This is a genomic window from Peribacillus sp. NPDC101480, assembly GCF_050277335.1.
Taxonomy (GTDB): domain Bacteria; phylum Bacillota; class Bacilli; order Bacillales; family DSM-1321; genus Peribacillus.
Window position 1 is genome coordinate 1 of the sequence record NZ_JBNNSB010000006.1, and the last position, 348,090, is coordinate 348,090.

Genomic DNA, 348,090 nt, shown 5'->3' on the forward strand with positions numbered 1-348,090 from the left:
AGCGAAGAGGTCACACCCGTTCCCATTCCGAACACGGCAGTTAAGCTCTTCAGCGCCGATGGTAGTTGGGGGTTTCCCCCTGTGAGAGTAGGACGCCGCCAAGCCATTCAAAAGATCAGCCATCCGGCTGGTCTTTTTTTGTATTGCAATATTTTCGGCTTTCAGGGAGGAGTGACGTAAATTACATCTAATCGACCTGAATCCTAACCTTGCGACCTAGAATGAAATAAATCGACCTGCGTTAAATCCTCTCAAATTACAAAAGCTGACTTATAAGTTAGGTCTTACTTGAATTGAAATAATTCGCGAGAGCAAGATACGAATATGGAGCAGAGGTTAATTTCATGAATAAGGCTATGGTAATTGAGAGGGGAAGAAGGGTAGGATATTGAAGGAGATGTATAATTTATGGGTGCAGGTGCTTTTACGGAAGACAGGGATATCCTAATCTTAGGTATTATGGAATTTCCATTATAAAGTAATCCTCTTTTTTGAAATGTAACTTGTCTTTACTTGTTCTTTTCATTATACTGGGAAGAATTTAATAATGTTAATAAAGCAAGTTGGATGCTAAAGAAGCAGACTGAAAAAATAGAATTATGGAAGGAATCGGTATTGTGGGTAAAAAGAGTAAGGAAAAGTTTGAAGTTATCGAGGGCGAGACAATTGATGCATGTTTAGATCGAATTAAAGCGGCGGGGTACTTTCCTGTAAGGAGAACGGAAGAGCCTATCTTTGCCGAGAGAATCGAGAATGGCAAGGTCCATTATGTGCCAGTTGATCGAAAAATTGTATTTGAAGCAAAATTAATTGAGTAAAACACGAACGATTAATTAATATCATGTAAAAATATTCGATTTTAACTTGACATTAAAATGGCCGGAAGGTAAGATGAAGTTACATTAATACATCTCATATAATCATGGGGATATGGCCCAAAAGTTTCTACCTGATGACCGTAAATCATCGGACTATGAGAAAAGCATCTGACTATTTCGGAAACTAGCCAAGTCTTTTTGTTTTTTCAAAAGGGCTTTCTTTCCCGGACAGGTTGCTTTCTCGATGAGGAAGCAACCTGTCCGGTTTTTTAATTTACATGTTATAGATAAAAATGATAAGCGTCCGTCTGCATACCCGGGACGCCATAATATGAGTGTTGGAGGGAAAGATGATATGAAACCGCAAGTTGGGGTTATTATGGGAAGTGTCTCGGATTGGGAAACGATGAAATACGCTTGTGAATCATTGGAACAGCTTGAGATTCCCTATGAAAAAAGAGTCGTTTCCGCCCACCGGACGCCGGATTTACTATTTGAATATGCAGAGAGTGCAAAAGATAGAGATATTAAAGTGATTATTGCCGGAGCAGGCGGGGCTGCACATCTTCCAGGTATGACCGCCGCTAAAACGATTGTCCCTGTGATAGGCGTTCCAATACAGTCGAAGGCATTAAATGGGATGGATTCGTTATTATCGATTGTTCAAATGCCTGGTGGCGTACCGGTTGCAACGGTTGCGATCGGAAAAGCGGGCGCAGTCAATGCCGGTTTGTTTGCGGCTCAAATATTAGCAGCTTTTGATTCTGACATTGCCGATAGGTTAGAGGCTTTACGAAACGAAACCAGAGAAAAGGTGTTACAGAGCAGTGAACAACTTAAATAATACAATCATTTTACCGGGACAGACCATTGGAATAATCGGCGGTGGACAATTGGGCAGGATGATGGCCTTATCGGCTAAGGCATCTGGCTTTAAGATAGCGGTCCTTGAGCCGACAGCAGAAGGTCCATGTGCTCAAGTGGCGGATATTGAAATCACTGGTGCTTATGATGATATCGAAGCATTGAAAAGGTTGGCTGAGGTCAGTGACGTCATAACATACGAGTTTGAAAATATCAGTTCAGAAGCACTGGATTGGTTAAAGCAACATGCATTTCTTCCACAGGGCTCAGAATTATTAAAGCTGACACAGGATAGACTGACTGAAAAAAAAGCCATATCTGATGCAGGAGCTTCCGTTGCTCCATATCAGGAAATACAGGATATTTCAGAAATTCACCTTCATATAGAGAAATTAGGGTACCCTAGTGTGTTAAAAACGACGCGGGGCGGTTATGATGGAAAAGGGCAGTTGGTCATTAAGGAAGAAGCCGACATCAAAAAGGCTGAATCCCTGCTCAAAACAGGTATATGTGTGCTGGAAGCCTGGATTCCTTTCGTAAAAGAAATATCCATTATCGTGACGCGTAAGGCAGATGGCGAGACAAGTCATTTTCCGATTGCGGAAAACATTCATGTTGAAAACATACTTCATAAAAGCATTGTTCCCGCCCGTATTAGTCAACAAGCTGAACGGAAAGCTATTAATGAAGCTTTGCAGCTTGCAGAGAAACTTGATTTGGTGGGGACATTGGCGGTCGAGATGTTTTTAACCGATCAGGATGATATCATCATTAATGAATTAGCGCCAAGACCTCATAACTCAGGCCATTATACAATGGAAGCATGTGAGACTTCACAGTTCGAACAGCATATAAGGGCTGTTTGCAATTGGCCGCTCGGCAATACGGAGTTATTGAAGCCTGTGGTAATGATAAACATCCTTGGTGAGCATATCGAGCCCTTAATGGATGAAATTCCGACGCTTTCAGATTGGAAGGTTCACCTTTACGGTAAGAAAGAAGCCAAGCTTAAGCGGAAAATGGGTCATGTGAATATTTTACGTCCAACGATCGAGGAAGCTCTTTTGGAAAGTGATCGAAGCAAAATATGGAATCAACAGGTTGAAACGGAGGAAGTAAAATGATTGAACGTTATACCCGCCCAGAGATGGGAAACATTTGGACAGAAAAGAACCGCTTTAATGCGTGGTTGGAAGTTGAAATCTTAGCTTGTGAAGCATGGTCTGAGCTAGGTGTCATTCCAAAAGAAGATGTGAAGCTTCTTCGTGAAAATGCTACATTCGATGTAGACCGTATCAATGAAATCGAAAAAGATACACGCCACGATGTTGTTGCTTTTACACGTGCGGTTTCTGAAACATTGGGAGAAGAACGGAAATGGGTCCATTACGGACTGACTTCCACTGATGTGGTGGATACAGCTCTTTCATATGTGATAAAGCAAGCGAATGAGATACTTGCCAAGGATTTAAATAACTTCGTGGAGATCCTGAAAAATAAAGCGAAAGAACATAAATACACGGTTCAAATGGGACGTACACATGGAGTTCATGCTGAACCGACCACTTTTGGGTTGAAACTGGCTCTTTGGTATCAAGAAATGAAGCGAAATGTAGAACGTTTTGAAGAAGCTAGAAAGAACATTGAGGTTGGGAAAATCTCTGGAGCTGTCGGAACTTACGCAAACATCGACCCGTTCGTTGAAAAATTCGTTTGTGAAAAGCTTGGCCTTGAAGCAGCACCAATTTCAACACAAACATTGCAACGCGATCGTCACGCACATTATATGAGCACATTGGCTTTAATTGCGACATCAATTGAAAAATTCGCAGTTGAAATTCGCGGCTTGCAAAAAAGTGAAACACGCGAAGTGGAAGAATTCTTTGCAAAAGGACAAAAAGGATCTTCGGCAATGCCTCATAAACGGAATCCAATCGGTTCTGAAAATATGACGGGTATGGCTCGTGTAATCCGCGGTTACATGATGACAGCATATGAGAATGTGCCATTATGGCATGAACGTGACATTTCGCATTCTTCTGCTGAGCGCATCATCTTGCCGGATGCAACGATCGCATTAAACTACATGCTGAACCGTTTCAGCAACATAGTGAAGAACTTGACCGTTTATCCAGAAAATATGAAACGTAATATGGACCGTACGCTTGGATTGATTTTCTCACAACGTGTACTGCTTTCCCTTATCGATAAAGGACTTGTCCGTGAAGAAGCTTATGATACGGTTCAGCCGAAAGCGATGGAAGCATGGGAGCTTCAGGTTCCATTCAGAAGCCTGATCGAAAAGGATGATAAAATCACAAGCTTGCTTACGAAAGAAGAACTTGATGATTGTTTCGATCCTACACATCACCTGAAAAATGTTGATGTAATCTTTGATCGTTTAGGTTTATAAAAGTGAAGGCGGCAAACATGGCACCTCTAAACGGTGATATGTTTGCCAAGCCTGATCAATGGCAGGAAGATTCATAATATTCACAATGTGGGGGTCTGGACAGATGGAAAAACGAGAATTGTTGTATGAAGGAAAAGCGAAACAGATTTTTGCAACGGACAACAGTGAAATAGTTTGGGTGGAATACAAGGATTCGGCAACAGCGTTTAATGGTGAGAAGAAGTCAGAGATTGCCGGAAAAGGTAAGTTGAATAATCAAATTACTAGCTTACTATTTTCAAAGCTTGCCCAAGAGAATATCCCATCCCATTTTATTGAAATGCTTTCCGACCGGGAGCAGCTAGTCAAGAGGGTATCCATCATTCCACTTGAAGTCGTTGTCAGAAATACGGCTGCCGGCAGTTTTTCTAAAAGAACTGGCATTGAAGAAGGCCAGCCGCTCAAGAAAACGCTGATTGAGTTTTACTATAAAGATGACGAACTCGGCGATCCTCTGTTAACGGAAGACCATATTGAAGAATTGGAACTTGCAAGCAAGGAAGATGTAGCGATTTTAAAAGAAAAGGCAGAAGAAATCAGTATCGTCTTAACTTCCTTCTTTAAAGAGTTAGACATTAAATTGATTGATTTTAAATTAGAGTTTGGTAAAACCTCGAATGGAGACATTCTGCTGGCAGATGAAATTTCACCTGATACCTGTCGATTATGGGATATTAAAACGAACGAAAAGTTAGACAAAGATGTATTCCGCCGTGATTTAGGAAGTTTAACAGATGCTTACGAAAAAATACTAGCAAAGTTGGAGGGCACTCAACATGTATAAGGTTAAAGTATATATCACACTACGCGAAAGTGTACTAGATCCACAGGGAGCAGCAGTGCAACAATCACTTCATAGTTTGACTTATAACGAAGTCAGTGATGTTCGAGTGGGGAAATACATTGAACTTACAATTAAGGATACGGATCGTGATTTAGATCAACTTGTAAAGGAAATGTGTGAAAAACTATTGGCCAATACGGTAATTGAAGCTTACCGCTATGATGTTGAGGAGGTTATCACCCAATGAAATTTGCTGTCATAGTTTTCCCTGGTTCCAATTGTGATGTCGATATGTACCATGCGATAAAGGATGCACTGGGGGAAGAAGTGGAGTATGTTTGGCACTCTACAGACAATCTAGATCAGTATGATGGGATTCTTCTTCCTGGAGGTTTCTCTTATGGAGACTATTTACGCTCTGGAGCAATTGCAAGATTTTCGAATGTAATGGCAGAGGTCGTAAAAGCAGCACAAGCAGGAAAGCCTGTATTGGGTGTCTGCAATGGTTTTCAGATTTTACTTGAAGCAGGACTTTTACCTGGTGCGATGCGCCGTAATGAAGGCTTGAAATTCATTTGCCGCAATGTAGGACTGAAGGTTGAAAATAACCAATCGATGTTCACGACAGGATATGAATTAAATGAAACGATTACGATCCCAGTTGCCCATGGTGAAGGGAATTACTACTGCGATGATGAGACATTGGCTGAATTAAAACAAAATAACCGCATCTTGTTCACGTATGATGGTGAAAATCCAAACGGAAGCTTGGAGCAAATAGCGGGAATTACAAATGAACAAGGAAATGTCCTCGGAATGATGCCTCATCCCGAACGTGCTGTTGATTCGCTGCTTGGCAGTAAAGACGGCTTAAAGATTTTTCAATCCATCGTAAAAAACTGGAGGGAATCACATGTTATTACAGCTTGAACCAAGTCCGGAAAAAATTAAATCGGATCGATTGTACGCAACAATGGGACTATCCGATGATGAATTTGCAATGGTGGAGAAAATCTTAGGCAGACTGCCGAATTATACTGAAACTGGATTGTTTTCGGTTATGTGGTCAGAGCATTGTTCCTACAAAAATTCAAAACCCATCTTAAGGAAATTCCCGATTACAGGGGAGAAAGTGCTACAAGGTCCTGGTGAAGGAGCAGGTATCGTTGATATCGGTGACGATCAGGCTGTCGTTTTTAAAATTGAAAGTCATAACCACCCTTCAGCAATAGAGCCTTATCAAGGTGCTGCTACCGGTGTCGGCGGAATTATCCGTGATGTTTTCTCCATGGGAGCCCGTCCGATTGCGATGTTGAACTCGCTTCGCTTCGGTGAGCTAGACAATGATCGTGTGAAATATCTATTTAAAGAAGTGGTTGCAGGGATTGCAGGATACGGGAATTGTATCGGAATTCCAACTGTCGGCGGAGAAATTCAATTTGATCCATCGTATGAAGGAAATCCTCTTGTTAATGCAATGTGTGTCGGTTTGATCGATCATAAGGACATTAAAAAAGGCCAAGCGCATGGAGTGGGCAACACAGTGATGTATGTGGGTGCCAAAACTGGACGTGATGGTATTCATGGAGCAACATTTGCATCTGAAGAGCTATCAGAGTCTTCGGAAGAGAAACGGCCTGCCGTACAAGTAGGCGATCCATTCATGGAGAAGCTGCTTTTGGAAGCATGCCTTGAATTGATTCAAAATGATGCCCTTGTTGGCATTCAGGATATGGGAGCAGCAGGTCTTACAAGCTCATCTGCCGAGATGGCGAGCAAAGCTGGCTCAGGAATAAAAATGAACCTGGATTTGGTACCGCAGCGTGAAACGGGAATGACAGCATATGAAATGATGCTATCTGAATCACAAGAGCGGATGCTGATCGTTGTCACTAAAGGACGCGAACAGGAAATCGTCGACTTGTTTACGAAATATGACCTAGAAGCGGTTGCTGTTGGTGTAGTGACGGATGATAAAAACCTAACCCTTTCCCATCAAGGTGAAATCGTTGCTGAGGTTCCGGTTGATGCATTGGCTGAAGAAGCTCCTATTTATCACAAGCCATCTGCAGAGCCGCAATATTTCCGTGACTTCCAAAGCATGACGGCAGAAGTGCCAGTCATTGAAGATTATAAAGAAACATTGGTATCACTATTGAAGCAACCGACAATTTCGAGTAAGGAATGGGTCTACGACCAGTATGATTACATGGTCCGCACGAATACAGTCGTCTCACCTGGATCGGATGCAGCGGTAGTGCGTGTACGTGGTACGAATAAAGCCCTTGCCATGACGACGGATTGTAACTCCCGCTTTATTTATTTAGATCCTGAAACAGGCGGCAAAATCGCTGTGGCTGAAGCAGCCCGTAACATCATTTGCTCGGGTGCGGAACCTTTAGCGATTACGGATTGCTTGAACTTTGGGAATCCAGAAAAACCAGAAATATTCTGGCAACTGGAAAAAGCGGCAGACGGTATGAGTGAAGCTTGCAGAAGCTTAAGTACTCCTGTAATCGGCGGAAATGTTTCCCTTTATAATGAAACGAATGGTGAAGCGATTTATCCGACGCCTGTAGTTGGAATGGTTGGTCTAGTCAATGACCTTAAGCACATCACAACACAAACATTTAAAAATGAATCCGATTTGATTTACGTGGTCGGTGAAGCGAAAGTTGAATTCGGAGGCAGTGAATTACAGAAAATGCTCGAGGGTAAAATCTTTGGACGCGCTCCAGAACTTGATTTGGACCTTGAACAAAAACGTCAGCAGCAAATTCTGACGGCAATTCAAAAAGGACTTGTTGCATCAGCCCATGACCTTTCGGAAGGCGGTTTGGCAGTGGCTTTAGCTGAATCTTTATTCGGGGCTAGCAAACTAGGGGCAGAAGTGAATATATCCGCGGAACCTGTATCTGAATTATTCAGTGAAACGCAATCACGATTCTTACTGTCCATCAATCCTGATAATCAAGCGTCATTTGAAGCTCTTGTTGAAGATGCGATTTGCATAGGCTCAGTAACGGCTGATAATAAATTAGTCGTAGCAACTAGTGATAGCAAAGTGTTGGAAGCGGACGTTGAAGATTTACAAACAGCTTGGAAGGGAGCCATACCATGCTTGCTGAAATAAGAAGCCTAAACGAAGAGTGTGGTGTTGTTGGAGTCTGGGGACATCCCGATGCAGCGCAGCTTGCTTACTACGGTTTGCATAGCTTGCAACATCGTGGTCAAGAGGGAGCGGGCATCGTCGTGACGGATGGTGAGCAGATGTCCATCTCTAAGGGCGAAGGACTTGTCACAGAGATATTCACTGCGGAAAAAATGCAGGCACTTTCCGGTAGCGGTAAAGCGGCAATAGGCCATGTCCGTTATACAACGGCAGGCGGCGGCGGGTATCAAAATGTTCAGCCTTTCCTGTTCAATTCTCATACAGGGGGGCTGGCCCTTGCTCATAATGGGAATATCGTCAATGCCCATCAATTAAAAGCACAGCTTGAAGGACAAGGAAGCATTTTTCAAACGACCTCTGATACGGAAGTTCTGGCACATCTGATTAAACGCTCCGGCTACTCGGATGTAAGAGATTCCGTGAAGAACAGTTTAAGCATGCTGAAGGGGGCCTATGCCTTTGTCATCATGACCGAAACCCAAATGATCATGGCAAGAGATCCGCATGGCTTCCGTCCACTTTCCTTGGGGAAAATAGGCGATGCATATTTCGCTGCATCTGAAACATGTGCACTTGATATTGTAGGTGCAGAATTCATCCGTGATATTGAGCCGGGAGAACTGGTTGTCATTAATGATGAGGGAATCACATCCGAATACTTTTCGCTTTCCAGCCAACAGGCAATGTGCACGATGGAGTACGTGTATTTTTCCCGTCCGGATAGCAACATTGATGGTATCAATGTTCATACGGCACGTAAAAACCTTGGTAAGCAAATGGCACTCGAAACCAAAATTGAAGCAGACGTAGTTACAGGTGTACCTGATTCCAGCATCTCGGCAGCGATTGGCTATGCTGAAGCTGCAGGCATTCCTTATGAAATGGGTTTAATAAAGAACCGTTATGTTGGACGGACTTTCATTCAGCCATCACAAAGTCTGCGTGAACAAGGCGTAAAGATGAAACTATCACCTGTAAGAGGGGTAGTGGAAGGCAAGCGGGTCATAATGGTTGATGATTCAATCGTCCGTGGGACAACGAGCAGAAGGATTGTCCGCATGTTAAAAGATGCTGGAGCGAAAGAAGTGCATGTAGTAATCAGCTCACCACCGATCAAGAATCCATGTTTTTATGGCATAGACACGTCTAAAAAGGAAGAACTGATTGCAAGCTCAAAATCGGTGGAGGAAATAAGGGAAATCATTGAAGCTGATTCCTTAACTTTTTTAAGTGTCGAAGGTATGGTCGAAGCGATTGGACGACCGTTTCCTGGAGAAACGCGCGGTTCATGCCTAGCTTGTTTCACCGGAAATTATCCGACTGAAATTTTTGAATACGAACGAGAAAAAACAAAATGTTAATCAAGTCGGCAATGATGATTGATTTTCGGAGGAGGATTTCAAATGGCTAATGCATATAAACAGGCTGGTGTGGATATTGAGGCTGGTTATGAAGCGGTAAATCGAATGAAGAAACATGTAAAGCGCACATTTCGTCCAGAAGTAATGAATGGTCTGGGCGGTTTCGGCGGCATGTTTGACTTATCTTCCTTGAACCTTAAAGAACCTGTGCTCATTTCTGGTACGGATGGAGTGGGTACAAAACTTTTGTTGGCGTTCATGATGGATAAACACGATACAATTGGAGTGGATTGTGTAGCTATGTGCGTCAATGATGTTGTCGTTCAAGGTGCTGCACCTTTATACTTTTTAGATTATATTGCCTGCGGTAAAGCAGATCCTGAACGAATTGAAATGATCGTCAAAGGAATTGCAGATGGCTGTGAGCAGGCGGGCTGTGCTTTAATCGGCGGAGAAACGGCTGAAATGCCGGGCATGTATGAGACGGAAGAATACGATGTGGCAGGTTTTACTGTAGGTGCCGTTGAAAAATCACGTCTGATTACTGGTGAAGCGATCTCGGCTGGTGATGTCGTTATTGGACTCGCTTCAAGCGGCATACACAGTAATGGGTATTCCCTTGTTCGTAAGATCCTTCTTGAAGACTCAGGTATGGGGCTTCATGACTTCGTACCGGAACTGGATTGCAAGTTGGGAGAGGAATTATTAAAACCGACGAAAATCTATGTGAAGTCCGTTTTATCGACGTTGGAAAAATTTGAGGTTAATGGTCTTGCCCATATCACCGGTGGAGGATTCATCGAGAATATTCCGCGTATCCTTCCTGAAGGATGCGGTGTTGAAATCGAGCTTGGAAGCTGGGAAATTCCAACTATATTTTCATTCCTTGAAGAAAAAGGAAACCTTGTAAAAGAGGAAATGTTCAATATCTTCAATATGGGTATTGGGATGACGGCTGTCGTCAAAAAAGAAGTGGCATCGGATGTGCTAGCCCACCTAAAGTCTTGCGGTGAAGAAGCCTCAATTATTGGAACGATCGTGGATGGAAATGGAGTGTCGTTCAAATAATGAAACGCCTTGCTGTCTTTGCATCAGGTAACGGTAGTAATTTTCAATCAATTGCTGAAGCAATAAAAAGTGGAAAGTTGGAGGCGGAAATCTGTCTTGTCGTTTGCGATCGTGAAGACGCATATGTGCTTGAGAGAGCAAAGCTTGAGAATATTGACTCTTTCTCCTTTTCAGCAAAGAATTACTCCAACAAGACTGAATATGAATCGGAAATCCTGGAAAAACTTCGCCAGTATGAGATAGAGTTCATCATTCTTGCTGGTTATATGCGTTTGATCGGTCCGACATTATTACAAAAGTATTCACAGAGGATTGTGAACATCCACCCTTCACTTCTGCCAAGTTTTCCAGGCAAGGATGCAATTGGCCAGGCTTTTGATGCCGGAGTGAAGGAAACGGGGGTAACCGTTCATTATGTTGATAATGGAATGGATACAGGACCGGTCATTGCCCAAAAAACAGTGCCAATTCTTGAAGGGGATACGAAAGACATCCTTCAGAAAAGGATTCAGGAAATGGAGCATGATTTGTATCCATCAGTTTTGCAGGAGCTATGCCACAAGAAACTTACTTAATGGAGGGACCAACATAACATGAAGAAACGCGCATTAATTAGTGTATCGGATAAAACAGGTATCGTAGAATTTGCTCAAGGTTTAATTGAAGCAGGTTTTGAAATCATTTCTACAGGCGGTACCAAAAAAACGCTTCAGGAAAATGGTATTGAGGTTATTGGAATCAGTGACGTCACCGGTTTCCCGGAAATTTTGGATGGACGTGTTAAAACGCTTCACCCGAATGTCCATGGAGCAGTGTTGGCAAAACATGATGACAAAGGTCACGCAGCACAGCTTGCTGAGCATAACATTGAACCCATTCAACTTGTCTGCGTAAACCTATATCCATTCCAAGCGACTATTTCCAAACCGGAAGTCACTGTGGAAGATGCTATTGAAAACATCGATATCGGTGGACCGACAATGCTTCGTTCTTCTGCTAAAAACCACGAATATGTGACTGTTATCGTTGATTCCAATGATTATCCTACCGTATTGGCTGAGCTGAAACAAAACGGCGGGGTAGCAAAAACCACGAATCGCCGCCTGGCTGCAAAAGTCTTCCGTCATACGGCAGCATATGATGCAGTTATTTCAGAGTATATGACAGAGCTTGCCGATGAAGAAAATCCTGAATCATTGACTGTTACCTATGAATTGAAACAGTCGCTTCGTTATGGGGAAAATCCACATCAAAAAGCCGCATTCTATAAAAAACCGCTTGGTTCCGTTTTCTCAATTGCAGAAGCGAAGCAATTACATGGAAAAGAACTATCATACAACAACATCAATGATGCTGATGCAGCACTTCAAATCGTTAAAGAATTCAATGAGCCTGCTGCAGTTGCAGTCAAACATATGAATCCTTGCGGCGTCGGTGTCGGTGCGACCATTTTGGAAGCATATGAAAAAGCTTATGAGGCAGATGCCACCTCCATTTTCGGTGGGATCATCGCTTTGAACCGTGAAGTCGATAAAGCGACTGCGGAAAAGCTTCATGAAATTTTCCTTGAAATCATCATTGCCCCTGGGTTTACACAAGAGGCAGTGGAAGTATTGACAAGCAAGAAAAACCTACGTTTATTAACGATCGATTTTGACGCGGTTAAAAAGCCTGAACGTAAATTGACATCCATTGAAGGCGGATTACTTATTCAAGATCGGGACGCACATAGCTTAAAGGATGCAGAGGTAAAAGTGGCAACGAAACGTGAGCCTACACCTGAAGAGTGGAAAGCCATGGAACTTGGCTGGAAAATCGTGAAACATGTCAAGTCGAATGCAATAGTGGTTTGTAACGATCAAATGACATTAGGTGTTGGCGCAGGTCAAATGAACCGTGTGGGAGCTGCAAAAATTGCTCTGGAACAAGCTGGGGAAAGAGCGGCAGGAAGTGCATTGGCATCAGATGCATTCTTCCCAATGGATGATACTGTAGAAGCGGCAGCAAAAGCGGGCGTCACGGCAATCATTCAGCCTGGTGGATCTGTTAAAGATGAGGATTCGATCAAGAAAGCTGATGAATATGGGATTACAATGGTGTTTACAGGAATTCGTCACTTTAAACATTAATCAAAAACGAGGTGCGATAATGAATGTACTAGTAATTGGCCGGGGCGGCAGGGAGCATGCCATAGCCCGCAAACTATTTGAAAGTAAACGGGTTGGGACTGTTTTTGCAGCACCGGGAAATCCAGGGATGACCGATGTAGCGACTCTTGTTCCAATTGATGAAAACAATCACGGGGAATTGGTTGCCTTTGCCAAAAATAATGCAGTTGCATTAACGGTGATCGGGCCCGAAACACCATTGTTGAATGGACTTGCCGATGATTTTGCGGAGGCAGGATTACAGGTATTTGGCCCTAATGGCCGTGCTGCTGTCATCGAGGGAAGTAAATCCTTTGCTAAAGATTTAATGAAGAACTATAGCATTCCGACAGCGGAATATGAAACATTCTCTGATTATGATTCAGCAAAGGCGTATATCGAAAAAATGGGTGCACCCATCGTCATAAAAGCGGATGGTTTGGCTGCTGGAAAAGGTGTCGTAGTTGCTATGACGATGGAAGAGGCGTTAGACGCCATCCATGATATGCTTGTCGGGGCAAAGTTCGGGGAAGCATCTGCCAAAGTCGTTATTGAGGAATTCCTTGATGGCGAAGAATTTTCATTGATGGCATTCGTAAATGGGGAAAAAGTGTATCCGATGGTCATTGCTCAGGATCATAAGCGGGTTTTCGATGGAGATCAGGGTCCGAACACAGGTGGAATGGGTGCATACTCACCGGTGCCGCAAATTTCCGATGAAATGATCCAGACTGCAGTCGAAACGATTCTTAAGCCCACGGTAAATGCGATGATTTCTGAGAATCGGAGTTTTACAGGAATATTATATGCCGGGTTGATCGCTACTCAAAAAGGCACAAAAGTCATTGAGTTCAATGCCCGTTTTGGCGATCCGGAAACGCAAGTCGTTTTACCGCGCCTAAAAACAGACTTCGTGGATACGCTTGAAGCGGTTCTTTCTGGAGAGGATTTACAACTTGAATGGCATGAAGAAGCCGTGCTTGGAGTGGTCGTCGCAGCTGATGGATATCCAGGGGAATATAAAAAGGGATCTATCATTAAAGGCTTGGAAAAGATTGATCCGAAAGCCCATGTTTATCATGCTGGAACGGCTCTCAATAATGAAGGGAACTTCATCTCGAATGGCGGACGTGTACTTCTGGTTGCTGCAAAAGGGAAAGATTTGGCCTCTGCGCAAGCTGAAGTATATAAAGAGTTAGGGCATATTGAGAAAGACGGTTTATTTTGGCGAACGGATATTGGCTACCGAGCAATAAAATACAATTTTTCATCATAATATAAAGAAGCTGACTCTAAGCGGAGTCAGCTTCTTCTTTAGAAAAAACTTAATATGAATCAGATTGATTGGATTCACTTTCATATTTTGGCTCACTTTTCATCAAGTTCTGTCCGTTTTCCATCGCATCTACGACAGGACAATAGCGGAGTATGCCTTCGCCTATTTTCATGGCAGAAAGCATCACCACGATTATGTAAGATTGGTTTTTCCATGGTTTTTTCACCATTTTAGCCATGGCCCATGTTAAAAATGTAAAACCACAGGTAATTCGAATTAATGCATTTATTATACTGATATTTTGTTTAAACTTCATTTAAAGTCCATCCCTTCACAAAAATTTAACAATATTCTGGATAACATTACTGTTCTAATGGGGCAAGTATGTTACTATGAAATAAAATTGGATTGAAAATGGTTTTTTTCATACATCTATTTCTAATAACTTATGGGGGAATGTTTTATGCTTGAACAGCGCTATAGATGGAAAAATAAACATCTAAGAGAACAAATAGATGTGCTGGATGGCAATAGGGCACCACACATTCTGCTTAAAAATACGACTTATTTAAATCAGGCTTTACGAAAATGGGTGAAGGCGAATATATGGATATATGATGATCGCATCATATATGTTGGCGATAAGCTTCCTGATAATATAGACCGCTGTGAAATGGTAGACTGTACAAACCAGTACTTGGTCCCGGGTTATATTGAGCCGCATTCACACCCTTCTCAATTATATAATCCCCTTTCTTTTTCACGTTATGCATCTCATTTTGGCACAACGACATTGATCAATGATAACTTGCCGTTTCTATTGCAGTTAGATAAAAAGAAAGCGTTTTCTCTTTTGAAAGAATTACGTAACATTCCTGTAACAATGTATTGGTGGAGCCGTTTTGACGGACAAACGGAATTGATCGATGAAGATATGGTCTTTTCCCATGGGGCCGTTAAATCATGGCTGGAGCATGATGCCGTATTACAGGGCGGGGAACTGACTGGATGGCCGAAGCTTCTCGATGGGGATGACATGATGCTGCACTGGATTCAGGAAGCCAAGCGAATGAGGAAGAAAATAGAAGGACACTTTCCAGGTGCTTCAGAGAAGACTTTAGCAAAAATGACCTTGTTCGGAGCCGATTGTGATCATGAGGCAATGACAGGTGATGAGGTAATGTCGCGCTTGCTGCAGGGCTATTATGTATCGTTAAGACATTCTTCGATCCGTCCGGATTTACCAAAGCTGATACGGGAAATCCATGAACTGGGCATCGATCATTATGACAAATTCTTTTATACGACAGATGGATCGCCGCCGTCCTTTTATGAAGGTGGTTTCATAGACTGCTTGATCAAAATAGCGATAGAGCATGGCGTTCCGGTCATCGATGCATACAATATGGCAACTATCAACATCGCACGTTATTATAATATCGAATACCTTCATGGCAATATTGCCACTGGAAGGGTAGCGAACATCAACTTCCTGACCGATGTAAAGGAACCCGCACCGGTTTCGGTAATGGCAAAAGGGAAATGGGTTAAAAGGGATGGTGAAATCATTCCGGATAAACAGGAAATCGAATGGAGTGATTTCGATTTTAAACCCCTCGATCTTGATTGGGATCTTAGTTTAAAGGAAGATTTTGAATTTTCCATGCCGTTTGGAATTGAATTGGTCAATAATGTAATTACAAAACCGTACTCGCTTGCCAATGATGTTGGCCATGAAGAACTGAACTTTGAGGATGATGAATGCTTTTTCATGCTTATCGATCGGGAAGGGAAATGGCGCATCAATACGATATTAAAAGGGTTTGCGGACAAATTATGCGGCTTCGCCGGCTCTTACACAAATACAGGTGACATCATACTGATCGGTAAAAGGAAAAAGGATATGCATTTGGCATTTAACCGGCTGAAGGAAATCGGCGGTGGAATCATTTTAACGGAACAAGGCAAGGTGATTCATGAACTTCCTCTGAAATTAAAGGGGGTCATGTCCACCAAGGAGGTTCCAGAACTGATAGAAGAAGAAAATGAATTGAAACATTTACTGCGTGAGAGAGGTTATCGCTTCGCCGATCCTGTTTACACCCTTTCGTTCTTTTCGACAACCCATCTCCCATATATAAGGCTAACCCAGCGAGGAGTATATGATGTAATGAATAAAACTATACTCTTTCCTACTATAATGCGTTAAAATATAAGAGAAGAAATGGCTAATAAATCAGAGGAGTGGAAAGATGAACCTAAAGAGAGTTCTTTTCATCGTTATTGCTATTTTACTGCTGGCAGGATGTTCTACGAAAGAAGATTCTGCATCGGATGACAATAAGCCGAAAGACCAAGCTGTCATCAAAAATACAGATGTGAAAAATGAACCTTCCAATGAGTTTCCACTAACAGGTATAGCCACCGATGAAGACAGTGAGCGCAGGGCTGCAGCAGTGATGATTAATAACCATCCGGAAGCACGCCCACAATCGGGCCTCTCAGAAGCGGATATCGTCTTTGAAATGCTCGCAGAAGGTGATATAACCAGATTTTTAGCCATCTTCCAAAGTGAAATGCCAAGCCAAATCGGTCCGATCCGGAGTGCAAGGGACTATTATATCGAATTGGCAAAAGGCCTTGATTGCATCTATGTCTGTCATGGAAACAGCCCCGAGGCAAAAACCATGCTGGACAAAGGGTATATTGATAACTTGAACGGATTATATTATGATGGTACTTTGTTTCAACGTTCGGCAGATCGAAAAGCACCGCATAATTCCTACACTTCCTTTGAGGATATCCAAAAAGGCGCGAAGGAAAAGGGATATGAGTTGAATGGTGCACCGGAGCATTATGCTTTCCTTACAAAGGAAGAGGCAGCTGGACTTCAAGGGGAACCGGCATTGAAAACCGAGGTTTCCTACGGATCAGACGAGTATGATGTACAGTATGAATACGAAGCCACGGAAGAGAAATATAAACGTTATTCGAACGGAGAGCAAACAGTCGAGCATAAATCGAATAAACCTATTTTACTGGATAATATATTGATCATTGAGGCTGCTCATCAAGTGATCGACGATAAAGGGCGTCGTAAAATCGACTTGAAAAGTGGCGGAAATGGTTATTTACTTCAAAAAGGAAAAGCGAATGAAGTAGAATGGGTTAATAAGGATGGTCGGATTATACCAGTGAAAAACGATAAAGAAGTAGGGTTGATTCCAGGGAAAACCTGGATCAATATTATTCCGGATGAACCTGGTTTAGTTGGAGACGTCTCATTTTGATACCCATGAAATTGAGGGGGAGTAACATGCAAATTGATAAGTTAAGAGGAAAAGAAACGGATCAGCTGTTTAAGTCGATCCTTTCCTTGCGTGATTTGGACGAATGCTATCGATTTTTTGATGATTTATGCACAGTTAATGAAATTTCATCACTGGCACAGCGTCTTGAAGTAGCCCGCATGCTTGAAGAAGGTAAAACCTATCATAAAATCGAAACGGAAACGGGTGCAAGCACGGCTACGATTTCCAGGGTCAAACGCTGCTTGAATTACGGAAATGATGCTTATTCCATGGCACTTAACCGTATTAAGGATAACGTTGAGGAAACAACTGAATCCTAATTCTTTCGATCAAAATAAAAAGCCGGGGAATTCATTTCCCGGCTTTTTATTTTGAGTTCAGGGCTCTCTTTGCCGGCTGTCTTTCAACCATATCCGTGTTATATTGGATTTTAGATTCAGAGGTTCCATTTGGTAATAACATTTTATCGATACTTCTCTTTTTTAATGAAAAATCTTAATGCTATAATGGTGTAATGGGAAGTGTGAATGGAGGATTATAATGTACGATTTTCGCGAGTGGAAACATGTTTTCAAACTCGATCCAAATAAAGAAATAAGTGATGAGGCCCTAGAGAAAGTCTGTGAATCCGGTACTGATGCAATCATGGTCGGGGGAACGGATGGAATCACGCTAGAGAATGTGCTTCATTTAATGGCACGTGTCAGACGATATACCGTCCCATGTGTGATGGAAATTTCTTCTGTTGAAACCGTGACCCCGGGGTTTGATTTATATTTCATTCCGAGTGTCCTGAATAGCACCAACCCGGATTGGATGATGAAACTGCATCAGCAAGCAGTCAAGGAATATGGATACCTTTTGAATTGGGATGAAATTTTCGTTGAAGGGTACTGTATCCTGAATCCTGAGTGCAAGGCGGCCCAGTTGACGAAAGCCAATACCGATTTGGATATGGATGATGTGGGTGCATACGCGATGATGGCAGAAAAGATGTTCAACCTGCCGATTTTTTATTTGGAATACAGCGGTGATTATGGCGATGTCCAGATGGTGGAAGCTGCCAAAGAGAGTTTGGAGGATACCGTACTATTCTATGGCGGTGGGATAAAATCAGTTGAACAGGCCAAAGAGATGTCCAAGATTGCGGATGTCATCGTTGTCGGCAATGTGATTTATGAAGATTTGAAAGTGGCACTTGCAACAGTTTCGGCAGTTAAATGAAAACATGTAATAAATATAGTATACTAAAACAGAAACGAATGTTCGTATAGGTGGTGTGATAATGCAATATTTAGCGGAAAAATTACTAATAGGTTTGAATGAACAGCAACAAAAAGCAGTGAAAGCAACTGATGGCCCACTTTTAATCATGGCTGGGGCAGGAAGTGGAAAGACGCGTGTGCTGACTCACCGAATAGCTTACTTGATGGTCGAGAAGGAAATAGCGCCTTGGAACATCCTTGCAATCACGTTCACCAACAAAGCGGCACGTGAGATGAAGGAGAGGATCCGAGCCATACTTGGCGGTGCGTCCGAAGATATCTGGATTTCGACTTTCCACTCGATGTGTGTCCGTATTTTACGAAGAGATATCGACCGTATCGGATTTAATAGGAACTTCTCGATATTGGATACAACGGATCAGCAATCGGTCATAAAACAAATCATGAAAGACCGTAATATGGATACAAAGAAATATGATTATCGTGCCATTTTGGGTAGCATCAGTTCAGCGAAAAATGAATTGGTCGGGCCGGAAGAGTACCTGAAGACGGCGTCTGATTACTTCACTAAAGTAACTGCCGATGTATATACGGAATACCAAAAACGGCTGCGTAAAAATTCAGCGCTCGATTTCGATGATTTGATCATGATGACGATTCAATTGTTCCAGCTCGTACCTGAGGTGCTTGAATATTATCAGCGTAAATTTCAATACATTCATGTTGATGAGTATCAAGATACGAACAGGGCTCAATACATGCTTGTTAAACTGCTGGCTTCACGCTTCCGTAATCTCTGTGTTGTCGGGGATTCCGATCAATCGATCTATCGCTGGCGCGGTGCGGATATCGCGAATATCCTTTCATTTGAAAAGGATTATCCGAATGCCAACATGATTTTCCTTGAACAGAATTACCGCTCAACGAAAAAGATTCTTGCAGCGGCGAATAAGGTCATCGATAACAATCAAAACCGGAAGCCGAAAAATCTTTGGACAGAGAATGCAGATGGCAATAAGATATTCTATTACCGTGCAGACAATGAACAAGGGGAAGCGCAATTCGTAGCCGGAAAGATAAATGAGTTAGTCCAGGATGGCAGCCGGAAATATTCAGATATAGCAATACTTTACAGAACAAATGCACAATCACGTGTCATGGAGGAAGTTCTGCTTAAATCCAATATAAATTATGCAATAGTCGGGGGCACCAAGTTCTATGACCGTAAAGAGATTAAGGATTTACTTGCCTATCTTCGCCTTATTGCGAATCCTGATGATGACATCAGTCTTCGCCGTGTAATCAATGTACCAAAACGCGGAATTGGTGCAACTTCAATGGATAAAGTGGCAGATTATGCAGATCAATATGATGTTTCCATTTATAAAGCACTGGAATCTGTGGAAATGGTAGGGATAAGCGGGAAGGCTACCAAAGCGGCAAGGGAATTCCATACGCTGATCACTAATTATACAAATCAGCAGGAATACTTATCCGTAACGGAACTTGTGGAGGAAGTCATTAAGAAAACCGGTTACCGTGAGATGCTGCAGGCAGAAAAAACGATTGAATCACAAAGCCGCCTTGAAAATATAGATGAGTTTTTATCTGTTACGAAAGCATTCGAAGATAACAGCGAAGACAAATCATTGGTGGGCTTTTTGACTGACCTTGCGTTGGTTGCAGATATAGACCAACTTGACGAGAATACTGAAGAAGCTACAAATACGGTAACGTTGATGACGCTGCATTCAGCGAAGGGACTTGAATATCCGGTGGTCTTTCTATTGGGCCTTGAAGAAGGGGTATTCCCTCACAGCCGATCGCTTATGGATGAAGAGGAGATGGAAGAAGAACGCCGTCTGGCTTATGTGGGAATTACAAGGGCTGAAAATGAACTATTCATAAGCAATGCCCAAATGCGGACATTGTATGGACGGACGAGCATGAATCCCGTTTCCCGTTTCATTAGTGAAATACCAGAGGAACTTCTTGAAGATCTAAAACCGAAACCGGCTCCTAGAGCTAGGCAAACACCTTTCAGTTCTTCGAGAACCGGATCTCCTTCAACTGCTTCAACAAGAAAAGTGCCTGCCTTCGGAAGAGCTGTTTCTGCGCCATCCGCAACGGGCGGCGAAGAGATCGGCTGGGCTGTCGGTGACCGTGCCTCCCATAAAAAATGGGGAATAGGAACCGTGGTGAGCGTAAAAGGAGAAGGCGAAGGGAAGGAATTGGATATAGCCTTTCCAAGTCCAATCGGAATCAAGCGGCTATTGGCGAAATTTGCACCAGTTGAAAAGGCTTAAGATTAATATGCTTCCACTGGTAAAGAATAGGGATATCTGACTTTAGACACCGCTCTTCTATAAGAAGTGCGGTGGAGTCTTCTTTAGAAAGGATTGAACGTATGGACTTACAAGCTGCAGAGAAGAAAATTCTAGAGCTGCAAACGCTGTTGAACCAATACAGCTATGAATATTATGTCATGGACCAGCCATCAGTACCTGATGCTGAATATGATCGTCTGCTCCGTGAACTTATTGAGTATGAGGAGAAATTTCCGGAACTGCAAACGGCGGACTCACCGACACAACGGGTCGGTGGCGCCATTTTGGATATGTTTGAAAAAGTGGAGCATACCACACCAATGCTTAGTTTAGGCAATGCCTTCAATGAAAGTGACTTACGGGATTTTGACAGAAAGGTCAGACAATCTGTAGGTGACGATTTTTCCTATGTATGTGAATTGAAAATTGATGGACTTGCCGTCACTCTTCAATATGAAAATGGATATTTCGTAAGAGGGGCAACCCGTGGAGATGGAACGATCGGTGAAGATATTACCGCTAATTTAAAAACGATCAAATCGATTCCATTGAAGCTGCGGGAGCCGGTTGCCATAGAAGTGCGCGGTGAGGCGTTCATGCCAAAAAAATCATTCGAATCATTAAACAAGGCTAAGGAAGAACGCAGTGAGGAACCATTTGCAAACCCAAGAAATGCAGCTGCGGGCTCGTTAAGGCAGCTTGACCCAAAACTTGCTGCGAAACGTAACTTGGATATTTTCCTTTATGCGATTGCCGATTTGGGCGAAACAGGGGTCCGTTCCCACAGTGAGGGTCTGGATTTATTGGATCGACTCGGATTTAAGACGAATCGGGAAAGAAAAAGATGCTCGAATATAGAAGAAGTGCTGGCCTATATAGTAGAATGGACGGAACAACGTCCAAACTTAGCCTATGATATTGATGGAATTGTCGTAAAGGTGGATTCCCTTGAACAGCAGGATGAATTAGGATTTACTGCAAAAAGTCCGCGATGGGCGATTGCTTATAAATTCCCAGCTGAAGAAGTCATTACAACCCTAAGGGATATCGAGCTGAATGTTGGCCGTACGGGTGTATTGACCCCTACCGCAGTTTTGGATCCCGTTCGGGTAGCAGGTACCACTGTACAGCGAGCTTCACTTCACAACGAAGACTTAATCCGTGAAAAGGACATCAGAATCGGAGATCAAGTGGTCGTGAAAAAAGCGGGCGATATCATTCCAGAGGTAGTCAATGTGCTGGCAGACCGCCGTACAGGGGAAGAAGTCGAGTTCCAGATGCCGACTGAGTGCCCGGAATGCAGCAGTGAACTTGTCCGGCTGGACGGGGAGGTTGCTTTACGCTGCATCAACCCGAAGTGTCCTGCACAAATACGGGAAGGTTTGATTCACTTTGTTTCCCGTACAGCAATGAATATAGACAGTCTTGGTGAAAAAGTGATTAGCTTGTTATTTAAAGAAGAACTCATACAAGATGTGGCTGATATTTATAAGCTTACATACGATCAACTGATTGCTTTGGAAAGGATGGGGGATAAATCCGTCAATAAACTTCTTCAAGCAATCGAAGCTTCGAAGACCAACTCGTTGGAAAAATTACTATTCGGGCTGGGCATTCGCCATGTTGGTTCCAAAGCTGCCAAGACGCTTGCGAGGGAATTCGGGACGATGGAGGCCTTAAGCAGGGCGAGCCGTGAAGAACTAACGGCCATTAATGAAATAGGCGATAAGATGGCTGATTCCATCGTAGCTTATTTTGAATTGGAAGAAGTCCATGCATTATTGAATGAGCTGGATGCAGCCGGTGTGAATCTTACTTTCAAAGGGCAAAGAGCTATTTCTATAGAAGATATCGACTCCATTTTTTCCGGTAAAACAGTCGTTTTAACGGGGAAACTGCATCAGTTAACACGTAACGAAGCAAAAGAGAAATTAGAGGCGCTAGGAGCTAATGTTGCTGGAAGTGTCAGCAAGAAAACCGATTTGGTCGTAGCTGGCGAAGATGCCGGTTCCAAACTGGAAAAAGCTGAAAGCCTAGGCGTCATGGTATGGGATGAAGAGAGACTGATTGAGGAACTAAATAAATAAGAGGTGTAGCTATGAGGAAACACTCTATTTTGGGGATGATTCTTATACTGCTTCTTGCTGGATGTGCGCCTAGTTTTGAGGATAAGCAAGAGGTAGTTCAAGACTCCAAAGACAAAAAAGAATCGGCAATTATTCCGAAGTATAAAATTTCGGAAGAATATTATCAAACAATCCTACCGTTTGAACCATCAAAAGCACGCGGTTTGGTCGTATCCAATCTAAATACCCGATATGACATTGAAGAATTCGAAAATGGTTTGATGCGGTTGGCACAAACCCAATTCGACCCGGAAGATTACCTGTTTCAAGAGGGGCAAATGCTAGATAGTTCCACGATATCTTCCTGGCTGAACAGAAAATATACCGATAGTCAGTTGAAAGAAAAGAAGAAGAAAGCCTCAGAGAACCTTGGCTTGAATCCGGTTGATCCGGGTAAAGGTGACATTGATAAGCGGAATGAAGAAAATCCGATCTATCTTGCCCATATTTTAGAACATAATTACTTGGTGAAAACAAAAGATAATTCAGTGAGCCTTGGCGGAGTTGTAATAGGTCTTGCGTTGAATTCAGTGCATTACTATCAAAAGGAAGAATTCGGTGCCACCTATGAAAATAAAATCGATAGTAACAAGCTAAAGCAAGAAGGGGAGAAAATTGCTGCAGAAGTCCTGAAAAGGCTGCGTAAAATGGACAAGCTGAAAAATGTTCCGATTACGATTGCCTTATTCGAGCAAAATGAAAAATCTTCAGTAGTCCCTGGGAATTTCATTTCCTATACGAATATCGATAAAAACTCTGACAATATTGGAAAATGGACGAACCTGGACGAAGAGTATTTCCTATTTCCTTCTGCAGGGGCTGAAAAAAAATACCGTGATGACGTCAATACATTCACGAACTTTAAAGAAGATGTCGAAGAATACTTCCCTAACTTTAACGGAGTCATCGGCAGGGCGTTCTATATGGATGATCAATTGCAAAGTCTGAACATCGATATCCCCATTCAATTTTATGGGAACTCCGAAGCGATCGGCTTTACCCAATATGTTGCTGGCCTTGTAATGGAACGTTTCCCGAACTATATTGCCGTACAGGTATCCATCACCTCTGTAAATGGACCTGAAGCACTCATAGTCCGTGAAGCGAATCAGGACGAACCAACCGTTCATATATATGAATGAAAAAAGATGAAGCTTAGCGGCTTCATCTTTTTTGTGTCCCGCTTTTAAATGGGAATGTATCCAAAATAACCTTTAAACAGGAAGTAAACCCTTCCATCTTAGGGAGCAACTGCTTTAAAAAGGGAACATTTGTCGAATTTTAAAGGACTTATTGTCATTTCCCCGGAAATTCCGGCAACTTTCCCATATTTCCCGGAAAATATCTCTTTTTCCTTATGAAATAATTGAATTTCGACATTGTATCTCTTGTTGCTTTACTGTGTAATAGTTTGATATGATTTAAACGATGATTATATGGAGAAAAGCGACGAAATTCAGTCGATTTGGATATTTTTTCGGAGGTGAAGAGAATGTCACGTATTTCTATGGAACAAGTTAAACACGTTGCCCATTTGGCTCGTTTGGCCATTACGGAAGAAGAAGCACAACAGTTTCAGCATCAGCTTGACCAAATGATTTCATTCGCGGAGCAGTTGAATGAGCTTGATACGGATCAAGTAAACCCGACTTCTCACGTTTTGGATATGAAGAATGTTATGCGCGAAGATGTCGCAAAACCGGGATTGCCAGTAGAAGAAGTAGTTAAAAATGCACCGGATAGCAAAGAAGGATATATCCGTGTACCATCAATAATTGAATAAGGAGGGACAATGATGTCGTTGTTCGAACAAAAGGTTTCTGAGCTTCATGAACGCTTACATAAGAAAGAGATAAGTGTCACTGATCTTGTTAACGAATCGTATAAGCGAATCGGACAAGTAGAGAACAAGGTGAAGGCATTTTTGACACTTGATGAAGAAAACGCCCGCAATCAAGCAAAACGATTGGATGATCAATTGGTAAAAGGCGAGAACGAAGGCGCTTTATTTGGTATGCCAATCGGAGTGAAGGATAATATTGTCACTAAAAATTTGCGTACGACTTGTGCGAGCAAAATTTTGGAGAACTTTGATCCAATCTATGATGCAACCGTTGTTCAAAAGCTACAGAAAGCAGAAACGGTTACGATCGGGAAATTGAATATGGATGAGTTTGCGATGGGTTCTTCCAATGAGAACTCCGCATTTCAGGCAACACGCAACCCTTGGAACACGGAATATGTGCCAGGCGGTTCTTCGGGCGGTTCAGCTGCATCTGTCGCTTCCGGTGAAGTCCTATTCTCTTTAGGTTCCGATACGGGTGGATCGATCCGCCAACCAGCTGCCTATTGTGGAGTTGTCGGCTTAAAACCTACATATGGACGGGTTTCCCGATTCGGACTAGTAGCATTTGCGTCTTCACTGGATCAAATTGGGCCAGTTACAAGAACGGTTGAAGATAACGCCTATTTGCTTGAAGCGATTTCAGGTGTAGATCCAATGGATTCGACCTCTGCCAATGTTGACGTGCCGAATTTTGTGAATTCATTAACAGGCGATGTTAGAGGATTGAAAATAGCTGTGCCTAAGGAATATCTTGGTGAAGGCGTTGGTGAAGAAGCACGTAATTCCGTACTTGAAGCATTAAAAGTATTAGAGGGGCTTGGAGCTGAATGGGAAGAGGTATCCTTGCCGCATTCCAAATATGCTTTAGCTGCCTATTATCTGCTATCTTCATCGGAAGCTTCGGCTAACCTTTCACGTTTTGACGGTGTGCGTTACGGACACCGTACAGATAATGCAGAAACACTTATAGAAATGTATAAGCAAACCCGTGCAGAAGGATTCGGTGACGAAGTGAAACGCCGTATCATGCTTGGAACTTTCTCCTTAAGTTCAGGTTATTATGATGCTTATTATAAAAAGGCTCAAAAAGTACGTACGTTAATCAAAAAAGACTTTGAAGATGTTTTTGAAAAATACGATGTCATCGTTGGGCCGACTACACCTACGCCTGCATTTAAAATTGGTGAAAAAGTCGACGATCCATTAACGATGTATGCAAATGATATCTTGACGATTCCAGTCAATCTTGCTGGTGTACCGGGTATATCCGTGCCATGTGGATTCGCAGCGAATGGTCTTCCGCTTGGACTGCAAATGATTGGTAAGCATTTTGATGAAAGCACGATTTACCGCGCGGCTCACGCATTTGAGCAAGCAACAGATTTTCATAAACAATTTCCTAAGCTGTAAGGGGTGAAAAAAATGGACTTTGAAACGGTGATTGGTCTAGAAGTACACGTAGAATTAAAAACGGATTCTAAAATTTTCTCAGCGAGCCCAAATCATTTTGGTGCCGCTCCAAATAGTAACACGACTGTAATCGACCTAGGCTACCCAGGTGTATTGCCTGTCGTCAATAAAAAGGCTGTTGATTTTGCAATGAAGGCTGCAATTGCCCTGAATTGCGAAGTGGCGGAGATTACGAAATTCGACCGGAAAAACTACTTTTACCCGGACAATCCTAAAGCATACCAAATTTCACAATTCGATCAGCCGATCGGTGAGCATGGTTGGATTGAGATTGAGGTGGGCGGCAAGAAAAAGAAAATTGGCATTACCCGCATTCATATGGAAGAGGATGCTGGAAAGCTGACACATAAAGGGAACTATTCACTTTGTGATTATAACCGCCAAGGTACGCCTCTAGTTGAAATCGTATCCGAACCGGATATCACTTCCCCAGAAGAAGCTTATGCATATCTGGAAAAATTGAAATCCATCATTCAATACACCGGCGTTTCCGATTGTAAAATGGAAGAAGGCTCACTTCGCTGTGATGCCAACATTTCCTTGAAACCTGTCGGCCAAAAAGAATTCGGTACGAAAACCGAATTGAAAAACTTGAACTCATTCAACTTCGTCCGCAAAGGGTTGGAGCATGAAGAAATCCGCCAAGCGGAAATCTTGAATGAAGGCGGCATAATCGAACAGGAAACACGCCGGTTCGACGAAGCTACAGGCAGAACGGTACTAATGCGAATTAAGGAAGGCTCCGATGATTACCGTTACTTCCCGGAACCGGACTTATTGACAATTCATATCGATGAAGAATGGAAAGCGCGTATCGCTGCCGAGATTCCGGAACTTCCGGATGCCCGGAAAAAACGCTATGTCGAAGAATTTGGCTTACCTGAATATGATGCAGCCGTTTTAACGGTAACGAAAGAAAGTGCTGATTTCTTTGAAGCGACAGTCGCTTCAGGAGCTGATGCAAAACTGGCATCTAACTGGATCATGGGTGAGGTTTCCGCCTTCTTGAATGCAGAAGGTAAAGAGCTGCATGAAGTCAAATTGACTGCTGAATCGTTGGCTGGAATGATCAAGCTGATTGAAGATGGCACGATTTCTTCTAAAATAGCTAAAAAAGTTTTCAAAGAATTGATTGAAAACGGCGGGGATGCTGAAACGATCGTCAAGGAGAAGGGACTAGTCCAAATTTCCGATGAAGGCGCATTGCGTACAGCCGTTGAAGAAGCATTGAATAATAACCCGCAATCAATTGAAGATTTTAAGGCCGGTAAACAAAAAGCAATCGGCTTCCTTGTCGGACAGATCATGAAAGCGACAAAAGGACAAGCCAATCCACAGCTTGTTAATAAAATTTTGGTGGAAGAAATCAATAAACGTTAATATTGACCGTATCACTTTTAAAGTGGTACGGTTTTCTCTTGATTAAGAAAAGATTTTACTGTGAAAAAGCGAAAAAATTTTTGAGTTATCTGTAGGGGTAACTCCTTTTTGTGCGTCTATTACATGAATGATTAAAAGGAAAGGAGGAAGAGAAGTGACGGATGAGTTAGTTGAGAAGGTAAGGGCTGGGAATGATCATGCATTCCGAATGTTGATTGAAACATATAAACAGACGATTTATAGGACCGTCTATTCCGTCTTGCGGAATCAAAAGGATGCAGAAGATGTTACCCAGGAAGTCTTTATCAAAATCTACACCTCTCTTCCTCAATATAAGAACCAAGGTTTCAAAACCTGGATTACCCGAATTGCGGTAAATCATGCAATCGATTTAAAGAGAAAGAGGGAACGCCAAAAGGAAGAATTGCAGGAAGAACATTCATCGGAAGCTAATTTGGGCTTAACGGATGATGTCGAGGCGGTATTCTTTCTGAATGAAAGGCGAAAGCAAGTATTACGGAAGCTGAATGACCTTCCAGAGGGATATCGGGATGTTGTATATAGCTATTACATAAAGGAAAAGACATTCAAGCAAATTGCAGAGGAACAGCATATTCAAGTGAAATCTGTCGAGGTAAAGCTATATCGGGCAAGAAATTGGATGAGAAAACATTGGAAAGAGGAGGATTTTTCGTGAATCATGTTCCTGAAGCAGAATGGGTTGCATATTTGGCAGATGAAATACCAGAGGCTCTAAAAATTGAATATGAAAATCATCTATACTCCTGTGACAAGTGTTTGTCCGCCTATATGGAAGCGATGGAAAAAGAAGAAACCAGTCTGGACATCGAAGGATTTGATATTGCAGGTCCGGTCATGGACTCGATTAGCCGATTGAAAGAAGGTTCTGGTGAAGAGGCTAAACAACACCGAAAAGAGAAATCACTTCGGACGATTACAAGACATTATCTGATCGCGGCCGGGTTTACCATTTTATTGATGGCAGGCGGAGTATTTCAATCATTGACGGAATACGTGGATTCTGTGGAATCAAGCAGCGGAAGGGAAACGCAGTCCTTAACCGATGGACTTATTGATAAAACATTTAATTGGATGGACACAATCGAAAAGAAGAATAAGGAGGGGTTTAGAAATGAATAAAAGTCCGGTATTAGCTTTTTTATTATCGTTTCTGCCAGGTTTCGGACATTTTTACCTAGGAAGGAAATATAAAGGGTTATTTTATTTTCTTGCCACGGCTGGATTGGGGCTTGGAGGTCTATTTCTTTCGTTGATCAGTCAATCGGATGCATTTCTGGCTTTTTCCGTTATTGGAATGGTGTTTTATTTCATCAGTATATTTGATTTGGTGGTCACCTCACTGAGGAATCCTAAAAATGAAGAGAATGTAGGGGCCGATCAGCCGGAGACGGAAAGATTTTATGTAATCATCCTGTCATTCGTTCCAGGATTAGGGCATTTTCAGCTGGGTCTCATGAATCGGGGACTCATTTTTCTCATCGGCTTTTTAGGCCTTGGCATCATGGTTGTATTCATCAGTGTGATGACACAATTGGAAGGTCTGTTGATATTCATGGCATTATTGCCTGTTATCTGGATTTACAGCTTTTTTGATTCTGTTCAACAGCTGAATAAAAAGCAAAGAGGTGAGGAGCTTATCGATCGGACCGTTTTGGAAGACTTCGAGGAGAGAAGGGAATCCGGGAAGAAGAGTAAATCGGTCGCGACTTTACTCGCCATTTTTCCTGGTGCAGGTCACTTATATTTGGGGCTGCAAAAACGTGGAATTCAATTGATGGCCGGCTTTTTATTCGCCATTTACATACTGGATTTACTCCGGTTAGGTTTCTTCTTTTTCCTTATTCCGATTATCTGGTTTTATAGTTTTTTTGATGGATTGCAAAAAGCCTCGAAAATGGAAGAGGGACCAGTAGAAGATACGCCCATCATTTCGGGTATGGTCAATCACCAAAAATGGCTAGGATTGGGGTTGGTGGGAATTGGAATCTATTTCTTGGCCAGTAATATAATCGTCCCGGCCATTGCCCCTCATTTGGATGAATGGATTGGAAGCAACTTGGAGTATTGGTTTAGAGATTATTTTCAAAAAGGACTTGTATGCATCCTTCTCATAGGCGGGGGAATCAAACTGCTGTCGGGAAGTAAAAAAGGTAGAGCCGAGGAGGAGACTAAATGAGAACATGGAGAGTCGGAACGATTTCAATGGGGATCTCCCTGGTTGGTTTGGGTTTTGTTTTACTCGTTTCTCAAATTTCGGATATGAATTTGACGACGATTCTGCTATCGTGGTGGCCGTTGCTGTTCATTATCTTGGGTGCAGAGATTCTCTTTTATATTTATTTTTCCAGAAAAGAAAGTTCTTTTGTAAAGTATGATATTCTTAGCATTCTTTTCGTTGGATTGCTTGGAACGACGGGAATAGTTTTAATTCTGCTTACATCCAGCGGATTGTTGGATCAAGTTAGGGCTGCCGTTAATAGTGAAGAGAAAACGGTCAATTTGCCTGGTTTCAATCAAAAGGCAGGAAAGGGCATACAGAGAGTTGTCCTGGACACTGGTTCATACCCATTGACAATTGAAAGTGGTAAGGACGAAGAAGTTTCCGTTTTTGGAACATATGGTGAGCGGGTAATGGAAGATGATGATTCATTGTTGAACAAAGCGGAAGATTATTTACTTGTTGAAAGAAATGGTGATACTCTTTATATTAGCTTCAAGGATTTACCGAGTCAAAATGGACTTTTGGACAGTGGTACAAGGAATCTTAAGGCAACCCTTATAATCCCTGCTGAATTGGCAGTGGAAATTGACGGACAAAGTACCGATCTTGTCTTGAAGCCTAGAAAGCTCTTGAATGACTGGAGTGTGAAGGACAGCGGAAATCTAAGTGTAGTCCTTCAGGATAATAGTGATATCAAGATAGATGCTAGAGGGGTCGAGGAACTTGAAGGCCCCGAGAGTGGCTGGAAGATGACTGATGTGAAAAAAGGAACAAGTGATGAAGGCATTGTAAAAAAGAATGGGATATTCAATACTGGTGATGGGAAACATACTTTAATGGTTACCGATACATTTAACGTGAACGTTCAATATCCATGATTGAAATCATTTACTAGAATAAAATTGTAAAAAGCATTATAATTTTCCCTGATGCGATTTCTAGTAAAATGTAAAAGATATGGACCGAAATACGGTCCTCTTTTTTTCGAATATTGCTTTTCATGTAACGAAGGATTAAGATGTAAATTATGGAATCAATATGTATAAGGATGATGGGAAATGAAAAGAGCAAGGTTGATTTACAACCCGACTTCGGGCCGGGAAGCCATTAAGAAGAGCCTGCCAGGTGTGCTAGCAAAACTTGAAGAAGCTGGTTATGAAGCTTCTGCACATGCGACGACCGGTGCCGGGGATGCGACGAAAGCGGCTAAGATAGCGATTGAACGCGGCTATGATGTAGTTATTGCAGCAGGGGGCGACGGTACGATTTATGAGGTTGTTAATGGACTGGCCACTGCAGAGAAACGTCCGAAACTAGGAATCATTCCGACGGGAACGACCAATGATTTCGCCCGGGCGCTGCATTTACCGAAGTCGATCGAAGGAGCGGCCGAAATTATAGCCGGTGGGCATACGATGCCGGTCGATATCGGGAAAATGAACGATAAGTATTTCATCAATATTGCTGGCGGGGGCAGATTGACCGAATTGACCTACGACGTGCCAATCAAGCTGAAAACCATGCTTGGTCAGCTAGCCTACTATATTAAAGGAATTGAAATGCTTCCTTCAATTAAGCCGACGGAAGTTTCTATTGAATATGATGGAAAGCTTTTTGAAGGAGAGATCATGCTTTTCTTGGTGGCTAACACGAATTCGGTCGGCGGCTTCGAGAAACTGGCTCCTGACGCCTCTTTGAATGATGGGATGTTCACGTTGCTTATTTTGAAAAAGGCAAACCTCGCTGATATTGTCCGTGTCGCAACATTGGCAATGCGCGGTGAACATATACATGATAAAAACGTCATTTATGAAAAAGCCAATCGAATTAAAGTACATGCCAAAAAGGACATGATGCTTAACTTGGATGGGGAATTTGGCGGGATGGCCCCAGCTGAATTCGTAAATCAGTACCGCCACTTTGATGTATTCATCCCGCAAGGAATACTGCCGGATGATCCGGCAAATAAATAGGTTGAAGAGGCCACTGAATCTGGTGGCCTTTTCAGTTTAATGAAGCAAGGAGAATTACAAACATGTATATCAGGAAAGCGACACCGGAGGATGCAGAAAAGGCAGCCGTATTGACCCGGTTAGCGATTAAGGAAATTGCAGAGGTTTTGACAGGTGAAACGGAAGAAGAAAAGATACTTTCCGTTCTTGCCGATTTGTTCAGGAAAAGTGGGAATCGGGTCAGCTATGAAAATACGCTTGTCAGTGAACATGATGGACAAGTATCTGGATTGATCATTGCTTACCATGGCAAGGATGCCGAAAGCTTGGATGAACCGATAGTGAAACAATTAAGGATGAAGATGAAAGACCCAAGCGTTACGCTCGATAAGGAAGCGGAAATGAGAGACTTTTATTTGGATACAGTATCCGTCGACCCGGATTTTCAAGGAAAAGGTATTGGCAGTGCACTGATTCAATATGTTGAGGGATACGCTAAACATAAGGGATATCCAAGGGTTTCTTTGGTTGTTGAAAAGGAAAATGAAGCGGCGAATCGTCTCTATGGCAGATTGGGGTATGTGGAAATTAAAACCATTCCGATTAGCGGTCATGAATTTCGCTATATGGTAAAGGAAATAGAAGAACCTCCTGTTTAACAGGGGGTTCTTTTTACTCATTTAATATATGGCACTGTATGCGATTACATTTGCTGTCCATTCATGGCGGCCCAATCAGCGTAAGCGCCGGTGCCATTACAGCCGGGACAGTCGTGTATATCGGAAAAATGATATTCCGTAGGTACGAAGGAGCTGTATCCACGTCCGTAACAATCTGGACAGAGGCCTTTTTCCTCCATACTTGCACGATGTTTTTCCAACCTTGTAGCATTCCAGGCCGATATAGAGTTAAATAAACCCATTTCCTCACCTCATCTGTTTTTCCTTATTTTTCTTTTTTTAGTGAACTTTTATTCATGGAACTATGAAAAATCCGTAATTCCTTCCACTATATTTTTATGAAAACCAAGGTAAATTGGTGAGTGGTTTTGTGACAAGGCCTCTATTGTGGTAAAATACAGGCTAGCATAAAAAAGAAAAGAGAAGATGATATGAAAAAAACAGCACCAGTTGCTAAAAATGATATTATAGAGGTTTTATTTGAAGATTTAACACATGAAGGGGCTGGCGTCGCTAAAGTCGATGGCTACCCGATCTTTGTTCAGAGCGCCCTTCCAGGTGAAAAAGCAAAAATTAAAGTGATGAAAGCTAATAAGGGTTATGGCTTCGGCCGCTTGATGGAGATTATCGAAAACAGTCCATACCGTGTTGACGTCACGACCGAAGATTACCCTAAATACGGTGGTTGTCAGCTGCAGCATATGAGCTATGAAGGACAGTTGGAATTCAAGGAAAAGCAAGTGCGTGAAGTGATGACACGAATCGGGAAACTTGAGGATGCGAAGGTTCACCCGATCATCGGGATGGAGAACCCGACCCACTATCGCAATAAAGCGCAAGTACCTGTTGGTGAAAAGGATGGCAAGCTAATAGCTGGATTCTTCAAACCGCGGACACATGAAATTGTTGAAACGAAAGAAAGCATTATCCAAAATGAAGTGATCAATGAAGCCGTTCAAGTTGTTAAGGAGATTTTCAGTAAACTTGGTATTCCTGCTTATAATGAAGAGGCACATAAAGGTGTTTTACGGCACATCATGGCCCGTTATGGCAAGCAAACAGGCGAATTAATGATTGTTCTTGTTACAAGAACGAAAAGTATTCCTTTCATCGAAACCATCGTGAAGGAAATCGTTGAACGTCTTCCGCAAGTGAAATCCATTGTTCAAAACGTGAATTCCAAGAAAACGAATGTTATCTTAGGCGATAAAATGACTGTACTATGGGGCGACGAAGTGATTCATGATATGATCGGTGATGTGAAGTTTGCGATTTCAGCAAAATCCTTCTACCAAATCAATCCAGACCAAACGAAAGTCCTTTATGATAAAGCTCTTGAATATGCAGGGCTGACGGGTGAAGAAACGGTGATAGATGCTTATTGCGGCATTGGAACCATCTCTTTATTTTTAGCTAAAAAGGCGAAAAAAGTAATCGGTGTCGAAGTGGTCGAAGATGCGATAGAAGACGCACGCCGCAACGCTGAATTGAATGAAATCTCAAATGCAGAATTCATGGTCGGCGACGCAGGTAACGTTATTGCTGAATGGTATCAAAAGGGCAACACTGCGGATGTCATCGTTGTGGATCCGCCTCGCAAAGGTTGTGAAGAATCCCTTCTGAATACGATCATCGAGATGAAACCTAACAAAGTCGTATACGTATCATGCAACCCAGGCACTTTAGCGCGTGATCTTCATATATTGGAAGAAGGCGGATATAAAGCGGTTGATATCCAGCCTGTCGATATGTTCCCAATGACGACACATGTTGAAAATGTAGTGTTATTAGAGTTGAAATGAATGAGTGTGGCCCGGTCTAATTGACTGGGCCTACAGTTTTTTTATGGCTTGTACAATTTGGACGTTGATTTTTGTTTAAGGCACTCGTTTTCCGCGGGTCTCCCTAGACGCGCTTTTCCCTACAAACTGTGGTCCCGGTCTAAATGATCGGGACCTTTTTACCGTAATTAGTTTGAGGGGAAGGGAGGGACATTTTTTTTTTTTTTTTTTTTTTTCATGTTTATTCTTGACGCTTTGACTTGGACATATATTAAGGAATATATGGATTGGGAGGCAAGGTGATTTTATTAATTTTCAAAAAGCGGTGGCTGTAATTGTTGGTAGCTTTTTGGTGGGCATTGGAATCAATGGTTTTTTAGTTCCCCATCATTTAATAGATGGCGGCGTTATTGGGATTGCACTTATCCTTCATTATTTCTTTGGTTTTCAAACGGGGCTTTCCATGTTGATCCTTAGTATTCCTATATTTTTATATGCCTGGTACTATGAACGGCCTTTTTTCTATAGCAGCGTTCACGGATTGCTTTTGACATCCCTTTTTATGGATTGGCTTAATCCATTGAAAAAGGTCTTTTCCATTTCGATACTAACAAGCTCTTTGATTGGCGGTGCCATCATAGGGATGGGCATAGGACTCATGCTTCGATATGAGACAAGCAGCGGGGGAACGGATATGTTAGCTAAAATCATCTCAAAATCTACTTCCATGGATATTGCTTTGGCGATTATCGTCATAGATACACTAATCATTTCAGCTGCAGCATTTACCTTAGGGATCGAAATTTTTCTTTTTTCATGTGTGACGATCGTCATCATTGGACTGATCACATCGCTTATGAAAGTAAGGAATAATTAGTTCCTTAAGATATAGGCTACTTCATCTATTGCCCTTTGCAGCTTTTCGCTATTTTTGCTGAACATCTCTTTAGCTTCCTTTGATTCAGTTCCAAGGGCAAACAACTCTAAGTCCGCTTGGCATTTTTTCAAGGTCGCGAGCAAAAGAGGTTTTTCTTGAGGGGAAGGAACTTTAAGCTTATCATCATAAAGGTCCACAGTTAATTCTCCGTTAGAATTAGCTTGACCAAGAAACACATTTTCTAGGAGTACACCCAGCTTATCCAATTCAGTATGAAGCCAATTTCGGTTCAGACCAATCGTGGAAAGTGGTTCATCAAGTATGCTGCCGTCCATAATGATGGTTTGTGGCTCCTTTACTGCAGCTACAGGCAAGTTAAGGTCCTTGGCTGTTATAGGTTGATTTTGCTTCTTTAACATTACGGAAAAATCCCCGTTGGCTTCCAATAAGGCAAACTCAACTTCAGAAATATCGAAGACATCCTTTTTCCGGAGCAATCCTAACAATTCATCGATGGTATATTTCTCTTTTTTTAAATTATCTTCCATGACTTTCCCATCTTTGATTAAAACCGATGCTTTTCCTTCCACAAGATCACGGAAAGTTTTACTTTTTAAGGATATTAAACCTGCAATGAAGGGTGCTATGGCAAAAACGAGAATGGACAGTACGCCATGTATAATATTGCCCTCCACTTTTGTAGCTAATTCTGCCCCAACATTACCAATGGTTATGCCCGTTACATATTCAAAAAAGGAGAGCTGGGATAATTGTTTTTTTCCTAACACTTTAGTGATCAAAAAAAGAACAATTAAAAAGAAAAATGAACGCAAAACAATTTCTATCCAACCCGGCATTACCAAACACCTCCTGCTTGATCATGGTCATTAAAAACCTTTATATTGCGGTTCTTCCCTTTCTAACTCGCCTACGCGCTTCTGTACATCCTTAATAACTTCATTCACCACCAGCATCGTTTCATGTAAGATGCGTTTAGATTCATCGTCTTGAGTCCGGAGTGCTAAGCTGGATAAACCTGCTTCAACTCCTTTTAGGCTAGATACACATTGCTTTACATTGGAAGCTATCGTCATGCAGCATCCTCCTAATCTTTAGGTCTATGGGTCAGAACACTCCAGGCTGTTATCCCATGCACCGGTTACTTCAAACATGCGAGCGGCAACAACCGAACAATCCAGTCTTTTCCGCATCCGCTAACGCTTCCGAAACCACCTCCGCAGAATGTTCATCCGGTATGAGCAGGCGTCTGTTTGTATACTTCAAATCTTATCTGTCCCGTTACACAAGTAAATCATGGTTGTGGTTACTCATATTCAATCGATACGGCATGGGCAATGCATGGAATCGTCTCACTTTGTTGAAAGGAAAGGGGAGATAATAGAGCACCTGTAGCCACGACGAGCAATCGTTTTATTTCTCCCTTTTTCATGCGATTCAATAAGTGACCATAAACGACGGTTGCGGAACATCCTGGGCCGCTTGCCCCGGACAGGACGGGTTGACCATCCCTGTATATCATTAAACCGCAATCTTTATATTGCTCCACTTTAATCGGCGTACCATGTTTCTTAAATAATTCCAGAGAAACTTCATGTCCAATTTTCCCTAAATCCCCGGTCACTATCAGATCATAATAGGATGGGTCGAGGTTTCTTTCTCTTAAATGGGCTTCAATCGTATCCACGGCGGCCGGGGCCATGGCACCTCCCATATTGAAAGGGTCAGTGAGGCCCATGTCGATGACCCGGCCTATCGTAGCTGAAGTGACCCTTGGTCCTTCCCCGGCGCTGCTTAATAAAGCCACGCCGGCTCCTGTAACGGTCCATTGGGCTGTTGGAGGTTTCTGCCCTCCGTATTCAGTTGGGTAGCGGAATTGTTTTTCTACTGCGGCGTTATGACTTGATGCTCCTGTCAATAAATACTCTGCTCCTTTGGTATTGACAAGATAAGCACCAAGCGCCAATCCCTCCATGGAGGTGGAGCAGGCGCCAAATAAGCCGAGATAAGGCGTTCCCAGTGTTCGGCAGGCAAAACTGGTAGGTGTTATTTGATTGATAAGGTCGCCTCCAAGGAAAAATTGAATCTGTTCCTTCTGAAGACCAGCCTTTTCGATTGCTTTTGTGCTCGCTTCTTCCAATAAGACTTTATGTGCCTTTTCATAGGTATCTTGATTTATCCATAAATCGGAATGGAGAAGATCAAAATCATCCGCAAGCATACCGTCTGCTTCAAATGGACCGCCGACAGTTCCTGTGGAGACGATGACAGGCTTTTGATCAAACACCCATGTGCGATGCCCCGTAAGCATTATAAACCACCCCAATGTATGAGTATTGTCAGTGCTAAGGTAAAACCCAGTATTAACATAAATGATTCGCCAATTTGAATATATTGGTGCCGTTCCATAACAGATATAGCTGCATTACCGCCAATTCAATACACCATAAGTCCGGTAAGGACGGAAAAACGCTTGATATAGAAAAGAAATGAATGGATACAAAAAAGGGCTGGTTGCCTTAACCACCCTTTTTTATATGAATGATTATTGCTTATATTGAGGTTCCTCATTTTGAATCTCTTCAATGCGAGGAGTGATGCTGTCCACAATCGTTTGTGTTTGTTGGGCAGCTTGCTGGTACAGTTGTTTGGCTTGCTCATTATCTGTTGAAAGGGCGAAGGTTTCAAAGCTCGCTTGAGCACTTTTCAGCCCGGCTAATGTTGTTTTGACATCGTTTATTACTGTCATATATAGGACCTCCCTAGTTTATATCTTCTTGTTTAGAATAAGAAAAAAATGATTATCTATACCTTCCAATATTTATCTGGATGAGTTAACTATCTCAGTCCATTAATCAAACGTTTGATTAATGAAGGACAACAGACAAAAAGTGAGGTTAATATCATTCATTACGCAAAGTGGTTTTTATTTCTTAATTATTGACTGAATTCAGAATTATTAATATAATTAGAAAACATAACGTGACTACGTGAGGTGATATGACATTTATATTCATGATGATTTATATAGTAGAGTTGTTTTTGAAATTTCATCTGAAGAAGTTGTAAAAGGACTGCTATTCCATAAAAGCAACCAAGAGTCGGAAATTGAATCGATTAAAGGTAAAATTCATAAATATGAGCAAAAACGAAGAGCTGAGGAAGCTTGGTATCAATCCCTATCACCATTTAAACGTTTTTTTACAGGGCGTGCTCCAAGTCATCACCAGGCCGTTGAGCATTTGGTGAATGTTAAAGATAGATATAAACAAATCGAGAAAATAAAACAGAAGGTCGCTTTTTTAAATGAGATGATCGGTTTACTTGAAGCTGAACCGGAAAAACGGGAAATTAATTTACCATCAGACATCATTAAAGAAATAATGGCCTGGCAGAAAGCGGAGGGAACCCCAAGATGACTCTAGAAACGTTAAACGCTGGCTTGGATACGATTTGGGTGGTTCTGACAGCAGCCATGATTCTATTGATGGAGGGCGGGTTTGCTTTATTGGAGGCAGGGTTCGTCCGTACGAAGAATAATGTGAACATCATCATGAAGGTTTTTGCCGATATTACGATTGGAACGCTTTGCTATTTCGTCGTTGGTTTTGGCTTAATGTATGGAGCGGATGTATTTGGAATTATTGGAGCAAGCGGCTTTCTGCTGAAAGGTGATTTGTCGCATATAGACCTTACGATTTCCATCGACGCATTTTGGTTATTTCAAGGGGCATTCGTCATCGCGGTAGTTTCCATCGTTTCGGGAGCCGTTGCAGAAAGGATCAATTTTCGGGCGTATCTTATTTTTGTCGTAATGATGACGGCATTCATCTATCCGATTGCCGGTCACTGGGTATGGGGTGGTGGCTGGTTAAGTTTGTTAGGCATGCAGGACTTCGCAGGGTCAGCAGTCATACATGCACTAGGCGGTTTTTCTGCACTTGCGGCCGCCATTGTAATCGGGCCGAGAGCAGGAAAATTCACTTCACGGGGGACTAGCTCCATTTCACTGCCGAGCAATCTCCCACTGGCATCTGTTGGGGCATTTCTTTTATGGTTTGGCTGGTTTGGGTTTAATGCTGGAAGCACCTTGCAAGCTACTGATGGACGCATTGGCCATATTGCAATTGTCACGATGCTTTCAGCTGCATCAGGGGGAGCGGCAACCTTGCTTTATACACTTTTTAGATATGGACGCTCGGATGCACCTTCCGTCATCAATGGATCACTTGCAGGTCTTGTCGGGATTACGGCTGGCTGTGCATTCGTTAGTGATCTTTCGGCATTGTTGATTGGAGCAGTTTCTGGAATGTTGATGTTAGCTGCGACCAATTGGCTGGAAACCCGAAAAATTGATGACCCGGTTGGCGCCTTTCCTGTTCATGCGGCATCAGGGATGTGGGGTACGATAGCGGTAGGGCTTTTCTCCACTGAAAACGGATTGTTCGCCGGTGGGGGATGGCATTTGCTCGGAGTTCAAACATTAGGATTAGTGGTGTTATGCATCTGGGGCTTTACATTGACATGGTTCGTTTTTAAAATTATAAATGTTTGGCTGCCTATCAGATCCACTGAAGAAGAAGAAGAACTCGGATTGGATATCAGTTATCATGGCATCATGGCCACACATACCTCGCCGGAGTTCATCAAGGTCGAGGACTACTATAAGCAGGATGAAGAATTGACAAGGTAATGACTATAATACAAGATAGTATCAAGATAAGTAAGAGGTGAATTTAAATGGGTGCATGCAATCTTAATCATTCGCAGCAAGATGTCAGGCTGAAATTTGAAAGTCAAAAGAGATTTTTACCAAGCGAAATAAGTCAAACATTAGATCGATATCTGGAAAAAGGGAATTCGCAGGAAACATTGAATGAACTTTTTCATCTATTGAAGAAGTATGACTTGTCTACCCAGGAGGAACAGGAATCAAGAAACGAAAAGTTGAAACGGTTAATGTTGTAAAGGGAAAAAAACGGAGGATGACTTCCGTTTTTTTTGTTTTTTCTTATTAAACGATTTAAGGGATTGGGCGCGGGAATCTGACTCCTATTTTCTTTTTATTCGGTGCAAAAGTAATTGTAACTGCTTTTTTAAAGAAGATAGCAGGAATAACATTTAAGGCAGCGAAAACATGACTGTAAACGAAAAGGTATTCTTTTAAGAGTTTAAGTAACGCGGACAAAGGTTTAGCGGATCTTTAAAGATTTAATCAATCGTTTGATTAAATTTCATGAACTGACTACCAGGCCTTCGATAAAAGCATGGAAAAATAAAAAAGCGGGAGCCCATAATGAGCTCCTGCTATCTTTAAAAACCATCATCTGTCGCGGTGAAGGGGATGTTAAGGTTTCTTTCCACTGCCCGAAGTCTTTGATTCAGTCTGTTTAACCTATTCGTATGTCGCTGATCCGCTTGACTTAGCCTTGTGATTTCCTGGTTAATGCGGTTCACTTCACGATTTATCCGCGTGATTTCTTGGTTCTGCCGATTGAGTTCCCTCGTTTGACGCTCGTTTTGACGCTCAAGTTCCCGGATTCTTCTTTCAAGTTGTTGAGGCTGCCTTTCAATATCGAATTGGTCTGGCACATGGCTATATGGATTTTCTTGTACCTGCTGAAGGTTCCAATCTTGCTGTGGCATATAATCAAATCGTTCAGGCTGTTGGAAGTATGGGTTAAAATTTGGTTCAAAGTACTGATGATTTCCATTTTGTTGTGGATAAGGATAAAATCCGTATGAATTCATGGTCAACTCTCCTTTTTAAAATCAGGATGGATACCCTATAACTTATGTCAGTTCCGGTGAAGTGACTAGGCGTTAGCCCATATTAGCGGGAAGAAGGGGTAATTTACAGAAAAAATTTCAATAAATTTGCAGAAACCATCCGGTTCCTATATCGTTTAGGGGAGGAGAAATTCTTTTATCCAACTTGAAACCAATTCCAAGGATAATCCGTATATAAAGAAAAGAGTGTAAGTCAGGAGTGTAATGATTATGAATCGATTTCTTGCTGATTTTGTTCCGATATTGATTGCATTTCCAATGGTTTTGCCGGTTTGGATAATTAGCTATTTTGTATTGAATCAACCGTTTGCCCTGTCCGTTGTCATATCTTTAGCAGGAGGGGTGCTTGCATACTGGCTAAGTTCCGTATATTTTTCATCCAGATACCTCAAAAAACATGAATTGACGAGAAAAGAATATCAATATATAAAGAAAAATTTAACTGAAGCAAAACCAAAGATTTGGCGGGTGCAAAAAGCACTAATCTCGGTCAGGCATATCTCCTCTTTCAAACAGAGGAAAGATATGATTAAAATGATCAGGAAAATATACAGTCTGACGAAAAAAGAACCGAAGCGATTTTACCAGGCGGAACAATTTTATTACTCGCATCTGGATTCCGCCATGGAGCTTGCGGAGAAGTATGTTTTTTTAGCACAGCAGCCAAAAAAGAATAGGGAACTCGAACTCTCCTTAACTGAGACTCGTAAAACATTAAAGGAACTCACTAATACGATAGAAAAGGATTTATATAAAGTGATTGCGGATGATATCGATAACCTTAACTTCGAATTGGATGTTGCTAAGCAATCCATTAAAACGAGAAAAGAGTCACAAGTAATTGATGAAAGCAGGAGGTTAAAATGAATAACAATGATCCAAACCTGTTGAATAAAACGAACGATGCCAGTTTGATCGATGATCTTTTAGCCAATCCATTTGATGGGGTGCAGGAGGTGGAGAAAGCATCTTCACAGGAAGCGAAACCGGTTAAGCTGATTGATGTCATCCCTGAAGAGAACAGGGCAAAGGCTTATCAGCTTGCCGAACAAATCGACCCAACGAATCATCAGGCAATGATTTCCTATGGTACACCCGCCCAATCAAAGCTCCTGACCTTTTCTAATTCGATGCTTGAGCATGTCCAGAAAAAAGATGTGGGTGAAGTGGGCAACATTATCAGTGATTTAATGAAAAAGTTAAACGAGCTGAGCCCGGATGAGCTAAAACCGGATAAGCCATCATTCTTTGCGCGTATGTTCGGGAAGCTCTCGGGATCTGTACAGGAGGTACTATCCAAGTATCAAAAAACAGGGGCCCAAATTGATCGTATCAGTGTGAAACTCGATCGGAGCAAGAATATCCTGTTATCGGATATCGTAATTCTTGAAAAGCTATATGAAACGAATAAGGATTACTTTCAGGCATTGAATGTCTATATTGCAGCTGGGGAAATCAAACTAGAAGAAATTCATGGGAAAACGATTCCGGAGCTAAGGAAGTCCGCTGAATCAAGCAATGATCAAATGAAGTTTCAAGAGGTCAATGATATGCTGCAATTTGCTGAACGGTTGGATAAAAGGCTTCATGATTTGAAATTGAGTCGTGAAATCACGATTCAAAGCGCACCGCAAATCAGGCTGATCCAAAACACGAATCAGGCACTAGTCGAGAAAATCCAATCTTCGATCATGACCGCGATTCCCCTTTGGAAGAATCAGGTTGCGATTGCATTGACCCTAATCAGGCAAAGGCATGCTGTAGAAGCACAAAAACAGGTTTCCAAGACTACGAATGACTTGTTATTGAAGAACTCCGAGATGCTGAAAACGAATACCATTGAAACGGCTAAAGAAAATGAGCGCGGACTTGTCGATATCGAAACATTAAAGAAAACTCAAGCTAACTTGATTTCCACGCTTGAGGAAACAATGCGGATTCAAGAAGAAGGCAGGCATAAACGCAGGCAAGCCGAACAGGAATTGGCATCAATGGAAAATGAGCTGAAACAGAAACTATTAGAGATAAAGGGATAAGGGGAGATAAAATGGAAACTATCGAAGCTATAAAAACGAGACGAAGCATTGGAATCGTAAAGCAAGATCCGGTACCTAAGGAAATGATCGAGCGAATCATCGAAGCCGGAACGTATGCACCCAATCATCATCGAACGGAACCTTGGCGTTTTTTTGTATTGACTGGAGAAGGAAGAAATAAACTTGGCCAGGTATTCGAAGAAATCACAAGAATTGAAAATGCTGATGATACCCCTGAAAATTTAATCAGCAAGCTCGAACGGCAAAAAAAGAATCCATTAAGGGCTCCAGTCATCATCGCAGTGGGCATAGAGCCTAGTGATAAGAATAATGTCCTTGTGACAGAAGAATATGCGGCAGTGAACAGTGCCATCCAAAATATGCTTCTTGCAGCACATTCTCTAGGTCTGGGAGCAGTATGGAGAACGGGGAAAATAACGTATCATGAAAAGGTCCGTGAATTTTTCAATTTATCCTCTAAGGGAGAGGTATTGGCTTTCATATACTTGGGCTATCCTGACATGGAGCCGAAACCTGCCAAGAGAACATCGATTGATGAATTGACCACATGGATCGGATGAAAGATTGAGGGAGCTGCATCAGTTTATAGATACTGATGCAGCTTTTTTATTGCCTTCAATAAGGCTTCCTTAAATCTGCATTTAATGAAGGGGATTTGGCTTTGCCAAGCTTCGTTTCAAGTGACGATTGATGAATTAGGTTGTACAATACATAGGAAGAATAAATTTTGATGAATTAGGATGTGTCTATAGATGAGAACGATTGATCCATTTGAGATACTCGATGGAAAAGCGATAAAATATTTGGATGTATTTGGCGTTGAGGATGGCATTGCCTTAAAGAGTAAGTACGAAGATAAATCGTATTGGATATATGATTATTATTGCATGCATCAAACTTGTGATTGCCAGGAAGTATACCTTGAATTCGTTGAGGAGCTTAAAGGCAATAAACAGGCGGGACAGCATTTTGGAGTGAGGGTTTCTTTCGGGGATAATCAATTTGTCCTGGAGGATTATAATATTTCCAAGCAAAAGGCGATGGATATCGCGGAAGATACGCTGAAGTACAGTAAAGATGTAATGGAATTATTTAAACAGCGGTATCAGCAAATGAAGGAAAAAGGCACGCAAATTATCACGGAAAGTGCTAAGGCAGCTAAAATGCCGCATGTTCATGCAGAACCAGTCATTGGCAGAAATGAGCCTTGTCCATGCGGAAGCGGGAAAAAATACAAAAAATGCTGCGGTGCAGCTTAACATTTTGGAAGCTGACTCGATTCGGAGTCGCTTCTTTTTTAATTGGAAAAGCGCATGCTTGCAAAAAAACTGAATAATGAATAAAAAAATGTGGTATTTATCGAACGTTTGTTCTATAATGAGAGTGCCAGATAATAACATAAAAAGAAATAAAAACTAGTTATTTAGACGGAATTTTCCGAAAACTTCTTTTTTATTTTCATAAATCTGGTATATATAAGAGAGAAGAGTTTTTTGATCTCATCTCTTTCAACGGTAGACGGCAACCAGACGGGATGAAAATCCCCACACTGATGACAGTTTAACTTATTGAACGAAGGAAGGGGTAATCAAATGACAAGAGAAAAAAGATTAATACCTTACAAAGTTCTAGAAGTAATGGAAACGGTGAAAGAGAAGATTCCTGAGGGTGTCGAGCTTGTGAAAGCACCGGCGATTTGGGAAAAAAGCAATTATGGTGAGGGCGTGGTAGTTGCCGTCATCGATACAGGCATTGACAAGGGACATCCAGACCTCAAGGAAAGAATCATTGGCGGGAAGGATTTTACCAGTACCGGGGATTATCAAGATGATAACGGGCATGGGACACATGTTAGCGGTACGGTTGTAGCTGCCATTAATAATGCCGGTGTAGTGGGAGTGGCTCCGAAAGCAAGCATATTAGCGTTAAAGGCCCTAAATGGTCAAGGACAAGGCGATATAGATTGGATTAATGGGGCTCTAGAGTATGCAATCAATTGGCGGGGACCTAATGAAGAAAAGGTTTCGGTTATTTCACTTTCACTTGGCGGACCTCCGGATGAGACTGAACACAAACTCATTCAAAAGGCCCTTCAGAACGATATCCTTGTAGTTTGTGCAGCCGGAAATAGCGGTGATGGGCGTCATGAAACGGATGAATTGGATTATCCAGGAGCATATCCCGAGGTAGTGGAAGTCGGAGCTGTGGATTTAAGCAGAAATTTAGCGGATTTTTCAAATACAAATGATGAAATTGACTTGGTGGCGCCAGGGGTTGATATTCTCTCTACGTATCCAGGCAATAAATATGCGAGGTTGAGCGGAACGTCAATGGCTACGCCCCATGTAAGCGGTGCAGCAGCTCTCTTGAAAGTGATTGCTGAAAAGGAATTTGAGCGCAATTTAACTGAAGCGGAATTATATGCACAGCTGGTGAAAAGTACGGAAGATCTGGGAATAAGCAAAAAAGCACAGGGAAATGGATTGCTTAACTTAACGATAACGGACCAAAGAGCTGAAAAATCGATTAAGATTACGATAGAATCAGAGAACCTTAAGTTACCGAGTAAATCGGTTGTCATGGAATATTAGAAAAGAAAAAGGTGCCTCAAGAAATTGGGGCACCCTTCCATAATGATTATTTTTTATTTTTCCTTAGAGCTGCTAAAAGCGCTACAATGGAAAGAATTAGTGATATGACAGCCAGGGTGATGATCAGCGTTTGGTTGCTATCATCTTCTGTTGTTGCTGACTCCTTTGAATTGTCAGTTGTCGTGGAATCATTAGTGTCAGCTTCATCTTTGTGACCATGGTTCGCTGGTTCTGCACTATCATTAGGCACAACCGTAATTTCCGTTACAGAATGCGGTAGGTCTGAGCCTTCTTCACCGCTCCATTCAACAATTTCACCATCTTCGTAATATTGAAATGCATCCCAGGCAACTTTCGTTTCTTCTTTAGGATTTTGTGCTACGAAAGAGAATTGCTGGAATTGTCCTGCTCCGATACCTTCATCAGTTGCTGCCCAAGTTACCGTTTTTACATGCCCATCTTTGTCACCTTCTGTAGTTACTTTCCATCCCGGTACAGGCTGATAGCTCTCAAAAGTAACCCCTTCAGGAACTTTTAAAGTCACCTTTGTAGTGGCAGCTTCTTTTTCGACGGGTACTTTGAGTGTATAAGTTTCCCACGCCTCAGGGGCAGATGAACTAGGCTTGACTGTAACGTGAGCATACGCTGAACCGGAAAAAATGAATAGTGCAGCAAATGTAAAAATAAGAAGCTTTGAAATGTTCTTCATTAGTATTAATTCCTCCTGTTATGAATTTCCTATGAAAATTATAAAATCAGCATTGATTGAATCCAGGCTTTCAGTTAATCCGTGAACATGGATACTCCACTTTCCTGGCATGGTTAATATAGACTTTGATGTAAATGTACCTGTGTTTTTCTCCTTCATCTGCAGCTTTATTTCACCATTTGGCGTATCCAATGACTGCATTGTGATTGTAAGCTGCTCTATTTCAGCAATTGGCTTGCCTTCATTGGAAAGGTTTACTTGAATCAGGTTATCCCCTACTTCATTGGGGGTCACCATTAATGTAACCTCATTATTTTCTTCAGTCAGTAACGTCTTTTCAATGGGCCCGGGAGAAGACATGGCAGTTTGGACATTTGTCAATAGAGCTGCAACGACAAGTATGACGATCCCTAAACCAAACTCCATTCCCACACTATAACCAAGTTTTTTCGTTTGCTTTTTCCCTCGGAGAAAATGAAAGCCTCCTAAAACGATCATGACTAACATGAGACCGATTTTCGCTAGTAACAATTGGCCATATGTTGTGTTAAACAATGAATGGATAGTCTGTACATGCTGTAAACTGCTATATATCCCACTGACAATCAGTATGATTACAAACAGAAATGACCATTTTGAAAACCTGGAAATGATCGACCAGTAAAACGTTCTCTTATCTTCTTGGACTGCCTGACGATTGGCTAGCCCAGGCAAAATTACCAATAAGGCCATAATGCCGCCGAGCCATAAAGCCATGGATAATAAATGAAGGAAATCCATCAAAACGGCCAGGACCTGATTAGGAACGGCTGCTGTATGTCCAGTTAAAGCCTTACAAATCATCAAGCAGGCAATTATGATGAAAGAAAGGTAAGGTAGTGATTTATTCAGGGTGTTCTCGAGCATGAAATAAATCACTAAAAATAGAAGCAGCAATATCAGAATTTCAATGATCCAGACCGATCCAAAGTTTGTAGCATTCAATACTTCTTTTATATAACTAACTTTAAATGCATCAGTCCAACCCACGCCAGCATCAAGCGTAACTTTTAAAGGCAGACTGCAGAAGATGGAAAATGCTAAACCTGCATATGAACTCCAAAGGTATAGACGAGTTCTTTTGCTAGCTTCAAAAAGTCGAGAATCCTTCATTAACGATAATCTGAAAAAAAGGATTCCGGTTAGGGCAGCGAAGCATATGTATTGAAGACTTTGCAGGATTACATTGATGGAATTCGGAAAACTTGCATTTACTTCGGAATTTTCTTGGCCTGAAAGACCAGCTGAATCTCCGAATTGAAAGGGTATTGTTCCTTCGATGGGATGGCCATCACTCGAAACCACTCTCCATTTAATGTAGTAAATCCCTTCATCGATAGTGTCCTTCCACTTAGCTTCCAGTACTTTTTCACTTTGTTCCGAGATTGCACTGTCTTGGATTTGAATTTTGTCCCCATCTTGGCTGAATACCTCAAGCGAATGGAAAGCTGGCTGGATATTCTCACTGAATTGAATGCTGATTTTTTCAGGAAGAGCATCCATTGCTTCATTCGGGCTAGGATTAGAGCTTATTATTGTAGCATGACCAAAAGCCATTGCTGGGTTTAAAAGCAAAACGAACAGGCTGACTATCAGCCAAAAATATTTTTTCATCTTGGTGTGCCATCATCCTTTCATCAGATTATGTAAGTTTATTATAAAAGGAAAATGTGAAAAAACAGTGAAAATAAATTAGTTATCTAAAGGCAGTTTAAGAGGTTCACTAGAAAGGTGATAACAATATGGTTAGATGACCTGCCTCCCTCCATCCATTATAACCATAGTATTGGTTGGGGATTCCGCTTTGCACCAAAGAATCAATAGGTATCCTCCGAAAAAATCCATTAAGAAATAATTAAGGTTCCTTTGGTAACCTGGCCCTATCATGTTTGCAGGAATTATAGGAGGGATAGGCTTTGCTAAAGAAGGGGTTAAAAGAAAAAAGCGTGAAGGTGATCTTGGTTGGTTCTCTTGTAGGGATGGGAACATCCACTTATATGCCCGAGGCATGGGCTGCGGAAGGCGCGTCTGTCATTCAGGAAGAGGCACAAACGGTAAATAGTCTTTCAAAGCTAGAAATAGAAGGGATAGAACTGGATCAAAAATTTTCGGAAGATGTACACGATTATAGTTCGGCAGTGGGGAATGATGTGGAAAAGATCACATTGCTTGCAGCAAGTCCTAACGAGAATGCAGCCATATACGTGAATGGTGTAAAAATGACAGATGGTAAAGTGAAGGATTTAACTCTTCAAACTGGCATGAACACGTTTAAAATCACCGTCAGCGATGGGGAAAATGAAACGGTTGCGTATACTCTCAAGGTCGAAAAACTTGAAAGTGATGATAACCTTTTAACATCGATTGGATTATCAAAAGGCTCATTAACATTCGATTCTAAAGTGACAGCTTATAATGCTTCAGTTGAAAATGAAGTCCAGTCCGTTATGGTAACTCCAACATTGAGTGACAGTACCGCAATTGTAAAGGTGAATGGAAAGGATGCTACCAGTGCCGGTGTAAAGGTCACACTTCCAGTCGGTAAGACAACGGTGAAGATTATCGTTACAGCAGAAAATGGAGATGAAAAAACCTATACGCTAACGATTACACGGGCTGCAGCCAAGGTAACCGAATCGAAAGATGCTCCTAAAGAGAGTGAAGTTCAAAAGGAGCCATCCACAGAAACAAGTAATGCTCAACCTTCCTCGGATAATGGGAATAAATCATCTTTAACATCAACAGAATCCTCGGATAATGGGAATAAATCACCTTTAACATCAGAGGAATCCTCCAATAATCTAAAACTAAGCAGTGGTGTCAGCCAAGTGCCGAAAGCACAGCAAATTGAAAGTAATTCAACACAAAAACTGAAAACGGATTCTATAGAGAAGGCAGCGTCAGCAGATTCTTTAGGCGAGGAAGGCAATAATGCACCAGTGTTAAACAATCTGACAGTATCAACTGGAGTATGGAACAAAACTTTTGTATCTAATGAGCATACCTATCATATCGAGGTCGATAATGATATTTCTTCAGTCGAAATGGATGCAGCGACAAATGCCAGCGGAGCAACGATTGAATATGACGGTGAGAGCAGTAAACAAGTGAAGATCAAGGATAAAGCGAAGACGGCCATATCCGTTACCGTTTCGAAGGATGGGGAGCGCCGTACTTACGTCCTTGTTTTCGAAAAGGATATGGATGTGGAGATGGATGAGGAAGAAACCGTGGATGATGTCAAAACAAAAGAGGCAGAGGAAGTTGAGGCTGCACAAATGAGTATGGCTGGCAAGAATGTGAGCGATACATCGAAAGATACAGAAGGCCAGGTTAATGTGATACAGCCTGTCGAGACTGTGTCATTCTTTGGGAATATAAAGGATTTCTTCACCTCCCTGTTTAAATAGAATCGTTCTGAATCCTGCAAAAAAGGACAAGGTTTAGGCTTGTCCTCGGATTCAAAATTTTATGGGCAAAATGATTTGGATCTCGGTTCCATAGTTTAGTTCGCTGTTAAAGCGGACCTTTCCCCGATGCGCTTCGATGATTCGGCAACTGACTGTCAGTCCTAATCCGGTTCCTTTTTCTTTAGAAGAATAGAAAGGTTCTCCGAGATGCTTTATCCGGTTTTTTTCAATTCCGCTTCCATTATCTTTGATGGTGATGGAAAGGTTATTATCCATGCGTTCGAAATCAATCCAAATGTGATCTGCGGATGCCTCCATTGAATTTTTGAGCATGTTTATGAAAACTTGTTTTAATTGGTTTCCCTCACATAAAAGAAGCGGTATTTCGTTTTTAACAGATATTGATATTTGGGTGGGGTACGAGTCCGCCTCTGGTTTCAACAAGGTTTTGACATCATTCATCAGGTCGATGATTTGATGTTTGCTGAATGGAAGTTCCTGTGGTTTTGCCAGAACGAGTAACTCACTTACTATAAGATTGATTCGGTCCAACTCACTTAACATGATTGTGTAGTATTGTTCATAGGGATGGTCGTTCTTTTTAAGCAGCTGGACGAAACCTTTTAAAGAAGTCAACGGGTTTCGAACCTCGTGGGCCACACTTGCGGCAAGTTCGCCGACTATCGATAATTTTTCGGTTCTTCTTAAGCGGGCTTCGGTTTCCCGGATTTGAGTGACCTCTTTAGCATAAGTAATGATTCCTACTAAATCCTCGCCAACCATCATCGGGACAAACGTACAAGAAAGTAAGATGGACTTCCCGTACTTCGTCAGGAATTCTATATCTTTACCTTTTTTGATCCCCTTATGGTTTTCCATGACATATTGGCAAGATGTACGGATCAATTCCGCATCTTCTGCTGAGAAGTTCAAATTAATGAATGAGGCTCCATGTATTTCTTCCTGTTGAAAGCCTGTTACCGTTTCAAATCTAGGATTCACCGTCGTGATCATTCCGTTTAAATCAAGCATCAGCATCGGATATGGGTTGTGTTCAAACAATGACTTATAGCGTTGTTCACTTTCGAATAATTGATTCTCCGCGACAACCCTTTCAGAAATATCCCTGCCAATGACGACTAAGCCTTTTCGTGAACCATCCTCATTGAACAGGGGAACTTTGATCGTATCAAAGGTCTTGTGATTGCCATCGGGAAGTGGGATGATTTCCTCACACCGTGTGATTTCCCCTTTTACCCACGTTTCTTCATCGGAAACTTCACAGTAGATCAACGACTCTTTATAAAATTCGGAGTATTCGGCGAGCTCACTGTCTCTTTTTCCTTTATAATTTACATGCTCCAATTGAAATAATTGCAGCCCGAAGGTATTGGATTCAAGCCATCGGCCATCACCATCCTTGAAGTTAACGAAATCAACCATCGAATTGATGAGTGTACGCCGACGTTGTTCCGCCTCTTTTAATCGTTTGAATTCTTCCCTTTTAGCTAAATAAAGATATAAGACCAAGCCTATTGATAAAAGGAAAACAAAGCCTTCCACTCTTTGCAGTTGAACGAAGACTTCCTTGTTTTGGATATTTGTAGTTAAAAAATAGTCGAATACGACTAATGTAAGAATCCCGGATAGGATATATATTGCTAAGATGGAGCGTTTGGACATGGAGATTCTCCCTGATTTTAGACATTTCAAAGGTAAAATTACATACACATTTTAACAAACTATCGAAAAAAAATATATGCAGAATCCTAAATAAAAAAACAGGGGCCAATGTGGTCACCTGTTTTTTCTGAAGAAGGTAAGTTTCTTTTTCTTTTTTGCACGCTTATAGATAATGAAAAATAGTAAGAAGAGGAGTGCGAGTGCAGCTAGCGTATATTGGTTCATTTCAACAGATAGCAGTCCATAGGGAATCAGCGATAGGAAGAAAAAGTATATAAGGTTGCCAAGCGCCGTCGCTAATAAAAAATCCTTGAACGTGACAGTGCTGACTCCAGCTGCCAAGTTAATTAAGCTTGTTGGGATAAGCGGGAAAATCCTTCCTGTAAAAACGTACATGAAGCCATGCTCCACAACGGTTTCCTGCCATTTTTCACCAATCTTCTTTAAGAGAAGCTCCTGAAACCAGTTTCTTGCTGCATAAAAAATGAATCCTGAGGCAACAACACTTGTAAACCAACTCCATAGATAGCCATATATGAATCCGAATATCGTGACATTGATAGTCAGGAGCAATATTAAGGGGATGATTGTAAAAGAATTTTGTACAAACATCAATACGAATGTCACAATAAATGTAAGCAGAAGGTTTTCCTTCAATATACCAATAACAGAATCCAGGTCACTTTTCCAAACCAAAGTGAACAGCTCAGCATTAGAGTATATAAATATTGCGATTACAAATAGACCTAATATGGTCAGGACTTTTTTCAAAGGGCCACCACCATTCTTACTAATAGTTTATCATTTTCGAGTTCATTGGTGAAAAAAAAGAGCTGCCGCATCAAGCAGACAGCTCTTTTCCATTATAGTGGCCTAACGGCGCGAAGATTCCTTTTAAAGCCACTTTTCAAACTGAATTCTTTTGTTCATTCCATAAATGATTGGCGCTCCGATCAGGAGGACGACGAACTCACCGACAGCTGTAGTCATCCAGCTTAGCCAGAATGGCAAGCCAAAGGCAAGGTTCAGTTCAATTGCAATTAAAAACATTGTGAATGTAAAAAAGATAATCGTGGCGATCATCCGTCCTTTAATGCCTTTTATGAAACGAGAAATATAAATGACAAGCAATAAGGCGAGCAGGGATTGCCCCACCCCAAAAATCAAATCATATGGCACCATCGGCGAAAAGAGCAGATTCGATATGAAGACCCCGCCAACGATACCGTAGATATACTTTTTATTGAATACAATCAGATGATTCAACATTTCCGGTACACGGAATTGGAACATCTCAAAAGCTATTGGTTTAAACACCAATGAGACCGCCACATACAAGGCAGCCAATAACCCGTTTATCACGAGTGTACGAACATTCATTTTACTCTCTCCCTAGTTTTTTATCGTGGGATGGTTACGAACCACGTGTAGGCGTTTACCCGATTATTAATAGTATCCCATGTACGCTTGTTTCGTCAATTTGTAAAGAATGGTTTTAATTTATTAGTTTCCCCAGTAGAAGTAGCACAATAGGATTTTGATTTATTGCAATGAAGGATGATATTATTTCAATATGTACGTCAAAGGAGTGAATATAAAATGTCGATCGAGAGTGTCAAAAGCCATTTTAAACAATGGAATCGGGAAGGCGACGTAAAGGAGTTCGAAACATCGAGTGCTACGGTGATTGAGGCAGCGGAAACCATCGGTGTTATCCCAGCGCGGATTGCTAAGACTCTTTCCTTTAAAGGGGAAGGTGAACACGCGATTTTGGTAGTTGCCGCAGGGGACGCTAAAGTGGATAATAAGAAATTTCGTCAGACATTCGGTTTCAAGGCACGAATGCTTTCGCCTGAAGAAGTGCTTGCACAGACCGGCCATGCAATCGGAGGCGTTTGCCCGTTTGGTCTGGCAAACGATTTAGCTGTTTTTCTTGATGTATCGTTGAAGCGCTTCGAGTCATTGTTCCCGGCTTGCGGCAGTGCGAACTCTGCAATAGAACTTACACTCGCTGAATTGTTTGAATATTCAGGTGCGAAGGAGTGGGTGGATGTTTGTAAGGGTTGGGAAGAAAAGGACAATGAGGAAACGGCGGTAGGCAATGCAGTTGATGTCATTTGATTAATGTGTCAAAAAATTAGATTCACATGATTGGGATTGAGTCCACTGCAGTGGACTTTATTTGTAGGGGCCGCATGCATTTCTATGATTAAAGCGGAAAACGGGCAGAAAGTGTTCCTGAGCGGAGGTCGAAAGATGTTAAATGGAAGCGAAAGAAAAAGCAATAGCAGCTATCTTAGTCTTAAAACTCTTTATGAAGAAAATATAACGGTTAAGAGCATTGCCCAGGAGCTTGAGTTTTGCCATAAAAATGATCTGGCGCTGGATATTCAGGAAGCATTGGAAAAAAAGAATTTTGATATATTGGCTGTCCAAGATCAAGGGGAAATCATCGGGTATATCGAAAGGGAAGAACTAGGTGAAGGAAGTATTTCTGAATATATGAGAAACTTTTCACCAAGGGAAATGGTTTCGGACTCAACCCCTTTGATCCAGCTTCTCCATATTTTCAAGAATAAAACAAGGGTGTTCGTCTTGGAGAATAATTCAATTAAAATGTTGATTACCCATGCCGACCTTCAAAAGCCTCCGATCAGGATGCTGATATTCGGATATATTACCTTATTGGAAATGAGGATGAGCGATATCATCCTGGATAGATTCGGCGATGGCAGCTGGTATCCAATGATCAGCGAAGACCGTTTAGAAAAGGCAACCGAATTATATAGAAGGAGAATTGATAAAAATGAGGATATCAATATAATAGAGTGCCTGCAAATCAGTGATAAATTCGATATCATACATAAAGATAAGGAATTGAGGTGCTTCTTCCAAATCCCTTCGAAAAGTAAAGGGAAGAAGGATGCGAATGCCATCCGGAAATTACGGGATAAGATTTCCCATGCTAATGAACTGGGTCTGGACATGTCATGGATGGAAATCATCGAGGTTGTCGAGTCCTGCGGCCGACTGCTCGAAATCTCTGAATCCTATCCTTACGAAAAATAAGATCCGGCTAATCATGCTGGTTCTTTTTTAGCTCATCCAGACAGAAAAAAACTGCCCATATCAGGCAGTCTCCCCGAAATTTCAAAACTCCGGCAGTTGATCCAGGTTATTTTCCTTTATCCCATCGGGCTCACTCCGCAATATGTCACGTCCATATTTATGAAAGACGTCAACATTGGCCAGGTTGCCCGCCTTTGCTTCCGCAAGGGCTGTGGGGTAGTCGAGTTCGCGGCCGGAGTTCGTCTTGATGGCGATAATATTGTCCTCTTCATTTTTCCTTACGGCGATGATTTCTTCTTTTCCTGCTGAATCAGGTTGGTTTGCTTGCGGTGTTCCCTGCTGTTTATATGATTCATAGGCTTTTTCAAATTGGTCCATGTTTTAGACACCTCCTATTTATAGGGTGAGCCATTTTTTCTGCAATATACAAACCGGATTTCGTCCAACTTGAGCCGTTAATTCGTCCAAATGGGCCGATTTTTCGGCACTTTTTTTTGTGATTGCTGTCTTATTGGCCTTTTTGCAGTGGCATGGCACTTGCATCTATTTTAAGTAGTGCAAATTTAAGTAGTAGCAAGAAATAATATCCACTGAATTAAGGGAGGAATATGAATCATGAATGTAAAACAAGGGGCAAGCACTGTAAATGCAAAACAACAGGTCAAGACAATGAAAGCGGCGGTCGTCAATGAATTTAACCAAAAACTTGAGGTTAAAGAAGTACCCATTCCGAAATTGGAGTATGGTGAGATATTAGTGAAAATTAAAGCCTGTGGCGTGTGTCATACCGATCTACATGCGGTACATGGTGATTGGCCGGTAAAACCCAAGCTTCCGCTTATCCCCGGACATGAGGGTGTGGGCATTATAGAAAAGGTGGCAGAAGGCGTAACTTCCTTGAAAGTGGGTGACCGTGTTGGGATCCCTTGGCTTTATTCAGCCTGTGGCGATTGTGAATATTGTCTGACCGGCAGGGAAACGCTTTGCTTGGATCAATTGAATGCAGGCTATTCCGTGGACGGCGGGTATGCGGAATATTGTAAAGCACCTGCCAAATATGTGGTGAAGGTTCCTGAAGGGCTTGACTTTGCGGAGGTATCACCGATTTTCTGTGCAGGTGTAACGACGTATAAAGCGCTTAAGGTATCAGAAGCAAAACCTGGTGATTGGGTAGCGGTTTATGGAATTGGCGGATTGGGACATGTTGCCCTGCAATACGCGAAAGCGATGGGCTTTAATGTCATTGCTGTCGATATTCAAGATGATAAGCTTGATCTGGCAACGGAACTGGGGGCGGATTACACGGTTAATGGGCTTAAGACAGATCCTGTACAGGCCATAAAGGATAAAGTTGGCGGTGTGCAGGCATCGATTTCTGTAGCGGTTACGAAAAAAGCATTCGAACAGGCTTACAGTTCTGTCAAGAGGGGAGGCACACTTGTCGTAGTCGGATTGCCGAATGATGAACTTCCAATCCCGATTTTTGATACAGTGTTAAATGGGGTAACTGTAAAAGGGTCCATCGTCGGGACGAGAAAAGATCTACAGGAAGCTGTTCAATTTGCGGCTGAGGGTAAAGTCAGAACGAATATTGAAACAAGAAAGCTTGATGAAATCAATGACGTGTTTTCAATGATGGAAAAGGGAGAAATCAACGGACGCATCGTATTGACGCTAGAATAGTAACAGAGGAGGAAGCCCTGGAACGGGGCAACCTCCTTTTTATTATGTCTGGCTCTTCTCATTTAATATATAGCGCAATTTCCTTATGGATATTTGCAAGCGTTTGGCAGCTTCATTCCGGTTGCCGTAGGTTTTTTGCAGTGCCTGCATGACGAGCTCCTTTCCAATTGTCGATTGAAGCTGTTTGATTTCCGTAAGGATTTCTTCAAGCATCAGTTCATCCTTCTCATTAAAATCGGCCACCAGTCTTTTTCGCCACTCTTCAAGAAGGTTTTCTGTTGACTGAATCTCATTAAGGGACACATTTTTGTCAGTGGTGATCTGGCTGTTGGATAGAGAGATATCATTGGCGGTTATTACCGACTTATTGTCTGCAAGAGTTAGCGTGCGCATGACCACATTAGAAAGTTCGCGTATGTTGCCTGGCCAGTTGTATTGCTGTAATTTTTCAATGGCTTCATTGGAAAAAGAAATATCTCCATGACCATTTCTCTCAATCAAGTGACGGACAAGCAAGGGAATATCCTCTTTTCGGTTCCTTAATGGCGGGATATCCAGAGTCACGACGTTCAGTCGGTAAAATAGGTCTTCCCGAAATTTATTCTTGTTCACGGCCTGCTGCAGGTTTTCATTGGAGGCTGCCACTAACCGGGCGTTCGTCCGTAATGTTCCACTGCTGCCAACCCGCATGAATTCCCGCGTTTCCAAAACCCGAAGCAATTTGACTTGAATGGCGGGACTCGCATCCGCAATTTCATCAAGGAAAAGCGTCCCGTTCCCTGCAATTTCGAAAAAACCCTTTCGCAGCTGGGTCGCTCCGGTGAAAGCGCCCTTTTCATGACCGAATAATTCGCTTTCAAGCAGGGATTCAGAGATCGCTCCGCAATTGATGCCGATAAAAGGTTCATGGTTCCGGGGGCTGGCAATGTGGATGAAGCGGGAAAGCACTTCTTTACCGCTTCCAGTTTCTCCTTCAATTAATACATTGACGGATTTTTGGGCCACCTTGAAAGCCGTTTCAATCAAATTCTTCATTAAAGGACTTTCACCGACAATGAGTCCTGAATCCACGGCTAGCTTATGAATGAAATGCTGATTCAAAGCTTCATTTTCATTTAATAGGTTGTCAATCTGCCTTTCCAGTACTTCAATATCCACGAAGGGTTTTTCCATGTAATCACTCGCGCCGAGCTTCATTGCATCAACAGCGGTCTTGACGGTGCTGTATCCGGTCATGATCAGTACCTTGCAACGCGGCTGCAGTTGTTTTAGATGCTGCAGGAGGGAAAGTCCATCACAATCCGGAAGCTTCAAATCTATCATTGCGACATCAAAACGTTGCTGATTCCAATCGATCTCATGAAACTCCTTGCCGCTATTCACAACTTGTACGAGGTAACCTTTCATCGTAAAAAGGCGGGATAGAAAAGTCCCAACCTCTTTCTCATCGTCTACCACAAGTAAATGAACCACCTTATCATCCCCTTTCCTCTCCTTGTAAGGGAAGCCTCAGGAAAAAAGTGCTTCCTTGTCCTGGCGTGCTCAATACGTCGATCTTTCCGCCATGGTCTTTGGCGATGCCGAGGCTTACAGACAGCCCCAAACCTGTACCTTTTTCACGGTCTTTAGTCGTATGAAAGGGATGGAATATGAAGGGCAGGCGTTCTTTTTCAATCCCCGTTCCGTTATCAGTCACCTGAACCACCATGAACTTGTTTTCTGTATAGGTAGTGATCGCAATTGATTTTTCCGTTTGGGCGGACTCATCCAATGCGTCCTTGGCATTCAATAGCAAGTTGATGATGATCTGTTCTATCTGCGGCTGGCTGCCCTTTATGAAAGGAAGGTCTTCCTGAAGGGTAAGATGGAGGGAGATTTGCTTCTTCCCAAGTTGGAACTTCAATAGGTTCAGAACCTGGTGAATGGCTTCGTTAATAGAGTAATAGTGAAATCTATACTCATCCTGCCTTGAAAAGGTAAGCAGGCTTTTCACTATTTGCCTGCATCGGTCTCCGCAAATCTTGATATCGTCCAATAGCATATAATCCAGATTGTCCTGTGGGGTTTTCCGTAATAAAATTTGCGAGTTTCCAAGAATGGCCGTTAATGGGCTATTCAATTCATGGGCAATCCCTGCTGCCATTTCACCAATCGCCCCAAGTTTCCCGGCATGCAATAGCTGGACTTCCATCTGTCTTCTTTCGGTGACATTTTTATAATAAGCAATGACCCCATATACTTGATGCTCCTTATTCTGAATCGGGTAAGCATGCATTTCCAAGATGGTATCATGATGAAGGAGAATTTCCTGAAACCCTGGCTTATTACACGTAAAGGTATCTTGAATCAAAGATTGGGATTTTACAATTAAAGCAAGCAGGTCGGAAAAGTCCCTGGCTGAATCATTGGATTGATAGACCGTTCCTTTGTGATCAAAGACGATGATCATATCCTCAACTGCCTTGAATGTATCCTCCCACTCCTGTTTGGAATGAAGAATTTCCTTATAAAGCTGGGCATTCTCCAAAGTTAACGCAAGCTGGTTGGATAGTTGCTCAAGAAATTCGAGTTCATCTTCATGCCATGTTTTCTTTTTCTTCCTGCCGAAAGTCCAAATTCCGATTTTTTTACTTTTTCCGTATAAAGGGACTAATAGAAGTGATTCGATTTCAAGGGATAATAGACGTTCCTTTTCTGGGAACTCCGGTAACCGTTTAACTTCCACCTGAATCGGCTGTTTGTCCTTCAAGGCGGATGAGAAATCCTGAAAAGGGTGTAACAAGTTTTTGGGATCCAGCTCAAGTTCGCAGTGACCATTAGGGCAGATGTGGAGCAGGGCAGGTTCTTCCTCATACAATATGACAAAATGACTGTCATCGAAGGTAATGAGCTGCTTAAGTTTTGCAATAACATTTCGGAGAATCTCTTGGATGTCGATGTCCATATTCATATTTTTAGTGATGTCATTCATGATTTCAAGCTGCATATTTTTCTTCTTCAGCTGATCCACGGTTTTCTTAAGTTCCGTGTAATACGTTTTCTTTGAAGATTTAACGCCTGTCATTAAATCTATCAATTCAAGTTTGTTCATGCTTTTCACCTCTTATAGGGCTGTAAGAAGCAGCTGATTTATCTGTTCTAATGACATATCACGAGGATTTGTGATCATGCAGGCATCCTCAAGAGCGGTCATCCCAATGGGATGTATCATATCTTTCGTAATGCCGACATCACTTAAACTCTTGGGAGCCCCTATATCCTGTGATAATTCCCTTACAAAGCTAATGGCTGCCATTCCTGCTTGCTGCTCGGTCAATGCCCGTGTATCGATGCCCATGATGTCGGCAATCTCGCTGAATCGCCTTGGTGAGGCAATCCGATTGAAATCCATGACATGGGGAAGGAGTATCGCATTGATTTCACCATGTGGAAGGAGGTACTTGCCGCCTAGGGCATGTGAAATGGCATGGGCAGCTCCCAAAATGGCATTGGAAAAAGCCAGTCCAGCCTGCAGGCTCGCCATCGCCATAGCTTTTTTTGCTTCCTCATTATGCCTGGATGCTACAGAGGGGCGTAAGTGGCGGGAAACGATGGAAAGCGCGTTTTTAGCTTGTACATCTGTCAAAGGTGTCGCAGCGATTGAAACATAGGATTCAATGGCGTGTGTTAAAACATCCATTCCCGTAGCTGCTGTCAAATCCGGACCCAAGGTGGTTAAGGTACCAGGATCGACTATTGCAATATCGGGAACGAGTGATTTTGAAATGATCGTCATTTTTTTCTCGCGGAATGAATCGACGATCACCGAAAACTGGGATACTTCCGAACCCGATCCTGCAGTGGTCATGATCATCACCATGGGCGGGAGGGGAGAGTGGACTTTATCAACACCTTCATAATCACTGATGATGCCGCCATTCGTTACTAAAAGGGCAACCCCTTTGGCAACATCCAAAGCACTGCCTCCACCCAACCCGATGATGGCATCACATTCTTGTTCTTTAAATGCCAAACAGCCGGCCTCGATCTCCCTGTCCTTCGGATTGGTCGTCATTTCAATGAAGGTAGCAAAAGCAAGGCCTGCATCTTGGCAGGATTCAATGACTTTATCTAACCAGCCAGCATTGGCCACCCCGGAGTCGCTTACTATCAGCGCCTTTTTGGCACCCAGCCGCAAACAGGCCTCTCCAGCTTGTTCAATCGAACCTTTTCCAAAAATCACTTCCGGCATCACGAATTTAGTTATCGACATCTTTGCGCCTTCTCCCTGTAGAAATTCTATCTCTTCTGTATTATTTTCCCGAAAAAGAGCGAAAATCCTGTTTGGATTACAGGTATTTTTATATAATATGACAAAATATCGAATGATAGAGAACTTTTGGCACAGGTCAAAAATCCTGTTAATTTCTTAGATTTGTAAATTTGGTACTTTAGACATGCATGAATAGGGATAAACCTACCTAGTTAGTATTTTCTATATATTGTAAAATTATGGAGGAATCTATTAAACTGGGAGGCAATCTATGAAAAAACAATTTCTGTCGGTAACCTTAATCGCAGCATTGACACTCGGGACAGCCGGGACAACCACCGCTTTAGCAGCGCCACATTCATCGCCGGTGCTATCAGCGCCATCCACGGACAAGCAAGTCATTAAAAGAATCGATGCCGATAAAATCTACAAGAATATTGAATACCTCTCACTAACACCTCGGGTGGCCGGTACGGATTCTGAGTATAAAGCCGTCCAATTCATCAAAAAGCAATTTCAATCTTATGGCTATAAAGCCGATATTGAAGAGTTCAATTTTTTATCTTATACAGACCCAAATCTGGTCGAGCTGTCCGTTGCCGGATTTGATGGCGAAATCCAAGCGAACCATTTAACCTATTCAGTTAATGGGGACCTATCAGGTGAAGTGGTATATGCCGGTTTAGGAACGAAAGAAGAGCTTGAGGAAACCGATGTTGCAGGGAAGATTGCCCTTATACAAAGAGGCAGCCTCACTTTTGCAGAGAAAGTATTGAATGCAGCGGAAAAAGGGGCAGCGGGTGTCATCCTGTTCAATAATGCCGATGGGGAATTAAATGGGACACTCGGAGGGGCTAATGACAAGTATATTCCATCCGTCACGATCACCAAAAAGGATGGAGAAGCCCTTCTGGAAAAATTGAATGCTGAAGTCAAATTGACAGCATCATTAAAAATTGAAGGAGCCTATTCCGGAGAAAAAACCTCTTATAATGTAGTGGCAACGAAAAAAGCAACAAAGAACATTAAAGCAAAAAAGAACGATATCATTTATATTACTGGCCATCATGATTCCGTCGCAGGTGCACCCGGAGCGAATGATGATGCATCAGGAACATCCGTCACCCTTGAACTTGCCCGTGTTCTGAAGAATCTTCCTACAGATACCGAAATTCGCTTCGTCACCTTTGGGGCAGAGGAAAATGGATTGCTGGGTTCACAGCATTATGTGAGCAATCTCCCTGATGATGATATCAAGCGGATCATTGCCAACTTCAATCTCGATATGGTGGGAAGCAAGGATGCCGGAGATTTGGTCATTTTGACTAATGATGGAGAAATGAACCTTGTAACCGAGCTGGCCCAGGCATCAAGTACAAGATTGAATGGTGAGCCGACTCCATATGGACAAGGCGGGAGAAGTGACCATGTATCCTTTGCTGAGGCTGGGATACCCGCTGCTTTATTCATCCACAGTCCATCAGAGCCTTGGTATCATACTCCTGATGATACCATTGATAAAATCTCAAAAGAAAAGCTTCAGGATGTTGCTGAAATTGTCGGTACCGCTGTATATGACCAAGCTAAAATCGAAGCTAGAAAACCTGATCTCAATCATAAAAAAGGGAAAAAGGTGAAAGTTCCGCATTTATTTGACGAAAAGGAATTCAAATAATGCTGTAAATATTCAGAGGGTGCAGTCTGCACTCTCTTTTTATGTTTGAAAATGGAAAATCGGGGGGGGGGGGAAGTCTAATCTGGAATTTGTGCGTGTGGGATGAATTCCCTAAACACCTAGCATAAATAGCTTATTTATCCCTATTTAACTCTAAGACTATAATCCTTATAATAAAAATTATGAAAAATATGACAGTCTACATAATGAGAATAGTATGTTTGAGGTGATTTTTTAAGTGTATGCAAATTCATTGAGTGAAATACACTCAGCCCTTTCCAGTAAAATGTCCGATGTGAATGAAAAAATCAACCGTTTGGAGCATGCAAAAAGTCAAATCAAAGTAGAACAGAATGCTTGTCTTGGGGAAATCGCTAAAATTAAAAATCCGGACTTGGCAAAAAGCTGGACGGGAAACCGTGCAGAAGACTTTCAAGATGCCCGTATTGATGCATACAAGGCAATGTCAACGATCATTCATGATGATTATGACGACTATCAAGAGAAAATCGACGGTAAAATCATGATACTTAATATAGAGAAAAAGGCTCTGAGTGCAGCAGGTACGATAGCACATGAAGCGGATGTTCTTTTAGGCAAAGGAGAAGCCGTCATAGATCAATTGGAAAGCAAAATATCATATTTAAAAGGGTGGTTGTTTTAATGACGACAATCAAACTGAATCATCCTGCCGTAACGAAGCAAGTCGATCAGGTGAAGACGGCACTTGGTACAGTCACGCTTGGAAATTTGCCGGCAGGCGAGCTTGGCAATAATAAATTGGAATTCACCTCGAAATGGATTGACCGCGAAACGAACCTGGAGAAGGTCTTCGAGCAATATATCAAAATCGTCCAGAAAAATGTGGAAGATACCCGTGCCAACATTGACTTATTAAAAGAACAGGATGAAGCCATCGCCCATACGTCTTCACATGGGTATCAGCGATGAAGATATATGAAGCCGAGACATTGACGGCCGCAACCAAGTCGCGCGCCAAGCAATATGAAGAACTAAAGAAGGAAGTCACAGCCCTGAAAAAGGAATTTCAGGGCATCGTCGGCCTGGATAACGAGTTTCAGGGAGCCGGTGCTGCCGCCATCAAAAGCTTCTATGAAGCGCAAATCGAGGTGGCGGACGCCTGGATGGAACTATTCACGACCCAAATCAGTTTTTTGGAAGGCATACCGGCCACCCTGGAAGAGGCGGACCTCTCCGGAAATACGGTGGTCGAGGTTCCCTTTTTAGACGGCGAAGTGTCAAACGGCATCAACCAAGCGAAATCGCTTGTCGATGAGCAAGCGAACGATCTCCAAAGAATCCTGAACAGCATTGACGATATCCTGCCTCTTGATATGTTCGATCAAAAGGACTTTAATGAAAAAATCACGCTGGCCGGACATAGACTGGATGACACCGTGACAAAGGTCGAGAATGTCGACCGGCAATTGGTCGAGGAATATGATGTGTCCGTTGGACAGGAAAACGTGGCCGTTGGCCTCTTCCGTGCCTTGCTTGATGCCACCAAACAGGACGGCAACGTTTCGCCGATGACGTTCGATCAATCGGCATTCAAGAGCAGTGACGTCTATCAAGTGAAGGATGAAGTCGCCATTCAGATGAAAGACTATCAAACCTTCAAAAAGCAGCAAGCCGAAGCCCGGAAAATCGAACAGGAAATGGAAGAACTCGAAAACCGCCCATGGTACGAAAAGGCCTTGGATACGACAAAAACCTTTACAGGGGAATTTACGGGGTATTATGATTCTATCAGGGCCTCGACCGGAGTCGATCCAGTAACGGGCCGCAAGCTGTCCGATGCCGAACGAATCGCCGCCGGCGCCATGGCAGCAGCTGGTTTCATCCCCGTCGTTGGCTGGGCCGGCCGGGCCATTAAAGGCGGCAGCGCCATCTACAAAACGGCCAAAGGACTCAACGCAGCGAACCACGCGCTCGATGCCTATAAAACGACAAAAGGCTTTAGCCTCCTCCAGAAAACCGAATACGGGATATACGGACTCCTCGCAGCCAACGGCCTCGGCGAAGCGGCCACAGGCAAAGACATGTTCGGCAACCAACTGACCGAGGAACAGCGCCAGAACGGGCTGTTGATGGCACTCGGAATCGGCGGTGTGGCAGGTGCTGCGAAGGTCGCAGATAAAGTATCAAGTGGTACAAAGTTCGTCCCTTACAGCAAGGAATTTGCGCAAAAGCAGGTACAGAAGGTTCAAGCTACAATAACAGATATAGCGAGATCCGGAAAAACCACGTTAAAAAATATAGGTGAAGAACTGGGTAAAAAAGAAATTCCTAAACGTATAAGTGTGGAACAAGTTTCCCTCGCAGGAGGACCAAGCCTTCCCCAAGTTGTAATGGAAAAGCAGACAATTAAGGAAGCCTATCAGAAATTTACTGTGAAGGATAGCAAAGTAGAGGGTGTTTCAAGGGAGAGTATTCCTAAGGGTACGGATGAAGTTACACCTAAAAAGAAAACTGTGCCGGATTGGCTTAAAGAGCGATGGGAAGCAGGTAATAATTTTAATAAGGAAAATCGTCCTCGTTACCCTTATAATGAGGTAGAGTTGGAAGCGAAAGAAGTAGGCGGCAAAAAGTACGTAGTTGATTCATATGCACCCAATAAGGAAATAGTATCGAGAAAATTCACTCAACTTAGTGAAGTGCAGGAAAAGACAGCTAAGAGTTACTTAAATGAAATTACAAAAAAATATCCTTCAGGCTCTAAAATATCAAATGGCTCTTTTAATCCAAACGCTCTCAAAGGAGGGCGACTTAAAGGTGAATTAATATTAGAAGTGCCAGTTCAAAATAAACTAATTCCGCAAACAATTCTTGATGAAGCAACAAAAAACAGAATTATTATTAAGGATATTAATGGGAAGGTGTATAATTGACTATGAAAGTTTATTATTGTGACGAGTGGTCAGATATCAAAAAAAAGCCTTGGAACATTCTTGATGAACGTACTGCATACACATGCCATCAAAAACATGAACCATATACGGCGGTATTAACTGAAGATGAAAAACCTCAATATATTGTAAATGTAACAAATGAATGGGTTTCGGTAAGTTTTTATGATGATTTCACTCGTAAGTATCTAAATTATGACTTTGAAGTTATGAATGATGGAAAGATTTTTTTAAGAACAGCAATGTATTGGGAATATGATGATGAAACTGATAAGGAAGTAAGTAGCTTGATTTTGGGCTTCCGAGAAGATGGCTATATAGCAATGGAAAAGAGAGACTTTACAACCGGTTCAGTCGAGGAACGCGAAATTAGCGATACCCTTGAAAGAAACTGGGACGTATTTCCTGATTTTGGTCAGTACATTCATTTGTGCAAAGAGGAAAGATAACGGGGCACTCTCCAGTGCCGAAGTTAGATATACAAAAGGTTGTCATTTATCAGTAACACATAAGGCAAGTGAACTAAAGATAAATAAAATATTGAGTTAGACAAAAAGAAAAATGATACTTATAAAATAGAGACTCCATGAAGGTAAAACCATCATGGAGTTTTTTTAAAATGCAATGATAACGAAAAAAGAACGGGAACTGGGCGAGATGACATTTTACATGGCTGGATGTGCAGTTTAATCGGCTAAGAGAGCTTACCGAATAAGGTGCAACTTGTTTTTCTTTTATATGACCTTAACCCAAAAGTTAAGGTCTTTTCATTGTTGATATGAATATGTATCATCTTACGCCATATTTGGCTCCACAGATAATAGGCCGTGAGGACTTAAAATCATATAGATTTACTTAAGGCAAGGTGGCTTAGAAAAAAGTAGCTAGTGGAACAAAGTTCGTCCCTTACAGCAAGGAATTTGCGCAAAAGCAGGTACAGAAGGTTCAAGCTACATTAACAGACATCGCGAGATCAGGAAAAACCACGTTAAAAAATATAGGTGACGAACTAGGTAAAAAAGAAATACCTAAACGAATAATTGTGGAACAAGTTTCACTCGCTGGAGGACCAAACCTTCCCCAAATTGTAATGGGAAAATAGACAATTAAGGAAGCCTATCAGAAATTCACTGTGAAGGATAGAAAAGTAGAGGGTGTTTCAGGGGAGAGTGTTCCTAAGAGTACGGGTAAAGTGTATCCAACTAGACAAATAGATTCAGTAGCAGAAACACATATAATTGATAGAGTGAAAGAGCTAAGAGGGAATTTAACAAGTAGGTATAAGAAATCTGGTAATTTTGCTGTTGCAGAAGTGGATGTCAGTGGGATAAGTAAATCTGAATTTTATGCTCAAAGTAGCATAAATGAACTCAAAGGAAGTCTTGAGGATAAGGTGCCTGATATTTCTTTACAACCTGAAAATCCAATGTTTAAAGCTACAGAAGCAGTTGGTAAAGAGGGAGAGAGTTACTTAAGGAATACAGATACGGAGTATAAAATACTAAATGACATTGCTTCTAGGCTTGGAGAGAATACACAAACTAATGGGAAAATTAAGTTATTTACAGAATTGGATACTTGTGACAGTTGTAATAAAGTCATAGCAGAGTTTGCTGCTAAATATAAAAATATTGAATTAGAAGTCATACACAACAATGGTAATAGAATTATTTCTTAAACTTAATTTTTATTGGAGGAGAAAACTAATGAAAGATTGGGAATATAATGAATTATTTGATGCAATTCAGGAGACATATGAAGAGTTGTTAGATGAAGATAGGGGATATAGGTATGCTATAGCAAAACTAGCTGATGAATTTGATAGATTAGGCAAGATAGAAGATTTTATTGTTGATACTGCTATTGGAGAAATAGCAATCGGCCATGAAAAAGTATTTGTTGGGCGCATTGAAGGTATAACAAAGAGGTTAAGCATGTTTACCCCACAAGAAGCAGAAGCTGACTTAACATTAGAAGAAATACAAGACTTATCGAAACGAATAAAAAAAGTATTAGAAGGACTAAGAAATGCAGAGGTTGATTATAATTCCTCAGCAGAATAGCGATATTTATAAAGGATTGATTACATTAGCGGGTTATATAAAAGTAAAAAGCTCATGGTGATTGAAACATCATGGAGTATTGTGTGCAATGATAGAAAAACCATAAAATTCTGAAATCTCCTTTGAAGAATATAGTAAAATAATGAATTCAATTAAATGAAAATGAGGTTTTTAATTTGAATGGATTAACAGGTGATATTTTAGTGAAAGGAAAAATACTTAATGGAAATACAAATAAACAGGATTTTTGTATAAATTTTCAAAATGAACTATTATCAAGCGATATATCGAATAATATGTTTGTTTTTAAGGACGCAATTATGTTAAATGGAATTTATTTTTGGGCTGTGGTTAACTTTCAAAATGATAAAGTTTCTCGTATTGAACTCGACAATGCTGATGAAAATTTGAAAAATACTTTCAATAATTGGGCTAATTATAAAGCTAAAAAAAAGAAAGAGATACATGATAAATGGGTAGAAGAGATATTAGGTAAACCAGATATTAAAAAAGGAGACTCATTAATTTATAATAGAACTTGGGGAGAAGTCACTTCATTTGAAGATAAGAAAAGTGGACAAGTAGAGATCTGGATCAGTTATAAAAAATGACACAGGAAACCAATCTTGCTAGAATAGAATAAAACCTTGAGTGGCCAAAGCCATTCAAGGTTTTTTAATGAATTGAAATAATACTCCAATTAAAGTGAAAGCCCTGGAGGATATCAGGGATATTACTTAATTAAAGGAGGTTGGTAAAATGACACGAAATGAATATGAAAATAAGATAAAAGAGTTAGGTATAGATTTGCAAGAATTTAATATTGTTATTGGAAGAAAAACTAATGTACCATTTTCAACAGGTTGTTACTTTGAAGATGGAAATTGGATTTTGTATGATGTGGATGAAAGACAAAATTTTTCAATTATCGAAAAGGGTAATGAGGATCCAATTTTTAAATTTTTATATATGATAACGATGGGGAAAATAGGTATGTAGAATTATTGGCGATAACGTATATTAATTTTATCCTAGCATATTCAGATTAACGAAAAAGAAATCCGTATTTCTCTAGAATAAAATAACCTTGAGTGGCTAAAGCCATTCGAGTTTTTTTATGAAATGGGCAGTTTTAAATAATTGTATGAGGACTATGATGGTAAGCAGGTAATTTGGAAATACGAACTGATTTTGCTCTTGTATTTAAATGGAAAGATATTATAGTGGTTGTAGTATAGGTGTTAGCATACATAAAAACAAAGTATGAATTTAATCAATCAATAGGGCATTTGTTAAGCAAGGGTACTGAGAAATGGTACTTAAACAAAAAGTAGGTGTAATGAATGACAGGCAGAAGAATGGTAGACAGATGGGAAGACGATAGTAAAAGTTTTTTGAGATTTAATCTAAAAAAAAGAATGTTACCAAGTCTGTATGGCGGTATTGTTGGAGACTTGCTTGGTGTTCCAGTTGAATTTAAAAAAAGAGGGACACTTTTGCTATTAATGATATAACGGGATATGGAACGTATAATCAGCCGCCAGGCACTTGGTCGGACGATACTTCATTAACTTTATGTTTAATTGAAAACTTAATTGAAGAAAGCGATTCAGCGGAGCTAATGCAAAAATTCGTTCAATATATGGAATATGGCTATTGGACACCACATCATGAAATGTTTGATATTGGAAGAACGACCAGTGAAGCCGTAATCAAGTTTAAAAATGGAACGCCAGCGCCAGAATGTGGCGTTGATGAGGATCGCTCCAGTAGCATTTATCCTTTTTAATAACTTTAATTTCATTGAAAAAATCCAAACCATTAAAAAATATACTGAAGTTACACATTCTCATCCGCGTTCTGTGGTAGGTTCTATTATTTATGTCGAGTTTTTACTTAGACTTTTTTATAATAATTCTCCTGAAGTTTCAAAAAGGGAGATAAAAGAACTTTTTGATGAGAATTTCGAAAAAGATCATATATACCAAAAAGAGCTGCAATCCTATTCAAGAATTTTTGAGGAAGATTTCTTTTCATTACCACAAGAAGAAATTCAGTCAGATGGTTATGTCGTTCATACGTTGGAAGCAGCCATTTGGTGCTTAGGAAATTCAGATTCGTTTAGCGATGCCGTTTTAAAAGCAGTGAATCTAGGGGATGATACGGATACAGTAGGTGCCATTACGGGAACATTGGCAGGTATGTACTATAAAATGGACGACATTCCTAAAGAATGGCTTGAGAAAATCACCAGAAAAGAAGATATTGATAAATTAATCGAGCAATTCCATAGTTTTTGTGCAGATAAAGCAATTAAAGAAGAGTATGGGGATTGATGTAAATCCCCAATATAAACAAAAAAACTCCTATAAAATAACTTTATAGGAGTTTTTTTATGTCCAGAGTCCAGTTTATGCGATGTTAAACGGAAAGCAAGCAGTTTGAATTGGGGGATGGGAAATTAAATAATGGAGTGAGTGGGAAAATGCTAAGAAAAGGTGAGTATACGATCTATAATGGTAAAGAGTATAGATTCATAGAATCTGATTTAGTGGAAGCTATTGAATTAATTAGTAATGATAAAAATGAAATGGACAATGGCTTACTTATTATAAAAAAATATTTACACGAAAATAGTAGGTGTAAATGAAGTTAAAGAATTATATTCTATAAATCCCTATGCTGTATATAAGGGAGAGGTGTTTCCAGCATCACAAGAAAGAAAAACCGGAAAAGTATTGTTGGATACAACAAACACTGAACTTGCTAAAAGGATGGGATTTGACCGGACAGATAAGTATATGTACTCTAAATCTGTGGAACGGGATGAAGTTGAGATAATCGAGGAGAGGAAACCTTATTCATTAGATTAATTTCTTCATTTCAAACGCGATTATATTTATTGTACTATCCCCCTAATGAGCTTTGGCACTGTTTTGTTAAAGGTCTCCTTTGTAGGCGAGTAGATAGGAAGATGAAATTAATGGATAAGAAAAAGCAGTTAATCGATCAAATAAAAGTTGTGATAAATAATCTTGAAAATGATTATTATAATGAAATTACAAGGGGCGTGTTACAACTTATATATAAAAGATATAAGGACGCATTGGATGTAATGGAAAATAATGAAGATATAAGAGAATTAAATATTATAGGCGGCGTAAGGGCTTATATGGATAGTTATAATGACTATCTAAATCCGTTATTAGGAGAATTACATAAAGCTGAAAAAATAAATAGAGAATTATTCAATGCTTGATAAAGTTTGAAAATGGAGGAACCTATGATAAGAAAAGGAAAGTATGCAATACATAAAGGTAGCGAGTATAGTTTTAATCTACTGGAAGATAAGTCTATAAGGTTAATAAGTCATAAACATGCTGATCTATCTCAAGGTTTCAAACATTTAGATGAAAATATCTATATAAAAAATGTTTCTGTAGAAGAGGTAGATTTATTTAAGATAAATTCAAAGGCAATATATAAGGGGGAGTTGTTTCCAGCATCTGAAGAAAGAAAAACCGGAAAAGTATTGTTGGATACAACAAACACTGAACTTGCCAAAAAGATGGGGTTTGAACGTACAGATAAATATATGTACTCCAAATCTGTGGAATGGGATGAAGTGGAGATAATCGAGGAGAGGAAACCCTATACATTAGATTAGTTACCCCGTTAAAAAGCCCTTAAGGATAAGGGCCTTTTTTTATGAGGGGTATCAATCTAAAGGCAACGAATCAGCCCCAGTTGATTTGAAAAGCGACAGATACTGCCGTTACCAAATCGCCCGAAGGTGCCTGAATTATAATAGCCTAAGCAGAGCCTGTACGCCTGTTAGGATAATCCCTATAATAAAACCACAGACCGCTCCGTTCACACGAATCCATTGTAAATCTTTTCCTACACCGTTTTCCATCATATCAATCAGCGTTTCGTTGTCTAGCTTATCTAAATTTTCTTGTACAAGATTGCCGATCTGCGTATGATTATTTTCAATTAGAACAGTAATTTGTTTCTGTATCCAATTATCGATGTGCGTGCTATTTTCTTTTATGTTGTCCAGTACGTGATGAATCATTGGAGTCAGATAAGCATCCATGAAATGTTCATCTTCGACAAAATCCAATGCTTCTTGTTGAATTTGTTGTAGAGTTCCCTTTATTGTCGCCTCAGGCTCCCATGTTGTCAGAAGTTGTTTTTTCCATTTTTCAACTCCTTCTAACAGTTCCCGGTTATGGTTAATGCCTTGTATCTCTTTCCTGATATATAAGATTAAAGCCTCTCTATTTGGTTCTTTCTCGTTTTGTAAATTATTTACGACACTTAATAACAGGTTTTGTATGATATTCCCAAGTTTCTCTTCGTTAAGTAGACTTTGAATGGATTTAACGGCGAACTGAAGCATACCTTCCAGTTCAATCTTACTGAGTACATCCATGGAAACAGTGCCAAGTCGGTGACTGGTTTCTTTTTTTCCTAACCAATCTTCTGCTTTTTTCAAAACATGATCCAAAGCCTTCTTATCAAACTCTTCGTTAAGTAACTGTGAACTTACTAAATGTATAATCTTGCTCATGTCTATGTTAGAAAGTGATGTTTTAATTTTTTTAGCAACGAAAGGTGTAATCTTTTCTATATCTATATAACCAATCATTTGCTTGATTAATTTAATCAGGACTTTTCTAAAAGTCTCACTTTGAATCTCTTTTACTAAAATAGGGATCAATTTTTCAGTAAAAGGAACATGTTTTACTTTGTCCTGAATGCTTTCCTTAGAAAGCCAGTCGTTTTTTAACATCGAAACAAGTGCATTTGTCATTCTTTTACGATTGTTGGGCAAAAGCGCTGTATGGGGGATCGGTAATCCAAGCGGATGGCGGAATAATGCAGTGACTGCAAACCAATCTGCCAATCCGCCGACTAAACCAGCCTCAAACCCTCCATGTAATAAATCTAACGGCAATGAACCTTGAAATGGAGTGGTTGCAATATAACCTGCCCCCATGATAATTAGTGAATATCTAGCTATTTTTCTTGAAGATTTTATTTTTGGTGACATTATATTCCCTCATCCTTAAAATGATAGTCAATTACTATAACCCGAATCATTAGCAAATTTTATAACTTACTTTCATCTAGTAGTATAGCAGGTAGTTCAAAAAAATAACCACAACAAGGCAGTAAGTTCATTAATTTTGGGCATAGAATATTTGTCATTTTCCCTTGAATGTTCAATATTCAGATGATAAATGCACAAAAAAAGCCGATTCACTCAATCGGCTTTTTTTATTCATCCAACAATATTATGATACTTCTGTTTTTATCGAATTATTTGTCCCTGTATTTTTTTTATCTTTCATGCGACTGAAAATAAAGGCTAGAACGGAACCTGATATATTATGCCAAACACTGAAAATGGCACTAGGTACAGCAGCCAAAGGCGAGAAGTGGGCTGTTGCTATGGCTACACCTAAACCAGAGTTCTGCATACCAACCTCCATTGCGACAGCTTTCTGTTTCGCTAAATCCATCCCGCATAAACGAGCAAAGAAAAAGCCGAGTAAAAAGCCAAGAACATTATGAAGAACGACTACTGCAAAAATCAGCAAACCTGTTTTAGCCAGCTGAGCTTGGCTGCCAGCCACTACGGCAGATACGATCAGAACGATGGAAATAACAGATACTAGAGGCAGAGCCTTTGCCCCAGCTTCTGCCTGTTTGCCAAAAAACTTTTTGACGATGAATCCAAGCAGCAGTGGGATAATCACCACTTGAATGATCGAAATGAATAACGACCCAATACTGATATTGACCCATTTACTTGCCAAGAGCAGAATAAGCAGGGGCGTTACGATAGGCGCTAGAATAGTGGAAACAGAAGCAATGGCAACTGCAAGAGCAACATTTCCTCTCGCAAGAAACACCATGACATTTGAAGCTGTTCCACTAGGGCAACATCCTACCAAAATAACACCAACAGCCACTTCTTTGGGCAAATCGAACCCTATTGCTAATACAAATGCCAATAAGGGCATAATGATAAAATGACCTGCTACCCCTAGTGCGACCTCTTTCGGCCGTCGGAATACTTCTTTAAAATCCGCTGCTGATAATGTAAGTCCCATGCCAAACATGACAATTCCTAGTAATGGAACAATATAGTCTCCAATCCATATAAACTGATTAGGTAAGATATACGCAATAACTGCAAATAAAATGACCCATAAGGTAAATGTTTTACCAGCAAATCCGCTGATTTTCTCTACTACTCCCATAGTGACCTCCTAGATGTTTTAAAATAAAACAATTATAATTTATATTCTGAATATTTAAAACCCTTTTAGGAGAAAAAAATTCAATACGGCTGAACAAGTGTGAATATGACGTTTTACTATAGGAAAAAAGCGGACAGGGTTTTTAGAGATTCTATTCGCTTTTTTACTTTATCTTTTAATAAAAAATAAGAGGGTGCTGTATATTAGTGGCAAACTAGTTTATAAGGAACTGGAGATTGAATTAGTATTTGTTGTTTTACAGGATTAATTATTGATATTGTAAGTTTAGCCAGGGCTATAAAAGAAGTGGAGATGTGGTTTCTTTGATACATATATTAATTGCGGATGATGATCGGCATATTCGGGAGTTGCTTAAATTTCACTTGGAAAAGGAAGGGTACATGGTATTCGAAGCGAAGGACGGTAATGAAGCTTCCTTGCTACTGAAGAAGGAACGGGTCCATCTGGCTGTTGTCGATATTATGATGCCGTTTAAAAACGGACTGGATCTTTGTAAGGAAATCCGGGATCAATATGATCTGCCCGTCATTTTATTGACAGCTAAAGATCAACTTATCGATAAGGAAAAGGGGTACTTTGCAGGTACGGATGATTACCTCGTAAAGCCGTTTGAGCCACGGGAACTTCTATTTCGGATAAAAGCGCTATTGCGAAGGTACCGTATGGTGAATTCTGAATCCATCTCATTGAATCAAACGGTGATTGACCGTAGAAGTTACGAAGTGCGAATAAAGGGGAATACACTGCTCCTGCCGCTTAAGGAATTTGAGCTGCTGGCTCAGCTTGGGAGTTTTCCAGATCAGGTCTTTACGCGTGAGCAGCTTATTGAACTGGTTTGGGGTGCTGATTTTGAAGGGGATGATCGAACGGTTGATGTTCATATTAAACGGTTGAGGGAACGTTTTGCCGGACGGACCGATGATTTTGTCATAACGACTGTCCGTGGCTTAGGTTATAAACTGGAGGTCAACAAGAAGTGAAAACACTTTATTTCAGGATAGTTATTCAAACCATTTTGATCATGGTGCTTGCGAGTGTCATCGCTTTTTTAATTTCCAATGTTTATTATCATCAGGTTCAAAAACCCAACAATGGTAAGAAGATAGGCAAAGTCGCAAGTGAGATCGTCTCCTTATATGAGGAGAATCCTGATCAGGATATTGATGCGTATTTAAACCATATTGCAGGTTTGCACTATCAAATGTATCTATTTAATGAGCAGGGTGAAGGAACTTTATATGGTGAGCCGTTTCGGGATACCAGTTTGGATAGCGACACGATTTCCGGAGTTTTGAATGGAAATACCTATCAAGGGATCGTCAATTATAATAATGGGTTATTTATTACCGGTTTTTTTGAAGATGTTTTAATTAATAGCATTGGGGTCCCGTTAAACGTGAATGGCGAAAAGCATGCATTGTTTGTAAGGCCGAATATAGAGCTGCAGTTTGGTGAATTTCGCTTTTTCCTTGCGGTTTTGCTCGTACTGACGCTTCTTCTTAGTTTTTTATTTGTGATCATTAATACGCGTTTCATCGTTAAGCCGATTACGAAATTAACGGAAGCTACAAAAAGAATCGCCGATGGGGATTATAGTAGTGAATTGAATGTCACCCGAAGAGATGAAATAGGGGACTTGGCACAGCATTTCTCGAAAATGACTCAAAGCATACAGAAGTTGGATGATATGAGGCAGGAGTTCGTATCGAATGTATCTCATGAAATTCAATCTCCGCTCGCATCCATCCAAGGTTTTTCTCAAACCCTCCAATCGGAGGAATTAACAAAAGAACAAAGAAATCAGTACTTGTCCATCATTGAAAAAGAAAGCAGGCGCATGTCGTCGTTAAGCAAACAGCTGCTCATGCTTGCTTCTTTGGATAAAGAAGAAGATCCGCTACAACGGTCAAATTTTGATTTAGCGCAGCAAATCCGGCAGGTGTTGTTCATGCTGGAATGGAATTGGCGGGAAAAAGATATGGTGATCGAAATGGATTTGCCGTCAACCGTCATTTCTGCAGATGAGAAACTTTTAAATCAAGTTTGGACGAATTTGATAACCAATAGCATTAAATATTCGGAAAGCGGCAGTTCGATCAATATTCAGATTAAAAGTATAGGCAGTGCTGTTGAAGTGATGATCGCGGATACGGGCATGGGAATTCCAGAAGAAGACCTTCCTTATATCCTTGATCGCTTTTATAAAGTCGACAAAGTGAGGAATAGGAGTGAAACAGGCAGCGGGTTAGGACTTTCGATCACGAAGAAGACGGTTGATCTTCATGGAGGAACGATCGAAGTTCAAAGCGAACTTGGTAAAGGGACCACTTTTTATATACGGCTGCCCCTTATGTAATCAGTTGTTCATCTTCCATTCATATTGATTGTTTACAATCGAGTCATACCGATTGAAGCAGGACTCGATTGGTAAACAAAAGAAAAGGGAGATGTAATGATGTTTTTGGCAATACGTGAACTAAAGCATTCAAAGTTACGTTATCTGCTGATTGGACTGATCATGGTATTGGTCGCTTTGCTTGTTTTTATCATTTCAGGGTTAGCTAATGGACTTTCATCAGATAATGCTTCATCCATACAAAACATGAAAGCCGACTATTTCGTTATGGAGCATGACTCTAAAAATAAATTGAATCGATCCATCATATCCATGGAAAAGCTTGATGACATCCAGGCTTTATCGGATGTTAAAGCAGCCGAAGGGCTGGGGCAAATGATGATCACATTGAATAAAACCGGATCATCGGAGAAAACGGATGTCACCATTTTTGCGACCGATGCCAGTGGGATACTAGCACCGAAGGTTATAGAAGGAACGAGCTATGACAATAAGAAACAAGGTGAAGTAGTTGCAGATCGTTCTTTAAAAGAAGTGGGTTATAAATTGGGTGATTCACTTAAAGATGACCTATCAGGTAAGGTTTTCACCATTGTTGGTTTTACTGAAAACCAGTCTTACAGCCATTCACCGGCAGTTTACATGAATGTTAAGGGGTGGCAGGAGATTAATCCTGGATTGAAAAATCAAGGAAAAGACTCAATCAGCGCAATAGCCGTGCAAATGGATTCGAAGGCAGAAGAGAATGTACGTGAATCATTGCCTGAAGGAGTAACGCTCATTTCGAAAGAAGAATCACTTCAGAGTATACCAGGGTTCAAAGAGGAACAGGGTACATTGACGATGATGATTGCCTTCTTGTTTGTCATTGCAGCATTCGTTTTGGCTGTATTCTTTTATGTGATTACCTTGCAGAAGACTAATCAATTTGGAGTCCTTAAAGCACTCGGGGCCAATACGGGTTACCTGGCAAAAAGTATTGTTGGTCAAGTAATGCTGCTTGCAGTGACATGCATAGCCATCAGTGTTGCACTGACATATGTCGTCACTTTAATCATGCCAGAGGGAATGCCATTCGTATTGAGTACCGATTTGGTCATTAAATATTCCGTGTTACTTTTGGTTGTATCCGTATTGGGTTCGCTGCTATCACTATACCGAGTAGCGAAGATAGATGCGATTGAAGCAATAGGGAGGGTATCATGATGAGGGATAAACTATTATTTGAAAACGTCAGTAAGATTTATGGGGAAGGCGTTAATAAGGTGACTGCCCTTGATAATATTTCCCTGAATGTGAAAGCGGGGGAATTCGTCGCGATCGTGGGTCCTTCAGGCTCAGGAAAAAGTACTTTTCTTTCAATAGCGGGTGCGTTACTATCTCCGAGCGAAGGTCGCTTACTGCTGAATGATGAAGATATAACAACACTATCACCAAAGGAATTGACTAGAGTTCGCCTCGAAAAGATCGGATTTGTATTCCAATCATCGAACCTTGTGCCGTATCTCACCGTACGAGATCAGCTTCTGCTACTTTCTGAACTGATTGGCAAGCGAGATAAAAAAACTGTGAAAAAAGCGGACGAATTGCTTAGCCACCTTGGACTTGGACATCGGGCAGATCACCTGCCAGAAGCACTGTCGGGCGGTGAGCGGCAGCGTGTAGCCATTGCCCGTTCGCTGATGAATGATCCAGAAATCATTTTAGCGGATGAACCAACCGCAAGTCTTGATTCCAAAAGAGGCAGGGATGTTGTTGAAATGCTTGCACATGAGGTGAAATCAAGAAATAAAGCGGCCATCATGGTAACGCACGATGAAAGAATGTTAGATTTATGTGATCGAGTGGTCAATATTACAGATGGCAAGGTATTTGGATGAAGTTATAGGTAAAAGGCCGCAGCCTCTTCAAAGGAATTAGGAGTGGCGGCGGCCTGAATTGCTGAATGGGAACCTGGTAAGCGGTTGGTATACTAGTCGTTACTTTATCTAAACGATTTGCATTTATGTATAATATATTGCTAGTATCCCAGATGGTTATCTTCGGATTAATCATGTTTTTTCATTTTAAAGAACAAACAATGATAGGTTGCTTTTACACCTGATTCATCTCGGTATTCTGTGTCGTATATGTTGATTAACTCTCGAAAAAGGGAAGGGCGCTGGCAGTAGTTTTCTTTGTTGCTGTTAGCTGCACCAATCTTTTTAATTGAAGTGAAAAATTCACGTACTGTCTGAAAGTACTCCAGTTCAAGCTTTTCCATTTTTGTTATCTCGATTGGAGATGCTGATGAAAAGGGGAGCGCTTCTTCACAAATTTGGGATAATTCTTCTAGTGTGTAAAACATTTGGCCTGGTGAACTATCAATGGAAAGTTGAAGCTTTTCTTTCGCCTGTTCATACGACATATGAAGCTCTTGAAATGTATCTATTCCGAACGTTGAAAATATCAGGCTTCCTTCAGCCGTTAATCGTGTACACAGTTTTTCAAGGGTTGCAGGAAGATCATTCAGCCATTGAAATGTTGCATTGGAAATAATCAAGTCGAAATTTTCATTTAGCGCCATTTCTTCGATGTCCGTACATAAAAATGTAACACGGTCCTCCTTTGTCATTCCTTTCGCCACTTCAACCATTCCGGGTGCAATATCAACAGCCGTAATGGCGGCATTAGGGAATGCTTTGACGAGTAACCTGGTTAAGTAACCAGTGCCGCAGCCGATTTCAAGAATATTGATTTTATGATTGGTGTTTTTTTGAGGAAGCAAATCCACTAATTTTCTTGCCATGTTTTTTTGAACATTGGCATACGCATCATATGTTTTCGCGTGTTCACTAAACCGCTTGCTTAACAATCGTTTATCAATCATGAACGTACTCCTTTTGAATAAATGTTTTTATATGCTCCATACATTTCTGTGGTTTTGTGAAAAATGGAATATGACCAGCACCTTCAATAATATGAAGCTCGGCTTGCCCACCCAGGTTTTCTTTAATGAAGGAGGAGGCTTCAAGTGGACAAATTTTGTCTTCCCTCCCATGAAGCAATATAAAGGGGGCTTCAATCCGGTCGAGTCTTGTTCTAGCATCTTTCTGAAGTAAATAATCCAAACCAATCAGAAGCGAAAACACATCATCTCCATGAAACTCGCGTTGAATTGTCTTGATGAATTGATCATAAAAACCTGCTTCTTTTTCAGTATCGGAAAACATTGCATCATAGAAGGAAGTCAAAGTCTTCTCTTTATTGCGCTGCAGTTGTTTCTTCATGCGCTCGACCATTCGTGGATCCCAGCCAAATGTGTAATTTTCTCCGGTGGTGAACCGACTTGTTGAGCCAAAAAGGATAAAACCGTTTATTTTTTCTCGAAACGAACTTGAAAGTTCAAGTGATACTATCGATCCTAATGACCAGCTCAGTAAATAAACAGGACCATCTATGGAAGTGATTGTTTCTATGACTCGTTCTTCAATGTCATTTAGTGCTTTCATATCTCTCCAGTCTATAAATGAAAGGTGAAATAGTTCTGACAGCGGTTGGATTAACGGTTGAAACGCATCTTTTTCCATTCCCCAGCCAGGAAGCAGGATTAAATTCGGCTGTTTCATTTAATAACACCCATTTCTTTTCCAATGATCGAAACTCTTTCAACTGCCCAATCAAGATCTTTTTTATCGTGGAGAGCCGTAACGGTAAAACGGATTCTCGCTTCATTTTCAGGAACGGTCGGCGGCCTTACAGCAATAGCGGCAATTCCTTCTTTCTGCAAACGTGCAGCAAATACCATCGCTTTTTCGTTTTCCCCGATGACGATAGGAACAATTTGTGATTGGCTTCCGCAAATATTAAACCCGTAATATGTGAGTTCTTGTCTAAAGTGTTCTGAGTGTGTTTGGAGCAGTGAGCGGCGTTCTGGTTCTTGCTGCACAAGTTCAATCGCTGTTTTTATAGCACCGAGTATGGCCGGGGGAAGTGCAGTTGAATATATGAATCCGCGCATGCGATTTTTTAAATAGTCGATGAGCCATTCTTTCCCGACGACATAGGCCCCGAATGAACCGAGCGCTTTACTGAATGTTCCCATTTGGATATCTATTTTATTTTGAAGATGGAGGTGACCGGCATAGCCTTCACCATGTTTACCATAGATACCGCTTCCGTGTGCTTCATCTGTCATTAACAGTGCGTTATAACGTTCCTTTAGCCGAACAAGTTCTTCGAGAAAAGCGAAGTCACCATCCATGCTGAAGACCGTATCCGTCACGATTAATTTCCGTGCTTCAATCGGTGATTTTTTCAAAAATGCTTCTAAATGATCTAAATCATTATGACGATAGCGTATATGCTTTGCTCTGCTTAAAAGAGCTCCATCGACAATGCTTGCATGATTTATTTTATCGCTATAAATAATATCGTTACGGGACAGCAGGGTGGAGATTATTCCAAGGTTTGCGTTATATCCACTATTGATGATGAGTCCTGCTTCGGCTTTCTTCCAATTGACAAGAGCTTGTTCCGCCTGCTCGTAAAGAGGATGATTGCCAACAATTAAACGTGAAGCCGTTGCTCCTGCACCATATGTATGTACTGCATCAACCATAGACTTTTTCAGCCGCTCATCTCCGGCATACCCTAAATAGTTATTAGAAGCTAGATTAAGCATCCTGCACCCGTTGATTGTAAGCCAAGGCTGCTCGGCACATACGGTTGATACGAGTTCACGCTTTTGCGAAATCTCTTCTAAATGAGCCAGTTCTTTTTTTATTTTTTCTTCCCAACAAGGCAATTGTTTTTCACTGTGCATGGCCATTCTCCTTTTTATATGTCAACTAAAATTAATATAGGTTAACATATAAAACATTCTAATCATGACTCAATGAAACTGTCAAGCTTTGAAAAGGAGCATGAGAATAAACTAATAATCATTAATCTGGAGAAATCAAGGGTCAAAAAAAGCTGGTTGGTTATTTTGATTAAAGGAGAATCGGGCAGCGGCTTTGTTAAGCTAATGTATAAAAAAGCTTAGTAAAAATAGTGACTTCTTATGTATTAAGCTCATTCATTGAAGATAATCTAACTTCCAAGGTAGTCTTTTTGTTAAACCTTCAAATCTTTGAAGGATTAAATGGAATTCCATGTTACTATAGAGCAGTGAAATTAACCGAATTCACATTAACCATTACATAAAGGAAGGGTATAAATATGAAAAAGATTTCTTTGGATGTTTTCTTTATATTAATAGGAGCTTTTATTTTCGCTTTGGCAATAAATCTTTTCGTCATTCCCAATGAGCTTGGTGAGGGAGGAGTCACTGGGATAACCATCATTTTGTTTTATCTTTTTGAATGGTCACCAGGGCTGTTAAGTTTGATCATTAACGCTTTCCTGCTCATTGTCGGCTATAAATTTTTGTCGAAATTAACAACGGTATATACAATCGTAGCCGTTGCCTTCAATTCACTTTTCCTTCATTTAACCGAAAGCTGGACGATATCTTCAGATGAATTGGTCATCAATGCGATATTTGGCGGGGTTTTTGCCGGTGCAGGAATTGGCATGATCATTCGTGTTGGGGGCACTACTGCCGGTACGACAATCCTTGCCCGAATTACTAATAAGTATTTGGGATGGAGCTTAAGCTATGGACTTCTGTTTTTCGATTTAATCGTTGCGTTCTCATCTTATTTCATCATTGGTGCAGAAGGTCTGATGCTCACTATCCTTATGCTTTATATTGGAACAAAAACGATGGAATTCATCATTGAGGGATTGAACCCGAAAAAAGCGATTACCATCATTTCAAAAGAAGCGGACCAGATTGCAAAGCAAGTAACCGAATTGATGGACCGGGGTGTCACTGTTTTTAGCGGCCATGGATACTATACAAAGGCATCCAAGGATATTTTATATATCGTTATAAGTAAGCAAGAGGTGCTAAAGTTAAAGAGAATAGTGCAGTCAACGGATAGCAATGCGTTTATAGCCATACATGACGTTCGGGACGTATTTGGTGAAGGATTCCTGGATATCTCGAAGTCCTGACGCGAATAAAGTATAAGCGAAATGAAAAGGCCTTGATAGGCTTTTTTATTTTGTACTGCAAAAAAACTGTAAATTTAGAATAATTTGTTATATTATGTAAGTAAGAAACCACACACCCTGAGGAGTGCAGCCATTAAATGTGGAGGTGTCCAAGATGATCCTTTTAAAAGTGGATGACAGAAAGTTTGGGAAAAGCAATATCAAGTACAGTGTCGTTGATAAAGAAACGAATGAATTGATCATTAGCGGTGTGTTTAAGGAATTTGGACAAGCAAGCGATAAATATTATGAATTGAAGGATGAATACGGTCCTTCCAATGTGAAGATGATATTGAAGTGATAAGAGGGAAACCGACGGGTTTCCCTTTTTTCGTATAATGCCAGGAATGAAAATGGCCCGTACAATAAATAATCGGATAAAGGAATAATCAAAGGTTTCTGAATCATATAATTAGATTAAGAGAGTTCTTAACATCCTTTTTTTACAATATACTACAATTTTATTGTAAAGTATGGAATTTGGTGGTAATATAAAGCGCATAAATGTAAACGTTTGCAACATTTTTTTGTGAGGAGGTGATGTAAAAGAAGTACGCTAGACTATGAATTTTATAGAATGAATGGCTTTTATTTTACTAATTTTATGCAAACGTTTTCTTAAAATTGCATGAATATTATGAGAAAAAGGGAGAGTGGGTAGGCATGAGGCGTAAAAAATGGTATGGGGGAATTCTTACTGTTTTATTAATTTTTAGTGTAATTTTGGCAGGATGCTCTTCTTCAACTGGCGGAAACAGCGACTCAAAGGATGTCGTGACGCTCGATATATTTCAATTCAAGGTAGAATTCAAGTCGCAATTCGAGACATTGGCAAAACAATATGAAAAAGAAAATCCAAATGTGAAGATCAAGGTATCGACAGTCGGCGGCGGTAATGATTATAAATCTGCCATAACGGCAAAGTTCGCTTCAGGTGAGGAGCCAGCGGTTTTTAACATTGGCGGACCGGTAGATGTCGCACAATATAAAGATAGATTAACAGATTTAAAGGACACGAAAGCTGCTGCTGCAGCGCTTGACGGTACTTTGGATGGCGTGGAAGAGGACGGGCAAGTCCTTGGACTTCCATTTAACCAGGAAGGATACGGCTTGATCTATAACAAACGAATATTTAAAGAAGCCGGAATTAATCCTGATGAAATTACAAGTTATGAAGCCTTAGAGGCGGCAGTTAAGAAAATCGATTCACAAAAAGACAAATTGAAGCTCGAAGCAGTTTTCGCATATCCGGTAAAAGAGAAGTGGGTGACTGGAAACCATTTATCCAATGTATTCTTATCACCGGAGTTTGATGGAAATGTGTTAGAAGCAAGTAAAGCACCTACGGTTAAATTCACGGATGGTGACAAGTTTAAACAATTGGTCGATATCCAAAATGAGTATTCCGTGCAGCCGACAGCAAGTCTTGATTATTCCCAACAAGTGGAGGAGCTGTTCTCGCTTGAAAAGGTTGCGATCATTCAGCAGGGTAACTGGGTGTATAACACAGTCTATGATATGGATCCTGAGTTAGCTGAAAAGGGAATTGGCATCATCCCGATTCCAAATGGAGACAATGCAGGCATGCCGGTAGGCGTACCGAACTATTGGGCAGTGAACAAGAAATCGGATGAAAAGGTACAGGAAGCGGCGAAGAAGTTCCTCGATTGGATGTATACATCCGAAGCAGGGAAGAAAGCCGTTTTGGAAGACTTTAAATTCATTCCTGCTTATGAAGGATATGATGTAGAAAAAATTGCCGATCCAATTTCAAAAGAAATTTATAAATACTCCCAAGAAGGAAATACGATTGGGTGGGTGTTTAATGGATATCCGGTCGGTTGGAATGATGATCTTGGTGCAAGTGTCCAAAAATACGTAACTGGTAAATTGACTTGGGAGGAACTTGTCCAACAGAACATTGAAAATTGGGAGAAGATTCATAGCAGATAAGCGTTGGGAAATGCAAGTGACCAATCGGCATGAAAAATGTGTCGATTGGTTGTTCCTTATTATAGAAAAGTCGCTGAGGGAATTTGCCTCAACAAGGGATTCATCAAATAACACAGTCATGATCTAAACCCATTAACTATTAAATCATTTGAAGGAGGTCGGTTTCGTTGAGAAATCGGGATGCTGCATATTGGCTGTTTTTGACACCTGTTCTTGCTGCACTCATTTTGGTTGTGATCGTGCCGCTCATCTACGGATTTTATTATTCCTTTACGAACTGGAACGGTTTAGGGACTCCGGATTTCATTGGTCTTAAGAATTATATAGACTTGTTTACGGATAAAGGGTTCCTTGATACATTTTGGTTCACCATTAAATTTTCCGTAGCGGCAATTGTGGTAATCAATATCATCGGATTAAGTTTGGCCCTCATCGTGACTTCGAAAATTAAATCAAGCAACATATTGCGGACAGTTTTCTTTATGCCCAATTTAATTGGCGGCTTGATACTCGGCTTTATTTGGCAGTTCATTTTTATTAAGGTCTTCGGTGCGATTGGTGATTTGACTGGGATCGAAGCATTTAATGGGTGGTTATCAACGACTGATACAGGTTTTTGGGGATTGATCATTTTAACGTCTTGGCAGATGGCCGGATATATCATGATCATTTATATTGCCTATCTGCAGGCTGTTCCTGAAGACTTGATAGAAGCGGCAAAAATTGACGGAGCGAACAGCTTCCAGCGTTTTCGCCATATAACTTTTCCGCTAGTGGCACCTGCTTTTACTGTCAGTTTGTTTTTGACGCTTTCCCACTCGTTCAAGATTTATGATCAAAACCTTTCCTTGACGAATGGAGCTCCCTATAATTCAACTGAAATGGTTGCGATGAACATTGTAAAATCCGCCTTCACCGAAAACGACATGGCATATGCTCAGGCAAAAGCCGTTATCTTTTTCGTAATCGTGGCGGTCGTTTCGCTGACACAAGTCTATTTCAATAAAAAACGGGAGGTTGAGCTGTAATGAGGGGAAAATGGAAATTGTGGCTGATTGGATTCATCGGATTCATATTGGCCATATTATGGCTCACTCCGTTTTATTTAATGCTTGTCAATGCTTTTAAAATGAAACGGGATATATTTGCCGATACATTGGGACTGCCTGAAACCTGGACATTCGAAAACTTCACTCAAGCTTTCGAGCAATTGGATTTCCTCCGGACTTTATTCAATTCTTTATTGATATCGGGCGTCAGTGTAGTCATCATCATCATCTTTTCTGCGATGGCAGCATACGCTCTTTCCCGAAATAAAAGTAAAATAAGTTCCCTGCTTTTCTTTGTGTTTGTAGCAGCCATGCTGATCCCGTTTCAGTCTGTGATGATACCGCTCGTTGCCCAATTCGGCCAGCTGGGGATGTTGAACAAGGCCGGACTGATTTTCATGTATTTAGGTTTTGGCTGCAGTCTTTCCATATTCCTTTATCATGGTACTTTAAAAGGGATTCCCCTCTCACTTGATGAGGCAGCAAAGATTGATGGTGCAAACCGCTTTCAAGTATTTTGGTATATTATATTTCCATTATTAAAACCGATGTCCATTACAGTTGGAATCTTAAATGTCATTTGGATATGGAATGACTATTTGCTGCCATCCCTTGTTATTGGCGGTGCAGGATCGGAGACCATCCCACTTAAATTATTCTTCTTTTTCGGTCAATATACGAAGCAATGGCATCTTGCCTTGGCTGGACTTACTTTATCCATCATTCCAGTCATCATTGCGTACTTTTTTGCTCAGAGGCAAATTATCAAAGGAATTGCAGATGGAGCAGTTAAATAACTATTTAAATATAGGGAATATTAAGCCATGTGCGGTGAACGGGGAGTGTTGATGAATTTGTCTGTTACTATAAAAGACGTTGCAAAAAAAGCAAATGTCGCTCCATCAACGGTATCGCGTGTAATCCATAACAGCCCGACAATCAGTGAAAAGACAAAGCGTAAAGTACGCAAGGTATTAAAGGAAATGGGCTATCATATGAATGAAAATGCCCGGAACTTAGTCACGAAGTCAACTAAGGCCATTGGGATCGTCATGAAAAGTTCGGCAAGGGAATCACTTTATAATCCCTTTTTTCCAGAAGTGATCCGAGGCATCGGGGATTTCTGTAATAAAGAAGGGTACAGTCTTTCCCTGACAACCGGCGAGACGGAGGATGCAATCTTTGAGGATGTCGTGAAAATGGTTCAGGGCAGAAGAGTGGATGGCATGATTGTTTTGTACTCTAAAAAGGACGATAAAGTGGTGCCGTATTTATTAAAGCAGGGCTTCCCGTTCGTTTTGATCGGGAAGCCAAGTACGAACATGAGCGGAATCACGTTCATTGATAACGATAATGTTCAAGCGGCCAGGGAAGTATCGGAGTTTGTAATAAGTCTTGGACATGAGCGAATCGCCTTTTTAGGGGGCAGTCCCGAGTTTGAGGTGATCCAGGACCGCTTGACAGGTTTTCAACAAGCGATGGAGCAGGCCGGGCTGGATGTGCGACAGGAATATATCAAATTGATTCCTTTAAATCGAACGGATGGAATAAAGGCCATTGATGAATTGCTGGAGCTGAAAGAGGCACCAACCGCATTTTTGGTTATGGATCTTTTATTGGGTGTTCTCTTGCTTGGGGTGTTAGCTGAAAAGAACTTGAAAGTGCCAGAGCAAATAAGCGTCGTCTGTTTTAACCACTCAGAATTCATAGAATTTTTAAGTACGCCGCTGACAACGGTTGATATCCATACGTATCAGTTAGGGTTTGAGGCGGCAAAATGCGTGTTTGATCTAATTGCAAATCCGGAAATGATGGAAAAGAGTATCAGTATTCCTACCAAAATCATAAAGCGGGAGTCGCATTTTGTTGCTGAAAAGGAAATTAAATGAAAAATGTAGAAATGTTTTACCAATTAAAGCTTGATTTTTGCTAACATAAATTTACAATATAGATTATCACTATTATTTTTGAAAATTCATACTTACTGAAGTCAATAAGTATGTTCTTATATTTTGATCACACCTAACGCAAACGTTTGCGTTATGGATAAAGAGGTAATAGTTAAACATGAAAAGCAAGTTGCCGTGAAATGAATCTAGAATGGAGGAGGTTGTTCATGAGAGTCCTGGTATGGAATGAGTATCGCCACGAGAAAACAAAGCCTGAAGTGGCAAAAGTATATCCAGATGGTATCCATGGTGCAATTGCTAGCTTTTTACAAAGTGAGCAGGTCGAGGTGAGGACCGCTACTCTCGATGAAGAAGAGCATGGATTAACTGAAGAAGAGCTGGAACGAACCGATGTACTTCTTTGGTGGGGGCATGTTGCACATGATGAAGTTCAGGATGAAATCATTGCAAGGGTCCACAAGCGAGTACTCGAGGGTATGGGTCTCATCGTCCTCCATTCCGGTCATTTTTCAAAAATCTTCAAACGGCTTATGGGCACGACTTGCGATTTGAAATGGCGGGTCGCGGATGAAAAGGAACGGCTTTGGGTTGTCGATCCCAGTCATCCTATCGTTAATGGAATTGGAGAATATATAGAGCTTGAGAAGGAAGAGATGTACGGGGAACATTTTGATATTCCTGCACCAGATCAATTGATATTCGTCAGTTGGTTTGAAGGCGGGGAGATATTCAGAAGCGGCTGCACGTATCAGCGGGGAAAAGGGAAGATTTTCTATTTCCGTCCAGGTCATGAAACATATCCTACTTTCCATAATCCGGAGATTCAACGGGTAATTAAGAATGCCGTTGATTGGGTCAAGCCGGAATCTGGTGTCGTAACGAACTATGGGAAAGCCGAACCGTTGGAATCCATCTCAAAGAGATGAAGTGAAGGAGAGAACAAAATGGGCAAAGTGAAGGTAGGAGTCATTGGATGCGGGAGTATCGCAAAAAACAGGCATTTTCCGGAGTATGATGCACATCATGAAACGGAGATCATTGCTGTTTGTGATATTGTGCAGGACCGGGCGAATGCAGCAGCACAAAGGTATGGCGCCCAAGCATATACTGATTATATAGAACTTTTGAAGAATGAGGAGATTGAAGCGATCAGTGTATGTACACCGAATTACCTGCATGCACGCATCACGGTTGCAGCCTTGGAAGCTGGTAAGCATGTCCTTTGTGAGAAACCAATGGCTACTTCTTTGGTGGACGCTGAAAAAATGAATGCAGCAGCAGCGAAAAGCGACAAAATACTAATGATTGGTCATAATCAGCGTTTTGTTCCTTCTCATCAAAAGGCAAAACAGCTTATTGAGAGCGGGGACCTAGGGAAGGTCTATAGCTTCCGGACGGCTTTTGGACATTCCGGGCCGGAAACCTGGAGCGTGGACGGACTGGAAAGCTGGTTTTTTAAGAAGGATCAGGCAGTCATTGGTGCAATGGGCGATTTAGGGGTTCATAAAGCTGATTTATTACGGTATATCCTTGGAGAAGAATTTGTTGAAGTGGGAGCCTTTGTGGAAACGACTGCCAAGAAAAATACAGACGTTGATGACAGTGCGGCCTGTATCCTCCGGACGGAGAGCGGTATCATCGGAACTCTTACCGCCAGCTGGTCTTATGCAAAAGAAGACAATGCTACGGTCATTTATGCGGAAAAAGCGGTATTGCGCCTTGAAGACGATCCGAAATACTCACTGATCATCCATCATGATAATGGAAAGACAGATACCATCCAATTAGGAAGCATCCAGACTAATGACTCAGAAGGACAGCATGATTCCGAAGTGATCAGCCACTTTGTAAAATGTGTGGTGGACAATGAGGAGCCTCTTGTCTCAGGAGTTGAAGGGTTAAAATCATTAAAAGTCATTCTTGGCGCGATGGAATCAAATGCATCCCGAAAAATCATCCGCTTATAAAGGGGTTAAAAGTCATCATGTACAAATTAAAAATGGGTATTATCGGTGCTGGCGGAATTGCCCAAAAAAGGCATATCCCAGCTTTTCAAAAATTTCAAGATAAAGTGGTTTTATACGCCATTCAGGATATAGATGAAATGAAGGCGCGAGAAGTGGCGCGTGAATTTCATATCGAGAAGGTTTTCACCAATTATGAAGAAATGTTTGCTGAAGTGGATGCTGTTACGATTGCAACGCCTAATAAGTTCCATGCGGAGATTTCCATTGCTGCTCTGCAAGCGGGTGTTCATGTGTTATGTGAAAAGCCGATGGCCATTACAACTGAGGAATGTTTAGCAATAACCGAGGCTGCAAACATATCAGGTAAAGTGTTATCGACTGCTTATCATTACCGCTTCATGAAGGAAGCTCAGGCTGCCAAAAAAATGATTCAGGCCGGTGAAATCGGTGAACCGTATGTAGCGCGTGTACAGGCAATCAGACGACGCAAAGTCCCTGGCTGGGGAGTTTTTACAAGCAAGGAATTGCAAGGCGGAGGAAGCGTGATCGATTACGGCTGCCATTTGCTTGATTTAGCATTATGGCTGATGGATGACCCAGAACCGATTGAAATCGTAGGTTCGACATATAATTATGTCAGTAAGGGTGTCGATCAGGTCAATTTATGGGGGAATTTCGATGCATCGGTATTTGAAGTGGATGACCATGCCACTGCATATATCAAATTTGCCAACGGAGCATCGCTATTATTCGAAACATCCTGGGCCGCGAATATCCGTGAAGAAGCAACTGTTTTGAGTTTATCCGGAACGCAGGGCGGACTTGATGTGTTCCCTCTAGTCTTGAATCAGGCTAAGCACGGAATGCTTTTAAATAGTGAAGCAGTATGGATGCCAGGGGAAGATACACCAGACCTGCAACAGGCAGAGAACTTTATTAATAGCTGCCTAGGATTGGCGGAACCATTGGTAAAACCATCGGAAGCCATGAAAGTTTCAAAAATAATCGAAGCCATTTATCAAAGCTCGGCAAGTGGGAAGGTCATGAGCATAAATTAATGAAAAAGGTGAGGTGGGGCATGTGAAATTAGGGATCTTTACAGTGCTATTTGCTCAAAAATCATTCGAGGATATGCTTGATTATGTCGCGGATTCCGGATTAAAAACAGTTGAAATCGGTACAGGCGGGTATCCAGGGAATATCCATTGTCCACTCGATGAACTGCTGGAAAGTGAAGAAAAGCGCCAAAAATACCTCGAATCCGTTCAAACAAGAGGGTTAACGATCAGTGCATTCAGCTGCCACGGCAATCCGATCTCTCCAGATGAAGCATTCGCTAAAGAAAGTGATGAAACACTGATTAAAACAATCAAGCTTGCATCCTTACTGAACGTCCCGGTCGTCAATACCTTTTCCGGTACAGCAGGTGATCACGAAGGAGCTAAATATCCAAACTGGCCCGTCGCCCCATGGCCGAATGAGTATACAGATGTGCTGAAATGGCAATGGGAAGAAAAATTGATCCCTTATTGGAAAAAGGCGGCCGCCATTGCCGATGAACACAATATAAAAATCGGCCTTGAACTGCATGGGGGCTTTCTTGTGCACACACCCTACACCTTGTTAAAACTTCGGGAAGCTACATCTGATGCAATAGGCGCCAACCTTGATCCAAGCCATCTTTGGTGGCAGGGCATCGAACCAGTCGGGGCCATCAAAATCCTCGGGAAAGCGGGAGCAATCTACCATTTCCACGCAAAAGACACATACTTGGATCAGGATAACATCAATATGTATGGGTTAACCGACATGCAGCCATATGGAAATATCCAGAGCCGTGCCTGGAACTTTCGCTCGGTAGGATGCGGCCACAGCCTGCAAGAGTGGTCCGACATCATGAGTGCCCTTCGCACATACGGTTACGATTACGTCGTCAGCATCGAACACGAAGATCCGCTAATGTCAGTTGAAGAAGGCTTCCAACGGGCCGTAACCAATCTGAAAACTGTACTCATAAACGAAAGCCCAACTGATTTATGGTGGGTATAATTTAGAGTTGATAACGAGCAGCCTAACGCAGGTTGCTTTTTATGTTGTTCGTTACTCATGAAAAAGTGGAATTAACGAGTAAAAGTGTAAAACTTCACGAGTAAAAGTGTAAAACTCACGAGTAAAAGTGTAAAACTCACGAGTAAAAGCGTGAAACTCACGAGTAAAAGTTCGAAACTCATGAGTAAAAGTGTGAAATTCACGAGTAAAGGCGTGAAATTCACGAGTATAACAGTATAATTCACGAGTAAAAGTGTAAAACTTCACGAGTAAAGAGGAATTAATAATATGTTATCTTTTTCACATCAATTGTGTTAGAGACAAACATATTATGTATGACCCTTTCCACTCTTACTTTTAAACGGGCTCTTGGAACTGTCAATATACCGAAATCTTTCGCCTTTCTTAATATACGTGTAAACAAGAAGCATAGGAGGAAGTAAAGGCTTCATAAAAGAAATCAGCTGTATCCAATGGAGATAGCTGGTTTTTTAAAAAAATTCAAGTTGACAGTCACCTACTACGTGTTACAGCATACTCTATAGTAAGTAACACTGGATACCGACAGCACTGAATAGTGAAGTTGCAAAAATGTTATTAAGAATAGGAGTTGACACCTCTGCTACTCGGTGTTACAGTTTAGTTGTAATAAGTAATACTAAATAGCGTGAATACATTACCAAAAAGCTATTCAGTAAAAATTCCCCTCAGAACTAAGTTACAAGTCACAAAATAGAGGAGGCTCTGAACATGGAAAATTTAACTGAAATGCTGAAAGGTTCGCTGGAAGGCTGCGTGCTGGAAATCATCAGCCGCCATGAAACCTATGGCTACGAGATTACCCGCCGCCTGAACGAGCTTGGGTTTACTGAAGTCGTGGAAGGGACGGTCTACACCATCCTCGTGCGATTAGAAAAGAAAAAACTGGTGAACATAGAGAAGAAACCGTCAGATATGGGGCCGCCCCGAAAGTTTTACTCACTTAATGAGGCTGGCCGCCAGGAACTCGAATTGTTTTGGAAAAAATGGGATTTTGTATCATCAAAAATCAATGTCTTAAAGTCAGTCTAGCTTCATAAGATATTCCGTACGCTATTTTTGGAGTGTCTTGATCAGCTTTATCAATAAGGAGGAAAAATAACATGATGGAATTGTTCAAGAAAATGATTGGTGATAAAAAAGAGTATAAAATGATGATGGCACGGGTTGAAGCCTTGCCAGAGGACTACCAGTTTGTATTTAAGAAAATACAAAACTACATGTGGAATTTCTCAGCGGGCAACGGGATGGATATGCTGCACATGCAGTATGAATTAATCGAGTTGTTCGAAGCCGGTGCGGCGGAAGGCAGACAAGTGCTGGAAATCACTGGGGATGACGTCGCGTCCTTTGCCGACGAACTAGTGGCAAATGCTAAAACCTATTTCGCCAAGTATCGTGAAGATTTGAATGATAGCATCTTGAAGCGACTGGGAAAAAATAAATTCAATAAATAATGCCGACTGAATAGCTGGTTACAAATGTGAATTGCCACCTTCGCTATTCAGTTATATTTTTAACACAGTAGTAAGTAATACAGAATATCAGTCAGACTAAATAGAGGAGAATAGGCAATCTAGTTCTGCTATGCGCTCGAACGGATAATTACGAAACTTACAAGCGGCCTTGCCGCGCTATTAAAAGGAGGAAAAAAGTATGAGCAATGCAGCGATTTCTGTTAAAGGGTTAAAAAAATCCTTTAAAGACAATGAAGTCTTAAAGGGGGTGGATTTTGAGGTGCGGCGTGGCGAAATTTTCGCACTGCTGGGCTCAAATGGAGCAGGCAAGACGACGACGGTCAATATCCTCTCGACTCTGATGAATGCCGATGGCGGCGCAGTAGGTATTTGCGGCTTTGACGTCCAGAGTCAACCGGATCATGTTCGCCAGAGCATCAGCCTGACAGGGCAGTTTGCAGCTTTAGACGGTATGCTCACCGGGCGGGAAAACCTGATGATGATCGCCAAGTTGCGGGGAGTTTCCAATCCTGCTCAAGTCGCCGACAATCTGCTTGCGAGATTCAGCCTGACCGATGCGGCCAACCGCCGGGCGGATAAATATTCCGGCGGGATGAAGCGCCGGCTTGACATCGCCATGAGCCTGATCGGGACGCCAGAAGTCATTTTTCTCGACGAACCGACGACAGGGCTTGACCCCGAAGCGCGGATTGAAGTCTGGGATACCGTCAAGGAGCTTGCCGGCGGAGGCACGACCATCTTGCTGACGACCCAGTACCTGGAGGAAGCCGAACAACTGGCGGATCGTATTGCCATCCTGCATGGCGGAAAAATCATCTCGACCGGGACACTTACCGAACTCAAGGAGATGTTCCCGCCAGCGAAAGTGGAGTACATCGAGAAGCAGCCGACATTGGAGGAAATTTTCCTCGCGATCATCGGCAAAAAGGAGGAGATTTAAATGAAAAGTAAAACAGGGGTATTACTAGGACGTTTAATGCGCAACATCATGCGCAGCCCGGATACAATTATCACGGTGGCGATTACGCCGATTATGATGCTGCTGCTGTTTGTCTACGTATTTGGCGGCGCCATAGATGCAGGCACAGACAACTACGTCAATTATTTATTGCCGGGAATCTTGCTGATGGCTATCGCATCCGGCGTCGCTTACACTTCCGTGCGGCTGTTTACGGATGTAAAGAGCGGACTGATGGCACGTTTCATTACCATGCCCATCAAGCGCTCGTCAGTATTGTGGGCTCACGTGTTGACCTCGCTTGTTTCCAATGCGCTTACTGTCGTGGTGGTTATCCTTGTCGCGCTCTTGATGGGCTTCCGTTCCAACGCTGATATCCTGGATTGGCTCGCGGTAGCTGGGATACTCGGGCTGTTTACGCTAGCGCTGACATGGCTGGCGGTCATTCCCGGATTGACAGCGGGGTCTATGGAAGGGGCGACAGCCTACTCATACCCGCTGATTTTCCTGCCGTTTATCAGTTCAGCCTTTGTTCCCACGGAAACCATGCCTAAAATTGTCCGTGCGTTCGCTGAGAACCAGCCCGTGACTTCAATCGTGAATGCGATTCGTGCCCTCTTGTATGAAGGGTCTGTTGGCAACGATATTTGGATCGCGCTTGCCTGGTGCGTCGGCATCATGGTCATCGCTTACTTCTTCGCCAGTAAAGCATTTAAACGCCAGTTAGGGTAAGTACACCATAAAGGGAGGCCAAATCAATGGTCAGCCGATGCGATGAAAGCATTGCTATCACATGGAAGGCTGCTTGAATGCCGGGGCAACCATCACATGGAAACCCTCAAAATTGCTGTGATTAGTGGCGGCTCGATCAGTTATCCCAACGCGAGGTTTGCATGCATGTTCCGAGTAAAAGTGGAAAACTCACGTGTAAAGTAGAATTCACGAGTAAATCGGCAAAATTCACAAGTAAAAGTGCAAAATTCACGAGTAAAAGTGCAAAATTCACGAGTAAAAGTGTAAAACTCACGAGTAAAGTAGAATTCACGAGTAAAAAAACAGCAAAACTCACGAGAATATCCGCAATACTAAAAAGCAAATGATTGCTGAAAATTCTTCTGAAATTAAAAAAGCGATGCCCCCGGAATTCTGGGGGCATCTTCATTATCATCTTTGCCTTGGGGTGTAATCCAATTCCTTAAATAGTTCCGTCAATTCATCCTCGGTCAGGTCGCGCCATTGTCCATTCGCCAGTCCGTCCAGATGGATGTTCATGATCCGGATTCGATGTAAATCACGGACTTCATAGCCCAGTGCGGAGCACATACGGCGGATTTGTCTGTTCAGTCCTTGCATCAAAGTGATGTTAAATGTATATTTGGTCAACTGCTCAACTTTGCAAGGAAGTGTTTTCGTATCCAAAATCTCCACTCCGGAGGACATATCTTTAATGAAGGACGCGGTAATTGGCTTATCCACGGTTACGATGTATTCTTTTTCATGCTTGTTTTCTGCACGAAGGATTTCATTTACGATGTCTCCGTCATTTGTAAGAAGGATCAGACCGCTTGAGTCCTTGTCCAGCCGTCCGATATGAAAAATGCGAAGCGGATGATTTACAAAATCAACGATATTCCCTTTTATGTGTTTTTCGGTCGTACTTGTAATCCCTATCGGTTTATTCAGTGCAATATAGACATTTTGCTGTTCGACTTTTATCGGCTTGCCGTCGACACGGACATCATCGCCGGGTTCAGCTTGACTGCCAAGCTCAGCTACCGTGCCATTAATCGTCACACGGCCATCGGCTATCCATTTGTCTGCGCCTCGTCTCGAGGTAATTCCGGATTCACTGATAAATTTATTGATCCTCAACTAAAGCACACCTTTACATTCAGATTTTCTTCTTTAAAGGATAACGTAAATCATGGTGCATAGACAAGGGGAAAAGACAGAAAGCGTTCGTTGGTTAACTGGATGTTCTTTACATGTTCCTCGTGACAGCTGCCGGATATGCCTTTTTCTTTTTGCTTGTCAGGTAGACACCAATAAAGACCAGGATGCCACCGAGGATTTGGATGAGCGAAATCGCATGACCTAAAACCAGGCTAAGGATGGCGGTAAATACAGCAATCAGATTCAGGTAAATTCCAGCCTGGCCGGCATTGATATGACGAAGGGAAACATTCCAGAAAATAAATGAGCCGACAGACGGGAAGATTCCAATATATAAGAGACCCGTGATGGCTTTACTGCTTAATTCAAGGTTCATTCCCGAACCAATGGCAAATGGAGCGACGAGAATCAATCCGAGAAATACGGAAACGGCAGTAGCAGAGATGATCGGAATGTTTTTCAGTTTTTTACCGATTATTGAATAGAAGGTCCAAACGAGAATCGCCAGGATCATCAATAGGTCGCCTTTATTATAGGTGAGCTGGAAAATATCCAGAAGGTGTCCTTTTGTCAAGACCAATAAAACGCCTAATAAAGAAATGATAAGTCCGAGTGCATGGAGGGATGAAATTTTCTCCTTTAATAGCAAAGCGGAAAAAAGAACAATTAAGGCAGGGTTCATGGAATTGACAAGAGCGGCATTCATGGAAGTTGTATAGGTTAAAGCCCAATAAAGGAAAAAATTATAACTGATGATCCCGAGCACACCCAAGACTAATAGTAATTTCCAGGCTTTCCATACAGTCTTCCAGTGTGGCTTTTCAATCCACTGCGCTAAAGGAAACAATAAGAAAACGGCAATTAGCCATCGCGTAAATGTTAGCTGGATCGGGGAAAGTTCTGTCACAACGTATTTTCCGAAAATGTAATTACCGGCCCAGAACAAATTTGCCAAGATAAGAAATAAAATAACAATAGATTTTTTCATAAGACTGCCTCTTCCTTAATTTATGGAATATTCACTAAATATAACAAAGTAGAGGTACCTAAGCAATATAGAGAGCCTACGGTTAATTTAAGTACAAGGATGAACCGCAGAGCAGGATAAAAAGGCCGTTCAGCTTAAACTGAACAGCCTTTTTCACATCTATAATTAAGCGAAAATGGCACTGATTTCGGCAATTTCGTCCATGGTTAAATCGACATCCAATGCTTGTAAGTTGCGTGTGACCTGTTCTGGCTTTTTCGCTCCGGGAATGAGTACATCAATCGAGTGCCGAGTTAAATACCAAGCTAGGACGACATCGGCAACTTCGGTATGCTTCCTGTTGGCTATCGCCCGTACTTCTTCCACTTTTTGCAGGTTGCTTACAAAGGCTTGTCCTTGGAAAAGCGGACTTTTTGCCCGGCCGTCATCGAATGTTGATTCCTGATTATATTTGCCGCCGAGCAGACCGGACGCAAGCGGGAAATAAGGAATGAAGGAAATATCATTTTCGGCTGTATATGGCAGCAGGTCTTGTTCTGCCTCACGTTTGAATAGATTGTACTCGGATTGCAGGACATCGACATAGCCGTCTTTATTCGCTTCCTTCAATTGTTCGAACGAAAAGTTCGAGACGCCGATTGACTTGATTTTACCTGCATCCTTCAATTCCTTTAAGGCACCTACTGCTTCATCTTTAGGGGTATCGCGATCAGGGAAATGGATATAAAATAAGTCGATGTAGTCTGTTTGGAGCCTTTTTAGACTCGAGTCCACGGCATCTTTCAGAAAAGCCGGAGAGTTATCAAATACGATGTTGCCATCGACAAATTTATGTGCCCCTTTAGTGGCAAGGACTATGTCATCGCGTCTGCGACTCTCTTTAAGGATTTCACCGATAAGTTCTTCTGAACGCTCAGGACCGTAAATGTAAGCTGTATCCCAAAAGTTGATTCCCTCTTCCAACGCCGTTCTCAAAACATCCCTTCCTGTATCCTCACTTAGATTAGGGAAAAGGTTATGTCCGCCAATTGCATTCGTGCCAAGGCCAATCGGATTTACATATAGATCTGTTTTACCAATACGGGTTTGCTTAGACATATTACTTATCATCTCCTTTGACCCCATCATAACAAAAAGTGGATGTCGATTTCCAAAATAAAGCAATGCAGGCGTGCACAAAATAAGCAGATGATCTGTAAAATCACCTGCTTACTTCATTATTATAGTGTTTCGATTTCCAAATCCTCAGCTGGCGCTGTTTGTCCGATTTGACTGAGCAGAACGCCAAGGGCTGTACCGACGAGAGCAGGGATGATCCACTCCATGCCGTAGGCGGAAAGGGGAAGGACATCACTCAAGGTTTGCACCGGTCCTAATTGTAGGCCGAAAGCATTCAGTCCATCCATCAAGGCGAAAACTCCTGTGAAAGTCATTGCACTGCGATAAACCTTCTTCGGGTTTTTGAAATGACGGCTGAAGAATGTCAGGACAATCAGGACGATCGTTAACGGATAAGCCATCACAAGGAATGGTACCGATACTTTCAGAATTTGATTCAGACCCATATTTGAAAGGATGAAACCGACGATTGTTACAATCAGAATGACGGTTTTATAGTTCAGTTTGGGGAAAAGTTTCGAGAAATACTGTCCGCAAGCAGTGGTCAATCCGACAACGGTGGTGAAGCATGCTAAAGTGAAAATGATGCCGAGAAGGACCTTTCCGCCAGTTCCAAGTAAAAGGGTCGATGCGACAGTGAGGATATCCGTTCCGTTTTCGAATGAACCATCTGCTGCCATGCGTGCTCCGATTACTCCTAAGGAGATATAAACTAAAGAAAGCAAAACACCAGCGATGAGACCCGCTTTTACTGTATATCTCGTCAATTGCTTTCGTTCTGAAATCCCCCTTTGCTGGATTGAAGTAAGGATGACGATCCCAAAAGCCAGGGAAGCTAGAGCATCCATCGTGTTGTAGCCTTCAATGAACCCTTTCGAAAATGCTCCTGCAGCATATTCTTCGGTTGGAGCTTGGAATGGAGCATCAAGCTTTACGAACCCAACGACACAGAGAATGACCATGGATAAAAGAAGAACGGGTGTAATCCAGCGTCCCATGAAGGTTTCCATTTTTTCTGGATTCAATGAAATGGCATATACGATGATGAAAAATACGGTTGTGAACATGAATAGAAATAGTGATTGATTCATTGAGTCTCCAAGATACGGCTTGAAGCCCATTTCATAGGCAACATTCGCATTCCGCGGAATGGCGAGGAACGGCCCGATGCTTAAATAGATGACAACCATGAACAACGTGCTGAATAGTGGATGTACACGGGCACCGATGGTTTGTGCCCCGCCCTTAACAAGTGAGACTGCAAGAAGCACCAAAATTGGCAGGCCGACTCCGGTGGCGACAAAACCGGCAATGGCCGGCCAGAATGAAGTTCCTGAAGATGCTCCTAAAAATGGAGGGAATATAAGATTCCCCGCTCCGAAGAACATTGAGAAAAGCATAAGGCCGATAAATAATGTGTCTGTTTTTTTCATGGTGATTTCTCCTTTTTTTAAAAATGATAACTCTCGCCGACTGGCCTGAAAAAGGCTAATTAAAGTGTTTTGTGCAAATAAAAAACTCGCCCCTGAAAATCAGGGACGAGTTTGTGCTCGCGATACCACCCATATTCCGCACTACAAAGAAGCTGCGGCACTCAGTCAACGTACGAATTCATACGTGATCCATTGTAACGGCGGAAACCCGTCAAAGCCTACTGCATTTTCAGCTTTGCATCTCAGAGATGATATTCGGATAGGCCTTGGACATCGACTTCCACCACATGTCGACTCTCTGTGGAACAGGGTTCCCATCTTACTCTTTCTCTTCATAGATTTTATAATATAAAGACAATTTAGCAAATTCCGATTATGAAGTCAACATAATTTATCATAAATCCTTTAAAAGGAGCAGGAAATTAGTCCCTCGTTAGCGAAACTTCCTTTATCCAGAGGATTTTTTGAACAAGAATAGGCTATAACTCCCTATTATCTTTCTAATCCCAACTATATTATAATAGAAGGCAGAACACTAAAGGAGACAACAGTATGTCTGAAAATAAAAAATTAAGCCTGGCGGATGCAGTCAAACAAAAACTGGCTCAAAAGCAAGCGGGATCAAGTAAAGATAAACTGGAAACAGGCGTTGTGAAAAAAACGAAACAGCTTAAAAGCCAGTTGACCAAAAAGCCGAATAACCAACGTAAGCGTACAGGGGTATAATCCTAATTTGTCAAAGGACAAGTACTGTTCGGAGCTTATCAGAGAGCAGTTACCTTTTATGAATGAGGGTACTGCTTTTTTATATGGAAGAGGCAGGGTGAGTTTGCTTTTTACCGTTTATAGGTAAGTTGAAGGGTGGGCTTCTGGTAATTTAGAGGGATAAAGAATGGTTCGCTCACCTCTAGAAAAAACATATTTTCTCGAATATGGAAATGACATCTCTGTATCGGTTTATTAAAAACATTACAGTTCCAGTTGTTTCTGTTTTAAAATTGTAAGAGTGGTGACATGTTGTTACCATATTGTTTTGCTAAAATAACATTTTAAGGTTTTGTAAATGATTTTTTAACTAAAGGAACCTATAGATTGAATGTTAGGTCTACTAGAAGGCTTATAGAATCAGTGATTATCCTTTAATTGAAAATATGAAATATATCGGGGGAATAAAGATGGACGAACGTCTGATCGGAAAAAAATATTATGAAACGATGATTGAGGATACAAGGAAGCACCCCATTCAAGCTTTGGGTGAAATGTTTCTCGTGGAACAAAAAAAGGAAAGAGCGGATTTAACCGCAATTCGATTTGCTCAAGGAGAAGTATATTTTCAGCATCATGACTATGAGGCAGCTATTTTTAAATGGGAAAACATAGAAGGGGAACTTGGTTCATGGGCGAAGAAAAACATCGCTGATGCTTATTTTGAACTGGAAATGTATTCAACCGCAGAGGATATCTATAAATCCGTCGATACGGATGAAGCGGTCTTGAAAACAGAGGTTCTTTTGCAACTGTTTTCCCTGTACATAGTGGAATCGAGAAATGACCTGGCTTCCAATGTCGTGAAAGAAGCAGTCGAGTTCCAACCGGACTACCCGAATGTCACGGAAATTGCACGTGCCTTTTTTGAAGAACAAAAGGATTGGAACAGTGCGGTGGTATTAGCGGCGAATGAAAGTATCCGTACAGAATCAATGGGCTGGTTCGATGTGCTGAAAACGTATATCCAGCAAGGTGTAGCCCAATCGATGGATCCGGATTATTTTTCAACTGTCCTTGGTTCGCTATACACACTCGACCAGGAACGTTTCGAAAAGGTGACGGTTGCCCTTTGGAAAAACTATAAATATACGGATTCTTATTTCGAATGGCTGAGAGTGATTAATAACTTGATAGATACCATCGAATTGAACCATGCGGATGTATGGGATGAGCTTTCCGTCTATTACAGGGATGCATATGCAGGTCTGTTAGAAGGAACGCACCTAATCAAGGAATTAAGTCCTGTCGTGCCAAGGTTGCTGGAAAACTGGCTCAAAATCGCAGACGGGGAGCTCTCGCTGTTTGCGGCGGCATCCGCGTTGTCCTGGAATGAAATCTTCCCGGATACGATCAATGCGTTGGTCATTCAGGACGCAGAGAGCCTGCTTTCGAAATCGCCTAAATTGGGAGGCGGACTGGAAGCGGGAGAGAAACTGTTCAATTCCATTATCCAGTGGGCTGAAGATAATGATTTAAAGGTTGGCAATAAGCTTAAATGGATGGTAGACGGGCTTAAGGATACCCGGAATTTCAATCTTCTTCTTGCTGGAAGTACAGGAAATGGCAAGACATCCTTTATTCAGTCAATCGTTGGTGAGAGCATTGCCGCTGAAGATCATTCGTCACTAGTCAGTGTCAAAGATGGGGATGATTTGGAAATCCTTGAAATTACCGATACAGATAGCAAAGTTGTCGAGGAGCTAACTGATTTGGATGAAACACGCCGCCAGCGCGGGACTATTGTCGATGTGACCATCATCAGTGACTACTTAAGGAATAATCATCTTCGATTATTGGATACTCCTGGGTTCAATGGGGAAAAAAGCGTGGAATCCGATTTCCAGGGCTATTTACATGGCAGTGATGGATTGATGTTCGTTCTTGACGCCCGGGCGCCTTTCACCGGCAGCGAACGGGATCTGTTATTGGAAATTCAAATGATGGCTCCGAAACTGCCGATTCATTTCTTATTAAATAAAATGGATACGATATACAGTGATCAGGTCGCAGTCCGGATGGAAGACGAAACATGGGATAAAGTGAATGCCTATTTCCCGAATGCGAAAGTATTCGCTTTCTCTAAACATTATGACAGCCGGCAGCAATTGAAGGACCTTTCAGCTTTCCTTCAATCGAATTATCAAGATGAAAATTGGAAGGAAAGAAGATCTGAAAAAATCCTGGCATTCATTCGTAAAACTTTATCTTATCTGTTAGAAAAACGGGCAGCCAATGAGCGGAAATGCGAGCATTCCATCTCTTGGAATGAACAGATGGAAGTCAAGCTGAATGGGGCTGTCAACCAATTGGCTGATTTGGAAAAAGAGAAAAGTGAAAATATCATAAGGTCGTATCGTTCGCTTAAGGACGAAGTGAAAAATCAGCTTTATTCAAAAATTCCTGAATTACTGAGGGATTGCTCTAAATCGTTAACGGAAAGCAGTGATTTCAGTCAGGTCCATGTACAGTTAAATCAGGAAATGAATGAGCGGATTCAAAACTTCATTTCTGACAAGATCATGCCTCAATATTACCGTTCTCTTCAAGACTGGATTGCCAGTTCCCAAATGGAGTTCTCACAAAGCCAGCAGTTTATGGATGAGATGAGTGCCGGTTTCAATGAATTATACAAAGAAGAACGGATTACGCTTGCAGGCGACTTCAGAGTATTGGATGACTGGCGCCGTGATGCCGACAGGATGACAAGCAGCATCCGCATCGAAAACGTCAATATCCTTTTGCGCAGGACTCCATCTCAATTACTGCTTAAAGGGGCAGGGAAGCTGTTTGGGGCGATACCGCAAAATAAAGCCAATATGTACAATCGTTATAAGAAATACCTGGAAAGTGAAGATTACCTGGATGTTGCGGAAATGATCACGGAGCGTTTCCTTACCCAATTTGGATTGTTTGAAAAATCTTTGGATCGTGACATCTCCCTTTTCTATCGCGGTTCATTTGCATTACTTCAAAAAACGATAGAGCAAACGCAGACTGAAATAAAAGACTACCAGGCTGCATTGGAGCATATGAAACAAAATCCGGAAGTTTACCGTGACCCTATCACTTTGTTCGAAGTGAAATTAAGGCAGTTGGAGCGGCTTGAAAAGATTGAGAAAAAGCGTCTAGCCCAGCTTCAAAGAAAATAAAAAATAACGGGGAACATTTCAAATATTCAAAAATCTATTGACTTTACGACTATATCCCTATAAAGTGATAATTACGAAAACGTAACACGATATATCTCTTATCAAGAGTGGCGGAGGGACTGGCCCTAAGATGCCCAGCAACCGTTCCATTAGGAATTGGTGCTAAATCCTGCAAAACAGAAATGTTTTGACAGATAAGAGAGGGACAAGTCTGCAAAACAGCCGATTAAACCTCTCTATATTAGAGAGGTTTTTATTTTGGGATTTACACCAACTTAACTGATAAGACTAATAAGAAAAAATGGAGGGAAACAAGATGAAAAGGTCTATTAAAGGTATATTCATTTCAGCCATCGCTTCCGCTTTGCTTTTAACGGGGTGCTCTACAGGTCAGAGTTCCACAGAGTCGAAGAAAGAAGAAAAAGTATCATTTGAAAATGTTCCGGAAAGATTCGCTGATGGAGATGGAGCCAGAATCAAAGTGATCCGTAAAATTGGCGGTGATGATCATACGGCCCAATACCTGGCGGGGGCGAAGGAAGAAGGAGAAGCACTGGGGTTTCAAGTGGATACTTACACAGCCAATGGTGATACGGCTAAATTCCATGATGCGATAGCGCAGGCTTTGGAGGAAGATTATGATGGCTATATCATTTCACATGGTGATGATGCAGCAACTGTGAATGACGTTCAAAAGTTGGTTGATGCAGGTAAAAGCGTTGTCACATTCGATTCAATAAGCGATCTATCTAAAATAGAAGGCGTGACATTAACTTCACAAGATGATGAAGCGTTGGCAACACTGGCTTTTGATAAGCTGATAAAAGAACAGAAAGGTAAAGCGGCAATTGCATACCTTTGGGTGGACGGTTTTCCTCCAATGGTAAGAAGAAATGCAGTCTATCAGGAAAAATTAAAAGAAAATCCTGGAATCAAAGAAGTCGAAAGATTCGGAGTGGCATCTGCTGATACATCGGTTCAGACACAAAATGCTGTAGCCGCAATGCTGAATAAATACCCTAAAGGTAAATTGGATGCCATTTTCGCAACATGGGATGCCTTTGCTATCGGTGCAGCCCGGGCGATTAAAGAGGCGGGCCGCGATGAAGTGAAGATATATGGAATAGATGTCTCGAATGCAGATCTCCAGGAAATCCAATCGGCTGATAGCTCATGGTCCTACACGGCAGCAGTAGATCCCAAGTTGATCGGTGCAGTGAATATGAGGATATTGGCTAAAAAATTAGCGGGCGAAGAAACGCCGCAAACCTATGACTTGAAGGCTTCACTTATTTCACAAAAGCAAATCCAAGCGTCTAAAGAAGCGGTGAACATGGCAAATCTGTCTGGTATTGTCGATGGCTGGGGTGTATCGACGGAATTTGAAGAAGATTGGATGAAGGTTTTGAAAGATCATTATAAAAATTAAAAAGAGACACTCTCTTTCAAGTAGAAGGGAGTGTCTGTTCAATAAGGGGGAATGGACATGGGCACGCAACTAGAAATGAAGAAGATTTCGATTGAATTTCCGGGGGTGAAGGCGCTGAGTGATGTTGATTTTTCCGTAAAATCGGGGACAGCCCACGCATTGGTCGGTGCAAACGGAGCAGGGAAATCGACGTTAATGAAAGTTTTATCGGGAGCCCATGTTCATTATTCAGGTGACATTTATATTGATGGGGTGAAGAGGGATATCCGCTCACCAAAAGCGGCTCAAGAACAAGGCATTCAAATTGTTTATCAGGAAGTGGATACCGCCCTCATCCCTTATTTAACGGTTGGGGAAAATGTAATGTTGAATGATATGGTCCAAAACATGGGAAAAAAACAGATGGTCCAATGGAAAGAGCTGCATAACCAAGCGGCTTCTATTCTTGAAGATATGAAAATTCGTGTCCCTTCGAAAAAGCTGGTAAGAGACCTTACCTTGGCTGAAAAACAGATGGTCCTGATAGCAAGAGCCGTTTCGACAGAATGCAAATTCCTGATTCTCGACGAGCCAACTGCTCCGTTAAGTCAAACGGAGACTACAGAACTTTTTCGAATTGTAAATGAATTAAAGCAAAAAGGCGTGGGAATCATTTTCATTTCACATCGTCTGCCCGAAATTTTTGAAATCTGTGAGGAAATTACAATCATGAGGAATGGGGAGCGTGTCACAAGTCGAAAGAAGGAAGATATAACCCGTACCGAAGTCGTAGAGAACATGCTTGGAAAAACCATGGATGAACAGTTTCCTGAAGTGAATGCTTCGATTGGCGACGTTATTCTGGAAGTGAACGGATTGTCAGATGCAGAGAAAGTTAAAAATGTCAGTTTGAATATTAAAGCAGGCGAGATAATCGGCTTGGCAGGGTTGGTCGGGGCTGGGAAAACGGAGCTGTGTAAAACCCTTTTCGGCCATACGTCCATCACAGCGGGGGAAGTCATCCTGAATGGTCGAAAGCTTTCCTTGAAATCACCACACGAAGCAGTAAAAAGCGGTCTGGCACTTGTACCTGAGGAACGCAGGAAAGAAGGGGTCCTTGTTCAGGAATCAGTCTCGGCGAACTTGACGGCAGCCAGTCTTGGCAAATTCTCCAAGACATTCAGCTTCGTGAATCGCAAGGCGGAAAAGGAAAGAGCGAAGGAAATGATCGCAAGCCTCGGCATTAAAACTCCTTCAGGGGAAGTGAATGTCGAAAACCTTTCAGGTGGCAATCAGCAAAAAGTTGCCATCGGGAAATGGCTTATGGCCGATGCGGATGTATACATATTCGATGAACCAACGAAAGGGGTCGATGTTGGAGCCAAGAAGGATATATTCGAATTGATTGCAGAGCTTGCAAGGAATGGGAAGGCGATCATTTATGCATCATCCGAGCTTTCCGAAATCATTGGCATTACCAACCGGACATATGTGTTATATGACGGGAGCACTGTCATCGAATTAGAAACAAGTAAAACGAATGAAGAAGAACTACTATTCTATTCAACAGGAGGAAAATAGAATGAGCATACCCAATCCTGTTACACAGACAGCGAAAGTGAAGAAAAAGGTGGAACTATTCGACTTTTTCTATAAATACGGCACAATATTGACGATTATCATTCTGATTGGAATTTTTGCCGTGTCCAATCCATCTTTCATTCAAACTACGAATCTGGTCAACATCCTGCGTTCCATTTCAATCGTGACCATCATTGCGATCGGCATTACGATATCCCTGACCGTGGATGGCTTCGACCTTTCCGTCGGCTCCGTCGCATCATTGGCCAATGCCATCGTCATCTCGATGTTTGTCTGGTTTTCACAGGATACATTAATTGCCATATTAGCTGCGATCGGTGCCTCACTTGTCGTAGGCGCCTTGAATTCATTCATGATCGTTAAATTGAGAATTCCCGACATGCTGATGACTTTGGCTACCATGTTCATTATCCAGGGAATTGCCCTTACCTATACAAAAGGGGCCACGGTTTCGCAAAATATGGTCATGCCAGACGGGACGTTCGCAACAGGACTGATCAGCCCGTTTTTCGCCAAAATTGGCCAGGTACCGTGGATAATCCTGATCATGGCCGTCATTGTGATAGCGACCCATATCTTTTTGACTTATACGAAGCACGGTCGTTATATGTACATTATTGGGGGAAATAAGGAAGCGGCGAGACTTTCCGGGATATCGGTCAATAAATACAAAATCCTTGCCTATCTGCTTTCGGCTCTATTTGCTGCAATCGGGGGGATTGTCCTTGCTTCAAGGGTCATGACATCGGAAATCAATTCAGGGTCACCCTATTTAATGGATGCCGTCGCGGCTGCCTTCATTGGTTCCTCCGTTTTAGGAGCGGGAAAACCGAATGCCTTTGGAACCTTTGTCGGAGCAGTCCTGATCGGAATCCTACAAAATGGGCTGATCATGATGTCCGTTCCGTATTATGCGATGGATATCGTCAAAGGAACAGTGCTGGCCCTTGCTCTCGCTGTAACTTATTACAAACAAAAACACTAAAATGAATCCGTTACGTTTATATGACTATATGATAAGTCTGCATGTGGATGAAATGTGAGACTGTAACTCGTGGTGAGTTTTAACTATAAGATGATAGGGGAAGAGGGTTCTTTTTAACCCTCTTTCCACACTAATCTCCAATATTCAAATTTTTAAAAAGTAAAAACACTCACTATATTTTGTTTTTATAAATGACTTTGTTCACATCGTGTCTTACTGTTTTGTGACCTTCTTTAATTCCTTTCCCCATGGCGATAAGCATAACATCTAAATACCTATCAGAAATTTTTAAAGCTGACTTTAATTGTTCGGAATCATACCCGGACATTGTAATGGTTTCAAGACCTGCCTCGTTCGCCAATAAAACTAACGACATTGACGCCAGGCTTGCGTCTCTTATTAATTCAACCTTTAAATCCTCTTTTGATTTATTTAGATAATAATTGATTGCCGCGTTTGTTAGATAATCTCTTACTGATGCGTCAAAATAACCTTTTTGAAACTCATCCTCATGTATCATTATGATATTTTCTTTTTCAAATGCTTGATAATCACCTAGTATAACAATCAGTACTGAGGCCTCAATTACCTGTTGCTGATTAAAAGCAATGGGCAGTAACAAATTCTTTAAATATGGTTCATCTATAACCAGGTATCGTGTTGCTTGAATATTGTTTCCGTTAGGCGATTTACTGGCTCCTTCAATAAATGTCGCCAACGTTTCGGGACTAATTTTATAATCGGGATCGTACTGCCTTACGGAACGTCTTTTTTCTATAATCTCCCTTACACTCATCGTGTTCACTCCCAATGTTATATTTGCTTCATAATCAGAGTATAATGGACCCATGATGTAGAAGAAAATAACGCACAATAAAGTGGCATAGCCACCTTTATGTGCCTATTCAGGAGGAATGAGGAATGAAGAGTTTAAATACTGGAATAAATATTTTCATGAATACTGTAGGAGGAAAGTGGAAATGCTTAATCCTCTTTTTTCTGAGTCAAAAACCAATGAGGACAAAAGAGTTTTATATTCTAATACCGGCCATTACCCAGAAAGTTTTGACCGACCAATTAAAGCAGTTAGAAAGAGATGGGCTTGTCCGAAGAGAAGTATATAAAGTAGTACCACCAAAAGTAGAATACAGTTTAACTGAGTTGGGTCAATCCTTTGTACCTGTATTAAATACAATGTGTGAATGGGGCACTACATATGCAGTTGAACAAAATCTCGAAAGACAAGAACAAATCTGTCGCCATCATAAATAGTAAGAGCTGCATCAACTAGGAGTATGGCTTTTTTTTTTGACAAGTTCAGTGATGCAAGCAGAATTTATTCAAGCTATCAGTATAATTGTCAGAAATACAAAATGTCTTGAAGATGACTTTTGGCAGTCTCTCTAGAGATTGTAATAAACTAACAGGTGCTTTACTTTAAAATAGTTGCTTTGCCCCGCTCTTTTTCTTAAAATGTAACGGTTAGTTGCATAAGATTTTTTTTGCTTTATAATTAGTACCAGGTGTTAATATCAAGTTATAAAATGATGCAATTCATACACACGAGGTGGCTATTCTATGTTCAAATCCAAAGCACGTATTACTGCGATAGGTTCGTATGTTCCTGAAAAAAGGTTAACAAATAAAGACTTAGAAAAAATGGTTGAAACCAATGATGAATGGATTGTTAAACGTACTGGTATTAAAGAACGAAGAATTGCACATGAAGAAGAGTTTACTAGTGATATAGGTTATAAAGCTGTAAAGGATTTAATGGAACGGTATGATAAATCTGTCGAAGATGTTGATATGATCATTGTCTGTACCTTTACACCTGATTTCAACACTCCAAGTGTAGCATCTTTAGTCCAAGCAAAGCTAGGTATTAAGAATACTGGAGCTATTGATTTAAACGCTGCCTGTGCAGGATTTACTTATGGGCTGCATGTAGCTAATGGATTAGTAACATCTGGTTTAAACAAGAAAGTTCTTGTTATTGGAGCTGATACTTTATCTAAACTTATGGACTATGAAGATCGAGCCACTTGTATTTTATTTGGAGATGGCGGAGGAGCAGTTCTTGTAGAATATGATGAAAAACAGCCAAGTTTTATTTCTTCACATTTGTATTCTGAGGGAGAAGGCGGAAAACATTTATATAGTACAAACCTATCGACACGAATAAATGGTGAAGACTTAAATAATAGTGGCAACCTTGTACAAAATGGACGTGAGGTTTATAAATGGGCTGTCACGACCGTTCCAAAAGGAATGCAAACTGTGATGAAAAATGCCGAATATCAATTGAATGATGTTGATTGGTTCGTACCGCATAGTGCAAATTTAAGAATGATTGAATCAATATGTGATAGAAGTGGCTTTCCAATTGAGCGTACTTTATATAGCTTAGTGGAGTATGGAAATACTTCTTCAGCGACAATTCCATTAGCTTTAGAAATAGGATTAAAAGAAGGGAAGCTCAGTGGTGGTGAGAAGGTTTTATTATATGGTTTCGGCGGTGGGTTAGCTCAAGCTGGATTGCTTATCAATTGGACCTTATAACGCTTTTTTCTACAACTAATAACGAGTTTGTACCAAAAGAAGGCCTCTCATTGGGGGCCTTCTTAAAGTATGATTCTTTGAAAAAGTTTCATTCAAACTTAAATGAAGAGTCAGGATAATTCAACTGGACCCTTATTTGTATTTAGACAACTAGAGGTATACCACATCATCCTCTAAAAGAAACAGAACCTTTGAACTGAAGTGAACCCAAATGGTTAGGCACTTTATTTAAACAGCCTTGAAGGCATGAACCCGGTAATCTACCGGGCTCATGCCTTTTTATTTTATATTTGGTCAAAAAAACTGCACCTCCATTTTGGGTGCAGTTCATTTACGGTTCTCTATTATCTTACTTAACATTCTCTTCGGAAGCGTCTGTATTCTCTATTGAACCAATCTTTTGTTTGTTTATTGCATTTTCAGCGGTATTCAACTTTTTTCTCATTGGGAAGTAATACAAAACAGCTGGGACAACTAACCCAATAATCCAAGCGATATCTGCTCCTTCAAAAGCCTTGGCTATCGGTCCTACATAGAATGATGTGTTTATAAAAGGGATTTCCGCCAAGATTGATACAAGAAATGCCATACAAGTAATCCAATTTATTTTGCCATATTGACCGTTCACATCAAAAATATCTTTTACATTGTAATGGCCATGTCGCAGCAAATAATAATCAACAAGGTTGATGGATGTCCAGGGAATTAAAAAATAACTAATGAAAAAGATGAAATTCAAGAAAAAGGATAGGAAATTACTCTGACCTAGTAAGCACAAAACGGTACCTGCTACTGTTACACAGAATATCATTCCTATTCGTACTTTCGGTGTGACCTTTAATTTAATAAACGGTTCAATTGTTGTTATGGTTGCCATGAATGCTCCATATAGGTTAAAGACATTTATAGCAAGCTGTCCAAAGATGATTATAAAGAACATGATTATAGCAAAATTTCCAAACAGGCTGGCCAAGTTACCGCCAGAGTGATCAAGGAAGTTAGGAATCGCTATGGTTAAGGTTGCGCCTAATGTCATCATCCATATAGTCCCGATGACTGTGCCAGCGTAACTATACCAAAATGTATGGGCCGTGGGTGTGGTTATCGGTAGATAGCGAGAATAGTCTGCAACGTAGGGGGCATAAGCCAATTGCCATGTAGCAACCATACTCACTGCCAGCAAAAACACTGGTATATCCAAATTCCCAATGGCCCAACTGCCTGCCGGAACTTGCAATTGGAAGACTATATATGTAGCTACAATATAAATACAAAGAGACGCCCAGGATAATAATTTTTGCATTTTATGAATTAAGTTATAGCCATAAATGGTGGCCACGAAACAAAGTACATTTAAAAGTATTATGCTCCATGTTTGGTCGATCTTTGTTAAACTGCTTAAGGTTTGTGCTGCAAGCAAACCGCTGCTGGCAAAGAAGCCTAAATAGACAAACATAACGAGAAACAAGGGGAAGATGGCTCCGATTACACCAAATTGAGCCCGGCTTTGGATCATTTGCGGAATTCCGAGTTGAGGTCCTTGAGCTGAATGGGAGGCCATGAAAATGGCGCCTAATAAGGTACCGACAATAATTGCAGCCAGACTCCAAAATAAATTAAGACCTAATGTAATGGGCAATGCCCCGGTCACAAGGGTGGTAATATGCATATTTGCCCCAAACCAAATTGGAAATAAATCACGGGCCTTGCCATGGCGTTCATCTGCCGGAATATATTCTATACTGCGAGTTTCAACTTTCATCAATTTACCCCCTATCAAATTCGGTATACTACCATGTACCATGCAAGCTTATTTTATAGAATCACTATAATTGTAAGCGTATACAGATGTCAATATTTTCAGAAAAAATAATTTTTAGGTAACTATCATAAAATATCCGTTCATTCATCTAGTGAATTTCAATAAATCAGATTGATCATTAGACTGAATGATTGGAAATATTAAACTCTAGTTTGAAAATTGTGGAACAACATGTCTTCCAATAAAAAATAAAAATTTTATATTTTTTGAATTGACAGTCTATTTTCCATGACCTATAATTGCACTTATCAAGAGCTTGCATGGTACATGGTACAAACTTTTAAAAAGGAGGGGCTTTTCATTACAGCTATCTTAACGTTGGGGATTACTGCTCAGGTTACGAACGCTATACGCGAATCCATAGTAACTGGAGATTATGAACCAGGACAAAAATTATCGGAAACTGTTTTATCTGAATATTACAAAGTTAGTAGAACCCCTATAAGGGAAGCATTTAAACAGCTAGAAAGAGAAGGGTTAGTCGAGATCATTCCAAGGGTTGGAACATGTGTGACCAAACCAACTGAAAAGGAACTGGATGAGTTATTTACTTTAAAGGAAGTAATGGAAGGGCTCGCAGCGGGGCTGCTTGCAGAAAGCGGGAGTGCTGAAGACATTAATAACCTTAAGCAAGCAGTGTCTGACATGGAGGTTGCTATACAAACCTCGGATAAAAAGCTATATGTCGAGGCTAATGATGTTTTTCATTCAGTCATCCAAGAAGGCGCCAATAACTCTAAATTAAGTTACATGCTAAATTTGCTGCTCAATCAAATACCTTATAGACAGTATGTCTTTTTAACCATTGAAGATCCGAATCGCCGTGAGAGATCACTAAAGGAACATCAGGCGGTCTTGATTGCTATAGAGAAAGGCAATCGGGAGGAAGCGGAGAAGGCCATGCGAGAGCATGTAAAAGCAAGTGGAATGCAACTTAAAATGGACATAGCAAAGAAACTTGGTCAAAAAAAGTGATATGAGGGGGAATGAGTACTATGAAATTTGGAATCTTTGCAAACCTTGCAGGACAGGGAAGACATGATGAATATTATAAAGTGCTGGACGAAGCCCGTGAGCAAGCTATTTATTGTGATGAAAATGGTTATGATTCGATTTGGTATACCGAGCACCACTTTGGTCATGAAGGAAATGAATTGATTTCTAACCCGATCTTAATGGGGGCTGATATTGCTGCACGTACAAAGAACATTCGAATTGGACAAGCTGCGAATGTCGCCACTTTCTGGCATCCGCTGCGTTTGGCGGAAGACATAGCAATGCTTGATCAGTTAAGCAAAGGACGTGTGGAAGTTGGTCTGGCACGTGGATTATACGGACGGGAAGCGGCTAATTTAAACACTTTGGCTGATCCGGCAAATCAAGAACAAAACCGTGCACTGTTTGAGGAAACATTGGAAATTTTAAAAAAGGCTTGGTCAAACCGATTCTTTTCACATCAAGGTGACATCTATCAATTTCCTCCTAAAGGTTTAAAGTGGAGTCACCCTATGAGCCCATCAACACCGGAGTTTATGGATATGGAGAAAGGAGAAATTGATAAGATTTCCCTTATGCCTAGACCTTACCAGCAATCACTTCCTCTGTGGCAGGTAATTGATTCACCGCGTTCTATTGAATTGGCCGCGGAGAACGATATACAAGGAATGTTTTGGATGCCGACCGTCAAAGAATTAAAAGGCCGTTTTGAACTGTACCGTGAAAGGGCTTCCAAATCCAAAGGCTATGAAGTGCCACTTGGTCAGGGTATTGCTTTGGTACGTGATGTATATGTAGCGGAAACGATGGAACAGGCTCGTCAAGATGCGGCAGAAGCAGTATTGAACAATTATCGCTGGATTTGTCACTGGAGAGGACTTAGCAACCTTATGGATCCGGGCGAAACAGTAAAAGAAGGGCAGGAATTGAACTATGAATTCTTACACCCAAGAAATTTATTGTTTGGTACACCTGACTATGTAGCAGATAAAATTCAGGAATTGAAGGAAGAACTGAATTTGGAAACATTACTGCTTTGGGTGAACCATAATGGTTTGCCACATGAAAAAATGATGAAAAGTTTAAAATTGTTCACGGAAGAAGTAATGCCAAGATTCACAAAAACTAAATTGGGGGTAATGTAAATGTTAGATATTCGTAAAGTGTATACAGCTATTGAAGAAACACGTATTGAGGGCGGTAAAAAAGTAGAGAATCCCATCAAGATGATAACAACTATGGCGGTTATCAAAAACCCATGGGCTGGAAGAGGATATGTTGATAATTTAAAACCGGAAATTGATGAATTTGCACCGCAAATTGGCGAACTATTAGTTGCTGAACTATTTAAGCACATTGATTCCGCTGATGACGTCGAAGCATTCGGCAAGGCAGCTGTCGTGGGTGTTGATGGGGAGGTTGAGCATGCATCAGCTTTTATCCACACTTTGAAATTCGGTAACAAATTCAGGGACGCCGTGAAAGGAACGAGTATCTTAAGCTTTACTAATAAGCGTGGTGGCGCTGGATCTGCGGTGCTCATACCGATGGTACATAAGACAGATGAGTCTGAACGCTCTCATTTCATTACATTTGAAGCTTCTATACCTGATGCACCTAGGGCCGATGAGATCGTTGTTGCCATTGGGGCTTCTACAGGAGGACGTCCTCATCCGAGAACAGGAAACAGGCATCAAGATATGGTTGAAATGGGGCTGGTTTAATGCCAACTACATTGCATGGAAAAGATTCGCTTCATTATGAAGAGAAAGGGATGGGGCAATCGCTTATCTTTATTCATGGTGTTGGTCTTGATCTTACGATGTGGAAAAAACAAGTTGAAGATTTGTCGAAACATTTCCGTGTTATCACATATGACATGGTTGGGCACGGAGGATCTGAGCATCCTCCGGGTCCTTATTCCCTTTCACAGTTTGTTGAGCAGTTAGCAGAACTAATGAATCACTTACGGATTGAAGGAAGTCATATTATTGGTTTCTCCATGGGTGGTATGGTCGCTCAGGCATTTGCATTAAAATATCCGGATAAAGTGAAAACGCTAACAATTATGAACGCAGTGGTCAATCGGACGAAAGAACAGAGGAAAGCCGTTTTAAAAAGAGTGGAAGAAGTGAAAATAACGGGCCCTTTGGCAACAATTGAACCGGCCATTAAACGATGGTTTAATATTGAATTCTTGAATTCAAAGGAAGAAACTGTAAGTGAAATTCGGGAAAGACTTCAGACAAACGATGCTGCTTCATATTTAGCGGCCTATACACTTTTTGCAACTGCGGATGAAGATTTGTGGCCGCAGATCCACCAGATTAATATACCGACCCAAATTATAACAGGGGAGCATGATGTAGGTTCAAATCCCGAAATGGCAAGACAAATGCATGAAAAGATTGTGGATTCAGAATTAATGATAGTACCAAATATGAGGCATATGCTGCCGATAGAAGGAGCCAAAATAGTGAACGAAGCTATTAGGTCGTTTATTGAAAGACAAAAGCAAAGGGGTGACTCGATGTGAAAGAGCTGAAAAAATATCAGATGTATATAAACGGGGAATGGATAGAATCATCAAGTGGTGAATATTTCGATAGTTATAACCCTGCAACCGAAGAAGCTTGGTGTCAAGTCGCTAAAGGGAATGCTGAAGATGTAAATCATGCCGTTCAATCTGCGCATAATGCATTCCTGCATTCGGGATGGACCAATATGACATTCACGGAGCGGGGGCGTCTGGTTAGAAAGCTTGGAGAGCTGATTGCTGATCACTCTGAAGAGCTTGCGAAAGTCGAATCACTGGATAATGGGAAATTAATACGCGAAATGCGCGGTCAGGTAAAATATTTACCTGAATTTTTCTATTACTATGCGGGTCTAGCAGATAAAATCCATGGTCAAACCTTACCAATTGATAAAAAAGATATGTTCGCTTTTACATCCAAAGAGCCGCTGGGGGTAGTAGCCGCCATTACTCCTTGGAATTCCCCTCTTTATTTAACAACCTTGAAGCTTGCACCTGCACTTATTGCAGGAAATACCATAGTCATTAAACCTTCGGAAATGACTTCGGCCTCTCTATTGGAATTGGTGAAACTGGTTGAAGAAGCTGGTTTTCCACCTGGAGTAGTCAATGTAGTTACCGGCTTTGGAACTCCTGTAGGCGATACACTCACCTCCCATCCTCTTGTAAGGCGTGTGGCCTTTACGGGAGGTTCAGAATCAGCACGGCATATTGTTCGTAATTCGGCTCAAAATTTTGCGCAGGTATCGCTTGAACTTGGAGGGAAATCACCCAATATCGTGTTTGAGGATGCTAATCCGGATAATGCGGCGATGGGTATCATAGCTGGTATTTTTGGTGCTTCAGGACAAAGTTGTGTGGCAGGTTCGCGTGCATTTTTACATGTTGATATTTACGATGAAGTGATGCAAAAACTCGTAGACAGAGTATCGAAAATCAAGATCGGTGATCCTTTTCAAGATGAAACAGAAATGGGTCCGCTGGCTACGCAGGCCCAATTGGAGCGAGTCGAAAAATACGTGGCTATCGGATTAGATGAAGGTGGTAAACTTGTTTGTGGAGGTAAAAAGCCTGAATATTTAGAAAAAGGTTGGTATTTTGAACCCACGATCTTCGAGCATCACGATAATAATTCCCGTATTACAAAGGAAGAAATATTTGGCCCTGTGTTAAGTGTTATCCCTTTTAAAGATGAAGAAGAGGTTATTCAATTAGCAAACAGTACTGATTACGGATTGGCAGCTGGAATTTGGGTGAGTGATATTGCAAAAGCTCATCGTGTCGCGAAAGCTATACGTGCTGGAATTGTTTGGGTGAATACCTATCGAAGTATTTCACCAATTGCTGCAATCGGTGGATCTGGCCTAAGCGGTTATGGAAGAGAAGGCGGTTATGAAGCGATTCATGAATATATGCAAGATAAAGTTGTTTGGATCAATACATCATCTGAACCGATTCCTGACCCGTTCATAATGAGATAATGGGAATTTTTGGGTATGTGCTTTTATCTAAGAGGTTTAAAAAGGAGGAAAAGTGAAATGAAATTACTGGGGATTTCAGGAACGATAATAGGAAAGAAGACGAAAGTTGTTATTGAAAAGGTTTTAGAGGAAGTTAAGAATAACCATCCTGATATCGAAGTCGAATTGCTTGATTTGAAAAAGTATGATGTTCAATTTTGTGATGGCCGTAATCCGTCAACATACACTGGAGATACGAAAAAAGTAATTGATATCGTTACCTCAGCAGACTTTTACATTATAGGAACCCCAATATTCCAAGGGTCAATTACAGGAGCTCTTAAAAACTTATTTGATTTGATCCCCCCGAAGGATTTCCGTAATAAAGTAATGGGGCTAGTGGCTACCGGTGGAACCTACCAGCATTATTTAGTCATTGAAAATCAGCTGAAACCTATAGCCAGCTATTTCCGTGCATTTGTTGCACCTGGCTCTGTTTATGCTCATAACGACCATTTCAATTCACAAAACGAACTGGTTGATGAGGAAGTTTTGGAACGTATTTCAATGCTGGGTGAAGAAATCGTTTTTATGCAAAAAGCACTGAAAAGTACTAAACCAGAGCATCAATTAAGCTAAAGGGCGGTAGATTTAGGAGATTTAATAAACTCCAGCTGATAAAAAAACGTTTTGGAATTGAGTACATTTCAATTAGCAGAGCTAAGTAGCAAGGAGGGGACAAATTGCTATTAGATGTAGAAGAGATAATAAACTTAACTGATTTATCCTTTATTAAAGTTTGTAATGAACAGTATGGGATTAATAGAGGAGTTTATAATACCATCGATGCCTGGTTTTATAAGCAAGGAATTAGTAACATTCTAGAAAGGCGCAATAGTATATTGTATTTTCTTGAATTTATTAAGCGAAGTTCCGAGAGTGAAAATAATCACTGTAAATTTGGTCACGGTGGCTTAACTACAAAATTAGAAGAGTATTATTTTCCAAGAATGGAATCGACTGTTTCAAAAATTGCCTCTAATCTTTAGATGAAGCACTTACAAAGAGTGAAGGGTGGCTGAGAACATGACAATCATAGATAAAGTAGAAAAAAAACATTTACTAATTAAAGGGGAATGGGTGGAGGCGAAGGAGTATAGTTTGCTTCGTTCTCCTTATTCAGGAGAAGTCATAGCTGAAATCCCCCTGGCCACAGACGAAGAAACCGACCAAGCTATTGAAGCGGCGCAAAAAGCTGCTAAGGTGATGGCAAAAATGCCAGCCCATCAACGTGCGAAAATCCTGGAAACATTGGCCCATCTTCTTGAAGAGCGCGCGGATGAAGCCGCAAAAATCATATCTATTGAATCAGCAAAGCCGGTTACAACCGCTAAGGGCGAGGTGGCGCGAACAATTGAAACCTACAAGTTTGCGGCTGAAGAAGCGAAAAGAATTCATGGAGAAACGCTTTCGCTGGATGCCGCCCAAGGTGGCGAAAACCGACTCGGTTACACTGTACGTGAACCGATTGGAGTGATTGGGGCCATAACACCTTTCAATTTCCCCATGAATCTAGTCGCTCATAAAGTAGGTCCTGCCATCGCCTCAGGTAATACAATTGTATTAAAGCCAGCAAGCCAAACACCTCTATCCTCTCTGTTCCTCGGAGAATTATTACAGGAAGCCGGATTGCCTGCAGGAGCAATAAATGTGGTCACAGGTGGAGGAAGAGTGGTTGGAGACAAGTTGGTCACTGATTCTAGAGTAAGTATGATTACTTTTACCGGCAGCCCAGGAGTCGGGATTGGCATCCGCAACAAAGCCGGATTGAAACGAGTGACGCTGGAGCTGGGATCAAATGCCGCTGTCATTATTGACAGGGGTGTGGATATCGATAAGATCATTTCTCGTTGTGTGACGGGAGCGTTTTCCAATCAGGGACAAGTATGTATTTCTTTGCAAAGAGTTTATGCTCATGAAGAAATCTACGATCGCTTTGTTGAAAAGTTTATAGAAGCTACCAAACTATTAAAATTAGGTGATCCGCTTGATCCAGAAACGGATGTTTCCGCTTTGATTTCCCAAAATGATGTTGAAAGAAGCCTCAATTGGATTGAAGAGGCAAGACAAGGTGGAGCCAAGATTGCAACAGGTGGAATAACGGAAGGCAATATCCTTCATCCGACCGTCATATTGGATGCAGATACTCACACAAAGGTATCTTGTCAAGAAGTGTTCGCCCCAATCGTTTTGATTAACAAGATTCAATCAGTAGAACAAGCAATTGATTTGGTGAATGATTCAATTTATGGCCTGCAGGCAGGGATTTATACGAACGATGTAGGTACAGCACTGGATGCAGCGGAAAATTTACAAGTTGGTGGAGTCATGATCAACGACATTCCGACATTCCGTGTGGATAATATGCCGTACGGTGGAGTGAAGGAAAGTGGAACTGGACGTGAAGGATTAAAATATGCAGTTGAAGAAATGACAGAAATGAAGCTGGTTGTCTGGAACCGAAATTAGGGAGTGGAAAGCATGGCTTATTATGCAGCAATTTTACATATGATTGATGCTGAAAAAAATATAGAAGTTCGTCCACATCATATCGAGTATTTAAACGAACTTGATCGTAGAGGGAAGGTTTTTGCAAGAGGCCCTTTTGCGGATGGCTCAGGCGGCTTGGTTGTTTATATTGCAGACACATTTGAAGAAGCACTCTCTTTAGCGGAAAATGATCCTCACGTTGTACATAAAGTGCGGAGACTCGAATTAAAAGAATGGAACATTTAATAATGAAACGTTATGATTGCGTGTCAATACGATGAATATATACTGGGATCTGGAGACAGTTCCTTCATTAAAGGGAGGTTGCCGAGGCAACCTTTTTTATGTGCAAAGCAACTCGATAACGAAAAGGTAAAGTTATACCAAAGTGAGGAATTATCTTTGATAACTACCAGTTGTTATATTGTGAAAGTATTAGTGGAAAAAGGATCAAAGAGCGAAATAAAAAAATGCTTCGTGTAGTTAAACAGGCAGGAAAAAATGGGTTTAAAAGTCTTGTCTATACAAGGCTTTTTTTGAATTAAGCTGAATTATGTGATGGCAAGATGGCTTATTCAGTTGAAAAATTATAGAATTGAGTAGCTGCTTAACTGGCTAGCTACGACCCCGGAGTCGCTTGCTTTGATGAGGCTTGGCAGACAGTCGGCGAAAAGGGAGCGGATTTCTGAAATCAACTGGAATCTTATAAAATTTTACCCTTCTGCAGCAGTTCCGGAAAATTAATCTGATTCCCTTGATATATCAAGGTTTTCTTCGGTGTCACTCATAAGTTGCATAGTAATGCGCTTATTACTATCTTTACTTTGCATAATTCATCTCACAATACTAGGAGTAGGAAAGGCGATGAACTCATTATGATTTTTAGCGAACGATTAAAAAAAGAACGGGAAAAAAGAAATTGGTCACAAAATGATCTTGCGGAGAAGATTCATGTGAGTCGCCAATCTGTGTCCAAATGGGAAACGGGAAAAAATTATCCTAGTATTGAAGTACTAATTAATTTAAGTGATTTATTTCAAATTACGGTAGATGAATTATTAAGGAGTGACGAGGAATTGAAAGAAAAAATAATAAGGGAAAGTAAGCAGTTAGCATTTCCAAAAAGGAAAATGTTTTTTGATATCGTATTATTAATAGGAGCATTTTTGTTAGTGTCTAAATTAATTATTTTTGGACTTAATAAATTTGCCGGCACAGATATTACCATTTTGAAAAGCATGCCAGTCGTATCGAATTTTTTACCATTAGCTTTGATGGTCATTGGCGGTATTGGTTCAGATTATTTGAAGGATAAATATGTAGATTAAAAGAACTCTGCTTATAAAACTTTATAGTGAATCATAAAATAGAATCTTCTGTTTTCCCTTTTATTGGGGACATGATATTAAAAGAACAGAACCTTTGAATCAGGTTCTGTTCCTATTTCTTATTTGAACTTTTGCACTTCTTCTTTTCCCTCGAATTTGTTATCTTTCAATATGCCGATTTCTTCAATATGGTTTCGTGCCGTTTCATCCCCTAATTTATAAATGAGGGCATAAAGCCTTTTCATGGCTGCATCGTATTTATCATTTGCCCGGTCATGATGATAGAGTAGGTAGGGCACATGTGAACGGGCATATGCTTCCAGGTCATCTGTCCGGTGTTCCTCCAAGCATTGTTTCAATTCTGCAAGTTCCTCATCAGTTGCGTGTACAGTGAAGCTTGGATTCTCTTCAAGTTTTTGTCCGAGTACGTCGCCGCTGACCAAATCGACATGATAGGTCTGTTTTTCCTGCATCATTATGTGATCATCCTTTCAAGCGTTTATCTATTCTGTACCACTATTTGTAAAAATTTAATCATCAATGTAAACATTTCCTTAATGAAAAAGATAGGAAATAGAGGTATCGGATTTCTTATCAAATGGTATAAGATGAATTTACAGAATAATATGGAAAATCAAGGGGTGATATAGTGAAGAGGTCAATCATGGTTATTTTTTTGGTGTTGATTGCTTCAGGCTGCGTAACAAGGAATTATGATTCCAATATGGATTTAGGGAAAAGTCAGTTGAATGAGGAAAATTATTTAGAAGCCCACGAGGCATTTGAATTAGCTTATAAAGAAGCAAATACACCGGAAGCAAGGGAGTTAATGGATCTTTCAGGTTTTCTGGCGAATGGAATGAAGAAATACGACGAACAGGATTTTGATTCGGCCAAAAGAGATTTTGAAGAAGCAACCGCATATAAAGCAAAATACCGGGAAGGTAAACTAATGGTTTCTAAGGCGGTGGAAATGCAACCGGTATCAGACTCCGCCACGATAGAAGCAGTAGAGGGAAATGACGAGGCGGAGCCGGCGGAGGAAGCAACCGTGGACGGAACCAATGGATCCAAAGCAGAAGATGAGGCGGCAACGGATACAATAGGCAAAGAAGAGAGCAAGGCTTCGGTTAGTACATTAAGTAAATCTCAGGCAGAGAAGCTAGTTAAGGATTATGTGGACATGGAAAATTTTCCTGATTTAGATATCGAATATGATCATGATGCCGAAAAGGGAGATTACATTTTTCATGTTTTCGAGGTGGATGAACCTAGTCAGGAAAGTGGCCACAAAACCACTTGGGGCTGGTATGGCGTGAATAAGAAGACTAAAGAAGTTTATGAAGTCTTGTAAGGATAACTGTATGGTCGAATTGAAGGCCCCTGTTGAGGCCTTTTTATTTTGCAGGCGGCAAGATACAGGATTCGATAAAATTTTATAATTTTTGTAAAATGTCGCCCTATTCGTTATTTCTTAAGAATTTTTTAATATTTCCTGTTTATGATTGAGTCAAGTAAAGGATAAAGGACAATCATAGGAGGGATAAAGATGGAAAATTATAATGGTGATGAGCAAGTCAGAGTAAAGGCAGAACGGAAAAAGGGTAAGTCTCTTTGGCTAACTAGCCTTGTTTCCGGAACGGTTGCTGCTATGGTTACATCGTCTGTATTTCTATTTGGCGGGGACTTTATAGGTCAAGGGAATAGTCCAGTGAATGAGTCAACCAAAACGGCAGGTGTACAGCAAACGGAAAGTGTTGAAAAGGATAAGAGTGTCACGGCGGAAAAGTTATCGACAAGTACGGATTCAAATGATAGGGCAGAGATGGTCGAATCAGCATCCAAATCGATAGTCGGGGTCGTGAATTTACAGGAGATGCAAAACCAGTACCCGTACCAGCAGCAAAGCACGGAGAGCGAAACGGTTGAAAGCGGCACCGGCTCAGGGGTCATCTATAAAAAAGCTGATGGGAAAGCCTATATCATCACGAACAATCATGTTATTGAAGGCGCTAAGGAAGTCGAAATTTCATTGTATGATGGACAAAAGGCAACGGCGACGGTTGTCGGGGCTGATGCTTTGACTGATTTAGCGGTTTTGACAATTGATGCCTCGAAAGCACCTGAGGGAATTAAATTCGGGAATTCCGATAGCATGCGTCCAGGAGAAGAAGTATTGGCAATTGGCAACCCACTTGGACTTGATTTTTCACGATCGGTTACACAAGGGATCGTCAGTGCGACCGGACGCTCCATTTCAGTCGATACCTCGGACGGGGAGTGGGAACTTGATGTCCTTCAAACAGATGCAGCGATCAATCCCGGCAATAGCGGGGGTGCATTGATCAACACCGCTGGGGAAGTGATCGGCATAAACAGTTTGAAGATTTCCGAAAACGGTGTGGAAGGCTTAGGGTTTGCCATACCAAGTAATGATGTGATTCCGATTGTTACGGAGCTGATTGAAAATGGAAAAATCACGCGCCCATATTTAGGAGTCAGCTTGGCCAGTATGGAAGAACTGCCGCAATATTACATTCAAAATGTTCCAGAAGCCGTAAAGTCCGGCGTAATGGTGACGAGTATAGAGGCGGGATCGGCTGCGGCGAATGGAGGGCTTAAGCAACAGGATATCATCGTTGAGATTGATGGAACGAAAATAAATACTGCCGCTGCATTAAGGAAGTACTTATATACAGATAAGAAAATCGGAGATAAAGTAAAGATTAAAGTATATCGAGGCACTAAAGAGAAAACGGTAACGATCACCTTGCAAAAACCATAGAATGAGGTAAGGCCCCTGATTATTCAACAGGGGTCTTTTATTGGAGTTTTTTTAATAGTATACAGTGGGCTAATATCGGAAAAATAGATAGTGTATTTGCACTGTTTTGAAGTTTGCTCATATAGTCTTGAATACCTAAAAGTGAATGGTGGCGCCTTCTATTTGTCAAGGTTTTCATCGTGAATATGTTAAAAAATAGAAAAGATTTGACAAATTTGTGAAATGTCATAAAATAGAAAGAAAGGGGATGAAATTATGGAAGCTAATCAGAAGATGTTAGATGCAGTGAAATGGGTATCGGGCACAGGTTGTGTAATCGGAATTATTATTTTTGCTTTAAGTTTCTTTGTAAGCGATTACAATAAGGATTATATATTCACCGCTGTTGGAATCGCCATCACATTAAGCGCAGCTGCCATTTTTCTAGTTGGTATATTTTTTGTCCTGACAGAGGAAATGGTAATGAATACACGTAAAGGCGAAAGAATTGAACCGGAAACGACTAAAATCATAAAAATGAAAACAAAGGCTAAAGCTCCAACAAACAGAAGTACAGAATTCAGTAACTAAAGCGAGGAATATAGCGCAATATACTGTTTTTCTAAACAAAACTAGTTGTTCTGTTACCTAACTTGCAGAATTTGAGTCAACTTGATCACAATTAATGAATGCGCTTTCATTTCATATTATCAGAATCGAATTATCGATTTGTTACATTTTAATTCAATATACTGCCACTCGTCATTGCCAAACACACGATGTGCTTGTACATCCAAACCAACTGCCTGCACGCCAGGAAGTCTCAATTACATTTTAAACAATATCTACGAGAAAAGGACACTTTTAAGAAGTCCTTTTTTTGTGGTTTTTTTTTATGTACTTTTAAATGAAAATTCAAAAGGGAAAGGGATATAGGTATCAATATGGGGTTATTGAGCAGTGGTTTTGCTAAAGGCAGATTTGATAGCAAACCTGAATTACTTACTACGCTTTTGCTACACGGCTGTTTAAAAATACTGACAGGGCATAAGGATTGCAAAAAGAACCCAATTTCATTTCAACTCGTTGTTTCCTTATATATATATAATATTGACCTGTGTTGGTTCATAAGGGTATTGAAGCATGGAGACAACATCGTGTCCCATGTGTCTACCATTTACCAACCTCCTTGGCCGAGTGAAAAAAATCCGGTTTAAATCATGGTATCTAACGATAAATACCTAATTGACAAGATAGGTAATATAATTCATAATCTTTAAGAGTTTTGAGGCAATATACACGGTGACTATAATGTGAAATTTTTATTTCATTATATTAAAGTAATATTAAATGGAAAGAGGATCGGTACTATTTGTAATCCTGCACTGATAAGTGAATTTTCAAAGGCAAGATATGAAACATTTATTATATTTCATTTGCTGAAGATTTTCGAACATTTCAGTTCATTTACCATCTTCTTACTGCTCTTTAATGAACTTTATGTGACAGATGTCACTTTGTATTGTCTTTTTTTAGACTTGGGATTAATATTGGTATGTCGGGGTTTGTGAACATGGTAACACTTTGTCCGAATAATTACCAATTGGAATTTTATTATGTAAGAAAGGGGTAGTACTATGAAAATAAAATGGGCTCTATTAACTATACTTTTTACTATTGCCACTGTGCTAACCGGTTGCGATAACCCATTAATGGTCTTGGACCCTAAAGGGCCAGTAGCTGCAACACAAGCAGATGTTATTATGATTTCGATATGGACAATGGCCTTTGTCGTCCTTGTCGTTATGGTACTGTATATCTTCATGATAATGAAATATCGTGCTTCCAAACAACGTGATGATTATGAACCGCCTCATATTGAAGGAAGTAAGGTTCTTGAAATAATTTGGGTTGCGATCCCAATTCTAATCGTCGCTTTCCTATCCGTTGTTACTGTTAAAACAACAAATGAAGTTGAGGCAACACCTAAAGGATACGGTGATCAAGAACCTTTAATTATTTACGCTTCATCTTCAAACTGGAAGTGGCATTTTAGTTATCCGGAAGAAGATATCGAAACAGTCAACTATCTGTTTTTACCTACTAACCGACCAATTGAATTTAAACTTTACTCATTCGGTCCAATCTCAAGTTTCTGGATTCCGCAACTTGGAGGACAAAAATACGCGATGTCGGACATGGTTAATACGTTGCACTTAGCAGCTGATGTACCAGGAGAGTATATGGGTCGAAATTCAAACTTCAGTGGTTCAGGTTTTGCTCAGCAAACTTTCAACGTTAATGTACTATCCGCAGAGGAATACGATAAGTGGGTAGATGAAATTAAAGCTACTGCTAAACCGATTACTGAGAAAAAATTCAATGAATTATTAAAACCTGGTCATGTGGGACAATCCACTTACACTGGAACTCACTTAGAGTTTTCTCCAGCTCCTGAAGGGGAAAATGCTGGTCATGACCACGGATCTTCTGATACGGAAGAAAATGATTCCAAGGATTCACACGATGAACATTCAGAACACAGCAACATGAATCATGATCACTAAGAATTAATTTCGTTCGATAAAACAACTAGGTTTACAAGATAAGGAATATTTTCCTGAAAGGAGTCACAAAAGTATGGATTACTTTGATCGATTTGCCGTACCTCATCCAAGTCCTGCGATTTATGCATCCATGGTTGCCATTGGTTTAACCATGATTGCGGTTGTTGCCGGAATTACCTATTTTAAAAAATGGGGTTACTTATGGCGTGAGTGGTTAACAACGGTTGACCATAAACGTATTGGTATCATGTACATCTTGGCAGCACTTCTTATGCTCTTCCGTGGTGGCGTGGATGCTCTTATGATGCGTGCTCAAACGGCTATTCCAGATAACGGTCTTTTGGATGGGCAGCATTATAATGAGGTATTTACAACACACGGGGTCGTCATGATCCTGTTCATGGCTATGCCATTTATCATTGGGTTAATGAACATTGTCACACCATTGCAAATTGGAGCGCGTGACGTAGCATTCCCACGTCTGAACGCAGTAAGCTTCTGGTTATTCTTCATGGGGGCAATGCTATTTAACATCTCTTTCGTAGTCGGTGGTTCTCCTGATGCAGGTTGGACATCTTACTTCCCGCTGGCAAGTAATGATTTCAGTGAATCAGTAGGTTCGAACTATTACGCGATTGCAATTCAAATAGCTGGTATCGGTACATTACTGACTGGTATCAACTTTATCGTAACAATCTTGAAAATGAGAGCACCTGGCATGAATTTAATGAAAATGCCAATGTTCACATGGTCTATCTTGATCACAAACTTCATTATCGTTTTCGCTTTCCCTGTATTGACAGTGGCACTTGCGTTGATGACAATGGATCGTCTATTCGGAACTCAATTCTTTACGATGGCCAATGGCGGTAGCGATATGCTTTGGGCGAACTTGTTCTGGGTTTGGGGACATCCTGAAGTTTATATAGTAATTCTTCCGGCTTTCGGTATATACAGTGAAATCATTTCGACATTTGCACGTCGTAACCTGTACGGGTATAATTCGATGGTTATCTCCATGGTAGCTATTTCTACTCTATCTTTCATTGTATGGGCTCACCATTTCTATACAATGGGTCACGGTGCAATGGTTAATGGTATCTTCTCGATTACAACGATGGCAATTGCCGTCCCGACCGGTGTTAAGATTTTCAACTGGTTGTTCACACTTTGGAAAGGTAAAATCGTTTTTACCGTTCCGATGCTTTACTCTTTAGCTTTCATTCCGATTTTCACGCTCGGTGGGGTAACAGGGGTCATGCTTGCAATGGCAAGTGCTGACTACCAATACCATAATACAATGTTCTTAGTAGCTCACTTCCACTACGTTTTAATCCCTGGTACTGTATTTGCCGTACTTGCTGGTTTCACGTACTGGTGGCCAAAAATGTTCGGTTTCATGTTGAGCGAAAAAATTGGGAAATGGTCGTTCTGGTTCATTACAATCGGCTTTAATGTTACATTCTTCCCGATGTTCATCACTGGTTTAGATGGGCAGGCACGTCGTATGTATACGTACTCTGAATCAACAGGGTATGGTCCATTGAATATGCTCTCTTTCGTTGGAGCGATTGGCTTGGCAATAGGTTTTGCACTTATTGTGTACAATATCTATTGGAGCACTCGTTATGCGTCAAGAAATATTTCAAACGATCCATGGGATGCACGTTCTCTAGAGTGGGCTACACATACACCAATCCCTGAATATAACTTTGCAATTGTGCCAACAGTTGATTCTACAGAAGCATTCTGGGATTCAAAGAAAAAAGGCTTTAAGTTATTTGGCGGTAAAGTAGAAAAGATCCATATGCCAAATAACAGTGGTGTGCCGTTTATCATGAGCTGTATCTTCTTCGTTTGGGGCTTTGCGATGGTATTCAGCATGTGGATCATTGCTATCATTGCAACGATCGGTATCTTTGCTTGTATGATTCACCGTTCATTCGAAAAAGATCACGGACGTTATATCTCTGTTGAAGAGATCGAAGAAACTGAAAATAAATTGCGAGGTGCTAAGTAATGAAAATAGATAACTCGCTGCCACTAGAATATAGCACGGAAGAAAATCGCTTAAAGATTTTTGGATTCTGGATTTTCCTAGGAGCAGAAATAGCTCTTTTCGCTACACTGTTCGCCACTTATTTTGTATTGGTCAATGGAACTGGAAATGGTCCAACAGGGGAACATCTTTTTAAAGTCCCAACCCTGATGTTCCAAACAATCTTTCTTTTAACCAGTAGTTTTACCATAGGTCTTGGAATCAATGCAATGAGACTTGGCAGACAGAAAGCAACGATTGGTTTCTTCATTATCACCCTTATTCTTGGTTTAGGCTTCTTGGGAGTCGAAATTTATGAATTCGTGGAGTATGTACATGAAGGAGCAACCATTCAAACAAGTGCTTTCTTATCTAGTTTGTTTACATTACTAGGTACGCATGGAGCTCACGTTACACTTGGTTTATTCTGGGGAACCTTCATCGTCATGCAAATCAAAAAGCGCGGTATGACTCCAGAAACAACAAACAAGGCTTTCATCTTTTCACTTTACTGGCATTTCTTGGACGTTGTCTGGATCTTCATCTTCAGTTTCGTCTACCTGAAAGGAATGATGTAATATGAAAGAATTATTCCCACGGGGCCAAGTTATGGGATTTGCGTTTTCTCTAGTCCTGACTTTGGTCGCACTATCAGTTATTATGTATGATCTCTCACTAAAAATGGGTGTGATCATCCTACTTGTTACAGCTTTCATGCAAGCTGCACTGCAATTAGTTATGTTCATGCACGCAGGTGAGTCTGAAGATAAAGCATCGATTTACACAAACGTTTATTACGGATTGTTCGTTGCATTGGTTACAATTTTCGGTACAATGCTAACAATGATTTGGGGATATCAATAATCGATTCCGGAAAAGCTGGGCGTCTTGATGACGCCCAGTTTTTTTGTACTTTAATAAATATAATTTCTTATACAGATCTATCCATCTCATTCATGGAAATTTGTTAAGAAGGATGTGGATGAAACCATTATGTTTAGTATAACCATTTTGGAAAATTATATTTATAAAGGGTAAATTGTGTTTAAGTACAATGTTTTCCCAAAGTAAAACGTTAATAGAACGGACACATCTTCTAAGAAAAATTGCCAGCCCTATTGATATAATAAGTTATAAAGAATTAATTTATAAATGTAGCGGAGATGATGAATTGACATTGCCGGTTTTGATTTTGACAATTATATTAAGCTTATTAAAAATATTGGTTTCCTGTCTTCCAACCGATGCTGTTAATTGGATTATCAGCAAATTTAAAATACACTCAGAAATTAGTGGCGGGAATGCGATCGTATCCTTTGACGGAAAACGTTTGGAAGGTGAAGAAAAAATTCAAGTTATTAATTATTTTAATAACGCCAGATTTTTGAAGAAAAATCACATATTCCCGGGTAACGAGCAATTGTTTTTACATCCAGAGGACAGTGGGACTCCATTAGTCATTGATACTAAAAAAGGCAAAATTGATGTTAAGTTATTTGTGTATATTTACAATGACCGAGTGGATGTAGTTAAACAGTACAAGAAGAAAGTCATTTCTTATAGCCTGTTTTCCGATAACCTCCAAGAACGTTCCATGCCATTAATAAGAAATTTAGTTTAATAACAGTAATTTGGTCTCAGTTTGTAAACAAAAGGGTTCTGTATTAAATTAAAAACAAGGTTGATTGGAATGGTGTGTGCGAGACCCTTGCGGGGAAAGCGCGTCCAGGGGAGACCTCGCAGGCGCAAAGTGAGTGCCAGGAGAGGAAATAAACGATTGAATTTAACAAACCCTCAACAAAAACTGCAGGAAAATCAATTATTAGCTTGTTTGTGGACAAAAGGGGTTCTATCTAAATTTTAAAACAAAGTTGATTGGAACGGAGGCTCCCGGACCGCCCGCGGAAAGCGAGTGCCTGGAATGGAAATCAACGGTTAAATTGTCTACAGTTGAGACGGTCCTTTAAAAGACCGTCTTTTTTAAAAGACTTTTATTATATAATCCCATTTCAATTGGATTTTTTTTTATTATAAAAAATTCTAGTACACAAACTGACATCTTAATTTTAGTGTCTTTTGAATAAAAATAATTAAAAGTGTGAGGGGATTGCTGCAAGAGGATCTTTAATAGTTCATATGAAACTTATTTTGGAAATTATTAAAATGGTAATAAAAAAGCAGGTATCTATTGCGATGCCTGCCTTCTTACGCTTTCCATTGCTTTTCAACTTGATGAAGGGCTTGTTGTAAAATTACTTCATGATCTGTACCCGGTTTAGTAAGGACGTTAGTTTGATAAGATTTTCCTTGGAAATCAACTGTTACTGTAACTTTTACCATAATGCATCTTTCCTTTCTTGATTCAGAATTAAATGAGGTGGTTGTACCTATTTCTTTAATACCCGTGGCAGAGGATTTTTCAAACATTTCAAAAGCTGTTAAATCTAAAGAATTAATATTCAAAATTATCTGATATTTTTACGGATGTGTCAACATTTTTTTTTGACCTACCCCATTTCCCATTAAATAGAAAACAACCTGGCTTGTACACATGACAGCCAGGTTGTTTTTGTAAACGTACTATATTCATATTTTAGTTAAAATAATACCGATTAATGCTGCAAGAACACCGGCAATTTGATAGGTTTTTAGTTTTTCCTTGAATAAATAACATCCAGCGAATACAACAACTAAACAATTCAGGCTGACGACAGGGAAAATGATGCTTGCGATCCCTGTGTTCAATGCAAAGAAATAACATCCATAGCCTATCATGCTTAAAAAACCTACTAAGGAACCGATTTTGACTTCCTTTAGCTTGATTTTTTCTTTTTTTAAGGCCAGAGCCGAAAGAAGATAAAGCATTCCGCCTCCATACATTGATACAAGGATATCAAGGGAGTTTAAATGAAGACGTGTTGATGTCGTCATTAGAATTCCGAGCACTCCGAATGATAAGATGGAGAATACTGTGTGCATGATCCAAGGGACATACTGATGGTTACCTTTGGGGTTAGGTGTATACTGGATAACTAATGTAGCGAGAAACATGCAGACTATTCCACTCCACTGCAAGGAAGAAATATGTTCGTGAAAAATTAAAGCTGCACAGAGTATGGGGAATATGGCATTCGCTGCGATTAATGGTGATGTCAAGCTTGCCGGCCCTTTTTCAAAGGCGCTTGCCATCTGGATGTTACCATTAGCGTTCAGTACACCAATTGCTGCACCAAGCATGATGGACAGCCAGTTCAGCTGCAAACCATCCATAAACATTCCATAAATAATGGACAAAATAAAAGCTGAAAAATAAAAGAAAAATTGGATATGTATCTTGGAATAGCCTTTTCCGCTGCTCCATTTGAAAATGCTGTTATTGATTCCGAAACATAAGCTGGTGATGAGTGCTGCAAAAATCCACATGTGTATATTCTCTTCTTTCTTATAGGTTGAACTGCTTTTTCCATTTTAAACTGAATATATAAAGGAATCAAACCCAATTTAAGAGAGTTGCATTGACAGATTGACTATTTTTTTTTATATTTACTAAGACAATTTTAAAATATTTCCCGATAATCGGGAGAGGTTCATAGCATCACCCTCTTAAAAAAACTATGGCTTTGATATTTTTCGCGAATCAACCATATCTTTGAGGAGATATGGTTTTTGTTATATAGAGGCCCATTTTATGAATCTCCCTGAAACGTGGGATTAGGAGGACTTTTCATGTCTGGAAGAAAAGAAGAAGAATTAAAAAAAGATATCACACTGCTTGGTAATCAAGGAACAAAATATACATTTGACTATGCGCCTGAAATCCTTGAGTCATTCGATAACAAGCATCCGAACCGGGATTATTTCGTCAAATTCAATTGCCCGGAATTCACTAGCTTATGTCCGATAACGGGCCAGCCGGACTTTGCTACCATTTACATCAGCTATATTCCCAGTGTGAAAATGGTGGAAAGCAAGTCTTTGAAACTTTATTTATTCAGCTTCCGCAATCACGGTGATTTCCATGAAGACTGCATGAACATCATCATGAATGATTTAATCGAATTGATGGATCCTAAATATATTGAAGTTTGGGGCAAGTTTACACCTAGGGGCGGAATTTCCATCGACCCTTACACGAATTATGGGAAACCAGGCACGAAGTATGAGGAAATGGCGAATTACCGCTTGATGAACCATGACTTATACCCGGAAACTGTGGATAATCGCTAAAGAATAGGAGAGACAATGGGCATATGCCCGTTGTCTTTTTATTTGTTTTTAGCCATTCTTGATCCTTCGTCTTGATGATATGTCCTTTTTAAAAATACAAATGTCCTCCTATAATGGAATTTACACTTGATTGTTTCGAGAAAAAGCGTAATAATAGGGAGAGTTGATTTTGACAGAATATTTACGAAAATAGGGGATGTCGAGATGAAAGTTGCGAAGTTTGGTGGAAGTTCACTTGCGTCAGGTGAACAGTTGAGGAAGGTATTCGAAATTGTTGTTTCTGATCCAGAGAGAAAGATTGTAGTCGTTTCGGCTCCAGGGAAACGCAATTCCGATGATATAAAGGTGACGGATTTATTGATTGAAGCTGCGGAACAGCAGCTGCGCGGGGATAACGGAGAGCATTTGATAGAAGATGTCGTATCCCGCTATGCGAGCATTGCTGAAGAGTTGGATATATCCGAGAGTGTCATCACTGGGATTCATGAAAATTTAATGGCACTGCTGCATGCAGACCAAACTAACCCGAAGCGCTATCTGGATGCCTTGAAGGCCAGCGGCGAGGATAATAATGCGAAGCTGGTCGCAGGATATTTCCAAAGCCGTGGTGTAGAGGCGCAGTATATAAATCCAAAGAAGGCCGGCTTGATCGTAACGGATGAAGGTGGATTTACCAAGGTGCTGCCAGAGTCTTATGATCGGTTATATGCTCTGCGTGATGAGCCTGGAATCGTAGTATTCCCGGGGTTCTTCGGTTATACGTTGGATGGTGATGTGTTAACCTTCTCAAGAAGCGGTTCCGATATTACTGGTTCGATTCTTGCGAATGGGGTCAAAGCTGATTTGTATGAGAACTTTACGGACGTGGATGCCGTTTATGCGGTGAATCCAAATGTGGTTTCCAATCCGAAGGGAATCCGGGAATTAACCTATCGTGAGATGCGTGAGCTTTCTTATGCAGGCTTCTCGGTATTTCATGATGAGGCACTGATTCCTGCATTCCGTGCGGGAATACCTGTCCATATCCAGAATACGAACAATCCGGCGGCACAAGGGACCCGCATTGTGAATACACGGGATAATACGAACGGGCCCGTTATTGGGATTGCGAGTGATAAAGGATTTTGCAGCATTTACATTAGCAAATATTTGATGAACCGGGAAGTTGGCTTTGGCCGGAAACTGCTGCACATCCTTGAAGATTATGGAGTTTCATATGAGCATATTCCATCAGGCATCGATGATGTGACGCTTATTCTAAGGCAGGACCAGATGAAAGGTGAAGCCGAGGGAAAAATCATTTCCCGAATCAAGAAAGAGCTGCATGCCGATGAAGTGAATGTGGAGCATGATCTTGCCTTGATCATGGTTGTAGGTGAAGGAATGCGCCATAATGTCGGTACAACGGCAAGAGCGTCAAAAGCCTTGGCCGAAGCTAAGGTGAATATTGAGATGATCAACCAGGGCTCTTCGGAGGTAAGCATGATGTTCGGTGTGAAAGGGCACAACGAAGAGACGGCGATTCAGGCATTGTATCACGAGTTCTTTTGAGTATGGGCGTTCAGGGACCTCCTTTTAGAAGGGGGTTTTTTTGATTGAGCTTTTAGTCACTATACATACGCTGGATTTTTCATTCGGTTCTTTATGATAGTGGCAATGACCGTGTGGGGATAATCATTACAAGCTAACAGTCGCGCTGTAGGGTTCAGGGCGTCTTTATTAATTTAATACCCATTTGTCAAGTGGTTAAAGCAATTAGAGGAGAACGGAGTTGACGCTCCAACCTCTGAATACATATCTTTCACCAAATTAAAAATGAAAGAGATGTCAAAGGCACATCAAGTTTACGAGCCAAATGATTCACTGAGTTGATCTTGCTGAATAGAATCATGTTTAGAAAGCATCCATATCACCCAAGTTAAATACTTCTATATAATACAAAAAAGAATGTAGGGATAAGTTCTATCTATATGTTAAAACAAAGTTGATTGGAGTGTAAGGGGCGAGACTCCTGGGGGAAAAGCGCGTCTAGGGGAGACATCGCAGGCGTAAGCCGAGGAGGCTCCCGGACCGCCCGCGGAAAGCGAGTGCCTGGAGCGGAAAATCAACGTTCAAATTGTAAAAGCCATAAAAAAACTGTAGAAAACTCGATTTTCATCAAGTTTGTCTACAGTCTGAGTCTCCAAATAGAAGATTGGATGCTTTCCTTTTATGTTAGTCCATAATGGTCAGGAGTTGATCGATCGCGGTCCTTGGACGAGGGGCAGGAATCATATCGGGATAGCCAACGTGAAGGCTGCCGACGATCTTCTCGCCTGGTTTCACGCCCAAAGCTTCACGAAACTCCATGCTGTGTATCATGCCGTATGTTTCCCATATCATCCCGATTCCCTGTTCCCAGGCAAGCAGGCTGAAATTCTGTATCAAGGCACTTGTAGCCGCATAATCTTCTTCACGTGTCATGGGATTCGGATTCTCTTCCATGATCACTGCGACAAACATCGGTACACCTATAAGTTTATTATATCCTCGCTGTCCGGCTGCTTTTTTCTTTTCAGGGTCCTTCTCTTTGCCTTCCATGAATGCACGGGTTGCTTCTGCGAGTTTTAAACGGCTATCACCATGCACCACGACGAAGCGCCATGGCTGGGTCATTTTATGGTTCGGTGCCCATGTCGAAGTTTCCAATAATGATTGAATGGTATCAATAGGAACAGGAATGTCCTTAAATCGTTTGATGCTGCGCCGTTCTTTAATGATATCTTCTAGTTTCATGATCATCCTGCTCCTTTAATCATATATGTAAGTTTAATAGTTGAAAAAAATAATCCCCGGCTGCCTAATATGCTTCCAACGTGAATAAATTACTTGAATAAAGAGGGGGCAATATTCTAGTGACTTGCATTCGCTAATGAGCATATAATTTTACTAGGCACAGAGAAGCCGGGGCGACATTGTATCTATGTACAATATCAAAAGGGTACGATAAGAGAATATCGTAATTGCTTATCAAATTTCAGAGATCGATAATGAAATTGAAAATCATTATCAATTAGAATTTTCGCTTATTTCCTGTTATTTGTCAAGGGTATTTATAAAAAAAAATTCAAGATATTTACCAATGCTTTAAAACGGTTAAAATCTTTTAAAAAATCTGTATAAAAATGTATAATGAGAGGATAAAAAAATGCTATCTACATAAGAAGAATCGAAGGTGTCATAGATGAAAAAATTGTCCTCATTTCTTAAGCCGTACTGGCTTTTGATCATTCTTGCTTTATCCTTAATGATTGTCGAGCTCGGGGTAGAGCTGTTACAACCTTTATTTATAGCAAAAATAATTGATGATGGCATTTTGCAGAAAGATTTATCGGTGGTGATTAAATGGGGAAGTGTCATGGTTGGGCTTTCTGTTTTTTCATTTCTTGGCGGGATCGTTAATTCATTTACGGCATCACATGTAAGTCAAAGCTTTGGACATGATGTCAGGAAAAGCCTTTTTGGTAAAATACAGGCGTTTTCTTTTGCGAATTTGAATAATATCCCGACTTCCTCGTTGATAACAAGGATGACAAATGATGTGACACAACTTCAAAATACGGTTTTTATGGGCTTGCGTATCATGGCGAGGGCGCCGTTGATCGTAATCGGCGGAGCGATAATGGCTATTGCGGTCGATTTGAAACTATCACTTGTTTTGGTCATTTCAATTCCGATTCTTGTTTTCTTCCTGAGATGGGTTATGAAACGAGCAGCCAAGCTGTTTAAGCTCGTACAGAAAAAACTCGATAATGTTAATGGCGTAATGAGGGAAAACCTGATAGGCATGCGCTTGATCAAGGCTTTTCTTCGTAAGGAGCATGAAATCGGCCGATTTGACGATGCGAATGAAGAGTTGAAAAGAAAGACCGTGACTTCGCTTCGTCTAATAGAAACGACGATGCCTGTACTGATATTGGTCATGAATGTGGCGATTCTGATCATTCTCTGGCTTGGAAGCGAATTTATAACAACGGGAGATATACAGGTAGGGGAAGTTGTGGCGATTGTCAACTATGCCACAAGAATTGCGGCATCCCTTTCCGTTTTTTCATGGCTGATCATGGTCATTTCCCGTGCGAAGGCTTCAGCGGAGCGTGTGACGGAAATATTTGAAACTCCGATAGATATTGATGAAGGTAAGGCGGAAAGCAAGAGTGGGGCCGTAAATGGGGGAGGCATCAAGTTTTTGGATGTATCTTTTCGTTATCCTGGAACCGATACGCCGATATTGAAAAACCTGACCTTCTCCATCGATCCGGGAGAAACGCTTGCCATCTTAGGAGCGACAGGATCAGGGAAAACATCTCTGTTTCAGCTGATTCCGAGATTATACGAAGTTGAAAGCGGCTCCATTCAAATTGATGACCAAGTTCTGAAAGATATCCCCCTGAATTCTCTGCGGAAAAGGATCGGCTATGTACCGCAAGAGGCGCTGCTTTTTTCAGGAACCATAAAAAATAATGTCGCTTGGGGAAAAGAAGGTGCCTCGATGGAGGAAATCATGGCTGCGGCCAAGCATGCTCAGGTGCATGAGACCGTAATGAAACTTCCGAAGCGATATGAAACCCAGTTAGGGCAAAAAGGAGTGAATCTGTCCGGAGGGCAAAAACAGCGCTTATCGATCGCAAGAGCATTGGTGCGCAGACCGAAGATTCTCCTTCTGGATGATAGTACGAGTGCGCTGGATTTGAAAACGGAAAGTAAATTGCTTGCCGCTTTAAAGGAATATACATGCACAACGCTCATCATTACACAAAAAATCAGTACAGCCATGGAGGCGGACAAAATCTTGTTGCTGGAAAGCGGTCAAGTCCTTGCACTGGGGAAACATGAGGATTTGCTTCAAACAAGCGATCTTTATCGAAAAATCGTTCACTCACAGTTTGGGGAGGAGGGGATTTCGCTTGAGTCAAAGAATATCTCCCGATAAGGCAAAGTCTAAACCGGTCAACTCCTGGAATACGATAAAAAGGATCATTCCCTACTTAGCAACGAATAAAAGCCTGTTATTTTGTGTCCTTTTCATGGTGCTGATAAGCTCGGTTTTGGGGTTGCTTGGCCCCTTTCTTGTTGGGATGGCCATTGATGATTATATTGTCACAAAAGATAGCGGGGGGCTGATCACCCTTCTTTTCGGACTTCTTGGAGTCTATATATTCTATTCCCTATCCATGTGGCTTCAGAATTATTGGATGATTGGAATCGCGCAGGATACGGTTTATGAAATGCGCAATCAATTATTTAAAAAGCTTCATCAGCTGTCCATCCCCTTTTTTGACCGGCGCCAGCATGGGGAATTGATGAGTAGGGTCACGAATGATATAGAAAATGTCAGTTCCACTTTGAATAGTTCCGTCATCCAGATTTTTTCAAGTGTGCTGACACTGGTCGGGACGATCGGAGTCATGCTGTATCTGAGCCCTTTATTAACTGTTTTAACCTTATTCATCGTTCCGCTTATGTTCTTCGGTCTGAAGTGGATAACGAACCGGACAGGAAAGCTGTTTAAACAACAGCAGAAGAACCTTGGGGAACTGAATGGGTTTATAGAAGAAACGATTTCCGGACAACGGATCGTAAAGGCTTTTTCACAGGAAGATAAAGTGATCCGGGATTTTATCATCCGGAGTGAAAACTTGAAGAAAGCCGGCTTCCTATCACAATCATACTCCGGGCTGATTCCAAAACTGATGAATTTACTGAACAACCTAAGTTTCACGGTAATAGCTGCTGTCGGCGGGTTTTTGGCGCTGAGTGGCATAGGAACGGTTTCCATCGGGGTAATTGTCATCTTCACCGAGTATTCAAGGCAATTCACCCGTCCGCTCAATGACCTGGCTAACCAATTCAATACACTCCTCTCAGCTGTTGCCGGTGCGGAGCGGGTTTTCGCCATACTTGATGAAGAAGAAGAGGAAGTGGATGAGAAGCAGGCCTCTGAACTTCGAGATGTCCGCGGTGAGGTGGTCTTTGAGGGTGTTTCCTTTTCGTATAATGATGAGGAGCAAACGATATATGATGTTAATTTCCAGGCGGAAAAAGGGGAGACCATCGCGCTTGTAGGTCCCACTGGGGCCGGTAAGACCACGATCATTAATCTTCTTGCCCGTTTTTACGAGCCGAGCAGCGGCCGGATAATGATTGATGGGCAGGATATCCAACAGGTGACGAGGTCTAGTCTCCGTAAGCATATGGGCTTCGTTTTACAGGATTCCTTCTTGTTTCAAGGTACGATTCGTGAAAATATCCGCTACGGCCGACTGGAGGCGGAAGATGAAGAAGTGGTGAATGCAGCCAAGCTTGCCAATGCCCATTCCTTTATCATGAAACTGCCAGATCGATATGATACCATCTTGAATCAAGAGGGCAGTGGAATAAGTCAGGGGCAGCGCCAGTTATTATCGATTGCCAGGGCTATTTTAGCCGATCCCATTCTATTGATTTTGGACGAAGCGACAAGTAGCATAGATACGATTACCGAACTTAAAATCCAGGAAGCATTACACCGCTTGATGGAGGGAAGGACAAGTTTTGTCATTGCCCACAGATTGAATACAATTCAGCAGAGTGATCAAATCCTTGTACTTGATGAAGGAAGGGTCATTGAAAAGGGATCCCATGATGAATTGTTGCGGCAGAGGGGTTTTTATTACGACCTATTTCGCAGTTCTTTAAGGGGAAATCAGATTGGATGAAGAAAGAATGTGTGCCGTCAGGCGCACATTTTTTTGTTGTTGGTCCAATAACAAGGACAACTTCCGTTTCATTTAATGATGCACCTTCAAAAAATGGGGTTATTTACCCAATGCGATTCTTATAAAGAGTGTGAATTCATAAATCCATATTGGTGGGAAAAGAGGTAATTATCGACAAAATAATGGAAAATACTTTACAAATTGACCAATTTACTATTGCTAAAAATCCTTATGGTGACATATAATTCAGAATATATATAAAATTCTTTAAATTTAATGGGCATGGGGAGTAATTCAGCCCAGGTCCCTTATAAATGAAGGTTTTTTATAGTTGTAAAATAGTTCAATGGAGGGGAGATGGAAAAAATGAAAGCGCTTAAGTCAGTCGTACTTTGGGGGATCATATCTGCTTTGGGGGCGGTGAGTTTTGGTTTCGTCGCGCTGAACCGGGGGGAAAGCATCAATGCCATGTGGATTGTCACTGCAGCTCTCTGTGTTTATTCAATTGCATACCGCTTTTATAGTAAATTCATTGCACGGAAAGTGTTTGAGCTAGATGACAATCGCCAGACTCCATCGGAAGCGAATAATGATGGGAAAGATTATGTTCCTACAAACAAATGGGTGTTGTTTGGCCACCATTTTGCAGCAATTGCCGGAGCTGGCCCTCTGGTAGGTCCCATCCTTGCAGCGCAGATGGGATATTTGCCAGGGACGCTATGGCTTGTAGTCGGAGTTGTTTTGGCTGGTGCCGTACAGGATTTCATCATTCTTTTCGGTTCGATGCGCCGTAACGGCAAATCTTTGGGAGAGATGATCAAAGAGGAAATTGGACCGATTACAGGCTTGATAGCGATGATCGGTATCCTCGGTATCATGATCATTTTATTGGCGGTACTTGCCCTGGTTGTCGTAAAAGCGCTGGTGGGCAGTCCGTGGGGAATGTTCACGATTGCCTCGACCATACCGATTGCAGTCCTTATGGGCATTTACATGCGTTATATAAGGCCGGGACGGGTTGGTGAAGGGTCGATTATCGGAATCATACTTTTGATGCTCGCGTTATATTTCGGCCGCTTTGTAGCCGAGAGTGCAACATTGGCGCCAATGTTCACTTTCAGCGGGGAAACGATTGCCATCATGTTGATTGTCTACGGTTTCGTTGCCTCCGTTTTGCCTGTATGGATGTTATTGGCACCGCGTGATTATTTAAGTACATTCTTGAAAATCGGTACTATCATCGGACTTGCACTTGGTATCTTTATTGTCATGCCGAGCCTTGAAATGCCTGCAGTCACTCAATTCATCGATGGAACAGGACCTGTATTTTCCGGAAATTTATTCCCGTTCCTATTCATTACGATCGCTTGTGGAGCGGTATCGGGATTCCATGCACTCGTTTCCTCAGGTACAACTCCTAAGATGATTGAACGCGAATCGCATGCACGTCCAATCGGATACGGGGCGATGTTGACTGAATCCTTTGTAGCCATCATGGCGATGATTGCCGCATGTGTATTGACGCCAGGTATCTATTTTGCCATTAACAGCCCGGGAGCCGTTGTGGGAACGGAACCAGCGCAAGTGGCTGCTACCATATCCGATTGGGGTTTCCTTGTGACACCTGAGATGATTACCGGCCTTGCAGACGATGTTGGGGAAGAGACCATCATATCCCGTACTGGAGGAGCACCGACCTTTGCAATCGGCATGGCCCATATCTTCTCGCAAGTGATTGGGGGGGCGTCCCTGATGGCGTTCTGGTATCATTTCGCGATCTTGTTCGAGGCATTGTTCATATTGACCACCATTGATGCAGGAACCAGGGTGGGACGTTTTATGATACAGGATATCATCGGCACCTTTTACAAACCATTTGCCGAAACGAATAAATGGCTGCCTAATATAATTGCAACTGCCATTTGTGTAATCGGTTGGGGGTACTTCCTTTATCAAGGGGTCATTGATCCTCTTGGCGGGATCAATACCCTTTGGCCATTGTTTGGAATTGCGAATCAGATGCTTTCCGCCATTGCGTTGCTGCTTGGGACGACGGTCCTTTTCAAAATGGGCAAAAAAGCGTACACATGGGTCACTCTTGTGCCCACTACATTCTTGTTGATAGTGACCATGACGGCAGGGTGGCAGAAGCTGTTCCATGAAAACCCGGCAATTGGCTTTTTAGCACATAAGGATAAATTTAAAGCGGCTTATGATAGTGGGGAAGTTCTTGCTCCTGCAGCCAATCTGGCCGAGATGAAGCGGGTTATCGTCAATGATTATGTGGATGCTGCTCTATGTGCCATCTTCATGATCGTGGTGATCACTGTCCTGATATCTGCCATTAGGTTATGGATAAAAGTCTTGAAGAACCAGAAAATAGATTTACATGAAACGCCTTATGTATCAAGGTCGTCATAAGGGAGGGAAAGCAATGTTGAAAAGAATAATTTCAATTCTCAGCTACAGAAAGCAATTCGTCAGTTTGCTCGTCGGCGTGCCAAGTTATGATACGTATGTGGCACATATGAAAAAGCATCATCCTGAAGAGCGCGTGAAAACCAGGAAAGAATTTTTCTGCGAGGCCCAGGATGAACGGTATAACGCAAAGGGTGGGAAAGTGTCTCGTTGCTGTTAATTGAATATTTTTTGAGGGTCCTCAATATGAGGGCCCTTTTTTTATTGGTTTTTTTGAAGTGGGGCATAGGTAGAGGGGAAATGTAATAGTAATGGAGTCGTAAAAAGGTGGAAAATTAATTATAAGACAAAAAAATCAAATTATCTAAGCTTTTATTCACAGTGATGTTATATAACCTAACATTTTTATTATGAAATATAAAAATTAAGTTGAATTATTAGAAAATTAAGTATATGATAAAAAATATAACATAATAGTGTTAACAAACATAACATATATAAAAAACAAGGGGGAAAAAAACAGTATGCAAATGGCAGATTCGGTATTCATGTTTTTGGCGACAATGATGGTTTGGTTAATGACACCAGGGATTGCCCTGTTTTATGGAGGGATGGTAAAAAGTAAAAATGTCCTGAATACGGCAATGCATAGCTATATGCCATTGGCTGTCATTTCGATTCTTTGGGTGCTGATTGGGTATTCATTATCATTTTCACCTGGTAATACACTTCTGGGAGGTCTGGACTGGGTTGGCTTAAAGGATGTAGGCTTTGCACCTGGACCATACAGTGAAACGATTCCTCATAGTTTGTTCATGTTATTCCAAATGACTTTTGCCGTTTTAACCGTCTCGATCATTGCAGGTGGCATTGCCGAGCGGATGAGATTTTCAGCATTCCTGATTTTTACGATCCTTTGGTCTTTATTCGTATACGCTCCCGTTGCACACTGGGTATGGGGAGGCGGCTGGTTAGCGGAACTTGGTACACTTGACTTTGCAGGCGGCAACGTTGTTCATATTTCTTCAGGGGTTGCAGGTCTGGTTTTAGCGATCATGTTAGGTAAAAGGAAAGAGTCGGGTGACAGTGCACCGCATAATCTTCCTTTAACATTCCTTGGCGGATCATTAATATGGTTCGGTTGGTACGGCTTCAACGTCGGAAGCGCACTGACAATCAATGAAGTGGCGATGAATGTATTCGTCAATACAGCTGTTGCGGCCGCTGCTGGTATCATAGGCTGGCTGATCGTTGAGTATATGGCTAATAAAAAGGCAACATTGCTGGGTGCGGTATCAGGAGCTATTTCTGGCTTGGTGGCCATTACACCTGCTTGCGGATTCGTAACCCCTGCCTCTTCCATCATCATCGGTGTCATTGGTGGTGCCGTATGTTTCTGGGGCGTATTCTTCCTGAAGAATAAACTCGGTTACGATGATGCACTTGATGCTTTCGGATTGCACGGGATCGGCGGGACATGGGGTGGGATCGCTACAGGTTTATTCGCGACCACTTCCGTTAACGAAAACGGTGCAGATGGTTTATTCTATGGAGATTTCAACTTGTTGTGGAAGCAGCTTGTAGCGATCATTGCGACATATATCTTCGTTGCCGTGGTCACATATGTCGTTGCTAAAGTCATTAACCTTTTCGTACCGTTGCGTGTCAGTGAAGAAGATGAGTCAATGGGGCTTGATCTTACACTTCATGGAGAAAAAGCTTATCACGAATCCATTTAAAAGGGGGTTGCCCATATGTCCGAGGTTTTAACCAAAATAGAAATCATTACACGTCCGATCAAGTTTGAACAATTCAAAGCGGAACTTGCAAAAATAGGGGTAAGCGGAATGACTGTATCGGAAGTAAAAGGAACGGGTCTTCAGAAAAGTTATGTGGAAACCTATAGAGGCAGAAATCGTGAAATGTCACTACATGATCGAATGAAAATCGAAATCGTCGTGTGTGAAGTGCCAGTTCAGGATGTTGTGGATGTAGCAAGGAAATTCCTGAGTACAGGTAAACCAGGTGACGGAAAAATCTTCATTTATGAATTGGCGAATGTTGTGAATATCCGTACCGGAAAAGAAGGTCATGATGCGTTAAAGAATGACATCTGAATGTCCGGCCGAATGTGCCGGATACAGTTGATTAAAGAAAGGGAGCTGAAAATGGGGAGACTGGTCCGAATTGTTAATGCAAAAAAACAGAAGATCGTTAATACGCTCATTTCAGAGGATGTATATCAACCTGATGACCGACCCTTTTTATTGGAATTGCCACTGAAAAATCTAGAAGAGATACTATCTCTAAGAATAAAATCCTCGTTTCAAAATCCCCGTTTTAAAAAATGACCCTTAGCCGTTATCCTATATGGGGAGAGCGGCTTTTTTATGCGTTTGATTTCCACCCTCGCGACATTTAAATGTTAGTATATAAGGAAACTTTTTTCTTGAATCCCCCATGGAAATCGGGGAGCTTTCCAACTATAATGAATAAGGATGTAAATTTAAATACGATTTTTTTGCCTTTTTTGACGCTTTTCGCTTAGTTATTTCAATTTTTCTTTAATTTTATGAATAATAAATTCAAAAAAATGTAAGTTTTCCAAAAAATGATGAATTATTTTATGAATGCCCTGTTTAATAATAGGGAAATTATTAATATGTTCTTTTAAGAGGTGAAAGGAAATGGATCAATTTACGGTCGAATCCGTTTTAAATATCATCAGGGAATTTGTACCGAAGGATGCTTCAATTTCTGTGGCTGATTCCGAAAAATACATTTATTATCAACCGAGCAAACAAGTTGATTTAAGAATAAAACCAGGTGATTTAATCAGTGAAAACACAGCGACATATAAAGCACTGAGTGTCCGTAAAAAAATAGGGGTGCAGGTTGAAAGCAATGTATTTGGCGTACCTTATTATGGGCTGAGTGTTCCTATCATGGACCAGGGCAATCCTTTAGGAGCGGTCACGGCCATCTTGCCGACAAAGCCATTAATTTTACCTACATCATTCTTGACCATTAAAACCGAAGATCGCTGGATACCGCTTCCATATGATGAAATTATGTATCTGGAAGCTCAAAATAGGAAAACTAAAATTCAGTCCGAACGTGTGAGTGGATTTCATAAAATGAATTTAAGTGAATTGGAATTCATTTTACCTAGTGATTTATTCATTCGCGTGCATCGTTCGTACATCGTCAATATCAACTATATTCAAGAAATCCTTCCCGATTTTCATTCTACATTTTTACTGATAATGAAAGACAATTCCAAAATCCAGGTCAGTCAAACGTATGCAAGTCAATTCAGGAGGGCTTTAGGATTTTAATGATTCTCCCTTGTGTGAATAAAATGCTGGTTTATGCCCTATTTAAGGCTTTTCATTCAAAAATGAATGTGACGATTACACAGGATTGGTAAAATTAAGTGTAAGAAAAGCGAAAATGGGGGTCTTTTGTATGAACGAAAGCGTTTTCAAAAAAATTCGCAATGAACAATTTAAGGGGAAAGTAGTTACAGCGGAAGAAGCAGCTTCATGGATTAAAGATGGGATGAAACTCGGGATGAGTGGATTTACCCGTGCTGGTGATGCTAAAGTTATTCCGATGGCTCTAGTTGAAAAAGCAAAAACTGAAAAATTCAAAGTTGACGTTTATACTGGTGCTTCATTAGGACCGGAAGTCGATCAACATATGGCGGAAGCCGGTATCATAAACAAACGTTTGCCGTTCCAAGCGGATAAAGGCATTCGCAATAAAATAAATGCTGATGAAGTCACTTATGTGGACCAACATTTATCTCATACAGCTGAACAAGTTCGTCAAGGCATTGTCGGACCTATAGATTTTGCAATCATCGAAGCATTGGCGATTACGGAAGAAGGATTGATCATCCCGACAACTTCTGTAGGTAACTCAGCCATATTCGTTCAAGAAGCTAAACATGTAATCATTGAATTGAACGTGTCCCATCCAGAAGGATTGGAAGGGATGCATGATATATATACACCAGCTGAACAAGGGAAACGCGAACCGATTCCTATGACTAAAGCTAGTGATCGCCTTGGATCGATCGGTATTGCGGTTGACCCTGAAAAAGTAATGGGAATCGTCATTTCTACAGATCTTGATGCACCTTCTACAATCGTGCCGCCGGATGAAGAAACTGCAACAATCGCGAACCACCTCATTAACTTCCTTCGTGAAGAAATCAAGGCTGGCCGTTTAACTGAAAGCCTTGCTCCGCTTCAGTCGGGTGTAGGTTCAGTGGCAAATGCTGTATTCGCTGGCTTCCTTGATTCTGAATTTAAAGATTTGGAAGTTTATTCAGAAGTGCTGCAAGATGCGGTATTTGATTTAATCGATGCTGGAAAAGTGAAATTCGCTTCAGGTTGTTCGATCACATTAGCTGAAGAAAAAGGTAAACAAGTTTACGGTGAACTTGAAAAATACCGTGATAAACTAGTTCTTCGTCCACAAGAAATATCTAACCATCCTGAAATCATCCGCCGTCTTGGCCTGATTTCAATCAATACAGCGTTAGAGTGTGATATCTATGGTAACGTAAACTCGACACATGTTTCTGGGACAAGAATGATGAATGGAATCGGTGGATCGGGAGATTTTGCCCGTAACTCACGCCTAGGCATTTTCGTAACGAAATCATATGCAAAAGGCGGCAAGATTTCCAGTATCGTTCCTTTCGTTTCTCATGTGGATCATACTGAACATGATGTGGATGTATTAGTGACAGAGCAAGGGATCGCTGATTTACGTGGTTTGGCACCAAAAGAGCGCGTAGAGTTAATCATTGAAAATTGTGCGCATCCTGACTACCGTCAACAGCTTCGTGCATACTTCACTGAAGCTGTTGCGCAAACTGGCGGGCATCAAACTCCACACATTCTTGAAAAAGCATTTTCATGGCATACAAACCTAGCTAAAAACGGTACGATGCTTGAAGCAGTACTTCAAGATCAAAAATAAGACTCAAAACCACCCCGCCAATACAGCGGGGTTTTTTTTATTTGGGTCCGTTTCCCGTATTGGGTGGAAAACCATGAATCTTTCAATTTGCATGATGGTGCATATTAGTTTTTTTCCTCTAACATATAAAAGATTTAAAGTGTAAAATGATGCTTAACCATCAAAAAGATAGGGAACTGTATCTTTAGGCTTTTTTCTTTTATTTTTGTATATAATTATTCATTCAAGTTATAGAAGTATGGTAAACTGCTAACAATGAAGGATTATCATACATAGAATTTTTTCGTTTCCTTAGAAATAAGGAGTCATATAGAATGCTTATAGTGGAGGAGATTATTTGTTCAAGCAAAAACTGCATTTTTGGACGTTAGAGTTATTACTTTTGTCTTTACTTTTTTATGTTGGTACAAAGATTTCTTTTCTTTTTGAACCAATCGTGATTTTTACCTCGACATTGTTCTTTCCCATCTTGATTTCAGGTTTTCTCTATTTCCTGTTCAATCCCACTGTTGATTTCCTCGTTAAAAGAAGAGTGCCTAGGGGATTGGCGATATTATTGCTTTATGTATTTTTCCTGGGATTGATTAGTTTATTGGTCGGTTTGGTTGGCCCGTCACTTTCCAAACAGGTTACGGACTTAATCAATAACCTTCCGGATTATTTCAATCAAACAAGGAAGTTCATTGAAGATTCAGCGGAGTCAAAATGGTTTTTATGGACGGTGGAACAAGATTATGTACCTCTGCAAGAAGTAGGGGATTCGCTTCAGAAATATTTGACTGATTTACCTAGTAATATAACGAACAGTTTAACTTCCGTTTTCAGCGTAGTGACGAATATTACTTTAGTGGTCGTAACGGTTCCTTTCATCCTGTTTTATATGTTGAAGGATGGGGATAAGCTTCCGGCCGCCATTATGAAATTCGTACCGGTTCGCTATAGAAAACCAGCTTTAACAGTACTTCAGGAAACTGGCGGGACGCTTACTACATACATACAAGGGCAGATGCTTGTTTGCATGTTTGTCGGGATCGGAACGTTCATCGGGTATTTGATCATTGGTTTACCTTATGCGTTCTTATTCGCGCTGATTGGTGCTGTAACCAATATCATTCCATATGTAGGCCCGTTTATCGGAGCCGCTCCTGCTGTCATTGTGGCATTGATTCATTCACCGACAGAGGCATTATTGGTCATTCTGGTTGTAACGGTCATTCAGCAATTGGATGGCAATTTCATTTCACCGCTAGTCATTGGGAAAAAATTGAACACGCATCCGCTGACCATCATCATCCTATTGCTCGTGGCCGGAAACATTGCCGGTATCATCGGCATGATTTTGGCCGTTCCGACTTACTCGGTTGTTAAAACGATAGTATTGAATATCGTTAAATTCATCAGGATCCGAAAAGAGGAAAAGCTTGAAGAAGATATATTGGAATGAAAAAACGGGCCCGACTCAATTGAGTCGGGCCCGTTTTCTTAGTGTCACAAACCTAAGGAAATATATTTTACTTCCAGGAATTCTTCGATGCCCTGGTGTCCGCCTTCACGGCCGAGTCCGCTTTGCTTGAATCCGCCAAATGGAGCTTGCGGAACAGAAGGAAGTCCATCGTTCAAGCCTACAATTCCAAATTCAAGTGCCTCGGTGAATTTGATGCCCTTGGTGATATTTTCAGTGAAGACGTAAGCTGCCAAACCGAAGATGGAGTCATTTGCCCTCTTGATTGCCTCCTCGTCAGTCTTAAAGGAGGCTATAGGAGCTAGTGGACCAAATGTTTCTTCCTTCATGCAGAGCATGCTGTCATCAATGTTGGACAGTACGGTTGGTTCAAGAAAAAGGCCGCTTATTGATTTACCGCCAGCTTCGAGCTTAGCCCCGCTGCTGATTGCTTCATCTATTTGTTTTTGAACCTTATCCACTGCATTTTGATCGATAAGCGGACCGATATCGACGCCATCTTCCAGTCCGTTTCCTACCTTTAGTTCCTTTACCTTGGCAACGAGCTTTTTGATGAAGGCTTCTTGTATGGCTTCGTGGACATAAATGCGATTTGAACAGACGCATGTTTGTCCTGCGTTACGGAATTTTGAACTGATGATGCCATCAACCGCTTTATTAAGGTCGGCATCCTCAAGAACGATTGCTGGTGCGTGTCCTCCGAGTTCAAGCGAGATTTTCTTAACTGTGTCAGCCGAGCCCCTCATAAGGGTTTTGCCGACTTCTGTAGAACCGGTAAACGTCAATTTACGAACCCTCGTATCTTGAAGCCAAGTTTCACCGATTTCTGATGATTTTCCTGTCACGACATTGATGACACCTTTTGGAATGCCAGCTTCTTCAGCTAATTCAGCCATTTTTAAAGCTGTTATTGGAGTCAGGTTTGCCGGTTTAATGACGACTGTGCAGCCGACGGCAAGCGCTGGTGCCACTTTTCTTGTAATCATGGCTGCAGGAAAGTTCCAAGGTGTAATGACAGCTACAACTCCGACAGGCTGTTTAGTCACGAAAAGACGCTTATTGGACACGGAAGCAGGAATCGTTTCGCCGTACACCCGTTTTCCTTCTTCGGCAAACCAAGATAAAAATCCGTTTGCATATGTCATCTCACCAAGAGCCTCTTTAAGGGGCTTGCCTTGCTCTTCAGTCATGATTTTTGCCAGTTCTTCTTTATTATCATCAATCAATCGATGCCATTTCCAAATCAGTTCAGCGCGTTCGTAGACTGAGAGTGCAGCCCAGCCCGTAAAGGCTTCATATGCGGCATCTGCAGCCTTCGCCGCTTCAGTTGCACCGCCTTTAGGAACGGTGGCAACTATTTCATCCGTTGCCGGGTTTCTTACTTCAATTTTATCCAATCCAAAATCCGACCACTCACCGTTAATAAATAATCCGTAATCCTTCATGATAAAACCTCCTAATTTGGTTAAATCCATCAAACTACTAAAACTTTTAACTTTATACTTTTACCTGTTACATAAAAGTATAAACACTTTTCACTGATTCTGAAATTTATTTGATTGGCTATTTATAGAAAATTGGCTAATTGATAGAAAGGGAGCAATAAAAAAAAGAGGTGCAAGTTACACACCTCTTCATTAGTGTTCGATTATTTTTCCGATGAGACGGCCACTTCATTCATATCACCTGAGATGGCTTGGTTTGGATTGAATTCACCTTCTGATTTAGAAATGACCACTGTAGCAACACTGTTACCGATTAGATTGGTGATGGCACGTGCTTCAGACATGAAGCGGTCGACACCCAGCAGTAATGCCATTCCTTCAACTGGAATCATTGGGAAGGCAGCTAATGTTGCAGCAAGGGTAATGAAACCGGATCCGGTTACACCAGCAGCACCTTTGGATGTTAACATCAAGATTCCCAGAAGGGTCAATTCCTGCCAGATGCTTAAATCGACACCATATGCTTGGGCGATGAAAATTGCAGCCATGGATAAGTAGATGGATGTGCCATCAAGGTTGAAAGAATAACCTGTTGGGACAACCAAACCGACTACCGATTTTGAGCAACCGTATTTTTCGAGTTTTTTCATCACGCTTGGCAGGGCGGATTCCGACGAAGATGTTCCTAAAACTAAGAGGATCTCTTCTTTTATATAGGCAATGAACTTGAAAATATTAAAGCCGTACATTTTTGCGATCGAGCCAAGGATTAGTATGATGAATAGTGCCATTGTGATATATACGCTGCCCATTAATTGTCCTAACGAGGTTAAAGAACCAAGGCCAAACTTACCGATTGTATAAGCCATTGCTCCAAATGCGGCCAATGGAGAAACTTTCATGATCATACCTACGATGCCGAAGAAAATGTCGGCAATATGCTGAAAGAAAGAAACGACTGGCTGCACTTTCGGTCCCATTGCCGCCATTGATAATCCGAATAATACGGCAAAGAATAGAATAGGGAGTAAGTCTCCGCCGGCCAGTGCTGCAACGGCATTATCAGGAATGATATTAGAAATGAAAGCAACGGCTCCATGTTCCGTTTCGGAAGCGGCTGTTGTATATTGTGATACATCTCCGCCCTCGACTGAATCGATGTTAAAGCCTTTACCAGGTCCCAGCAGATTGACTACGATGATACCGATGGCAAGTGCGAAAGTGGTAACGATTTCAAAATAGAGCAGGGCCTTTCCGCCGATGCGGCCAACCTTTTTCATATCACCCATACCGCCAATTCCGATTACGACGGTTAAGAAGATGATTGGTGCAATGACCATTTTAATCATTTTAATAAATAAATCAGCTAATATCTTCAGTTGTTCACCGAAAGCAGGGAAGAAGAAACCGACTGTTATACCCAGAATGATACCGATGATGACCTGAACTGTTAGATTTTTTAATATTTTCAAGGTGCATTCTCCTTTATTATATGATAGCGCTTTCTTAACTTGGTAATAGTGTAACAGAAGAAAGAATCAGAATATTCTTTTGGTGATATTGTTTTCTTTTTGTTCTTTTTGGTCTTGGGGATTTTTAATAACTGAAGGGAAGAAGAGGAATTAAAAGTGCCATTAGGATATAGATAGATTACTAAGCTGCAAAAAAAAATACCGGTGGAGCACCGGTATTGGCGAAAATCAATTTTCAAAAGGTTTTATGAGTGCATATAGGGTTCCGATCACAGGAAGTTTCAAACCGGCCTTTTCGGCAAGGCGCAGTGCACCGCCCTGTAAATGTTCCACTTCGAGGGTTAGGCCCTTCCGGCGGTCCTGGTGCATGGAAGAGGTGGATTCGTCAGGTAAACCTGCCATGTTTTCTAACGCTTGAGCAATATTCTCCACAGTAATACCGACGTCATAAGCATTTGCAAGCTCTTTCATTTCAACAAGGACCTTTTCTAGCAATCCATTGGTTTCCGGGAATCTCCGTATCGTGCCGATAGGGAGGTTAGATGCAGTTGTCACGCCGGAAAAAGCGGTGATGAACATATATTTGATCCACATCCTGATCAATATGTTTTCCGTTCTGCTTGCCTTCATGATAGCTGACCCGGTAGCCTGTTCGAATTCATCACAAACCTTTTTTTGTGACGGATGAAGCGGGCCATAGATTAAATCGTGATTTTCATTGGAGTGAATGACATGACCTTTTTCATCAAGGGTTGCTATGATGAAGGCGCTTCCTCCCAAGACGGCTTCTTCGCCCAGTTCGTCCTGTAAAATGGATACATGTTCCAACCCATTCAAAAGCGGGAGGACCTTTGCGCCCCTTTCAACAAGCACCTTTAAATCTGTAAGAGTGCCTGGCAGATGCTGGCCTTTTACAGCGAGAATCACAAGATCGACCTTTTCTATATCATTTACATTCTCTGTGATATGAAGGTCGTTGAATTGGTAGTTTCCATGTGGGCTGGTTAAGTTGATCCCGTTTTCCTTCAATTGTTTAGCGCGGTTTTTTCGGACAAGGTATTGAACATCCTGCCCGGCCTGCTGCAACCTGCCCCCAAAGTAGGAGCCGAGTGCCCCAGCCCCTATAATGACAATATTCAAAGCGCACACCTCTCTTTTGATTAAGATATACTAATCATAACATTGACTGAATTTTCGGTAAATGTTTTCCGTTTGACGGTAACTGGTTGTTTAGTTGTTTGCAAGAATGGGAAAAACAAAAAAAACAGCCTGAAAGGTTTCAGGCTGGTGCTTATCATTATTTATAGATTTTTACTTTAACGGTTTTTCTGCCCCAATTGATAGCTTTTGAGTGAGAAGAGTAGAAGACGTCAATTTTATTACCTTTGATTGCGCCGCCTTTATCTGCAGCAATGGCATCCCCGTATCCTTCTACATGAACTTTTGTTCCAAGTGGAATGACTTTAGGGTCGACTGAGATTGCTTTTACGTTAGGGTTTTTCTTTAAGTTAAGACCCGATGCTGTAATCCCGCTGCAGCCTTTGCAGTTTGCTGTGTATGCTGTTGCCTTCACCGTGATCGTTTTATATTTTTTTGATGATGATGATGTTTTAGCTTTAGGTTTAGCTGCGGTCGATGTTTTCTTGACCTTTAAAACTTGTTTTGGATGGATGTTATCTTTTTTCAGGTTGTTCCAACTTTTGAGTTGATTGACTGTTATATTATGTTTATTGGCGATACCCCATAGTGTGTCGCCGCTTTTAACTTTGTATGTAGTAGTAGCAGCCGATGAAACTCCGGAAAAACTAAATACCAAAAAGAAAGCAGTGAATAGTGGAAGTAGTATTTTTTTCAAAATGAATAGTCTCCTTTGTTTTAAATCGTAGACTTAGAATAACAGGTCTTTATGACAATAATGTTTCGGTGGAATAGTAATTGTGTTACAAAAAGGTTTCCCTTGATAAATAAATGTAATATAAACTAGGTCAAAAGTACTCATCTAAGAAATGTAAATATATTATTTATTATGTCAGTATAAGCGTATTTTTGTTAAATAGTGTTGATGTAATGGCGTATCCTGTTTAATGAGGTAATATATGGACGTGTAATCCCTGGTTTTAAAGTCCTGTATATTTTGTAAAAAAACAACGTAATAATAGACGATTGAATGCTGTTTATTTTAGTAGGAGAGGATATGCGGAAAAAAGCCGACATCTATGTGATGCCGGCTTTTTTTCATGATTTGGATTAATGTAAAACAAATTCAGAAGCGAAATCGACAAGCATTTTTTGATAGACTGCTACCGATTCAAGATTGACGCATTCCCTATCTCCATGCCAGTTCTCACCTTTTGGTCCGAATTCAATCGCTGGGATATCATATGCCGCAAAAAAGACGGTATCTGCGGAGCCATGTTGTCCAAAAATGACAGCGTCTTGCTTGGTGTTTCTTTCGATAATCGGACGGAGCAGAGTGATGAATGGGTCTGGCTCTTCGGTTTTTACAGGTTTACTGTACATATTAAGGTGGACATTATTTCCTGTCACACTTTCGATCTGAGCAATGATATCTTCCATTGTTTGCGTAGGAAGATAGCGAATATCAAGACTTAGCAAACAGGCATCCGGTACCTTATTATAGACCTCCCCGCCTTTTATTTTTGCTAGGTTAAGTGAAGGGGAAGAGTAAAGGGGAGTATGATCCCGGGTGAAAGGAAGTTCCTTTATTTTTTGATAAAGATCATAGGCCTTTTCAATTGCATTCACGCCTTCCCATGGACGGCTTCCGTGTGCGGATTTGCCGGACACTTCAATATCGAGACGAAGGGCACCCTTTGCCTGGAGTCCGATTCCCAATTGCGTCGGTTCAGCACAGATCACAAAGTCCCCTCTATAACCATGTTTCGCTAAATATCCGGAACAGTTCAACCCGCCAATCTCTTCATCCGATACGATTTGAAGCTGGATTTTCAAACCTAAGTCCTTATCTTTCAGTTCGGTAAATGCACACATCATCCCTGCAACTCCAGCTTTCATATCGGCTGTCCCGCGTCCATATAAGTTTCCTTCATGAACCTCAGGGAAAAATTGATCCGGCGTTCCGCTGACAACATCGACATGGCCATTCCAAATTAGGGTTTTATCTCCGCTGCCAATCTCGCTTACAAGCATCTTATAACCGTTATTTACGATCACATTCACGGTAAGTCCTTGATCTTTAAGCCAGTCCGCACAGTAATCAACTGCTTGGTTAGCTCCTTCTTTCGATGAACTGTCGATAGATACTAAATTTTTAAGTAACTCGATGAGCAAAAAGAAAACCTCCTAAAAATATGCATACTATGATTATATATACCCTTTCTGAGTAAGGGTTAACTTAAAATTTTTTTCCTGTTAAATAACGTTTAGCACTTTCATCCTCTGGGGTATGTAAAGGGGGAGCGACAATTTACATTCTTTAAGGAGGATGATAGATATGGATAAACGCATAATTGGTGTATATGAAACTGGAGAAGAAGCCATAAAGGCTGTTGAGTCATTACAGGCCCAAGGATATGATCGTGAAGATATTTCGGTGGTAGCTAAAGATAAAGAAGAATTAAATGCAGTGAATGAAGAAACGGGTACAAAAGTTGAAGAGGGACTCGCAGCTGGTGCAGCGACCGGAGGTATTTTGGGCGGTGCAGCCGGATTATTAGCAGGTGTGGGTGCATTGGCAATTCCGGGAATCGGACCGGTACTGGCAGCTGGACCTCTAGCTGCAACATTAGCCGGAGCGGCTGTAGGTGCTGGTACAGGCGGATTGGCCGGTACATTAATCGGTATGGGCATACCTGAAGACGAGGCGAATCGTTATGAAGCGGATGTAAAGAGTGGCAAGCTGCTTGTGTTAGTCGATTCGGATGCGAGAAAATCCAGTTCTTCTTACTCAGGAATAACGGAAACCGATGAAACGCTAACGAACGGTAGAAGAACTCTATAGGTCGTAAGTTAAAAAAGGACGGGTCCCTTAGGACCCGTCTTTTTTGTGATTAGAATGTGAACTTCTTTATTTCTTTGTGCATTTCCTGGGATAGGGCATCCAATTCACTAGCCAGGGCATTTAATTGTTCCATGGAAGCATTCGTTTGTTCTACGGAAGCAGATACTTCTTCAGTTCCTGCTGCAGTTTCCTGACTGATCGAATTTAATTTTTCTGCATTGCTTGCCATCCGTGTGACCTCGTTTACCATATCGTTCATCATCTTTTTGATTTCATCAAAATTGCTGAATGTGTTCGCGATGATGGCTGCAATGTGACTGAAGGCATTTTCCGTATCCGTTACAGAAGTATCCTGAAGATGGATTTTTTGATTGACTTGATCAATCAAAAGCACGGTATTGGTTGTATCAGTTTGCATGGCTTGAATGATTTCAGAGATTTCTTTCAGTGAGTTTTCCGTCTGTTCGGCCAATTTCTTCACTTCATCGGCAACGACTGCAAACCCTTTTCCGTGTTCACCAGCCCTGGCTGCTTCGATGGCAGCATTCAGGGCGAGTAAATTCGTTTGCCCTGCAATGGCGCTTATGGTCTTTACGATCTCACTAATATCATTGGATCGTGCATCCAATGATTTGACTGCCGTGCTCATCTTATTGGATATCAGGGACGTCTCATTGAATTGTTGTTTCAGGCCTTGTACTTGAGTGATTCCGTTTTCGGAAGCCTTGAACATATTTTCGGATTCCGTGGCCATTTTGCCCGTTTGCGCCTCAAGATCATTGATTTTGTCAGCCAATAGCTTTACGGCCATTTCGTTATTCTGCCCGACTTCGATTTGGTCTATGGCACCGGTTGCTATTTGTTCCATCGTCATGGCCACCTCGTTAGCTGCCGCTGAATTTTCATCGGCACTAGCCACTAGCGTCATGGAGGAATCCGATACTTTATCGGAAAGGTTGTTGACAACTCCTAACATATGACTCATATTCCTCGTCATTAAGCTGGTGTCTTCTGCAAGTTGGCCTATCTCATCTTTTCTGGAAATGGAATTCCTGGAGGTGAAATCGCCGTTAGCCATTTTTCTTATGGATTCCTGCAGCTTTTTAATGGGATTTGTTAAAGAACGGGTGATGAAGATGGCAGATAGTGCAGTGACGGTAAAGACAATCAAAAGTGTGATGATATTATCGATTATCATCGGGCTTGCCCGGACTTTCACTTCATTTTCCTCCATTACCCCTGCTATTCTCCATCCAGTGGTAGGATTTGTGGCGTATCCGACGATCCGGCTTTGCCCTTCAAATTCCTCGATCATTGATCCGGATTCACCTTTCATTTTTTTGAAAATATTTTCCTTTGATATATCCTGTTGAATTTTTTTCTTGTCTGGATGTGTAACGAATGACCCTTTCTGATCCAGCAAAACTGTATAGCCCGTTTCGCCGAATTTCGTTTTATTGACCATCGTGATCAATGTATCGATCGAGATGTCGACACCGAGCACGCCTATTAATTCATCACGATCATCATATATGGCTTTTGCTGCCGTAATGACAAGCTCATTCGTAGCCTGATCGGTATAAGGTTCCGTCCAAATGGTCTTGTTTTTTTGTTTTAATGCGGATTGATACCAATCCCTCTGTCTTGGGTCGTAGTCAGCCGGCAATTCAGTTTCTGGGAATATAAATGCTTTTCCATCCTTCTCTGTGCCGAGATATATACCATTTATTTCAGAGTTACTGGTTTGCGTATAAGAAAATTCATCCATTATGGATTCGAGGTTCTTATCATAAGAAATCATGATAGGATATTTACTGATTCTATCCAATTGATTTTCCGTTTTTTGAAAGAAGGTCTCGAAGGAATCGTTCATTGACTTGACTTGTTCTTCCGTCGTTCCGGTAAGTTCCTGGGTCGTCAACTCGATACTATTTTTATAGCTCATGTAGGAAATGGCCATTCCGCTTATCATGATCAAAGCTAAAAAGGGAATCAATATTTGTTTTTTTAGTGAATTAAAATACCAGTCTGTCAGTCTTCTCATTTGGAAAAACCTCCTTCTTATAAACTTCTAATTAATTTTGGCTTCTATTTGATATTTCGGTCTTCTTTCGCGTTTTTGAAGTGATTAAGTTAGAAAATTCCAATATTAATTTTGTCATGAAGTGCAAAGGTGGGAAGGGAGTGGGATATAGAGGATAAAAAAAAGAGTTGACTGCCGTCGTCAACTCTTTCATTTCAATGATTACTATTCGACTTGGATATTTTTTGTCCTGTCCATATACCATGTGTAAAACTCGTCTGCGTATTCAACGGATACATCTTGGAGCTTTGTATGGTGTACAGGCTTGGAGCGGTTGATCGTTTCAATTGTGGCAAGCCCGAAAAGCTTTTGCAGCTTCGAACGTTCCACCTCAATTTGAATGACCTTGCTCCTTTTGGTTATGAATAGTGATGTTTCCAAACTTCCGGCTTTGAACTGAATGAACTCATCATTTAACAAGTAACGGCTATTTTTGTAATCCATTATTCTCAATGTATAAATGAGAACGAGTAGAATCAGTGAGATATACCATAGGGAGACGTTGAAATAATAGATTGCCAATGTTGTGAGAATCCAGAAAAAGCTGGGCCGCAGCATTCGGATTTTGAAGGCCTGTTTCGATAGTGACTTCATTGATCGTTCCACTTTATAAGCGGGTAAAATCTCTTCTACCATCCCATATGCCCGTTCAATTGATAAAAAAGGATAGAGGGTGTTCGTTTCCAGCTCTTCATCACCGGTGCTTCCTGCACTGATCAGTTTCACTTCTGCCAACCCTAGCAATCTTTTAATGATTGATTGGGTGATTTCGACTGCTTGCACTTTTTCTTTCCGAATGGAAAAAGCAGATTCGTCCAGTACGCCTTTCTTGATATATATGCGCTCATGATCGGATGAAATTTCATATTTTCCATATTTAACGAATGTGGAAACGATTCCGAAGGCAACGGCGACACATATGAGGCCTGCAAAAACGATGGTAATGATCCACCATGAATCCAATAACTTGGCAAGAAACCCTTCGGCATTCTCCAAATCGATAAAATCATCGAGTGTATTATATAAAGTAGCCAATATCGGGATAAGAGCCAGGAAGCTGAGTGATGTAAAGGAAGCTTTCAGCACATCTTGTTTGCTTGGCGTGAAATGAATCGTTTTTTCATTGGCTGGTTCCATATCCTCAGCAATTCGTTCTTCGGGAATATCCGCTTCGTTAACCGGAAGTTCCTGTTTTGAAGCATATTCCCCCTCAAGCCGTTCGGCCTCTTTTCGGGAAATCATCTCGAAAGGTACACTACCCTGATCACCTGTCATCCCTGTTTCGAATGTTAAAGAGGTCAATCTGAAAATCTTATGAAATAACGTCGTGCGTTGCTGGACATTCTGAACCTTATGAAGCGGGACAGTTCGATACGATTTTGAGACAAGCCCTGAAGTAATATATAAGGTACCTTCTTTGATTTGGTATTTGTATGTATACCATTTAAGGATGACAGAAATGACTTTCCAAACCAGATAAACTAGAAAGCCGATTTGGAGTACCTTCATATACATCTTTTCAGAACCGAAATTCAAGACATAAAGCATGATTATGAAAAATACATTTCCTTTCAGCAATTTCCAAAATTCGAAAGGGATTTTGATAGGGTGTAATCGTTTTGCTTGTTCTTCCATCATTAATCCACTTCCTTAATTTTTGCGAAATGGGCAATTTTATCTCGTAATTCATACGCTTCCTTCTCGGGGATGGCTGGTATGTCATGAGAGTCGCCCATTGTTCCGATGCTTAGGGAATAAAGGTTGTATTTTCGCAAAAACGGTCCTTGGTTCAATTTGACGGATTGAACCTTCGTCATCGGAATGAGTTCATGCGTTTCACTCCAGGCTCCACGTTTTGTTTGAATGAATTCTTCGTTCACGTCGTAACGCCAATACTTTTGCAACAGTATCGGTTCAATGAAGATGGACCAGATAGCATGGAAAAAAGATAATACGATAAGTCCGTTTAAAATCCATCCAATCCATTCTTTCCAAGTGAAATAATCATCAACAAATAATAGGATGCCAAGGACGGCGAGGATAATGAGATTGGTAATAGCTTCGGTCATCCGCCACACCTTCACTGATTCTTTGGATATTTTCTTCGTTGGTGGCTGTATCTTGGAATACATATATTCACTCCTTACTATGTCTTTATACTTATACGGATTATCTTGCAAAAAAGTTCCCTATTATAGGTGCATGTATAGAAATTGGCAGCCGCATACCATGGAGTGGCGGCCGAATAATCCTGCAGTTTCCCGAGTATGTATAAATAAGGAGTTTTCTAGTGGATCTTTTCCTTTTATATGATCGAAAAATGGACAAGATAGAAGTGGTGAGTTTCTAAAGTGGGAGTGATAGGTTTGACGTATAAAAGGAAGTTGAGTTTTATATTCTTCCTGTTTTTGATTTGTTTTTTTAATGGAGAATCGATGCAGGCTGCGAATGATGATGGAAACCTAGGGCAGGAAATTCAACGAATATTGGAGCATTCGCCAGGACTGGATGGGGCGTTGACGGGAATTTCCATCCGTTCAGCTGAAACGGGGGAAGTGATTTATGAACGGGGGTCGCAAACGAGATTGCGGCCTGCTTCGAACCTTAAGCTTTTGACTGCAGCAGCTGCGCTGGAAACTTTAGGGGAAGATCATGTTTTTCAAACGGAACTATACATAAAAGGAGTGCAGGTTGGCCATGTTCTGCAGGGCAATGTATATCTGAAGGGAAAAGGAGATCCCACATTATTGGAAAAGGATTTTGATGAGCTGGCAGCTTCACTGAAGAAAAGTCAAGTTAAGTTCGTTCACGGAGATCTTATAGGCGATGATTCTTGGTATGATGATGTTCGTTATTCCCAAGACTTAGTTTGGAGCGATGAACAGGAATATTACGGTGCAGCCGTTTCGGCTTTAACCGCTTCCCCGAATGAAGATTACGATACCGGTACCATCATCGTGGAAATGACCCCAGCGGAAAAGGCTGGGAAGAGGGCAACGGTGAAGCTGGAGCCTGAAACCGATCACGTGAAGGTCATCAACAAAACGAAAACTGTATCGGCTGACGCTAATAACAAGATTGAAGTCGAACGGTCTCATGGCACACAAGTCATTACGGTGACCGGGACCATTCCGGAAGATGCTGGGGTGACCAAAGAGTGGATTTCGGTGGAAGATCCCACAGAATATGCGCTGAGCCTATTTGAAAAATCAATGAAGAAACATGGAATTAAAGTGTTGGGAAAAAGGAAAAAAGGGAAAACGCCAGTAGGAGCGGACATGATTGCCACTCATCAGTCCATGCCGCTTTCACAGCTGCTTATTCCTTTCATGAAATTGAGCAATAACAGCCATGCCGAGGTTTTGGTAAAGGAAATGGGCAAAGAGGCAGAAGGGGAGGGAAGCTGGAAAGATGGTTTGAAGGTTACTCAAAATCAGCTGAAGAGTATGGGTCTCGATATGCAAACGATCATGATGCGTGATGGATCTGGAATTTCCCAAGTCAATATGATTCCAGCGAATGAAATAACGAAGCTGCTGTATGCCGTTCAGGAAAAAACGTGGTTTCCTGCTTACTTGAATGCTCTACCGATTGCAGGCAACGAAAATCGGATGGTGGGCGGTACGCTTAGAAAGAGGATGAAAGGGACACTTGCAGCCGGGAATGTTCGTGCGAAAACAGGGACGATTTCAGGAACGAGCTCCTTATCAGGTTATGTGACGACCAAAAGAGGGGAAAAAATCATATTTTCAATCATCTTGAATAATTTTGTAGAAGAAAAAGGCATTACGGCAATTCAGGATAAGATAGCCGTAATGCTCGCAGAACAGGAAAACCTATTGGAAAGCGGCCATTAATATTCATGGAAAGCTAAGTTGAAGTTCAGGATATGCGAGAAAAAGGTCGGCTTCAGCCTAAGCATTTTTATATAGTTACCAAGACTGTTAGTTAAACGCCTGTAATCCAAGAAGAGTATACCCTGTCCAGCTTACTTCTGTTCGAAGAACCTTAAACGTTTTTTTAGTGATGGACCAAATCTATTTTTTGTTTGAAACTAATAACAGTACCTTCATCTTAGTTTTTTCATTTTATCCCCTCAAGGAAGGAATTTAAGGGAGGATGAATAGAAATAAGTAGTATAGGGGGAATGCTTATGAACTTTCCAACACTTAATGGACCGTATACGATTAGCAGTCTTATAACTAAAATTCATGAAATTTCCAAAGAACGATCTCTCTATATATTGGCCATAGATGGCCGGGGCGGGTCTGGAAAAAGTACACTCGCTGCCCGTATCCAGGCAGAATGTCCGGGCAGCGCGGTCGTACATATGGATGACTTTTATTTGCCATCATCGGATAGGGTTCAACTGCCTCCATCCCAAAAGCCGATTGGAACGGATTATGATTGGGAACGTGTTTGTAACCAAATCCTGAAACCGCTTACGGAGGGAGGAGAAGGAAGGTATCAAAGGTATGATTGGGAAACGGACACTATGGCCGAATGGCATGAGGTTCCTGCTGGGGGCCTTGTCATAATAGAAGGAACGTATTCTATCCGTAAAGAATTGGCAGGGTACCATGATTTCACGATTTGGGTGGAATGTCCCCGTGATCAGCGTTTGAAACGTGGCCTTGAGCGGGATGGTGAAGATGCTCGTCAAATGTGGGAGGATAATTGGATGGTTCATGAAGATCTCTATGTGGGTGCGCAAAGGCCTCAAGAAAGAGCGAATCTTGTTGTGGACGGAACGAGATGAATCCGGGGATATTTTAATTGTAAGGGTTTACCTATAAAATAGATTGTATGTTTAGATAAATTTCTGGGGAGCCGGAAACAGGGGGGAAACTATGTTTACTAATGAAGAACAAGCTGCCGTATATAAAGCCATTTATAACCGTAGGGATATCAGGAGTTTTTTGCCAAAGCCAATTGCAAAGGATATACTCCGGAGAATTTTGGATGCTGCACATCATGCGCCGTCTGTAGGATTCATGCAACCTTGGAGTTTCATCGTGATTTCGTCTCAGGAAACCAAGAACAGTTTGGCATGGGCAGCGGATAAAGAAAGAAGGGCACTCGCTATTCATTATGAAGGAGGTAAAGAAAATAAGTTTCTTAGTTTGAAAGTGGAAGGGTTAAAAGAAGCACCATACACCATTTGTGTTACATGCGACCCGACACGGGGCGGCTCCCATGTTTTAGGGAGGAACTCCATTCCGGAAACCGATATTCTATCCACAGCCTGCGCAATTCAAAATATGTGGCTGGCTGCCTGTGCGGAAGGATTGGCAATGGGGTGGGTAAGCTTTTATAAGAAAAATGATATTCGTGATATTTTGGAGATTCCGCCGCATGTAGAACCCGTTGCACTCCTGTCGATTGGCTATACGGATCAATATCCGGATAAGCCCATTCTTGAACTTGCTAATTGGGAAAAAAGAAGGCCGATGGATGAACTTATTTTCGAGGATAAATGGGGTAATAAATAAAACGATATATTAAGATTCCAAAACTTTTTATTAAGCTCTGGTTCAGGGCTTTTTGGTTGTGATGAAGACATAAAAGACTCTTACGAAAGATACATCTTTTGTAAGAGTCTTTTTAAGTTAAAACCTGCGCCGTTTTGAAGATCCCGGTATACCGAGATCTTCACGGTATTTTGCAATAGTACGGCGGGAGATCTTCGTTCCTTCATTTTCGAATATTTGACAAAGTTTCTGATCTGAAAAAGGCCTTATCTTATCTTCGGCAATCAATACCTTTATTTTTTCTTTGATGGTGGTCGTTGATTCGGTTGCTTGGCTGTTCACGCGGTGTAACCCTCTAGTAAAGAAGTTCCTTAGTTTAAAGAGGCCATGCGGCGTCTGGATATATTTATTGCTCGTCGCCCTGCTGATCGTTGATTCATGAAGCTGAAGTTTTTCCGAAATGTCTTTCAGTGTCATAGGTTTTAATCCAGTAATTCCCTTCATGAAAAACTCTCGCTGTTCGTCCACGATTGATGCTGTCACTTTATAAAGTGTCATTTGCCTTTGCTCAAGCCCTTTTAAAAGTAATTGGGCATCATTTATGTGCCCCTTTATATAATCTTTAGCTGGATTAACTGAATTCATAGCAACGTGGTTCTTGTAGAAAGGATTGATGGAAAGTTTAGGCATGCAGCTATTGTTGACCGTTATCAGAAAACCTTCTTTATCTTTTTCCACGTAAACATCCGGAACTATGTAATGAGTCATATCATTGGAAAAGTGACTGACTGGACGCGGGTTTAACGTACGGATGAAATCCGAGGCCTCTTGTACTTCCTGAGCGGTCACCTGGTAAAGACCGGCAATTTTCCTGTAGCGTTTTTCTGCTAAATCCGTTAAATGCTTTTTAACGATCTTATACGCCAATTCATTGTAATCCTCATGCTCACGCAGCTGAATGAGTAAACAGTCGGTCAGATCTTTAGCCCCGACTCCAATGGGGTCAAGGGACTGCAATACTTGAATCATATTTTCGATTTCTTCCACGGACACGGAAAAATGAGAGGCAGCCCAATTGGCATCCAATTCAAGAAATCCATATTCATTTAAGTTCCCAATCAAGAATTGGAGAATTCTCTTTTCAAATGCTTTCAACGAACTTAGTAAACTTAATTGTTCCAGTAAATGGCTTTCCAGTGTTTCTGTGTTGATTGAATAATTATTGATAGGGTTGTAATCATTGTCTCCGTTAAAACTTTTACTTTTATAGGACCGTATCTGAGAATTTATTTTATGTGTATGAATGCTAGATTCAGAAAATGATGCGAGGGGTTCTTTAAAGCTAATTTCGAGAACGGGATTTTCGTAAGCCTGTCGGTTCAGGAAATCTATCAGTTCATGGGAGGAATATTGAAGGATATTGATTGATTGCTGTAATTCAGGTGTTAATGACAATTTCAATGTTTGTTTTTGGTACATTTCAAATCCTACCTGCATATATATCAACTTCTTTCGTTTAGATTAACATAGCGGTTCAAAAGGAATGAAAAAATATTAACATGATAATAATACAAATCTTCCGAAAATTCAACATTGTATGTCAGGTTTTATAACATCAATTAGAAAATAAAGAGGGGGATTCAAAAATTTGTGTAAATTAAGATTTAATTTAATGAATGGGAGTCGAGTGATTCAAATACGAATCAAATGATTTGTATATGAATTAACACACACTCCTAATGATTCACTTATGAATCGGATTAACTTGAATACCTTTAATATAAGGCTCATATAATTTGGCATGCATCTTGCTATATCTATATATATAAATATAAAAAATAAACTAGCTTGAAAAAAATCCATACATGAGAAGGGTGTTTTTTACATGATTAAAGAGACTACGGGTATTCAGGAATTAATCGATTTGGATAAAAAGCATTTTATCCATCCGACTACGTCAATTGAGCAACAGCAGGCAGATGGTCCAAGTTTCATCTTTAAGGAAGGAAAGGGAATATATCTTACGGATGTAACGGGCAGGACTGTAATTGATGGCATGGCTTCACTTTGGAATGTGAATATTGGACATGGACAAGAAGAGATGGCTGATGTCGCAAAGGAACAAATGGCGAAGTTAGCTTTCACCTCAAGTTTCGCCACTTTCAGCAATGAACCGGCAATCCGTTTAGCGGCCAAAATCGCTTCCATCGCTCCTGGGGATTTGAATGCAGTTTTCTTCACTTCAGGTGGATCGGAGTCGAATGATACGGCAATCAAGCTTGCTCGACATTACTGGCTTTTGAAAGGGCAGCCTAACCGTCAAAAAATCATTTCCCGCTCGAAATCCTATCATGGAGTGGCAATGGGAGCCACAAGTGCGACTGGCCTGAAGCCGTTCCGAGACTTCACGAATTCAATCGCACCGGATTTTTACCATGTGGACGGTTCTTCCATTGAGGAGTTGCGTAAGGTCATAGAACAGGAAGGACCGGAAACGATTGCGGCATTTATCGCTGAACCGATTCAAGGGGCCGGCGGCGTGAACCTTCCTCCTGAAGGCTATTTTAAAGAAGTAAGGGAGATTTGTAATGAATACGGCATTTTAATGGTGACGGATGAAGTCATTACAGGTTTCGGAAGAACAGGGACTTATTTTGGGATTGAACACTTTGGTGTTGTACCTGATATGATGTGCTTTGCAAAAGGTGTGACAAGCGGATATGCACAGTTAGGCGGGGTCGTCCTGAATGATAAGATGCATCAGGATTTCATTGCCCTTTCAAAAGGCACGCTTTTACACGGCTACACATACAGTGGCCATCCTATGGCTTGTGCGGTTGCTTTGAAAAATATTGAAATAATTGAACGTGAAAACCTGATAGAAAACTCGAAACAGCGTGGTGAAGAGTTGCTTGCCGGCTTTAAGAAGCTTCAAAGCAAACATCCGATTATTGGTGATGTCAGGGCACTTGGATTAATTGGAGGCATCTCCATCGTAAAGGACAAACAAACAGGCGAAGGCTTTGAGACTCAGCTTGCTCCAAGGCTGGTTGCTGAAGCGGCGAAGAATGGTTTGATTTGCCGGTCTGTTACGTTTGATCAAGATACACTCGTATTCGCACCGCCTTTAATCATTACTAAATCGGAAGTCGAAAGAATAATTGAAATCCTTGATGAGACATTTACTGCTGTCGAAAAAGAAATTTTATAAGAGGTGAAAGTGATGGTCATGACAGAAACGCTGAAAAAGAAATTATTCATTAATGGTAAATGGCAAGAAGCTGAAAATTTCACGACACTAAAGTCTCCCTATAGCGGGGAAGTTCTTGCGGAGATTCCTTCGGCAAGCCTTGAAGATGTCGAGTTGGCAATAGAATCAGCCTATCAAGCTAGAAAATCAATGGCAGCTTTACCTAGTCATAAACGTGCTGCCATACTTGAAAAGCTTGCGAGCCTTTTGGAAAGCCGCAAAGATGAGGCAGCTGAAATAATTGCTAAAGAGGCAGCGAAACCGATTAAAACGGCAATGGTTGAAGTATCCCGGACGATTGCCACATATAAATTTGCAGCAGAGGAAGCAAAACGGATTCATGGAGAAACATTGACGATGGATGCTACAGCTGACGGAGAAGGAAGAATAGGATACACAGTCCGTGAGCCTCTAGGTGTCGTAGGTGCGATTACGCCTTTTAATTTTCCGATGAACCTGGTTGCTCATAAAGTAGGCCCGGCGATTGCTGCCGGAAATACACTTGTCCTGAAACCTGCGAGCCAAACACCGCTATCTTCGCTATTCCTTGCTGAACTATTAGCTGAAACGGATTTGCCGGCAGGTGCGTTTAATTTAGTTACCGGAAGCGGCTCGGTAATCGGTGATAAATTAGTCACAGATTCACGGGTAAAGAGCATTTCGTTTACAGGAAGTCCGGCTGTCGGAATCGGGATCCGCAATAAGGCCGGGTTAAAGAAAGTGAGTCTTGAACTAGGTTCGAATGCGGCTGTCATCGTTGATAAAGGGATCAATATCGATAAAATCATCCAACGCTGTGTATCCGCAGCATTCGCTTTTCAAGGGCAGGTCTGTATTTCCTTACAGCGTGCATATGTTCATGAAGAGGTATATGATGAGTTCGTCAAAAAATTCACAGAAGCAACGAATGGCTTGAAACTTGGAGATTCTTTGGACCCGTCGGTGGATATTTCGGCATTGATCAGCGCTGGCGATGTACAGCGAAGCCTGGATTGGATCGCTGAAGCTAAACAACACGGTGCGATTGTTGCAGCAGGAGGCAAATCTGAAGGGAATATCCTGCATCCAACTGTGTTGCTGGAAGTGGATGCAATGCTTAAGGTATCTTGTCAGGAAGTCTTCGCTCCAATTGTTTTGATCAATAAGGTTTCTTCCGTTGAGGAAGCGATTGACTTGGTCAATGATTCCGAATTCGGATTGCAGGCCGGGATTTACACAGAAAATATCAATCTGGCTCTTTCTGCCGCAGAAAAATTGGAAGTCGGCGGTGTTATCATTAATGATATCCCAACTTACCGTGTCGACAACATGCCATATGGCGGAGTCAAAAAAAGCGGAACTGGCCGCGAGGGGCTGAAATATGCAATTGAAGAAATGACGGAAATGAAATTGGTCATTATTAACCGGAATTAATCAGAAAAGAGGTGAGCAGATGCTCATCTCTTTTTTCTATGAATCTTGAAAGAGTTTGGCCCATGACTTATGCAAAAATGAATAGGTAATTCACCACTGAATTTAAATGAGACAGGAAAGGGCAAAAAACCGTGAGTTACCTAATATTTCAAACTGGCATGAATCTTGCTCATATCTAATATATAGGTAGATAACTTAAAACCGAGGAGGAAATTACATGCAGGAAACTTTGCAAAATAACAAGAAAAAAGAAGGAACGGGAGCACTGGACTTAAAGATGTTCATCAATGGGGAATGGGTGAATTCGACTTCAGGCGAGAAGAGGGATGTATTGAATCCGGCTACAGGGGAAGTTATTGCCAAAGCTGCGGAAGGAACACAGGAAGATGTGGATGCAGCGGTCGAGGCAGCAAAATATGCTTTCTATGAAGGTGGTTGGTGGGGAACTCCTGCAGTGGAAAGAGCTCGCATTTTATTCAAAATAGCCGACAAAATAGAAGAAAAAGCTGAAGAACTAGCTACGTTGGAAACATTGGATAATGGGAAACCATTGCGTGAGGCTCGTTATGATATAGCGGATTCAGCAGCCTGTTTTAGATATTATGCAGGATTGGCTACAAAACCGACAGGTCAGACTTTTGAAGTTCCTGACGGCCAGCAAGCGATGGTCGTAAGGGAACCGATCGGTGTATGCGGTCAGATCGTCCCATGGAATTTCCCTCTAATGATGTCAGCCTGGAAACTGGCTCCGGCGCTTGCAGCAGGAAATTCCGTTGTATTCAAACCATCTGAGATCACTCCGGTGACAGCGGTCAAACTATTTGAAATCATGGATGAGGTCGGATTGCCAAAGGGTGTCGCAAACCTTGTCTTAGGAGCGGGGCCAGTTGTCGGACAAGCCATTGCCGAACATGACGAAATCGATAAAGTAGCCTTTACAGGAGGAACGGCAACAGGACGTAAGATCATGGAGGCTTCACTGGGTAACCTAAAGAAAGTGACATTGGAGCTCGGCGGGAAATCGCCTAATATCGTATTTGCGGACTCTGACTTTGAGACTGCCGTTGATTATGCTCTATATGGGATTTTCTGTAATCAAGGACAAGTGTGCTCAGCAGGATCCCGTTTGTTGTTGGAAGAGTCCATTTACGATCAGTTCATTGCAAGTCTTACTGCGAAGGCGAAAAAGATCAAAGTAGGTTCAGGTTCTGATGAAAACAGCCAGATGGGACCTATCGTTTCAGAAGCCCATATGAACAAAATATTATCGTATATCCAAATCGGAAAAGAAGAAGGTGCCAAATTAATCGTCGGTGGAAATCGAATTAAAGAAGAAGGCATGGATAAAGGTTACTTTGTCGAACCTACTATTTTTGTTGATACGACACCGGACATGCGGATTGTGCAGGAAGAAATTTTTGGGCCGGTGCTTGTCGTTCAAAAATTCAAGGATGAAGCGGAAGCTCTTCGACTTGCCAATGATACGAAATACGGCTTAGCGGGAGCGGTGTTCACGAATGATATCGCAAAAGCATACCGTGTCATTAAAAAAGTGCGTGCAGGCATCACGTGGATTAACTCATATCACCCAACTTATAACGAAGCTCCTTGGGGAGGGTTCAAGCAAAGCGGAAATGGACGCGAACTGGGAACTTTCGGTTACGAAGCTTATACGGAAGTGAAGCAAATCAATAACAACTTGGATATCCAGCCAACAGGCTGGTTTGATGAAGAGTAAATAGCTTGACGAAAAGGCTGTTCCTTAGGGAACAGCCTTTTTTGTAGATCGCAGATATATTTCTGAAATCGGAGATATATTCAGGGAAATTGCAGATAAAACTCCGAAATTGGAGAAATAGTCCGAGAATCGCAGATAAAAACTCCGAAATTGCAGATAAAATGCTGGAATCGCAGATAAAACTCCGAAAATTGGAGAAATAGTCCGAGAATCGCAGATAAAAACTCCGAAATTGCAGATAAAATGCCGGAATCGCAGATAAAACTCCGAAAATCGGAGATATATTTCAAATAATCGCAGCTATATATTCAGAGATTGCTCAACGTTAATCTACTTTTGTTGGATTTTTTCAAGATCCACCCGTCCTGAGAAGAAAACGGCGCCATTACCCATATCTGCGAGCCGATCTGGGGTAAGGGAATTAATGTGTTGCTTTGTTTCGGGCGTATTCTGCCACAAGCCTTGGCTGACAAGAACGCCTGGTAACACATTTTCTCCAGGAGCAGCGGTAAGCAAACATTCACCGCGATCGTTCCAGATTTTAACGATATCTCCGGGTGCTATCCCCATTGTTTTGGCATCAGCGGCATTCATGTGCAGTTTTGGTTCCTTTTCCATGGAGATATGTTTGGCATTATTTGAAAAGGTTGAATTCAAGAAATTGTGATTAGGTGCCGGTATGAATAAAAATGGCAGGTCGCTGTCTTTAATGATGGGTGTATATGTTGGCAAAGGCTCGTATCCATCCCGCTTCATCCTTTCGGAATAAAGTTCGATTTTACCGCTTGGTGTCGGGAGTTTGCCTGGGAACATCGGCCGCATTTTGGCTTTGAGAAATTGATTCCTCGAAAGGGAGTCATAGGTGATGCCTTCCAAATGCGGGTTGTCGGGAAAATCCAGCGCCTGCCGTATCATATCTTCCTCTGAATCTCTAAATGCTTGTTCCTCAAATCCCATTCCAACAGCCAACAGTTTGAACAATTCAACATTCGATTTAGATTCGCCATATTTTTCGACTACAGGTTTTTGTATTTGGACGTAATTATGCCAGTATGAATTATAAAAATCCTCCGTTTCATAAGATGACGTGGCAGGAAGGACGATGTCGGCAAACATGGCCGTTTCGGTTAAGAATAGGTCATGGACCACTGTGAATAGACCTTCCCGCATTAGACCCTCCTGTACCTTATTTGCATTTGGAGCGACAAGTGCTGGATTGGAGCCGTAAACAAACATGGAGCGAATCGGGTTTTCTTTTTCCAGAAGAGCTTGCCCGATTTGGTTCATATTAATGGTCCGTGTAGCTTTATTTTGCAATAAATCCGGACGTCTTAAGGCATTTGTATTAAACGCGAGATATCCTGAATTCCCTTTGATGGCTCCGCCGCCTTCCGCCATCCATTGGCCGGTAAGGGCAGGCAGGCAGGCAATGGTGCGTACTGCCATGCCGCCATTGTCATGGTGCTGCAGGCCATTGCCTATCCGGACGAATGATGGACTGGTCGTGCCGTACATCCTGGCTAATTCATATAAGTCATCAATTGGAACTCCAGTGATCGCGGAGACCGTCGCAGGGTCATATTGGCGGACGTGTTCGCGCAATTCAGCAGCACCCACTGTGTATTCATCGAGAAAGGCCTGGTCGACTAGATTCTCGGTATATAGGATATGCATTAATCCGAGGGCGAGCGCACTATCTGTACCAGGCAGAATGGGAATGAACCAATCCGCCCACTTGCCTGTTTGGTTTTTATGTACGTCAATGACAACTACTTTGGCCCCGTTTTTTCGGGCTTGCTGGGCAAGCGTTACTTGGTGCATATTTGTGCTCACAGCGTTAATGCCCCACATGATGAAAAGTTTTGTATGAATCGTTTCTTCTGGGTCGGTGCCGAATGAACCACCCATTGTATAGCTGTATCCGACTGAGCCGGCCGCGTTACAAATGGAGCGTTCAAGCATGCTTGCACCGAGCCTGTGGAAAAAACGGCGATCCATTCCTTCAGCGCTAAGGTTGCCCATGTTTCCGTAAAAGCTGTAGGGAAGTATGCTTTCCGGACCATGCATATCGATCAGGTCTTTCCATTTGGAAGTGATTGTGTCAATGGCCTCTTCCCAGCTGATTGGAGCGAATTTCCCTTCTCCTTTCGGACCGATGCGCTTTAATGGCTGCTTTAAGCGATTTGGGTCATATAGACGGGCAGTCATGTTGCGGACTTTGTTGCAAATATTCCCTTTTGTGACTGGATGATCAGGGTCTCCTTGAACTTTAATGATTTTCCCATCTTTTTTGTGCAGCAGTAAACCGCATTGATCAGGACAGTCAAGAGAGCAAACAGAGGGAAAGACTCCATCTGGCTGATTGATATAGGATTGCATGGCGTATTCCTCCTTATAATTTAATCTAATAAAATGAATTTTCTTAATTATATTGAAAGTGAAATCGGTGAAAGGTGCAAGAACTTCTTAACATATGTTTTTTTTTCTGATAAGCTTACTAGATGAAAAATTAACCTAGGGGGATTCATTTTTGGATTACGGAATTATAATATCAATTGGAATATACATGGCAGGCATGCTGTTAATTGGTTATTTGGCCTATCGGAAAACGGCAAACTTAACCGATTACATGCTTGGCGGACGGAACTTGGGCCCGGCTGTAACTGCATTGAGTGCAGGTGCTTCCGATATGAGCGGCTGGCTGTTGATGGGTCTTCCGGGTGCAATGTACATAAGCGGATTGAGTGCTGGCTGGATTGTCGTCGGCCTGTGTGCAGGGTCTTATTTAAACTGGCTATTCGTGGCACCAAGACTTCGGACATATACGGAATTGGCCGGTAATTCGATTACGATTCCCGACTTCTTGGGAAATCGGTTCAAGGATGGCTCCCGGGTCTTAAAAGTGGTATCGGCATCGGTCATTTTAATTTTCTTCACCTTTTACACATCTTCAGGCATGGTAGCAGGCGGTGAGCTTTTCCGCACGGCTTTCAATTTGGATTACCGGTGGGGCATCTGGCTGACAGCGAGCGTCGTTATTCTTTATACATTATTCGGCGGATTCCTGGCTGTTAGCTGGACGGACTTCGTACAAGGTACGATTATGTTCATTGCCTTAATTCTAGTCCCGGTTGTCACAATTGTAAATATTGGAGGCTGGGATCCCACTTTCAATGCAATAAAATCGATCAATCCGAATTTATTGCATGTTTTTGAAGGAACATCGACCATTGGCATCATATCTCTTCTGGCATGGGGGCTTGGTTATTTCGGGCAGCCTCATATAATCGTTCGATTCATGGCGGTTTCATCTGTTAAAGAATTGAAAAGCGCACGGCGAATCGGTATGGGCTGGATGATTTTTGCCATCGTCGGAGCGATGTTCACCGGGTTGGTGGGGATTGCTTATTTTAACCTGACAAGCAGTCCTTTAGGGGAAAAAAATGCTGAGTCCGTCTTCATCATTTTAGCAAAAGAACTGTTTCCTTCCCTAATTACAGGCTTTTTGTTGGCTGCGATTTTAGCAGCGGTCATGAGTACGATTGCATCTCAGCTGTTAGTATCGGCAAGTGCCCTGACCGATGATTTCTATAAGCAGTTCATTCGGCCGAAAGCATCTGATAAGGAATTAGTGCTGGTAGGTCGGTTTGGTGTATTGGCGATATCTGCCATTGCCTTATTATTGGCGTTTAATCCAAGCGGTACAATCCTTAAATTGGTGGGTTATGCATGGGCTGGTTTCGGAGCGGCATTCGGTCCTGTCATTCTATTAAGCCTATACTGGAAGCGGATGACGAAATGGGGAGCCCTGGCGGGAATGATTGTCGGTACGGCAACCGTGATCGTTTGGGATATGATCGATAAGTTCGCTGAAGTATACGAAATCATTCCTGGTTTCATTGCTGGTTCAATAGCGGTGATCGTTTGCAGCTTATTATCGGCCAAGCCTACAAAAGATATAGAAGAAGAATTCAATCAAGCCATTAAAAACCTCTCTTGATCATTGAAGGTCCAGTTAAAATGCTCTGGATTTTTTAGCTATATAAAACAATGATTGCAATATATATGGTACAATATCGATAGAGTCCTTATGTTGAAAACATGAGGGCTTTTTTTGAGTGATTTGGGAATAATAAACCAAAAACAATACAAAGGAAAAAATATGAACCAATCTCATAAAATTGCATGTAAAGTGGCTTTTATATATATAACCATTGGGGTCTTATGGATTGTCGTTACGGATTACATCTCTATGACACAGGCAAGGGCAGATGTTCAGATATATGCAATGTTTCAACATTCCAAAGGCTGGATGTTCATTTTCATAACCGGGCTTTTCCTATACTTCATAATCAGGTATTGGACGGGGAAAATGTTGAGGTCCCAACAGGAATTCATTCTGAAGGATGAACAGTATCGGTCGCTGTTCAAGCATAACCCGGATTGTGTCCTTGAGCTGAATCTCGAAGGAAATGTAGTTTCGCTAAACCCGGAAGCTGAGAAACTGTTGGGGCATAATAGTGACAATTTGAAAGGCAGGAATGCGAATCATCTCCTCAACTGGAATGAAAGTGAAAAAGTATCTGAATTCTTTTTACAGTCCCTTCAAGGAGAGGCTGTTAAATTCGAAACGACCATCCAGAATAGCAGTGATGAAAAACGGATAATCCGTGTGACCTTTTTACCGATCATCGTTCACGCGGAAATGCTAGGGGTATATGCAATCGTTAGGGATATTACTGAATTGCGGCGCGAAGAGGAATTGATGATCATGTCTGAAAAGCTATCTGTTATCGGACATCTGGCTGCCGCCGTCGCACATGAGATAAGGAACCCACTTACATCGTTAAAAGGATTCGTACAGTTAATGGATATGACCCAGGAAGTAAACCCGCAGCATTCCGATATCATGTTGAAGGAAATTGACCGAATCAATATTATCTCAAGCGAACTTTTGGTTCTCGGGAAGAAACAGGATGTCGCATTTCGCAGGATCGATCTTGCCGACTGTTTACAGCAGGTTTTCACATTGATGAAGGCAGAAACGAATTTGAATAATATCGAAATGGGATTCAGGGTTAAAACTGCCGAACCGATTTATATTATGGCTGATTCAATTGAACTTAAACAGTTGGTAATCAATATCATAAAGAACAGCATTGAAGCGATAAAGGATAATGGCGAAATTGAAATTTCACTGCAAATCATCGATGGACAAGCTGTAGTCAGCGTGAGTGATAATGGCATGGGAATGGGGCCCGAGCGTCTTGAACGGATTGGTGAGCCTTTTTACTCAACGAAGGAAAAGGGCACAGGGATCGGGCTTGCAATTTGCCGGAAGATCGTTCATCGCCTTCAGGGGGAAATGGATTTTGAAAGTGAGATAAACAAAGGGACGACGGTTACAATTCGCATTCCGTTGGCTACTGGACAAGAATAAATGGTACTATGAAAGATAGGAAAAGTTTTATATTAAAGGAGAACGATATGAGCGAATTACCCGCATTAATAAACGATAGAAAACCATATATACAAGAGGTCTGGAAAAAGTCCGGATTCGGACAACTTACCCCGATTCAAACGAAAGCAATTCCCGTGATTGTCGAGGGAAAAGATATCATGGCCGAATCACCGACAGGTACAGGGAAAACATTAGCATATTTACTGCCATTGCTGGAAAAGATAGATCCTGAAAAAAAATCGCACCAAGCTTTGATTTTGGCATCATCACGAGAACTGGTCATGCAAATCAATGAAGAAATTCGCATTTGGTCAGAGGGAAGCGGCATTACGGGCGCAGCATTCATCGGCGGTGCAAATGTGAAAAGGCAATTGGACAAACTGAAGAAGCGTCCACAGGTGATTGCTGGAACACCGGGACGGATTTACGAATTGATTGCCCAAAAGAAATTGAAAATGCACGAAGTTAAGACGATAGTACTTGATGAAGGTGACCAATTGATCACTCCGGAGCATATGGGAACGATAAATAATATTATCAAAACAACGCTAAAAGACCGGCAAATCATGGTGTTTTCAGCGACCCTGCCGGAGGAAACGGAAAAAGCGGCCAGGGGATTCATGAATGAACCCGAAATGATCAAGGTTGATAAGCATGAAAAAATGGAATCAAAGGTGGACCATCTTTACTTTGTTGTTGAGAGACGGGAAAAGTCCAAGATTCTAGAGAAAATCACAAGACTTAAAGATGTGAAGGCCCTTGCCTTCCTGAATGATATAGCAGAGCTGAGCGTCTTACATGAAAAGCTGAGCTATAAAGGTATTGAAATGGGCGTGCTTCACGGCGAATCCAATAAAGTCGACAGGGAGAAAGCGCTGCGCAAGCTTCGTTCAGGAAAATCCCCGATGCTGATAGCAACGGATGTAGCGGCAAGGGGGCTAGATATAAAAGGCCTTACTGCGGTCGTTCATATTGATATGGCTGACAACATCGAACAATATATCCATAGATCGGGTAGAACTGGGCGTGCAGGTGCAGATGGCACTGTCATTTCAATCGTAACGGAAAGAGAAGAGCGAGAGTTGAAAAAAATGGCTCGTGAACTAGAGCTGCCATTAACGAGAGTAACCTTCTATGGTGGAAACATCGTAGTCGATGAATGATTCGGAAAAAGGGGCGGCCATGGCGGCTGTCCCTTTTTTACGAATGCCCGGGTAAATCCATCTGAACTTGTTCATCTATTGCCCTACGGAAATCATATCATCTTTACTAAATTCAGGGGTTCATTTATAGGTGATGACCATGAATGAAAACGCTTCCTTTATATAGGTTTTTGACATATGATAGCAATAGACATAGGTTAGGAGGAGACGGTATGACAGGAAAGTATAAAAAGTTTGAAACGGCAGTCATCCATGAAGGATATGACTCGAAGAAGCATTTAGGAAGCTTGGCAACACCCTTATTTCAAACCTCAACATTCACTTTCGAAAATGCCGAGCAAGGGGAGAGGCGTTTCGCCGGTATGGAAGATGGATATATATATTCACGACTTGGAAATCCAACGGTACATGTGCTTGAAGAAAAGATTGCCGCTTTGGAAGGCGGGGAAGCTGGCCTTGCTTTCGGTTCAGGCATGGCCGCCGTTTCAGCTGTGCTTTTTGCGTTAACGAAAACAGATGACCACATCCTATGCTCACAGGGGTTATATGGTTGTACATTTGGCCTTCTGCAGCTTATGAAAAATAAATACCGCATCACTCATGATTTTTGTGAGATGGATACAGAAGAACAGGTAAGGAAAATGATTCGGCCGGAAACGACCTGCATCTATGTAGAAACCCCGATCAATCCGACGATGAAAATGATTGATTTACCGATGGTGGTGAAAGTTGCGAAGGAACATAATGTGACGGTCGTAGTGGATAATACGTTTTCGACGCCATATCTACAGAGACCGCTTGAGTATGGCTGTGATATCGTCCTTCATAGCGCTACGAAATATCTTTGCGGGCATGGGGATGTCGTTGCAGGACTTGTCGTAGGTAAGAAGGAATTCATGAATCAGGTAGCAGGGACTACACAGAAGGATATCGGTGGAATCATTTCACCTTTCGATGCCTGGTTACTATTGCGGGGGTTAAAGACCTTGCCTGTCAGGATGGACCGTCATTCGTCCAATGCAATGGAAATCTTTCATGAACTTAAGAAACATCCAAAAGTGAAAAAGGTATATTATCCAGGTGATGAAGCTTCACCGGATCATTATATAATGCAAAAACAGATGAAACATGGCGGCGGCCTTATCTCTTTCGAATTGCATGGCACAAAACAGGATGCACAGGAATTCCTAAATAAATTGAAACTAATCAAAATTGCCGTAAGTCTTGGGGATGCCGAAACATTGATACAGCATCCCGCTACCATGACGCACTCTGCAGTTCCTGAAGATTCACGGAAACAAATGGGCATCAGTGACCAGCTGGTCCGTCTCTCAGTTGGCCTAGAAGCTTGGCAGGATGTCTGGCAAGATCTTCAGCAAGCATTTTAGGCTACCATATTCCTTCTACTTTTAATGAAGATGGTGATGGATACGATAAAAGTGATGACAGCCAGGATATAAGAAATGTCCGTAATTACCGGATAGGCGGAGCTATTTCGTATCCCGATCCCTATGAACGCCCAAACGAATACGAGAGGATAGCACCAATCCCGGTTTTTACCTGCAAAGACGAAAGCCAGGATTGTTGCTGCAATCAGCAGGACGATCGTCCAGGTTGAACTGGAAACCCCAAAACCGTCCCATTTGATATACGTGAGGTAATAAGAAATGTCAGCGATAGTTGCAACACTTACCCAGCCTGTATAAACGGAAAACGGAAATAGGTCGAAAGGCGTGTGCTCCACTTTTTTTATGTTAGTATAAATGACCATTAAAGTAGCCAAAAGAGCAATGATAATGAATACGGATAACAAAAAGTGCTCATAGTGCCAAGCCAAAAGCCAAGCGCCATTCAAGACACAGCTTAAAGCGAACCAAGGGAAGGATGCCTTATAGGCAGGGCTGTTTTGGTGTTTGCTTAAAAACTGCCTGAATACCCAGATGGCGAGCAGGAAATAGATCAAGCCCCATATGGAAAATACATATCCTGCAGGAGTGAAAAGGACATCAAGTTTATCGGAAATCTCTCCTGATGTCTGGCCGTTCAATGGCAGGTAATTAGCTAAAAAATTCATCGTGACGACGAACAGATAGAAAATCAAGTTGATGATGGAAATAAGCATAAGGCTTCCTCCTTATAGGAATTGTGATCCTCTAACCCTATTCCACATATTTAGCCTGATTAACCTCTTTGGAGCACATCGGGGACTTTGGAGGTCGTTTTTCCATAAAGAGAGGAAGTTTCTGTAACAATTGAACCATTTAAGGTTAGAAATTTTACATCTTCACTTTATGGTGATAAAATATTCAAAGATTCATATTATTTTAGTCCTTCGGGGTCGGGTGAAAATCCCAACCGGCGGTGATGAAGAAATTCTAAGCCCGCGAGCCTGTTAAAGGCAGGATTTGGTGAGATTCCAAAGCCGACAGTAAAGTCTGGATGGGAGAAGGACGTGTGGAACCCAAGTGTATACGTACGCCTAATTTTTCAAAAATGAAAATGTTGGGCTTTTTAGGTATACAATTTTTTTCACTCATTTCTCCTGCTAACTCCTTAGGTCATCCTAAGGGGTTTTTTATATTTTATAAAAGGGGGAAAAACATGTTTACGGGAATCATTGAGGATATCGGTACCGTTCATTCCATGAACAAAGGAAAAAGCAGTATGGAGTTATCGATTCGTTCTGAAAAAATCCTTGAAGATGTTCATCTGGGGGATAGTATTTCAGTAAACGGGGTCTGCTTAACGGTAACGTCTTTCACTAAAAGTTTGTTTACTGTCGACGTGATGCCGGAAACGGTCAAAGCTTCCTCGATACGGACATTGAAATTGGGATCACCTGTGAATCTTGAACGAGCCATGAGTGCACAGGGAAGGTTTGGCGGTCATTTTGTTTCAGGTCATATCGACGGAACCGGAACGATCATAAAAAAAGAACGGAAAGAAAATGCCGTATATTATGTAATCCAATTGGAAGAGGGGCTCAGTGCCTTTTGCATTCCAAAAGGATCCGTGGCCATTGATGGAACGAGCTTGACGATATTTGGGATCGAAAGGAACCTATTGACTGTATCACTGATTCCATTGACTCATCAGGACACCATATTGGGACAAAAAGCGGCTGGCGATATCGTTAACATCGAAAACGACATGATAGGGAAATATATAATACATCAAATGAAAAATGGCAATCCAAAACCAGGACTGAATTTAGAGTTTTTGGCAGAGCATGGATTCTAATAAAAGGGCGGTGTAATGATGTTCCATACAATAGAAGAAGCGATAGAAGATTTGAAGGCAGGCAAGGTAGTAATCGTATCCGATGATGAAGACCGTGAAAATGAAGGGGATTTTGTAGTGCTGGCCGAAAAGGCGACACCGGAAGCGATTAATTTCATGGCGACTCATGGACGTGGTTTGATATGTACAACCATCACTGAAGAACTGGCAGCGAAATTGAAACTGCATCCTATGGTTGGAAAAAATACCGATCATCATGGCACTGCTTTTACGGTAAGTGTCGATCATAAAAGCACCTCTACAGGAATCAGTGCTTTTGAAAGGTCCTTGACCATCCTTGAGCTTCTTAATGAAGATTCGGTCGCTGAAGATTTCCAAAGGCCTGGTCACACTTTTCCGATAGTCGCAAAAGAAGGCGGCGTATTAAGGAGGGCGGGACATACAGAGGCATCGGTGGACTTGGCGAAGTTATGCGGTGCCGCTCCAGCTGGTGTCATTTGTGAAATCATGAATGAAGATGGATCGATGGCCCGGGTATCCGATTTAGAAGTCATCGCTGATAAATTCAACCTGAAGTTCATTACGATAGCCGATTTGATTAGGTATCTTCAACAAAATGATACTATCGGGAACCAGGAGCTTGAACTGAACATCCCGAAAGCTTGAGGATTTAAGTAATTACATCTTACAGAACAAAAAATTATATTGTTTTTTAAAATTAGGAGGAATTGGACATGGGGAAAACTATTGAAGCACAATTAATCGGATCAGGATTGAAAGTCGGTATCGTGGTAGGAAGATTTAATGAGTTTATCACAAGCAAGCTTTTAGGAGGGGCATTGGATGGCCTTAAGCGTCATGGCGTTGATGAGAATGATGTTGACATCGCTTGGGTCCCGGGTGCTTTTGAACTACCGTTAATTGCAAAAAAACTTGTGAATACAGGTAAATATGATGCGGTAATCGGTCTTGGAACGGTAATCAGGGGTGCCACTTCACATTATGATTATGTCTGTAATGAAGCGGCTAAAGGCATGGCTTCCGTTTCCTTGGAAACGGGTGTACCGGTTATCTTCGGTTTGCTGACAACTGAAAATATTGAACAAGCGATTGAACGTGCAGGAACAAAATCAGGTAACAAAGGCTATGAAGCGGCCGTTAGTGCAATTGAAATGGCCAACCTTGGAAAATTGATTGAACAGTGATTTGGTATAAGGAAGCCGCAGGGAATAACGTCCCTGCGGCTTTTTTTGATGTACCGGATCATTTGTCGGATTGGGTCTGGCTTTTTAAACCATTAAGCAATTCTTCAAAGTTCGTAAAATTCCTAGCCATTTGATCGATTAGTGAATGCTGATCTTCACCACTCACAGCAACCTCTTCAATGGAAAAATCTCGATTTCAAAGTAATGGACGTTATAAATTATGGAAAATAAAGAATCATCAGGGGATTTTTCGAAAAAAAAAACGAACAAAAGCATCACGTAATGGAAGCATGATAAAATATGCGGATATGATTATGCTACAATTGTAAAGATTGCAATTGAAATTCATGTCTTTAGGGAAAAGTAAATTTATTAGTTACTAGGAGGGGTTTGTGTGTACCATCTCTTTACACATAATGATTTAGATGGAGTCGGCTGCGGCATTATAGCTAAGCTGGCCTTCGGAGAAGAAGTAGTGGTAAGTTATAATTCAATTGGTCGCCTTAATCAGAACGTAGGAGCATTTCTTGAGCAGGCCAAGCTTGAAGATACATTGATCGTTACTGATCTATCGGTTGATGAAGATAACGAAAAAATGATTACTCAGTTTGTGGAAGATGGAGGCAAAGCGCTGCTGATCGATCATCATAAGTCAGCATTGCATTTGAACGAACATGATTGGGCATCTGTAACTGTCGAACAGGAAGATGGTAAACAGACGGCAGCGACATCATTATTCTATCAGTATGCAGTTGAAAATAAATACCTGGAACCTTCAAGCATTGTCGCTGAATTCGTTGAATTGGTCCGACAATACGATACTTGGGAATGGGAAGTCAATAAAAATACAACGGCAAAACGATTGAATGACCTGTTTTTCATGATTCCGATAGAGGAATTCGAAATGAAAATTGCAAATAAGCTGTCTACGGCTGAAAGTTTTACTTTTGACGAAGTGGAGCAAACCCTTCTGAATGTTGAAGAGAGTCGGGTAGATCGGTACATAAACAGGAAAAAAAGAGAAGTCTATCAGGCTACGGTCGGTCCCCATACAGCTGGTGTGGTCCATGCAGAGTCATATCACTCAGAATTGGGTAATGAACTGTCGAAAGAGTTCTCGCATCTTGATTATATAGCGATCCTGATGGTTGGAAGTAAAAGAATCAGCTTCCGGACAATTCACGACGATATTGATGTTTCTGAAGTTGCTGGCAAGTACGATGGAGGCGGCCACCAAAAAGCGGCAGGTTGTACCATGTCCGAAAAGGCGTATAGCCAATATGTCGAAAAGACCTTCTTTGCCGAGCCCCTTAAACGAGACGCACATAAGAATCAACTGAATGTAAAGGAATCCCCAGAGGGCTGCCTATATTCAACGAGAGACAAACATGACATATTCATCTATGAAGATGAAGAAGAGCAATGGATTGTTGAAATCAACGGAAAACAACAGAAAAAAACATTCGATACATTTGTGGAAGCGGAAAAATACATGAAGCGGAAATACGCTGCATGGCTGGCCTATGATGAAAGATATGAAGAGTTTGTCAATAAAGGATGAATACGAAAGCGGCTGTCCGAATGGGACAGCCGCTTTTCTATCTTTTGTCGTAATTCATGATTTTATCTTTTAAGCGGGACAGGATGGACGATCGTGCGGGAGGATTTTTTTGGAATGGAATTTTGGCGATGAAGAATTGCATTGATTTCTCCGCCGATCACAAAAATCAGACCACTCAAATACAGCCATAGCATCAAGATGATGACGCCTCCTAAACTGCCGTAAGTGGAAGAATAGTTGGCAAAATTACTGACATAGAATGAAAATCCAAGTGATATTCCTAGCCAAAGTACAGTTGCGGTAACTGCCCCAGGGATGACATGTTTAATGGGAAAACTTTTATTCGGTGCAAAGCGATATAAAAAGGTCAGGACAAGTGATATGACCACAACCGCGATAACCCACCGTAAAAAGCTGAATATTATTTGCGTTTCTTCAGGGATCGGAATGACTTGCTGTAATAAATCGATGATCACTTTTCCGAAAACGGGGAGACCCAACATGACGATGAATGCCACAACCAGTCCTAATGTCAATGCAATGGAAATGAAGCGGGCTTTAATGAAATTCCTTGTTTCTTCAACATCATAGGCGATATTCATGGAATGGATGAACGCATTCATTCCATTGGAAGCGGACCATATGGTGCCAAGGAAACCAAAAGTCAGTAAGCCTCCGTTCCGTTCAGATAATATGTTAATGATATTTTTCTCGATGACTTCCATCGTTTCCGCAGGCATGAAGGTTTTTATCGTGTCAAGGGCAGTCTGAATATCGATGTTCAGATAAGGTAATAAGGACAGCAGTAAAATGAGCAAAGGGAATAGTGCCAGTAGATAGTAATAAGCTTGTTCTGCTGCCAGTCCGGTCACACGATCTTCCTTTATTTCTTTAATCAGTTTCTTTGAAAATTTTATCGACTTATTCATCTGGGCATCACTCCTGAATAGTTACTTAGGTTATTGCTTCTTTTCCCTCTGCTCATATAAGTTAATCCTCAAAAGAAAAGAAATTGAAAGCCCTAATCCGAGCACTTGTAAAAGCTTGTGACAAATATGCCGGAATGATGGAGAGGTGAAGAAAAGGGCTGCCAAGGATGACCAACCTTAGCCAGTTCTTTTTTCAATGCTTTTTTTAAAAAAATTGCAGAAGTCGGGGAATGGCGAGTATCATGCACGGGAAAATCAGGATTGAAGATTCGTAAAGCAAGCGACTAACTGATAAGCTTTCGATACTTCAAGCCTATCAATAATGCCAACACTACTGCTAGGTATGATTTTATGCCCTCTTTAAAACAAGTATAATAGCTAATTAAGTGATTTATTAAGGTAAACAGAAAAACGGCCAGACATTGCGGTCTGGCCGTTTTGCTCTATTGCACTTCTTTTCCCTGTTCCTTCTGAACCTTCGGAGAGGTCCATTTGAATACTTTATTTAGGATATTATAGATGTGTTTGGATTCTTTGGTAAGGATCGGCCCAAGAATCGCTAAGGTTAAAACATAAAGTGCCGCAAACGGGGTTAGTATAGGCATTAAACCGCCGGCAATGCCTAAGTTGGCTAAAATGATGGAGAATTCGCCGCGTGAAACGATCGTTAAACCGATGTTTGCGGAAGCTCTGTGAGATAAACCGGATTTGCGTCCGGCAATCATACCAGCTGCAAAGTTACCGATTATGGTGATGATGACGGCACCAAGAACCATCCAGACAGCTCCGCCAAGGGTAGTCGGATCGATACTCAAGCCAAAGCTGAAGAAAAATATGGCCCCGAAGAAGTCTCGAAAGGGAATGACAAGTTTCTCGATTCTGTCGCTATGTTCCGTTTCAGAAAAGACTAGGCCGAGCAGTAATGCACCAATGGCTTCCGCAACATGAATCGTTTCCGAGAAACCGGCAATGAAGAATAGTAATGCGAACACGACGATGATAAAAATCTCATCGGAGGATATATTGAATAATTTGTTAAGGACCCCAGATGCTTTCCGGGCGATAACGAAAAATATCAGCATATACCCAATCGCGATAAATGTAGAAAGTAATGTTCCCCAAACGGAACCAGAAGAGCTTAATACCAATCCGGATACGACTGATAAATAAACAGCGAGGAAGATATCTTCAAACATGATGATGCCAAGGATTAGCTCCGTTTCATTGTTACCGGTCCTTTTAAGGTCCACAAGCACCTTTGCCACAATGGCACTTGAAGAAAAACTGATGATACCGGTTAATATCAGAACCTCTTTCAATGGAAGACCGAGCAGGAAACCGTAAAGCAAGGCCATTCCCACGTTGATTAAAATGTAATAGGTTCCGCCTGTCACGATATTTTTTCCGGATTTCATGAGCTTTTTGACGGAAAATTCAAGCCCTAGGTAAAACAGAAGGAATAATATACCAACCCGACCGAGGAATGCTATGATTTCATCGCTTTCGATGAAACGCAGGTCAATTAATCCGAAGTGCGGGGCATGGGGGCCAACGAGCATCCCGATGATAATTAATAGTGGAACATTCGATATTTTGAATTTACCTGCTACGAGAGCGGCTAATGCCACTAGAAGTAGGGCAGTTCCCACTTCAAAGACTAAATGGTCCATATGAGCTTAGTCACTCCTTTCGTCGGTCAATAATTCTCTTGTGAGGTTTCGGATATCTTTTCTTTCACCGGATATCACAAGGGTGTCGCCTGTTTCGATGATGGAGTCAGGACCAGGATTATTCAGTTGTTTTTTTCCTTTTTTAGAATGGGCGATGACGGTCACGTTATAATTGCTCCTGATATCAATCGCACCGATCGTTTGATTGATGGCCTTTGAACCTGGTTCGACTTTGAACCATTCAATCACCAAGTCACCCAATGACATTTCAATCGTTTCAAGTGCTTGCGGTTTATAAACCATGCCGCCTATGATGGAAGCCATTTGCCGTGATTCCTGATCGTTAAGGGTGATGCTCGATATGACGTCCTCATGTTCATTATCAAAATGGTATAATTCCCGACGGCCGTCATCATGAATGACGATTACTAACTTTTCATCATTTCTCGTTATGATTTCAAATTTTTGGCCAATACCAGGAAGTTCACTTTCTCTAATTCTCACTGGAATTCCTCCTTAAAATGTTGGTTAGAGTTAATAGAAGATAGCAGAATGTTTATAAGTTAACGTCAATATTCGTCTTGAATTTCTTCTCCTTCGATATGCCGATGTATTTTAATGTCTCCGATGGACTGGAATGATGGTAATGCTTCTGTATCAATGCCAGTGACACTCCTTGTTTATAGGCATGGTAGCCAAAAGTTTTACGCATCGAACTTGCTCCGAACTTGCCGGTCAGGCCTGCACCTTCCACAGCATCATGGATGATTCGGTGAGCCTGTTGACGTGTGATCGGCTTTTTTGTCTTAGGGGAAAGAAATAAAAATTGACCTTCGATAACCTTTGAGCCTTTAAGGTATTCTTGTAAGGCGGTACGGACTTTCAGGTTCAAATAAATTTGGTTTACTTCGTCATTTTCCGTACGCTGCTCATAGAACTCCTTTATTTTGCCCGTTTCATCCAGAACGCTGGCGACGGTGATTTCGAGCATTTCATTTATCTTCATACCTGTATTGATGCCGAGTACAAACAATAAATAATCCCGACTGGAGTGAGAGCGTAAGTATGTTTTTATTTTGCTGATTTGATTGATATCCTTAAAGGCTTCTACATATTCCATAGATCTTCTCCTCTTGCCAATGTAACATAATTAGATTATAACACAAGTTATGTAACATTGCATGCATTTAGTTCTGCAGGTTATTCCTATCCAAACAGTAAAAAAACCTTTTCCTTATTCTCTACGCAAACGAGGTAAAATATTTCAGGGAAGTTATTTAACGTGGAAGTTGCTGTCTGCAAATGGGGGAGGCCTGAAAGGAAAAAAAAGAAACCCCAAGTCGGGGTTTCCTCAATTTTTTAGTATACGGCTTTTTGTAATTTGTGAATGACCTCAAGTGAAAGCCCGGTTCCGATGGCAACGGATTCAAGCGGGTTATCTGCAAGTTGGACTGGGACGACGATTTCATTCGTCAGCCATTCTTGTACCCCGTTGAGAAGTGCACCCCCGCCGGATAAGATGACACCTTGATCGACGATATCCCCGCTCAATTCAGGAGGACAATCTTCCAAAGTGGCCCTGATTGCTTCCAGTATATGGAGAAGCGATTCCTGGATGGCTTCCTGGACGTCAGTGGATGATATTGTAATCGGCTTTGGAAGACCCGTTACAAGATCGCGGCCCCTGACTTCCATGGTGATCACGGAATGTTCAACGAGTGCGTAGCCGATTTCTTTTTTTATTTCCTCGGCTGTTCTTTCCCCAATCAGCACATTATGTTTTTTTCTGACATACTGGCTGATATCTTCATCCAATTGATCTCCGCCAATTCTGATTGAATTGCAAGAAACGACGCCGCCATAAGAAATGATTGCGACCTCAGTCGTTCCGCCGCCGATATCAACGATGACATTGGCAACTGGCTCTTCGACAGGCAAGCCCGCACCTATTGCTGCTGCTACTGGTTCCTCGATAAGGTGGACCTGTTTCGCTCCGCAGCTTTTGACTGCATCCTGAATGGCCCTTCTCTCAACTGATGTGGAACCTGATGGTGTGCAAACCACTACACTAGGTTTGCGAATCGATAATCCTAGGGCCTTACTTGCTTTTTTCATGATTTCCCGAAGCATTTGCGCGGTCACATCAAAGTCCGCAATGACACCATCCTTAAGCGGACGGATTGCCACAATATTTCCAGGTGTTTTCCCGATCATGTTTTTTGCATCCACACCGACTGCCAATACTTTATTAGTCTCTATATCAATGGCCACCACAGATGGCTCATTAAATACGATTCCTTTATTTTTACTGTAAACTAGCGTATTTGCAGTTCCTAAGTCAATGCCTATTTCTGTATTTGATAACATCTAGTCACCCCTCCATAAGAGTTTGACCCCTATATACTCATTCTACCTTTTATAGCGAATTTGTGGGGGTGGGAAATCTAGTAAATAGTGGAAGTCACGTGCTGTTCCTTTCATAGAGCGAAAACATGATGAAATATAAAAATGCACTGGTGAGGGAGGCGCCCCAAGAACGGCAAATGTCCAATTGGCATCCTGACAATGGAATGTTGAAAACAAGCGTGGATGCAGCTTTGAATCCGCCTATTTTATGTTAAGATTAAGATGAAAATCCGCTTATATAAAGAAGGTAATTTTGTGAGTGTAAATTTAATCGAGAGTAAGAGTTTTAGAGTCATCTTTACAGCTTTTCTAGCTTTCCTGGGTGGTTATGCGTTTGATAGCCTTGGAATATACCTGCCATGGATGCTTGGACCATTATTCGTCGTGATGATTACTAAAGTGAAGTTAAGGAAGTACTTGTATTGGTCTAAAACCTTTAGAAGTACTGGATTGGTCATTCTAGGTTTACAACTGGGCAGTTCATTCACGAAACAATCGCTAAATGAGATGATTGAATATCTGCCTGTTATGCTTTTTACGACAATTGCAATCATTTCATTTACAGTGTTGACTGGATGGTTTGTCAGAAAGCGAATGAACTTATCCTTGAGCACATCGATGCTTGGCAGTTTTCCGGGAGGCCTTTCCCAGATGGTGGTCTTAAGTGAGGAAATGAAGGATAGTGATGAAACGGTTGTAGGTTTCATGCAAACACTGCGGGTCATCCTTGTGATATCCATTGTTCCTTGGATTGTGACCCATGTAATGTCAGTTGAATCAGGTGCGGTAATGGCCGTATCGGAGCGGCCGTTTTTCTTATTTGAATATGATGGGAAATTAGCCATCATGATGTTGGTAACATTGCTGATATTCATCTTCATCACAAAGAAAGCCAATTTTCCGCTCCCTTTTTTGCTAGGACCTCTCATGGCCGCAGCACTATTCAATTTAGCAGGCCCAGGTGCACCGCAGATTCCTGACTTTTGGTTGAACTTATCGCAATTGTTGATCGGCGCACATTTAGGCTACACACTGAAGGTTGATAACCCCCGACTTTTCAGAAAGATGTTCGGGGCCGTATTCGTCAGTAATGTCCTATTGATTGGATTTTGCTATTATCTTTCCATTCAGTTTGCCCCAATCCTATCTTTACAGGCGAACGAATTATTTTTGAGCATGGCGCCAGGCGGCGTCGCCGAAATGGCAGTCACAGCCATGTCTGTGCATGTGGATTTATCCGTTGTCACAAGCTTTCATTTATTCAGGATCTTATTCATTTTATTTTTTCTATCACCCATCATAAAATGGCTGGCCGGAAGAAACCACGGGAAACAAAAACAGGGACAAAGCTGACAGGCTTTGTCCTTTTGGCGTTAAGCGGAATTCACCAGTAAAAGTGCGAAACTCACGAGTAAAATGCTGGAATTCACGAGTAAAAGCGGAAAACTCACGAGTAAAATGCTGAAACTCACGAGTAAAAGCGCGAAACTCACGAGTGAACCGCCAAATCACGAGTAAAATGCTGAAACTCACGAGTAAATGCGCATATTCCAGACGGATTGAGATAATTTCGTACAAAACAGGCTGGTAATTCCGCTCTGAAAGGATATTGTACCCAAAATATTGAAATGTGCTGTTGGTTAAGCTCATCAAGGCAATAAAGTTGGTGGATTTTGTGATGATTTAGTGAAAATTGAAATCGAATAGTAAAATAATCCTCACTTTTTTTGAACTTCATCCGATATAAGGAGGAGACGAGACTTTAAATGAATGGGTGAGTATTATGGATATAACATCAGTTTTGGGCGTAGTTCTGGGTATCGTGGCCATCTTGGTCGGAATGGTGTTGAAAGGCGTTAGTGTAACGGCGCTGATAAACCCGGCGGCTATTTTGATCATTATTGTAGGGACGATAGCTGCTGTCGTAACGGCTTTCCCTTTGTCGGAATTAAAAAGACTACCAAAAATATTCAAGATTTTATTCTTTGAACAAAAATTGACAAAGCCTGAAGATTTAATAAAAACCTTTTCTGAATGGGCGGTCATTGCCAGGAAAGAAGGCTTATTGGCATTGGAAAGCATTTCGGATCAGGTGGATAATACTTTTTTGAAAAATGGCTTGAATCTTGCAGTCGAAGGTCAAAGTGCCGATTATATTCGTGATATTTTAGCAGAGGAAATAGATGCGATGGAAGAACGTCATCTAAGCGCGGCAGCGATTTTCAGTCAAGCCGGTACATACGCACCGACGCTGGGTGTATTGGGTGCGGTAATCGGGCTGATAGCTGCATTGGGTAATATGGCCGACACGGAGGCTTTGGGACATGCCATATCTGCCGCGTTCGTCGCAACCTTGATGGGTATTTACACGGGGTATGTTTTATGGCATCCATTTGCCAATAAGCTAAAACGGAAGTCGCAGCAGGAAGTTCGAATCAAAGAAATGATGATAGAAGGTATTTTATCGATCATCGAAGGGGAAGCGCCGCGAACGATTGAACAGAAATTAACATCATATTTGCCTGCTGGAGATCGTAAAAAGTGGTTAGAAGGCGATGTGAGAGAAGATGGCTAGGCGCAAAAAGAAACAAAGGCATGAAGAGCATATCGATGAATCATGGCTGGTTCCCTACGCCGATATCTTAACATTGCTTCTCGCGCTTTTTATCGTCTTGTTCGCTTCAAGTTCGGTTGATGCAGTAAGGTTCCAGCAGTTGTCCAATGTATTTAACCAGGTTTTTACAAGCGGAACGGGTTTTATGGATTTTCCAAGTGATTCCCCCAGCAATGAGCCAACGTCACCAGAGCAAAGAACAGGTGCGGAAGATCTTGAGAAGCTAGGGAAAAACGAGCAAGAAGAACTTACGGAAGTTCAGGAGCGTGTAAATGCCTACATACAAAAGAATGATTTAACGAATAAATTGGGAACGAACCTAACGGATGAAGGCATGTTGATTTCAATTAGGGAAAACGTGCTGTTCGAATCGGGTGTGGCTGAGGTGAGAAGTGAAAACCGAAAAATCGCTAAGGAAATCTCGGATTTGCTAATCATGGATTTACCCAGAAACATTATCGTAAGCGGACATACAGATAATATTCCTATAAAGAATTACCAGTATGAATCCAACTGGGATCTGAGCGTGATGCGATCCGTGAATTTTATGAAACTTCTCCTCGAAAATAAAGAGTTGGATCCCGAAATGTTCAGCGCTAAAGGACATGGGGAATTCAAGCCGGTTGCTTCCAATGAAACGAAAAAAGGAAGGTCGAAAAACCGGAGAGTTGAAATCCTAATTGTTCCACGGACAGCGATAAATGAGTGAAAACCTGTCAGGAATGGACAGGTTTTTCTTTTTTAAGGAGATTATATGGAAAGAGAATATACAAATGTGATGGAAGAAATCGTTGTGACTTGGGTGCAGGTTTTAATGTCAGGTATGGAATACCAAACATTTTGTTCATGCGGTAAATGTAAAAATGACATCATCACATTATCATTGAATAACCTGCCTAATTACTATGTAACCACGGAAGAAGGGCGGAAAAGGATATTTGGAAATTTGAATACAGAAGAAAACAGGAAATGGATCAATAAAAGAATCATCAATGCGATACACGTTGTTGGTCAGTATCCTAAACATTGATTTGCTTTGGGGATAGGCTAATGAAATTTAGCACTAACATTAATTATGTGTTTTATTTATGGTGGCAGAGGGAACATAAATAAAGTGCAAAGTATGTTCATTCGATCAAAAATTGAGGAGATGAATTATTATGGGTAAAAATATCGCATGTGTAGTAACGAATATGTTTGAGGACTCGGAGTATAGTGAACCGGCAAAGGCATTTGAAGAAGCCGGCCATACGGTAACGACGATTGAAATGATAAAAGGGAAAACTGTTAAAGGGAAACAAGGGGAGGTAGAAGTTGAGATTGATGAGAGCATCGACTCAGTGAAACCGGAAAATTTCGATGCATTATTCATCCCCGGTGGGTTCTCGCCTGACCAGCTGCGTGCTGACGAACGCTTCGTATCTTTCGCCAAATCGTTCATGGATGATAAGAAGCCTGTATTTGCGATCTGTCATGGACCGCAGTTGCTGATTACAGCCAAAACACTTGAAGGACGCCATGCAACAGGATATACATCAATTAAAGTCGATATGGAATATGCAGGTGCAACATATTTGGACAAGGAGGTTGTTGTTTGCGGCAACCAGCTTGTAACCAGCAGGACACCTGAAGATCTTCCGGCATTTAATCGGGAATCGCTCAATCTATTGAAATAATGAAAAATCCCGGCAGCTGCCGGGATTTTTCATTTTAAAGGATTCATATACTTTCATCTTTGCAGTAAAATAAAAGGAGAGACGAATAAAAAAGGAAGTGTCACAATTGATCGTATTAAAATCTGCACGTGAAATTCAAGCGATGCATGAATCAGGTAAAATTTTGGCAGCTTGTCATAGGGAGATTGCTAAGTTGATTGTACCTGGGGTGACAACATGGGAAATAGAAGAATTTGTTGAAGGATTCTTAAAAAAACATGGTGCGAAGCCGGAACAAAAGGGTTACAAAGGGTATGAGTATGCGACATGTGCCAGCATAAATGAAGAAATCTGTCATGGTTTCCCTCGTAAGACCCCTTTGAAAAATGGAGATATCGTAACGATTGATATGGTCGTCAATTATAACGGGGCCCTTGCCGATTCTGCCTGGACGTATACGGTCGGTAAGGTTTCAAAGGAAACCGAGCATTTGGTTCATGTGACGAAGGAATCTTTATATAAGGCGATTGAAGTGTGTGTGGAAGGCAATCGGATTGGAGATATTGGTCATGCCATACAAACATATGTCGAGGCGGAAGGCTTCTCTGTCGTTCGTGATTTTATTGGGCACGGGATAGGAAGTGTCATTCATGAAGAACCGCAGGTTCCGCATTATGGACTGCCGAATAAAGGTCCGCGTCTTAAGGAAGGCATGGTATTCACCATCGAGCCAATGGTAAACGTAGGTACATATAAAGCAAGCCGTGATCCGAATGGATGGACGGCATCCACTGCAGATGGGAAATACTCAGCTCAATATGAGCATACGATTGCCATTACGAAAAACGGTCCGCTTATTCTGACCGAACAATGAAAATGAAAAAACAGCATCGATTATGATGCTGTTTTTCATTTTAATCAATTGGCCGTTCCAATGAATACAAATCTTCTTCGATATTTCCTAATCTGTCCTCAATGACTTTTTTAGCATCTTTGATACCTTCATTATAAATAAATGGAGCAATATTTTCGAAAATGAACTGCAAGTGATTTTCAGCAGCGATTTCTCCGATTTCCTTGCCATGTTCCTGATACACATATTCTTGGATACTTTCGATCATCTTGCGGCGTTTTTCTATGGGAAATTGAATGAACATTGTGCCCTCCTTCATATTTGTTCTAAAAACCATGTAATGAATGAATCTGAATCCAAAGGGAATACGGGAACTGAAGCATGATTCCTGGTTCGTTCCAGACATTCTGGCCAAGCCACTGCTGCTTTGACATTAGTAAGCCGTTCCAATAACACGAGGTCACTTTCTTCCTTGATTAAAATGACCTTAGGAAAGTCCTCTTGCTTATAACCCTCAATTAAAATCACATCAGGGAGAAATAGACACAGTAATTGAATCAGCTCAGTTATAGGGGCTTCACCCTTGAAATTCCCGAGCAGCTCGATTGTTCCATCACCTTCAACAAGTGAAGCTGCCGCCCCAGCCTGAAAGTGTTTATTGGAATCCTTCATACCGTTAACATACGGTTTTCCGCCATGTCCATGATGTTTTAAAACGGCTGTCTCTAATTTGGCTTTGCGAAGCTTTTCGATAATATTCGTTATGAAGGTCGTTTTTCCTCTATTTTGGTAGCCAACCACCTGAAAAATAAAAGGCTTCACCAAGGCCATTTGCATCCTTCCTGGTCATCGAGGAGCAGGATGTCCACGAAATCTCCCGTTTGGAAACCACGGGTCCCCCCAGGTAAGACGGTCAGTGAATTGGCACCTGCCAAGCTTGTTGTAATATTGGATTTATCCACACCGCTAGGAATTACCTTCAACTGGCCTGATTCGTAAAATAATCGGGTCCGAAGCAGACGTGAGAATGGATTGGGCTTTAAGAAGTCTTCTGCCAATTGGGCCGTCTCTTTTCGTAAATGCGGATGTTCCGAAAATAGCATGGTGCGGATGATCGGTCTTGCAAATAGTTCAAAGCCAACATAACTGGCGGAAGGATTGCCGGATAAACCGAATAAAAATTTGTTATTATATACCGCTACAGTCGTCACGCTGCCGGGGCGCATGGCCACTTTGTTGAATAAGACTTCAGCACCCATTTTTTGATAAATATCCGGGAGAAGGTCAAAATCACCGACAGAAACCCCTCCAGTTGTAATGAGCAAATCCACTTCCTCCAAGGCAGTTGAAATGGCCTCGTAACTTAATTCGAATTCGTCCTTAAGCTTTCCATAAAAGCGGACTTCTCCTCCGGCCCTCCGAATTTGGGCGGAGATGGCATGTGAATTGCTATTACGGATTTTCCCGGGCTGCAACGGTTCGTTAACATCAAGAAGTTCCGAGCCTGTAGCGAATAATCCGACGACAGGTTTCTTGGCAACTGGGACTTCGGCATATCCGAATGTTGCCAGCAAGCCGATGATCCCTGGATTGATCGTTGTTCCTTTTTTTACAAGAACATCGCCTTTCTTTGCATCCTCTCCTTGAAAAGAAACGTTTTCGCCTTCCTTAAGTGAGCGTTTAAATGATATGTACTTCTTTCCGTCCTTTTCGAATTCCTTTGTTAGCTCGAGCATGATTACGGCATCACACTCAGCTGGCATCTGAGCGCCAGTCATGATTCTCGCCACTTGATTTTTTTGTACAGGGACAGTCGGTACCATCCCCGCAGCCAGTTCTTCAACCACTTCGAACTCAAGAGGGTTATTTATGGAACCCTCTGCCGTATCCTTGGACCTGAGGGCGAATCCATCGTATGGAGAGCGGTTAAAATGCGGAACATCATTTGTAGCTACAATATCTTGAGCCAAAAAACGGTCTTGGCTTTCCTTGAGTGGAATCAGTTCCGCATGTCCTATTAATTTATGCTTCATCACTTTTTCCACTGCTTCTGCAATACTGATGGGTGTTCTTCTTTCTACCATGCTTACAACTCCTGTCAGTTTTCAATTTCTATATCAAATGTATCAGAATTATTTTAAAAATGAAAAAAATCCTCACCGGTACGGGAGGATTTGAATGTTACTTATTACGCAGTCTTCCAAGTTCTTCGGCGATTGCTTCCATTTCACGGACACTGAAATTCGTTTTTTTCATCACCATTGAATAAATATCGTGCAGCTCTTCGTACATTTCGATATCAAAATGGGTTGATTTTATTGCACCGAAGTTCATCACTTTTAATTTATCCTTGATTGCTTCGATCATAAACTCGACACTTTCGGCTGTGTTTTGCGTTAAATCCATTTCCCTCATCCTTTCATACGTTCCTAAATTATTTTCATCTTTGCATGATTACCGCTGGAAGTCAATGAATATTACGAAGCTTGATCCCCAATTACTTGGTCATCTCCACGTTTTAAACTGAGGGAGTTTGGGAAAAGATAGGAAAAAACTTTTTTAAACATTGTATAATGGAGATAGCTACCATTATCCATCAACTAATATATGACGAGGAGGAGAATATATGAGCAACATTCGAGAAGAATATAAGTGTGTCAAGAAAAGTAAATTTATGCAAGCGGTCTTTATTGGTGCGTTAGCAGGGGCGGCGATAAGCCTTTTTGACAAGGATACGCGTAATTCAGTATTGGAAAACAGTAAAAGCTGCATGAGTAATATGAAGGAATTCGTGAAGAATCCCAATGGGGTGCTTACACAAGTACGTGAAACATCATCCAAGGTCCGTTCCACTGTTGAAAAAATTTCCGATGATGTATCCTTCATTTCCCAAAAGGTGGAGGAAATGAAAGATATTCCATCGCAAGTTGCCCAAGTGGTGATGGAGACGAAGGAAGTTTTTGCTGCAGAGCAAGATGAGTCATCTTCAAGTCACCATGAACGGATTTCCTTAAATTAGAAAATGGGGTGGAGGTATGGCCAATAAAAAAGAATGGCTGAAAGGCTCATTCTTCAAGACTTTCATAAAACGGTTACAGATGGATGATGTGTCGGGGCTTGCCGCACAGCTGTCTTATTTCTTCTTACTTTCCTTGTTTCCGTTACTTATTTTTTTATTCACCTTATTGGCCTATCTGCCATTTTCCCAAGAAGATATATTAAATACCGTCCGTACATATGCGCCTGACGATTCGATGAAAATCATTGAGGCCAACCTATCTGAAGTAATGGAAGCGAATGGGACTTTATTGTCGTTTGGTGTCATCGGAACGATATGGTCGGCATCGAATGGGATGAATGCAATCATTAAAGCATTTAACCATGCATATGATGTAAAAGAAAGTCGAACTTTCTTTATTTCCCGGGGAATGTCGATTCTGCTCACATTAGCGATGATTTTTGTTTTTATTGTCGTTTTATTGCTGCCGGTATTCGGAAAACAGATCGGAGTATTCCTATTTGCCGAAATTGGACAATCCGATGAATTTCTTATGATTTGGAACCAGCTTCGCTGGGTAATAAGTACGCTTGTATTTTTAATTGTGTTCACGATCCTTTATTGGATTGCCCCCAACATAAAGCAAAAATGCATAACCGTACTGCCCGGTGCTATCTTTGCAACGGCAGGATGGAGTCTTGTTTCCTTTTTGTTTTCTTTTTATGTGGAGAAGTTCGCTAATTATTCCGCAACATATGGGAGCCTTGGAGGGATCATCGTATTAATGGTCTGGTTTTATTTATCAGGGCTCATCATCATACTGGGCGGGGAAATAAATGCGCTCATAAGTGAAAGGCAAAAACCAGAATGTGCATGAGCTTCCTGGAGTTCCCGTAATAGCGGACTATCATGATGCAGATACTATTCAAGAAATAACAACTTTTGATGAGGAGGAGTTCTTTCATGAGTAAAAAGGATGGCAGCACAAAGCAAAAAGGAAAAAATAAAGGTTCTAACCATAAAACATCAGGTTCTGCAAATGGTAAGAACGGATATCACTAAATTGAAACGATCATAAAAAAAGGGAGCCTTGGAGGGCTCCTTTTTCATGTTTAGTTTCTCAAAAGTCTTAAGCTGTTCAGTATAACGAGAATTGTGCTTCCTTCATGTCCAATGACGCCGTATGGAAGGTCAAGGAATTGAAGGAAATTGGATGCAATCAGGATCATGATGACCGAAATTGAAAAGATGACGTTTTGTTTGATGATTCGATTCATCTTCTTGGATAATTTGACTGCCTCCGCGATGCGCGGCAAGTCATTCTTCATCAGAACAACATCCGCTGTCTCCAAGGCAACATCCGTGCCTTCACCCATTGCAATTCCCACAGATGCCGTTGCTAGTGCAGGTGCATCATTGATGCCATCCCCAACCATTGCTACAGTGCCAAAATGTTCTTTTAGCCTTTTCACTTCAGTCACTTTGGTTTCTGGCAGGCATTCGGCAATATATGCATCTATATGGCTCTCCGACGCAATCGCTTTAGCCGTTTTTTCACCATCGCCTGTCAGCATGACGGTATGGATGCCCTCCTTTTTCAAAGCTTCGATGGCTATAATGGTTTCTTCACGCACGACATCTTTCAAAGTGAGAATACCGGCAATCCCTTGATCATCCTTTGCATAAACGATTGTCTTGCCTTGTTCAGCCAATGTCAGTGCAATGCCATTTTGGAATCGTTCTGCTTCACTGCGACCGACGAAATCAGCTTTTCCGACTTTCCAAAGCACGCCATTGATGTATGCTTGAACCCCATTGCCTGAGATATCTTCCATGTTATCCGGTTTAATGATGTCTCTTTGCAATTTCGTTTTGGCATAACGGACGATCGATGTTGCCAAAGGGTGGTTTGAATAATTTTCAACAGATGCAATATGAAATAAGAAATCATCTTCGTTTAAATCTTCGCGGATAATGACATCCGTTACCTCGGGTTTTCCTTTTGTTAATGTACCTGTTTTATCTAAAGCAATTGCCTGCAGGTTACCTAGATTCTCAAGATGGATGCCGCCTTTAAATAAAATGCCATGACGAGCACCATTTGAAATGGCAGATAGCGTTGCTGGCATAATAGAAGCCACAAGTGCACAAGGTGAAGCGACAACGAGCAGGATCATCGCCCTGTAGAATGTTTCGGTCCAGCTCCACCCCAATATGAAATGGGGTACGAACATCATCAAGCCGACAACGGTCAATACCACTTTTACATAAGTACCTTCAAACCGTTCAATGAACAGCTGGGAAGGGGACTTTTCACTTTGTGCGGATTGAACGAGAGTGATTATTTTTTGAAATAATGTTTCACTTGCTGGTTTGGTGATTTCCACGGTAATCGTACCACGGAGGTTAACCGTTCCGGCAAATACTTCATCATCCAATGATTTGCTGACCGGTATGGATTCACCAGTGATGGCAGCTTCATCGATATTGGTACGGCCGTCCGTGATTTTTCCATCTGAAGGAACTCTCTCACCTGGTTTCACTAAAATCAGATCTCCGACATGCAGCTGTGAAACGGATACGGTTTCTTCATATCCGTTAGTGATGCGCAGTGCTTCCTCAGGCTGTAAGTCCATAAGTGCCGAAATTTCTTTATGGCTTTTATTCATCGTGTATGTCTCAAGGGCACCGCTTAAAGCGAAGATGAAAATCAATATGGCACCTTCCGTCCAGTATCCGATGACCGCAGAACCGATGGCCGCAAAAATCATCAGCATCTCAACATTCAATTCCCGGTCGGCAATCGTATCTTCTATTCCTTCTTTTGCTTTGGCATATCCGCCAATCAAGAAAGAAGCTAAGTATATGACGATGGAAGTGGACTCCATTCCGTTCTTTGAAAGGGCCCATCCCAACACTATTAATAAACCGCTGAACAATGCAGCAAAAAGTTCTAGATGAGGTTTTGCTTTTTCCAACCAAGTGGTTTGGCATGAAGCCGGTTGGGTTAAATGTTTAGTATCTGTAGTCATAAGATTCCCTCCCACATTCTTCTCTATTTTGTGTAAATGATATAGATTATCATTTGTGTAATATCTAATTGAGAAAGATAATCAACGTCATTTCTCTGGATAAAATATGAAAGCTGCCACCAAAATTGCGATGACAGCAATGTTTTCAAAGGTTTTTAAACGTAATGTCCCTTTTGTTATTATTATAATACCACATATCCTATTCAGAAATAAAGAAGAATGATTCTAATCTAGTAAAAAATATAAAGTGCATCCTAACCAAATATTCAGCCGCTATTGAGAAATACCTTTCAAATTGAATAATAAAAGAAGTAGTCCAGATAATAAACTATACTAAATAACTGAAGCAGGCATTTTCTCCTTAAACAAGGCTAACGAAATGAAGACAAGGAAAAGCATGATGCTGATCATATAGAAAAAATTCCCGCCTTGTATATGTTCAATGACAAGGCCGCCAAAAAACGGACCGCTGATGCTGCCGAGGCTAAAGAAGATACTGCATAATAAATTTCCAGCAGGTAATAGGTTTCGAGGCAAAAGGTCTGCCATATAACTGATTCCCAGCGAGAAAGTCGAACCAACCATCATTCCGCCAAACATAAAGCAAATGAATAGACCAAGCACTGAATAAGAATAAATCCCTGCAAGAGTGAATATGGCAAACCCGGAAAAAAGTATCGTCAGCAAGGTCTTTCGCCGGCCAAAACGGTCACTTATCATCCCCAAGGGAATCTGGGTAAGCAGGGTCCCCGCGGAAAATGCCGGGATGATGATAGATACTGCAGTTAAATCGATTCCGGAGCGCAGGGCGAATACAGGGAAATTGCTATTCAATGATGCTTCAAGCACGCCAAATGTGAACGGAAGTAAAAAAGCGACCCAAGCTATGCGGCTAACTTTCGTAAACCTTTTGAGTGTGCCAAAGAATGATGTGTTTTCAGAATCATCCTGTTCAGGGAGCTCATTTCCAATAAGGAAAACAGTGGACCAAGCTAGAAGGCTAAGTATGGATGTGATGATGAAAGGTAAAGACTGATTAATCTCGAGAAGCTTCGTCATCATCGGGCCAACCATGAACCCAAGACTGAAGAAAAGTCCATAAATGGCAAGATTCCTTCCGCGCTTCGTTTTTGGTGAAATGGCAGTGATCCATGTCTGGGTAGCAAAGTGAAGTGTATGATCGCCGATTCCAATGAAGAAACGCAGGACGAACCAAAACCAGAATGATTTCCAAACAGGAAATAATGCAAGCGATAGAATGACCGTTATACCGCCAAATAATATCAAAGGCTTATAGCCGTATTTACGGAGCGGGGCTTCCATAAAAGGAGAAATCAACAGAATTCCAAGATAAAGCGAGGCTGCATGAAACCCGTTTAGGGATGAGCTAATTCCGTCATTTTCAAAAATGATGGCAATGATCGGCAGAAGCATCCCTTGAGAAAACCCCGATATGCCGACAATTAAGATTAAAACGCTAAAAAGCAATTTATTATTCATAAAATCAAGTCTCCTAAGAAATGTATACCTTCTTGATGTTACATCTTAGGAAGAGGATTAAGCAATAGAAATTTGGGTAAATATTGACAAGAAGAGAGAGGATGATAAAATTTTCCTTTGTCATCTCCCGAAGATTATGTATGATAGTTTTTGTTACATAAAGGAATTATAGGATTGTGAGGAGAAGTATCGTGAATAAAATATTTTTTGGGCTTGTCCTGTTAGGCGTCCCTATATCAGTCATTGGGTCATTATTGCATTGGCCGAGCGTGATCATGTTCATCGTATATTGCTTAACCATCGTTGCGCTAGCAGGATTCATGGGCCGTGCGACTGAAAGCTTAGCGATCGTTATGGGACCAAGGATTGGCGGTCTCTTGAATGCAACCTTTGGAAATGCAGTGGAATTGATCATATCCATCTTTTCATTAAAGGCGGGGCTTGTGGGGGTCGTGTTGGCTTCTTTAACTGGTTCCGTATTAGGAAACTTATTGTTGGTGGCAGGACTTTCATTCTTTGTCGGAGGGACTAAATACAAACGGCAGAAATTTAATGTATTCGATGCGAGGCATAATGCCGGTCTATTGATTTTTGCAGTTATTGTAGCCTTCGTCATACCGGAAGTATTCACACAAGATATGAGTGAATCACGTACGATGTCGTTAAGTGTAGGAATTAGCATTATTTTGATCTTATTATATCTTGCTGCATTATTCTTTAAATTGGTTACTCACCGTGGGGTATATCAGCATACGGAGAAACCCGAGGAACATGAAGAGGAAGTACCGGAGTGGAGCAGGAAAAAGGCAATTATAATACTTGCTGCTGCTACATTGGCCGTTGCGTATGTATCGGAGAAACTTGTTCATACGTTCAGCGAGGTGGGGGAAACCTTCGGATGGTCGGAGTTATTCATAGGTGTCATTATCGTTGCAATCGTGGGTAACGCGGCAGAGCATGCGTCGGCCGTCATAATGGCCTATAAAAACAAAATGGATGTCGCAGTGGAAATTGCCGTTGGTTCCACACTTCAAGTAGCGATGTTCGTAGCTCCTGTACTCGTACTTATTTCATTAATGTATCCAACTCATATGCCGCTTGTTTTCACAATGCCAGAATTGATATCAATGGTTACAGCAGTCTTTCTGATGATCATGATTTCGAATGACGGGGAAACGAACTGGTTTGAAGGCCTTACCTTATTGGCCGCTTACTTCATTATGGGAATTGGATTTTACTTATTATAAGAAATGCAGGCCTTCCGATGCGGGAGGTCTTTCTTTTTATATAATTCAAAAATAAAAATGACTCTGCTCAGGTTAGATTTAGCAGAGTCATTTCTATATTAGTAAATTACCATTCATAAGTCATTCCAAAATTTTTCATCATGCTTTTGTAAAAGTTGAGAAATATTCTAGAGTGTCACACCATCCTTTTACATTAGATTTAAGTATAGGCGAATTCGTTTTCTGTCATCCTTTAAAAGGGTGTCATGGATTGTTCGATAAGCATACCTCCTGAAGGTTTAATAGGTATGAACGATTTCGCCTCCTTTTTATAATGTAAAATAAGTATAACCGATTTAAATAAAAAAGTAAATATTCTGAACTTTACAAATTCATTACAAAATCGAAATAAGAATGAAATGTATAGAATGTTAGCTAAAAACAAAATCTATAACAAAATGATTGAACCCCTCAAAAGGAGTGCGACAGCATGAGAAGAACTATTCTTATTACGATGATTGGCCTAATTGCCTTTATTCAGGCGAATGTAAGTTTTGCAGCTGATATTCCAGAAGGCAAAGCAAATCCGAATATGGTGAAAATCCCACCTTCAGTTTTGAATATTGCAAAGGAGAATACGTATCCGAACCCAACCCAGGATCTTCCGATGCTGCAGCCGAGTAAGTTGGCCGAACAATTGATCGATTCGTCGGATATCAAGATTGAAAATCCAGAACTCATCCATATGTTGAATGAATCGGCAATTGCAAAAGCTCCGCTTGCTTTTGGTTACAGGGCGACGATTTACCTTGGCCATTGGGCATTGAATTATGAGTCTTCGGAAACGGCGCCAAACTGGGAGTACCAAAAAATCAATACGAATTACTACGATAATCGCGGCGGTGAGGTTCCATACAGGATCCGTTATGTCCAGGAAAGTCAAAAGGCAGTGAGTGGCGGTCTTACAGCGAAAATCCCTAAGGCAGAGGATGTTCAAAAGATGATGCTGTTAAAAGCCACTGAGAAAACGAATTTGCCGTTGGCTTTTGAAACGATCATCGGAGCTGGTACAAAAAAAGATGAAGTATACAATGTTGCTTCTAATAGGATAGGTTACTTATCCAGTTATGCTTCCGCCGTCAATGAAAAAGGGAAGATCACATATGGGGAAGTGTATTTGAACTTAAAAGGAAGTAAAAGAACCATTACGATAAAGAACATCACTTCACAAGGCATCGGTGCATGGATACCGGTTCAGGACCATGTTTCCTTCAGCTTTACAGTCTCGCAGCAACCCAGGTAAATTAAAAAACTCGCCGGAATGGCGAGTTTTTTTTCTTCATATGGTTGACTTCCTGATCCTGAAGTCCTCCTTCGGGTAGTATGCATTTTTGACGAGAACATTCGGGCCTAGGCATTTGACTGCCGGACAATGGCAATTCAATTCATTGGCGAGTTTCGAATTCATCCATGTTTCATAGGATTCGGTCAAAGGTTGGTCTTTGATATTCCCTAATGTAGGCGCGTCACCGAAATCGGTCACGATCACTTCCCCGGTAAAAATATTGATGTTCAACCGGGAACGTCCATCAGGGTCATTACGAACAGTTACTTTATGTGAACCATAAAGGCGTTGAAGCAGCTTTATATCCTCTTTACTGTTATTGCAAGGATAAAATGGCAGGGTACCGAAAAGCATCCAAACATTTTCATCACGGATATCAAGCAAATGATGAATCGCTTCACGCATTTTGTCCAATGATAAAGTTTCAAGTGCCGAAGCGAAATCGCTTGGATACATCGGATGAATTTCGTGCCTTTGACATCCCATTTCATCGACAATCTGTCTGTGAATATGCTCAAGATGCGGCAATGTCCGTTTATTAAGCATCGTTTCTGCAGAAACCAGCACACCAGCCTTGGTCAGGGCCTGGGAATTTTCAATCATTTTATCGAATAATTTCTTTCGCTGTTCCCGAGATGGTTTTCGGTCCATCATGGCAAAGCCGATATCAATGAATTCATCGATCGTTCCCCAGTTATGGGAAATGTGCAGAACATCCAAATAAGGAATGATTTCCTCATACCGTTCCAGGTCAAGGGTCAAATTGGAATTGATTTGTGTCCGGACCCCGCGGCTACGGGCATATTTCAATAGAGGCAAAACATAATTCTTCACTTGTTTTCTTGAAAGCATCGGCTCCCCGCCAGTGATGCTGAGCGAGCGAAGCAAAGGGATTTCATCGAGGCGCTGAATCAATAATTCCAGTGGCAGTGCATCCGGGTCCTTGGGCTGAAGTGTGTAACCGACGGCACAATGCTCACAACGCATATTGCAAAGGGTGGTGGTGGTGAACTCCACATTGGTAAGGCTGAGCTTTCCATATTGTTCAACGTCCATATATGCTTCCCAAGGGTCATACTTGGGTGTAATTGGTGTTAAAAGATCTTGCTTGATTATTGACATATTTAAAACTCCTTACGTAATAATGCACTAACCCATTATGAACAATGGGGACAAAAAATGTCAAATGGCGGAGAGTGCATTTATAGCTTGCCATTGCACTTTCAAGCAGATTTCGTTACGATGAAAGAAGAACGGAAGGAGAGTGCCTCATGGGAAAATCCATTACAGGTAAAAACGAACAATTAACATACTTAAAAGAACGCCTCACGATGTTCATGGAAGTTCTTGATCATATCGAACCGGAAAATACGGAGTTGGAAGATATAGACCGTTTGATCGGCATGTTAGATGATTTGGAAGGCAAAGTGGAACAATTCAAAACCCGCGAAGATTAATATCTGTTTCGATAGTATGATTTTTTCAATGTTAATATTCATGAAGGGATGACGGGAATTCTGCGTCATCCTTTTTTAATGGAAATGATTGGTGATGAAATTTAATTCATGGGTTATTTCTGGCGGGTTTGCTCATTTCTCTCCAAATTGCTTTTCATTATGAAAAATAATTACTTGTTTTCGAAAGATTATGTTAGATGTATAATAAAACGGGTGTTGTATCATTCGCTATTTATAGAGAAGCAGGGAAATGATTAAATCTAATCTAGGGGAAATAAGAGGGGGAAGAGAAATTTGGATATTCAAAAATTCCAAGAAAGTATGTACAGTCTTATCGTTGAAACTTCAACGAATCTTCCAAAGGATGTTCGTCGTGCGGTCAAAAGTGCAAAACAACGTGAAAATGCAGGTACTCGTTCTGCATTGAGCCTGACCACCATCACGAATAATATTACAATGGCTGACGACAATGTATCACCGATTTGTCAGGATACTGGTCTGCCGACTTTCAAAATAAAAACTCCAGTTGGCGTGAACCAACTTGAAATAAAAAAAGCAATCCGGAATGCGATCATCTTAGCGACAAAGGGCGGAAAACTTCGTCCAAACGCAGTTGACTCTTTATCGGGAGAAAATAGCGGGGATAACCTTGGGGAAGGTCTTCCTGTCATTAAATTCGATCAATGGGAAAAAGACTATATTGATGTTCGTCTTATCTTAAAAGGCGGCGGCTGTGAAAATAAAAACATCCAATACAGTCTGCCTATGGAGCTTGAAGGATTGGGAAAAGCGGGCCGTGATTTGGACGGAATCCGTAAATGTGTCCTTCACTCTGTCTACCAAGCACAAGGACAAGGCTGCAGTGCCGGCTTCATCGGAGTTGGTATCGGAGGGGACCGTTCATCCGGATATGATCTGGCTAAGGCTCAACTTTTCCGCAGTAATGAAGATGTGAATCCGAATGAAGACCTTCGTAAACTTGAAGATTACATCATGGAGACAGCTAATGAATTGGGAATCGGCACGATGGGCTTTGGCGGCGAAACTACGTTGCTTGGATGTAAAATCGGTGTCATGCACCGTATTCCGGCAAGCTTTTTCGTCTCCGTTGCTTACAACTGCTGGGCGTTCCGCCGTTTAGGAGTGAAAGTCAATCCGGAAACAGGCGAAATCAATGAGTGGTTATATCAAGAAGGGGAGAAAATCGACTTTGCTTTGGAAGCAGAAAAAGCAGCGAAGGATGAAGTGGCAGCCGCTGCAGAATCGGACGTTGAAGCTTCCCGTGAAATCACCCTGCAAGCACCAATCACGGAAGAACAAATCCGTGAATTAAAAGTTGGTGACGTCGTTCATATTAACGGCAGAATGTATACAGGCCGAGACGCCATCCACAAGCACTTATCTGAAAATCCTGCACCAATCGACCTAGATGGACAAATCATCTATCACTGTGGACCGGTTATGCTGAAGGACGAAGAAGGCAAATGGCATGTGAAGGCTGCCGGACCGACAACAAGTATTCGTGAAGAACCATACCAAGGCGATATCATGAAACGATTCGGCATCCGTGCAGTTATCGGTAAAGGCGGAATGGGACCAAAAACACTAGAAGCACTAAGTGAGCACGGCGGCGTTTATCTAAATGCAATCGGCGGGGCTGCTCAATATTATGCAGACTGCATCAAATCCGTCGAAGGTGTGAACTTCACTGAATTTGGTATTCCAGAAGCAATGTGGCATCTGAATGTTGAAGGATTTACTGCCGTGGTAACCATGGATTCACATGGAAACAGCCTGCATAAAGACGTTCAGCAATCTTCATTGGAAAAATTGGCGCAATTCAAAGAACCAGTATTTAAATAAATGTATGCAAAAGACGCTCGCCAAACGGTGAGCGTCTTTTGCATAGCTTACTCCTCTATTTCCGGCAGTGGATCGATCCTTGATGCATCCTCTAAATTCAATCCACTTTTCACAAAATGAACAAACACTCCACCACTTAAACCAAGACAACCAACAAAGCCTAAAGTGATAACCCATTCCAGCATTTCATTCCCCCCCTGCTAATGTATATGAAAAAAAGGCGAAAATTACCTCAAAAAAGTACAATCTTTTGGAAAGGTCGCACATACATTAGAAGAGAAAGGGGGGATTTTCATGCAGAATAACTACTTCTTATTCTTTATGGCCATGCTAACCGGTTTTGCTTTCATCAAACTTCCTGTGGCAAACACGATTTTCTCCGGACTTGAAACATTCCTTGACGTAATCGGAATTGTAATCGTTCTCATTTTCGCTATCGCCATTATTTGGAAGGCGGCACAAGCGCTATTTAAAGGATAAACAAAACATGGAGGGCCAATCCTTTTCGGAGGAGAGGCCCTTTTTTGCGTCTGATTATAGACACTAACGAACTAATTCGGCCTCCGGGGCGTTAATTTGATCCAGAGTGAAATTTATACGGCTCAAGAGCGAAAATCCGACCTGTGGCGAGATCAATTCGCCCCACGGAGCGAAAATTCGATCTGTGGCGAGATCAATTCGACCCATGGAGCGAAAAATCGACCTACGGAGCAAAAAATTCGACCTAAAGCGGCAGAAATTCGACCTACGGAGCGAAAAAATCGACCTACAACGAGATCAATTCGACCTTCACAATATCATGCATATAAATCTCCATGTTCCAAACAATAAGAAAAAAGAACATGGGGGATATTCCAATGAAAAAAATGGTGATTTTATCCGCTTTTATTTGCTTGATATGCTCTTTGGCAAGCCCGGCTTTTGCAGAATCCTATAACTGGGGTTTCAATAAAGGAAAAAATGGGACACCTGCCGATGCCGGTAAAAAATTCAATGAAATGCTGCCTGGATATGAAGCGATTTATAAGGGGGATACAAAGAAAAAAGTCGTTTATTTAACATTTGATAACGGTTATGAAAATGGCTATACGGCCCAAATTTTAGATGTCCTGAAGAAACATGGTGCTCCTGGAGCATTTTTTGTCACGGGTCATTATTTAAAAACGGCACCTGAGCTTGTTGTCCGTATGGCTAATGAGGGGCATATCGTAGGAAACCATTCATGGAACCATCCGGATATGACCAGCGTGACGGACGATGTGATTCGCACGGAGCTTGAGCGGGTAAAAGAAGCAACGGAAAAATTAACGGGGCAAAAGGAAATGAACTACTTAAGGCCGCCTCGTGGGGTATTTAATGAAAGAACGATGAGGATCGCAAAAAAAGAAGGGTATTACCACATCTTCTGGTCACTGGCATATAGAGACTGGATTGTTGATCAACAAAAGGGTGCCGCGTTCGCACACGATGAAGTGCTTAAGCAGATTCATCCCGGTGCGATATTATTATTGCATACCGTATCGAAGGATAATGCGGATGCTTTGGACTCGATTCTGACGGATCTTGAAAAACAGGGGTATGCTTTCGGTAGCCTCGATGATTTAATGATTGAGAAGCAGTTGCCGAACCGAATGCTTTATTAAAGTGAGAAGCGGGTCCTGTAGAGATAATTCGGGTCCCGCTTTTATCCATTCTCCTCAATTTCAAGTAATATTTCAGGAAACATGCTATAATACGTGGAAAACTGCTAAAGGATGGATCGCTTGTGTGGACAGAAAAATTACAGGTTCAAGGACCCTATAATTTCGATCTAGTTCTCGAACGATTATCGTTAGACCCACTTCAGGTAGTTGATTTCACTAACAGGACGGTAAAAGTTCCGCTATATATAGAAAATGAACCAATCGTTTTGCAGGTTCAAGCAATAGGAAATATCGATGAACCATCTTTTATCATCAAAGGTCATTCAGAGGTATACAAGTCAAAAGCGATCGAACGGTTAAAAAAGGTCTTTCATTGGCATCAGCCATTAGAAGGCGTTTCCAGGCATTTCCGGGAATCCGATTTGCGGGAAATCTTCGAAGAGCACCGCGGTACTGCCATAGTCTTGGACTTCGATTACTACAGTTGCCTCGTTAAATGCATCATACATCAGCAATTGAACTTATCCTTTGCCCATACGCTTACGGAACGATTCGTTAAAACCTTCGGCTACCAGATGGAAGGTGCCTGGTTTTATCCGACGCCGGAAACAACCGCCCAACTTAAAATCGAGCAATTGAGAGCCATTCAATTCAGCGGCCGGAAAGCGGAATACGTCATCGGACTTTCCGAGCAGGTCATTCAGGGCCATCTCGACCTTGATATAATGGAAAAGCTATCCGATCAAGAGGTTATGGATACACTAATAAAAATACGCGGTATCGGTAGATGGACGGCTGAAAACTTCCTGCTTTTTGGACTTGGCCGGCCGAACCTATTTCCTAAAGCCGATATTGGCATTCAAAATGCCTTGAAAATATTATATGGCTTACCGCAAAAGCCAACCCAAGAAGAAATGGAGTCCTATAGTGAGAAATGGGCTCCATATCTAAGCTACGCTTCCCTCTATTTGTGGAGAAGCATTGAAAAACGGAGTGAAAAGAAATGACAAACATTCAAGATACAAAACTGGAAGTGGATCAAACCCTTCCCCTTACGATTAAACGGCTTGGCATTAATGGAGAGGGAGTCGGTTATTTCAAAAAGAAAGTCGTCTTCGTCCCAGGAGCATTGCCTGGTGAAGAAATTGTAGCTTTGGTCACAAAGGTGCAGCCAAACTTCACCGAGGCGAAAATAAAAACCATCCGTAAAGAATCACCGCATCGCATTGCAGCGCCATGTCCGGTTTACGCTGAATGCGGCGGATGTCAGTTACAGCATTTAAGCTATGACCAGCAGCTTATCGAAAAGCGCGATATCGTCATTCAAGCGATGGAGCGCCATTCGAAATTCCCGGTTTCTTCATTAAATGTAAAAGAAACGATTGGTATGGAAGATCCTTGGAATTACCGCAATAAAAGTCAGTACCAAGTCGGCCAAAAAGATGGTAAATTGATTGCTGGCCTTTACGGCTTGAATTCCCATAATCTGATCGATATCCCGAATTGCCTTGTACAGCATAAGGCAACAAATAAGGTAACACGTACAGTGAAAAAGATTCTAAAGAACCTGAACATCTCAATATATAACGAAAGAAAAAGAAAAGGTGTTATTCGTACGGTCATTACACGGGTAGGCTTTGAAACAGGTGAAGTGCAGGTTGTCCTTGTTACAGGTGCGGAGGAAATTCCACAAAAAGATCAGTTGCTAAAACAAATTCGGGACCAATTGCCAGAAGTGAAATCGGTCGTTCAAAACATCAACAACCGAAACACATCACTGATATTTGGCGAAAAAACGATTCACCTGGCAGGCGAAAAAGTCATCAACGAAACATTGGGTGACCTATCATACGAACTATCAGCGCGTACATTCTTCCAGCTTAACCCCGTTCAAACTGTTCGCTTATATGATGAAGTGAAAAAAGCGGCAGCCTTAACCGGCACGGAAAAAGTGGTTGACGCTTATTGCGGTGTAGGAACCATTGGTCTATGGCTGTCTGAAAATGCCAAGGAAGTCAGAGGAATGGATGTCATTAAAGAATCCATCGAGGACGCAAAGAAAAATGCCAAAAAACATAAACGCGACAATGTATACTATGAAACAGGCAAGGCCGAGAATATCCTTCCACGCTGGACCAAAGAAGGCTGGAAACCGGACGTACTTGTCGTCGACCCGCCAAGATCAGGCTGTGACCAATCATTACTGCAGACAATCTTGAAAGTAAAACCGAAAACCATAGTGTACGTATCATGCAACCCTTCGACTTTGGCCAAGGACTTACAAGAACTGAGCACTTCTTATCGCGTTGAGGCCATACAGCCTGTGGATATGTTCCCGCAGACGAGCCATGTAGAGTGTGTCTCGCAACTCATACTAAAAGAAGGAAACTAACGAATCGCTAGTTGCTTTTGTATATAGTTTTTACACTGATGTAAATGGATAAATATATTGGAATCATGTATTGAATAAAATACTGATTTTCTGAGAACATGTTTCTATTAAAACATGTTCTCCTATTTTTTATTCTTCTTCATAATGTAATTCTGGTGGGTTTGAGCTGTAAATGCGTTTTGGGTATTAAAGTCCGCCGTCAATTCCATTCGGACCGATTTTCCTTAAAATAAACATTGCCGATTTTCACAAATTATAAATGTCCAAAATGTACTTGTGTTTGATAAGGAGTTATTAAGCATGATATAAGTGTAAAAGAAGTGGAGCACTTGGCTTTTATATTTTTTGACCGAGAGTTTGAAGTTGTATCCATAGTGAGAGGATTTGAGTTTGAAATGATAGATAATTTTTGGCGTGATTTACCACGACCATTTTTTGTACTTGCACCAATGGAAGATGTGACAGATGTTGTTTTTCGTCACGTAGTAAGTGAAGCCGGTCGACCTGATGTATTTTTCACAGAGTTTACAAACTCGGATAGCTATTGCCATCCAGAGGGCATGAAAAGTGTGCGTGGCCGTTTGACTTTTACAGATGATGAGCAGCCAATGGTGGCACATATTTGGGGGGATAATCCCGAATATTTCCGTCAAATGAGTGTTGGCATGGCAGAGCTAGGATTTAAGGGCATCGATATTAATATGGGCTGCCCTGTACCGAATGTGGCATCGAGAGGGAAAGGTAGTGGCCTAATTCTGCGTCCAGACGTGGCGGCAGAACTTATTCAAGCAGCAAAAGCGGGCGGACTGCCTGTCAGCGTGAAAACACGACTTGGCTATAATGATGTAAATGAGTGGGAGGAGTGGCTGACGCAAATTTTAAAACAGGATATTGCGAACCTTTCCATTCATTTACGTACAAGAAAGGAAATGAGCCAAGTAGATGCGCATTGGGAGCTAATTCCGGAAGTCAAAAAATTACGTGACCGTATCGCACCAAATACGCTACTAACAATCAATGGAGACATTCCTGATCGTCAAACTGGACTGCAGCTTGCTGAACAATATGGTATTGATGGCGTTATGATCGGGCGAGGAATTTTTAAAAATCCTTTTGCTTTTGAAAAAGAGCCAAAAGAGCATAGCAGTAAAGAATACCTTGATCTTTTAAGATTGCAGCTCGATCTTCAAGATCAATATGCGGAAGTACTACCACGTTCAATCACAGGGCTTCATCGCTTTTTCAAAATTTATGTCAAAGGATTCCGTGGAGCTGGTGAATTAAGAAATCAATTGATGAACACGAAATCAACAGATGAAGTGCGTGCATTACTTGATAACTTTGGAAAAGAATGTTGATGGGAGCAATAAGCAGAGTGATCCGGGAATCTGTAAAAGGTTCTCGGATTTTAATCTGCGTTTATTTCCATCCATTTGTGAAATAATGAGAGTACTGTGAATAGAGAAATACATAGGAGGTTTTTGGATGCATAATCATGATATATTAATTCGATTAAGATATGCGCTTGATATTAAAAATAAAGATATGGTAGAGATATTTAAACTCGGGGAGATTGAAGTGACAATGGAAGAAGTCATGCAGATGCTCACAAAACCAAAAGATGATTATTATGATGAATATGAAGAATATGATGATATGGATGAAGAGGAAGATGGGGTAACCTGCAATAACATGATGTTAGAGTCCTTTTTAAATGGTTTGATCATTTTTAAAAGAGGGAGACAAGAGCCAAAACCTGGTCAGCCTCAAAGTCAGGCACCGGCTGTAAAGATTAAGGAAAGTGTGAATAATATCCTCTTGAAGAAACTGAAAATAGCATTAACATTAACCAGTGAGGATATGATCGAAATTTTGGAAGAAGCAGGAGTCATGATAACCAAAGGGGAATTAAGCGCTATACTAAGAAAAGTGGGTCATAGGAATTATAAAGAGTGCGGAGATCGATACGCGAGGAATTTCTTAAAAGGATTAACTTTGAGATATAGGGGATAACACTGTAACATCTACATTATGAATCAGACCATGAAATCGTGAAAAGTACTTTTCACGATTTCATGGTCTTTTTCTTATGACGATATTGAAGGGATATAAAGTGCGAAATAGTAAAAAAAGAAGGCACTCTCAAGGCACCTTCTGAATCATTAACATTTTAAAAAGTCTGTTTTTGCGAAATTGGGGTTTGGATATTTATAGAAGCCTTCTCCTGCTTCTCTTCCGATTTTCCCTTTATCGATATATTCTGTTTTCAATAAGTTAGCCAGCTTTTCAATCTCTGGATCACCTGTCGCTTTCGCTTTTGCAAGTGAAATATTATAAGCGGTATTGATTCCTACCACGTCCAATATAGCGAATGGACCAAGAGGTCCCCCTGTTGCGACCATCCACGTTTTATCGATGGTTTCCGTATCAGCCACCCCTTTTAATAAGAGCATTTGGGCAGCATCCAAAAGAGGAACCAATAAGGAATTCAGAATATAGCCTGGCTGTTCTTTATGTAAAGGCAGAGGAACCATTCCAATCGCTTTTGCAAAATCAATCACTTCTTCGAAAACTTCACTATCCGTTCCAGGATGCTTCATGATTTCTGCCGTATTGTTTTTCCAGATTTCATTAGCGAAGTGCAAAGCGAGGAATTTTTTTGGACGGCCTGTTGCTTCGGCAAATTGGCTTGGTAATAATGTAGAAGAGTTCGTGGCAAAAATTGTTTTTTCAGGTGCCGCTTTTCCTAACTCTGTGTAAAAATCTGTTTTGATTTGAACCACTTCCGGAATCGCTTCAATCACAAGATCAGCTTCGGCAACTGCCCCAGATAAATCACTGTGGAAAGAAATGCGGGCATAAGCAGCATTAAGATCTTCCTCCGCAGCTCCTATGTCTTCTTTATAGTAGGGCTTCAAATTAGTGATCCTATCTTTTGCACGTTCCAATGCTTCATCATTGATGTCATATACTGATACGTTAAATCCTTTGAATGCGGTTTGAAATGCAATCTGACTTCCTAAAACGCCGCTGCCGGCAATCGTGATGTTCTGATAATTCATAGTCATTCTCCTTTATTTCTTTGGATATCTCTACTTGTTAATTATTGCACTTATCATGAAAATAGATGCAGGAATAGCTTTTGATATATATTATTTTCCCTTTAAGGGACCCGATAAAAGCATATTAAAACGTAACACCCCTTCTTAGATGCAGGAGTTTCTTCATAACCATTCCTATTATTTTGAATTGATGATAGCTTGTACGTATTGCTCATTTCATCAGTTGCCCATTGCATTTCACCCGTAACTACATAGTTTATAATAAAAGGTTGGACGAGGTGTAAAAATGGATGATTACCAAAAAGTGATAACCATTCTTGGGAGTGCAGGAGGGGCAGCAAAATCAATACTTGCCATATTGAATAAATCAGCTATTGATAAAAAGGATCCAATCCATCTTTTTATATCCAGTTGTATTATTCACTTAATTGATATTAAACAAAAAGAAGAAAAATATTATCTTGAATTATTTCCACAGCTAAAAAATCACTTTGTATTACATCAACTTGATTTAAAAGATACAAAGAGGTTTACTAAGCATCTTGAAAGCACAAAAACATTTTGTGTAATAGATCTATCACGGGCGGATACGGTTGAAATGCTGGAATGCTGCGACGCATTAGGTGTAAATTATGTTAATTCCGCTTTAGAAAAAACAACGATCGATGAAAAGGAAGAATTATCTCATGGATTTCCTTTAATTGAACGATTCAGGCATTTTGAAAAGCATAAAGATCGATTTTCAAATTCTACAGCTATAATTGGGTCGGGAATGAATCCAGGTGTGGTTCAATGGATGGCCATTGAACTTTTAAAGAAAGATTCAGAGGAACGTCCGCTTGGCTGTTATATTGTAGAGCATGACAATTATTTTTTTAAGGACAAAGCGAAGGCAAAAAAGGACGTCATTTATACAACTTGGTCGCCAGAAGGCTTTCTGGATGAGGCCATATCAAGCTACCCGATGTTTATGAATCACCATACGCCGCTCTTTTTATATGAAAATGTTTATGATGTGGATTTCAAAGTCACTTTAGGGGACAAGCAGTTTTACGGTTGTTTAATGCCTCATGAAGAAGTATATACCTTGGGCAAATTGTTTGATATGGAAGGCGGCTTTTTATATAAGGTAAATGACCATACGACGGAGTTAATCCGATCGAAACTGGATGACGTAGCTCAATTATGGGACCATGAAATGGAGGTTCTGGATCCGCTTAAAGACGAACTTGAAGGGGAAGATCTAGTAGGCGTCCTTATTGTTTATCAACAAAAAGAGCATTATATGTACAATGTACTAAGTAATGCCGATATCTTTTCCAAATACAAAACCAATGCCACATACTTTCAAGTGGCCTGCGGTATATATGCTGCCTTATCGGTGTTGCTAATGGATCAAATCCCAAAAGGAGTTTATTATGTAGATGAGTTATTGTTAAAAACGAATAATCATTATGGACAATATTTGACCTACTATATGACGGATTTTGTAATAGGGGAAAATAATCATTCAGATGGTCCTTTACTTCACAGAATGAAAAAGATGAATCAATAATTTTTAACTATATAAAGTTGTGCACAAGGTGGGGGAAAGGAAAAAGGAAAAATCCTTATTCTTCAAATTTCCCTTCTGAATGTGCATAACTTTTTTGTTTTTTGATTTACTTTTTACGTGTAAGTTACGGCAATATCCGGAGCTGATCAGCAGCTCTTTTTTTATTGTTGTAATGGACTTTAACGTCCATTAGTACAATGTAAAACAGACAAAAAAGAGGATAATTAATGCCCTTGCAGACCATAGACAATTTCAGTTTTTTCTTTAAAAAAGTTTAAGAAATTCGCTCCCTTTCCGCCGACTATCTGCCAAGTCTCATCTGGAAGGGGGCACCAAGTATTGTTTTAAAAAGTGGTGAAATCACTTCGGTAAAATCGTGGAAGGGATTCGACAAGAGACCATTCCGGAATCCCTTTTTCGACAAAACTGAAAGAGGATAATCAATCCCCTTGGTTGACTTCATTTGTTTGTTCATCAGATTTTTGGACGATTTCTTTTAATTCACCAATGTCACCTTTTGCATTGATAATCTCAAAAATCTCATTTAGGCCTTCTGAGGTCTTTTCATTTTCCGTTTTCACAATACCACTCCTTAATTAGGTTAATGGTTAATGTCTCCAAAAAACCAGTAGATAAAACATCGGTTACATTGGAAAATTGATGAAATTCTCTTCGTAATTCCATTGATATAAACGCATTTCAGGCGAATGCTGATTGTAAAAACTACAAAAATTCAAATTTTTTTGTCCACACAATATGGACAACATTAAAATTATCAATTATTATGATTGTAATAACACTTAGTATAAAGGGATTTACGTTAATGTTGAGTGTGTTTATGGAGAAGACACGTGTATTTTTGGAAAAAAGGGAAAAAATACAATGTTTTTTTAAATAGGGGTAAAACATATAAAGATCCTGCATTTATTCCAACCATCAATGAGGGGGTATATTAAATGTCAAGTGAAATATTAAATAAATTTTTGAAAGAAAATTTGGAAGATTTAAAAGAAAAGGGGCTTTACAACGTTATTGATCCGGTGGAAGGTCCAAACGGTCCGGTAATCACCATTGCAGGCAGAGAGCTAATTAATTTATCATCCAATAATTATTTAGGTTTAGCAACAGATAGACGATTAATAGAGGCTTGCATAGAAGCGACTAAAACATATGGTGTCGGTGCCGGTGCCGTTCGTACGATCAACGGAACGTTAGATATTCATGTCAAATTAGAAGAAAAGCTTGCCGAGTTTAAACATACAGAAGCAGCCATTGCTTATCAATCTGGATTTAACTGTAATATGGCAGCGATTTCAGGAGTAATGGATAAACACGATGCCATTCTTTCAGATGAACTGAATCATGCTTCAATCATTGATGGTTGCCGATTATCCAAGGCGAAAATTATTCCTTTTATCCATTCCGACATGGACGATTTACGGACAAAAGCACGTCAAGCAAAGGAGTCCGGATTGTATAACAAGATCATGATTATCACCGATGGGGTTTTCTCGATGGATGGGGATATTGCCAAGCTTCCTGAAATTGTGAAGATAGCTGAAGAGTTCGATTTAATTACGTATGTTGATGATGCGCATGGTTCAGGTGTATTAGGTAATGGTGCAGGAACGGTAAAACATTTTGGATTATCGGATAAAGTGGATTTCCAAATTGGTACATTATCCAAAGCCATTGGTGTTGTTGGAGGCTATGTAGCAGGAAAGAAAGATTTGATTGATTGGTTAAAAGTGAGAAGCCGTCCATTTTTATTTTCAACGGCTGCCACACCGGGAGCAGTTGCAGCTAGTATAGAAGCCATCGATATTTTGATGAATAGCTCAGAACTTCAAAATAAGCTGTGGGAAAACAGCGATTATTTGAAAAAAGGCCTAAAAGAATTAGGGTTTGATATCGGGGAGAGCGAAACACCGATTACGCCTTGCATTATAGGTGATGAAGCAAAAACGCAGCAATTCAGCAAAAGGCTGAATGAAGAAGGTGTGTATGCTAAATCCATCGTATTCCCTACCGTTCCAAAAGGAACAGGAAGAGTGAGGAATATGCCTACTGCTGCTCATACAAAAGAGATGCTGGATCGTGCAATTGCCATTTATGGAAAAGTAGGAAAAGAGATGTCGATCATATAAGAGATTGCTTGTTTCAGAGTTTAAAACATGGGGAGGGATTTTTGATGAAAAAGGTCTTGGTAACGGGGGCTTTAGGTCAAATTGGTTCAGAATTGACGCTGAAAATGAGAGAGATTTATGGAGCTGACAATATCATTGCAACAGATATTCGAAAAACGGACAGCGATGTTGCTCAATCGGGTCCATTTGAGATATTGGATGTTACAGATGAAAAAGCGATGTATAACATGGCAAAAAAACATGAAGTGGATACGATTATACATTTAGCCGCTTTATTGTCGGCAACAGCTGAAAAGAAGCCGCTTTTAGCTTGGCATTTAAACATGGGCGGATTGGTCAATGCTTTGGAATCTGCAAGAGAACTCGATTGCCAATTATTTACGCCTAGTTCCATTGGTGCCTTTGGTCCAACCACTCCTAAAGATTGGACACCGCAAGACATCATTCAACGGCCGAACACGATGTACGGCGTGAACAAAGTATCCGGAGAATTATTATGTGATTATTATCATCATAAATTTGGGGTTGATACGAGAGGTCTTCGATTTCCGGGACTGATTTCGTATGCGACACCTCCTGGCGGCGGAACTACCGACTATGCAGTTGAAATTTACTATGAAGCGATTAAAAACAAGCGATATACTTCTTACATTGATAAGGGAACGTATATGGATATGATGTATATGCCGGACGCTTTAGCAGCCATCATTACATTAATGGAGGCAGATGCCTCAAAATTGAAACATCGGAATTCTTTCAATGTTTCTGCCATGAGCTTTGATCCGGAGCAAATTGCAGCCGAAATTAAAAAGCATATTCCGGAATTTGTCATGAATTATGAAGTCGATCCTGTAAGACAATCCATTGCAGACAGTTGGCCAAATACAATTGATTCAACTTGTGCGAAGGAAGAGTGGGGATTCAAGTCGGAATATGATTTGGAGAAAATGACGAATGATATGTTGTTAAAGCTGAGAATAAAGTCCCTTTTAGTAACAGCATAATAAACCTGCCAGCCGAATAAAAGAGTTGCAATACTCTTTTATTCGGGTTACTTTATACAGGGGAATTTTAATGCTTAAGGGGTGAGCTTTTATAAACGTTAAAAAGTAAGCGCTTTCTATGAAACCTTGAACAGAATTAAGAAATAACATGAAATTTTATGGTAATCTTTCCAACTGTCAGAATGCTTAAGAGTGAAGAATGATTTTATGAGGCAGCTTTAAGAAAGATAAAAAAAGTGGAGCCTGCTATATCATTTCTATACTGAATAGGGAGTGTATTAAGCATCTTGAAAAAATTTCGACTATTAGTAGTGTAGGGGGAAATGGAATGGCAAACAAAGATTTGAATAGGGAGTTGAAAGGTCGTCATATTCAGATGATCGCTTTGGGCGGAACGATTGGTGTCGGTTTATTTATGGGTTCAGCCAGCACGATCCAATGGACAGGCCCGTCTGTAATGTTAGCTTATGCGATATCTGGGCTTTTTATATTCTTGATCATGCGCGCAATGGGGGAAATGTTGTATTTGGAGCCAAGTACAGGTTCATTTGCGACATTTGGTTATAAGTACATTCATCCATTGGCTGGGTATATGACAGCATGGAGTAACTGGTTCCAATGGGTTATTGTCGGGATGGCAGAAATTATTGCAGTGGGGACGTACATGCAGTATTGGTTCCCTGATCTCCCTGCTTGGATTCCAGGTTTAATCGCAATGGTGATTCTTGGAGCAGCGAACTTAATTTCCGTTAAATCCTTTGGGGAAATTGAATTTTGGTTTGCATTGATTAAAATCGTGACAATCATTTTAATGATCGTTGCAGGTTTTGGACTTATCTTCTTTGGATTAGGTAACGGAGGGGAAGCCTTAGGATTATCGAATCTTTGGGAGCATGGCGGTTTATTTACAGGTGGCTGGAAGGGCTTCTTCTTTGCTCTTTCACTGGTGGTTGCCGCTTATCAAGGTGTAGAATTAATTGGGATTACAGCTGGTGAAGCAAAGAATCCGCAAGAAACGATAACGAAAGCGATTCAAAGTACCATTTGGCGTATTTTAATCTTCTATATCGGTGCAATTTTCATTATTGTAACCGTTTACCCTTGGGATCAATTAAGCGCGATTGGCAGTCCATTTGTTGCGACTTTTGCGAAGGTTGGTATCACGGCAGCAGCTGGAATCATTAATTTTGTCGTAATCACGGCTGCTATGTCTGGCTGCAATAGTGGTATTTACAGTGCTGGACGCATGCTTTACACATTAGGGATGAATGGACAAGCACCAAAATTCTTTGCTAAAGTATCTAATAGCGGTGTTCCTTTATTCGGTACTTTTGGAGTGATAGTCGGGTTAGCACTTGGGGTTGTATTAAGTTATATTGCACCAGAAAATTTATTTGTGCATGTATACAGTGCGAGTGTACTTCCTGGAATGATTCCATGGTTTGTCATTCTGATCAGTCAAATTAAATTCAGGAAAGTCAAAAAAGCTGAAATGCACAATCATCCATTCAAGATGCCTTTTGCACCTGTTACAAACTACCTGACCATCGCTTTCTTGGTCATGGTATTAATCGGTATGTGGTTTAATGATGACACACGCATATCACTTATGGTTGGAGTAGGTTTTCTGGCTATCGTTGTAATTAGTTATTTCGCTTTTGGAATAGACAAGCGTGTACAAGCCAATGCTCAGGCAGAGGCTAAGGAAGATAAAGTGGGTTAATCTATCATTCACTTTGGGTTTTTACAAAGGGTTGCTGCGGCAGCCCTTTTCCAATGAAACCAAAAGGGCAGTTCAGTTTTAACAAGAGATGATAAAATGGATTAAAATGATTGCTTCATTGTGAAGTGTGAACTTTTTATGTTCGGATTAAAAATCTTCAGAAAAGGGGAAGTTGACAATGACAACTTCAAAGAAGAATATGAGGACTTGCGAAAAGGGACACAAATACTATAAATCCAGCGATTGTCCGACCTGCCCTATATGTGAGCAGGAACGAAAACCGGACACCGGATTTCTTTCAGTTCTCTCGGCACCTGCCAGACGTGCATTGGAATACAATGGGGTAACCTCTTTACAACAGCTCTCAACATATAGTGAAAAAGAGATTTTGAAATTTCACGGTATGGGACCAGCTTCTTTACCTAAACTTAGGGCTGCTTTGGAGACAGGCGGGTTATCATTCAAAGATTAATCACTTTACGTGGATAAGGGATCAGGAACATCTTTTTTATGATCATCATCCTTGTTAAACTGATAGTAACTCTAAAAAGTGAGGTAACGAAAAATCATGAGTTCCTATACTCCCTATTTTGAATTCAATCGAGAAAAGTGGGCATCTCTGCGAAACCATACTCCTCTTCCTTTAACTGAAGAAGAATTGGATAACTTAAAAGGAATAAATGAAGAAATATCCATTCAGGAAGTAGAAGAGGTTTATTTGCCCTTGACTCGTTTGATCAATTTACATGTTGAAGCATCTCAGCAGCTTAACACAGCCACCACTTCATTTTTAAAAACTGATGTTAAAAAAGTACCTTATATCATTGGGATTGCAGGGAGTGTTGCTGTAGGAAAGAGTACGACAGCAAGGTTGCTTCAGACTTTATTATCTAGATGGGATAATCACAGAAACGTAGGTCTTGTCACTACCGACGGTTTTTTGTACCCAAATGATCTTTTAGAAGAAAAAGGACTCATGAAAAGAAAAGGGTTTCCTGAAAGTTATGATACTCAAAAATTAATTAATCTTATCGGAGATGTAAAAGCAGGAAAAAATAAAGTGGAAGTTCCAATCTACTCACATTTGAAGTATGACATTTTGCCAAATGAAGTGCAGACTATCTGTAATCCGGATATCTTAATAGTGGAAGGTGTTAATGTTCTTCAGGTAGACAAGGAAAACCAAGTATTCGTCAGTGACTTTTTTGATTTCTCACTCTATGTAGATGCAGATGTAAACGACATAGAAAGATGGTATGTTGAAAGGTTCCTTTTACTTCAAAAGACCGCATTTCAAAGTCCTGAATCCTATTTTCACCGTTATATTAACTTGTCTAAGGAACAGGCCATTAAACAAGCGACTCAAATTTGGGATGAAATCAATTTGAAAAATTTACATGAAAATATACTGCCGACAAAAGGACGGGCAAAACTCGTCTTGAAAAAGGGATCAGAACACAAAGTTGAAAATATCTTTATGCGAAAATAATATAATGAATGTAAGGATTGTGTATTAGAATAATATTTTTTTGTAATAGCAATAAAGTAAGGAATTTTTTATAAGGGACTATGCTATAAGTCTTAAAATTAGCAATATTATCAATGGTCTTACCTTATATTGGTTTAATTATCAGTAATTATTGGTATTGTTATAATATCTAATAATTGGGTGAAATTTATGATACAAGTTAAAAAGGTAGGAGTTTAACATTTTCAGGAAGGTACTTATTGTTTAGGGAAATGGTTACAAATCCTTCTAATTTCACTTCTGATTTTGTCAATAAATGTGTTTTTCAGTCGCTTTTTCCGATGTGTCAATATTATTTCACTAACAGTTTCTTCCTTCAATAAGGGGAAGTTGCTGAAGAAATCTTTTAATGCGACTATCGGGGCGGATAAGTTTAAGCTAATTTCTTCACAAAATCAATATTTTAACAAAAAAAGTAATAGTAGAATATTTTAATCTATGAAATAATAATAATAGACTATGATATAGTTATAAGGAGACAGAAAAGGTGTGTTCCTTGTTCGTGCCTGGCTTTTTGTGACACCTAAGCAGGAGCGCCTACATCTTTTTTGAAAATATAGGGGATAAGGAAGGTTATAATGAGCAACATACAGAAACAAACAGACGTTATCTTAATTGGCGGCGGAGTCATGAGCGCGACTTTGGGATCATTACTGAAAGAGTTAGCACCGGAATGGGAAATCAAAGTATTTGAGAAGCTTGCAAACGCAGGAGAAGAAAGCTCTAACGAATGGAATAATGCGGGTACGGGTCATTCTGCACTTTGTGAGCTTAACTATACATCCGAAAAATCTGACGGATCTATAGATATAAGCAAAGCAATTAAAATTAATGAACAGTTCCAAGTTTCATTGCAGTTTTGGTCGTATCTTGTAAACTGTAAGCTGATTGATAATCCGCAAGACTTTATCATGCCATTGCCTCATATGAGTATGGTACAAGGGGATAAAAATGTAGCGTTCTTAAAGAAACGTTTTGAAGCGCTGTCAAAAAATCCTCTGTTCAAAGGTATGGAGTTTTCCGATGACCCAGCAAAACTGATGGAATGGATTCCACTTATTATGCAAGACCGTCCATCAAATGATTCTATAGCGGCAACAAAAATTGATTACGGTACTGACGTTAACTTTGGTGCTTTGACACGCATGTTGTTTGACCACTTAAAGACTAAAAACGTCGATATCAAATATAAACATAGTGTTGATAATGTTAAACGGGCTAGCGATGGCACATGGGAATTAAAAGTGCGTAATGTCGATACTGGCAGCGTAGAACGCCATAATGCTAAATTCGTCTTTATCGGCGGCGGGGGAGGAAGCTTGCATTTACTGCAAAAATCCGGTATTCCTGAAGGGAAGCATATCGGCGGATTCCCAGTTAGCGGATACTTCATGGTATGTAATAATCCGGAAGTTGTTGCGCAGCATCATGGAAAAGTATACGGAAAAGCTAAAGTTGGTGCTCCACCAATGTCTGTTCCGCATCTTGATACACGTTTTATCGATAATAAAAAATCGTTGCTTTTTGGACCATTTGCAGGCTTCTCTCCGAAGTTCTTAAAAACAGGTTCAATGCTCGATTTAATAACTTCCGTAAAACCTAATAATGTTTTAACTATGTTGGCGGCAGGCGCAAAAGAGATGCCATTGACAAAATACTTGATCCAGCAAGTTATGTTATCGAAGGAACAGCGCATGGAAGAGTTACGAGAGTTCATCCCGAACGCTAAGAGCGAGGATTGGGATTTAGTAGTGGCTGGCCAACGTGTACAAGTTATCAAAGATACTGCTGAAGGCGGCAAAGGTACACTTCAATTTGGTACGGAAGTTGTCAGTGCATCCGATGGCTCGATTGCAGCATTGCTAGGTGCTTCTCCAGGGGCTTCTACTGCTGTTCATGTTATGCTTGAGGTAATTAATAAATGCTTCCCGCAACGTATGGAAGAGTGGGAACCGAAAATTAAAGAAATGATTCCTTCTTATGGAGAGTCACTAATGGAAAATACTGAGCTTCTGCACGAAATTCAAACTTCAACATCAGAGACGCTTGGTCTAAGCAAAAAAAAAGAGCTAGTTTATAGTTAATTTTTGGATACTGAAGTAACATTGAAATTAAAAATAACAGAACCTTTAATCTATCATTGATTGAAGGTTCTTTTTTTGTTTTAAAGCCTTATTCATTTAAGGATGCTTATTTGTAGGCCAACACGAAGAAAATTGAGTTTATGGCGCTAGTACAATTTGGACGTTGATTGGAACGAGAGGCACTCACTTTCCGCGGGCGGTCCGGGATCCTCCTCCGCATGCGCCTGCGGGGTCTCCTCTAGACGCGCTTTTCTAAGAAGAAGTCTCGTACACCCGCTCCAATCAACCTAGTTCTAACTTTTAGATAGAACCCTCTTGTCTACAAACTGAGGAATGCTATTATAGCATCCCTAAAGATTTCTGCTTCTAATGTATCTTTGAATTTATTTGGGAAATGGTTTCTTTATCGCAAATAATGAAAAGCTGTGCATCATCGGGAATTCGTGCATCTAATTTTTGGTTTATGTTAAGATCACCACGATCTGCTACCAGTGTGGCTCCTTTGTTAAGAAGATCTATAAACGCATCACGATAGGTTAGCCATTCATCTTGTTTAGGAATCTCATACATAGTTTCCTCATATTTCGTGCTCATAAGTTCTGAATACATGTGGGTGACTCCATGAGAAAATAATGATCGTACTGCTGCGTGGGAGATCATTTCTTGCGTAGGAATAAACTCGTCCACCTTTACACGCTCGAATAAACGAATATGCTTTTGATTTATCACCTCGGCTGTAACATGGATGGACGTATTTGTTTTTTCTTCAATGGCCGTTATGGCAGTGGCAACTAATAATGTCTTTCCATCGACAAGTAACGGATCCTTTGTAGCATAATTATCTTGTGTAATTTGGTCAGCAAAAATGATAACGCCTTTTGCTTTAGGCAGATTTGCACGGAGTAATGTTTCTTCATCGGTGGCATCCCCGCGAACATAAAACAGACGCTCCTCCATCATAGGAGCTTTTTCCAAGTTATCAATGATTACAATATCAATGGTTTCATCAGATTTAAAAATTTCTTGGAGTGCAGATTTTGACTTATCACTCCACCCAATCAAAATGATATGATTTTTACCTGTATATTTCATTTTTCCACCAACTTTACGTTTTTCGATAAGATATACAGATTTAATTATTTTTCCAATAAAAAGACTAACAAGCCCAATACCAGTGATGTAAAGACCAATGGTAAATGCTTTTCCAAGATCGGTGACTGGTGCATAATCCCCAAAACCAACCGTAGCAAGCGTTGTAAGAACCCAGTAAACTGAGGTTAAATATGATTCGAACGTCTGTGGCTCTATAGAAAAAGCTACATACGCAGCAACTAATATGTATAAAATGGCAAATGGTATAAAGATTCTACCTCTTAATTTAATCAGGTAATATATTATTTTTTTTACCTTAATTCTCATCATACCCATCCTAGTTTTCAAGTCATCGATTAAATTTATAGTTCCCCAATTTAACAATTAAATAAACGTAAGTGTAAAAAAACTATTTTTTACCCAAGCAAGAAGCAAAAGAAAACTGTTTAAAATAACGTTCAGCTCATTTTCTTAAGCAAAGAAATAGGCAGATCTTGAGAATTCCATTGGGTTTCATCTGCAGAACTTTAATAGACCACACAATCAGTATAAGTTTTTTTGCACCAAAACCACGTATTCTCCTATTAAATTTTGCTCTAATTTTAATATAGATTATAAAATGAACAATATCAGATGAATTTTTTTAAATAATTTATAAAATAATCATCAAAAAATAAAATTATTATTTGAATTTTCAGTATACAATGAATGTTAAATAACGAGGAGGTCCATCAAAATGAAAGCGGATACAATAAGTGGAATAATGACTTTATGAAGGAACAGGATTGCATACAAAAGACAGTACTTGTCATATTAATGAACAATCGGAATATAGCTGAGCCCCAGATGGCGGGTATAAGGCGGGATTGGAAAGCGGCACATAACTGGGAGTGTTTGGCTTCGAATCCTCAATAAGAGCTGGAAGAGGGTGAAAGCTCTGGGGAATCCTAACGATGCACCACGGGCAATGGCATTTGTGAAACAGGATTGGCCCAATAATAAATAAAGTTCCAAGGCTTTTCTTCCCGTATTCTGCTGGTTAGGCTAGGGGGGCGTGCCGAATTTTAATTTTAAACGATATGGCGGCAAGCGGAGAACTATAAGCCCTATCGTAATCGAACGTTGTATTCTGGTCCTGTTGCCTTACCAAATCGTGAGACAGGAGCGATGAGAGGGTCGGATGTGGGTATGACGCCAAGAATTTACCCAGCATGCAATTATATAATAGGGGGAATAATTATGGGATCACCAAATGTGGCGACAAATACGAAACAAGAGAAGCCGCAAATTCAATCAACTACTAATATACTGAAGTTTATCATATATAGTTTAATAGGAAGTTTTATGTTTTTTATTCCTATTACCATAAATGGTGTTTCAAGCATACCAATTGATCATATAGTAACATGGATCAAAGTAACCTTGCCGTCAGCCGTTCCTATTTATGCTCTTATTGTCATTCTATTAGGAGCTGTCTATCCATTTATTTCAAAAAGCTGGAGCAAGGATAAGGTATCAATAGTTTTTTCTTTCTTAAAAGTAATAGGTGCTGTTGTTGCGATCTTAATATATTTCAAGATTGGGCCCGAATGGTTAATGGCCCCAAGTATGGGTCCTTTCCTTTTCGAAAAACTTGTCATACCTGTAGGACTTGTCGTTCCTTTTGGTGCTCTATTTTTGGCGCTTCTCATTGGATACGGGCTTCTTGAATTTTTGGGTGTACTGATGCAGCCAATCATGAGGCCGATATTTAAAACGCCGGGGCGTTCAGCAGTTGATATGGTCGCTGATTTAGCAGGAAGCTACTCCATTGGTATGCTTATTACGAATCGACTATATAAAGAAGGAAAATATACGCTTAAAGAAGCCGCTATTATTGCAACTGGTTTTTCAACCGTTTCAGCAACGTTCATGATTGTTGTAGCAAAGACTCTCGGGCTTATGGACATATGGTCCCTTTTCTTTTGGGTTTCTTTAGGGATAACGTACCTTGTCACTGCCATTACCGTACGTATTTGGCCATTAAATAAAATGAACGACGATTATTATTCGGATAATGCCGATCCAGAAGAGGTTATCAAAGAAGGACTTCTCAAAAACGCCTGGTATAGTGCGATGGTGGGAGCAAACAATTCGGTAAGTCTTGGCAGAAATTTATGGGATAACTTAAAGGACGGTTTTCTTATGACAATGAGCATTCTGCCGTCCATTTTATCCGTTGGTCTCATTAGCCTTGTATTAGCGGAGTATACTCCAGTATTTAATTTACTTGGCTATCTTTTTTACCCATTTACTTGGGCATTGCAAATACCTGAACCATTTTTGGCTGCAAAAGCTTCAGCTATAGGAATTGCAGAAATGTTCCTGCCGGCGCTTCTCGTAGTTGATGCACCTCTGGTAACTAAGTTCATTATTGCCGTGGTATCTGTATCATCCATATTGTTCTTTTCAGCGACGATACCTTGTATCCTATCAACCGAAATCCCAATCAGCATTACGAAGTTGATTGTAATCTGGTTTGAACGGACGCTCATCACGTTAATTATTACTGCACCTATCGCAATATTGCTGCTTTAGTACGAATCAACGAATCTTAATTCGATCACAAATCGAACGGGTGCGTTCGTATTATAAGGTCGACCAGTAAAATTACTGGTTGACCTTTTTTAATAGAATCTTTTATATCAGTAGGCATGGTAGAACGTACAGGTGCGCGGGGCATTTGAAGGCTTGTAGGGACGTAGAATAAATTATTTGGAACAGCATCATCAAAGAAAAGGATGTTGAGTTTATATGTTTCTAACAAAACAAATTTATATCTTTCGAGAATTTCGACATTATATTGACAATAATATAGTTACTCATTAGAATTGATAAAGATTCTCAATATGGTACTGGAGGAACCAATGTCATGTCAAAAAGAAGAAACAGCAAACAAGTGTTATTTATATCCGCAATCGTTTTAATTTTATCAACGCTTTTACTTGGATGTACAAATGAATCAAAAGAAAATTCAACTTCAAATAAAGACAGTAAAGACATGCTTACTATGGCTTGGCCGAGGGATATAGGTGAAATGAATCCGCATGTCTATAATCCTTCTCAATTATTCGCTACATCAATGATATATGAGCCTTTGGTCAGCTACCAAGATGGAGGAGAGCTGAAACCGCATTTAGCTGAATCTTGGAAAATTTCCAAGGATGGGAAGGAATATACGTTCAACCTCCGTCATGATGTGAAATTTTCTGACGGTACGAGCTTTAATGCTGAAATTGTGAAAAAGAACTTTGATACAATATTGAAAAATGTTGATTTACATAGTTGGTTGGGCTTTATTCCGAAAGTGGATCAAACGGAAGTAATTGACCAATACACATTTAAACTAACATTAAAGGAGCCGTATTATCCTACTATTCAAGAGTTAGCCGTCGTTCGTCCAGTCCGATTCTTAGGTGATGCTGGATTCCCTAAAGATGGTGACACTTCAAAAGGTGTTACAAAACCAGTCGGTACAGGCCCATGGGTTTTGGAAGAACATAAAGCAGATGAATATGCTATTTTCAAACGCAATGAAAATTATTGGGGTGAACTCCCTAAAGTAAAGAAAATCAAAGTCAAGATCATTCCTGATGCGGAAACCCGTGTTCTTGCTTTTGAAAAAGGTGACCTAGACCTAATTTATGGTGAAGGTGCTATCAGTCTGGATGCTTTCAAACAATTAGAAACAACAGGTAACTATGAGACTAGTATTTCTGATCCGGTTGCGACAAGACAACTAGTTATGAATACGAAGAAAGAACAACTTTCAGATTTACGTGTTCGTCAAGCATTACAATATGGATTTAATAAAAAAGCAATGGTTGACGGAGTTACTTCTGGGTTGGAAGAGAAGGCAGATTTCATTTTACCGACAAACTTCCCGTATACTTCAGACATTGATGTAACAGCGATTGATTATAATGTCGAAAAAGCAAAAGCTTTATTAGATGAAGCAGGATGGAAGCTTCCAAAAGGAAAAAACGTTCGTGAGAAAGACGGAAAGCCGCTTGAAATCGAGTTAATGTACGACTCTGCAGAATCGATTCAAAAAGCAATGGCCGAAACATTACAATCTGAGTGGGCGGCACTAGGTGTTAAATTAAATATCGTTGGAGTTGAGCTTACGGTACAAATTGAAAGATTCAAAGCTAATGATTTTGAATTGAATTTCTTTAGTAACTATGGCGCTCCATATGATCCACATACTTTCGTAAATGTCGTTGGTTCAGAAGGGTTTGGTTTTAACGAAGCCATTTCATCTTATCCGAACAGAGATGAGTTGTTAAAACAAATTGCAGATGTTCCTGGAACAACAGATGAAAAAGAACGTCAAGAACTTTACTCATCTATTTTGGAATCACTGCAAGACCAAGGAGCGATTGTGCCTATTTCTTATATTAAGAAAATAGCTGTTTACCAAAAAGATGTATCTAATTTTACATTCCCTGCTAACCGGGATGAACATCCATTCACAGGAATTAGCATCGAGAAGTAAGTTACAGGAGGGTTTTCATGGGCACTTATATCTTGAAACGAATTATGGCCATTATTCCTATCTTTCTTTTGGCCACTCTTCTAACGTTTGGAATGATTCACCTTTCACCCGTGGACCCAGCTGAAGCATATTTATCTGCAGCACATATCCAATCTACAGATGAGATATTGGCTCAGAAAAGACATGAGTTCGGCTTAGATCAACCCCTCCATGTTCAATATGTAAATTCTATTATTAAGATATGCCAATTTGATTTTGGCATATCTTATCTTTCGAATAAACCTGTTTGGGAAGAGGTTACCTATCGAATGCCAGCGACCATTCAGTTAGCTTTAGGTAGCATCATATTAGCTATCCTGGTCAGTGTCCCTCTTGGGTTTTTGGCAGGCATAAAGAAAAACAGTGGTATTGACCATTTTAGTCGCCTTCTCTCTTTTTTCGGGGCGTCCATCCCTTCTTTTTGGCTTGGTTATTTATTGATTTTTTTCTTTTCTGTTAAACTCGACCTATTTCCTGTCGAAGGAATCGGGACTTGGCAACATCTGGTTCTTCCTTCCGTTACTTTAGCTTTGCCATTAATAGCTTTGTATACTCGACTATTACGTGCTAGCGTTCTTGAAAATTTACAAGAACCTTATGTCCTTTTTGCACGCACAAGAGGGATTCATAAAAAAATCATTATGGGAAAACATGTATTGAGAATAGCCATATCCCCTATGATTACTGGACTGGGGATGAATTTAGGAAAGCTGCTGACTGGAACCATTATCGTCGAAGCGGTTTTTTCCTGGCCAGGATTTGGTCGTTATTTCATTGAAGCTATTTTTAATCGGGATGTTCCTGTCATTCAATGCTATGTGCTTTTAGCTGCGGGACTATTCATTTTTAGCAACTTGATTGTTGACCTAATCCAAATGTGTATCGACCCACGCATCTCCAGAAAAGGAGGGCAACGTCAATGATAACAAGTCTTCGTATTATGATGAGAAGTCAGAAAGTGATTGTCCTTTGTTCAATAATATTATGCTTCCTATTTATCATCACTATCTTGGCTCCATGGATTGCACCTAATGATCCTATTGCTGTCAATTTAGCTAATAAACTACAGCCATCTTCCTTTGAGTATCCATTGGGAACGGATCATTTAGGACGATGTACGTTATCACGCATCTTATATGGAGCTCGCATTTCGTTAGGATTTGCTACATTAATCTTTATTTCATCTTTAGGCATCGGTTTGATTGTCGGAACCATTGCTGGTTATAAAGGTGGATGGGTGGACCAGGTGCTAATGAGACTGTGTGATGGTGTTATGGCATTTCCGAATCTTTTGCTCATTCTTGGCCTTGTTGGTATATTGGGACCTGGCCTTAAACAGGTCATCATAGCATTGATGCTTGTGCAATGGGTGTATTATGCGAGAATTTTCCGAGGAATGGTGCTTAGTCTAAAAGAACAAAACTATATAGCGGCAGCTAAAATAAGCGGTTCTTCTCAATGGAAGATAATAAAGAAACATATTGTTCCAAATGTTCTTCCTCCGCTCGCTGTTATGGGTACATTAGAAATGGGTTGGGCCATCATGGATATATCGGCCATGTCGTTTCTAGGTTTGGGCGTGCAACCCCCTACACCAGAATGGGGAGCAATGATTCATGAAGGGAAATCCTATATTCGGACGAATCCAGAATTAATGCTATATCCAGGTTTGATGATTATGCTTGTTGTCGTCACCTTTAATTTATTAGGCGAAGCGCTATCAGAACGTTTTGGAGTCAAACGTCGTTAATAAAAAGGAATGAGAAGATTGAGAACAGAACGGTCGAATGTATTAACAGTGAGCGATCTACATGTACAAGTACAAACAAAGGAAGGTGCTTCCACCCTCGTTCAGGATATTAATTTTGAACTGGAAAAAGGGAAGGTATTGGGTCTTGTTGGGGAAAGTGGGAGTGGTAAAACAGTTACGAGTATGTCCATTCTACAGCTTCTTGAGCGGAAAACAACGACAATTAAAGGGAGCATTACCCTCCAAGGACGAGAATTGAATGGTTTGGACGATAAAGAAATACGTGAAATCCGTGGCAAGGATATTGCCTTTATTATGCAAAATCCGATGAATGCATTTACGCCTGTTTTTACAATTGGCAATCAATTTATCGAAACGATTAGGTCTCATACCTCATTGAATAAAAAACAAGCAAAAGAGCTTGCCATCGATGCGATGCAAAATGTAAACCTGCCAGATCCCGCGACACTATTAAAAAGCTATCCTTTTCAATTGAGTGGAGGTATGCTTCAACGCGTGATGATTGCGATGGCCGCATGTTTAAATCCTACCGTTATTATTGCTGATGAGCCGACAACTGCACTCGACGTTCATAACCAATTACAAGTACTTCGCCACTTGGATAAAATTCGTTCTGAATATGGAACATCCATTTTACTCATTTCTCATGATTTAGGAGTAATTTCTGAAATGGCAGATGATGTAGTCGTTATGCAACATGGCAGAATTGTAGAAACTGCAAATGTATTTGAATTATTTGATAATCCGCAGCATGAGTATACCAAGAAACTGCTAAATGCCCGCCTTAGCATTAAACATGAAGAACCTATCACCCATATGTTGTGATATATGGACTGCATTCTTTTGAGGGGTGAATAAATGAGTTTATTACAAGTAAAAGCAGTAACTCATAGCTATAATTCTCATACGTTTTTAAAATGGAAAGAGCCTTCTAAAAAAGTACTCACTGACATTTCCCTCTCTATTGATGAAGGAACATGTTTAGGGCTACTTGGCACGAGTGGAGCTGGAAAAAGTACATTAGGAAAAGTGATCCTTGGTTTAGAACGTCCACAGCAGGGACAGGTTCTGTTTCAAGGGCATGATATCTATACTGCTGATAAGCTTACCCGACAAAAGATACGCCGAGATCTACAAGTCGTCTTTCAGGATTCATATTCAGCTGTCAATCCACGAATGACAGCCGAAAGTATTATAGGCGAGCCATTAGAAAACTATGAAAAACTAACCGTAGCCGAACAAAAAAGAACGGTTATTGAGTTATTGGAAAGAGTGGGCCTAAGTGAGAAGGATTTGAAAAAATACCCACACCAATTTAGCGGTGGACAATTGCAAAGGATTAATATTGCTAGAGCAATCTCTCTTAAGCCACTGCTAATCGTCTTGGACGAATCCGTAAGCAGTCTGGATATGGTTAATCAAACACTGATTTTAGAATTATTAAGTGAGTTGAAAAAAGACTTCGGCTTATCTTATCTATTTATTACACATGATATTAAAGCGGCTTATTCAATCTCTGATACTTTGGGTGTACTGGAAAAAGGAGAATTAATCGAGCATTACAATTCTAAAGATCAGTTTTTTTCGTCAGAACATCCTGTCGTTAAACAGATGAGAAGTTCTATACTCGCTGAGCATCCGCGTTTTCGTTCTCTTCCGACGAGGACTAACTAGACTTAGTCTAGAAGGATATTTATTGATTAGAAGGCCTCGATTTCAGTTTGATAATCGGGGCTCTTGTTTATATTGCTTCTGAAGCACATATTGGAGGGCATAAAAGGAACCATAATGGTTCCTTTTATTTGTTGCATCGATAATCAATCTTCCAATGATCTTAAATGGGTGTCTCCTATTAGGGATTTCAAAAACTGACCTGGTAAACCATATCCTTTTTCTATTTTCCATCACTGAAACAATATTAGGAAAAACATCCATAAAAATTATTTGAAGAAAATAATATTTATTCTAAAAATTCATATTATAATACTTTATTCTTATGCTATATTATAGGGAGAATTATTTATTATCACGTATAATTTAAGAATTGGAGTGATTTGAATGAAGAAACTTGGTTTACTTAGTATGTTTTTGATTCTAACTATCTTTATCTCGGCTTGTGGAACCAATGAAGAAAAAAATGCAGGTGAGGAAAAGAAACCTGAAAAGGTATATAAAGTTGGTGTGGATACGACTTATCCTCCTTTTGAATTTAAAGAGGGGAACGACTATAAAGGTATTGATATTGAATTGATCAATGCAATCGCAAAAGACCAGGATTTTAAAATCAAATTGTCTCCAATGGATTTCGGTGGAATCATCCCGGCTATGCAAGCCAATCAGCTTGATGTGGCCATTGCGGGAATGAGCATTACAGAGGAAAGAAAAAAGGTAGTGGATTTCTCGACTCCGTATTTTGATGCAGGATTAACGATTGTTGTTAAAAAGGAGAATACAAGCACTAAAACTGTTAAAGATCTTAAAGGAAAAACCATTGCAGTGAAAAAAGGAACAACAGGTGCTAAATATGCACAGGATAATGCTACGAAACTAGGAATTAAAGTTGTTCAATTCAATGATAGTCCAGCGATGTTCCAGGAAGTGGCCAATGGCAACGCCGATGCCCTTATAGAAGATTACCCGGTTATCTCCTATGCGATCGCCCAAAAAGATCTTGGGTTGAAAATCGTAGGTGACCGTTTGAATGGTGACCAATATGGAATTGCTGTATTGAAAGGGCAAAACGAGGATCTATTGAAGAAAATAAATGATGGACTTGCCAATCTTAAAAAAGACGGCACGTATGATGAAATAATAAAAACGTATCTTGGTGAATAAACAATAGATTAAAGCTCAATAAGCGCGCTTATGGCGCGCTTTCTTTTTCAAAGGGGTGAAAGAAATGGATATAATTGTTGCGGCATTGCCTATTTTATTAAAAGGACTTCAGGTAACACTTTATATCTTTGTGATTGCCATTATCCTAGGTTTTTTGATTGGTTTACTTGTCGCGTTGCTGCGACTTGCCCCCATCAAAATCTTGAACTGGATTGCAAAGGTTTATGTGGATGCGATACGAGGGACACCGTTCATCGTTCAGTTATTTTTTATCTATTTTGGTGTGAATTCACTGAATTTGATTTCTTTGGACAGTACAACAGCTGGTATAATTACCGTTGCAATCAATGCAGGGGCATATTTTGCTGAAATAATAAGGGCTGGGATACAATCCATCGATAAAGGACAAACGGAAGCGGCAAGATCCATCGGGTTCACTGGAACCCAAACAATGAGATATGTCGTGCTTCCGCAAGCCTTCAGAAGGATGCTCCCTACCATTACGAACCAATCGATCATCAGCTTGAAAGACACTTCTCTATTATCCGTCATTGGTATAGCCGATTTAACCCAGCAAGGTCAGATTCAAGCTTCGGCAACCTTTGAAGCGTTCAAGATTTGGCTGGCCGTTGGTGTGATTTACTTTATCATCATCTATTTGTTAACCCTAATTGCTAATTTCATAGAAAGGAGGGTACAAGTTCGATGAGCATCATTACTGTAAAAAACCTGAGAAAATCATTTGGAACTGTCGAGGTTTTAAAAGATATCAACGCTGAAGTGCAGGAAAAGGAAGTAATTTGCGTAATAGGCCCTTCTGGATCTGGAAAGAGTACCTTCCTGCGTTGCCTGAATCTCCTTGAGGAAGTTACGGGCGGTGAGGTGGTCATTAACGGACATGATATAACCGATCCTAAAAGGAAAATCAATATAAACAAAGTCCGGCAAGAGGTTGGAATGGTTTTTCAACATTTCAATCTATTTCCCCATAAAACCGTTTTGGAGAACATAACCTTGGGTCCTATTAAAATTCGTGCCACCGATAAAGCGGAAGCGAGAAGGTTAGCGCTTGAGTTATTGGATAAGGTTGGTCTAAAGGAAAAAGCAAATAGCTATCCAGGGGAACTTTCCGGCGGACAAAAACAGCGGGTCGCAATCGCAAGGGCATTGGCGATGAATCCGAAGATCATGCTATTTGATGAACCGACTTCGGCCCTTGACCCTGAAATGGTCGGCGATGTTTTGGAGGTAATGAAACAACTTGCAAAAGAAGGCATGACAATGGTCGTTGTTACGCATGAAATGGGCTTTGCCCGGGAAGTCGGGGACAGGGTGATATTCATGGATGGAGGGTATATCGTGGAAGAAAATGAGCCGAATGAATTATTCGGTAACCCTCAGCACGAAAGAACGAAAGCATTCTTGAGCAAAGTGCTTTAACGGAAAGCACTATAAGAGATGATGTAAATCATGAATGAAGTTGTGCATGAAGTGTGGACAAAGGTATGCGGGAAATGAGGGGAAACCCAAACGCATGGAGCTTTTCCTTCATCTTTGTGCATAACTTTTTTGGTTTTTAGAGCAGGAATCAGTGAGGCGATGGCTTCAATTGGTAAACATCAAAAAAAGAAAAACCTATGCATTCGACACATGCATAGGTTTCTTCTTTTTTTACTTGGCACCGTAACTAATCAAGTTCGTCATGATTCGATATCCGCCTGGAACTTGGCCTTGAATTTGCCTATATAGCACAAGGTTGGTGTAGAGGTAGGTGCCATTACCGTATTTAGCCATGAGAATTCCGCCATCAAATGGTTCTTCATTTGGATCAGCCATGGAAATGAATGTTTCATATCGTTCATCCCATTCCATTGGGAAATACAATCCTCTTTCTTGGACCCAATTGCTCCAGTCATCACTTGTTATTTTATTCGGATAGTTAAAAAGCGCTGATTCTGGCTTCGACACGTTTATCGTGGCTTTTTCATCGGTTACCCGCCAGCGAATGGAAGGATTCCCGAGGGTAAGAGGATATGGAGCAGTCTTCATTGCATCCCATCCATCACCCGGTTTATGGTATTGCACGACGAGATGGCCGCCATTTTCCACATATTCAAGTAAGCGCGCGTTATTTGCCTTTAAATCTTCCCTCGATAGATAGGCACGGATGCCTGTAACGATCGTGTCATATTGACTTAAATCACCTTCAGCTAAATCAGCTGCAGTTAACTTCGTAATGTTCAGACCTGCATTGCTTAAGTAATCTGCCACTTTATCGAATCCGCTTTCAATGTAACCCACTTTTAATGAAGCTGGCTTCAAAAGCTCAAATGCAACGGTATTGATAGCTGCTGGGTATTTGTAATAGAATGTTCCGATATGGTCATAGGAAATTTCCTGAATGGTCGAATCAAAGCTTTTCCCATTGACAGTAGCAGCTGCCTTCACCTGATATTCGCCGTTTTGTATTGCCTTCGGCGGTCTGAGGGTGAACTTCACTTGTCTTTCTTCTGATTTTTCTTTAAATGATACAGTGGCATTTTTGGGATGAACTCCCCAATTTTCAGGGACTTTTAAAGCGACCTTTGCCGATGCTTTTCCTTCTGTATAGTTTTTCAAGGTTACCGTCACTGGGACTTCCTCTTTTACATCTGCTGTATTTACGACGATATCTTCAGGAGATAGGGTAAGGCCAACGTCGGGAAGGACAGCGATCGTTCCATCCACTTCCTCCTTGATGGAAGTTTTTGTGCTGCCGTATTTATAAGAAATGCTGGTCGTAATGGTTGATTCATCATAGGCATGGTAATAGGCTGCATCTTCAGGGACTTCAACCAGATAGGTCATTGTCGCTGATTTATTTGGTGCTAGATTGACATCTTTAGCTTTAGTTTTGATCTTCCATCCTTTAGGTAAGTTCAATGCAGCAGCGACTTTTTTCAAGGTTTGTTTCCCGTTATTCTTCACGGTTACGGTTACGTACGTTTTTTGGCCTTTCGTCAGGATCTTTGAAGCTGCTTTAGCTTGAACTTCGAGTCCTGAGGAGACATAACTGACGTTTTGCAATTGCTCTTCTTTTAATGAGAGCTTATGAAGCAAGTCGTTCTTAATGGCAGGGCTTAGCTTTGCCTTTTTGACTTGCGCAGTAATTGACCGAACATTTGAAAGAGCATTTTGGGATATTGAAAAAACACGTTTTTCATTGGGATAAGCCGTAATAACAGCGTCCAAATTCCGTTGCAGGTATTTAAATTCACCTTTTAATTTTGAAGCTGAGCGGGGGAGTTTTTCTGCCCATTCAGTAAAATTGTAAGGTACACCTGCAAAAAGGTCCGACTGGTTTTTTGTATCGACGGCGCTTTGCTTCAAATCCAGATGGATCTGGCGGGGTGCTGCCGGGATATCAGAACCCATGCCTTGGCTTTTATGCAGATAGCGGGATTGTTCTCCCAGCTGTGGATAAGTCATATTGTATATTGGGTCATATTTACCGATTTCAATCGAAGTGGTTGCTTGATCTGCCGATGAAACGGGCAAATATAACTTTTTCACTTGCCATACGGATAGCCCTTGTTTCAATTGTTGCGGAAACACAGTTGGGTCGGACGCATCCTTAAAGGCACGTTCACTTAAGATTGTCATTGTTCGATGATGTCCATGCTGGGTATCATCATTTTGAAAGGAGGGCATCAATATATCCGGCTGATAGGTCCGAATAAAGCGGATAAGCCGTTCATAGGTGAGTTCTTCGCCCCACTTTTCTAATGTTTCCTCTGGTGTTTTAGAGAAGCCGAAATCATAAATGGGATCTGAGGTAGTTTCACTTAGATGATAGGCCTTAACCCCGGTTATTTTCGCAGCTTCAATCATTTCCCTCGAACGGATGATTCCAAGAGCATTGTCCAGTTCATCCCCAATTTCATTTTGTCCTCCTTCACCACGGTTTGCAATCAGGCTGGATGTCTTTACCCCTAACCCTCTCGATAGATAAGCGAGAAAGTCACTGCGTTCATCATCTGGATGGGCACCGCTGTTCAAGAATGTCACGGTCGTCTCGAGCGGCTTGACCGCATTCCATAACTCAACGTTGGCTTCCTCAGGATTTGCAGCGCTGCCTCCAGGCGGCAATAATGCAAGAACCAACAAAAGGGAAAGCAGCGATAACAGAGCTTTTTTCATTAATCTTTTAACCCCCTTCAACTTTTTAAGACACCTAAAAAAAATGTAGGTTAGTAATATTTTCTAACTAACCAGACGAAAAAAACTTATCTAATAAATAGCATTAATGGTTATAAATGTAAATGATTCGAAGTAACTATTAAAAGTTGAACATTTTAAATGTTCAGAAAAATAACTTGTGCACTGAATTTATTTAAGTTATATTTTTACTTAATTAGGAAGATTTACTAACTAAATGATGTAAGGCCGTGATGTGATGAGTTTTAAAAGACCACCCAGTCATCAAAAATATGTCAATAAAAAAAGAATCATTCAATGCATCCAGGAATGCTCGCCCATTTCAAGAGCTGAAATCGCCGTTAAGCTTCAGCTAAGTAAACCAACTGTTTCTCTGGCTGTGGATGAACTTATACAGGAGAAATGGGTATTTGAGAAAGGAATAGGAGAATCCTCCTCTCAAGGCGGGAGAAGGCCCATCCAGCTCTTTTTTAATGAAAAGGCAGCCTATATCATTGGGGTCGATATAGGCGGGACGAAAGTGAAAATCGTTTTAAGTGATTTAAGCGGCAACATCCTTGCCGACACTAGCTTTTCAACCAACACCTATTTAAAATCAGGGCTTCTTAAACAAATGGCGATTGAAACGGAACGGTTAATTGCCAAGAATCAGATTGCGAAGGGCAGGATATTGGGGATGGGAGTCGGGATCCCTGGTATAACGCAAACGGCAAGCGGATTAGTAATAGAGGCACCGAGTTTAGGCTGGGTACAATATCCTTTCATAGCCGAAGCGAAGCGGTATTTTGATTTCCCCATTTTTCTGGACAATGATGTAAACGCGGCTGCACTAGGTGAACAGTGGCTGGGTAATGCACAAAATAAGCGGAATTTGCTGTTCATTGCGGTTGGCACGGGGATAGGAAGCGGAATCATCTTGAACAACCAGTTATACAGAGGGGCTTCCAGTGCAGCTGGGGAAATGGGATATATGGTAACGGACAAAGAGGATATGAAGCGTGAATTCAAGCCGATTTTCCATAGATACGGCTATTTGGAAAGTGTCGCAGGAGGAAAGTCGATAGGCAGTCATTTTACCAGGGAGGTCCTCAAGGATCCTCATCATCTTTTATTCGAACGGGCCAAATCTTCCGAACTATCGGGGGAGGATGCCTTTTTGTCAGCAAAAAAAGGAGACACGACTGCAATGGCCGTCATAAATGAATCCATCGAACATTTAGCGTGCGGTATTGTCAATGCGGCCAGTTTGCTAAATCCAGAAGTGATCATTTTAGGAGGTGGTGTATTAAATTCATCTGAATACATTTTACCTAGAATTCGGGAGATTGTTGATCGATATCTTCCAAGTTTAGTAGAAATGAAAACTTCACAATTGGGAGAAAACGCAGGAGTACTAGGCGCGGTTTCCTTATTCTTAAGGGAGCATGATGGCATTTTGAATTTTCGGGATGAGGGGGAGTATTAATGAAAAGTAGGAAAAAGTCGTTTGTTTCAGTAATGGCCTTATCGGCAGCACTATTGATTTCAGGATGTAACGGTACAGATACGAAAACGAATTCGGATGCTGGCGGTGCCAACGGAAAAAAGGGTGAGCTGGAAGATAAGATCGTTGTTTATTCACCACATGGCAAAGATATTTTATCAAAATTCGAAAAGCAGTTCGAAGATGAGTATGGTATTGATGTTGAGTGGCTTGATATGGGGTCCCAGGAAATCCTTGACCGCGTTCGATCAGAGAAAAGTAATCCGCAGGCAGACGTTTGGTGGGGGGCACCTTCCACGAACTTCAATCAAGCAAAGGCTGATGGGCTGCTGGCTGCTTATAAGCCTAGCTATTCCGATAGTCTTGATGAAGGATTCCACGATCCGGAATGGTATTGGACGGGAACGAGCCAGACACCGGAAGTCATCATGTACAACAGCAAAGAACTATCGAAGGATGAGGTACCGAAAGATTGGGATGAGCTGCTTGATCCGAAGTGGAAAGACGAAATCATCATCCGCTATCCGTTAGCCTCCGGAACAATGAGGACAATTTTTTCTGCGATGATCTATCGTACGTATAAGGATACAAATGATCCAAAAGAAGGGTATGACTGGTTAAAGAAGCTCGATCAAAACACAAAGGAATATTCAGCAAACCCGGAAATGATGTATAACAAGGTAGCCAAAGGAGAGGGCTCACTTTCCGTTTGGGCAATGCCGGATGTTGTCATGCTGAAGGAAAATAAAAATTATCCGTTCGAGTTTGTTATTCCGAAGAGCGGAACACCTGTATTGACAGAAGGTATCGCCATCGTTGAAGGTGCCAAGCATCCAAAAGCGGCTGAAGCCTTTTATGAGTTCGTGAATTCACCTGAAGCCGCAAAAACTTTGGCAGAGGAATTTTACAGGATTCCGACCAGAAGTGATGTGAAGGATTTACCTGAATGGATCACGGAAACGGAAATTAAAGCGATGGATATTGATTGGAATGCATTCGAGGAAAAAGGTGACGAGTGGATGAAATATTGGGACGAAAATATTAAAAGTGGAGATAAAGAAATTAAAGAATAAGGAAGTGTCGTTGGGATGGCGTCAATAAAAATAGAGAATGTCCAAAAAGCCTTCGGGAAAACGATAGCTGTTGACCATTTAAATCTGGACATCAAAGAAGGTGAGTTTTTTACCTTTCTTGGTCCAAGCGGCTGCGGTAAAACGACAACGCTTCGGATGATTGCCGGTTTTTATTATCCAACAAAAGGTGTCGTCCGATTTGGCGACAAAGATATGACGCGTGTACCTCCGGAGAAAAGAAATACAGGCATGGTTTTTCAAAACTATGCCCTCTTTCCCCACATGACTGTTTTTGAAAATGTAGCGTTTGGCTTGCGTGTGAGAAAGGTTTCTTCTGTTGACTTAAAGAGGAGAGTGCTGGATGCCCTCCAAAAGGTAAGGCTGGAGAGCTACTCGAATCGTCAAGTGAGCCAGTTAAGCGGAGGGCAGCAGCAGCGGGTGGCCCTTGCGAGAGCACTGGTCATTGAACCGGAGATATTACTGCTGGATGAACCATTAAGTAATCTGGATGCCAAGCTTCGTGATGAAATGAGAGTGGAAATCTTAAGGCTGCAGCGTGACTATAAGATTACCACCATATATGTCACACATGATCAGGCTGAGGCTTTATCCATGAGTGATCGGATCGCTGTGTTCAATTATGGTGTATGTCACCAGGTCGGGACGCCGGCAGAAATTTATAATCGGCCGGCCAATGATTTTGTGGCGAGTTTTATAGGTGAGATTAATCTATTGCCCGTTCAAGTCGAAAAAGTCCAACAAGATAATATAGAGGTTGCCCTTAAAAATAGTGAAAAACCGATTAAATTGAAGGTGGAAAATCAAGCTAGGGACGGAATTTCAATCATACAGAGTGATGCTGACCTTGCTGTTTCGATTCGTCCTGAAGCAATCAGAATTCTGGATGTGATCGAGGAAGGAAAGAATATCTTTAAAGGTAAAATAAATTCCGTCCAATTCTTTGGATCTGTTGTGAATGTCATGGTGGATGTTCAAGACGTGTTACTAAGGGTCGACGTATTTAACACTTATGATTTTGGATACTTTTATCAAGGAAAGGAAGTGTATGTCCAGCTTCCTGAGAAACAGCTGTGTCTTATTCCCATCATAAGTGGTGATGCTCCATGATTAAAAATCGAGATACGAGATTGACGGTTTGGCTCCTTATACCAGTTTTATTGGTGCTAGTAGCTTATGTACTCTACCCATCGTTGAGGACCTTTATAGAAAGTCTGCAAAAAGACGGAACGATATCCCTTGGAAATTATCAGGACTTCTTCGTACAGGAATCGAAAACGAACTTAGAGGCTCTATGGAATTCTGTTTATATATCCTTATTGAGTGTATTGGTCAGTGCCTTGATTGGCATTCCGCTCGCATTCATTTTTAACCGTTACGATTTTCCCGGCAGAAGCTTCTTTTCTTCAGCAGCGATTTTGCCTATTGTCCTTCCATCATTGGTAGGGGTCATGGCCTTTATGTTTTTATATGGAGAATCGGGATTGATTCCAAATGCCATCAAGGACCTGTTTGGTCTCGAGAAGGTTCCATTCAAGATTGGCGGGGTATCGGGAATCCTTATCGTACATGCCTATACGATGTATGTTTATTTTTATATGACCGTATCCGCTGCAATCAACAAAATAGATCCTTCCCTTGAAGAAGCGGCTTATAACTTAGGCGCAAATAAAATCAAGGTTTTTTGGAAGGTGACATTTCCATTATTGACACCTGCCATCGTAGCCGCTTCTCTACTTGTTTTCATGATATCGATGGCTTCTTTCAGTGCCCCGTTTTTATTAGCTGGCGGATATAGGGTGTTGAGCCTGCAAATTTATTTTTCAAAAATCAATGGTGATATGGAAATTGCCGCTACTCAATCCGTCATTCTATCCATCGTTTCGATTTCATTTCTATTATTCATGCGTTGGTATCAAAATAGGAAGGATTATCGCATGGCTTCGAAAGGAATTGGCGCACACAGGAGTGAAGTGAGAAACCCGTTTGTGAAATGGGTGATGGTCTTAACGGGTATCATCGGCGTAATCATTCTGCTATTACCGCACTTTACGATTCTATTGCTTTCACTTGTGCCGGATGGAACCTGGACATTTCAAACATATCCAACAGTATTTAATATGGAAAATTACCGGCTTTTGTTTGAAGACCCTAATATCTTCAAACCGTTACGAAATAGTTTACTGATGGCGGTTATTGCTACGTTGGCAAATCTGGTGTTTGGGGTCATAGCGTCCTATGTACTTGTCAAACGGAAATTCGTCGGGAAAAGCTTTGTCGATATTCTAGTCATGATTCCTTGGGCGTTGCCTGCAACGGTCATAGGGATGAACTTGATATTCGCATTCAATGAACCTAGCGTTTTTTCCTTTGGTCAAATTTTGGTAGGAACATTTTGGATTTTGCCGCTTGCCTATTTCATCAGGCATATTCCGCTCGTTGTCCGTTCGACTAACGCCGTTCTGGAGCAGCTGGATGACTCGATTGAAGAAGCAGCCAGAAACTTGGGGGCAAAGTGGTTTTATACCTTCAGAAAAGTCATATTTCCTATTATTATGCCTGGTGTTTTATCAGGGACATTATTGGCATTTATCGAATCTGTGGGGGAATTCCCGACGTCGGTCCTGTTGTACACAATTTCTAACAGGCCCATATCCATTGAAATCATGAATCAGCTTCGGATGTTCAATATGGGGCAGGCAGCTGCCTATGGGATGATTCAAATCACGCTGATTGTAATCGTTCTCTTTATTTCGAACAAGTTTTTTGGAATCAAAGCGGAAAGAGCTTTATAAATCGGAGGTTAAAAGATGAGCAGGCTTGAAGAATTTATCAAAAATGAAGGTAGTGCCTTTCCCGGAAAAACATATGCTAGAGAGCTTCTGATGCCTGTTTTTAATGATCAAAGAGATTACTTATTTCATGCAATGTTCGATATTCATCGGGCACATGTCATCATGCTTTCGGAACAAAAGATCATTAAAGAAGAAGAGGCGAAGACCATGCTTGATGGGATTCGGAAAGTGGCTCAAACAGATCTAGCGCAGTTGACCTATCAGCCCCAGTTCGAAGACTTATTTTTCATGATGGAGGCAAAGATCGGTGAGGAAATCGGTCATGAACTTGCAGGGAAGATTCATATCGGCCGCAGTCGTAATGATATGGGAGTCGCCATGTACCGGCTTGTTTTAAGAGGTCATCTACTCCAATTGATTGGCTATGCAAACCAATTGAGTGAAGCATTCTTGGTGCAGGCTGAAAAACATACAGAAACCTATATAACTGGTTACACGCATACCCAACCGGCTCAGCCGACTACGATAGGACATTACTTTTTGGCAATATATGATGTGCTTCAAAGGGATATTGGCCGGTTATGGGCAGCCTATGAAACGGTTAACCAATCCCCTTTGGGCGCGGCCGCGTTAACGACCACCGGTTTTCCGATCAGCCGGAACCGTACGGCTGAACTGCTTGGATTTGATTCGGTGATTGAGAATTCCTATGACTCGATTGGCGGGGCGGATTATTTATTGGAAACCGCAACTGCCATCATGACGTGCATGGTCAATACAGGAAGATGGATTCAAGACTTCCTGCAGCATGTGACAAGGGAGTTTGGAACCTTTCATGTGGCGGACCCTTATGTTCAAGTGAGCAGCATCATGCCGCAAAAAAGAAATCCAGTCTCCATTGAACATTCCCGTTCGATTGCAAGCAGTGCGTATGGTGATGCACATGCTGCAATGAATATGATCCACAATACACCATTTGGTGATATCGTCGATACGGAAGATGATTTACAGCCGCATTTATATCGGGCTTTTTCGAATGCAGGACGTGTCATGAAACTAATGTATGCCGTCATGTCAACCTTGAAAGTAAATGAAGAACACACAAAGAAAATGGCCGCAAAATCCAGTATAACGGTTACTGAATTAGCGGATACCCTATCAAGAGATTACGACATATCCTTTAGAAAAGCCCACTCCATAGCCAGTCATATTGCAAAACGGTCAATTAGTGAAGGGAAAGAGCTATATGATTGGGACACAAAAGAAATCAACAAGATCATCAATGAATTCGTTTCAGTGAACATAGCAGAAGATGAATGGAAAAAAATAATCTCTCCCGAATATTTTGTGGAAATCAGAAGCATTCAAGGCGGGCCCTCCCCAAAAGAGGTTACGAGAATGATTGTAAATAGAAAACAAAAACAGGAACATGATTTGCAGGAATACAAGGAAATGGTCAAAGCATTGAATGATGGCAGGAAGGCTTTAGTGGATTACTAAAGGTATGTTGTTAAAGGGAAATGAGTCTTGACGCGCATGAAACTCACGAGTAAAAGCATGAACCTTCTGAAGAGAGTATTTTTTGTTGGCTCGGAAGCAATTCGATGAATTTTACTGAGAAAGCTTCATATTTTAAGATATATAGTCATTCTATCAGGGTGGCTATTTATTTTGGATTTTTATTGCAACTGAGATATCCCTAGTGATAATGAATGTAGATTATTTCTAAAAAATAATGCTATTATTTGGAAAATATATAATATAAGGCGGAATGTTAATGTCAAATAGATCTCAGTTCGGTGTTTTCCTGATTTTAATAGCTTTCGTAATATCGATTACTTTTTGTTTGAATCCGGAAGTTTTATTAAGAGGTGGATATGATTTAGCTATTGATGGTCTGGTAGTATCCAGAACCTTGATGATTATTTTTTCGTTGTATTTATTAGTTAAAATAGGGGATTTGTTTATAAACAGAAAAGATTAATAGTCTAAAATGAGGTTTCCTATAAACAATATTGAGAAAAAGGACACTTTGCTTGGATGCCGATAATAAGGAAGGCTCAGTCTTTTGACTGAGCCTTCCGATGTTTATTTATCCAAAATAACCGGTTTCAAAGTTTCTTCATATTTCGTTAACGGATTTAGGTTCCAACTGAATCGCTTGCTTTCTGAAAGCCAGACTTACTGCGATCATCACAATGAAATTGACTGCCAATGCGATGATTCCCACATTCAAATCTTTCGCTGCTTGCGGCAAGGATGGAAACAAGGTCCCTATTGTCGAATGACTGAGTGTAATGCAAATTACGATGGCCAATCCTGAAATGATGCCGGAGATTGCGCCAAATTTATTGATCGGATTATTCCTTTTCAGACTAAAGAGCAGGGACGGGAAAAGCTGTGTGATTAGACTGTATCCCATAAGAATTAATGCTGACATCGTTTCGCCGCCGTTTAAGGTGAAGTAGACGGCTATAAGGGCGATGACTGGAACAAGGAACTTTGCCAATCGTACAACATGGCGATCGGATACTGCAGGTGCAAATTCCTTATAGACGTTTTTCGCGAGCAGTGTAGCGACGCTCATCAAAAGCATGGATCCCGGCACCAATGCAGTCAATAATCCAGCTCCGCCGATTATGCCTATAAACCATGGATCAAAGGTCTCGATCGAAAGGCGCAGCAATGACAGGTCTGCATCTGCCCCAACGAGTCCGGGCACTTTCAATATTGCTGTAAACCCAACAAAAAAGACGAATAACAGCATGAGTGTATATAAAGGGCTGATGATTGCATTTTTTCGAAATACCTTGCCGCTGCGTGCTGAATAAACAGCGCTGAAAACTTGTGGCCACATATAGAAACCGAATACGAGTAATATTACCGTGGAGATGAACCATGATACGCTAAGTCCCTGATCTGGGAACTTAAGAAAACCAGGCTTGGCCGCATCAATCGCTTCAAACATCGGCTGAAATCCGCCAAAGTAATGAATCGGCAGATAAATCCCCAAAAATCCTATTATGGCGACCATCATTATATCTTTAATGACCGCTGTCCAAACTGAACCGTGTATACCGGAGATCATCACATAAATGGTAAGGCTGATCGCCCCCATCCAAACTGCCTCAGACATAGAGATGGCACCATAAGATGCTTCTGAGACAATGATCCCCAATCCTTTCAGCTGCACGACGATCACTGGAATCATCGACACCACACCGACAAGCGCAGCCAAAATTCCTAAACCGGGACTCTTATATTTGCTTACAAAGAAATCGGATTGAGACATCAGTTTATTTTCCTTGGCATATCTCCATATTTCCGGTAGGAGCCAATAGGATAATACGTAAGATAAAGTAATGTAAATTAGAACGTATAGAGCGGGTGCGCCCTTGCCATAAGCCCAGCCGCTGCCGCCAAGAAAGGAGAAGGTCGTATAGATTTCCCCAGCCATCAGCAGAAAGACGAATATCGCACCAAAACCGCGTCCGCCAACCGTCCATTGTTCCAAGTCCATATCTTTTCCTTTTGAAGAGCGTATGCCTAAAAATATCGATAGAAGTAAAAATGCTAAAATGATTAAGAGAGCAATATTCATTCCTGGTCACCTTCCCGATTCCTGGGATCCAGCTTATACATGATGCCCAGTATGGCAGAGGTAAGGACCACCCACATAGCCATCCAGAACATATTGAAAGGCATCCCTAATACATATGGTTCTATTTTATTAACAAAAGGCAGAAATCCTAGTATGCCTATAAAAGGAACTAGAGTAAGAATATATATAATCTTCATAAACAAACCCCTCCGTTTTAATAAAGTGAAACGCCCACCAATGGGGTTTATTCTTCAATGCCACTGATGGATGGGTGAACCAAACCGGGATGAAAAATTCATACATGACGGAAAAGTTCCGATAATATATATTAGCTTACACTATTTTGATATAAAATTTAATGCAGTTGCCTGATATATTTGAGCAACTGTGCGCAGACAGCCGAACAATGATATGTTCATAAAACAGATAAAGCCTTGAATTCATAGTGAGTTCAAGGCTTTATTTCCTTTAGCTATATTTTTTCCGAGAATTATATAGTATTACCAAAAGTATGAACCAGATTGGGGTCAAGAGCAGTGATAGTCGTGTAGCTTCAGCGAATAGCATAACAATAAGGATGAACAGGAATAATCCTAATATGGCGTAATTGACAAAGGGTGTAAAAGGAGCCTTGAAAGTCGATTTCGCTCTTAGGTCAGGCCTTGTTTTCGAATATTTGATATGGGAAATCAAGATAATGCTCCATACCCATATGAAACAGATGGCACTGATGGTCGTCACGACGGTAAATGCCTGTTCAGGTATCAGTTTGCTTAATAAAGCCCCTATTGATACAACGATTGTGGATGTTAATAAGGCATTGCTCGGAACAGCCTGTTTATTTAATTTTTCCAGTTTAGCAGGGGCTTCGCCATTCCTGCTTAACGTATAAAGTATTCGGCTCGTTGAAAATAAACCGCTGTTGCATGCAGAAGCAGCGGATGTCAAAACGACGAAGTTGATGATCCCTGCAGCGACAGGAATGCCGATTAACGCAAAGACCTCTACAAATGGGCTGCTCGTGGCATCCAGTTGTGTCCATGGGTTGACGCAGAGAATGACGAATAGTGCACCAACATAGAAAAGTAAAATCCGGACAGGGATTTTATTGATGGCAGATGGAATGTTCTTTCTCGGGTTTGCCGTTTCTGCTGCGGAAACCCCGACCAATTCGACACCGACAAATGAGAAGACGACCAGCTGTAAAGATAATAGGAATCCAGAAATGCCATTAGGGAACATGCCCCCATGATTCCATAGGTTCGTTAGGGAAACCGTTCCGCTATTGGTATTGAAGCCGATGATCAAAAGGATGATCCCCACGACGATCAAGGCGATGATCGTGATTACTTTAATGATGGCAAACCAGAATTCCAATTCACCAAATAACTTAACGGTCAAAAGGTTCAATCCTAACAGAATGACTAGGCATATTAGAGCCGGAATCCATTGAGGGATATCGAACCAATATTGCATATAGACGCCGACAGCTATGATATCGGCCATTGCGGTCATGATCCAACAGAACCAATATGTCCACCCTGTCACGAAGCCGGCCCATGGACCGACATATTCGGTTGCAAATTCAGTGAATGATGTATACCCTGCATTGGATAAGAGCAATTCCCCTAGTGCCCTCATCACAAAAAACAAGGCAATCCCTATTATCAGATAGGAAAATAAAATGGAAGGTCCTGCTAATTGTATGGCTTTTCCGGAACCTAAAAATAATCCGGTGCCAATGGTTCCTCCTATTGCGATCAGTTGTACATGTCTATTTTTTAAATCTCTTTTTAATTCTTGTTTTGCCAATTCTTACTCCCCCGTCTTTTTATAGTCTTGGTAGTGAATGAATTTATCTGAATGGTCTTGGAGAGAGGGACTGATTTTTTCGTCCAGCTTGCCTTTCCCATTGGTTTTAAAGCTGTTGTTTTTAGTCCAACCACAAAATGGACAATAAAAAAAGAGATTGGATAATACCAATCTCTTAAAGGGTTCAGAATAACAATTTTATCATTCGTTACTCTTCTGTCCTTTTGCCTGAGATTGTGAATCCTTCGGCGCTGCAACTTGTACAGTCTCTCCAGAAGCTGCTCCTGCTATAGTGTCATCCATAGCATTCATCGCTTGCTTGTATGCGGTTGTGAATAAATGTTGTCAGTGATAATCTACCACTGCTGAATCATTCATTATGCTTATAAAATAATATTGGAATTCTATCATCTATTTTTCGGAAGGTCAACAAGTTTTTTTTGAAGTGAAAACGGCAATAGCTGTAGTTTTATAGTGGTCTTAATTTTTATTAAGGTACTTGAAAAATTTGTTTTTTGGATGATCACTATTATGAAATATTGAACATCATTTTTTTGAAATGATATTTTTAGATAAGGGAAATTGCCAAGATATATTTGGTAACTGTTTATTTCAAAAATACAATTGTATTTTTACAGAATATTTACTATTATAAGATAAGAAAACATAATTGAAGTGTTATTGATATTTTTTTCGATAAAGCATTTCTAACCGCAATAATTAATAGAGAGTCGTTCGTGTTAAGGATGGAAAAGCATTACCGATATTGCATCTGGGGGAGTTAAACATGTCGAACAAGGAATTAAAGAGAGGGCTGGAAGCACGTCACATTCAAATGATAGCTTTGGGCGGAACCATCGGTGTCGGGTTATTCATGGGATCGGCGAGCACGATCAAATGGACCGGGCCCTCTGTAATGCTTGCTTATGCCATCGCAGGTATTTTTATATTTTTCATCATGCGTTCCATGGGTGAGATGCTCTATTTAGAACCGACTACAGGTTCTTTTGCAACCTTTGCGAGCAGCTATATACATCCTTTGGCAGGTTATATGACTGCTTGGAGCAATTGGTTTCAATGGGTAATCGTCGGAATGTCCGAAATCATCGCGGTTGGGTTGTATATGCAATATTGGTTCCCGGATTTACCGGCTTGGATACCAGGTGTGGTCGCCATGATCATCTTGGGGGCGGCCAACCTCATTTCAGTTAAATCCTTCGGGGAATTTGAATTCTGGTTTGCACTTATAAAAATCATAACGATCATATTGATGATCGTTGCCGGCCTAGGCCTTATCTTCTTTGGAATAGGGAATGGCGGGGATGCGATTGGATTATCGAATCTATGGGAAAATGGCGGCTTCTTTACGGGAGGCTGGACAGGATTCTTCTTTGCGCTTTCCCTTGTCGTGGCATCCTATCAAGGCGTTGAGCTTATCGGCATCACAGCCGGAGAAGCGAAAGATCCAAGGAAGACCGTAACAAAAGCTATCCAATCAATCATATGGCGTATATTAATTTTCTATATTGGTGCCATATTTGTCATCGTGACAGTCTTCCCTTGGGATCAACTGGATGACTTAGGAAGCCCATTCGTTTCAACCTTTGCTAAAATAGGTATCACAGCAGCAGCAGGAATCATCAACTTTGTCGTAATCACAGCGGCAATGTCTGGATGCAACAGTGGGATTTTCAGTGCAGGGCGTATGCTTTACACACTTGCATTGAATGGCCAAGCTCCAAAAGTCTTTGCTAAAGTATCTAAAAATGGAGTGCCGGCATATTGTACGATCGCTGTACTATTAGGATTGGGCATCGGGGTTATCCTGAATTACCTTGCACCGCCGCAATTATTCCTTTATGTGTACAGTGCGAGTGTATTACCCGGGATGATTCCATGGTTTGTCTTACTTATCAGTGAGCTTAAATTCAGAAAGGTAAATGCCGCTGAAATGGAGAAACATCCGTTCAAGATGCCTTTGGCCCCTTACAGTAACTATGCGACAATTGCCTTCTTACTGATGGTGTTGGTCGGTATGTGGATCAATCCTAGTACCCGGATTTCCTTGGTTGTCGGGATCGTTTTCCTAGCCTTGGTCGTAGCAAGTTATTACATGCTGAAAATGGATAAACGAACACCATTGGATGTTAAATCCGATGATGAAATTTCTGGATAAGAAACTCTATCGGAAAGCCCTTCTCTTAATTCGAGAAGGGCTTTTTTGTCTTTGGTGATTGTTGGAATTCAGGAGTAAAATGGCGAAATTCACGAGTAAAACGGCAAAACTTACGAGTAAAGTGGTGGAATTCACGAGTAAAATGGCGAAACTCACGAGTAAATCAGCGAATCTCACGAGTAAAGCTAATTAGTCCCCGTAACAAGGGATGCCAGCAGTGGGACGCTTATGGAATGTGTCTTCCTGACAGACTTTTTCATAGGATGTAACATCATCTTTACCCGAGGGAGGGGGTATATTTTGGAAAGAACAAAGCTTACCGGGCGGGTCGTTACACCTAATGATGCTGAGTATGAGCAGGCCAGGATAAATAATAACTTAAGTTTTTCTAAATTTCCAAAGGTCATTGTGTTTTGTCAGAATTCCAATGATGTATTGAATTCATTGAAGTGGGCCCGGGAAAATCATACACCTTTCCGGGTTAGGAGCGGCAGGCATAGTTATGAAAATTTTTCATTAGTGAATGGCGGTCTAATCATTGATATAAGTGAAATGTACAATATCAAGGTCAACCGTGAAAAAATGATTGCAAAAATCGAAGCCGGAGCTGATTTAGGTCAAGTATATAATACGCTATGGAAGTATGGCACGACGCTTCCGGCTGGAACCGAAAGCGGTGTTGGTCTTGTAGGCCTTACGCTCGGCGGTGGAATAGGCATGTTATCGAGACGCTTTGGACTTACTTGTGACAATTTGCTTGAAATAGAAATGGTAAGGGCGTGCGGAAAGAGGGGCGCCAAACTTATTAAAGCAAATAGGAAAATTAATAGTGATTTATTTTGGGCATGCTGCGGGGGTGGAGGGGGAAACTTTGGCATAGTCACTTCTCTTACCTTTCGGGTACACCCCGTATCAAGGGTATCGATTTTCTCCGTCACATGGGGATGGGAAGATTTTGAAGCGGTGTTTGAAGCCTGGCAGGATTGGGCCCCTCAAGTTGAAGAGTGTTTAACTTCAGAAATCGAATTCAAGTCAAAGGAAGTAAACCAAATTATCGCTCAAGGTGAATTTGTTGGGCCATCATATAGGTTGCAGCAGCTTCTAAAGCCTTTGACGAGAGCGGGTTTTCCAACAAATACCATGATAAAGGAAGTCCCGTACATTGATGCTGTGCAATTCTTTAATGATCCAAGTGGAAATCGACCGGCCCATCGCAAGCGGTCGGGGTCCTTCATTGAAAAACCTTTTCAACGGCAAGCAATCTTGACGATGAAGCATTTTCTGGAAAACGCTCCAAATGAAAATGCAGCCATTTGGCACCAATCCCTAGGAGGGGCAGTTGGCCGTGTGTCCCCAAATGAAACGGCTTTTTATTATCGGGATGCCATCATCGCCCAGGAGTATCTGGCTACATGGACGAATCCAGAAGAAGAGCGGCAAAACATCCAGTGGATCAAAGAACTTAAATGCGCATTGTCACCATATACTACAGGTGACTACGTGAATTGGCCGGATATCCTCATCGAAGATTGGCCAACTGCGTACTATGGAGAAAATTTCAAGCGGCTTCGGGAAGTTAAAACGAGATATGATCCATGCAATACGTTTAAATTCCCTCAAAGTATACCGCCTTTTAAGAAGTGGGTCTGAAAAAGCTTGGATGAACCAAAAACATTCGTTATTAAAAGGCCTATTCCTCAATTGGGATAGGCCTCTTTTATTTTCATTTTATCATTCTGCTTGCTGAGCTTGAACTGCACTGTAAACCTGATTTACGGAAGACTGGGCTTGTGCGATTTCTTGAGCTGCTTGTTTAATGGCTTCTTGTGCCAAAGTTGGATCAGAGGAAGATTTTTCAATTGCTTGTGAAAGTAAGGTTTGTGTTAGGGTAACGTTTGCCTTTGCTTGGTTTAATTGATTGATATCAATTTGTTGTTGAGGCATGTAGCTTCTCTCCTTATGTCATTATTGGAATTACTCCATTAGGATGACCTTTCTTTTCTTTTTTATAAGGAGAAAAAATATATGACGCAGACAGGATGGGCAGCTTGGGGAAATTTTGAAACAAGCAAAAAAGCCATTTAAATAAACGATGCCAAATTTATGGACAATACAAATTCATGAAAAAGGTACACCCTTAGGATTGAAAACGGGCAGAAAGAGAATGAATTTATTAGTTTTATTTAATATACGTTCCTAATATCATGTTGTATGAGATCGCAATAAAGATATCGTGACTTGTTGGTTGTTAGTTAATTAAATTACACTTTACTTATTGGTTTTATAAGATTAAAATCGGAGAAAGAATTATTATAAGATATGAGCTGATTGGACAACCAAAAGCTCCTGAACGCGATAAGCGAACAGGAGCTTTTTGCGTTCATTTTGGTAAAAGGAGTTGGCAAGATGAATATTGATCATATTGAGGCATTTATGTATGTTGTTCACCTTAATAGTTTTCATAAAGCCGCAGAGGCAATGTTTTTATCACAACCGACGGTTTCGGCAAGAATTAAGACGCTTGAGAGTGAACTCGATTCAGTACTATTTGAGAGGCAAGGGAGAGGGATAATTTTAACCGAAAAAGGGAAAGCCTTCATTCCATTTGCGGATCAAATTATTCGGACCTTTCACCAGGGGAAAAAGCAGTTAAAAACAGGAAGCGAACTGGAGGAAATAACGATAGGGGCTAATATCATTACATCGCAATACTTTATTCCATATGCTCTTCCTCTATGGAAAAAGGAAAACCCCAATTTACGCTTTAAATTTATTTCAGCAACAAATGATGTATTAGTGGAAAAATTGCTTCAGAAACAGGTTGATATAGCATTTATGAAGGATGTTACACATAGTGGTTTGCAAAATTACAAGACCCTTGATAATTCGATTCGTTTAGTCGTGTATCCAGGACATCCATTTCAACTTCAAACTGAGCTAACAGTACAGGAATTAGCAATGGAGCCGTTGGTATTTTTTGAGTGTGGTGCATTTGACTGGAACCACGTTCATAAAATTTTTGAAGTATCTAATGTAGAGCCGCGCATTGAGTTTCAGGTTGATCACCTGGAAGTGGCGAAGTCGCTAATTCTTAGCAGAAGCTGTATCGGATTTTTACCGTACTTATGTATTAAAAAAGAGTTGGAACAGGGCACTCTGGTTGAAGTGGATGTGTCACATTTAATCAAGATAAAGCAGCATATCTATCTAACGCATTTAAATCACGGGTTGGAATCACCCTTACTATGGAAAGACATTCTTTTATCAATTCGGAAATTTGAGAAAAACCATCAGCAATTACAGATACAATCGAATTGATAGATATTTTCTATCAATACAATATTTTTTTCTATTAGTAAAACTATTGCCATTAGCATGTTTTAGGTGATAGGATATGTCAAAATATAATTATTCGCATAAGTAAACTTTGAATTAAAACGGAGGAGAGAATATGAGTTATAAGCTTGGCATTTTAGACCAGAGCCCGATATTTCCAGGAGCTTCAGCATTTGATGCACTACAGCAAACCATTAATCTGGCTAGACATGCAGAAGAGTGGGGTTATACTCGTTTCTGGGTATCGGAACATCATCATGCCGAACAGTTAGCGGGGTCCTCCCCGGAAGTATTGATTTCTTATTTATTAGCCCAAACAAAATCGATTCGGGTAGGGTCCGGAGGTGTTATGCTTCAGCATTATAGTCCATATAAAGTGGCGGAAAACTTTCACGTGTTATCAAATCTTTCGCCAGGCAGGGTAGACCTTGGCATCGGAAAGGCACCAGGTGGTCTCCCCTTATCAACGAAGGCACTACAGTTTGGAACTGTGAATGATGGAAAAGATTTCGAAGAGCGGCTATCTTTCTTGCAAGAAATAATCGAAAATTCAGTTAATGAAACTCACCCGCTTGCAGGCATTCAAGCGACACCACTCCCTTCAAAAAAGCCAAAGATGTTTCTGCTTGGTGCAAGTGCTGACAGTGCCAGGCTAGCAGCCGATATTGGTATAGCTTATGTATTTGCCCGATTTATCAATAGTAATGAGACTGTACTCGAAGATGCTTCACGCATTTACCAAAGTAACTTTCCAACTGGGAGCTTTAAGGTATCGGTTTCAGTGATTGCTGCTCCTTCACAACAAGAAGCAGAACAGTTAACAGGTGATCAGAAGATTGTGAAAGTACATCTTAAAAGCGGTCGTTCTGTTACGGTCCAAACACTGGTGCAAGCAGAGTTATTTGGGAAACAATCTGGGGAGTCTTACGAAATTGAAGAACAGGATTCCAATATTATTGCCGGAACTCCCTCATATGTAAAAGAGGTATTAACAAATTTACATGAAAAATATGGGGTAGATGAGTTCATCCTACATTCGCCGATTTTAAAGGAAGCAGAAAGGTTAAGATCTTTCCGATTGTTGAGTCCACTTCAATTAGCCTTATCTGAACAGAAACACGTTACGAGCCAAAATTAAAAAGTCTTCAATAAATAGGCAAGATGCTAGATATCAGCAAAGCTAAATACCGATTAATTAAAGGAGGAGTATCTATGTCTGAGCAGAGAAAGTTGAAATTTGGAGCGCTTATTCACGGAGTTGGAGGGAGTATATCTGGTTGGAGACATCCTGATATTCAGGCAGATGCCAGTGTTAGTCTTGAATTTTATAAGGAGCAGGCCCAGAAGGCTGAAGAGGGAATGTTCGATTTACTTTTCATTGCTGACGGATTGTTTATCAATGAGAAGTCAATTCCGCATTTTTTAAATCGTTTTGAACCACTTACCATTTTATCCGCACTCGCTGCTTTCACATCAAGAATAGGGCTAGTCGGAACAGTTTCCACCTCATACAGTGAGCCATTTACTGTCGCCCGGCAATTTGCTTCACTTGATCACATTAGTCAAGGTCGTGGCGGATGGAACCTTGTTACTACTCCTCTTGAGAGTACGGCCTTGAACTATAACAAAACGATTGAAGAACACCCTGATCATGCCAAACGCTATCGGATAGCATCAGAATATATACAAGTTACCAAAGGACTTTGGGATTCATGGGAGGATGACGCGTTTACTCGGGATAAAAAATCCGGTGAGTTTTTTGATCCTTCTAAAATGCATCAATTAAAACATAAAGGAGAATTTTTCTCGGTGCAAGGACCACTCAACATTGCTAGATCTAAACAGGGGAGACCTGTCGTTTTTCAAGCAGGTTCATCAGAAGCTGGAAAAAATCTTGCGGCTAAAGAAGCGGATGCAATCTTTACAGGTCAACCAACTTTGGAAGATGCCAAGATATTTTATCATGATGTAAAAAACAGGGCTATTGCATTCGGGAGACACCCTGATGAAATTGTTATTTTGCCGGGTATCGCGCCAATCATTGGTGCAACTGTGGAAGAGGCAGAGCACAAATATCAAGAACTTGCTAACCTGGTTTCTATAGATAAGGCGCTTGACTATTTGGGACGATACTTCGATCATCATGATTTTTCCCAATATGAACTGGATGCACCTTTCCCTGATCTTGGAGACATCGGAAAAAACAGTTTCCGAAGTACAACTGATCGAATTAAACAGGAAGCCAAGGAGAAACAGTTAACGCTCCGTCAGGTAGCACTTAAAGAGACTACCCCCCGGACTACTTTTATTGGAACTCCAGAGAAAGTGGCGGATTTGATTCAGCAATGGTTCGAAGAGAAGGGCGCGGACGGATTTATCTTTGCTTCAAGTGTTCCAAATGCTTTAAGTGACTTTGTATCTTATGTGATTCCTATCCTGCAAAAAAGGGGAATATATCGTACTGAATATGAAGCAGAAACATTAAGAGGCAACTTGGGGCTTCCATTCCCGGAAAATCGTTATGCGAAGGAAAGCATTAATCAATAATTGAAGAATTATTTTAAAAATTGAAGGAGGAATAAGAAATGGGAGAAGCGTTATCTGTCGTCGTTTGGTCAAAACAAGGATGTCACTATTGCGAAGAGGTTAAACAATACTTAAAAGAAAAGGAGATCTCTTATCAAACGGTGGATGTTACCAATCATGATGAACGGCGAGATATTTTAGAAATCAAATATGGTGTTCGGTATGTGCCTATTATTGAAATTGGGAGAGGCAACGTATATGAGAGTGTTACGGAAATTGGCATACCTTATCTTGAAAAAGTACTCGAACGCTTACAATAACAAAATTTAACGGACTTAAAAAGATGACTAAGAACATTATGAAATAGAGCTAGAGCGAGTGATTTAATGGGAAATTGCAGATATTAATCCGACTATTCTTGTGTAAATAATATGTTATAGAAATGGGGAGTTAGTCATGACACAGCTAATCCGTCTTGCTACTGTAAAGGATGCTCCAGAAGTGCTAAACGTCACACTTCGGGCTTATGAACCAATTAGAGAATTGAATATTAACTTTCTGGCTGCGACAGCTGATTTGCAGCTAGTGACGAATAATATTAGGCGGAATCTCACTTATGTTTTAGAACAGGAGGGTCAAATTGTTTCCACTGTGACAGTTCGTCATCCATGGAATGATCCTGATCATTTCAGTCCGTACCCATTCATTTGGTGGTTTGCAGTCGACCCCCTATACAAACAAAAAGGTTTTGGCTCAACTTTGTTAACCTGGGTGGAAGAAAATGCACTTCGGGAACAGGTGAAAGCGCCGGCCGTCTATTTGGCGACAGCTGATCGTCATCCTTGGCTTGTTTCCATTTATGAAAGAAGAGGCTATGAGATTTTTGCTGAACGAGATCACGATGGAGAAAAAATTGTGTATCTTCGTAAAATTCTAGATGAAACGCTGTATCGCATTATTGAAAAAAAAGAACCAATTGTTAGTAATTAAAAACGTCGGGGGAATTTGAGATGAAAAAAACATTATTAATTGTTATGGCACTGCTACTTACTTTTTTGGGAGCTTGCTCTTCGAAAGAAACAACGAGTACTGCTAAATCAAGTTCTGGAAGTTCAAAAAATAAAAAAGTTCAGAAAATCATTGTCGGAACAGGGACGCAATTCCCGAATATTTGCTTTTTGGATAGTAATGGTAAGCTGACAGGTTATGATGTCGAGTTGGTTCGGCAAATCGATGAAAAGCTGCCTGAATATGAATTTGAATTTAAAACGATGGAATTTTCTAATCTATTATTAAGTTTAGAAACGAACAAAATAGATTTTGTAGCTCACCAAATGGAGGTGAATGATGAACGAAAAGAAAAATTTCTATTTAATAAAGAACCATATAATGTCTTTCCCCTTCAAGTTACAGTTCATCAGGACAACAATGATATTCACTCCATTAAAGATCTAAAAGGAAAAAAAGCGATAGTGAGTGCAACGAGCAATTCTGCTGTATTTCTTGAAAAGTATAATAAAGAAAATAATGCCGGTATTGAAATTGTCTATTCTGGCCAAGGCGTAGATGATACGAAGAATCAAATCAAAACTGGTCGGGCGGATGCTACCATTACTACACCATTTGCAGTCGACTTCTTAAATAAACAAGCAGATGCACAGCAAAAGGTTGTGGGTGAGCCACTTCTTAATTCAAAAGTATACTTTTTGCTAAGAAAAGACGAAACGCCTTTACAGAAGAGAATTGATGAAGCACTTGTGGAGCTGAAAAAAGATGGGGTAGTTAGCGAACTAAGTAAAAAGTGGCTGGGTGCAGACTATTCAGTAGGATTTTAATTAGATAGTAGTAAGCGTGGAGGTGCTAAAGCATGGGGAAAGCATTTGATCCTTCATTAATCGTCGATTTCATTCCGACGTTAATATATTATCTTGGAGTAACATTGCAAATTCTGGCGGCATCCGTTTTATTAGGAATGGTCATCGGGATAGCGGCAGCCATCCTGAGATTATTTCGTATCCCTGTTTTGAATCAATTTATCATTTTGTATATTTCATTCATTCGGGGAACGCCTATTTTAATACAATTGTTTCTAGTTTTTTATGGACTGCCTGCAATCCTTTTATTCATTAATATTGATATTTCAAGAATGGATGCTCTGTATTTTGTCATTATTACTTATGCATTAAGTAATGGGGCGCATTTCGCAGAAATATTCCGTGGAGCGATTAAGGCTGTCGATTATGGGCAAACGGAAGCAGCCTATTCTGTTGGTATGAATAATAGTCAAAGTTTTTTTCGAATTGTGCTTCCCCAGGCAATACGGATTGCTTTTCCGAATATCGCAAACTCTATTATCGGATCCTTGAAGGATACCTCACTTGCCTTTACCATCGGCGTAATGGATATGATGGGTAGGGGAGAGACATTAATTGCTGCAACTGCACATGCTCTCGAAGTCTATCTCTCATTAGCTGTTATCTATTATGCAGTCGTGCTATTGTTTGAGGAAATATTCAGACTTTATGAAAACCGCATTAATCGGCATCAAACTGTTGATGTGTCTGTTACTGGATAACAAAGGGAGGAGGGAAGGACTTGACGATTGATATTCTATTTATTGGGACTGCTTTTAAGGAGATTATTAAAGCACTTCCGATCACACTTATCTTAACGATGCTTCCTCTTCTTGCAGGTTTTATTATCGGTCTCGCTGTTGCCTTGATTAGGATATATAAAGTGAAATTTCTATGTAGAGTTGCAAATGGTTATGTTTCCTTCTTTAGAGGAACACCGATTATCATGCACATAATGCTCATTTATTTCGGTTTTCCATTATTAATCGATCAAATTTCTAAGAAATTTGATTTGGGTATACAATCTAATTCCATTCCGATTATTTTATTTGTCTTAACCGCCTTATCGTTGAGTGCGGGTGCTTATTTATCAGAAATATTCAGATCGGGAATTATCAGTGTCTCCAATGGCCAAATGGAGGCAGCCTATTCCGTGGGTATGAATTCGTTTCAAGCCATGACGCGAATTGTTTTGCCACAGGCCATTGCTCAGTCCATCCCGAATTTCACGAATATTTTCATTGGATTTCTGCATACGTCATCGGTTGCATTCATTGTATCGCAAAAAGAAATGACAGGAGCAGCCAATATTGTTGCATCCACCAATTTGAAATTTTTGGAGTCTTTTATCGCTGCTGGTTTAATTTATTGGGGTCTCACAATCATTGCAGAGGGGCTTTCGTTTTTAATTGAGAAAAAGGCCACTGCCTATAATCGAGGAGGAGTACAATGATTTATTTAAAAGATATAAAAAAATCATTTAACCAGCAGCCAGTTTTAAAAGGAATTAATTTGAAAATAGGCAAGGGAGAAGTAGTTACCATTCTTGGACCAAGTGGATCTGGGAAAACCACCCTGCTTAGATGCTTGAATTTTCTGGAGAAACCAGATGAGGGAATCGTTCAAGTAGGAGATATACAGGTGAAGTCTAAGAAGGCGACTAAAAGGGAAATCTTGTCCCTTAGAAGACAATCGGCGATGGTTTTTCAGCATTATAACTTATTTGCTCATAAAACTGTTTTGGAAAATGTAATGGAAGGGTTAATTGTTACAAAAAAATATAAGAAAGCTGATGCAATTCGGGAAAGCAAGCTGTTATTGGAAAAAGTAGGTTTGGGAGATAAGCATAACTATTTCCCTTCGCAATTATCAGGAGGTCAACAGCAACGTGTTGGAATTGCCAGGGCACTTGCTTTAAATCCGGAGGTCATTCTATTTGACGAGCCAACGTCGGCACTCGACCCTGAGTTGGTTGGGGAGGTGCTTTCTGTCATAAAAGCAATTGCACAGGAGGGCATCACGATGGTGATTGTAACCCATGAAATGAGTTTTGCTAAAGAGATATCGGATCGCATTCTTTTCATGGATGGCGGGGTCATTGTTGAAGAAGGGTCACCATTGGAGATTTTCAATGCTCCAAAGGAAGAACGAACACGACAATTTTTAAACCGGATATCAAGAGATTATTCCTTATCGTTATTAAAAGAAAAGGCCAATTAAAGAAAGGGGCCAAGGAGGACGTATGATTAATACAATCGTAGTCGATGAATTGATTGAAGAAGATAAAGAGACGGTGCGCCGTTTATTGGTAGAAAGTTATCAACAATATGAACATGAATATTCGAACCCGGAAGCTTGGGAGGGATATTTAAAAAATATTCAATCTTCCGTGGATAATCCACATGTTGATAAGGTGTTGGTTGCAAAGTGCAATCAGGATATCCTTGGTACATTACAGCTTTTTCAGTCATCTGAAAAAGCATATGAAAAGCCGGAACTTGGGATCCTTTCACCAATCATTCGGTTGTTGGCCGTTCATCCCGAATCAAGGGGACGCGGTATCGCACAGGAATTATTAAAAGCAAGTGTAATTTATGCAAAATCGCAAGGTGCGTCCAGTTTGTATTTACATTCTACTGATAAGATGCATAAAGCCATAAAACTATACGAATGGTTTGGCTTTAAACGGGATCGAACGAAAGAATTTCAAAATCATGATATTTTAGTAAAATGCTATCGCTTAGATTTATAGAAGGAGGCGTCTGTATGAGTCGAGAGCTGGAAAAGCGCTTAATATCGATAAGGCGCCATTTACATCAATATCCGGAGTTATCAAATGAAGAATTTGAAACGACAAAATCAATTCAAAATTGGCTCGAGGAAGAGGGCATTGAAATACGGAATACAGGATTGAAAACAGGTGTTTTTGCAGATATAAAGGGTGGCAAAACCGGACCGACAGTAGCCATAAGGGCGGATATCGATGCGCTTCCGGTTGAGGAACAAACTGGGCTTCCGTTTGCTTCGAAAGTAAAAGGAGTGATGCATGCGTGCGGCCATGATTTTCATACGGCAGCTGTAATAGGAGCTGCCTACCTTTTAAAAGAATGTCAATCAGAGTTGTACGGGACAGTGCGATTGCTTTTTCAACCCGCAGAAGAATTAGGTGGCGGTGCGGTTCATGTGATAAAAGATGGTCAAATTGACGATGTAGCGGCTGTAATTGGCCTGCACAATAAACCCAATTTGCCTGTCGGCACCATCGGGATAAAAGAAGGTCCGTTAATGGCGGCAGTGGACCGTTTTCATATTGTGCTAAAAGGGAAGGGGAGCCACGCGGCCATCCCTCAAAACGGAAAAGATCCAATAGCGGCAGCGGCTCAGCTTATTACCGCTCTTCAAACTATCGTCAGCCGGAGTGTATCCCCATTAGATTGTGCTGTGGTGAGTGTTACGAGAATAACAGGTGGAAACACTTGGAATGTAATTCCGGGTGACGTCATATTGGAAGGAACGATTCGAACCTTTAATGCTGAAATCCGCGAAGAAGTAAAAGAAAAGTTTTATTCGATTGTGAATCATATTGCAGCTGCTTTTTCACAGGAAGCTGCGATTGGTTGGTTTCCTGGTCCCCCCGCGCTTCTTAATCATCCAGCTGTCACAGAGATGGTACGCGTGTCTGCTCGGCAGCAATCATTACACGTAATCAATCCAGAGCCTTCAATGGGTGGTGAAGATTTCGCTTATTACCTTCAACATATCCCCGGTACCTTTGCCTTTTTTGGTACAAACGGAAACGAAGACTGGCATCATCCAGCTTTTACTGTTGATGAAAAATCCATTATTAAAGCCGCTCATTTTTTATCTGAAAGTGCCAAGGATTTATTACATAAACATGGTAAGTGGTGAACATACATGGCTAAGGTGCCAGACACGATCTAAACTGGTTCGTGCATAGCACCCTAGTTGTCGTATTTCCAAATTATCGGTTCAAATTCAAGGCATGAATCCTCGCTCACAAGCAATAATCCTCAGAGAGTTTCTAGGCACAAATTAATTATTCAGATATCGGATTCTGTGGTGTGCCTTATTTATTTAAAAAATGAAAAAGACAGCCTGGGTTGGCCACCTTCTTCGATGTGTGAGGGAGGAAAATTAAAAAGTCGAACGTAAAGGTAATAGTGGGTTTAAGCAAGTTGGATTCCCGGGAGGTAAATTACAAAGCGCAACATTAGCTATAGGACTGCAGCTTTTTTGAGGAGTAGTAAAATTCGAACGTTCCCTCCAGGCACTCGCTTTTCCGCGGGGTCCGCCCCCAGCGCTCTTGCGCCTGCGGGTCTTCCTTGGACGCGTTTTTCCCGCAGAAGTCTCGTGATGCTGCTGGAAATCCCTTTGAATAGGTGAAATCATCCAAAATCAATCGAAAAAAAGGGCATCACATCGAGGGTGCTGATTCCATGAGATGATCAATAGCTGCGCTTAAAAAGCTGTTTAAACATAAGGATATAAAACTTCCTCAGGTTCAACAGCTGCCTCTTCTTGATTGCCAAGATGTTTGATTTCTTGGGTATATGTCCAATATCTTTGATCTTTCTTCACGAAGTCCCTACAAAGTATAGAAGGAACCGGATGAGCTCTGCTCTTCCGGTTCTTTGTGTATCAGTTAGCTGCTGGAATCAATCCTTTATGAATGGAGACTTCCTTAATGGCACGGTAGACGGTTTGGACCATGAAATCGAGTTCCTTTTCTGACATGGAAAGGATCGGCATCATCGTGATGACTGGACCAAGTTCCCGAATGATCAGGCCATTTTCCCGTGCTGTATGGATGATTCCGGAAACGACATTCTCTTGGAGGGTGAACGTTTCTTTTGTTTGGCGGTCTTTAACGATTTCCACTCCAATCATGAAGCCGCGCTGGCGGATATCGCCGACTATCGGGAGTTCGTATAGCGTTTGCAGTCTTTGTGATAGATATTTAGATTTTTTCTGGATGTCTTTAATGAGATTACGGCTTTCCATTAGCTCGATATTCTTCAGGGCCAGTGCACAGGCTAGCTGATTTCCTGTATAGGTGTGGCCGTGATAGAAGGTTTTATGTTCTTCTCTTTCCCCCAAAAAGGAATGAAAGATCTGCTCGGTCATGATGGTTGCTGCGAGTGGCATATATCCCCCAGTGATCCCTTTACCCATACACATGATATCAGGGACGACATCCTCCTGTTCGCAGGCAAACATTGTACCGGTGCGACCGAATCCTACGGCCACCTCGTCACAAATTAAGAGGATATTGTACTTTTTGCATAATTGTTCGACCTCTTTCAAAAAGCCTTGGGGATGGGTTATGATGCCTGCTGCTCCCTGCACAAGAGGCTCGATGATCAATCCTGCAATTTCCTCTGATTGTTTCTCCAGTAACTGCTCCAGTTCCGTCAAGCAATGGTTTTTCACGGCTTCTTGATCTCCATACTCATTCATGTGATAGGCATATGGTGAAGGGGCGGAAATCCGTTGAAATAAGAGGGGCTTAAAGATTCTATGGTATAAATCCATTCCGCCCACACTCACAGCTCCGACAGTATCGCCATGGTATGCTTCGTCAAGTGAGACGAATTTGTTTTTATTCTGATGCTTGACGGGATCGATATTTTGCCAATATTGATATGCGACTTTAAGGGCGATTTCAACAGCGGCAGATCCCGTGTCAGAGTAGAAGACTTTCGATAAAGAACCAGGAGTGATCTCGGCCAGTTTTTTTGCCAGTAGAATCGATGGTACATTCGCAGATCCCAGCAGCGTGGAGTGCGCGACTTTATTCACTTGTTCAATTAGGGCGCCGTTTAATTCCGGCTCGTTATGCCCGTGCACGTTCACCCATAATGAAGCATAGCCGTCGAGGTAGCGTTTGCCATCCACATCAATCAGGTAGCTGCCTTCGCCGCGCTCAATGATCAGCGGTTTGCTTTCCCGATACGTTTTCATTTGTGTGAACGGATGCCATACATATTCCTTATCCCATTGTTCTAAATCCTGACTGTTCATGCTTTGAACACCTCTTTCAGTTGGTGGGTATAATCTTGATCACTAAGTAAATCAAGGATACAGATTCTCAAGTCTTTTCTAACATCGGCCAGTGTTGGGATGCAGGCGAGGCCATTCAGCCCAGTCAGCTTTTCAATGGTTTCGATATTGTCTTGATGAATCCGATCTTCCGGCCGGAAATGATTATACAAAATGGTTTTCACGTTTATATCATGGACTTGGGCATAAGAATGGGTGGTCACGACATCATGAATCGCCCCTAAACCGCTTGTGGATACGAAGAGGACAGGCATGCCGCAATCCTTTATGAAATCCGCCGTCATATAGAAACCTTCCGTTCGTTCAATAAGCGGCACAGCCAATCCGCCAGCGCCCTCTACTAATACGATGTCATACATTTCCTCAAGTTCGTGAACCCTTTCCACGACTTTCTTCTCATCGATAAGACTACCGGTTAATTTAATCGCCAAATGTGGGGAGGTTTCCGGTTTCAGTGTGTAAAACCCTGAATCCTTTACACCGAGTTCCTGCTCAAACCAAGATATATCCGGGTATGTATGATTTTCTTCATTGATTCCAGTTTGGAATGGCTTGAATATCGTGACGCTTTTTCCCAATGTTTGAAGAGACAGATAGAGTGCACTCGTGACGATGGTCTTTCCAATATCCGTGCCAGTTCCGGTTATAAAGTAGGCTTGGCCCATGGATGATTCAGCTCCTTTACGTTTATATATCTTGCAATGCGCGGACGTACTTGTTGAATGATGACAGCACATAGAATGCATAGCATAAGATCACCGGGTACAGGTAACAAGAAGCCGTAAAGAATCGTCTGGTTGATGGTAAGCGGCGTTTCAACAATCCACTTCATTGCACCATACAGCCAGATGCAGCCAAAAAGGTAAACTGTCAGCAAAGAGGCGGCATTAGCAAAGAATATGGAACGAATCGTGGAGAGGGAAAACCGGTTGATCAGCCATCCATTTACATAGGCTCCCAGTATATATCCGAGCAAATAGCCGAATGTAGGTTTGAAAATATAGCCGAATCCCCCGCCTTCAGCAAACACGGGCACTCCGATAAGTCCGATCAAGACGTAGCATAACTGACTGAGCATTCCAAGCCGGGGCCCCAATAATGCGCCTGCCAAATAGACTGCCAGAATTTGCAGTGTGAATGGTATGTAAGGTATAGGTATCTTAATAAAGGCGCCAATGGCAGTTAACGCGGTAAAAAGGGCCACATAGGAAATCGTCCTTGCTTTCAAGTTTTTAACCTCCTTTTTTGAAAGTGCTGGCAAAATGCCCACTATTAGTTTGCCTGATTTCTATTTTATATGTCAACTAATTTATTTTTTAGTTAACATATAAAAAGCCATCTTTATCGGGATTTAAAGGAGAGACTAGGAAAATATTGAAAAAAGACCATTGAATAATATTTTGTTAGTATGTTATTATTCTATCGATATGTTAACTTAAAATATTTAAGGTTAACAAATTTACCTAAATCGCCAGGCAGTATTGATACTGCTAAATGTTAAGTGCTGCCCATTGTGGTTGGATGGTGCACATGCGACTACTTGGTTTGAAGGGAAAGTGGATTGGAGATGGAGGCATTCGCGGTTGGAGCATCAGGTAGATATTGCAGGCAGTTGGTCTTTATTTACCAGACCGGGTTATGCTCCTTTTCTAGGAATTGCATAGTCAAGGAATCCATAAACCAGCGATTCGGCACACAATAAAGAAAAGAGGGATAGGTTTGGAAACAATGTTAAGGGACTGGAAGAGGTTAGCGGAGAACGTTATCAAAGGATATAAAGTGACGGAGGAAGAGGCATTATCCATCGTACAAGCCCCAGACGAAGAGGTTTTGGAAATTTTGAATGCGGCCTACCTCATACGCAAGCATCATTATGGGAAAAAAGTTAAATTGAATATGATCATCAATACGAAATCAGGATTATGTCCCGAAGATTGCGGCTACTGCTCGCAGTCGATCGTATCGGAAGCCCCAATCGATAAATATGCTTGGTTGACGAAAGAAAAGATTGTCGAGGGAGCGCAAGAATCAATTCGTCGCAAAGCGGGTACTTACTGCATCGTTGCGTCCGGCCGTCGTCCGACCAACAGGGAAATCGATCATGTCATTGAAGCAGTAAAGGAAATCCGCGAAACGACGGATCTTAAAATCTGCTGTTGTTTAGGTTTCCTGAATGAGGAACATGCTGGCAAACTTGCGGAAGCAGGCGTTCATCGCTACAACCACAATTTGAATACATCACAGGAAAACTACAGTAAAATTACATCGACACATACATATGAAGACCGGGTAGATACAGTCGAAGCTGTAAAAGAAGCCGGAATGTCCCCATGTTCTGGTGCCATTTTCGGTATGGGGGAATCTGAGTCGGAAGCGGTGGAAATCGCACTATCCCTACGCAGCCTTGATGCAGATTCCATTCCTTGTAATTTTCTCAATGCAATTGACGGAACGCCGCTTGAGGGAACTTCCGAGTTGACCCCTACTAAATGCCTGAAATTGATTTCGATGATGAGATTCGTTAATCCGAGTAAAGAAATCCGTCTGGCCGGCGGTCGTGAGGTCAATCTCCGTTCCATGCAGCCCATGGCACTTTATGCAGCCAATTCCATCTTCGTCGGCGATTATTTAACGACAGCTGGTCAAGAACCCACAGCAGATTGGGGAATCATCGAAGACCTGGGATTCGAAATTGAAGAATGTGCACTTTGATAAAGAGGATTATTGGAAAACAATATGGATATAAAAAAACACCCTTAGGGTGTTTTTTTCAGTTTGTCGGCAAAAGAAGACCCAATTGGGGTCGGAAAAAGTGCATGGAGGGTCGAATAAATTCGAGAACGGTCGAATAAAGAGTTAGGAAGGTCGAATAAATCCGAGAACGGTCGAATAAGGTGCGTGGACGGCCGCAAAATGAGCGTTGATGGATGAAAAAATCGTGAACGGCAAAAAATGCTCCGGATGATAACAACTCGAACGTTTTTAAATGAAAAAAATGCAGGCAAACTGCTCTAATTCTAATTTCTTTATAGGTGTTTTATTACTTTGCAGTAAGCAGGCTAGTGGTCAGTAAAATTTTACAAAAATAAAAAAATGATTGATAAGTGAAAATAATGAAAAAAAAATGCTAAATTGTAAGAAGAGGTTTTTTTAATGAATTACCTGAATACAATAAAATTTGCTGCATTGTGGTAAATGAATATGATATAGGGAAAGAATCACTATTGGTAATATCAATAATGAGAGGATAGTTTTGTGTGATGCATATATGGCTGATTAGTTTTATTATTTTATTATTGCTATTAATATTTTATACTATTATCCCAACGGTGCTTATTCGTGTATGCAGTCTGGGAATAACAAAAAATATCAATTTGAATAATGGGATTGCGCTAACTTTCGATGATGGCCCAAACCCAGAATATACAATAGAATTACTTGATCTTTTAAAAGAGTATAAGATAAAGGCCACATTTTTTGTTGTTGGCAGTAAGGTGAAAAGAAATCCTGAGATTATTAAAAGAATGCATGAAGAGGGACATACTATAGGGATCCACCATTATCATCATGTTTCAAGCTGGGTGCTATCACCAATCCATTTACGGAAACAGTTGGAAATGACTGAAAAGGCGATAAATGAAGTTACAAATGAAAAGGTTGTTTTTTATAGACCGCCATGGGGCCATTTTAATTTGTTCACACCACTTTTCAGTAAGAAATATAGAGTGGTGATGTGGTCCGGCATCTTCGGGGATTGGAAAGTCGAAAATTGCAGGAATACTTTGCTTGATCAACTGCGAAGCACTTCGACAGAAGGTTCCATCCTGTTGCTTCATGACTGTGGTGAAACATTGGGAGCGGATAAAGAAGCACCAGGCTATATGATTGAAATGTTAAAAATTTACCTACAGGAGAGTAAGGAAAAAGGAATTTACTTTATTACTTTAAAAGACTTATAAATAATTCTGGGGGTATTATGAATATAGATACGCTTTTACATTTTATTGATTCATATGGATACCTGATCATTTTTCTTTTTTTATTCTTCGGCATTGTGGGAGTGCCTGCTCCTGAAGAATCACTTCTATTTCTGATTGGGGTGTTGGTAGCACAAGGTAAGCTCTCACTAGGTTTGGCAATGCTGTGTGCAATTCTCGGCGCCTTTATCGGAATGCTTGCAGCTTATGCATGCGGAAAATATGTGGGGTATCCATTTATAAATAAATTTGGAAGATTCATTGGGATTACGACTGAACGCTGGGAGAAAGCAAAGAAAAACTATACGGATAATGCACAAAAAACCTTAGTATTTGGATTTTATATTCCGGGAATAAGACAAATTAGTCCATATTTCGCAGGAATCTCTTCTATACCTTTTCGGAAATACTTCCTATTTTCCCTATTTGGCACTATTCTATGGACCGTCCCTTTTATAGTGGCCGGTTATTATATCGGGGATGCTTTTAATGTTAATCCTAAATATGTTCCATATTTAGGGCTTGTATTTTTAGTTATTTTTGCACTTTATGTTTCTATCAAATACATTAAAAAGAGAAAACAAATGTCCAAAGGTTGAGTCGGCTCCTTATTATAAAATTGGAAATTTATTATAAGAAGAAGATATCATGAACTATATATTTTGTATTTTCAGAATGATTTCTTAGGAGATGACACATATATGAAGAAGAAAATTTTGTTTTTACCTCTCTTTCGAATGCAGTCGGGACATCATCAAGTTGCAGAGGCATTAATGGATATGTTAAAAAAGCATTCAAATGGGATTACTTATAAGAAAATCGATCTAATCAGCTATACCAATACCTCTCTAGAAAAAATCATTGTAAATAGTTATCTTACATGGATCCGTTATGCGCCCGAAACCTATAATCTTGCCTATAAGAATCTGTTTTATGTGCACACGCCAAAGGAACGGATATTTAAGTGGTATCAGCAACTATTCATGAATAAATTGGAACAATTAATAGCAGAAGAAAAGCCTGATTTAATTGTGTGTACACACGGTTTTCCTTCCTACCTTTTAAGTCAGCTAAAGATGAAAGGGAAGTGCAGCACACCGGTTATAAATGTGTACACGGACTACTTTATTAATAATGTGTGGGGAAGCGAAGGGATAGATGCCCATTTTCTTCCTAGTCAAGAAGTAAAAGAAAAGCTGATGAGTAAGCGTCAAATACCAAAACAAACGATGATGGTCACTGGCATTCCCGTGCACGAGGAAATCACTAAAAATGCCCGTGTCCAAAGAAATACAGCACGGCCAAAAATTTTGATATCCGGAGGAAATAGCGGCCTTGGAGGGATTTTGAACTTAGGTGATGAGTTAAAGAACTCAACCGACTTTGATTATTTAGTCCTATGCGGAAATAACAGCAAGCTTTATGAAGAAATCGAAACATGGAACTTACCACATATCAAACCATTGCCTTATATCTCATCAAGGTCTGAAATGAATAAGCTTTATGAAGAAGTTGACGCAATCGTTACGAAACCGGGCGGTGTCACGATTAGCGAAGCATTGCGAAAAAGGCTTCCCATTTTTGTTCATTCGAGGCTTCCCGGGCAGGAGGAAATTAATCTGCAATATTTAAAACAACAAGGACTTGTATTTAAACTTAATCAGAAAAAGCCTTTTGAAAAACAATTGCTGAGTATATTGAAGGATCAGAAAAAAATGAAAAAGTGGAACACATCCATAGAAGCTTATCATAAGGAAATAGAGTTGGAGAAACCTGAGGGAATAGTGGAGGTCATGAAATTGATCCTTAGTCTTAATCAAAATGGTACACCTTCCTATCTAGCCCGACAGCCCAAACTTCTTTATAGCTGAGATGCATGGTGTTCGGAATCTAAATGAAAGAATAATACGGAAGGCTGCTGAATTAGCAGCCAACCTAAAATGAAAGGTCGGAAGAAGAGTGACTTTGAAAAAAACATACCTTATGATTTTTTCGATTATGCTGCTTGCGGCAGCGATCGCAGGTTGTTCAAATGATCAAGCGGAAAAAACGGAAATGAAGGCGCAAGCCGGAGGTAAAGTGGAATTGACGGTTTCCGCAGCTGTAAGTTTGCAAGATGCCTTAAATGATATAAAGATGTCTTTTGAAAAAGAGAATGCAAATGTAGAAGTTCATTATAACTTTGGAGCCTCTGGAGCTCTTCAGCAGCAGATATCCCAAGGCGCGCCTGTTGACCTGTTTTTCTCAGCTGCAGAAGATAAATTTGATAAATTAGTAGAGGAAGATCTTATTGAAGAGAAAAACGGAATCGATTTAGTCGGCAATGATCTGGTGCTGGTGGTGCCAAAGGATTCCAAAAAGGAAATCGGATCGCTGGAAGACCTTACAAAGGCAGAAAAAATTTCGATTGGCACTCCAGAGTCTGTACCGGCAGGGCAATATGCGAAACAAACTTTGGAAAACATGAACCTCTTTAAAGAGGTTGAAGATCGATTGGTATATGCAAAGGATGTCCGGCAAGTGCTTACATATGTGGAAACGGGAAACGTGGACGCAGGCCTCGTCTATAAAACGGATGCGCTCAACTCATCGAAAATTGAAATCATTGCAGCAGCCCAGGCAGATTTACACGATCCGATCATATATCCCGTCGGAATGATCAATGACTTGGATCATGATAAGGAAGCCAAGCTATTCTATGATTATCTCCAAACGGAAGACTCCATGAAAATCTTTGAAAAATACGGATTTAAAAATTTGAAATAACCACCAATCTGATGGCCTGGGGTTGTAGACAAAATGGGGTTCTACCTAAATTTTAAAACAAGACTAGATTATACTTAATGTTTTTTTACTGTAATCCTTATTGGATTGGAGAAATTTGCGACACTCCTGCCGAATTACTGGCTAGCCGAGACACCGCAGCCGCTCGCGGCGAGGAGGCTTGGCAGCAGCGGATTTCTGAAATCAACTGAAACATCTCTTGCTGTTCTTTGAATTTGTCTACAGGCTGTAACCACCAATCTGGTGGTCTTTTTTTTATGCATCTACAGTAATATTAGGTATATTTTCCTTTATATTGAAACCTTGTCTTGCTTTAAACGTAAGAATAAGGACATGATATTTCAACCTACGCGTCAATAATTCGGCAGCGGCGTGAAAGTAACTTGTGACAAAAGAAGGACAGCAAATTACTGTCCTTGGGCCTGGCTGTGAATGGTTCCATTCTTTTTGAAAACTGTGTAAAACAGCTTAATCGGCAGGTATCCTATAGTCCCGCCAAGAGTATTTAGGATCATATCATCGGTATCAAAACTTCCTAATTCAAATAAAAGCTGAAGAACCTCATAGGTGAAGCTAAAACAGAATGTTGCAATCAAGATCGATCTGAGTTGGGAAAATCTTTTTGATATTAATGGAAGCATCAAGCCAAATGGTACAAAACCGATGATATTCCCCGCTATGTTCTCAATCCGGATGGATGTATTTACATCCGCTAAGAACAGGTAATGGAAAATGGTTTTAAAAGGGATGAAGTTATGGGACCCCCAATATCGGCCATTGAAGGTAAAAATAATATGACCATTCATTTCGGTTATCGAGAGGGTTTTAAATAAAATGAGCTTTGTAAGGATTAATAGATAAAGAACCATAAATAACGATAATACAATTTTCACAAAAATTTTCATGATACAACTCCAATATTAAAGTAGGAAATATTTATCATTTTATCATAAATGGTATATGATGAGTTTAATGTAATATTTTACAAGTTTTTTAGGGCAAGGAGGGGTAAAAGTGGAGGAAGCAATAATTGATTTTCTCATTGCAGTCATGTTAATTATTGGTTTCACATACGGCCTCATTAGGCAATTTAGACATTGTGTCAGTATTAGGAACGGAAATAAGTCGGAGTATGTTCATTACAAGAGGGTATTGATTGGAAACTACCTGATTTGCCTATCCTGTTCGGGTTTTCTTTTTTCTTATATTTTGAATTCATTACTCTCATCTCATATTATACCGGCTTCATTTATTACAAGTGATAATACTAGTTTTTGCTGTTTTGGTTTTCTTGCCATTCTATTAATCGCTAAATTTGGAATTATTCCAAAGGAAAATGAACAAGTTGGATTACAAGAATACATAGTTGAGAAAGAGGGAATATGAAGAAAATTTCGCTTACTTTATTAATCGTATGTATATCGATCACCTTTCTATTGAATTTTGCCATGCCTGAATTTGCTGGCAAAATGAAAGACAATATAAGTTCCATGAATATCCTGTATTCATACAGAGTCACAAAATCATTTTCGGAACAAACCCAAGAAACGATCGAAATGGCATCCGTGCCTTCAGGGAAAGCCGAGACAAGGAGCGCCGATTTCCGAAGTGATGTTAAGCTTGAGGGAACTCAGCTGAATATTAGAAGTGTAGTGAAAGAGAGCTTGAACAAGCCGGAAGCGTATAAAACTAAAGAGAAATTAACCGGCCCCGAAAAAGGGTTTTCTTACCGGAAATATTATCTTACCAAAAATTATGATAAAGGAAGATATACAGTCATCCGAACGAATAAAATAACCGGGAAAGAAAAGGTGTATGTCGGAACTTACTATGAGCCGAGTACGCAAGATCCGATCGTCAAATGGTCACGTGATGAGAAATAATGGCTGATAATATCTTTTACCTGAAAAGTTGAGTGATTATATGGAGAAAACAGTAAAAATCGAGGATTATAACCCTGATTGGGTTAATGAATTTCAACAGGAAAAAGCGAGGATAATGGGGGTTTTAAAGAACTCTTGCCTTTGTGTTGAGCATATTGGAAGTACATCTGTCATAGGGTTGGGGGCAAAACCGATTTTGGACATCATGGTTGGCGTCCGGCATTTAGATGTAGCAGACACATTCATTGAGCCCTTGAAATCGATTGGATATGAATTTGTCCCGCATCAGGAATTTCCCGAAAGGCGTTTTTTTAGAAAAGGCCAATGGAGAGCGGGGACACATCATTTGCATATCTATAGATTCGGAAGTGAACAGTGGAAGAATCAACTTTCGTTTAGGGACTATCTAAGAAATCATCCTGACGTAAGGAAACAATATCAGGAATTAAAATTATCCTTAGCTCAAAAGCATCCTGGGGATATAGTGGGGTACACGAAAGAAAAAGCTCCATTTATCCAAAATGTCATAGAGTCAGCAAGATGATAGTTCTTCTTACAATGTTTCTTAACTGAAAGAAAATGAAACACCAAAGGTTAGCTTTTCTTAGGACAAGAGGTAACGGCAGTCAATTTAAACTGCCGTTTTTTTATGGGCGATTAGCATGAACTCCGAACAATTAGTTCAGGGGCAAACCGGTAAGTAATGTACGGAGTCTGATCCGAATTGGTTATCCGGTTCAATAATAACTCTGCTGTTTTAATTCCCATTTGCTGTATGGGTTGTCCGATAGTTGTGATGGATGGTTCATAAAACTCCGTATAAGCGACATCATCAATGCTGACAATGGCCACTTCCCCAGGAATCGAGATTTTTTGCTTTTTCAAATAGCTAAGGATTTCACGTAACACTAAATCATTTCCTGCCACAATGGCTGTTGGAGGTTTTTCTGCATCGAATATCTGGGCCAATTTTTCTTGAATTCGATTTCTTGGTAAAGAATGAATATCATCCTCCCTGACTTCCAATTTATGAGATGCCATCGCTTTTTTGAATCCTTCGATTCTTTCCAATCTTGGTGTGATCGGGATATCAATCGGTAAGGTTAAAAAAGCAATATTTTCGTGTCCTTTTTCAGCCAGCATGGAAACAGCTAAAAAGATTGCAGCATGATTGTCCAAAAGAACGGAATCGGATGTAACTCCATCTACTAATCGATCAACGAAAACCATTGGAATTGAATGATCGATCAAGTAATTATAGACTTTAAAATCATTTCCTACCGGAAAAATGATGATTCCATCTACTTGCGTGGAAACCAGCAAATCAAGGTATTCTTTTTCTTTCTCTGGATCATCGGCTGAGTCACATATGAATACCTTCATGCCATGCTGCTGAAGCTGTTCTTCTACGGTACGAATGATTTCGGTGGATAAAGTATGTAAAATATTAGCTACGAGTATGCCTATCACTTTTGTTTTTTTCACTTTTAAATTCCTGGCATTATCATTGGGGCGAAAATCAAGTTCTTGGATGACTTGCTCGATTCTGTTTTTTGTTTCAGCACTCATATAACGAAAACGTTGGTTAATATATTGAGAAACCGTACTTTTGGAAACACCGGCCTTCTCAGCAACATCTGATATGGTAGTTTTCTTTTTTTTCATGATGTTCTCCTAAAGGATATTATTTCTTGAAATAGAACGGGTTACCTTCATCATAACAAAGGAGCATTACGATTCCAACGCCAGTTAGCAGATTTTGTTAAGCATTGGATGTACCAACTATTTTGAAAGATACGAATGTGACTTCCATACAAAAAGCGAAGTAAAAGTAAAATGTAAGCGTTATCCAAAAAGCAGCCGGGGGTTATTATCCCGGCTGCTTTTTTGTGATATATGAACATTGGTGTTAAAATAAGGAAATAATCAAAAGGAATGTAAATGCCAATTCCTATCAAGGAGGCTTACATGAGAAAGGTCGAGGTTGTTCTATATAAGAAAGAATGGTCAAAGCTATTTCATGATGAATACCAAAAATTAGAGGATATTTTCGGGCCTGAAATGATAGAGTTATACCATATTGGCAGTACGGCCATACCGGCCATCCATGCCAAGCCAGTAATAGATATTTTGGCAGTGGTTAAAGATGTGGAATGTGTGGCTGATTTTAATAAAGAGATGGAAGAGATAGGGTATGATGCCAGGGGCGAGAACGGAATCGCCGGACGACGGTTTTTTCATAAAGGCGGGGATGAGAGGACGCACCATATTCACATGTTTGAAAAAGGACATGAGGAAATAGCCAGACACCTCGCTTTTCGGGATTATTTGCTATCACACCCTGATGAAGCACAAAAATATAGTAGGCTGAAGCAGCGCTTGGCAGCGGAATTCCCAGATGATATTAAAGGATATGTTAACGGGAAAAATGATTTTATCAAAAAGGTTGATGAAAAAGCGAAACATTGGGCGAAGCGTGGTAATCATCATGTTAATGAAGTGGATTAAATGCCAAGTGAATGAGGAAAACAAGCGTTCATTTTCAAAAGCACAAGAGGGATGGGTAGAATTGCGTCATTGTGCTGGTTTCATGGGTCAAATCGGAGGGTGGAATAGATATGAACCCTTTGAAGCAGGCATTCTCTCCGTTTGGAAAAATCTCCATGTCTATCAAAGTTTCATGCAGCATCAGCATGATGCAATATTCGGGAAGAGTGACCAGGGAAGTACTTATACAAATATTTCTGTCGATATATTCGAGAGTATTTTCAATATAGGAACAACAGACATTACAGCTTTTTTCGGCAAGGGGAAATTACTGCGAGTGGCTGACTGTTCTGTTGAAAAGGATAAACGAGCCCGTTTTGAGCAGGTGCTAAAAGAAGTAGGGAGCAAGGGCATGCTGTCTGGCGCATTCGGTAGAAAAAGGCAAAACGGCAGATACCTTGTCGCCTCAATATGGGACAGTGAATTTTCACATCAAAGGTATGCGGATAAGGAATTGCCTTCCCTGATAAACGAATCGGGAGTGAACGTTTCAACCCATCGCATTACAGGAAGTTTAATTGAATTGCATCCAAAGTGGGTGGTCATTTAGAATCGAACATTATCAATCTATCAATTGAGGCTATGGCGTCTTGGATTTGAACGTTAAGGACATATCAGAGCTCTAAATATATTCTACAGAAGGTGATTACAAATGAAACTAGATTATGATTCACAGTACATCAGGGGCATCTACCTCAATAGAGACCGAATATCTTCGTATGACCATTTCCCTCTTGATCTGCCGGTTATCAGGCATCTTCAGGAAGTTGCTTTTCATCCAAGTGTTACCTATGTCATCGGGGAAAATGGAATGGGGAAGTCCACCTTGCTTGAAGGTATTGCGATTGCGTATGGCTTCAATCCGGAAGGCGGAACGTTAAATTTCATTTCTCCAATTATGATTCACATTCCAATTTGGACGAATACCTCCGTTTGAAAAAAGGCGTATACAAACCGAAGGATCATTTTTTCTTTAGGGCGGAAACCTTTTATAATTTAGCTACCAATATAGAGGAATTGGACAGGGAGGCATCGTTTGGGTCGAAAATCATTGATTCCTTCGGTGGAAAATCACTTCACCAGCAATCTCATGGGGAATCGTTCTTTTCAGCATTTGTAGAACGATTTCAAGGCAATGGTTTGTATATCCTCGATGAGTCTATTTCAATGAGATTTTAGCATCTCCATGAAAAGCAACTAAGGAAAAACCCCGTCTGCACTGCGCATACGGGGTTTTCATTTTTTTGGAATTCCTTGTTGACAGCTTAGGTGTATTACGGGTATAGTACATCTATAAGGTGTATGAACCACTTAGTACATACACGTATATCAGGCTTTTTTTAATAAATAGGGGGTGGTTTTAATGAACGTAAATACCCGGGAACCGGTATATCTGCAAGTCGTTAGGCATTTTAAAGAACAAATAGCCATTGGTAATTTCGTGGCGGGGCAGGAAATTCCCTCCCGAAGAGAACTGGCGGCTTCACTTAATATAAATCCCAATACCGCTCAAAAAGCGTATAAAGAAATGGAGGAACAGGGCTTGATTCATACAGAACGAAATTTCCCCAGTCAAATCACCACGAATGAAACGATACTACAGGCTGTAAGGCAGGAATTGATTTTGGCAGCCGTCGATACGTTTGTCGATGCGATTCGTCCGATTAATGTACCGGTTGATGAACTGCTTCGTGTGGTTAAAGAAAAATACTCGGAAGAAATAAGGGAGGAGGAAGAACAATGATAGAAGTAAAAAAGATCTCCAAGAATTATGGACGGAAAAAGATCTTGGATGATGTTTCATTTACAGCCAATAAAGGCGAAGTCACTTGTCTGATCGGTATAAATGGTGTCGGTAAAACGACTACACTCAAAGCGATCATGGGATTGACGCCATATAAAGGTGAAATCCTGATCGATGATCAAAAGATGACAAAGGACAGTTATGAAAAAATCACCTTCATTCCGGACGCACCGACCATGCTTCCGCAAATGACCATTAAACAGGCAATGGTTTTCATGTCGGATTTCTATACGTCCTGGAATCCGGAAAGAGCTAACCAGCTAATGGGGTTTTTCAAGCTTAAAGAGGAGAATCGCATTTCGGAATTGTCAAAAGGGAATACAGCTAAGCTTAACCTGATGCTTGGTTTGTCCCTTGACGTCGATTATGTACTGATGGACGAACCATTTTCGGGAATCGATATGTTTAGCCGCGAGCAAATTGCCGATGTCTTTGCGAGCCACCTGATTGAAGATAGAGGAGTCATCATCACGACCCATGAAATCGGTGATATTGAACATTTGATCGATAAGGTCATTTTATTGGATAACGGTACAGTGCTTAAAGAGTTCAATACAGAAGAAATGCGTGAAGAGGAAGGGAAATCGGTAGTCGATGTAATGAGAGAGGTGTATCAATCATGATGCGATATATAAAACTAGTGAACTTTGAAATCAACCGTTTCAGTAAAATCTATCTTAGCTTATTGTTGATAACCTTGGTCTCGCAATTTGCCGGAGTGATCATCGTAACGAAGAGCCTTCTTAAAGATGCCAGGGATGTCATGAAAGAAGAAAGACTATCTGAAGCCGCTTATATTACCAATTATGGAAGATTTGACTTTAATTTTATCGCAGATACCCTCTTGTTTGTAGGACCGATAGCGCTGAGTGCGGTTGCCCTTATTTTTTACATTTTCCTTATTTGGTATCGTGATTGGCTTGGAAAGAATACATTCATTTATCGTCTATTGATGTTACCGACATCCAGATTATCGATCTACCTTTCAAAAGCTACGGCCATCTTCCTGATGGTATTAGGGTTGATTGCTTTCCAAATCATCATTTTACCAATGGAAAATGCCCTATTTAATTCAAATGTGCCACAAGCGCTCTTGAATGAAATGTCAACTTTCACCATTACGAAACTCAGTCCGATTTTGTCATTGATCATCCCAAGCACGTTCACGCAATTCCTGCTTTCCTATGGCATCGGTCTTATGATCATGTCGATATTATTCACGGCGATCATGTTTGAAAGAAGTTTCCGCATAAAAGGAATCATAATGGGCTTGTTATATTGCGGAATCGCTGCTGTGTTGTTTTTAGCCCCAGTTTTAATGGAAATCGGGAATTTCTATTTCTATCCTAATGAATTATTTAGCCTGATGCTCGCAATAGGGATCATTTTGACAGGATTATCGGTTTGGCTTGGTGCTTGGTTATTGAAAAATCGGGTTACCGTATAACAACTTTAAAGGAGAGTGAACAAGGTGAAACGTTATTTATGCAGCATCATTATTGGAATGGTTGTCATCTTAAGCATCGGGACCTATTATGTCAAAGTAGCTTCCTCCGCTTCCAGCCTTCCAAAGTATACGTTCAAGACACTGGAAGGCAGCGATAAAGAGCTTGATCCGGTGATCATAAATGCTACGCTTCAAAATGGCAGTACATTTTATGAACCATTAACAATTGAATCCAATACAACGACATATGCCAGCGAAATGTCTTACTTGGAGAACTTAACTGGAAGACAAGATCATCTAATTGAAAGATTGGTAAAAGAACATCGTTCATTTATGCGTGGCAAGGATTCCATTAGTTCTTTATATGAAGACGATGATTTTCTTGCTTATGCTTGGGTGAATAGCGATATTACGAATAACGGGAAGATGGAAGCAAAGTTTGATATCGGTTTACTGGAAAAGAAAGATGAAGAGGAAACTTCTTTCCAAATTGAACTTCCGAATCAAGGGAGAATCATGAATATTGATGTCAGAGATGTGCAATTGGTCCATTCAAAACTACAGGTTTTAACGATGAATGATGTGAATTCCAACAATGAGAAGCAGACAAAAGAGGTTCATCTGTATACGATAGATGTAGCCAATAAAAAAATCTTGAGCGATAAAACCCTTGTATCTGAAACCTTTACTGACCCTAATCAAGTTGATTTTCAGATGCCAATCGATGTTGCTCCCTCAAAGCCAAACAATATGGTATTCATTTCATTAATTAAAGGAGTAAATCATGAGGAGGGTCCTTATGAGGAAAAACTAAAAGAAAGCAAGCTTTTATCTTATAATTATGAAACGGAAAAATTAGAAACGGTTAAAAAAGGATCACTTAGCCTGGACATGGCTAGATCAGGTTATGCAGACGGAAAAAACCTTTATGTAGTTGAAATGAAATCAGGTAAATATCGCATTAAAACGTTTGACCTCAGCAGTCAAACATTAACGAATGACACGGAGCTGGATATAGCTGCTAATAAAGAAGAGCAATATACCGCTGCCTTTAAGAACGGGCGTGTGTACTTCCTATTGAACGGAATGAATCAGGATGGCTTATTAACATACAAACCTGCCAAACTTCTGATTGCAGATATAAAGACTGGAAAGACTTTATATAAAGGTGAAACAGTCATAAATAAAAAGAACAGCAAAGGTTTTGAACTTTATATCGATGACCTGGAAATAAAATAAGGACCTAATATAGCTAGAAGCTGTTTCAAAAAGCTTTAAATGAAAAAGGGATATCCCCCAATGGGATATCCCTTTTTATTTTAAATGGAAGCCAAGTTCGTTCTGGCTGTACGTTCCTTCTTGCCGTGCAAGAAGTAGTAAAGGACGGAGGTTGCGATGACCAAAACGCCCAAGATGACATAAAGTGTGCTGTAACCTGTTACCGGAATGATGAATCCCAGAATATAAGGGCCGAATCCAAGTCCTGCATCAAGCATGATAAAGAAGGTGGACGTTGCCATCCCCATTCGGTGAGGCGGTGTCAGTTTAACGGCAATCGCCTGTGAGCTGGATTGCATATTACCGAATCCAAGGCCAATTAGGAAACCGGCTGCCAGTAAAGTGAAACTATTGGTTGTCATACTTAGAAGGAGCAATCCGATTCCGAAAATAATGAAAGCCGGATACATAATGAAGTTCGATCCTTTCCGGTCCATCAATGGTCCTGAAAAAGGACGTGATAACAATACGGCTACTGCGTAAACTACAAAGAAGAAGCTTGCCGTATTGACCAGATCGATTTCAATGGCATAAAAACTGATGAAAGAAAGGACACTGGAATAACAGAATGCCAATAACAAAGTGATGATTGAGATGGGCAGTGCCTTAGGTTCAATGAAATTGGAAAGCTTGAATCCTTTGCTTTCCGTAACTTTGGCAGTCACTTTCAATGCCGGGACATACAAGAAGAATGCTGTAATCAGGGAGATTACCCCTAAAGCCAGGCAGAAACTGAAAATGACTTGGAAGCTTGTATGTTGAGCCATATACAGACCGATGAAAGGACCGATTGCCGTCGCAAGCGTTGCACTCATGCTGTAATAGCCGATGCCTTCTCCCTTTCGAGTTGCCGGGATGATCTGGGCGACGATCGTGCCTGTCGCAGTACTAGCCATCCCCATCGCCATCCCATGAATCAGGCGGTTAACAAGCAGGAAGCCAATTCCAAGGTCCACAAAATATAGAAGTGTTGTCAAAGTGAAAAAGATCAAGCCTATGAATAATGTTTTCTTCCGGCCGATTGAATCAATGAAACGGCCGATGAATAGACGTCCGATTAACGTCCCGATAATAAAAATACCCGATATGAGTCCGGCTTCACTTGTAGAAGCATCCAATTCATTAACAGCATAGATGGCAAGTGTCACCATCAGTAAATAAAAGATTAATGTGATGAAAAAATTGATGGACGAAACGATGACAAAGTCCTTCGTCCACAGTCTGGCTCTGGATTGATCCATTTTATTATCTCCTTACTTTATAATGTTATTTCTTATTTCGCCCATGATGCGTATGGCTGCAAGTTGTTCCTCTTCAGTGATTCCTTGCAAGATATCCTGTTCGTATTGATCGATTGTCACGCGGACTTCACTGTAAATTTTTTTGCCAAGCTCCGTAAGCCGCATTCTTTTCTCGCGTCTATCTTTGCTTGGCACATGCTCGACATACCCCAGCTCTTCCAAGCGGCTAATGGTCCTCGTAATCGTTGGTTTTTCCACACTTTGATAATTGGCAAGCTCTACAAGCGTCGCCGAACCATTATTGATTAAGAAATGTAAAATGGACCATTGCGCCCTGTGTAAATCATGCTTATTCAGCTGGATATTAAGATTATTTTCAAACGGCCGGTACAGCAGTAATAATTGCTGAAAGAATTTTTGGAAAGTCTTTATCAGAAACACCTCTTATCAATATATAGTTATCGTGAGTAATTGTTACCCTGAGTAACTATAATACCAAAACAAATCCATTCTGTCCACTCGGATATGTATTGTTTAGTTAAATCAGGTTTTTAGCTAAAATGAATGGGAATATAGGAATAGGAGATGATGTGAAGCATGAATAAATCTATGATCGCGTTAATTGCCACAGTAACAATGCTAACTGCTTGCAATAATGACAAAGCGGATGAAAACGGGGAAAAATCTGTCCTAACAACAGATGAAAATCAAACCCAAACTGAAAATGAACAACAAAAACAACCTTCGCAAACAGAAACTCAAACAAGTCATAATCATGAGAGGTGGTCTTCTTTGCCCGAATATGACAAAATCATCGAGCAAATCGGCAATGAAGACTATACTTTCAATAAGGAAACGGATAACGATGGTAAACGAGTATTCCTTATTGAGTTGAACGGTGAAAAACAATATAAAACCGTTTTCGTCAAAAATACCAATCGCCTGAAAATTATCAAAATAAATGTCGGCGGAGAGGTTTACGACGGAATCTTAAAATAAGTGGACCTGCGTAAGTGGTGGTTTTGATAAAGGGGTCGGGGGGAAAGGGCTGTAAACCTTTAAGGTTATCGCATTCCCTATCATAGAGGGCGAGCGAGTGGGTCTGCTGCTTCCCGGCATCATGTTGATGAGATCACTAGAAAGTTAATGGGCAGAGGATTTGCCATCCTTTATGCCGACAAACATTAATTGCCGGTGGGAAGGATCATTATGCTGTATATTTCGAAGATCCCGATCGGAGGAAGAACGAACTCACGGCCCCTTAATCATACGCAATAGTTGGCATAGCTATAATGGCCGTTATGTCCATCTTTCCCTTTCTCTGGTTCGGGTTCTGGGCCAAGTGAAAAGGCCTCGATCAATATAAATGCACCGAAAACTTGGGTCCAGCTGCCTAGTAAAAGAATTTGTTCTCCCATCCGTCGTTTTTCGTTTAAAATGAAGATATTTCCGACCGATTCCAAAAAAGAACCGGCTGCAATGAGTCCATTTCCCTTGATCTCAAAAGAGCGTGAAATGGACTCCTCCGTCAATGATGCCCCGAATGCTTCAAATGCGGCACCTAGTCCTTGGATTCCACTGCCAAGTGCATCGGTTCTGGTGCCCTCTTCCTCTGAACCACTCAACTGCATATCTATTCCAACTGCATTTGCGATATTGCCAATAGCCTCAAGCCAAGCACCGAATATGAAATAGGTTTCCGATCGTTCATTATCCGAGTTCAGCATTTTCGAACGGCCGATTGCTTGCAGCGAATTTCCAACGGCCTCAATGCCATTCCCTTTGAGGACAAGATCTTTTCCGAGGTTAGTCCCCGTTAAAGTTTGCCGGGTTTGCCCGATTGCACCTACAAGTGTGCCGATGCCAAGTAACCATGCTCCTGAAATAAGGAGGTCATCTCCATGAGTGATCATATCTCAAACGCTCCTTAAAAGTGGTTAGATTATATTATTCAGGAAACAGTGTTTGTTTACATATTGCTTTAACACCGTAAGCTCGGGTTGAAAAATAACCATTTATTGGTATAATGACAGCTGGAGGAGATGATATTGACATTTAGCATTTTTTTACAAATGATTATCACTGCACTTTTCTTTATCGTTTTTATGTTTTGTACCTGGTACGAAGGCAGTGAAATCCTGGATAGACCTTGGGAATGGAAGTATTCCACCCATTTCACACAAGTTAATGATGATCAGAGGATGGAAGCAGATGATATTTCGAGTTTTGATTATTTCGTGTATGCCGCAAAATTCAAGCCGCTATTTCCACTTCTTATGGTCTTAGCCGCATCGTACTTTATCATACTTACGGGATATATCCTATTCAAAAGAAGGATTAAAAAAATGGCACTATTCTTCTTTGGATTGGGTATCCTTTTTCTGCTTTCAAGTGGTTTTGTATCCAATTCCCCGACTGTTGGAGGAAATATCTTTCAAGCACTTTTTCTGATAGGCGGAATGATAGCCATATTTAGTGGAGTTCTATATTATTTCCGGATGCCAAGAGGATTCAATACGTTCATGAAGTAAGCAAGGCTGCCAATGAGGCAGCTTTTTTTTTGGAAAGATGACACAAAATAACGAAAAATAATAGTCATTTCCGCGAAATTCTTAGATTGAACTTCACTGAAATGTAGTTTATAGTTAAGTCGAAATTTAGTAGACCAGTTGCTATATTACCGGCGATGAACCCTTATCGGTTGGATATAGGGTTATCCAGTGATTGAAGAATAAAGCGAAAAGGTGATAATATGTCAGGCAAAATAAAAATTGAACAGCCAAAGATTCCCCATGACTTACCCCAAGCGAACTTTCAGGAAATATATTATCAAGATGAGCCTTATCTTGAGTCCTGTATCATAACTAATTGCACGATCGATAGAGAAAATATGGAAAAAATCGTATTATCACAGATTGTTTTTAAAAATGTGACATTCAGCGATGTATCATTCAGGAATATTGAGCTGACGGATGTCATTTTTGATCATTGCGATTTGACGAATGCCGATTTCATGGGCGGCTCGATTCATCGGGTGGAATTCAAAGAGTCCAAACTTTTAGGCATTAACCTGTCTGACGCAAGTTTAGGGAATGTCTCCTTTGAGAATTGCAACCTTAATTTAAGTGCTTTTGGTTATTCCAGTTTAAAGCTAGTGAAGTTCGATCATTGCTCATTGGAAAGTGCTGATTATTATGAATGTAAATTCATTAAAGTGAAGTTTGAAACATGCAGATTAAATGAAGTGAACTTTTCCCGGACACCGCTCAAAGGAATTGATATTAGCAGTTCTACATTTCAAAGGCTTACCGTATCCCCGGAGGATTTAAAGGGATGCGAAGTTTCCCCGGACCAAGCTATAGTCTTTGCAGCCATGCTTGGACTGAAAATTAAAGAGTGAACCTTTTTAAGATGTAAATTGAGCTAATGGAGAGTTAACTGCGAGATCTTCAATGAAGCAGAAGCGAGGACCACCGATTTGGTGGTCCTTTTTGAGTTGGCTTGTCGCTAATTCATTGGATATTTATGGTGAAAAAAGGGAGGGTGAATAGAATTATATAGATTTTGAATAGTACGGAATGTTTGCATAAATGCAGGATATCTTTACAATATTTGTTAATCGGAGGGGGATTGAACGTTGATTATCAATAAGGTCACTTTGTACAGTCATGTCTTGGATGAAATGCGGAGTTTTTATGTTGATGTGTTAGGATTTGAGTTTTTATCGCAAACTGATGATGGTTTTGTAATAAAGGCAGGGGAAAGTGTGCTTGAAATTAAAAAATATCATCACAAAGGAAAGCCTTTTTACCATTTTGCCATGAACATACCGACCAATTTATTTACTTCGGCAAAAGCATGGGCGAAATCAAAAGTGAAATTGACTAGAGAAGATGATGATGACGAAGTTTATTTCAGCTTTTCAGACGCACATTCTTTTTATTTTTTAGACCCTTCAGGCAACATTGTCGAGTTCATATCGAGATATTCCGTATCACCCGAATCCGAGGCTGAGTCTTTTTCAGCACAAAACGTCCTGTGCATCAGTGAAATAAACATTACGACAGATGAAGTCAGGGCTTTGGGAAATCAGTTGATCAGTAATGGTGTACCTGTAAGGAAGGGTGAGGCAATAAGTGAAGATGGATTGAATTTCATGGGGGAACATGAAGCAGGTTCGTTTTTACTTTTAGGTCCAAGGAAACGGCGTTGGATTTTCTCGGATAAAGAGTCGAAAATCTTTCCGCTTTCGCTAGTCATAAATCAGCAACTGGATATTTCATTGGATGGCAAAGGATTTATGAAATTAAAACCAGTCAAGTATAATCAGCCAAATAGTTGAAAGAATTGCTGTTAAGATAACGGAGGTTAGGCATTACCCCTATATATTTTTGGCTCATTAAGTTTAACTATAGCATTGAACGAGACTTTAAAATAACATGTATCAAATGTTTCCCCACTTTTAGCCTCAGAAATATGATCTAGGAACAGTACATAGAATAGTATAGAAATACTGCGGCTAAAATACTGCGGCTAATGCTGGACATGGAGGGGATGAATTTATATGAGTACCAGAATAATCCGGCAGCTGATAAGGTCAAGGCAACAGGAATTAGTCGAACTTGCTGCTTCATTTATTCGAATTCCATCTGAAAACCCATCGCCCGAGTTTAAGAAGCGGTCAGCAGAAATGGGACGCCATATTAGCCGATACCTAGCAGCAAAAGGGTTCTTGATTACCGAGCACCGCCGTAGCGAAAATTCGTTGGTTACCGTGGTCTGTGATGCTCCCTTAACCAGGGTACCTGGTCCACGGCTCCTATTTTGTGGACATACAGATGTCGTACCTGCTGGCGATTGTTCACATTGGACCTTCAATCCTTTCTCTGGAGAAGTCAGAGCGGGTATGCTTTTGGGTAGGGGAGCCTCCGATATGAAAGGAGGCTTGGCATCACTGGTTTTTGTGGCTGGGCTACTTCAGGAGTTCGCCCCCGCTCTTAATTTGAAAGGTAGCCTAGGAGTTATTGCCTCTCCGGATGAAGAGACTGGCGGCATTGAGGTGGCCTCGCTCCTGGAACAAGGATTGATTAAAGGTGATGCTTGTCTGATTGGTGAACCAACGGACCCCCACCATCCGAATGCCGGCGAAAAGGGCAAGGCATGGATGCAGGTGTTCATACCAGGTCAGGCAGATCATGGCAGCCTACAACCGCTTTATGGAATCTCCGCCATACGAAGAGGGGCAGCCGCGGTCGAAGCACTAACCAAGCTATGGGAGCTCAAGGCAACGCCTCCGGCAGAGCCTTGTCAACTTTTGTACAATACTGAGTGGCTCCTATCTCAGTATCCAGGAAATCCCTTATTGTCACAGTTACTTTATCGTCCCTCTTACAATCCAGGTGTAATCCAGGGCGGAACAAATGTGAACGTCGTCGCAGACAAGTGTATCATTAAAGTGGATACCCGGGTTCCATTCGGTATGAAGTCCGAGTTTGTACTTGATGTCGCTAGGAATCTTGTTAGTGCTGTAGCGCCAGGTGCGATTGTAGAGCCTATAGTACCCTGTACTAACCCGAACTGGACCTTAGAGAATCGTCCAATTGTAAGGGCCATAGAACTGGGAATTCAGAGTGTCCTTGGAATGGAGGAACCCGTCTTCAGCTTACTTTTGCTTGGTTCAAGTGATGCCAGTCACTTCCGGCGCCATGGCATTGACACCGTCCTTTATGGTCCTGGGCTGGAACAAACTATCCATGGGTACGATGAGCGGGTTTCAGTGGAGAGCTTAGTGGAATCTGCCGAGATATATGCTGAGACGGCAGTGAAGTATCTTAGATCATTTTAAACCTATTTTCATTAAACTTTATGCAGGTTAACGATGCAGGGTATACTGCACGTGCTACTGCTAATGTTCTCTTTCAAGGTGTATATGGTGGTGGTTATTGGTGGGATTATTTATATACTCGATGGTATTAATTCTTTATAGTGTGTTTTGATCAAACTTTGTTTTACATTTACATGAAGACCAAAAGCTAAAAAAAGCTTGGAGCAGAAAACCGCTTCAGGCTTTTTCAGTTTTGTGGCCAAAGAGGTTCGTAAGTGACACCCCGAACCATGAGGAGCGGACGGGTAGAAAAAAGTGCGATAACGAATGAAAAAACTTAAACAAGACCTGGTTGTACTGCCAAGCCATATTTTCGGAGAAAGAGCGTTGGTGAAAATAGAGGAAACCGGGACGGATGATCAAAGAAGGATGGCAAGACTTCTATTCGAGGGGACTATGGAAAAACAGCAAATGGCAGAATGAATTCAGTATAGTCATGGAACCGCTCTATTTTTATTCATAAGGGGAAAAGTAAGATCTGAAGCGGAAAAAGAGATAATGAGAAAGAAGAAATCGAATTTTAATTTGGAAGCGGCTAATGAAGGGGTCAAATTTTTAAAAACATTTGACTTAGTGGACGAGTTGAATCAAATAGAGTGTCCAACATTAGTGGCAGGAGGCCGTCACGATTGGATCACTCCTGTAGAGGCATCGATTCTCATCGCCGAAAAGATTCCTGGCAGTGAATTGACCATTTTTGAAAAAAGCTGCCACTATCTTTTCATCGATGAAAATAGGGAATTCATTTCGAGGATTTCTTCTTTCATAAACGAGAGATTTGGACACAAAGAAAAGGCGGCATCGCGCAAAGCATAACCGGGCAAGAGTTAGATACTTTTAGGATAAACCGTTTGTGCTGTGAAGGAATTAATTATATATTAATCCTTGAGTACATTAATTCATGGATTAAAGTATGATGATAAGAAAAGCCCGGAGGAGACGATCATGAAAAATATCAATACAGAACAAGAATATCGTGAACAAATCAACCAAGAGGGACTGACGGTCGGGATTTTTACGACTACATGGTGCCCGGACTGCAAACGTTTAGACATGTTCATCGGTGAGATCACTCAAGAACATCAAGACAAACAGTGGTTTACGATCGATCGTGACGAGTTCCCTGAGATTTCTGAAGAGCAAACGGTAATGGGAATTCCATCACTATTAGTATTTAAAAATGGGGAAAAGGTTGCGCACCTGCACAGTGCAAATGCTAAAACTCCAGAAGCGGTCAATGAATTTCTAAATGACCTATAAAAGATCTTGAAAAGGTGAACCCCGCATGGAGCTGTAATGAGGGGTTCATCTTTTTTTAGAAATTTTTTCTATAAATGACTTGATTTCTAAGGTGAAACGGGTTTTAATTATAGATACCGAATATCCATTATGGATATCAGATATCCACATACATAATGAAAGAGGTGAACTGATTTGCAATTAACAAAAGGGGTAGAGCAAGCTATATGCATCATCGTAATACTCTCTACCCAGGATAAAAATATTCCGCTTTCGTCTAATGAGATCAGCAGGCGATTAGAGGTGTCTCCTTCTTATTTGAAAAAAATCATAAGGAAATTGGTCGTAAAGCAGATAATCACTTCCGTTCCTGGTAATAACGGCGGCCTTACTCTTGCCAAAAGCGTAGATAAGATTAAAAACCTTGAAATAATTGAGGCGATGGAAGGTCCCATTTCGATGTTTCCGGATACAGGACTTATAGAAAAAGCGTTTAAAGATGGAGAGTATGCAGAGAAGGGAATGGATGTCCTTCGTCGGATGTTTTCTCGGGCGGATCAACTTTTAATAGAGTTCTTTTCCAGTCAGACAGTGGCGGATTTGCTTAAAGAAAGCTTTGGCACCACGGACATACCGACTCTTAATTGGAATACCGCGTCATTGAGTGATGTACTGCGTGAAAAGAAAGGTGAAAAGAAGTGAACATGCTTAAACAAGAATGGAAGCTTTTCCTTACAAATCGAAAACTGGTCGGTGTGGCAATCGTTTTACTGTTCGTTCCGATTATTTATGGGGGGTTATTCCTTAGTTCTGCTTGGAATCCATACGGGAATACAGGCAAATTACCTGTTGCGGTCGTGAATAAGGATGTGAAGGCGGAATATGAGGGGAAAACCTTAACAGTCGGTAATGAGCTAATCGAGCAATTAAAGGACAATGATGATTTGGAATGGCATTTCGTAACGGAAAAAGCGGCGAAAAAAGGATTCGATGATGGTACATATTATATGGTCGTTACCATTCCGGAGGACTTTTCAAAAAATGCTTCAACCGTCATGGATGATAAGCCAAAAAAAATGAATTTAACGTATGACGTGAATCCTGGACGCAGTTTCGTTTCTGAAACGGTCGGAAAACAGGCAACGAATAATTTGAAAACGGAAATTGCCGAAAGTGTCACAAAAGAATATGCGGAAGCGATCTTCTCACAACTGGATGAAATCGGAGAAGGATTCGGCGATGCAGCAGATGGGGCATCAAAACTGGATGATGGTGCTGAAAAACTGCATGATGGAAACAAAGAAGTGACAGAAAATCTGAATAAATTAGCTTCCAGCACATTAACCTTTAAAGATGGAGCGAATAAACTTCAAGTTGGCGTTGGCGAGTTTTTGGAAGGAGCCAATAAGCTTGAAAGTGGCGCGTCGGAATTAAATAAGGGAATTTCACAATACACTTCCGGTGTCGGTGAGTTGCAAAAGGGTGCGGACGAACTCGCATCAGGCACAGGGGAATTAACTAATAATAGTGAAGCACTTATACAAGGTTCTTCCCAACTGTCCACTGGGCTGGCCAAAGTGGTTCCAGGAGCGCAAACTTTAAATACTGGATTGGCACAAGCGCAAACAGGCAGTGCGAATTTGAATGATGGGTTGAATCAATTATCACAAAATGCAAGCCAGCTGACAGACCAATCGACTGGAATTCCAAAATTGGCAGCAGGTCAGCAGAGTTTAAATGAGGGAATCAATAAACTGGCAGAAGGAGGCCAGGCGTTAAATGACGGCCTGAAAAAAATGGATGGCCAATTACCCGCAGAAGAACAGCTGAATCAGCTTAAGCAAGGACTGACAAGCATTCAAAGCGGTGTTAATCAATTGCAAGAAGCGGTTCCCGCAGGAAGCAGCGCGTCCGGTACCGTATCCCGCATTACCGAAGACCTCAATAACAGTCAAGCGGCGTTGACGGAACTTCAATCAACGATTGCAAATAATGGCCAGAGCACGATCAATGCCGTTCAAAGCACGGAAGCCTTCAAAAGCATGACCAGTGAGCAACAATCCGAATTAATCGGAGCGGTTCAAAATGAACTACAAAGCCAGGCGGAAGCACAAAAACAAATCGCAGCGACTCTTGCTGCAAGTGTATCCGACTTATCAACGCAATTAAAGGATAAAGTAATGCCTGTATTGAATGGATTGGGCCAGCTTCCGGAACAAGTGGCCAATTTAAATAATGCGGTGAATAAAGTCAATCCAAACGCCGTTTCTGCGTTAAACGGATATACGGCAATAAGGAATGCGCTGGAAGAACAATTGATTCCTGGTGCGACCCAATTAAATGGCGGCATGAATGAAGCTGTTGAAGGAAGCAATCAATTAACGGCGGCAACACAAAGTTTAAATGAACGGACACCAGAATTAGTGAAGGGGATCAACCAGTTAGCTCAAGGCGGTTCCTCGTTAAATAATGGCCTTTCAAAACTAACTGAGGGATCTGGTCAGTTGGTTGATGGAGTTTCACAACTGCAAGCAGGGTCATCCTCCTTTGGAAATGGTCTTGAGAAGTACGCATTTGGTGTTAGCCAAGTTGGCGAAGGGGCAAGCAAACTTGCTAATGGGGCCAATCAACTGGATGCCAACTCAGCGGCATTGAACGAGGGCTCATCAGCACTTGTTAAAGGCACTGAACAATTGGCAAGCAATCTGCCTACTTTGAGCAATGGAGTCATCCAGCTTGCTGATGGCGCAGGTAAGATCAATGAAGGTTCATCAGCACTTGCTGAAGGTTCCGGTAAATTGGGTGATGGAATCTCCTCACTTAAAGATGGAACGGTCGAGCTTTCGGAAAAACTCAGTGATGGTGCAGAAGAAATAAGTGAAAATAAAACAACCGATGATAATTACAGCATGATTGCTGAACCGACACAGGTTAAAGAACAAAAAAGCAGTGACGTGCCGAATTATGGTCATGCACTGGCTCCTTATGTATTGTCTCTTGGGTTATTTGTTGGAGCTATTGCCTTCAATATGGGATTCCCGACAGGCCTGCCTTCTACTAGGCCTACATCAGGATTTGCATGGTGGTTCAGTAAATTTACGGTCCTATTCATCCAAGCGACGCTTTCTGCATTAGTGTTGGATGTGATCATGATTTGGGGAATGGATTTACAGGTCGAGAATATGGGGCAATTCATTGGGGTTTCCATACTGACTTCCCTTACCTTCATGTTCATCGTTACCTTCTTGACCGTAGGGTTTGGAAATCCAGGTCGTTTATTGGCGATGATATTCCTTGTACTACAGCTAGGTGCAAGCGGAGGGATGTTCCCTGTGGAACTGACCAATAACTTCTTCAGTCATGTTCACCCGTTCATACCGATGACATACTCTGTCATGGGCTTCCGTCAGGCGATGAGTACGAGCCTTGGAGCGGATGCATTGACAACTAGTATAGTGTTCCTTACTGGATGCATCATTGTCTTTAATCTGCTGCTATTGCTGACGATGGTCATCAAGAAGCGCAAAGTACACAATATTGAGATGGATGCATAAACAAATGAAGAAAACCCCCAGTGCAATGCGCCGGGGGTTTTCTTCATTATGATGGTTTATCCTTGTCCTTTTCTTTTTCGATGACTTTCAATCCATTTTCCCCTGAATTTTCAATCACATGTTTAAGGATGGATAATTTGTTATCCCAGAATTGATCGTAAAATGAAAGCCACTGTTTCAATTCTGCTAAAGGTTCTGGCTGAAGTCGAAAGCGTTTCTCTCTTCCTACCTTCCGGCCACTTACCAATTCAGCTTCAGAAAGGATATGAAGATGCTTGGCAATCGCCGTACGGCTCATGGAAAAGTGAGAAGTGATTTCTGAAATGGGTAAATCCCCTTCAGCAAGCAACTGCAGGACCTTTCGGCGGGTCGGGTCTGCGATAGCCTGAAATACATCATGTTTTTCTGTTGCAGACACTTAGCCCTCAACAACCTTTTTAAGTTTTTGGTTAACGATCTGTTCCCAGCCATGATTCATTCTATCGCGAATTACTGAGCTTTTTTCGTTCGGTTTCGGAAGAATCGTTTCAGGCTCTTTCCAACCGCCATGAATAAGGGTGAACTCCGTTTTGCCGTCCAGTTCTTTTAAAATGAATGAAATGAACCAACCGTCCGTATCCCAACTGAATGAAAGGCGATAAGGGGCATCTAACTCCATTACCTTACAAGGAGATGGACCGAAGGGTGATTGCATATGGAATTCATGTCCCACTTTTGGTTGAAAATCATTTGGCATGAACCATGAAGCTATGCCCTCTGCAGTTGAAACTGTATCCCAAACTTTTTGGATAGGTGCTTCAAGAATAATCGTCTTCTTGATATCCTGTAATGTATTTTCCATACTGATTCTCCTTTTTAAGTGAAAATATGAAACCAATTGGTTTTGCTTTGTTGATTATATAAAACCTTTTGGTTTCATGTCAATAATTTGTTTCAAGCGATCTCTTTTTATTCATTGAAGAATGTTTAATTTCCCAACTCTTCAATTTGTTTTGCCAATCCTGTTATATTATCGATTGATTTCATTATCTCTGAATCTTCCAATGCTTTAGGATTAATTTGGCCATTCTCAATATTATTCAGATATAATTCAATGCCATCTGAAAGCTGTTGATTTGAGCTGACGATCTTTTCATGGATGCCTTCAGCTATTTTTGGTGGTTCGGTTGCATTGAATTCTTCAATCTCCGTTTTCATCAATTCCAATTCTTTTTCAAGATTTGCTCTTGCTTCGTCATTCGTGACGGCGTCCTGTGACAGTGCGGGCACCTCATTGGAAAAATCCTTAACGGTATTTACATATTCCGTCGCATTATCTGCATACTCCAATGATGAATTGACTTCTTCTAAAGCTGAGCATCCGCTTAATGTAAGGATGGACAGTAGGGCAATGGTCATTATTTTTTTCATATGTGCCTCCAATGTGATTTTATTATAGTAAGGATCAGATGGGCAGAAATCTCTTTTTATAAATCGCTGCAATGGAATTCAGTATGAAGCTGGGGATCTTCTTCGGAAAAAATGACTTCGAATAGAAAAGGTGAAATGCACTTTTCAAGTCGTGCCACTGATTGCAGGATTTCACTTGCTTAAACCTTGCAACGTCAATGATCTTCACCTTTTTTTCAGAAGTGATGAAGATGTTTCGTAAATGGATATCCGAAGGATTCAATCCTTCTTTCCTTGCCAATTGCAGGGCATGGTCTATCTCCGCAATGTTTTCTTCCGTTATCGGGATTCCCAATGTTAAACATTCAAAAAGAGTATTGCCTTCAATGTGATCTATAACCAGGTAATTTACCCCCGCATCATATAGGGTTGGATAGTATTCGATGGATTGGACGGTTTTGTATATTTCAGCTTCAACTTTAGCTGTGTGTGTATGATCCGGGAAAAACACTTTTAGTGCCTTATTGGTGGAATGTATTCGGAATACATATGCGCTTCGGCCTTTTCCGATCAGTGATAAAGATGGGTCGGCATCAAGCAATATATGCTTTTTATCATCGGAAATCTTAACGCTTTGAGCTAATTCATTATAGTTCTGCATACTTTTCACCTCTATTGTGCGATTTTTCGAATCAAAAAAGACGGTACAACCGATTAGTGGTTATACCGTCTTTTAAAAATTAAAAGACCTCACCAAATAATCGGCAAGGTCTTGCAAACAACTAAAATCAGTTGCCAATAAAGCCGAGGATTCAATCCTGTACTGACGACTTTATTGAATAGCTACTCCCCTTAACAGAAGGATTCTTATAAGTTATATACAGTAATTATATAGGTTATTGCATCGATCCGTCAAATATAAGATCGATGCTTACCCTATATATATATTCGATTTAGGCAGAAAGATGCTCGTCTCATCCTTATTTATTTGAGTGATTAGTAATTATATCAATATACTTTATATCCATCATTTTCCTGTCACGTAAGTTTCATTGCGAATATTTCTATTAAATTACTTAAATGTCTAATAGTTTACTATTATGTTACAATCCAGTTTATCTCCCTGTAGATCTAAAGGAATATGATATATTTTAAACGAATAAGCATATTTACCTATATTATTATACTAATTTTAACCGATATTTAAATAAATGTTAAAAAAATAATTCTTTAGTAGGGAGAATGAGATGAAGAAATTAATTATACCAACTTTCTGTTTTGCAGTGTTGTCGACAGTTGCTTTCGAAGAAAAAATATCTGCAGCTCCACTACATGCGGAACAGGCCAATATTGAAGACGTCATGTTTGTACAGGTGAATTCCGGATCGCTCAATATGAGAAAAACCGGGGCGGAAGGTGCAAGCATAGTTGCAAAGCTGGCAAATGGCACACAGGTAACGGTGTATGCGGAATCGAAAGGCTGGGCGAAGATCAAAGCCAATGGGAAAGAAGGATATGTCAGTACCAAGTATTTATCGGCAAAAAAGCCGGGGACTTTATCGAAAACTGCAATAACCATTAAAACGACATCGAAGTATGTGAATGTGAGCACAGGTTCACTGAATATGCGAAAAAGCGGCAGTGATAGTGCCAGCATAGTCACGAAGCTGACAAGGGGCACACAGGTGACGGTGTATTCGGAATCCAAAGGCTGGGCGAAGATCAAAGCCAATGGAAAAGAAGGTTATGTCAGTACCAAGTATCTATCGGCAACGAAGCCTGGAGCGGTAACCAAAGCTGCGGCAACCGTTAAAACGACAACGAAATATGTGAATGTGAGCACAGGTTCACTAAATATGCGAAAAAGCGGCAGTGATAGTGCCGGCCTGGTCGCGAAGCTGACAAGAGGAACACAGGTAACGGTGTATTCGGAATCGAAAGACTGGGCGAAAATCAAAGCCAATGGAAAAGAAGGATATGTCAGTGCCAAGTATCTATCGGCAACGAAGCCCGGAACGGTAACCAAAGCTGCGGCAACGGTTAAAACGACAACGAAATATGTGAATGTGAGCACGGGCTCACTTAATATGCGGAAAAGTGGAAAAGCTACCGCAAGCATAGTCGCAATACTTTCAAAAGGAACGAAAGTGACGGTATATTCGGAATCCAATGGCTGGGCGAAAATCAAAGCCAATGGAAAGGACGGATATGTCAGCACCAAGTATCTGTCTGCTACAAAGCCAGGATCGGGATCAACAGCAGTCACACCTGCTAAAACGACGACGAAATATGTGAATGTGAGCACGGGTTCACTCAATATGCGAAAAAGTGGAAAAGCTACCGCAAGCATAGTCGCAATACTTTCAAAAGGAACGAAAGTGACGGTATATTCGGAATCCAATGGCTGGGCGAAAATCAAAGCCAATGGAAAGGACGGATATGTCAGCACCAAGTATCTGTCTGCTACAAAGCCAGGATCGGGATCAACGGCTGTCACACCTGAAAAAACGACGACAAAATATGTAAACGTAACCTCTGGAACGCTCAATATGAGAAAAAGCGGTTCGGAAAGCGCAAGCTTAGTCGCGAGGCTTTCAAAAGGAACGAAAGTGACGGTATATTCGGAATCCAATGACTGGGCGAAAGTCAAAGCCAATGGAAAGGACGGATATGTCAATACCAAATATCTATCTGCTGCAAAGCCAGGATCGGGATCAACGACCGTAACACCTGAAATAACGACGACGAAATATGTAAACGTAAGCTCTGGAACACTCAATATGAGAAAAAGCGGTTCGGAAAGTGCGAGCATAGTCGCAAAGCTCTCAAGAGGAACTGAAGTGACGGTGTATTCCGAATCAAAAGGTTGGGCGAAAATCAAGGCAAATGGGAAGGATGGGTATGTCAGTACTAACTATCTTTCGACGACAAAGCCTGGAACGGAATCCAAACCATCCATACCTGAAAAAACGACAACGAAATATGTAAATGTCAGCACGGGTTCACTGAATATGCGGAATAAGCCATCAGAAAGTGCTTCCGTCATTGTGAAATTGGCAAGAGGTGTAGAGGTAGAAGTCATCTCGGAATCAAATGGCTGGTCAAATATTAAAGCGTATGGCGGAGAGGGCTATGTCAATACGCAATATCTATCAGCAACGAAGCCTGGTCCTTTACCGGGGTTGAATCCAGACGAAGAAGGAAACACGTCAGTTAAATATGTAAATGTGAATGATGGCTCCAGTCTGAATATGCGGTCTGCTGCATCAGCTACCGCTTCAATTATAGCCAAGCTTGTAAACAATACGGCCGTAACGGTTTATTCAGAGTCCAATGGCTGGTCAAGAGTCACGGCCAATGGAAAAACCGGGTATGTCAGTACGCAATATTTAACGGCCAAAGCACCGGAAGGTCCGGGTAGTTCGAATGGATCGATAATCAGGATTGATAAAGAGTATAACCTTACGATGGAAAAGATGGTTGAAATTCAAATGGGCGTAAATGGTCAAACGGATAAAAAGTATAAAACCTACATACGTGAAGATGGATTAACTTTGATCAGTTCATCCAAAGGTACGGTAAAAGGAACCGGATGGCGTGTCAGGGGCGGAGCTGGTTCTAATTATTGGGTAGTCGGTCCTGTCAGCAATAATCAATCATTGAATATTAAATCGAAAGTAAAGGGCTCTGATGGTTACTATTGGTATGAGGTGGACTATAACAAGACATGGGTAAATGCCAGTCCGGAAGATATAGAATATAATCTTAACCCAAATAACTTTGTGAATGATCCAGTCAATTCATTCCAATTCGTCAAGCTTTCCCAAGTCACCAACATGAACGTTTCAGAAGTGAATAATCGAATCCTTTCAGGCAAAGGGATTTTACAAGGCCAAGCTGCAACCTTCACTGCGGCAGGTGAAAAATATGGGGTCAATGAAATCTACCTGATATCACATGCTTTGCTGGAGACCGGGAATGGCACATCACCGTTAGCGACTGGCGTAAAGGTGAACGGGAAAACGGTCTATAATATGTATGGAGTGGGAGCATTTGACGGAACGGCACTAAGCAGCGGCGCTCAATACGCCTATAATGCAGGCTGGTTCACTCCAGAAGCGGCCATCATCGGCGGTGCCGAATTCATCGCCAAAGGATATATCTCCGCTGGACAGGACACGCTTTACAAAATGAGATGGAATCCTACAGCTGCAGAGAAATATGGATATGCTTCACACCAGTATGCCACTGATATTGGCTGGGCAACAAAACAAGTGAAACAGATTTATAATTTGTATAGTTTACTAGATTCCTATAAATTGACGATTGAAGTTCCTAAGTATAAATAGAAAGCAGGAAAAAACACATGAGTCCGACTCATGTGTTTTTTTGCTAATTAGTTTTATCCTTTTCCAGAATACACTTGACGACATCCTCGATCGTCACCACTCCCAATGCCTTTTCCAAGGCAAGTTCAGCAACTGAAAAGATAGGCTCTATTGCATCTTGTATATTTCTTCCAACAGTGCATGCTGGATTAGGATTTTCATGGATTCCAAATAATTCTTTATCGGAGACAACGTTGACAGCTTGATAAACATCGAGCAAAGTGATATCCGATAATTCCTTGGCCAATGTCGCTCCGGCGATACCCGGCCGAACATTCACTAAACCAGCATTCTTCAGCATGCCGGTGATTTTTCTGATTAAGGCTGGGTTGGTGTTTACACTTTTTGCTATAAAATCAGAAGTGTTAACGCCTTCTTTGTTTATTTCTAAAAGAGATAATATATGGATTCCTACGGAAAAGCGGGTACTGATGGACATCTCTTTTTTCTCTCCTTTAAAATCTCTATTCTTATATAGTATAAATTATTTAACATGTAATTCAAGTGGTTACAAGTTATAATGGCCTGCAAGAATAATATTTATCCATTAACCGTTTCCTTGTCAAGTCACGCCGTTTCTGCAAAGGCAAAAATAAAAGGTATGTGTAATTGACAAACCAGCATGGTGAAACTTATATTATAACGTGTAAATGAATCAGTTACAGGTGAAAGGTGCAGGAAGGGGGAACTTGAAATCTGCCGCTATGGCTGGATAATGAATATGACACAACTACAAGTGATGGAGGTATATGATGGCTAATAAAAAAAAGGGTAATCAAAAACAATCTTCTGCATTCACGTTTTGGATCATCGGGTTAATCGCTGTAATCATTATTGGCTTTATATTTTTGGCAAATGGGAAGGACGAAGATACTGCCGTTAATGAAATCGATTATAAAGCACAGCCTTATTTGGGAGAGAAATCGGCTCCTGTGCAAATTTTGGAATTTGGGGATTATAAATGTCCAGTCTGTAAGACATTCGAGGAGCAATTCTTTCCCTCTATACAAAGTGAATTGATTGATACAGGAAAAGCGCAATTTTATTTCATGAATTATTCGTTCATTAACGTCGATTCAACCAGATCCGCTAAATTCGCGGAAAGTGTTTATCAGGAATTAGGAAATGAGACCTTTTGGAAATTTCATGAACTTTTGTTCGATAAACAGCCAGCTGACCTGAAATATGAAAAGGAAGATGTGTTTACGGACAAGTTCTTAGAAGAAACATTGAAAGAAATTGCAAATGACAAAGATGTGAAAAAGGTCGTTACCTCTTTTAAAGCCGAAAAGTCCGAGGACCGATGGAACAAGGATATGGAGATGGCCGACGAATTGGGCGTTACTGGAACTCCTTCCTTATTTGTCAATGGCAAGAAATTTGAAGGAAATACAATCGATGATTTAGTGAAAATGGTTGATGATGCAGCGAAGGAGAAATAGTGATGAACAAGCCACTATTATTTTCTTGGATCCTATCCATCATCGCCACTGCCGGAAGTCTCTACTTTAGTGAGATTCTCCATTATGTACCCTGCACCTTTTGTTGGTATCAAAGGATTCTGATGTACCCGCTCGTTATCTTATTGGGCCGGGCCTTTTATGAACAGGACGTGAAAATCTATCGATACATCCTCCCATTATCGATTTTGGGCATGGTGGTGTCAGGGTATCACTATAGTCTGCAAAAAATTCCAGCACTACAGCATTTCGAAATGTGCCAAAGCGGTGTTCCCTGCTCAGGTGAGTATATAAATTGGCTAGGATTCATCACGATCCCGTTTTTGGCCTTTATCGCTTTTACGCTCATCACAATCTGCATGGCACTGCTAATGAAAAAGAAAAAAAACATGTAATTTAAGCGCACCATTCTAAAAGGAATGGTGCTTTTTTTATATATATCGACGAAAATCCGGTTATATCATCGAAAATTGAATTATATCGACTGAAAACTGGATATATCTCCGAAACTTGCAATATATCGACGAAAACTCCAATATATCTCCGAAACTCCCCAAAATAAAAATGTTGACAAGATGCAACCTGTAACTTATATTATTACATGTAATCAATTTAGTTACAATTAAAGTTTCTATAACAATATATAGGAGGAATTTAATATGAAAATCGCTATTATTGGTGCAAGCGGAAAAGCTGGAAGTCTGATTTTAAACGAAGCATTGACTAGGGGACATGAAGTTACGGCTATTGTAAGGGATGAAGCCAAAGTCCAAATCCAAGGATTATCCGTACTGGAAAAAGACGTATTCGATCTGAAAGCAGAGGATCTTAAAGAATTCGATGTGGTTGTGAATGCCTTTGGCGCTGCTCCGGGGAAGGAACATCTGCATGTCGATGCAGGAAAAATCCTGATTGACGCAATGAAAGGGGCGCCTCAAACTAGACTGATCGTTGTTGGCGGAGCTGGAAGCCTTTTCGTTGACGAGGCAAAAACGATCCGTGTACTGGATACGCCTGAGTTCCCTAAAGAATACTTTGCAACAGCCTTTAATCAATCCAAGAACCTTGGAGATCTGCAAAATGCGACTGGCATCCAATGGACGTTCATCAGTCCTTCCGCCTTCTTTGATCCGCAAGGAAATAGAACAGGTGGGTATAAACTGGGGAAAGATAACCTTCTTGTAAATTCAAAGGGTGAAAGCTATGTAAGTTATGCTGATTTTGCCCTTGCAGTACTTGATGAAATTGAAATTCCAAAGCACATCAACCAACGCTTTACCGTTGTTGCCGAAGCTGAATAATTAAGTGGACGTCGCCCTGGTGACGTCCATTTTTTTTCTATTATGTATAACAAATTTTTGCCAAAAATATTGACTGATGTCCATTTTTTGCAGATAATATAGCGATAAAGTCCTAAAGAGGCTTTTTTTTATTAATTTTTATTGTTAGATTTTAGTAGAAACATTTAGAATTCCCAACAAAGAAAGAAGGACTATTAGAAGATGAATTGGAAATGTTCTTACGACTCATGGGTGAACTTCGAAGCCCTTGATAATGAAATGAAATCATTACTTAACGAGATGCAAGATGATGAAAAGAATATAGAAGATGCGTTTTATAAGAACTTGGAATTCGGCACAGGCGGTATGCGCGGGGAAATTGGGGCAGGTACGAATCGGATGAATCTATATACAGTCCGTAAAGCAACATTGGGATTAGCCCATTATCTGCAATCGATGGGTGATGAAGCAAAACGCAGAGGTGTCGCGATTGCCTACGATTCACGTTTTAAATCGCCTGAATTTGCCTTGGAAGCAGCCAAAACCCTGGCAACAGAAGGAATCAAGGCTTATCTATTCGATGAGTTGAGGCCAACGCCGGAGTTATCCTTTGCCGTTCGTGAACTGAATGCCTATGCTGGGATCGTTATTACAGCAAGTCATAATCCCCCTGAATATAATGGCTATAAAGTGTACGGGCCAGATGGTGCACAGCTTCCTCCGGCAACGGCTGATGTAGTGATAGAATTCGTGAATGCGATTGAAAACGAACTTGCCATTTCGGTAAAAGATGAAGAGACATTGAAAGCGCAAGGCCTCATTGAGATTGTCGGAGAGGATATCGATACCGCTTATAATGATAAATTGCTTACTGTGCCCGAAAACAAAGATTTAAGTGAAGAGGTGGATGTGACAGTTGTATTCACACCGCTTCATGGCACGGCAAATAAGTCTGTCAGACGTGCTTTACAAGATCTGGGATACGACAAGGTACACGTTGTAAAAGAGCAGGAATTGCCTGATCCCAATTTTTCGACAGTTCAATCCCCGAACCCGGAAGAGCATGCAGCTTTTGAAATGGCCATTGAATTAGGAAATGAAGTATCTGCAGACCTTTTGATCGCAACAGATCCGGATGCAGATCGACTCGGTATCGCCGTTAAAAATAAAGATGGCGAATATGTGGTGCTTACAGGTAATCAAACAGGTGCACTAATATTGGATTATCTTTTAAAAGAAAAGAAAGCGAAAGGCACTTTACCTTCCAATGGAGTTGTCTTAAAAACGATAGTAACTTCTGAAATTGGGCGCAGAATCGCTAAGGAATATGGTTTAGGGACCGTTGATGTATTAACGGGTTTTAAATTCATCGCTGAAAAGATCAATGAATATGAGGATAGCGGCAAGCACACGTTCTTATTCGGATATGAAGAAAGTTATGGCTATTTAATCAAGGATTTTGCCCGTGATAAAGATGCGATCCAAGCGGCCATTCTTGCGGTGGAGGTTTGTGCCCACTATAAAAAACAGGGCATGGATCTATATGAAGGATTGCTTACCATCTTTGAAAAGTACGGGTATTATCTGGAGGGACTTCAGTCATTGACCTTAAAGGGGATTGAAGGCGCCGGGCAGATTCAAGGGATACTGAATCAGTTCCGTGAGGCTCCTCCAAAGCAAATTGCCGGAAAAGCTGTAACGATCCAGGAGGATTATCAAAGCGGTGTGAAGCTGACGGTGGGCACAAATAAGGAAGAAGTCATTGATTTACCTAAATCAAATGTAATTAAGTACTTCCTTGAGGATGGCACATGGGTATGCTTGCGGCCATCTGGTACAGAACCTAAAATCAAATTCTATTTTGGGATCCAAAGTGAAACGATGGAAGAAGCCGAGTTGAAATTGAAGCAGGTCATGAATGCTTTCATGGAAAATATTCATGGTATGATCAATAGTGCTAAATAAATAATTCTGAGCCCTTGGACCTATCAGTCATATAATTAAGAAAAATAAGGCCTTTTCCTGAAATATCAGGGATAGGCCTTATTTTTTTCAAGAAGAAAGCGGGCTATTGCATTACTTGGAAGTTTAATTTATGGATGCGTTTACAAAAGAAGGAATTTTTCTGTTAAGATATTTACAAAAAACGAGTCTATGTTACTATGAAAAGGATGATTCAGAAAAAAATGGGGTTTTTTGTAGATTTATCTTAATATGAAGGAGTTACAAAGAATGAAAAAAGTTAAAAAGGCCATTATACCTGCAGCGGGACTAGGCACTAGATTCTTGCCCGCAACGAAGGCTATGCCTAAAGAAATGCTGCCAATAGTCGATAAACCAACTATACAATATATTATAGAAGAAGCCGTGAAAGCGGGAATCGAAGATATAATCATTGTCACAGGAAAGAATAAACGAGCAATAGAAGATCATTTTGATAATGCTTACGAACTAGAGAATAACTTGAGTGAAAAAGGGAAATTCGATTTATTGGAGAAGGTGCGATACCCATCCAATTTAGCTAATATCCATTACATTAGGCAAAAAGAACCGAGAGGCCTCGGACATGCTGTATGGTGTGCACGTAACTTTATTGGTGATGAGCCATTTGCCGTCCTTTTAGGCGATGATATCGTTGAAAGCGATGTTCCTTCTCTACGCCAATTAATCAACGAATATGATGCGACAGGTTCGTCCATCATTGGGGTGCAGCCGGTAAATGAGAGCGAAACGCATAGATATGGCATCATTGACCCGCTTACGCAAGAAGGCAGAAGATACGAAGTGAACCGTTTCGTCGAAAAACCAAAACAAGGAACGGCACCATCCAATCTAGCCATCATGGGAAGATACATACTGACTCCGGAAATATTCGATTTCCTGGCCAAGCAGGAAACAGGGGCCGGCGGTGAAATCCAGTTAACGGATGCCATCCAAAAACTGAATGAAATCCAAAAAGTCTTCGCTTACGATTTTGAAGGAAAACGCTATGATGTCGGCGTTGTCGATGGCTTTGTGAAAACGACAATTGAATTTGCCCTGCAACGTCCCGATTTAAGAGACGACATCATAAAAGTAATGGAAAATATCCTCGAAATGCATAAGGCAGTGGACAAATAAACTATTACTGCCATTCATAATCTTTTAATTTAATGTAGTAATCATCTTTAGAAAATCTCCAACTATTGATCATTCATAGTTGTTATTTTTGGTTAATGAAAGGCAAACATAATTTTGAATGGTGAATATAAATCCATAAAAGGGGATGCCTATTTAGTGAATAAGAAGGTAATAAAAAGAAAAGTCGATTTCCTTAAACAACCTATCGCTAATTTCCTATTAAAGGAAAATCATAAGCGCGTAAATAGATATGCAAAGTATTATGAGAAATTAAGCGTGCAAAAAAACACGATTCTATATGAGAGTCGTGATGGAAACAGTATGACTGACAGTCCGTACGCGATGTTTAAATATATGCTTGAAAATCAAGGCTATCAAGATTTTATGCACATATGGTCCATCCAGGATTTCAGCGTCCTCTCAGGTGTAATGGCGAAGTATAAGGATATGCCGAATGTTCAATTCGTTCAGCGTAATTCAAAGGAATATTTAAAATGGTTGGCAACAAGTGAGTATTTAATCAATAACTCCACATTCCAGTCTTTCTTCATCCCTAAAAGCGATCAAATTTACATCAATACCTGGCATGGAACTCCCCTTAAGAATATGGGCTTTGATATACCGGGTAATCCTTCGGTCTCTCAAAACGTTGTCAGGAACTTTTTGAGTGCAGATTTCATTTTGAGCCCTAATACCCATACTACCAACATATTTACACATAGCTATAAGTTAAATGGATTGTATAAAGGTGAAATTATAGAAGAAGGATATCCGAGGATCGATTTGACGTTGAATACGGATTCGGGGGAGTATAAGGAGTATCTAAGGACTCTAGGTTTGAAAGTCAGTGATGCCAAGGAAAATATTTTATATGCCCCGACTTGGAAGGGGACGAACCTTGCCAAAGTGGATAACGATCTTCTTCAAATCATTGCGGATATTAACTATTTACAAAGTCAAATCGGTGAACAATATAACCTATTTATTAAGGTGCATCCATTTCTATATAAAGAAGCGGCCAAGCATTCGGAAATCAAGGATGTGCTAATACCTGACTATGTGGATACAAATGAATTGCTTGCTACAGTTGATTTGCTTATCACGGATTATTCCAGCATATTCTTTGATTACCTTGTTACCGATAAGCCAATTCTATTTTACACTTGGGACACGGACGTTTATGCAGAGCAAAGGGGACAATATCTCCAAAATGACGAACTTCCGGGACCGCTGCTTTTTAACTCAAAAGAACTGGCACTAGCCATTAAAGATATTAAAAATGTGGAATTGAGATATTCCGATAAATATAAAAAAATGCAGGGAAAATTCACGAACCATGAGGATGGAAAAGTAACAGAAAGAATAGTCAATAATATTTTCAATAAGTCTACGAAACAACTAAATACAATTACCGGGCTGGATTCCACAAAGGAAAAAATATTGATTTATCCGGGCGGATTGAGGGATAACGGAATTACATCCTCATTCCTTAACTTAATGAATAATATTGATTATGATAAATATGATGTCAGCTGTTTTACTGCCACCCCTCACTCGTACGAGGTTTTGAAAAATATGGGCAAGGTCAATAAGAATGTGCGTTTTCTATTCAAACCTGGCTTGCCTGTGTATAAATTTTTGGAAGTCTACAAAGACAAATTCATCCATAACAGAGGGGAAAGAGGCTTCTTAGGGAAGAAGCTTTACCCGGAAAATGCTTATATTAGGGAGCATGCACGTTTATTCGGTAAAACAAAGTTTGATTTTGTTATCGATTTTAGCGGTTATAGTCATTATTGGGCTAAATATCTGCTGGCGGCAGATGCAAAAAAGAAAGTTTGTTATATGCATAATGATTTGCTTTCTGATAGTGAGCGCATCATTAATGGAAAGAGACCTCACCGTATCAATCTAAGAGGGATTTTTTCGGTATACAATCGATTTGATAAGCTAGTAAGTGTTTCTAAGGGAACGATGGAATTAAACCGAAAGAATCTATTGGAGTATGCAGACTTCGATAAATTTGATTATGTAATGAATTCTATCAACCCGGATAAAATCCTTCAAATCGAGTCAAATGAATCTGAAGCTATCGAGCATGATGAAAAGGCAATGATCACAGAAAACTTCAAAGCAAGGGCGATATTAACCGATGTCAAGGATAATCAAGTTTGGAATACCCTTCCTGGAATCCCGAATTCAATCCAATTTCGACTGGAAGAACGATTTGAAGGTGCTGAAATCGTCATTTCGAGAAAAGCCCATGCTGATCAAAAGACATTTTACAAATTCAGTCATGACAATCAAATAATAGGCTGGATTAGTGAAGAAGCTGTGGAGCTGTTGCCAGACAGCATCATTTATGAAAAAGAAGTGGATAAAATTGCAAGGTTAGTAAGACCTCGATCGAACTATATTTGGTCCTTGCCGTATAAAGTCGAAGGAACGTACAAAGTTTCCGGCAGTCATGATTTTAAAGGAATCATTGTAAAAGTCGATAGGGAAGCAAAAACCCAGCATTCGATTTATAGCAGAATATCTGTAAAAAACAAGATAATAGGCTGGATAGATAATTCAGCTTTATCCATGCTTGAACATTGTACAATCAATGAAGATATGAGCTTTAATGACAAGCTGCAAATCATGATGAAAAGAAAGTATATAATATCCAGAAACTATAAAAACAATAAAAAGTTCATTGATAAGATTGAGAATAGAACGCTGAAGGAAATAAACACCGGTAATCAGAAGTACGGTAAAATAACTAACCCGGAAGACCATACAATCTGGACGAAGGCATATCCGAACTACAAGGCTAAAAGAGTGAGCAAGGCAATCGATTTTGAAGGGCAAATCGTCAGAATCGTAAAGTATAACAGAACCAACAAAGGCGGCTATTACCTTTTCGAAATCGATAATAAGAGAATAGGCTGGTTAAATACGGGGGCATTCGAAATCATAGAAGAGCCAATCCTGTTAAAAGAACGGGAAGTGCGCGGCACTGCCGAAATTAACTTAGGCGATTACCATATTTGGGATAAGCCTTATGGGCTGCAAGATGCCATGGTCTTGGAAAATGGACCAACCTTTAATGGCCGGATCGTGGAATTCGATAAAGAAGCGGTTACTCAACTTGGTACTTATGCCCATATATTATTGGACGGGATATCTATTGGTTGGATCGATAAACAGGCGTTAATCGTACAAGAGGTGCATGGATTGGAAGTGAATGATCAATTCGTTCCATATCCTGATAAAAATGATTTTAACTTTGTCAATATGGGAAGATTATCCCCAGAAAAAGGGCAAGATAATTTGATTCGTGCATTCGCAGGCTTTCATGAAAAACACAAAAATAGTAAACTATATATTTTAGGACAAGGACCTTTAAAGGAAGATTTGCAGGCAATCATTGATGAGCTGGGCTTAAATCATTCCATTCATCTTTTAGGCCAGCTTGAAAATCCATTTTCGTTCATGGAAAAATGTGACTGCTTCGTTCTTTCCTCACATTATGAAGGGCAGCCTATGGTATTATTGGAAGCAATGACTTTAGGAATGAAAATCATGGCTACTGATATAGTGGCTAACCGAACCGTTTTGGAAAACGGTAAATATGGTTTACTTGTCGAAAATAGCGTAGATGGACTGGAAAAGGGCTTATCTACTATGGTAAATAATGATAATCCTGAACTAGCGAAGTTTGATTACACCCAATATAATGGATTGGCCATGGAAACCTTCAATAAATGCTTATAAAATGATGGGTTCTTTATAATTAGTAGAGCCTCACATATATAGGTTGCGAGATTTGGCAATGATTCATTTAAGCTTACAGTAAAAGGAGAAATTCTATATGATTTTGGTCGTTGGCGGTGCAGGATATATTGGAAGTCATCTTGTAAAAGAGTTAGTGAATACTGAAGAGGTAGTCATTCTGGATAATCTCTCAACCGGTTTTCGTTCGCTGGTTGATTCGAAGGCCATCTTGGTGGAAGGGAATTTAGGGGACGAGGAAGTTTTGAATGAAATATTCCTTAAGTATCCCATTAAAGCTGTTATGCACTTTGCTGCTAATAGCTTGGTTGGGGAGTCTGTTCAAGATCCTTATAAATACTATGATAATAATGTAGGTGCAACTCTTACATTATTGAATACCATGCTCAAGCATGATGTTAAGAATTTCATTTTCTCATCAACGGCAGCTACGTACGGGATACCAAATGTTGATATGATAGATGAAGATCAGCCAACCAATCCGATTAATCCATATGGCCGCTCGAAATTGATGGTAGAGCAGATCTTAGGGGACTTTGCAAATGCATATGGACTTCATTATGTCGTCTTGCGTTACTTTAATGCGGCTGGAGCACATGCGTCGGCAGAAATCGGTGAAAGTCATGATCCGGAAACACACCTGATTCCTATTATTTTACAGCATTTATTAGGTCAACGTGAGAAGATTTCCGTGTTTGGAACGGACTATGACACAGAAGATGGCACTTGCATTCGTGACTATATCCATGTAACGGATTTAGCTCAAGCTCATATAATCGCCCTTCAAGCCCTATTATCCAGGAAGAAGGATACGGCCACCTACAATCTTGGGAATGGAAAAGGATTTTCGGTTAAGGATGTAATCGACACTTGTGAAAAGGTCACAGGAGTAAAACCGACCATAGAGTATGCAGAACGTCGCCCTGGAGATCCAGCCCGTCTGGTTGCTTCGGCAAATAAGATATATGAAGAGCTTGGATGGAAAGCATCGATAGATTTGGAAGAAATTATTGAAAGTGCGTGGAAATGGCATAAATCTCAAATGAATTAATGGTTCCTTGGGACGCGTAAGTCGTTTCAGACTGTAGGCAAACTCGAAGAAAAGCGAGTTTGCCTGCAGTTTTTTTATGTAAAGAATGTTGCAGCTAATTTCAGAAATCCGCGCCCTTTTTGATTCTATGTTTGTTTAATTAATTATCGTTATTAAACAGACAAGTTTAGCATTAGTATTAATATCTATATCTATATAACTTTGTAAGCTCACAAATGTTTTTAGGGGGGATAGCTTGTCCATCGAGCCTGCTTGACGGTTGCTTGATGCAACCTCTAAAACTTACAGTAGCGCCTTCGGGTAGAAGGTTCCTGAGCATAGGGGATAAGACTGCCTTCCAGCCGTTTCAATGCTTCACCTCAGCAAGTCAAAAACCCTAAAACCAGTCAAGCATAATTAGCTAAATAGTTGAAAGAATTGTTGTTAAGATAACGGGGGTTAGGCATTACCACTACATAATCTTATATTTACTATATAAGGGTAGCGTCAGGAAAATGCGGATTTACAACGTTAAGCACATTTTCCGGACGCTACCCCTATATATCTTTGGCTTATTAAGTTTAACTATAGCATTGAACGCGACTTTAAATAACATGTATCAAATGTTTCCCCACTTTGAACCCCAGAAATATGATCTAGGAACAGCACATAGAATAGTATAGAAATACTGCAGCTAATACTGGACATGGAGGGGACGTATTTATATGAGTACCAGAATAATCCGGCAGCTGATAAGGTCAAGGCAACAGGAATTAGTCGAACTTGCTGCTTCATTTATTCGAATTCCAACTGAAAATCCATCGCCCGAGTTTATGAAGCAGTCAGCAGAAATGGGACGCCATATTAGCCGATACCTAGCAGCAAAAGGGTTCTTGATTACCGAGCACCGCCGTAGCGAAAATGCACTGGTTACCGTGGTCTGTGATGCTCCCTTAACCAGGGTACCCGGTCCACGGCTCCTATTTTGTGGACATACAGATGTCGTACCTGCAGGCGATTGTTCAGATTGGACCTTCGATCCATTCTCAGGAGAAGTCAGAGCAGGTATGCTTTTGGGTAGGGGAGCCTCCGATATGAAAGGAGGCTTGGCATCACTGATTTTTGTGGCTGGACTACTTCAGGAGTTCGCCCCCACTCTTAATTTGAAAGGTAGCCTAGGAGTTATTGCCTCTCCGGATGAAGAGACTGGCGGCATTGAGGTGGCCTCGCTCCTGGATCAAGGATTGATTAAGGGTGATGCTTGTCTGATTGGTGAACCAACGGACCCCCACCATCCGAATGCCGGTGAAAAGGGCAAGGCATGGATGCAGGTGATTATACCAGGTCAGACAGATCATGGCAGCCTACAACCGCTTTATGGAATCTCCGCCGTACGAAGAGGGGCAGCCGCGGTCGATGCACTAACCAAGCTATGGGAGCTCAAGGCAACGCCTCCGGCAGAGCCTTGTCAACTTTTGTACAATACTGAGTGGCTCCTATCTCAGCGTCTAGGAAATCCCTTACTGTCACAGTTACTTTATCGTCCCTCTTACAATCCAGGTATAATTCAGGGCGGAACAAATGTGAACGTCGTCGCAGACAAGTGTATCATTAAAGTGGATACCCGGGTTCCGTTCGGTATGAAGCCCGAGTTTGTACTTGATGTCGCTAGGAATCTTGTTAGTGCTGTAGCGCCAGGTGCGGTTGTAGAGCCAATGGTACCCTGTACTAACCCGAACTGGACCTTAGAGAATCGTCCAATTGTCAGGGCCATAGAACTGGGAATCCAGAGTGTCCTTGGAATGGAGGAACCCGTCTTCAGCGTACTTTTGCTTGGTTCAAGTGATGCCAGTCATTTCCGGCGCCATGGCATTGATACCGTCCTTTACGGTCCTGGGCTGGAACACACTATCCATGGGTACGATGAGCGGGTTTCAGTGGAGAACTTAGTAGAATCTGCCGAGATATATGCTGAGACGGCAGTCAAATATCTTAGGTCATTTTAAATCTATTTTCACTAAACTTTTTGCAGGTTAATGATGCAGGGTATACTGCACGTGCTACTGTTAAGGTTCTCTTTCAAGGTGTATATGGTGGTGGTTATTGGTGGGAATATTTATATACTCGTTGGTATTAATTCTTTAGTTCAATGCTAAACTAAATATATTAATAGCGTGTTTTGATCAAACTTTGTTTCAAATTTACATGAAGACCAAAAGATAAAAAAAAAGCCTGGAGCAGAAAAACCGCTTCAGGCTTTTTTCTTTTTGGGAAAAGTGGGAATTCCTTTTTTCTCGATTTTCCTCTAGACGATAAGATATACTAACCGAATTCCTAAAAGGAGATAGTTAAATGAAAGTTGTATTAAAGTATTTAGTATTAATTATATGGTTAATCATATTCATTTGCTATTTTACTGAATATATGCCACATAATGTTTATATATATTTGTTAATCATACCGGTTTATATAATAAGTCACACAATATTTAATAAAATATTCGCAACCAGTAAACGGCAAAAAATATAAATGAAAAAGGAGTCGTTTTTCAAAATGACGGCTAAAAAGAAGAGATATCGCAAACCTCGCCTGCGATTCATAAAATCGGAGCTTGCAAGTGAGATTCTTATTTGTCCATAAATAAAGTGGTGAAAGTTTAATCCTAAAACTTCCACCACTTTTTATTTTCTTCTTTGTCTTCTGTCTATTTCCAATATTTTTTCTTCTAACTTTTTTCCGCCGTTGACGCAGTTATTCGACCTACCTCGCACTTTATACTAAGCCTGAAGAGCTTTTTGGATTGATTTTTTCATGGCTTCTACAAAATTCTGACGTGTTTCATTCGTTAATTCCAGCAGGGACAGATAGGGGTTTAAGTCCTCCAGTTCTACTAATAAAAGTTCACCTTGCTCATTCCGGCAGGCATCAACGCGTTGGATTCCCCAATCAAGATTGTTCCATTCTATAAATCGTTTAGCAAAGGCCAGGTCTGCTTCAGTAGGTGCATATTCTTTTAATTCCCACCTTTTCTCTTTATCAGGGGCATAAAGGGCATACTGAAATTCCTTATCGATAAAATAAAAAGAGACTTCATACTCAAAGTTGATAAATGGCTGTACCAATGTGTTTTTTGATTCTGCATCCATTTTATCTCCCAATTCTTCTTTCGTGGCAAATTCCAAACCAATGGAATCCGCGCCATCTTTCGGCTTCACTATATACGTTTCCACATTGGGAAGTTTATTTAAAGATTCAAGTGAATCGATGGTCGGAATGACAGGGAAATGGGCATTCGTCAGTTCAATTAAGTATTCCTTCCCGTTCATATCAGCCTTTCCAACAAATGAATTGTACGTTTTCAAATAACCAGCAGCCACTCTATTACGGAATGCTAGATACTTATCTTTAAAATTGGCTACTGGACCGGCATTTCGAAAGACGATCAAGTCAAAATCCTTTTCAAACGTTTCAATGTCTTCAGGATGGCAAAGTACTAACTGAAAATCTTCTCTAAGCTTCGAGGTAAGGTACAAATCCTCCTCATAATAATTTCTTCCTTTTGCTTCATAGTATAAATCCGTTACGAATAATAGTTTCTGCATGAATCCTGCACCTGCTTTCCCGTTATTTTCATTGATTAGGTTAAAAACAAAAAATCCCGTCTCTTTAAGAGACGAGATTTGAACTCGCGGCACCACTCTTGTTTAATAACAAACGCACATTAATGCGTTGTCCCATTTAACGGGGGAAACCGGTAAAGCTTACTGAAGCTTCGGCTTTACTTCTCGGGGATGATCTTCGGTCAGATTCTGGACACTGGCTTTCAGCAAAGCACCAGCTCTCTTTGGAACAGAACGATAACGTACTCCTTCCCTTCATGGAATTTTACATTTGATGAATTTGAGTAATTGTATAATATTCAGAAAATAAAATCAATGGTTGTTTCACTTACTATAGGACGAAAAAGGGATATGAATAGAGATATAGAATTACTATTCAAGAGAAGCACCATTCATTTAATAGGAGATGTTAGATTTGAAAACGGTAAGGGTTTTTCATTACGATGCGTTCAGCAGTAAACCGAATAAAGGAAATCCGGCAGGTGTGGTTTTAGATGCGGATGGACTGACCGAAAAGGAAATGCAGGATATAGCGGTGAAGGTGGGGTTCAATGAAACCTCTTTTCCGATGGAGTCCGATATTGCCGATCTTAGAATCCGTTATTTTACACCGGGACACGAAATGAATCTATGCGGACACGAGACAATGGCTACCATCCATGCACTGAAGACCAGGGGATTATTGAATAAAGATGAGCTGATGATTGAAACAGGAGCGGGTATATTGCCAATCAAGATCCATACGACGGTGGGTCCTGATATATATATTACGATGAAGCAGGCAGCGCCGCAGTTTGAAGCGTTTAATGGAGATAAAGGTCGATTAGCCAGTTCCCTCGGCCTTGATATAGAAGATCTGGAAAGTGAATTGCCTATTGTTTATGGAAGTACAGGTTTATGGACTTTACTGGTACCAGTAAAAGAAAGAAATTCATTTATAAGGATGAAGGCGAACAATAGCCTGTTTCCGCAAATATTAAAGGAAATGCCAAGAGCTTCCGTTCATCCCTTTTGCATGGAAACGTACGATAGTGATGCCCATATGCATGCCCGGCATTTTTCCTCGCCATTTTCAGGTACGGTTGAAGACCCGGTTACAGGAACGGCTTCAGGTGTAATGGGCGCTTATTATGCAAAATACATAAAGGATGATCTTGAAGATGAGGTGCATCTGTTAATCGAACAGGGTCATGAAATCGGAAAGGATGGCAGGGTTCGCGTTACAGCTACCAAAAACGGTGGCACATACGATGTTGAAATCACCGGGAATGCTGTCTATGTTAAAGAACTTGAAGTGGAAGTCTAAGGTTCATGCAGAAGGCGATGGGCGGTTGAATGATTAGCATATCCGAAAAGGTATAGTGAACACGTAAGAACCCTGTGCTAAGACGTTTCATGTCTTAGCACAGGGTTCTTGATGAATCATTCTCCCATGCTCATTCCTTTTAAAAAGCGACTGCAGTCAGAAACACGGTCACGCAAATGATTGAGGTGGATACGACAATCGCTATCGGTAAAGTCATTGGAAATTCTTCCTTAGATGATGGTCACGCCGCTAAGATCAACCTTTGCTCCATGTAAAAAGTTGTAAGTGAGTTTATCCATCGAAGCTCCAGTAAAGTCGATTTTCTTTAAATCGGACATCCGAAATTGAACATTGATGAGGGTGGTATCGCGGAATGATGCCTTTCTCAATGAAGAGCCTTCGAAAATGGTTTGTTTGAAAGTTTCCCCATCAAATATAAGACCAGATAAATTACAGCTTTTAAAATGGGTTTTATTATAAATGCTGTTCTTGAAAGTTACGCCTTTTAAATTTGCACTTTTAAATAAGGTACCAGTTAAATTGGCGTTTTCAAAGATGCAATGATCTAAGTTACTGTTTTTAAATGTGCTGTTCGTCAGGTCGGAATGGCTGAAGTCAGAACGGCTTAAATCGCAGGAATTAAACTTGCCATCATGCACAGAAACCGAGCGGAAGTCGGAATCCAATAGGCGATGCCTGGAATAGTCCATGTTTATCGCCTGCTCAAGCACATTGTATTGTAGGTTGAGTGAATCCATGAGCTCTGATACTTCCCCAATCGAATCCACAGTCAGCTTATACGCTTCCTGCTCACTGGCACCATTCCTTCTATGGTCATTGTACTTTTCCAGTAAGTTTTGCAGCAGTTCTTCTTCCAATTCCTTTGCAGTTTTTGCACTTTTGTACGGGGCAAAAATGCTATGAACATGTGCATTCAGTTTATCAATCACATTTCATCTTCCTTTCTTAGAGGAGGCGCTCAAGTATTCGCTTGGCCTGCTCCCAGTCATTTTTATTTTGGGTATATGTGTCTTCCCCGATCGGGGTGATTTTGTAATATTTCCTTCTTCCGCCTTGTGTGGCATCTCCCCAATAAGAGATGATGCATCCGTCCTTCTCCAGCCTTTTTAGGCTGGAATACATCGTCGCTTCCTTAATTTCATATTGCTCATTGGAATTCGTATATATCAGTTTGCTTATTTCATAACCATATTTATCGCCACTTTGCAGGAGTTTTAGAATCATCGTATCTACATGTCCGCGAAGCAAGTCAGAGGATAGTTGTCGTTGAACCAAATCCTCACCTCCTTTGGTATATCTTATAGTGTATTACTATGACAGTCAAGGTAATTTGGTTACTATGGATTATGCAGGTTTGGAGGGTTTATGAAAAGTAACATGCCCGTTTTCGTGAATCACTGCGTCGCAAACTTTTTTACTAATTTTCTTGAGATAATATGCGCTTGGAAGGGATTTATCATGCTTCATGGAAGTAGTATGTAAGGGGGTGGGGATGTTGAATAATTCGTGGAATAAAGTGATTTATAAATTTTGGTCGCCAATTTATGACAAAATCTTTAACTCTCATCTCTTTTTAGATGCCAGGAAAAGAATGTTTGAAGAGATGCATTTTCATGAAAATGCAAAGGTTCTGTTTGTGGGCGTAGGTACGGGGGCCGATTTGGAGCTGATCAAGAACCTTGACCTTGAGATAACGGCGATAGATCTGTCAGCCGATATGCTAAAAAAAGCGAAGGGGAAATTTGGTGATGCATCGATCAATTTCCTCGAGATGGATGCACAGCATATGGAATTCGATAATGAATCGTTTGACTATATAGTGGGAAGTTTGGTTCTTTCGGTTGTACCTGATGCCAATGAATGCCTTCGGGAAATGATCAGGGTTTTAAAAGGCGAGGGGAAAATAATGCTATTCGATAAGTTTATTTCTAAAGATGAAGTGCTTTCACTACCCAAAAAGCTTCTGAGGCCCATCATTCGATTTTTAGGAACGGATATTGGCTTGAGGTTTGAAGACTTGTTCAGTAGGCATGTTAAGAATATGAAAATTGAAGAAGATCGACCGATCATGCTGAATGGAATGTATAGAAAGATAATCATCAGTAAACGGATGTGACAAGCGGAGAGATGTTTCAGAAGTGGATTGGGAGTCGGATTCTAAGAAATCTGGATACATCATAGAGCTGAGTTTTGTTGTTTGGAAGCTAAATCTGATTTACTGAATTATATTTGACATGCTTATATAAAAACCATGTCCTTTCTAACATGGATAATGAGCCGAACATCGGGTTATTAAGTGAGAATGTATCATACTATAAGAACATATTTTGAACACATCTTCGATACCTTTAAATTCAGTGACCATCATATAAACAACAGTGTCCAATAGTGTTTGAACGTCCTTTGTCACGCATTTTTGATGAAGCTGTTACATAGGCACTGGCCGAAATCAGTATAATTAAATGGTGGAATACAATGGGAAGAGGTGATGGTTTTGTCCGAGACAATAACAACCCATGAAGATCTATTGAATATGCTCGACTCGTTATTGCGTGAGCCAACTGGATTCTGGAATGGTTTTTATGAAGACCGCTCAAAAGGGGTACCCTTTTTCGGAAATCTCCCTGATGAAAATTTGGTTACATATTTTGATGGTGGGTTAATCCGGCCGGGAAAGGTTCTTGAGCTTGGATGCGGACCTGGAAGAAATGCCATTTACCTTGCTCAAAAGGGCTTTACCGTTGATGCGGTGGACCTTTCGAAGGAAGCCCTTGAATGGGGAAAAGAACGAGCGTCAGATAAAAATGTCCATGTGAACTTCATTCAAAGGAATATATTTGATTTGGACATTGAGGAAGGGCAATATGACTTCGTCTTTGATTCAGGTTGTTTTCACCATATTGCTCCACATAGAAGGATCAATTATTTGGACACGGTGAAAAAGGCGTTAAGGCCTAAGGGATTGTATTCGATTACCTGTTTTGTCGAGGGCGGCATATTGGGTGGTGCCGATATTTCAGATTGGGAAGTATATAGGCAAAGAAGCCTTAAAGGCGAATTAGGTTTTACGGAAGAAAAACTCAGAAAGATCTTCAAGGATTTTGAAGTGGTGGAAATACGGAAGATGAGGAAAATGGAAAAATCGGAGCAAACCTTTGGGGTTCAAGGTTTATGGACGGCCTTATTTATGAAAAAGTAATTCTAAAGTCAAAATGGGGTTTAAACGGAGGATCTGGAATCAGGTCCTTTTTTGTTATAAGAAAAGGGGTAATTTGTTAACGATATTTAAAAATGGAAAACTATTACAATGGGCGAACCAGAATAGTAGATGAAGGTTTTACTGAATTTTTTTGAAAAACAGTGGTTGTATGGTTTCAAAAACAGCTGGGAAGGTATATGGAAAGAGGGGCCATTGGGTTTTTAAATCATAAGAATTTTTAAGTATGGAAGAGGTTTTCTTCGATGCTTACTTTGTTGATAATTTTTCAATACCCTGACAATGCTGATTTCAGCGTTAGATTTATCGACTGCTTTTTATAAAAAACTAAATAGGAGGAGTTTATGCACAGAAATAAAGAATTATATTCCTTTTTATTGGGTGTGGCAGCACAATTGACTGAGGAATGGTACGCAACATTGAATAAAAACGATAAGGCGGGGGTTTACAGCTCACCAGATCCCAATGTGATTAAAAAACTTAAGCAGCAAAATAATGAATTCCATTTACGTTTCTTTCAGGTCTTTGATACAGAGGAGAGGGAATTCTTTGAGCAGCTTGGTGAGTGGATTGAAGATATCGGTCAGGATGAGCAGCATTTAAACACACCCATCTATTTTATATTGAGGGAGTTTTCTCGAACGCAAGAGCAATACCTGGATTATATTGACCGGTTTGTGGGATTGCATGGAGAAAACTATACGCAGGCGGAAATAAATTCCTGGTATCGGATAGTGGTGAAGGTGTTCAGCGAAGTGATGGAGAAGTTTACGGAAGCGAATCATAGGTATGCCAATAAAATCATGAAAGCCCAACAGGCAACGATCGATGAATTGAGCACTCCCATCATTTCGCTTAAAGATAATACGGCGTTACTTCCCCTGATAGGCGATATTGATACGGCGAGGGGCATGTCCTTACTTGAAAACACCTTACAAAAGTGCGCTGAAAAAAATGTCACCAGGCTTTTCATTGACCTCTCGGGCGTTCATGCAATTGATAGTGCATCCGCCCACCAGCTGTCACAATTGATTGAATCCTTACATTTGATCGGAATTCAAACAACCCTTTCAGGACTTCGGCCGGAAATAGCCATGACTGCCGTTAAGCTTCAACTGCCTTTTGATAAAGTGACGATAAAGTCCACTCTTGCCCAAGCGATCAGTACGATAAAATAATACATACATATCCAGGGCATGGGAATACTCGTTATAAATTTCATCGAGAAGACCTCCATATGGTGATCTTCTCGTATGTATAATGCTTGCATTCAAAAATAAGGTATCGGGCTCAATGAAGAAAGAGCTGGCACCTGCCAGTTATTCAATATTGGCGAAGTAGGCTAGATCTTCTTTATTGCCAACCACTAAAAGCATATCTTTTTCATGGATATCCTGATCCGGTGAGGGTGCTATGATAATTTCCCCATTACTCACGATGGCAATGACGCTGATATTATATTTTGCCCGTAAATCAAGCTCCCTGAGGCTTTTTCCCTTCATGCTCATGGGGAGGATGATTTCCTCGATATTGTATTCTTTGGAGAGCTCTATATAGTTCAGCATGTTAGGGGAAAGAAGCTGATTCGCGACCCGTTCCCCCATATCCCTCTCAGGATAGATCACCCAGTCGGCACCAATCTTAGTAAGCACCTGACCGTGATTTTTATTAAGTGCTTTGGCAATGACCTTTTTGACCCCAAGCTCTTTTAAAAGCAAGGTAGTTAAAATGCTCGATTGCATGTCATTTCCGATGGCTACGATGACACAATCGAAATTACGGATTCCGATTGCTTTCAATGTCTCTTCTTCGGTCGTATCCGCCATGACTGCATGGGTAACGTTCAGTTCCGCATTCTCGACTCTTTCCTCGTTCACATCAATACCCAAAACCTCTTGGCCTGCCGTATATAATCTATGGGCCACACTGGTTCCAAATCTGCCTAAACCTATCACGGCGTATTGTCGTTTTCCCATCTTTTACGCTCCTTCATTCATTATTAACCAATCATGATTTTCCCTTTTGGACGTCGGAATGGATCTGGCTTGCGCCTCGTGGCGATAGCAAAGGCAAAAGTCAAAGGACCAACACGTCCTGCAAACATCGTGAAAATGATGAGCATCCGGCCGACCGGTGATAATTCCGGGGTCAAACCCATTGAAAGTCCCACGGTGGCGAAAGCTGAAGTGGCTTCGAACAAAATCATCAAAAAGTCAGTTCCGCTTTCAGTGATGGTCAGCAGAATGGAGATGAGTGAAACCATGAATACGCCAATGAATGTAACGGATAATGCTTTAAAAATCGTTTCATTCACAATGCGGTGACGGAATAATACCACATCACCCTTTCCTTTAATCTGTGACCAAACGGTACCGACAAGCGTCGCCAATGTAGTCGTTTTAATCCCGCCGCCAGTCGATCCGGGTGATGCCCCGACGAACATCAGAAAAATGATGAGCAGTAATGTTGGTTGAGTTAAATCAGGGATATTCAGCGTATTGGAGCCTGCCGTCCTTGGTGATACCGATTGAAATAATGATGACAGCGTTTTACCCATGAAAGATAAAGGCTGCAATGTCTTGGCATTGCCGAACTCGAATAGAAAGATTAAAATTGCTCCGGCAATCGTAAGGGTTAAGCTAGTCGCTAGAACGATCTTCGTATGTACTGATAAACGATGGGTATTCCGATATTCATATAGTTCATTCATTACGATAAAACCTATTCCTCCAAACGTGATGAGGAAGGCGACGGTAAGGGTTACGAATGGATCCGATACATATGGGGTCAAACTCCTGAATTCCCCCATTAAATCGAAGCCGGCATTATTGAAATTCGAGATGGAATGAAAAACCCCGTAATAGACCGCTTTAACGATTGGCATGTCAAAAGAAAAGCGAATCGATAAGATAAGTGCACCCATGCCTTCAATGATGGCCGTGAAAATTAAAAGCCGTTTCACTAATCTGACTACACCCGCCATGGATAGATTATTTAACGACTCCTGCAGAACTAACCTGCCTTTTAAAGAAATCTTTTTGCCTAAAAGGAAAAAGATAAACGTCGCAAATGTCATGAACCCTAAGCCGCCTACCTGAATCAGTGTTAAGATGACCAACTCACCAAAAGTGGTGAAGGTCGATCCCGTATCCACAACGACCAGTCCTGTTACACATGTAGCGGAAGTCGAGGTGAATAAAGCATCCAGAAAAGAAAGACCATGACCATTTTCTGTGGAAATCGGCAGGGTCAATAAATAGGCCCCGATAAGTATCAGGATGGCAAAGCCAAGTACAAGTATTTTTGGCGGATCCAATTTTGTCATTCTCAAATGATCATCCCTACTGTATGACTTTTAATCATCAATCTGCTTTTCGAATCTTTTTAAAGGCATAATAAAAAGACCTGCGAAAACATCGAATAGCTGTATTGCCACAAAAAGCGTGCAAAAAAAGCTCCCGAAATAGGCGGTCTTATGACCTCCTTCGCTTTAGCCGACGAAGTTAGCTGACGGGTAGGATGGCGAAAGAGCTGATCTCATCCCTTCTGCAAGGCAGAATTAACCCCAAATGATTGGGTCCTCCGTACTCAATTTCCATGAGTTTTGGCCGAAATGCATTAAATTGATAAACGTATTCTACTCCCATCATTTAGCAGTTGTAAACCCCTAAATCGTAAAAAAATATTTCTTTAACAAAACTGAAAATTTACGTTTTATTTACATTTAGAAAACGTATTGACAAATATTAGTTAGCACATTATGATAGGTTCGATTAATCCAATTATGATAACCGGCATCGATGTACTTTATTCAATAATTTCAAGCAGAACATGCGATGCCAATCAAAATTTTCTAACATATATTTTATGTTTCTTTTGTAAATGATAAAGAAAAAAGCATTGCATTTGTATTTAAAGATTCAAGACATTTTATTAAAAAGGCGGGCAATTATGGAGAAGACGTTCAATAGATATGTTATTAATGCTACAGGCAAGGGTGGCCAGACATATTTAACACAATGCCAGGATAAAGATGCACTAAGGAAATGGATAGCCGATCATGAGGATCAAATCATCATGGATGAGTTAAGGATAACGGATAAGAAAAAGAATCCGTTCTTAAAATTGTTTTCCCTAAGGTAAATCAACTGCATCCAACATTCATTAGCGGTATTCAATTATTTATTCCCTGTGTTCTATCCGGAATGCTGAGCGAAAAATCCATATCTTGTTTTGCTTTGAAACTCATTTATTATAATGAGTTTTTTTGCGTTGGTTATTTAGAGGCAAAAGCGAAGGAAAAAATGTAATCCGATTTAAAGGCATGTTGATGGAACCTGCCTTTAATGAATCGTTCATTGGATGAATGTGCGCAATTGGCTGATGAAGTTCAAGATTTGAAAATGGATTTTCGCCATTTCTTCCGCCGTTTGTTTTTCACAGTTCTCTAGCCACTCAGTAATCACCCCTAAAATCGCCGATGTCAGGAATGCGTGCATATACATGCGGAATGCTTCATCTTTAGCTGCTGGATGCAGGCTGATCAAACGCTCCAACAGTATTTCACCGAATACTCGCTTTATTTTTTTGGCAAAAGAGGGATCGCCCTGATCACCAAGAATGGCCCTTAATGCGTTGGCATGTTCACTGATGAATTGAAAAATAGCTACGAAAGGCGGGTAAAGTTGGTGTTGATGAAGAGCCAAAAAAGCTTCTTTCGGCAAAATGGCAGTAATGCGGGTTTGAAGTTCATTTAACAATTCCTGCTGTAAGTGATCCATCAATTCATATTTATCTGTGTAATGCAAATAGAATGTGCCCCGATTAATGTTGGCACGCTCTGCAATTTTCTTCACTGATACATGTGAGAACCCCTCTGCTTCAACGAGTGCAATAAAATGATGTTGTATCTGCTTTTTCGTCTTTTGTACCATATCCTCATGAATCGATGCCATGGAATGTCTCCTTCACTAAACATTTTTCCAAATGTGTTGATTGTATTAGAACGAATGCTACCTTAGAATGATGATACACTCAACACCGTGTTAATTAAAGAGGGAGGATGTGTGTGCATGAAAAATGCGATTTCCATTGAAGGGATTGCTAAGGGTTTTCATCAGAAAAAGGTCATTCAGCCATTAAGCCTGAATATTGAAAAAAACGGAATTTTTGGCTTATTAGGTCCATCCGGATGCGGAAAGACCACCTTGATTAAAATGATTGTCGGATTGATTAAGCCTGATGCGGGTAAAGTCACGGTTCTGGATCATGAAGTGCCAAATGAAGCACTGTTAACGGATGTCGGCTATATGGCACAGTCCGATGCTTTATATACAGAACTGACGGGAGCTGAAAATCTCGAATTTTTTGCGAAACTATACCGTTTTTCGAAAAAGGAACGAAGGGAACGCATTCAATATGCAGCTGAAATCGTACAGCTGACTAATGATTTGAGCGTTCGGGTTGCGCATTATTCCGGGGGAATGAAACGCCGTCTGTCACTGGCGGTTGCACTCATCCAAAATCCGGAGATTCTCATTTTGGATGAACCGACAGTAGGAATAGACCCTTTGCTGAAACAATCGATTTGGGAGGAACTTGAGCGTTTAAGAAATGAAGATGATAAGACGATCATCATCACGACGCATGTGATGGATGAAGCGGAACGATGCGATAAACTGGCGATGCTGCGTGAAGGTGAAATCATCGCGGCAGGAACCCCTGCTGCTTTAAAAACACAATTTGCCGTGGAAACGCTTGATGATGTTTTTTTAAGGATTGGAGGCGGCTTAAAATGAGAATTGCCTCTCTTGTTACTCGAATTACTCAGCAGATGCGCCGGGATCGAAGGACGCTTGCTTTATTCTTCCTAGCTCCTTTGCTCATTTTAACGCTCATGTATTTTATTTTCGATACAGAAGCAAGTGATTTGAAAATCGTTGTTACAGGCAGTGATGAAACGATCGTTAAAGCATTGAAAAAAGCGGATTTTCAAGTGTCGGCTGCTGAGGAATTCTCACAGGAAAAGATGATTGAAAAGAATGCGGATGGCTGGCTGCATGTTGAAAATGGGAAAATGAAACTCACACTTTTGAACGACGAACCGACCCGGGCAAAAGCCGTTCAAATGCAAATGATGCAAGGCTTGCAAGGGAATGAAAAAAACACTACTTCAATTGAGGAGAAATATGTTTACGGAGATGCCAACACAAAGGGTTTTGATACCTTCAGTCCGATGCTCGTCAGCTTTTTCGTTTTCTTCTTTGTATTTTTAATAGCGGGGATTGCGCTTTTGAAGGAGCGTACAAGTGGTACTTTGGAACGGCTGCTTGCCACCCCGATTAAAAGATACGAAATCGTAGCGGGCTATGTGATCGGATATGGCTTATTTGCTCTAATTCAAACCATAATTGTCGTACTATATGCTGTCAATGTATTGGATATCGTCCTTGTTGGCTCCATTTGGCTCGTTTTATTGACGAATATACTGGTCGCGCTCGTTGCATTATCGCTTGGTACATTGCTATCGAGTTTCGCGACATCTGAATTCCAAATGGTACAATTCATTCCGCTGGTCATCGTGCCTCAAGTCTTCTTTACAGGGATTTTCCCATTGGATGGCATGTCAGACTGGCTCCAAAAAATCGGCAAGATCATGCCTCTCTATTACGCATCGGATGCCATGAACGGCATTATGTACAAAGGCTTCACGTTCAATGAGATTTCACTGGATCTGCTCATTCTCCTGGCCTTTGCCGTCGTCTTTATCACCATCAATATCATTAGTTTAAAAAAATACCGAGCACTATAATGAGGATTAAATACCAATCCTTGCTAATATGATTACATCTGAATAACGTAAAACAAAGCCGGATTCCTGGATCGTGAGGGGCCGGCTTTTTGTTTTTTGGAAGAAGATCGAATTATTCCACACAACAGTCGAATTATCCGAGTAAGGTCGAATAAACCCGCACATCGGTCGAATTATCCGGATGTAGGTCGAATAAATCCGTACATCGGTCGAATTATCCGGGTGTAGGTCGAATAAACCCGCACATCGGTCGGATTATCCGGGTGTAGGTCGAATAAACCCACACATCGGTCGAATTATCCGGATGTAGGTCGAATAAACCCACACATCGGTCGGATTATCCGGGTGTAGGTCGAATAAACCCACACATCGGTCGAATTATCCGGATGTAGGTCGAATAAACCCACACATCGGTCGAATTATCCGGATGTAGGTCGAATAAACCCACACATCGGTCGGATTATCCGGATGTAGGTCGAATAAACCCACACATCGAATGAATTATCGGGGATGAAGGACGAAATATCCTTCCGATAGGTTGATTCATTCTAAAAAGCTTCCCTTTGAAGTAGTTTGTTGACGGGCTGTTAAAGTTGTCCTAGGATATAAGGATATGAGTTGATTTGGAAAGAAATAGAAAGGGGGAGTTATATGTCTCTAAAATCGGTCATGCTTTCCCTTTTGCTGTCGCAAGCAATGTATTTGTGCGGTTTACCTTTTTTTCTTCAGCTTCTATTATATTTGAATCCTTTGGTAATCATGGTTGTCTGGTGTTGTATACTTCTTTTCGTTTCGTTTGCGGTTCTTTATTTTCGAGGTGAAACGGTCAGAATTCCGCGCTCTATATGGCAGTCAGCATTGTTTAGTTACAGTTTATCATTATTGGTTTTGCTGTTCTTTCGGCCGGAAGGGCAGGTATATTCGTATAATTTGATTCCTTTTTCTACGATTCTTTCATATTTATCGAACGAAATGAACTGGCTTGTGTCATTTTATAACCTTAGCGCCAATGTAGGGCTGTTCATTCCATTCGGCCTGTATTTGTTGTCAAGGGAAGGGAAAGAGCCCTCAGCTAAAAGGAAATTTCTATATCCATTACTTTCGATTTCAGTCATCGAAATCTGTCAGTTTGTTTTTCGGCGCGGAAGTTTGGATGTCGATGACCTGATCCTGAATATGATTGGTGTTTACCTGGGGTACATTCTGCATCCTTTGTTCAAGAAAGTCGTAGTGCTCCGTTCTGGAAAAGTAAAAGCATGAGAGGCAATACAATTATGTTAAATGAAAGGGTGTATTTTCATGTATAGCACGTTAGAAGAATTATCGAGACATCCTGTGTTTCATTATTTTGCAGCGATTTCCAAAATCCCGAGAGGATCGGCTAACGAAAAAGCGATCAGTGACTATTTGGTTCGCTTCGCTAAGGATAGGAACCTGGAGGTGATCCAGGATGAGGCGCTGAATGTGATTATCAAAAAGCCTGCCACAACTGGATATGAAAATGCACCTACCGTCATTATCCAGGGGCATATGGATATGGTTTGCGAAAAGAACAAGGGAACGCTTCATGATTTTGAGAAGGATCCGCTTCAATTAAGGATTGTGGGAGACATGTTGTATGCAACGGATACAACATTGGGGGCGGATAATGGAATTGCCGTTGCTTATGCTTTGGCATTATTGGATGCGAATAATATTCCGCATCCCTCTCTTGAAATAGTCATAACGACTGAAGAAGAAACGACAATGAACGGTGCACTTGCCGTGGATCCGGCTCACTTCAAGGGAAAATTGATGATCAATATTGATTCGGAGGAAGATGGAAAGCTGCTGGTTAGCTCTGCTGGAGGAATACGAGTTCGGCAAATCCTGCAAATCGGATGGGAATCGGTTTCAAATGTTGAAGCTGTATCTTATAATATCAGGATTAAAGGGTTGAAGGGCGGACACTCCGGTATGTCCATCCATAAGGAAAGAGGGAACTCCAATAAACTTTTGGGCAGAGTATTACATGAATTAACGACAGACTTTCCTTGCTTCATACAGCAAATGAACGGGGGCTTGAAAGGGAATGCGATTCCTCGTGAAGCAGAGGCGACTGTACTGATTTCTGTAGAAGATGTTCAGAAGATAACGGTGAGACTCCAGAAATGGGAGGATACTTTTAAAAATGAACTGCAATCTTCTGACCCTGAGGTATCGATTAGATTTGAAAAGATCGAAACGATTTCTTCAAACGTTTTTTCCAAAGAGACGGTGACTAAAGCCATTACCTCCTTACTGGTAATCCCGCATGGCGTTCAAGGTATGAGTATGGGAATAGAAGGATTAGTGGAAAGTTCGACGAATCTAGGGGTCGTTACAACAAATGAAGCGGAAATGATATTCGAAAGTGAAATCAGGAGTTCGGTCAAAAGCATCAAATATAATATGGTCACGCAGGCAAAGGTGATTGCCGACATGCTTGGGTGCAAGCTATTGATTGATGCGGATTATCCGGAATGGCCCTATAATCCTGATTCGAAACTCAAGAAATTATTTGAAGAGACATACAAAGAAAAATATCATGAGGATATTGAAATCATCGCTGTGCATGCAGGGATCGAGTGTGGGGTATTCATAGATAAGATACCAGGGCTGGATACTGTTTCAATCGGACCGGATATGTTTTCCGTACATACACCTGAAGAACACTTAAGCATCCCTTCGACCATAAACAACTGGGAATATTTTGTTTACACATTAGAACGGATGAAAGATCTATAAACAATGTTTGGGCAACGGCAATATGGCATTCAATAGATTTGGAGACATCCTATCGTTAATCGATTGGATGTCTCTTTTTTTGAGGGCAGCAGCCGGCGGCAAGGGAGTGGGCCTCTGAAATCAGCTGCAATCTTTTCTTGAAAAAATTGTAGACTGGTCTCATCCCGAATTATGTTTAAAGTTTATCCTTTAAGTTTTTTTCTGTAATTCTTATTGGATTGAAAAAATTTGCGACACTCCTGCCGAATAAATGGCTAGCCGGGACCCCGCAGACGCTTGCGCCAAGGAGGCTTGGCGGACAGTCGGCGGAAAGGGAGCGGATTTCTGAAATCAACTGCAATCTTTTCTTGAAAAAATTGTAGACTGGCCTCATCCCGAATTATGTTTAAAACTAGTTTATCCTTTAAGTTTTTTTCTGTAATTCTTATTGGATTGAAGAAATTTGCGACACTCCTGCCGAATAACTGGCTAGCCGAGACCCCGCAGACGCTTGCGCCAAGGAGGCTTGGCAGACAGTCGGCGGAAAGGGAGCGGATTTCTGAAATCAACTCGAATCTTTTTTTAGAAAAAACTCCAGGTAAACTGGCTTTTCATCGAATTTTTGTCTACATTCTGAAAGAAACAGAGGTTTCTTTACAATCGTTATAAAATAAACTATTGTAAAGAAAACCTATCATTAATTATTGTTCGAAATCATTATGTATAGAGGAAGGTATATGGAAATATGGGTGTAAAGTATAGAATGGTCGTAGAACAAATGGAGAAAGAAATATTAGAAGGAAAATATACATTAAATACAAAGTTACCTACTGAAGAAGAGTTGATGAAGAAGTTCGATGTCAGCAGGAATACCATAAGAAAAGCAATCAACATATTGGTTGAGCAGGGTTATATCTATCAAGTGCAAGGAAGCGGCATATTCCTAAGGGAATTTTCCAGACCGGGCTGCATTTCGATGAGGGATATGGGTGGCTTAACCAAAGTGTTTCCAAATGATGAAATGAAAAGTAAAGTGTTGAAGTTAGAATTAATTGAAGCCGATGAAAAATTGGCCAAGCAAATGAAATGCAATGTGAAAACCAAAATCTATAACCTCAAACGGGTTAGATATTTAAATGGTGAACCCATTGTAATAGAAGAGTCCTTTTTCAATAAAGATATCATTCCAATCATAAATAAAGAAATCGCAAATGGTTCCATTTATGAATATATAGTCGAGGATCTGAAGTTGAATATTGGTTTTGCAGATAAAATCATTTCGTGTGAAAAACTAAATGACGATGATGCCAAGCTTTTGGACTTGCAGCCAGGTGATCCGACATTAATAGTTGAAAGTACGGTCTTTTTAAAAGCGGGAGCCGTTTTTGATTTATCAATCGAGAAATATAATTACACTTCAGCCAAATTATTAACATTGACTTAATGAGGGCAGGAAATTCTTTCAGGATATTAAAAGATTCCAGAGATATGATCGATTAACGATAAACAGATTATAATATCAAATAATATTCAAACAAAGAGCGACTGCATTAATTAGCAATCGCTCTTATTATTTATTTTAGTTTTACTTGATCTATTATTAGTGATACATATATTCCTGCCCAAGTACCGGAAATTTCATTAAGCAGAACAGAACTTATAGCGGAATTAATGAAACGGAAAGCTTTGTTTTTCGTATATTAAATATATGGGGTTAAAATTCAAGAAGCAAAGATTAATAGATTGAGGACATTTGCATTCTTATCAATCAATGTATTGGAAATGGGGAATCTTATGCAAAAAAGGGTGAAAAGAAAATTATTTCATTTATATACAGGAGAATTGATGGCAACTGTGATTTTTGCTGTACTGTGGGTTTCGTTTCTGGTGCAGCATGATTGGACTGATTCCTACTTAACTTCATTTTCATCTGTGTATGCGTTCGTCCTACTGGAATTTATTTTACTTCAAGGAAGTTTATATTGGTTTCTTAAATGGAAACGCGCTAAAGAAAACCATTACGCCCATTTACCTTATACGCAATTACGGATTTTTCTATTCTTTAAAAGATTAAACCTTTTCCTTATTGCCCTAGGAATAGCAGCCTTTTTTTATCAATTAAATGCATTTGAATCAGGAGTATTTTGGTTTTCGTTTCTTTATGTTTTCGCCATCATCGAGCATATTAATTATTATCACTTCAGGCTTTCCTATCAAAGTCCAGAGGAAATGAGAGAATTCATTCGTCAAAGAGGTTTAAGGAAATCCATTTTGGCAAAGGAATTGAATAAGCTTAATAAGATTTATTCGGTGTGAATGGGAGATATCGATTCACACCGTTTTTTCTTAAATCATTTCTCTTTTTCCCCAACGATCCCATAAAACAAAATCTTCATAATATCCTCAGTCAAAGGCAGGATGCTTTGATAAACCTCTTCCCGTTGGATATATTCATTCATTGCTTTTATATAAAATAAAATCGCTTCATTAGATAAGTTCGGATCAACATATCCTTGTTCCTTCCCCTGGTTAAACAGATCGATAAAGCGGGGCAGGGCCTTTTCTGTATATATTTTTTCCATATAATTGATTCCGGAAGTATATTCCTTCATTAAATATTGATAAAAATCTTCATGAATTTGTTTGGCTGTTTCATTCTTCGTGAACATGAGCTGCTTTATTTTTTCAGGAAAGGCCATGTTGCTGGCCAGTATTTGTTCAAATTCATCCAGTGCCTTATCTGTATAATAAACAAAAACCTCATGAATTAGATTATGTTTGCTTTCGAAGTAATTATATATCGTAACTTGAGATACATTTGCTTTTTTGGCTATTTCCCCAATCGAAATCTTTTGGACACCATACTCCATGAACAAAGCTAAGGCAGCCTCTAGTATATTCAATTTCTTTTGTTCCCTGCGGCGTTGAAATCCGTCCATTTATTTCACCTCAACCTTAGTTTAATTAAAAATATGTAATAGAACAATAAAATAAGTTCATAAACTATTGTCAGGAATTATTATTTTATATATTATGAACTAAATTAATAAAAATATTTCATAATTTCTTTTCAGAGGAAGAGGTGGATGAGGGATGTCAGTATTGAAAACAACGAATTTAACGAAAAAGTTTGGAAGGTTTACAGCTTTAAATGGTGTGAACATTGAAGTGAATGAAGGTGAGGTATTTGGATTCATCGGTCCTAATGGTGCTGGAAAATCGACAACGATCCGTGTGCTGCTCGGGATTTTAAAAGCGACGGATGGAGAAGCGAAGATTTTTGGCAAGGATGCATGGAAAGATGCGGTTGAAATTCACAAGCGAATTGCGTATGTTCCGGGAGATGTGAACCTATGGCCCAACTTAACAGGCGGAGAAGTTATTGATCTATTTGTTGAATTACGCGGGGCGAACAATAAAAGCAGACGGGAAGAACTAATAAAAAAATTCGATTTGGATCCTTCAAAGAAATGTGGAACATATTCAAAGGGGAATCGGCAAAAGGTTGCTTTGATTGCTGCTTTCTCATCTGATGCCGACCTTTATATCTTGGATGAACCAACATCAGGTCTAGATCCATTGATGGAAAGGGTTTTCCAGGAATGTGTGATGGAAGCGAAAAATGAAGGGAAAAGCATTTTACTTTCCAGTCACATTCTTTATGAAGTGGAAAGGTTATGCGATAAAGTGGGTATCATTCGGCAAGGGCAAATAATTGAAACGGGAACATTGGATGAGCTGCGTCATTTAACGAGAACAAGCTTGCTTGTCGAAACGAAGCAGCCTATTCCTGCTTTAGGGAATGTAAACGGTGTTCGGGATATCGTGATGAAAGACCAGGCACTTTCATTCCAAGTGGATACAGGTGAATTGGATAATGTCATGAAGTATATATGCCAATTTGGAATTGTGAAATTGGAAAGCGCGCCGCCTACATTGGAAGATTTATTCATGAGCCATTATGAAGGTGAAAGGAAGACTTCTGATTCTGGGGCGGGAGGTGCGTTATAATGGCAAACCAGTCCTATCATAATACAGGAAGACTCTCCCGATTAATCGTACGGCAAGATCGGATTCGGATTCCTGTTTGGATAATTTCCCTATCTGTCCTTACATTTATGGTTGCAATGGCATTCACCGATCTGTACCCGACTGAACTAGAAAGGCAAACTATTGCAGAAACAATGAGGAATCCTGCAATGACAGCGATGGTGGGGAAAGGTTACGGCCTGGATGACTATACAAACGGAGCGATGATGGCGCATCAAATGTTACTGTTAACCGCTATGGCCGTGGGGATAATGAGTATTTTACTTGTTACGCGCCATACACGCGCAGATGAAGAGGACGGCCGTATCGAGGTGATCCGTTCATTGCCGGCTGGCCGGTTGGCTAATTTATATGCAACCATTTCCGTATCGTTTGGTACGAATGCATTGATCGCGTTAATAATGGGTTTCGGATTGTATGCTCTGGGAATTGAAAGCATGGATTTGGAAGGTTCCCTTATGTATGGAGCTGCGTTAGGGGCAACCGGTATTTTCTTCTCGGCGATAACGGCATTATTTGCCCAGCTTACGGTGAGTGCGCGAGGTACGATTGGTTACTCCATCACTGTATTGCTTCTTTCCTATCTTATTCGGGCGATAGGGGATGTCAGCAATGAAACACTTTCCTGGTTTTCACCTTTGGGTTGGGTTTTAGGTTCAGAGGTATATGTGAATAATTATTGGTGGCCAATCATCCTTACGGTCGGTGCGGCAATCATTTTGGTTGTACTATCTCTATATTTGAATGCCATCCGTGATTTGGAAGCTGGATTCATACCGGCTAAGCTTGGCAGAAAATATGCTTCATCCTTTTTAAAAAGTCCGCTTGGTCTCGCGCTAAGGCTTCAGCGAACAGGATTGATTGCCTGGGCAGCCGGGATGTTCGTTTTAGGCACATCTTACGGTTCCGTTTTAGGTGATTTAGAATCCTTTTTTGCAAAAAATGAAATGATGGCCGAACTATTGACGCCAGTTGAAGGCTATTCGCTGACGGAACAATTCTTGACAATGTTGATGTCAGTCATCTCAATGATATGCACCATCCCGCCTATAATGGCGATGTTAAAGCTTAAAGGGGAAGAAAAAAGGAACTATACTGAACATTTACTGAGCCGCGCTGTATCACGCACAAGGCTTATGGGCAGCTATCTTATCATCTCCGTTATTAGCGGTTTTCTCATGCTTGCGATTGCTGACATCGGTCTTTGGGCAGTCGGGAATTCAGTGATGGATGAAGGGGTTGCTTTCGGCACTATATTTAGTGCAGCAATGGTTTACCTGCCTGCGATGTGGATCATGATTGGCATTGCCGTGCTGTTCATTGGCTTTGTACCAAAATTATCTGGCTTGACTTGGCTTTACTTGACATACTCAATCTTGGTCGTTTATTTAGGGGGAATGCTTCAATTCCCTGAATGGATGAGTAAACTAACGCCATTTGGCCATATTCCGAAACTTCCTGTTGAAGATATCGACTTCATGAAAGTATCCATGCTTACCATCATAGCCATAGTATTACTGGCTATTGGCTTTACCGGATATAACAAACGGGATATCCGAGGTTGACGATTCAACTATGATTCTATTATTCCTGAAAAAAGCCTGATTCCTCATTGTTTCAATGAGAAATCAGGCTTTTGGTTATCAGTCATGGGAAATTAATAATAGTACACCTAGCGCAATGATGATAAAGAATAAATAGCTTTCGAATTTTTTCGCAGGAATCCGCTTATTCATGAAGATTCCGAGACCAGTCGCAAGTAATATAGCTGGAATGGAATAAGCGTAAAGAATAAGTGAATCGGCTGTCCACAGTCCGCCTAGCGCATGACCCGTCACTACCAGGATTCCGGAAATTAGGAAATGGGCTTGCAATGTTCCGCGGAATCGATCTGGATTCCACCTTCGTAAAGTTCCATAGACGACGACCGGCACCCCATTAAAGTTATAGGCGCTGCCAAGGGCTCCCGACGCAAAACCGAACGGCCATACCCAGCCCTTCGAGTTAAGTAATGGTTTTTCCACAGCCTGAAAAAGTCTTTGCTTTAGAAGAGAATAACCCCCATATGCAACCAAAAAAACACCCAGTGCAGAAGTGATGATCATAGAAGGTGCGTAATGGAGCAAAGCCAGACCGGCTGGTATGCCGATCACCGTTGAAGCCGCCAGCCTGATTAATACCGAGCGTTCAATATGCCGCCATCCGCTAACGACGGTTAGCGAGGCAACGGTAAGACCGGCCAATCCAATCAAGGAAACCGAAGTATTAAGCGGAATGTGAAGTAAGGCAAGCAGAGGCATGCTGACAATCGCTTCACCGAACCCGAACATCGTCCGCATCAAGGCGCCGATAAACACTGCCGCCACCACCAATATGATGCTGCTGATCGTCATTCTTTCACCTCCTAAAAGCACAATAACCCTTCTATAATTATACCATATCAACCTGGTTTTAGGTTAGGGTAACCGTGCTTTAAACGGGTTATTTAAGGTGTTTCACGCTCTTTGTGAAGTGTTTGGAATGATATTTAATAGAGAGGTACACACCCTTTGTTTTTGTTGCTTAGGAGTCGAAAATGAGGCGTGGGAAGTGGGTATATATCTTGAAGTGTTAATTCAGATGAAACGCCATTAATTTCTACTATCGCATCAACTAAAACAAAAACAATTAGTCATACTGGAACTTTAGGAGTTTTAGGAGTCCCTATTACAAAATATAAAATCACAGGAAAATATAATTATACTTCTAGTGGTGCTACATCAGCCCTTTCAACTAAAGGAGAAGTAGTCTATCATTATAATCCAACCATCTCTACAGATTTAACTTATTATGGTGGTTATATCAATAATAAAAAATATTACGGAGAGGTAACTTTTTATTATAAAGTTGGAGTAGGATCGCTTGGTATTGTACAAATAGGAAATGTTTATCTTAAAGTATCAGGAAATCATCTAGGAAAACTCGCAGGTAGTATAAAAACTTCTGTAAAAACATAAATTTCACATATAGTAGGTGATTATATGAAAACTTGGAAGAAAATACTTATTGGTGTAGTATCCATTCTAATAATCGCTATGATAATTGGAATTACAAGCTTTTATTCAATTTAAAGTTTAATCTGCTAACCAAAACAAAGACCATCTTTATAATGATGGTCTTTGTTTATTGTGTGCCCAGCAGGGGTACACAATAAACGCCAAATCCTTTGATAGAGGTGAGTCCTTAAATAACAGAAGAGAAAAAAAGGACAATCAATCTAACGCTATGAAACTACCTTTTTTAGCTGAATAAAATCATACATAAACAATAAAAGTGAAAGAAAATAACCCCCTTGGCTACAAGTGGTTTATTTTGGTGTAAATGCGTACAATAAATTAATAAAATAGGGGACATGAAAGGGACATTGATGGTTTTATTAGGGGACACAAAGGGGACATTGATGGAGTAGTTTACATGTACCCACAAAAACACTAGGCTTTGCCTAGTTCAACAACTTAGTTGGGGACAGTTTTTCCTTATGCTCTTTCTTCTGCCAATACCTTTAAGTTATGACACTTTCCATTTAGATAAATCAAATAATTATTTTCCTGCATAAGAAAAGGCTGAAGTGGAAATACTTCAGCCTAAAAAAACCTATATATATATTTTAGAAGAATATCCTTTAGCATTTACGAATCAATCTCAGGTCTTTTTTTCATTCAGTTAGTGAATTAATCATAAAAGATTAAATGCATATCACTGTTAGTCCTAGATTTCGCAAAAAATTCTGCTTCATTTCCTCCATCAACAAAGTTACCAATACCCCGGAAAATACCACATTGGCCTCGATCTAAATATCTTACCCCTACATAATCATTATAACTGTCAGGATCATACTCCCATAATTCAACTTTTAACTTACCAGCTGGACCCACGTAAGAATCCCGACAAATCTTATAATCACCACCAGTAGAGGCAAACACATCACTTTCAGCACCATTAGAATAAAGAGATTGTTCTCCTAAGTAATCCCAGCCACTTGCAAATGTAGAAGAAGGGAACAACAACGCAGCGACCAATGCCACAGCACTCATTTTAAACATTTTCATGCTCATTCCTCCTCACCCGTTTTGACTTATTATTCTCCATATAATTCTAATCAATATTTTTTATATTATCATCTATCCAAAGATTCACTTTTTCACGAAGCGTTTTTGTAGTATCCACTACTTCAGCGCTACATATGAAAATAGAGAAAAAAGTGAAATGTGCTCGTCATTCAGTTTTGAAATGTATTTCTGAATCATCTTTAAACTTTTAAGCCTTCCGGGATCAGGTAAACTAATTACCTCTGAATCCACCATTTGTGTAGAGGCGTCTCGATTTCTAATACCAGCAATCAGCAGCATAGTTGCCGCTAAACTAACACTACAATCCATGGAATAGGCCAATGCAGAAATTCTTTCATGCTCATAAGCTTTGAATCTTAAATGAATCCTTTCCTTCTGAATAATAGTTCTCTTCTGGAATACTTCGGCTTCAAAATCCCCTCTAAAAATCGTATTATCATGCCTGTAGTTTCTTTTAAAATACATGGACAAGCCCTCAATACATTCCCTGGAATTGATAGCTGCCATTATTATTTTTTCCCCTATATCCTTCACAGGCTTATGAACACATTTATTTAATGAGTGTTGAACGCAAAAAAACATATTAGTGCTATCTAGGGAATAAAATGAAGGGAATATTTTGAAGGAAAGCGGGGCTGTGCATGTGAAAATCCATGTGGTGAATAGGGGGGATTCTTTGTGGGGAATTTCCCAGCAATATGGTGTCAGTATCAACCGGATTGTTCGGATCAATGGCCTTGAAAATCCAGATAAGCTGGTGATTGGCCTAGCTCTTTTGATTCCTGAACCTTATCTTCAGTACAGGGTTCAGCAAGGTGATACTCTAAATAATATCGCAAATCAGTTTGGAATTACGGTACAGGAAATCATGCAATCGAATCGCATCACGAATCCTTCCGCTATCTATCCAGGGCAGAGACTAACCATCCCGGTTATTTATCATACCGTAAGGGAACGAGATACCCTTTATGATATTGCGAGACGTTATGGAACGACAGTTCAAGCCATTATGCAAACGAATCGGATTACAGATCCGTCCAATATTCATATCGGGAGGATAATAAGGATTCCCCAGAAACCAAAACCCATCATTGATGTAAATGGTTTTACAAACGTTTACGGGCAAGTAGGTGCGGAGCAGGTACGTGATGTAGCCTACGATTTGACCTACGTAAGTCCATTCGGTTATAGAATGAGGAAAGATGGCAGCCTAGAAGTCATAGATGACACCCCGACGATACGGGCGGCACAGTCAACTGGCGTCATACCCATGATGTGCATAACGAATTTTTCCGCAACGGAAGCGGGAACACAGCTTGCACATACGATACTTTCCGATTTAAGTTTAGTGGAAAAATTATTAACCAACGTCATAAAAACGATGAAAAATAAAGGGTACCGTGGATTGAATATCGATTTTGAAAGTGTAGCGCCAGAGGACCGTGATTTCTATAATCGCTTTCTCCAAAGAGCAGTGGATCGATTGCATCCTGAAGGCTACTTTGTGTCATCCTCCCTTGCCCCAAAAACTAGCGCCAATCAAAAGGGACCATTAGTTGAGGCACATGATTATCCAGTTCACGGACGGCTGCTCGACTTCGTGGTGCTGATGACATATGAATGGGGTTACCGAAAGGGGCCGCCGCAGGCAATCTCTCCCATTAATGAAATAAAACGTGTCCTTGACTATGCCGTAACGGTGATACCAACAAATAAAATCTTCATAGGATTTCAAATTTATGCACGGGACTGGCTTATTCCTCATGAAGAGGGACAGGAAGCAGAGACTTTCGACATGCAGGAAGCCATCAGACGCGCCGTCCAATATAATGCAGAAATAAAATATGACGAGACAGCCCAATCACCTTATTATAGGTACAAAGATAATCAGGGGCGCACACATGAAGTTTGGTTTGAGGACGCACGCAGTGCTAAAGCCAAATTCGACTTGGTGAAAATTTACAGGTCAAGGGGTCTCAGTTATTGGGTACTTGGTTATCCTTTTCCACAGAATTGGGAACTGCTTGGGGATACATTTATTGTACGGAAACTGTAGGGTGTTTTGTTACAGCAAGGTGTATCAAACATTATTAATATATGATGGGCAGCTTATTATAAAGCTGTCTATTTTAGTGATTTCGAAATGCATTTCAAGAATTGGATTTTTATAACAACGTTAAAAATCGTTTGGAATCTGAGTCGATAAAGGGACTTAATCGAGAGCACCATATTGAAACTTATGAATGAAAAAATAGAATCCCTAAGGCAGCCATATGGTGGTCCTTTTCATTTTAATGAGAACTCTTTAAAAAACAAGGTAATGGTCATTCAAAAAAGGAAAAGGGCTCCTCATTGTGGAATTAGGAGACTAGAATATTACTTACCGGAGGAACAGTTAATGGAATTAACCATCATTAATACGTTTACAGATCAACTTTTTAAAGGAAACCCTGCTGCAGTCTGCCTTCTTACCGGGGAAAGTAACAGCGAGTGGATGCAGCGAATAGCTAAAGAGATTAATATGCCTGTTACTGCTTTTATTCAACCTCATAATGGTGAATGGAAGCTGCGATGGTTCACACCTTTCATTGAAATCCCGATTTGTGGACATGGGACGCTGGCAAGCTCTTTCTTTTTATGGGATAAAGGATACGTGCCAAGGAATCAGCCGATTGCCTATCAGACGAAAAGCGGGCTTCTCACTGCAAAATTCGTTGAAGGAATGGTTCAGTTGGAATTTCCGTCATTAAGGGAGAAGGAGACCGCTGCCCCTGATTTACTGATAAAGGCTTTAGGTGTTGAGCCTGAGTATGTTGGGCAAAACAAATGGGATCTTCTAGTCGAAGTTCAATCAGAGGAAATCGTAAGGAATTTAAAGCCGGATATAGATTCCATTGCCCAATTGCCGGTTCGGGGCGTCATTGTAACGAGTCAATCGGATAGCAGTGAATATGATTTCGTTTCACGTTTCTTCTCCCCTGCCCAAGGCCTTGACGAAGATCAAGTAACGGGCTCGGCCCATTGCTGTCTGGGACCATATTGGAAAAGAAAGCTGGACAAAAGTATTTTTATAGCCTATCAGGCATCGGAAAGAGGAGGTCTATTGAAGGTTGAAGTAACGGAAGACACAGTTAAACTTTCCGGACATGCCGTCACAATATTCGAAGGGAACTTAACCATTTAATGCAGGGGGAAGATTTGAGTGGTTCCATCTAAATTTTTAAAAAAGTTGATTGGAGCCGGTTTTCGAGACTCCGCGGGAAAGGTGCGTCCAAAGGGGGTTCCCACAGGCACAAAGGCGCCGAGGGCGGACCGCCCGCGGAAAGCGAGTGCCTGGTGTGGAAATGAACGTTCGAAATTTACAACTCGGCAATCCTTCTTAATGAAGGTTTGTGCCCTTTACCTTTTTTTTAGTGTGCAAGAATCGAAATGGCACTATACACTAATAACAAAGCCATGATTACATTAAACTGACTTCTATACTTTGATAAAAACGTTTGAAAAACAGAACCGAACATACTCCAGCAGAACGTACTCATAAAACCAACAAAAGCCAGAAATAATGAAAAGAATAGTAAGCTGAAATTTGAAGAGTGATAAGGTAGGATGAAGGTCGATATTGCCGTGATGCCATATAAGATTCCTTTTGGATTTATGAATTGTAAAAGCATCCCTGCTATAAAACTGTTGTTCCTGTCATCATTATCGTCCTTCGCTTTATTTGGACTGGAAATGATTTTTATGGCCAGATACAGCATGTAAATTGCCCCAAGGATCGTCATGATAAATTCAATCTTTGGTATGGAATTTTCAAGCAAAACATTAAAATAACTGCACAATAGCATGATTATAAAAAAACCGGCACCTACTCCGAAACAAAATTTAATCGTCTTTTTTAACCCGTACTTGTTCGCAAATAACATGGCCATGATGTTATTTGGACCCGGAGTGAAACTGGTAACAAAAACAAACAGCAAAAAAGATAGTAATGGCATGGTTGATTCCCCTTTGTATGCTATAATGACCAAAATTGACATTATAACGATTTCCTTTTTATTGTACAATGCAGACGTTATATTGTAAATAAGGAGTATTTTTATGGAAGAAATAAATTTTATTATTGCTAACAATTTAAAAGCCATCAGGGAAAGCAAGAAATTAAGTCTTGAAAAGGTTGCCGAATTAACTGGAGTAAGCAAAACGATGATCGGACAAATAGAAAGGGGAGGATCGAGCCCTACGATTACGACAATTTGGAAAATAGCCAATGGATTAAAGATTTCATTTTCTTCATTGATAAATAGTCCGCAGCCGGATACAAAAATTGTTTTAAAAAGTGAAATTCAATCATTATCTGAAGATAACGGCAAATATCGAGTTTATCCCCACTTTCCCTTTGAGGATGAGAAGCGCTTTGAAGTATATTCAGTCGAGATAGAAAAAGGTGGATTCCTAAGTTCCGATTCGCATAGGGAAGGGACGGAAGAGTACATAACTGTTTTTGAAGGGGAAGTGACTGTACGTGTAAATAACGAAGAATTTACAATAAGGAATGGTGATTCTATCAGGTTCAAGGCTGACAGACCGCATGCCTACCATAATTCAGGGGATACATTAACTCGATTAAGCATGATCTTATATTATCCAACTTAAAAAATGGAGTAATGTAGTTCTGTTAATATATCTTAGCAAAGTGAATATCCCCTATGGATTGACTGGTGGTATGGTCTGCCTGTTGGGGATACTGCTTCAAAAAGTCAAAGGCCCAACGATTTGACTTGTCATCAAATTACTAGTAAACTGATGGTGCATCAAAGATGGGAGGCAGGCTTTACATGGATAGACGGGGATTTTCGGATGAGAACAAATTGAGTTTGCTGATTTGGCTGCGAATGGTTCGTTTTTATCAAAGAAGCAATCAGCTTTCGAATGAACACTTACAGCATTTCGGCGTCACCGCTGCCCAATTCGATATGTTGGCACAAGTACTTATCCATCAGCCTGTTTCACAAATCGAATTAGCGGAGCACCTAACGATAAGCCGTGGAGGCGTATCACATATGCTGACAAGGCTGGAAAAAGAGAACTTGATCGTCCGTAATCAACAATGGAAGGTTAAATATATTTCATTAACGGAAAAAGGGAAAAAGTTAATGGAAACGGTCATGCCTATTCAATCCGATTTCCAAGCTTCATTATTCGATATATTGGATGATGAAGAAAAGAAGCGCATGCATGAGATGATGATAAAGATTCATAGACATAGTTTACAGATTGAAGTGCCTAATGCCAGCAAGGAGGAATCCTAAGACTGGATCAGGCAGCCATAATGATAGCATTTTTATCAGTTTACTAGTAACTTAAGGGAGGAATGGAGTAATGAAAAGTGAAAATCATTTTAAACGAGATATTGTCGAAGTGAAAGATGTGAAGCTTCAAAGGTATAGTCCGATTCATACGGCCGGACCAGTCATAGAACCAGGAAACTGGGAAAAGAGTGATCCGTTCCTTTTAATGATGGAGGATAAATTTCAAAAGGGATCATTCGATATCCACCCGCACAGGGGAATCGAAACCGTTACATTCGTCATTGACGGAACGATCGAGCACTATGACAGTCATACCGGGGATGGAGGGATACTTGGACCTGGTGATGTACAATGGATGACAGCGGGAAGCGGCGTCGTGCATAATGAGGTGCCTTCCGAAGGTGTGACTGCCCATTCCCTTCAACTTTGGGTCAACCTTCCCCGGAGTGAAAAGATGACGACACCAAGATATCAAAACTTAATGGCAAAAGATATGCCGGTCAGAAAAGAAGAAGGAGCACTGATCCGTGTCTTTTCCGGATCATCCAAGGACGTTATCTCGACAACGAAAAACCATGTTCCCGTGACGATGGTGGAGATGGTCCTGGAGCCTGGAGCATCGGTCACGCAGAATTTACCAGGAAGCTACAACGGAATCATCTATCTAATAGAAGGAAGCGGAATCTTCGGTAACAACGAAGTGAGAGCCTCAAAGGGACAGGTATTATGGCTGGGTGCTTGTAAAGAATCAGGGGAAAGTGAAGTTGATATAACGGCAACTGAACCTTTAAGACTTGTTCTATATGCAGGAGAACCTTTAATGGAGCCTGTTGTTGCCCGCGGACCGTTTGTCATGAATACTGAAGAGGAAATCGATCAGGCATACCTTGAGTATCGGCAAGGCACTTTCTTGAAGCATTAAGATGGAAAAAGGGCATCGTAATTGATGCTCTTTTTTTTGAATCTTCCCATATTGGTGGGCGGGGATAGTGATTATAAGGGAGAGCATTTCTGAAATTAACTGGACTTTTTTTAAGAAAAAACTGGATGCTAACTAGTCTTAGGCGTCATTATCTGCAGTTTGGGAGAGATTTAAATCTCTCCCTTTTTTGCTTTTCAGCAATTAGGTATAAAGACTAAGTTTAGAATTAGATGAAACTGATTCAATTTTACCATTAAATAATTTTCTTGATATATCATCAATTAGCCACTAGGTATTTTGGGGTGATTATAATGATAATATTCTGTTAATATTCGATGTTGTATTGTAAATTTGTTTTAAAATTGGATTATTTTGTTGTAATATAGGAGATACACGGATCTTTAGAGGAAAAAAGTAGGGTGGATTTGTGTATGGATAAGTAAATTTGTCGGGATTCATTTTTTGGGAAATTGTGTCAATTCTATGGATAAGTTAGCAGAATGTTATGTCAGTATATAACTTATGGGGGGATTAACTATAATGGGGAAAAAGAAAATCGTAAAAATTGCATCAGCTACCATAATGGCTGCGACAACGATCGTAGCGGTAGCGCCGGCACCTTCTGATGCTGCCACTAGCCTGAATAGTAAAATCAAAACGGCCAAGGCCGCCATCAAAAAACCATTCGATACCTATTTTTACACTTCTAAACTCGCTTCAGTGTCCACTGTTGAAAAACAAATCAAATCTGCTAAACAAGCAAAAAAAGACATCAACTCTACCATTAAAAAATCAATGTTAAGCAAAAAAGAAAAAGATGCCAAATACAAAGAAATCGAAGCTTATGATAAGTACATCACTCGTTCAGAAGGCTATGTAAAAGGATATAAAGCGGCTGAGAAAGCAAAAGCTGCACATGGCAAATCGATTGGCGCCCTTACGAATTCAATACTTGCCAAGAAATCAATAGATATCAGGAATCAATATGAGGCACTGGATAAAGCCGTGAAAAAGGCAGATAAAGATATTAAAGATACTGTTTACGGTGCGAAAATCGAAAAGCTCCTATACGATAAATTCACTAAATCGACCAAAACAGCTTTGAACGGTGACCTGAAAGCTCCGTACTACTATGAAAAAGCTGCATACTGGGTGAAGAAAGGTGATTTAAAGACCGCGGACAAGCGGATGCAAACGGTTTCTTCGCAGTTGAAAAAGGTCAGCAAAACATCCAAGCTCGGAAAAGCCATACACGCCTATGTGAAAGAAGTGAAAGGTAAGTATGATGATGCGGTATATGCAGAAAAGAAAAAGGAAGTGGCCAAACGGGTCAATGCCTATGTAGCACTTGCCAATGGGGAACTTAAAACGAAAGAACAGATAAACGCGGCTAAAAAGGCGAAAGCAGCCATTAATTTAAATGGAATCAAGGAGTCGGACCGAAAGGAATTCCTGACGAAAATAGCATTGGCGGATAAGAAAGTCGCTGCCGCTGAAGAAGCCTTGAAAAATCCAGCGAAGGCGATCACGCTTTCCTTGATGCATACGAATGACACGCATGCCCACTTGGACAATGTGGCCAAAAGGGTGACGGCTGTTAAGGAAGTGCGTAAGAGTAAGCCGCAAGCTCTTTTGGTGGATGCTGGTGACGTATTCTCGGGAACCCTCTATTTTAATGAATTCAAAGGGCAAGCGGATCTTCGCTTCATGAATTTAATGAAATATGATGTCATGACATTCGGGAATCATGAGTTTGATTTGGGATCTAGCGCCGAAGGGCATCAAGCTTTGGCTGACTTCATTAAAGGGGCACAGTTCCCTTTTGTCAGTTCGAATGTAGACTTCTCCAAAGATGATAAATTCAAGGGACTATTCTCGGATTTAATTTCAAGTAAGCCGGAGCAAGGGAAGATATACAATGGAATCGTAAAACAAGTGGATGGCCAAAAGGTAGGGTTCTTCGGGCTTACAACTGAAGAGACGAAAGACATTTCAAGTCCAGGAAGTATAGAATTTGAAAACTATCTTGAAGAAGCCGAAAAAGCGGTCAAGGCGTTCAAAGGCATGGGTGTCAATAAGATAGTTGCCGTATCCCATATTGGTTATGATGACAATGCGGCTTATGACAATGATTTAACATTGGCTGCCAAGGTCAAGGGCATCGACGTGATTGTGGGCGGACATAGCCATACGCAGTTAGACGCCCCCGTTGTTGTTGACAAAGATGATAAAGGGAAAACGAAAGAGCCGACTGTCATCGTTCAAGGGTATCAATATAGCGACTATTTAGGAACGATCGATGTGAACTTCGATAAGGAAGGCAAGATTGTCGGACAAGCCGGTAAGCTGATAAAGCTTTCTGAAAAACAGGATGATGCTGAAGCGGCAAAAGTGCTCGAAACATACTCCTCGAAGATTAAGGAGCTGAAGGATACGCAGACTGGTGCATCTGCTGTGAAGGCGTTGGAAACACCGCGTGATGCAGGAGATGAAACAAAGCCGAGTGTTCGCAAAAATGAAACGGAACTGGGTAATTTAATTACGGATGGAATGCTTTCTAAAGCGAAGGAATTCAATAAGGATACGGCCATAGCCTTCCAAAATGGCGGGGGCATCCGCGCTGGCATCGATCAAGGTGAGATCACTTTAGGGGAAATCCTAACCGTTTTACCGTTTGGGAATACGTTAGCGACGATGAAGCTTACGGGTGCAGAAATCAATGAAGCATTAGAGCATAGTGTAAGCCTCGCTCCTAAGGAAAATGGCGGCTTCCTGCATGTTTCCGGAATGAAATTCAGCTACGACAGTTCGAAGGAAGCAGGCAATCGTGTCACAAAGGTTGAAGTCCTTGGACAAGATGGAACCTATTCCGAATTGGATGCAGCGAAGGAATATGTCGTGGCGACCAATGCTTTTACAGCCAAGGGCGGAGATGGATTCACCGTTTTCAAGAAGGCTTATGAAGAAGGAAGGGTGACGGATATCGGACTCGCTGATTGGGAGAATTTACGGGATTATGTAAGCGGGCTGAAAACTGTCGATCCAAGCATCGAAGGACGCATCAAGGATGTTGCCGGAAGCAATACAGACCCGACTGTGGTATTGGCCAAAGACTTTGGCGGAACGGCTGATGCGCCAAAAACACATGAAGGTAATGTAGTTGTTGATATTACTGATGTTGCTTCATTGGAAAATGCAGTGGTTAAAGGGAATCTTACATTAACAGGAACTCCTCCGGATGACTTTACTTTTTCGCAAGTTACAGTCGAGGGTAATTTGGATTTATCGGGACTTAACGGTAAGACCGTGAGCATGAGCGGTGTCTCGGTGAATGGCGAAACCATTCTTTAAGCGGTATTCAAATGACTGCTGAGCCTACGAAAAAAAGTTGAAGGGGTTGAGATCTTGAAGAAGAACGGGATAAGCAAGCTTTTCTTTGCCATACTGATCGTGCTGTCAACGGTTTTGCCATATGCAGCCGCTGCAAAAGCGGAAGGGACAATATCGGTAACGGAAGCGATTAATAATAACAGCGGTACGGCGACGGTGAAGGGATACATTGTCGGTACAGCTAAAAGCGGTACAAGCTATCAACAAACATCGCCTTTTACTGAAGGTACGAATATAGGTATTGCGGATAGACCGGATGAAACGGATGTTAAGAAAATCATGCCTGTTCAGCTTCCAGCCGGAAATATCCGAACTGCTTTGAATTTGGTCGAACATCCGGAATTACTCAATGCGCAGGTGACGATTACGGGGAAGCTTGAAAAGTACTTTTCAGTACCCGGCCTGAAATCCGCGACGGATTACAAAATTATCACTGATGGAGGAACGACTCCAGAACAGCCTGATGTAAAGGTACTGGACTCCATTGCCGAAGCACGCACGAATACTGAAGATGTCGTGCAGGTCGATGGGGTGGTCACCACGGGCCTTGGTTATTGGGGAGGAAAGGGTTTTTATATCCAGGATGAAACGGCTGGGCTATATGTTTATGGTTCTTCGTGGCCTGCGGATGTAAAGCTAGGGGATAAGGTTACTTTAATCGGACAAGTGTCCGCTTATAATAATGAATTACAAATTCAACCAACCTCCCTTAAAGTGGTTTCCTCCGGGAATGAACTTCCTGATATCCAAAAAATTGATGCATCTAGCGTAAATGAGGAAACACAAGGTGAGCTGGTTACCATTGAGAATGCAACCATTACAGAATTGGCAGCATCGGGAACATACGGAACATTCGAATTCAAGGCGGAAGATACTGAAGGGAAATCTGTTGTCGTTCGCCATGATAACCGGACCGGTTCAAGTTATGAAGATTTCGTGAAGAGCTTTAAAGCAGGGGATGTCATTTCCGTAACCGGAATCGGATCGAGGTTCAATGACACGTATCAGTTGAAGCCGCGTGGTATTGAAGATTATGAACTGGTGAACAAACCAGCCGTTTACACGGATATTTTCCCTGGTACGGTTAGTGAAAATACAAAGGTATCACTTGAATCTGGTTGGGAAGCAGCGAAAATCCATTATACGCTGGATGGATCCGCACCTACGTCTTCAAGTGCTGTGTACACAGAACCCATCATTTTAACGAAAGATACGGTCATCAAGGCAATCGCTGTCAATGACAAGACATCGGAAGTTTTCACATTTGCCTATACCGTTACCAAAACCAATGAAGTGAAGATTCGTGACATTCAAGGGATGAATCATTTTTCATCATATGAAACTCAACTCGTCTCAGGTGTGGAAGGTGTCGTCACGTATGTAAAAGATGCGAATAACTTTTACATGCAAGATCCCAACCCGGATAAGGACCTGAAGACATCCGAGGGAATACTTGTGTACAACAAAGCACATGGCCTGAAAGCGGGAGATCATGTCAAAGTGGCAGGTAAAGTTGCCGAATGGTATATCGAAGGATACGCTGAAATGAAAACGACGGATCTGCCAACAACTGAATTGACCAATACGACGATTGAAAAGCTTGGCACTGCAGCTATGCCAGAACCGATCATCATTGGAAAAGATGTCATTCCGCCGTCTGAGAACATCGATGATGATAGATTGACAGACTTTAACCCAAGTGAAGACGGCATTGATTTCTACGAGAGTTTGGAAGGCATGCTCGTAGAAGTATATGACCCGAAAGTGGTAGCTCCTCAAGACTATGGTGAATTGGTCGTGATTCCGGGGAATATGGAAACGACGACTGCAGTTGGAGGCGTCAAAATAACGGAAACGGATTTCAATCCTGAAAGAATTACCTTGGATATAAATGATGAGTCATTTACAGCTAAAACCGGTGATTACTTTGAAGGCTCGGTTAAGGGTGTCATCAGCTATGGATATAGCAACTATAGGGTACTGACGGATAAAGCTCAGCTGCCGGCATTAAAGGATGGCGGTACGGCTCGGGAAGTGACATCCTTAGAGAAGGATGCTGATAAGCTATCGATCGCTTCCTATAATATCGAGAATTTCTCGACTCAAACCGCTAATTCGAAAGTTGAAACGATCGCAACATCCATCATTACCAATCTAAAACAACCCGATATCATCGGCGTAACGGAAATGCAAGATAATGATGGGGCAACAGATAGCGGGACAACGGATTCTGCACAAAGTGCCAAGAAGTTAACTGACAAAATAAAAGAGCTGGGCGGACCTCAATATCAATACATCGATATCGCTCCAGAAGATAAACTTGATGGCGGGGCACCCGGCGGAAATATCCGGGTAGGCTTTTTATATAATGTCGACCGTGTCAAATTAACTGAAGGAACGAAAGGAACGGCAATACAGTCCGTGGCCTTCAAAGATGGAAAACTTACCTTGAACCCTGGACGAATCGAGCCTGCCGATCCCGCCTTCACTTCTAGCAGGAAGCCTTTGGCTGCTCAATTCGAATTTAAAGGTGAAAGCGTAGTGGTGGTAGCCAATCATTTTAATTCCAAGGGTGGTGACCAGCCGTTATTCGGCAAAAACCAGCCTCCTGTCCTTTCAAGTGAAACGCAAAGGCTTCAAATTGCCTCCATCGTCAATCGGTTTGTCAGTGATATCAAGTCACAGGATGCCAAAGCGAATATTGTCCTGCTTGGAGACTTTAATGATTTTGAATTTTCGGCTCCGCTTAAAACATTAAAGGGCAAAGACCTAACCAATATGATCGAAAAAGTTCCATTTGAAAAACGTTATTCTTACACATATCAAGGCAATTCACAAGTACTGGACCATATCCTTGTTTCGAATAATATGGCCGCGGCAACGAAAGTCGATATTATCCATATTAATTCATCCTTCATGGAAGTTCACGGAAGGGCTAGCGATCATGACCCTGTACTGATTTCAACCACTTTATCTGAATCAGGGGGAGTTGAAACTCCCTCTCCAGAAAAAACATATAATCTGACAAACGTTAAAACAAAAAGACTTACGATCGCTTCACCTAGTGCTTTGATCGATCTTGACGAAACATCCAGCATCGAAGAAGGTATCTGGTTAAAAGGTTCATATGCTGTACTCAAAGGCCTTGGGCTGAAGAATGCTGCTGTGACGATAAAACCGGATAAGGATGGTGCAATCATTGATTTTAGCGGCATGGCGGTGAAGGAAGTCATCATTGATAATGCTAATGTAAAAGAAATCAGGGGCGCTGAAAATGTTCAGAAATGGTCGGTAACAGATGGCGTAGACACATCGAATATCAAGTTTGTCGATTCGAAGGGGGAAGCAATTGCTTCCCCTTTTGACCCTAAAGAAAACCATGCGCCCGTCGTGACCAAAAACCTGGAAAATCTTGAAGTGAAAGCAGGCTCCAAGGTCACCATCGATTTGAGTGAGCACTTCTCAGATCCAGATGGAGATGAACTTACCTATTCATCGACTATCGGTACGGTCACCGGTCAGACATTAATCCTTCCTGCAAATGAAGCTGGAACATACCTTGTCGCAGTCAAGGCCGAGGACCAGCAATCGGAAGTTGTTGCACGTTTCACGTTGACCATATCGAATGATAAGCCGCTTGAAGTTTATTACGAAACGGCTGCAGGAAAAACGGGAACCGAATTGAAATCGGTTTTGCACTCGATTATTAAGGGTCACACGATGTTATCTTATGATCAAGTGTGGAATGCCCTTAAGGAAACGGATGAAGACCCTGTGAACAAACAGAATGTCATCTTGCTTTACTCTGGAAAATCCATCTCTGAGAACGCGAATGGGGGCAATGCCGGACAATGGAACCGTGAACATGTTTGGGCAAAGTCCCACGGTGATTTTGGGACAAGCAAAGGTCCCGGGACAGACCTTCATCACCTCCGTCCCGCTGATGTGACAGTGAATGGGAAAAGGGGCCACCTTGATTTCGACGAGGGCGGTCAAACATATAGTGGATGTGAATGTAAGTTTGATTCAGATTCATGGGAGCCGCCAGATCATGTTAAAGGCGATATAGCAAGGATGTTATTTTACATGGCCGTCCGATATGAAGGAGACGGCGAGTTGGATCTTGAATTATCCGATACAGTCAATACGTATCCGAAGCCGCTTCATGGAAAGCTATCGACACTATTGAAATGGAATGAACTCGATCCAGTAGACGATTTCGAGAGCCATCGCAATGATGTCATTCAGGACTGGCAAAATAACCGCAATCCATTCATCGATCATCCTGAATGGGCATCCGAAATTTGGGGTGCCGCTAAATCCATCGATGAGAAAAAGGCAAGTTAAAATCGGAGATAGAAGGGAAAGCAGCCTGATGGCTGCTTTTTTAGTTTGCTGACACAAGGGGGACGAAAGTGCAACCATGATGTTAAGAGGAGACTTGGTTTAACTGGCTAGCGGAGACCCTGTTAAATGAGTGCGTCGCTTGGCATTTAATGCGTGGACCGCAAAATAATGAAAAAAATTGTTAAAGGTCGAATAAAGTGGGTGAACGGTCGAATCGAGAGGGTGGAAGGTCGAATAAAGTGGGTGAACGGTCGAATCGAGAGGGGGGGAGACCGAATAACTGCGTGAACGGTCGAGGAAATGACCTTCTTATTCAATAAAGGGGCCCTTTAATGGATGAATTGAGTCGCTACTATTAGCTGGTTTGCTTAAAAAGAAAAAGTCGTGACTATGCAAGTGCTCACGATTTTTTATCTACAAACTGAAAGTGGCCACAAGGCTGCTTTTTTCATGCTTTTATATAAAGTTAATCATTGATAGTTAATTATCTTAAAATACTGAAAAATCAAACGTTTATTTTGCATTAAATAAAAAATATTTTGGTAGGTATGTTATGTAATATATGTTAATATGGGATATGCAATGAAAGGGTTTTCATTGCAGGAATGACAAAAATATTTTAATATAGTATTTATGCCGCTTTTTAATCTTCATTCATCCTTAAAAGACGGTTAAAAAATATATTGCCAGAAATGGGGCATTTCACGATGAAATACAGATCTGCATTCGATATAATCGGTCCCGTCATGATTGGACCTTCAAGCTCACATACAGCAGGAGCTGCCAGAATTGGCAGAGTAGCACGGACATTATTCGGAAAGCAACCGAAGAAAGCGATTATTTCTTTATATGGTTCTTTTGCAAAAACATATAGGGGACACGGTACGGATGTTGCTGTCGTAGGCGGGATCTTGGATTTCGATACGGATGATGAGCGAATTCCTGCCTCTTTAACGATAGCGGAAGAAGCCGGTATGGACGTTTCCTTTACAATCGAGGATACGGTGATGGATCATCCTAATACAGTCAAGATCAGACTGTTCGACGAAGATAAGGAATTAGAACTTGTTGGGATCTCGATTGGCGGCGGAACGATAGAAATAACGGAGCTTAATACATTCAAGCTCAAATTGTCAGGGGAAAACCCAGCCATTTTAGTCGTGCATAACGATGTGTTTGGAATCATATCTTCCGTTTCGACCGTATTGGCGAATCATGAAATTAACATTGGCCATATGGAAGTTTCACGGAAAGAAAAAGGTCAAATGGCCCTCATGGTGATTGAAGTCGATCAGAAAATCCAGAGCGATGTCATGAAGGAAATTGAAGGATTGGAAAACGTGTCGCAAGTCATAAGGATGGTTGAATGATAAGTGCTGGCATAGATATGGAGGTAAAAACATGTTCCGAAATGTAGCAGAGTTAGTAGAACTTGCTGAAAGTAAACAGGTAAAAATCGCGGAAATCATGATTTTACAAGAAATGGAGTTCTCAGGCCTGTCGAGAGAACAGATCATCGAAAAGATGGACAGGAATTTGACAGTGATGGAACAAGCGGTGGAAAGAGGTCTGAAAGGTGTGCAATCCGTGACAGGCCTAACGGGCGGAGACGCTGTTCTTTTGCAAAATTATATCAAGTCGGGCAAGGCACTGGCAGGTAATTTATTATTGGA

Annotated in this window: 319 protein-coding genes, 1 rRNA gene, 4 pseudogenes, 6 riboswitches and 2 other annotated features; of the genes and pseudogenes, 237 read left to right on the forward strand and 87 right to left on the reverse strand. The window is 40.9% G+C overall.

Annotation, left to right across the window (positions count from 1 at the left end; all coding sequences use genetic code 11):
• From rrf to purD, 14 genes are all read left to right on the forward strand, one after another.
• A 5S ribosomal RNA gene (gene rrf / locus ACQKMF_RS19255) occupies positions 1 to 104 on the forward strand; the annotation flags it as partial.
• 513 nt (positions 105 to 617) lie between these two features.
• Positions 618 to 818 (forward strand): NETI motif-containing protein, encoded by a 201-nt coding sequence (locus ACQKMF_RS19260; RefSeq protein WP_101225051.1) that lies wholly within the window; start codon positions 618 to 620, stop codon positions 816 to 818.
• A gap of 74 nt (positions 819 to 892) precedes the next feature.
• A riboswitch (purine riboswitch) is annotated at positions 893 to 994 on the forward strand.
• 179 nt (positions 995 to 1,173) lie between these two features.
• Positions 1,174 to 1,662: a 5-(carboxyamino)imidazole ribonucleotide mutase gene (gene purE / locus ACQKMF_RS19265; RefSeq protein ID WP_076372819.1), complete on the forward strand. Its 489-nt coding sequence runs from the start codon at positions 1,174 to 1,176 to the stop codon at positions 1,660 to 1,662.
• Complete coding sequence (gene purK / locus ACQKMF_RS19270) at positions 1,646 to 2,806, forward strand: 5-(carboxyamino)imidazole ribonucleotide synthase (RefSeq protein ID WP_427574500.1); 1,161 nt, start codon at positions 1,646 to 1,648, stop codon at positions 2,804 to 2,806. Before purE ends, purK begins: the two co-directional genes overlap by 17 nt.
• Complete coding sequence (gene purB / locus ACQKMF_RS19275) at positions 2,803 to 4,095, forward strand: adenylosuccinate lyase (RefSeq protein WP_034306123.1); 1,293 nt, start codon at positions 2,803 to 2,805, stop codon at positions 4,093 to 4,095. Before purK ends, purB begins: the two co-directional genes overlap by 4 nt.
• A 103-nt stretch (positions 4,096 to 4,198) precedes the next feature.
• Positions 4,199 to 4,918, forward strand: coding sequence for a phosphoribosylaminoimidazolesuccinocarboxamide synthase (purC, locus tag ACQKMF_RS19280; RefSeq protein WP_427574502.1), 720 nt, complete (start codon positions 4,199 to 4,201; stop codon positions 4,916 to 4,918).
• Positions 4,911 to 5,165, forward strand: coding sequence for a phosphoribosylformylglycinamidine synthase subunit PurS (gene purS / locus ACQKMF_RS19285; RefSeq protein ID WP_034306118.1), 255 nt, complete (start codon positions 4,911 to 4,913; stop codon positions 5,163 to 5,165). Before purC ends, purS begins: the two co-directional genes overlap by 8 nt.
• The gene (gene purQ / locus ACQKMF_RS19290; protein WP_048680628.1) at positions 5,162 to 5,848 is read left to right on the forward strand and encodes a phosphoribosylformylglycinamidine synthase subunit PurQ; all 687 of its coding nucleotides are present in this window, start codon (positions 5,162 to 5,164) and stop codon (positions 5,846 to 5,848) included. The genes purS and purQ overlap by 4 nt, the downstream gene beginning before the upstream one ends.
• Positions 5,832 to 8,051 (forward strand): phosphoribosylformylglycinamidine synthase subunit PurL, encoded by a 2,220-nt coding sequence (gene purL, locus ACQKMF_RS19295; RefSeq protein WP_427574504.1) that lies wholly within the window; start codon positions 5,832 to 5,834, stop codon positions 8,049 to 8,051. The genes purQ and purL overlap by 17 nt, the downstream gene beginning before the upstream one ends.
• Positions 8,036 to 9,451: an amidophosphoribosyltransferase gene (gene purF / locus ACQKMF_RS19300; protein WP_048680621.1), complete on the forward strand. Its 1,416-nt coding sequence runs from the start codon at positions 8,036 to 8,038 to the stop codon at positions 9,449 to 9,451. The genes purL and purF overlap by 16 nt, the downstream gene beginning before the upstream one ends.
• Before the next feature lie 42 nt (positions 9,452 to 9,493).
• Positions 9,494 to 10,519, forward strand: a complete 1,026-nt coding sequence (purM, locus tag ACQKMF_RS19305; RefSeq protein WP_034306111.1) for a phosphoribosylformylglycinamidine cyclo-ligase — start codon at positions 9,494 to 9,496, stop codon at positions 10,517 to 10,519.
• Positions 10,519 to 11,094: a phosphoribosylglycinamide formyltransferase gene (gene purN / locus ACQKMF_RS19310; RefSeq protein WP_427574506.1), complete on the forward strand. Its 576-nt coding sequence runs from the start codon at positions 10,519 to 10,521 to the stop codon at positions 11,092 to 11,094. The genes purM and purN overlap by 1 nt, the downstream gene beginning before the upstream one ends.
• 18 nt (positions 11,095 to 11,112) lie before the next feature.
• Positions 11,113 to 12,648, forward strand: a complete 1,536-nt coding sequence (gene purH / locus ACQKMF_RS19315) for a bifunctional phosphoribosylaminoimidazolecarboxamide formyltransferase/IMP cyclohydrolase (RefSeq protein WP_427574508.1) — start codon at positions 11,113 to 11,115, stop codon at positions 12,646 to 12,648.
• Positions 12,649 to 12,667: 19 nt separating this feature from the next.
• Positions 12,668 to 13,942: a phosphoribosylamine--glycine ligase gene (gene purD, locus ACQKMF_RS19320; protein WP_101225049.1), complete on the forward strand. Its 1,275-nt coding sequence runs from the start codon at positions 12,668 to 12,670 to the stop codon at positions 13,940 to 13,942.
• 49 nt (positions 13,943 to 13,991) lie between these two features.
• Here the strand turns inward: purD and ACQKMF_RS19325 are convergent, their stop codons facing one another.
• Entirely contained in the window at positions 13,992 to 14,258 is a 267-nt protein-coding gene (locus ACQKMF_RS19325) for a YgaP-like transmembrane domain (protein ID WP_402944736.1), read from the reverse strand.
• Positions 14,259 to 14,405: 147 nt separating this feature from the next.
• Here ACQKMF_RS19325 and ACQKMF_RS19330 point away from each other — a divergent pair, with 147 nt between their 5' ends.
• From ACQKMF_RS19330 to ACQKMF_RS19405, 16 genes are all read left to right on the forward strand, one after another.
• Entirely contained in the window at positions 14,406 to 16,151 is a 1,746-nt protein-coding gene (locus ACQKMF_RS19330) for an adenine deaminase C-terminal domain-containing protein (RefSeq protein ID WP_402944733.1), read from the forward strand.
• A gap of 43 nt (positions 16,152 to 16,194) precedes the next feature.
• Positions 16,195 to 17,232, forward strand: coding sequence for a DUF3048 domain-containing protein (locus tag ACQKMF_RS19335; RefSeq protein ID WP_101225017.1), 1,038 nt, complete (start codon positions 16,195 to 16,197; stop codon positions 17,230 to 17,232).
• Between the two features lie 26 nt (positions 17,233 to 17,258).
• Complete coding sequence (locus ACQKMF_RS19340) at positions 17,259 to 17,573, forward strand: YerC/YecD family TrpR-related protein (protein ID WP_034306094.1); 315 nt, start codon at positions 17,259 to 17,261, stop codon at positions 17,571 to 17,573.
• A 220-nt stretch (positions 17,574 to 17,793) separates the two neighbouring features.
• A complete protein-coding gene (locus ACQKMF_RS19345; protein WP_063235730.1) occupies positions 17,794 to 18,477 on the forward strand; it encodes a heptaprenylglyceryl phosphate synthase in 684 nt (227 codons plus the stop codon).
• 61 nt (positions 18,478 to 18,538) lie between these two features.
• Positions 18,539 to 20,785, forward strand: coding sequence for a DNA helicase PcrA (pcrA, locus tag ACQKMF_RS19350; RefSeq protein ID WP_101225015.1), 2,247 nt, complete (start codon positions 18,539 to 18,541; stop codon positions 20,783 to 20,785).
• A 101-nt stretch (positions 20,786 to 20,886) separates the two neighbouring features.
• A complete protein-coding gene (gene ligA, locus ACQKMF_RS19355; RefSeq protein WP_427574512.1) occupies positions 20,887 to 22,893 on the forward strand; it encodes an NAD-dependent DNA ligase LigA in 2,007 nt (668 codons plus the stop codon).
• 11 nt (positions 22,894 to 22,904) lie between these two features.
• The gene (locus ACQKMF_RS19360) at positions 22,905 to 24,074 is read left to right on the forward strand and encodes a CamS family sex pheromone protein (protein WP_402944721.1); all 1,170 of its coding nucleotides are present in this window, start codon (positions 22,905 to 22,907) and stop codon (positions 24,072 to 24,074) included.
• 350 nt (positions 24,075 to 24,424) lie between these two features.
• The gene (gatC, locus tag ACQKMF_RS19365; RefSeq protein ID WP_076372748.1) at positions 24,425 to 24,715 is read left to right on the forward strand and encodes an Asp-tRNA(Asn)/Glu-tRNA(Gln) amidotransferase subunit GatC; all 291 of its coding nucleotides are present in this window, start codon (positions 24,425 to 24,427) and stop codon (positions 24,713 to 24,715) included.
• A 12-nt stretch (positions 24,716 to 24,727) separates the two neighbouring features.
• On the forward strand, positions 24,728 to 26,188 hold the full coding sequence (gene gatA, locus ACQKMF_RS19370; protein ID WP_402944718.1) for an Asp-tRNA(Asn)/Glu-tRNA(Gln) amidotransferase subunit GatA: 1,461 nt from the start codon (positions 24,728 to 24,730) through the stop codon (positions 26,186 to 26,188).
• A 12-nt stretch (positions 26,189 to 26,200) separates the two neighbouring features.
• The gene (gene gatB / locus ACQKMF_RS19375; protein WP_101225011.1) at positions 26,201 to 27,628 is read left to right on the forward strand and encodes an Asp-tRNA(Asn)/Glu-tRNA(Gln) amidotransferase subunit GatB; all 1,428 of its coding nucleotides are present in this window, start codon (positions 26,201 to 26,203) and stop codon (positions 27,626 to 27,628) included.
• Positions 27,629 to 27,782: 154 nt separating this feature from the next.
• Positions 27,783 to 28,325 carry an RNA polymerase sigma factor gene (locus ACQKMF_RS19380; RefSeq protein WP_230177948.1) on the forward strand — a complete coding sequence of 181 codons (543 nt, stop codon included), beginning with the start codon at positions 27,783 to 27,785 and terminating at the stop codon, positions 28,323 to 28,325.
• On the forward strand, positions 28,322 to 28,789 hold the full coding sequence (locus ACQKMF_RS19385) for a hypothetical protein (protein ID WP_101225009.1): 468 nt from the start codon (positions 28,322 to 28,324) through the stop codon (positions 28,787 to 28,789). The genes ACQKMF_RS19380 and ACQKMF_RS19385 overlap by 4 nt, the downstream gene beginning before the upstream one ends.
• Complete coding sequence (locus ACQKMF_RS19390; RefSeq protein ID WP_402944710.1) at positions 28,782 to 29,846, forward strand: hypothetical protein; 1,065 nt, start codon at positions 28,782 to 28,784, stop codon at positions 29,844 to 29,846. The genes ACQKMF_RS19385 and ACQKMF_RS19390 overlap by 8 nt, the downstream gene beginning before the upstream one ends.
• Entirely contained in the window at positions 29,843 to 30,769 is a 927-nt protein-coding gene (locus tag ACQKMF_RS19395) for a LiaF transmembrane domain-containing protein (protein ID WP_427574516.1), read from the forward strand. The genes ACQKMF_RS19390 and ACQKMF_RS19395 overlap by 4 nt, the downstream gene beginning before the upstream one ends.
• A gap of 180 nt (positions 30,770 to 30,949) precedes the next feature.
• Positions 30,950 to 31,864: a diacylglycerol kinase gene (locus ACQKMF_RS19400; RefSeq protein ID WP_101225006.1), complete on the forward strand. Its 915-nt coding sequence runs from the start codon at positions 30,950 to 30,952 to the stop codon at positions 31,862 to 31,864.
• A 62-nt stretch (positions 31,865 to 31,926) separates the two neighbouring features.
• Complete coding sequence (locus ACQKMF_RS19405; protein ID WP_427574518.1) at positions 31,927 to 32,502, forward strand: GNAT family N-acetyltransferase; 576 nt, start codon at positions 31,927 to 31,929, stop codon at positions 32,500 to 32,502.
• 61 nt (positions 32,503 to 32,563) lie between these two features.
• Here the strand turns inward: ACQKMF_RS19405 and ACQKMF_RS19410 are convergent, their stop codons facing one another.
• The gene (locus tag ACQKMF_RS19410; protein ID WP_427574520.1) at positions 32,564 to 32,773 is read right to left on the reverse strand and encodes a hypothetical protein; all 210 of its coding nucleotides are present in this window, start codon (positions 32,771 to 32,773) and stop codon (positions 32,564 to 32,566) included.
• Positions 32,774 to 32,954: 181 nt separating this feature from the next.
• Here ACQKMF_RS19410 and rlmD (ACQKMF_RS19415) point away from each other — a divergent pair, with 181 nt between their 5' ends.
• On the forward strand, positions 32,955 to 34,325 hold the full coding sequence (gene rlmD / locus ACQKMF_RS19415) for a 23S rRNA (uracil(1939)-C(5))-methyltransferase RlmD (RefSeq protein WP_427574522.1): 1,371 nt from the start codon (positions 32,955 to 32,957) through the stop codon (positions 34,323 to 34,325).
• A 331-nt stretch (positions 34,326 to 34,656) separates the two neighbouring features.
• Positions 34,657 to 35,181 carry a YitT family protein gene (locus tag ACQKMF_RS19420; protein ID WP_402944701.1) on the forward strand — a complete coding sequence of 175 codons (525 nt, stop codon included), beginning with the start codon at positions 34,657 to 34,659 and terminating at the stop codon, positions 35,179 to 35,181.
• On the opposite strand, the gene ACQKMF_RS19425 is transcribed toward ACQKMF_RS19420, so the two are convergent.
• The 4 genes from ACQKMF_RS19425 to ACQKMF_RS19440 all read right to left on the reverse strand — a co-directional run bounded on the left by ACQKMF_RS19425 (position 35,178) and on the right by ACQKMF_RS19440 (position 37,948).
• Positions 35,178 to 36,038, reverse strand: coding sequence for a DUF421 domain-containing protein (locus tag ACQKMF_RS19425; RefSeq protein ID WP_402944698.1), 861 nt, complete (start codon positions 36,036 to 36,038; stop codon positions 35,178 to 35,180). The genes ACQKMF_RS19420 and ACQKMF_RS19425 overlap by 4 nt on opposite strands.
• A gap of 30 nt (positions 36,039 to 36,068) precedes the next feature.
• Positions 36,069 to 36,275 carry a DUF1657 domain-containing protein gene (locus ACQKMF_RS19430; protein WP_101225000.1) on the reverse strand — a complete coding sequence of 69 codons (207 nt, stop codon included), beginning with the start codon at positions 36,273 to 36,275 and terminating at the stop codon, positions 36,069 to 36,071.
• Positions 36,276 to 36,505: 230 nt separating this feature from the next.
• On the reverse strand, positions 36,506 to 37,510 hold the full coding sequence (gene spoVAD / locus ACQKMF_RS19435; RefSeq protein ID WP_427574525.1) for a stage V sporulation protein AD: 1,005 nt from the start codon (positions 37,508 to 37,510) through the stop codon (positions 36,506 to 36,508).
• 234 nt (positions 37,511 to 37,744) lie between these two features.
• On the reverse strand, positions 37,745 to 37,948 hold the full coding sequence (locus ACQKMF_RS19440; protein WP_101224998.1) for a DUF1657 domain-containing protein: 204 nt from the start codon (positions 37,946 to 37,948) through the stop codon (positions 37,745 to 37,747).
• 493 nt (positions 37,949 to 38,441) lie between these two features.
• Here ACQKMF_RS19440 and ACQKMF_RS19445 point away from each other — a divergent pair, with 493 nt between their 5' ends.
• From ACQKMF_RS19445 to ACQKMF_RS19455, 3 genes are read left to right on the forward strand one after another with little or no spacing between them, the layout of a single operon-like run.
• Positions 38,442 to 38,618, forward strand: coding sequence for a hypothetical protein (locus ACQKMF_RS19445; protein ID WP_402944693.1), 177 nt, complete (start codon positions 38,442 to 38,444; stop codon positions 38,616 to 38,618).
• Complete coding sequence (locus tag ACQKMF_RS19450; protein ID WP_402944690.1) at positions 38,615 to 39,892, forward strand: ammonium transporter; 1,278 nt, start codon at positions 38,615 to 38,617, stop codon at positions 39,890 to 39,892. The genes ACQKMF_RS19445 and ACQKMF_RS19450 overlap by 4 nt, the downstream gene beginning before the upstream one ends.
• A gap of 47 nt (positions 39,893 to 39,939) precedes the next feature.
• Positions 39,940 to 40,167, forward strand: a complete 228-nt coding sequence (locus ACQKMF_RS19455) for a group-specific protein (RefSeq protein ID WP_101224995.1) — start codon at positions 39,940 to 39,942, stop codon at positions 40,165 to 40,167.
• Between the two features lie 345 nt (positions 40,168 to 40,512).
• Here the strand turns inward: ACQKMF_RS19455 and ACQKMF_RS19460 are convergent, their stop codons facing one another.
• Entirely contained in the window at positions 40,513 to 40,845 is a 333-nt protein-coding gene (locus tag ACQKMF_RS19460) for a hypothetical protein (RefSeq protein ID WP_427574747.1), read from the reverse strand.
• Between the two features lie 354 nt (positions 40,846 to 41,199).
• Here ACQKMF_RS19460 and ACQKMF_RS19465 point away from each other — a divergent pair, with 354 nt between their 5' ends.
• The 5 genes and pseudogenes from ACQKMF_RS19465 (at position 41,200) to ACQKMF_RS19485 (ending at position 45,637) form a co-directional block, all read left to right on the forward strand.
• Positions 41,200 to 41,856 (forward strand): 5-bromo-4-chloroindolyl phosphate hydrolysis family protein, encoded by a 657-nt coding sequence (locus ACQKMF_RS19465; RefSeq protein WP_101224994.1) that lies wholly within the window; start codon positions 41,200 to 41,202, stop codon positions 41,854 to 41,856.
• Positions 41,853 to 43,025 carry a toxic anion resistance protein gene (locus ACQKMF_RS19470; RefSeq protein ID WP_230177941.1) on the forward strand — a complete coding sequence of 391 codons (1,173 nt, stop codon included), beginning with the start codon at positions 41,853 to 41,855 and terminating at the stop codon, positions 43,023 to 43,025. Before ACQKMF_RS19465 ends, ACQKMF_RS19470 begins: the two co-directional genes overlap by 4 nt.
• A gap of 11 nt (positions 43,026 to 43,036) precedes the next feature.
• Positions 43,037 to 43,606 carry a nitroreductase family protein gene (locus ACQKMF_RS19475; RefSeq protein ID WP_402944682.1) on the forward strand — a complete coding sequence of 190 codons (570 nt, stop codon included), beginning with the start codon at positions 43,037 to 43,039 and terminating at the stop codon, positions 43,604 to 43,606.
• 621 nt (positions 43,607 to 44,227) lie between these two features.
• A pseudogene (locus ACQKMF_RS19480) lies at positions 44,228 to 44,305 on the forward strand (SEC-C metal-binding domain-containing protein); the annotation flags it as partial.
• Between the two features lie 333 nt (positions 44,306 to 44,638).
• Positions 44,639 to 45,637: a S8 family peptidase gene (locus ACQKMF_RS19485; protein WP_402944675.1), complete on the forward strand. Its 999-nt coding sequence runs from the start codon at positions 44,639 to 44,641 to the stop codon at positions 45,635 to 45,637.
• Between the two features lie 46 nt (positions 45,638 to 45,683).
• Here ACQKMF_RS19485 and ACQKMF_RS19490 read toward each other — a convergent pair whose 3' ends face one another.
• Positions 45,684 to 46,346, reverse strand: coding sequence for a YcnI family protein (locus ACQKMF_RS19490; RefSeq protein ID WP_402944672.1), 663 nt, complete (start codon positions 46,344 to 46,346; stop codon positions 45,684 to 45,686).
• Between the two features lie 18 nt (positions 46,347 to 46,364).
• Positions 46,365 to 47,999 carry a copper resistance protein CopC gene (locus tag ACQKMF_RS19495; RefSeq protein ID WP_427574529.1) on the reverse strand — a complete coding sequence of 545 codons (1,635 nt, stop codon included), beginning with the start codon at positions 47,997 to 47,999 and terminating at the stop codon, positions 46,365 to 46,367.
• Positions 48,000 to 48,301: 302 nt separating this feature from the next.
• Here ACQKMF_RS19495 and ACQKMF_RS19500 point away from each other — a divergent pair, with 302 nt between their 5' ends.
• On the forward strand, positions 48,302 to 49,795 hold the full coding sequence (locus ACQKMF_RS19500) for a cadherin-like beta sandwich domain-containing protein (RefSeq protein WP_427574530.1): 1,494 nt from the start codon (positions 48,302 to 48,304) through the stop codon (positions 49,793 to 49,795).
• Positions 49,796 to 49,846: 51 nt separating this feature from the next.
• On the opposite strand, the gene ACQKMF_RS19505 is transcribed toward ACQKMF_RS19500, so the two are convergent.
• The 3 genes from ACQKMF_RS19505 to ACQKMF_RS19515 form a co-directional block, all read right to left on the reverse strand.
• Positions 49,847 to 51,478, reverse strand: coding sequence for a PAS domain S-box protein (locus ACQKMF_RS19505; protein ID WP_427574532.1), 1,632 nt, complete (start codon positions 51,476 to 51,478; stop codon positions 49,847 to 49,849).
• A 114-nt stretch (positions 51,479 to 51,592) separates the two neighbouring features.
• Complete coding sequence (locus tag ACQKMF_RS19510; protein ID WP_427574534.1) at positions 51,593 to 52,249, reverse strand: TVP38/TMEM64 family protein; 657 nt, start codon at positions 52,247 to 52,249, stop codon at positions 51,593 to 51,595.
• A 123-nt stretch (positions 52,250 to 52,372) separates the two neighbouring features.
• Entirely contained in the window at positions 52,373 to 52,858 is a 486-nt protein-coding gene (locus ACQKMF_RS19515) for a QueT transporter family protein (protein ID WP_101224985.1), read from the reverse strand.
• Between the two features lie 6 nt (positions 52,859 to 52,864).
• A riboswitch (PreQ1 riboswitch) is annotated at positions 52,865 to 52,909 on the reverse strand.
• 168 nt (positions 52,910 to 53,077) lie between these two features.
• On the opposite strand from ACQKMF_RS19515, the gene ACQKMF_RS19520 reads away from it, so the two are divergent.
• Both ACQKMF_RS19520 and ACQKMF_RS19525 read left to right on the forward strand, forming a co-directional pair.
• Entirely contained in the window at positions 53,078 to 53,599 is a 522-nt protein-coding gene (locus ACQKMF_RS19520) for a YbaK/EbsC family protein (protein WP_427574536.1), read from the forward strand.
• A gap of 135 nt (positions 53,600 to 53,734) precedes the next feature.
• Positions 53,735 to 54,547 (forward strand): hypothetical protein, encoded by an 813-nt coding sequence (locus ACQKMF_RS19525; protein ID WP_427574538.1) that lies wholly within the window; start codon positions 53,735 to 53,737, stop codon positions 54,545 to 54,547.
• Positions 54,548 to 54,628: 81 nt separating this feature from the next.
• Here the strand turns inward: ACQKMF_RS19525 and ACQKMF_RS19530 are convergent, their stop codons facing one another.
• Positions 54,629 to 54,925 carry a DUF3892 domain-containing protein gene (locus tag ACQKMF_RS19530; RefSeq protein ID WP_101224982.1) on the reverse strand — a complete coding sequence of 99 codons (297 nt, stop codon included), beginning with the start codon at positions 54,923 to 54,925 and terminating at the stop codon, positions 54,629 to 54,631.
• Between the two features lie 291 nt (positions 54,926 to 55,216).
• On the opposite strand from ACQKMF_RS19530, the gene adhP reads away from it, so the two are divergent.
• The gene (gene adhP, locus ACQKMF_RS19535) at positions 55,217 to 56,230 is read left to right on the forward strand and encodes an alcohol dehydrogenase AdhP (RefSeq protein ID WP_402944799.1); all 1,014 of its coding nucleotides are present in this window, start codon (positions 55,217 to 55,219) and stop codon (positions 56,228 to 56,230) included.
• 42 nt (positions 56,231 to 56,272) lie between these two features.
• On the opposite strand, the gene ACQKMF_RS19540 is transcribed toward adhP, so the two are convergent.
• The 3 genes from ACQKMF_RS19540 to ACQKMF_RS19550 are packed head-to-tail and all read right to left on the reverse strand — an operon-like array spanning position 56,273 to position 60,482.
• On the reverse strand, positions 56,273 to 57,703 hold the full coding sequence (locus ACQKMF_RS19540) for a sigma-54-dependent transcriptional regulator (protein WP_427574540.1): 1,431 nt from the start codon (positions 57,701 to 57,703) through the stop codon (positions 56,273 to 56,275).
• A 4-nt stretch (positions 57,704 to 57,707) separates the two neighbouring features.
• Positions 57,708 to 59,321, reverse strand: a complete 1,614-nt coding sequence (locus ACQKMF_RS19545) for an ATP-binding protein (protein WP_427574542.1) — start codon at positions 59,319 to 59,321, stop codon at positions 57,708 to 57,710.
• A gap of 12 nt (positions 59,322 to 59,333) precedes the next feature.
• A complete protein-coding gene (locus ACQKMF_RS19550; protein WP_427574544.1) occupies positions 59,334 to 60,482 on the reverse strand; it encodes an iron-containing alcohol dehydrogenase in 1,149 nt (382 codons plus the stop codon).
• 271 nt (positions 60,483 to 60,753) lie between these two features.
• On the opposite strand from ACQKMF_RS19550, the gene ACQKMF_RS19555 reads away from it, so the two are divergent.
• The 14 genes and pseudogenes from ACQKMF_RS19555 (at position 60,754) to ACQKMF_RS19620 (ending at position 70,817) form a co-directional block, all read left to right on the forward strand.
• Positions 60,754 to 62,157: a M28 family peptidase gene (locus ACQKMF_RS19555; RefSeq protein ID WP_427574546.1), complete on the forward strand. Its 1,404-nt coding sequence runs from the start codon at positions 60,754 to 60,756 to the stop codon at positions 62,155 to 62,157.
• A 238-nt stretch (positions 62,158 to 62,395) separates the two neighbouring features.
• Positions 62,396 to 62,821 (forward strand): YwqH-like family protein, encoded by a 426-nt coding sequence (locus ACQKMF_RS19560; protein ID WP_230177927.1) that lies wholly within the window; start codon positions 62,396 to 62,398, stop codon positions 62,819 to 62,821.
• Entirely contained in the window at positions 62,821 to 63,108 is a 288-nt protein-coding gene (locus ACQKMF_RS19565; protein ID WP_034306007.1) for a YwqI/YxiC family protein, read from the forward strand. Before ACQKMF_RS19560 ends, ACQKMF_RS19565 begins: the two co-directional genes overlap by 1 nt.
• Positions 63,105 to 65,069 carry a ribonuclease YeeF family protein gene (locus tag ACQKMF_RS19570; protein ID WP_427574548.1) on the forward strand — a complete coding sequence of 655 codons (1,965 nt, stop codon included), beginning with the start codon at positions 63,105 to 63,107 and terminating at the stop codon, positions 65,067 to 65,069. The genes ACQKMF_RS19565 and ACQKMF_RS19570 overlap by 4 nt, the downstream gene beginning before the upstream one ends.
• A 2-nt stretch (positions 65,070 to 65,071) precedes the next feature.
• The gene (locus ACQKMF_RS19575) at positions 65,072 to 65,536 is read left to right on the forward strand and encodes a hypothetical protein (protein WP_141994323.1); all 465 of its coding nucleotides are present in this window, start codon (positions 65,072 to 65,074) and stop codon (positions 65,534 to 65,536) included.
• Between the two features lie 683 nt (positions 65,537 to 66,219).
• Entirely contained in the window at positions 66,220 to 66,765 is a 546-nt protein-coding gene (locus ACQKMF_RS19580) for a deaminase domain-containing protein (protein ID WP_427574550.1), read from the forward strand.
• 28 nt (positions 66,766 to 66,793) lie between these two features.
• The gene (locus ACQKMF_RS19585; protein WP_402944631.1) at positions 66,794 to 67,150 is read left to right on the forward strand and encodes an Imm3 family immunity protein; all 357 of its coding nucleotides are present in this window, start codon (positions 66,794 to 66,796) and stop codon (positions 67,148 to 67,150) included.
• A 176-nt stretch (positions 67,151 to 67,326) separates the two neighbouring features.
• A complete protein-coding gene (locus tag ACQKMF_RS19590; protein WP_402944629.1) occupies positions 67,327 to 67,761 on the forward strand; it encodes a hypothetical protein in 435 nt (144 codons plus the stop codon).
• Positions 67,762 to 67,909: 148 nt separating this feature from the next.
• On the forward strand, positions 67,910 to 68,149 hold the full coding sequence (locus ACQKMF_RS19595) for a hypothetical protein (RefSeq protein WP_427574553.1): 240 nt from the start codon (positions 67,910 to 67,912) through the stop codon (positions 68,147 to 68,149).
• Between the two features lie 344 nt (positions 68,150 to 68,493).
• A pseudogene (locus tag ACQKMF_RS19600) lies at positions 68,494 to 69,486 on the forward strand (ADP-ribosylglycohydrolase family protein).
• 110 nt (positions 69,487 to 69,596) lie between these two features.
• Positions 69,597 to 69,800, forward strand: a complete 204-nt coding sequence (locus ACQKMF_RS19605) for a hypothetical protein (RefSeq protein WP_402944622.1) — start codon at positions 69,597 to 69,599, stop codon at positions 69,798 to 69,800.
• 49 nt (positions 69,801 to 69,849) lie between these two features.
• Entirely contained in the window at positions 69,850 to 70,023 is a 174-nt protein-coding gene (locus ACQKMF_RS19610; protein WP_427574555.1) for a hypothetical protein, read from the forward strand.
• A gap of 110 nt (positions 70,024 to 70,133) precedes the next feature.
• A complete protein-coding gene (locus tag ACQKMF_RS19615) occupies positions 70,134 to 70,409 on the forward strand; it encodes a hypothetical protein (protein ID WP_402944620.1) in 276 nt (91 codons plus the stop codon).
• A 24-nt stretch (positions 70,410 to 70,433) separates the two neighbouring features.
• Positions 70,434 to 70,817, forward strand: coding sequence for a hypothetical protein (locus ACQKMF_RS19620; RefSeq protein WP_402944617.1), 384 nt, complete (start codon positions 70,434 to 70,436; stop codon positions 70,815 to 70,817).
• 135 nt (positions 70,818 to 70,952) lie between these two features.
• On the opposite strand, the gene ACQKMF_RS19625 is transcribed toward ACQKMF_RS19620, so the two are convergent.
• Positions 70,953 to 72,209, reverse strand: a complete 1,257-nt coding sequence (locus ACQKMF_RS19625) for a DUF445 domain-containing protein (protein ID WP_402944612.1) — start codon at positions 72,207 to 72,209, stop codon at positions 70,953 to 70,955.
• Positions 72,210 to 72,453: 244 nt separating this feature from the next.
• A complete protein-coding gene (locus ACQKMF_RS19630) occupies positions 72,454 to 73,425 on the reverse strand; it encodes a bile acid:sodium symporter family protein (RefSeq protein WP_427574558.1) in 972 nt (323 codons plus the stop codon).
• Between the two features lie 323 nt (positions 73,426 to 73,748).
• Between ACQKMF_RS19630 and ACQKMF_RS19635 the strand changes: the two genes are divergently transcribed.
• From ACQKMF_RS19635 to ACQKMF_RS19650, 4 genes are all read left to right on the forward strand, one after another.
• A complete protein-coding gene (locus ACQKMF_RS19635) occupies positions 73,749 to 74,426 on the forward strand; it encodes a response regulator transcription factor (RefSeq protein ID WP_427574560.1) in 678 nt (225 codons plus the stop codon).
• Positions 74,423 to 75,802 (forward strand): sensor histidine kinase, encoded by a 1,380-nt coding sequence (locus ACQKMF_RS19640; protein ID WP_427574562.1) that lies wholly within the window; start codon positions 74,423 to 74,425, stop codon positions 75,800 to 75,802. The genes ACQKMF_RS19635 and ACQKMF_RS19640 overlap by 4 nt, the downstream gene beginning before the upstream one ends.
• Positions 75,803 to 75,901: 99 nt before the next feature.
• Entirely contained in the window at positions 75,902 to 77,008 is a 1,107-nt protein-coding gene (locus ACQKMF_RS19645; protein WP_427574564.1) for an ABC transporter permease, read from the forward strand.
• Entirely contained in the window at positions 77,005 to 77,682 is a 678-nt protein-coding gene (locus ACQKMF_RS19650) for an ABC transporter ATP-binding protein (RefSeq protein WP_101224968.1), read from the forward strand. The genes ACQKMF_RS19645 and ACQKMF_RS19650 overlap by 4 nt, the downstream gene beginning before the upstream one ends.
• A gap of 167 nt (positions 77,683 to 77,849) precedes the next feature.
• Here ACQKMF_RS19650 and bioC read toward each other — a convergent pair whose 3' ends face one another.
• From bioC to bioF, 3 genes are read right to left on the reverse strand one after another with little or no spacing between them, the layout of a single operon-like run.
• A complete protein-coding gene (gene bioC, locus ACQKMF_RS19655) occupies positions 77,850 to 78,671 on the reverse strand; it encodes a malonyl-ACP O-methyltransferase BioC (RefSeq protein WP_427574566.1) in 822 nt (273 codons plus the stop codon).
• On the reverse strand, positions 78,664 to 79,410 hold the full coding sequence (locus ACQKMF_RS19660; protein WP_427574568.1) for an alpha/beta fold hydrolase: 747 nt from the start codon (positions 79,408 to 79,410) through the stop codon (positions 78,664 to 78,666). Before ACQKMF_RS19660 ends, bioC begins: the two co-directional genes overlap by 8 nt.
• A complete protein-coding gene (gene bioF / locus ACQKMF_RS19665; RefSeq protein WP_427574570.1) occupies positions 79,407 to 80,606 on the reverse strand; it encodes an 8-amino-7-oxononanoate synthase in 1,200 nt (399 codons plus the stop codon). The genes ACQKMF_RS19660 and bioF overlap by 4 nt, the downstream gene beginning before the upstream one ends.
• Before the next feature lie 398 nt (positions 80,607 to 81,004).
• Between bioF and ACQKMF_RS19670 the strand changes: the two genes are divergently transcribed.
• The 14 genes from ACQKMF_RS19670 (at position 81,005) to ACQKMF_RS19735 (ending at position 94,018) form a co-directional block, all read left to right on the forward strand.
• Complete coding sequence (locus tag ACQKMF_RS19670; RefSeq protein WP_101224964.1) at positions 81,005 to 81,844, forward strand: YitT family protein; 840 nt, start codon at positions 81,005 to 81,007, stop codon at positions 81,842 to 81,844.
• A gap of 154 nt (positions 81,845 to 81,998) precedes the next feature.
• Complete coding sequence (locus tag ACQKMF_RS19675; RefSeq protein WP_034305959.1) at positions 81,999 to 82,184, forward strand: hypothetical protein; 186 nt, start codon at positions 81,999 to 82,001, stop codon at positions 82,182 to 82,184.
• Between the two features lie 362 nt (positions 82,185 to 82,546).
• Positions 82,547 to 83,836, forward strand: coding sequence for an ABC transporter substrate-binding protein (locus ACQKMF_RS19680; RefSeq protein WP_427574572.1), 1,290 nt, complete (start codon positions 82,547 to 82,549; stop codon positions 83,834 to 83,836).
• 167 nt (positions 83,837 to 84,003) lie between these two features.
• Positions 84,004 to 84,864: a carbohydrate ABC transporter permease gene (locus ACQKMF_RS19685; RefSeq protein WP_098370419.1), complete on the forward strand. Its 861-nt coding sequence runs from the start codon at positions 84,004 to 84,006 to the stop codon at positions 84,862 to 84,864.
• Entirely contained in the window at positions 84,864 to 85,682 is an 819-nt protein-coding gene (locus tag ACQKMF_RS19690) for a carbohydrate ABC transporter permease (protein WP_101224962.1), read from the forward strand. The genes ACQKMF_RS19685 and ACQKMF_RS19690 overlap by 1 nt, the downstream gene beginning before the upstream one ends.
• A 57-nt stretch (positions 85,683 to 85,739) precedes the next feature.
• On the forward strand, positions 85,740 to 86,774 hold the full coding sequence (locus tag ACQKMF_RS19695) for a LacI family DNA-binding transcriptional regulator (protein WP_101225045.1): 1,035 nt from the start codon (positions 85,740 to 85,742) through the stop codon (positions 86,772 to 86,774).
• Between the two features lie 227 nt (positions 86,775 to 87,001).
• Complete coding sequence (locus tag ACQKMF_RS19700) at positions 87,002 to 87,721, forward strand: ThuA domain-containing protein (RefSeq protein ID WP_402944582.1); 720 nt, start codon at positions 87,002 to 87,004, stop codon at positions 87,719 to 87,721.
• Between the two features lie 18 nt (positions 87,722 to 87,739).
• Positions 87,740 to 88,762: a Gfo/Idh/MocA family protein gene (locus ACQKMF_RS19705; RefSeq protein WP_402944579.1), complete on the forward strand. Its 1,023-nt coding sequence runs from the start codon at positions 87,740 to 87,742 to the stop codon at positions 88,760 to 88,762.
• 17 nt (positions 88,763 to 88,779) lie between these two features.
• The gene (locus ACQKMF_RS19710) at positions 88,780 to 89,820 is read left to right on the forward strand and encodes a Gfo/Idh/MocA family protein (protein WP_034305944.1); all 1,041 of its coding nucleotides are present in this window, start codon (positions 88,780 to 88,782) and stop codon (positions 89,818 to 89,820) included.
• A 22-nt stretch (positions 89,821 to 89,842) separates the two neighbouring features.
• Positions 89,843 to 90,811 carry a sugar phosphate isomerase/epimerase family protein gene (locus ACQKMF_RS19715; protein WP_101224959.1) on the forward strand — a complete coding sequence of 323 codons (969 nt, stop codon included), beginning with the start codon at positions 89,843 to 89,845 and terminating at the stop codon, positions 90,809 to 90,811.
• A 750-nt stretch (positions 90,812 to 91,561) separates the two neighbouring features.
• Positions 91,562 to 91,882 carry a PadR family transcriptional regulator gene (locus ACQKMF_RS19720; protein WP_142644260.1) on the forward strand — a complete coding sequence of 107 codons (321 nt, stop codon included), beginning with the start codon at positions 91,562 to 91,564 and terminating at the stop codon, positions 91,880 to 91,882.
• A 71-nt stretch (positions 91,883 to 91,953) separates the two neighbouring features.
• The gene (locus tag ACQKMF_RS19725) at positions 91,954 to 92,307 is read left to right on the forward strand and encodes a DUF1048 domain-containing protein (RefSeq protein ID WP_101224957.1); all 354 of its coding nucleotides are present in this window, start codon (positions 91,954 to 91,956) and stop codon (positions 92,305 to 92,307) included.
• 199 nt (positions 92,308 to 92,506) lie between these two features.
• A complete protein-coding gene (locus tag ACQKMF_RS19730; RefSeq protein WP_427574578.1) occupies positions 92,507 to 93,268 on the forward strand; it encodes an ABC transporter ATP-binding protein in 762 nt (253 codons plus the stop codon).
• On the forward strand, positions 93,269 to 94,018 hold the full coding sequence (locus ACQKMF_RS19735) for an ABC transporter permease (protein WP_101224955.1): 750 nt from the start codon (positions 93,269 to 93,271) through the stop codon (positions 94,016 to 94,018).
• A 432-nt stretch (positions 94,019 to 94,450) separates the two neighbouring features.
• Here the strand turns inward: ACQKMF_RS19735 and rluF are convergent, their stop codons facing one another.
• The 4 genes from rluF to brnQ all read right to left on the reverse strand — a co-directional run bounded on the left by rluF (position 94,451) and on the right by brnQ (position 98,719).
• Positions 94,451 to 95,158 carry a 23S rRNA pseudouridine(2604) synthase RluF gene (rluF, locus tag ACQKMF_RS19740; RefSeq protein WP_402944570.1) on the reverse strand — a complete coding sequence of 236 codons (708 nt, stop codon included), beginning with the start codon at positions 95,156 to 95,158 and terminating at the stop codon, positions 94,451 to 94,453.
• Between the two features lie 109 nt (positions 95,159 to 95,267).
• A complete protein-coding gene (locus ACQKMF_RS19745) occupies positions 95,268 to 96,167 on the reverse strand; it encodes a DMT family transporter (protein WP_427574581.1) in 900 nt (299 codons plus the stop codon).
• A 165-nt stretch (positions 96,168 to 96,332) separates the two neighbouring features.
• The gene (locus ACQKMF_RS19750) at positions 96,333 to 97,265 is read right to left on the reverse strand and encodes an aldo/keto reductase (RefSeq protein WP_101224952.1); all 933 of its coding nucleotides are present in this window, start codon (positions 97,263 to 97,265) and stop codon (positions 96,333 to 96,335) included.
• A gap of 122 nt (positions 97,266 to 97,387) precedes the next feature.
• Positions 97,388 to 98,719: a branched-chain amino acid transport system II carrier protein gene (gene brnQ, locus ACQKMF_RS19755; protein WP_402944565.1), complete on the reverse strand. Its 1,332-nt coding sequence runs from the start codon at positions 98,717 to 98,719 to the stop codon at positions 97,388 to 97,390.
• A gap of 98 nt (positions 98,720 to 98,817) precedes the next feature.
• Positions 98,818 to 99,064, reverse strand: a binding site (T-box leader).
• Between the two features lie 207 nt (positions 99,065 to 99,271).
• Here brnQ and ACQKMF_RS19760 point away from each other — a divergent pair.
• The 5 genes from ACQKMF_RS19760 to ACQKMF_RS19780 all read left to right on the forward strand — a co-directional run bounded on the left by ACQKMF_RS19760 (position 99,272) and on the right by ACQKMF_RS19780 (position 106,631).
• Positions 99,272 to 99,445, forward strand: coding sequence for a hypothetical protein (locus ACQKMF_RS19760; protein ID WP_164468807.1), 174 nt, complete (start codon positions 99,272 to 99,274; stop codon positions 99,443 to 99,445).
• Between the two features lie 449 nt (positions 99,446 to 99,894).
• Positions 99,895 to 102,636 carry a GTPase domain-containing protein gene (locus ACQKMF_RS19765; protein WP_402944562.1) on the forward strand — a complete coding sequence of 914 codons (2,742 nt, stop codon included), beginning with the start codon at positions 99,895 to 99,897 and terminating at the stop codon, positions 102,634 to 102,636.
• A gap of 95 nt (positions 102,637 to 102,731) precedes the next feature.
• A riboswitch (SAM riboswitch) is annotated at positions 102,732 to 102,837 on the forward strand.
• Between the two features lie 115 nt (positions 102,838 to 102,952).
• On the forward strand, positions 102,953 to 104,065 hold the full coding sequence (locus ACQKMF_RS19770; RefSeq protein ID WP_101224950.1) for a sugar ABC transporter substrate-binding protein: 1,113 nt from the start codon (positions 102,953 to 102,955) through the stop codon (positions 104,063 to 104,065).
• A gap of 57 nt (positions 104,066 to 104,122) precedes the next feature.
• Positions 104,123 to 105,625: a sugar ABC transporter ATP-binding protein gene (locus ACQKMF_RS19775; protein WP_402944558.1), complete on the forward strand. Its 1,503-nt coding sequence runs from the start codon at positions 104,123 to 104,125 to the stop codon at positions 105,623 to 105,625.
• Between the two features lies 1 nt (position 105,626).
• The gene (locus tag ACQKMF_RS19780) at positions 105,627 to 106,631 is read left to right on the forward strand and encodes an ABC transporter permease (RefSeq protein WP_101224948.1); all 1,005 of its coding nucleotides are present in this window, start codon (positions 105,627 to 105,629) and stop codon (positions 106,629 to 106,631) included.
• Between the two features lie 172 nt (positions 106,632 to 106,803).
• On the opposite strand, the gene ACQKMF_RS19785 is transcribed toward ACQKMF_RS19780, so the two are convergent.
• Positions 106,804 to 107,427, reverse strand: a complete 624-nt coding sequence (locus ACQKMF_RS19785) for a nitroreductase family protein (RefSeq protein WP_260356388.1) — start codon at positions 107,425 to 107,427, stop codon at positions 106,804 to 106,806.
• 125 nt (positions 107,428 to 107,552) lie between these two features.
• Here ACQKMF_RS19785 and ACQKMF_RS19790 point away from each other — a divergent pair, with 125 nt between their 5' ends.
• A complete protein-coding gene (locus ACQKMF_RS19790; RefSeq protein WP_101224946.1) occupies positions 107,553 to 107,903 on the forward strand; it encodes a winged helix-turn-helix transcriptional regulator in 351 nt (116 codons plus the stop codon).
• Between the two features lie 306 nt (positions 107,904 to 108,209).
• Positions 108,210 to 109,193 carry a ketoacyl-ACP synthase III gene (locus ACQKMF_RS19795; protein WP_101224945.1) on the forward strand — a complete coding sequence of 328 codons (984 nt, stop codon included), beginning with the start codon at positions 108,210 to 108,212 and terminating at the stop codon, positions 109,191 to 109,193.
• Positions 109,194 to 109,542: 349 nt separating this feature from the next.
• Here the strand turns inward: ACQKMF_RS19795 and ACQKMF_RS19800 are convergent, their stop codons facing one another.
• A complete protein-coding gene (locus tag ACQKMF_RS19800) occupies positions 109,543 to 110,955 on the reverse strand; it encodes a purine-cytosine permease family protein (protein WP_402944547.1) in 1,413 nt (470 codons plus the stop codon).
• Positions 110,956 to 111,282: 327 nt separating this feature from the next.
• Here ACQKMF_RS19800 and ACQKMF_RS19805 point away from each other — a divergent pair, with 327 nt between their 5' ends.
• From ACQKMF_RS19805 to ACQKMF_RS19850, 10 genes are all read left to right on the forward strand, one after another.
• Positions 111,283 to 111,990 carry a GntR family transcriptional regulator gene (locus tag ACQKMF_RS19805; protein WP_230177894.1) on the forward strand — a complete coding sequence of 236 codons (708 nt, stop codon included), beginning with the start codon at positions 111,283 to 111,285 and terminating at the stop codon, positions 111,988 to 111,990.
• Positions 111,991 to 112,010: 20 nt separating this feature from the next.
• On the forward strand, positions 112,011 to 113,156 hold the full coding sequence (locus tag ACQKMF_RS19810; protein ID WP_427574587.1) for an LLM class flavin-dependent oxidoreductase: 1,146 nt from the start codon (positions 112,011 to 112,013) through the stop codon (positions 113,154 to 113,156).
• Positions 113,157 to 113,735 (forward strand): amino acid synthesis family protein, encoded by a 579-nt coding sequence (locus tag ACQKMF_RS19815; protein ID WP_057278565.1) that lies wholly within the window; start codon positions 113,157 to 113,159, stop codon positions 113,733 to 113,735. It begins immediately after the preceding gene.
• Positions 113,735 to 114,547, forward strand: coding sequence for an alpha/beta fold hydrolase (locus ACQKMF_RS19820; RefSeq protein WP_427574589.1), 813 nt, complete (start codon positions 113,735 to 113,737; stop codon positions 114,545 to 114,547). Before ACQKMF_RS19815 ends, ACQKMF_RS19820 begins: the two co-directional genes overlap by 1 nt.
• Complete coding sequence (locus tag ACQKMF_RS19825; protein ID WP_230177892.1) at positions 114,544 to 116,028, forward strand: aldehyde dehydrogenase; 1,485 nt, start codon at positions 114,544 to 114,546, stop codon at positions 116,026 to 116,028. Before ACQKMF_RS19820 ends, ACQKMF_RS19825 begins: the two co-directional genes overlap by 4 nt.
• A 57-nt stretch (positions 116,029 to 116,085) precedes the next feature.
• Positions 116,086 to 116,646 (forward strand): NADPH-dependent FMN reductase, encoded by a 561-nt coding sequence (locus ACQKMF_RS19830; RefSeq protein ID WP_402944534.1) that lies wholly within the window; start codon positions 116,086 to 116,088, stop codon positions 116,644 to 116,646.
• A gap of 104 nt (positions 116,647 to 116,750) precedes the next feature.
• Positions 116,751 to 117,056: a hypothetical protein gene (locus tag ACQKMF_RS19835; RefSeq protein WP_101224939.1), complete on the forward strand. Its 306-nt coding sequence runs from the start codon at positions 116,751 to 116,753 to the stop codon at positions 117,054 to 117,056.
• Between the two features lie 37 nt (positions 117,057 to 117,093).
• A complete protein-coding gene (locus tag ACQKMF_RS19840; protein ID WP_402944531.1) occupies positions 117,094 to 118,536 on the forward strand; it encodes an aldehyde dehydrogenase family protein in 1,443 nt (480 codons plus the stop codon).
• 12 nt (positions 118,537 to 118,548) lie between these two features.
• Positions 118,549 to 118,803, forward strand: a complete 255-nt coding sequence (locus tag ACQKMF_RS19845; RefSeq protein ID WP_101224938.1) for a YciI family protein — start codon at positions 118,549 to 118,551, stop codon at positions 118,801 to 118,803.
• 629 nt (positions 118,804 to 119,432) lie between these two features.
• The gene (locus tag ACQKMF_RS19850) at positions 119,433 to 119,885 is read left to right on the forward strand and encodes a helix-turn-helix domain-containing protein (RefSeq protein ID WP_101224937.1); all 453 of its coding nucleotides are present in this window, start codon (positions 119,433 to 119,435) and stop codon (positions 119,883 to 119,885) included.
• A gap of 119 nt (positions 119,886 to 120,004) precedes the next feature.
• Here the strand turns inward: ACQKMF_RS19850 and ACQKMF_RS19855 are convergent, their stop codons facing one another.
• Positions 120,005 to 120,361: a hydrolase gene (locus tag ACQKMF_RS19855; RefSeq protein WP_402944526.1), complete on the reverse strand. Its 357-nt coding sequence runs from the start codon at positions 120,359 to 120,361 to the stop codon at positions 120,005 to 120,007.
• A gap of 188 nt (positions 120,362 to 120,549) precedes the next feature.
• Here ACQKMF_RS19855 and ACQKMF_RS19860 point away from each other — a divergent pair, with 188 nt between their 5' ends.
• The 8 genes from ACQKMF_RS19860 to ACQKMF_RS19895 all read left to right on the forward strand — a co-directional run bounded on the left by ACQKMF_RS19860 (position 120,550) and on the right by ACQKMF_RS19895 (position 128,875).
• Positions 120,550 to 121,239, forward strand: a complete 690-nt coding sequence (locus ACQKMF_RS19860; RefSeq protein ID WP_402944523.1) for a hypothetical protein — start codon at positions 120,550 to 120,552, stop codon at positions 121,237 to 121,239.
• A 195-nt stretch (positions 121,240 to 121,434) separates the two neighbouring features.
• On the forward strand, positions 121,435 to 122,670 hold the full coding sequence (locus ACQKMF_RS19865) for a S1C family serine protease (protein ID WP_402944520.1): 1,236 nt from the start codon (positions 121,435 to 121,437) through the stop codon (positions 122,668 to 122,670).
• A 255-nt stretch (positions 122,671 to 122,925) separates the two neighbouring features.
• A complete protein-coding gene (locus ACQKMF_RS19870; protein ID WP_101224934.1) occupies positions 122,926 to 123,240 on the forward strand; it encodes a hypothetical protein in 315 nt (104 codons plus the stop codon).
• A gap of 1,046 nt (positions 123,241 to 124,286) precedes the next feature.
• The gene (gene qoxA / locus ACQKMF_RS19875; protein ID WP_101224933.1) at positions 124,287 to 125,216 is read left to right on the forward strand and encodes a cytochrome aa3 quinol oxidase subunit II; all 930 of its coding nucleotides are present in this window, start codon (positions 124,287 to 124,289) and stop codon (positions 125,214 to 125,216) included.
• 73 nt (positions 125,217 to 125,289) lie between these two features.
• Complete coding sequence (gene qoxB, locus ACQKMF_RS19880) at positions 125,290 to 127,236, forward strand: cytochrome aa3 quinol oxidase subunit I (RefSeq protein ID WP_101224932.1); 1,947 nt, start codon at positions 125,290 to 125,292, stop codon at positions 127,234 to 127,236.
• Positions 127,236 to 127,832, forward strand: coding sequence for a cytochrome aa3 quinol oxidase subunit III (qoxC, locus tag ACQKMF_RS19885; RefSeq protein ID WP_101224931.1), 597 nt, complete (start codon positions 127,236 to 127,238; stop codon positions 127,830 to 127,832). Before qoxB ends, qoxC begins: the two co-directional genes overlap by 1 nt.
• 1 nt (position 127,833) lies before the next feature.
• The gene (gene qoxD / locus ACQKMF_RS19890; RefSeq protein ID WP_101224930.1) at positions 127,834 to 128,118 is read left to right on the forward strand and encodes a cytochrome aa3 quinol oxidase subunit IV; all 285 of its coding nucleotides are present in this window, start codon (positions 127,834 to 127,836) and stop codon (positions 128,116 to 128,118) included.
• Between the two features lie 307 nt (positions 128,119 to 128,425).
• On the forward strand, positions 128,426 to 128,875 hold the full coding sequence (locus tag ACQKMF_RS19895; RefSeq protein ID WP_260356415.1) for a YfmQ family protein: 450 nt from the start codon (positions 128,426 to 128,428) through the stop codon (positions 128,873 to 128,875).
• Between the two features lie 584 nt (positions 128,876 to 129,459).
• On the opposite strand, the gene ACQKMF_RS19900 is transcribed toward ACQKMF_RS19895, so the two are convergent.
• Both ACQKMF_RS19900 and ACQKMF_RS19905 read right to left on the reverse strand, forming a co-directional pair.
• Complete coding sequence (locus ACQKMF_RS19900; RefSeq protein WP_230177886.1) at positions 129,460 to 129,717, reverse strand: BA3454 family stress response protein; 258 nt, start codon at positions 129,715 to 129,717, stop codon at positions 129,460 to 129,462.
• A 123-nt stretch (positions 129,718 to 129,840) separates the two neighbouring features.
• Positions 129,841 to 130,677: an EamA family transporter gene (locus ACQKMF_RS19905; RefSeq protein WP_427574596.1), complete on the reverse strand. Its 837-nt coding sequence runs from the start codon at positions 130,675 to 130,677 to the stop codon at positions 129,841 to 129,843.
• A 303-nt stretch (positions 130,678 to 130,980) separates the two neighbouring features.
• On the opposite strand from ACQKMF_RS19905, the gene queF reads away from it, so the two are divergent.
• Positions 130,981 to 131,481 (forward strand): preQ(1) synthase, encoded by a 501-nt coding sequence (gene queF / locus ACQKMF_RS19910; RefSeq protein WP_034305880.1) that lies wholly within the window; start codon positions 130,981 to 130,983, stop codon positions 131,479 to 131,481.
• A 204-nt stretch (positions 131,482 to 131,685) separates the two neighbouring features.
• Positions 131,686 to 133,032 carry an aspartate kinase gene (locus ACQKMF_RS19915; RefSeq protein WP_402944510.1) on the forward strand — a complete coding sequence of 449 codons (1,347 nt, stop codon included), beginning with the start codon at positions 131,686 to 131,688 and terminating at the stop codon, positions 133,030 to 133,032.
• Between the two features lie 663 nt (positions 133,033 to 133,695).
• Here the strand turns inward: ACQKMF_RS19915 and ACQKMF_RS19920 are convergent.
• Positions 133,696 to 134,256: a nitroreductase family protein gene (locus ACQKMF_RS19920; RefSeq protein ID WP_101224925.1), complete on the reverse strand. Its 561-nt coding sequence runs from the start codon at positions 134,254 to 134,256 to the stop codon at positions 133,696 to 133,698.
• A 448-nt stretch (positions 134,257 to 134,704) separates the two neighbouring features.
• On the opposite strand from ACQKMF_RS19920, the gene ACQKMF_RS19925 reads away from it, so the two are divergent.
• The 9 genes from ACQKMF_RS19925 (at position 134,705) to ACQKMF_RS19965 (ending at position 147,075) form a co-directional block, all read left to right on the forward strand.
• A complete protein-coding gene (locus tag ACQKMF_RS19925) occupies positions 134,705 to 136,453 on the forward strand; it encodes an ABC transporter ATP-binding protein (protein ID WP_427574599.1) in 1,749 nt (582 codons plus the stop codon).
• The gene (locus ACQKMF_RS19930; protein WP_427574601.1) at positions 136,353 to 138,218 is read left to right on the forward strand and encodes an ABC transporter ATP-binding protein; all 1,866 of its coding nucleotides are present in this window, start codon (positions 136,353 to 136,355) and stop codon (positions 138,216 to 138,218) included. The genes ACQKMF_RS19925 and ACQKMF_RS19930 overlap by 101 nt, the downstream gene beginning before the upstream one ends.
• A 366-nt stretch (positions 138,219 to 138,584) precedes the next feature.
• A complete protein-coding gene (locus tag ACQKMF_RS19935; RefSeq protein ID WP_101225040.1) occupies positions 138,585 to 140,639 on the forward strand; it encodes a carbon starvation CstA family protein in 2,055 nt (684 codons plus the stop codon).
• 13 nt (positions 140,640 to 140,652) lie between these two features.
• Positions 140,653 to 140,856 (forward strand): YbdD/YjiX family protein, encoded by a 204-nt coding sequence (locus ACQKMF_RS19940; RefSeq protein ID WP_427574603.1) that lies wholly within the window; start codon positions 140,653 to 140,655, stop codon positions 140,854 to 140,856.
• Positions 140,857 to 141,160: 304 nt separating this feature from the next.
• A complete protein-coding gene (locus tag ACQKMF_RS19945) occupies positions 141,161 to 142,375 on the forward strand; it encodes an ammonium transporter (RefSeq protein WP_230177882.1) in 1,215 nt (404 codons plus the stop codon).
• Positions 142,376 to 142,390: 15 nt separating this feature from the next.
• Entirely contained in the window at positions 142,391 to 142,753 is a 363-nt protein-coding gene (locus ACQKMF_RS19950; protein ID WP_063235326.1) for a P-II family nitrogen regulator, read from the forward strand.
• Positions 142,754 to 143,323: 570 nt separating this feature from the next.
• Complete coding sequence (locus ACQKMF_RS19955; protein WP_133351753.1) at positions 143,324 to 143,974, forward strand: LytTR family DNA-binding domain-containing protein; 651 nt, start codon at positions 143,324 to 143,326, stop codon at positions 143,972 to 143,974.
• A gap of 130 nt (positions 143,975 to 144,104) precedes the next feature.
• Positions 144,105 to 145,631: an acetyl-CoA hydrolase/transferase family protein gene (locus tag ACQKMF_RS19960; RefSeq protein ID WP_427574606.1), complete on the forward strand. Its 1,527-nt coding sequence runs from the start codon at positions 144,105 to 144,107 to the stop codon at positions 145,629 to 145,631.
• A 337-nt stretch (positions 145,632 to 145,968) separates the two neighbouring features.
• On the forward strand, positions 145,969 to 147,075 hold the full coding sequence (locus tag ACQKMF_RS19965) for an AI-2E family transporter (protein ID WP_101224917.1): 1,107 nt from the start codon (positions 145,969 to 145,971) through the stop codon (positions 147,073 to 147,075).
• A 44-nt stretch (positions 147,076 to 147,119) separates the two neighbouring features.
• Here ACQKMF_RS19965 and ACQKMF_RS19970 read toward each other — a convergent pair whose 3' ends face one another.
• The 5 genes from ACQKMF_RS19970 to ACQKMF_RS19990 form a co-directional block, all read right to left on the reverse strand.
• A complete protein-coding gene (locus ACQKMF_RS19970) occupies positions 147,120 to 148,538 on the reverse strand; it encodes an NAD-dependent succinate-semialdehyde dehydrogenase (protein ID WP_402944494.1) in 1,419 nt (472 codons plus the stop codon).
• Between the two features lie 203 nt (positions 148,539 to 148,741).
• The gene (locus ACQKMF_RS19975) at positions 148,742 to 150,010 is read right to left on the reverse strand and encodes a dicarboxylate/amino acid:cation symporter (RefSeq protein ID WP_230177878.1); all 1,269 of its coding nucleotides are present in this window, start codon (positions 150,008 to 150,010) and stop codon (positions 148,742 to 148,744) included.
• Positions 150,011 to 150,238: 228 nt separating this feature from the next.
• Positions 150,239 to 151,159, reverse strand: coding sequence for a ketopantoate reductase family protein (locus tag ACQKMF_RS19980; protein ID WP_427574609.1), 921 nt, complete (start codon positions 151,157 to 151,159; stop codon positions 150,239 to 150,241).
• Between the two features lie 148 nt (positions 151,160 to 151,307).
• Entirely contained in the window at positions 151,308 to 151,865 is a 558-nt protein-coding gene (locus tag ACQKMF_RS19985; protein ID WP_101224913.1) for a 3D domain-containing protein, read from the reverse strand.
• Between the two features lie 392 nt (positions 151,866 to 152,257).
• A complete protein-coding gene (locus tag ACQKMF_RS19990) occupies positions 152,258 to 153,322 on the reverse strand; it encodes a M20 family metallopeptidase (RefSeq protein WP_427574612.1) in 1,065 nt (354 codons plus the stop codon).
• A gap of 163 nt (positions 153,323 to 153,485) precedes the next feature.
• Between ACQKMF_RS19990 and ACQKMF_RS19995 the strand changes: the two genes are divergently transcribed.
• A complete protein-coding gene (locus ACQKMF_RS19995) occupies positions 153,486 to 153,992 on the forward strand; it encodes a general stress protein (protein ID WP_241590034.1) in 507 nt (168 codons plus the stop codon).
• 49 nt (positions 153,993 to 154,041) lie between these two features.
• Here ACQKMF_RS19995 and ACQKMF_RS20000 read toward each other — a convergent pair whose 3' ends face one another.
• The 3 genes from ACQKMF_RS20000 to ACQKMF_RS20010 all read right to left on the reverse strand — a co-directional run bounded on the left by ACQKMF_RS20000 (position 154,042) and on the right by ACQKMF_RS20010 (position 158,207).
• A complete protein-coding gene (locus ACQKMF_RS20000; RefSeq protein WP_402944483.1) occupies positions 154,042 to 156,036 on the reverse strand; it encodes a methyl-accepting chemotaxis protein in 1,995 nt (664 codons plus the stop codon).
• A gap of 204 nt (positions 156,037 to 156,240) precedes the next feature.
• On the reverse strand, positions 156,241 to 157,713 hold the full coding sequence (locus tag ACQKMF_RS20005; protein ID WP_101224910.1) for a PH domain-containing protein: 1,473 nt from the start codon (positions 157,711 to 157,713) through the stop codon (positions 156,241 to 156,243).
• On the reverse strand, positions 157,713 to 158,207 hold the full coding sequence (locus ACQKMF_RS20010) for a PH domain-containing protein (RefSeq protein WP_034305830.1): 495 nt from the start codon (positions 158,205 to 158,207) through the stop codon (positions 157,713 to 157,715). The genes ACQKMF_RS20005 and ACQKMF_RS20010 overlap by 1 nt, the downstream gene beginning before the upstream one ends.
• A 303-nt stretch (positions 158,208 to 158,510) precedes the next feature.
• On the opposite strand from ACQKMF_RS20010, the gene dacB reads away from it, so the two are divergent.
• From dacB to bluB, 3 genes are all read left to right on the forward strand, one after another.
• Entirely contained in the window at positions 158,511 to 159,932 is a 1,422-nt protein-coding gene (dacB, locus tag ACQKMF_RS20015; RefSeq protein ID WP_402944791.1) for a D-alanyl-D-alanine carboxypeptidase/D-alanyl-D-alanine endopeptidase, read from the forward strand.
• A gap of 296 nt (positions 159,933 to 160,228) precedes the next feature.
• Positions 160,229 to 160,834, forward strand: a complete 606-nt coding sequence (locus ACQKMF_RS20020) for a uridine kinase family protein (protein WP_427574616.1) — start codon at positions 160,229 to 160,231, stop codon at positions 160,832 to 160,834.
• Between the two features lie 91 nt (positions 160,835 to 160,925).
• On the forward strand, positions 160,926 to 161,567 hold the full coding sequence (gene bluB / locus ACQKMF_RS20025; RefSeq protein WP_101224907.1) for a 5,6-dimethylbenzimidazole synthase: 642 nt from the start codon (positions 160,926 to 160,928) through the stop codon (positions 161,565 to 161,567).
• Between the two features lie 117 nt (positions 161,568 to 161,684).
• Here the strand turns inward: bluB and rpoN are convergent, their stop codons facing one another.
• A complete protein-coding gene (rpoN, locus tag ACQKMF_RS20030; protein WP_427574618.1) occupies positions 161,685 to 163,025 on the reverse strand; it encodes an RNA polymerase factor sigma-54 in 1,341 nt (446 codons plus the stop codon).
• Between the two features lie 406 nt (positions 163,026 to 163,431).
• On the opposite strand from rpoN, the gene ACQKMF_RS20035 reads away from it, so the two are divergent.
• From ACQKMF_RS20035 to ACQKMF_RS20045, 3 genes are all read left to right on the forward strand, one after another.
• On the forward strand, positions 163,432 to 164,757 hold the full coding sequence (locus ACQKMF_RS20035; RefSeq protein ID WP_101224905.1) for an aspartate aminotransferase family protein: 1,326 nt from the start codon (positions 163,432 to 163,434) through the stop codon (positions 164,755 to 164,757).
• Positions 164,758 to 164,775: 18 nt separating this feature from the next.
• On the forward strand, positions 164,776 to 166,209 hold the full coding sequence (locus ACQKMF_RS20040; protein WP_101225038.1) for an aldehyde dehydrogenase family protein: 1,434 nt from the start codon (positions 164,776 to 164,778) through the stop codon (positions 166,207 to 166,209).
• A 217-nt stretch (positions 166,210 to 166,426) separates the two neighbouring features.
• Positions 166,427 to 167,947 (forward strand): aldehyde dehydrogenase family protein, encoded by a 1,521-nt coding sequence (locus ACQKMF_RS20045; RefSeq protein ID WP_402944469.1) that lies wholly within the window; start codon positions 166,427 to 166,429, stop codon positions 167,945 to 167,947.
• Between the two features lie 330 nt (positions 167,948 to 168,277).
• Here ACQKMF_RS20045 and ACQKMF_RS20050 read toward each other — a convergent pair whose 3' ends face one another.
• Positions 168,278 to 170,326: a molybdopterin oxidoreductase family protein gene (locus ACQKMF_RS20050; RefSeq protein WP_427574621.1), complete on the reverse strand. Its 2,049-nt coding sequence runs from the start codon at positions 170,324 to 170,326 to the stop codon at positions 168,278 to 168,280.
• A gap of 151 nt (positions 170,327 to 170,477) precedes the next feature.
• On the opposite strand from ACQKMF_RS20050, the gene putP reads away from it, so the two are divergent.
• The 4 genes from putP (at position 170,478) to megL (ending at position 175,959) form a co-directional block, all read left to right on the forward strand.
• On the forward strand, positions 170,478 to 171,947 hold the full coding sequence (putP, locus tag ACQKMF_RS20055) for a sodium/proline symporter PutP (RefSeq protein ID WP_427574623.1): 1,470 nt from the start codon (positions 170,478 to 170,480) through the stop codon (positions 171,945 to 171,947).
• 114 nt (positions 171,948 to 172,061) lie between these two features.
• Positions 172,062 to 173,387: an ATP-binding protein gene (locus tag ACQKMF_RS20060; protein ID WP_402944462.1), complete on the forward strand. Its 1,326-nt coding sequence runs from the start codon at positions 172,062 to 172,064 to the stop codon at positions 173,385 to 173,387.
• Between the two features lie 47 nt (positions 173,388 to 173,434).
• Positions 173,435 to 174,571: a DEAD/DEAH box helicase gene (locus tag ACQKMF_RS20065; protein WP_402944458.1), complete on the forward strand. Its 1,137-nt coding sequence runs from the start codon at positions 173,435 to 173,437 to the stop codon at positions 174,569 to 174,571.
• A gap of 212 nt (positions 174,572 to 174,783) precedes the next feature.
• Positions 174,784 to 175,959, forward strand: coding sequence for a methionine gamma-lyase (gene megL, locus ACQKMF_RS20070; RefSeq protein WP_402944455.1), 1,176 nt, complete (start codon positions 174,784 to 174,786; stop codon positions 175,957 to 175,959).
• Here the strand turns inward: megL and ACQKMF_RS20075 are convergent.
• Positions 175,956 to 176,693, reverse strand: a complete 738-nt coding sequence (locus tag ACQKMF_RS20075; RefSeq protein ID WP_427574626.1) for a TspO/MBR family protein — start codon at positions 176,691 to 176,693, stop codon at positions 175,956 to 175,958. The genes megL and ACQKMF_RS20075 overlap by 4 nt on opposite strands.
• Positions 176,694 to 176,895: 202 nt before the next feature.
• Positions 176,896 to 177,026: riboswitch (FMN riboswitch) on the forward strand.
• 146 nt (positions 177,027 to 177,172) lie between these two features.
• Between ACQKMF_RS20075 and ribE the strand changes: the two genes are divergently transcribed.
• The 4 genes and pseudogenes from ribE to ACQKMF_RS20095 all read left to right on the forward strand — a co-directional run bounded on the left by ribE (position 177,173) and on the right by ACQKMF_RS20095 (position 180,577).
• Complete coding sequence (ribE, locus tag ACQKMF_RS20080; RefSeq protein WP_101224897.1) at positions 177,173 to 177,811, forward strand: riboflavin synthase; 639 nt, start codon at positions 177,173 to 177,175, stop codon at positions 177,809 to 177,811.
• Between the two features lie 18 nt (positions 177,812 to 177,829).
• Positions 177,830 to 178,468 (forward strand): annotated as a pseudogene (gene ribB / locus ACQKMF_RS20085) (3,4-dihydroxy-2-butanone-4-phosphate synthase); the annotation flags it as partial.
• A 77-nt stretch (positions 178,469 to 178,545) separates the two neighbouring features.
• Positions 178,546 to 179,016, forward strand: coding sequence for a 6,7-dimethyl-8-ribityllumazine synthase (gene ribH / locus ACQKMF_RS20090; RefSeq protein WP_048685088.1), 471 nt, complete (start codon positions 178,546 to 178,548; stop codon positions 179,014 to 179,016).
• Positions 179,017 to 179,410: 394 nt separating this feature from the next.
• Positions 179,411 to 180,577 carry a DHH family phosphoesterase gene (locus tag ACQKMF_RS20095; protein WP_402944448.1) on the forward strand — a complete coding sequence of 389 codons (1,167 nt, stop codon included), beginning with the start codon at positions 179,411 to 179,413 and terminating at the stop codon, positions 180,575 to 180,577.
• 62 nt (positions 180,578 to 180,639) lie between these two features.
• Here ACQKMF_RS20095 and ACQKMF_RS20100 read toward each other — a convergent pair whose 3' ends face one another.
• The 5 genes from ACQKMF_RS20100 to mreBH form a co-directional block, all read right to left on the reverse strand.
• Positions 180,640 to 181,506 (reverse strand): YihY/virulence factor BrkB family protein, encoded by an 867-nt coding sequence (locus ACQKMF_RS20100; RefSeq protein ID WP_402944445.1) that lies wholly within the window; start codon positions 181,504 to 181,506, stop codon positions 180,640 to 180,642.
• 443 nt (positions 181,507 to 181,949) lie between these two features.
• A complete protein-coding gene (locus ACQKMF_RS20105; protein ID WP_230177854.1) occupies positions 181,950 to 183,176 on the reverse strand; it encodes a cation:proton antiporter in 1,227 nt (408 codons plus the stop codon).
• Between the two features lie 6 nt (positions 183,177 to 183,182).
• Positions 183,183 to 183,680 (reverse strand): cation:proton antiporter regulatory subunit, encoded by a 498-nt coding sequence (locus ACQKMF_RS20110; protein ID WP_101224892.1) that lies wholly within the window; start codon positions 183,678 to 183,680, stop codon positions 183,183 to 183,185.
• Positions 183,681 to 183,732: 52 nt separating this feature from the next.
• On the reverse strand, positions 183,733 to 184,296 hold the full coding sequence (locus tag ACQKMF_RS20115; protein WP_101224891.1) for a tyrosine-type recombinase/integrase: 564 nt from the start codon (positions 184,294 to 184,296) through the stop codon (positions 183,733 to 183,735).
• Between the two features lie 239 nt (positions 184,297 to 184,535).
• Positions 184,536 to 185,543: a rod-share determining protein MreBH gene (gene mreBH, locus ACQKMF_RS20120; RefSeq protein ID WP_101224887.1), complete on the reverse strand. Its 1,008-nt coding sequence runs from the start codon at positions 185,541 to 185,543 to the stop codon at positions 184,536 to 184,538.
• A 125-nt stretch (positions 185,544 to 185,668) separates the two neighbouring features.
• On the opposite strand from mreBH, the gene ACQKMF_RS20125 reads away from it, so the two are divergent.
• The 7 genes from ACQKMF_RS20125 (at position 185,669) to map (ending at position 190,725) form a co-directional block, all read left to right on the forward strand.
• Positions 185,669 to 185,797: a hypothetical protein gene (locus ACQKMF_RS20125; RefSeq protein ID WP_286141446.1), complete on the forward strand. Its 129-nt coding sequence runs from the start codon at positions 185,669 to 185,671 to the stop codon at positions 185,795 to 185,797.
• Between the two features lie 40 nt (positions 185,798 to 185,837).
• Positions 185,838 to 186,935, forward strand: a complete 1,098-nt coding sequence (locus ACQKMF_RS20130) for an AbrB family transcriptional regulator (protein ID WP_427574630.1) — start codon at positions 185,838 to 185,840, stop codon at positions 186,933 to 186,935.
• A gap of 430 nt (positions 186,936 to 187,365) precedes the next feature.
• Positions 187,366 to 188,157, forward strand: a complete 792-nt coding sequence (motA, locus tag ACQKMF_RS20135; protein ID WP_101224885.1) for a flagellar motor stator protein MotA — start codon at positions 187,366 to 187,368, stop codon at positions 188,155 to 188,157.
• On the forward strand, positions 188,150 to 188,905 hold the full coding sequence (motB, locus tag ACQKMF_RS20140) for a flagellar motor protein MotB (RefSeq protein WP_402944435.1): 756 nt from the start codon (positions 188,150 to 188,152) through the stop codon (positions 188,903 to 188,905). Before motA ends, motB begins: the two co-directional genes overlap by 8 nt.
• 45 nt (positions 188,906 to 188,950) lie before the next feature.
• Complete coding sequence (locus ACQKMF_RS20145; RefSeq protein WP_230177842.1) at positions 188,951 to 189,226, forward strand: late competence development ComFB family protein; 276 nt, start codon at positions 188,951 to 188,953, stop codon at positions 189,224 to 189,226.
• Positions 189,227 to 189,356: 130 nt separating this feature from the next.
• Positions 189,357 to 189,872 (forward strand): type 1 glutamine amidotransferase domain-containing protein, encoded by a 516-nt coding sequence (locus ACQKMF_RS20150; RefSeq protein ID WP_076370894.1) that lies wholly within the window; start codon positions 189,357 to 189,359, stop codon positions 189,870 to 189,872.
• Between the two features lie 106 nt (positions 189,873 to 189,978).
• Positions 189,979 to 190,725: a type I methionyl aminopeptidase gene (gene map / locus ACQKMF_RS20155; RefSeq protein WP_101224883.1), complete on the forward strand. Its 747-nt coding sequence runs from the start codon at positions 189,979 to 189,981 to the stop codon at positions 190,723 to 190,725.
• Between the two features lie 40 nt (positions 190,726 to 190,765).
• Here map and ACQKMF_RS20160 read toward each other — a convergent pair whose 3' ends face one another.
• The 4 genes from ACQKMF_RS20160 to ACQKMF_RS20175 all read right to left on the reverse strand — a co-directional run bounded on the left by ACQKMF_RS20160 (position 190,766) and on the right by ACQKMF_RS20175 (position 193,110).
• Positions 190,766 to 191,008 carry a DUF2164 domain-containing protein gene (locus ACQKMF_RS20160; protein WP_063234700.1) on the reverse strand — a complete coding sequence of 81 codons (243 nt, stop codon included), beginning with the start codon at positions 191,006 to 191,008 and terminating at the stop codon, positions 190,766 to 190,768.
• An 11-nt stretch (positions 191,009 to 191,019) separates the two neighbouring features.
• Complete coding sequence (gene mobB / locus ACQKMF_RS20165) at positions 191,020 to 191,535, reverse strand: molybdopterin-guanine dinucleotide biosynthesis protein B (RefSeq protein WP_157831123.1); 516 nt, start codon at positions 191,533 to 191,535, stop codon at positions 191,020 to 191,022.
• A complete protein-coding gene (locus ACQKMF_RS20170; protein ID WP_427574635.1) occupies positions 191,523 to 192,788 on the reverse strand; it encodes a molybdopterin molybdotransferase MoeA in 1,266 nt (421 codons plus the stop codon). Before ACQKMF_RS20170 ends, mobB begins: the two co-directional genes overlap by 13 nt.
• Before the next feature lie 97 nt (positions 192,789 to 192,885).
• A complete protein-coding gene (locus tag ACQKMF_RS20175) occupies positions 192,886 to 193,110 on the reverse strand; it encodes a DUF1128 domain-containing protein (RefSeq protein WP_427574637.1) in 225 nt (74 codons plus the stop codon).
• 220 nt (positions 193,111 to 193,330) lie between these two features.
• Here ACQKMF_RS20175 and ACQKMF_RS20180 point away from each other — a divergent pair, with 220 nt between their 5' ends.
• Positions 193,331 to 193,723, forward strand: coding sequence for a YtxH domain-containing protein (locus tag ACQKMF_RS20180; RefSeq protein WP_101224880.1), 393 nt, complete (start codon positions 193,331 to 193,333; stop codon positions 193,721 to 193,723).
• Between the two features lie 16 nt (positions 193,724 to 193,739).
• A complete protein-coding gene (locus tag ACQKMF_RS20185) occupies positions 193,740 to 194,579 on the forward strand; it encodes a YihY/virulence factor BrkB family protein (protein ID WP_402944423.1) in 840 nt (279 codons plus the stop codon).
• A gap of 235 nt (positions 194,580 to 194,814) precedes the next feature.
• On the opposite strand, the gene ACQKMF_RS20190 is transcribed toward ACQKMF_RS20185, so the two are convergent.
• Positions 194,815 to 196,734 (reverse strand): heavy metal translocating P-type ATPase, encoded by a 1,920-nt coding sequence (locus ACQKMF_RS20190; protein ID WP_402944420.1) that lies wholly within the window; start codon positions 196,732 to 196,734, stop codon positions 194,815 to 194,817.
• 333 nt (positions 196,735 to 197,067) lie between these two features.
• A complete protein-coding gene (locus tag ACQKMF_RS20195; protein WP_101224877.1) occupies positions 197,068 to 198,234 on the reverse strand; it encodes an MFS transporter in 1,167 nt (388 codons plus the stop codon).
• 188 nt (positions 198,235 to 198,422) lie between these two features.
• Between ACQKMF_RS20195 and cax the strand changes: the two genes are divergently transcribed.
• Together cax and ACQKMF_RS20205 are read left to right on the forward strand one after the other, a co-directional pair.
• Positions 198,423 to 199,481, forward strand: a complete 1,059-nt coding sequence (cax, locus tag ACQKMF_RS20200) for a calcium/proton exchanger (protein WP_101225035.1) — start codon at positions 198,423 to 198,425, stop codon at positions 199,479 to 199,481.
• A gap of 469 nt (positions 199,482 to 199,950) precedes the next feature.
• Positions 199,951 to 200,763, forward strand: coding sequence for a YfkD famly protein (locus tag ACQKMF_RS20205; protein ID WP_402944416.1), 813 nt, complete (start codon positions 199,951 to 199,953; stop codon positions 200,761 to 200,763).
• 36 nt (positions 200,764 to 200,799) lie between these two features.
• On the opposite strand, the gene yfkAB is transcribed toward ACQKMF_RS20205, so the two are convergent.
• Positions 200,800 to 201,921, reverse strand: a complete 1,122-nt coding sequence (gene yfkAB / locus ACQKMF_RS20210; protein ID WP_402944784.1) for a radical SAM/CxCxxxxC motif protein YfkAB — start codon at positions 201,919 to 201,921, stop codon at positions 200,800 to 200,802.
• A 155-nt stretch (positions 201,922 to 202,076) separates the two neighbouring features.
• Here yfkAB and ACQKMF_RS20215 point away from each other — a divergent pair, with 155 nt between their 5' ends.
• Positions 202,077 to 202,262 (forward strand): SE1561 family protein, encoded by a 186-nt coding sequence (locus ACQKMF_RS20215; RefSeq protein ID WP_101224874.1) that lies wholly within the window; start codon positions 202,077 to 202,079, stop codon positions 202,260 to 202,262.
• 294 nt (positions 202,263 to 202,556) lie between these two features.
• A complete protein-coding gene (locus tag ACQKMF_RS20220) occupies positions 202,557 to 204,125 on the forward strand; it encodes a fumarate hydratase (protein ID WP_402944413.1) in 1,569 nt (522 codons plus the stop codon).
• A gap of 47 nt (positions 204,126 to 204,172) precedes the next feature.
• Here the strand turns inward: ACQKMF_RS20220 and ACQKMF_RS20225 are convergent, their stop codons facing one another.
• A complete protein-coding gene (locus tag ACQKMF_RS20225; protein ID WP_170971547.1) occupies positions 204,173 to 204,310 on the reverse strand; it encodes a hypothetical protein in 138 nt (45 codons plus the stop codon).
• 109 nt (positions 204,311 to 204,419) lie between these two features.
• Between ACQKMF_RS20225 and ACQKMF_RS20230 the strand changes: the two genes are divergently transcribed.
• From ACQKMF_RS20230 to ACQKMF_RS20255, 6 genes are all read left to right on the forward strand, one after another.
• Positions 204,420 to 204,605 (forward strand): hypothetical protein, encoded by a 186-nt coding sequence (locus tag ACQKMF_RS20230; protein WP_101224872.1) that lies wholly within the window; start codon positions 204,420 to 204,422, stop codon positions 204,603 to 204,605.
• Between the two features lie 377 nt (positions 204,606 to 204,982).
• Positions 204,983 to 205,768: a delta-lactam-biosynthetic de-N-acetylase gene (gene pdaA / locus ACQKMF_RS20235; protein WP_427574641.1), complete on the forward strand. Its 786-nt coding sequence runs from the start codon at positions 204,983 to 204,985 to the stop codon at positions 205,766 to 205,768.
• Between the two features lie 122 nt (positions 205,769 to 205,890).
• The gene (locus tag ACQKMF_RS20240; protein ID WP_402944407.1) at positions 205,891 to 206,775 is read left to right on the forward strand and encodes a DNA-3-methyladenine glycosylase family protein; all 885 of its coding nucleotides are present in this window, start codon (positions 205,891 to 205,893) and stop codon (positions 206,773 to 206,775) included.
• Positions 206,772 to 208,160, forward strand: coding sequence for a 23S rRNA (uracil(1939)-C(5))-methyltransferase RlmD (gene rlmD, locus ACQKMF_RS20245; protein ID WP_101224869.1), 1,389 nt, complete (start codon positions 206,772 to 206,774; stop codon positions 208,158 to 208,160). Before ACQKMF_RS20240 ends, rlmD (ACQKMF_RS20245) begins: the two co-directional genes overlap by 4 nt.
• 395 nt (positions 208,161 to 208,555) lie before the next feature.
• On the forward strand, positions 208,556 to 209,518 hold the full coding sequence (locus ACQKMF_RS20250; protein WP_402944781.1) for a tRNA dihydrouridine synthase: 963 nt from the start codon (positions 208,556 to 208,558) through the stop codon (positions 209,516 to 209,518).
• 127 nt (positions 209,519 to 209,645) lie between these two features.
• Positions 209,646 to 210,173: a DUF1456 family protein gene (locus ACQKMF_RS20255; RefSeq protein ID WP_230177834.1), complete on the forward strand. Its 528-nt coding sequence runs from the start codon at positions 209,646 to 209,648 to the stop codon at positions 210,171 to 210,173.
• Positions 210,174 to 210,322: 149 nt separating this feature from the next.
• Here the strand turns inward: ACQKMF_RS20255 and ACQKMF_RS20260 are convergent, their stop codons facing one another.
• Positions 210,323 to 211,222 (reverse strand): 3-hydroxyacyl-CoA dehydrogenase, encoded by a 900-nt coding sequence (locus ACQKMF_RS20260; RefSeq protein WP_427574644.1) that lies wholly within the window; start codon positions 211,220 to 211,222, stop codon positions 210,323 to 210,325.
• Between the two features lie 286 nt (positions 211,223 to 211,508).
• Here ACQKMF_RS20260 and ACQKMF_RS20265 point away from each other — a divergent pair, with 286 nt between their 5' ends.
• The gene (locus ACQKMF_RS20265) at positions 211,509 to 212,777 is read left to right on the forward strand and encodes an S-adenosylmethionine decarboxylase related protein (protein WP_427574646.1); all 1,269 of its coding nucleotides are present in this window, start codon (positions 211,509 to 211,511) and stop codon (positions 212,775 to 212,777) included.
• 440 nt (positions 212,778 to 213,217) lie between these two features.
• Here ACQKMF_RS20265 and ACQKMF_RS20270 read toward each other — a convergent pair whose 3' ends face one another.
• The gene (locus ACQKMF_RS20270; protein ID WP_202190642.1) at positions 213,218 to 213,358 is read right to left on the reverse strand and encodes a hypothetical protein; all 141 of its coding nucleotides are present in this window, start codon (positions 213,356 to 213,358) and stop codon (positions 213,218 to 213,220) included.
• 375 nt (positions 213,359 to 213,733) lie between these two features.
• On the opposite strand from ACQKMF_RS20270, the gene ACQKMF_RS20275 reads away from it, so the two are divergent.
• From ACQKMF_RS20275 to ACQKMF_RS20300, 6 genes are all read left to right on the forward strand, one after another.
• Positions 213,734 to 214,924, forward strand: a complete 1,191-nt coding sequence (locus ACQKMF_RS20275; RefSeq protein ID WP_402944394.1) for a glycine C-acetyltransferase — start codon at positions 213,734 to 213,736, stop codon at positions 214,922 to 214,924.
• A gap of 44 nt (positions 214,925 to 214,968) precedes the next feature.
• Positions 214,969 to 215,928: an L-threonine 3-dehydrogenase gene (locus ACQKMF_RS20280; protein ID WP_427574648.1), complete on the forward strand. Its 960-nt coding sequence runs from the start codon at positions 214,969 to 214,971 to the stop codon at positions 215,926 to 215,928.
• 328 nt (positions 215,929 to 216,256) lie between these two features.
• Positions 216,257 to 217,651, forward strand: coding sequence for an amino acid permease (locus tag ACQKMF_RS20285; protein WP_101224863.1), 1,395 nt, complete (start codon positions 216,257 to 216,259; stop codon positions 217,649 to 217,651).
• Between the two features lie 178 nt (positions 217,652 to 217,829).
• The gene (locus ACQKMF_RS20290) at positions 217,830 to 218,123 is read left to right on the forward strand and encodes an RNA polymerase alpha subunit C-terminal domain-containing protein (protein WP_427574650.1); all 294 of its coding nucleotides are present in this window, start codon (positions 217,830 to 217,832) and stop codon (positions 218,121 to 218,123) included.
• Between the two features lie 96 nt (positions 218,124 to 218,219).
• Positions 218,220 to 219,140, forward strand: a complete 921-nt coding sequence (coaA, locus tag ACQKMF_RS20295; RefSeq protein ID WP_101224861.1) for a type I pantothenate kinase — start codon at positions 218,220 to 218,222, stop codon at positions 219,138 to 219,140.
• Between the two features lie 617 nt (positions 219,141 to 219,757).
• The gene (locus tag ACQKMF_RS20300) at positions 219,758 to 221,263 is read left to right on the forward strand and encodes a malate:quinone oxidoreductase (protein WP_101224860.1); all 1,506 of its coding nucleotides are present in this window, start codon (positions 219,758 to 219,760) and stop codon (positions 221,261 to 221,263) included.
• A gap of 366 nt (positions 221,264 to 221,629) precedes the next feature.
• On the opposite strand, the gene ACQKMF_RS20305 is transcribed toward ACQKMF_RS20300, so the two are convergent.
• Positions 221,630 to 222,682: a potassium channel family protein gene (locus ACQKMF_RS20305; RefSeq protein ID WP_260356545.1), complete on the reverse strand. Its 1,053-nt coding sequence runs from the start codon at positions 222,680 to 222,682 to the stop codon at positions 221,630 to 221,632.
• 912 nt (positions 222,683 to 223,594) lie between these two features.
• On the opposite strand from ACQKMF_RS20305, the gene ACQKMF_RS20310 reads away from it, so the two are divergent.
• From ACQKMF_RS20310 to ACQKMF_RS20350, 9 genes are all read left to right on the forward strand, one after another.
• Entirely contained in the window at positions 223,595 to 224,932 is a 1,338-nt protein-coding gene (locus ACQKMF_RS20310; RefSeq protein WP_427574653.1) for a YjiH family protein, read from the forward strand.
• Between the two features lie 334 nt (positions 224,933 to 225,266).
• Positions 225,267 to 226,892, forward strand: coding sequence for a nickel ABC transporter substrate-binding protein (gene nikA / locus ACQKMF_RS20315; RefSeq protein WP_427574655.1), 1,626 nt, complete (start codon positions 225,267 to 225,269; stop codon positions 226,890 to 226,892).
• Positions 226,893 to 226,909: 17 nt separating this feature from the next.
• A complete protein-coding gene (gene nikB / locus ACQKMF_RS20320) occupies positions 226,910 to 227,854 on the forward strand; it encodes a nickel ABC transporter permease subunit NikB (protein ID WP_427574657.1) in 945 nt (314 codons plus the stop codon).
• Positions 227,851 to 228,681, forward strand: coding sequence for a nickel ABC transporter permease subunit NikC (gene nikC, locus ACQKMF_RS20325; RefSeq protein WP_101224855.1), 831 nt, complete (start codon positions 227,851 to 227,853; stop codon positions 228,679 to 228,681). The genes nikB and nikC overlap by 4 nt, the downstream gene beginning before the upstream one ends.
• 18 nt (positions 228,682 to 228,699) lie before the next feature.
• Positions 228,700 to 229,527: a nickel import ATP-binding protein NikD gene (gene nikD, locus ACQKMF_RS20330; protein ID WP_402944380.1), complete on the forward strand. Its 828-nt coding sequence runs from the start codon at positions 228,700 to 228,702 to the stop codon at positions 229,525 to 229,527.
• A 33-nt stretch (positions 229,528 to 229,560) separates the two neighbouring features.
• Positions 229,561 to 230,376 carry a nickel import ATP-binding protein NikE gene (gene nikE / locus ACQKMF_RS20335; RefSeq protein ID WP_402944377.1) on the forward strand — a complete coding sequence of 272 codons (816 nt, stop codon included), beginning with the start codon at positions 229,561 to 229,563 and terminating at the stop codon, positions 230,374 to 230,376.
• 384 nt (positions 230,377 to 230,760) lie between these two features.
• Positions 230,761 to 231,537 (forward strand): transporter substrate-binding domain-containing protein, encoded by a 777-nt coding sequence (locus tag ACQKMF_RS20340; RefSeq protein WP_260356549.1) that lies wholly within the window; start codon positions 230,761 to 230,763, stop codon positions 231,535 to 231,537.
• A 64-nt stretch (positions 231,538 to 231,601) separates the two neighbouring features.
• Positions 231,602 to 232,246: an amino acid ABC transporter permease gene (locus tag ACQKMF_RS20345; protein WP_076370951.1), complete on the forward strand. Its 645-nt coding sequence runs from the start codon at positions 231,602 to 231,604 to the stop codon at positions 232,244 to 232,246.
• The gene (locus ACQKMF_RS20350) at positions 232,243 to 232,977 is read left to right on the forward strand and encodes an amino acid ABC transporter ATP-binding protein (RefSeq protein WP_101224851.1); all 735 of its coding nucleotides are present in this window, start codon (positions 232,243 to 232,245) and stop codon (positions 232,975 to 232,977) included. Before ACQKMF_RS20345 ends, ACQKMF_RS20350 begins: the two co-directional genes overlap by 4 nt.
• A 231-nt stretch (positions 232,978 to 233,208) precedes the next feature.
• Here ACQKMF_RS20350 and ACQKMF_RS20355 read toward each other — a convergent pair whose 3' ends face one another.
• The gene (locus tag ACQKMF_RS20355) at positions 233,209 to 235,716 is read right to left on the reverse strand and encodes an NEW3 domain-containing protein (protein WP_427574660.1); all 2,508 of its coding nucleotides are present in this window, start codon (positions 235,714 to 235,716) and stop codon (positions 233,209 to 233,211) included.
• 256 nt (positions 235,717 to 235,972) lie between these two features.
• Here ACQKMF_RS20355 and ACQKMF_RS20360 point away from each other — a divergent pair, with 256 nt between their 5' ends.
• The 6 genes from ACQKMF_RS20360 (at position 235,973) to ACQKMF_RS20385 (ending at position 243,087) form a co-directional block, all read left to right on the forward strand.
• Positions 235,973 to 237,199 (forward strand): ROK family transcriptional regulator, encoded by a 1,227-nt coding sequence (locus ACQKMF_RS20360; RefSeq protein ID WP_427574662.1) that lies wholly within the window; start codon positions 235,973 to 235,975, stop codon positions 237,197 to 237,199.
• Positions 237,199 to 238,290, forward strand: a complete 1,092-nt coding sequence (locus tag ACQKMF_RS20365; RefSeq protein WP_101224848.1) for an extracellular solute-binding protein — start codon at positions 237,199 to 237,201, stop codon at positions 238,288 to 238,290. The genes ACQKMF_RS20360 and ACQKMF_RS20365 overlap by 1 nt, the downstream gene beginning before the upstream one ends.
• A 15-nt stretch (positions 238,291 to 238,305) precedes the next feature.
• The gene (locus ACQKMF_RS20370) at positions 238,306 to 239,418 is read left to right on the forward strand and encodes an ABC transporter ATP-binding protein (RefSeq protein WP_427574664.1); all 1,113 of its coding nucleotides are present in this window, start codon (positions 238,306 to 238,308) and stop codon (positions 239,416 to 239,418) included.
• A complete protein-coding gene (locus ACQKMF_RS20375) occupies positions 239,415 to 241,103 on the forward strand; it encodes an ABC transporter permease (protein WP_230177822.1) in 1,689 nt (562 codons plus the stop codon). Before ACQKMF_RS20370 ends, ACQKMF_RS20375 begins: the two co-directional genes overlap by 4 nt.
• Before the next feature lie 15 nt (positions 241,104 to 241,118).
• Entirely contained in the window at positions 241,119 to 242,603 is a 1,485-nt protein-coding gene (gene argH, locus ACQKMF_RS20380; protein WP_427574667.1) for an argininosuccinate lyase, read from the forward strand.
• A 277-nt stretch (positions 242,604 to 242,880) separates the two neighbouring features.
• Positions 242,881 to 243,087, forward strand: coding sequence for a hypothetical protein (locus tag ACQKMF_RS20385; RefSeq protein ID WP_427574669.1), 207 nt, complete (start codon positions 242,881 to 242,883; stop codon positions 243,085 to 243,087).
• A 138-nt stretch (positions 243,088 to 243,225) separates the two neighbouring features.
• On the opposite strand, the gene ACQKMF_RS20390 is transcribed toward ACQKMF_RS20385, so the two are convergent.
• From ACQKMF_RS20390 to ACQKMF_RS20400, 3 genes are all read right to left on the reverse strand, one after another.
• Positions 243,226 to 244,704 (reverse strand): sodium:solute symporter family protein, encoded by a 1,479-nt coding sequence (locus ACQKMF_RS20390; protein ID WP_101224844.1) that lies wholly within the window; start codon positions 244,702 to 244,704, stop codon positions 243,226 to 243,228.
• Positions 244,701 to 244,901: a DUF3311 domain-containing protein gene (locus ACQKMF_RS20395; RefSeq protein WP_048685209.1), complete on the reverse strand. Its 201-nt coding sequence runs from the start codon at positions 244,899 to 244,901 to the stop codon at positions 244,701 to 244,703. Before ACQKMF_RS20395 ends, ACQKMF_RS20390 begins: the two co-directional genes overlap by 4 nt.
• 271 nt (positions 244,902 to 245,172) lie before the next feature.
• Positions 245,173 to 246,516, reverse strand: coding sequence for an amino acid permease (locus ACQKMF_RS20400; RefSeq protein ID WP_230177817.1), 1,344 nt, complete (start codon positions 246,514 to 246,516; stop codon positions 245,173 to 245,175).
• 206 nt (positions 246,517 to 246,722) lie between these two features.
• A riboswitch (glycine riboswitch) is annotated at positions 246,723 to 246,801 on the reverse strand.
• Positions 246,802 to 247,303: 502 nt separating this feature from the next.
• Between ACQKMF_RS20400 and ACQKMF_RS20405 the strand changes: the two genes are divergently transcribed.
• Both ACQKMF_RS20405 and ACQKMF_RS20410 read left to right on the forward strand, forming a co-directional pair.
• Positions 247,304 to 248,692 carry an amino acid permease gene (locus ACQKMF_RS20405; RefSeq protein WP_101224842.1) on the forward strand — a complete coding sequence of 463 codons (1,389 nt, stop codon included), beginning with the start codon at positions 247,304 to 247,306 and terminating at the stop codon, positions 248,690 to 248,692.
• A gap of 300 nt (positions 248,693 to 248,992) precedes the next feature.
• Positions 248,993 to 250,342 carry an FAD-binding oxidoreductase gene (locus ACQKMF_RS20410; RefSeq protein WP_402944354.1) on the forward strand — a complete coding sequence of 450 codons (1,350 nt, stop codon included), beginning with the start codon at positions 248,993 to 248,995 and terminating at the stop codon, positions 250,340 to 250,342.
• 81 nt (positions 250,343 to 250,423) lie between these two features.
• Here the strand turns inward: ACQKMF_RS20410 and ACQKMF_RS20415 are convergent, their stop codons facing one another.
• Positions 250,424 to 250,636, reverse strand: coding sequence for a hypothetical protein (locus ACQKMF_RS20415; RefSeq protein WP_101224840.1), 213 nt, complete (start codon positions 250,634 to 250,636; stop codon positions 250,424 to 250,426).
• 462 nt (positions 250,637 to 251,098) lie between these two features.
• Between ACQKMF_RS20415 and ACQKMF_RS20420 the strand changes: the two genes are divergently transcribed.
• The 11 genes from ACQKMF_RS20420 to ACQKMF_RS20470 all read left to right on the forward strand — a co-directional run bounded on the left by ACQKMF_RS20420 (position 251,099) and on the right by ACQKMF_RS20470 (position 260,316).
• Complete coding sequence (locus tag ACQKMF_RS20420; protein WP_427574672.1) at positions 251,099 to 252,010, forward strand: LysR family transcriptional regulator; 912 nt, start codon at positions 251,099 to 251,101, stop codon at positions 252,008 to 252,010.
• Between the two features lie 133 nt (positions 252,011 to 252,143).
• Positions 252,144 to 253,166 carry an LLM class flavin-dependent oxidoreductase gene (locus ACQKMF_RS20425; protein WP_402944347.1) on the forward strand — a complete coding sequence of 341 codons (1,023 nt, stop codon included), beginning with the start codon at positions 252,144 to 252,146 and terminating at the stop codon, positions 253,164 to 253,166.
• A gap of 74 nt (positions 253,167 to 253,240) precedes the next feature.
• Positions 253,241 to 254,575 (forward strand): LLM class flavin-dependent oxidoreductase, encoded by a 1,335-nt coding sequence (locus ACQKMF_RS20430; protein ID WP_427574674.1) that lies wholly within the window; start codon positions 253,241 to 253,243, stop codon positions 254,573 to 254,575.
• 38 nt (positions 254,576 to 254,613) lie between these two features.
• On the forward strand, positions 254,614 to 254,874 hold the full coding sequence (locus tag ACQKMF_RS20435; protein WP_402944341.1) for a glutaredoxin family protein: 261 nt from the start codon (positions 254,614 to 254,616) through the stop codon (positions 254,872 to 254,874).
• A 136-nt stretch (positions 254,875 to 255,010) separates the two neighbouring features.
• Complete coding sequence (locus tag ACQKMF_RS20440; RefSeq protein ID WP_402944338.1) at positions 255,011 to 255,544, forward strand: GNAT family N-acetyltransferase; 534 nt, start codon at positions 255,011 to 255,013, stop codon at positions 255,542 to 255,544.
• Between the two features lie 20 nt (positions 255,545 to 255,564).
• Positions 255,565 to 256,389 (forward strand): amino acid ABC transporter substrate-binding protein, encoded by an 825-nt coding sequence (locus ACQKMF_RS20445; protein WP_427574677.1) that lies wholly within the window; start codon positions 255,565 to 255,567, stop codon positions 256,387 to 256,389.
• Between the two features lie 32 nt (positions 256,390 to 256,421).
• The gene (locus tag ACQKMF_RS20450) at positions 256,422 to 257,129 is read left to right on the forward strand and encodes an amino acid ABC transporter permease (protein WP_427574679.1); all 708 of its coding nucleotides are present in this window, start codon (positions 256,422 to 256,424) and stop codon (positions 257,127 to 257,129) included.
• A gap of 20 nt (positions 257,130 to 257,149) precedes the next feature.
• Positions 257,150 to 257,860, forward strand: coding sequence for an amino acid ABC transporter permease (locus tag ACQKMF_RS20455; RefSeq protein ID WP_402944329.1), 711 nt, complete (start codon positions 257,150 to 257,152; stop codon positions 257,858 to 257,860).
• Positions 257,857 to 258,627, forward strand: coding sequence for an amino acid ABC transporter ATP-binding protein (locus ACQKMF_RS20460; RefSeq protein ID WP_402944326.1), 771 nt, complete (start codon positions 257,857 to 257,859; stop codon positions 258,625 to 258,627). Before ACQKMF_RS20455 ends, ACQKMF_RS20460 begins: the two co-directional genes overlap by 4 nt.
• Before the next feature lie 22 nt (positions 258,628 to 258,649).
• Positions 258,650 to 259,159: a GNAT family N-acetyltransferase gene (locus ACQKMF_RS20465; protein ID WP_402944323.1), complete on the forward strand. Its 510-nt coding sequence runs from the start codon at positions 258,650 to 258,652 to the stop codon at positions 259,157 to 259,159.
• 14 nt (positions 259,160 to 259,173) lie between these two features.
• The gene (locus ACQKMF_RS20470; RefSeq protein WP_427574682.1) at positions 259,174 to 260,316 is read left to right on the forward strand and encodes an amidohydrolase; all 1,143 of its coding nucleotides are present in this window, start codon (positions 259,174 to 259,176) and stop codon (positions 260,314 to 260,316) included.
• Between the two features lie 750 nt (positions 260,317 to 261,066).
• Here the strand turns inward: ACQKMF_RS20470 and bioA are convergent.
• The 3 genes from bioA to ACQKMF_RS20485 are packed head-to-tail and all read right to left on the reverse strand — an operon-like array spanning position 261,067 to position 263,716.
• The gene (gene bioA, locus ACQKMF_RS20475; protein WP_427574684.1) at positions 261,067 to 262,449 is read right to left on the reverse strand and encodes an adenosylmethionine--8-amino-7-oxononanoate transaminase; all 1,383 of its coding nucleotides are present in this window, start codon (positions 262,447 to 262,449) and stop codon (positions 261,067 to 261,069) included.
• Positions 262,446 to 263,153 carry a dethiobiotin synthase gene (gene bioD / locus ACQKMF_RS20480; RefSeq protein ID WP_101224838.1) on the reverse strand — a complete coding sequence of 236 codons (708 nt, stop codon included), beginning with the start codon at positions 263,151 to 263,153 and terminating at the stop codon, positions 262,446 to 262,448. The genes bioA and bioD overlap by 4 nt, the downstream gene beginning before the upstream one ends.
• The gene (locus ACQKMF_RS20485; RefSeq protein ID WP_101224837.1) at positions 263,132 to 263,716 is read right to left on the reverse strand and encodes a biotin transporter BioY; all 585 of its coding nucleotides are present in this window, start codon (positions 263,714 to 263,716) and stop codon (positions 263,132 to 263,134) included. Before ACQKMF_RS20485 ends, bioD begins: the two co-directional genes overlap by 22 nt.
• A 500-nt stretch (positions 263,717 to 264,216) precedes the next feature.
• On the opposite strand from ACQKMF_RS20485, the gene bioB reads away from it, so the two are divergent.
• From bioB to modA, 5 genes are all read left to right on the forward strand, one after another.
• Positions 264,217 to 265,200, forward strand: coding sequence for a biotin synthase BioB (gene bioB, locus ACQKMF_RS20490; RefSeq protein WP_402944778.1), 984 nt, complete (start codon positions 264,217 to 264,219; stop codon positions 265,198 to 265,200).
• Positions 265,201 to 265,748: 548 nt separating this feature from the next.
• Entirely contained in the window at positions 265,749 to 266,447 is a 699-nt protein-coding gene (locus tag ACQKMF_RS20495; RefSeq protein WP_427574752.1) for a polysaccharide deacetylase family protein, read from the forward strand.
• Positions 266,448 to 266,464: 17 nt separating this feature from the next.
• Positions 266,465 to 267,064, forward strand: coding sequence for a DedA family protein (locus ACQKMF_RS20500; RefSeq protein ID WP_101224834.1), 600 nt, complete (start codon positions 266,465 to 266,467; stop codon positions 267,062 to 267,064).
• Positions 267,065 to 267,166: 102 nt separating this feature from the next.
• On the forward strand, positions 267,167 to 268,336 hold the full coding sequence (locus ACQKMF_RS20505) for an MGDG synthase family glycosyltransferase (RefSeq protein WP_260356556.1): 1,170 nt from the start codon (positions 267,167 to 267,169) through the stop codon (positions 268,334 to 268,336).
• A 94-nt stretch (positions 268,337 to 268,430) separates the two neighbouring features.
• Positions 268,431 to 269,231 (forward strand): molybdate ABC transporter substrate-binding protein, encoded by an 801-nt coding sequence (gene modA / locus ACQKMF_RS20510; RefSeq protein ID WP_101224832.1) that lies wholly within the window; start codon positions 268,431 to 268,433, stop codon positions 269,229 to 269,231.
• A gap of 425 nt (positions 269,232 to 269,656) precedes the next feature.
• Here modA and ACQKMF_RS20515 read toward each other — a convergent pair whose 3' ends face one another.
• Positions 269,657 to 270,154 carry a VanZ family protein gene (locus tag ACQKMF_RS20515; RefSeq protein ID WP_101224831.1) on the reverse strand — a complete coding sequence of 166 codons (498 nt, stop codon included), beginning with the start codon at positions 270,152 to 270,154 and terminating at the stop codon, positions 269,657 to 269,659.
• Positions 270,155 to 270,263: 109 nt separating this feature from the next.
• On the opposite strand from ACQKMF_RS20515, the gene ACQKMF_RS20520 reads away from it, so the two are divergent.
• Genes ACQKMF_RS20520 through ACQKMF_RS20530 form a run of 3 tightly spaced genes read left to right on the forward strand, consistent with a single transcriptional unit; the run spans position 270,264 to position 271,676 of the window.
• Positions 270,264 to 270,635 (forward strand): hypothetical protein, encoded by a 372-nt coding sequence (locus tag ACQKMF_RS20520; protein ID WP_427574687.1) that lies wholly within the window; start codon positions 270,264 to 270,266, stop codon positions 270,633 to 270,635.
• The gene (locus tag ACQKMF_RS20525) at positions 270,632 to 271,132 is read left to right on the forward strand and encodes a hypothetical protein (protein WP_427574689.1); all 501 of its coding nucleotides are present in this window, start codon (positions 270,632 to 270,634) and stop codon (positions 271,130 to 271,132) included. The genes ACQKMF_RS20520 and ACQKMF_RS20525 overlap by 4 nt, the downstream gene beginning before the upstream one ends.
• Positions 271,133 to 271,172: 40 nt before the next feature.
• Positions 271,173 to 271,676 carry a GrpB family protein gene (locus ACQKMF_RS20530; RefSeq protein WP_402944296.1) on the forward strand — a complete coding sequence of 168 codons (504 nt, stop codon included), beginning with the start codon at positions 271,173 to 271,175 and terminating at the stop codon, positions 271,674 to 271,676.
• Between the two features lie 113 nt (positions 271,677 to 271,789).
• Here the strand turns inward: ACQKMF_RS20530 and ACQKMF_RS20535 are convergent, their stop codons facing one another.
• Positions 271,790 to 272,797, reverse strand: a complete 1,008-nt coding sequence (locus ACQKMF_RS20535; protein WP_101224829.1) for a LacI family DNA-binding transcriptional regulator — start codon at positions 272,795 to 272,797, stop codon at positions 271,790 to 271,792.
• Positions 272,798 to 273,100: 303 nt separating this feature from the next.
• On the opposite strand from ACQKMF_RS20535, the gene ACQKMF_RS20540 reads away from it, so the two are divergent.
• The 7 genes and pseudogenes from ACQKMF_RS20540 to ACQKMF_RS20570 all read left to right on the forward strand — a co-directional run bounded on the left by ACQKMF_RS20540 (position 273,101) and on the right by ACQKMF_RS20570 (position 278,169).
• Positions 273,101 to 273,640 carry a GrpB family protein gene (locus ACQKMF_RS20540; RefSeq protein WP_402944292.1) on the forward strand — a complete coding sequence of 180 codons (540 nt, stop codon included), beginning with the start codon at positions 273,101 to 273,103 and terminating at the stop codon, positions 273,638 to 273,640.
• Positions 273,621 to 274,229: a YdbC family protein gene (locus tag ACQKMF_RS20545; RefSeq protein ID WP_402944289.1), complete on the forward strand. Its 609-nt coding sequence runs from the start codon at positions 273,621 to 273,623 to the stop codon at positions 274,227 to 274,229. Before ACQKMF_RS20540 ends, ACQKMF_RS20545 begins: the two co-directional genes overlap by 20 nt.
• Before the next feature lie 102 nt (positions 274,230 to 274,331).
• Positions 274,332 to 274,837: pseudogene (locus ACQKMF_RS20550) on the forward strand (AAA family ATPase); the annotation flags it as partial.
• A 205-nt stretch (positions 274,838 to 275,042) separates the two neighbouring features.
• Positions 275,043 to 275,423, forward strand: a complete 381-nt coding sequence (locus ACQKMF_RS20555) for a GntR family transcriptional regulator (protein ID WP_048686641.1) — start codon at positions 275,043 to 275,045, stop codon at positions 275,421 to 275,423.
• Entirely contained in the window at positions 275,420 to 276,106 is a 687-nt protein-coding gene (locus ACQKMF_RS20560; RefSeq protein ID WP_034310708.1) for an ABC transporter ATP-binding protein, read from the forward strand. The genes ACQKMF_RS20555 and ACQKMF_RS20560 overlap by 4 nt, the downstream gene beginning before the upstream one ends.
• Entirely contained in the window at positions 276,103 to 276,930 is an 828-nt protein-coding gene (locus tag ACQKMF_RS20565) for a hypothetical protein (RefSeq protein WP_427574692.1), read from the forward strand. Before ACQKMF_RS20560 ends, ACQKMF_RS20565 begins: the two co-directional genes overlap by 4 nt.
• 24 nt (positions 276,931 to 276,954) lie before the next feature.
• On the forward strand, positions 276,955 to 278,169 hold the full coding sequence (locus tag ACQKMF_RS20570) for a hypothetical protein (protein WP_427574694.1): 1,215 nt from the start codon (positions 276,955 to 276,957) through the stop codon (positions 278,167 to 278,169).
• 80 nt (positions 278,170 to 278,249) lie between these two features.
• Here ACQKMF_RS20570 and ACQKMF_RS20575 read toward each other — a convergent pair whose 3' ends face one another.
• Together ACQKMF_RS20575 and ACQKMF_RS20580 are read right to left on the reverse strand one after the other, a co-directional pair.
• A complete protein-coding gene (locus tag ACQKMF_RS20575; protein ID WP_230177797.1) occupies positions 278,250 to 279,449 on the reverse strand; it encodes an MFS transporter in 1,200 nt (399 codons plus the stop codon).
• 12 nt (positions 279,450 to 279,461) lie between these two features.
• Positions 279,462 to 279,881, reverse strand: a complete 420-nt coding sequence (locus ACQKMF_RS20580) for a MarR family winged helix-turn-helix transcriptional regulator (protein WP_230177961.1) — start codon at positions 279,879 to 279,881, stop codon at positions 279,462 to 279,464.
• A gap of 165 nt (positions 279,882 to 280,046) precedes the next feature.
• Between ACQKMF_RS20580 and ACQKMF_RS20585 the strand changes: the two genes are divergently transcribed.
• Positions 280,047 to 280,448, forward strand: coding sequence for a hypothetical protein (locus ACQKMF_RS20585; RefSeq protein WP_427574696.1), 402 nt, complete (start codon positions 280,047 to 280,049; stop codon positions 280,446 to 280,448).
• A gap of 266 nt (positions 280,449 to 280,714) precedes the next feature.
• Here the strand turns inward: ACQKMF_RS20585 and ACQKMF_RS20590 are convergent, their stop codons facing one another.
• Positions 280,715 to 281,362, reverse strand: a complete 648-nt coding sequence (locus ACQKMF_RS20590; RefSeq protein ID WP_101224818.1) for a DUF6944 family repetitive protein — start codon at positions 281,360 to 281,362, stop codon at positions 280,715 to 280,717.
• 135 nt (positions 281,363 to 281,497) lie between these two features.
• Here ACQKMF_RS20590 and ACQKMF_RS20595 point away from each other — a divergent pair, with 135 nt between their 5' ends.
• The 9 genes from ACQKMF_RS20595 to ACQKMF_RS20635 all read left to right on the forward strand — a co-directional run bounded on the left by ACQKMF_RS20595 (position 281,498) and on the right by ACQKMF_RS20635 (position 290,126).
• On the forward strand, positions 281,498 to 281,980 hold the full coding sequence (locus ACQKMF_RS20595; protein ID WP_402944267.1) for a DUF4306 domain-containing protein: 483 nt from the start codon (positions 281,498 to 281,500) through the stop codon (positions 281,978 to 281,980).
• Between the two features lie 221 nt (positions 281,981 to 282,201).
• On the forward strand, positions 282,202 to 282,849 hold the full coding sequence (locus tag ACQKMF_RS20600) for a pentapeptide repeat-containing protein (RefSeq protein WP_402944263.1): 648 nt from the start codon (positions 282,202 to 282,204) through the stop codon (positions 282,847 to 282,849).
• A gap of 237 nt (positions 282,850 to 283,086) precedes the next feature.
• The gene (locus tag ACQKMF_RS20605; RefSeq protein WP_427574699.1) at positions 283,087 to 283,791 is read left to right on the forward strand and encodes a VOC family protein; all 705 of its coding nucleotides are present in this window, start codon (positions 283,087 to 283,089) and stop codon (positions 283,789 to 283,791) included.
• Between the two features lie 222 nt (positions 283,792 to 284,013).
• Positions 284,014 to 285,294: a M20 family metallopeptidase gene (locus ACQKMF_RS20610; RefSeq protein WP_427574701.1), complete on the forward strand. Its 1,281-nt coding sequence runs from the start codon at positions 284,014 to 284,016 to the stop codon at positions 285,292 to 285,294.
• Positions 285,295 to 285,600: 306 nt separating this feature from the next.
• Positions 285,601 to 285,756 (forward strand): hypothetical protein, encoded by a 156-nt coding sequence (locus ACQKMF_RS20615; RefSeq protein WP_402944254.1) that lies wholly within the window; start codon positions 285,601 to 285,603, stop codon positions 285,754 to 285,756.
• 75 nt (positions 285,757 to 285,831) lie between these two features.
• Positions 285,832 to 286,149, forward strand: coding sequence for an alpha/beta fold hydrolase (locus ACQKMF_RS20620; RefSeq protein WP_427574703.1), 318 nt, complete (start codon positions 285,832 to 285,834; stop codon positions 286,147 to 286,149).
• Between the two features lie 81 nt (positions 286,150 to 286,230).
• Entirely contained in the window at positions 286,231 to 286,593 is a 363-nt protein-coding gene (locus ACQKMF_RS20625) for a thioredoxin family protein (RefSeq protein WP_427574755.1), read from the forward strand.
• A gap of 174 nt (positions 286,594 to 286,767) precedes the next feature.
• A complete protein-coding gene (locus ACQKMF_RS20630) occupies positions 286,768 to 287,274 on the forward strand; it encodes an Rrf2 family transcriptional regulator (RefSeq protein ID WP_101224812.1) in 507 nt (168 codons plus the stop codon).
• Between the two features lie 2 nt (positions 287,275 to 287,276).
• Positions 287,277 to 290,126, forward strand: a complete 2,850-nt coding sequence (locus ACQKMF_RS20635) for a YhgE/Pip family protein (protein ID WP_427574757.1) — start codon at positions 287,277 to 287,279, stop codon at positions 290,124 to 290,126.
• Between the two features lie 46 nt (positions 290,127 to 290,172).
• On the opposite strand, the gene ACQKMF_RS20640 is transcribed toward ACQKMF_RS20635, so the two are convergent.
• The 4 genes from ACQKMF_RS20640 to ACQKMF_RS20655 all read right to left on the reverse strand — a co-directional run bounded on the left by ACQKMF_RS20640 (position 290,173) and on the right by ACQKMF_RS20655 (position 292,176).
• Positions 290,173 to 290,544: an ArsR/SmtB family transcription factor gene (locus tag ACQKMF_RS20640; protein ID WP_101224810.1), complete on the reverse strand. Its 372-nt coding sequence runs from the start codon at positions 290,542 to 290,544 to the stop codon at positions 290,173 to 290,175.
• Positions 290,545 to 290,973, reverse strand: coding sequence for an SRPBCC family protein (locus ACQKMF_RS20645; RefSeq protein ID WP_101225029.1), 429 nt, complete (start codon positions 290,971 to 290,973; stop codon positions 290,545 to 290,547).
• A gap of 119 nt (positions 290,974 to 291,092) precedes the next feature.
• On the reverse strand, positions 291,093 to 291,536 hold the full coding sequence (locus ACQKMF_RS20650; RefSeq protein WP_402944246.1) for a DUF6376 family protein: 444 nt from the start codon (positions 291,534 to 291,536) through the stop codon (positions 291,093 to 291,095).
• Positions 291,537 to 291,570: 34 nt separating this feature from the next.
• Positions 291,571 to 292,176, reverse strand: coding sequence for a protein kinase family protein (locus ACQKMF_RS20655; RefSeq protein ID WP_101224808.1), 606 nt, complete (start codon positions 292,174 to 292,176; stop codon positions 291,571 to 291,573).
• A gap of 586 nt (positions 292,177 to 292,762) precedes the next feature.
• Here ACQKMF_RS20655 and ACQKMF_RS20660 point away from each other — a divergent pair.
• A complete protein-coding gene (locus ACQKMF_RS20660; RefSeq protein WP_427574707.1) occupies positions 292,763 to 295,864 on the forward strand; it encodes an SH3 domain-containing protein in 3,102 nt (1,033 codons plus the stop codon).
• Positions 295,865 to 295,907: 43 nt separating this feature from the next.
• Here ACQKMF_RS20660 and ACQKMF_RS20665 read toward each other — a convergent pair whose 3' ends face one another.
• Positions 295,908 to 296,342, reverse strand: coding sequence for an Rrf2 family transcriptional regulator (locus ACQKMF_RS20665; RefSeq protein WP_402944238.1), 435 nt, complete (start codon positions 296,340 to 296,342; stop codon positions 295,908 to 295,910).
• 313 nt (positions 296,343 to 296,655) lie between these two features.
• On the opposite strand from ACQKMF_RS20665, the gene ACQKMF_RS20670 reads away from it, so the two are divergent.
• From ACQKMF_RS20670 to ACQKMF_RS20705, 8 genes are all read left to right on the forward strand, one after another.
• Entirely contained in the window at positions 296,656 to 297,345 is a 690-nt protein-coding gene (locus tag ACQKMF_RS20670) for a DsbA family protein (RefSeq protein ID WP_427574709.1), read from the forward strand.
• A gap of 2 nt (positions 297,346 to 297,347) precedes the next feature.
• Positions 297,348 to 297,758, forward strand: a complete 411-nt coding sequence (locus ACQKMF_RS20675) for a disulfide oxidoreductase (RefSeq protein WP_427574711.1) — start codon at positions 297,348 to 297,350, stop codon at positions 297,756 to 297,758.
• Between the two features lie 264 nt (positions 297,759 to 298,022).
• Complete coding sequence (locus ACQKMF_RS20680) at positions 298,023 to 298,664, forward strand: NAD(P)-dependent oxidoreductase (RefSeq protein WP_427574713.1); 642 nt, start codon at positions 298,023 to 298,025, stop codon at positions 298,662 to 298,664.
• A gap of 201 nt (positions 298,665 to 298,865) precedes the next feature.
• The gene (locus ACQKMF_RS20685; RefSeq protein ID WP_402944228.1) at positions 298,866 to 300,608 is read left to right on the forward strand and encodes a phospho-sugar mutase; all 1,743 of its coding nucleotides are present in this window, start codon (positions 298,866 to 298,868) and stop codon (positions 300,606 to 300,608) included.
• Positions 300,609 to 300,875: 267 nt separating this feature from the next.
• Complete coding sequence (galU, locus tag ACQKMF_RS20690; protein ID WP_101224801.1) at positions 300,876 to 301,763, forward strand: UTP--glucose-1-phosphate uridylyltransferase GalU; 888 nt, start codon at positions 300,876 to 300,878, stop codon at positions 301,761 to 301,763.
• A gap of 156 nt (positions 301,764 to 301,919) precedes the next feature.
• The gene (locus tag ACQKMF_RS20695) at positions 301,920 to 305,522 is read left to right on the forward strand and encodes a CDP-glycerol glycerophosphotransferase family protein (RefSeq protein ID WP_402944224.1); all 3,603 of its coding nucleotides are present in this window, start codon (positions 301,920 to 301,922) and stop codon (positions 305,520 to 305,522) included.
• A 97-nt stretch (positions 305,523 to 305,619) separates the two neighbouring features.
• A complete protein-coding gene (gene galE / locus ACQKMF_RS20700; protein WP_427574716.1) occupies positions 305,620 to 306,591 on the forward strand; it encodes a UDP-glucose 4-epimerase GalE in 972 nt (323 codons plus the stop codon).
• 704 nt (positions 306,592 to 307,295) lie between these two features.
• A complete protein-coding gene (locus tag ACQKMF_RS20705) occupies positions 307,296 to 308,576 on the forward strand; it encodes a M20 family metallopeptidase (RefSeq protein ID WP_427574718.1) in 1,281 nt (426 codons plus the stop codon).
• 771 nt (positions 308,577 to 309,347) lie between these two features.
• Here the strand turns inward: ACQKMF_RS20705 and ACQKMF_RS20710 are convergent.
• Positions 309,348 to 310,172, reverse strand: coding sequence for a hypothetical protein (locus tag ACQKMF_RS20710; RefSeq protein WP_427574720.1), 825 nt, complete (start codon positions 310,170 to 310,172; stop codon positions 309,348 to 309,350).
• A gap of 64 nt (positions 310,173 to 310,236) precedes the next feature.
• Positions 310,237 to 310,458: a binding site (T-box leader), on the reverse strand.
• Between the two features lie 147 nt (positions 310,459 to 310,605).
• On the opposite strand from ACQKMF_RS20710, the gene ACQKMF_RS20715 reads away from it, so the two are divergent.
• Positions 310,606 to 311,496, forward strand: coding sequence for a PhzF family phenazine biosynthesis protein (locus tag ACQKMF_RS20715; protein ID WP_427574722.1), 891 nt, complete (start codon positions 310,606 to 310,608; stop codon positions 311,494 to 311,496).
• Positions 311,497 to 311,726: 230 nt separating this feature from the next.
• Here ACQKMF_RS20715 and ACQKMF_RS20720 read toward each other — a convergent pair whose 3' ends face one another.
• Together ACQKMF_RS20720 and ACQKMF_RS20725 are read right to left on the reverse strand one after the other, a co-directional pair.
• Positions 311,727 to 312,446 carry a pentapeptide repeat-containing protein gene (locus ACQKMF_RS20720; protein WP_402944208.1) on the reverse strand — a complete coding sequence of 240 codons (720 nt, stop codon included), beginning with the start codon at positions 312,444 to 312,446 and terminating at the stop codon, positions 311,727 to 311,729.
• Between the two features lie 16 nt (positions 312,447 to 312,462).
• Positions 312,463 to 312,741: a PadR family transcriptional regulator gene (locus tag ACQKMF_RS20725; RefSeq protein ID WP_373459010.1), complete on the reverse strand. Its 279-nt coding sequence runs from the start codon at positions 312,739 to 312,741 to the stop codon at positions 312,463 to 312,465.
• A gap of 271 nt (positions 312,742 to 313,012) precedes the next feature.
• Between ACQKMF_RS20725 and ACQKMF_RS20730 the strand changes: the two genes are divergently transcribed.
• The 3 genes from ACQKMF_RS20730 (at position 313,013) to ACQKMF_RS20740 (ending at position 315,912) form a co-directional block, all read left to right on the forward strand.
• Positions 313,013 to 313,633: a class I SAM-dependent methyltransferase gene (locus ACQKMF_RS20730; RefSeq protein ID WP_402944206.1), complete on the forward strand. Its 621-nt coding sequence runs from the start codon at positions 313,013 to 313,015 to the stop codon at positions 313,631 to 313,633.
• Between the two features lie 378 nt (positions 313,634 to 314,011).
• The gene (locus ACQKMF_RS20735) at positions 314,012 to 314,716 is read left to right on the forward strand and encodes a class I SAM-dependent methyltransferase (protein ID WP_427574724.1); all 705 of its coding nucleotides are present in this window, start codon (positions 314,012 to 314,014) and stop codon (positions 314,714 to 314,716) included.
• Between the two features lie 362 nt (positions 314,717 to 315,078).
• Complete coding sequence (locus tag ACQKMF_RS20740; protein ID WP_101224794.1) at positions 315,079 to 315,912, forward strand: STAS domain-containing protein; 834 nt, start codon at positions 315,079 to 315,081, stop codon at positions 315,910 to 315,912.
• 141 nt (positions 315,913 to 316,053) lie between these two features.
• Here the strand turns inward: ACQKMF_RS20740 and ACQKMF_RS20745 are convergent, their stop codons facing one another.
• Positions 316,054 to 316,710 (reverse strand): potassium channel family protein, encoded by a 657-nt coding sequence (locus tag ACQKMF_RS20745; protein ID WP_101224793.1) that lies wholly within the window; start codon positions 316,708 to 316,710, stop codon positions 316,054 to 316,056.
• A gap of 23 nt (positions 316,711 to 316,733) precedes the next feature.
• Positions 316,734 to 318,059 (reverse strand): TrkH family potassium uptake protein, encoded by a 1,326-nt coding sequence (locus ACQKMF_RS20750; protein WP_427574727.1) that lies wholly within the window; start codon positions 318,057 to 318,059, stop codon positions 316,734 to 316,736.
• 152 nt (positions 318,060 to 318,211) lie between these two features.
• A riboswitch (cyclic di-AMP (ydaO/yuaA leader) is annotated at positions 318,212 to 318,354 on the reverse strand.
• Between the two features lie 331 nt (positions 318,355 to 318,685).
• Between ACQKMF_RS20750 and ACQKMF_RS20755 the strand changes: the two genes are divergently transcribed.
• Entirely contained in the window at positions 318,686 to 318,877 is a 192-nt protein-coding gene (locus ACQKMF_RS20755) for a hypothetical protein (protein ID WP_076370632.1), read from the forward strand.
• 212 nt (positions 318,878 to 319,089) lie between these two features.
• On the opposite strand, the gene ACQKMF_RS20760 is transcribed toward ACQKMF_RS20755, so the two are convergent.
• A complete protein-coding gene (locus ACQKMF_RS20760; protein ID WP_427574729.1) occupies positions 319,090 to 319,689 on the reverse strand; it encodes a TetR/AcrR family transcriptional regulator C-terminal domain-containing protein in 600 nt (199 codons plus the stop codon).
• A 117-nt stretch (positions 319,690 to 319,806) separates the two neighbouring features.
• On the opposite strand from ACQKMF_RS20760, the gene ACQKMF_RS20765 reads away from it, so the two are divergent.
• From ACQKMF_RS20765 to ACQKMF_RS20790, 6 genes are all read left to right on the forward strand, one after another.
• Positions 319,807 to 320,532: an ABC transporter ATP-binding protein gene (locus tag ACQKMF_RS20765; RefSeq protein WP_427574731.1), complete on the forward strand. Its 726-nt coding sequence runs from the start codon at positions 319,807 to 319,809 to the stop codon at positions 320,530 to 320,532.
• A complete protein-coding gene (locus ACQKMF_RS20770; RefSeq protein WP_402944188.1) occupies positions 320,529 to 321,545 on the forward strand; it encodes an ABC transporter permease in 1,017 nt (338 codons plus the stop codon). The genes ACQKMF_RS20765 and ACQKMF_RS20770 overlap by 4 nt, the downstream gene beginning before the upstream one ends.
• Positions 321,546 to 322,196: 651 nt before the next feature.
• Positions 322,197 to 322,805: a VanZ family protein gene (locus tag ACQKMF_RS20775; protein ID WP_427574733.1), complete on the forward strand. Its 609-nt coding sequence runs from the start codon at positions 322,197 to 322,199 to the stop codon at positions 322,803 to 322,805.
• Positions 322,806 to 322,844: 39 nt separating this feature from the next.
• Positions 322,845 to 324,311: an aminoacyl-histidine dipeptidase gene (locus ACQKMF_RS20780; RefSeq protein WP_427574735.1), complete on the forward strand. Its 1,467-nt coding sequence runs from the start codon at positions 322,845 to 322,847 to the stop codon at positions 324,309 to 324,311.
• A gap of 724 nt (positions 324,312 to 325,035) precedes the next feature.
• Entirely contained in the window at positions 325,036 to 325,734 is a 699-nt protein-coding gene (locus ACQKMF_RS20785; RefSeq protein WP_101224786.1) for a GntR family transcriptional regulator, read from the forward strand.
• A 350-nt stretch (positions 325,735 to 326,084) separates the two neighbouring features.
• Positions 326,085 to 326,606, forward strand: a complete 522-nt coding sequence (locus tag ACQKMF_RS20790) for a hypothetical protein (RefSeq protein ID WP_402944178.1) — start codon at positions 326,085 to 326,087, stop codon at positions 326,604 to 326,606.
• Positions 326,607 to 326,641: 35 nt separating this feature from the next.
• Here the strand turns inward: ACQKMF_RS20790 and ACQKMF_RS20795 are convergent, their stop codons facing one another.
• Positions 326,642 to 327,229: a TetR/AcrR family transcriptional regulator gene (locus tag ACQKMF_RS20795; RefSeq protein WP_063596019.1), complete on the reverse strand. Its 588-nt coding sequence runs from the start codon at positions 327,227 to 327,229 to the stop codon at positions 326,642 to 326,644.
• Positions 327,230 to 327,383: 154 nt separating this feature from the next.
• Between ACQKMF_RS20795 and ACQKMF_RS20800 the strand changes: the two genes are divergently transcribed.
• On the forward strand, positions 327,384 to 328,301 hold the full coding sequence (locus ACQKMF_RS20800; protein WP_427574738.1) for an ATP-binding cassette domain-containing protein: 918 nt from the start codon (positions 327,384 to 327,386) through the stop codon (positions 328,299 to 328,301).
• Complete coding sequence (locus ACQKMF_RS20805; protein WP_427574740.1) at positions 328,301 to 329,905, forward strand: ABC transporter permease; 1,605 nt, start codon at positions 328,301 to 328,303, stop codon at positions 329,903 to 329,905. Before ACQKMF_RS20800 ends, ACQKMF_RS20805 begins: the two co-directional genes overlap by 1 nt.
• A gap of 78 nt (positions 329,906 to 329,983) precedes the next feature.
• On the opposite strand, the gene ACQKMF_RS20810 is transcribed toward ACQKMF_RS20805, so the two are convergent.
• The 3 genes from ACQKMF_RS20810 to ACQKMF_RS20820 form a co-directional block, all read right to left on the reverse strand.
• On the reverse strand, positions 329,984 to 330,733 hold the full coding sequence (locus tag ACQKMF_RS20810) for a sulfite exporter TauE/SafE family protein (protein WP_101224782.1): 750 nt from the start codon (positions 330,731 to 330,733) through the stop codon (positions 329,984 to 329,986).
• A 1,317-nt stretch (positions 330,734 to 332,050) separates the two neighbouring features.
• Positions 332,051 to 332,428 (reverse strand): hypothetical protein, encoded by a 378-nt coding sequence (locus ACQKMF_RS20815; RefSeq protein WP_101224781.1) that lies wholly within the window; start codon positions 332,426 to 332,428, stop codon positions 332,051 to 332,053.
• A 117-nt stretch (positions 332,429 to 332,545) separates the two neighbouring features.
• On the reverse strand, positions 332,546 to 332,956 hold the full coding sequence (locus tag ACQKMF_RS20820) for a hypothetical protein (protein WP_402944161.1): 411 nt from the start codon (positions 332,954 to 332,956) through the stop codon (positions 332,546 to 332,548).
• A gap of 136 nt (positions 332,957 to 333,092) precedes the next feature.
• Between ACQKMF_RS20820 and ACQKMF_RS20825 the strand changes: the two genes are divergently transcribed.
• Both ACQKMF_RS20825 and ACQKMF_RS20830 read left to right on the forward strand, forming a co-directional pair.
• Positions 333,093 to 334,505: a LysM peptidoglycan-binding domain-containing protein gene (locus ACQKMF_RS20825; protein ID WP_230177958.1), complete on the forward strand. Its 1,413-nt coding sequence runs from the start codon at positions 333,093 to 333,095 to the stop codon at positions 334,503 to 334,505.
• Positions 334,506 to 334,847: 342 nt separating this feature from the next.
• Entirely contained in the window at positions 334,848 to 335,633 is a 786-nt protein-coding gene (locus ACQKMF_RS20830) for a PhzF family phenazine biosynthesis protein (protein WP_260356603.1), read from the forward strand.
• A 226-nt stretch (positions 335,634 to 335,859) separates the two neighbouring features.
• Here ACQKMF_RS20830 and ACQKMF_RS20835 read toward each other — a convergent pair whose 3' ends face one another.
• The gene (locus ACQKMF_RS20835; RefSeq protein ID WP_402944157.1) at positions 335,860 to 336,444 is read right to left on the reverse strand and encodes a LysE family transporter; all 585 of its coding nucleotides are present in this window, start codon (positions 336,442 to 336,444) and stop codon (positions 335,860 to 335,862) included.
• Between the two features lie 103 nt (positions 336,445 to 336,547).
• Here ACQKMF_RS20835 and ACQKMF_RS20840 point away from each other — a divergent pair, with 103 nt between their 5' ends.
• The 7 genes from ACQKMF_RS20840 to ACQKMF_RS20870 form a co-directional block, all read left to right on the forward strand.
• Positions 336,548 to 337,102, forward strand: a complete 555-nt coding sequence (locus ACQKMF_RS20840) for a helix-turn-helix domain-containing protein (RefSeq protein WP_048678909.1) — start codon at positions 336,548 to 336,550, stop codon at positions 337,100 to 337,102.
• A gap of 182 nt (positions 337,103 to 337,284) precedes the next feature.
• Positions 337,285 to 337,758 (forward strand): MarR family winged helix-turn-helix transcriptional regulator, encoded by a 474-nt coding sequence (locus ACQKMF_RS20845; RefSeq protein ID WP_402944150.1) that lies wholly within the window; start codon positions 337,285 to 337,287, stop codon positions 337,756 to 337,758.
• Between the two features lie 70 nt (positions 337,759 to 337,828).
• Positions 337,829 to 338,680, forward strand: a complete 852-nt coding sequence (locus ACQKMF_RS20850; RefSeq protein WP_402944147.1) for a pirin family protein — start codon at positions 337,829 to 337,831, stop codon at positions 338,678 to 338,680.
• Positions 338,681 to 339,220: 540 nt separating this feature from the next.
• Positions 339,221 to 342,031 carry a bifunctional metallophosphatase/5'-nucleotidase gene (locus ACQKMF_RS20855; protein ID WP_402944144.1) on the forward strand — a complete coding sequence of 937 codons (2,811 nt, stop codon included), beginning with the start codon at positions 339,221 to 339,223 and terminating at the stop codon, positions 342,029 to 342,031.
• 54 nt (positions 342,032 to 342,085) lie between these two features.
• Complete coding sequence (locus ACQKMF_RS20860; protein WP_427574744.1) at positions 342,086 to 346,417, forward strand: endonuclease; 4,332 nt, start codon at positions 342,086 to 342,088, stop codon at positions 346,415 to 346,417.
• 707 nt (positions 346,418 to 347,124) lie between these two features.
• Positions 347,125 to 347,787 carry an L-serine ammonia-lyase, iron-sulfur-dependent subunit beta gene (sdaAB, locus tag ACQKMF_RS20865; RefSeq protein ID WP_054399153.1) on the forward strand — a complete coding sequence of 221 codons (663 nt, stop codon included), beginning with the start codon at positions 347,125 to 347,127 and terminating at the stop codon, positions 347,785 to 347,787.
• Positions 347,788 to 347,818: 31 nt separating this feature from the next.
• A partial coding sequence (locus ACQKMF_RS20870; protein ID WP_427572445.1) for an L-serine ammonia-lyase, iron-sulfur-dependent, subunit alpha occupies positions 347,819 to 348,090 on the forward strand: 272 nt, incomplete at its 3' end.

What these genes read in the sequence shown, in the direction of transcription:
- purE (WP_076372819.1), top strand. Translation starts at nt 1,174, where the DNA reads ATGAAACCGCAAGTTGGGGTTATTATGGGAAGTGTCTCGGATTGGGAA.
- purB (WP_034306123.1), top strand. Translation starts at nt 2,803, where the DNA reads ATGATTGAACGTTATACCCGCCCAGAGATGGGAAACATTTGGACAGAA.
- purC (WP_427574502.1), top strand. Translation starts at nt 4,199, where the DNA reads ATGGAAAAACGAGAATTGTTGTATGAAGGAAAAGCGAAACAGATTTTT.
- purS (WP_034306118.1), top strand. Translation starts at nt 4,911, where the DNA reads ATGTATAAGGTTAAAGTATATATCACACTACGCGAAAGTGTACTAGAT.
- purQ (WP_048680628.1), top strand. Translation starts at nt 5,162, where the DNA reads ATGAAATTTGCTGTCATAGTTTTCCCTGGTTCCAATTGTGATGTCGAT.
- purL (WP_427574504.1), top strand. Translation starts at nt 5,832, where the DNA reads ATGTTATTACAGCTTGAACCAAGTCCGGAAAAAATTAAATCGGATCGA.
- purF (WP_048680621.1), top strand. Translation starts at nt 8,036, where the DNA reads ATGCTTGCTGAAATAAGAAGCCTAAACGAAGAGTGTGGTGTTGTTGGA.
- purM (WP_034306111.1), top strand. Translation starts at nt 9,494, where the DNA reads ATGGCTAATGCATATAAACAGGCTGGTGTGGATATTGAGGCTGGTTAT.
- purN (WP_427574506.1), top strand. Translation starts at nt 10,519, where the DNA reads ATGAAACGCCTTGCTGTCTTTGCATCAGGTAACGGTAGTAATTTTCAA.
- purH (WP_427574508.1), top strand. Translation starts at nt 11,113, where the DNA reads ATGAAGAAACGCGCATTAATTAGTGTATCGGATAAAACAGGTATCGTA.
- purD (WP_101225049.1), top strand. Translation starts at nt 12,668, where the DNA reads ATGAATGTACTAGTAATTGGCCGGGGCGGCAGGGAGCATGCCATAGCC.
- ACQKMF_RS19325 (WP_402944736.1), bottom strand. Translation starts at nt 14,258, where the DNA reads ATGAAGTTTAAACAAAATATCAGTATAATAAATGCATTAATTCGAATT.
- ACQKMF_RS19330 (WP_402944733.1), top strand. Translation starts at nt 14,406, where the DNA reads ATGCTTGAACAGCGCTATAGATGGAAAAATAAACATCTAAGAGAACAA.
- ACQKMF_RS19335 (WP_101225017.1), top strand. Translation starts at nt 16,195, where the DNA reads ATGAACCTAAAGAGAGTTCTTTTCATCGTTATTGCTATTTTACTGCTG.
- ACQKMF_RS19340 (WP_034306094.1), top strand. Translation starts at nt 17,259, where the DNA reads ATGCAAATTGATAAGTTAAGAGGAAAAGAAACGGATCAGCTGTTTAAG.
- ACQKMF_RS19345 (WP_063235730.1), top strand. Translation starts at nt 17,794, where the DNA reads ATGTACGATTTTCGCGAGTGGAAACATGTTTTCAAACTCGATCCAAAT.
- pcrA (WP_101225015.1), top strand. Translation starts at nt 18,539, where the DNA reads ATGCAATATTTAGCGGAAAAATTACTAATAGGTTTGAATGAACAGCAA.
- ligA (WP_427574512.1), top strand. Translation starts at nt 20,887, where the DNA reads ATGGACTTACAAGCTGCAGAGAAGAAAATTCTAGAGCTGCAAACGCTG.
- ACQKMF_RS19360 (WP_402944721.1), top strand. Translation starts at nt 22,905, where the DNA reads ATGAGGAAACACTCTATTTTGGGGATGATTCTTATACTGCTTCTTGCT.
- gatC (WP_076372748.1), top strand. Translation starts at nt 24,425, where the DNA reads ATGTCACGTATTTCTATGGAACAAGTTAAACACGTTGCCCATTTGGCT.
- gatA (WP_402944718.1), top strand. Translation starts at nt 24,728, where the DNA reads ATGTCGTTGTTCGAACAAAAGGTTTCTGAGCTTCATGAACGCTTACAT.
- gatB (WP_101225011.1), top strand. Translation starts at nt 26,201, where the DNA reads ATGGACTTTGAAACGGTGATTGGTCTAGAAGTACACGTAGAATTAAAA.
- ACQKMF_RS19390 (WP_402944710.1), top strand. Translation starts at nt 28,782, where the DNA reads ATGAATAAAAGTCCGGTATTAGCTTTTTTATTATCGTTTCTGCCAGGT.
- ACQKMF_RS19395 (WP_427574516.1), top strand. Translation starts at nt 29,843, where the DNA reads ATGAGAACATGGAGAGTCGGAACGATTTCAATGGGGATCTCCCTGGTT.
- ACQKMF_RS19400 (WP_101225006.1), top strand. Translation starts at nt 30,950, where the DNA reads ATGAAAAGAGCAAGGTTGATTTACAACCCGACTTCGGGCCGGGAAGCC.
- ACQKMF_RS19405 (WP_427574518.1), top strand. Translation starts at nt 31,927, where the DNA reads ATGTATATCAGGAAAGCGACACCGGAGGATGCAGAAAAGGCAGCCGTA.
- rlmD (WP_427574522.1), top strand. Translation starts at nt 32,955, where the DNA reads ATGAAAAAAACAGCACCAGTTGCTAAAAATGATATTATAGAGGTTTTA.
- ACQKMF_RS19425 (WP_402944698.1), bottom strand. Translation starts at nt 36,038, where the DNA reads ATGCCGGGTTGGATAGAAATTGTTTTGCGTTCATTTTTCTTTTTAATT.
- ACQKMF_RS19430 (WP_101225000.1), bottom strand. Translation starts at nt 36,275, where the DNA reads ATGACGATAGCTTCCAATGTAAAGCAATGTGTATCTAGCCTAAAAGGA.
- spoVAD (WP_427574525.1), bottom strand. Translation starts at nt 37,510, where the DNA reads ATGCTTACGGGGCATCGCACATGGGTGTTTGATCAAAAGCCTGTCATC.
- ACQKMF_RS19440 (WP_101224998.1), bottom strand. Translation starts at nt 37,948, where the DNA reads ATGACAGTAATAAACGATGTCAAAACAACATTAGCCGGGCTGAAAAGT.
- ACQKMF_RS19450 (WP_402944690.1), top strand. Translation starts at nt 38,615, where the DNA reads ATGACTCTAGAAACGTTAAACGCTGGCTTGGATACGATTTGGGTGGTT.
- ACQKMF_RS19455 (WP_101224995.1), top strand. Translation starts at nt 39,940, where the DNA reads ATGGGTGCATGCAATCTTAATCATTCGCAGCAAGATGTCAGGCTGAAA.
- ACQKMF_RS19460 (WP_427574747.1), bottom strand. Translation starts at nt 40,845, where the DNA reads ATGCCACAGCAAGATTGGAACCTTCAGCAGGTACAAGAAAATCCATAT.
- ACQKMF_RS19465 (WP_101224994.1), top strand. Translation starts at nt 41,200, where the DNA reads ATGAATCGATTTCTTGCTGATTTTGTTCCGATATTGATTGCATTTCCA.
- ACQKMF_RS19470 (WP_230177941.1), top strand. Translation starts at nt 41,853, where the DNA reads ATGAATAACAATGATCCAAACCTGTTGAATAAAACGAACGATGCCAGT.
- ACQKMF_RS19475 (WP_402944682.1), top strand. Translation starts at nt 43,037, where the DNA reads ATGGAAACTATCGAAGCTATAAAAACGAGACGAAGCATTGGAATCGTA.
- ACQKMF_RS19485 (WP_402944675.1), top strand. Translation starts at nt 44,639, where the DNA reads ATGACAAGAGAAAAAAGATTAATACCTTACAAAGTTCTAGAAGTAATG.
- ACQKMF_RS19490 (WP_402944672.1), bottom strand. Translation starts at nt 46,346, where the DNA reads ATGAAGAACATTTCAAAGCTTCTTATTTTTACATTTGCTGCACTATTC.
- ACQKMF_RS19495 (WP_427574529.1), bottom strand. Translation starts at nt 47,999, where the DNA reads ATGAAAAAATATTTTTGGCTGATAGTCAGCCTGTTCGTTTTGCTTTTA.
- ACQKMF_RS19505 (WP_427574532.1), bottom strand. Translation starts at nt 51,478, where the DNA reads ATGTCCAAACGCTCCATCTTAGCAATATATATCCTATCCGGGATTCTT.
- ACQKMF_RS19515 (WP_101224985.1), bottom strand. Translation starts at nt 52,858, where the DNA reads ATGAATGTTCGTACACTCGTGATAAACGGGTTATTGGCTGCCTTGTAT.
- ACQKMF_RS19520 (WP_427574536.1), top strand. Translation starts at nt 53,078, where the DNA reads ATGTCGATCGAGAGTGTCAAAAGCCATTTTAAACAATGGAATCGGGAA.
- ACQKMF_RS19525 (WP_427574538.1), top strand. Translation starts at nt 53,735, where the DNA reads ATGTTAAATGGAAGCGAAAGAAAAAGCAATAGCAGCTATCTTAGTCTT.
- ACQKMF_RS19530 (WP_101224982.1), bottom strand. Translation starts at nt 54,925, where the DNA reads ATGGACCAATTTGAAAAAGCCTATGAATCATATAAACAGCAGGGAACA.
- adhP (WP_402944799.1), top strand. Translation starts at nt 55,217, where the DNA reads ATGAAAGCGGCGGTCGTCAATGAATTTAACCAAAAACTTGAGGTTAAA.
- ACQKMF_RS19545 (WP_427574542.1), bottom strand. Translation starts at nt 59,321, where the DNA reads ATGAACAAACTTGAATTGATAGATTTAATGACAGGCGTTAAATCTTCA.
- ACQKMF_RS19550 (WP_427574544.1), bottom strand. Translation starts at nt 60,482, where the DNA reads ATGTCGATAACTAAATTCGTGATGCCGGAAGTGATTTTTGGAAAAGGT.
- ACQKMF_RS19555 (WP_427574546.1), top strand. Translation starts at nt 60,754, where the DNA reads ATGAAAAAACAATTTCTGTCGGTAACCTTAATCGCAGCATTGACACTC.
- ACQKMF_RS19565 (WP_034306007.1), top strand. Translation starts at nt 62,821, where the DNA reads ATGACGACAATCAAACTGAATCATCCTGCCGTAACGAAGCAAGTCGAT.
- ACQKMF_RS19570 (WP_427574548.1), top strand. Translation starts at nt 63,105, where the DNA reads ATGAAGATATATGAAGCCGAGACATTGACGGCCGCAACCAAGTCGCGC.
- ACQKMF_RS19575 (WP_141994323.1), top strand. Translation starts at nt 65,072, where the DNA reads ATGAAAGTTTATTATTGTGACGAGTGGTCAGATATCAAAAAAAAGCCT.
- ACQKMF_RS19585 (WP_402944631.1), top strand. Translation starts at nt 66,794, where the DNA reads ATGAAAGATTGGGAATATAATGAATTATTTGATGCAATTCAGGAGACA.
- ACQKMF_RS19595 (WP_427574553.1), top strand. Translation starts at nt 67,910, where the DNA reads ATGACACGAAATGAATATGAAAATAAGATAAAAGAGTTAGGTATAGAT.
- ACQKMF_RS19615 (WP_402944620.1), top strand. Translation starts at nt 70,134, where the DNA reads ATGGATAAGAAAAAGCAGTTAATCGATCAAATAAAAGTTGTGATAAAT.
- ACQKMF_RS19620 (WP_402944617.1), top strand. Translation starts at nt 70,434, where the DNA reads ATGATAAGAAAAGGAAAGTATGCAATACATAAAGGTAGCGAGTATAGT.
- ACQKMF_RS19625 (WP_402944612.1), bottom strand. Translation starts at nt 72,209, where the DNA reads ATGTCACCAAAAATAAAATCTTCAAGAAAAATAGCTAGATATTCACTA.
- ACQKMF_RS19630 (WP_427574558.1), bottom strand. Translation starts at nt 73,425, where the DNA reads ATGGGAGTAGTAGAGAAAATCAGCGGATTTGCTGGTAAAACATTTACC.
- ACQKMF_RS19645 (WP_427574564.1), top strand. Translation starts at nt 75,902, where the DNA reads ATGTTTTTGGCAATACGTGAACTAAAGCATTCAAAGTTACGTTATCTG.
- ACQKMF_RS19650 (WP_101224968.1), top strand. Translation starts at nt 77,005, where the DNA reads ATGATGAGGGATAAACTATTATTTGAAAACGTCAGTAAGATTTATGGG.
- bioC (WP_427574566.1), bottom strand. Translation starts at nt 78,671, where the DNA reads ATGATTGATAAACGATTGTTAAGCAAGCGGTTTAGTGAACACGCGAAA.
- ACQKMF_RS19660 (WP_427574568.1), bottom strand. Translation starts at nt 79,410, where the DNA reads ATGAAACAGCCGAATTTAATCCTGCTTCCTGGCTGGGGAATGGAAAAA.
- bioF (WP_427574570.1), bottom strand. Translation starts at nt 80,606, where the DNA reads ATGCACAGTGAAAAACAATTGCCTTGTTGGGAAGAAAAAATAAAAAAA.
- ACQKMF_RS19670 (WP_101224964.1), top strand. Translation starts at nt 81,005, where the DNA reads ATGAAAAAGATTTCTTTGGATGTTTTCTTTATATTAATAGGAGCTTTT.
- ACQKMF_RS19675 (WP_034305959.1), top strand. Translation starts at nt 81,999, where the DNA reads ATGATCCTTTTAAAAGTGGATGACAGAAAGTTTGGGAAAAGCAATATC.
- ACQKMF_RS19680 (WP_427574572.1), top strand. Translation starts at nt 82,547, where the DNA reads ATGAGGCGTAAAAAATGGTATGGGGGAATTCTTACTGTTTTATTAATT.
- ACQKMF_RS19690 (WP_101224962.1), top strand. Translation starts at nt 84,864, where the DNA reads ATGAGGGGAAAATGGAAATTGTGGCTGATTGGATTCATCGGATTCATA.
- ACQKMF_RS19700 (WP_402944582.1), top strand. Translation starts at nt 87,002, where the DNA reads ATGAGAGTCCTGGTATGGAATGAGTATCGCCACGAGAAAACAAAGCCT.
- ACQKMF_RS19705 (WP_402944579.1), top strand. Translation starts at nt 87,740, where the DNA reads ATGGGCAAAGTGAAGGTAGGAGTCATTGGATGCGGGAGTATCGCAAAA.
- ACQKMF_RS19710 (WP_034305944.1), top strand. Translation starts at nt 88,780, where the DNA reads ATGTACAAATTAAAAATGGGTATTATCGGTGCTGGCGGAATTGCCCAA.
- ACQKMF_RS19720 (WP_142644260.1), top strand. Translation starts at nt 91,562, where the DNA reads ATGGAAAATTTAACTGAAATGCTGAAAGGTTCGCTGGAAGGCTGCGTG.
- ACQKMF_RS19725 (WP_101224957.1), top strand. Translation starts at nt 91,954, where the DNA reads ATGATGGAATTGTTCAAGAAAATGATTGGTGATAAAAAAGAGTATAAA.
- ACQKMF_RS19730 (WP_427574578.1), top strand. Translation starts at nt 92,507, where the DNA reads ATGAGCAATGCAGCGATTTCTGTTAAAGGGTTAAAAAAATCCTTTAAA.
- ACQKMF_RS19735 (WP_101224955.1), top strand. Translation starts at nt 93,269, where the DNA reads ATGAAAAGTAAAACAGGGGTATTACTAGGACGTTTAATGCGCAACATC.
- ACQKMF_RS19745 (WP_427574581.1), bottom strand. Translation starts at nt 96,167, where the DNA reads ATGAAAAAATCTATTGTTATTTTATTTCTTATCTTGGCAAATTTGTTC.
- ACQKMF_RS19750 (WP_101224952.1), bottom strand. Translation starts at nt 97,265, where the DNA reads ATGTCTAAGCAAACCCGTATTGGTAAAACAGATCTATATGTAAATCCG.
- brnQ (WP_402944565.1), bottom strand. Translation starts at nt 98,719, where the DNA reads ATGAAAAAAACAGACACATTATTTATCGGCCTTATGCTTTTCTCAATG.
- ACQKMF_RS19760 (WP_164468807.1), top strand. Translation starts at nt 99,272, where the DNA reads ATGTCTGAAAATAAAAAATTAAGCCTGGCGGATGCAGTCAAACAAAAA.
- ACQKMF_RS19765 (WP_402944562.1), top strand. Translation starts at nt 99,895, where the DNA reads ATGGACGAACGTCTGATCGGAAAAAAATATTATGAAACGATGATTGAG.
- ACQKMF_RS19770 (WP_101224950.1), top strand. Translation starts at nt 102,953, where the DNA reads ATGAAAAGGTCTATTAAAGGTATATTCATTTCAGCCATCGCTTCCGCT.
- ACQKMF_RS19775 (WP_402944558.1), top strand. Translation starts at nt 104,123, where the DNA reads ATGGGCACGCAACTAGAAATGAAGAAGATTTCGATTGAATTTCCGGGG.
- ACQKMF_RS19780 (WP_101224948.1), top strand. Translation starts at nt 105,627, where the DNA reads ATGAGCATACCCAATCCTGTTACACAGACAGCGAAAGTGAAGAAAAAG.
- ACQKMF_RS19785 (WP_260356388.1), bottom strand. Translation starts at nt 107,427, where the DNA reads ATGAGTGTAAGGGAGATTATAGAAAAAAGACGTTCCGTAAGGCAGTAC.
- ACQKMF_RS19790 (WP_101224946.1), top strand. Translation starts at nt 107,553, where the DNA reads ATGAAGAGTTTAAATACTGGAATAAATATTTTCATGAATACTGTAGGA.
- ACQKMF_RS19795 (WP_101224945.1), top strand. Translation starts at nt 108,210, where the DNA reads ATGTTCAAATCCAAAGCACGTATTACTGCGATAGGTTCGTATGTTCCT.
- ACQKMF_RS19800 (WP_402944547.1), bottom strand. Translation starts at nt 110,955, where the DNA reads ATGAAAGTTGAAACTCGCAGTATAGAATATATTCCGGCAGATGAACGC.
- ACQKMF_RS19805 (WP_230177894.1), top strand. Translation starts at nt 111,283, where the DNA reads ATGGTACAAACTTTTAAAAAGGAGGGGCTTTTCATTACAGCTATCTTA.
- ACQKMF_RS19810 (WP_427574587.1), top strand. Translation starts at nt 112,011, where the DNA reads ATGAAATTTGGAATCTTTGCAAACCTTGCAGGACAGGGAAGACATGAT.
- ACQKMF_RS19815 (WP_057278565.1), top strand. Translation starts at nt 113,157, where the DNA reads ATGTTAGATATTCGTAAAGTGTATACAGCTATTGAAGAAACACGTATT.
- ACQKMF_RS19820 (WP_427574589.1), top strand. Translation starts at nt 113,735, where the DNA reads ATGCCAACTACATTGCATGGAAAAGATTCGCTTCATTATGAAGAGAAA.
- ACQKMF_RS19830 (WP_402944534.1), top strand. Translation starts at nt 116,086, where the DNA reads ATGAAATTACTGGGGATTTCAGGAACGATAATAGGAAAGAAGACGAAA.
- ACQKMF_RS19840 (WP_402944531.1), top strand. Translation starts at nt 117,094, where the DNA reads ATGACAATCATAGATAAAGTAGAAAAAAAACATTTACTAATTAAAGGG.
- ACQKMF_RS19845 (WP_101224938.1), top strand. Translation starts at nt 118,549, where the DNA reads ATGGCTTATTATGCAGCAATTTTACATATGATTGATGCTGAAAAAAAT.
- ACQKMF_RS19850 (WP_101224937.1), top strand. Translation starts at nt 119,433, where the DNA reads ATGATTTTTAGCGAACGATTAAAAAAAGAACGGGAAAAAAGAAATTGG.
- ACQKMF_RS19855 (WP_402944526.1), bottom strand. Translation starts at nt 120,361, where the DNA reads ATGATGCAGGAAAAACAGACCTATCATGTCGATTTGGTCAGCGGCGAC.
- ACQKMF_RS19860 (WP_402944523.1), top strand. Translation starts at nt 120,550, where the DNA reads ATGGTTATTTTTTTGGTGTTGATTGCTTCAGGCTGCGTAACAAGGAAT.
- ACQKMF_RS19865 (WP_402944520.1), top strand. Translation starts at nt 121,435, where the DNA reads ATGGAAAATTATAATGGTGATGAGCAAGTCAGAGTAAAGGCAGAACGG.
- ACQKMF_RS19870 (WP_101224934.1), top strand. Translation starts at nt 122,926, where the DNA reads ATGGAAGCTAATCAGAAGATGTTAGATGCAGTGAAATGGGTATCGGGC.
- qoxA (WP_101224933.1), top strand. Translation starts at nt 124,287, where the DNA reads ATGAAAATAAAATGGGCTCTATTAACTATACTTTTTACTATTGCCACT.
- qoxB (WP_101224932.1), top strand. Translation starts at nt 125,290, where the DNA reads ATGGATTACTTTGATCGATTTGCCGTACCTCATCCAAGTCCTGCGATT.
- qoxC (WP_101224931.1), top strand. Translation starts at nt 127,236, where the DNA reads ATGAAAATAGATAACTCGCTGCCACTAGAATATAGCACGGAAGAAAAT.
- qoxD (WP_101224930.1), top strand. Translation starts at nt 127,834, where the DNA reads ATGAAAGAATTATTCCCACGGGGCCAAGTTATGGGATTTGCGTTTTCT.
- ACQKMF_RS19905 (WP_427574596.1), bottom strand. Translation starts at nt 130,677, where the DNA reads ATGTGGATTTTTGCAGCACTCATCACCAGCTTATGTTTCGGAATCAAT.
- queF (WP_034305880.1), top strand. Translation starts at nt 130,981, where the DNA reads ATGTCTGGAAGAAAAGAAGAAGAATTAAAAAAAGATATCACACTGCTT.
- ACQKMF_RS19915 (WP_402944510.1), top strand. Translation starts at nt 131,686, where the DNA reads ATGAAAGTTGCGAAGTTTGGTGGAAGTTCACTTGCGTCAGGTGAACAG.
- ACQKMF_RS19920 (WP_101224925.1), bottom strand. Translation starts at nt 134,256, where the DNA reads ATGAAACTAGAAGATATCATTAAAGAACGGCGCAGCATCAAACGATTT.
- ACQKMF_RS19925 (WP_427574599.1), top strand. Translation starts at nt 134,705, where the DNA reads ATGAAAAAATTGTCCTCATTTCTTAAGCCGTACTGGCTTTTGATCATT.
- ACQKMF_RS19930 (WP_427574601.1), top strand. Translation starts at nt 136,353, where the DNA reads ATGAGGATTTGCTTCAAACAAGCGATCTTTATCGAAAAATCGTTCACT.
- ACQKMF_RS19935 (WP_101225040.1), top strand. Translation starts at nt 138,585, where the DNA reads ATGAAAGCGCTTAAGTCAGTCGTACTTTGGGGGATCATATCTGCTTTG.
- ACQKMF_RS19940 (WP_427574603.1), top strand. Translation starts at nt 140,653, where the DNA reads ATGTTGAAAAGAATAATTTCAATTCTCAGCTACAGAAAGCAATTCGTC.
- ACQKMF_RS19945 (WP_230177882.1), top strand. Translation starts at nt 141,161, where the DNA reads ATGCAAATGGCAGATTCGGTATTCATGTTTTTGGCGACAATGATGGTT.
- ACQKMF_RS19950 (WP_063235326.1), top strand. Translation starts at nt 142,391, where the DNA reads ATGTCCGAGGTTTTAACCAAAATAGAAATCATTACACGTCCGATCAAG.
- ACQKMF_RS19955 (WP_133351753.1), top strand. Translation starts at nt 143,324, where the DNA reads ATGGATCAATTTACGGTCGAATCCGTTTTAAATATCATCAGGGAATTT.
- ACQKMF_RS19960 (WP_427574606.1), top strand. Translation starts at nt 144,105, where the DNA reads ATGAACGAAAGCGTTTTCAAAAAAATTCGCAATGAACAATTTAAGGGG.
- ACQKMF_RS19970 (WP_402944494.1), bottom strand. Translation starts at nt 148,538, where the DNA reads ATGAAGGATTACGGATTATTTATTAACGGTGAGTGGTCGGATTTTGGA.
- ACQKMF_RS19995 (WP_241590034.1), top strand. Translation starts at nt 153,486, where the DNA reads ATGGATAAACGCATAATTGGTGTATATGAAACTGGAGAAGAAGCCATA.
- ACQKMF_RS20000 (WP_402944483.1), bottom strand. Translation starts at nt 156,036, where the DNA reads ATGAGAAGACTGACAGACTGGTATTTTAATTCACTAAAAAAACAAATA.
- ACQKMF_RS20005 (WP_101224910.1), bottom strand. Translation starts at nt 157,713, where the DNA reads ATGATGGAAGAACAAGCAAAACGATTACACCCTATCAAAATCCCTTTC.
- ACQKMF_RS20010 (WP_034305830.1), bottom strand. Translation starts at nt 158,207, where the DNA reads ATGTATTCCAAGATACAGCCACCAACGAAGAAAATATCCAAAGAATCA.
- dacB (WP_402944791.1), top strand. Translation starts at nt 158,511, where the DNA reads ATGCAGGCTGCGAATGATGATGGAAACCTAGGGCAGGAAATTCAACGA.
- ACQKMF_RS20020 (WP_427574616.1), top strand. Translation starts at nt 160,229, where the DNA reads ATGAACTTTCCAACACTTAATGGACCGTATACGATTAGCAGTCTTATA.
- bluB (WP_101224907.1), top strand. Translation starts at nt 160,926, where the DNA reads ATGTTTACTAATGAAGAACAAGCTGCCGTATATAAAGCCATTTATAAC.
- rpoN (WP_427574618.1), bottom strand. Translation starts at nt 163,025, where the DNA reads ATGTACCAAAAACAAACATTGAAATTGTCATTAACACCTGAATTACAG.
- ACQKMF_RS20035 (WP_101224905.1), top strand. Translation starts at nt 163,432, where the DNA reads ATGATTAAAGAGACTACGGGTATTCAGGAATTAATCGATTTGGATAAA.
- ACQKMF_RS20040 (WP_101225038.1), top strand. Translation starts at nt 164,776, where the DNA reads ATGACAGAAACGCTGAAAAAGAAATTATTCATTAATGGTAAATGGCAA.
- ACQKMF_RS20045 (WP_402944469.1), top strand. Translation starts at nt 166,427, where the DNA reads ATGCAGGAAACTTTGCAAAATAACAAGAAAAAAGAAGGAACGGGAGCA.
- ACQKMF_RS20050 (WP_427574621.1), bottom strand. Translation starts at nt 170,326, where the DNA reads ATGCAATCCTATATCAATCAGCCAGATGGAGTCTTTCCCTCTGTTTGC.
- ACQKMF_RS20065 (WP_402944458.1), top strand. Translation starts at nt 173,435, where the DNA reads ATGAGCGAATTACCCGCATTAATAAACGATAGAAAACCATATATACAA.
- megL (WP_402944455.1), top strand. Translation starts at nt 174,784, where the DNA reads ATGACAGGAAAGTATAAAAAGTTTGAAACGGCAGTCATCCATGAAGGA.
- ACQKMF_RS20075 (WP_427574626.1), bottom strand. Translation starts at nt 176,693, where the DNA reads ATGCTTATTTCCATCATCAACTTGATTTTCTATCTGTTCGTCGTCACG.
- ribE (WP_101224897.1), top strand. Translation starts at nt 177,173, where the DNA reads ATGTTTACGGGAATCATTGAGGATATCGGTACCGTTCATTCCATGAAC.
- ribH (WP_048685088.1), top strand. Translation starts at nt 178,546, where the DNA reads ATGGGGAAAACTATTGAAGCACAATTAATCGGATCAGGATTGAAAGTC.
- ACQKMF_RS20100 (WP_402944445.1), bottom strand. Translation starts at nt 181,506, where the DNA reads ATGAATAAGTCGATAAAATTTTCAAAGAAACTGATTAAAGAAATAAAG.
- ACQKMF_RS20105 (WP_230177854.1), bottom strand. Translation starts at nt 183,176, where the DNA reads ATGGACCATTTAGTCTTTGAAGTGGGAACTGCCCTACTTCTAGTGGCA.
- ACQKMF_RS20115 (WP_101224891.1), bottom strand. Translation starts at nt 184,296, where the DNA reads ATGGAATATGTAGAAGCCTTTAAGGATATCAATCAAATCAGCAAAATA.
- mreBH (WP_101224887.1), bottom strand. Translation starts at nt 185,543, where the DNA reads ATGTTATCAAATACAGAAATAGGCATTGACTTAGGAACTGCAAATACG.
- ACQKMF_RS20125 (WP_286141446.1), top strand. Translation starts at nt 185,669, where the DNA reads ATGATGAAATATAAAAATGCACTGGTGAGGGAGGCGCCCCAAGAACGG.
- motA (WP_101224885.1), top strand. Translation starts at nt 187,366, where the DNA reads ATGGATATAACATCAGTTTTGGGCGTAGTTCTGGGTATCGTGGCCATC.
- motB (WP_402944435.1), top strand. Translation starts at nt 188,150, where the DNA reads ATGGCTAGGCGCAAAAAGAAACAAAGGCATGAAGAGCATATCGATGAA.
- ACQKMF_RS20145 (WP_230177842.1), top strand. Translation starts at nt 188,951, where the DNA reads ATGGAAAGAGAATATACAAATGTGATGGAAGAAATCGTTGTGACTTGG.
- ACQKMF_RS20150 (WP_076370894.1), top strand. Translation starts at nt 189,357, where the DNA reads ATGGGTAAAAATATCGCATGTGTAGTAACGAATATGTTTGAGGACTCG.
- ACQKMF_RS20160 (WP_063234700.1), bottom strand. Translation starts at nt 191,008, where the DNA reads ATGTTCATTCAATTTCCCATAGAAAAACGCCGCAAGATGATCGAAAGT.
- mobB (WP_157831123.1), bottom strand. Translation starts at nt 191,535, where the DNA reads ATGGCCTTGGTGAAGCCTTTTATTTTTCAGGTGGTTGGCTACCAAAAT.
- ACQKMF_RS20170 (WP_427574635.1), bottom strand. Translation starts at nt 192,788, where the DNA reads ATGGTAGAAAGAAGAACACCCATCAGTATTGCAGAAGCAGTGGAAAAA.
- ACQKMF_RS20175 (WP_427574637.1), bottom strand. Translation starts at nt 193,110, where the DNA reads ATGGATTTAACGCAAAACACAGCCGAAAGTGTCGAGTTTATGATCGAA.
- ACQKMF_RS20180 (WP_101224880.1), top strand. Translation starts at nt 193,331, where the DNA reads ATGAGCAACATTCGAGAAGAATATAAGTGTGTCAAGAAAAGTAAATTT.
- ACQKMF_RS20185 (WP_402944423.1), top strand. Translation starts at nt 193,740, where the DNA reads ATGGCCAATAAAAAAGAATGGCTGAAAGGCTCATTCTTCAAGACTTTC.
- ACQKMF_RS20190 (WP_402944420.1), bottom strand. Translation starts at nt 196,734, where the DNA reads ATGACTACAGATACTAAACATTTAACCCAACCGGCTTCATGCCAAACC.
- ACQKMF_RS20195 (WP_101224877.1), bottom strand. Translation starts at nt 198,234, where the DNA reads ATGAATAATAAATTGCTTTTTAGCGTTTTAATCTTAATTGTCGGCATA.
- ACQKMF_RS20205 (WP_402944416.1), top strand. Translation starts at nt 199,951, where the DNA reads ATGAGAAGAACTATTCTTATTACGATGATTGGCCTAATTGCCTTTATT.
- ACQKMF_RS20215 (WP_101224874.1), top strand. Translation starts at nt 202,077, where the DNA reads ATGGGAAAATCCATTACAGGTAAAAACGAACAATTAACATACTTAAAA.
- ACQKMF_RS20225 (WP_170971547.1), bottom strand. Translation starts at nt 204,310, where the DNA reads ATGCTGGAATGGGTTATCACTTTAGGCTTTGTTGGTTGTCTTGGTTTA.
- ACQKMF_RS20230 (WP_101224872.1), top strand. Translation starts at nt 204,420, where the DNA reads ATGCAGAATAACTACTTCTTATTCTTTATGGCCATGCTAACCGGTTTT.
- pdaA (WP_427574641.1), top strand. Translation starts at nt 204,983, where the DNA reads ATGAAAAAAATGGTGATTTTATCCGCTTTTATTTGCTTGATATGCTCT.
- rlmD (WP_101224869.1), top strand. Translation starts at nt 206,772, where the DNA reads ATGACAAACATTCAAGATACAAAACTGGAAGTGGATCAAACCCTTCCC.
- ACQKMF_RS20250 (WP_402944781.1), top strand. Translation starts at nt 208,556, where the DNA reads ATGATAGATAATTTTTGGCGTGATTTACCACGACCATTTTTTGTACTT.
- ACQKMF_RS20255 (WP_230177834.1), top strand. Translation starts at nt 209,646, where the DNA reads ATGCATAATCATGATATATTAATTCGATTAAGATATGCGCTTGATATT.
- ACQKMF_RS20260 (WP_427574644.1), bottom strand. Translation starts at nt 211,222, where the DNA reads ATGAATTATCAGAACATCACGATTGCCGGCAGCGGCGTTTTAGGAAGT.
- ACQKMF_RS20265 (WP_427574646.1), top strand. Translation starts at nt 211,509, where the DNA reads ATGGATGATTACCAAAAAGTGATAACCATTCTTGGGAGTGCAGGAGGG.
- ACQKMF_RS20275 (WP_402944394.1), top strand. Translation starts at nt 213,734, where the DNA reads ATGTCAAGTGAAATATTAAATAAATTTTTGAAAGAAAATTTGGAAGAT.
- ACQKMF_RS20280 (WP_427574648.1), top strand. Translation starts at nt 214,969, where the DNA reads ATGAAAAAGGTCTTGGTAACGGGGGCTTTAGGTCAAATTGGTTCAGAA.
- ACQKMF_RS20285 (WP_101224863.1), top strand. Translation starts at nt 216,257, where the DNA reads ATGGCAAACAAAGATTTGAATAGGGAGTTGAAAGGTCGTCATATTCAG.
- ACQKMF_RS20290 (WP_427574650.1), top strand. Translation starts at nt 217,830, where the DNA reads ATGACAACTTCAAAGAAGAATATGAGGACTTGCGAAAAGGGACACAAA.
- coaA (WP_101224861.1), top strand. Translation starts at nt 218,220, where the DNA reads ATGAGTTCCTATACTCCCTATTTTGAATTCAATCGAGAAAAGTGGGCA.
- ACQKMF_RS20300 (WP_101224860.1), top strand. Translation starts at nt 219,758, where the DNA reads ATGAGCAACATACAGAAACAAACAGACGTTATCTTAATTGGCGGCGGA.
- ACQKMF_RS20305 (WP_260356545.1), bottom strand. Translation starts at nt 222,682, where the DNA reads ATGAGAATTAAGGTAAAAAAAATAATATATTACCTGATTAAATTAAGA.
- ACQKMF_RS20310 (WP_427574653.1), top strand. Translation starts at nt 223,595, where the DNA reads ATGGGATCACCAAATGTGGCGACAAATACGAAACAAGAGAAGCCGCAA.
- nikA (WP_427574655.1), top strand. Translation starts at nt 225,267, where the DNA reads ATGTCAAAAAGAAGAAACAGCAAACAAGTGTTATTTATATCCGCAATC.
- nikB (WP_427574657.1), top strand. Translation starts at nt 226,910, where the DNA reads ATGGGCACTTATATCTTGAAACGAATTATGGCCATTATTCCTATCTTT.
- nikC (WP_101224855.1), top strand. Translation starts at nt 227,851, where the DNA reads ATGATAACAAGTCTTCGTATTATGATGAGAAGTCAGAAAGTGATTGTC.
- nikE (WP_402944377.1), top strand. Translation starts at nt 229,561, where the DNA reads ATGAGTTTATTACAAGTAAAAGCAGTAACTCATAGCTATAATTCTCAT.
- ACQKMF_RS20340 (WP_260356549.1), top strand. Translation starts at nt 230,761, where the DNA reads ATGAAGAAACTTGGTTTACTTAGTATGTTTTTGATTCTAACTATCTTT.
- ACQKMF_RS20345 (WP_076370951.1), top strand. Translation starts at nt 231,602, where the DNA reads ATGGATATAATTGTTGCGGCATTGCCTATTTTATTAAAAGGACTTCAG.
- ACQKMF_RS20350 (WP_101224851.1), top strand. Translation starts at nt 232,243, where the DNA reads ATGAGCATCATTACTGTAAAAAACCTGAGAAAATCATTTGGAACTGTC.
- ACQKMF_RS20355 (WP_427574660.1), bottom strand. Translation starts at nt 235,716, where the DNA reads ATGAAAAAAGCTCTGTTATCGCTGCTTTCCCTTTTGTTGGTTCTTGCA.
- ACQKMF_RS20360 (WP_427574662.1), top strand. Translation starts at nt 235,973, where the DNA reads ATGAGTTTTAAAAGACCACCCAGTCATCAAAAATATGTCAATAAAAAA.
- ACQKMF_RS20365 (WP_101224848.1), top strand. Translation starts at nt 237,199, where the DNA reads ATGAAAAGTAGGAAAAAGTCGTTTGTTTCAGTAATGGCCTTATCGGCA.
- ACQKMF_RS20370 (WP_427574664.1), top strand. Translation starts at nt 238,306, where the DNA reads ATGGCGTCAATAAAAATAGAGAATGTCCAAAAAGCCTTCGGGAAAACG.
- ACQKMF_RS20375 (WP_230177822.1), top strand. Translation starts at nt 239,415, where the DNA reads ATGATTAAAAATCGAGATACGAGATTGACGGTTTGGCTCCTTATACCA.
- argH (WP_427574667.1), top strand. Translation starts at nt 241,119, where the DNA reads ATGAGCAGGCTTGAAGAATTTATCAAAAATGAAGGTAGTGCCTTTCCC.
- ACQKMF_RS20385 (WP_427574669.1), top strand. Translation starts at nt 242,881, where the DNA reads ATGTCAAATAGATCTCAGTTCGGTGTTTTCCTGATTTTAATAGCTTTC.
- ACQKMF_RS20390 (WP_101224844.1), bottom strand. Translation starts at nt 244,704, where the DNA reads ATGAATATTGCTCTCTTAATCATTTTAGCATTTTTACTTCTATCGATA.
- ACQKMF_RS20395 (WP_048685209.1), bottom strand. Translation starts at nt 244,901, where the DNA reads ATGAAGATTATATATATTCTTACTCTAGTTCCTTTTATAGGCATACTA.
- ACQKMF_RS20405 (WP_101224842.1), top strand. Translation starts at nt 247,304, where the DNA reads ATGTCGAACAAGGAATTAAAGAGAGGGCTGGAAGCACGTCACATTCAA.
- ACQKMF_RS20415 (WP_101224840.1), bottom strand. Translation starts at nt 250,636, where the DNA reads ATGCCTCAACAACAAATTGATATCAATCAATTAAACCAAGCAAAGGCA.
- ACQKMF_RS20420 (WP_427574672.1), top strand. Translation starts at nt 251,099, where the DNA reads ATGAATATTGATCATATTGAGGCATTTATGTATGTTGTTCACCTTAAT.
- ACQKMF_RS20425 (WP_402944347.1), top strand. Translation starts at nt 252,144, where the DNA reads ATGAGTTATAAGCTTGGCATTTTAGACCAGAGCCCGATATTTCCAGGA.
- ACQKMF_RS20430 (WP_427574674.1), top strand. Translation starts at nt 253,241, where the DNA reads ATGTCTGAGCAGAGAAAGTTGAAATTTGGAGCGCTTATTCACGGAGTT.
- ACQKMF_RS20435 (WP_402944341.1), top strand. Translation starts at nt 254,614, where the DNA reads ATGGGAGAAGCGTTATCTGTCGTCGTTTGGTCAAAACAAGGATGTCAC.
- ACQKMF_RS20440 (WP_402944338.1), top strand. Translation starts at nt 255,011, where the DNA reads ATGACACAGCTAATCCGTCTTGCTACTGTAAAGGATGCTCCAGAAGTG.
- ACQKMF_RS20445 (WP_427574677.1), top strand. Translation starts at nt 255,565, where the DNA reads ATGAAAAAAACATTATTAATTGTTATGGCACTGCTACTTACTTTTTTG.
- ACQKMF_RS20450 (WP_427574679.1), top strand. Translation starts at nt 256,422, where the DNA reads ATGGGGAAAGCATTTGATCCTTCATTAATCGTCGATTTCATTCCGACG.
- ACQKMF_RS20460 (WP_402944326.1), top strand. Translation starts at nt 257,857, where the DNA reads ATGATTTATTTAAAAGATATAAAAAAATCATTTAACCAGCAGCCAGTT.
- ACQKMF_RS20465 (WP_402944323.1), top strand. Translation starts at nt 258,650, where the DNA reads ATGATTAATACAATCGTAGTCGATGAATTGATTGAAGAAGATAAAGAG.
- ACQKMF_RS20470 (WP_427574682.1), top strand. Translation starts at nt 259,174, where the DNA reads ATGAGTCGAGAGCTGGAAAAGCGCTTAATATCGATAAGGCGCCATTTA.
- bioA (WP_427574684.1), bottom strand. Translation starts at nt 262,449, where the DNA reads ATGAACAGTCAGGATTTAGAACAATGGGATAAGGAATATGTATGGCAT.
- bioD (WP_101224838.1), bottom strand. Translation starts at nt 263,153, where the DNA reads ATGGGCCAAGCCTACTTTATAACCGGAACTGGCACGGATATTGGAAAG.
- bioB (WP_402944778.1), top strand. Translation starts at nt 264,217, where the DNA reads ATGTTAAGGGACTGGAAGAGGTTAGCGGAGAACGTTATCAAAGGATAT.
- ACQKMF_RS20495 (WP_427574752.1), top strand. Translation starts at nt 265,749, where the DNA reads ATGCATATATGGCTGATTAGTTTTATTATTTTATTATTGCTATTAATA.
- ACQKMF_RS20500 (WP_101224834.1), top strand. Translation starts at nt 266,465, where the DNA reads ATGAATATAGATACGCTTTTACATTTTATTGATTCATATGGATACCTG.
- ACQKMF_RS20505 (WP_260356556.1), top strand. Translation starts at nt 267,167, where the DNA reads ATGAAGAAGAAAATTTTGTTTTTACCTCTCTTTCGAATGCAGTCGGGA.
- ACQKMF_RS20515 (WP_101224831.1), bottom strand. Translation starts at nt 270,154, where the DNA reads ATGAAAATTTTTGTGAAAATTGTATTATCGTTATTTATGGTTCTTTAT.
- ACQKMF_RS20525 (WP_427574689.1), top strand. Translation starts at nt 270,632, where the DNA reads ATGAAGAAAATTTCGCTTACTTTATTAATCGTATGTATATCGATCACC.
- ACQKMF_RS20530 (WP_402944296.1), top strand. Translation starts at nt 271,173, where the DNA reads ATGGAGAAAACAGTAAAAATCGAGGATTATAACCCTGATTGGGTTAAT.
- ACQKMF_RS20535 (WP_101224829.1), bottom strand. Translation starts at nt 272,797, where the DNA reads ATGAAAAAAAAGAAAACTACCATATCAGATGTTGCTGAGAAGGCCGGT.
- ACQKMF_RS20540 (WP_402944292.1), top strand. Translation starts at nt 273,101, where the DNA reads ATGAGAAAGGTCGAGGTTGTTCTATATAAGAAAGAATGGTCAAAGCTA.
- ACQKMF_RS20545 (WP_402944289.1), top strand. Translation starts at nt 273,621, where the DNA reads ATGTTAATGAAGTGGATTAAATGCCAAGTGAATGAGGAAAACAAGCGT.
- ACQKMF_RS20555 (WP_048686641.1), top strand. Translation starts at nt 275,043, where the DNA reads ATGAACGTAAATACCCGGGAACCGGTATATCTGCAAGTCGTTAGGCAT.
- ACQKMF_RS20560 (WP_034310708.1), top strand. Translation starts at nt 275,420, where the DNA reads ATGATAGAAGTAAAAAAGATCTCCAAGAATTATGGACGGAAAAAGATC.
- ACQKMF_RS20565 (WP_427574692.1), top strand. Translation starts at nt 276,103, where the DNA reads ATGATGCGATATATAAAACTAGTGAACTTTGAAATCAACCGTTTCAGT.
- ACQKMF_RS20575 (WP_230177797.1), bottom strand. Translation starts at nt 279,449, where the DNA reads ATGGATCAATCCAGAGCCAGACTGTGGACGAAGGACTTTGTCATCGTT.
- ACQKMF_RS20585 (WP_427574696.1), top strand. Translation starts at nt 280,047, where the DNA reads ATGAATAAATCTATGATCGCGTTAATTGCCACAGTAACAATGCTAACT.
- ACQKMF_RS20590 (WP_101224818.1), bottom strand. Translation starts at nt 281,362, where the DNA reads ATGATCACTCATGGAGATGACCTCCTTATTTCAGGAGCATGGTTACTT.
- ACQKMF_RS20600 (WP_402944263.1), top strand. Translation starts at nt 282,202, where the DNA reads ATGTCAGGCAAAATAAAAATTGAACAGCCAAAGATTCCCCATGACTTA.
- ACQKMF_RS20610 (WP_427574701.1), top strand. Translation starts at nt 284,014, where the DNA reads ATGAGTACCAGAATAATCCGGCAGCTGATAAGGTCAAGGCAACAGGAA.
- ACQKMF_RS20615 (WP_402944254.1), top strand. Translation starts at nt 285,601, where the DNA reads ATGAAAAAACTTAAACAAGACCTGGTTGTACTGCCAAGCCATATTTTC.
- ACQKMF_RS20620 (WP_427574703.1), top strand. Translation starts at nt 285,832, where the DNA reads ATGAGAAAGAAGAAATCGAATTTTAATTTGGAAGCGGCTAATGAAGGG.
- ACQKMF_RS20635 (WP_427574757.1), top strand. Translation starts at nt 287,277, where the DNA reads ATGCTTAAACAAGAATGGAAGCTTTTCCTTACAAATCGAAAACTGGTC.
- ACQKMF_RS20650 (WP_402944246.1), bottom strand. Translation starts at nt 291,536, where the DNA reads ATGAAAAAAATAATGACCATTGCCCTACTGTCCATCCTTACATTAAGC.
- ACQKMF_RS20655 (WP_101224808.1), bottom strand. Translation starts at nt 292,176, where the DNA reads ATGCAGAACTATAATGAATTAGCTCAAAGCGTTAAGATTTCCGATGAT.
- ACQKMF_RS20660 (WP_427574707.1), top strand. Translation starts at nt 292,763, where the DNA reads ATGAAGAAATTAATTATACCAACTTTCTGTTTTGCAGTGTTGTCGACA.
- ACQKMF_RS20665 (WP_402944238.1), bottom strand. Translation starts at nt 296,342, where the DNA reads ATGTCCATCAGTACCCGCTTTTCCGTAGGAATCCATATATTATCTCTT.
- ACQKMF_RS20670 (WP_427574709.1), top strand. Translation starts at nt 296,656, where the DNA reads ATGGCTAATAAAAAAAAGGGTAATCAAAAACAATCTTCTGCATTCACG.
- ACQKMF_RS20675 (WP_427574711.1), top strand. Translation starts at nt 297,348, where the DNA reads ATGAACAAGCCACTATTATTTTCTTGGATCCTATCCATCATCGCCACT.
- ACQKMF_RS20680 (WP_427574713.1), top strand. Translation starts at nt 298,023, where the DNA reads ATGAAAATCGCTATTATTGGTGCAAGCGGAAAAGCTGGAAGTCTGATT.
- ACQKMF_RS20685 (WP_402944228.1), top strand. Translation starts at nt 298,866, where the DNA reads ATGAATTGGAAATGTTCTTACGACTCATGGGTGAACTTCGAAGCCCTT.
- galU (WP_101224801.1), top strand. Translation starts at nt 300,876, where the DNA reads ATGAAAAAAGTTAAAAAGGCCATTATACCTGCAGCGGGACTAGGCACT.
- galE (WP_427574716.1), top strand. Translation starts at nt 305,620, where the DNA reads ATGATTTTGGTCGTTGGCGGTGCAGGATATATTGGAAGTCATCTTGTA.
- ACQKMF_RS20705 (WP_427574718.1), top strand. Translation starts at nt 307,296, where the DNA reads ATGAGTACCAGAATAATCCGGCAGCTGATAAGGTCAAGGCAACAGGAA.
- ACQKMF_RS20710 (WP_427574720.1), bottom strand. Translation starts at nt 310,172, where the DNA reads ATGCAGAAACTATTATTCGTAACGGATTTATACTATGAAGCAAAAGGA.
- ACQKMF_RS20725 (WP_373459010.1), bottom strand. Translation starts at nt 312,741, where the DNA reads ATGATTCTAAAACTCCTGCAAAGTGGCGATAAATATGGTTATGAAATA.
- ACQKMF_RS20740 (WP_101224794.1), top strand. Translation starts at nt 315,079, where the DNA reads ATGCACAGAAATAAAGAATTATATTCCTTTTTATTGGGTGTGGCAGCA.
- ACQKMF_RS20745 (WP_101224793.1), bottom strand. Translation starts at nt 316,710, where the DNA reads ATGGGAAAACGACAATACGCCGTGATAGGTTTAGGCAGATTTGGAACC.
- ACQKMF_RS20750 (WP_427574727.1), bottom strand. Translation starts at nt 318,059, where the DNA reads ATGACAAAATTGGATCCGCCAAAAATACTTGTACTTGGCTTTGCCATC.
- ACQKMF_RS20755 (WP_076370632.1), top strand. Translation starts at nt 318,686, where the DNA reads ATGGAGAAGACGTTCAATAGATATGTTATTAATGCTACAGGCAAGGGT.
- ACQKMF_RS20760 (WP_427574729.1), bottom strand. Translation starts at nt 319,689, where the DNA reads ATGGCATCGATTCATGAGGATATGGTACAAAAGACGAAAAAGCAGATA.
- ACQKMF_RS20765 (WP_427574731.1), top strand. Translation starts at nt 319,807, where the DNA reads ATGAAAAATGCGATTTCCATTGAAGGGATTGCTAAGGGTTTTCATCAG.
- ACQKMF_RS20770 (WP_402944188.1), top strand. Translation starts at nt 320,529, where the DNA reads ATGAGAATTGCCTCTCTTGTTACTCGAATTACTCAGCAGATGCGCCGG.
- ACQKMF_RS20775 (WP_427574733.1), top strand. Translation starts at nt 322,197, where the DNA reads ATGTCTCTAAAATCGGTCATGCTTTCCCTTTTGCTGTCGCAAGCAATG.
- ACQKMF_RS20780 (WP_427574735.1), top strand. Translation starts at nt 322,845, where the DNA reads ATGTATAGCACGTTAGAAGAATTATCGAGACATCCTGTGTTTCATTAT.
- ACQKMF_RS20785 (WP_101224786.1), top strand. Translation starts at nt 325,036, where the DNA reads ATGGGTGTAAAGTATAGAATGGTCGTAGAACAAATGGAGAAAGAAATA.
- ACQKMF_RS20790 (WP_402944178.1), top strand. Translation starts at nt 326,085, where the DNA reads ATGCAAAAAAGGGTGAAAAGAAAATTATTTCATTTATATACAGGAGAA.
- ACQKMF_RS20795 (WP_063596019.1), bottom strand. Translation starts at nt 327,229, where the DNA reads ATGGACGGATTTCAACGCCGCAGGGAACAAAAGAAATTGAATATACTA.
- ACQKMF_RS20800 (WP_427574738.1), top strand. Translation starts at nt 327,384, where the DNA reads ATGTCAGTATTGAAAACAACGAATTTAACGAAAAAGTTTGGAAGGTTT.
- ACQKMF_RS20805 (WP_427574740.1), top strand. Translation starts at nt 328,301, where the DNA reads ATGGCAAACCAGTCCTATCATAATACAGGAAGACTCTCCCGATTAATC.
- ACQKMF_RS20810 (WP_101224782.1), bottom strand. Translation starts at nt 330,733, where the DNA reads ATGACGATCAGCAGCATCATATTGGTGGTGGCGGCAGTGTTTATCGGC.
- ACQKMF_RS20815 (WP_101224781.1), bottom strand. Translation starts at nt 332,428, where the DNA reads ATGAAAATGTTTAAAATGAGTGCTGTGGCATTGGTCGCTGCGTTGTTG.
- ACQKMF_RS20820 (WP_402944161.1), bottom strand. Translation starts at nt 332,956, where the DNA reads ATGGCAGCTATCAATTCCAGGGAATGTATTGAGGGCTTGTCCATGTAT.
- ACQKMF_RS20830 (WP_260356603.1), top strand. Translation starts at nt 334,848, where the DNA reads ATGGAATTAACCATCATTAATACGTTTACAGATCAACTTTTTAAAGGA.
- ACQKMF_RS20835 (WP_402944157.1), bottom strand. Translation starts at nt 336,444, where the DNA reads ATGCCATTACTATCTTTTTTGCTGTTTGTTTTTGTTACCAGTTTCACT.
- ACQKMF_RS20840 (WP_048678909.1), top strand. Translation starts at nt 336,548, where the DNA reads ATGGAAGAAATAAATTTTATTATTGCTAACAATTTAAAAGCCATCAGG.
- ACQKMF_RS20845 (WP_402944150.1), top strand. Translation starts at nt 337,285, where the DNA reads ATGGATAGACGGGGATTTTCGGATGAGAACAAATTGAGTTTGCTGATT.
- ACQKMF_RS20850 (WP_402944147.1), top strand. Translation starts at nt 337,829, where the DNA reads ATGAAAAGTGAAAATCATTTTAAACGAGATATTGTCGAAGTGAAAGAT.
- ACQKMF_RS20855 (WP_402944144.1), top strand. Translation starts at nt 339,221, where the DNA reads ATGGGGAAAAAGAAAATCGTAAAAATTGCATCAGCTACCATAATGGCT.
- sdaAB (WP_054399153.1), top strand. Translation starts at nt 347,125, where the DNA reads ATGAAATACAGATCTGCATTCGATATAATCGGTCCCGTCATGATTGGA.